This window comes from candidate division KSB1 bacterium, from assembly GCA_034521575.1.
In the GTDB taxonomy this organism is placed as follows: Bacteria; Zhuqueibacterota; Zhuqueibacteria; order Residuimicrobiales; family Krinioviventaceae; genus JAXHMJ01.
Genome location: JAXHMJ010000003.1, coordinates 115,343 through 576,715, shown reverse-complemented (window position 1 = coordinate 576,715; position 461,373 = coordinate 115,343). Strand labels below are relative to the sequence as shown.

General features: G+C 47.7%; 380 protein-coding genes, 1 tRNA gene, 1 other RNA gene and 13 pseudogenes (2 of these 395 only partly in view). 106 read left to right on the top strand and 289 right to left on the bottom strand.

Translation table 11 applies throughout. The annotated features are described in order from the left end of the window. Positions 1-2,237: the 5' portion of a hypothetical protein gene (locus tag U5R06_10965; protein ID MDZ7723300.1), read on the bottom strand. The gene continues 43 nt to the left of window position 1, outside the view; the window shows 2,237 of its 2,280 coding nt (coding positions 1-2,237); its start codon is at positions 2,235-2,237; its stop codon lies beyond the left edge, outside the window. Between the two features lie 670 nt (positions 2,238-2,907). Here U5R06_10965 and U5R06_10960 point away from each other — a divergent pair. From U5R06_10960 to U5R06_10940, 5 genes are all read left to right on the top strand, one after another. Next, positions 2,908-3,939 (top strand): galactitol-1-phosphate 5-dehydrogenase, encoded by a 1,032-nt coding sequence (locus U5R06_10960; protein MDZ7723299.1) that lies wholly within the window; start codon positions 2,908-2,910, stop codon positions 3,937-3,939. 13 nt (positions 3,940-3,952) lie between these two features. Next, complete coding sequence (locus U5R06_10955; protein MDZ7723298.1) at positions 3,953-4,846, top strand: Gfo/Idh/MocA family oxidoreductase; 894 nt, start codon at positions 3,953-3,955, stop codon at positions 4,844-4,846. Positions 4,847-4,913: 67 nt separating this feature from the next. After that, a complete protein-coding gene (locus tag U5R06_10950) occupies positions 4,914-5,039 on the top strand; it encodes a hypothetical protein (protein MDZ7723297.1) in 126 nt (41 codons plus the stop codon). Positions 5,040-5,121: 82 nt separating this feature from the next. Continuing rightward, the gene (locus U5R06_10945; GenBank protein ID MDZ7723296.1) at positions 5,122-6,477 is read left to right on the top strand and encodes a gluconate:H+ symporter; all 1,356 of its coding nucleotides are present in this window, start codon (positions 5,122-5,124) and stop codon (positions 6,475-6,477) included. A gap of 100 nt (positions 6,478-6,577) precedes the next feature. Beyond that, positions 6,578-9,262, top strand: coding sequence for a glycoside hydrolase family 3 C-terminal domain-containing protein (locus U5R06_10940; GenBank protein MDZ7723295.1), 2,685 nt, complete (start codon positions 6,578-6,580; stop codon positions 9,260-9,262). 105 nt (positions 9,263-9,367) lie between these two features. On the opposite strand, the pseudogene U5R06_10935 reads toward U5R06_10940, so the two are convergent. The 9 genes and pseudogenes from U5R06_10935 to U5R06_10895 all read right to left on the bottom strand — a co-directional run bounded on the left by U5R06_10935 (position 9,368) and on the right by U5R06_10895 (position 21,647). Then, positions 9,368-10,877: pseudogene (locus U5R06_10935) on the bottom strand (DASS family sodium-coupled anion symporter). A gap of 11 nt (positions 10,878-10,888) precedes the next feature. Continuing rightward, positions 10,889-11,845 carry a DASS family sodium-coupled anion symporter gene (locus tag U5R06_10930; protein ID MDZ7723294.1) on the bottom strand — a complete coding sequence of 319 codons (957 nt, stop codon included), beginning with the start codon at positions 11,843-11,845 and terminating at the stop codon, positions 10,889-10,891. Then, positions 11,805-12,311, bottom strand: coding sequence for an SLC13 family permease (locus U5R06_10925; protein MDZ7723293.1), 507 nt, complete (start codon positions 12,309-12,311; stop codon positions 11,805-11,807). Before U5R06_10925 ends, U5R06_10930 begins: the two co-directional genes overlap by 41 nt. 3 nt (positions 12,312-12,314) lie before the next feature. After that, the gene (locus U5R06_10920; protein MDZ7723292.1) at positions 12,315-13,565 is read right to left on the bottom strand and encodes a mandelate racemase/muconate lactonizing enzyme family protein; all 1,251 of its coding nucleotides are present in this window, start codon (positions 13,563-13,565) and stop codon (positions 12,315-12,317) included. A gap of 80 nt (positions 13,566-13,645) precedes the next feature. After that, complete coding sequence (locus U5R06_10915; GenBank protein MDZ7723291.1) at positions 13,646-15,304, bottom strand: alpha-L-arabinofuranosidase C-terminal domain-containing protein; 1,659 nt, start codon at positions 15,302-15,304, stop codon at positions 13,646-13,648. Between the two features lie 28 nt (positions 15,305-15,332). Continuing rightward, complete coding sequence (locus U5R06_10910) at positions 15,333-16,958, bottom strand: hypothetical protein (protein ID MDZ7723290.1); 1,626 nt, start codon at positions 16,956-16,958, stop codon at positions 15,333-15,335. 21 nt (positions 16,959-16,979) lie between these two features. After that, entirely contained in the window at positions 16,980-18,134 is a 1,155-nt protein-coding gene (locus U5R06_10905) for a CapA family protein (protein MDZ7723289.1), read from the bottom strand. A 17-nt stretch (positions 18,135-18,151) separates the two neighbouring features. Further along, positions 18,152-19,246: a hypothetical protein gene (locus tag U5R06_10900; protein MDZ7723288.1), complete on the bottom strand. Its 1,095-nt coding sequence runs from the start codon at positions 19,244-19,246 to the stop codon at positions 18,152-18,154. Between the two features lie 265 nt (positions 19,247-19,511). Further along, on the bottom strand, positions 19,512-21,647 hold the full coding sequence (locus U5R06_10895; protein ID MDZ7723287.1) for a FlgD immunoglobulin-like domain containing protein: 2,136 nt from the start codon (positions 21,645-21,647) through the stop codon (positions 19,512-19,514). Between the two features lie 241 nt (positions 21,648-21,888). Here U5R06_10895 and U5R06_10890 point away from each other — a divergent pair, with 241 nt between their 5' ends. Beyond that, the gene (locus U5R06_10890) at positions 21,889-23,103 is read left to right on the top strand and encodes a helix-turn-helix domain-containing protein (GenBank protein MDZ7723286.1); all 1,215 of its coding nucleotides are present in this window, start codon (positions 21,889-21,891) and stop codon (positions 23,101-23,103) included. Between the two features lie 422 nt (positions 23,104-23,525). Here U5R06_10890 and U5R06_10885 read toward each other — a convergent pair whose 3' ends face one another. The 27 genes and pseudogenes from U5R06_10885 to U5R06_10755 all read right to left on the bottom strand — a co-directional run bounded on the left by U5R06_10885 (position 23,526) and on the right by U5R06_10755 (position 56,795). Next, positions 23,526-24,632 (bottom strand): hypothetical protein, encoded by a 1,107-nt coding sequence (locus tag U5R06_10885; protein ID MDZ7723285.1) that lies wholly within the window; start codon positions 24,630-24,632, stop codon positions 23,526-23,528. A gap of 231 nt (positions 24,633-24,863) precedes the next feature. Next, positions 24,864-25,193, bottom strand: a complete 330-nt coding sequence (locus U5R06_10880; protein ID MDZ7723284.1) for a hypothetical protein — start codon at positions 25,191-25,193, stop codon at positions 24,864-24,866. Beyond that, positions 25,183-25,389 carry a hypothetical protein gene (locus U5R06_10875; protein ID MDZ7723283.1) on the bottom strand — a complete coding sequence of 69 codons (207 nt, stop codon included), beginning with the start codon at positions 25,387-25,389 and terminating at the stop codon, positions 25,183-25,185. The genes U5R06_10880 and U5R06_10875 overlap by 11 nt, the downstream gene beginning before the upstream one ends. A 266-nt stretch (positions 25,390-25,655) precedes the next feature. After that, entirely contained in the window at positions 25,656-26,999 is a 1,344-nt protein-coding gene (locus U5R06_10870; GenBank protein MDZ7723282.1) for a family 43 glycosylhydrolase, read from the bottom strand. 40 nt (positions 27,000-27,039) lie between these two features. Continuing rightward, positions 27,040-28,551, bottom strand: a complete 1,512-nt coding sequence (locus tag U5R06_10865; protein MDZ7723281.1) for a T9SS type A sorting domain-containing protein — start codon at positions 28,549-28,551, stop codon at positions 27,040-27,042. A gap of 113 nt (positions 28,552-28,664) precedes the next feature. Beyond that, positions 28,665-29,525, bottom strand: a pseudogene (locus tag U5R06_10860) (endo-1,4-beta-xylanase). Between the two features lie 121 nt (positions 29,526-29,646). Next, positions 29,647-29,910: a hypothetical protein gene (locus U5R06_10855; protein MDZ7723280.1), complete on the bottom strand. Its 264-nt coding sequence runs from the start codon at positions 29,908-29,910 to the stop codon at positions 29,647-29,649. A gap of 160 nt (positions 29,911-30,070) precedes the next feature. After that, a complete protein-coding gene (locus U5R06_10850) occupies positions 30,071-30,658 on the bottom strand; it encodes a sulfatase-like hydrolase/transferase (protein ID MDZ7723279.1) in 588 nt (195 codons plus the stop codon). 16 nt (positions 30,659-30,674) lie between these two features. Then, positions 30,675-31,739: a sulfatase-like hydrolase/transferase gene (locus U5R06_10845; GenBank protein ID MDZ7723278.1), complete on the bottom strand. Its 1,065-nt coding sequence runs from the start codon at positions 31,737-31,739 to the stop codon at positions 30,675-30,677. A 253-nt stretch (positions 31,740-31,992) separates the two neighbouring features. Further along, positions 31,993-33,645 carry a sulfatase gene (locus tag U5R06_10840; GenBank protein MDZ7723277.1) on the bottom strand — a complete coding sequence of 551 codons (1,653 nt, stop codon included), beginning with the start codon at positions 33,643-33,645 and terminating at the stop codon, positions 31,993-31,995. A 525-nt stretch (positions 33,646-34,170) separates the two neighbouring features. Further along, positions 34,171-35,616 (bottom strand): sulfatase, encoded by a 1,446-nt coding sequence (locus U5R06_10835; GenBank protein MDZ7723276.1) that lies wholly within the window; start codon positions 35,614-35,616, stop codon positions 34,171-34,173. Beyond that, positions 35,613-36,461, bottom strand: a complete 849-nt coding sequence (locus U5R06_10830; protein MDZ7723275.1) for a sulfatase-like hydrolase/transferase — start codon at positions 36,459-36,461, stop codon at positions 35,613-35,615. The genes U5R06_10835 and U5R06_10830 overlap by 4 nt, the downstream gene beginning before the upstream one ends. After that, the gene (locus U5R06_10825; GenBank protein ID MDZ7723274.1) at positions 36,436-37,257 is read right to left on the bottom strand and encodes a sulfatase-like hydrolase/transferase; all 822 of its coding nucleotides are present in this window, start codon (positions 37,255-37,257) and stop codon (positions 36,436-36,438) included. The genes U5R06_10830 and U5R06_10825 overlap by 26 nt, the downstream gene beginning before the upstream one ends. A 229-nt stretch (positions 37,258-37,486) precedes the next feature. After that, complete coding sequence (locus U5R06_10820) at positions 37,487-39,364, bottom strand: right-handed parallel beta-helix repeat-containing protein (protein ID MDZ7723273.1); 1,878 nt, start codon at positions 39,362-39,364, stop codon at positions 37,487-37,489. Positions 39,365-39,383: 19 nt separating this feature from the next. Beyond that, positions 39,384-41,504, bottom strand: coding sequence for a glycoside hydrolase family 3 C-terminal domain-containing protein (locus tag U5R06_10815; GenBank protein MDZ7723272.1), 2,121 nt, complete (start codon positions 41,502-41,504; stop codon positions 39,384-39,386). A gap of 12 nt (positions 41,505-41,516) precedes the next feature. Next, complete coding sequence (locus U5R06_10810) at positions 41,517-42,599, bottom strand: hypothetical protein (protein MDZ7723271.1); 1,083 nt, start codon at positions 42,597-42,599, stop codon at positions 41,517-41,519. Continuing rightward, the gene (locus U5R06_10805; protein ID MDZ7723270.1) at positions 42,580-44,001 is read right to left on the bottom strand and encodes an MFS transporter; all 1,422 of its coding nucleotides are present in this window, start codon (positions 43,999-44,001) and stop codon (positions 42,580-42,582) included. Before U5R06_10805 ends, U5R06_10810 begins: the two co-directional genes overlap by 20 nt. 137 nt (positions 44,002-44,138) lie before the next feature. Continuing rightward, positions 44,139-46,043, bottom strand: a complete 1,905-nt coding sequence (locus tag U5R06_10800) for a T9SS type A sorting domain-containing protein (GenBank protein MDZ7723269.1) — start codon at positions 46,041-46,043, stop codon at positions 44,139-44,141. A gap of 320 nt (positions 46,044-46,363) precedes the next feature. Continuing rightward, a complete protein-coding gene (locus U5R06_10795) occupies positions 46,364-47,110 on the bottom strand; it encodes a peptidylprolyl isomerase (GenBank protein ID MDZ7723268.1) in 747 nt (248 codons plus the stop codon). Continuing rightward, positions 47,073-47,897 (bottom strand): peptidylprolyl isomerase, encoded by an 825-nt coding sequence (locus tag U5R06_10790; protein MDZ7723267.1) that lies wholly within the window; start codon positions 47,895-47,897, stop codon positions 47,073-47,075. Before U5R06_10790 ends, U5R06_10795 begins: the two co-directional genes overlap by 38 nt. Beyond that, on the bottom strand, positions 47,894-48,097 hold the full coding sequence (locus U5R06_10785; protein ID MDZ7723266.1) for a hypothetical protein: 204 nt from the start codon (positions 48,095-48,097) through the stop codon (positions 47,894-47,896). Before U5R06_10785 ends, U5R06_10790 begins: the two co-directional genes overlap by 4 nt. A gap of 117 nt (positions 48,098-48,214) precedes the next feature. Beyond that, on the bottom strand, positions 48,215-49,993 hold the full coding sequence (locus tag U5R06_10780; protein ID MDZ7723265.1) for a T9SS type A sorting domain-containing protein: 1,779 nt from the start codon (positions 49,991-49,993) through the stop codon (positions 48,215-48,217). Between the two features lie 167 nt (positions 49,994-50,160). Beyond that, a complete protein-coding gene (locus tag U5R06_10775) occupies positions 50,161-51,378 on the bottom strand; it encodes a TonB-dependent receptor (protein ID MDZ7723264.1) in 1,218 nt (405 codons plus the stop codon). After that, complete coding sequence (locus U5R06_10770) at positions 51,344-53,362, bottom strand: DUF2012 domain-containing protein (GenBank protein ID MDZ7723263.1); 2,019 nt, start codon at positions 53,360-53,362, stop codon at positions 51,344-51,346. Before U5R06_10770 ends, U5R06_10775 begins: the two co-directional genes overlap by 35 nt. A gap of 7 nt (positions 53,363-53,369) precedes the next feature. After that, the gene (locus U5R06_10765; GenBank protein MDZ7723262.1) at positions 53,370-54,407 is read right to left on the bottom strand and encodes a FecR domain-containing protein; all 1,038 of its coding nucleotides are present in this window, start codon (positions 54,405-54,407) and stop codon (positions 53,370-53,372) included. Between the two features lie 98 nt (positions 54,408-54,505). Next, positions 54,506-55,078: an RNA polymerase sigma-70 factor gene (locus U5R06_10760; GenBank protein ID MDZ7723261.1), complete on the bottom strand. Its 573-nt coding sequence runs from the start codon at positions 55,076-55,078 to the stop codon at positions 54,506-54,508. A gap of 802 nt (positions 55,079-55,880) precedes the next feature. Then, positions 55,881-56,795: a class I SAM-dependent methyltransferase gene (locus tag U5R06_10755; protein ID MDZ7723260.1), complete on the bottom strand. Its 915-nt coding sequence runs from the start codon at positions 56,793-56,795 to the stop codon at positions 55,881-55,883. 521 nt (positions 56,796-57,316) lie between these two features. Here U5R06_10755 and U5R06_10750 point away from each other — a divergent pair. Continuing rightward, positions 57,317-57,571, top strand: a complete 255-nt coding sequence (locus U5R06_10750) for a type II toxin-antitoxin system prevent-host-death family antitoxin (protein ID MDZ7723259.1) — start codon at positions 57,317-57,319, stop codon at positions 57,569-57,571. After that, complete coding sequence (locus U5R06_10745) at positions 57,568-57,822, top strand: Txe/YoeB family addiction module toxin (GenBank protein ID MDZ7723258.1); 255 nt, start codon at positions 57,568-57,570, stop codon at positions 57,820-57,822. Before U5R06_10750 ends, U5R06_10745 begins: the two co-directional genes overlap by 4 nt. 335 nt (positions 57,823-58,157) lie before the next feature. Here the strand turns inward: U5R06_10745 and U5R06_10740 are convergent, their stop codons facing one another. Further along, complete coding sequence (locus U5R06_10740; GenBank protein MDZ7723257.1) at positions 58,158-58,424, bottom strand: DUF2442 domain-containing protein; 267 nt, start codon at positions 58,422-58,424, stop codon at positions 58,158-58,160. Between the two features lie 177 nt (positions 58,425-58,601). On the opposite strand from U5R06_10740, the gene U5R06_10735 reads away from it, so the two are divergent. Continuing rightward, entirely contained in the window at positions 58,602-58,916 is a 315-nt protein-coding gene (locus tag U5R06_10735; protein MDZ7723256.1) for a nucleotidyltransferase domain-containing protein, read from the top strand. A 244-nt stretch (positions 58,917-59,160) separates the two neighbouring features. Here U5R06_10735 and U5R06_10730 read toward each other — a convergent pair whose 3' ends face one another. Beyond that, positions 59,161-60,033 (bottom strand): helix-turn-helix domain-containing protein, encoded by an 873-nt coding sequence (locus tag U5R06_10730; GenBank protein MDZ7723255.1) that lies wholly within the window; start codon positions 60,031-60,033, stop codon positions 59,161-59,163. Between the two features lie 49 nt (positions 60,034-60,082). Between U5R06_10730 and U5R06_10725 the strand changes: the two genes are divergently transcribed. Then, positions 60,083-60,397 (top strand): hypothetical protein, encoded by a 315-nt coding sequence (locus U5R06_10725; GenBank protein ID MDZ7723254.1) that lies wholly within the window; start codon positions 60,083-60,085, stop codon positions 60,395-60,397. A 142-nt stretch (positions 60,398-60,539) separates the two neighbouring features. Continuing rightward, positions 60,540-62,723 (top strand): DUF5060 domain-containing protein, encoded by a 2,184-nt coding sequence (locus U5R06_10720; GenBank protein MDZ7723253.1) that lies wholly within the window; start codon positions 60,540-60,542, stop codon positions 62,721-62,723. Between the two features lie 371 nt (positions 62,724-63,094). Here U5R06_10720 and U5R06_10715 read toward each other — a convergent pair whose 3' ends face one another. After that, positions 63,095-63,247 carry a hypothetical protein gene (locus U5R06_10715; GenBank protein ID MDZ7723252.1) on the bottom strand — a complete coding sequence of 51 codons (153 nt, stop codon included), beginning with the start codon at positions 63,245-63,247 and terminating at the stop codon, positions 63,095-63,097. A 270-nt stretch (positions 63,248-63,517) separates the two neighbouring features. Here U5R06_10715 and U5R06_10710 point away from each other — a divergent pair, with 270 nt between their 5' ends. The 5 genes from U5R06_10710 (at position 63,518) to U5R06_10690 (ending at position 69,995) form a co-directional block, all read left to right on the top strand. After that, positions 63,518-64,786 carry an ATP citrate lyase citrate-binding domain-containing protein gene (locus tag U5R06_10710; GenBank protein MDZ7723251.1) on the top strand — a complete coding sequence of 423 codons (1,269 nt, stop codon included), beginning with the start codon at positions 63,518-63,520 and terminating at the stop codon, positions 64,784-64,786. Next, positions 64,783-67,500: a CoA-binding protein gene (locus U5R06_10705; GenBank protein MDZ7723250.1), complete on the top strand. Its 2,718-nt coding sequence runs from the start codon at positions 64,783-64,785 to the stop codon at positions 67,498-67,500. The genes U5R06_10710 and U5R06_10705 overlap by 4 nt, the downstream gene beginning before the upstream one ends. Before the next feature lie 284 nt (positions 67,501-67,784). Then, the gene (locus U5R06_10700; protein MDZ7723249.1) at positions 67,785-68,633 is read left to right on the top strand and encodes a TIM barrel protein; all 849 of its coding nucleotides are present in this window, start codon (positions 67,785-67,787) and stop codon (positions 68,631-68,633) included. Positions 68,634-68,842: 209 nt separating this feature from the next. Further along, on the top strand, positions 68,843-69,016 hold the full coding sequence (locus U5R06_10695; GenBank protein MDZ7723248.1) for a hypothetical protein: 174 nt from the start codon (positions 68,843-68,845) through the stop codon (positions 69,014-69,016). 262 nt (positions 69,017-69,278) lie between these two features. After that, positions 69,279-69,995 (top strand): hypothetical protein, encoded by a 717-nt coding sequence (locus U5R06_10690; protein MDZ7723247.1) that lies wholly within the window; start codon positions 69,279-69,281, stop codon positions 69,993-69,995. A gap of 196 nt (positions 69,996-70,191) precedes the next feature. On the opposite strand, the gene U5R06_10685 is transcribed toward U5R06_10690, so the two are convergent. From U5R06_10685 to U5R06_10635, 11 genes are all read right to left on the bottom strand, one after another. Beyond that, entirely contained in the window at positions 70,192-70,545 is a 354-nt protein-coding gene (locus tag U5R06_10685; protein ID MDZ7723246.1) for a hypothetical protein, read from the bottom strand. Positions 70,546-70,604: 59 nt separating this feature from the next. After that, complete coding sequence (locus U5R06_10680) at positions 70,605-71,300, bottom strand: hypothetical protein (GenBank protein MDZ7723245.1); 696 nt, start codon at positions 71,298-71,300, stop codon at positions 70,605-70,607. 99 nt (positions 71,301-71,399) lie between these two features. After that, a complete protein-coding gene (locus tag U5R06_10675) occupies positions 71,400-72,098 on the bottom strand; it encodes a hypothetical protein (protein ID MDZ7723244.1) in 699 nt (232 codons plus the stop codon). 343 nt (positions 72,099-72,441) lie between these two features. Next, positions 72,442-75,558, bottom strand: a complete 3,117-nt coding sequence (locus U5R06_10670) for a helicase-related protein (GenBank protein MDZ7723243.1) — start codon at positions 75,556-75,558, stop codon at positions 72,442-72,444. Between the two features lie 42 nt (positions 75,559-75,600). Then, the gene (locus U5R06_10665; protein ID MDZ7723242.1) at positions 75,601-76,203 is read right to left on the bottom strand and encodes an ATP-binding protein; all 603 of its coding nucleotides are present in this window, start codon (positions 76,201-76,203) and stop codon (positions 75,601-75,603) included. After that, the gene (locus U5R06_10660; protein MDZ7723241.1) at positions 76,187-76,765 is read right to left on the bottom strand and encodes an ATP-binding protein; all 579 of its coding nucleotides are present in this window, start codon (positions 76,763-76,765) and stop codon (positions 76,187-76,189) included. The genes U5R06_10665 and U5R06_10660 overlap by 17 nt, the downstream gene beginning before the upstream one ends. Then, positions 76,753-79,275, bottom strand: coding sequence for a hypothetical protein (locus U5R06_10655; GenBank protein MDZ7723240.1), 2,523 nt, complete (start codon positions 79,273-79,275; stop codon positions 76,753-76,755). The genes U5R06_10660 and U5R06_10655 overlap by 13 nt, the downstream gene beginning before the upstream one ends. A 210-nt stretch (positions 79,276-79,485) precedes the next feature. Next, positions 79,486-83,016, bottom strand: coding sequence for a DNA methyltransferase (locus U5R06_10650; GenBank protein ID MDZ7723239.1), 3,531 nt, complete (start codon positions 83,014-83,016; stop codon positions 79,486-79,488). Positions 83,017-83,133: 117 nt separating this feature from the next. After that, positions 83,134-83,388, bottom strand: a complete 255-nt coding sequence (locus U5R06_10645; protein ID MDZ7723238.1) for a hypothetical protein — start codon at positions 83,386-83,388, stop codon at positions 83,134-83,136. A gap of 11 nt (positions 83,389-83,399) precedes the next feature. Continuing rightward, positions 83,400-83,978: a Panacea domain-containing protein gene (locus tag U5R06_10640; GenBank protein MDZ7723237.1), complete on the bottom strand. Its 579-nt coding sequence runs from the start codon at positions 83,976-83,978 to the stop codon at positions 83,400-83,402. 121 nt (positions 83,979-84,099) lie between these two features. Next, positions 84,100-84,285, bottom strand: coding sequence for a hypothetical protein (locus U5R06_10635; protein ID MDZ7723236.1), 186 nt, complete (start codon positions 84,283-84,285; stop codon positions 84,100-84,102). Between the two features lie 287 nt (positions 84,286-84,572). Between U5R06_10635 and U5R06_10630 the strand changes: the two genes are divergently transcribed. From U5R06_10630 to U5R06_10620, 3 genes are all read left to right on the top strand, one after another. Beyond that, positions 84,573-85,115 (top strand): hypothetical protein, encoded by a 543-nt coding sequence (locus U5R06_10630; GenBank protein MDZ7723235.1) that lies wholly within the window; start codon positions 84,573-84,575, stop codon positions 85,113-85,115. Positions 85,116-85,176: 61 nt separating this feature from the next. Next, positions 85,177-85,371 carry a hypothetical protein gene (locus U5R06_10625; protein ID MDZ7723234.1) on the top strand — a complete coding sequence of 65 codons (195 nt, stop codon included), beginning with the start codon at positions 85,177-85,179 and terminating at the stop codon, positions 85,369-85,371. Beyond that, the gene (locus tag U5R06_10620) at positions 85,352-85,765 is read left to right on the top strand and encodes a type II toxin-antitoxin system VapC family toxin (protein MDZ7723233.1); all 414 of its coding nucleotides are present in this window, start codon (positions 85,352-85,354) and stop codon (positions 85,763-85,765) included. Before U5R06_10625 ends, U5R06_10620 begins: the two co-directional genes overlap by 20 nt. 542 nt (positions 85,766-86,307) lie before the next feature. On the opposite strand, the gene U5R06_10615 is transcribed toward U5R06_10620, so the two are convergent. Then, on the bottom strand, positions 86,308-86,964 hold the full coding sequence (locus tag U5R06_10615; GenBank protein ID MDZ7723232.1) for a hypothetical protein: 657 nt from the start codon (positions 86,962-86,964) through the stop codon (positions 86,308-86,310). A 335-nt stretch (positions 86,965-87,299) separates the two neighbouring features. Here U5R06_10615 and U5R06_10610 point away from each other — a divergent pair, with 335 nt between their 5' ends. Beyond that, positions 87,300-87,629, top strand: a complete 330-nt coding sequence (locus U5R06_10610) for a nucleotidyltransferase domain-containing protein (protein MDZ7723231.1) — start codon at positions 87,300-87,302, stop codon at positions 87,627-87,629. A 199-nt stretch (positions 87,630-87,828) separates the two neighbouring features. Here the strand turns inward: U5R06_10610 and U5R06_10605 are convergent, their stop codons facing one another. The 19 genes from U5R06_10605 to U5R06_10515 form a co-directional block, all read right to left on the bottom strand. Further along, positions 87,829-88,632 (bottom strand): nucleotidyl transferase AbiEii/AbiGii toxin family protein, encoded by an 804-nt coding sequence (locus tag U5R06_10605; GenBank protein ID MDZ7723230.1) that lies wholly within the window; start codon positions 88,630-88,632, stop codon positions 87,829-87,831. After that, entirely contained in the window at positions 88,629-89,198 is a 570-nt protein-coding gene (locus U5R06_10600; GenBank protein MDZ7723229.1) for a hypothetical protein, read from the bottom strand. The genes U5R06_10605 and U5R06_10600 overlap by 4 nt, the downstream gene beginning before the upstream one ends. A 120-nt stretch (positions 89,199-89,318) precedes the next feature. Then, on the bottom strand, positions 89,319-89,498 hold the full coding sequence (locus U5R06_10595) for a hypothetical protein (protein ID MDZ7723228.1): 180 nt from the start codon (positions 89,496-89,498) through the stop codon (positions 89,319-89,321). Between the two features lie 421 nt (positions 89,499-89,919). Next, positions 89,920-91,299: a T9SS type A sorting domain-containing protein gene (locus tag U5R06_10590; protein MDZ7723227.1), complete on the bottom strand. Its 1,380-nt coding sequence runs from the start codon at positions 91,297-91,299 to the stop codon at positions 89,920-89,922. 121 nt (positions 91,300-91,420) lie between these two features. Beyond that, positions 91,421-96,550, bottom strand: a complete 5,130-nt coding sequence (locus tag U5R06_10585; GenBank protein ID MDZ7723226.1) for an SdrD B-like domain-containing protein — start codon at positions 96,548-96,550, stop codon at positions 91,421-91,423. A gap of 15 nt (positions 96,551-96,565) precedes the next feature. Next, positions 96,566-100,783, bottom strand: coding sequence for an SdrD B-like domain-containing protein (locus U5R06_10580; GenBank protein ID MDZ7723225.1), 4,218 nt, complete (start codon positions 100,781-100,783; stop codon positions 96,566-96,568). 621 nt (positions 100,784-101,404) lie between these two features. Then, entirely contained in the window at positions 101,405-102,988 is a 1,584-nt protein-coding gene (locus U5R06_10575) for an arylsulfatase (protein ID MDZ7723224.1), read from the bottom strand. 103 nt (positions 102,989-103,091) lie between these two features. Continuing rightward, the gene (locus tag U5R06_10570) at positions 103,092-105,026 is read right to left on the bottom strand and encodes a glycoside hydrolase family 97 catalytic domain-containing protein (GenBank protein ID MDZ7723223.1); all 1,935 of its coding nucleotides are present in this window, start codon (positions 105,024-105,026) and stop codon (positions 103,092-103,094) included. Between the two features lie 25 nt (positions 105,027-105,051). Beyond that, positions 105,052-106,335, bottom strand: a complete 1,284-nt coding sequence (locus U5R06_10565; GenBank protein ID MDZ7723222.1) for a DUF4861 domain-containing protein — start codon at positions 106,333-106,335, stop codon at positions 105,052-105,054. Between the two features lie 130 nt (positions 106,336-106,465). After that, entirely contained in the window at positions 106,466-107,974 is a 1,509-nt protein-coding gene (locus U5R06_10560) for a sulfatase-like hydrolase/transferase (GenBank protein MDZ7723221.1), read from the bottom strand. Between the two features lie 14 nt (positions 107,975-107,988). Then, the gene (locus U5R06_10555) at positions 107,989-110,445 is read right to left on the bottom strand and encodes a glycoside hydrolase family 3 N-terminal domain-containing protein (GenBank protein ID MDZ7723220.1); all 2,457 of its coding nucleotides are present in this window, start codon (positions 110,443-110,445) and stop codon (positions 107,989-107,991) included. Positions 110,446-110,479: 34 nt separating this feature from the next. Further along, positions 110,480-111,799 (bottom strand): glycoside hydrolase family 88 protein, encoded by a 1,320-nt coding sequence (locus U5R06_10550; GenBank protein ID MDZ7723219.1) that lies wholly within the window; start codon positions 111,797-111,799, stop codon positions 110,480-110,482. 32 nt (positions 111,800-111,831) lie between these two features. Then, on the bottom strand, positions 111,832-113,457 hold the full coding sequence (locus U5R06_10545; GenBank protein ID MDZ7723218.1) for a T9SS type A sorting domain-containing protein: 1,626 nt from the start codon (positions 113,455-113,457) through the stop codon (positions 111,832-111,834). A 174-nt stretch (positions 113,458-113,631) separates the two neighbouring features. Continuing rightward, positions 113,632-115,299: a T9SS type A sorting domain-containing protein gene (locus U5R06_10540; GenBank protein MDZ7723217.1), complete on the bottom strand. Its 1,668-nt coding sequence runs from the start codon at positions 115,297-115,299 to the stop codon at positions 113,632-113,634. Positions 115,300-115,397: 98 nt separating this feature from the next. After that, complete coding sequence (locus U5R06_10535) at positions 115,398-118,727, bottom strand: TonB-dependent receptor (GenBank protein ID MDZ7723216.1); 3,330 nt, start codon at positions 118,725-118,727, stop codon at positions 115,398-115,400. Positions 118,728-118,753: 26 nt separating this feature from the next. After that, positions 118,754-119,770, bottom strand: a complete 1,017-nt coding sequence (locus tag U5R06_10530) for a FecR domain-containing protein (protein ID MDZ7723215.1) — start codon at positions 119,768-119,770, stop codon at positions 118,754-118,756. A gap of 132 nt (positions 119,771-119,902) precedes the next feature. Next, entirely contained in the window at positions 119,903-120,400 is a 498-nt protein-coding gene (locus U5R06_10525; protein MDZ7723214.1) for an RNA polymerase sigma-70 factor, read from the bottom strand. 717 nt (positions 120,401-121,117) lie between these two features. Further along, positions 121,118-121,882, bottom strand: a complete 765-nt coding sequence (locus U5R06_10520; GenBank protein MDZ7723213.1) for a slipin family protein — start codon at positions 121,880-121,882, stop codon at positions 121,118-121,120. 10 nt (positions 121,883-121,892) lie between these two features. Next, positions 121,893-123,191, bottom strand: coding sequence for a nodulation protein NfeD (locus U5R06_10515; protein ID MDZ7723212.1), 1,299 nt, complete (start codon positions 123,189-123,191; stop codon positions 121,893-121,895). A gap of 231 nt (positions 123,192-123,422) precedes the next feature. On the opposite strand from U5R06_10515, the gene ssrS reads away from it, so the two are divergent. Beyond that, positions 123,423-123,594, top strand: a non-coding RNA gene (gene ssrS, locus U5R06_10510) — 6S RNA. On the opposite strand, the pseudogene U5R06_10505 reads toward ssrS, so the two are convergent. The 9 genes and pseudogenes from U5R06_10505 to pheA all read right to left on the bottom strand — a co-directional run bounded on the left by U5R06_10505 (position 123,595) and on the right by pheA (position 131,956). Further along, positions 123,595-125,132, bottom strand: a pseudogene (locus U5R06_10505) (YifB family Mg chelatase-like AAA ATPase). 71 nt (positions 125,133-125,203) lie between these two features. Then, positions 125,204-126,061 carry a metal ABC transporter permease gene (locus U5R06_10500; protein MDZ7723211.1) on the bottom strand — a complete coding sequence of 286 codons (858 nt, stop codon included), beginning with the start codon at positions 126,059-126,061 and terminating at the stop codon, positions 125,204-125,206. Further along, positions 126,054-126,860 (bottom strand): metal ABC transporter ATP-binding protein, encoded by an 807-nt coding sequence (locus tag U5R06_10495; protein ID MDZ7723210.1) that lies wholly within the window; start codon positions 126,858-126,860, stop codon positions 126,054-126,056. The genes U5R06_10500 and U5R06_10495 overlap by 8 nt, the downstream gene beginning before the upstream one ends. Next, positions 126,860-127,735, bottom strand: coding sequence for a metal ABC transporter substrate-binding protein (locus U5R06_10490; GenBank protein ID MDZ7723209.1), 876 nt, complete (start codon positions 127,733-127,735; stop codon positions 126,860-126,862). Before U5R06_10490 ends, U5R06_10495 begins: the two co-directional genes overlap by 1 nt. A 9-nt stretch (positions 127,736-127,744) precedes the next feature. Next, positions 127,745-128,515, bottom strand: a complete 771-nt coding sequence (locus U5R06_10485; GenBank protein ID MDZ7723208.1) for an alpha/beta fold hydrolase — start codon at positions 128,513-128,515, stop codon at positions 127,745-127,747. Positions 128,516-128,611: 96 nt separating this feature from the next. After that, positions 128,612-128,935 carry a transcription termination factor Rho gene (locus tag U5R06_10480; protein MDZ7723207.1) on the bottom strand — a complete coding sequence of 108 codons (324 nt, stop codon included), beginning with the start codon at positions 128,933-128,935 and terminating at the stop codon, positions 128,612-128,614. 127 nt (positions 128,936-129,062) lie between these two features. Continuing rightward, positions 129,063-129,590, bottom strand: coding sequence for a glutathione peroxidase (locus tag U5R06_10475; GenBank protein MDZ7723206.1), 528 nt, complete (start codon positions 129,588-129,590; stop codon positions 129,063-129,065). Positions 129,591-129,772: 182 nt separating this feature from the next. After that, positions 129,773-131,062 (bottom strand): diphosphate--fructose-6-phosphate 1-phosphotransferase, encoded by a 1,290-nt coding sequence (gene pfp / locus U5R06_10470; protein ID MDZ7723205.1) that lies wholly within the window; start codon positions 131,060-131,062, stop codon positions 129,773-129,775. Between the two features lie 15 nt (positions 131,063-131,077). Beyond that, the gene (gene pheA, locus U5R06_10465; protein MDZ7723204.1) at positions 131,078-131,956 is read right to left on the bottom strand and encodes a prephenate dehydratase; all 879 of its coding nucleotides are present in this window, start codon (positions 131,954-131,956) and stop codon (positions 131,078-131,080) included. Between the two features lie 217 nt (positions 131,957-132,173). On the opposite strand from pheA, the gene U5R06_10460 reads away from it, so the two are divergent. The 16 genes from U5R06_10460 to U5R06_10385 all read left to right on the top strand — a co-directional run bounded on the left by U5R06_10460 (position 132,174) and on the right by U5R06_10385 (position 150,875). Then, positions 132,174-133,370 carry a peptidoglycan DD-metalloendopeptidase family protein gene (locus U5R06_10460; GenBank protein ID MDZ7723203.1) on the top strand — a complete coding sequence of 399 codons (1,197 nt, stop codon included), beginning with the start codon at positions 132,174-132,176 and terminating at the stop codon, positions 133,368-133,370. Positions 133,371-133,380: 10 nt separating this feature from the next. Continuing rightward, positions 133,381-134,460, top strand: a complete 1,080-nt coding sequence (gene holB, locus U5R06_10455) for a DNA polymerase III subunit delta' (protein MDZ7723202.1) — start codon at positions 133,381-133,383, stop codon at positions 134,458-134,460. A gap of 10 nt (positions 134,461-134,470) precedes the next feature. Further along, a complete protein-coding gene (ricT, locus tag U5R06_10450; protein MDZ7723201.1) occupies positions 134,471-135,286 on the top strand; it encodes a regulatory iron-sulfur-containing complex subunit RicT in 816 nt (271 codons plus the stop codon). Positions 135,287-135,306: 20 nt separating this feature from the next. Continuing rightward, the gene (locus U5R06_10445; protein ID MDZ7723200.1) at positions 135,307-136,410 is read left to right on the top strand and encodes an ATP-dependent 6-phosphofructokinase; all 1,104 of its coding nucleotides are present in this window, start codon (positions 135,307-135,309) and stop codon (positions 136,408-136,410) included. A 20-nt stretch (positions 136,411-136,430) separates the two neighbouring features. After that, positions 136,431-138,500: a methionine--tRNA ligase gene (gene metG / locus U5R06_10440; GenBank protein ID MDZ7723199.1), complete on the top strand. Its 2,070-nt coding sequence runs from the start codon at positions 136,431-136,433 to the stop codon at positions 138,498-138,500. Positions 138,501-138,512: 12 nt separating this feature from the next. Further along, entirely contained in the window at positions 138,513-139,304 is a 792-nt protein-coding gene (locus tag U5R06_10435; GenBank protein MDZ7723198.1) for a TatD family hydrolase, read from the top strand. After that, on the top strand, positions 139,301-140,089 hold the full coding sequence (rsmA, locus tag U5R06_10430; protein MDZ7723197.1) for a 16S rRNA (adenine(1518)-N(6)/adenine(1519)-N(6))-dimethyltransferase RsmA: 789 nt from the start codon (positions 139,301-139,303) through the stop codon (positions 140,087-140,089). The genes U5R06_10435 and rsmA overlap by 4 nt, the downstream gene beginning before the upstream one ends. 1 nt (position 140,090) lies before the next feature. Then, the gene (mgtE, locus tag U5R06_10425; protein MDZ7723196.1) at positions 140,091-141,452 is read left to right on the top strand and encodes a magnesium transporter; all 1,362 of its coding nucleotides are present in this window, start codon (positions 140,091-140,093) and stop codon (positions 141,450-141,452) included. A 16-nt stretch (positions 141,453-141,468) separates the two neighbouring features. Then, entirely contained in the window at positions 141,469-142,245 is a 777-nt protein-coding gene (gene recO / locus U5R06_10420; GenBank protein ID MDZ7723195.1) for a DNA repair protein RecO, read from the top strand. Between the two features lie 11 nt (positions 142,246-142,256). Then, the gene (locus tag U5R06_10415) at positions 142,257-143,384 is read left to right on the top strand and encodes a homoserine O-acetyltransferase (protein MDZ7723194.1); all 1,128 of its coding nucleotides are present in this window, start codon (positions 142,257-142,259) and stop codon (positions 143,382-143,384) included. After that, positions 143,374-144,000, top strand: coding sequence for a methionine biosynthesis protein MetW (metW, locus tag U5R06_10410; protein ID MDZ7723193.1), 627 nt, complete (start codon positions 143,374-143,376; stop codon positions 143,998-144,000). Before U5R06_10415 ends, metW begins: the two co-directional genes overlap by 11 nt. A gap of 19 nt (positions 144,001-144,019) precedes the next feature. Next, positions 144,020-146,140 (top strand): phospholipase D-like domain-containing protein, encoded by a 2,121-nt coding sequence (locus U5R06_10405; protein ID MDZ7723192.1) that lies wholly within the window; start codon positions 144,020-144,022, stop codon positions 146,138-146,140. Between the two features lie 10 nt (positions 146,141-146,150). Beyond that, positions 146,151-146,372: a FlgD immunoglobulin-like domain containing protein gene (locus tag U5R06_10400; GenBank protein MDZ7723191.1), complete on the top strand. Its 222-nt coding sequence runs from the start codon at positions 146,151-146,153 to the stop codon at positions 146,370-146,372. A gap of 8 nt (positions 146,373-146,380) precedes the next feature. Then, a complete protein-coding gene (locus U5R06_10395; protein ID MDZ7723190.1) occupies positions 146,381-147,514 on the top strand; it encodes a hypothetical protein in 1,134 nt (377 codons plus the stop codon). A gap of 158 nt (positions 147,515-147,672) precedes the next feature. After that, entirely contained in the window at positions 147,673-150,045 is a 2,373-nt protein-coding gene (locus tag U5R06_10390; GenBank protein MDZ7723189.1) for a phosphoketolase family protein, read from the top strand. Positions 150,046-150,320: 275 nt separating this feature from the next. After that, the gene (locus tag U5R06_10385; protein MDZ7723188.1) at positions 150,321-150,875 is read left to right on the top strand and encodes an outer membrane beta-barrel protein; all 555 of its coding nucleotides are present in this window, start codon (positions 150,321-150,323) and stop codon (positions 150,873-150,875) included. Positions 150,876-150,983: 108 nt separating this feature from the next. Here the strand turns inward: U5R06_10385 and U5R06_10380 are convergent, their stop codons facing one another. Then, a complete protein-coding gene (locus U5R06_10380) occupies positions 150,984-151,367 on the bottom strand; it encodes a response regulator (protein MDZ7723187.1) in 384 nt (127 codons plus the stop codon). Then, positions 151,368-154,625 (bottom strand): PAS domain S-box protein, encoded by a 3,258-nt coding sequence (locus U5R06_10375; GenBank protein ID MDZ7723186.1) that lies wholly within the window; start codon positions 154,623-154,625, stop codon positions 151,368-151,370. 326 nt (positions 154,626-154,951) lie between these two features. Between U5R06_10375 and U5R06_10370 the strand changes: the two genes are divergently transcribed. Continuing rightward, on the top strand, positions 154,952-155,419 hold the full coding sequence (locus U5R06_10370; protein MDZ7723185.1) for a 23S rRNA (pseudouridine(1915)-N(3))-methyltransferase RlmH: 468 nt from the start codon (positions 154,952-154,954) through the stop codon (positions 155,417-155,419). 10 nt (positions 155,420-155,429) lie between these two features. After that, positions 155,430-156,023 carry a hypothetical protein gene (locus U5R06_10365; protein ID MDZ7723184.1) on the top strand — a complete coding sequence of 198 codons (594 nt, stop codon included), beginning with the start codon at positions 155,430-155,432 and terminating at the stop codon, positions 156,021-156,023. Positions 156,024-156,107: 84 nt separating this feature from the next. On the opposite strand, the gene U5R06_10360 is transcribed toward U5R06_10365, so the two are convergent. From U5R06_10360 to U5R06_10250, 23 genes and pseudogenes are all read right to left on the bottom strand, one after another. After that, a complete protein-coding gene (locus tag U5R06_10360) occupies positions 156,108-157,133 on the bottom strand; it encodes an aldose epimerase family protein (GenBank protein MDZ7723183.1) in 1,026 nt (341 codons plus the stop codon). A gap of 153 nt (positions 157,134-157,286) precedes the next feature. Then, on the bottom strand, positions 157,287-157,772 hold the full coding sequence (locus U5R06_10355; protein ID MDZ7723182.1) for a hypothetical protein: 486 nt from the start codon (positions 157,770-157,772) through the stop codon (positions 157,287-157,289). A gap of 367 nt (positions 157,773-158,139) precedes the next feature. Beyond that, positions 158,140-158,646 carry a hypothetical protein gene (locus tag U5R06_10350; GenBank protein MDZ7723181.1) on the bottom strand — a complete coding sequence of 169 codons (507 nt, stop codon included), beginning with the start codon at positions 158,644-158,646 and terminating at the stop codon, positions 158,140-158,142. Positions 158,647-158,778: 132 nt separating this feature from the next. Continuing rightward, a complete protein-coding gene (locus U5R06_10345) occupies positions 158,779-161,484 on the bottom strand; it encodes a hypothetical protein (protein MDZ7723180.1) in 2,706 nt (901 codons plus the stop codon). Continuing rightward, a complete protein-coding gene (locus U5R06_10340) occupies positions 161,481-162,302 on the bottom strand; it encodes a hypothetical protein (protein ID MDZ7723179.1) in 822 nt (273 codons plus the stop codon). The genes U5R06_10345 and U5R06_10340 overlap by 4 nt, the downstream gene beginning before the upstream one ends. An 89-nt stretch (positions 162,303-162,391) precedes the next feature. Continuing rightward, positions 162,392-162,940 (bottom strand): hypothetical protein, encoded by a 549-nt coding sequence (locus U5R06_10335; protein MDZ7723178.1) that lies wholly within the window; start codon positions 162,938-162,940, stop codon positions 162,392-162,394. 402 nt (positions 162,941-163,342) lie between these two features. After that, positions 163,343-164,494, bottom strand: a complete 1,152-nt coding sequence (locus U5R06_10330) for a hypothetical protein (protein ID MDZ7723177.1) — start codon at positions 164,492-164,494, stop codon at positions 163,343-163,345. Continuing rightward, complete coding sequence (locus U5R06_10325) at positions 164,491-165,480, bottom strand: hypothetical protein (GenBank protein ID MDZ7723176.1); 990 nt, start codon at positions 165,478-165,480, stop codon at positions 164,491-164,493. Before U5R06_10325 ends, U5R06_10330 begins: the two co-directional genes overlap by 4 nt. A 19-nt stretch (positions 165,481-165,499) precedes the next feature. Continuing rightward, a complete protein-coding gene (locus tag U5R06_10320) occupies positions 165,500-170,272 on the bottom strand; it encodes a C25 family cysteine peptidase (protein MDZ7723175.1) in 4,773 nt (1,590 codons plus the stop codon). Positions 170,273-170,280: 8 nt separating this feature from the next. Next, the gene (locus U5R06_10315) at positions 170,281-171,474 is read right to left on the bottom strand and encodes a pyridoxal phosphate-dependent aminotransferase (GenBank protein MDZ7723174.1); all 1,194 of its coding nucleotides are present in this window, start codon (positions 171,472-171,474) and stop codon (positions 170,281-170,283) included. A gap of 111 nt (positions 171,475-171,585) precedes the next feature. After that, entirely contained in the window at positions 171,586-175,203 is a 3,618-nt protein-coding gene (locus U5R06_10310; GenBank protein ID MDZ7723173.1) for a S8 family serine peptidase, read from the bottom strand. 642 nt (positions 175,204-175,845) lie between these two features. After that, entirely contained in the window at positions 175,846-176,472 is a 627-nt protein-coding gene (locus U5R06_10305) for a hypothetical protein (GenBank protein ID MDZ7723172.1), read from the bottom strand. 198 nt (positions 176,473-176,670) lie between these two features. Further along, positions 176,671-177,987, bottom strand: a complete 1,317-nt coding sequence (locus tag U5R06_10300) for a P-loop NTPase (protein ID MDZ7723171.1) — start codon at positions 177,985-177,987, stop codon at positions 176,671-176,673. Continuing rightward, on the bottom strand, positions 177,971-178,174 hold the full coding sequence (locus tag U5R06_10295) for a cold shock domain-containing protein (protein ID MDZ7723170.1): 204 nt from the start codon (positions 178,172-178,174) through the stop codon (positions 177,971-177,973). The genes U5R06_10300 and U5R06_10295 overlap by 17 nt, the downstream gene beginning before the upstream one ends. An 85-nt stretch (positions 178,175-178,259) precedes the next feature. Further along, positions 178,260-179,453 (bottom strand): hypothetical protein, encoded by a 1,194-nt coding sequence (locus tag U5R06_10290; protein MDZ7723169.1) that lies wholly within the window; start codon positions 179,451-179,453, stop codon positions 178,260-178,262. Between the two features lie 69 nt (positions 179,454-179,522). Next, on the bottom strand, positions 179,523-180,827 hold the full coding sequence (locus U5R06_10285; protein ID MDZ7723168.1) for a hemolysin family protein: 1,305 nt from the start codon (positions 180,825-180,827) through the stop codon (positions 179,523-179,525). A gap of 163 nt (positions 180,828-180,990) precedes the next feature. Next, positions 180,991-181,422: an rRNA maturation RNase YbeY gene (gene ybeY / locus U5R06_10280; GenBank protein MDZ7723167.1), complete on the bottom strand. Its 432-nt coding sequence runs from the start codon at positions 181,420-181,422 to the stop codon at positions 180,991-180,993. Beyond that, a complete protein-coding gene (locus U5R06_10275) occupies positions 181,419-182,861 on the bottom strand; it encodes an HDIG domain-containing protein (GenBank protein MDZ7723166.1) in 1,443 nt (480 codons plus the stop codon). Before U5R06_10275 ends, ybeY begins: the two co-directional genes overlap by 4 nt. Then, a complete protein-coding gene (locus tag U5R06_10270) occupies positions 182,824-183,723 on the bottom strand; it encodes a hypothetical protein (protein MDZ7723165.1) in 900 nt (299 codons plus the stop codon). Before U5R06_10270 ends, U5R06_10275 begins: the two co-directional genes overlap by 38 nt. Positions 183,724-183,737: 14 nt before the next feature. Next, positions 183,738-184,402: pseudogene (locus tag U5R06_10265) on the bottom strand (PhoH family protein). A gap of 8 nt (positions 184,403-184,410) precedes the next feature. Further along, on the bottom strand, positions 184,411-184,713 hold the full coding sequence (locus tag U5R06_10260; GenBank protein MDZ7723164.1) for a hypothetical protein: 303 nt from the start codon (positions 184,711-184,713) through the stop codon (positions 184,411-184,413). Positions 184,714-184,810: 97 nt separating this feature from the next. Further along, positions 184,811-185,659, bottom strand: a complete 849-nt coding sequence (locus U5R06_10255; protein ID MDZ7723163.1) for a LysM peptidoglycan-binding domain-containing protein — start codon at positions 185,657-185,659, stop codon at positions 184,811-184,813. A 44-nt stretch (positions 185,660-185,703) separates the two neighbouring features. Beyond that, positions 185,704-185,976: a hypothetical protein gene (locus tag U5R06_10250; GenBank protein ID MDZ7723162.1), complete on the bottom strand. Its 273-nt coding sequence runs from the start codon at positions 185,974-185,976 to the stop codon at positions 185,704-185,706. A gap of 1,613 nt (positions 185,977-187,589) precedes the next feature. Between U5R06_10250 and U5R06_10245 the strand changes: the two genes are divergently transcribed. After that, complete coding sequence (locus U5R06_10245; GenBank protein ID MDZ7723161.1) at positions 187,590-187,751, top strand: hypothetical protein; 162 nt, start codon at positions 187,590-187,592, stop codon at positions 187,749-187,751. Between the two features lie 64 nt (positions 187,752-187,815). On the opposite strand, the gene U5R06_10240 is transcribed toward U5R06_10245, so the two are convergent. The 6 genes and pseudogenes from U5R06_10240 to U5R06_10215 all read right to left on the bottom strand — a co-directional run bounded on the left by U5R06_10240 (position 187,816) and on the right by U5R06_10215 (position 192,930). Beyond that, complete coding sequence (locus U5R06_10240; protein ID MDZ7723160.1) at positions 187,816-188,355, bottom strand: transposase; 540 nt, start codon at positions 188,353-188,355, stop codon at positions 187,816-187,818. Positions 188,356-188,918: 563 nt separating this feature from the next. Beyond that, positions 188,919-189,509 carry a ribosome biogenesis GTP-binding protein YihA/YsxC gene (gene yihA, locus U5R06_10235; GenBank protein MDZ7723159.1) on the bottom strand — a complete coding sequence of 197 codons (591 nt, stop codon included), beginning with the start codon at positions 189,507-189,509 and terminating at the stop codon, positions 188,919-188,921. 10 nt (positions 189,510-189,519) lie between these two features. Then, positions 189,520-190,793: pseudogene (gene clpX / locus U5R06_10230) on the bottom strand (ATP-dependent Clp protease ATP-binding subunit ClpX). 41 nt (positions 190,794-190,834) lie between these two features. Next, positions 190,835-191,434 carry an ATP-dependent Clp endopeptidase proteolytic subunit ClpP gene (gene clpP / locus U5R06_10225; protein MDZ7723158.1) on the bottom strand — a complete coding sequence of 200 codons (600 nt, stop codon included), beginning with the start codon at positions 191,432-191,434 and terminating at the stop codon, positions 190,835-190,837. 25 nt (positions 191,435-191,459) lie between these two features. Next, the gene (gene tig, locus U5R06_10220) at positions 191,460-192,755 is read right to left on the bottom strand and encodes a trigger factor (protein MDZ7723157.1); all 1,296 of its coding nucleotides are present in this window, start codon (positions 192,753-192,755) and stop codon (positions 191,460-191,462) included. A 92-nt stretch (positions 192,756-192,847) separates the two neighbouring features. Beyond that, positions 192,848-192,930, bottom strand: a tRNA-Leu gene (locus U5R06_10215). A gap of 110 nt (positions 192,931-193,040) precedes the next feature. Here U5R06_10215 and U5R06_10210 point away from each other — a divergent pair. From U5R06_10210 to U5R06_10200, 3 genes are all read left to right on the top strand, one after another. Further along, positions 193,041-194,180 (top strand): exonuclease SbcCD subunit D, encoded by a 1,140-nt coding sequence (locus U5R06_10210; protein ID MDZ7723156.1) that lies wholly within the window; start codon positions 193,041-193,043, stop codon positions 194,178-194,180. After that, positions 194,177-196,579, top strand: a complete 2,403-nt coding sequence (locus U5R06_10205; GenBank protein MDZ7723155.1) for an SMC family ATPase — start codon at positions 194,177-194,179, stop codon at positions 196,577-196,579. Before U5R06_10210 ends, U5R06_10205 begins: the two co-directional genes overlap by 4 nt. Before the next feature lie 239 nt (positions 196,580-196,818). Further along, entirely contained in the window at positions 196,819-199,278 is a 2,460-nt protein-coding gene (locus U5R06_10200) for a transporter substrate-binding domain-containing protein (protein MDZ7723154.1), read from the top strand. A gap of 130 nt (positions 199,279-199,408) precedes the next feature. Here U5R06_10200 and U5R06_10195 read toward each other — a convergent pair whose 3' ends face one another. Further along, positions 199,409-200,425: a lysylphosphatidylglycerol synthase transmembrane domain-containing protein gene (locus U5R06_10195; protein ID MDZ7723153.1), complete on the bottom strand. Its 1,017-nt coding sequence runs from the start codon at positions 200,423-200,425 to the stop codon at positions 199,409-199,411. A gap of 180 nt (positions 200,426-200,605) precedes the next feature. Here U5R06_10195 and U5R06_10190 point away from each other — a divergent pair, with 180 nt between their 5' ends. Together U5R06_10190 and U5R06_10185 are read left to right on the top strand one after the other, a co-directional pair. Further along, complete coding sequence (locus tag U5R06_10190; GenBank protein MDZ7723152.1) at positions 200,606-201,487, top strand: hypothetical protein; 882 nt, start codon at positions 200,606-200,608, stop codon at positions 201,485-201,487. 21 nt (positions 201,488-201,508) lie between these two features. Next, entirely contained in the window at positions 201,509-202,066 is a 558-nt protein-coding gene (locus tag U5R06_10185) for a cob(I)yrinic acid a,c-diamide adenosyltransferase (protein MDZ7723151.1), read from the top strand. Between the two features lie 28 nt (positions 202,067-202,094). Here the strand turns inward: U5R06_10185 and U5R06_10180 are convergent, their stop codons facing one another. Then, on the bottom strand, positions 202,095-204,260 hold the full coding sequence (locus U5R06_10180) for a hypothetical protein (GenBank protein ID MDZ7723150.1): 2,166 nt from the start codon (positions 204,258-204,260) through the stop codon (positions 202,095-202,097). A 72-nt stretch (positions 204,261-204,332) separates the two neighbouring features. Beyond that, entirely contained in the window at positions 204,333-204,875 is a 543-nt protein-coding gene (locus U5R06_10175; GenBank protein MDZ7723149.1) for a T9SS type A sorting domain-containing protein, read from the bottom strand. A gap of 429 nt (positions 204,876-205,304) precedes the next feature. On the opposite strand from U5R06_10175, the gene U5R06_10170 reads away from it, so the two are divergent. The 17 genes from U5R06_10170 to U5R06_10090 all read left to right on the top strand — a co-directional run bounded on the left by U5R06_10170 (position 205,305) and on the right by U5R06_10090 (position 218,864). Then, positions 205,305-206,126 (top strand): energy transducer TonB, encoded by an 822-nt coding sequence (locus U5R06_10170; protein ID MDZ7723148.1) that lies wholly within the window; start codon positions 205,305-205,307, stop codon positions 206,124-206,126. 137 nt (positions 206,127-206,263) lie between these two features. Beyond that, on the top strand, positions 206,264-207,547 hold the full coding sequence (eno, locus tag U5R06_10165) for a phosphopyruvate hydratase (GenBank protein ID MDZ7723147.1): 1,284 nt from the start codon (positions 206,264-206,266) through the stop codon (positions 207,545-207,547). A 52-nt stretch (positions 207,548-207,599) separates the two neighbouring features. Then, positions 207,600-207,893, top strand: a complete 294-nt coding sequence (locus U5R06_10160) for a septum formation initiator family protein (GenBank protein MDZ7723146.1) — start codon at positions 207,600-207,602, stop codon at positions 207,891-207,893. A 5-nt stretch (positions 207,894-207,898) separates the two neighbouring features. Then, entirely contained in the window at positions 207,899-208,570 is a 672-nt protein-coding gene (locus tag U5R06_10155) for a DUF502 domain-containing protein (protein ID MDZ7723145.1), read from the top strand. Continuing rightward, positions 208,567-210,240 (top strand): hypothetical protein, encoded by a 1,674-nt coding sequence (locus U5R06_10150; GenBank protein ID MDZ7723144.1) that lies wholly within the window; start codon positions 208,567-208,569, stop codon positions 210,238-210,240. Before U5R06_10155 ends, U5R06_10150 begins: the two co-directional genes overlap by 4 nt. Before the next feature lies 1 nt (position 210,241). Next, complete coding sequence (locus U5R06_10145) at positions 210,242-210,433, top strand: hypothetical protein (GenBank protein MDZ7723143.1); 192 nt, start codon at positions 210,242-210,244, stop codon at positions 210,431-210,433. Positions 210,434-210,450: 17 nt separating this feature from the next. Further along, entirely contained in the window at positions 210,451-210,876 is a 426-nt protein-coding gene (locus U5R06_10140; GenBank protein MDZ7723142.1) for an ATP-binding protein, read from the top strand. A 2-nt stretch (positions 210,877-210,878) separates the two neighbouring features. Next, positions 210,879-212,195 (top strand): BamA/TamA family outer membrane protein, encoded by a 1,317-nt coding sequence (locus U5R06_10135; protein ID MDZ7723141.1) that lies wholly within the window; start codon positions 210,879-210,881, stop codon positions 212,193-212,195. Positions 212,196-212,200: 5 nt separating this feature from the next. Next, positions 212,201-212,929: an RsmE family RNA methyltransferase gene (locus U5R06_10130; GenBank protein ID MDZ7723140.1), complete on the top strand. Its 729-nt coding sequence runs from the start codon at positions 212,201-212,203 to the stop codon at positions 212,927-212,929. Positions 212,930-212,933: 4 nt separating this feature from the next. Continuing rightward, positions 212,934-213,272 (top strand): histidine triad nucleotide-binding protein, encoded by a 339-nt coding sequence (locus U5R06_10125; GenBank protein ID MDZ7723139.1) that lies wholly within the window; start codon positions 212,934-212,936, stop codon positions 213,270-213,272. 173 nt (positions 213,273-213,445) lie between these two features. Continuing rightward, positions 213,446-213,640, top strand: a complete 195-nt coding sequence (rpsU, locus tag U5R06_10120) for a 30S ribosomal protein S21 (GenBank protein MDZ7723138.1) — start codon at positions 213,446-213,448, stop codon at positions 213,638-213,640. A 29-nt stretch (positions 213,641-213,669) separates the two neighbouring features. Then, complete coding sequence (locus U5R06_10115; GenBank protein MDZ7723137.1) at positions 213,670-214,116, top strand: GatB/YqeY domain-containing protein; 447 nt, start codon at positions 213,670-213,672, stop codon at positions 214,114-214,116. Between the two features lie 94 nt (positions 214,117-214,210). Then, complete coding sequence (locus U5R06_10110; GenBank protein ID MDZ7723136.1) at positions 214,211-214,804, top strand: CvpA family protein; 594 nt, start codon at positions 214,211-214,213, stop codon at positions 214,802-214,804. A gap of 14 nt (positions 214,805-214,818) precedes the next feature. After that, a complete protein-coding gene (locus U5R06_10105) occupies positions 214,819-217,179 on the top strand; it encodes an endonuclease MutS2 (GenBank protein ID MDZ7723135.1) in 2,361 nt (786 codons plus the stop codon). Position 217,180: 1 nt separating this feature from the next. Continuing rightward, positions 217,181-217,981 (top strand): inositol monophosphatase family protein, encoded by an 801-nt coding sequence (locus U5R06_10100; GenBank protein ID MDZ7723134.1) that lies wholly within the window; start codon positions 217,181-217,183, stop codon positions 217,979-217,981. Beyond that, the gene (locus tag U5R06_10095; protein MDZ7723133.1) at positions 217,978-218,409 is read left to right on the top strand and encodes a hypothetical protein; all 432 of its coding nucleotides are present in this window, start codon (positions 217,978-217,980) and stop codon (positions 218,407-218,409) included. Before U5R06_10100 ends, U5R06_10095 begins: the two co-directional genes overlap by 4 nt. Next, on the top strand, positions 218,409-218,864 hold the full coding sequence (locus U5R06_10090; GenBank protein ID MDZ7723132.1) for a hypothetical protein: 456 nt from the start codon (positions 218,409-218,411) through the stop codon (positions 218,862-218,864). Before U5R06_10095 ends, U5R06_10090 begins: the two co-directional genes overlap by 1 nt. On the opposite strand, the gene U5R06_10085 is transcribed toward U5R06_10090, so the two are convergent. From U5R06_10085 to ltaE, 10 genes are all read right to left on the bottom strand, one after another. After that, positions 218,836-219,885 carry a tetratricopeptide repeat protein gene (locus U5R06_10085; GenBank protein MDZ7723131.1) on the bottom strand — a complete coding sequence of 350 codons (1,050 nt, stop codon included), beginning with the start codon at positions 219,883-219,885 and terminating at the stop codon, positions 218,836-218,838. The two genes, U5R06_10090 and U5R06_10085, sit on opposite strands and share 29 nt — an antisense overlap. Further along, a complete protein-coding gene (locus U5R06_10080; GenBank protein ID MDZ7723130.1) occupies positions 219,878-220,801 on the bottom strand; it encodes a M23 family metallopeptidase in 924 nt (307 codons plus the stop codon). The genes U5R06_10085 and U5R06_10080 overlap by 8 nt, the downstream gene beginning before the upstream one ends. A gap of 315 nt (positions 220,802-221,116) precedes the next feature. After that, a complete protein-coding gene (locus U5R06_10075; GenBank protein ID MDZ7723129.1) occupies positions 221,117-221,848 on the bottom strand; it encodes an outer membrane lipoprotein-sorting protein in 732 nt (243 codons plus the stop codon). Further along, positions 221,845-223,107, bottom strand: a complete 1,263-nt coding sequence (locus U5R06_10070) for an FtsX-like permease family protein (GenBank protein ID MDZ7723128.1) — start codon at positions 223,105-223,107, stop codon at positions 221,845-221,847. The genes U5R06_10075 and U5R06_10070 overlap by 4 nt, the downstream gene beginning before the upstream one ends. Continuing rightward, a complete protein-coding gene (locus tag U5R06_10065) occupies positions 223,104-224,273 on the bottom strand; it encodes an FtsX-like permease family protein (protein ID MDZ7723127.1) in 1,170 nt (389 codons plus the stop codon). The genes U5R06_10070 and U5R06_10065 overlap by 4 nt, the downstream gene beginning before the upstream one ends. Positions 224,274-224,291: 18 nt before the next feature. After that, positions 224,292-224,981 carry an ABC transporter ATP-binding protein gene (locus U5R06_10060; protein MDZ7723126.1) on the bottom strand — a complete coding sequence of 230 codons (690 nt, stop codon included), beginning with the start codon at positions 224,979-224,981 and terminating at the stop codon, positions 224,292-224,294. A gap of 51 nt (positions 224,982-225,032) precedes the next feature. Continuing rightward, the gene (locus U5R06_10055; protein ID MDZ7723125.1) at positions 225,033-226,160 is read right to left on the bottom strand and encodes a hypothetical protein; all 1,128 of its coding nucleotides are present in this window, start codon (positions 226,158-226,160) and stop codon (positions 225,033-225,035) included. A 28-nt stretch (positions 226,161-226,188) separates the two neighbouring features. Then, positions 226,189-226,419 carry a hypothetical protein gene (locus tag U5R06_10050; GenBank protein MDZ7723124.1) on the bottom strand — a complete coding sequence of 77 codons (231 nt, stop codon included), beginning with the start codon at positions 226,417-226,419 and terminating at the stop codon, positions 226,189-226,191. 289 nt (positions 226,420-226,708) lie between these two features. Beyond that, a complete protein-coding gene (locus U5R06_10045; protein MDZ7723123.1) occupies positions 226,709-227,605 on the bottom strand; it encodes an RNA polymerase sigma factor RpoD/SigA in 897 nt (298 codons plus the stop codon). 132 nt (positions 227,606-227,737) lie between these two features. Next, entirely contained in the window at positions 227,738-228,772 is a 1,035-nt protein-coding gene (ltaE, locus tag U5R06_10040) for a low-specificity L-threonine aldolase (GenBank protein MDZ7723122.1), read from the bottom strand. A 127-nt stretch (positions 228,773-228,899) separates the two neighbouring features. On the opposite strand from ltaE, the gene murA reads away from it, so the two are divergent. Genes murA through U5R06_10015 form a run of 5 tightly spaced genes read left to right on the top strand, consistent with a single transcriptional unit; the run spans position 228,900 to position 234,307 of the window. Beyond that, the gene (gene murA / locus U5R06_10035) at positions 228,900-230,180 is read left to right on the top strand and encodes a UDP-N-acetylglucosamine 1-carboxyvinyltransferase (protein ID MDZ7723121.1); all 1,281 of its coding nucleotides are present in this window, start codon (positions 228,900-228,902) and stop codon (positions 230,178-230,180) included. 23 nt (positions 230,181-230,203) lie between these two features. Further along, positions 230,204-231,106, top strand: a complete 903-nt coding sequence (gene murB / locus U5R06_10030) for a UDP-N-acetylmuramate dehydrogenase (GenBank protein MDZ7723120.1) — start codon at positions 230,204-230,206, stop codon at positions 231,104-231,106. 4 nt (positions 231,107-231,110) lie between these two features. Beyond that, positions 231,111-232,700, top strand: a complete 1,590-nt coding sequence (locus U5R06_10025; GenBank protein ID MDZ7723119.1) for a UvrD-helicase domain-containing protein — start codon at positions 231,111-231,113, stop codon at positions 232,698-232,700. Beyond that, the gene (locus tag U5R06_10020) at positions 232,693-233,244 is read left to right on the top strand and encodes a UvrD-helicase domain-containing protein (protein ID MDZ7723118.1); all 552 of its coding nucleotides are present in this window, start codon (positions 232,693-232,695) and stop codon (positions 233,242-233,244) included. The genes U5R06_10025 and U5R06_10020 overlap by 8 nt, the downstream gene beginning before the upstream one ends. Then, positions 233,129-234,307 carry an ATP-dependent helicase gene (locus U5R06_10015; GenBank protein MDZ7723117.1) on the top strand — a complete coding sequence of 393 codons (1,179 nt, stop codon included), beginning with the start codon at positions 233,129-233,131 and terminating at the stop codon, positions 234,305-234,307. The genes U5R06_10020 and U5R06_10015 overlap by 116 nt, the downstream gene beginning before the upstream one ends. On the opposite strand, the gene U5R06_10010 is transcribed toward U5R06_10015, so the two are convergent. The 34 genes and pseudogenes from U5R06_10010 to U5R06_09845 form a co-directional block, all read right to left on the bottom strand. Beyond that, positions 234,304-235,302 (bottom strand): PorV/PorQ family protein, encoded by a 999-nt coding sequence (locus U5R06_10010; GenBank protein MDZ7723116.1) that lies wholly within the window; start codon positions 235,300-235,302, stop codon positions 234,304-234,306. The genes U5R06_10015 and U5R06_10010 overlap by 4 nt on opposite strands. A gap of 18 nt (positions 235,303-235,320) precedes the next feature. Next, positions 235,321-239,958 carry a C25 family cysteine peptidase gene (locus tag U5R06_10005; GenBank protein MDZ7723115.1) on the bottom strand — a complete coding sequence of 1,546 codons (4,638 nt, stop codon included), beginning with the start codon at positions 239,956-239,958 and terminating at the stop codon, positions 235,321-235,323. Positions 239,959-240,080: 122 nt separating this feature from the next. After that, positions 240,081-241,310, bottom strand: coding sequence for a glycosyltransferase family 39 protein (locus U5R06_10000; protein ID MDZ7723114.1), 1,230 nt, complete (start codon positions 241,308-241,310; stop codon positions 240,081-240,083). Beyond that, positions 241,282-241,413 carry a hypothetical protein gene (locus U5R06_09995; GenBank protein ID MDZ7723113.1) on the bottom strand — a complete coding sequence of 44 codons (132 nt, stop codon included), beginning with the start codon at positions 241,411-241,413 and terminating at the stop codon, positions 241,282-241,284. The genes U5R06_10000 and U5R06_09995 overlap by 29 nt, the downstream gene beginning before the upstream one ends. Continuing rightward, positions 241,406-241,873, bottom strand: a complete 468-nt coding sequence (locus U5R06_09990) for a hypothetical protein (protein MDZ7723112.1) — start codon at positions 241,871-241,873, stop codon at positions 241,406-241,408. Before U5R06_09990 ends, U5R06_09995 begins: the two co-directional genes overlap by 8 nt. Continuing rightward, positions 241,839-242,315 (bottom strand): hypothetical protein, encoded by a 477-nt coding sequence (locus U5R06_09985; protein MDZ7723111.1) that lies wholly within the window; start codon positions 242,313-242,315, stop codon positions 241,839-241,841. Before U5R06_09985 ends, U5R06_09990 begins: the two co-directional genes overlap by 35 nt. A 1-nt stretch (position 242,316) precedes the next feature. Next, positions 242,317-243,768: a glycosyltransferase family 4 protein gene (locus U5R06_09980; protein ID MDZ7723110.1), complete on the bottom strand. Its 1,452-nt coding sequence runs from the start codon at positions 243,766-243,768 to the stop codon at positions 242,317-242,319. 51 nt (positions 243,769-243,819) lie between these two features. Then, positions 243,820-244,494 (bottom strand): class I SAM-dependent methyltransferase, encoded by a 675-nt coding sequence (locus U5R06_09975; protein ID MDZ7723109.1) that lies wholly within the window; start codon positions 244,492-244,494, stop codon positions 243,820-243,822. Continuing rightward, complete coding sequence (locus U5R06_09970) at positions 244,487-245,431, bottom strand: glycosyltransferase family 4 protein (protein ID MDZ7723108.1); 945 nt, start codon at positions 245,429-245,431, stop codon at positions 244,487-244,489. Before U5R06_09970 ends, U5R06_09975 begins: the two co-directional genes overlap by 8 nt. Continuing rightward, positions 245,403-245,726, bottom strand: a complete 324-nt coding sequence (locus U5R06_09965) for a glycosyltransferase (protein MDZ7723107.1) — start codon at positions 245,724-245,726, stop codon at positions 245,403-245,405. Before U5R06_09965 ends, U5R06_09970 begins: the two co-directional genes overlap by 29 nt. Positions 245,727-245,735: 9 nt before the next feature. Continuing rightward, a complete protein-coding gene (locus U5R06_09960) occupies positions 245,736-246,359 on the bottom strand; it encodes a hypothetical protein (protein ID MDZ7723106.1) in 624 nt (207 codons plus the stop codon). Positions 246,360-246,545: 186 nt separating this feature from the next. After that, complete coding sequence (locus U5R06_09955) at positions 246,546-246,671, bottom strand: hypothetical protein (protein MDZ7723105.1); 126 nt, start codon at positions 246,669-246,671, stop codon at positions 246,546-246,548. Beyond that, on the bottom strand, positions 246,668-248,092 hold the full coding sequence (locus tag U5R06_09950; GenBank protein ID MDZ7723104.1) for a flippase: 1,425 nt from the start codon (positions 248,090-248,092) through the stop codon (positions 246,668-246,670). Before U5R06_09950 ends, U5R06_09955 begins: the two co-directional genes overlap by 4 nt. After that, positions 248,085-248,888, bottom strand: a complete 804-nt coding sequence (locus U5R06_09945; protein MDZ7723103.1) for a methyltransferase domain-containing protein — start codon at positions 248,886-248,888, stop codon at positions 248,085-248,087. The genes U5R06_09950 and U5R06_09945 overlap by 8 nt, the downstream gene beginning before the upstream one ends. A 102-nt stretch (positions 248,889-248,990) precedes the next feature. Next, a complete protein-coding gene (locus U5R06_09940) occupies positions 248,991-250,418 on the bottom strand; it encodes an O-antigen ligase family protein (protein MDZ7723102.1) in 1,428 nt (475 codons plus the stop codon). Next, a complete protein-coding gene (locus tag U5R06_09935) occupies positions 250,411-251,265 on the bottom strand; it encodes a CpsD/CapB family tyrosine-protein kinase (GenBank protein MDZ7723101.1) in 855 nt (284 codons plus the stop codon). The genes U5R06_09940 and U5R06_09935 overlap by 8 nt, the downstream gene beginning before the upstream one ends. A gap of 20 nt (positions 251,266-251,285) precedes the next feature. After that, positions 251,286-251,708, bottom strand: a complete 423-nt coding sequence (locus U5R06_09930) for a hypothetical protein (protein ID MDZ7723100.1) — start codon at positions 251,706-251,708, stop codon at positions 251,286-251,288. Between the two features lie 69 nt (positions 251,709-251,777). After that, the gene (locus U5R06_09925; protein ID MDZ7723099.1) at positions 251,778-252,233 is read right to left on the bottom strand and encodes an AAA family ATPase; all 456 of its coding nucleotides are present in this window, start codon (positions 252,231-252,233) and stop codon (positions 251,778-251,780) included. Positions 252,234-252,248: 15 nt separating this feature from the next. Continuing rightward, positions 252,249-252,488, bottom strand: a complete 240-nt coding sequence (locus U5R06_09920; GenBank protein MDZ7723098.1) for a helix-turn-helix transcriptional regulator — start codon at positions 252,486-252,488, stop codon at positions 252,249-252,251. A gap of 18 nt (positions 252,489-252,506) precedes the next feature. Further along, entirely contained in the window at positions 252,507-253,988 is a 1,482-nt protein-coding gene (locus U5R06_09915) for a GumC family protein (protein ID MDZ7723097.1), read from the bottom strand. A 21-nt stretch (positions 253,989-254,009) separates the two neighbouring features. Then, positions 254,010-254,750 (bottom strand): polysaccharide biosynthesis/export family protein, encoded by a 741-nt coding sequence (locus U5R06_09910; GenBank protein MDZ7723096.1) that lies wholly within the window; start codon positions 254,748-254,750, stop codon positions 254,010-254,012. An 82-nt stretch (positions 254,751-254,832) separates the two neighbouring features. After that, positions 254,833-256,353, bottom strand: coding sequence for a FlgD immunoglobulin-like domain containing protein (locus tag U5R06_09905; GenBank protein ID MDZ7723095.1), 1,521 nt, complete (start codon positions 256,351-256,353; stop codon positions 254,833-254,835). Positions 256,354-256,386: 33 nt separating this feature from the next. Further along, positions 256,387-257,622, bottom strand: coding sequence for a fibronectin type III domain-containing protein (locus tag U5R06_09900; GenBank protein MDZ7723094.1), 1,236 nt, complete (start codon positions 257,620-257,622; stop codon positions 256,387-256,389). 403 nt (positions 257,623-258,025) lie between these two features. Then, complete coding sequence (locus U5R06_09895; GenBank protein MDZ7723093.1) at positions 258,026-258,427, bottom strand: response regulator; 402 nt, start codon at positions 258,425-258,427, stop codon at positions 258,026-258,028. A gap of 282 nt (positions 258,428-258,709) precedes the next feature. Further along, a pseudogene (gene araA / locus U5R06_09890) lies at positions 258,710-260,213 on the bottom strand (L-arabinose isomerase). Between the two features lie 121 nt (positions 260,214-260,334). Further along, positions 260,335-261,480, bottom strand: coding sequence for an aldose epimerase family protein (locus U5R06_09885; GenBank protein MDZ7723092.1), 1,146 nt, complete (start codon positions 261,478-261,480; stop codon positions 260,335-260,337). A 164-nt stretch (positions 261,481-261,644) separates the two neighbouring features. After that, on the bottom strand, positions 261,645-262,727 hold the full coding sequence (locus U5R06_09880) for a LacI family DNA-binding transcriptional regulator (GenBank protein ID MDZ7723091.1): 1,083 nt from the start codon (positions 262,725-262,727) through the stop codon (positions 261,645-261,647). 7 nt (positions 262,728-262,734) lie between these two features. After that, on the bottom strand, positions 262,735-263,430 hold the full coding sequence (locus U5R06_09875; protein MDZ7723090.1) for an L-ribulose-5-phosphate 4-epimerase: 696 nt from the start codon (positions 263,428-263,430) through the stop codon (positions 262,735-262,737). 33 nt (positions 263,431-263,463) lie between these two features. Then, positions 263,464-265,142 (bottom strand): annotated as a pseudogene (locus tag U5R06_09870) (ribulokinase). A 1,585-nt stretch (positions 265,143-266,727) separates the two neighbouring features. Then, complete coding sequence (locus U5R06_09865) at positions 266,728-266,886, bottom strand: helix-turn-helix domain-containing protein (GenBank protein MDZ7723089.1); 159 nt, start codon at positions 266,884-266,886, stop codon at positions 266,728-266,730. Further along, complete coding sequence (locus tag U5R06_09860; GenBank protein MDZ7723088.1) at positions 266,873-268,147, bottom strand: sigma-54 dependent transcriptional regulator; 1,275 nt, start codon at positions 268,145-268,147, stop codon at positions 266,873-266,875. Before U5R06_09860 ends, U5R06_09865 begins: the two co-directional genes overlap by 14 nt. A gap of 15 nt (positions 268,148-268,162) precedes the next feature. Further along, on the bottom strand, positions 268,163-269,212 hold the full coding sequence (locus U5R06_09855) for an ATP-binding protein (GenBank protein ID MDZ7723087.1): 1,050 nt from the start codon (positions 269,210-269,212) through the stop codon (positions 268,163-268,165). A 4-nt stretch (positions 269,213-269,216) separates the two neighbouring features. Beyond that, entirely contained in the window at positions 269,217-270,023 is an 807-nt protein-coding gene (locus tag U5R06_09850) for a HAMP domain-containing sensor histidine kinase (protein MDZ7723086.1), read from the bottom strand. Next, the gene (locus U5R06_09845) at positions 269,968-270,666 is read right to left on the bottom strand and encodes a hypothetical protein (GenBank protein ID MDZ7723085.1); all 699 of its coding nucleotides are present in this window, start codon (positions 270,664-270,666) and stop codon (positions 269,968-269,970) included. Before U5R06_09845 ends, U5R06_09850 begins: the two co-directional genes overlap by 56 nt. Positions 270,667-270,912: 246 nt before the next feature. Between U5R06_09845 and zwf the strand changes: the two genes are divergently transcribed. Genes zwf through pgl form a run of 3 tightly spaced genes read left to right on the top strand, consistent with a single transcriptional unit; the run spans position 270,913 to position 274,210 of the window. After that, on the top strand, positions 270,913-272,433 hold the full coding sequence (gene zwf / locus U5R06_09840) for a glucose-6-phosphate dehydrogenase (GenBank protein ID MDZ7723084.1): 1,521 nt from the start codon (positions 270,913-270,915) through the stop codon (positions 272,431-272,433). Further along, positions 272,430-273,500, top strand: coding sequence for a glucose-6-phosphate dehydrogenase assembly protein OpcA (locus U5R06_09835; GenBank protein ID MDZ7723083.1), 1,071 nt, complete (start codon positions 272,430-272,432; stop codon positions 273,498-273,500). The genes zwf and U5R06_09835 overlap by 4 nt, the downstream gene beginning before the upstream one ends. After that, positions 273,497-274,210 carry a 6-phosphogluconolactonase gene (gene pgl, locus U5R06_09830; protein ID MDZ7723082.1) on the top strand — a complete coding sequence of 238 codons (714 nt, stop codon included), beginning with the start codon at positions 273,497-273,499 and terminating at the stop codon, positions 274,208-274,210. Before U5R06_09835 ends, pgl begins: the two co-directional genes overlap by 4 nt. A 345-nt stretch (positions 274,211-274,555) precedes the next feature. Here pgl and U5R06_09825 read toward each other — a convergent pair whose 3' ends face one another. The 28 genes from U5R06_09825 to U5R06_09690 form a co-directional block, all read right to left on the bottom strand. Continuing rightward, the gene (locus U5R06_09825; protein ID MDZ7723081.1) at positions 274,556-276,232 is read right to left on the bottom strand and encodes a right-handed parallel beta-helix repeat-containing protein; all 1,677 of its coding nucleotides are present in this window, start codon (positions 276,230-276,232) and stop codon (positions 274,556-274,558) included. A 1,268-nt stretch (positions 276,233-277,500) separates the two neighbouring features. Further along, the gene (locus U5R06_09820; protein MDZ7723080.1) at positions 277,501-278,457 is read right to left on the bottom strand and encodes a T9SS type A sorting domain-containing protein; all 957 of its coding nucleotides are present in this window, start codon (positions 278,455-278,457) and stop codon (positions 277,501-277,503) included. 68 nt (positions 278,458-278,525) lie between these two features. Next, positions 278,526-279,686 carry a T9SS type A sorting domain-containing protein gene (locus tag U5R06_09815; GenBank protein ID MDZ7723079.1) on the bottom strand — a complete coding sequence of 387 codons (1,161 nt, stop codon included), beginning with the start codon at positions 279,684-279,686 and terminating at the stop codon, positions 278,526-278,528. A gap of 51 nt (positions 279,687-279,737) precedes the next feature. Beyond that, a complete protein-coding gene (locus U5R06_09810; GenBank protein ID MDZ7723078.1) occupies positions 279,738-280,163 on the bottom strand; it encodes a hypothetical protein in 426 nt (141 codons plus the stop codon). Between the two features lie 229 nt (positions 280,164-280,392). Beyond that, on the bottom strand, positions 280,393-281,154 hold the full coding sequence (locus U5R06_09805; GenBank protein ID MDZ7723077.1) for a hypothetical protein: 762 nt from the start codon (positions 281,152-281,154) through the stop codon (positions 280,393-280,395). 170 nt (positions 281,155-281,324) lie between these two features. After that, entirely contained in the window at positions 281,325-281,921 is a 597-nt protein-coding gene (locus tag U5R06_09800; GenBank protein MDZ7723076.1) for a DUF5050 domain-containing protein, read from the bottom strand. A 711-nt stretch (positions 281,922-282,632) separates the two neighbouring features. After that, entirely contained in the window at positions 282,633-283,274 is a 642-nt protein-coding gene (locus tag U5R06_09795) for a hypothetical protein (protein ID MDZ7723075.1), read from the bottom strand. A 2,134-nt stretch (positions 283,275-285,408) separates the two neighbouring features. After that, positions 285,409-287,709 carry a glycoside hydrolase family 9 protein gene (locus U5R06_09790; GenBank protein MDZ7723074.1) on the bottom strand — a complete coding sequence of 767 codons (2,301 nt, stop codon included), beginning with the start codon at positions 287,707-287,709 and terminating at the stop codon, positions 285,409-285,411. A 49-nt stretch (positions 287,710-287,758) separates the two neighbouring features. Further along, positions 287,759-290,275, bottom strand: a complete 2,517-nt coding sequence (locus tag U5R06_09785) for a DUF5107 domain-containing protein (GenBank protein MDZ7723073.1) — start codon at positions 290,273-290,275, stop codon at positions 287,759-287,761. A gap of 33 nt (positions 290,276-290,308) precedes the next feature. Beyond that, a complete protein-coding gene (locus U5R06_09780) occupies positions 290,309-291,091 on the bottom strand; it encodes a DUF5107 domain-containing protein (GenBank protein ID MDZ7723072.1) in 783 nt (260 codons plus the stop codon). Between the two features lie 139 nt (positions 291,092-291,230). After that, the gene (locus U5R06_09775; protein MDZ7723071.1) at positions 291,231-292,967 is read right to left on the bottom strand and encodes a DUF5107 domain-containing protein; all 1,737 of its coding nucleotides are present in this window, start codon (positions 292,965-292,967) and stop codon (positions 291,231-291,233) included. A 122-nt stretch (positions 292,968-293,089) separates the two neighbouring features. Further along, positions 293,090-294,154 carry a glycosyl hydrolase family 17 protein gene (locus U5R06_09770; GenBank protein ID MDZ7723070.1) on the bottom strand — a complete coding sequence of 355 codons (1,065 nt, stop codon included), beginning with the start codon at positions 294,152-294,154 and terminating at the stop codon, positions 293,090-293,092. 184 nt (positions 294,155-294,338) lie between these two features. Then, positions 294,339-296,120 (bottom strand): family 16 glycosylhydrolase, encoded by a 1,782-nt coding sequence (locus U5R06_09765; GenBank protein ID MDZ7723069.1) that lies wholly within the window; start codon positions 296,118-296,120, stop codon positions 294,339-294,341. Positions 296,121-296,162: 42 nt separating this feature from the next. After that, complete coding sequence (locus tag U5R06_09760) at positions 296,163-298,121, bottom strand: SMP-30/gluconolactonase/LRE family protein (protein ID MDZ7723068.1); 1,959 nt, start codon at positions 298,119-298,121, stop codon at positions 296,163-296,165. Further along, the gene (locus tag U5R06_09755; protein ID MDZ7723067.1) at positions 298,091-298,630 is read right to left on the bottom strand and encodes a hypothetical protein; all 540 of its coding nucleotides are present in this window, start codon (positions 298,628-298,630) and stop codon (positions 298,091-298,093) included. The genes U5R06_09760 and U5R06_09755 overlap by 31 nt, the downstream gene beginning before the upstream one ends. Before the next feature lie 118 nt (positions 298,631-298,748). Next, the gene (locus tag U5R06_09750; GenBank protein MDZ7723066.1) at positions 298,749-299,120 is read right to left on the bottom strand and encodes a glycosyl hydrolase family 28-related protein; all 372 of its coding nucleotides are present in this window, start codon (positions 299,118-299,120) and stop codon (positions 298,749-298,751) included. Between the two features lie 117 nt (positions 299,121-299,237). Then, complete coding sequence (locus U5R06_09745; GenBank protein MDZ7723065.1) at positions 299,238-300,911, bottom strand: T9SS type A sorting domain-containing protein; 1,674 nt, start codon at positions 300,909-300,911, stop codon at positions 299,238-299,240. Between the two features lie 93 nt (positions 300,912-301,004). Beyond that, positions 301,005-301,652: a hypothetical protein gene (locus U5R06_09740; protein MDZ7723064.1), complete on the bottom strand. Its 648-nt coding sequence runs from the start codon at positions 301,650-301,652 to the stop codon at positions 301,005-301,007. After that, the gene (locus U5R06_09735; GenBank protein MDZ7723063.1) at positions 301,558-303,900 is read right to left on the bottom strand and encodes a TonB-dependent receptor; all 2,343 of its coding nucleotides are present in this window, start codon (positions 303,898-303,900) and stop codon (positions 301,558-301,560) included. The genes U5R06_09740 and U5R06_09735 overlap by 95 nt, the downstream gene beginning before the upstream one ends. A gap of 276 nt (positions 303,901-304,176) precedes the next feature. Continuing rightward, positions 304,177-306,552: a hypothetical protein gene (locus U5R06_09730; protein MDZ7723062.1), complete on the bottom strand. Its 2,376-nt coding sequence runs from the start codon at positions 306,550-306,552 to the stop codon at positions 304,177-304,179. A gap of 41 nt (positions 306,553-306,593) precedes the next feature. Further along, entirely contained in the window at positions 306,594-306,857 is a 264-nt protein-coding gene (locus U5R06_09725) for a hypothetical protein (GenBank protein MDZ7723061.1), read from the bottom strand. A gap of 278 nt (positions 306,858-307,135) precedes the next feature. After that, positions 307,136-307,393 carry a hypothetical protein gene (locus tag U5R06_09720; GenBank protein MDZ7723060.1) on the bottom strand — a complete coding sequence of 86 codons (258 nt, stop codon included), beginning with the start codon at positions 307,391-307,393 and terminating at the stop codon, positions 307,136-307,138. 18 nt (positions 307,394-307,411) lie between these two features. Further along, entirely contained in the window at positions 307,412-308,767 is a 1,356-nt protein-coding gene (locus U5R06_09715) for an MFS transporter (protein MDZ7723059.1), read from the bottom strand. A 153-nt stretch (positions 308,768-308,920) separates the two neighbouring features. Next, positions 308,921-309,823 (bottom strand): hypothetical protein, encoded by a 903-nt coding sequence (locus U5R06_09710; protein ID MDZ7723058.1) that lies wholly within the window; start codon positions 309,821-309,823, stop codon positions 308,921-308,923. A gap of 16 nt (positions 309,824-309,839) precedes the next feature. Further along, positions 309,840-311,336, bottom strand: coding sequence for a glycoside hydrolase family 30 protein (locus tag U5R06_09705; GenBank protein MDZ7723057.1), 1,497 nt, complete (start codon positions 311,334-311,336; stop codon positions 309,840-309,842). A gap of 353 nt (positions 311,337-311,689) precedes the next feature. After that, positions 311,690-312,316, bottom strand: coding sequence for a DNA-binding response regulator (locus tag U5R06_09700; GenBank protein ID MDZ7723056.1), 627 nt, complete (start codon positions 312,314-312,316; stop codon positions 311,690-311,692). Next, positions 312,261-314,921, bottom strand: a complete 2,661-nt coding sequence (locus tag U5R06_09695; protein ID MDZ7723055.1) for a two-component regulator propeller domain-containing protein — start codon at positions 314,919-314,921, stop codon at positions 312,261-312,263. The genes U5R06_09700 and U5R06_09695 overlap by 56 nt, the downstream gene beginning before the upstream one ends. Beyond that, the gene (locus U5R06_09690) at positions 314,830-315,819 is read right to left on the bottom strand and encodes a two-component regulator propeller domain-containing protein (protein MDZ7723054.1); all 990 of its coding nucleotides are present in this window, start codon (positions 315,817-315,819) and stop codon (positions 314,830-314,832) included. Before U5R06_09690 ends, U5R06_09695 begins: the two co-directional genes overlap by 92 nt. A 356-nt stretch (positions 315,820-316,175) precedes the next feature. Between U5R06_09690 and U5R06_09685 the strand changes: the two genes are divergently transcribed. From U5R06_09685 to U5R06_09670, 4 genes are all read left to right on the top strand, one after another. Then, the gene (locus U5R06_09685) at positions 316,176-321,656 is read left to right on the top strand and encodes an MG2 domain-containing protein (GenBank protein MDZ7723053.1); all 5,481 of its coding nucleotides are present in this window, start codon (positions 316,176-316,178) and stop codon (positions 321,654-321,656) included. Positions 321,657-322,083: 427 nt separating this feature from the next. Further along, positions 322,084-323,394 carry a glycoside hydrolase family 2 TIM barrel-domain containing protein gene (locus tag U5R06_09680; GenBank protein MDZ7723052.1) on the top strand — a complete coding sequence of 437 codons (1,311 nt, stop codon included), beginning with the start codon at positions 322,084-322,086 and terminating at the stop codon, positions 323,392-323,394. A gap of 397 nt (positions 323,395-323,791) precedes the next feature. Next, positions 323,792-324,763, top strand: coding sequence for a Gfo/Idh/MocA family oxidoreductase (locus tag U5R06_09675; GenBank protein MDZ7723051.1), 972 nt, complete (start codon positions 323,792-323,794; stop codon positions 324,761-324,763). An 18-nt stretch (positions 324,764-324,781) separates the two neighbouring features. After that, positions 324,782-325,696 (top strand): SMP-30/gluconolactonase/LRE family protein, encoded by a 915-nt coding sequence (locus tag U5R06_09670; GenBank protein ID MDZ7723050.1) that lies wholly within the window; start codon positions 324,782-324,784, stop codon positions 325,694-325,696. 1 nt (position 325,697) lies between these two features. Here U5R06_09670 and U5R06_09665 read toward each other — a convergent pair whose 3' ends face one another. After that, a complete protein-coding gene (locus U5R06_09665; protein ID MDZ7723049.1) occupies positions 325,698-325,868 on the bottom strand; it encodes a hypothetical protein in 171 nt (56 codons plus the stop codon). Between U5R06_09665 and U5R06_09660 the strand changes: the two genes are divergently transcribed. From U5R06_09660 to pabB, 3 genes are all read left to right on the top strand, one after another. Continuing rightward, a complete protein-coding gene (locus tag U5R06_09660; protein MDZ7723048.1) occupies positions 325,867-326,772 on the top strand; it encodes an alpha/beta hydrolase-fold protein in 906 nt (301 codons plus the stop codon). The genes U5R06_09665 and U5R06_09660 overlap by 2 nt on opposite strands. Positions 326,773-326,776: 4 nt before the next feature. Next, entirely contained in the window at positions 326,777-327,220 is a 444-nt protein-coding gene (locus U5R06_09655; protein ID MDZ7723047.1) for a GNAT family N-acetyltransferase, read from the top strand. Positions 327,221-327,318: 98 nt separating this feature from the next. Then, positions 327,319-329,067, top strand: coding sequence for an aminodeoxychorismate synthase component I (gene pabB / locus U5R06_09650; GenBank protein MDZ7723046.1), 1,749 nt, complete (start codon positions 327,319-327,321; stop codon positions 329,065-329,067). Between the two features lie 78 nt (positions 329,068-329,145). On the opposite strand, the gene U5R06_09645 is transcribed toward pabB, so the two are convergent. The 5 genes from U5R06_09645 to U5R06_09625 all read right to left on the bottom strand — a co-directional run bounded on the left by U5R06_09645 (position 329,146) and on the right by U5R06_09625 (position 337,227). Then, positions 329,146-329,478: a carboxypeptidase-like regulatory domain-containing protein gene (locus tag U5R06_09645; GenBank protein ID MDZ7723045.1), complete on the bottom strand. Its 333-nt coding sequence runs from the start codon at positions 329,476-329,478 to the stop codon at positions 329,146-329,148. Between the two features lie 195 nt (positions 329,479-329,673). Continuing rightward, complete coding sequence (locus U5R06_09640; GenBank protein MDZ7723044.1) at positions 329,674-331,287, bottom strand: sulfatase-like hydrolase/transferase; 1,614 nt, start codon at positions 331,285-331,287, stop codon at positions 329,674-329,676. Positions 331,288-331,466: 179 nt separating this feature from the next. After that, positions 331,467-333,098, bottom strand: a complete 1,632-nt coding sequence (locus U5R06_09635; GenBank protein ID MDZ7723043.1) for an MFS transporter — start codon at positions 333,096-333,098, stop codon at positions 331,467-331,469. 45 nt (positions 333,099-333,143) lie between these two features. Beyond that, complete coding sequence (locus U5R06_09630) at positions 333,144-335,579, bottom strand: glycosyl transferase (GenBank protein MDZ7723042.1); 2,436 nt, start codon at positions 335,577-335,579, stop codon at positions 333,144-333,146. 19 nt (positions 335,580-335,598) lie between these two features. After that, positions 335,599-337,227, bottom strand: coding sequence for an arylsulfatase (locus U5R06_09625; protein ID MDZ7723041.1), 1,629 nt, complete (start codon positions 337,225-337,227; stop codon positions 335,599-335,601). A 484-nt stretch (positions 337,228-337,711) separates the two neighbouring features. On the opposite strand from U5R06_09625, the gene U5R06_09620 reads away from it, so the two are divergent. Continuing rightward, the gene (locus U5R06_09620) at positions 337,712-338,929 is read left to right on the top strand and encodes a hypothetical protein (protein MDZ7723040.1); all 1,218 of its coding nucleotides are present in this window, start codon (positions 337,712-337,714) and stop codon (positions 338,927-338,929) included. A gap of 226 nt (positions 338,930-339,155) precedes the next feature. On the opposite strand, the gene U5R06_09615 is transcribed toward U5R06_09620, so the two are convergent. The 3 genes from U5R06_09615 to U5R06_09605 form a co-directional block, all read right to left on the bottom strand. After that, positions 339,156-342,125 (bottom strand): T9SS type A sorting domain-containing protein, encoded by a 2,970-nt coding sequence (locus tag U5R06_09615; protein MDZ7723039.1) that lies wholly within the window; start codon positions 342,123-342,125, stop codon positions 339,156-339,158. A gap of 48 nt (positions 342,126-342,173) precedes the next feature. Then, positions 342,174-345,032, bottom strand: coding sequence for a TonB-dependent receptor (locus U5R06_09610; GenBank protein ID MDZ7723038.1), 2,859 nt, complete (start codon positions 345,030-345,032; stop codon positions 342,174-342,176). Between the two features lie 138 nt (positions 345,033-345,170). Then, complete coding sequence (locus U5R06_09605; protein ID MDZ7723037.1) at positions 345,171-347,381, bottom strand: inorganic phosphate transporter; 2,211 nt, start codon at positions 347,379-347,381, stop codon at positions 345,171-345,173. 181 nt (positions 347,382-347,562) lie between these two features. On the opposite strand from U5R06_09605, the gene U5R06_09600 reads away from it, so the two are divergent. Continuing rightward, positions 347,563-348,294, top strand: a complete 732-nt coding sequence (locus U5R06_09600; GenBank protein ID MDZ7723036.1) for a response regulator transcription factor — start codon at positions 347,563-347,565, stop codon at positions 348,292-348,294. A 4-nt stretch (positions 348,295-348,298) separates the two neighbouring features. Continuing rightward, complete coding sequence (locus tag U5R06_09595) at positions 348,299-349,750, top strand: ATP-binding protein (GenBank protein MDZ7723035.1); 1,452 nt, start codon at positions 348,299-348,301, stop codon at positions 349,748-349,750. 38 nt (positions 349,751-349,788) lie between these two features. On the opposite strand, the gene U5R06_09590 is transcribed toward U5R06_09595, so the two are convergent. Both U5R06_09590 and U5R06_09585 read right to left on the bottom strand, forming a co-directional pair. Beyond that, positions 349,789-351,657 carry a glycoside hydrolase family 9 protein gene (locus U5R06_09590; GenBank protein MDZ7723034.1) on the bottom strand — a complete coding sequence of 623 codons (1,869 nt, stop codon included), beginning with the start codon at positions 351,655-351,657 and terminating at the stop codon, positions 349,789-349,791. A 4-nt stretch (positions 351,658-351,661) separates the two neighbouring features. Continuing rightward, on the bottom strand, positions 351,662-352,345 hold the full coding sequence (locus U5R06_09585; protein ID MDZ7723033.1) for a hypothetical protein: 684 nt from the start codon (positions 352,343-352,345) through the stop codon (positions 351,662-351,664). 167 nt (positions 352,346-352,512) lie between these two features. Here U5R06_09585 and U5R06_09580 point away from each other — a divergent pair, with 167 nt between their 5' ends. Next, the gene (locus U5R06_09580) at positions 352,513-353,730 is read left to right on the top strand and encodes a helix-turn-helix domain-containing protein (protein ID MDZ7723032.1); all 1,218 of its coding nucleotides are present in this window, start codon (positions 352,513-352,515) and stop codon (positions 353,728-353,730) included. Between the two features lie 70 nt (positions 353,731-353,800). Then, positions 353,801-354,880 (top strand): tRNA 2-thiouridine(34) synthase MnmA, encoded by a 1,080-nt coding sequence (gene mnmA, locus U5R06_09575; GenBank protein MDZ7723031.1) that lies wholly within the window; start codon positions 353,801-353,803, stop codon positions 354,878-354,880. Here the strand turns inward: mnmA and pyk are convergent. Further along, a pseudogene (gene pyk, locus U5R06_09570) lies at positions 354,877-355,928 on the bottom strand (pyruvate kinase). The gene mnmA and the pseudogene pyk sit on opposite strands and share 4 nt — an antisense overlap. 98 nt (positions 355,929-356,026) lie before the next feature. On the opposite strand from pyk, the gene U5R06_09565 reads away from it, so the two are divergent. Continuing rightward, positions 356,027-356,845, top strand: coding sequence for an amidohydrolase family protein (locus U5R06_09565; GenBank protein MDZ7723030.1), 819 nt, complete (start codon positions 356,027-356,029; stop codon positions 356,843-356,845). Positions 356,846-356,866: 21 nt separating this feature from the next. Here U5R06_09565 and U5R06_09560 read toward each other — a convergent pair whose 3' ends face one another. After that, the gene (locus tag U5R06_09560; protein ID MDZ7723029.1) at positions 356,867-357,052 is read right to left on the bottom strand and encodes a hypothetical protein; all 186 of its coding nucleotides are present in this window, start codon (positions 357,050-357,052) and stop codon (positions 356,867-356,869) included. Positions 357,053-357,175: 123 nt separating this feature from the next. On the opposite strand from U5R06_09560, the gene U5R06_09555 reads away from it, so the two are divergent. After that, on the top strand, positions 357,176-358,351 hold the full coding sequence (locus U5R06_09555) for an MFS transporter (protein ID MDZ7723028.1): 1,176 nt from the start codon (positions 357,176-357,178) through the stop codon (positions 358,349-358,351). Positions 358,352-358,372: 21 nt separating this feature from the next. Here U5R06_09555 and U5R06_09550 read toward each other — a convergent pair whose 3' ends face one another. Genes U5R06_09550 through U5R06_09535 form a run of 4 tightly spaced genes read right to left on the bottom strand, consistent with a single transcriptional unit; the run spans position 358,373 to position 363,429 of the window. Continuing rightward, positions 358,373-359,818, bottom strand: a complete 1,446-nt coding sequence (locus tag U5R06_09550) for a sulfatase (GenBank protein ID MDZ7723027.1) — start codon at positions 359,816-359,818, stop codon at positions 358,373-358,375. Between the two features lie 13 nt (positions 359,819-359,831). Continuing rightward, complete coding sequence (locus U5R06_09545) at positions 359,832-360,935, bottom strand: ROK family protein (GenBank protein ID MDZ7723026.1); 1,104 nt, start codon at positions 360,933-360,935, stop codon at positions 359,832-359,834. Positions 360,936-360,948: 13 nt separating this feature from the next. After that, positions 360,949-362,100 (bottom strand): MFS transporter, encoded by a 1,152-nt coding sequence (locus U5R06_09540; GenBank protein ID MDZ7723025.1) that lies wholly within the window; start codon positions 362,098-362,100, stop codon positions 360,949-360,951. Positions 362,101-362,127: 27 nt separating this feature from the next. Continuing rightward, the gene (locus U5R06_09535) at positions 362,128-363,429 is read right to left on the bottom strand and encodes an alpha-L-fucosidase (GenBank protein MDZ7723024.1); all 1,302 of its coding nucleotides are present in this window, start codon (positions 363,427-363,429) and stop codon (positions 362,128-362,130) included. 332 nt (positions 363,430-363,761) lie between these two features. Between U5R06_09535 and U5R06_09530 the strand changes: the two genes are divergently transcribed. Further along, positions 363,762-365,189: an RtcB family protein gene (locus U5R06_09530; GenBank protein MDZ7723023.1), complete on the top strand. Its 1,428-nt coding sequence runs from the start codon at positions 363,762-363,764 to the stop codon at positions 365,187-365,189. Positions 365,190-365,199: 10 nt separating this feature from the next. Here the strand turns inward: U5R06_09530 and U5R06_09525 are convergent, their stop codons facing one another. Next, entirely contained in the window at positions 365,200-365,817 is a 618-nt protein-coding gene (locus U5R06_09525; GenBank protein ID MDZ7723022.1) for a LysE family translocator, read from the bottom strand. Between the two features lie 135 nt (positions 365,818-365,952). Between U5R06_09525 and U5R06_09520 the strand changes: the two genes are divergently transcribed. After that, positions 365,953-366,525 (top strand): thioredoxin family protein, encoded by a 573-nt coding sequence (locus tag U5R06_09520; protein MDZ7723021.1) that lies wholly within the window; start codon positions 365,953-365,955, stop codon positions 366,523-366,525. A gap of 108 nt (positions 366,526-366,633) precedes the next feature. Here U5R06_09520 and U5R06_09515 read toward each other — a convergent pair whose 3' ends face one another. Both U5R06_09515 and U5R06_09510 read right to left on the bottom strand, forming a co-directional pair. Further along, positions 366,634-369,177, bottom strand: coding sequence for a Ser-Thr-rich GPI-anchored membrane family protein (locus U5R06_09515; protein ID MDZ7723020.1), 2,544 nt, complete (start codon positions 369,175-369,177; stop codon positions 366,634-366,636). 59 nt (positions 369,178-369,236) lie between these two features. Next, entirely contained in the window at positions 369,237-369,470 is a 234-nt protein-coding gene (locus U5R06_09510) for a hypothetical protein (protein MDZ7723019.1), read from the bottom strand. Positions 369,471-369,612: 142 nt separating this feature from the next. Between U5R06_09510 and U5R06_09505 the strand changes: the two genes are divergently transcribed. From U5R06_09505 to U5R06_09495, 3 genes are all read left to right on the top strand, one after another. Continuing rightward, the gene (locus U5R06_09505) at positions 369,613-370,290 is read left to right on the top strand and encodes a hypothetical protein (GenBank protein MDZ7723018.1); all 678 of its coding nucleotides are present in this window, start codon (positions 369,613-369,615) and stop codon (positions 370,288-370,290) included. Further along, complete coding sequence (locus U5R06_09500) at positions 370,287-370,526, top strand: hypothetical protein (protein ID MDZ7723017.1); 240 nt, start codon at positions 370,287-370,289, stop codon at positions 370,524-370,526. Before U5R06_09505 ends, U5R06_09500 begins: the two co-directional genes overlap by 4 nt. 379 nt (positions 370,527-370,905) lie before the next feature. Next, positions 370,906-371,871 carry a DUF4846 domain-containing protein gene (locus U5R06_09495; GenBank protein MDZ7723016.1) on the top strand — a complete coding sequence of 322 codons (966 nt, stop codon included), beginning with the start codon at positions 370,906-370,908 and terminating at the stop codon, positions 371,869-371,871. Between the two features lie 76 nt (positions 371,872-371,947). On the opposite strand, the gene U5R06_09490 is transcribed toward U5R06_09495, so the two are convergent. Further along, entirely contained in the window at positions 371,948-372,262 is a 315-nt protein-coding gene (locus tag U5R06_09490; GenBank protein ID MDZ7723015.1) for a type II toxin-antitoxin system PemK/MazF family toxin, read from the bottom strand. Beyond that, positions 372,263-372,511: an AbrB/MazE/SpoVT family DNA-binding domain-containing protein gene (locus U5R06_09485; GenBank protein MDZ7723014.1), complete on the bottom strand. Its 249-nt coding sequence runs from the start codon at positions 372,509-372,511 to the stop codon at positions 372,263-372,265. Positions 372,512-372,899: 388 nt separating this feature from the next. On the opposite strand from U5R06_09485, the pseudogene U5R06_09480 reads away from it, so the two are divergent. From U5R06_09480 to U5R06_09445, 8 genes and pseudogenes are all read left to right on the top strand, one after another. Beyond that, positions 372,900-374,954 (top strand): annotated as a pseudogene (locus U5R06_09480) (copper-translocating P-type ATPase). Positions 374,955-374,967: 13 nt separating this feature from the next. Further along, complete coding sequence (locus U5R06_09475) at positions 374,968-375,432, top strand: hypothetical protein (GenBank protein ID MDZ7723013.1); 465 nt, start codon at positions 374,968-374,970, stop codon at positions 375,430-375,432. Between the two features lie 132 nt (positions 375,433-375,564). Further along, positions 375,565-376,179: a methyltransferase domain-containing protein gene (locus tag U5R06_09470; GenBank protein MDZ7723012.1), complete on the top strand. Its 615-nt coding sequence runs from the start codon at positions 375,565-375,567 to the stop codon at positions 376,177-376,179. A 19-nt stretch (positions 376,180-376,198) separates the two neighbouring features. Beyond that, positions 376,199-377,773 carry a multicopper oxidase domain-containing protein gene (locus tag U5R06_09465; protein MDZ7723011.1) on the top strand — a complete coding sequence of 525 codons (1,575 nt, stop codon included), beginning with the start codon at positions 376,199-376,201 and terminating at the stop codon, positions 377,771-377,773. Between the two features lie 231 nt (positions 377,774-378,004). Next, positions 378,005-378,607 (top strand): hypothetical protein, encoded by a 603-nt coding sequence (locus U5R06_09460; protein MDZ7723010.1) that lies wholly within the window; start codon positions 378,005-378,007, stop codon positions 378,605-378,607. A gap of 43 nt (positions 378,608-378,650) precedes the next feature. Next, positions 378,651-378,866, top strand: coding sequence for an SHOCT domain-containing protein (locus tag U5R06_09455; protein ID MDZ7723009.1), 216 nt, complete (start codon positions 378,651-378,653; stop codon positions 378,864-378,866). 313 nt (positions 378,867-379,179) lie between these two features. After that, complete coding sequence (gene pbpC / locus U5R06_09450; protein ID MDZ7723008.1) at positions 379,180-381,486, top strand: penicillin-binding protein 1C; 2,307 nt, start codon at positions 379,180-379,182, stop codon at positions 381,484-381,486. Between the two features lie 321 nt (positions 381,487-381,807). After that, entirely contained in the window at positions 381,808-384,363 is a 2,556-nt protein-coding gene (locus tag U5R06_09445; protein ID MDZ7723007.1) for a two-component regulator propeller domain-containing protein, read from the top strand. A gap of 78 nt (positions 384,364-384,441) precedes the next feature. On the opposite strand, the gene U5R06_09440 is transcribed toward U5R06_09445, so the two are convergent. Both U5R06_09440 and U5R06_09435 read right to left on the bottom strand, forming a co-directional pair. Further along, complete coding sequence (locus tag U5R06_09440; protein MDZ7723006.1) at positions 384,442-384,957, bottom strand: hypothetical protein; 516 nt, start codon at positions 384,955-384,957, stop codon at positions 384,442-384,444. Positions 384,958-385,017: 60 nt separating this feature from the next. Continuing rightward, positions 385,018-385,611, bottom strand: coding sequence for a sigma-70 family RNA polymerase sigma factor (locus U5R06_09435; protein MDZ7723005.1), 594 nt, complete (start codon positions 385,609-385,611; stop codon positions 385,018-385,020). A gap of 24 nt (positions 385,612-385,635) precedes the next feature. Between U5R06_09435 and U5R06_09430 the strand changes: the two genes are divergently transcribed. Further along, a complete protein-coding gene (locus tag U5R06_09430; protein MDZ7723004.1) occupies positions 385,636-385,953 on the top strand; it encodes a FlgD immunoglobulin-like domain containing protein in 318 nt (105 codons plus the stop codon). A 92-nt stretch (positions 385,954-386,045) separates the two neighbouring features. On the opposite strand, the gene U5R06_09425 is transcribed toward U5R06_09430, so the two are convergent. Further along, positions 386,046-386,654: a hypothetical protein gene (locus U5R06_09425; protein ID MDZ7723003.1), complete on the bottom strand. Its 609-nt coding sequence runs from the start codon at positions 386,652-386,654 to the stop codon at positions 386,046-386,048. A gap of 522 nt (positions 386,655-387,176) precedes the next feature. On the opposite strand from U5R06_09425, the gene U5R06_09420 reads away from it, so the two are divergent. Further along, positions 387,177-387,425 (top strand): CRISPR-associated endonuclease Cas1, encoded by a 249-nt coding sequence (locus U5R06_09420; protein ID MDZ7723002.1) that lies wholly within the window; start codon positions 387,177-387,179, stop codon positions 387,423-387,425. Between the two features lie 208 nt (positions 387,426-387,633). On the opposite strand, the gene U5R06_09415 is transcribed toward U5R06_09420, so the two are convergent. The 4 genes from U5R06_09415 to U5R06_09400 all read right to left on the bottom strand — a co-directional run bounded on the left by U5R06_09415 (position 387,634) and on the right by U5R06_09400 (position 391,529). Next, positions 387,634-388,713 (bottom strand): sugar kinase, encoded by a 1,080-nt coding sequence (locus tag U5R06_09415; protein ID MDZ7723001.1) that lies wholly within the window; start codon positions 388,711-388,713, stop codon positions 387,634-387,636. An 85-nt stretch (positions 388,714-388,798) separates the two neighbouring features. Beyond that, positions 388,799-388,921 (bottom strand): hypothetical protein, encoded by a 123-nt coding sequence (locus U5R06_09410; GenBank protein ID MDZ7723000.1) that lies wholly within the window; start codon positions 388,919-388,921, stop codon positions 388,799-388,801. Position 388,922: 1 nt separating this feature from the next. Further along, positions 388,923-390,728 carry a hypothetical protein gene (locus tag U5R06_09405; protein MDZ7722999.1) on the bottom strand — a complete coding sequence of 602 codons (1,806 nt, stop codon included), beginning with the start codon at positions 390,726-390,728 and terminating at the stop codon, positions 388,923-388,925. Positions 390,729-390,896: 168 nt separating this feature from the next. Further along, positions 390,897-391,529 (bottom strand): sulfatase-like hydrolase/transferase, encoded by a 633-nt coding sequence (locus U5R06_09400; GenBank protein MDZ7722998.1) that lies wholly within the window; start codon positions 391,527-391,529, stop codon positions 390,897-390,899. Between the two features lie 288 nt (positions 391,530-391,817). On the opposite strand from U5R06_09400, the gene U5R06_09395 reads away from it, so the two are divergent. Both U5R06_09395 and U5R06_09390 read left to right on the top strand, forming a co-directional pair. Then, on the top strand, positions 391,818-393,200 hold the full coding sequence (locus tag U5R06_09395) for a DUF1080 domain-containing protein (GenBank protein ID MDZ7722997.1): 1,383 nt from the start codon (positions 391,818-391,820) through the stop codon (positions 393,198-393,200). Between the two features lie 10 nt (positions 393,201-393,210). Beyond that, a complete protein-coding gene (locus U5R06_09390; protein MDZ7722996.1) occupies positions 393,211-394,557 on the top strand; it encodes a Gfo/Idh/MocA family oxidoreductase in 1,347 nt (448 codons plus the stop codon). An 82-nt stretch (positions 394,558-394,639) separates the two neighbouring features. Here U5R06_09390 and U5R06_09385 read toward each other — a convergent pair whose 3' ends face one another. The 17 genes from U5R06_09385 to U5R06_09305 form a co-directional block, all read right to left on the bottom strand. Then, positions 394,640-395,509, bottom strand: a complete 870-nt coding sequence (locus U5R06_09385; protein MDZ7722995.1) for a TIM barrel protein — start codon at positions 395,507-395,509, stop codon at positions 394,640-394,642. Between the two features lie 38 nt (positions 395,510-395,547). After that, entirely contained in the window at positions 395,548-396,750 is a 1,203-nt protein-coding gene (locus U5R06_09380; GenBank protein MDZ7722994.1) for a glycoside hydrolase family 27 protein, read from the bottom strand. Positions 396,751-396,815: 65 nt separating this feature from the next. Next, positions 396,816-397,994, bottom strand: a complete 1,179-nt coding sequence (locus U5R06_09375; protein ID MDZ7722993.1) for a DUF362 domain-containing protein — start codon at positions 397,992-397,994, stop codon at positions 396,816-396,818. Between the two features lie 56 nt (positions 397,995-398,050). Next, positions 398,051-398,818: a hypothetical protein gene (locus tag U5R06_09370; protein ID MDZ7722992.1), complete on the bottom strand. Its 768-nt coding sequence runs from the start codon at positions 398,816-398,818 to the stop codon at positions 398,051-398,053. 114 nt (positions 398,819-398,932) lie between these two features. Continuing rightward, positions 398,933-399,589 carry a hypothetical protein gene (locus tag U5R06_09365; protein ID MDZ7722991.1) on the bottom strand — a complete coding sequence of 219 codons (657 nt, stop codon included), beginning with the start codon at positions 399,587-399,589 and terminating at the stop codon, positions 398,933-398,935. A gap of 17 nt (positions 399,590-399,606) precedes the next feature. Further along, on the bottom strand, positions 399,607-400,335 hold the full coding sequence (locus U5R06_09360; protein ID MDZ7722990.1) for a hypothetical protein: 729 nt from the start codon (positions 400,333-400,335) through the stop codon (positions 399,607-399,609). A 26-nt stretch (positions 400,336-400,361) separates the two neighbouring features. After that, entirely contained in the window at positions 400,362-400,667 is a 306-nt protein-coding gene (locus U5R06_09355) for a hypothetical protein (GenBank protein MDZ7722989.1), read from the bottom strand. Beyond that, positions 400,624-400,938 carry a sulfatase-like hydrolase/transferase gene (locus U5R06_09350; GenBank protein ID MDZ7722988.1) on the bottom strand — a complete coding sequence of 105 codons (315 nt, stop codon included), beginning with the start codon at positions 400,936-400,938 and terminating at the stop codon, positions 400,624-400,626. The genes U5R06_09355 and U5R06_09350 overlap by 44 nt, the downstream gene beginning before the upstream one ends. After that, positions 400,935-403,181, bottom strand: a complete 2,247-nt coding sequence (locus U5R06_09345; GenBank protein MDZ7722987.1) for a family 20 glycosylhydrolase — start codon at positions 403,179-403,181, stop codon at positions 400,935-400,937. Before U5R06_09345 ends, U5R06_09350 begins: the two co-directional genes overlap by 4 nt. A gap of 1 nt (position 403,182) precedes the next feature. Next, positions 403,183-404,289 (bottom strand): DUF5009 domain-containing protein, encoded by a 1,107-nt coding sequence (locus U5R06_09340; protein ID MDZ7722986.1) that lies wholly within the window; start codon positions 404,287-404,289, stop codon positions 403,183-403,185. A 72-nt stretch (positions 404,290-404,361) separates the two neighbouring features. Continuing rightward, a complete protein-coding gene (locus U5R06_09335) occupies positions 404,362-405,528 on the bottom strand; it encodes a GH116 family glycosyl hydrolase (GenBank protein ID MDZ7722985.1) in 1,167 nt (388 codons plus the stop codon). Beyond that, positions 405,483-407,015 (bottom strand): GH116 family glycosyl-hydrolase, encoded by a 1,533-nt coding sequence (locus U5R06_09330; protein MDZ7722984.1) that lies wholly within the window; start codon positions 407,013-407,015, stop codon positions 405,483-405,485. Before U5R06_09330 ends, U5R06_09335 begins: the two co-directional genes overlap by 46 nt. Before the next feature lie 94 nt (positions 407,016-407,109). After that, positions 407,110-408,333, bottom strand: coding sequence for a sulfatase-like hydrolase/transferase (locus tag U5R06_09325; GenBank protein ID MDZ7722983.1), 1,224 nt, complete (start codon positions 408,331-408,333; stop codon positions 407,110-407,112). Between the two features lie 30 nt (positions 408,334-408,363). Then, positions 408,364-409,821 carry a hypothetical protein gene (locus U5R06_09320; GenBank protein ID MDZ7722982.1) on the bottom strand — a complete coding sequence of 486 codons (1,458 nt, stop codon included), beginning with the start codon at positions 409,819-409,821 and terminating at the stop codon, positions 408,364-408,366. A gap of 74 nt (positions 409,822-409,895) precedes the next feature. After that, the gene (locus tag U5R06_09315) at positions 409,896-412,868 is read right to left on the bottom strand and encodes a glycoside hydrolase family 2 TIM barrel-domain containing protein (GenBank protein ID MDZ7722981.1); all 2,973 of its coding nucleotides are present in this window, start codon (positions 412,866-412,868) and stop codon (positions 409,896-409,898) included. 385 nt (positions 412,869-413,253) lie between these two features. After that, positions 413,254-413,640, bottom strand: a complete 387-nt coding sequence (locus U5R06_09310) for a hypothetical protein (protein ID MDZ7722980.1) — start codon at positions 413,638-413,640, stop codon at positions 413,254-413,256. A gap of 954 nt (positions 413,641-414,594) precedes the next feature. Next, positions 414,595-416,034 carry a Gfo/Idh/MocA family oxidoreductase gene (locus tag U5R06_09305; protein ID MDZ7722979.1) on the bottom strand — a complete coding sequence of 480 codons (1,440 nt, stop codon included), beginning with the start codon at positions 416,032-416,034 and terminating at the stop codon, positions 414,595-414,597. Positions 416,035-416,267: 233 nt separating this feature from the next. Between U5R06_09305 and U5R06_09300 the strand changes: the two genes are divergently transcribed. From U5R06_09300 to U5R06_09280, 5 genes are all read left to right on the top strand, one after another. Continuing rightward, a complete protein-coding gene (locus U5R06_09300) occupies positions 416,268-417,410 on the top strand; it encodes a beta-galactosidase (protein MDZ7722978.1) in 1,143 nt (380 codons plus the stop codon). A 22-nt stretch (positions 417,411-417,432) separates the two neighbouring features. Further along, positions 417,433-417,645 carry a hypothetical protein gene (locus tag U5R06_09295; GenBank protein ID MDZ7722977.1) on the top strand — a complete coding sequence of 71 codons (213 nt, stop codon included), beginning with the start codon at positions 417,433-417,435 and terminating at the stop codon, positions 417,643-417,645. 16 nt (positions 417,646-417,661) lie between these two features. Continuing rightward, entirely contained in the window at positions 417,662-418,006 is a 345-nt protein-coding gene (locus U5R06_09290; protein MDZ7722976.1) for a hypothetical protein, read from the top strand. A gap of 140 nt (positions 418,007-418,146) precedes the next feature. Continuing rightward, entirely contained in the window at positions 418,147-419,250 is a 1,104-nt protein-coding gene (locus tag U5R06_09285) for a hypothetical protein (GenBank protein ID MDZ7722975.1), read from the top strand. Positions 419,251-419,354: 104 nt separating this feature from the next. Next, the gene (locus U5R06_09280) at positions 419,355-420,098 is read left to right on the top strand and encodes an isoprenylcysteine carboxylmethyltransferase family protein (GenBank protein ID MDZ7722974.1); all 744 of its coding nucleotides are present in this window, start codon (positions 419,355-419,357) and stop codon (positions 420,096-420,098) included. 152 nt (positions 420,099-420,250) lie between these two features. Here the strand turns inward: U5R06_09280 and U5R06_09275 are convergent, their stop codons facing one another. From U5R06_09275 to tuf, 57 genes and pseudogenes are all read right to left on the bottom strand, one after another. Next, entirely contained in the window at positions 420,251-421,048 is a 798-nt protein-coding gene (locus U5R06_09275) for a PhzF family phenazine biosynthesis protein (GenBank protein MDZ7722973.1), read from the bottom strand. Between the two features lie 70 nt (positions 421,049-421,118). Next, positions 421,119-421,370 (bottom strand): 50S ribosomal protein L27, encoded by a 252-nt coding sequence (gene rpmA / locus U5R06_09270; GenBank protein ID MDZ7722972.1) that lies wholly within the window; start codon positions 421,368-421,370, stop codon positions 421,119-421,121. 22 nt (positions 421,371-421,392) lie between these two features. Further along, positions 421,393-421,704 carry a 50S ribosomal protein L21 gene (gene rplU / locus U5R06_09265; protein ID MDZ7722971.1) on the bottom strand — a complete coding sequence of 104 codons (312 nt, stop codon included), beginning with the start codon at positions 421,702-421,704 and terminating at the stop codon, positions 421,393-421,395. A gap of 153 nt (positions 421,705-421,857) precedes the next feature. Continuing rightward, positions 421,858-423,393: an Rne/Rng family ribonuclease gene (locus U5R06_09260; protein MDZ7722970.1), complete on the bottom strand. Its 1,536-nt coding sequence runs from the start codon at positions 423,391-423,393 to the stop codon at positions 421,858-421,860. Between the two features lie 6 nt (positions 423,394-423,399). After that, on the bottom strand, positions 423,400-426,009 hold the full coding sequence (locus U5R06_09255; protein ID MDZ7722969.1) for a TIGR03960 family B12-binding radical SAM protein: 2,610 nt from the start codon (positions 426,007-426,009) through the stop codon (positions 423,400-423,402). Positions 426,010-426,065: 56 nt separating this feature from the next. After that, positions 426,066-426,563 (bottom strand): 2-oxoacid:acceptor oxidoreductase family protein, encoded by a 498-nt coding sequence (locus tag U5R06_09250; GenBank protein ID MDZ7722968.1) that lies wholly within the window; start codon positions 426,561-426,563, stop codon positions 426,066-426,068. Between the two features lie 32 nt (positions 426,564-426,595). Continuing rightward, the gene (locus U5R06_09245) at positions 426,596-427,495 is read right to left on the bottom strand and encodes a thiamine pyrophosphate-dependent enzyme (GenBank protein ID MDZ7722967.1); all 900 of its coding nucleotides are present in this window, start codon (positions 427,493-427,495) and stop codon (positions 426,596-426,598) included. 9 nt (positions 427,496-427,504) lie between these two features. Beyond that, positions 427,505-428,549, bottom strand: a pseudogene (locus U5R06_09240) (3-methyl-2-oxobutanoate dehydrogenase subunit VorB). Between the two features lie 2 nt (positions 428,550-428,551). Further along, complete coding sequence (locus U5R06_09235) at positions 428,552-428,797, bottom strand: 4Fe-4S binding protein (GenBank protein ID MDZ7722966.1); 246 nt, start codon at positions 428,795-428,797, stop codon at positions 428,552-428,554. An 81-nt stretch (positions 428,798-428,878) separates the two neighbouring features. Continuing rightward, the gene (locus tag U5R06_09230; GenBank protein MDZ7722965.1) at positions 428,879-429,505 is read right to left on the bottom strand and encodes an MBL fold metallo-hydrolase; all 627 of its coding nucleotides are present in this window, start codon (positions 429,503-429,505) and stop codon (positions 428,879-428,881) included. A 91-nt stretch (positions 429,506-429,596) separates the two neighbouring features. Continuing rightward, positions 429,597-430,766, bottom strand: a complete 1,170-nt coding sequence (locus U5R06_09225; GenBank protein MDZ7722964.1) for a M24 family metallopeptidase — start codon at positions 430,764-430,766, stop codon at positions 429,597-429,599. A gap of 107 nt (positions 430,767-430,873) precedes the next feature. Beyond that, the gene (locus U5R06_09220; GenBank protein ID MDZ7722963.1) at positions 430,874-432,649 is read right to left on the bottom strand and encodes an ATP-binding protein; all 1,776 of its coding nucleotides are present in this window, start codon (positions 432,647-432,649) and stop codon (positions 430,874-430,876) included. Between the two features lie 382 nt (positions 432,650-433,031). Beyond that, positions 433,032-433,865: a PHP domain-containing protein gene (locus U5R06_09215; protein MDZ7722962.1), complete on the bottom strand. Its 834-nt coding sequence runs from the start codon at positions 433,863-433,865 to the stop codon at positions 433,032-433,034. Positions 433,866-433,888: 23 nt separating this feature from the next. Next, a complete protein-coding gene (tatC, locus tag U5R06_09210; protein ID MDZ7722961.1) occupies positions 433,889-434,806 on the bottom strand; it encodes a twin-arginine translocase subunit TatC in 918 nt (305 codons plus the stop codon). Between the two features lie 92 nt (positions 434,807-434,898). Continuing rightward, complete coding sequence (rsxA, locus tag U5R06_09205; protein ID MDZ7722960.1) at positions 434,899-435,528, bottom strand: electron transport complex subunit RsxA; 630 nt, start codon at positions 435,526-435,528, stop codon at positions 434,899-434,901. Between the two features lie 14 nt (positions 435,529-435,542). Further along, positions 435,543-436,136, bottom strand: a complete 594-nt coding sequence (locus U5R06_09200) for an electron transport complex subunit E (GenBank protein ID MDZ7722959.1) — start codon at positions 436,134-436,136, stop codon at positions 435,543-435,545. Positions 436,137-436,156: 20 nt separating this feature from the next. Next, positions 436,157-436,726: an RnfABCDGE type electron transport complex subunit G gene (locus tag U5R06_09195; protein MDZ7722958.1), complete on the bottom strand. Its 570-nt coding sequence runs from the start codon at positions 436,724-436,726 to the stop codon at positions 436,157-436,159. Further along, a complete protein-coding gene (locus U5R06_09190) occupies positions 436,723-437,760 on the bottom strand; it encodes an RnfABCDGE type electron transport complex subunit D (protein ID MDZ7722957.1) in 1,038 nt (345 codons plus the stop codon). The genes U5R06_09195 and U5R06_09190 overlap by 4 nt, the downstream gene beginning before the upstream one ends. A gap of 33 nt (positions 437,761-437,793) precedes the next feature. After that, the gene (rsxC, locus tag U5R06_09185) at positions 437,794-439,125 is read right to left on the bottom strand and encodes an electron transport complex subunit RsxC (GenBank protein ID MDZ7722956.1); all 1,332 of its coding nucleotides are present in this window, start codon (positions 439,123-439,125) and stop codon (positions 437,794-437,796) included. Between the two features lie 33 nt (positions 439,126-439,158). Beyond that, positions 439,159-439,602: a transcriptional regulator NrdR gene (gene nrdR / locus U5R06_09180; GenBank protein ID MDZ7722955.1), complete on the bottom strand. Its 444-nt coding sequence runs from the start codon at positions 439,600-439,602 to the stop codon at positions 439,159-439,161. Positions 439,603-439,617: 15 nt separating this feature from the next. Beyond that, on the bottom strand, positions 439,618-440,895 hold the full coding sequence (gene glyA, locus U5R06_09175) for a serine hydroxymethyltransferase (GenBank protein MDZ7722954.1): 1,278 nt from the start codon (positions 440,893-440,895) through the stop codon (positions 439,618-439,620). Positions 440,896-440,907: 12 nt separating this feature from the next. Then, positions 440,908-441,342, bottom strand: coding sequence for a ribose 5-phosphate isomerase B (gene rpiB, locus U5R06_09170; protein ID MDZ7722953.1), 435 nt, complete (start codon positions 441,340-441,342; stop codon positions 440,908-440,910). 70 nt (positions 441,343-441,412) lie between these two features. Then, complete coding sequence (locus U5R06_09165) at positions 441,413-442,705, bottom strand: tetratricopeptide repeat protein (protein ID MDZ7722952.1); 1,293 nt, start codon at positions 442,703-442,705, stop codon at positions 441,413-441,415. A gap of 99 nt (positions 442,706-442,804) precedes the next feature. Further along, entirely contained in the window at positions 442,805-443,995 is a 1,191-nt protein-coding gene (locus tag U5R06_09160; GenBank protein ID MDZ7722951.1) for a hypothetical protein, read from the bottom strand. Continuing rightward, positions 443,992-445,221, bottom strand: coding sequence for a DNRLRE domain-containing protein (locus tag U5R06_09155; GenBank protein ID MDZ7722950.1), 1,230 nt, complete (start codon positions 445,219-445,221; stop codon positions 443,992-443,994). Before U5R06_09155 ends, U5R06_09160 begins: the two co-directional genes overlap by 4 nt. Positions 445,222-445,681: 460 nt before the next feature. Beyond that, on the bottom strand, positions 445,682-446,134 hold the full coding sequence (gene rplQ, locus U5R06_09150) for a 50S ribosomal protein L17 (GenBank protein ID MDZ7722949.1): 453 nt from the start codon (positions 446,132-446,134) through the stop codon (positions 445,682-445,684). A gap of 35 nt (positions 446,135-446,169) precedes the next feature. Then, a complete protein-coding gene (locus tag U5R06_09145) occupies positions 446,170-447,156 on the bottom strand; it encodes a DNA-directed RNA polymerase subunit alpha (GenBank protein MDZ7722948.1) in 987 nt (328 codons plus the stop codon). 39 nt (positions 447,157-447,195) lie between these two features. Next, positions 447,196-447,825 carry a 30S ribosomal protein S4 gene (gene rpsD / locus U5R06_09140; protein MDZ7722947.1) on the bottom strand — a complete coding sequence of 210 codons (630 nt, stop codon included), beginning with the start codon at positions 447,823-447,825 and terminating at the stop codon, positions 447,196-447,198. A gap of 74 nt (positions 447,826-447,899) precedes the next feature. Beyond that, a complete protein-coding gene (gene rpsK / locus U5R06_09135) occupies positions 447,900-448,292 on the bottom strand; it encodes a 30S ribosomal protein S11 (GenBank protein MDZ7722946.1) in 393 nt (130 codons plus the stop codon). A 30-nt stretch (positions 448,293-448,322) separates the two neighbouring features. Continuing rightward, positions 448,323-448,694 (bottom strand): 30S ribosomal protein S13, encoded by a 372-nt coding sequence (gene rpsM / locus U5R06_09130; GenBank protein MDZ7722945.1) that lies wholly within the window; start codon positions 448,692-448,694, stop codon positions 448,323-448,325. A 23-nt stretch (positions 448,695-448,717) separates the two neighbouring features. Further along, entirely contained in the window at positions 448,718-448,834 is a 117-nt protein-coding gene (rpmJ, locus tag U5R06_09125; protein MDZ7722944.1) for a 50S ribosomal protein L36, read from the bottom strand. 12 nt (positions 448,835-448,846) lie between these two features. Next, complete coding sequence (gene infA / locus U5R06_09120) at positions 448,847-449,065, bottom strand: translation initiation factor IF-1 (protein ID MDZ7722943.1); 219 nt, start codon at positions 449,063-449,065, stop codon at positions 448,847-448,849. Positions 449,066-449,068: 3 nt separating this feature from the next. Then, positions 449,069-449,818, bottom strand: coding sequence for a type I methionyl aminopeptidase (gene map / locus U5R06_09115; protein MDZ7722942.1), 750 nt, complete (start codon positions 449,816-449,818; stop codon positions 449,069-449,071). Next, the gene (locus tag U5R06_09110; protein ID MDZ7722941.1) at positions 449,815-450,471 is read right to left on the bottom strand and encodes an adenylate kinase; all 657 of its coding nucleotides are present in this window, start codon (positions 450,469-450,471) and stop codon (positions 449,815-449,817) included. The genes map and U5R06_09110 overlap by 4 nt, the downstream gene beginning before the upstream one ends. Positions 450,472-450,486: 15 nt before the next feature. Beyond that, on the bottom strand, positions 450,487-451,818 hold the full coding sequence (gene secY, locus U5R06_09105; GenBank protein MDZ7722940.1) for a preprotein translocase subunit SecY: 1,332 nt from the start codon (positions 451,816-451,818) through the stop codon (positions 450,487-450,489). After that, complete coding sequence (rplO, locus tag U5R06_09100; protein ID MDZ7722939.1) at positions 451,815-452,246, bottom strand: 50S ribosomal protein L15; 432 nt, start codon at positions 452,244-452,246, stop codon at positions 451,815-451,817. The genes secY and rplO overlap by 4 nt, the downstream gene beginning before the upstream one ends. Before the next feature lie 41 nt (positions 452,247-452,287). After that, positions 452,288-452,482 (bottom strand): 50S ribosomal protein L30, encoded by a 195-nt coding sequence (gene rpmD / locus U5R06_09095; GenBank protein MDZ7722938.1) that lies wholly within the window; start codon positions 452,480-452,482, stop codon positions 452,288-452,290. A gap of 5 nt (positions 452,483-452,487) precedes the next feature. After that, positions 452,488-453,042, bottom strand: coding sequence for a 30S ribosomal protein S5 (rpsE, locus tag U5R06_09090; GenBank protein ID MDZ7722937.1), 555 nt, complete (start codon positions 453,040-453,042; stop codon positions 452,488-452,490). Between the two features lie 28 nt (positions 453,043-453,070). After that, entirely contained in the window at positions 453,071-453,445 is a 375-nt protein-coding gene (rplR, locus tag U5R06_09085) for a 50S ribosomal protein L18 (protein MDZ7722936.1), read from the bottom strand. Between the two features lie 35 nt (positions 453,446-453,480). Continuing rightward, positions 453,481-454,010: pseudogene (rplF, locus tag U5R06_09080) on the bottom strand (50S ribosomal protein L6). Between the two features lie 19 nt (positions 454,011-454,029). Continuing rightward, positions 454,030-454,427: pseudogene (gene rpsH / locus U5R06_09075) on the bottom strand (30S ribosomal protein S8). A 67-nt stretch (positions 454,428-454,494) separates the two neighbouring features. Beyond that, the gene (locus tag U5R06_09070; GenBank protein ID MDZ7722935.1) at positions 454,495-454,680 is read right to left on the bottom strand and encodes a type Z 30S ribosomal protein S14; all 186 of its coding nucleotides are present in this window, start codon (positions 454,678-454,680) and stop codon (positions 454,495-454,497) included. A 24-nt stretch (positions 454,681-454,704) separates the two neighbouring features. After that, the gene (gene rplE / locus U5R06_09065) at positions 454,705-455,265 is read right to left on the bottom strand and encodes a 50S ribosomal protein L5 (protein ID MDZ7722934.1); all 561 of its coding nucleotides are present in this window, start codon (positions 455,263-455,265) and stop codon (positions 454,705-454,707) included. 19 nt (positions 455,266-455,284) lie between these two features. Then, positions 455,285-455,620 carry a 50S ribosomal protein L24 gene (gene rplX, locus U5R06_09060; GenBank protein ID MDZ7722933.1) on the bottom strand — a complete coding sequence of 112 codons (336 nt, stop codon included), beginning with the start codon at positions 455,618-455,620 and terminating at the stop codon, positions 455,285-455,287. A gap of 32 nt (positions 455,621-455,652) precedes the next feature. Continuing rightward, a complete protein-coding gene (gene rplN, locus U5R06_09055) occupies positions 455,653-456,021 on the bottom strand; it encodes a 50S ribosomal protein L14 (GenBank protein MDZ7722932.1) in 369 nt (122 codons plus the stop codon). A 34-nt stretch (positions 456,022-456,055) separates the two neighbouring features. Further along, on the bottom strand, positions 456,056-456,310 hold the full coding sequence (gene rpsQ, locus U5R06_09050) for a 30S ribosomal protein S17 (GenBank protein ID MDZ7722931.1): 255 nt from the start codon (positions 456,308-456,310) through the stop codon (positions 456,056-456,058). A gap of 37 nt (positions 456,311-456,347) precedes the next feature. Then, positions 456,348-456,548 (bottom strand): 50S ribosomal protein L29, encoded by a 201-nt coding sequence (gene rpmC, locus U5R06_09045; protein ID MDZ7722930.1) that lies wholly within the window; start codon positions 456,546-456,548, stop codon positions 456,348-456,350. A 4-nt stretch (positions 456,549-456,552) separates the two neighbouring features. Further along, a complete protein-coding gene (gene rplP / locus U5R06_09040; protein MDZ7722929.1) occupies positions 456,553-456,972 on the bottom strand; it encodes a 50S ribosomal protein L16 in 420 nt (139 codons plus the stop codon). 21 nt (positions 456,973-456,993) lie between these two features. After that, on the bottom strand, positions 456,994-457,635 hold the full coding sequence (rpsC, locus tag U5R06_09035) for a 30S ribosomal protein S3 (protein MDZ7722928.1): 642 nt from the start codon (positions 457,633-457,635) through the stop codon (positions 456,994-456,996). A gap of 15 nt (positions 457,636-457,650) precedes the next feature. Further along, a pseudogene (gene rplV / locus U5R06_09030) lies at positions 457,651-458,000 on the bottom strand (50S ribosomal protein L22). Between the two features lie 20 nt (positions 458,001-458,020). Next, a complete protein-coding gene (rpsS, locus tag U5R06_09025) occupies positions 458,021-458,302 on the bottom strand; it encodes a 30S ribosomal protein S19 (GenBank protein ID MDZ7722927.1) in 282 nt (93 codons plus the stop codon). A gap of 10 nt (positions 458,303-458,312) precedes the next feature. Further along, complete coding sequence (gene rplB, locus U5R06_09020; GenBank protein ID MDZ7722926.1) at positions 458,313-459,137, bottom strand: 50S ribosomal protein L2; 825 nt, start codon at positions 459,135-459,137, stop codon at positions 458,313-458,315. 25 nt (positions 459,138-459,162) lie between these two features. Further along, positions 459,163-459,465: a 50S ribosomal protein L23 gene (rplW, locus tag U5R06_09015; protein MDZ7722925.1), complete on the bottom strand. Its 303-nt coding sequence runs from the start codon at positions 459,463-459,465 to the stop codon at positions 459,163-459,165. A gap of 204 nt (positions 459,466-459,669) precedes the next feature. Then, on the bottom strand, positions 459,670-460,092 hold the full coding sequence (gene rplD, locus U5R06_09010; protein ID MDZ7722924.1) for a 50S ribosomal protein L4: 423 nt from the start codon (positions 460,090-460,092) through the stop codon (positions 459,670-459,672). A gap of 6 nt (positions 460,093-460,098) precedes the next feature. Next, positions 460,099-460,716 (bottom strand): 50S ribosomal protein L3, encoded by a 618-nt coding sequence (gene rplC, locus U5R06_09005; GenBank protein MDZ7722923.1) that lies wholly within the window; start codon positions 460,714-460,716, stop codon positions 460,099-460,101. Positions 460,717-460,771: 55 nt separating this feature from the next. Beyond that, positions 460,772-461,080 carry a 30S ribosomal protein S10 gene (rpsJ, locus tag U5R06_09000; protein MDZ7722922.1) on the bottom strand — a complete coding sequence of 103 codons (309 nt, stop codon included), beginning with the start codon at positions 461,078-461,080 and terminating at the stop codon, positions 460,772-460,774. 38 nt (positions 461,081-461,118) lie between these two features. Next, on the bottom strand, positions 461,119-461,373 hold the final stretch of the coding sequence (gene tuf, locus U5R06_08995; protein MDZ7722921.1) for an elongation factor Tu. The gene runs 948 nt beyond the window's last position; only the last 255 of its 1,203 coding nucleotides appear in the window; its start codon lies off the right edge, out of view — the gene reads right to left on this strand; it ends in the stop codon at positions 461,119-461,121.

Here is a 461,373-nt window from a genome sequence, read left to right as displayed (position 1 = left end):
ACATCCCAGGCGGCAAACCGGATCCATTTTTTACCGTTGGTCTCGAATGGAATCTCAAAGCGTTTGCTGCCAAAAGGCGGCAGATCGGTCGCGGAGATGACACGCCGGTTTGTTTTTTCACCGTCACCCCACACAATCTCGACAAAGTCGAGTGGAAACGTCCATTCAACATCGGCGATAACGGTTCTTTTGTTTCCGGTTCCCCGGATTTCATAAAACGGGATAAGCACCTCGCCGGATGTTACGAAATAATCGCCCTGCTTGAGCGTGTTGATAATAGAACTCATGTCATCAAGGGTGGGAATACTGTCCAGTTTGATATAGTTCACCGGAGACATCCCATAAGCATCATCAAAAGGAGGCTTGCCGCGATCTCCTTTATCGGACCGGGCTTCCGAAATAGCCAGTGCAAATTTGGGTGACAGACCTTTTTTCGCCATCCAGTTATTGGTTTTATTCCAAAGGTTGAGAAATCTGTATTCTCCCAATCGCTGCTCGGAGGCATCAATACCCATTCCCCAGCGGTACCCAAGACTGAAATAATTCTCGTGCAGAAATTGCGGCTCATCCTTGATCGCTTCGGGATACCCGGTCGAACGTTTGGTATTGGGATGCGGCATGGAGATGAGAGCATTTTCACGTTCCGTCATAGCCATCATGTCCTGTGGTGTTTTTAAATTGTAAACCGTGCCGTATACCGGGTGCGGTGATGCAAGAGGCTGTCCGGGATCACGTTCGGGCCGCCAGTAAACGGGCTTTGGAAAAAGAATATCATAATGTCCGCCCATAAACGGCGGACGTCCGCCGGTGCTGTTTTCATCATTCGGTATAACCAGAAAGTCTCTATCCGATTGCCGACGGGCTGCCTCGTAATATTCTTTTAGATCTTTTAAAAACAACTCACCCCGGTCATGTCGCCCGGGGCCGCGGGCACCATCGATGATACTGAAAATGTCGATTCCGATTGATTTAATGGTCGCGATATCATTAATCCGGCGATCAAATCCGCCCAGTTCTTTGAGACGCTTGACCAGACCGACGTGATAGTGATGTCCCATCACCTTGTAACCCGGAAGCGGTTTGAACTTGTCATGATGGGTAAACGTGAGCGCCCCGTTGACCGCCTGGTCACCGGATTCCGGATGTATATAATAAAACAGCGGCATACGCTGCCAGGTGCCGGGACGCGCGCTGTAAAGCGCAAAATTATGATAATATTCAGGGTCCTGTTCCTGTTCAGCCTGACGCATACCAAAAGAAAATGTTTTATCGCTGTCTTTGCGGTACCAGCTGTAACCGAGATTTTGTTCTGATTCACGGGCCCAGTAAAATCTGTGAGGCGGCGGGAACGCGGCTATGGAACCGTTCTGCAATTCCGCAGAGATCAAACGATTGCTGCTTTTAACAATAGCGGGCAATTTATCCTCGGGACCTCCAAGAAGATAATCTTGCCAGTTTTTGGCAATATCCCGCCATACCAGACGTGAAGACGAGTGAACCGGCAATCCCCGGAGACCGGCGTCATATTTGAACGCCGCAGAAGGATGGTCTGTTTTGGCAACCAGCATCTGTCGGACCAGATTTGAACCTTTAAAGACGTCAAACTGCAAATATCCTGCAAAGATGCCCGTTGTGACGCCGGGGAAGGTTATTTTTAGACGGGCGCCATTTGTGCGCACTGTGCAGCCTGCTGCTTGATAATTCGCGGTTGCCCGGGTGATCTCCTCGGGTTTACGAGGCATACCCGGGTGATTGGCATAAGGTTCCGTAGCGGGAATAGATGTTGTGTGGGAGCGTGGTGGTTCGTCCTGAATATAAAGGGGAGCATCCCAGAAGGCGTCCCATTTGATCTCGTTTAATTTTTCCGGCGTCAACTCTACACCCATTTTTTTCAAAGGCTCGGTTTGCTGCTGAGTGACTCGTCGAACTCCTGAGACAATACGAAATTCAGGATAGACGTTCCTGGCAAGAACGCGCCAGGGTTCATTGGACGTTTGAATCGCCAGCTCATGAATCATAGGTGTTTTGTCGGTAATAGAAAAACGAATACGCACGGTATTATCCGGGTCTCCCTGCCAGGTGACAGTCAAAATATCATCTGCAACATTTGCAGTGAGTCCGGATTGGGATTTATATTCTGTCATATCACAATTCAAAGCGTCCGCTTGTGCTGTCATTGCGATAAAAAAGGCAGTTATAACAAACATTCTCATGAATAGTTTCAAGCTTTTATACATCTCTATTTTCTCCTTTTTTCATTTGTCACAGGTTCAGATCAAGATGAAGATTCATCCTTCTTTGCCAATAATTTATACCTTTCGAAATTCATATCTCAAAAACATCGGCAGCTTACAAATTCCGAAAGCAAGATCAAAAACCGGCAGCAGTACCGGTGACGGTTAAAGCGTTCAATCCACGGTTTATCCGTTCAATGATGATAAACCCAGTTTGATCATCAACAAGCCGTCTCGCATATTGTAGCGCGGTTTTACCGCAACCCTCACTGGCATTGGAGATTACAAAAAGACCGGAGCAGCGTTTACACACACTCCCAGGGAATCTGTTTATGGATACATTCGATCAGAATGCTTCCCCGAATATTAAAGTGTGAAAAACAATTCCGGTCTATAGAGCAGAGGCAGAAAGTGACACCAGGATTTGACGCGCTTGTAATGATTCGAAAAATCAGCCAGTTTGTCAAAGATTTTACAGATATGATATCCATCTGTACAAAGAGTCAGCAATATATTTGAGTCTCTTTATCTAAGCATTTAAACCGAAAAAATCAAGGCAAATCATTGTAAACAAATGTAAATTCTTTATCAGTATCGGAAATAACTATTGTTATCCCGGTTAAATTTTTTTATCATAAACAAACAGTAAATTCACATTTTTATAGCAATTATCATGAAAGCACTGGTTCTCACAGGCATTAACAAACTCGAATACAAAGAGGTTCCAGACCCGAAAATCAATTCGGACGAGGTGCTGGTCAAGGTTAAAGCCGTCGGAATTTGCGGCAGCGATGTCCACGGCATGGACGGCAGTTCCGGAAGGCGCCAGCCGCCGGTGATCATGGGACACGAAGCCTCGGGCATCATAGCTGAAACCGGCTCTGAGGTACAGGGATGGCATACCGGAGATCAGGTCACGTTTGACTCGACCATTTACAAACTGAACGATTGGTACACGCTCAAAGGCTACTATAATCTGAGCGATAATCGCAAAGTACTCGGTGTATCCTGCGATGATTATAAACTGGACGGCGCCCTGGCGGAATACGTCAAGGTACCCGCTCATATCCTTCACCGCATCCCGGATGGCGTGTCATTTCCGGAGGCCGCCATGGTCGAACCCCTGGCGGTGGCAGCGCACGCGGTCGAATTGACACCAATTGAACTGAACGACACCGTCGTGGTGATCGGCGCCGGCATGATTGGTCTGGGCATTATTCAAATTGTCAAGACCAGGGGCGCCGGACAGATCATCGCGGTTGACCTTGCCCAGGATAAACTCGATATTGCAAAACGCGCCGGGGCCACATACACCCTCACGCCTGAAGAACAGGACATTCATCAGGTTATTCAAGACCGGACTCGTAACCGCGGGGCGGATATCGCCTTTGAAGCCGTGGGTATTTCAACAACGGTCAAGCAATCTATTGATGTTGTCAGACGCGGCGGCCGGGTCACCCTGGTTGGCAATGTCACACCTGTAACCGAATTCCCGTTACAGTCCGTGGTCACCCGGCAAATCCGGGTGCAGGGAAGCTGTGCCATTTGCGGAGAATACCCGGCCGTACTGGATATGCTGGCACGCAAACAGATCGATGTCAATCCCCTGCTCAGCGTCAAAGTACCACTGTCAGAAGGTGCAGAATGGTTTCACAGACTTTATAACCGGGAAGCGGGACTGATCAAAGTCATTCTGGAGCCGTAAAACAAAGGACATTATGAAAGTCAAAACTGCAATTGTGGGGCTGGGAAAAGTCGCCCATCTGCACGCCAAAGGCCTGGTAAACGCCGAACACTCTGAATTCACCGCCGTATGCAGCCGGAGCATAAACAAAGCGCAGGAATTCGCTGCGCAGTATGGTGTTCAACCCTATGATGATCTGGAACAGATGATCCATGAAACGGATATTCAGGTTCTGGTTATCTGTACGCCCCACCCGTTTCATGCGGACCCGGTACTGACCGCGGCACAGCACGGTGTGCACTCGTTGATCGAAAAACCCATGGCGGCCTCGCTTCAAGACTGCGATGCCATGCTCGAAAGCGCCGAGAAACACAATGTGACGCTGGGCGTGGTCAGTCAGCGCCGGTTCTATGAGCCTGTACAGCGTATGCGCAAAGCCATTGACAAGGGCAAGATCGGCATACCGGTTCTGGGCAACGTGATCATGTATGGATGGCGCGACCGCGATTATTACGACAGCGACGCCTGGCGGGGCACCTGGGACCTTGAAGGCGGCGGCGTGCTGGTCAATCAGGCGCCGCATCAACTGGATCTGTTTCAATGGTTCATGGGCGATATCGATCAGGTATTCGGTGTTTGGAAAAACTTGAATCATCCTTACATCCAGGTGGAAGATACAGCGGTCGCCGTGGTCAGCTTTAAAAATAACGCTGTCGGCAATATAGTGGTCACCAATTCGCAAAAACCGGGACTTTACGGCAAGGTGCATGTGAACGGCAACAACGGCGCCATGATCGGTGCACAAACCGAAGGCGGCGCCATGTTTATCGCCGGGACCTCGGATATCCAGGAACCGCCTTTAAATGATATCTGGACGATTTCGGGCGAAGAACAACAACTGACAAATATTTCAGAAGCAGGATACTGAGTTTTTCAACTCGATCAATGCCACAGAGTATTATATCCAGAAACAGGATGAGGATTTTTGCCGGGCTGTGCTGAACCATAAAGCGCCCATCCTGCCCGCCGCTGAAGGACGAATTACGGTTGAATTGTTCACCGCCATTTACCGGTCAACCCGAAAAAACAAGCCGATCGCGTTTCCATTAAAACCGGAATAGTATGAATCTGTATTGTTTCTACCGGAAGATCCGACCCGGTACTTGACCAGTGGATCTCTTGCAATCAAGATCAGGAGCTGTTATGAGCGAAACATATATGTTATTCAGTGTGGCACTGGGTATTCTCATTCTGCTGCTTCTCGTACTCAAACTGAAAATCCACGCCTTTCTTTCACTGCTCATCACCAGTATGTTCGTCGGGTTGATCACAGGAATGGATTTAACCGCGATTGCCAAGAGCATCGAAGACGGTATGGGCAATACGTTGGGCTTTGTCGCCACCGTCGTGGGACTGGGCGCCATTCTCGGACAGCTGCTGGAAGCCTCCGGCGGCGCGGAATCCATTGCACATACCATGCTGAATAAATTCGGAAAGGAAAAAGCACCCTGGGCGCTGGTAATCACCGGATTTATTTTATCCATCCCCGTATTTCTGGATGTGGGCTTTGTCATTCTCGTGCCTATCATTTATGCCCTGGGGCGGGAAACCAAACGCTCGCTTTTGTTCTACGCTATCCCCCTGCTGGCCGGGATGGCGGTCACACACGCATTCATCCCCCCTACGCCCGGACCGGTTGCGGTTGCAGAAATTTTAGACGCCCAGCTGGGCTGGATCATCCTGCTGGGAGTGATTGTCGGTTTCCCGACAGCAATTGTGGCAGGCCCGTTATTCGGCAAATACATCAGCAAAAGAATCACGGTCAGTCCGCCGGACTATTTCACCGACCACCAGAATGCCCCAAAACCGGACGTGTATCCGTCATTCAGGACGGTAATCATCATTATCGCTCTGCCTCTGCTCCTGATTATTTTGCATTCGATAACTGAGGTTCTGTACCAAAACCAATTCTTGATCAGCGAACCGGTTTACAAAATATTTGCTCTGATCGGACATCCGTTCTTTGCCCTCACCCTGGCCACTCTCATGGCCCTCTACGTTTTGGGTATTAAAAAGGGGTTCAGTAAAGAAAAATTATCCGAACTGTCGGGCAAAGCTCTGGGACCGGCCGGATTGATCATCCTGGTAACCGGCGCCGGTGGTGTATTCAAACAGATTTTAATTGACAGTGGAGTCGGGGAAATGCTGGCGAAGAATATGGTGAATTCCAGTCTGCCCCCCATTGTTTTGGCATATTTGCTGGCCGTGGTGGTGCGAATCACCCAGGGTTCCAACACGGTGTCCATGATCACCGCTGCGGGTATTATGGCTCCCATTCTCCCGATTTTCGAGCTCACACAAATTCAGACCGCCCTGATCGTATTATCCATCGCCTCCGGAGCGACTATTCTTTCACACGTCAATGACAGCGGATTCTGGCTGGTCGGCAAATACCTCGGTTTAACGGAAAAACAAACTTTAAAATCATGGACGGTCATGGAAACGATCATTTCGATCACCGGATTTATTATGGTTTTAATGCTGAGCTTTATTCTGTAAACGGGTCTGGTTTTGTTGAGAGTATGCCGGTTGTAATACCGTTCAACGTTGACCAATTTTGGAAAAGACTATTTACTTGACTATGAACCGGAGGATTCTCATGAAACGTGTTATGATATTGATTATGATCAGTGTTGTTTACCTGATACCGTCGGATTCCCCTGCCTATTGTCAGGACCTACCGGCTTTTAAGAATCCTGATCTGCCGATCGATCAACGTGTCAACGATCTGGTCTCCCGCATGACACTAAAAGAAAAAGTCTCACAAATGCTGTACAATGCGCCGGCCATAAAGCGGCTGGACATCCCGGAATATGTGTGGTGGAATGAATGTCTGCACGGAGTGGCCCGGGCCGGTGATGCGACTGTATTTCCACAAGCCATCGCATTGGGAGCAACATGGGACCGCATGCTGATGCACCGCGTGGCCACCGCGATTTCTGATGAAGGCCGGGCCAAACATCATGCGTTTGTCAAAGAAGGACAGCGTGGTATTTATCAGGGGCTGACATTCTGGTCGCCCAACATTAATCTGTTTCGGGATCCACGCTGGGGACGCGGTATGGAAACCTACGGTGAAGATCCTTATTTGATGGGAGAAATGGCGGTACAGTTTGTCAAAGGTCTGCAGGGTGATCATCCCAAATACCTGAAAAGCGTGGCCACCGTCAAACATTTTGCCGTGCACAGCGGCCCCGAACCGCTCCGGCACAGCCTGAACACCATTGTAAATCAACGCGATCTCCGGCAGTCCTATCTGCCGCATTTCCGGAAAAGCATTATAAAAGGCAATGCATGGTCCGTGATGTGCGCTTACAACCGTTTTGACGGTTATTCCTGCTGCGGCAGCGATCCGCTGCTTCAGGATATACTGCGCGAAAAATGGGGGTTTGAGGGATATGTGGTATCTGACTGCGGGGCCATTAACAACATCTATCAAACCCATCATATCGCGAAAAACTCTATCGAGGCGTCAGCGCTGGCAGTCAAAGGCGGTACTGATCTGAACTGCGGACGCAACTGGGAAAACAAGGACGAATGGTTAAACGAATATGAAAATCTGGTGCCGGCGTATACCCAGAATCTGATTACAGAGGCACCGATCAATACAGCAGTCAGACGTCTGTTCACGGCTCGATTTAAACTGGGAATGTTTGATCCCCCGGAGCAGGTTCCTTATACACAAATTCCTTATAGTGTGGTTAATTCTGAAAAACACAGGCAGACAGCGGAAGAAGCAGCACGAAAGTGCATGGTTCTGTTGAAAAATGCCGACCAAACCCTGCCGCTAAGCAAAAACCTGCGTTCTCTAACTGTAATCGGTCCGAATGCACGGGATATTGAGGTGATGTACGGCAATTACAACGGATTTTCCCGGCATGCGATCACTCCGCTTGAAGGCATCCGCCGTAAAGTCCCCCATACCCGGATAGCCTATGCACCCGGCTGCAGACACGCGAAAAATATGCCCCTGTTCGATACGATCCCCGGTTCTGTGTTGTACACATCCCGGGAAAAAGGAACACAAGGCTTAACCGGTGAATATTTTGATAACAACGAGCTGAGCGGCAAACCTGTTTTTACCCGCATTGATTCGATTATCGATTTCAACTGGTTCAACGATACCCCGGATGAGCGTCTGCCGGACGACAATTTCAGTGTGCGCTGGACCGGTGTGCTGGTTCCGGAAACGTCCGGTGAATATCATATAGGCGCCAACGGCAAAAACGGTTATCGTCTCTACCTGAATGACGAACTTGTTGCAGATTTCTATACACTGCATCAGGCACATTATACGTCGCAAAAGGTTAAATTAAAAGAGGGCAAAGCCTACAAAATCCGACTCGAGTTTTACGATACAATCAACACCGCAAAAATCAGTCTGGTTTGGGATAATCTCAGTCGAGATTTACACACAGAGGCGCTTGAAAAAGCTCGCACCGCCGAGGCCATCGTCATGCTGATGGGTCTGTCTCCGCGCCTCGAAGGCGAGGAGATGGACGTGTCTGTGGAAGGATTTAACGGCGGCGACCGGGTTACCTTGACTCTGCCCGGTGTTCAACGCGAACTGCTGCGAGATATACACGCACTCGGCAAACCGGTCATTCTGGTATTGATGAACGGCAGTCCCCTGGCTCTGCCCTGGGCGGACAAACATATACCGGCTATTCTCGAAGCCTGGTACCCTGGTGAAGCGAGCGGCACGGCAATTGCTGATGTGCTGTTTGGTGATTACAATCCTGCCGGACGTCTGCCTCTGACGTTTTACGAATCAGCTGACCAACTGCCGCCGTTTGAAAATTACACCATGTCAGGCCGAACCTATCGTTACTTTATGGGAAGCCCGATCTATCCGTTCGGACACGGTCTGAGTTATACCCGCTTTGAATACGACAATCTGAATTGTCCGGATGAATTCACAGCAGGTGAACCTGTGACCATTTCAGTTGATGTAAAAAACACCGGAATGCGAGATGGCGAAGAAGTGGTTCAACTCTACCTGAGCGACGCTAACGCTTCGGTTCCGGTTCCGATCCGCTCACTTGAAGGCTTTCAACGCATTTTTCTCAAAGCCGGAGAATCTAAATCTGTCACATTTATTCTGAAACCTCGTCAGATTCCATTGATCGATCGTGACAACAACCGTATTGTGGAGCCGGGAGTATTCAGCCTGTCAATCGGCGGCAAACAGCCCGGATTCAGCGGCAATGCAGATGCGGGTACAACCGACGTGATTTCGGATTCATTCCGGGTTGAGGGAAATATCTATAAACTGGGATGGTAACTCGCGAATAGAACCAATATTTGCAAAAAACGCGTCCTGTCAATAACCGGATCAGTGACAGTAATAATATGCATAAAAGCGCCCTTTTCCCTGAGGGCGCTTTTGTTATATCCAACCCGGAATTTCACCCAGCGTAATACTGAATGCCAGTCCGCCCAGAAAATAAGCGGTCAATGCGGCCAGGAATATGAACATAACCTTGATCAGCAAACCGGCTCTGGCCATTTCCGGTATGTTGATATGTCCGCTGCCGTAGACAATAGCGTTCGGGGGAGTGCCCACGGGCAGCATAAACGCGCAACTGGTAGCGACTGCTGTAGGAATGACCAACAACAGGGGATTCTGACCAATACCAATCGCCAAAGAAGCCATCACAGGTAAAAAAGTCGCGGCCGTAGCGGTATTGCTGGTTAATTCGGTGAGACAACTGATGACCAGTGTCACCAGCAAGATCACAAACACGATCGGCAGAGCCTGAATTCCGTTGAGAGCGTTTCCGATCCAGGACGCCAGGCCGCTGGCATTAATGGCATTGGCAAGAGACAGTCCGCCGCCGAACAGCAGCAGCACACCCCAGGGGGCTTTTTCCGCGGTTTTCCAGTTCAAAACAAACTCGCCCCGGGAGAGCCGTGCGGGAATAATAAACAACATCACTGCCCCGGTCATGGCGATGCCTGCATCCGAGAGTTTCGGAATCACTGTATTGATCTGAGGACGGATAATCCACAAAACCGCCACGAGAAAGAAAACCAGTCCGACACTTTTTTCCGCCCGCGAAACAGGCCCCAGATCGCGTAATTCCTGATCCAGCAGCTGCATGCCGCCGTCCAGGGTTTTGATATTCAAACGGAAAACAACGCGGGTCAATACCAGATAACCGACGGGTAGGCCGATAATGACCAGAGGTCCGCCAACCGCCATCCATTTTAAAGGTAATTTGATACCCATAGGTCTCCTGCATGAATCCGGCTAGAAGCGCGTTGGGCGGTGTGCCGATCAGGGTACCGATACCGCCGATATTGGCCGCATAGGCGATACCCAGCATCATGCACAGAGAAAACTGATGCATATCGTTTTTGTGATTATCCCCGCGCGACAGCTCTATCACAGACAATCCGATAGGCATCATCATCATGGTGGTGGCCGTGTTGCTCACCCACATACTGAGGAATGCGGTGGCGAGCATAAACCCGGCGACAATAAACCTGGGTTGCATTCCCATAAAACGGATGATATTCAGAGCCAGCCTGCGGTGCAGATTCCAGTGCTGCATTCCCAGAGCGATCATAAAGCCTCCCAGGAACAAAAAAATGAGCGGATTGGCAAACGGCCGGGCCGCCTCGTTAATATCCGTAATTCCGAGCAGCGGAAACAATACAAGCGGCAGCAGCGCTGTTGCCGGGATCGGTATCGCTTCAGTGATCCAGAACACCGCCATCAGGCAGGCTACCGCTGCGGTGCGCCAGGCCTCGGACGGCATTTGTGCCGGGGCGGGCAGCAAAAAGAGCAGAATAAAAAACAATAGACCTGCCCAAAGACCGGCGAGTTTGTGAGGTTTACAAGAATTTCCGGACGGCGATTCCGCGGGATTCGTATGCTGATGTTCAGTTTTCATGTGTCCTCTTTTCACCATAGTCCTATGATCTTCCACCACACCCCACCCGCGACCAGCCAGATGAGAATATTAACCAGACTTAAAGCCCCTCCTATTTTCCACCAGTCCCCCATTTTGACAAATCCGGCGCCAAACATCACCGGTGCCGGGCCCATACTGTAATGCGTGAGACTGCCATACAAATTACTAAAAAAAGCCAGAACCAGCGCAGCCACAATCGGCGGGGTCTGGACGGACAGAGCTACGGTCAGGAACGGCAGATACATGGAACTCACATGCGCTGTACTACTGGCAAAAAAATAGTGACTGTAAAAATAAATCAGACTCAGGAACAGAAACGCCGTCATCCAGGGCAAACCGGTCAGCAGCAAACCGACTGTCTCGCCGAACCAGGGGATAAGCCCCAGAATATTCAGAAATGAGGCCATCATCACCAGGGCTGAAAACCAGACAAGGGTATTCCAGGCGCCTTTTTCATTCAAAACATCATCCCAGCTCAGAACGCCGCTGACCAGCAGGATCACCAGACCGACAAAGGCAGCGGTGGCACTGTGCATACTGAACACATGACCAAACACCCACAAAAACAGCAAGAGGAGAAACGTAAACAACATCACATACTCCTGCCGCGACATTGGCCCCATCCGGCTCAGTTCCTTGTCGGCGAGCTGTGCGGCCTCGGGAGTTTCCTTGATTTCCGGCGGATAAAGTTTATACAATATCCAGGGCACACACAACAGACTCAGGAATCCGGGCAGTACGGCTGCAAGCGCCCATAGACTCCATGAAATATCCACACCCAAATCACCGGCCAGATTAACCGCCAGCGGATTGGCCGCCATACCAGTTAAAAACATGGCCCCGGTGATCATGGTTCCCTGGAATGATGTTTTGATTAAATACGCGCCGATCCGGCGTTCAGTGCCGTCATCCGGATGACTCTGGTAAATATGAGCAATGGACCGCAATATGGGGAACAGTACTCTCGCCGGAGCGTGCCGTGATACTGGGTATGGCTGGTGCTAATACCAGATCAGTTGCCACCATTCCGTAAGCCAACCCCAGGGTTTTACGTCCCATCAATTTCATAAACACATAAGCGATTCGTTGTCCGAGTCCGGTTTTTATAAATCCGCGCGAAATAAAAAAAGCCATCACGATCAGCCAGATAACCCGATTGCTGAATCCCGACAAACTTTGACTGATACTCAGAGTACCGGTCAGTACCGTTGCTGTGATACCGATGATGGCAATCGCGCCCATGGGCAGGGGTTTGGTCATAATTCCGGCGATGGTGGCGACAAAAACCGCCAATAGATGCCAGGCTGCGGTATCCACCTCCTGAGGGTGCGGTATGAACCAGATCACCAACCCGACGCCCAGCGGTACAATCCACCTCCACCACATGGTTTTTGATTTTTCGTCTGTTTTCAAAAGTTATCCTTTCACAATTTCAGAACGTTTGATAAAGTCAGGGTCCAGATGAATGCCCCAGCCGGGCCCCGAAGGAATACGCACCAGTCCGTTTCTGAGCTCAAAATCCGATGTGGGGCAGGTAAACGGTACGTTGCGGTCCACACCTTTGAACTCCTGATAAGGTCCCATATTGGGGATATAGGATGCGAAATGCAGCATGGAAAAATATCCGTATCCTGATCCGGATACATGCAGGATACAGGGAATATCAGTTAGCTGAGCCATACGCGCCACGCGGGTACAACGCACGAATCCGCCGAAATAAAACAAATCCGGCTGCACCACCTGAACCGCGTTGTTTTCGACCATCCACCGGAAATTACGCATACTGCTTTCCTGTTCACCGCCTGCGACCGGTATATCCAGCGCGTCCGCCACTTTTCTGGTTTCCTCCAGATGATCGAACGGACAGGGCTCTTCAAAAAATGCAATATCATTATCCTGCATCATTTTTCCCATTTCTATGCCTTTTTCAGCATCGTAAGAACCGTTGGAATCCGCATAAATCACCATATCATCTCCAAGGGTTTCCCGAATCAGCGGGATGAGCTGTTTACTGCGGCCCGGGAGGGAATCGGCGTTATTGCTCATACGGCCACCGACTTTAAACTTGATCGCCTTGAAATGTCCCGCATCGGCGCGCTGTTTGATAAGTTTTGCCGAGGTCACAGCATCCCTGTCCCGGAAATTGTTGGCGCGGTAAACACCAATTTCCCGACGTACAATATCACCCAACAAATGACCAACGGGTTTTCCGATTCTGCGACCCAGCAGTTCCAGAATGGCAAATTCCGTGGAAGCAACGCACACCCAGAGCGGCAGAGCCTGCCATTTATAATTGCTGCGGTAACGGTATACACCGTCGATCAGGGCGTCCAGATCGCGAGCGTCTTTGCCTATGAAAAAGGGAAAGACCCGGTGCAGCAGTACCGGGTACAAATAGCGTATATGGTTGTTGTGCGCCATAATCACACCTTCGTCACCGTCTTTACTGCGAATGCGTACAAAATAATAATCACCGTTTTTCAGCAGTTCCAGAGACTCGATGATCACCGGATCCGGAAACAATTCTCTTCTCAGGACCGGTTCAGCCGCAGCTCTTTCCAGCTCCATGATGAAGGCGGATTTACCGGATTGCGCAAATGCCGGACGTGCAGCCGCACCCAGCATTCCGGCTGCGGCTGATGTTTTGAAAAACGTTCGTCTGTTCATGGCTTTCCTCTTTTCTTCAACTATTAATTTACCGATTGTCCGTAAAGCATTGATCCTTTCCCTCCTGATGTAACAGAGCTCTATTGATTTGAATTCAAATCAATCTGAAACACGGAAACCGAACGCGGCGGCGCCTCGACTGAACAGGTTTGTCCGGATACCGACACCGGCTGCACCGAGCGTTTTAGATAGGATTCTTCAGGCGGATTAACCTGTGAATTATGCAGTGTTCCGGTCAAAATCACATACTCACCTTTTTCGGCGGGATTCAGATTTTTTAAATCAAAATGCAGATGATGAGCTGTATCAAAATCACGATTAATCAGAAAAACCGCAATCCGGTCATTAGAACCCGTGGCGAGAACATCGACGGCCGCAACTTTATCCTGAGGGTGAATATCTCCCAACTGCAAAGGCTGATGAAACACCGGCACTCCGCTGACGTCAGATTTCAGCAAAAACTTGCCATGATGTTCGGCATAAAACGAGGTCATCTGTCCGGATGGAAAATAATACGGCGCCTGCATTCCCTGTTTATCAACCCGGATACCGGTAATATCCCAGGCACTGCCGACGAGCATGGACTGACAGGCCAAATCAATGACATCGGATGAACGCATGAATCCGTGTAAAAATCCGGCCACTCCGACGGCATGGGCGTAAAAAGACTGCAACGGTTTGTAATCGAGATCAATATCCCACCACCCGTTCCAGTTCCATTCGGTGACCGCTACTTTTGCATCGTTCTGACGCGCCAGGTCAATGAGTTTATGCCTGGCCACGTTCATACCCTTTTCGTCAAAGCTGTTCGGGGTACTCACAAACGCACGCCAAACCTCTTCTTCCGAGAGCGTTTCCGAATCTACCTCTTTATCATGTTTCTTTATTTTTTCGGCTCTGATTTTCCATGGCAGGTAGTGATGATAAACATAATATTCAATTTCATCGCCCAGTTCTTTATGAAAGCGGTTAAACAATTCAGGATTGACGAAATCAGCAATAATCCGGATCTCGGGATCCACCTCATGGATCAACTTTATGTATTCCCGGGCACATTCAATGTACCACCCATAAGGATCCACATAGTTTTTTTGTTCAAGCATCTGTTTTTTCCACTCCCAGAGTGCCCAGGTTTCATTGCCGATCTGAAAATATTTGAACCGGAACGGTTCTTTATGGCCGTTCGCGGCGCGTACAGTTGGCCAGTCTCTCATACCGTCCGGCAGCGCCTGCCCGACGCGCGCATTGCAATAAGCCGCCAACCCCGCCTGATGCAAAGCCGCTTCCTGCAGCGGTACCCGTTTTAAAAAAGCATCAAAAAAATTGAGGGGAATAATCGCCTCGCAATCGAGGGTTTCAGTCAGTTCATAAAATTCATCAAAACCAAACCGATTGGTCACCGTGTCCCCCTCGACGCCGATGGATACAGGGCGCCCGTCTCTCTGCGGCAGGTCAATCATATCGGTCCAGTCCATATAATCCACATCCGTACCGCCCGGAAAACGCAGAACCGGAATATCCAGTCCCATTAGTTTATCCAGCACTCTGGGATCGACCCGATGAGTGCCCGGAATGATCGCATCTTCAATACCGAACTCGGTTTGCCAGCTCGGACGCTCCAGAAAATGACCGAAAATATTGTGTTCAATACGGCCAAGTTGCTGCGGTTCGACTGTCACATTGATATCTGCGCTGATAACCACTGCTGTTGTCAAAAGTAAAAAAACAAGAGTTCGCATTACAATTCCTCCATTTACAGGTTAAAGTTTATTTAAAACGAATAATATGCCGGCCTTTGCGTCCGATAATGATATAATTCAATTCAGCTCCCCTGGCGGGACGTGTTCGATTGCCGCCCAATTCGACACGGCCTGCTGGAAAATAGTTGGCAAATAAACGCAAATGATCGACATCATTTTGCCCATCCGATGTATCTATTTCAACCACTTCATGAATAGCAGTCCAGTCCAGGAGCCAGTTGGGATGCCGTTCAGCACGCGGATCATAGGCGACATATAAGGTTGACGGAACGCGAAGGTCAAAGCTTAAAAAATCTTGATCTTTTTCGTCATGATCTGCGAGATCCGGCTGAATGAACCAATGGTTTTGCAGATAATCAGGTATTTCAGTGATCACCCGTTCTGAATCCCGATAAAGCTTCACGCCCTGCACGAACTGTTTTGACGGATAAAAATATCGCTTTGAATCAATGTTGATATTGGCAAACACATTGATCGGTTTGTTTGTGTATTCAACTCTCCAGAAACGCAGAGTACCATCCTCGTGTGACGACAAGAGTCGGGCGCCGTCCTGGGTGAACTGAAAATACTCTTGCCGAAATACATGTTCTCTGTGAACAAGAGCAAAGTTATCCTCAGTGCTGTACACTCTGATTTCCCCGAATCCTTGCATATACCGATATTCAGGAATGCCCTTGCGGCTGTTGTACCCCGATCCCTCGTTGCCTCCGGTGATCAAAAAGCGGCCGTCCGGAGTAAATTCCACAGCTTCAATCTTGTTGAAATGCGGTACATTGATATGCGCGAGAATGTTTCCGGATTCATAATCCCAGACATAAAACGCAGCGTCCGGACTGTTTTGTCCGCCGGCCGCGATAAATTTTTGATCCGGAGATATGCGCACCGATTTAATTGAACTCTGAAATCCCTCATAGGATTGTACCAATGCCGGTTCATCTTTTAAAAGTCGTCCGACATCCCAGCGTTTGACAACGGCATTTCGTCCCGCTGTGACCAGAAAACGATCATCCTTTGTCCAGTCTATAGAGTTGACATCCGAATGTTCCTGTCCACCGTGGGGACGATCTTTATCCGGGCCCTGGTACAGCACAGCCAGGGGATCATCCGGCCATTTGTTCGGATCCGGGTGTGATGTATCCCAGATGACAATTTCCCCTGCTTCGGTTCCACATGCCAGCAGGCTGCCGTCATAAGACATGCGCATACCGTCAATACTGGCCCGGTGCATCAGTGTTTTGATTTTTACCCCTTTTACAGCTGACCATACATTGACACGATGATTTTCACCGCCGGACAGCACAAACTCGCTGTCGCGTGTCCAGGTAATCACCTCCACTTCGCGTTCCGGATCCGCTTTGTGCTTTTTGTCCCATAACTTTCTGCCGTCGATGGTCCAGCAGGTCACATTTCCTCCGCGTTTGGCGCCCGCCGCGATCAACGTCTGATCCGGTGAGAATTCAGCGACCTCAACAGAAGCTGACTTTCTTTCTTTATCAACTTTACCATATGAATCACCGACACGTATCCAAACGGGTTCAAAATCCGGAACCGGTTGCCGGGCAAAAAGCGGAACACCCGCGGCCAGGAAACCGGAAATCAAAAACCATACTTTAACATGTTTGGAATTTAACATATTCTCTCTCCCAATATTCAATTATTGAGCGGATGCAGGATGAATTACAATTTCATTCTCTTCAACACGAAGCGAGGCGCGTTCAGCGGTTCTTTCTTTAAGGACTCTGTACAGATCAGCGCCGTCTCCATGACCGGGATCAAGGATGCGAGGATTGTTATCATTATCCCGCTTTACCGGCAGGACAGTCACACGGTCTATCCGACCTGCAGCCGTATGTATGTTGGCCAAAAGACCGTACGGCCGGTCGGAAATTTGCGGCCAGTCGAATACAAAATTTCCCAATCCGTAAAAAATGCTGGCGTCTTTGTATACCTCAACCGCAGCCACCTCGTGATTTCCGTGTCCCATAATGACATCGGCACCGGCGTCCACGGCTGCAGAGGCGACCTCGATCTGATAATCAATCAGTTCGGTATGATGCGAGCGCCCCCAGTGATAGGAGACAATGACAATGTTTGTTTCTGCTTTTAACTCGCGGATATCCTGTTTCATGCGCCGCAGTTCATTCTCATAGGGAACCGTGACGACGACCGGTGGTGTGCCCGGTTTATCATATTTATGCGGCGGTTCATAATAGGTATGGATACGCATGGAAGCGATTCCCGGCGTGGTTTCATCGGCTGCGTGCTGAAAGGGAAAAACGGTACAGGCATAGGCCAGAAGACCAACCTTGACCCCGTGTTTTTCCAGAATGACGGGCCGGTGTGCCTCGTTTAGGTTCGCTCCTCCGCCGGTGTGGCGGATGCCGTGCTCCTGCAACACCTTTAGGCTTTTCATCAGGGCTGTCCAGGGATAGGTGACATTATTGGCCACACTCACTGCATCGATGCCGGCATCGACCAGTCCCTGCACCATATCCGGTTCAGAATGCGTCCAGTTGTGTTTGTGCGGAATATCCGGCAGCAGCGGATCATCGGACGTGCCGGCAAAAGGTCCTTCCAGATTACACAGCCGAAAATCTGCTTTGCGGAATACGGGTAAAACATGCTGAAAGGCATCCACCGGATTGTTTCGGTTTTGGATATTGGTATCTCCGAACAACAGAATCGAAAGATTCGATTTGTCCTCTATGGTCTGTGATACGGCTTTGACATACAGAATCGGAGACAAGATCAGCAGCATTATAATACAAATGCCAGTGAAACATTTTATATTGGATATTGGTTTTTTCATATCATTTCACCTCGATGTTATTTTAAATCCTTATTTTGCAGTATTTCATTCGACAGTTTGTGATAATCCTCACTGCTCTGCACGTTGGAAATCAACATATGCAGGATCAGCAATCCGCTGTCTTCATGTCCCGTCACCATCAGCCTTCCATCTTGAGAAAAATGTATATATTCCACCCGTCGACAGGGAAAGGTACTGACCTGTTTGTAAGACCCCGCCTTGTAAACCCGCATCTCATCTCCATGTCCGCCGGCAAAAATAAAATTACCTTCGGGATGAAAAGCGATCGCCTCTAATTTCTCAGGCACATCAATCACAGCCAGCTCTTTCGCTTCCGGAAAAGAAAACACCTTGATCTGATTGGCAAATCCGGCGACAGCAAAGGATTGTTCATCCGGACTGAATCTGACACTTTTGGACGATTTTTCCTGAGCACGAATCTCGAAAATCACATCCCAGTCTTTGGAGACATCCCAGGCCTTGACAAATCCATGGCGGTCCCAGTCATGATCGGGGTCAGGATTGTTTTGATTACCGGCGGCAATCAATTTATCGGCATTACGGGTGAACTGCAGTGAATTGACCGTGGCGCCTGCGTCAAGAATATGTTCTTTTTCCCAGGTCCGAGTGTTCCACAACACCACCTCGCCGTTCTCCGATCCACCGGCAACATATTGACCGTCAGGACACCAGGTGATACCGTCAAAAGCGGCGTCGTGTTGCAGGGTACGAACAATATTGCCGTTCAGATCAAATATAGTGACCGTATAGGCTTCGTCCCCGGCAGCGATTAATTTGCCGTCCGGTGAAAACGTCACACACTCGATCTCGGCATCCATAACCGTTTCCCACACCAACTCGCCATCGGCGACCCGCCACAACATCAGATAATATCCGAATTTAGAACCGGAAATGACGTGTTTGCCGTCAGGAGAAATCTCCGCAGCTTCAACCGATCTCAGAGTGGGACTGAAATCCGCGACCCGATGCCAGACCGTTTTAACCAGCGGCTTTTCGGTTCTGAAAATGATCTGAGCATTGCCTGTCGAGGCCGCAACTGCCAGGAAAAGCATTAGAATGATGCATTTTGGGATTCGACTGCTGTTCTGCATGGTGTTCCTTTCCTTTTTCTTTTTAATCAAGGTCTCTATGTTATATCCGGTTAAATATCATGTCATCCGGCAACAATCATCCGCCGATTGTCTCAAACCTTCATCTTTACTCTTGAGAAATTCTATAACATTTATCGTTTTCCGCTGTCGTCTGCATATGGCCATCCTGCTCAAGCCGGGAGTATACGGAATTTAGAAATTTTATACGCCGCATTATCGACCTTTGATCGGGTGAATCATAAATGTAATAGCAACATTCTTTATACTATTTGAGGTACAGCATGCTTCCATTCTGTATACCATGATATTGTGAACCGCTGCGTACGTCAAGCCTGTAAAAATATACTCCGCTCGCCACCTTACTGCCGTTTTCATCCGCCGCGTCCCACTGCACGGTATGCAATCCGGATGCCAGACGGGCATTGATCAGGGTATGGATTCTGCATCCGGTGACGTCATAGATATCCAGAACAACCCGTGAATCACAGTAGAGCCGGAACGGTATACGGGTTACGGGATTGAACGGGTTGGGTGCATTGTCATACAAACGGAACAGCTCTGGACCGTCCCTGTGGCCATCAGTGACCCCGGTATTGACGGATGCCGCAGTACCGGTAAAGGTGGTGACACTTTTCTCCGGCAGGCTCGCCTGAACATGGGTTCCGGCGGGGAGCGTTTGCTGCCGGACAATGTTCTCAGTGGATGAAGTCCTGTAAGGTATCAGAGAATCCGTTGTAAAATCCTTGAACTGGAAAGTCAGAGTCCGGGATGTATTTGATTCATTAATAACGACTATAGCAAACTGCTGCGAACCGGTGTCCCGGAATGCAGCTGTGTAAAGATCGGTATTCGACTGTTTGGTGGAATTGATGCGAACCCATCCGGGCCTGACAAACCGGCTGTACTGACCGATAGTCCAGAGTCTTTTTGAAACAGAATAGCCGGATTGATTCTTGTCTGCCGAAATCAGTCCCTGTTGACGATCGTCTCCGGTCAGGTTTACCAGCCACCAGTAATGAAACGCCCGGATTTCGGCATTGACCAGCATGGTCCAGATATTTTTCGCCCAAACCAGGCCGCTGTTGATACTCAAATCTTCATCTGCCAGATTATAAGACCATTCCGTCTGCCAGACGGGTTTGCCAAAGTGATTATAGGATGTCGCCGCATTTCCGCCGTAGACATGACCGGCCAGAATATCAACATATTGCCGCGCCTGTTCATCCTCATGCACAGGTTGATAAAACTCGTCCACACGATTCCAGTTGGTTTCTTCCGGTGCAATGATCTGACAGGCCGGGTCCAGCGTGGGCCCCAGATTATTTTTGATAAATTTTTTAAAATTTTCTGCAGTCCATTGACATGATTCCCAGGGTTTTTCTCCGGGTTCATTCTGGGGAGAAATGCCGTAAAGTGGAATACCGCTGCGTGTTTCGAATATGTCCCGATATCGTTCCAGGCGGTCAGCCCAGTCCTGATAATGTTTAAATTCAAGATATCCGCCATTGTTGTGCTTTTTGTTTGTTTTCCATTCCGCCGGCGGGGTCCAGGCCGCGGACCATACGCGCCGGCAACCGAGCTCAAACGCATCCTGTGTCAGTTCAGCGGCATAGGTGATGTAGCTTTTTTTATTTTCCTCGGCATCATCAATACCCGTGTTCACTTTGCACGTGAGTTTCCGGTCGTTGTCATAATAAACGACAAGTTCCGGCGCCTGACTGGGATCCCGGTCATAGGTGGAAGCCGATCGTTTACCGGTGAGGTTTCTTATAAATATCACTAGACTGTTACCGCTCTGCCAGTCTTCCTGATTGACAATCTCCTGTACAACCGCGTCCAAATCAGGTGTTCGCTGATTTTTACCGTGCTCTCCGCCTGTCCACGCCGGAACCTGCCAGGAAACTGCCGCCGTTGTCCGGAGGCGACCTGAGAGATTTCCAGGGGTGTCAGCAAACACTTCGGCGTCTCCGGATGATTGGCCGTCAATTTGCAGATTGCATTCAGCCGTACCGTTGTCTTTGGCAGTAAACCGGACAAAGGCGCTGTCGATGTCGACCTCACGCGGAATACCTGCGTTTTGAAAGCGCACGCCATGCACAGGGCGGGAACCGAAATCCAGATCATTGCTGTTCAGGTCTACCTGAAAATCCAGCCAATCCGATTCACCGGGCGGAATGCGATGACGGTAAATTGACAGTCCTGCGCCGGATTCCCGGCTGAACAGTAAATCAAGCAGTGCATCCCGGTCCGGATGGATTGAAATATCATCCGCGAACCAGGCATCACTGCCGCCGAATCCGTCTATCGTTTGATGAACCGTATTCCATTCGATTATTACATTCTGAGCATACAGCGAGACTGTACTAACAGCAAGAACCAGCATATACAGGATTTTATTCATGTGAGACCATTTTTTTTGCAGGGTCAAGTAAGGATGATTTTTACAATAAAGGCAAAATACAGCAAAAATAAAAGTCAGAGACAGTTTTTAACATGTCAATGACATTTTTACACAAAAATTCAAACACAAATTAAAATATTATTGCAAAATTTGTCTGATTCTGTTACTTTAACACACTGTAAACGGCATCAAAAAGACCGCTGTTCAAAAAAATGAAATGTAAGATAACAGAAAGCATTTATTGCCTGACAAACAAATCCAACATTATTTAAAGCGCATCTGCGAAAGCAGGGAATTCTCCAATTCCGAATCCTATCAAAGATTGCTGCGTTATCTGGTGTCCCGTTCCCTGCAGGGAGAGACGCCCAAAGAAACCACCATTGCCATTGATCTGTTCGACAAGGATGCCAGTTACAATCCCGCCGAAGATTCCACCATACGAACCCATGTCTACACACTGCGCAAGAAACTGGAGACGTATTACCTGAGTGAGGGCGCGGAGGATGCGGTGCGGCTCGTCATTCCCCGCGGACATTATAAAGTCGAATTTCAGAACAGGAAACCACGTAAAACCCCATTCGCACCCCGCGGCCTGATTATTGCCTTGAGCTTTCTGTTTCTGATTGCGGTCTCCTACACCGCCACTTTTCTGCTTTATCAATACACTGAACCGCAGAATCAGCCGCTTCCGCCGGCCCCTGTAAATCAGCCGCACCCCGTTTTCGACAGCCTTGTGCAATCCACGCACCCCCTGCTGTTGGTTATTGGTGATTACTATATCTACAAAGGTGGAGACAGCGAGAGCGGCGGTGAGCGTAAAATCCGTGACGGCGGTATCAACTCGGACCGGGACTTTGCCGCTATGCTTGAAAAGCACCCGCATCTGAAAGATCAGTACGAGATCACCTACGGACGGTATACCGCCAACCGGGTGGTTAACGGCGCTGTAAAACTGATCCGCTGGTTTGAGAGCAGAAAAGAATTTGAAATTAGTTTTGCTTCCCGTATAATGCCGGAGCAAGCAACCAGCCGGGATATCCTGTTTATCGGGCCGTTCAAAACCCTGATAAATCTGGAACAGCAATTTCAACCCGTACATTTCCGATACCGGCATTATCCGCATCAAATCATCCATACAGATTCTGCAACCGATACAATAGTTTATGATCCAGTGGAATTTGACCAGGACTATTATTATAAAAAAGACTATGCTTTGATTTTGAAACGCCGCACAGCATCAGGACGTCAGGCCCTGTTCATCACTTCCTTTTCTCCGGCCACATCGACCGCCCTGGCCGAGCATTTGTTCTCCGCGTCTTTTTTAAGCCGGATTCGTATTGAGCTGCTGAAAAAACGTAGATTTCCGGAACAATTTGAACTTTTGCTGGAGGTGAACTTTGTAGATGAAAAGACGTTTGTAACGCCTTTGGCGCTATACGAGATTGGATTGGATTAATCGGGGGATCTGGATCCGTGCGAGGGTTCCAACCTTTGTCATTGGAGAACATGTCGGTGGTTGAACCTCCGGAAATGCGGCGCCAGGAGTTGCCCCCTGCGCAATCCCTATGCATTTTGTTAAATACAGCAAAACATGTTATTTTTTACAATATTCTTATAATGCCATAAAACAGTATGTACTATAGTATGTACTGATACCCGGCATGCGCGCGGGTGAGTGTCCTGCAGTCGCATTGTTTATGGCCGTTGGACGTGGATCGTGCGGGGATTTTACCTCCGTCACATCCAATAACAGAGGGTTCCACCCTCTGATGCACGCTACCTCGAGACCGTCACAGGCTGGAGGTTGAATCTCCGGAAATTCGGCGCGCAGGGGTTGAACCCCTGCGCGATCACGTTTTTAATTCGGGTCAATCACCTCTAATTCCCGGCGTCCTTCTGCTGTGTTCCGATCCAGCTGTGACGCCTGGCATTTAAATCGGATTCTTCACCCATCCAGACCCAGAGTTTGATCAGACCGTTCTGATGAGCGCTGACGAGAAAACTGCCGTCGGTGTTAAAATCGACAAATTCCGCATGATCGCTCGCCCAGACTTTGTGCGCCACCGGGATGTGGTCATTGCCGTAGCGCAAAATATCCGCCACCCGGTATACATAGATATACGGATCGTGTCCCGCGTGAGCGATATAATCACCATTGGAATGCCAGGATACGGACTCGATCTTTTTGCCGGTGTGGTTGAACATTTTCAGCAGCTCACCGCTGCGCCAGTTCCACAAATAGGCATTGCCGCGCGAGGTGCCGCCCTGTCCGACGGCAAACACATACTTGCCGTCCGGTGAAAACACACCGCTGGTAAAGATCACATAATAATCGGGTTTCAGAGTCTGTGCCAGGGACCAGTCCCGGCTATCATATACTTTAACCGCGCCGTGCCCCACGGCAAGCAGGTAACGGTCGTCGTTTGTGAAAAACAGTTCGTTCACCGTATTGCCGAAATTCAGTTTACGAATCTCTTTGTCCCGGGAAATATCAAACACGCGTATCCATCCCCGGGTCGTGCCGTCGTCCTGTTCCTGCTTTTCCTCGCCGGTGACCAGCAGATGACCCTGATGCGACCAGGTGAGTCCGTCTATACCCTGGGTGTGTTTCAACAGTTTAAACACCTCGCCGCTTTCCGCATCATATACAGTCACCAGAAAATCCTCACTGGCCGCGGCCACGTATTGACCGTCCGCTGACCAGCCGACGCGCTCCACTTCTTCCAGTGTGTACTGCCGCCACAGTTCCGCTCCGTCCGACGTACGCCACATGATCACGGAATTGTCATATTTTGTGCCGCTCACAATATATTTGCCGTCCGGCGAAAACTCGGCGCTCTCCACGGATCCGGGTTCACCCAACGCATCCGCCACCCGCGACCAGACCGGTTCCAGACGCAGCTGATAGTCCAGGTATTTTTGAGCGTTTATCGGTGATACAGCAATAACAAGTAGCATAAGCAGTATTGATTTCAGAGTATTCATAGGTATTATCCTTTCTTAAATAAGAGTTTTAAAAAAATACAAATTCATCACCTGTTAGTCAACATTCGATTGATAAGCCTGAACTTTCCGCTGGTCTCACAAAACAAATTTCAGGATATTGGTTACTGCCTGCTCTTCGTAATTAATCAGCAACGGTGCGCCCACGAGCTTCCAGGAACAATCGATGTGAACTGTCACTTTGCGTGAAAATGACCACATTTTCACAACAAACTATTTGATAACCACATCCTGAGCCTGTTTAATAAACAGGTCCAGTTCATCGGCATGGGTAATTTTATGCCCGTCAATATAAAAGTCCTGAATGGTCACAGCCTCAGAGACCTGCCATTGCGGCGAATCCAGTACTCCGGTGTTTTTGTATATCCGCAGGGCAACTATGGAATCATTTTCGGCCGGATCATTGAGTTCAAACGCCATGATCTCGGTTTGGCCGTCGTTATCCAGATCATAAATCGCAAACCAGCGCGTCATGGGCCCGCTTTCCAGCAGCTTGCCATTATGCTGCAGAGACCGGAACAGCGGCTGCTTTTTACTGCCCACGTTTTTGATAAACCGCAGCCCGCCGCGCCAGTCCGAGAATATCAATCAGGCCGTCTTTGTCCCAGTCGGTCATATGAAAGCAGTAAGAGAGTCCGGGCAGCGGCGCTTTAACGTGCTGATTATAGGTCACCGGGTTATAAGGAATCGGGTAACGGTCGTCGGGCCGCGGACCGGAGACAACCTGCGGTTTGACCACGTCCTTTTTTGTGTTTTGAGAGCAGAACAAAACGCAAACAATCAGAGTGCATAACAGAATTGCGTTTTTTTATTTTTTTGTAACCTCTATGGTTTCTATCATTATAGTCCTGACTAACTGTTTTATACCGGGAAAAAATTCTACGGATTCAGCGGATTTCATCCCAGTTTTGCCGTTTTTTTTCGTCCTCTGCGTCCGGACTTGGAACCGAAAGCAGCTCAAACTTGTTTTCGCCATGCCATACCCGCCGTCTCAAGACCGTCATGTTAATTCCCCCACACTTTTAACTCGTATAATGTTGCCGCGGCTCCTCCGCCTCTAATGACGTTCACCCGGATATACCGGGCATCGATGCGCTCATGCTGCACGGAAGCCGCAGCCAATTGAGCCTTTACCGAGCGGTCAACCAATACCTTCCAGGTTCGATTATCCGTTGAATATTCTATCTTGTAGAGGATAAAATAATCATAATGACCCCAAAAAGGCTGAACCTTTTGTATCGAATATACATTTTCGAGATCCACTGAAAGATGACCGCTGCCGCCGGCCTGCCAGAACGTGGCAAAATTTTCATCCACAGCATCAGCGGGTTCATGATGAACAAGGTTTCCGGAAGATGTTACCATTTTTTGAAATGCCAAATTCCGCAATGCATGTTCTTTTTCATCAACATATGCGGTAAAATCCACACCCCTGTGCGTCGGGATAACCGGCTTGATCCAGCCCTGTTCATCAAATTCGAGTTTGTCAACGCACACTTGACGCTCGGAACAGGTGGGCGCGGCCCATTTATCCTGTCTGTGGTAACAAATAAAGTATTCATCGTCCAGCTGTAAAACGGAATGATGTCCCGGACCAAAGACATCTTTTTCCGGCATCCATTTTAATATCGGATTATCAGGTGCGTTGATATAGGGTCCCTCTATATTCCGGCTTTTTGCATAGTGAATTCTATAGGTCACATCACCGCATTTGCCGCCCGAATACATGAGATAATACCAGCCGTTCCGATACAGCAGCATAGATCCTTCTGTATAATCGAAAAAACTTCCCTGCGGTTCACCGATGACCCGGATTACGTTTTTCAGATAATCTGCGGATTCCGGATCGCTGTTAAACTCTACCAGACGGGGACGTGATTCAGGATTGGAAGATATTCCGTAAACCTTACCGGTAACCGGATCCTGAAAAATCTGCAGGTCGAAACCATCTTCCACTTTTCCATATTTCTTAAAAGGACCCAGCGGTGATTCTCCTATGTATAAATGACACTTGAAATCGAATCCGCTTGAATAGTATAAATAATACCTGCCGTCTCTGCCTTTTAATACGCTCGGCGCCCAGAACCGGTGTTCTCCGGTGATGCCAAGATGATGAACCTCCCAGTGCTTCAAATCCTCTGACACCCAGACAACAGGCTCCATATACTTTGAAACCGTCGTGGCGTAAATATAAAATTTTTTATTCATTCGGACAATGCTGGGATCAGCAAAATAACCCGGTATCAACGGATTACCGGCTGCCGCTGATTCATAATCAAAGTCCTGTCCGGTAACGGATATAACCAATACGATTATTAATAACACCATTCCAAAACGATAAAGCTGCATACGATCCTCACGAGTTCCTGAATTAGTTTAATTTGCGGCTCTAACGCATCAACATCATTTTTTGTATCCTGACAGATGCCCCGGCTCGCATCCGACAAAAATATAAACCGGATACAACCTTTTTTCCATTCTTGTCCCTTGCATCCCATATTACGTGATGCATGCCCGACATCATGTTCTGATCCAAAAGTTTATTCACCTCCCTCCCGAGCACATCATATATGACCAGTTCGACACGAGAGGTTTGTGGCAGGTTGAACCGAATGCTCGTGCCCGGATTGAAAGGATTGGGATAATTGGGATACAGCACATAGCGGGACACATCGGCATGACTTCCTGTAACAGACGCCGTATGAGCGGGAGTAAACACACATTTGCCCAAATTATACTGGCCCGGTCCCATATCAAAGCGCATAATCTGGATACCGGCTTTCAGGTGAATATCCCTGAAAGTTACCTTTTTTACCGCCAGACGCGAATTCCATTCCTCACCGGTTTTCGGCAAATCAATCCTACAGGTCTTGTCGATCCAGTCAAAATATATCCGGATAAACCGACCATCATTCGGCGTTTTATATTGAATATCCAGATCATAATATCCTTCTTTCGTCACATTCACGGTGTATTCAAGCCATTCCCCATCATTAACCCAGGCGACCCAATTCTCACTGCAATCCACACCCTGATCAGCGCGAAAGTCATTATTGGCAACATTCACAGAATCCGTATCATGGTATGAAATGCCCTGGCCACCGGTGTCATACCGTCCCGGATACAAGGTCCCCGGTATACTAAAGGGACGGTCTCCAAAAGGAGCCTGGCCGGTAGGCTGAACAGAAACCATAAATTCAGCACTATATTCAGAAACCTTTTTTGTCGAATCAACAGCCTGTATGACATAATAATACGTCTTTTCAATCTCAGATTTAGTATCAATAAAGTTTGTATGGCTAACCAATGTATCCAGGCTGGTATAGGGTCCGCCAGATTGCTCTGATCTCGAAATATAATATCCAAGAATATCCGATTCCGAGTTGGCATTCCAATTGAGTAAAACCACAGCATTGTCATCTCTGCCATCAAGGCCTGCAGGTTTTTGAGGCGCAAGGGAGGTAGCCCAGGGTTTGCCAAGTGTCTGGATATAATTTGATTCATGACCCATGCTGTCCAAAACGATTATGCGATAATAATAACTTTTCCCGGCAATTAGGCATGAATCTGTGTATTCTGATTCCGGAACGAGGTCATCCGTTATTCGCGTAAAATGATCATCAGATCCCATTGACCTGTAAATGTGATAACCAGCCAGCTCGGGAAAGGGATAATGATACCAGTCCAAATGTAAGCTGTGTTCCTGAAGCGCGCTAATCATAAAATTAGTGGGCGGCAATAAAGTATTGCCTTCAAGAACACCCTGAATCGCGTAATATGCCGGTTTTGCAGCAAACGTCGTATCAAAAAGAGAAGGATACCAGTACGGTCGCCATCCATGCCCGTCATCCACATGCCAGGTGTGATAGGCAACCATACCTTGCTCACGTTTATCAAACATGGTTTTGAAAATACGGTAATAGGTATCCCCTTGTTTTTCGAAATCTTCACGATCGACTTTGTCAACAATCCAGCTATTGGTATCGGGATTATAAACATACTTTCCTTGAGAAAAACATCAGCTTCGGTGATATGAAACGAAAGATCATTGTCATGACACCAGTCAATCAGATCCGCCAATTCTGCGAGATGCTGTTCAGTATCCCAGCCCACTTCTACGTGTTGCTGCCAGCCCAGGCCATCTACCCGAAGCCCCCTGCTCCTCAAGTCATGGATCAATTTTTTCAGCAGGTCCCAGTCTGCTGGTGACCAGGAATTGTGATTAATGACGAGTTTTATATTCGGCGCGTGTTGTTGAGCAATTTCAAAAGCCTTGATAATATATAACGGGGTTTTGATTGTGTTGGTATCCTGTCCGATCCTGAACCAGGGCAATTCCCAGTCATATCCGGCTTTATCCGTATGCCACTTGCCGTTATTTATCACCTCGTTGATCACATCCATATACAACACACCCGCTGTGCCGTTATAGCGTTTACAGAGTTTGGTCATAAACTCTGTCATATTTGTATCCAATTCAGCGGCTGTGCGTCTGTCATCTTTGGCCCAGTTGGAACATTGCGGACTCATAGGTCCATGGATGCGCATCGACTGGCCTTGCTCATGCATATGCCGGATCAATGCATCGGATCCGCTCCAATCCCATTCTTTATTGTTGGGATGAATACGGGATTGCTTGAATTCATTTGCGGTAACAATGTAATTGTACTCACGATCAACAAGGTTCCCGGATTCTTTTCCGATAAAAGCAGTCCGCATATTTGCGCCAATCAGAATATTATGATTCTGATACTTTTCTTTCAAAATCGTTTTGATCCGTCTTCCGGACGGTTCCGGCAATTCGGCCCGAAGATTAGCTGTCCAGAGCAACAGGCAACATAGATTTATACCCGTTATTAATGTATTTGTATTCATATAATCCTGTATTTCCTTTTTCCAGCAATGGATGTAATCTTTTCCATAGCACCCCAATTCGGGACGCAGGTCGCCTACGCAGACAAACAGCACATTGAGGTGTTGTTTGTTTTCATCCGGATCACCGGATTTCCTGGTGTTGCAATACAACGAACGATGCATTATCCGGTTGCAGAGCTGTGGCGTAAAGCTGTTTTCCATCCTGACACAAGACAGCTTGATTGTCCATTACTTTAATATCCGCACGGGTCAGCATTCCCCATCTTACGCTATCGCCATCGGATAAACCCTGCAGATCATCCTGAACAAACACATCTTTTTCTTTCAATGTTATGGTTCGTCTGACGTTTTCAGTGACCAAATAATAGGCTTGACTCAGGTCCATGATCACCTGTGATCGAGTCGATGTAAAAGAGGAATCAATAATCCGCGCTTTGGTATTATTCTCTTAAAAGATGTCGAGCCCGGTCTTTTTATTACAAAAAAAGTTAATTTATTATGGTTTGAGCCGCGATCCAACCCGGTTGTCAAGACATATCTTGAATTCAAAGGTTCAAACCAACCATGGCAATCAGTTTTTCTTTCATGGCTTTGATTGTTGACGCATATTCCGGATCATTGGCGAGATTCTTCCACTTCGTGTGGATCGTGTTCATGATCGTACAATTCCTCCTCACCATTGTTGCACAAAATATTAGCGCCAGGCGTTCGGAACGAATCGAATAATGCTGATTGTCAATGTCCGCCGGCTGATAAAATTCACGCGGTATATCACTGCTTATCGCAGTCAGCGCCACTTCAGGTCCCTCCCATTCGTCCGTATGTGTACCCGATAAAAAAGGACGCAGACTGTAACCGTCCAGCGGCTGTCCGTTCCCAGGTGCATTGGGATCATTGGGCAGACTGCATATATCGTTCATGGTGGGATACAAATCGATAAGCGACACCGGATGCTGACAGATTTCTGCGGATTTCGTCGTCCCCGGCAGATGAATAATCAAAGGAATCCGCGAAGATTCCTCCCACAAGGTGTTTTTAAAAATATACTCTTTTTCACCCATATGATACCCGTGATCACTGGTGACGATCAACAAAGTATCCTTGGCATAGCGGCTGTTCTCCAGTGCATCCAGGATCGTACCGATCTGGTCATCTACAAAACTGACACAAGCCAGATACGCCTGTACTGCCAGGCGTTTCCCAGTTGTCCACGCCGCCGCAGCGCATAATACGTTCGTATTTACGGTAGCCGGAATCGGCCCAGAATTTTGCCGGAGGACGCAGGGCTTTGGCGCAATCTTCCAGATCATTTTCAAGAAAAGGCGGCAGCTGGATAGATTCCAGCGGATGCATATCAAAATATTTCTGCGGCGCGTGCCAGCAGGAGTGCGGACGGTTCATGCCCACACAGAGCATGAACGGATTGTCGTGCTTTTTATCCAGAATTGCCGATGCCCATTGTGCGTTCAGTTCATCCGGCATCAGATCACGGTCATCCGGTCCGTCGTAATGAAACGGTTTGCCGAAACAGATCCAGCCCTTGTATCCGGGAATGCCTTTTTCCGGTTCCGGCGGGTATGCCGGGACATCGGCCAGCGATCCGAAACTGGACGTCCAACGCCATTTTTGCGGCCCGTCGGGACAATCTTTGGACACCGACGGCAGGGCCAGACCCAGATCGTGATCATGGGTGCCGCGCTTGAAACTGCCGTCCCAGGCCACCGGCCCGAATGTGGGTTCAATGCCAAAACCGTCGTCTTCTTTCCAAACGCTCCAGTCTTCATGACCATTATGGAATATTTTCCCGGTTCCGTACACATCATAACCGTTCGCGCCGAAATGTTCCATAAATGTTTTCGCCCCTTTTAGCACCGGATTTTTGCGCCAGTGATTCTGTTGCTGTTTGTAGCCAAAATAACCGCTTTTGTGCGGGTAAATGCCGGTGAGAAAACTGGCACGCGACGGTCCGCATATGGGATCATTGGAATGCGCGTTGGTAAACCGGACGCTCTTTTGCATCAGCCGGTCCAAGTTAGGTGTTACAGCCTGAGGATGTCCGCCCAAATTTTCAAGGGAATCATTCAGATCATCACAAATGATAAATAATACATTCTTTGGTCTACCTGCCGTCATCAGGCAATTCAGTTGACTGAGGGCCAGGACTGAAACCAATCCGGCTGCGCTTTGTTTGATAAAATGACGTCTTGTTTCCATAATTACTCCTGTATTCATAATTTAATTTCAGGGCCAGACCGTCTCCCGGGCCCATGTTTATATTCAAAGTATTCTTTTTTGTAAAAAATTGCATTCGAAAAATCCCACATCATCGACCACGACAATAACAGTATTCGGGTGGCGCGATTTTCCGAATTAATAAAACATTGTGGCCGTCAGACCCACAGCAGCGGTTCGGATAAAGTGACATCGGTTCATATATGCATTCCGTGTTTACATAATCAAATATTCTTTACTTTGACGAGAGGAAGATATTCAACTTGTTTTTCAGGTTGGCTTTGATTTTTCCATAATTTTGATCATCGGCCAGGTTATGCCATTCATGCGGATCCTTTTTATGGTCGTACAGTTCCTCCTCGCCGTTGTTACACAAAATATATCGATAGCGCTCCGACCACACCGCGTAATGCTGCCGGTCAATTTCCCCCGGCTGATCAGGTTCCAATCGGTCATTACTGGCCACTGACGTCAATGCCACATCCGGTCCATTCCAGTCCGCGGTATTAGGATTCTCCAGGAACGGCACCAGACTGTGCCCATCCAGTTGAATACCGTTGCCGGTTTCATTGGGATTTTCCGGCAACTTGCAGATATCGCACAAGGTGGGGTACAGATCGATCAAGGACACCGGATGAGTACAGATGCCGGCATCTTTCATTCCCGGCCTGTGAATGATCAACGGCACTCGCGAGGATTCTTCCCACAGTGTATTCTTGAATGTATAATTCTTTTCGCCCATATGATAACCATGATCACTGACCACCACAACGACAGTATTATGCGCACAGGCACTTTTTTTCAACGCCACTAATATTTTGCCAATCTGATCGTCCACAAAACTGACACAGGCCAGATAGGCCTGAACCCAGCGTTTCCAGTTGTCACAGGTCTGCAACAGTTCGAATTTCTTGAAACCCGTGTCCGTCGTCCAGGTCGTGGACGGATCGTACAATGCTTTGGCACAATCCGCCAGATCATTTTCAAGATACGGCGGCAGTTTGACATCTTCCAGGGGATGCATATCAAAATACTCTTGCGGTGCGTGCAGTGGAGTATGCGGACGGTTCATACCGACACACAACAGAAACGGTTCTCTGTGATTTTGATTCAGAATATCGACGGCATATTCCGCATTCTTTTCATCCGGTGTCAGATCGCGGTCGGTTTCGCTCACATATCGGAACGGTTTGCCGTAACACATCCAGCCTTTGAATCCCGGGACGCTATGTTCCGGGTCCGGAAAGTATTCCGGAACATCGGCAAGAGACCCAAAACTGTTGTACCAGCGGAGTTTTCGCTGTACCTCCGGACAATTTTCGGTCACCGAAGGCAGCGCAAGGCCCATATCATGATCATGGGTACCCCGTTCCTCCCGTCCATCCCAGAAACCGCCGTCCCAGGCCACCGGACCGAACGTCGGTTTGATGCCGAATCCGTTTTTCCATACCCCCCAATCCTCATGATCATTGTGAAATATCTTGCCTGTTCCGTAAACCTTGTATCCATGCGCCCCGAAATGTTCCATAAACGTGCGCGCGTTCTTTAACACAGCATTATCGCGCCAGTGATTCTGCTGCTGCTGATATCCAAAATAGCCGCTGGTATGCGGATAGATTCCGGTCAGGAAACTGGCGCGTGACGGTCCGCAGATCGGATCATTGCTGTGGGCGTTATTAAATTGCACACTTTTATCCATCAGGCTCTTCAGGTTCGGTGTTACTGCCTGAGGATGTCCGCCCAGTTTCTCCAGGGAATCGTTAAGATCGTCGCAAATAATGAACAAAACATTCGGTTGATTGACTGTACGACTCTGGACTGTTGAGAACAATCCAAACATTGTCAAACCCATTGCCGTTTTGCGGATGAATTCTCGTCGGTTGACCATAAGGGTTACTCGCTTTCCACTGTTAAAATTCGAGATAATCGACCTGCACCCGCTCGCTGGTGTGTGCTCTGCCTTTGATCTCCGGTATCATTGTTAATCCTCTTTTCCAATATCCGTTACATCTCACTTGACAGCCTGTCTGCTGCCAGAACAGAAAACATATAGATGTGTGCCAGATCAGAGCATACCCGTGAACCCGTTTGTTTTTGTACAATGAGGGCTGGTGAAAGCAATGTAAAGACAGAACCAGAGATAAACATAATACAAATTTCATATTTCGTAAATACATTTCACTTTTCTTGCATGACATGCATATTGAAATTTTATAAAAACCGTCTTTACTCATTCTTTCGAGCCGGTCTTGTTTGATTTAGGGACCTGTTTCTCTCAAATGTAATCCTCGTCTATAATCAGAAAATTTGTCTATTTCGCATTATATCTTTAAATAGCAAATACCCGAATGCACCTTCAATCATTCCTCAAAATAGATTGACATATAACCTCCTGAATCATACCCGTGTTCAGCTATTGCCTTTGATGCGGTTTCCAGCCTTCCTGCAGCAGCGCGGCCATCTGTTCAACTTTTTCCTTGTACTCGGCCGATTCCGCCACATTGATATTTTCATAGGGATCGCGCTCATGATCGTAGAGCATCCGCGCCAAAAATTCATCGGTCTGCATATCTCTATATTCCGTGTACTGGAAACGCTCTGTGGTCACGGTGTTGCCTTGATGATATCGGCTGAATGTGGCCTTTTTCCATTCCCGATCCGGTTTTTTCAGCAGCGGTACAAAACTGGAGCCCTGACAATGTTCCGGTATCGGCAGTCCGCAGAGTTCAACCAGTGACGGATAAATATCCACAAATTCGACCAGCGCATTTGAAACCCTGTCACTCTCCATACCCGGCGCCTTGACGATGATCGGGGCGCTCAAAGAAGTCTCGTAATTGCAATGTTTGCACCACATGGTGTGCTCACCCAGATTCCAGCCGTGATCCCCCCAAAAGATAACGATGGTATTGTCCGCCAATTTCAGGGCTTTCAATTTATCCAGGACACGTCCAACCAGGGCATCGATGTAGCTTACACAGGCCTGATACCCATGCACCAGCCATTTAGCGTAGTCGTCTGGAAGCGGTTTGGCTTCGGGTACGCCGGAATAATTGTAACGCAATTCCGGTGAATTGTGAATCGATTCCGGCGGTGCGTTTTCAGGAATGTAGGAATTCTCCGTCAGTTGAATTTCATCATGTTCGTAAAGGTCCCAGTATTTCTTGGGCGCATTGAACGGCAGATGCGGCTTTTTGAACCCCACGCCCAAAAAGAAGGGCTGATCCAACTTTGCCAGTCTTTCCAAATCCCGGATGGATTTGTCCGCAATTTTGCCATCGGGATAATTGGAATCATCCACATCCGCCGTCTCCCAGGCGGGACCGATGGTCGAACTGGGCTGGTCAGAGCGCGGATTGGGGATGATCTTTTCCCGAGTTTCCTCAGCCAGATATCCTTTATCAAACCAGTCACCTTTGGGATGCCACGGTTCCTCACTCCAGGCTTCCATATCGTCTGTGCGATGATGATAAATCTTGCCGTTGGAAATGGTGTGATATCCGTTTTGCTTTAAATATCTCGGCAGCGACAAATGCCCCGGCAGATCCTTGTCCGCCCAGGTATGCCAGTAAATGAATCGCTGAGGCGAGGGGCGCACACCGGTCAACAGACTCGCGCGGGAAGCCCCGCAAACCGGCACGTTACAGTGAGAGTTTTCAAACCGCACCCCTTCTCTGGCCAGTTTATCAATATTGGGTGAAATGATATGTGATTCGCCGTAACAGCCGAGTTCCGGTCTCAGGTCATCCACAGCTATGAACAGGATATTCGGGCGTACGGATATAGAACAGCAATAGCCGCCCAAACCAGCCAGACCTAATCCCCAAGCAGCAGTTTTAATGAATTGTCGCCTTTTCATAAACCAAAATCCGGCTTTTTATTATTCCAGACGATCGATTGCAGTCGCTCAGACAGTTGTTTCTCGATATCCTTATATTCCGGCTTGCCGGCCAGGTTGTTCCATTCATGGGGATCGTTGCGATGATCATACAACTCCCGGATGCCGTCTCCATGACGGGTATATCGATACCGGTCCGTTCTCAGGGTATAATGGGAGCGATTTAGCTTGACTTGCGTATCCTCTGTCTGATTCAATCCGCCAACAGCGGTCAAAGCATAATAGTCATCAAACTCATCGGGGCGTTTCGACTTGAACAAGGGGACCAGACTCTGGCCGTCAAGTTCAAATCCGGAAGTTTGTGCATGTGGATTACCCGGCAGACCGCAATAATCGGTTAATGTGGGATATATATCGATCAAGGATACCGGCTGCCGACATTCACTGCCGGCTTCAAGACCGGGCCCGGCTGCCACAAAAGGCACACGTGTGCTTTCTTCCCAGACAGAATTTTTAAACAACCAGTTTTTTTCACCCAGGTGATAACCGTGGTCGCTGGTAAACAGGACCAAGGTATTTTCCGCGTATCGGCTGTTCTCCAGGGCATCCAGAATTTTCCCGATCTGCGCGTCCAGGAAGGAAACATTGGCAAGATAGGCCTGGGTCCACTCGCGCAAAGCCTGATCCCGATCGGTTCGGGTTAATCGTTCGTATTTCATAAAGCCCCAGTGGATCGTATTGGATGTGTAGGATTCTTTTCCCTGTGGAAAAATATCGTTCAAATCATCTTTTTTTATTTTAACCAGTTCGATCTCATCCAACTTGTACAAGTCGAAAAACTCATCGGGCGCGAAAAGCGGCAGCATGCGGCCGGTTGATACCCACCATCATCAGAAACGGTTTGTCATACTGTTTCGCCAGTTTTTCACCGGCCCACTTGGCATTCAGTTCATCCGGCATTAAATCGCGGTCATCCGGTCCGTTGTATTTAAACGGTTTACCATACAAACGCCAACCTTTATATCCGGGAATCCCTTTTTCCGGATCGGGCAGGATCTCGGGAATATTACTCAAGCGGGCATAATTGGCGTCAATGGAAAACGATCCGTAATTACCGGGATAACTCTCGGCGCCGCCCCAGCCGGTTTTCTCGGTTTTGCCGTCCCAGGGATAGGGTCCCCAGCTGTGTTTGGGGCCGTATTCGTGAAAATGCGAATAATCCTCTTCATGTTGGTGAAAAATTTTGCCCGCTCCCATCACATGGTAGCCATAATTTTTGAAATGCTGCATCATGGTGTGAGATTGTTTGAGCACCGGATAGTCCCACCAGTCCAGATAGTCGCCCTCATTGTTGCGGATACGATAGTAACCGGATGTATGCGGATACAATCCCGACAGCATACTGGCGCGCGACGGCGCACACAGAGGCGAATTGCAATGCGCATTCAGGAATGTCTTGCCTTTGTTCATCAGACGCTTGATGTTGGGGGTTTTTACCTGAGGATGGCCTCCCATACCCTCAACCATATCATTCAGATCATCACAAATGATAAACAGCACATTCGGTTTTTTCCTGCCACTGCACACAGACAGCAGACCTGTTGCGGATAATGCCGCACCGGAATATAAAGATTTTTTTAAAAATGATCTACGCGATTCCATATGACACCTCTTTTTTTATTACACACCAGTCGCTTTAATGAGCAATTTTGCCGGCGCGATAGACTTTATAACCACTTTTGCGGAAATGCTGCATAAATGTGACCGCTCATTTCAAGGTCGGATTATTGCGCCAGTGATCCTCCACAAAATCATACCCGAAATAGCCGCTGGTACATGGATATAATCCGGACATAAAACTGCCGCCTAACTTTCATGTAAGCCATCACATTCATTCGGTCAGTTCAAGAATATCATTTAATAAGAATTTCACCCGTTCGTTCACCTTTATCTGAAAAGGGCCCGCAGTCGTGGGATGCTGTCTCTCACTGTTGGTCATATCCATACTCATGCCAGACTCTATCGGTACACCCGGTAATGGCACATCCGCCATCCATATTAACTCCAGAGTACACGGTAAAAGCTGCAGCTCAAACTGCTCTACTGATCCTCCGCATTCCCACTGTTCAAACCAGCGGTCAAGATCGAGTCTGCCTTTATGATCCACATAGATATTGCGGTCGCAGATATTCTGCGGATTCTTAATCATAGGCAGCTCCCGCACGTTGTAAAAAATATTGTTACGGATCAAATTATCAAGAGATGTCAGCGGCTCTCCGTCCAGAGACCGGTCTGTGTTGATCATTGCGGTCACCGGATTTCTCGACTCGCCGATGAGGTTATGCATCACCCGGGCGTTGTCCGTATCGAATAAAGAGATTGCAATACAGTCGGCATTCCAAATAATATTATGATCCACCCAGTTCGGAACCTTGGACGCTTCAATGAAAACAGCGCCGTTATAACAGGGGGCAATGTCATGAATTACATTTCGGGTCACCCGGCTGTTGCGGTTATCCCAATCCAGCCAGATCGCACAGGCGGATTCGATATCATGTACATAATTGTTAATAATAAGATTATGCTCACTTCTCAGCCATTTGACGCCGGCGCATTCCCAGTATCGCTCCACATCCTGCCAGCCGATATGATGAATATGATTGTTTTCAAGCAGAGAGTGCCGCACCGTATGTCCCTGAATGCCGCCGGTGCCGCATTCATAAACCTCGTTATCCCGGATCATAAATCCGCCTTTATGATCGCGGGAACGTCTGCGTTCCGCGCCTGAATCATCAAGACTGCGATATTCAGCCGTACGCGCTCCGGTTTCTATTCCGACAGAATTGACCTGACGAACCACATTATTCTGTATGATCCAGTGATGTCCGTTATTCACGTAAACCGCACCTGTCCCGATACGTGGAAAACCATTGGCGGCATGTTCAAAGATGAAACCCTGCAGTTTGATATATCCAACCCCCATGGTTTCGGGTTTGAACAACTGTTGATGCACGGTAACCTCAAAAATGCTGGAATCCGGTTGATACGATCCGAACGGATGAACGTGCAGAACGGCATTTTCCGTATCCACCCAATAGGTGCCCTGAAATGACGTCAAATCTTCATAAATGCCCATCTGGGTCAGTCGCCTGCCGTTCTGAAACACCAGTCCGCGCCCAAGGGTATAGGGTATGCGGCCTTTCCACTGATGCGCCCAGTGCATCGCATGAATTTCCTCATCACTGGCGTTGGGTATCAGGAACGGATTGCAGTTGTTCGGGAAAACATCCTGAGGTAAAGTGGTCTGCCACAATTTATGAGAATAACTGCGCACTCGCAGATCTTTTTGACTTTTCGGATCGGCAGACATTTCCCAGTCAGCGTTCAAAACGACAGACCCTTTGACAACCACATGCTCACCCGGCGCCGCTGTATAGCAGACCATGGCCCGGGATGACAAACCGCCGTGTTTGGGCGCGATCTTTTCCCGGTACACACCACTGTGAACCACAACTTTTTCTCCGGGCCTGACGACCTGTGCCGCATGATTAATGGTCCTGAACGGCCGACTGCGCGTTCCGCTGTTTTCATCAGAAGCCTCGGGATGCGCCTGACTCACATGATAGACCCGACTATATTCGGTTTGATCCCGCCAGTAAGCAAATTTTGACCCGTCTGGAAGAGCGATATCGCCTGCGGCAGTATGCAAATATCCTGAACCAAGACAAAATCCTAATAAAATAGAAAAAAATATCTTTTTTCGAAACATACAAGACTCCTTTTTTATGTTATTTTACAGTGATGACCGCTTCAGCCGGTTCGCAAGCGCCCAGCTCAGCGCCGCGCTCACCCGGAGAACAGCCGCCGATCAACACCCGAAAATCACCGGGCTCGATCAAATGATTGCCCTTTTCATCGATCAGCGAAAACATATCAGGTGTTAACTCAAATGTAACGCTTTGACTCTTCCCGCTTTCCAGGGACACGCGCCGAAAATCTTTCAACGCCCAGTTCGGCACCCGAACCGTAGCCTCAACATCGGATACATAAAGCTGCACCACCTCATCACCGGCCAGATCTCCGGTGTTTTTAACTGTAACCTGTGCACGAACGCTGTCTTTTTTGCTGATTTGTGTTTTTTCCAGTTCCAGATTCGAGTATTCAAAACGGCTGTAACTCAGTCCGAACCCGAACGGGTACATGGGTTTTTTGGACATATACCGATAGGTCCGGTCGGTCATGTCGTAATTCTCAAACGGCGGTAAATCCTCTACAGACATGGGAAAGGTAATGGGCAGTCGTCCGGACGGACAGGCGTCCCCGAACAGAATATCCGCCACTGCGTTGCCGCCTTCCTGTCCCGGATACCCCACCCAGAGCACCGCATCTGCAATGTCATGTACCTCGTGCATTTCCATGGGACTGCCTCCGGTGACCACGGCAATGATCGGTTTGTCACTTTTTTTCCGCAGTTTTTTCAAAAACTTGATCTGGTTTTCCGGAAAATCCATGTGAATTCTATCACCCAGAGTCGGCGAAGCAATGGCTTCTCCCTCTTCCCCTTCCAGCAACGCAGAAATTCCCACAAATGCGATTGTCGCATCTGCTTCGGTCGCGTCACCCGAGGTCCAATCAAAGGGGTTGGCATTATCCCGATCCAACAGACAACCATGCTTGTACTGAATGAAACTGCCAACTTCCAGCTTATTCACCACACCCTCCAGCAGGGTGACCATTTTCTCGTTCACACCATAGTAATTTCCCATCAGAACTTCAGTGGACGTCGCCTGGGGACCGGTGACGAACAAATAACGGATATCCTTTTTCAGGGGCAGTATGCCATCGTTCTTTAGCAAAACGACGGACTTTTGTGCAACTTCACTTGAAAGTTGCCGGTGCTTTTCACAACCGATAACCTCCGTTCCAATTTGAGTATAGGGATTGTTTTCGGGCGGATCAAACAGCCCCAGTTTAATCTTTGTTTTCAACAGATAGGCAAGAGATTTATCGATCTCTTTTTCCTCGACCAGTCCCTGATTCACGGCTTGTGTCAGATTTTTATACACATCTCCGCAGTTCAAATTAATACCGCGCTTGAGTGCCAGGGCTGCGGATTCGACGGCGTTTTTCGTGACGTTGTGATGTTCATGAAAATCACGGATCGCCCAGCAGTCAGATACCACGTGCCCCTCAAATCCCCAGTGATCCCGAAGTATATCCTGGATCAGCACCTGACTGCCGCAGCAGGCTTCATCATTGGTGCGATTATAGGCACACATGACCGCCTCCACCCCGGCGTCCACCAGAGCCTTGAATGCGGGCAGATAGGTTTCCTGCATATCTTTGAGCCCCGCTTGCGCGTTAAAATGATGCCGGTTGCCTTCCGGACCGCTGTGAACAGCATAATGCTTGGCACAGGCCGCGGCTTTCATATATTTCGGATGATCGCCCTGCAGCCCTTTCACAAAGGCAACCCCCAATCTGGCGGTCAATACCGGATCTTCCCCATAGGTTTCCTGTCCCCGCCCCCAGCGCGGGTCCCTGAAAATATTGATATTGGGCGTCCAAAAGGTCAGACCGCTATAGCGTGGCAACGATTTTCTATCCTCGGCTGCGTGAAAAATGGCCCGCGCTTCATCCGAGATTGCATCAGCCACTCTGTAAACAAGATCATCATCAAAAGCAGCGGCCATACCAATGGCCTGGGGAAACACCGAAGCTCGTCCCGAGCGGGCCACACCGTGCAGACATTCGTTCCACCACGTATAAGCAGGGATACCCAGTTTGGGTATGGCGGCGGATTCGTGCAGCATTTGTGAGACCTTTTCTTCGAGTGTCATTTTGGAAAGCAGATCCTTGATTCTTTCATCTGCGGGCGTATCAGTATCTCTGAATTTTTCGTGTGCCACGTTAAATCTCCTCTAATCGTGTGTCAAGTTTTCAACCAGTTTAACAATATCATCCGCCTCGTTCTCGGATTCCAGCATGGGTTCCACATAAATATATAATCCTTTGGACGAAAGCGAGGTCATGAGCGGTTCGATATCCTTTACATCACTCACACGCACCAGCAGAGACTTGTCGGCTTGCTGAATGCGCTGCAGTACAGGAATAAATTCGACCGGCGAAGGCTGGCCGGCCACATTGGTCCATTGGATCATTTTCAGGTTTTCAAGAGAGAGCATATGATCCAGATGCCGGACCTGCTCGGCTCCATCAAGATGGTACAGGGGATAGTCCAGGAACTCTGACTGTTCCTCGAGTTCCGGTACCGCAAAAGTTTCATACATATCCGGAGAAATCATCACGGAAATATCGCACTGCATCTGGGCGTGCAGCCCGGGCGCCCAGGTATCCAGCCATCCTATGGTGCTGCCTCTGTCATTGTTTTCGCGGATCAGACTGTAAAGCTCCGGGGTCACGCTTTTCCAGACCTGCATAATCTCCTTCAAAGCCTTCTGGACCACTTGTGGCTGCAGAGCCATATCCATTAACAGATTATCGGACTGCCGAAGGTGCGCCAATGCATCCAGATTTCCTGAAATATCCGGCATGGAAATCATAAACCGTCCCCGGCTCTCGTCCACCAGGTATTTCATCACCTCAAAATTTTTCTTTAAAAGCAGACTTTCCGGATTATACTCGACTGTAAACGGCATCCCGGACTCGACTGGTTCGGCGGGACGCATCCAGATAGAGTCTTGAAAATCTATTTCAATACCCTTGAAAAATGCCGCGTGCCCTGCCGCGCCAAAATTGGAAAATATGAGTGGAAACGACTCGCCGGCAAAATACGTTTTTTCAATTCGCTCCGTCTCACGGGCGAGAATCCGTTCACCGTCCAACCAATAAGCCACTCGTTCCCCATACTTTTCCGGAAGCGGCGGCGCCTGATAATGCTGATTATTTTTACGGGCAACCACTCGCACGCAGCAACGATCAATAATTTCATTGTTCCAGAGTGCGGTAAAACGTTTTTTTATTTTATTCCACGACTGCAGCATCAGCACCTCCTTTTTGTTGTCGTCGTTTCTGCAGTGCACTTTCCACCTGATCCAGTATAGACTGATCAAGCGGATACAGCCACATGACAATAAACGCAAGCACAGCAAACACCGCCGGGAATACGCTGATAATCAGTCTGATGCCGATCAGAGTATCCGGTGATTGCGCCACATTGGGCTGGAAACCGAACAACGCCAACAGCCACGCGAGTATAGAGCCTCCCAGTGCCAATCCCAGTTTGATGGAAAACAACGAAGCGGCCATGACCAGGCCGGTCGCACGGCGTCCGGTTTTCCATTCCGAATAATCCGCGGTATCCGGGAAAATGGACCATTGCAATACACCCAGTGCGCCAAGGGATGTCGTTGCAATGATCTGAGACAGGACCATCAGAATAAAATCATCCGGACTGAACACATAAAAGACAACGGACGTCACGGCAAACAGGCCCAGCAGCCAGAGATAAGACTTGCGTTTATCAATTTTTTTAGCCAGAGAACCGACCAATATGGCACCAACAATGGATAAAATCGTACCTATGATCATAAAGGAAGAGGCCGCGGTACCAAATTCAATGGACAACTCTCTGCCGAAAAACGATAAATTAACAACCTTTACATAATATTTAAAATAATACATAATGCTTCCGTTTCTCACCACAATCATAATCAGTGTAAAAACACTGACGACCGCAATACAGACCCAGGCAATATTTTTAAACAGATCGGCAAAATCCTGCTTCATGGTTGTTTTCTGACTGTGCAGCGGTACAACGCGCTCTTTGGTCGCGGCAAATGTGATAAACAAGAGCACGGTGGCGACACCGGACAATATGCTCATGGTCCATTGCCATCCCAGCTGTTCATTATCGCCTCCGAGTTTACGCACCAGTGTCATAACGGAAACCTGTACAATAATCCCGGCAACAAACGCGGCGATCAGTCTGTATGATGCGACCACCGTGCGTTCCTTGGGGTCCTCGGTTAACACACCCATCAATGCCGAATAAGGAACATTGACCACCGTATATAACATGATCAGCAAAATATAAGTGACATAAGCATACACGATTTTGCCGGTCATACCAAAATCCGGCGTGGTAAATGTCAACACGCCTATGATGCCGAACGGGATGGCAAACCACAGAATAAATGGCCGAAACTTGCCCATTTTCGTGTTGGTGCGGTCCGCGATCATGCCCATTAGAGGATCATTAACCGCATCCCAGACCCGGGTTACCATAAACAAAGTGGCAACGGCGCTTGCGGAAATGCCGTATACATCCGTATAAAAATAGGTTATAAAGAGAATAAAGGTTTGAAAATAGAAATTCGATGCAACATCGCCCAGACTGTAACCGAATTTTTCAAAAAAGGATAGGCGGCCGTTCTTTGCTTTCATTTGTTTTTCCTTTTCTTAAAGATTAGGATTCTGATCCTTTTTCTGACTCGTTGTAACTGCCGTTCATATAAAGGAATGGCAAAGTAAAGTTGATACTCTATTACATATTATCTGTACACCGTAATACCGATGCAGGATTAATTCAGTTTGATCATCTTTCCGGTTATCATTTGCTTTTTTTTCAAACGATAAAAATACACACCGCTTGGAGCAGATTCACCGCTATCACTCAATCCGTCCCAGGAAATCCGGTATTTACCCGCTGCATGATTGGCATTTATCAGGGTTCGGATTTTGCGGCCGCGGATATCATAGATATTCAAAGAAATATCTCCGGATTTTTTCAAAAAAAACTCTAAAAAACAGCTCGTATTAAACGGGTTGGGGTAATTTTGTTTTAATTCCAGCTCTGTCGGACAAGGCCGCTCAAGTACATTCGCAGTGTCTTTGGCTTTAAAGGTTAACACCGATACAGATCGGGGACAAAGATCGAGAGTAAAAGATTGGTTGATGAGGGAAATAGATTGCGATTGTTCATAAAGCCAGGGGTCTTTTGGTGGATGGACATCCGAATTTTCAAGCACACCGGTCAGGGTAACCAAACGGCCTTTGGATTCCAGATTTGCAAATTCAAACAAATCGAGTGTGACACGTGACGGTTTATCAAAATGACGATTAATGAGGAAAATTGCAATTCCATCTCTGGAACCTGTGGGCAGAACATCCACAACTGCCACCCGCTCCTTTGCCTGGATGCCGCTCAATTTCAGAGGCTGTTCAAAGGTAGGTAGATTGTCAATGGTCATGTTCAGGAGATAATCACAATGATGTTGTGCGTAAAATGCCGTCATTTTACAGGACGGTAAATAATATGGCTCTGTTTCACTCTGTTTATCAACCCGAATGCCGTTAATGCCCCATCTGCTGCCCACCAGCATGGATTGACAGGCCATTTCAATAACATCCGCAGACCGCATGATGCCATGAAGAAATCCGGCGACACCGACGGCATGCGCGTATTGAGATCTGAGTGGAACAAGGGGAACCGATTGCCACCAGCCGTTCCAGTTCCACTCGGTTAATGCTATTTTTAGATCATAACGTTTCGCCAGGTCAATGAGCGGACTGCCTATTTCGGACATGAAATAATGATCCTGTTTATTTGGTACACTGACAAAAGCGTTCCAGATTTCTCTTTGGGTTAAATGCCGAGCGGATATTTTACGGCCGTGTTTTCTGATATTACTGTTAGTGATCGCCCAGGGCATATATTGGTGAAACACATAATAATCGATACGGTCACCTAATATTGCGGTCAGACTTGTCATCATGCTGTCATCCACATAATCTGCTATGATTTTTGCGTCAGGATCAATTTTCTCAATCATATCAATATAACGCCGTACACATTCAATGTAACGGCTATAACGGTTTGTTTTGATGCCCGCTTGTTCGACGAGCTTCCGCTTCCAGCTCCAGAGCGCCCAGGTTTCGTTCCCGATTTGAAAACAGTCAAAATCAAAGGGTTCAGGATGCCCGTTCGCAGCACGAATCCCGGGCCAGTCGGGCATTCCGGCGGGCAATTCCTGTCCTGTATCCGCATTGGCATAAGCCACCAGACCGGCCGCGTGCAGCACCGCAGAATCCAGGGGCTGACGCTTGAGATAGGCATCAAAAAAATTCAGGGGCACAATTACCCGGCAATTCAGTTCAGCAGTCAATTCAGCAAATTCATCATAACCGAACCGGTTGGTTACCGTATCACCCTGATTACCGATCGATACCGGTCTATCGCTGCGACCCGGCAAATCGATCATATCCGTCCAGTCCGTGTAATCTACATCCGTTCCGCCCGGAAAACGAAGAACCGGAACCTCCAGTCCCTTGATTTTATCCATTACCCTGGGATCAAGCTCACCGGTATCATCCAATATGGCATCCTCAATTCCGAACTCACCGCCCCAGCTGGGTCGTTCCAGAAAATGTCCAAACAGACTGTGGTCAATGTAAAAAAGCGGATCAGGAGACACAGTAATACTCATCTCCTGAGCGTTTAAATGCAAGCATTGCCAGAGTATAATCAAAAATATAAACTTTTTGTTCATCCTGTCCATCATGCGTTTCAGACCTGTTAATAAAGCTTTCAGAATAAAAAAGACCCGAATCTGTATTTATAGTAATGTGGCAGCAATAGAATGCAATAGTCTGAATACTGCAGGGTCCCAATGAATTTAAGTGTTGCCGGACACCTTGATGCCGGGTTCATTTGGGACCCTTTTCGCAGTACTGCAAGGAGAGAAAAGAAGTTGATACATCATTGATACATTTTATTCAAACGAATCAGACACAATAGTTAAAACCATCAGGATGATGTTTTTGTTATACTTTCTTGCAGTCGTTGTTCCAGATATTCCGGATACTGCCGAATGGTGTACTTTTTTCTCAAATCCTTTAACAGCTTTTGTTCATTCTTTTGCTTTAGATAGGCCACCAGATCCTTTTCGAGAGAACCGTGCCTGGCCTGTTCAAAGGTCAGCTGTCCTCCCTGAATCCTTTCCTTGCATTCCAGGAGGGCAAATTGTCGGCCGTCTTCAGGATGATTAAAAGCTACCGGTCCTTTTCTTTCTCCTGATTGCATTTCGAACGCATATCGGCCCAATTCAACAATATCAGGTTGGCGCGCGGGCAGGATCTCGCCGTCTTTGTCCATTCTAAACGACTGGATGAGTACGGGGAAACCACTCTGCCGGAAGGAATCGAATGCTTGAAGTTTTTTAGCCAAGGCTTCGGCTTTCTCCCGGGTGTCGGCTCTCACCACATTCAGCACAGCTCTGCCCTTTTTATAATATCGGGATTCTTTATGTTCATTATAAAAGGCTGACAGCCGTTCCTCGGTTATTTCCGGTAATGATTCCCGGAGAATGGTTTTATTGAAAAGAATCACCAACTCGCGCTCGAGCGGTTCGCGGATTTCTTGTTCATAATAAATATTTTTATCCAGTCCGAGTTTCCCGGCTTTATGGATCATACATTCATACCCCATATATTCATAAACAGCGTTTTTCAAATCCTCAATGTCCGGATATTCCAAAAGCTTTAGGGATTTCATATCCCGGAAATAACGCCGAGAGATCACTGTAATCCACCATCCCTGCATTGTGTTCAAGAACCACCCGGTTCCGACCGGATTCGATGGCTTTTCTCAACGTATCGGAAGAGTTGAACATAAAAAAGTCGGGATCCACATTTCCCCATTCGACAATTTGTTCTAATGCATTCTCATTCCATTCAAATGTGGTTGAATCCATACAGGTTGCCATACTGTCTGCATTGGCTTGACGCATTTGCGGTTTGTAAAGGGTTAATAACCGTTGTTCAATTTTTTCGCGCATTTCGGCGAGAGGTTTTTTTTCAACGGTTTCTATTTCTTCCACTTTGAGCAAAACATAACCGTCTTTGTATTCAATAATATCGGAAACCCTTCCGGGTTTGAGTTGAAACAGGGTACGCACTTTTCTGTTCTCAGGACCTGTCCAGTGTTTTACCGGCATCAGGCCTCCTTTTTCAGCTGAGGATGGGTGTTCGGAAAATTCTTTTGCCAGACTGTCGAATGGCGCTCCCTTGAGAGTGGAATGACAAATTCTTACAAGCTGCTCGTATGTATCACGATTCTGTTCGTTTTGCAGATAAATCTGGCGGTAACGTATTTTTTTGCCGAGGTTTTTATAATATTGTTGTATCGAGGATTCGTTCACATAGACATCTGCAATTTCTGTTTCAAAATACCAATGGACCAGTTTTCTGTTGATCAGCATCCTGATTTTCTTTTGAATCCGTGGGTCCTGATGATAGCCCCGCTCCATCATCTCCAGAAATTTGAGACGATTGTTGATCATCCTTTCAAGGTCAGGTCTGCAATTCTTTCGAATGCGGGATTTTCATAAGGTTTATAATACCGATAAAACTCTCCAAATTCCTTATAAGTAATTGCCGTATCTTCCACCCGTGCAACTGTATCGGTTGATTGTTCACCACAGCCGGATGCCAGGACAAGTAAAAACATTAAAAAAATACAATATAAAAGTTTAGCTGCCATAGTTCTCATCATAAGTGTAAAATCTCTTTTAAAAAAATACCTCTATACAAATTGATAATAAATACCCTGTTCACCTGAAAAGGTGAACAGGGTAAACCAGTACAAACAACGCTTAATCTATTTAATCAGCATCATCTTCATGGTCTGAGTATGATCACCGGCCTTTAATTTGTAAAAATAAACACCGCTCACCACTTTTTGACCAAAACTGTTGGTACCGTCCCACTGTACTCTGTGGGTTCCGGCAATCTTTTGTTCATTCACCAGTGTCTTGACTTTTTGACCCAGCATATTGTAAACACCCAGTTCAACATCATTCACCTTCGTCAGGTTGAATTCGATGGTTGTATTCGGGTTGAACGGATTCGGATAGTTCTGTTTCAGGTCAAATTCTCTGGGTGAAGCCACTTTGTCTTCAACGCCGGTGCTGCCGTTTTGGACCATGGATTCAAAATCAGCCGTTTCCTGATCCTTAATCGCCATCCACGCCTGTTTTTCTGCCGGGAACCAGTTCAAGTCACCAAGCGGCAGATCGCCATAAGCAGCATCCAAAAGATTCGCATTGCTGTAGCTCAGGTCTTCAACCGGCGGCCAGGCAACGGCTAACGGATCACCGTCCGGATCCCAGTGGTACATGGTCAGTTCAGGTGCTCCAGTTTTTTGATCCATCATATAGGCCATCATAGAGTCACGGCTGGTCTGTTCATTGGTGAACATGACCTCTTCGTTATACAACGTACCGTTAACCATATGCGGCCAGGTTTCATCATCCGCAAAAATGCTTAGGGTCACGCTGTTCATCCAGGGGTCCTCAACCCAGCCTGAAGGGGTGGTATCGGTTTCAAATGTGGCCAGAAGGTTTGAGAACACCTCGCTGTGATGCCACAGGTTGTTGTGAACCAGCATGCGGCGTTCGGCTTCGGCTTCTTCATAAAATGCCGCGGTCGAGTCGCCAATCCAGGGTTCCAGCACACCGCGTGTGGTAATGGTATCGACATTAATGTCGCCGAACGGAACCGGATCATAGTCATTAGTCACAACTTCAATTTCACTTTCACCATAGAGATTCATGTTGTGATAAATATTGTTGGTGATATAAGAATTAATATGCTCCCGATGCATGAGCGGGAAGCGCATACCGTTGACAAAGGTGTTGTGATTGATCCATAACAGTTTGGTCATATTTTCCCAGGGTTTGATGGTCAAACCATTGACGTTGAGGAAGGAACAGTTTTCCACATAAAGTTTTTCAATACCCAAACCGGAACCATCCCAGTTCAGAGCGCGGCCGTTCCATAGATTGACGCCCAGATTCTTCCACATGCTGTTGGTGGCAATCACCGTATGCCATTGGCCATAAAAGGCAAACGTCTGCCAATTCGTGCGTTCAATCAGCATATTGTCAATAATCGCTGTGGTGCTGTCACCGGTTAAACGTGTGCAACGAGCAAGCTGGGCGCCGTTGGGAGCATAGTTAATCATTGCGAAATTCTTCACCGTCAGATCATCATCGGTACGAACAAGTTCGCTTGCTGCTTTGTCGCCGTCCTCGGCAAGCCCTGAAGCCACAACAGCAGGAAACGTGGGGGCTGCGGGATCATCTTTTTCACCGACCAAAACCAGATCATATTCACTGGCTCTGATGACACCAGACAGAAAATAATAAGCGCCGCGTTTCAGTTTATAAACACGATCTTCATTAACGCGTTCACCGGTTTCCGTGGTATCTCCGTCAACAGCCGTATTCAAAGTTCCGAATCCGGGCAGCACAACTGCGGTATCACCGACCACCTCTTCAATCACGTCATCCCAGGTTTGATCCTGAGCGACCACGAGTGCAGGCAGTATAAACAATGCACTCAGCAAAACAACCAAATAGAAGCGATACGATTTCATAACTCCTCCTCGTAAAAGTTGGATAATTGTGCAGCAGAACGATTCTGCTGCGGATGAATTTTCTCTTTCAGCTTCTCATGTTGTGCTCTTAACATTTAAAGGTTTTTCTCACCTCCTTTCGTAAATCCTGCCTTTTCCGTCTGTGGAAAAGGCAGGATCAAATTACTTTACATGCGATAACGCAATCCGATTTCAAACACGCGCCCGTAAAGCTCACGTCGGTTCACGCGTATCGGATCCACAACTGACGTCTGATAAAACACATCTTCGCTGTCCAGCAGATTGCTGGCGTTCAGGAACATCTGAACCCCCTCCCAGGGGAGCTTTTGCTGCAGGTTCAGATCCAGACGATAATAATCTTCTGTGTGTTGATCCATCTCCGGACGACTGCCAATCGAGTAAATCACATCGCCCTGGAACATCCAGGACAATCTCAGTGAAAACCCTTTTAAATCATAGCCGAATGTCATATTGGCAATATCATCCGGTTGATGCAGCATACGGCCGGTACGAAAAGTATCGATGAGTGTGGTTTGCGGCGGATAACTGCTGTAATCCGTTTCCGCCTTGAACTGCGGATATTTGGTTTCAGAATTAATTTTTGTGTAATTGAGATTCAAAATCACAGTATTGAACGGCTTGGGCAGATACCAGAAATTCGTCTGCCATTCCAGTTCCAGACCCGTGATATAGGCATCATACGGGTTATTGACCGGGACTGTCCAGGGCTGATTTTTATAGGTACTGTTTTCACTCAACCCGACTTTGGTCGGATCCAAAAGGATCTTTTGGGTTCTCCAAAAAATATTACTGACTTCTTTATAAAATGCATTGATACCCAGCAAGCCGACATAATCACCGTAAAAGGCCAGTCCGGCATCCCAGTTGTCAGACAGAGCCGGCTTTAAATCCGGATTCCCTGAAGATAAACTACCTAAAGTCGGATACAATGCGAGTTTATTGATAAAATACAAAAAATCAGGCCGGGCAATCGCACGGGTTTTGGAAAACCGGATATCCATCCAGCTGCTCGGACTGTATTTGACATTCACACTGGGGAACCAATAGTCAAATTTGCGTTTGGAATGTCGGTCATACGTCTGACCGGACCAGTTGTCGATTTCAATTGCCTGTACGGCATTGTAACTGGTAAATTCGTGTTCATAACGCACACCCGGAATAATGAGTAAATCCTTTCCGATATTGAATTCGCCCATCACATAAAAGGCTTTCACCTCTTCCCAGCCGTCATAATCATTGGCGTGCGACTCGTTCCAGCGCGGACGAATCTCGGGACGTGAATATTTGGCGATATTCTTCACATGTTTAAAGATAATAGAGGGGCCGAGCTCAAACGGATACTCCCAAAAAGTCACCTTCATCATAATCTTTATCCATCAATAGCGGGAAAAAGAACGGCGGCTGCAGATTGCCGGCGCCCCAGCCAATGGAATGCAGATAATCTCTTGTCTCGTCCGTTAACAGGGACAGATCCCAGTCCATGGGACCAAGCCAGCGGTTGGTGTCATAAAACCGGTCTTTAGAGGTGTATTTACCGCCAAACCGAAAATCACCGCTCAAAAATGATCCGACCTGCATTGGTATTGTAAAATCCAGATTGGCCTGAAAATTATTGTCATGCATTTCGGTTTGCCAAATATCAAGGTCTTTGACATAGGCCTCCTCGTAATCGTTCCTGGCAAATCCGAAAAGAGCTTTCGGGCCTTTTGTCAGAAGGCTGGAATATCCCCGATCAAAAGCAGAAAGTTCAATAAAATTAAGTGATAAATCTCTGGGATGATTGCGGTTCGATGTCGTATAGGCCAAACCGTAATCCACTATCATAAAAGAAAAGTCATTTTCACCCTGCAGAGAATGGGTAAAAGTATTAATTTCATGTTCCTCACCTTTGACATCCCAATGATGCTCCACAACCGAGAACCTAAACTCCTCCGTCCGGTCCAGTCTGTCGCGATTCCACTGTGTATAAATCGAATTGAACTGCAATTGGCCGTTGGGCATCTGATAATCCATGATGATACTGGCGCCATAACGTTTTCGAATGTCCTCGCGGTCTTGGAGTTTAAAGACGTCCATCTCCAGGGGGGATTCTCCGAGTCCCATTTCCTTGACAATTTCCCAGTCCACATCAAGCAAATGGGTTCCGCGGTCGGCACGTTCAAGATTTCCCTGCAGAGACACACCCAGTTTGTCATTGAAAAACCGGTTGCTGATCGATGCCTGAATTTTATACGGTTTGTACGATTGCATTTTTTCATTATAACCGCCCTGCACCAGAATATCCGTATGCAGCCCCGGTTCAGCTTCTTTCAGGCGCAGATTGACCACACCACCGATCGCGTCTGCGTCCTGGTCCGGAGTCAGGGACTTTATTACCTCAATTTCGGACAACATATTCGGCGATATCATAGTCAAATCCACAGACCGGTTATCGGTATCCGTGGAAGGTATGGCGACATTGTTCAGTTTCACCGTATTAAATTTCGGGGTCATACCGCGAATAGATACCTTGGTGCCCTCACCGCCGGAACGCAGCACATTGATACCGGGTAGCCGCCCCAGAGATTCCGCGGCATTGGCATCCGGTATCTCCTGAATCCGGTCCGAAGCCACAACATTACGAATCGAACGTGAAGACAGCTGTTTGTTGATAGCTTCCAGCTGACCTTCCCGCTGCGCGGTTACGTGAACCTCTTCCGTCTGAACGGATGCATAGGACAAACGCGCGTCTCGAACCAGGGTTTCATCACTTTCGACTTTAATTTCATAGGAAGCGTTCTTATAACCGATGTACCTAATTTCCAGTGTATAGGAACCGGGTTTGACATTCCTGATCACATATTCACCGTCAATATCGGTCGCTGCTCCGATACTCGTTCCGTCAATCACAACATTCGCGCCGGGCAGCGGCTCACCGGAGGAAGCATCTGCAACTTTGCCCTTGACCGTACCTCTTCTGGAACGACCGGCAGGCGCGTCAGCCGCCGGTACGATGGCAACCTGTCCTGCGGAAGTAAAATGCAGAGCGGTATTTGTTTTTTTCAACACATTGACAATGGCTTCCAGGGCAAGCACATCATACATTTCCAGAGAAATTTTTGAATCGAGAGGCAGGTCATCGCGATTATAGTTGATCATCATATCTGCTTCCCGGGATATGATGGACAACGCGTCTTCAAATGTTTCATTTTTGAAATTAACAGCTATTTTCTTTTGCATGCCGGAGGGCATTAACAACCCGGCATACTGTCGCAAATCAATTTCATCCGAACTATCCTTTTGTTGCGCTTGCAGAGGCAGCAATGTACACAGCAAAAGGATCAACACAGTAAGAGTCAGAACTTTCATTTTCAGCTCACTCCTTTCTTCCCGGCATATCTTTGACGGGAATCAGTTTAATGACACTATCTTTTTGAACCATTTCAGTTTTTGTTAATACGGTTATCAGTTCAAAGATATCATCAACGTTCGAGCGCTTCAGCTCGCAGGTCAGGTGCTCACTGGCTGTGGTGGTATCCTCCAAAACAAATTTCAGATCGTACCAGCGTGTCAGTTGGTTCAAAACCTCTTTGACTGTCGTATTTTCAAAATGCATTTCGTTATGCATCCAGGAAGTAATGTCGCTGGATGACACGGTCACGGGCGGTGTTGGTCTTCCGTCCTGTCCCAAATAACTCTTTTTCCCTCTTGTTAGAACGACCTGTCCACCATGTTGCGGATCTTTGTGACGAAGAGAAACTTTGCCTTCCCGGACAGCAACAGCCACAGTCGGATTCTCGTTCCATGCACGCACATTAAACTTGGTTCCCAACACACTGACAACTGCATGAGTGGCATGCACACGGAAAGGTTTGTTCGGATCAGGCGCCACGTTAAAAAAAGCCTCACCCTTTAGATAAACATCCCTGTGCTCGGAAAAATGATCCGGATAGCGCAGTTCACTGCCGGAATCGAGGGTGATGCGTGTACCATCTGAAAGTTTGACATGCATTCTTTCGGTGTGATCAACATTTACCGTCTGGTAAGATATGGGATTTTCTGTTCCCGGATATCCGGTAAAACCGTGTGTATAAATATAGGATACTATGAATATCACCACTGCAACAGCAGCAACCCGCAATATTTTCCCTGTTTTGATAATACTGGCATGCCATGCATGGGTGCGATGATCGGTTTCCACCTGCATCTTTTCTCGCAGTTCTCTCCAGAGAGCCTCGGTTGATCTGGTTTTAGATAGATGATATCTCGAATCCCATAATTTCTGATACTGATGCATTTGATCACAAAAATCAGAATTTTGAAGCATACAGGATTCTATCCAGTTTTTTTCGCTTGCGGTGCATTCATCAGACAGATATTTGGCGACAAGTGTCCATGGTATGTGATTTTTCATAAGCCTTCCCGGTTCAAGTCATTAATAATCTGTAACTCATATTTAGTATCCTTCAGATTACAGATACCCTGACAAATTTATTTAAAAAATTGTTGTTTTTAGATAAAAACAGATACAAAGAGATGAGCTAATTTTCTGCGGAGGATTTTGAGTGCGCGCCCCATTTGTGTTTCAACTGTTTTAACCGAAATATCCAGGACAGAGGCTATTTCCCGATAGGTGAGATGATTATAGCGGTTCATACAAAATATGATTCTGCATTTCTCCGGCAAACCATCAATAGCGTTGTTCAATTGAAGGTCCAGCTCTTTTTCTAAAACCTTTGCATCGGAAAATTCGGCGTAAATAATCCGTTCTTCCTGAACATTCCTGTATTTTTGCTCGGTGTTTTGTTTTCTAATAACCTTGAGAGCTCTGTTTTTTGTGGCCTTGTAGATATAACTCTTTAGATTCGATGATGGATCAATTTTATCACGGTTTTGCCAGAGATTCAGAAAAACATCCTGCACAATATTTTCTGCTGAATAAATATCTTTTACATAATAACAGGCAAATTCAATCAGTTTTTGGCAATAATAACGGTAACATCTTTCAAATGCCTGGATATCTCCATCTTTAATGTTTACCGCCTCAAGATTAAAAATATTGGATTGTGTATTATAATCATTCATCAGAGTACTCAAGGTAGAAATTAATTAACACCAAAGTACAAAACGAAATCACTTGACACAATGTTTTTTTTATCATTCAAAAGGCCCGGCTGGTAAGTCATACCTGTTTAAACATCCCGCCTTTATTTGCATCATCCACGATGCCCGCATTTTGCGATGCATGCGTTACTAAGCTTTGGAATCATCGACAATAGTCTCTATTGCCAGATCCCGAACAAACTTCCGATCCAGATGAATGCATGGATCAGATAAGTGACTGATCATATCCGATTGTACTGCTGAATCCAGCACACAAAATAGAGAAAAACGTCCTGCGCCTATCTGCTCCACGGTCTTCTGGTCACATCCGGCCAGGCTGACTAATTACTAACGATCACATCGTATCGGGATCACTGCTGTGCATTCATAGTATCGGGACAAAAAATCACATTTAGAGTGAATCGTGGGTTCTGTGATTCAATGAAATCGGACAGGAGGGGATTCAGCAACAAACAGGACAAAGATAATTTAAGCGAGGTGTTGGAAAGTTATATACGAGACTTTGCATTACTCTACCCTCCAATTCTGCGGATGCAGGCCATCGGTGCGGTGGAAAATCTGAGAACCGCAAATCCAAAAACCAAAAGCAGGATTTACGGATTTCAAAAGATTCTGTTGGGCTCACGGCACAGTTCATCCGCATGTTTATAATGTCCAGGGCAAATCTGTCATACGAATGAAAACCATCAAAAAATCAGAGACCCCGTTAGTTTTATCACAGCGGTCGGTTTGACCCCGTAAGCGGCATCATTAGTCGAAAAACCTACCGGACAAAAGATTTCGGTTCGGCCGTTACCAACACGTGATGCGCCCTGAAAAGTCCGTTCTGTACCGCAAAGTCATCCATCTTTTTAAGAAAGCGCAAAAACGGATATTTTAAAGATTCCGGAATCCGGCTGTCCCCCGCAATCGCAGCCCGGTACCCGATGCAGGTGTGATATTTTTCTTGCACTATTCTGAAAGATTTCCGCGCAAGTTTTGGAATTTCATCCGTGCTGACCTCTTCAAAGGGTGATCTCTCGGACATTTCCCACTTTATCTTTTTTGCACCTCCGAAAACATAGCGCAGTTTTGTTGAATACCCGACAGTGGTCGGCAGCAAAAAATAAAGCAGACCGCCCAGCAGCCTGCTGCGCCGCTGCATACCGATATTATCCGAGAAAATAAAGCGTCCCTCGGGTTTTAATGCCTGCCTGACTTTGGAAAATAACCGATCAATGCACATAATATGATGCAACCCGTTCCAGACAATGACAAAGTCATATTTATGCATACCCAGTTGAATTTTGTTGAGATCCGCTACCTGATAATCAAGTGATCCGAAATGTTCAGTATAGGGATTTTCTTTAGCAAATTGACGCGCGACCTCGATGACTTTGTGACTGACATCTATACCGGTCACACGATGCCCCTGTCTTGCCAGTTCCAGCGAAAGGCTTCCGGGACCACAGGTCAGAACAAGTATTCGGGCGCGATCCGACAGCGCACTGAAAATATACTCGTACAACTCTCCGTTCATGATGCATTCCGCTTTGGGATCAAAGGCTTGTTTCTGAGGCAGTCCCTCCCCCCTGTCGACATAAATCTTTTCCGCCCGTCTCATATCAGCAGAAAACGGTATGCCCTGAGAAACCGCTTTGACGACTTCTCCGCCCCAATAATCGCTTTCTTTCTTCACGGCCTCCTCGTACGTCCGCCCATGCAGGTCCCTGCTTTGAACAACCATGATCATTTCTCCCATTTAAACGCGGATTCTACTCCAGTGTCCATGAATCGATTAATAGACGAACCGGTTATTTGTCGACGGGAAACAACTCGACTGCTTTTTTCATAAACACAAAATCAAGTGATCTTCATCCCAAGTTCTTATTGTTCATGACGCCGTTCGATGGCGGTCCGGGTAAAAATCGAATGCCCGGTTTTGCATGAATACCGGCTATAGACAGAAAAGAATATTTGGGTTATGTTGATGCTCATTGGCACCTATCTGCGCTCTATTCAGACAAGCGGTAGACTGGTCATTTCCACACAGTTAATCACCGCCCTTCCGGAGAAAAAACAGAGCACATTGTATCTGACACGCGGCATCGAACGCAATATCACCTGCTATATCGAATCAGAATGGAAATGTTGTTTTTATTTTTTCTTGATTTTAACAACAGAATCACGTACATTATATCGTACAATAAAGGAGGTTGTATGAATGCCGTGACCTATTCAGATTTAAGAAACCATTTAAAAGAACACATGGATCAAGTTTTTGAAACCCATGAACCACTGATCATTACCAGAAAAAATAGAGAGAATTGTGTTCTTATTTCGATTGATGATTATAATGCTATGAAAGAAACCCAATATCTGCTATCGACAGAAGCTAATGCAAAACGGCTTCAATCATCGCTTGATCATGCTCGTGCGGGTGAGATATCAAAAAAAGAACTCGTCGAGTCATGAACCTATTATTTACTGATGAAGCATGGGCTGATTATCTTTACTGGCAAAAAACGGACAAAAAAATCCTGAACAGAATTAATCAGCTCATAAAATATATCAATCGAGAGCCGTTCGATGGCATTGGCAAACCGGAACCATTGAAATTCCAGCTCCAGGGGTGTTGGTCAAGACGCATCAACCTCGAACACCGTCTCGTTTATCGCATTAAAGATGATGAAATGCAAATCATCTCCTGCCGCTTTCATTACTGACCTTATGCATATTGTCAGAAAATCACGTCAAGGTTTTTTCATGCAAGAGACCGTCGGTTGGCGAATACAGCAGCGACAGAACATGTGGCGCTTTTATATTCCCGTCTGATTTCCCTAATTGTTTTTGCAGCTCCTGCAGGGCCTCTGCCCTCAGTATACTCTTTATCTGTTCCCCGCTGCTGTTCACCCGGAAGCCGACATCCTGCCCGTGATGACAAAACCTGAAAACCGAATTTTTGCAACCCACCCGCCGTACATCTCCGAACAGTATCCGGCAAAGATCGATATCCCGAGCGATCAGGTTTGTAAATCCATAGTTACAGAAAATCAAATAATCAATCAAGATTGTTTCGTAATGTCATATCCCGTTTCCCCATCAACAGCGCCGGTACACTGATATCTTCATCGAGCTCTTCCCAATGAATGCCAGTGCCATTTCCACTCAGCACATACTTTTCCCTCTGAAAAGGTGTCGCATGTAGTAAACGGGGAAAATATTCTAACGGAACCGATAATTTCCGTCCATCAGCCAATGCGATCCACATATTGTATTCATCAAACCACACCTTAACGGCAGACGCTTCAATTGCCAAAGTAGTCATTCCACCTGCTCCTTATTAACTCTATTTTTTTATGGAATTTATTCAATTCTTTACTTGAAAAGCCATAATTAGAGGCCAGAAGAATAAATGGATATTGTCCAATCAGCATCTGAAAAATAAAATATTTTTATTGAATTTAAACAGCAAATTATATACTTTGATTATAGAGAAAAAACTATGAAAACAATTGCACCGGATAAATATCTGAACAAAATCGTTCAGGCATTAACAAAATTTGATATAAAAGAAATATTTCTTTTTGGATCAGTGAATAGCGATAAATATAATAATGAAAGCGATATTGACTTGCTGGTTATACTGGACATTGACAGGATACCAGAGAATTACGAAGTTAAAATGAATCTTAGACTTGAACTCCGAAAAGCAATACGGGATATCAATAGAAAAGTACCTATAGATTTATTGGTATATACGAAAAAAGAATTTGAACTCAAAGTCAAACGGAAACGCTTTTTTTCTGGATATTATTAGAAATGGGAAAAAACTGTATGAAAAAGCGGGCTAAAGACTGGATTCTGTTTGCAGAGATAGATCTAAACTCTGCAAAAAAATTATCAAAAGATGCAGTGCTGGGGGCTCGGCTGCTGCATTTCTGCCCCTGTCACGCGTTATAAGAGAGGGCTCTGCCCTCAGTATCCTCTTTATCTGCTCCCCGTTGCCGTTCACCCGGCCCATGCCGTTATCCTGTTCCTGTTTCACGTATCTTCATCCCCCATCATCCGCTGACTGACCTGTACCGGTTCCGGTATTCTCTCGGAGAACAATTACATTTTTTTCGAAAAGCGGCGTTAAAGCGGCTCAGAGAATTGAACCCCGCTTCATAGGCAATTTCCGTGATACTTTTTTGAGATACAGACAATTCCCGTTGTGCATGCAGGATGCGCTGCTGCAGCACCCAGGCATTCAGCGTTGTACCGAAAGACTTTTTAAAAACAGAATTGGCATAATCCGGATGCAGTCCCACCGCCCGCGCAATATCCTCATTCTTGATTGACTGCGTGTAATTACGTGCAATAAACACGATCATTTTTTCCACAAGGTCCAGTAGAAAGGTTTTGTGTTCAGACGTTGCGGAATTCATACTCTCCGCCCGGACCGAATTTATTGCAAATCGATTCAAACGCGCTCGTATTTCCAGCATCAATACTTTACGGTATTTCGAATCCCCGCCGTTAATATCTTTTTGCCAGGTCTCAAACAGATGTTGATCATAGGAACAGGAACCCGTATCGCCCGAAATTACCACGTCACCGCCGAGAATCTGCTCTACAAAATGACCGGGCAGCTGCCATTCCATAAACTGCGCAAAAGGGATAGTGCAGACAAAATATGAGTCCTGATGATCAAAATGAACAATCTGATGCGGGATCAGCGCCCAGAACACCGCCAGCTGACGGTCTGGGATCCTGATCCTGCGGTCATTGATCAGATAGGTGAGTGAGCCGCCGGTAAGCAGATTGATTTCAATCTCATTATGACGGTCAGCACGCGGCATGACCTTGGGTGTCCACACTTCGACGGTGAATCCATAGGGTTTGAATTCCGGCCGCCACGCGTCAAAGCTTTTTAATTTATCGGTATTCGTCATATTTGAACCTGAATAAAGGTAGTATATCATGTATTACGAGACTAAATTTATGAAAATTCCTGAAAATCGCAAATTTTTTTCAGAGAGTTTTAAGAAAAAAGTATCGCTTATCCCGGCGATTGCCCCAAGCACCAGCGTTCGCAAAGCACGGATCGTGACCGGAAGTACCGATACAGTGCATCGCTGCACGGAACCCCGTCAGATATTGTGCAGGAAGCAGTCGACTTCTATCTGGGATGGAATCTGTATCATCACGAATAAACAGATCAAAACAAAGGTCAACGTCGGCAAAGACGCTGCTGACAAACCGCTTGATATCAATGTTTCCGGACAGCCGGAGAATCTTTTCGCCATGGTAGATTAAAACGGTCTGCAGCTCACCGGTCCTGAGCGTCAAAGCTGCAATATTGATCCGCTGAACATCAAATTCAGGGAATTACAATCCGGCCGCTGCTGATATCGCAACAGCGGCAGAACAATTACTTTCAATCAAAAGGAAATTGATCATGAAACATCTGATTAAGAGTTTTTGGATTCAATTAATCATAACCACCGTCCTTTTTGCAGCCGAACATGTTGAGCGCTGGGGATTGTACGAGATCACTCTCCAGGGTCCCCGCTCCGGCAATCCGTTCACCGATGTTCAACTCTCTGCTGATTTCCGTAATGCTGAATCAATCGTCACCGTCCACGGATTTTATGACGGAGACGGCGTCTATAAAATCCGGTTTATGCCGGAAAAGACCGGCACCTGGAGCTGGCATATCAGCAGCACCGTTGAACCCCTGGATGGAAAAACAGGAGAAATGGTATGCATACCGGTATCAGACGGCAATCATGGGCCGGTGCGCGTACACAATACCTTTCATTTCGCCTATACAGACGGGACACCCTACAAACAAATCGGCACAACCTGCTACGCATGGATTCATCAAACACAGCAGCTGCAGGAACAAACGCTTAAGACTCTTTCAGAGTCGGCATTCAACAAAATCCGTATGTGCATTTTCCCCAAAGACTATGTATACAATCAAAACGAACCCGGATCATACGCATTTGTCCGCGATCAAAGCGGTAAAAACGACTATTCCCGCTTTGATCCGGCCTTTTGGGCGCATCTGGAACAGCGGATTCTGGATCTGCAAAATCTGGGGATTCAGGCGGATCTCATCCTGTTTCATCCCTATGACCGCTGGGATTTTGCAAACATGACGGACGAACAGGATGATTTTTACCTGAAATACGCGCTGGCACGGTTATCGGCGTTTCGCAATGTCTGGTGGTCACTGGCGAATGAATTCGACTTTATGACAGACAAGGATATGGCTGATTGGGACCGGTTTTACAAAATCATCACGGAAAACGATCCTTACGATCATTTGCGCGGAATACACAACGGCCGTATATTTTACGATCACAGCAAACCCTGGGTGACGCACTGCAGTATTCAGAGCTCGGATTTTTCCCGGATCCAGGACTGGCAGCAGCTGTATCAAAAACCCATACTTTACGATGAATCACGATATGAAGGAAATATCCCGCAGGGCTGGGGCAATATCACTGCGCAAGAAATGACTGACCGGTTCTGGAAAGCCGCGGCAGCCGGGTGCTATATGGGACATGGTGAAACCTACAAGCATCCGGATGATATCCTGTGGTGGTCCAAGGGCGGTGTGCTGCACGGCCAGAGTCCGGCCCGCATCGCCTTTTTCAAACAGATATTCGATGAAACTCCGGCCGAAGGACTGTGCTATATTGACAGCCTGCATGCAGGAGTAAAGGACCGATATTATCTCTGGTATTTCAGCACCGATACACCGGATTCGTATACCTTCAAAGTACCGCCGTATCTGGAATACAAAGTCGACATTATCGATGCCTGGAATATGAACATCAAACCGGTTAAACAGCCGTATTTCGATTCCTTTACACTGGACCTGCCGAACCAGCCCTATATTGCGGTGCGGGTGCGCGCAGTGGATTTCAACTTTCCGGCGCCGCCGGTAGCGGTATCACCGCAGAGCAGTCTGTTTATCGACAAGAAAACGGTCCAGCTGGCGCACAAATCCGGTGACCCGGTTTATTACACCCTGGACGGCAGTGTACCCTCGGTTGACTCGCCCCGCTACCGGCAACCGATTATTATTTTTCAGGATGGAGTACAACTGAAAACCGTGTGCATCGATGCAAAAGGGCGCAGCAGCAAACTGAAAACCGTCACCTACGAGCAGACACGACCACTGCCGTCCGTGCAGACAGAGAACCGGCAGCCGGGAATCCGCTGCAAACTGTACAATGGCGAATGGGAGATGCTGCCCCGGTTTGCAGAGCTGGAACCGGTTGATCAGGGCGTCAGCGCGCAAATCGATCTGTCGCCGCAGCAGCAGCCGGATAATTTCGGAATTGTTTACGAGGGATTGATCAACATTCCGGCCACGGATATCTATAAATTTGCGACCCACTCGGATGACGGCACCAAACTGTGGATTGACGGGCAACAGGTGGTTAATAATGACGGCGATCACGCACCGCTGCTGAAATCCGGAGAAATCGGCCTGGAAAAAGGATATCACACTATACGCGTGGAATTTTACGAACACGCCGGGGACGAGGTGCTGGAGGTGTTCTGGCAAAGCTCTTCCCGGTCCCGGGAGATCATTCCCCAAAACATGCTGTTTCATGAACCGTAGCAGAAAAAGGCTTGTCCCGTTTATGCGAAGCGATCGGACTCTGGCAAAACAGTATATACTGTTTTGCAGTATCCGATAAATTAAAAAGTATCTAATTAACTGAGACTAACCCAAATCGGTGTTGATTCAATCGTCAAAGCGGGCAATTCCTGAATTCAATGTACAGTTCAAAAAAAACATCTGAAATTGCCTAATTTTCAATTTTTACCTTGACTATCAGAACAATTCTTTCTATACTCTTGCCGTACAATGGAGATTCTGATGATCTGGACAGATTTTGTTAATCTCGTTAATATTGTATCGGCATTCCTGTTCACAGGGTTTTGGGGTTATCTGCTCATGAACCCTGCCCGTCGGAATAACAAAGCCGCTCATTCTTCAGCACACCCCCAAACCGGTCCACTCCCTCGTTCCACTGCATATTTTTCCACAGCTGAATATACATTGTTCCTGACGACGTTCACATCATACGCCAACTGCATACCCCTGTTATTCACCGGCATCATGATAGTATTCAGCAGCACCTTGTTCACTTGCCGTCTTACGCCGCTTTATACCTGGGAATTATCATTCAATAACACGCATCCGCCAGGCCCGGCTTGCTGCTGCTCACTGGAGCAAATCCCCTTGCGCGATTCTTCAGGAATGATCCTTCATCTGATCTGCTCATGCGAAACGCTGTCTGAGAAGACAATAGCGACAAGGCTGTTTTCCAACAATAAATTAACAGACTTTCAATTATACTTTATACATAACTCGATAAAGCGTTCATTTACTCATGGAGTAACGAAACCATGCAAATCACCGGTTTGTATTACGGCAGCAAACTGCTGAAACTCGTAGAATTTCCCGTTGTAAAATGCATCGGCAGCGGGGTGGTCATGGATGAGATCCAAAAGATGCTGGACACCTCGGGAAAACTGGTGGTCAAGCCCATCTTTTTCGGCGGTGTCGGGAGAAAAGGCAAAGCGGGGCTGATCCGATTTGTGGACAACCTGGCGGACGCCATGAAGGCAAAAGAGGACCTCTATTTTGTCTCACATCAATGGGGAGGCCGCACCGTCAGAGCAAACGGGGTTATCTTTGAAGAATACGTACCCTCCGAGATTGAAGTTTATTTCAGTATCACCACATCCACACAAAAACGAAAGCCCATTTTTACCATCACGCCGCACGGCGGTGTGGAGGTGGAGGAGCTTCCTCCTGATAAAAAAAAGGAAATCTGGATTGATCCGTTTATCGGCATTAAATCCTTTGACATTACCAATGCCCTGGTGGATACCGGATGTCCGGAGCAGTATATTTCTCCTCTGGTTCAACATCTGCCCAAATTGTGGGCGCTGTATGACAATTACGGACTGACAACGCTGGAGATCAATCCGATCCGCCTGAAACGCCAGGGCAACCGCTGGCTGCCGGTGGCCTGTGATTTCAAAGCAGCATTCGACCAGGACAATCCGGCCTGGCGTCGTCTGGAATTACCCAATACAATCCTGCAGTCGGAATTAACGCCGTTCGAATCCGAGATCAATCAACTGCGCACTTATCAGGGACAAAGTGATGTCCTGGAATTGAACCCCGACGGATCAATCATTCCCTTTATGTTCGGCGGCGGCGCCAACAGTGCGGCCACGGAAACGCTGGGAGATGCAGCCATCTATTCATCCGATTTCGGCGGCAATCCGCCCTATGACAAGATGTACAAAATCAGTCGCATTGTTTACAAACACTGGCTGGAAAAGGCAAGCACTATCCTGATCATCGGCGGCAAAGCCAACAATACGGATATCTTCGTCACATTCAAGGGCATGTTCGATGCTCTGCGCGATCATATGGCCGAACACGGACGCAAACCCGTGTACGTGGTCGTCGGCCGCGGCGGCCCAAACCTGATCCGGGGGATGTTTTACGCCAAGGACATTCTGGACCGATTGAAACTTCCCTATAAAATGTTCGGGTATGATACCTCCATGATCGAAGTGCTGAATTACGCATTGCGCGTGGACAAATGGTGGCGCACGGACGGCATTGAGGCGTTCCGCAGAAAGGCAGGGGTCGCATGAAAAGTCAAATGACAAAACCGTTTCCCTATTATGTCGGAATCTATTCACTGGAAGAACTGGTAACCCGGGATTCACGCGTCTGTGTGATCAACATACTCGGCAATGAAAGCCGCAAAGTCACGCCGGTTTCACACACTTACAGCGGCGGCAACGTGGTAGCCGGTGTTCAATACGGCCGTCTCGGCAGACTGGAAACCGACAAGGGCAATATACCCGTATTCCGAAGTGTGCTTGATGTGGTGAAAAATCAGATCCCGTTTGATATCGGGGTGATTTATCTGCCCCCGGCCGCTGTGAGTCAGGCCGCCTGGGAACTGGTGACCTATAATAAAGCCCTGAAGCGCATCATTATCATCACGGAAAAAGTACCCACCCGCGACTCCCGCAATATCCGTTTTATTTGCCAGGAAGCGGGTGTGGATGTGGTCGGCGCCAACTGTCTCGGTGTCGCGAATGTCTGGGATCATGTTCGTGTGGGCGGCGCCCTGGGAGGCGATCATCCCGACGAGTCGCTGGTCAAAGGCTCGGTTGCTCTGCACTCCAATTCCGGAAATTTCACCACCACCATATCAGAATATCTGAAAACCGGCGGATTCGGTATCAGTACAGCTGTCAGTTCGGGTAAAGATGTTTATATCCATTTTGCACTGCCGGAATTCCTCTATGCCGCGCAGAATGATCCGCGTACCAAAGCCGTGGCGCTCTACGTAGAACCCGGCGGATATTATGAAAAACAGGCAATCGAATGGATCAGATCACGCCGATTTGGATTCAACAAACCGATCGTGGTTTGTGTGACCGGCCGCTGGAAAAAATACATTCTGCGCGCCTGCGGACATGCGGGTGCCATGGCCGGCGGCGGCGACGATGCGGAATCCAAAGAGCGCTGGTTTGACGAATATTTTGACTGCGATGTATTTGACCCCGACAATCCGGTGGTGGGCAAAAAAGGAGTGCGCATTTCATCCATTCAGCATTTTCCCGATGCCATGAAAGCAGTCTATAAAAAAATAGATGAACCTCTGGATTTCAAATCGACCGGCGATCTTTCCTTAAAGCTGTGGGTCAGTGACAACCTGCTCAAACTTCCGCCGAATCTGGATATGCCGGTCACACGCGCCATGTCCCCCTATGGAGAACAGATTGAGGAAATCACAAAACAGGTCGGCGCCACCTGTCTGACGCAAAATATGCGCAACAAATCAGCGGCTTCACGCATCAATCCCAAAACATTGGTGGCAGAGCTGCACGGGACGCCCGTACTTGATTTGTCCACCCGCACGGTTGAGGACAATCTGTTTTTTGCACTGGCCAAGGTGCAGCCGGCGTCCAGAGATATCAGAAAGGTAAATTTTCTGCTGAACGCTTTTCTCAAACTGGACGATGGTGAAATCGGACAAATCAATATCGCCAAGGCACGCGGCTGCACGCCGAACGCTTATCTTGGCTCGCAGATCGCCATGCTGGGAGACGCCCCGCTTCTCAAAGCCGTCCGCGAAAAAGTGATCTGGATTATAGACACCTTGCGTGAATTCGGATGGGCCTCGGAGATGCCCGAACCACTGCGCAAAAAAATCATCCGTGAACTGCTTACGGCGCAAGAGGAAGCGCCCGGCAATTTCACCGATCATCTTTTAAAAGAGGTCGGGCATTCTGACAAAAAACGGCCTCCCCTGCTTTTCTGCCGGCAAGTGCTGACCATCGCTGCTTCTGAGAAAAAATTTATCAAAGACCGCGACGCTTTTCTTATGGCCTCCATCCTGACCTGTCTGTTCTGGAATCCAATGCTGGGCAAACGCATCAGCCGCCGGGATGTGGAAGATGCAGTGGTTTATTTTTTCATTGTTGCACGTCTTGTCGCGTTCAGCGTCATTGATCCTGAAAAAAATAAAATGTGGAAAAAGCTGGCGCTTGCAAAAGAATTCCATCCCACCACTTCATTCACAGAAAATGTGTTTAAAATTCTGCTGAACCGCAAGCCCACGGAAACTGAATTGACGGAACTCAAGATGCTGCTCGGTCTGACCATTACCAACGGTCCCGGCACCCTTTCCGCCAAAGGCGCCAAAGAATCAGTCAGCGCCCGCAACCACATCTCACTGGCGTTCACCGGATTTCTCTGCAACACGGGTCTGGCGCACGGCGGCAACGGATTTGAAGCCGTGGATTATCTCATGCAGCAGTTCAAAAAAGCGGGGCTCGGCGATCCGGGGGATTTGAATTCTGGCATTAACCTGACAGCGCTGGCCAATAAAGCAGCCAAGGCCTACCGTTCCTATAAAATAGAACAAAAAGAGATGGGACACCTGAATTATAAACGCATTCCCTGCATCAATCACCCGGTGTTCAAAGGCAATCAGGTAAATATTGATCCACGCGAGGATTATATCAGAAAACAAATCGAGAAAATGGGCATCCGCAACATTTTCCTCGACTTTTATCACGAGCTGGTCAAGGAACTGCACAATGAAGGCGTCACCAACAATGTATTTTGTGTCAATGTAGATGCGGTACTCGCCGTGATCACGCTTAAACTCATCTGGCATGATCTTAAATCAAGACGGATCAGCATGCACCAGGCGCAGGACCTGGTATTCATTCTCTTTCTAATCGGCCGAGCCATCGGTGTGGCCGCCGAAATCGCCGATCACCGCAATCGCGGCCAGGACATGGACTGCCGCACGCCGCAAAGTGAATTGACGTTTGTGCTGTAAATCATTTCAAACAACAAAAGGATCACCAGACGGACCAGATCAAGGTCTGGCTTTCGCCTGTGATTTATGTGATCCTGAACCGGAAAATCGACTTTTGCACCAAAATCTGCCGAGTACCGAGTCAGAGAGGACAAATCAACAGAAATACAAACGCCTGATTTTTGATAAATACCCGCTCGTAAAACCGGGAACCCCATCAAATCTTTAGACTTTTGGATTGCAAAGACGTTCATTTTTTGTTATAATAATTGAACAGCAAATTACAAATCAACGGAGGTTGTACAATGAATTTATCAAGACGGAATTTTATGAAAACAACAGGCGCCGTTTCAGCTGCCGCGGCTTTGGGCATTTCTGCCTGTGATCAAACCCCTGAAATCAAGGGCATTCCTATCGGATTACAACTGTATTCCGTGCGCGAACAGGTCGAAGAGGACCTTCCGGGCACCTTGAAACAGGTTGCGCAGATTGGTTACCAGGGCGTTGAATTTGCCGGCTATTTTGGTTACCAGGCCACAGAAATGCGTAAATTTTTAGATGACAACGGGTTAAAATGCTGCGGATCGCATCTCGATTTTAACAAAGTAACCGGCGCGCAGCTGGAAGCCACTGCTGAATATTGTTTGACCATCGGCTGCAAAAACATGATCGTCCCCTCAATCCCCGAAGAACAACGCCAGACAATTGATGACTGGAAAGAGCTGGCGGATACCTTTAATAAAATTGCCGAAATTATCAAACAATTTGATTTGCGCATTGGCTATCATAATCATAAAAACGAATTCCAGGAACTGGACGGTGAAATACCCTGGTACGTGTTTGCAGACAATACCACAGAAAATGTCATCCTGCAGCTGGATACCGGAAACGGTATGGCCGGCGGCGCCAATGTGATGGAAGCGCTGAAAAAATATCCGGGACGCGCAACAACCCTGCATTGTAAAGGCTATTCAGCAGAAAACGAAAACGCCATCGTAGGAGAAGGTGATGTGCCCTGGCAGCAAGTTATTGAATTCTGCCGGACAGAGGGCGGCACGGAATGGTTTATCATTGAAGAAGAAAATAAAAATACACCGCCGATGCAAACAGTGGAAAACGCCTTTGAGAATTTCCTGAATTTGAAGCAGAGTTGATAAACCATCCGGATTGGAAACAGTACGTACCCCGGTACGTACTGTTCCGCTGAAAACTGCCGGTCATTCCGGCTGAAACCTGCCACCCATTCCGATCGAAACCTGCCACTTTAATTTTAAAGATTTCCCAAACATTTCAACATAATTCTTATTTTCCTCTATTCGAAACATCAAATGGAGGAAAAAATATGCCAATGAGGAGAATATCTATGAGAAAAATTCGGGAAATCATTCGTATTTATGAAAGCGCAAACCTTAGTGAACGCGCTATTTCAAGACCGTTAAACGTATCACGCCCTGTCATTCAGCAGTACATCAATCAAATTAGATCAGCGGATTTAGACTATGCGTCGGTGTGCGCCGGCAAGCCGGCTGATGCCTGAACAATGTAAATATCGCTTGCATGCCATTTATGGATTTAGTATGTTTTAACAATCGGGGCTCCAGGTACATAACGGGGCAGCGTTTTACACGAGTTAACAGGCGGGATGGTATGTGTGATTTCAGCTTCAACAAATTCACAACCTCGCACCCCAATTGTATGTGCGGGCGCCTTTGAACGCGAGACTGTGTTTCCCGTCGTCTAAAAAATAAAGTAATTTATCATATTAACCTCCAATAATAACGCGCAACACGGTCCCCTTTATGCAATGTAAATTATGTAAAAAAGAAACAAAACTATGCAATTCCCATATTATACCGGAATTTTTTTTTAAACCACTATATGATGAAAAACACAGGATAAATGTTGTACCGTTGAGTGAGAACCAGAGACAGCGATATGAACAAAAGGGAATCAGAGAATATTTGCTGTGTAAAAATTGCGAAGACCAGATGAGTATATATGAAAACCATGTCAGAAAAGTTTTTTTTGGTGGGACTGAAATACTGGTTAATCCAGGAAATCCTATGACAATCGAAAATATAAACTATAAAGATTTTAAATTATTTCAACTTTCAATCTTATGGAGAGCTTCAATTTCTTCAAATACTTTTTATAGTAATATTAGTTTAGGACCCCATGAAGAAAAAATAAGGAAAATGTTAATCGAAGAGAATCCAGGTGGATGGCTTGAATATCCTTGCTTACTATATGCTATTTTAAGAATTACTAAAAAAGAAATTCTCGATGATTTGATTTTACCACCGGATTCCATAAAATTTGAAGGACATCGTTTATATCGTTTTTTTATGGGCGGCTCTTTTTGGATCTTTTTTGTTTCAAGTCATACTGACACGCTTGAATTGACACATTTTTTTCTCACTGAAGATGGAAAGCTAAAAATCCCCATAAATTCTTTTAAAAATAGCCCATATTTTAAAGGATTTTTTAAGGATTTTATAAAATATAACAAAGTATAATTCTTGATTGAAGAATTAAATAAATTGAGCGTATCAGAAATAAAAAGGAATATTAATAATTTACAATGTAAAATCAGCAGGCCAAGGTAAATGTTCTTTCCAGCTGGATACTTCATCTTTATACTCTTTCCATTTTTCATAAGCTTTTTCTAAATTTTCTCGAGTTGCCCATCGTTTATCGAGATTTCTCAAATGATTATATAGTGGGACAGGTAAACCTCCAAGCCCTGCATCCTGCAAAATATGAGCAGAAATAAATGATGTAACTCATTGGTGCGAGAATAACCATCGGGCGTGCATAACGTTTTATGGTGCGACCAAACTTCCTATACCAATCTCTAGCTGTTGCATAAAAAGTTACATTGGGATTCTGCATGTAAACCAACATATTATTATAAGCAGAATAATTTTTAAACCGGCTGATAAAATTCAGCATATCAAAATATTCTTTGGATGATTGCAATGCAAAGCTTTGTCTGAATAATTGAGCCAAATTTGTATGCATCTCCCTATCTTCCTGTTCCTGAAATAGATTGGCCTGTTCCTCCATCAGATAAATACTCCCTTTACAATAGTACAATACAAACTAATATGATTTTATTTTCCCGTTTAACAAAATTCCTTATTATTTATATACATCGCACAATCGTTAGTTATGGTTTCTGTCAAGTCTATAAAAAGCAATTTATCTTTAATAGTTGTATCAGCATACCAAATTTGATCAACATTATCTGGTAACTTGCCATGATAAGATTCACAAATTGAAGCTATTAATATATTTTCGTTCATCAATGCAATATCATCAGATTCAATAAGCAAGATAGTTGTATAGCCATCAGAGTTATATTTTAAAAGTTTGTCTACTTTCCTATCTAAAAGTTTTTTTATTCTTTTAGATAATGACTTATCTTCAGGAACATTCCTGCAAATAAATAAACCATGGTGTCTGTTTTTATCTTTTTTTATCCAAAATATAAAGGGTAGTTCTTTTATATCTATTCGATTATATTCTCTGCCATACTGTAATCCGGGAGTCTTTTCTAAAAGCCAATTTCTCATTGTATTTTTTATTTTTTTCCAATTCTGACCTTTCTTAATAGCATCATATGGAATAACTAATCGTAGATAATAAGGAAATTCAGTTTTTAATTCATCCTCCAAATCACCAATAGCCTTCATAAATCTTGATGAATCAAGACGTTGATTCGTAATAGTATCAATACTGGTATGCTCAATAGCCAAAAGTCCGGCTATAGCATCAATCTCCTTTTCGTTTCTATTATTATCTTCGGGATATTTCTGCATTTGGAATATTCGGATAAACATTTTGCCGCAAGTAGTTAACAAATTCTTTTGTAACAGTTCTATCATTCATAGCTATTAAAATAGTCGTGCTTTAAAAGCTCACTTTATTAAATCCAGCTGTTCTCTAATATGCTTTTTATGTTCCAGTAGTGGCTTTACTATTTCCATTCGTTTACACAGTTGATCCATATCGATCTCGTCATTTAAAAATTCATTTCTTAATTCAAGTAATTCTGGAGGCAAACTGCTTTTTCTTAGCCATCCAAAATTATTTTCAACTAGTAAAAAATGGAAATATTGTTCTACTCTATTTAATTTCAAATATGCTTTTTTAATCCACTCATAATTTTCCCAGGTTTTTCCAGGGACAAGTTGCCTATGACAAAATTCGCTCAATTCTTCCCAATATTTATGTAATTTACCCAGATCGGGAATAGATAACTTGATATGCCCCTCTGTAAATATTTGAACATGAGTTTTGTTATAATAAAATGCCTTGAATAATATTTTTTTATTGCCAACATTTTCATACAAAACTTTTAGCAAATTACTGAAACGATCAATTTTTTTGATATTTTCTTCAGTAAATTCAGTTGAATCTAGTAATTGCTCTTCCTTAATCAGATAGAAAATTTCAAATACAAATCTTTCAATAGCCATACGAAATTCAAATGCAGAATATATCATTGGTGTGTGCAGTAAATTTGGTTCTCCATATTTGCGCCATTTTTTTGCCATATAAAGATGGTAATCCGCACTACATTTTCGTTTTGATTCTATAAATTTTGATAAATTCATATTTCTTTAACAGATAATATTACTCTATTTTGCTATACAAATATATTTAGAAATATAAATGTAATATTTGGTTCCCACTTCACTACTCTCCCTCCCCCACATTCTCCACCGCCACAATAATCTCCCGTTTTGTATCCCGAAGCCGCTCTTTGATCACTTGCAAATAATCCTCGCCCAGATACCCTCGCAAGTATCGAACCGTTTTGGCAAAGGCTTTGGCGATTTTGGGGTTGTCCGGTTTTAATCATGTTCGGCCAGACGGCGCAGGGTATATTGCGACAGGGTGCGATAATCGCGCAAGTCACGAATCAGGGTGCGTATAAACGGGATATATTCCGTCAATTCATCCGATAAAATCGCAAAGCGCTCTGTAAATTATTCTGCGCCTTGATTTCCAGAGAAATTCGCTCTTGCTGGTTTTGAACAGTTCGGTATAGGTCTTGATTTTTTTATAACAGGGCCAAAACTGCGGACTCGGATCAAGACGCGGTTCATCTTTATCGCATTGAATCAGGGACAGCGCATCCTCAAATAAAAGGGATTCCACATCCGGCTTGTCCTGGTGGGTGTCCGGAATGCTTTGAATAAAAAAGCCCAATCCCTTCTTTTGAAACACCACAAGCTGATTTTTTTCAAACGCTTTGGCAGTCTTGATTCGCGCAGGCAATTGCTCGATGCGCTCAACAATCTCTGGATAATTTTCGGCATATTGCCGCCAGGTTTTACGAACCATCGTGAGCAGACTCTCCGGTTCCTGCTCATCCGGCAGCGTATTAATACGATTGTACAGTTCCGAAGCTGTCGGTGTCTCATCCACATCAAATATTTTTGCGTCTTCTCCCAGGGTGTTGTGAATAAGAAACATTTTTTGTCCGGCTATTTCGCGGCTCTTGACAAAATCCGCGCCCTGTTCTGTGGGAAAAAAGTTGTAAATATGCAATTGGTCAAACACCTTTTTCCCAATCCGGTTGATTCGTCCCACTCGCTGAATGACCCGGGTCGGATTCCAGGGGATGTCGTAATTGATAATGGCTCCGGCGCGATTGAGATCAAAGCCTTCGGATAATTTGTCCGAGGTCAACAATATTTGATAGTCGTCCTGTTGTTCCTCCGGTTTGACACTGGCGTCAAAATTCGTCCGGATTTGCCGCACCAGAGAAGCAGATAAATTACCGTCCACATAAAGCAATTGCTCCGGAAAGGCCTGATCCAGAATCGGTTGCAAATAGCGTACGGTATCCATGTATTCGGAAAAAATAATCAATTTGCGCCGGGGTTCGTGATCACGGGGTGGTTTGTTCAAAATGTCGGTGATCTGCTTTGCCAGACAGACCGCTTTCGGATCAGCAGAGACCAAATTCAGGTCCTGCATCCGTTTTTCCAGAATTTTCATCAATTCGAGATCCGATCGAATATCCTGGAGAAATTCATCGGCAAGTTCAAACTCATAGACATTGTAAATACGGTTGTTTTTCGGTGTTTTGTTCTCCTGCAGGTATTGGGCAAATTCCTCCAAAGCCTGCTCGATTTCATCTGAATCCGCATCATAGATTTTTTCCAGCAAACTGCGGTCGAGAATATATCTGCCGCCGGATTTTTCAATAAATTGCAAAACACGTTCATGAACACGCTTGAAATTTTCAATACTTTTTATAAAAGACCCAAAAGAACTTTCAAAGCGCTTGACCAACAGACGCCGCATAAAATCATACAAGTTACGCTGCTGTTGAAAAGCCCGGTTCCCGGCCAGATCCAGCTTCCCGCTATCAATTTGTTGGCGGTTTTCATAAGTGAACGGTTGATAAATTGCACCCGTAAATCGACCGTCTTCACCAAAATAGTCATGAGTCACCTCATCATAAAAGGCTGATTGTTCCGGGGTCAATTCGTAAAACAACTCGCGCGGATTCGCCACTGTCGATAATTGTGTAACTTCGCGGCTGTAGGTGGGGTCATTTCTTAAATCCAGGCGGTTACGGCGAATAAACACAGGTTCCAACACCTTGCGGATTTGCGCTGCCAGATATTGTGCACGACGATGAACCTTGGCCAGATTAATAGATGCTTCTTCAAACAAGGCTTTGTAATAGGATTCAGCGCGGGCACGCTTGTCCGGTTCTTTGGAATTATGGTTCTTGATGATATAGGATAAGCGTTGAAATGTACGTTCATAAGCGGCAAACCGGGCTTCCAGGTTGTTGTCCAAAGTGATCTTTGATTTGCCCGGAATAATGAACAGTTTGAGTAAAGAAAACATATCCGCCGGACTGTTATTGAACGGTGTAGCGGTTAATAAAATGACAATGCGGTTGCGACAAATCGTGCTCAAATATTCATAATTTTGCGTATCCTGATTTCGGAACCGGTGCGCTTCGTCAACAATCACCACGTTGATATCATCACCCTGTTCCTTTAGATAGTCCGCCGCTTTTTCCAGGTCACCCGAAGACCGTATTTCCCAGTCATATAATTCAAAATCATGCCGATACTTGCGCCAGCCCGATTTGGCTTTGCTGTCGCCCATCAAACCGGGCGGACACAAAATCATACCGCGTTGTCCCAAATGCTTTGCCACCATACCGGCAATAATGGATTTTCCCAATCCGACCACATCGGCGATGATCACTCCGTTATAGTGCTCAATAACGGTCAACGCCTGATTTGCGGCATCGCGTTGATAGGCATAATTTACATAGCCGCGTTTGTCCAAGAGCCGTTCCACCTGGGGTTTTATAGACGTTTGCTGCATCAGATCAATATAGGTCTTGAGCACCAGCAGATACGCTTCAAACGGCGATACCAGCGCAGCTTGAGAACGATTGCGGATAAATCGGATCAGAGTTTGTTTGACATCCGGCCGCTCGGTGATGGGAACGGCATCAGCCCACAGCTCATCAAAAAACCGCTCGGCTTCCTCTGTGCCGTAATCGCCGATTTCGACATTGAATTCGTTCTGTTCCGATATTCCGGCGCGTGTCAGATTGCTGCTGCCGGTAATGAACCGAGAGTCGGTAAGTCCCTTGATCTCATCTTTGAATTTAAACACATAAAGTTTGGCGTGACTGGGGGATTCTGTTTTTCTAATCATCAGGCGATCGTGCTGCAAAAGCTGAACAAAGACCTGCACCTGCTGATAAAACGCCTCGATGTCCATTTCTTCGGTATTCAGGGCGTTGCTCAGGGATTCGAAAAACCGATCGGTTTTTTCATCATTGGAATGATCCGCCTGTGTGGCCGCCAGCTCAAGTGTGTGCCCCAACCGCTGATCCACATCCAGGCCCACCAGAATTTTGATCACCAGATCATCCCGCTCCCTGATGCTTTCGAACAATTCCTGCCAGCCGGAAAAATAGAAAAATCCCACCAGAAACTTGAGTTCCTGGCTGTATTCGAGCAGTTGATGGATACGTTTTTTCAGGGTTTTGGTCTTTTGGTTGGTGATAAAGGCGTTGTGTTTCATATAAAAAGACCTTGTCTCATTATATTATTTCAATTTTGTAATTTACAATGCCCCCTTAATGGACACCCGAAATAAATGATTCTCTGTGTCATTCTTAAACTTTATATGCGGGTACAAAGACAGAGCCCGTTTTATACCTGTTCCAATCCCCCGGTAAGGCAATCCCATGGGCGGTTCCTGTTTGGTAGCATATGAAGCAATAATGGGATTGCGTTGATTCGAAACCCCGCTCTTTACATTTTCAATCGTCAAATTATTGGGCAATGTTCCAGGGGATATGATCTCGATCCGGCCATCAAACATAAACAATCGAATCGGCGCGCTGATAAAATAATCGCGATGGATCAACGCATTGACCAACAGTTCTTCAAAAACGTCTTCCGGGATACTGGATTCTCCAAGGGTATTTCTGTTCCTGCCGTTTTGCTCTTTGCGAAGATTCCGTTTGATAAACGCCATCGCATTGACATACTGATGAGCAAGCTTTCCATTGATATCTTCACTGTCTCTATATTCCTTAACAGTGTCCGAATTGCCCTTGAAATGAACTGCTTTTATGTTAAACTGAGGTTTGTAAATTTGTGGTTGTTTGCCAAATAGCAAAAGAGCGGCCAGGTTCAGCAATCCATTACTTGCAAGATTCAAATTGGTCAGAAGGTCTGATTAGACTTATGGATTCTTTTGAGGGACTGCGACCATTTTCTTTCAGGTAAAATTCATCAAAATATTCCCGATCCAGATCATTCAAGGTCGTTTCATCTACCGGGGTCTGATCCGCATGCAGCAGATCCGCTTCCTGAAACAAACGCCTGAGTTCTTCTTTGGACGTTATCTTGCGTTTATCGGCGCCTGTTTTGATATAAATAGCTCCATCATGAGAAAAATACGGCTTGTCTTTTCCTTCCGGCACCTGAACCACCATGACCAGGTTATCACTGATTTTTATATTTTCGGTTTCCGGGTTGATGGGATTCCGAACCTCGCTTGCCGCGTTGGAAACAAGTTGATTAAGACGATGAATATCATTATTAGAAAGTCCAGTGACTTCACCCAAATCATCAACCCCAATAATCAGCATTCCTCCCCTGGAATTCGCAAAAGCACAGAGTTCCTGTGAAAGGGAGGTCATGTTCGTAATATTCCGCTTGAACTGATGACGTGTATCTTCACCGCGTTCTATTATATCCAAAAGATCTAATGCTTCCATTCACTATACTTTCTTTTTCGCTGTTCAAAAGCCTCTCGACCTCCCTCCATAATTTCAATAACAGATTGTTGTATATCCGGTCGGTCTATACTGCCTGCTTTTATATTGATTTTTTCGTTTTCATACTGGCAACAGAAAAGCTGTTCACATTCACCTAAAACCGGTATATTGGGATTATGGGTGGCAAATATAAACTGTGTTTTATCCTTTAATGCATTCAACTCTCGAATTACATCCTGATAAATCGACTGATTGTCTATATCATCTTCCGGTTGATCAATTATAATCAAGTCATTTTCCTGACGGGTTAAAAGAAAAACAATAAGCGCAGAAGCCCGTTGACCCAATGAATGTTCTGCAATATTTTTACCTCTGTATTTTAAAATATAAAGATTTGGAACCTGGTATACGAGTAAATCCCGAAGATTTTGCATAAATGCGTCTTTGAATTTATGCAATTGAGAATCAGTCAGCAAATCCTCTAATTTCGATTCGTTGCTCACAATATCTTTATAGATAGCAATACAATCATTGTAATTTTGAATAATTGATTCGATATTTTTATTGGTGACATTTGAACCCTTTATAATCGAACTCAGGAACTCTTTAAAGTTCTTTTTGTCGCCCTTGTATTCGAGTTCAACTTTTATAGAATGCGTTTTGGCGTTCAACTGATCCACGGATTTTTGTAATGTCTGATATTCAGAATGCCATAATTCATTCAGTTCATCTAAACTTAGATCAAGAGAATTCTTGAGGCTTTTGTATTTTTTTTCAATCTTTTCAATTTCTGTCAATTTATTTTCGAGAATACTCATTCTACTACTAGATTGAATATAATCATCAGGATTTAATTCCGGCTGATCAATAGAACGCTTTATTTCAGCAAATTCGTTCTGTAATTGTTCTATTTTTGTATCAATATTATTCAAGAAAGATTTTAGCGAGTCTAAATCAGGTGTAACGGCTTCAGCAAGGCCTATGATAATCTCAAGTTTATTATTTATTTCTGTCAATGTTTTTTTAACTTTAATAAAAACATCATCATTTTCCTGACTTTGATACTCCAAATAGTCAGTAAAAATATTCTTATAATTGTCCACAAAATCAAATAAATCCTTTTGAAACGCTTTTGCAGAATCAATCATTTCATTGATTTTTACCCGATCTTTTTTAAACTGTACCTGCCGGTTCAGTTTTTTATCTACCTGTTTTTCTTTAAAAATTCGTAATTTTTCTTTTAAAACATTTTTTTCTTCTAAATAGTCTTGTTTTCGCTCTGTATCTGATTTTAAATTTTTTTGTTGATCCAGGATTTGCAATACTTGTTTGCTTTTATAGGCGATTTTCTCCCGGATCGGCCCCACCTGGGCGCCAAAAAATTTTTCCATAAGTGTCTGGCTGAACCCAGTGCTTCCGACCTCTGATAAATCTTTTTGACCAAAATAAAGGACACTTAATAATGATTCATCAACGGAAAACTGCGGCAGACGAACATCATGATCACGAAAGATGACAGGTTTTTCACCTAAAACACGCTCTATTCGATAAGGTGTTCCGTGTTTATCCTGTAGGTTTAAAATTATTTTTCCACCGCTGCCCAGCGCATGTTCAACGAGTTGTTCTTTATAATCCGTATCTTTTGCCGATTGATCAAATTTTTTATTCAGTGCATATCTTACCAACTCCAGTATGGTAGATTTTCCACTCCCCCGTATTCCAATGAGGTTGTTCATACTCGAGTTAAAGAACATCTGCTGTCCAGCCAGCGGCGCATCCTTCTTGGTTTGCAGAGCAAGAGATGTAATATACGCGTTTTGTGCACCTGGTTTTTTTTCCGCTTCTGTATTTCGCTGTTGATCCATCAAGGCATATTTAACAGCATGATAACTAAAATCACCAATTTTGATATAACTTTTTAACCGTTTTCCATTTTCACCTCGACATTTACCAATAGAATCAATATCTTTATTATCGCTGCCCTGGACAAAAGCAGGTACATGAGAATCAAACCAATTGTTGATATTTTCCCGACTTTGATGAGATGTGCATTTTTGTATTCCCAGTACAAATTCCCTGAAAAGCGGATTCTTCACCAATTCTTTTTGACGACCCGCATTAAGCTCCTTGCAAAATCCATTTGGTTGATCCACATGTGCAAGGATGACAAAACTATCGCGTTTGCTGATTTTATGTTCCTGAAGTTTGTCCAATAGCTGATTAAAATTCCAGGATGCACGCGCATTATTATTTTCCCTGTCCTGGCGCGGTGAATTCGGATACGCCTCATCCAAAAACCGGTTGATAAAATCATCATGTTGAGACAACCAGGGTTCAGGATGGAAAACGATCAAAGTATGTATACCATTGCCTTCGCCCACAGATAATTCGACACCGGGCAAAAGACAGATTTCCTGTTTCCTGGCCTGCTGCATAAGGGTCTTGTATTCTTTTTGAGCAAATTTGTTGTGGTTCGTGATAGCCCCGACACGGATTTTTTCATTGTTCAATTTTTGAACAAATGAGATGTTGAAAAAGTTATTATCATCCCATCCGCGAAACGCCTCTTTGTCCGCTTTGGTGTGCAAATGAAAATCAGAACGCAGCCAGCGACTGCCGTATTTAAAAAATTCTTTCATAGTTTTTCTTTCCAATTTTCATCAAAATAAATAAAATATCCCAGATAAACAAGAAATCAATCTGGAATAATTTGGAGTTATCTATACGCTCCTTGCCTTCTGTATCCGGTTCCACACCAGCTGACACACCGCCCGATATACTTCTTTTCGCTCCTCTACTGTTAAATTCAAAACATCAAAGACAATATTGTCCAATTGAGCGCGATCCGGCAGAGGCTCAGGTTCCTGTTGGGCTATCGGAATGTCAGATTCAGGATTAATGCCGCAATCAAAAAATATTGAATTTATGTTAGTTTTAAAATATTGATGATAATTATATTTACTTGATATCAAAGTTGGATCTACAATTAAAAATTTTTTAATATCGATTCCTTCAGTCTTTAGCGCACCTTCTCCTAAATTCGATCGTCCGAAAAGCTCTCTACTAAATAAGACAAATACCGAAAAAAATGATATAGGAAAATCCTTAAAATTTATTTCAAATAAATTATGATCGACATAAACCGAATGCTTATTATAAAATATCGCAATGCGTTCATTATGAACCATTGGCCAAAGATACTTCCATCTTTCTTTATTTGGTAAACTCCACCATAATCTTCTTGTTCTAAGACTAGTTACATTATTGAATCCATTTTCTTCACCCCATTCAATATATTTTAACACATAAGTATTTTGCAACTTGTCTTTAGTTTTATTACACATGAACAATTTAAATTGTAAATCTTCAGGAATTACTAAATTACTACTACATTCTCTAGGACTTTTTATTACCGGTTTTAAAAATTTATCCTCAATTTCACCTTCCCAACCGGCACCGTTTATCACCCGTGTTAATCCCGATTTTGATCCTGGTCCCAGCGGTTTTAAATAGAAAAAATCATTGGCACCGCTTGTAATACCACGTCGCACTTCCGCAACATCTTTCAATTTAACCAGTTTCCCTGCACCTTTTTTCAAAATCGTAAAAAAGATATCCGGCGCGCGCAAATATTTCCCGCCCCATTTATCGCCGATATAGGTGCCGCTGTCCAGATCATCTTTGAATTCCGTTCCATCTCTCAACAACTGCTTTGCTGTCACCGGATACACCCGAAACCGATCATTGGTGGTAATCGCAGCCGAATCCTCAAGTTCGAGCAGATTCTCCGTCAAGATCACATCTTCAAACGGCTGCTTGAACGCTACAAATCTCATCAATTCAGTTTTATTCGTTTGTGATCTGCTTTTCGCGTCAGGAGCATGAAACAACGTAATCACGGTATTCACATCTGAACCGGAAAAACTGCGTTTGGCGTGGTTATCAATCACAAACGCCATACGCACATGATGCAGTAAAAATTCCTGCATCCATACGCCATATTGGACATCCAGCCAGGAATTGGAACAGATGAAAGCATGCACCCCCATCGAGTTGAGCAAATGCAGTGAACGCACATAAAAATACACATACAAATCGGATTTGGCGCTTATCTTTGTTTTAGGCTTAAAATAATGCGGATAATCCATTCGGATTACATCCGCCAACAATGTTTTATATTCACGCGGTGTCACATGATATAATGGATCGGATATAGATTCCTGGCGCACATACGGCGGATTGCCGATAATAACATCAAATCCGCCTTTGTCATAAAACACTTCGGCAAATTCGATATTCCAGATCAGGGGATGTGAATCTTTGAGACTTTTCCGCTGTTCACGCAGCTCAATGATTTCATTCTCGATCTTTAGGGCTTGTTTGTTCACTTGCTGACCGGATTGTTCCGAATCATCAAGTTCAATATCCATTTGATTTTCTTGCGTCCGTATCAAAGTCAGTCTATTCTGTTTTTTCTGAATTTCGTCATCAAGAATTTCTTTGTAAATCAGCGTCTCCTGATGCCGGATAGAGTTGCCATCTTTGCCCCGGTTATAGAAAAAATCATGTTTCATCTTTTTCAACTCGGTTATTTTTCTCTTTATTGAGGCGGGCAGCTCTGCATGGCCCTGAACCGGGAACAATTTGGAGCCGACGCGCTGCACGAGCGCATCGCCGCACCGCACTTTAAAATTCAGGCTCGGCAGCAGCGGTTCAGGCAAGCGACGAAATTCAGGCGGCATATCGATGAACAAGGTCAGCCACAACCGCAATTGGTTAATCCAAACCGCCCAATGTTTAACCTCGACCCCATACAGCGACCGGGCAATGATCTCTTTTTTGCGGTCATAATCGCTATTATATTGCAATTCCTGTGGGCCATTGTTGCGTGTGGTCAAATTCTCAAGTATTTCATCCAGAACCTGCAAGGCGCCAACCTCAAAGGCCCCGGACCCCGCCGCCGGATCGCAGATAGTGACATTTTGCAGCAACTGCACCAATTCGCGAATCTCTGCGACCGAGAAATCCCCTTGTTTCTGATCCTCGTCAAATTCACTACCCTGTCCTTTTTCTCTGAAAAACAAACGATACAATTCACGTTGTTCGCAGGAACTGTTTTTCCCCAGCCATTTTACCAGCGCCATACGGCACATAAAATCCACTTCAACACGCGGCGTATAGACCGCGCCCTGATCTTTGTTGGTCAGGCGCTCAAAAATCAGTCCGAGAAATTCCGGATTCAGTTCCAATTCCTCATCGAACAATTTGTTCTCTTCGATGGTAAAATTATATTGAAACAGGAACTGGAAAAAATCATCAATCATCGCATCCGGAATCCATAAATCCAGATCATCCACACCGGTTTTTTCCTTGAACAACTCTCCGTTTAAGAATGGAGCGTTTTGAAGAATAGCCTCGGTCTCGGGTGAAAAGTCGTTGTTTTGATACAACACCTTGCGTCCCGGGGGTGAATTCAAAGCCTGAAAAAAGAAGGGTTCAAGCCAGTCCAGGTAAAACTGGTTTGAATCACTGAACTTTTGTTGATATTCTTTCCAGTAATTCTGAATAAACTGTTTTGTTTTGCCAAGCCAGCCTTTTTTCTGCACAAATCCCAGAAAAATGATACGAATGACAAACAAAAGCGCAAAATCCTGTTTGAGTTCGACATCATCCGTGCCCTGCACCTGTTCCGCAATGGCATCAAATTTGGGTTTAAATTCATTATAAAACTCGTTCGACACCGCTTCGATGGAAAATGCTTGCAGGATTTTATCAATCGAAGAAAAATCCGCCCGTCCCACCTGGTTGAGAAAAGTCTTGTTGGCATAATCAGGGGACACAAAATAGGTGTAACGGCGAAAATTGCTGTATTGACGCTGTTTGCCAAAGTACTGCGCCACGATCAGACTAAATCGAAAATGTCCACTGTCATCATGAAACACAAAAATACCGGCATCATACAATTCATGTTTCAATATTTTTTTACCCAGTTCGTACTGGCGTTTCTTGCTGTTACGCTCGGTTAATTCGCCTTTTGTCCGGGCCGTAACCACCACAAATCGTTGAATCTCATCAAATTCGATCTCGCCGAGTTTTTCAATCCGCGTGAATCGGCTGTCTTTACGATCATCATAATGCGAAAAATCCTGGTCAGACGGTTTGAATCCGCTGTGCGCGGTTCTGAAAAAGCGCAACAGATGGGTTCGACTAAACGAATTTACGACAGCTGCGAGTTCACTTCGGGCGTGCATGGATCAGGCTCCTTTGGTATCTATATTTCTAATAAAACCATAGGTGATCATTGTATAACCCCGTCTGGACCTATTATTCCATCTTTTCTTTTTCTATTCGAGCAAGGTTGGTTTAATTTAACAAAATTTCTTGGAAATAAAAGAGAAATCAAGAGAAACAACCCAGGTATTCTTTATAAATCCGTCCTGATCTTGATCAATATAGAAATAATTCTCTTTTGCATGACACCCCAGTTCTTTTTTTCTTGTGTGCTTTTGGCTTGTCGTTGTACAAAGCAGGTAAGGCTCTTCTCCCTTGGGATGATTTAAAATAATCACCAATTTATCTTTGCTGCTGCCATCTTTAAATATAAAATCTTTGAAAAACAGCACCGTCCCCGGTTTCATATCTCCCCAATAATCTGTTGAAATTCATCATCGATTTGTTCACGATCTTTGATATCTTTACCATCAATAGAATTTTTTTCATCATCCAAAGCCAGCAGATAATCAATCCATTCATTCTCACCTTTTTCCTGTCTGGTTTTGTACCAGGGAGAATTTCTTAAATGGCTTGAATCCGACATATCCTTTGCTTTTGCATTATTAAAAATTAATGCTACCTTTTCGAGAATTTGAATTTCTCGTCTACTGAAGATTTTGGGATTAAACTCTTTTCGGGGCATAATTTTCAAACAATGCCCGATTCCATTTTCAAATTCTTCATTTTCAATAAAAAAGGCGTTTTCAAAATCTTTGGTATTATTTTTGGGCTCAATATCATGATAGACTTTGGGGGGCACAGGTCCCTTCTTCCAGGCTTTGTATTGCAGCCCGGTTACCGATCTACCCGTTTCTTTAAAATGCCAAAAGTCCAAATAATATAACAATTTCATTATTTTTAATTTGTGGCAGTATTTGGTATGTTTCGCAAAATAGATGATAGCATGAATCAATTTTTCGCGTTGTTTCTCAGTGTTCATATTTAAACCTGCGAAATAGCATGTTTTTTTAAAAAGGTCGGAAAATTTTATTAGAGTATATAGTTTTAAATAACTATAAATGTTAAATCAATTCAATGTATAAATCAAATTTTATACATGTTCATGTGCTTTTTACTTTTCGCTCAAATTGAATTTTTGTTCCCATCGGAGGTGTTATATTATAATCCGCGCCCTTTTGGGGTTTGATAAATCCTGTTGATTTTTCCAGCAAGGCATCATAATTTTCGACGATCTTTTTGTCAATTTTTGGATTTTTTGCAATAATTTCTTGTTTTTTGTCCAACATCAGGAATAAATCCTTTATACGAATTTAAACAAGATGATTCAGTTGCCTATTTTCATCATTTTCAATATGGCAAAAAAATCACTTTTATTTTCTCCCCGCGTTAAACGATATCACATATTCAGATCAACATAGTCATTTTTTATAAAATTTCAAAAATATTTATCATCATGTTGTATTTTTACTACAAACAGAATTAAATGTTCAAAAAAATAGCCCATGTATCGTCTGAAAAATTCATTGCAATTTAGCACAATAGTTTTAAGTTATAGGCAAACCGGGAGAAAAAAATGAACCCCATCAAAGCGCTGCAAACCACAGCCGTTCTCATCCGCCTGAACCACGGTAAAGAAAATATCAGCAAACTCCTCACATTGCTCTATCTTGCCGAACGAGAGGCGCTGTTACACTGGGGATTTCCCCTGTTGTTCGAGGATTTATATCTGACAAAACGCGGGCCGATTGTCGGCGGGATCAGTGACAGACTCAGCGCCGGCTGTCATGATGACTGGAATGAATACCTGAGAACGGATAACGAAGATGTAATCTTGATCAAAAATCCCGGTACCGACGAGTTGTCCATGGCTGAATGGTCGCTGCTGCGGCGGATTTATAAACAGCATGAAAACATGGATAGTCGCGCCATGATGCCGTTTATCCGTAATCTGCCGGAATATAAAACCATGCAGAGAGGCCGGGAAGCGATTGACTATGCTGAATTGTTGAACAAAAATCTGGACACTACAAAATACAATATCGACGCCATGTTGAAAAACATTGATGCTCTGAAAGCAGAGGATATCTATGAAACTTTTTTTAATTTTGAAAATTAAAATAAAATATATATTTTTAATCACATCTGAAAGAAATGAACAAACTTTCCGGTAAAAGCCAATGGTTATCAAAGATAAAATTAAAAAAGAGATAGACAATATTCCTGATGATCAATTGGAAGAATTGTATCACTATATCAAGGAGCATATACAGACGGAAAAAATTGCGGATCGAACGATTAAAACCTATCATCTCAAAGGCAAATTCGATGATATGGATATAAGAAAAGGGGCTTATGAGCAAAGTACTGATTGATACAAATATTTTCGTATACTCGATCGACAGAGATTCCAAATACTTTGATCAAGCCCAGTCTATTTTAAATAATCCGGATCTTGATTTATTCACCACCTCAAAAAACATCTCAGAATTGCTTTCAGTCATAACAAGATTGCCCAAAGCCGATTTAACTGTCTCCCAGGCATTGGAATTGGTTGCTGAATTTTCTCATTTTACTCATATCTTGTATCCCACCTCGCTTTCAAATCATATATTTTTTGAATTGCTTAAAAAATATCAACCGGTGGGTTTGAAAATTCATGATTTCGAAATCATGAGTATTAGTCTTGCAAATCGCATTTCACTCATCGCATCTATTAATAAAAGAGATTATCAAGATATCTCTGAAATACAATTGTACAAGATGTAATTCATCGAGTATATTATCAAAAAAGCGTTTCTATACGGCAGTTATTCACAAGATGAATCAACAAGCGACAGTGATATCGATGTCATGTTGGTGGGGAAAGCATTTAATCAGCAGCCTGGTCAACTATGGCGTTTGACAAGCGAATACAATTCTAAAATCGAGACCCGGTCGGTTTCGCTTTAAACAGGATGATATTTTCAAAGGGTCAGGCAGAGCAAGGTTGAGATCAGGAGCCGATCGGCTTGATCTTAAAATTAAATCCATAGATTCAACCTGATCGTTTATTCCGCCGTGAATCTGGCTTGCGTCCCGGAAAAGAAATCTATTTCCGGTTCGTTGACTTTTGCCGTTTAAGAATATCATCAAAAACAGCTTTTATATCATGCTTAAATTTTGAAGCATATTGATCCCGCAATGCCCGGGTTTCTTTTACAACAGGATCCTGCCACATGGACTAGTCCTCCCGGCAAATCAAGTGATTCATTGTAAAGAGCACTTTTACTCCACTCCAATAAAAACATCACAAAAATCCACGCATCCCGTTACCATTTAAACTCCGGCCACTCGCCTTGATCGGCCAGTTGAAAGGGTTCACATCCCTGCTCGTCAGCTATCATTTGCAGATGGGTCTTGAACTGATGATACTGCGAACTCGAACTATGAAGATTTTTTAAAAGCGCCGGCAGTTTTCTGAACCGCGCTTTACCGGGTTTGGCCTCGCTTAGGAATTCTCGTGTGCGCACGCTGATGAATGCGGTCAGATAGTCAGGATTCAGGTCGCCGGCTATAGAGATGAGGTCCACACATTTTTGTCCCACAGACGCGTCATAGGTGATCAACGCGTTTTCGGTTTCGTATTCCAAACGATAGATATCCGCCTGTTGTGCTTTTGTTGTCGGTATGTACCCGGCGGCCTTGCGTAAAAATCCCAACTGCACCAGAAAATACGGCCAAAGAATACGAACCCCCCGATAGGTTACGGTATCCTCTTCATCCATACCGAACTGTTTTTCCAAACGGTCGCCCTGACAGGCGTGCCGGATGTCATAGGCCAGGGCCAGGAGATAAAAAGCAACCGGTTCTCCCCAAATTGTTTCGTCGGCGCACGCATAGATCGTATCCCGGATATGATCCAGATCGAACGGGTCGCCCCAGAGCGTGATCCCGGTGCCATAGCGGGTCGGTTCTATAAAAATCATAATAATCCCTTTTATCGTGTGTGTTCAAATAGAATATATTTTAAAATTTTAATAAATGCAATACGTTTAAACCCTACAGAGGACAGTTGTAGCCTCAACAGGTTGCAGGATATCAAGGCAAAATGTTCCGAGTATTATAAATTTTCATCTAACCATACTGGTTGCCATTAGAAAACAGTTGACATTAATTGCAAGGCTTTGCTATATTGATAAAGAGATTTTATGGGTATTCTTATGGTTTACCAAATTGAGGGGAGATATCCTGATCATTATCCTCAAATTCCTTCTGAACATGCTGTAAAGAAATATTTATCAAATACCAGGGATCTGTTCCAATGGCTGATAGAGATATTATAATCCATTTGCAAAAATACCTGGATTATTTAATCCGGAACGGATATGACATTGAAAAAGCGTTTCTGTACGGCAGCTATTCACGCGGTGAATCAACAGCTGAAAGTGATATCGATGTCATGTTGGTGGGAAAAGCATTTGACCAGCGCAATGATCAGCAGCTTGGCAAACTCTGGCGTTTGACGAGCGAATACAATTCTCGAATTGAACCTTACCCAATCGGTTCGGAACGCTTTGAACATGATCATGGTTCTCCGCTCATCCAAAGGGTCAGGCAAAGCGGAATTGAGATCAGGAGCCGGGCGGTTTAAAAGTTCCAGTTAGGGCAGGAAAAGGGAGTAAAATATTATTGACTATCATAAAAGTTGCAAGGAGGGGTATATTTTATACCCCCTTAAATCTTTGATTATTTTTATCTTATAACATGTTAAAAGAGTATATACTCTTTTCCTCTCTCAACCGAAAACCCGATTTTCCATCATAAAAAAATTCGTTTCAAACCGGATCTTTTTATAACAGTGTCAGCAGATGCTCCTTTGTAAACATTTGCAAATCCGGGTTGCTTTCCAAAAAAGGTTCAACATCAGCAACGATTGTTCTCCAGTTGCGTTGTTGAATCGTTTGACGCAGAATGTTTTTCCAATTTTCCCGGGAGATTTTCGGACCTGCGTATTGGGTTTGTTTTAAAGCATGATTCAAATACTTAAAATTGGGATTTAAATCCCGCCAGCGCGATAACAAGAACATGACATCATAAAAATCACGGCCTTTGGTATAAGCACGCTGTAAAATTGCGTGCAATTTCCCGGATAAAAAACTGGAGAGATCATGATGTCGCAATCCAATGGGGAAATATGTATTGATCAAGCTTTGATCCACATTATAGCCGGACGGAGGTCGGGTATCACACTCAATTTTAACGGATAAATTTTCATCAGCATGCGCTGATAATCCCAATTCATATAGCAGATGTTTGAATTTGATCATTGCTGTAAAAACAATTGCATTTTCATCTCCCAATCTTGTAGAGACAGAGTATCCCTGATATTTTAGTCCCCGAACAAGTGAATCAATCATATTAGACAATTCAGGCTGCGCTTTGGACAAATCTGCATGAAAATCAAGATATTCTGAAAACCGGTTAACCTTGTGCAGAATACGCAGGGCTGTTCCGCCATGGAAAATCCAGCGCTGCAATATTTTTTGTTCAAACAGTTGTCTTAAAATCACATGCTGAATATACTCGCGCAGTAACAAACGCGCTTGCCCGCGATTTTGGGCTGATTGTATAATTTGTTTGGCTTGGTCTTTCATTGTTTTTTATTAACCAGTTTGAGTAATGCATGAACAGAACGCAACACTTTTTTACTCTGCATTCGATCCGCATAACCGAGCAATCTCTCTCTTTGAAAAAAGTCGGGCAGATCGAGCCGCAATTCTGTCCACCGGTTTTGTGTCCATTCGCCCGAATAAAAATAGCAAATATCAACGAGAGCGCGTTCAAGTGTGGCAATCAGAGCTGTTTGCTGGAGGCCTGGACCCAACTTTACTCGCTCATAGCCAAAAAAGCGTTCAGAGTGGGTGCTGAAATATTGAAACCGTCCGACTTGCGTATTCCAGACTTTTGTTTGGCGGGTGGTGACAGCCTGAATGGCCTGCACATGTTCCGGGATACACTGGTAATGTTGTAATGCAGAAAAAAGACTGATAAATGAAGGCCGATAGAGATAATTTGAAATATAAAATAAAGACGCCATCTCTTTTTGATATGGCACCGGAAGCATATATTTACCGCGACGCAACCTCAACAGTTTTCCATGAGCAACCCAACGGGACAATCGGGCCATGATTTGCTTTTCCGGTTCGTCAAATAACGTCACAAGCTCATGGCTCTCAAAAAATGGACGATGCATCAAACTATGTTGTAATTCTTCAAATTTCATTTGTATAATTTACCAAAAATGGTAAATTATGCAAATATTTTTTTAATTTCACTCATTCTATTCACTGTTTACGGATTTGCCTTGTACCGATAGTCCCAGATCGTCGACAGCATCGATGACCCGCCCGACTGCAATGTCCAGGGTTTCCTCCATGGCCGCATACACGGGATTGCGATAGTGGAAAACGGTTTCACCGTTTTCCTGTATTTCTCCATCAGTTCCGGCTTGGCAGACCAAGGCGAATGAACGGAATTTTGCTCTCCTCCTCAATATCCAGGCTTTTTGCTTGAGAATTTCGATCGTTCCGTCACCCGGCAGGGCGAATCGTATATGCGTTTTAAAGACGGTCCGATTTTCAAAAACGCAGAAAAACGTTTCCGCTTGTGCATCGCCTCAATTGAATGACCTGAATTCACTGCTGTAGCGGCCGCCGCGGCAGTGAATTGGCTTTATTCTTCTTCTGATTCACCTTTTTTTAATTTCAAAAACGGTTCCATTGGCAAACCTGGGATCAGGCAGAAAAGACATCAAATTGAGTCAAACAGGCTCTCTTGAAAAAAATCCCCCTGCATATATAACCACTCTGGCCGGCAAAAAAGTTTAAAATAGACATACAGCTCACAAGCGGATGCATACCGCCTGTGAGCTATAGTCCTGCTTAACGAACCAAAAGCATTCGCCGGGTCGTTTGCAAGGATTCGGTTTGCAACTGATAGAAATACAAGCCGCTGGGTTGATCATGCGCCCGCCACTGTATTCGATGAACACCTGCATCCTGACTCTGGTTCACCAGCTGATCCATCAAACGCCCGTTCATATTATAGATATTCAGCTTGACGTGCTGAGCCTGATCAAGCTGATATTCAATCGTTGTGACCGGATTGAACGGATTTGGATAATTTTGTGACAATTGTGTTTTCTCAGGAACCTGGATCACTTGCATATCCTGGTTGACGGTTTTATCCGCTTCCTGTAATCGGGTTACACCTGAACGATCCACTTTATAAATGCCGCCGCGTGTGTACACATTTTGGTACCAGGCAAACCGGCCGACAATATCCAGGTCCGCCTCCGGCGCCACAGCCACGTAAACCGGCAGTGAGTTGACGGACAAAACCGTATCGGTGCCGGTGACACGCACAAACGCTGGCGCTGTGGAATGGGAGATATCAAATGGTCCGCTGTCCGCAGCCAGAGCGATTCGATATCCCGTCGCATAAGGCGCAGCCCGCCAGGACAAGTGAATTTGATCTGTACCCACCTCCACCGTGAGCGGATTGGGAGCAATGCCCATGACTTGATCAAAAATAGACAGGGCTTTGTAATATTCACCGTTCATAATGGATTTCCAGCCCTGTTCAATAGAGGACTCGATCAACCATTTTTCCTGCGGTCGTTGTTCCGCAAAAATCCGGGCCATGTGCAAATGCTGAGCTGCGACCAAAGCCAGATCATCTTTGGGCGGCACATCTGCTTTAAAGCGCGCAATATGATCTCGCGTCATGGTTAAAAACGTAAAACGGTTATTCTGCGACAGGTCCAGATGAGTAGACCGGTTGAAATCATTCCAGGACTGCAGCAGCACCCAGGGCATAGGCATCGGCTGCTGATAGGCATGTATCTTTTCCCAGGTCTGGTGATACACCAGAGTATCCTGACGGTCGATCCATCGATCTGTGCCGTCAACCCAGGACCGATCATCAAAACCGGGCCAGGCAGCGCCTATGGCAAAATAAACGCCATGCGATCCTCTCGATTTGTTCATATTTTCATATTCAAAATCCAGATATTCATCGCCCCAGCGCTGTCCCTGTTCATGCCAATTTTTATTCATCGGCTGCGCCCAGGGATACAGCAAATCCATATGTCGAAATACATCCCAGTCATAGCCCTCATTCCAGGCCAACAGGGTATTCTCAGGCAGTACCCGATCCGCTACAGAATCAATTTCCGCCGCGGTATGCGCATCAGGTTCGTGAAACACAAAAAGCGGTGTAAAGTCATAGTCGTCGGCATCGTAATAAGCCGGATGACTCATAACGGAATCCGCAACAAACGTCAGCCTTTGCTGCAAATAATCTTGCGGATTATCGTGATACGCCAAAATGATATTGAACCGGAATCCCTGGGATTCATATCGGATATTGAGGTCATGGGCTTTATCCGAACAGTCCCATCAAACCGGCCGTCTCATAGTTTTCACTATAAAGGGTATCCTGAGGATGCCATTCCACCACAAAAGCGTCAATGCCGACATTCCAGGCCTGCAGAATATCATATTCCCATTGGCGCTGCCGGTGAGAATCAAACAATCCCCAGTAGCTGGTATCAGCGATTCCGCCGTTATAATCGATAGCCCAGTGTCGCAAGGTTGAATCATTTTCAGCATTTCCATACCAGGGTTCATACCAGGCAAACACCTTTCGCTCTTTACCGATGCCGGGATACCGGGTTCGCAGATCAAACGAGAGACCGAAATCGTAGTGATAGTGATAGTCGTTGTCCTGCAATTCAACATCTATGATTGCAGAGCCCGTTGTCAATTGATAGTTTTCAGGTACGCTGGACATATCAATCTCTACCTGATAATTTTTAGGGGCCAGGCGTTCAAACAGATACTTTCCATTTTGACCGGTCACCTGTTTGGCAATATAAGTTCCATTCTCATCCAAAAGACGAATGATCACACCCGGAATCGGTGGTTCGTTCGGGTCATGAACGCCATCCATATTTTGATCATGGTAAACAAAATCACCAATCGCATTCAAATACCGATAGAAACCAAAATCGGCAAGACTGTAATGATCACCCGGTTCAAGGCTTGCAGAGATCAGCATCGGGGATGTCAGCGTATGGTAATCGGGGGCGGTTGATGTGTCCACACGCACCGAATAGTCGCCATAGGGCAAATCAGTGAAAAGGTATCTGCCGTCCGGTCCTGAAAACATAGAATCCAGCGCTGTATCATCAGAATCAAGCAGGATGAGACGCACATGTTCAAAGCCGTACTCTCTTCTGCTGCCTATAGTTTCAGTCCCGTTTTGATCATAATCAAAGAACACATAATCACCAATAGAGACACGCGCCGGAAACAATCCAAAGTCGGCGTGGGGATAGGATTCTCCCGCAGTTAGTTCGTAAGAGACCTGCGTCGGCGTACTGGGTGAATGCTGCGCCGGAATGCTGCTGGTATCGAGTCTGACAGTAAAGCTGCCCGGCGGCAGATCATCGAACAAATAGGCGCCGTCGGCGTCGGTCAGGGCGCTGTCCAGCGGCTGGTCCTGATCATCGAACAAAATCAACCGAACAGTTTCAACACCCGGCTCATTGCTGTCCTGCACACCATCGCCGTTGATGTCCTGCCATACATAGTCGCCGATTTCCGCCCGCCTGGGACGATATCCGAAATCCGCGTCACGATAGTCTTCCCCGGCGCCCAGATTTACAGTCAGCGGTTCATTCGCGGTGGTCAGTTCCCAATCGGCAGGAAGCGTGGACTCGACGACATTGACCGTAAAAGTGCCGGGCATCAGAGTTTCGAACAAATAATTGCCGTTGGAATCGGTTGTCTGTGTGGCAATCACACTCCCGTCTTGTGACAATTCCAGTTCGATGCCGGACAATCCATTTTCGCTGTCAAACAATTGGTTGTTGTTCAGGTCGCCCCAAACGAGATCACCAATTGATGACGGCTCCGGTTGATAACCAAAATCCGCGCTGCGATAATTTTCTTCCGGCGACAGGTTTACAGCCAGCGGCTCGGTTGTTGTCAGATTATAATTTGCAGGCACGGTAGAGGCGTCAATCGCCACGCTATAGTCACCCCGGTCCAGATCGCTGAACAGATACCCGCCGGAACTGTTTGTTATAGTCTCGGCCAGGGTATCACCTGCGGCGGACAACAACAGCACTCTGACGTTTTCAATACCGGGTTCTCCCGCGTCCTGGTCGCCGGCGCCGTCATAATCCGCCCACACGTAATCACCAATCGATCCGGGAGCATAGACTTGCACATCCGCGGTGTCCTGATCATCTTCATCCGCATCATTATTATCCGGTGTTGAATCCGGGTCCCGAACGGCGCTGAGCGTCACCTGAGCCGTATTGCTGTATTCCCCGGCAGCGTCAGCCTGTACGACAAGGGTCAGGATTTTCGATTCAGCATCAGCCAGTTCACCAACCGACCATACGCCGGTATTTTCATCATAATCCGGAGATCCGGTCACCAAAGTAAGACCGGACGGCAATACATCGGTCACATTGACCTCGGACACATCGTCCGGGCCGTTATTGGTGATCGTGACCACAAAATCAAATTCCACGCCCTGCATGACCGAATCAGCGGAAACACTCTTGGTCAGACTGAGATCAGCCTCACCGGCCTGAAGTTCAGCCGAGTCCTGATCATCTTCAGCAGGATCACCATTATCCGGTGTGCTGTCCGCATCCTCCTGATCCTGTGCAGAGACCTCGGCCGTATTTTCAAACACCCCGGCGCGGTCCACACGTGCAGTGATATCAATGCCGGCTTGCGCACCGCCGGCCACGCTTCCCACCGTCCACTGATGGGTTGCCGCGTCATAATCCGCCGGACTGGCGCTGACAAACGAGAGGCCATCCGGTAATACATCCTTGACAACAACCTGAGTTGCGTTATCAGGGCCGGCGTTTGATACGGTGAGAGTAAACACAACCTGTCCGCCGACTGCAGGCGAAGCATTATCCACGCTTTTCTGCAGACTGAGATCCACCAATTCCCGAACCGTGATATCCGCCGTATCCTGATCGTCTTCATCAGGCGCGTTGTTATTCGGGGTAGAATCCACATCCGGTTCATCCGCTGCTGTCACCTCGGCGGTATTATCGAAATCGCCGACCGTATTTGGAACAGCCCGGATAGACAGCGTTTCCGTGGCGCCGCTGTTCAGGGAATCAAGACTCCAGATAGGCGCGCTCCAGTTTCCGGCCGAAGGTGTTACACGGTCCACGGTCAGGCCGGCGGGGATTGCATCTGTAATCTCGATATTGTTTGCGGTTTTGCGTCCGTTATTGACCAACGTCAAAGTATAGACCACGGTATCATTGGAAAAATATTGACTCTGATTGGCCGATTTGCTCAGGTCCAGGTCGATGGACACCGGATCAAGAGTGACCTGATCCTGATCATCCTCATCGGGATCATCGTTTCCCGGCTCGGAATCCGGGTCCAGCGGTTCAGCTGAACTCACCTGCGCTGTGTTTGTGATTTCGTCAGGCTCGTCGACCGTGGCGGTGATCGTCAGAGTATGGGTTGTTCCGACTGCGATATCACCCACAGACCAATCGCCGGTACTCTGATTATAACTGCCTTGCGAGGGTGTGGAAGAATCAAAAGACAGACCGGCAGGCAGCACATCATTGACCACCACATTAAAGGCAGGATCCGGTCCGGAATTTTCAAGCGTTAACGTAAAGGTAACCTGAGAACCGAGATACGGGGTTGCCTCGTCGACTGCTTTGGTCAGCTGCAGGTCCGCATATTTTACCGATGTGATATTGGAATCATCCTGATCATCTTCATCAGGATCGCCGTTACCCGGGGTGGAATCCGGGTCATACTCATCGCTCGCAGACACCTCGGCCGTATTTTCAATGGGCAAATCATATTCGTCATCCGCGCTAACCGTCAGGGTCAATGTGCCGGTGGCGCCGTTTGCAACCGTACCGACAGTCCAGATATCCGTGCTGCTGTTGTAACTTCCCTGGGTCGCACTTGAGGACACCAAAGTCAAACGACTGTCCAGAACATCAGTGACCTCGACATTATTTGCCGCATCCGGACCGTCATTCGTAATTGTAATCAGAAAATCAAATTCTTCCCCGGCACGAATACTGTCCACGCTGGTGGTTTTCTGCAAAGACAAATCCGCCGCATTGGGGACGTTGATTTCCACATTATCCTGGTCATCCTCACCGGGCAGATTATTATTCGGCGTAGAATCCGGATCATCCGTATCGGTAGCGGTTATTTCAGCGCTGTTGTTGATGGTTCCGGATCGGGTTACACGCGCCCGAATGACAATAGATTGGCTTTCACCGACATTCAGATTACCCACCTCCCACTCTCCGGTGCTCTCATCATAGTCGCCGCCGCTGTTATCTGAAACAAACGACAATCCGGTCGGCAGCTGATCGGTCACGATTATATTTTCCGCCGCATCCGGCCCGTCATTGGTCACCGTCAGCGTATATTCAATTTCGTCTCGCACATTGGGAGTTGTCTGATTGACCGTTTTCTCAAGAGAAAGATCAGCCTGAGGCGGCACGTCAAATGACACCGCATCCTGATCATCCTCTGCGGGATTGTCATTATTGACCTCCGAGTCGGGATCCGGCAGGGAAGCTGCTGTTATTTCCGCTGTATTCTCGGTGTTTCCGCTTGCCGTGACCTCGGTCTTGATCTGAATCTGTTTGCTTTCATCAATCGCCAGGTCACCCACTGTCCAGTCACCGGTGGTTTCATTGTAAGAGCCGTCGCCGTCCGAACTGATAAAGCTCAAATTAGCGGGCAGCTGATCACTCACCACAACACCGTCCACCGCAAGCGGGCCGCCGTTATTGTTCACGGTTAATGTAAAAGTCAGCGTGTCTCCAATTTCCGGAGAGGAAACATCCAACTGCTTGGACAGTTCCAGATCAGCCTCGCGGGAATAGGTATAGACAATCTGAACTCCCATATTGGCATCCGCAATGACCTCAGCGCTGACTTTGCCGGTGGTGCCGCTGACGTTATAATAGGCATCGGTATTTCCGTCCACAGAAACCGTGCCCGTGCCAATAAATTGAGCAAGGTCCGTTCCGGTATAGGTCTTTTCATAGCGATCCTGATTAAACTGAGAACTTCCAACCAAATCTTCATCAATTCGACCGGACCCCCCCGCATAATCCGTTGATCCGTCCCAGGCTTGATAAAATTGTTCCCCGGCTGTGGCCACAGATTGCAACTCTACCGGTGTTCCACCTTCGGGAAGAGTCGCGTCGACATTCAGGATGCCTTTGACGGTGACCGTAGCTTCCCGGTCTTCCAGATTTTCAACTTTGACTGTCTGAAGACTGGCGACATTGATCACGAGCTTTGCGCTCACCAGGCGTCCAAGCGACGAATCAAATTGATCCAGAACAACCGATTCGGTCCAGTCAGTCGTCATCCACCCTGTCGAGTCCTCGACCGTCTGTGTGGTGATCTGGGACCAGGCGGAGGCCGCAAAAACCAGAACCGTGAATATAATTATATTTATATATTTATTCATGATATCATCTCCTGTTTATTTCAATAAAGTCATCCGTCTCACGGCGGAAAAAGATCCGGCGTTTAACCGATAAATATAAACACCTGACGGATGTTCATCCGAATGCCAGGTCGCCTGATAGCTTCCGGCGGATTGATATTCGCGCACCAACGTTTCAACAAGCTGGCCGTTCAGGTTATAGATATTCAAGCTTACATCCGCTGCCTCGGCCAGGGTATAGCGGATTGTGGTGGATGGATTAAAGGGGTTTGGGAAATTGGATTCACAGGAAAAAGAGCCGGGCACCGTTTTAAATGCCTGGTTCTCAGAAGCGGGCACCGCGCCTTGTTTTTCTTGCGTGTGAACCTCAAATTCAACGATCTGCCGCCATCCTCCCTGGTGGTAATGCGGAAAGATCAAGCGCAACATCACATATTTTGCTTTTACATATTCCTGCAGCGGCGCCCACATCCGTTCAGTACCGTCGGATTTGAAAAACGTATTCAGAACTTTATGAAAATCGTCAGGGTCTGTTCCCGTATTGGAAACCCATACTTCAATCCGTTTTGTTTTCAAATAATGATAATTATTATCGTCATTGCCGTTATCCGTGGTTAATGCCACATAATTAAACTGATAACGGGCATGATCAGCAAATTCAAAAATAGCCCAGGCTGTATCGGACGGTTTATCCGAACCCTGCGCCCAGACCGTTGCATCCCAGCCTGTGTAATCGCCGTCTACAGCATTTGACCAGTCCAGTTGCTGTTCCCCCTTTTTAAAAGTGGGAGAACCGGAAACAAAAACGAGGTGATTGTCATGATGCACCGGGGACGGCGGAATGATGTCGTCATTATTCTTATTGAGGGTTACCGCGATGATATCTGCATCTGAAAATTGATTCCGGTACCAGCCATAATGGGTGTACGCATCAAGCGCTGTATCCGCAGGCGCCACAGCAATATAATAGACATTTCCCGCTTCCAGACCTTTTAGGCGCGCTTTCGTCGTGTACCGGGTCTGCACGTCCGGCCATTCACGTGAATTGATTTGAAAATCAGTGGAATCTTTTGAATAAAAAATATGATAGGCATTGGCAGCCGCTGCAGCATCCCACTCGAGTTCGATAAACGTATCCGCACTTTCCAGCACGTGCACCTTTGAAGGCGCCAGACCCAGCGCCTGATCAAGAATACTGACGGCTTCTTGATAATCCTGAACAAAATAATTCGCCATGGCACGCGTTGCTGCAAAATCAAGCTGCCAGGATATTTCAGGATGCTGAATTGCTTTGATTCTAACTTGCCGTAATTTTGACGGCACCAGCAATCCCAGGTCCGAAGAAACGCGTCGTTCTTCATCACCTTTGAACAGGCGGCTGTAACGCTGTGTCATTCTCTCAAATTTGTATCGATTTTCATGTGTGGTGACAATGTCCGTCTTGTCTGAGAAAACATTCCAGGACTGAATCAGCGTCCATGCCATAGGCAATTGTTCAAAAATATTTTTATGATTACTGTAGGCCAAAACCTTTTCCCATGTCTTTTGATAGACCAGAGTGTCCTGAGCATCAATAAATCGGGGCTGACTCTTTGATCCATTATTATATCCCGGCCAAACCGCACCAATGGAAAACAAAATATCTGCATTGTCCGGCATACGGTTCATATTGTTATATTCAAAATTTAGGTATTGGTCTCCCCAGAGCAAACCGGATTCTGTATCGTACTCCCGATTCATGGGCTGAACCCAGGGATACAGAAGGTCAAAATCTTCAAATACCGAGAGATTATAGCCCTCGTTCCAGCCCAAATAAACAAAATCCGGGAGCAATCGATCCGCAAGCCGGGAGATTTTCTTCGGCTCCAGCATTGTTTGCTCATTATGAAAAACAAACAACGGTGCAAACGAATTGTCGCCTCTGCCCCAATAAGCGGGATGTTGGAGAACAGAATCAGCCAGGAACTGAAAATTCTCTTCCCAGGTTCCAACCGAATTTTCATGCTGCACGGCTATGATCTCAAACCGAAAACCGGATTCCCGGTAGCGTTCATTCATTTCATGTGCGGTATGCAAAAGGGCCAGCAAACGCTGTGAGGATGGATTGGATGGGTTGTCGGTCTGGCCGTACCATTCTACCACAAACCCGTCAATACCCGACGCCCAGGCAAGCAGGATATCGTATTCATAGCGTGTGGATGTATAGGAATTCCCGTAAAACACATCCTGATGCTCATAATCCTGTTTTACAAGCGGTGAAGGTTGCAGTGAGTTTTCGTACCAGGCCAGAACTTTTCGCTGCCCGCCCTGCATATACTTTGCAGCAGGACTCCAGAATCCAAAATCCGCAAGCACATAATTTTGATATTTTTTCAATTCAACAGCCATAGAATCATCGGTTGTCATGCTGAAATACCCCGGAACCGAATTGAGGTCGACTGCGATCGTATAGGAACCGTGCGGTATATTCTTAAACGTATATTTGCCTTGCTGATCCGTCACTGTTTTTGCGATGCGTTCACCCTTTTCATTTAGGAGATATACAATCATATCCGAGATGCCGGGCTCTCCCTCATCCACAGTCCCATTCCGGTTTAAATCATACCAGACCAGATCGCCGATACTTCCATGGAAATAATGAAATCCGTAATCGAGATCAAGACGGACAGTTCCGGGCGGCGTTTGCAAAAATCCACCGGGAATCGTTCCACTGGTGAGTTCATACCCTTGAGGAATGGTTGTTGTGTCCAGAACAATCTGAACCAGCGTATCCTCGATATTGGTAAACAGGTAATACCCCTGTTCATCCGTGACGACCGTGTCAATCACACCCGTCCCGTTTTCCAGGAACAAGCGCACATTCTCAATACCGGGTTCATTCGCATCCTGAACGCCATCCCGGTCAAGATCACGCCAGACATAATCGCCAAGTTTTGAATACGCCTTTGCCACCGGAAAATCGGCTTCAAGATAACTCGCACCGGGATCAAGATCAACAAAAACAGTATCTGAAATCAGTGACTCGTAATCCTCGGGCAGGCTGGTTCGATCCAGTACAATCACATAGTCTCCCCAATGCAAATCCGAAAACATAAAAGCGCCCGAAGCATCGGTGACCCGGGTATCCAAAAGATTGCCCGCGTTATCATAAAGCCAAATTCGTACATTGTCAACACCGGATTCACCGCTATCCTGATCCCCTTGACGGTCATCATCAAACCAGACATAATCACCGATCTGACCGAGCTGATATAACGTAACCTGAACCTCATCCTGATCGTCCTCGCCGGACTCGTTATTATCGGGCTCGGAATCCGGATCGGGAAGATCAGAGGCAGAGACCTGTGCAATATTGGTAACGGTTGCGCCTCCTGTATTCACGACCGTGCGAATATTCAGTTCTTTGCTCTCTCCTGTCGTTAGAGAATCCACAGTCCAGATACCTGAAACCGGATCATAACCGGTCTGGATGGGGGCGACCGCTGTCAACGGTACGGGCAGCGGATCGCTCACCTCTACACCTGTAGCGAGGGTGGGTCCGTCATTGGTCACCGTAATTCTGAAATCCACGCTATCGCCAACCGCCGGATAATTGGCAGATACGGTTTTCTGCAGAGAAAGATCCGACTCTTTGACATAATAATAGGTCACGCAAAGCTGAACCGTGCCGTTGGTAATGATATTCATGTCTGCATTCCCGCCCCCGCCGTACACACTGAAAGAAGTTTGTTCGCAGGTTTTGGTCGGGTACGTTCCTGAACCCGCAAATTGAAAATCAACCAGATCCTGGCCGCTGTAAACTTTTTCAGTTTCGTTCGTATTGGCGGGACCGCCGCTGCCGACAAGACCATCGATCTGATATCCGGAGGGGCCTGCGTAATCCGTAATTCCATCATAAGCATCCAGATAGATCGTGTCAATTTCCACCTTTGTCTGCATCAGTGCGGTGACATTCAAAGGCAGACCGGAGCTCACATCACTGAAAATATCCAGCGCCACCTCTGACTCTCCGGCAGCGGTATTTTCAACTTTAAATGTGTGTTCCACATCCATTTTGAGATGCATACGCACGTTTTCGAGACGCCCCAGCGCGGGATCAAATCGTTGTACATCAATCACATTGCCGGTGTCGCCTTTACAGTCAATATCTTCTATCTCAAGGTCATAACAATATTTGACACTGTCCAGAGTTTGAGCGTTCAGACTCAAACCCGTCAAAAGCGCCATCAGCGCAAGTAATCCAACTGTTTTCATAATCAATAAACTCCCATAAATAATAAATACAAGAAAGTACAGAGCCGGTATAACAATAATGAGCTAAAAATATTCCTTGGTTGAAAATATGATACTGCAAACTCGAATAATGAGTGATATCGATGTGATGTGAGCGGGAAAGGCATTTGATCGGCGCAATGATCAGCAACCTGGCAAACTCTGGCGGTTGACGAGTGAATACAATGCTCAAATCGAGACGTGGTCGGTTTCGCTTTGAACATGACAAAGGGTTCCCCGGTAATCCATAGGGCCAGGCAGAGCAAAATTGAGATCAGGAGCCGGGCGGCTTGAACGATCTAAAAAATGAATCAACAAATTCAACCCGATCGTTTTTTTCGCCTTGAATCCGGCTTGCGACCGGGCAAAGAAATCTGTTTTCGGTCTGATAATTTTTGCCGTTTAAGAATATCATCAAAAACAGCATCTGTATCATGTTCAAATTTTAAAGCATGTTGATCCCGTAATTCTCGCTTTGTAAATGATGATACTTCCCCACTGATCCATAGGGACACAGGCATACGGAATTGAAATCACTCCGAGCAAGGCGGCTTGAGCAGAACAACATTAATTATCATCAATTCAAATTAAAAAAATTAGCCGCTATTTCACTCCAACCTTGTTTGCCCATTGTTCCCAGGCAATATTCATTTCCTTGACAATTTCCGGATGTTCCGCGGCTAAATCATCCATTTCTGATCGATCGCTTTCTATGTCATACAACTCCCATTCTTTGCCGGATTCAGCGACCAATTTCCACTTTCCGTGACGAACAGCCTTGTTTTCTTCATGTTCCCAGAACAAATAGGAATGGGGTTCCCTGACTTTGCCTCTTAAAACGGGCAGTAAAGACTTTCCTCGTAGTGGTTGTACAGTATTCCCATTATTATTGGACGGATATTCTACTCCTGCAATATCAATCAAGGTTGCCATGATATCAATAATATGACCGGGTTGATGGGTCATCTTACCGCCCTTTGGAATCATTTGGGGCCAACGCACAATCAGTGGTGTGGCAATACCGCCTTCATGAACCCAATGTTTATGCAGCCTGAATGGCGTATTGGAGGCGTTTGACCATGATCTCCCATAACTCTGATAGGATTCTTCACCGCCAGGCAACACACCGTTTTCCCAAAAATCATGTCCAAGCGGTCCATACTCGGAGCAAGCGCCATTATCAGAAAGAAAAAGTACAATTGTATTATCCAGACGACCTTGTTCCTGGAGCGTTTGGAGTATCTTTCCGACCCCCTGATCCATACGGTCAATTTGAGCCGCATATATGGCCATTTTTAAATCCATTAATTCGTGATCTGGAACATTTTCCCAATCTATTGCACCCTCATCTTTTGGAGACAAGCCCCATTCTTTGCGGATGATACCCAGTTCGACCATTTTTTGATAACGTTTTTTTCTCAAAGCATCCCATCCCTCCATATACTTGCCTTTATATTTCTCTATATCCTCGGGCAAAGCATGTAGAGGCCAATGCGGTGCTGTATATGCAACATATTGAAAAAAGGGTTTATCGCTATTCTCTTTCAACATCTCTATTGCATTTTCAGTAATAGCATCGGTCATGTAAAAGTTCTCAGTCGGGAGTGGAATTTCTTCGTTATCCCGTGCCATTGTTCGTATCGGTTGATGATTTTTAGTGCGGGTAACGTTGTAATAGTTTGCCGCACCACTGATCAGTCCCCAATACCGGTCAAAACCGCGATCAACCGGCCAGACAGGTCTAAATTCACCAACGTGCCATTTTCCTGACATAAGTGTGGTGTATCCGACAGGTTTCAATGCTTCAGCCAGAGTTACGCATTCATTATTTAAATATCCCTGATAAGCACCTGTATAGCTCTCATCCGGTTTTCGAACGACCATACCGCCCATTCCGACTTGATGAGGATATAATCCTGTCAACAGAGAGGCACGGGTCGGGCAACATCTCGCTGCATTATAAAATTGTGTGAATCTCAAGCCCTCCCGAGCCAGTCGGTCAATATGAGGTGTCTTTATCTCAGATCCGTAGCACCCCAGGTCAGAAAACCCCATATCATCAGCCATAATCAGCAGTATATTGGGTTTTGAAATTTTCTTTTGACAACTTGTCAACCAGGCACCTGCTGCAGCCATACCAAACAAGGATGTTGTTGACTGGATAAACCTTCTTCTTGAAATAGACATAAAACACCTCTCATTGTCGTTAAAAAAATCAGCAATCATTCATCTTGATGTTTCAGCCACACGATGGCAAAATTTTTAATCAAGGGAAACAATTAACATACTGTCATTTTTTGAAACTGTTCTTCAAGACAAAAACAAATCCTCCATTCTCTCCAACCGGAATTTCCGGTATATCGGTTGTTTTTATCCTTATGGGACTAACCTGCATCGTTTTAGAGTGTTCAGACTCGTCATGATACAACGTACTTTTATACTCACCGGGATTTATAAAGTCCAGAGACATTTTTATCGTCTTTTCACTGCCGCTATTAATTGCAGCAAAATACCAATCATCCTTGTGTCTTCTTGCAAGACAAACAAAGTCACCAGGATAACCATCAATATAATGAACATCATCCCAGTCGCTGGAGACCTTTTGAAGGAAATCGTTCCATTGTGACTGTTGATAAACATCCGGTTTGTCCGGGAAATGCTGCCATCCGGACTGAAAAATAACGGAAAGAGCCAGTTCATGGGCTTGTGTGGTTTTTCTGGATTCAGCTGAAAAGGTGACAGGCGTGAAATCCATAGGGCCAACCACATTCCGGGTAAAGGGCAGGATTGTATTTTGTTCAGGACTTTTATCTTTATAAGAAGGTTTAAACAAATATCTTTCCGCACCATTGACGGCTTCCATTGTCATTAAATTGGGATACGTTCTGGACCAGCCACGGGGCAGCGTACAGCCGTGGAAATTAACCATTAATTGAAATTCTGCTGCATCCTTTAAAATATCGAGATAATATTTGATAATCTCCTGCTTGTCACTCACAAAAAAATCAACCTTAATTCCCTTGACGCCGATTTTATTCAGCCATTGCATTTCTTCCCGACGAATGGATTGCTGCCAGAGTCGATGCATGGGACTGTGATGTGAACCACTTTGGGGACCTCCCGAGTTGTACCAGAGAATGATATCCACATTTCGGGTTTTTGCATAATTTACGAGGTCGATGATTTGATTTTCACCCAACTCGGGCCAACCGGCATCAATGAGCGAATATTCCCAATTCATATCCGCCGCCAGATCAATAAACTTTTTATAATAATTATAATTCACCGAGTTCGGTCTGGTGGACCACCAGCTCCAGGACACCCTGCCGGGACGTACCCAGCTGTAATCATCTTTCTGTGCAGGCGGATTTACATGTGTAATCAACGTAGATTCTACAATATCCTCGAGTGAATCGCCGACAATAAAGACGCGCCACGGTGAATACCAGCAAAGATCACATTCCGGAAACGCATTACCATAATTGTTCCCATCATCAGGTTCGGGAAATACAAAACGATATTCCCCTGTTTTATTACCGGTTTTAAAATGAAAAGCACATTGCGTTTCGTCAAGGCCTGCCTCGGTAACAAGCATCCAGTGTCTGTCACCCTCAATGGAATATAAAGCAGGAAAAGCCCAGCCCACACCTGTCGGAGAGGTTTGGCTTAAATTTTTGAGATGATAGAAACTCTCTTCATAGGAAGGTGTATTTTTACCCGGTTTTTGATAGGGCTGTAAAAATCCTGTACTGTTTTTATTCACGCAAAATGTGGTTAAATCCTGATTAAGGGTGAGTTGTTTCTGGCTGCCTAAAAAACCATATCTGAATGCCAATCCGTCATTATACACTCTAAACATGATATTATATTGTTGTTTTTTTTGATCCTGCATGGATAAAACCATTTCATTCGCTTTATAGCGAACAGATTTCTGCTTTCCATGAACCAGTCTATATTCATCCTGAATAGCGACTATCGACACATTGCTTATAATCAGATCTCGACCGATCATTCGATCTTCTAGTCCCATACTTAATTTTGACCAGTCCAGAATCGTGCTGTTTTGGCATGTAAGACAATAGTATAGATACTCATCAGCATCCTTCTTTACAATCAAGCGCAATCGATCATCCGGAGAACTCGCTTCCCATTCAGATGCGTTCAAACAAGAAACGCAAATAATCAAAAAAAACATCAAACCGCTATAAAGCGTATAACTTTTCATAAATATTATTCCTTTATTTTTACATCTACTGAATTTCAACAATCAGTGGATTTGACAACTGTTCACACACCTGTTTTAAATACGTTTCAAATTCAGTTTTTGTTTGAAAGCCATCTTGATCCTGTTCCCAGGCCGCAAGAAAGCCGTATTGCAGCTGGCCCTTTTCCGGTTTTAGCACAACAACATGGTTGTGCTCATCGGTATCAAACTTTAAAAATTGATTGTTCGGAAAAACAACCGCCATTCCAAGATGATCATGGGATAAACTTTGTTGACCAAAAGTGAACAAATACCCCCACTCGCCGGATGAATCTTGTTGTACCATACTCGCATTTTCATGTTTCACCAGACCGGTGCATAGATTTACGGGATTGCCCTGAATATCAACCTGATGCCATGTCATCCGACTGCCGGCAGAAATAGAAAGATTTGATTTCACATCAAATTCATCCTGATCAATCTGCCATCCATAATAGCAGGTCTGAATTCTCGAATAAATCGGGCCATCTTCCTGAATGATGCAAATCACACTATCAGTTTCAGACAATCGTTCTGCCCGGTTATGATGCCACATACCCAGAGAACCGATACCCAGGGATTCACCCACCTTGAGAATATCCATGCCCCAGTCAGACATTTCATGATAGGAGTCAAATCCATCCTGCCCCACCTGATCAAGCACCATATTCGTTGTTTTCTTGCCAAAAATGTCAATGGCATTCCGCCAATCCAGATAGAACCGGTATCCGACAAGATCTGACTCCCAGCCGGGGCCTTCATAACGAATGTAAAAAGAATGATCGGTGTGCTGCGCCGGAACTCGAAGGGAATCGATAGAATGGAATGATCCGCCTATATATTTGTTGTCTTTAAAATAACCGCCTTTTTTTACAGAGAGTTCAGCATAAGAACGTGTCAGATAATCAGGTTCTTTTTTTGTGTCACTTGAAAAACGAATCGTATATGTTTTTTGTGCTTTTGGTGACAATTGGACCATAAATTGAATTTGATCTTTTTTGCCATTTCCTTTTGAATCTACAGCCTGAGACGGCACTTTATTAAAAGTACCACCCTGTTCAGCCAATACCACAAATGAAAAAGGATTGAATTGTGAATTAATTTCCTGAATATCGGAAACAGAGATTACTACAGGCTCTTCAAAACGATTCAGTTCCGCAGGATTGCTCACCATCACTTTAAAAGCAAATGGGTACATACGAGTTAGAATGCTGTCCTGTTTTGCACATCCTGCACAAAAACACATTATCCCCAGGCTCATCAACATCCCTATATTTTTTGACCATTTCATAAAATGGAACCTTTCTTGAAATATGAAACGTAAAATAAAAGCATCACAATTTTCACTAGATATGCCCTGTTGTTTAATATTTTATCAGGAACAGAATTCAATCTCCATATATTTATATACGAGTGCCTTTTTAATCCAATCCTTCATAGCCATGCTTTTGCAGGTATTCTTTTAAATAGTCGGCATAATATGGATAGGTATCAAAATTTGCCTGGGATTCAACAAACCGTGGATCCGATGTGGACTTTAAATAGGATTCAAGTTTTTGTTTGAGTTTTTTGAGGACCGGAGCGAATTCTGGTTTCGCAGCAAGATTATTCACCTGATCTTTATCGGTATCACAATCATACAATTCCACAGGCGGACGTTTGGCAAAGCAGAGTTGATAGTATCGAGACAATTCAGGATCGTTCTTGTGATCAATAAGAAATGATTTCGTCGGGCTGTTGTCACAATCCGAGTGACTATTCATCGGATGCGTCGCGCCTGTGGGAACACCGGCCGGCCATCGTTCGGGCTCCAGGTTAAGGATTAGCAACCATTTGTCCGTGCGAAGTGCTCGCGCCGGGTAACCTTCCATGGAAGGCATTTTCTGGGCTGGCGTGTGACGTTCCCGACCAAAGACGATAAAGTCACGTTCTTTATCGCTGCTTTCAGATTCAAGTATTGGAAGCAGAGATTTACCGGTCATTTGTTCCGGGACCTCAACTCCTGCAGCTTCAAGAAACGTGGGGGCAAAATCGGTAAACGATGCAAAATCAGCAACTTTGCGACCGGATTTAATTCGATCACCCCATCGAAATGCCAGGGGTACGCGTGTGCCATAATCATAAAGATTGGCTTTGCAGCGTGGAAAGGGCATACCATGATCACCCGTCATAACAACAATAGTATTATCCAATGCACCCGATTTTTCTAAAAGTCTAATGGCTTTACCGACATCTTTATCCCATCTCTGGACTTCATAATAATAATCTGCAATATCACTGCGAATTTTTTCATGGTCGGGATAAAATTCTGGTACATGCACATGATTGATATGGATGCCGCTTTTTTGACCACTACCTTTCTCATAAGGGCGATGCGGATCGCTGGTGCCGAACCAAAAACAGAAGGGCTTGTTTTTATCGCGATGGGTCATAAAATCTTCAAATGAACTCTCAGGGCCACAGGGATATTCTGTATAACCTCCTTTGCTGAAATCACCGGGTCCCCAGCCTTTTCGCCAGCGCCCGATTTCATATCCATGGTCACGTAATAGAAACATAAAGTTTGGTAAATTAACATCAAGGGTGCTGCGTAGGCTTGCTCCTTCTTTGAGGCGATAGAATTGTTGCCCCGTGAGTATCGCGTTTCGCGAAGGTGTACATGAAGGACTTGAAACAAAAGCATTTTCAAACAGCACGCCTTCTTCTGCTATACGGTCAAAGACAGGTGTTTTGACAACATTGTCACCACAGGCACCCGCGTGAGGCCAACCCCAATCATCAGCGAGGCAAAACAATATATTCGGCCTGGATAATTTTCTATCTATAGTCGATGATTGACAAAAGGTTCCCATAAATGAAGCAGCGCCCGCAACCGTTGCGAATTTCATGAATTGACGGCGGTTAAGGTTGATTGTATTAGATTTCATCATTTTCTTTTCCTTTATTATTTATTTTCATGAAAATTGGCTTTAGTTGTATGATTGACTTTGACTTTGGGGAAATATGTTTTTGAATAGTCAACTTTTCTTTTCTTGCCCTCGATAAAAAAAGATTGTTTTAAGCGGATATCTTCCGATGAGCTCCCAATCATGAATTCAAATTCACCCGGCTCAATCACATAAGCATGATTGATATCATAAAAGGCAAGCATTTCAACAGGGATTGAAATGGACAAAGTGACTTCTTCCCCTGGTTCCAGAGTTACGCGCTTGAACGCTTTTAATTCTTTGACAGGTCTGGCAATACTTGCAATTTTGTCCTTCAAATAAACCTGCATCACTTCATCTCCCCTATATTTTCCGGTATTTTTCAGTTTGAACTGACATGTTAAAGGTTTTGAAGCGTCTATATTTTTTGACATTATCAAATTGCTGTAATTAAAGGTTGTGTAACTCAAACCATGCCCGAATACATAGAGTGGTGATTTTTGGGTTTCAACATAGTCATGTTTTGGTTTACGAAAGCGCAGATGATTGTAATGCACCGGTAATTGTCCTGCTGTCCGAGGAAAGGTTACAGTCAGCTTTCCACCCGGATTGTAATCGCCAAAAAGTACATCTGCAACCGCATTGCCGCCCTCCTCGCCCGGGCCCCATGCTTCGATGATGGCATCGGCATGCTCTGCAATCCATTCAATAGCCAGGGGACGTCCGTTGAGCAATACCACCACAAGGGGAGTCCCGGTTTTATGGATGTACTCGACGAATTTCTGCTGAATACCCGGCAGTCCCAATCGAGCACGATCCACTTCCTCCCCGACACTGGCTTTCATATCAGCCACTTCCTGAACGGTTTCATCAGTGACAGCAGTCTCGCCCACCACAATTATCGCTACATCTGACTGCTGCGCCGCTTGAAAAGCCGCCTCAAAATCTGCCCGTGACGAATCCAAACTGTTGCAGCCTTTTTCAAAATAAATCTCAGCGTTATTTTTTATCTTCTTACGAATCCCGGCCAACACGGTCGGCATCGGCGTTTCAGGATTGTTGTATTTCATGGCAAACAACGCATTTCTGCTGTCGGCATTGGGTCCCAGCACGGCAATTGATTGCAGATTTTCAATATTCAATGGTAGGGTGGCGTTCCTGTTTTTTAACAGAACCATACTTTCCCTGGCTGCCCGAAGCGCCAATTGCCGATGCTGCGTTTGGCTTTCCGCCACTTGTTTCTTTGCTTTTACAGGATCTATATTCAAAGACCTGTCAAAAAGTCCCAATTTGAATTTCATCCGCAACAGATTTCCGGCAGCACGATTGACATCCACGTCACTCACCTTGCCCGAATTAACATCTCGAATAAAGGATTGACCAAAAGCCGGTTCCCCTTCCCAACTGCCCACCATATCCACATCAATACCTGCTTCCAGAGCAAGTTTACCTGCTTCTTGAACCGAAGACGCTAAATTAAACACACTGAAAATACGTTCCACATCTGAATAATCCGAGATCATAACACCATTGAATCCAAACTCCCCGCGTAAAATATCCGTCAAAAGGGCTGAATTACAATGACAGGGGATGCCATTGATCTCATTATGTGCAGCCATAAAGGAGCCGGCGTCGGCAAATGCAGCAGCACGAAAAGGGGGTAAAAATACTTCCCTTAATGCTTTGTCAGACATGTCAACTCCGCCATGATTGATTCCCCCTTTAGGAACACTATTCGCAGCATAATGCTTGGGTGTTGCCATAATTGTGTGGTGATGATCAAAAGAGGGCGCCTGGTATCCACGGATTTGATGATATGCCATCACAGAAGCCAGCACAGGATCTTCACCCAAAGTCTCTCCAATCCGCCCCCATCTCGGATCCCGTGCGATACCCAGAATCGGCGCATAATTCCAGTATACACCAACGGCGCTGCATTCATAAGCTGTTGCTTTTGCCGTCTCAAACAACAGTTCAGGTCGCCAGGTGCAAGCCATGGCAATTCCACCGGGAAAGACAGAGGCGCCATACATATCCGCATATCCATAGCAGGCATTTTGTCCAAAAAGAACCGGGATACCCAGACGCGAATCAAAGGCAATTTTTTGAATTTTTGATATCACACTGGCTTGATCCTGAGGTGTTAACTGACATGGCACTCTCAGGAAAGATCCGATACCTTGGCGATCGACCAACTCTATGGCCTTTTCCTTTGAGAACATGCAGGACTCGTTCATTAAATCAAGCTGCCACAATTGCTGCATTTGTCCGACTTTTTCAGCAAGGGTCATCCGGGAAAGCAGATCATTCACCCGTTTCTCGATTGTGGCGCTTGGATCCTCATATTCATCTATTACACCATTCTGATTCCGGTCAATAGCCTTAGAGTTCGTATTCGCAGAGCTGTCTGCAGATATCATTGCAAACAGACAGCATACGAGTATAATAAAATCAAAGTATTTCAAAACCGTCATAACCACTCCAACTCAATTAAAAATCGTGCAATCATTAATTCTTTTTCATGATTTTAGGACGATAGAGTTTATATTTTTCCATGTTTGTCATCTCTATGCCTGCCAGAATAACAGCACCTAATCCATGAGGTTCATTCATTTTTGCCGGGCGATTGTAATAGTAGGTAATAGACGGGCGAATACCCGTACCTACACAAATTGAATTGACATCATACTCTTCCGTCATGTTTGACAATATACTTTTCCATCCCTGTTCAGCGACATCGGCATAGTCTTTATGAACCCAGCCCTGATTTACGGCTTTGGCGATGCCATAGGTGAACATTGCCGTACATGACAGTTCCAAATAAGAATCCGATTTATCAAGCAATTGGTGCCAGGCGCCTGTTTGACTTTGACATCTTGTAATTCCCTTGATAAAATGCTGTAAATTCATAATCAACTGATTGCGATCCGGGTGATCTTCCGGCAGGATTGACAATAAATCAATATAAGCAAGCAAAAACCATCCATTGGCCCGCCCCCAGCTTGCAGTTCCATTTTCATCAGTATCCGAATAATAACAATGATAGCAGATATTCACATCGGGACGTATAAGGTATTCATAATAGGCAAGAGCCTGCTGGACCGCATCCTCCAGCATTTCTGTATCATTCATAGAGATAGCATATCGTACCATAAAGGGGACACTCATATATAGATCATCAGCCCAAATAGTATACTGTCTCGGCCAGATACGTGCCAGGGTACCATCCTCCAGTCGAAATTCCTCATTTTTGATATAGTCCGCAAAACGGTGGATGGTTTTATGAACGTGAGGATCATGGTTTTGGCGATACATTTCAATCAAAGCGGCGCCCATAGCGCCGCAATCATCCAGACGATCCAGGCGGAAGAATTGTTGAAAGGCTACGCCGTTTGTGTTTCCATTTAGAGCTGCAAATGCTTCAGAGGGTCTACCGTCAACTTTGCCGGTTAAAGCGGCATAATACTGTTTTTGAAAATATTGCAGATTTTTCTCATTCAGAATAAAATCATATGTATTTTTTACATAACCGCTATATTTTTTCTCACCTGTACTTTTCTCCAATGCCAGCATGGCGATATGAATCACACCATTCCAGTATTTCCAGTTATTATATTTACTGACAAGACGAATATCTGGTGATAAAGGCAAACCGTTTATGTTCTCGAATTTTTCGCCGTTCGTAATATCTTTGAATTCAAATGTTGCTGTATCAATAATTTTATCAGCAACCCCTTTGGCAATATCTATAGGGGCTGAATGTTCGGGTATATCACCGGCAGCAAGCGATGATAAAAATATAAAGTAAAAAATTAAATTTAAACGCATGTTTATCTCCAATTAAAAGCCATTAATTGCGATTAATGCTGTAATAAAAGTTTCAAAATTTTTGTCCGTTCACCAACCCTTAAACGACAAAAATACAATCCACTTTTATTATCCCCGGCATACCAACTTGTTTGGTATTGCCCCGCCTCCTGAAAACCATTGAACAGCATCGCAACTTGCCGGCCCACAATATTGAAAATTTGAACTGATACATGTTCCGCGCTTTTTAATGTGTACTTTATGCAGGTTGTCGGATTGAAAGGATTCGGATAGCTGCTCAGTTCATAGTCAAAAGAATTTCTATTTACATCCTGTTCTTGAACTCCAGATGCATTGGACTCAAATTCGGAAAGATCCAGTGTCGTATCGGTTCCGATAGACTGCGAAAGACTGTCTAACCACGCGCGTCGCAAATCTTCCGTCTCTGGAATTTCAACCGGCTGGTTGACAACATCATAGACCGGATACCCCCCCACTTCCTGCTCACTGTCTATAATAGCTCCGGTTGAATCAATGACAGTCTGAACAATGCGTTGATCGACAGGATCCCGGTCTGCAGCCCTTGCACCGGCTGTTCGCAAAACACAAGAAATTGATTCAGACGCCGGTTTTGCCTCCGGTCCTTCAAACCACAACGGGGCATTATTTAATTGATAAATATGAATATTTGCAAGGTTCAGTTCCATATGATTGCCGGAACGATCTTGAAGAAAATTGTCACTAAAATAAACATTCGCGCATACTCTGTCCTCCACTCCGTGTACAAATACTTTTCTCGAACTACTGGGACCGGTCATCCAGGCATTGCCCATGATGACAGCATGGGATTTGCCAACATACGGGGATTTGCCGCGATCGGCCATGCCAATACACTGGGAGCCAGAATTATAAATCAGGTTATTGACAAACACAGTCCGTGTATTGCCTTTCACAAAAGGATTTCTGCGATTATTGTGCGCGTAGAGACAGCCAATAATAGACACATTGGTAATCCCCTCCAGCAAAAGCGTACCTTTGCCATGCTCACCCCCGCTATGCGTGGAATGAGACAAGCTTTCAGCAATTAAACACCCATACAGCGTCACATCATGACTTGATTCGCCGGGTGCTGAATCCGGCGGGCCGGAGATAGATAAATTTTCATCAGTGGACCAGGTCACGGAGCAATGATCAAAAACAACATTATAGGCATTAACGCCATAAGCGGACATACCATCAACTTCCCAGCCGCTGCCTTTGGCTTCACCGGCCTCACCGGGTCTGGAAGCCAAATGCTGAATAACGACATCATGAGTCACCACCGAAAGTCCGCCGCGAATAATAGTCACTCCCGGTGAAGGAGCTGTTTGCCCGGCAATTGTGATATAGGGATTTTTAATTTTAATTGAAGATTTTTCCAGATCTATAACGCCTCCCACCTCAAATACAACCAGCCGTTCTCCGGACGCTTCACAGGCCGCTCTCAATGACCCGGGGCCGTCACTGTTTAAACAAGTTACTTTAATGACTTTTCCATTCAAACCTCCCTGGGTGTTGGTTCCATAGCCTCCGGATAAATAATATGGTTGTCCCAAAAGCATCGAACTGAATAAAATCAACATGAGTAATACTATGGCGACAATTTTTGACATTGCTTTATAGAGTATAAATTTGGACATGATCACACCTTTATTTACTTTTACTAAAAACCCTGGCCATTAATGGTGTTCGGCCAGGGTTTTTATTGTGTATTCGATTATTTATTGTTACATTTTTTCAAGGCCAGTATGTTTAGAGCGATGATATGATATGTTTTGGCGACAAATCAGTATTGCTCCTAACGTGCTGGTTTTTTATTTGACCAACATCATTTTCATGATTTTGGACCGCGCTCCGTCAATTTGCAGCTCATAAAAATAAACACCACTGACGTTATTTCCCGCATTCCAGATCACACTGTGGGCTCCGGCTTGTATCGTTTTGTTCAACAAGGTTTCTACCTGTTGGCCAAGTGTGTTATAAACAGTCACCTTTACACTCGCGGGATTTTTCAAAGAGAATGCTATGGTTGTTGTCGGATTGAACGGGTTGGGATAATTCTGTAAAAGGTTGAAATTAGAAACCTTTGCAGCTGCTGTTTCCACGCCCGTTGCACCTGATTTTTTTGCTGCTAAATCTGCAACAATGGCCTCACGATTGGCTTCATATTCCGCTTTTTTCTCGGGGAACCAGTTCAAATCACCGAGCGGCAAGCCATCGGAAGCGGCCGTCATCAAGTCCGGATTACTGTAGCTCAGATCAAACGGTAACGGCCATTGATTCATATAAGGACCGTTTTCATCCCACATGACAAGATAATCCGAGAGCCAGTTCGCAGCAGGGATAACCGGCGGAATGGCAAAATAACCTTCGAGGAATCCAATCAAAGAATCTGAATTCGAGTCAAACAAAGAAAACTGCGGGTCTTTACCTTCAATAATTTCTCCGATCGTCCAGTTATCATCCAGCGCAACATAGTCATACGCGGAAGGAGGTAAAATCCCTGCCAGCTGTACTGTATCCTGGTTATTGTACCAGTTCTCCAGGGCTGTTTCACGATAGAATGCATTATCACCGAAATACAGTGAAACACTGTCCATATTAACGGCTTCATTATTATCGGCCAGATACATGACCAGCAGATCGAGTGGTTCTTCGGTCAATTTTGCATCACCATATCCAACCCAACTCCAATTATAGTACAAATTATTGGCGGCAATGAGTTCCTTCTGTCTCAAACCCAGCTCATGCATCATGGTATTGACACAGGTATTATGTGCGTAATAGGTCTCTGTCTCAAACTGCGGATCCCGCACGCGTATGGGGGCACCCATATTAACAAAGGTATTGTTCTCACAAATAAAACTCGCAGTCGAAGGTTTGACTACAAAACCAACACCACGCTCCGCTGTATTGGAGCCATCCCAATGGTTCATAAAAACACAGTTGCGAACGATGTGTTCGCCATTTTCTGCCAACCATCGGTTCTGGAAACGGTTCTGTGAAACAATCAGATTATCCAATATAACACGCTTTCCGCTGGTATTGTCCATAAAACGTCCGGTTGTAACGCCCGCATCGGACAATCCGGCGTAAATGGAATTTTTCAGAATGAATTCGCCGTCTGTATAGAGTCTGAAAAATTGTTTAGCCTGACCATTATCATTTGCTTTCATTAGCAAAACAGGTGGATGACCATTTTCTGTATCATGAACAATAGGACCGTTGTAGGGACCGACAATTTCACACTTGAAGCCTTCTACATCCAGTCGCCCGTCAAATAAATAAAATTTATTTCTCTCTACCTTGTACACACGATCCGGATTTAAACGTTCGCCGGTCTCTGTGGTATCTCCAAGAATTTGACCGTTCACAAACTGGTTGGGGTCAAGCACAAGTGTATCCTGATCAGCGCCTTGAGCCATTAGCAAGCTAGCAACCAGAGAACATGCCATGACAACCATACAAAAGAATTTCCGCATTTAACTTTCCTCCATTCGTTGGATTTAATGTATGAAATGAATTACAAATACAATTACTTTTTTCCACTCACCTCCTTTCACATTGCAAAAACAAAAGATTAAAATCTGTATCGAAAACCAAGATCAAAGGTTCGGCCATAATATTCTCGGGCCTTGAGCTTTCCAAGAATACTGAGTGATTGCTGATCGATGCTATTAGATAAATTGTTTGCGTTAAAATATAGCTGAAATCCAGGCCACGGTAATTTTTGCTGAACTGTCAAATCCCAGCGATAATAGTCATCTGTGTAGGGATCCAATTCCGGGCGAATGCCGATTGCCACGTTTCCCATTCGGCTGGAACTGCCTCGTATATTACCGGCGGTTTCTCCGGATCCGCCTTTACCCAGCATTTGTCCCTGAAAGAGAAAGGAAAGTCGAGCAGATAATCCGCCCAAATCATACCCCACTGTCAGATTCAGCACATCATTGGGTTGATGTGGCATGCGGCCGGTTCTGGACGAGTCTACAAACACGCCGCGGGCAAAAATATTGTCTGGATCTTTGTAAAACACATCATAAGGATAGATAGTCTCACTGAAAAGTCTTGTGTAATTCACATTCAGCACCATCCCTTTAAATATCGATGGGAGATACCAGAAATTGGTTTGCCAATCCAGCTCAAAACCGCGTACAATGGTTGGTTTCTCGTTTACATTGATCCAGGTATCAATCACGGTCATGATTCCGCCCAATTCGTATTGATTATCGATATCATCGTTATCTGATGAATGAAAACGCAATGGAGTGATAATATTATCTATTTCTTTATAAAATCCACCTGCCGTAAAAAGTCCAATGGCATTATTATAAACGGAAACATACAAATCCAGATTATTGGAGATAGAAGGTTTTATATTAATATTTCCAATTTGCAGAGACGGTTGCGCGGAAACGCCGGCATAATAACTATAGGGAGAATAAGCTCTGTAATCAGGGCGAATCAGGGAGCGTGTACTTGCCAGGCGAATATCAAACCATTCTGCAGGTTTGACTCTTAAATGTATTTGAGGAAACCATTGATCACTTTTGCGGGTAGAAGTGACCGGCTCGGAAAAATAATTCCAGACACGCCAACCGGTCTGAATTCCTTTATACGCCAGATAGTCAGTTTCAAAAGATTCATATCGAACACCCGGTTGAAACGTAATTCGCCTGCCAAGATTTAATGCCGTGCTTATATAAAATGCCGTCAAGGTCTCGGTCATGTCATATCTGCGTGCAGTTGATGCCAGCCCATCAATCACATAAACATCCTCATCTTTCGCGAGCTGATCCAAATGATTCAACTTTCCGAAAGAGCCGGTCCAGAAAAGAGAATTCACAGATTCATTACCACTGAGAAAATTACCTTCATCATAACCGGGATTTTCAAATAAACCGGCACGCAGGTTTTGTTCATAATCTTTTGCTTCAACACCCAATTCAGGCCATAGTTCAGGCAGCATTCGTGTAAACTCTTTTCCATTCGACCCTGTCTCAAAGGCCACAACATCATGCGTCTCATCATTATCGCGCTCGGTGTTCCCGTACTTGAAACCGAGCCGAAGCTTTCCCGTCACATTTTTGCTGAATTGATACGGAATGGCCAAATTACCTTGCGCCATGCGTTCCGATTCGACAACATCACGTTTCATATTAAACAGTTCACTAACCGCCAACACATTATTATTGACCGTGACGGAATTTAAATACCTGTTCGGCGTGGCTTTGAACGCATCTTCAATGGATAATGCACTAAATATACTGGGTTCATCGGGTGAACCTATATTAAGCTGCAGATCACCGGGTCGATTCTGTCTAGAGATTGATTGATGCAGAGAAAAATCCAGCTTTATTTGACCGATACGATAATTACCTTGAAGCGCCTGACTCATGACAGTATTTTTAATATTACGTTCAATCATATAACCTGTAAGCCGCTCCATATCGACAGGCAAAGAATTCGACATATCCATTTGATGTTCAGAAAGCTGACTCGCAAATCCATGATACAAGAGTTCTCCGGCCGGTAAACGATAGTCAAGAATCAAACCGGCCCCATGCCGTTTTCTTTTCGTGGCCACATCTCTGAGTTTGACACTGCTTAAATCGATGTTTGACAACCCTTTTTCATCCTTATCAGATTCTTCATTAACGCCGTAACCCGCTCTTAACATATCGGAACTTCTGTCTATACGTTCTACATTGGCAGTCAAAACAACACCAAGCTTGTCATCGAAAAATCGATTGCTCAAGGAAGCGTTAGTCTTGTAATTATCATAATTATTCTGAATAGACCCATAGCCCCCCTGCATCGTGATATTCCCATGCCAGCCGGGCTCTGCTCCTGTGAGTCTCAGATTCACCGTTCCGCCAACAGCATCAGCGTCCATATTTGCCGTCAATGCTTTTGTGACCTCAATTCCTGACAGCATATTGGAAGAAATCATATTTAAATCTACACTGCGATCATCCCGATCTGTAGAGCGCAATCGAACACCATTAACCATCATCACGTTATATCTTGGAGACATTCCGCGGATTGACACTTTTTGACCCTCACCACCGCTTCGAACGATCGATATACCGGGCAACCGCCCAATGGATTCAGCGGCATTGGCATCCGGAATCTCTTGAATACGGTCTGCCGCGACAACATTTTTTATAGTCCTGGAGGCTAACTGCTGGTTGATGGCTGCTAATTGTCCTTCGGCCTGGGCTGTAATGGTAATTTCTTCGCCCTTTACAGTGGCCCTTTCCATTTCAGCATCATATTGAACTGTCTTATCATGATTCACAAAAATGGTGTTTTTGCCATCATTGTACCCAATGTATTTTACAACGAGTGTGTAATTTCCCTCTGGCACGTTTGAAATTAAATATTCACCTTTTAAATCCGTGGCTGCCCCTATACTGGTACCCTCAAGAATGACATTTGCGCCAGGTAACGGTGAATCTGTGGCTTTTTCAATAACTTTGCCTCTTATTGTGCCGGTTTTTTTCTTCTCCCTGGCGGCACTGCTTTTACTTCCGCCGGGACTTCCCGCTTCAATAACAAGTTGCCCACCATCTGAAATGAATAATCTGGTATTCGTCATGGACAAGGCAGCAAACAGTGCCTCAACAGCATAGACCTCTTCCATGTGAAGCGTGATGGGTTGATCGAGCGGAATCTCGGCTCGATTGTAATTTAAATTCAAACCAGCCATTGTTGAAAAATCTGACAACACTTCTTCAAGTGGGGTTTTGTTTGCATGAAAAGTAATTTTATTTAAAAAATTATGTGGTATGTTTTTACCATAGAGATCATTTAACATCGCATAAGACACTTTTTCTTTCTTTTCTGCAAAAACCTGCATGGCCAGAATGACTATGAATAGAAAAAGCATATTCCGTTTTAACATCATGTTCACACTCTCCGATGTTGAGCTTGTTATTTCTCAATAAAGCGAATTTGATTTCCTTCTCGTTCAATACAACTGCCCGTAAGTCTACCCATTATTTGCAATACATCTTCCACATTGGTATTCAAAATATGCACTGTCACCTTTTGTTGCAAAATGCTGGAATCAGAAATAACAAAATTATACTCATACCAGCGCTGCAACTGTTCAAAAACCTGACCTATAGAAGCTGATTCAAATCGAATTTCGTTCTGCATCCAACCCAGATGATGGCTTATATCCGTACTCATGGGCTCTATCGGTGGATTTTGATCCTCAAGAATACTGATTTGGTTCTTTTCAATATAGACCATCTTGGCATCCGTAGAATCGGCTCGTTGCAGAGAAACCAGACCCTCTTTAACAGCGACCTCTACCTTGTGACTTGGTTCCCAGGCCCGAATATTAAATTTTGTTCCTAAAACCTGAACGCGCGCTTTATTAGCATGCACAATAAACGGTTTGCGAGGATTTCTTGTCACCTCAAAAAAAGCTTCACCTTTCAGATAAACCACGCGTTTGTTCGAGAATGTGGACGGATAACGAAGATAACTGCCAGAGTCTAATATAATTCTCGTTCCGTCACTCAACTGCAATGTATGCCGCTGCCCATGTGGCACTCTTATTTCCGAATACTGAACGGTCTGTTCTGTTGTTTCTACATTATTATAAACAAAAATTGACAGCGGCAGTAAAAGCAGCACGATAATAGCAAATGCATATGCAAAAGAATAACGTGAAATGCGCCGACGCTTTGCATATTGAGAAACCGCACGCCTGGTAGGATTCTTTTCATAACGCAGTCGTTTTTGAAAATCCTGCCACATCTCCTCAGCAGGTTTTGGTTCGACCAGATTAACATCATAATCCCATATCGATTTCATCTGGGATAATTCTTTAAAAAATTCAGTATCGGACTCAACTTTACGGGCAAATTTGCTGAATCGTTTACTTTTTTTACCACTTAAATAACGAGCAATGAATTGAAGCCGTTTCTTTTCCCTCACCTTTTATTCCTTAAAGTAAGTGAATTGACTATTTGTGATCTAGATCTACATATATACAATGCCTAAGACTGGTTTTACCCCTACAGGTTTTTTACTGTTTGTGAAAAATTGTTAATATTTTATAAAAAAGTGCTAAAATAGCAATGTGAGGAAAGAGGAGAGCCGTTTTCTCAAGAACACAAAAGCCCGGCCGATTTGCGTTTCGACTGTTTTTACCGAGATGCCGAGCGTTTTAGCAATCTCTTTATGAGAAAGGTGATCAAAGCGGCTCATAGAAAATATAATCCTGCATTTTTCCGGCAACTCTAAAACAGCCGTTTTATATGCATCATCAATCTCTTTGCTGATAAAATCCGATTCCGGTGAATCCGATATGCTTTCCCCTTTAGTCGGCTGATATTTTTGCCTCACTTGTTTTTTTCTTAAAATCATCAAACAAGCATTCTTTGTCAGTTTATATAGGTAGGCTTTTTCATGCTCAACACTTTTCAAAGTAGGTTTTTTATCCCAGACTTTAAGGAAAACTTCCTGAACAACATCCTGAGCGGTGTCTAAATCGCGAACATAGTAAAAAGAAAATTTTACAAGATCTTGAATATGCTGTTTATAGAGTCGCTCAAAATTCTTCATAGCCTTGAATAATATCCTTTACCAGACTCATGTCAGATGAACCATATATTTCAATTTATAATATCGTTTTTCTGACTATAAATAGCAATATTATTATTTTCAAAATTTATTTAATATACTATGAATATACCTATTATTGAAATGGGATTAATAGCCTATTAAGAGGATTCTGATTGACAAAGCACTTAACCGGCGCAATGATCAGCAGCCTGGCAAACTCTGACGGTTGACGAGTGAATACAATGCTCAAATCGGTATTTTTCATCTTATCCTATAACAGCATCAGCATATGTTCCTTTGTAAACAGTTGCAAATCCGCGCTGCTCTGCAAAAAAGATTCAACATCAGAGACGATGGTTTTTTAGTTGCGTTGTTGAATTGTTTGACGCAGTATGTTTTGCCAATTCTGCCTAAAAATTTTCGGACCTGTGTAATGGGTTTGCTGTAACGCGGAATTCAAATACTGAAAATTTGGATTCAAACCCCGCCAGCGTGATAACAGAAACATGACATCATAAACATCACGGCCTTGGGTCTAAGTACGTCAAGTCAGAATGACAATGGCTGCAAAAGCCTCAATCGGGTTTGACCGACAGGAGCATTGATTTTTTTTCAGGTCTGTTTACAACAAGAACAAAAGACGTGTTCAATATCCCCCAGATGAATCCGAAACAACGGAATTCCTGCCGCGGCGGCCGCCGCGGCAGTTGATTGGATTTATTCTTCTTCTGTTTCACCTTTTTTCAATTTCAAAAACGGTCTCAGCAGATCGATAGGCACCGGGAAAATGGTGGTGGAATTGTTTTCCGCGGCGATTTCATTCAGGGTCTGCAAATAACGCAGCTGCAGAGCCTGGGGATTGACCGCCATGTTTTGCGCGGCTTTGGCCAAAGTTTTGGATGCCTGCAGTTCACCTTCGGCATGGATGACCTTGGCGCGGCGATTACGCTCAGCTTCCGCCTGACGCGCCATAGCGCGCTGCATTTCAGTGGGCAAATCCACGTGCTTGACCTCGACCAGCGACACCTTGATACCCCAGGGATCTGTCTGGGAATCAATAATCTGCTGCAGCTCCTGATTAATACGGTCGCGTTCCGCCAGCAGATCGTCCAGATCGGACTGGCCCAGAATGCTGCGCAAGGTGGTTTGCGACAGCTGCGAGGTGGCAAACAGGTATTCTTCCACTTCGACGATCGCTTTGGCCGGGTCCAGAACGCGGAAATACAACACGGCATTGACCTTGACGGATACGTTATCCCGGGTGATGATATCCTGGGGCGGCACATCCATGGCAATGGTTCGCAGAGACACTTTAACCATACGATCGATGATCGGGATGAGCAAAATGATACCGGGTCCCTTTGTTTCGATCAGTCGGCCCAGTCGAAATACAACACCACGCTCATATTCGCGCAGCACCCGGATGGCACTGGCGAGTATAATGACAGCAAGAACGACAACAACAGTTAATACAGGTGACATGACTTCCTCCTCACGATTTATAATCGGAATCTTGTTTGACAACTTTTAATTGCAGTCCATCCACTCGCAGCACGCGAACCGATTCGCCCTTTTTTATCGGCTCATCGCTCACCGCGCTCCAGTATTCGCCGTGCAACCGGACATCGCCGCGCGGATCAATATCCGTCACCGCGGTTCCAGTGGTATTCACTAGGCCCTCGCTCCCGGTCTTGGGCCGGGTAAGACGGACTTTCATCGCCATGCCGAGAGCAAAAATAAAAAACGCACCCGTGCATATGGCCACGGTCAGTGCGATGCGCCAGTCCACCTGAAACGGAAAACCCGGCGCTTCTTCGAACAGCATAATGCCGCCTAAAAACATAGAGACAATGCCGCCGATGGTTAATATACCGAAACTCGTCACTTTGACCTCCAGAACAAATAGAACAATTGAAAACAGAATCAAAAGAATTCCGGCGGCCTGCACCGGCAGGGTCTGCAATGCCATAAACGCCAGAATCAGGAAAATTCCGCCGATCACGCCGGGCAGAATAGCGCCCGGATTCGACAGCTCGAAAATAATGCCGTAAATGCCCAGTGTGAGCAGAATATAGGCGATCGTCGGATTGGATATCTTGTACAAAATCGACCGCATCCAGCCCATTTCACGGCTGATCACCCGCGAATCAGCCGTTGACAAGATCACTGTCTCTTCCGGAAGCTGTACCTCGCGGCCGTCCAGCAAAACAAGAAGCGAGTCCTGGTTGGGCGCAATCAAATCCACCACATTCAGTTCAACGGCTTCTTTTTCATTAATCGACACACTTTTGCGCACCGCCTGTTCAATCCAGTCGGCATTGCGCTCTGTTTTCTCGGCAATACCGCGCGCCCAGGACGCGGCATAATTTTCCACTTTTTCCTTCATCACCCCGGAGGTGTCCTGCTGCTGTCCGCCGCCTACCGGATGCGCTGCGCCGATATTGGTGCCTTCGTCCATGGCGGCCACATGGCTGGCCATGGTGATAAACACCCCGGCGGATACCGCTCCGGCGCCGCTGGGTGATACATAGGTTATCACCGGCACATTGGCCTGCAGGATGCCCTTGACAATGTCCTGAGTCGACTGCAACAGTCCTCCCGGCGTATCCATCTGAATCAAAAGCGCCTGATAGTTTTCCTGTTCAGCGCGTTCAATATGATCCAGAATATGCGCCGCGGATATGGGATTGATATCGCCTTCGATGGTGATTTTCAGAATATCATCAGACGCAAAAACCGAGGACACGGTAAAAATGAGTACAGTCAACAGACTGTAAATTGGCCGTTTCATATATAGATTCCCATGTTCATAATCAATCACACCGAATAGTTAACATCCGGCTGTACCAATATTTTAAAAATAAACCTGAAAAACAAGGGTTTTATTTCCCAATTTGAAAAATTGATTTGAACCTTTGGGCAAGTCGCCCGTATAATGAACCGAGGTTACAAAATCAGGTGGAACCTGTTAGTGAGCATACAAACTTTTACTTGACATTGTACCTTCTTTTTCCCAAATTAATGATGCCTGTAGGTGAAGTGCTAATAAAAAGAACCAACACTTTTTATATTGGGAGCTTACCTCTGGATGTGTATTACAAGCCTCCTTCGAGTGGACGTAAAAAGCATTCAGGCGGCGCCCACATTGTCAGCTAGGGTTCTTTCTTGAATCTAAAGTAGCCTGCAGGCCTTTTTTATAACCCCACCTGCCTGTCCAAAGACCTGTATTGAATCGCTTCACTGATATGCTGCGACTCGATATGTTCCGAACCCTCCAGATCTGCAATCGTACGCGACACTTTTAAGATGCGGTCATAGGCGCGCGCCGACAAGCCGAGACGGTTAATGGCGGTTTTCATCAATTGATTGCCCTGTTCGTCGATGCGGCAGTACGAGCGTATCTCTTTGGAATCCATACGCGCGTTGCAGAACAAATGTTTTTGTTGTTGAAACCGTTTCAACTGGATATGCCGCGCCCGGCACACCCGATCGCGAATCCGTTCCGAGCTTTCTCCCTTTTCCGTACTGCTCAATTCCTTGTATTTGACAGCCGGCACTTCGATATGGATATCGATGCGGTCTAACAGCGGACCGGAGATACGCGAAGATATAGCGCTGGATTCTGCGGCGGTGAACAGCTGCACTCGCGTTTGGGATCGGTGTAATAGCCGCACGGACAGGGATTCATAGCCGCCGCCAGCATAAATTCGGCCGGATAGGTCAGAGACAGCATGGCGCGGGAAATGGTCACCAGCCCGTCCTCAAGGGGCTGGCGCATGACTTCGAGCACATTTTTTTTGAATTCCGGCAGTTCATCCAGAAACAGCACGCCATGATGCGCCAGACTGACTTCGCCGGGCCGCGGAATGGTGCCGCCGCCAATAAGTCCGGCATCGCTGATGGTGTGATGCGGCGCCCGATAGGGCCGGGTGGCGATAAGCGCCTCGCTATTCGGCAGCACACCGGCCACCGAGTGTATTTTTGTGGTTTCGATGGCCTCGCTCAGGGTCATATCCGGTAAAATCGTGGGCAGACGTTTGGCCAGCATGGTTTTTCCGGAGCCAGGCGGTCCCACCATCACGATATTATGTCCGCCGGCTGCCGCAACTTCCAGCGCCCGCTTGACATGTTCCTGCCCCTTGACATCACAGAAATTTAGATGATAACTGCGCCGATGCGAAAACATGGCGTTCATATCCACCTGGTACGGCTCAATATCCTTGTCCCGATTGAGAAATTCCACCGCATCGGTGAGAGAATCCACGGCAATCACATCCAGATCACGGGCCATGGCCGCTTCCTTGGCGTTTTCCCGCGGCAGAATAATGCCTTTGTAACCGCTGCGCACCACTTCTGCAGCTATGGGCAACACCCCTTTGATCGGGCGGCAGCCGCCGTCCAGAGACAGTTCACCGAGTATGATGTATTCCTTGAGTTTTTCACTTTCCACCTGGTCATAGGCAGCCAGTATACCGATCGCAATGGGCAGGTCAAAGGCAGCCCCCTCTTTTTTGATATCCGCCGGGGCCAGATTGATGACAATGATCTTGACCGGAAACGACAGACCGGAATTCTTGATCGCCGCCCGCACCCGGTCTTTGGATTCTCGCACCGCCCCTTCCGGCAGTCCCACTGTAAAAAATTTGGGCGCGCCGCGCTCAAGATTGGCCTCAACTTTGACAACATAAGCATCAATTCCCAGAACCGCTCCGCTCAATACAGTAGAAATCATAACCCCCTCAAGAGTTGATGAACATGATTGTTTTAACTAATGATTTGTTTCCCGCACCCGCCTCATGCAGGTTATCCCGTCTCTTGCTGCAGTTTTTGCTGCAGAGCCCTGCGGTGCCTTTTCAATTTACGCGTTTGCGGTGAAAATACCGAACTGATCAGAAACACAAACGTTGCAGTCAGAACAATGGTCGCACCGGAAGGCAAATTCAGGGCGGCGGAAAAAAACAGACCAATCCACGAGGACCCGACGCCGAACAGCACCGCCAGAAACATCATGCGTCTGAAATCCTGGGTCCATTGGTGTGCGGCGGCTGCCGGTGTGACAATCAGGGCTGAAACAAGCACAATACCCACCGCCTTGATCGAAATGACAATGGTCAGGGCGATCAGTGTCAGCATCATATAATTCAAGCGCCGGACCGGCAGTCCGATCACCCGCGCCATGGCCGGATCAAAAGACAAAAACATAAACTCTTTGAAATAATAAAACAAGATGCCGCCCACCAGCAACAGAAGAACCACGCCGGCGATCACGTCAAAACGGGTGACAGCCAGTACATTTCCGAAAATATATCCAAACAAATCCGGATTGTAACCCTCAATAAAGCCGATCAACAGCACACCCAGCGCCATGGTAGAGGCGAAAAAAATACCGACCGCGGTATCCTCGCGAATTCTGTGATGCTCACTCACATAACCAATGGCATAAGCGGTGAGCGAACAAAACACAACCGACGTAAAAAACGGCTGAATACCGATGAGCAATCCAATGGCCACCCCTCCGAAACTCGCGTGTGCAATACCGGCGCCGATAAACGACATGTGCCGCAACACCACATAAACGCCAATCAATGCACATAATGTACCGGTGACCGTGGCCATCACCAGAGCGCGCTGCATAAATGTATAGGTCAGTAAATCAATCATCTGTAGAGTCCGATCCGTTTTTCCTGGGCACGACCAGATGCGGAACATCGCCATGACCAAAAAACATGGCTTCGCAGCCGTACATTTCTTCGAGCGTGTCTTTTCCGAGCACCTGATTGGGGATGCCATGCGTGACCAGTTTGCGATTCAGACAGGCCACAGCATCCACATATTGAGAGACCACACCCACATCATGCGACACAATGAGAAGCGTCAGTTTCATTTGCTTTTGCATTTTATACAGCCATTCGTAAAAACTTTCCGTGGAATTGATATCCAGCGCCGCGGTGGGTTCATCCAGAATCAAAAGGTCCGGTTCCACAGCCAGCGCCCGGGCAATCAGAGCCCGCTGCCGCTGTCCGCCCGAGAGGTGCCCGATCGGCTGATTTGCCAGTTCATCCAGTTCAACCTGTTCCAGCGCCTGCCGAACAGCGCGTTTGTCAGGGTCGCCGGGCCGTTTTCCGGGGCCGATCAATCGGCTGCGCCCCAGCATCACGGTATCCCATACATCAATCGGGAACTGCAGATTAATATCAACCGACTGGGGTACATAACCGATGCGCCGGCGCTCTTTGTTCAAACGGGTGGATGTTTTACCGAACACAAACGCTTCGCCGGACAGGGGCTGGATCAATCCCAGGATCGCCTTGAGCAGGGTTGACTTGCCCGAACCGTTCGGGCCCAAAATCCCCAGAAATTCAGACCGGTTAACCGCAAAGGTGACATCTTCCAGCACCAGCTTGTCCTGATAAGCGACATAGAGATGCTTTGTTTCGATAACAGGCTGTTCATGTTTCATTATTGCAGGCCCCGCGCCATCTGTTGAACATTATATGTCATGATATCCACATAGGTTTCCCGGCCGGTGGCTCCCAGCGGATCAAGGGCAATCACCGATACACCGCTCTCATTTGCGATCATTTCGGCAACTTTGCTGGGAAACTGCGCTTCCGTGAAAACAGCTTTGGCATCAATCGCCTCCACCTGCTGAATAATCTCGCGGATATCCCCGGGTGTGGGTTCCGCGCCGGGACGTTTTTCAATAACCCCCGCAATTTCGAGTCCATAACGTCTTGCAAAATAGAACCAGGCCGGATGAAACGTGACAAAACGTTTCTGCGACCAGCCGGAGACCTGGGTCTCAATCCATGTATCCAGTTTGCTGATCCCGGTTATCAAAGAATCTGCTTTCAGTTCATATTCATTTGCATGTTCAGGATCCAGTTCACTCAGGGCATCGCAAATCTGTTTAACCTGTTGAACCGCCAAAACGGGATCGAGCCAGACATGCGGGTTATAATGATGATCGTCCGAGCCATGTCCGTGATGTGTTTCCAAAAAATCGTGCAGTACCCGGGTCGTGACCAGAACAGTTGTCTCATCCGCATTCTCCCGCACCTTGTCGGCCCAGTATTCCAGGCCAAGCCCGTTGAGCACCAGCAGTTCCGAATCGACAATTTTCCGCATCAACGCCGGTGACAGTTCAAATGTATGCGGATTGGAGCCGGCCGGAATGACCGTAAACACATCCACATACTCTCCGCCGATTTGTTGTGTAAAATCAGTGAGCGGTCGAATGCTGACCGCCACTACGGGTCTTTCCGGCTCGTGATCCGGAGCAGAACAGTGTGTCAACAAAAGCAATACGAGAAAATAAAAGGATGATCGATACATATAGGGTTCCTATTCCATTTTATTGAGTGTATACCAGGCCGAGACAAGTTCTCCCGTCTTGACAGCCATGGACTCGGAACTAATCAGATGATCCGCATGCGGCAGAACCACAAAACTCTTGGGCTGCGGCGCTTCTTCGAACAGCTGCTCTCCCTGCTTTACCTCAATCACGCCATCGCCGGCTGCATGCAGCACCAGCAACGGCGCTTTTAACTCGTGAATATTCTGGCGCATGGCATTGTCATCCAGATCCTGAAAAAAATGTCTATTGATCCGGTAATCGCGCGGCCCGACGCTTACCACCACATAATCCTGATGCGATTGCTTGATGTTTTTTTTCATCAGGTGCTGCAGATGCTGCGGTGAAAACGGCGCTGCGATGGTGACAACCGCGTTTGCATAGCCCTGATGCGCAAGCTGCAGAACAGCTGATCCACCCAGTGAATGACCGATGAGAATATCCGGCGGGCGGTAATGCGCCTCCAGATAATCGGCCGCAGCTTTGAGGTCAGCCACATTGGTGCTCAGATTGGTATCCGCAAAATCGCCCTGACTGTCGCCGAGTCCGGTAAAATCGAACCGGCACACCCCGATCCCGTGCCGGGCCAGAGCCCCGGACAAGGCATGGATGGATTTCAAATTTTTGCTACACGTAAAACAGTGTGCATACAGCGCGAATGCATGCGGGGATTCGTCAGGCGGCAAATCCAGACGGCCCTGCAGAGTCGTGCCCTGGCTTCCGGGAAAGGAGATCAACTTTGTTTTAATGTCTTTTGCCATAGTCGTTTTCCGTCATCTCCCCTGTTCGGGTTGTTTCAAGGATATTGCCTGTCTATCATCGTCTCCGGTCTGCCGCTCCCTCCGGGTATCAGCGAATCATACCATCGCTTCACGCAGCTTTAATTTCAGCCGATGTATTTTTCGCCGGATTCGTTTCAGCCGGACTTTGTCTTTTTCCTCCAGCGCCTTGTCCCGCTGTTTTTTCAGCTCCCGAATCTGCTGTTTGACCGCCGCCTTGTCGATACCGACCACCTCGTGATGTTCGTGCGCTTCGATTCCCAGCGCTTCACAGATGGCCTGGATCAAATGATCCTTGTGCATGCTCGAATAGCCGTGCACGGCATCATGATCAATCTTTGCTGCTGCTTCTTTCAGCTGCGCAGCGGACATATCCTTTAATTGCTCATACGTATACTCCATACAACCTCCAATTTATGGGTTATGTTCAGGTCGTTTGGCTCTGATATCGTATCAGCATCCGGTTTTATCGGTTCCCGTAATCAGAGTATAACAATAATTCAACAGACAAACAATCTCAATTCGCGGCTCATCTCTGTTCGTTCACGGCCAATTGCTGCTCAATCGCAGTTTTGATTTTTTTCCCGGAGGGCTTGACAGTCGGTGCAAAACGGTCAACCACACTGCCGTCGCGTCCGATCAAAAATTTGGTAAAATTCCACTTGATCGCGCCGCCGTGATCATGCATGGATTTATCCGTCAGATATTGATACAGAAGCGCCTGATCCTCGCCTTTGACGGATATCTTGGCAAACATGGGGAATGTCACACCGAATTCGGCGCTGCAAAATTCCTGAATTTGTTCATTGCTGCCGGGTTCCTGGTTGGCAAAATTGTTTGCCGGGAATCCCAGCACCGTAAATCCGGAATCCTTGTAGGTCTCATACAAATCCTGCAATCCGTCATATTGCGGCGTGAAACCGCATTTGCTGGCTGTATTGACAATGAGTACTACATTGCCCTTGTATTGGGCCAGATCAACGGACTCGCCATCAATAGACTGTACCGTAAAATCAAGCGGAGAGTTTGCCTCATTTGCATTTATCTGAAATGTCATAAACAACACCATTAAAAAATAAACTGTTTTATTCATTGGTTTCTCCCTGTTTTTCAACCATAACATGAAAAACAAGACAAATATTTCAATCCCTGTAAACTCTGTCCGCAAGACCTGATTTTTCCCCGATCCCCGTAAAAAGCCGGAGAACCCGCAGGTTCTCCGGCGATGACACAATCGGACTAGTCATCGATGGCAATATATTCGAATTTTTTGATAAATTCTTCATTGGTCATCCTGGCAATATCAGCCATACGAGAGATCAGAGCATTATCTTTCAAATCCCGTTGTTCCAGACGCACCATGTATTTGGTTGCCACTTTGTAATAATCGCGCTCCGTGTCCACCAACCGGACCGTGGTTTTATTGGTTTTCGGATCGATCATATCTTCAAAATAAAGCGGATGGAACCGGCCATTCTCAACGCAGATCATGGCGTTTTTCTGGTGTTCCGGATCCGTGCGCATCAAATAATCAACAGCGCTGTAGCCCAGATCGCGGGTGTATTCCTGATCGTAGGGAATGGGATCGGCACAACGCAACACATAGCCGATATTAATTTCGACCATGCTCTGTTTATCACCGCGTTCCTTGAAACGTTCGGTCACCTTTTGCATGATAATTTTACCCAACTCCACTTCAGCCAGACGCAAATGGCCATAATTATCATACTCCACCATCACACCGGGTATAGATTTCAGCTGTTCCGGGCTAAAGCGCTCTGCAACCCCTTCAGCGATCACCAGCACGCCGTGCGGATTGCCCATGGCGCGGCGTTTGAGAATAGAAGCTTCGAAAATATCACAGACTTTTTCAATGTCGATGTATTCATCATCTTTAAACTCTTCGGCAATCAACGTCAGAGTCGCGCCGGCTGACTTGCCGATTCCCAGCGCCAAATGCCCGGCGTGCCGGCCCATGGCAACGGTTACATACCAGCGGCTGGTGGTTTTTGCATCTTCCATCAGGTTTTTCACCAGCTGGGCGCCGTAATGACGCGCGGTGTTGTATCCGAATGTCGGCAGATCATTGGGCAGCGGCAAATCATTGTCAATGGTTTTGGGGACGTGAGCGAATTTAATTCTGCCTTCTGCGCCTTTGGCGATTTCACTGGCGCCGTAGGACGTATCATCACCGCCGATGGTGACCATATATTTGATGCCGAGTTTTTCCAGATTTTTAACAGCATTTTTAACGCCGTTTTCTTCGCGAGCCGGATTGGTTCGCGATGTTCTCAACACGGAACCACCGTTAAAGTGAATCCGGGATACATCCTGGATCTCAAATTCAACAACGCGCTCCATGAGTTCATCAAAATCATCCTGAACCAGCCATTTGTAGCCGTCGTAAATTCCATATACTTTTAAGCCGCGGCGACGCGCTTCGATAGTAACTGCGGCAATCACCCCGTTCAATCCCGGAGCCGGGCCGCCGCCCACCAATATACCTACATTTCCTTTTTCCTGACTCATATAACTCTCCTGATTTTATTGTTCGTTTCCATTTCTGTTTGCTGCCGGATAAGACCCAAGCACCCGGATCATGGACGTAATTTCTTTTAGATGCCGGATGGCATTCTGACTGCGTTCTTCCTGCATTGAACCGACAAAATCCAGATAAAAAATATATTCCCAGGGTCTGCCGCGCAGGGGCCTGGACTCGATTTTCACCAAATCAATATCCCTAAGAGCAAAAACACTCAGTGATTTAAAGAGTGCGCCCGGGATGCTTTTCATGGCAAACACCACGGATGTTTTGGTCGGCGCTTTTAGTGGTTCATCCCGCAGGGACAGCACATTAAACCGGGTATAGTTTTCCGGAATATCTTCCACCTCTTCTTTGAGAATAGTCATCCCGTAATCCCGGGCCGCCCAGCGGCTGCCGATAGCAGCAGCGTCCATCATCTTTTTATCACGGATCATTTTAACACTGCCCGCCGTATCATAACTGGCAATAGGCTCTACATCCTTTAGGGACATGAGAAAAGACCGGCATTGCTCCAGCGCCTGCGGATGCGAGTAAATCATATGAATATCCTGCATTTGAACGCCGGGACAGGCAATCAGATGCTGAGCGACGCGCAAATGCACTTCGCCGATGATATGGATATCATGTTCGAGAAGCAGATCAATATTCCGGTGTATGCTGCCGGTGAGTGAATTTTCCACCGGCACCACTCCGTAATCCGCATCGCCTTTTTCCACGCGTTCGAACACGGTTTGAAACGTTTTGCAGGGAATACACTCTATCTCTTTGCCAAAAAACTTTTGAGATGCCATTTCACTAAAGGCGTAGCGCGCACCCTGAAAGGCAACCTTGGGTATAGCCATATTCAATGTCTCTGTTCTCCAGATGGTCATTGTCACAAGGATCAAACCATGCAGTCCAGCGAGGCGGAAATGACCCATAAGTAAATTAAAAGATGATTACAAGTTATAATATAATTTTTTTTCAGGAAAAATGCAATAACGGGTTGCAACCAAAATATTTCAAGAATTTTTAACTACCGGTTTTGCAGCATCTTTTCTATTGATTTTGAAACATGGAAATAGTATTTTTAATACTTTACTAAATGGTTGACTTGTGAAACTATATCAATTTTACAAAATACTCTTTGTTATTTTTCTGCTGTCTGTTTCCGGAGTTCAGGCGCAATCCGCCGGTTCCAACACGGCCCGGCAGCGGCGGGAACTGCAAGAGCTGCGCTCCGAAATTGAAAATTATGAAGAAAAACTTGCGGAATCGAAAAGCAAGACAAAAGCCGCCGGCGATCTGATTGCCAATATGGACCGTGAAATTGATGTGGCAATCCGCTATGTGGACAATCTGAAACAGGTTGTCCAAAGCAAAGAACAAGAGATTCGGGAACAAAAGCAGCAAATTGACGAGCTGAGTGAGCAGATCGATGAATTAAAGGCGCTGGTCAAACGTCGGATTGTCAGTTACTATAAATACGGACAGCGCCACGATTACGAGCTTTTGTTCACCAGCAATACATGGCGCCAGGTCCAGGTCTGGTTAAAATATCAAAAACTCATTGCCGGGAATGACCGGCGCAATTATCAAGCGCTGATCGAGAAACGCAATGAACTGCAGCAACGCCGGGAACAGCTCAAACAGGATATTCGGGAGCGGGAGTACGCTCTCAACCAGCACACGCGCGAAACCCGGCAACTGAAACTCAGCCGCGAAAAACGCCGGAAATATTTAAAATCCCTGGCCCGGGATACGACGTACCTGGCGCGGCATCTGGAGGAACTGCAGCAGGCTCAGACTCAGATCCGTCAGGCGATTGAACGCAACGAGCGCAAACGCCGGCTGCATCAAAAATCAACGGCCGGAACCGATGCAGCCGCAGACCGCCAACAGGACGGGGTTGCATTTAGCTCGCTTCGCGGGCGTCTGCCGTGGCCGGTTCAGGGTGAAATCATCACCCGGTTTGGCACATACAAACACCCGACATTGAACACCGTTACGGAAAACATTGGTGTGGAAATCAAAACCTCGCGCGGGCAGCCTGTAAAAGCGGTCGACGCCGGTCAGGTGCAAACCATCACCTGGCAGCGGGGCCGCGGCAATATCATTATTCTGGCGCATGACAACGGCTATTACACGGTGTATACGCATATTGAATCGATCAAAGTGAATATGATGCAGCATGTGAGCGCCGAAGACATTATAGGTACGGTTGGTGAATCGGGTTCTCTAAAGGGACCGATCCTGCATTTTCAGATATGGAAAAATACAGAGAACTTGAATCCGGAAACCTGGTTAAAATAGGTTGAGCACGATGGCACACATACAAATGGATACCATGGGTCAGGAACGCCCCAAACAAATTCTGGGCCGGGCGCTGGAAAACGGCCGTGTACCGCACGCCTACTTGTTCAGCGGCCCCGCCGGTGTGGGCAAGGAAGCGCTGGCAATCGAGTTTACCAAAGCCTTGTTTTGCAGCTCACTGGAAAAACGTCCCTGCCATGTGTGCTCCAGCTGTACCCGGATATCCCGGTTTCAGCATCCGGATTTTATATTCCTGTTTCCGACATCCGGAGACAAGATCGAAGAACAGAATCAGGTGCTGCAGAGCGTGGCTGCCAATCCGTACGCCCGCAAGCAGCTCTGGGCATCTCCGCTGATCAGCATAGATGCCGTGCGTCAGGTGCGCAAAGCCAGCAATTTAAAACCATCGGAAGGCAGGCGCATGGTGGTGATCGCGGAGGCTGATAAAATGAATATACAGGCGTCCAACGCCATTTTGAAAATACTTGAGGAACCGCCGGCCTCCATGCATCTGATCCTCACGACGGCACAGCCGGCAAAACTACTGCCGACTATTCTGTCGCGTTGTCAGGAAATTCGGCTCGGCCCGCTGCGCGCGCAGGACATTGAAACCGCGCTTGTGGAGCGTGAAGGCCTGAAAACCGGGCAGGCGCGCCTGCTGTCACTGGCGGCGCAGGGCAGTTATGGACAGGCTCTGGAATGGAAAGAAGAAGGATTTCAGGAGAAACGCGAGACCGCACTGAACATTTTGCGCACCTGCCTGAAATCCCGAAAAGCCCAACTGGACCTGATCCAGGAATTGCTGCAAACGCAAGACAAGAGTCAGATTAGAAAAATTCTGACCTGGCTTATTCTCTGGTATCGGGATTCGCATATCGCATCTCTGCTAAATGACAGCCGCGAGCGGATTGTGAATGCAGATCTGTCGGATACCCTGGAAAAATTTAATAATACATTCGAATCTATCGATCATGAACGATCCATATTGGAGATAGAACGATCAATTGAAATGCTCGAACGCAATATTCAGATTCAGCTTGTTTTAACAGTTTTGTTTCAGCGTTTGGGCAAAAATATGAAGAAGCGTTGAGGTTGTTGTTATGATAGAACTGGTATTCAAAAACGAACGCAAACAAATATATGAAAATCCCCAGCAGTTTCCGTTTCAAATCGGCGATTATGCCATTGTTGAAGCTGAAAAAGGCGAGGATCTGGGGGTGGTGAATCAGCTGGGCTCTGTTTTGGAACGCAAAAAAGGCAATAAAGAGATCCGCAATGTCATCCGCAAGCCCACCAAAACCGATATGGAGCGGTATCACAGAAACCGCAAACGCGAAGCGGATGCCTATCAGCTCTGTAAAATCAAGATATCCGAACATGCGCTGAACATGAAACTGGTTGATGTGGAATACCAGTTTGACGGGCAAAAGATCACCTTTTATTTCACAGCGGACAAGCGCGTGGATTTCCGGTCTTTGGTCAAAGACCTGGCCAGTATTTACAAAGTCCGTATCGAGCTGCGCCAGATCGGAGTGCGCGACGAAGCCAAACGCGTGGGCGGATATGGCTGCTGCGGCAGAAAACTGTGCTGCACCACGTTTTTAAAAGAATTTGATCCCATCACCACCCAATGCGCCAAGGAACAGAATTTACCGTTGAATCCGCAAAAATTATCCGGACTCTGTGGCCGCCTGCTCTGCTGCCTGATGTATGAACGTGATTTTTACAAGCAACAGACGCAGAAAATGCCGGGATGCGGCTGCCGGTTCAAAACGGAAAAAGGAATCGGGCGAGTGGCGTCTTATAATGTATTCAAAGAAACGGTCACGCTCGAATTCGACAACCATCAGTACGAAACGTACAGCCTGCAGGAGATGCAGGATTTTGAAAAAAACAGAAACTCTGATCATTCCTGATCATCAAGGAGATTGTAACTATGCCGGGCCAGGTAAAACGAGTAGGATTGTTAACAGGCGGAGGCGATTGCCCCGGCCTGAATGCTGTTATACGCGCTGTATCCAAATCACTGTTGCGCAATCATGAAATCGAGGTACTGGGACTGGTGGATGGATTCCAGGGACTGATGGATAAAAATGTCCGCGCACTGGACTGGGATGCGGTGTCCGGGATTCTGCAGCAGGGCGGCACCGTACTGGGGACTTCAAATAAAGCCAACCCCTTTCAGCGGCCGGTTCAGAAAAACGGAAAGACCGTCTATGAAGATTACTCGGAACAGACTCTGAAAAACGCGGAAGAAATGGGACTGGATGCCGTGGTATGCATCGGCGGCGACGGCACCATGACTGTGGCGCATGACATGATGAAAAAAGGACTGCGCGTGGTAGGGGTTCCGAAAACCATCGACAATGACATTTACGGCACAGACGTGACATTCGGTTATGACACCGCGTTGAGTACCGCAACCGACGCCATTGACCGCATTCACACCACAGCCATGTCGCATCACCGGGTGATGCTGGTTGAAGTGATGGGGCGGTACGCCGGGTGGTTGACGCTGGGCTCGGGACTGGCCGGCGGCGCCGATATTGTGCTGATCCCGGAAATCGAATACGATCTTGAAGAAATCTGCGATGTGGTTCGGGAACGCAGCCATCGCGGACGCAAATTCAGCATTATCGCTGTGGCCGAGGGCGCCAAACCCCAAGGCGGCGAACTGACCGTCGCCCGCACTGTAAAAGACAGTCCGGAGAAAATCCGTTTGGGCGGCATCGCCTGGAAGTTGAGTACAGAAATCGAGGACGAAACCGGACTGGAATGCCGGGCCACCGTTCTCGGACATTTACAGCGCGGCGGAACCCCCACCGCCCATGACCGCATCCTGGCCACGCTTTACGGTGTGGCTGCAGCGGAACTGATCGCCAATCGTCAGTTTGACAGAATGGTGGCTCTGCAGAACAACAAGATCACCAGCGTCCCCATCAAGGAAATCGGAGGCAAAACACGCTTTGTCGACAAGGATAACAGGCTCATTAAAGCCGTTCTCTCCGTCGGCTCCAGCTTGGGAACCCGGGAACTCTAAAAAAAGGATTTGAATTGTTTATGGCACAGAACAAGGAATACAAACGTATACTCGTGACCAGCGCTCTACCCTACGCAAACGGACCGATTCATCTCGGCCATCTGGCCGGCGCTTATCTTCCGGCTGATATCTATGTGCGTTATCAGCGCCGCAAAAAACGCGAGGTGATCTATATCTGCGGTTCGGATGAACACGGTGTTCCGATTACCATAGCCGCTGAGAAAAAAGGGGTCTCTCCTCAGGATATTGTCGATGAATTTCACAACCGCAATCTCAAGGCCTTCCAGGCGTTTGGAATGTCGTTTGATTATTACGGCAGAACCAGTTCCCCCGTACATCACGAAACCTCGCAGCAATTCTTTTTAAAACTGTATAACAAAGATATATTCAAAAAAAAGTCGGAAAAACAGCTTTACGATCAAAAGACGGATATGTTTTTGCCGGACCGGTACGTCAAAGGCACCTGCCCCTCCTGCGGCTATAACGAAGCGTACGGTGACCAGTGCGAAAAATGCGGGGCCTCCCTGTCCCCCAATGAACTCATTGATCCGGTCAGCACTCTGACCGGCAACAAACCGGAACTCAAGGAAACCGAGCACTGGTATCTGCCGCTGGAGCGTCTGCAAAAAGAGATTGAAGCCTGGATCGATTCGCGCGAGAACTGGAAATCCAACGTGATGGGTCAGGTTAAAACCTGGCTGAACGAAGGCCTGGCGGACCGCGCGGTGACCCGTGACCTGAAATGGGGTGTTCCCGTTCCCCTGCAGGAAGCAACGGGCAAAGTCCTGTATGTCTGGTTTGACGCGCCCATCGGTTATATCTCCGCCACCAAGGAATGGGCGCAGGAGCTGAATGAACCCGAACGCTGGAAAGAATACTGGCAGCGCGACGATACCAAACTGGTGCATTTTATCGGTAAAGACAATATCGTGTTCCATTGTATCATGTTTCCGGCCATGCTGCAGGTGCACGGTGATTTTGTGTTACCGGACAATGTGCCGGCGAACGAATTTTTAAACCTGGAAGGCAATAAACTCAGTACCAGCAAAAACTATGCGGTGTGGCTGGAAGACTATTGCAAAAAATATCCGGTTGATCCTCTGCGCTATTATCTGGCCTGCACAGCGCCGGAAACGCGCGATTCTGACTTTACCTGGGAAGAATACCTGCACCGCAACAATGATGAACTGGCGGACATTCTGGGTAACTTTATCAACCGCAGCCTGGCGTTCACTCAAAAACGTTTTGACGGTGCGGTTCCGCCACGCGGCGAACTGGACGATCTGGACAACAGCATGCTGGATACGATCCGCCGGGCGCCGCAGATAATCGGCAGCCATCTGGAACACTATGAAAACCGCAAAGCCGTAACTGCGCTGATGGACGTGGCGCGTGCGGCCAACAAATATTTCAATGATCAGCATCCCTGGAAAACGATAAAGTCCGATCCGGATCGCTGCGCCACCACACTGAATATTTGTATTCATACCTGCCAGGTGCTTTTGATGCTCATGGAACCCGTGCTGCCGCACACAGCACGCAGAGGCTGGCCGATGCTGGGATTGGATGAAGCCCTGGAGAAAAAAGCCTGGGACGACATCGGAAAACAGGACATTCCGGCCGGTCACAAACTCGGTAAAATCGAAATTTTATTCAAAAAAATTGAATACAAAGATATAGAGCCGGAGATACAGCGGCTGCGCGCTATTCAAAAGAAACTTGAACAGGAGCAAACGGCTGAACCATCACCGAAACAAGAGGATAAAAAGATATCAATCGATGAATTTGCACGCGTTAAACTCAAGGTTGCGACCGTGCTGCGGGCCGAAAATGTCAAAAAAACAGACAAGCTGCTCAAGCTGCAGATCAAAGTCGGTTCAGAAGAACGCCAAATCGTCGCCGGCATCGCGCAGCACTATTCTCCGGAAGAGATCACCGGCAAAAAGATTATCATTGCAGCCAATCTCGAACCCGCTAAAATTCGCGGAATCGAGTCCAATGGAATGTTGTTGGCCGCGGAAGATGAGAACGGTCATTTTTCCGTGTTAACCTGCGACCGTGACATCGAGTCCGGCGCCCCGATACGTTAAACAAGAGTTGTTATGACTGAACCCAAATTAATTGATACACATACGCATTTATATTTTGATCAATTTGAATCCGATCTCGATGCCGTTGTCGGTCGCGCGCAGGGTGCGGATGTCATCGCCATGCTGGTTGTGGGCATCGACTATGAATCCTCGCTGCAGGCGGTCAGCACAGCTGAAAAATACGACTTTATTTTCGCGGCCGTGGGGGTTCATCCACATGATGCCAAAGATATGACGGACGAGCACTTTGACGCTATCCGCGATCTGCTAAATCATCCCAAAGTGGTGGCCATTGGTGAAATCGGCCTGGATTATCATTATGATTATTCACCGCGCGATGTGCAGCGGCGTGTGTTTCGGCGCTTCCTGGACCTGTCGCAGGAATCTAAAAAACCGGTTATCATACACACCCGGGAAGCAGATGAAGATATTCTGGACGTGATCCAGGGCCGTTCCAGACACAACTGGAGCGGTGTGTTTCACTGTTTTTCCGGAGATGTGCCCATGGCGGAAAAAGCGATTGAACTGGGATTCCATATCTCTTTTACAGGGAATATCACGTTCAAACGCTCGCGTTCTATAGACGTAGCAGCGGCGCTGCCGCTGAACCGGTTGATGGTGGAAACAGACTGTCCGTTTATGTCCCCGGTTCCCAAACGCGGCCGGCGCAATGAACCGGCATTTGTGCAATACGTGGCGTCCAGGCTGGCAAAAGCAAAGAATATACCTGTTGAACAGGTCGCCCGGATAACAACGCAAAACGCGGTTTCCCTGTTCAATCTTCCGCTCGAGATGGATTCATGACGGTTGAGCTAAAGGCCAAACAAAGCCTTGGCCAGAATTTTCTGACAGATGCGAACGTCGCGGATAATATCGTATCCGCTATGCAATTGAACAGCACTGATACGGTGATTGAGATCGGTCCGGGACGCGGCATGCTGACCCGCCGTATCTGTCCATTGGTACATGAATGCATTGCCCTAGAAATTGACCAGCGCCTCATTCCCGGTCTGCAACGCGACCTGGCCGATGCAAAGAACCTCACAATTTTGCACCAGGACGCATTAAAATACGACTTTTCGGTCAAGGGCAAAGACGGACTTGTGGTTGTCGGAAATATTCCCTACAATATCACCAGTCCGATTTTTTTCAAGGCTCTGGACAATCGGCATTGCATCAGCCGATTGATTATGCTTATTCAAAGAGAAGTGGCGGAACGTTTCGTATCCGCTCCCAACAGCAAAGAATACGGCATTCTCGCCGTGTTGTCCCAGACATTTGCGGATGTTGAGCTTTTATTGCGAGTGCCGCCCACGGTTTTCAAACCGCGGCCCAAAGTGGACTCTGCATTGGTTCGCTGGACATTTACACAAAAATACGAAACACAGCTCAAAGATCCGGAGCTGTATCGGACCATTGTCAAACAGGCATTCGGACAGCGGCGAAAAATGATGCGGCGTTCGTTAAAAGACAGGGTCAATGATACCCGTAATGATTTTGATTTGACCCGGAGACCGGAAGATCTGTCCATTCAGGAATGGATTGATTTAACCAATGAACTGATGCAACACCAAAATCAGGAGAGATAGTATGACTGACATGCTTGAACTCAGAGAAATTATTGAAAACCTCTCCTACCTCATCGATGCAGGTGAAGATTCCAAGATCAAGAGCATCATCATCGACAGCCATCCTGCCGACCTGGCGGATATTCTATCAGAAATTAATGAAGACAAACGCGGCTATCTGTTCAATCTGCTTCCGACGCAAACCGCTGCTTATGTGCTCATGGAACTCGACGAAGTGACGCGTGAGCATCTGCTGCCGGAAATTGACTCGGGACATCTGGTCAAAATCATTCACGAAATGGACTCGGATGATTCCGCTGATCTTATTTCTGAAATGGACGAGACCACAGCAAAAAACATCCTGTCGCGTATTGAGCCGCACGACCGTATCGAAGTTCAGAAACTGCTTCGCCACAAAGAGGACTCGGCCGGTGGAATTATGGCGCTGGAGTTCATTGCGGTGTATGAAGATCAGACCGTGGATGACGCCATTCAGGAAATTCGTCAGCGCGCCCAGGAAGTGGAACATGTGTTTCATGTGTACGCGGTTGACCGGGGCGGACGCCTGGTCGGTGTGGTGCCCATCAAGCAGCTGTTTTTGCGCAATCCCGCCCGGCTCATTCGCGACATTATGAAGCATGATGTTATTTCGGTTACAGTGGACATGGATCAGGAAAGCGTCGCCAATATCGTGAGCAAATATGATTTGCTGGCCGTGCCCGTGGTTGACAAACACAATAGGCTGGTCGGACGCATTACCATTGATGACATTGTCGATGTTCTCCAGGACGAGGCCAACGAAGACATCCAACGCATGGCCGGTATCAGCGACGAGGAGATTCTTCAGGAGACCTCCCCGCTGCGTATTTCCAGAAACCGGCTGCCCTGGCTGATCATCGCGTTTTTCGGACAGATTTGCGCCGCTCTGATTCTGAGCCGCTTTGAAGTGACCATCGCAGAAATCGCCGCGCTCACTTTTTTCATCCCGGTGATCATGGCCATGGGCGGCAATGTCGGCATTCAATCCAGTACCATTATCGTGCGCGGCCTGGCTCTGGACGAAGGTCTGGCCTCGAATATTTGGAGCATGTTTTACCGCGAACTGCGCGTTGCGTTGCTCAATGGTGTGCTGTTGGGTCTTTTGCTGTTTTCATTCATCTGGTTGTGGCGCGGCGAACCGCTTTTCGGTCTGGTGGTGGGCCTGGCAATGATCTTTGTCATTATCAATTCAGCGATTTTCGGTTCCATCATTCCGTTCGTACTGACTCGCTTTAACCTGGATCCCGCGATCGCCACCGGGCCTTTTATAACCACGACCAATGACATACTCGGGTTGTTTATTTATCTGACCATGGCCACAGCTTACCTGAATTATATAAGCTGATAGCAGGAATCAGGCCATGGCGCTATGTAAAACAGAGGCTCTCATTCTGCACAGCCGCAAACAGGGTGAAACCAGTAAAATTTTGTCCATGTACACGCGAGAGTTCGGAAAATTATCCCTGATGGCCAAAGGATCACGCGGTATTCGTTCCAAACATTCGGGTGCGCTGGAAACATTCAACCATGTTTCCATGGTGTTTTATCACAAACAGACCCGCGGTCTGCAGTACCTCAGCCAGGTCAGCCTGTTGTCCCGGTTCCCATCGCTGCTGAACGAACTCGGGAAACTATCCCTGGCGTCCATTCCCTGCGAAATCGTGACACGGGCCGAGGATACCGGACATCCGAATCCGGAATTGTACGATCTGCTGCTGCATACTCTGCAGGCTGTCGACCAGGCGCAGACCGGCCACAAACAGATTATACGCGCGTTCAAACTCAAGTTTTTAGCATTATCCGGATTTGCTCCGGATTTCAAGTGCATGGAATGCGGTACAACGGAACTGGACGCGGTGAACACGCTATCCATCAAAGAAGGCGGCTATACCTGTTCCGCTTGTCCGGCGCCGGACGGACCGCTCTACCCGATGAACCGGCATGCTCTGGAATTGCTGCGCTGGTTTGCAGAGATTCCGATTGAACAGACTGCACAGGCTGCCTGCTCAAAGCACACCGCGGAACATCTGGATACATTTCTGCACGATATTTTATGTTATCACATTGATGCACTGTGTCAGTTAAAATCCGAGATCTATATCAAACAACTTTTAAACGGTTTAAAAAAAGAATCCTGAAAAGCTTTAATATGAACACAAACTCTGTGGGAATTGTCAAACCCCAATCGTACACATGTGCCGAACCGCCGGATGCCATGCGGCTGGAAAGCGGCGAAACACTGGGTCCTGTGACTCTGGCCTATGAAACGTACGGGTCTTTGAACAAACAAAAAGACAATGCCATTCTTATCACGCACGCGCTTTCCGGCGACGCGCATGCCGCAGGCCGGCATCATGAACATGACCGCAAACCCGGCTGGTGGGATTTTATGATCGGTCCCGGCCGGGCTATGGACACGGACAAATATTTCATCATCTGCTCCAACGTCATCGGCGGCTGCCAGGGCTCCACCGGGCCGTCTTCTGTGAATCCCCGTACCGGACAGCATTATAACCTGGATTTTCCGGTCATCACAATCCGCGATATGGTCAAAGCCCAGACGTTTCTCATTGATCACCTCGGCATTGAACGTCTGCGCTGCGCGATCGGCGGGTCTATGGGCGGTATGCAGGTGCTGGAATGGGGCATTGCTTATCCGGACCGGGTGGCCGGACTCATCCCCATGGCCACCACATCCCGACTCAATGCCCAGGGCATTGCATTTGATGAAGTGGGCCGGCAGGCGATTTACGCCGATCCAAACTGGCGCTCGGGCAATTACCTGAATCACCAGGTGATCCCGCGGGAAGGCCTGTCTGTCGCGCGTATGCTGGCGCACATCACCTATCTCAGCGAAGCCTCGATGCACGAAAAATTCGGGCGCAGACTGCGGGAAAAAGAACGCTACGGATATGACTTTTCCACCGACTTTGAAGTTGAAAGCTATCTGCGGTATCAGGGACAAAGTTTTACCCAGAGATTCGACGCCAATTCTTATCTCTATATCACCAAGGCAATCGATTACTTTGATCTGATCCAGGACCATGGTTCACTGGAAAATGCGTTCAGACATATTACGGCAAAAATGCTGGTGGTTTCGTTCTCGTCAGACTGGCTGTTCCCCACCTCTCAAGCCAAGGATATTGTCCGCGCATTGAAACTGAACCGAAAACACGTCAGTTTTTGTGAGATTGATTCGCCCTATGGTCATGATTCTTTTCTGTTACCCCATAAAAACATGGAAAAAATGCTGGCAGACTTTATATATGAAATATAAAAACAAAAAATATACACGCCCGGATCTGGAAATCATTTCAAACCTGATTCCGGCAGACAGCAGCGTGCTCGACCTGGGATGCGGGGCCGGGGAACTGCTGCACGATCTGATCCATTCTAAAAATGTAAAAGGCCAGGGCATTGAACTGGACAGTGATCTGGTTTTCAAATGTGTGTCCCGCGGTGTGCCGGTCATCCATCAGGATCTCGATGAAGCGCTGAAAGAATACTCGGACCGTTCGTTTGATTATGTCATTCTCAGTCAAACACTGCAGCAGGTCAACCGTCCGGACCACACCCTGGTCGAGATGCTGCGGGTCGGACGTTATGGTATTGTGGGGCTGCTGAATTTCGGTCACTGGAGAGTGCGGCACTATCTGACGCTGCACGGCCGCATGCCCAAATCGAAAACACTGCCCTATGAATGGTACAATACACCGAATATCCATCTATCTACTATACGAGATTTTCAGATGTACTGTCGACAGCATCAGATCCGAATCCTGAAGCAAATTAATCTGGTACACCGGCGGGTCGGCGCTTTATTGCCCCGACTGTTCCCGAACAGTTTTGCCAACCTCTCTGTATTTGTTGTGGAAAATGAAACCGTGAAATAAAAAAAAAGAAAGTTTTACCGTGCTACAAAACAAATTCTCTTTCTCCCGACTCTTGACTGCTGTATTTCTGTTTGCAATAACATTCTGCGCACACAGCCAGATTGTCTCCATTGCTGATTTGCACAAAAACACATCAACAGGCGAACCTGCCGGCTCTTATGCAACCGGTAACGTCATTGTGCAGGGCATTGTCACCTGCGGTACCGGCGTCTTTTCCGATACCCATCTTGATATTTACATACAAGACGAAACCGGCGGCATCAATTGTTTCAATTACGGTTCCATCCCCGAAAATGTAAAGCTTGGCGACAAGGTGCGTTTGATGGGAACGATCGAACACTACAACGGTCTGACCGAACTCAGTGACATCTCGGAACTGTCCGTGATCAACAGTGACAATCCGGTTCCGGATGCCAAGGTCATGACCTGTCGGGATATCAACAACACCTTTCAAGCGGATTACAGCGAACCTGATGAAAGCCGACTGATACGCGTGAAAAACGTCGAGATTTCGACTCTGGGCAACGGACTTTATCAGATTAAAGACAGCACCGGCACATCTCTGCTCTACCGGGACGCGGATACCGGGCTGGACATTCCCACCGGACGCTACCATGTAACCGGCATTCTCAAACAATACGACACGTCATCTCCGTATACCGACGGCTATGAAATTTGTCCCCGGTACCCCTCGGATATCATCCCGGCAACAGGACCGCGCTTTATCAGTCAGCCTGCGGAAACCGACATCGGACAAACTCAAGTGCGGTTTGTCTGGGAAACCCTCTCTGCTTCTACAGCTGAACTAAAATGGGGGAAAACACCCGATTGTGCTCAGGGTTCGACAGCCGGACAAACTGCCACCCGGCATGATCTGACTATCACAAGCCTGGACCCCGGCACGCTCTACTATGGACAGGCGTTCTGCAGCGACAGCACGGGAACCAGCGAGTCCGGGCTGTTTTTGTTCAACACCGCCTCGGCTCAGGCCAGCGGCACTATGCACGTTTATTTTACTCAATCTGTAGATACCACCCTTGCCCTGAATACAGCAGCATGCGGTGATCAGGATATTTCCACACAATTGATCGAGCGAATTGACGCGGCCCAATACAGCATTGACATGTGTATGTATTCATTTACCCATACCAGCGTCATGAGCGCATTGCTAAATGCGCACGCCCGGGGTGTCAAACTGCGATGCATTGTGGAAGCGGAAAACTGGGGTAATATCCACGACAGACTGGAATTGCACGGCATCACCGTCATCACGGATGAATTCGGAAACAACGACGGCGATGGATACATGCACGACAAATTTTTCATATTCGATCATCGCGACAGCACCAGCCGCACGGATGACTGGATATGGACGGGATCTGCCAATGCTTCCTATTACGGCCTGGACCTCGCTGCTGAAAATGCCATAGAGATCAATGACGATGTGCTGTGCCGGGCCTACACGCGTGAATTCAACGAAATGTGGGGAACTCGCGGTGATACACCGAACGCGGACAGCTCCAGATTCGGCAGCCGCAAACGGGACAATACACCGCACCGGTTCTCCATCGGCGGCAAATGGGTCGAATTGTATATGAGTCCATCAGACCAAAGCGAACGGCATATCATCAACACCATTCAATCAGCGGAAAAAAGCATCGATTTTTGTATATTTTCATTCACCAGCAACGGCATCGAGAATGCGCTGCGTGATCGTTTCCTGAATGTTCCCGGCTTTACACTGCGCGGCGTGTTTGAGCGGGACAATATCAACCACTGGGGGGCGGCCTGGCCGCCCATGTCCGGTGACGGCGATTATGCCTGGACGCAGATCCCGGATATTCATCTGGATGGTGAGGAACGTTCTCTGCATCACAAGTATATGCTCTGTGACGCGGCCTTTCCGGGCCATCAACCGGCTGTGATCACGGGTTCGCACAACTGGTCGATATCCGCCAATACCCGCAATGATGAAAATGTCCTTATCATCCAGGATGCAGATATTGCAAACCAGTATTATCAGGAATTTATCGAACGCTACCGCCAGGCCGGCGGCAGTTCTCCGTTGACAGGCGTACGGGAAAATCCCGGACCGCGGCAAAATAGCGTACAGAATCCGGCATTATCCCAACCCCTTTAACGGCAGCGTGATGCTGATTGTGAATCTGCCGGACGGACATCCCGCAGCGACTCTAAGTATTTATAACACCCTGGGTCAACGGATCAAGCAGTTTCACATCCCGGCAAACCAGCAGGTGTTTCGCGCGCAATGGCATGGCAAAGATTCAAACGGACTGCCTGTCAGCTCGGGAACTTTTTGGGGGCGTTTGTCATCCAATAATACAACAGTTAAACTTTTATACTTGAAATAGGAGACCGCATGTCCGGTAAACGCAGTTTGGTGACACTCGTATTGCTTTTTTCCCTGATGGCTTCAGCCTCTTCTGCAAATCTGCTGGATGATCTGGAACGCGATATTCGCGACCGCAGACTGGACGGGTTCAGCCATATCGCAGCCGCGTTTGTATTGTCCGGCGCCCATCATAAAACCGAACTGCACCGCTACCTGGACTGGTATCGGGACGTGGTGTCTTCCATCCGCGATTACGGATTTGATTCATTCGACCGCATCGGATCGGCAGCCAAAGTGTTTTCCTATCTGCACGCTACGCACCTCAAGCATTATAACGAAACATCCACCACATTGATCGATATTGTCAATCATAAACAGTTCAACTGCGTCTCCAGCACCATTCTGTATAATTTGATCTGCAGGGACCTGGGCTGGCCCACTGAAGCCTTTGAAACCCCGACTCATACCTATACCGTATTCCCCAATTTTACCGAGCGTATTATGGTGGAAAACACCATGGCGTACGGATTCAACATCATGGAAAATCTGAGACAGTATAATCAGTATCTGCTGCAGTATTATCCCAAAGAAAAACGGCTGGAAATCGGTCTGGACCGCATTTATGAGTATGAAAATTCCAACGGCCGTCCGATTGACAATACGGAACTGCTCGGGCTTTTGGCGTACAATCGGGCTTTTTTTGCCAGACAAAAAGGTGACTTTGAAAAAGCCTACCGTTATGTGAAAATAGCCCAGGACTTTAACCGTCATTCTCTATCCAATAAGAATTTTGAGATCAACCTGTACTATATCTGGGGACAAAAGCTGTATCAGTCCGGGCAGCACGAACGCGCTTTTTATGTCTATGCAGACGCAGTTGACCGGTACTGGACCAACAAAGACTTTGTCAACAATTGTCAGGTTGCTTATTTCAATGCGCAATCCGGCCATTGGGCGCAAAAAGACTGGGATAACTTTAAACAGCTGTTCATCCGCATGTGGAATTTGGACCTGCTTTCCGATAAACACATACAGGAAGAAAAACAGCATATGCGCACCTGGATCAATTACAGCTCTTCCCATTTCTCACCGGCCAAACATCATGATGTTGTACAATTTTGGAAAAAATATTTCCCCAACGATCCGATATTCCGCAATTAGTTAAACTTTATGAAATCCTGTTCTCTTTGCGCATGTTTTATATAAAAAGCGAACCGGTTGCAACCGACCAGTCGATTTTTATAGAGCCACCCCGTGTGATGAATATACAACATAACGGGTAGATGCCATACTTTTAAACACGATTAAAGGAGGATACCATGTCCGATCAACATCCACTGGGGCGAGATGAATTACAAAAAATGAACGCCTACTGGCGTGCCGCCAATTATTTATCCGTGGGACAAATCTATTTACAGGATAATCCGCTCCTTTCCGCCCCCCTCAAGCCGATACATATCAAACCGCGCCTGCTCGGGCACTGGGGCACAACCCCGGGGTTGAACTTTATTTATGTGCACCTGAACCGGGTGATCAAAAAAAATGATCTGAACATGATCTATATCACGGGACCGGGTCACGGCGGTCCCGGACTCGTTGCCAACACCTACCTGGAAGGCACTTATTCCGAGATTTACCCGGATATTTCGCAGGACCGCGAGGGCCTGAAAAACCTGTTTACGCAATTTTCCTTCCCGGGCGGCGTGCCCAGTCACGTGGCTCCGGAGACACCCGGATCAATCCACGAAGGCGGTGAACTGGGATATTCCATTGCGCATGCCTACGGCGCTGTGTTTGACAATCCGGACCTGATTGCCTGCTGCGTGGTCGGTGATGGCGAGGCAGAAACCGGTCCGCTGGCTGCCAGCTGGCAGTCGAATAAATTCCTGAATCCGGTTACAGACGGCGCTGTACTTCCGATCCTGCACTTGAACGGATACAAAATCGCCAATCCCACAATACTGGCGCGCATCAGTCAGGACGAACTGGAAAAATATTTCCAGGGACTGGGGTACAAGCCGTACACAATCAGCGGTGATGATCCCGAGAGCATGCATCAAAAAATGGCGGCAACACTGGATACGGTGATCCAGGATATTAAAGACATCCAGGCGCATGCCCGTGAAACCGGCGATACCAAACGCCCGTTCTGGCCGTTGATGATCCTGAAAACGCCAAAGGGCTGGACCGGTCCCAAGCAAGCGGACGGAAAACAGATCGAAGGCACACACCGCTCACACCAGGTGCCGCTTTCCAATATGAGAACCGATAAAACCCACATCAAGCAGCTAAAGGAATGGATGAAAAGCTACCGGCCGGAGGAGTTGTTTGATGAAAACGGTACCTTTAAAGCGGAACTTGCGGAACTGGCGCCGACCGGCAACCGGCGTATGGGCGCCAATCCGCACACCAACGGCGGATTGCTGCTCAAAGATCTGAAACTTCCGGATTTCAGGGATTATGCCGTCGATTTCGAGAAACCCGGGACCACTACCGCTGAAGCTACAAAAGTTTTAGGCGCTTTTTTACGCGATGTGGTAAAAAACAATGAAACGGAACGCAATTTCCGGGTCATGGGACCGGATGAAACCGCCTCAAATCGTCTCAGCGCCCTGTTTGAGGTAACCAACCGGGTATCTACAGCAGAAATCAAACAGGATGATGACCATATTGCTCCGCACGGCCGGGTGATGGAAGTGCTGAGCGAACACATGTGTCAGGGATGGCTGGAAGGATATCTGCTCACCGGCAGACATGGCTTCTTTTCCTGTTATGAAGCGTTTATTCACATTATCGATTCCATGTTCAATCAGCATGCCAAATGGCTCAAAGTCACCAACCATATTCCCTGGCGGCGGCCGATCGCCTCTCTGAACTATTTATTGACCTCACATGTCTGGCGCCAGGACCATAACGGATTCAGTCATCAGGACCCGGGCTTTATTGATCACGTGGTCAATAAAAAGGCGGAAATTGTACGGGTGTATCTTCCCCCCGATGCCAACACCCTGTTGTCCGTTGCTGATCACTGTCTGAGGAGCAAACAATACATTAATGTCATCGTCGCAGGAAAACAGCCGTCCCTGCAATATCTATCCATGGATGAAGCCGTCAAACATTGTACCGCCGGTATCGGAATCTGGCAGTGGGCCAGCAACGATCAGGGAGATGAACCGGATGTGGTGATGGCATGCTGCGGCGATACCCCGACCATGGAAACCCTGGCCGCCGTGGATATTCTGCGCCAACATTTTGACGATCTGAAAATCCGCGTGGTCAATGTGGTCGATCTGATGACCCTGCAGCCGGAACGGGAACACCCGCACGGGCTTTCGGATCACGAATTTGACACATTGTTCACCACGGATAAACCGATTATTTTTGCCTTTCACGGATATCCCTGGCTGATCCACCGGTTGACATATCGCCGGACCAATCACAAGAACCTGCACGTGCGCGGTTACAAGGAAGAAGGCGCCACCACCACACCGTTTGACATGGTGGTCATGAATGATCTGGACCGGTTTCATCTGGTGCGCGATGCCATTGAACGCGTCCCGAAACTCTCGCGTATCGGCGCGCATGTGAATCAAAACATGCGCGATCTGCTGATCGACCATAAACAGCACACCAACAAATACGGCGATGATATTGATCAGGTTCGCAACTGGAAATGGCCGTATTCAGAATAACGGCAAAGTTGTTCCTGAATATGAGCGGCTTGGAAATAATCCCAACTATTTTAATATGGATGAGCTCTTGTTTTTCTTTGCGACCTCTGCTTCTTTGCGTGAACTGTTTTTTGAATAAAGATAGCAAAAGTCCCAAAAAACTGCATATCTGATTTTTATTAACAGCTTGAATAAAAAAAATCACAAAAGGTGAAATACTTTGATACTTTTCTTTGTTAAAGTGCCATGTAACCGAAAAAATGGAATCTAACAAAATCGAGTAAAAGGAGAAGGTTATGAAACGAATGGCTTTTGCTGTTGTGATGCTGATGATAACTCTTCCTGTCATGGGACAGGCTGATATCGGACTGTATGGTGTGGGCGGCCAGTTGGGCTTTGTCATGCCGGAAGACCCCATTGACAATGCGATCAGTTTTGGAGCGAACGCTGATCTGGGTACCATTATGCCCGATCTGCATCTCGGAGCCTCTGTGGATTTTTGGAAAAAAAGTTATGATGTTGGCTTTGGCAGCGGCTCTGACGCTTCTTTTTCAGTGCTCAGCATCGCAGCGCTCGCAAGATATACAATTGATATCCAGCAGACGTTTACACCCTATGTAGGAGGTGGATTGGGACTGGTTATCGGCACATCCAGTTTTGAATACACTGAACCGTTTTCCGGTAAAAAGGTTGATGAATCTGAATCAGATACCGAACTCGGAATTCATTTACTCAGCGGCGCCCGCATGCCTGTGACTCCGGATCTTGACGGATTTGCTGAACTCCGTTATACGTTGGGTGATATTGATTATTTTTCCATTTTGGCCGGTGTGAGCTATTCATTGAAATAATATTTTGTAGATACGGGGTTGACAACAATCCCGTATCTCCTTATAAACTGCAGTAATCTCTGATCCTCTTCATCCACCCCTTCTTTAACCTCGACTTTTACATATGCGTCATCCCGCTGACGCAGGCACTTGACCTGTATCGTTGAGAATACACAGCAGATCATCTTTATGAAAAGGTTTGCTCAACGTCGCATCCGCTCCCAGGTGCCTTGCCAGCACAAGATAGTTTTCCGCATCAATTTTGCCGCCGCCGGATATAGCAATGATTCTGGTCAGGGGATTCATCTCTTTGATTTCCTGAATGGTCTCAAGTCCCTCCTTTTCCGGCATGACAATATCGGTAATCACAAGACCGATCCCGGAATGCTTTTGCAGCATTTTCAAGGCATAATATCCATTCACAGCCTCAAGAACATGATACCCTTCGCGATCCAGCATCTTTCTGATCATTCTTCGTATGCTTGCGTCATCTTCTACAATTAATACCTGCATTCAACCAGCCTCCCGGTTTGTTTTTCTTATTGTCTCCTGCACTATCAACGCGATTTCACGCCGGTTAATCGGTTTGGCCAGAACTCGTTCAAAAAGATGCTTGGACTGTTCCACCCTGACCTGTTCGCTATAACCGGTCATCAACACAACAGCCGGTTTCTTGTCCAGCTTTCGGATTTCTTGCGCTAGTTCAATCCCGTCGAGTTCCGGCATGGTTAAATCCGTCAACACCAGATCGTATTGCGCCTTTTTGTGCCTTAATACATCAAGAGCATCCGGACTATGGGTATAACTGTCAACCTGATATCCCAGTTTTTTCAGCATTCGATTCAGCATTGACGCAATGGCTGTCTCATCATCCACAACCAATATTTTACCTTTACCGGCGGGAATGTTTTGGGTCTGAGATTCATCCTGCACGTCCGCCTGCGAAACCGGGATATAGACGCTGAACAGCGTGCCCTGGTTCGGTTCGCTTTCGACAACGATCGCGCCGTTGTGGCCTTTGACGATCCCATGCACCACTGACAGCCCCAACCCCGTACCCCGGCCCCCTTTTTGGGTGGTGAAAAAGGGTTCAAAAATTCGATTCATGGTGTTTTCATCCATGCCAACGCCGTTATCCTGGACGACAAGTTGAACATAATCGCCAACTTTTAACTCCGGATCAAGCAATGCGGTTTTTTCATCGACAGTTGTTTGGTTCAGTTCAATCTTTAAATATCCGCCTTTGTCCGATAGAGCTTGGTAAGCATTGGTACACAAATTCACCATCACCTGGTGCATTTGTGTGGCATCAGCCAATACAGCCGGACATGTTGTATCAATGTTTTTTCGAATGTCTACAGTCGTTGGAATGGTGGCACGCATCAGTTTCACTGCCTGCCTGACAACCGTATGCAGATAAAGCGGCGTCTTTTGTTTCGACTCGTTGCGGCTAAAGGTCATAATCTGCTGAATCAACTCTTTGGCGCGCTCGGCGCCCTCTATGATATACTGCAAATCCTCACGCACCGGATGAGACGCCTCCAATGCATCCCTCCCCATTTCTGCATATCCGAGAATTGGAGTGAGAATATTATTGAAATCATGGGCAATACCGCCGGACAGCGTGCCGATCGTCTCCAGTTTTTGCGACCGATGCAGCTGCGCTTCCAGTTTGGCACGTTCGAGCTCTGACTGTTTGCTTTCTGTGATGTCTTCCACGATGCCAATAAGCCGCATCGTTCCATTTCCGGCGCTGTGTTCGACAATACTGCCCATATCACGGTACCATTTATAAGACTCATCTCTCGCCCTGATGCGGTATTCCACGTGATAACGGTCGGTTTTGCCGTCCAAATGATCGCGCATGGCCTGTATGGTCTTTTCACGGTCCTCCGGATGGATCAATGTTGTAAAGTCCTGATACTGTGTAAAAGACTCCGGCTTGTATCCCAGAGCCGTGGCTTTCATATCATCAAATTGCACCTTACCTGAAGGCAGCTGCAATTCCCACCAGGCCAGATTACCGGCCTTTAGACCGGCCTGAATGCGTTCGTTCAGGCTTTCAGCGGCTTGTTCTGCCTGACGTCGGTGAAGAATGAGCGACGCGTGACTGGCAATGGTTTCGATGGCGGATTTAAACTGAACGCTGTGCCCTTTTTGCGTCAAAATGACAATACCGCCATAGGGTTCATTATTCAGAGAAAATCCCACCCCGTACGAGGCATCGACATTCAACAGCTTTTCAATAGAGTCACAAATAGATTTGGGCACTTTGTGTTCCAGTAGATCATAGGCGCCGCCCGGCACTTGCACCAGTTTACCGGTGACATAAAGCTTTGTGAGTTCCCCCATGTCTTCAGGATGAAAATTAAAACTGTCTTTGTCAGCGCCGATCATCTTGTAAATACGGTTGAGTATCTTTCCGTAACCGGCCATGGCTCGGACCTTGACATGTCCGGTTTCCGGCTCGTACATGGAAATCAGCACATAGGTCTTTGGATTAAAAGAGTGGATTTGATCCACCAGGTATTGGCATAATGCATTTAGATCAGTGATACGGCTGCTTTTCACCAGTGTATCGGTGATAAGCTCCAGTTCGCGCACATAGTCTCTTTGCTGCTGTTCCAGTTGCTTGCGGTCGCTAATATCTCGCACCCATTCCACAAAATGGGTGCAGTTTCCGTTATGATCCAAAAGCGGGATGATACGGAGATCCATCCACTTGCCGTCAGAAAGTTCAATCTCTGAACGATGAGTTTTTTTCGACTGAATGACTTTCCCAGCCCGGCAATCCGGGCATTGTTTATGATAACCCCGAAGTGTTTTATAGCATTTGCTGTTCAGGATACGTTTGTCCTCCGGTATCGCGCTAAATCCGTTCCAGTTGCAGTACACAATATTCAGATCTGTATCATGCACCGAGATGCTGTCGGGCACTGCTTTGAGCATATCCTGAAATAATTTTTCCTGGGCACGCAACTGATTTTCAGCCTGTTTACGAGCGCTGATATCCAGACAGGTGGTTTGATAAAAGGTTTCGCCGTTATATTCAATTTTTGAACTTGAGAGCAAAACATGCACCTCTTTTCCGTCTTTTCGCTTCAAGGTGGTTTCAAAATCGCTCAACACAGCGTTTTTATCCAGTATTTGGATAGCACGCTCGCGGTCTGCAATATTTTTATATAAATCGGATGATTTTACTCGCAACAATTCGTCCCGGGTATATCCGAGGATCGTAGCAAAGGCGTCGTTGGTTTCAATGATTTGTCCGTCAGGCCTGGCCAGCCCAATCCCCATCAAAGAATTTAAAAACAGCTTTTCATATCGCCGCATGCCATCTCCGATCTGCTGCAGAGTCTTTCGTCGTTCAGTCACATCACTGATAATTTTATTGACTCTAATCACTAAAAGTTCAATATGCTCCGAATCGACAACCACGCAATCTGCTGCTCCGGTTTGAAGCATAGCCGCATGCAAACGAGTCTGCTGCGGCGGCGTCATCAAGAGTACGGGAGTACAGAGACGACGCACCTGGAGTTCAGACATCACTTCATTCCACGTCATATCCGGGCACTCGGAACTCAGAAGCAGAATCTCGGTCTCACTTTCACCCAGTGAATCCAGACCGGCTTTGGCGGTTTCCGCGCCTCTGATCGGGTATTGCTTCTGCCTGAGGCCTTGAAAAATGCATTGTTTCAGGTTTTGATCCGGATGTACAACAACAAGTTGAATAGCGTCCGCGTCGTGCAGATGGGGTTTATCGTGTGTCATTCAAAGTCCCGGGCATTAGAATCATATAGACAAATAGCGTTCAGATGAGCAATGATCATAACAAACCGAATAATTGTATAAAAAATGAACACATTTGTGTGTTTTGGTCTGATATTGACAAAGCTGCAAGATAAATGCCATTCAATTGATAGAGTTCAAGATAATCAGCCTTGGGTGTAAATTGTACAAGAGTGTACCTGTCACGTACCCCATAAGCTGTAAAACGATATGATTGCTCGCATGTAATCCAGCCCCTTTTCGCCATTAAATTTGCAAATCAGCATTTTTTTTTGTACGTTAACTAAAATAGTCACACAGATCAAAGCATGAAACTCAATATACTGACAGTCGGAGACCCCGGCAACAAACATCTGAAAGCCCTGGCCGACAGATATACCCAACGGATACGCCGGTACGCACCGGTCATGCGAACCGCCGTCAAGCCGGTCCGCATCAAATCGCTTTCCAAAGAACAAATCAAACAGCAGGAAAGCGACAGGCTGTATGACAAATGTTTGCAGCACGACCATGTGGTCGCACTGGATGCCCGGGGAGAACAAATGAGTTCGGAGGACTTTGCCCAATTTTTTAATGACAGCGCGCGCCGAAGCGTCAGGCAAATCACATTTGTGATTGGCGGACCGCTGGGACTGGACTCTGCATTTCTAAAACAAGCGCACCGGCGCCTTTCCATCTCAGCGATGACGCTGCCGCACGAACTCGCCCTTGTGGTGCTGCTTGAACAAATCTATCGTGCGCACACCATATTGAAAGGCGAGCCCTATCACAAATAAGGAGAATGGTATGAGACGAGCTAATTTATCGATGTTGGCGTTCCTGATTTTTATATCCTGCGCCCATCAACGCTCTGTACATATGAATTTTACTGAAAAATTTGAGGGACTGACCCAGCTGGTGCTGGCCTCCCAGACCATAAACGTGGATTTTACGGATCGGATCAGCAAACGAATTCTCGGCATATTCCCGAGCAATGCCCAGGTCAAAGTTACATCCAATGTCTCATTTGATTTTTATATTGATTTTGACAAAGAAGGCTATAAAGCAGAATACGATCAAAAGAGCAAGACATTGTATTTTTCAGCGCCGCCCATCCGGGTGAAAAAACCGGTCATCAATGCCTCCAGCGTCAGTTTTCCGGAAACCGGGCTTTTGGTAAACGAGGAACGCGAAGCTCTGGCCATTCTTGAAAATCTGACAGACCGGTTTATTCAAGAGGGAGAAACACTTTTAACCCGGGAATATGTTCGTGAAAAATGTCATGAAAAATGCAGCGAGTTTTTAAAGGGGTTGAGCAGCGATCTGGGATACAAAGTAGAGTCGGTGGAATTGACATTTGGACCCTTGGAACTGGCAAGCAGTCAAGCAGATTCACTTTAACAATCATAGCTCACAGTAAAAAATGCCGGTGCACCGCACCGGCATTTTTTAGGTTAAACCGGAAATTTGTAAATGGTTGTGGTATCATATTGATCTCCGGGCTGCAGCACGGTCGACGGAAATTCCGGCTGGTTCGGAGAATCCGGATAATGCTCGGGTTTCCAGACAAAATCCATGCCGTTTTTGATACACCGTGTTTTGTTTGCCGGTAAGGGTCCCATCCAGGAAATTACCGGAATAAAACTGAACACCGGGTTCTTTGCTATAGACCTCCAGCATGCGTCCGGATTGCGGGTCAGTGACACGCGCGACAAACCGCACGTCGCCGGCTTTGCCCTTGATGACAAAATTATGATCATAGCCGCCGGCGCGTTTCAATTGTTCATCATCCTGATCAATGTCCTGACCGATTGGTTTGGGTTGAGTAAAACCCATGGGCGTACCCTGAACCGGCTGGATTTTTCCGAGTGGAATCAACTTTTCATTGATCGGTGTAAAATGATCGGCGTTCAACTCGAGCACATGATTCAGGACATCGGATTTTCCCGCATCTTTAAGATTGAAATAGGTGTGATTGGTCAGATTCACGAGCGTTTTTTGGTCGGTTGAAGCGCGGTATCGGATTACAATTTCGTTTTCAGCGGTGAGCGTATACGAGACAACCACATCCAGATTGCCCGGGTAATTCTCTTCCCCGTCGGGAGAATGGTAATGCAGTTCCAGCACGCCGCCGTCTTTGGACGGGTGTTCCACCACATCCCAGACCTGCTTGTCAAAGCCTTTCTCTCCGCCATGCAGATGGTTCGGGCCGTTGTTGACCGCCAATTTATAGACTTTATCATCCAGTTTGAACTGACCGCCCGCGATCCGGTTGCCGAACCGTCCGATAATACATCCGAAATAAGGACTGTCCTTGATATAGGCACCCAGATCATCAAAGCCCAACACAACATCTGTAACATTCCCCTGTTTGTCCGGGACCAGAATCGACGTAACCGTACCGCCGTAATTTGTAATTTTAACCTGCATACCGTTTTCATTGGTCAGCGTATACAAAGACACATCCGTGCCGTCCAAGGTTGTTCCAAAGGGCTGCTTTTCAATACTCATAGGGTCCTTTCTGTAGGGTTTAAAAGAATGAATAACAATGTCCTAAACATAAATAATTTCTGACTGAATTCAAATGAAATTATTGATATACCAGACGTAAAAAAGCCCGGAGATTTTCCCGGGCCGATATATCAAGATATTGTGTGTGGTCTTTTATTCAGAGACAATGGTATAGGTAATGTGGTGGATTTCTGATTTCTCCTGGTTTTTCAACCGGGTGATCGCATTATAGTTCAAATTACAAGATCCACGGGAACGACCGACCCCTCTGATAAAATCCTGCGCAGCGGGACTGTTTCCAAGCCTTATTTTCCCGGCAGATTGCCCTTTCTCGACTTGTTCGGCCTGGACATAAAGCTTAAATTCAGAATTTGAATTATCACTTTGTACCGTTATTTTGCGTTCGTTTGAAAAAATGCTCCACTGCAGTCGGCAGGAATTATCTATTTGCTCGGCATGACCTTGATTAGATGAATTTTTATCACTGTAAAATGTAAAATCAACATTACCGCCCTCAAGCTCCAAATGATCAACAGGGATAATACGAATAGAAACCGAATGGCTGCAGCTATTTGAGGCGGCCAAAATATAGACTGGAATAAAAAGGCAAAAGACAAAAACACGTGTAACTCTGTGCATGAGAATCCTCCTTGGCTTTACGTTCAAGAATTATTCAAATCTCATGCCAGACGTTACTTGCTTTACACCACACCCTCCTTATTTACTGTTTATTTTATAGTTAAAATGTCCTGATTTCTACCATTTTTTAAACAATGATACTTCTTTCAATCAAATGTGTTCAATTTTCAACATTTTTACGGACACTGATACTTTATTAATTGTTTTTAATGCGTTTGCATCTTAAGTGTATTTTAGGATCTTTTTATATTATGTTCATTTTTTTTACACTGCATCTCTCTGCTTTGTAATTTTCCAAATATTATACACATTATACCGATCCTGAATATCAAATGTCAATTTTTTTATGAGTTTGACAGTGTCGTATTTACAACTCGGTTAATGTGTAATAAACAATTGCAGAGTACTGACCGGCCTCCAAAGGAAGAGATACCCCTCTCAACTCATATTCCAGAGGAATATTATTATGGTTATGACTGCCGGAACAAAAATTTATCCCCATTGAATTCAACTGCTGAAATGTTTCACCCCCTTGAATATTTCCTACAAAAAAATCCCCATCTCCTGTTCGTCTGACCCATATTTCCCAATCAGGTTGCCAATTAACGCTTTGTATATGGACCTCGACCTGCCAATCCCAACGAAAAAACCAATACCACCATTCACCTCGGGCTTTAAGAACATCAAGATCAATCAAGGCCCCTTCATTTGTGCTGTTATAAATGGATTGAATATTGCTTCCCGGGCCACCGGTCAAGTCAGACACATCAATATTCAGATTCCAGTTTCCATCAACATTTATGTATGTATTTTGGGCACAAGCCAAGCCGGATAACAATATCAGAACCGATGCGCAACATTTCCACATTTTCATAAAACACCTTTAAAATCATATTTTAGTCGATTCCGCGATACGAGTAGAAATTCAACACTCGTTAATTTGGTTTATTCAAATAGCCGCTAAACCTGACAATATACACAATACTAAGCAAAAGCTGTACCAGAATCAATCAACAACATCATCCCATTGCTGAAATTGAATTTTACGTTCTTTCCTTTGAAGCATAATCTCTATATGCTTTTGACCACCCGGATTCAGTTGAAAAGCCCATTCGCTGCGTTCCAGTTGATGGGTATCAGGGATACAATTATCATATACTTTCAATTGCCAATTGCCGGGTCTTGTATTTTCAAATTCAAAACTCCCATCCTTGTTGGCAATTCTTCTCAAGACTTGCTCCCCTTGCCGCATTTCAATAACAATTTGAGAACAGGGTGTATCCAGAGTCGAGAGCGGATTTTTCTTGCCGTCTTGTAAGACATGCAAGCGTCCCGAGACGATTGCCCCTGTTGTAAGGGTGAGCCCAAAATAATTATCTCCCTCGGGCAGTGCTTGTATTTTAATGGGGAGCGGAATCGTGGTGACATGTTGCATTCCAAGAGTGGATCGATCCAATGATATAAAGTGGAGCCCCGGTTTGATACCGGAAAACACAAAATATCCCGCCGTATCGGTAATTGCGGTATATCCGTTCAGTCTGACAATAATATTATTGATATTTTCGCCGTTTTGACTGCTGATTTTCCCCCTTATTTGTGCCAAATCTTCTTTTTTGTATAATGGTATACCAAAGGGGGCGCGATAATTGATAATAAAGGCTTTATCCTTTAAATGGGTACGATAACGCAATAGCGAATACCTTGCCTGAAATTCTATACTATGCTTAAACGGCAGTGTATACTCGATATCAGCCTGAAACAAATCGCGATCCCGGTAATATTCTTCCAGTTTAAATCCATTCTGCATGCTGACCTGAATTTTCCAATCCGGCCTAATATGAATTCTGGCGTGAAAACCGATATTTAAAGTACTGTTCCGCTGCATAGAATACTGCTTGCTGTTTTCATAATAGAAAAACAGGCGATAAAACTGATTGATAGACGGTTGATAAGACACATTGGAATTCAACTTGAACAAGAGAGAATTTATTTTCTCAAAACCCGGTAACAAATTCTGAAAATAACCAAAATCACTGTAAACTGATAATCTCCAGTTATTTTGTTTTAATGAACTGCGCAAATGAATCGTCTGTTCTTCATAAGAGAACAAGTGACGCGGCAGTCGATCTTTTCTCATAATCTGCCGATAGGCGCCAAAAAGATACACATTTCCGGTCAATCGATGCTGAACACCGAATTGCAATCTTTCGGAATAGGGGGCAACATATAATGTCGTGTCCTGATCCAGATTATCGGCGTCCTTTTGCAAATTTAAAGTAAAAAGCCAGTTATTAGTTAAATGATAGGATGCATTGGCTGAAATATATTCAGAATCATTATAATAACCCTGATAATTTTTATCAGCATACAGAATACTGGCATTTGCACGAAGCTTTCCAAGCTCGGTGTGGACTGAAATGTCCGCACCTGTACCGCTCTTATCTTGCGCCGTACTTGTCGACATTTCAATACGGGTTCTCAAAAATTTAAAAGGACTCACTTGACCAACGTAACTGATGAGTTGAGCCGAGTAATTAGAATATTCTTTTTGAAGCACATTAATTCCGAGGTATTCTCTGGAATTCAAATGAACTCTACTATGTACCGCATATTCTTTTTCAAACTCCGGTCGCCATCTGGGTTGTTGAAAAAAGCCACCCACCTGAAGGTGATCTAAATTCAGACTAACAGAAACGCCTCTGCCAAACCGATGGTTTTCGGTGAGCTGTGTTACCCGTTTTGCGTGATCTCCCACATCGACCCGCAACTTTTTAAATTGATAACTCAGGGCATACAAATCATATTGGCCGAGAGACGAATAACCATAATAATCCGGTCCCCGCATGTTTAACATCAGATGATGATTTTTGTTCTTGTCAACATATCCTGATCCCTGAACTTGAAATTGTGGTCCCGATTTTTGCCGAGCGGTATAATCAGAGTAAAAGTAGGCAAGTTTAGTGCGCAAAGGAAAATCAAAATAAGAATCGACTTTGCCTGTTTTCACAGGCAGCACATCCACCAGATGAGTGCTTGAAACCCATGTCGAGTCCATATTTTTAACCTGTGCCCGCAAGTGAATCCGTTTTTTGCCGGCGGATGTTATATTTTTGTCGGTGCGCGCCGACAGCTGAAACAAATAGCAGGAATCAGGGGACAAAATAACGGGATCAAATTGATTGATTATCTGTGCGCCATCAACATCGATTATCACGGTATCCTGTAAATTTCCAGCGTTACAAATATTATAAACAGCCTCAATTCGAGTTCCCGCACGAACATAGTCAGGGATCGAAACAGGATTTAAAATCAAGTGATGATTTTCTTTTACCTGAATCCAAAGCGTAAACGAACGGGTTTTATCGGGATTCTTCGCGTCAATGAGCAAATACTGAACGGGATATTGAGCCGCTTTTGTGTTTTTAGGGATATAAAAACTAATCAGATCTATACATTTTTGATGCGGCTGCAGATCAAACCCAACCGGTTCGATGACAAGGCGCCAATTTAAAGGCAGCAAGACTTTACTTTTTAAAGTTTGAACAGCAGAACTCTTGTTTAAAAGCTGAAACCGCGCGGTCACGTCGTTTCCGTCATTGACAGAGAGAACAGAACCTTGATGGTGTAACACGGAAACCGGCAAAGTCTCCCCGTTTATTTTCATCACCAAAACACATAAAAAGATAATAATTGTCCATACCCCATATCTCATTTATTGAGTTCCAGCGTAAACCTTATGCCGAACAAATCATCCTGTCCACAGTCTGCAATCAACAACGCCTGATAGGTACCGGTTTGTACATCCTCAAGTTCGATATGAATTCGATTCGAAGTCCCCGGATAGGATTTTTGCTTTTTATGTTCAAATCGCCCCACCAATTCACCGTCATCGTTATACACCTCAAGATTCATCAGGGGCCGCAATATACGCGTCCCCTTATTTTCGTAATCCACTTGAAGAAAAAAGCGATTTTCTTTTTCAACAAATTCTGTCTGTAGAAATGTAATCTTTTTTGTACCTGTCGCGCCGATATTGGTCACCATCTGAATCCCGTAACGAATACGCGACTGAACGGTGACGGCATCATCCCGAATCTGATCCGGATCAATTTCCGGCACATTCTCAACCATTAACATACTCCAATACGTGCCGCTGAGAGATTCTGATTCCGGGACTGTCAATTGATAATTAACAACCGTTCGTTGCCTGGGTTCAATAATCAATTCTTTGGGTGTAAACTCGATCCATTCAGCATTAGAACGATCCAGACTACCCGGCTCGGGGTAATGCGTTTCTCCTGCTGCGTTAAAAAAATAGTCTGTCTGATAAATACGCACACGTCCCGGTTCATCTGTAAGATTTTCAAGTTCCACCACACCCTTGTATTCTTCACCCGGAGACAATTGCTGTTCATGAGTGAGTCCACCTAATACGACAATACCGGAATGAACAAAACCGGCGCTTATTAAAAAAGCAAGCAGTGTAAGTTTTTTCAAGGTTCCGATCATGGTTTTTCCCGATTCATTCATTTACCACTGATTATAAAAAGTATTGCTGCAATATAATAAAAAAGGGATAGAAAAAACTATCCCTTTTCAACCGGAACACTAAATCCCTGCTAATTTGTATTTGTAATGGTATAGGTTACTGTGAGCGGCTGGTCATTTACATCATCCAAATCAGTCACATCATCCGGGATCGCAAGCGAATAAGTCAACTGGGCGCCATTGGTGCCCAAACCTGTCCAGCAGCTTCCGATACCGGTAATAACATCAGCCGCAGCACTTGACAATACGACGCCGGTCTGCACATCACCCTTGTCTCCGCCGCCGCCTGTGGCAGCTGCTGCAGACACGCTCAAGGTCAGGGGAGATTCCACATCAGCATCCAACGCTGCTGTAATCTTGTTGTCCGTGGTGCTGAAAATTGACGAATAAAGCAAATAATTATCACTCACGCCGCTGCTGCTGACGATAACCGGTTTTTCACCCGCACTAGCGGGAGCGCCGACCTCAAAAGCGACAGGCCTGCCGCCACCCTCCAAACCAATCAGCTGAAATCCGTTTACAGTGATACTCAGATCATGCGTAGCTGTCTGCGCCTGAACACCCGCTACCACACCCAACGCCAACACCACAACACACAACACCTCAAGATACCGTTTCATTTAAAACCTCCATATTAATAATTTAAAAGTGATGATTTGTTTTCTATGTTAAGTTACTTTTTCATTTGCAACATCTATGCCATACTAATATTTCAATTTTATTATACTATTTTTATTGAGTTTATATACTTTCCATCTTTATAATAGGCCTGCTTAATAATCACAATAATCGGTACCTTTTTCCTCATTGGTACCTTTTGTACCATATTAGCTCCATACCCGCGGCAACCGATTTTATTATTGTTTTTATTTCACTTAAATTAACTTATAACGAATGATAGAGACATCAACAGAGGTCTTAACATACCGGTCAAATGAGTGAGTCATTTTTCCCCAAAAGCACATAACAGTGACACACCTGAGGGACATTGATGACATTTATCCCACAGGCGATCACAAAAACTATTCCTGTTTGCTGCTTTCTTTGTCTCGATACTTTTTCAGCATTTCTTTCACTTTTTCCAGACTTTGTTCCGCCTCTTTGCGCTCTTTTTGAATCTGTTCCAGGGATTTTCGCATCTTTTCGGTATCATCCTCTTCTGAAATAATGCGTTCAAACAGATCACGTTGTTCTTCAGCCTGCTGTATGAGTTGCTGCCGCGGCGTTGTAGAATAGACGGAAAGCGGCAGCACGGTGATCCGAATTCCGGTATGCACACGCCAGCCGGGTGTGTTGGGCAGTGGAGACGGTATCTGACGCGCTCCCACTGTCGTTTCCCTGTCATGATTCAGACGGATATCAATCCCGCTGATCCACTGCAACCAGAGTTTGGGTTTGTAAACCACGGTCGCGTTTAAAAACCAGGTGTCTTCGCGCCCTGCAGCGGCTGCCGGGGGACGCATGCTAAACATATTGCCGTAGCATTCCAGTTGATAATCAAACAACTCAGTCGGATAGGAAACCCCGGCGGCGAGTCGAAAGGCCTGACTGTTTTCTCCGGCTTTCGCGCCAACCGCGGCAGCATTGTCAACCAGCACCTGTCCCGCCTCGTTATAATCCCACAGTCCCAGATTCAAATGTGCGTGCAGCGACTCTTGCGGAAACAAAGGATCTACAGCATAGCTCACACAAGCTGTTGCACCTCCTTCAATGGCATAGGCCGAATAATGTTCAAAAATGACATTATATTTGGAACCGGTCGGGAATCGTAAACCGGCGTCCAGACCAAATGACCAGTGACTTTGCGGGGAGAACGAAAACGATCCTGCTCGAAAATTCAAAAAGGTGTCCCAGGGTACGGCTTCGCGCACCCCCTGATGCACGTCCTGATAAACCACCGGTGTCAAACTAACCGAAACATGATCTGTAAATCCATAGGTGAGCGCCATGGCGCCGTGTACATCCCAGATCATATTGCCGCTGCTGTAGCGGGTTTCCGGATCGATATATTCTTTGGCCTGCCCCCAGAACCGCATATGCGGAAACACTCGAAAGGTCCCGGCCGGGGTGGTCCAGGCGGCGCGGGTGTAAGACAGCCCCACATCACCGTTGCGTGTTCCAAAAGCCCAGACTGTGGTTTGCAAACAACATAAAATAACACATAATCTTTTCATCGAAAATCTCCCAAATTTATACCGCAACTCAACCTGTGAACATCCTGGAAATCATTGGCCACAAATGCATAATTTAGGTGCAGACGCCACCAGTACAAACCGGCGCCCGCCGTTAATCCGTCCGCGTTGCGGCCAATTCGCAGGGCCAGATTCTTTAAAGTAAATTCAACACCGCCCAGATACCTGGACTCGTACTGAACCCGTTTGGTATAATAGAAATTGAGTTCTGCATCCCACTGCCGGATCGGATGCTGATAATGCAGGCCCCAGGATCGTGTCGTCATGATACGGTCACGGTGTTCCGTATCCCATTTCAATTCGGTCCGGCTGATATCCTTGACAGATACACCCAAAGCAACACGTCCGATCTTTCGGTTTTGCAAAAAACGTCCCAAATGAAAACGCAGCATTCCACCCACATCCACACCCAGGGCGCTGGCATCATGCTCACCCAACACCTGCCGGATCAGTTTGAAATTCACGCCCAGGGGCAAATCCACCGGCAAATCATCATACCACCAGCCCAGAGGCATGGGAAACGTTATATTTTTCGCCACTGACAGGTACAATGCATCCTCTGTATCCCGGATCGTCCCAAGCTGCGTCCCGTCGGGGCGCAAGGCCAACTGATAATTGCGATCAGAAAACGATTTACCCTGCAGTTCGGGATAAACCGGAATGTCATTCACCGAAAAGCGCGCCCAGTGAAATGCAAATGCGGTTTCGGATTCGAGAGGCATAGACAGACCGGCTATGTGATAATGAGCCATGGGGTCGGACAAGGATCCAAAGGTGGGCGCATACATCAAATTGACAAACGCGCGCTGCAGAAACACCAGAGACGCGGGATTGTAATAGAATGTTTCTCCGTTGCCGGCCATTGCCACTGCAGCATCAGCCAGGGCCATGGGCCGGGCGCCGGTCCCCCATTCTAAAAAAGAACCGGCATAGCGGCCGCCGCCGGACGCCCGCAAAGCCGAAAGCAAAAGGCATATCAAAACTATTTTACTGTATCTTTGCAATTTTGCCCTCGACGTGTTTTACACCCTTTTTATGTTTAGCGCTCAGACGGAAAAAATAAACACCATTCGCAACCGGATACCCCTCATGATCAAGACCGTCCCATAATATTTCATGATAATCCGCGCCCAACGGATTGGGATCCTCACCTGACAATCCCGGGTATAGACGCCGGATCAAACGTCCGGAGGTGGTATATATTACAAGCTGTATATCCCGGCAGGGCTGGGTCACAACAAAGGCAAAACGCGTTTGATCCGCGAACGGATTTGGATAATTGCCTAAAAACTCCAGTGCAAACTCCCGATTGATGGTAAATTCAAACTCTTTTTCCTCACCCTGATTGCCGCTGGCATCCACGGCCTGCACCACCAACCGATGCGTACCGGATTCAAATTCCGGATTCAACTCGATGACATGCTGATGAGAAACAGGCAGGGTGTCCTGCACCACCTCATCTGTAATATCCTCATCATCGAGAAAAACAGTCAGACTGGAACGCGACAGATAAAGTCCGTTATCATCCTGAATGCGCAGAGCCAAAAGCGGTGTGGCGCTGATGAATTTTCCCCACACATAGGGCTGACCATCGATTGACAGCGACACCACCGGCGGTTCCTGATCCGAACTGTTCAGCACCGCTAATTTTCCACTTTTACGAATTTCAGCTTCGAGTCCGGTGTTCTGCAGCGATGTCGGCAGCTGAATCCAATATGAACCCTTGACCGGCTTTTGATAAACCGCAAGCTGCTGCGCCTCCTGACGCAGAGAATCCGGCAGAGTCCAGGATAAAACAAGCGGTTGTGCTACAGCCGCGGGATTGCGAATTTGCAAGTCAATTCCGTATTTCAGCGCCCTTTTCAACGCCGGCTGTTCAGAAATTGTGATAAAAGAATCCGGCTGTGCATAAACAACGCTTGGTTGAGAAAAAGACGAGGCCGATACACTCAAACTTACAGTATTCGTGATATCAACCCGAGTCAGCTGCGAATCGCCAACCTGAAAACCAAAGCCGGGCATCGCCTGCAGCACATGCCCATCTATAACATTTTGCAGTATATTATTGTTCCGGTATTCATCCGGCGTACTGCTGTCCGGATCAATGACAACCCGCACCTCAAAATTTGAAAAAGGCGGCGGATAAGGGACAGATGCCTGCGTCTCTGCACCGGCGCGCAGGGTCACACTGTCAAGCCCGATTGGTTGCCAATCGTCTTGTCCGGCGGTCCGGACACTAAACTCAACAGGTACATCGGTTACCGTCTGATCACCCAGATTAGTAATACCTGTATTAAGCGTTACACGGTCATTTCCTTCAAGAAAAATAACAGAATCTACGAGTGCCGGTTCCTGTCCATAAGGAATGGTTTTGGCCAGGGCAAACTTGTAATTTTCATTCGATTCGGTTTGTACATAAAGGGTATAGTTGACAGTCAGTCCTCTCCATTCGATATAACGGCCGCGCTCTGCATGATACCAGTTCTGATCCCGCGGCTGCAGGACAATGGAATCGCCCATAACCCGAACCCAAACATGCTGTAACGGTTCATTAGCCAGGATTCGGGCGTGAATATATAAACTGTCGTTTGGGAATTGCGTATAAACGGAATCCACCAGCGCCTTGTCCATGCTGAAACGGCTGGCCCCGTGCGCTTTCTTGCCGACAGGGTCTATCGAGAATGCGCGAACCGTGCCGGTACGGCCGTTCAGCCGGGACGGCACCGGCCAGCTGAATGTAGCGGCGCCGGATTGAATCGGTTTCGCCCGGGATTCTAAAATCTGAAAACTGCTGTCCTGTACGTCCATATATACAGTACCCTGTTCAGATGATGATCTGACCTCAACATGCAGTGTATCGCCCGGTTGCACCAGTCGGGGTGTGGCCTGAATATCAAGTTTAGAGTCAGGCAGGGGGAGCCGCAAGGCCGGATCTCCCAGCAAATGATACTGATCCAGTTCCGAAGCGACAATAGGGCCGATATAATGCGCATGATAATTAATTTTACCGGCTGCCAGCACCCGCCCGAGGGTTTCGCCCGGATTCTCGTACAGATATTTTAAAATTTCCTTTTCCAGATAATAATCATTCCAGAACCAGCCGACGCCGCTGGCAGCCACCATCGCCACACAGCCCTGTTCGGAAAACAAGAGTTCTTCCGCCAGGGAGCGCCGGTGCGGCGATTCAAACGCGCCGGTAAAACAGGTCATACTGAAAATAACCGGCCAGCGATCCTGTGAATAAATACGCTCCACATCATTTAGACGCAGCAGCCCGTTATCCGCCCATACGGCGCCGCCACCGTGACCGTGAAACGTCATAATGGAACAGCCCATGTCAAAATAGTCCAAAAGATCGGCTGTGCCGCCGAAAAACGGATCATCATCCAGACCCGATTCTCTTAACGTGGCCAGAAAGCGTTTTTGAACGGACGGTGACAGTGTCTTTGCCAGATCCAGTTTCTGTGTTCTAAACGTCGGGTTGTTTCCCGATATCATTAATAACCGATTGTACCAATCGCCGGCCTCGCCGCCGCGTTCATAGTCGATGATTTTATTGGTAATAGTCTCAAGTTCTTCCACCGTGCGGACCGGCAACCTGCCGAGAAATACATCCGGGATGCGGTCATCGCCATCCAGCCGAGAGTACCAATAATCGCTGGCAGCGGCGCCAAATTTGAACGTCTGCAGCATATGCACCGGCACATAATCCAGGGTATCCGCTGCCATATGCAACCGTTCGTAACAACCGTCCCCCACCAATAAAACATACTGCAGTTTGCCGCCCTGTGCCACGCTTTTGATATAATCGCGTATGGCAAATGAGGAAGGCCGTCCGTAATTAAATTCATCGTAAATATCCGTGGTTTCGACAACCCGCACCTGATAACCGGTCCCCCGGCGGTATTCGATAAACCGCTGCAAGGCTTCGGTTGGCCTGAACTTGGGATGTGAAATAACCAGATAATCCGCATCGCCGGTTTCCGACAACAAATCCGAGGCTGTATCCGCGAGAATCCGGTCCGGATGTTTTCTGGCGTCCGGGGTTACGGCAAGGAAGTGAATATCACTCGAATAGACATTTTCCTGAAAACTGATCTGAAACGATGTATTGCCTTCAAAATCCTCCACTTGGGCGATTTGCGCTCCCCTGAGCTTGCTGTGTCCGAGTTTGTACAGATCAATCTCATCGCTTTCAAACCCATCGATGCGAAACAGAAATTTACCGCGTTTCTGATGGGGAGGCACAGTGAACCTGAGCAATCCGGCATGCGCCCGATACAGTCGGGGATAGCGCACCTGAAACCAGTTCAGCATCACATAATCAAAGTCATCCGGGCTGCGTGTATTCAAAAGCGACAGCACATTGCTTCCATGCTGCAAATGCGCGCCGCGCAGCGGTGTGGTTTCATCATTTTGCACAATTGCCCGGTCCTGCCCGGTCCAGGCGGAAGAAGATATAAAACGGTCATTCATATAGGCGCCGGCCTGGTGTTGTTGAGTCGTTCCGGGGGTACGGCCGCACATCATAATTTTTACAAACACCGGTAAAATGGACTGCTGGTCCGGATGTATCAATTCAAAAGAATATTCTTTTTTTTCTCCGCTTTCAAGTCCTCCGTCCCAGAACCAGCGATCCCGCATGTCCTGTGTTTGCACTGAGGACAAGCGTTCATAAAATGAATTGCGCTCCACATGCACCGAATCATAAAATGCAAACGGCCGAATCACATCAGTATCAAATGATTCGGAAGACACTGTATTTTCCACGCTCATCCAGCGCCCTTTGCGGTTCCAGGACAACCCGTACACATTGGCGCGCGTAAACGGATCCATGGCGATATCGGGCGCTTCCGGAAACACCTGCGCGCTGGGGGTTCCCCAGAATTCAATATAGTCTTCGGCATGAAACTGTCCATCCTGCCAGCCGCTGACATACACGGGCACCTGCTCACCATTACAGCGCAAAGCCAGATTGCGCATATCAATATCAAACAAATCCACTCCGGCCGAATCCAGATCATGGCCGGTGACGCGGTAAAACCCCTCTTCAGACACCATGATCTTGCATCGCTCTCCGGTTTCAGCAGAACGTTTTTGCAGCGGCGGCTGTGCCGAGACCGGCTTTTGTTCCGACCGCAGCAGCGGATACAGGGAATCTATAAAGTCTTTTTCATCAATCGTGCTGTTGACCAGCGGAGTTTCGATCGGGGTGAAACTAATTTGAATGACAAGTTTACGCATGACGGAATAGGCCCGGTGACCGGGATCATAGACCACAGGACGAACCACCAGGCTCCACAAGGGATTGTTTTGAAAGGCGCCCAGAGATTTCAGGGTCAGCGGATCATACGCAATCGATGTATCGACCGAATCCGGCGCGGAACTGCCGTCCAGCCTGTATTCAGTTGATTTAATCGGCGGGGGTGAAGGGACGGTGTACCGGACCTGTTCAATCACCTGGGCTTTCGCGGATGATACGGGCCGGTTGAACAGCGTGGAATAAACCGGATCCGGAACCGGGTTCGGGCCGACTTTAAGAACAGAACGCACCCTTCCGTTGTTCTCTATAGTCTCAGCGGTAACAGTGTCCGGCAGCCGAAAAAGAACCGTCACACTCTGAGGGGCGCGCTGCAACACAGAAAACCCATCGTTGGCCTGCAGTCCTGATATAAGCAGCAAAACAGAATATACAGCAATAAATACTTTAGTTATATACATGATTCCAATATCTTTTTCCACATATCCCCCCAAAACCACACTTTCCTTTATTGATGGATCGATTGCATCACACGCAGCATCGGCTCCCGGGCGCGTTCTATAATATCTTTATTGACACAATAGGACAAACGAACGTATCCCGGACAACCAAAGCCCTTACCGGGCACGGCAATAATATTTTCTTTTCGTAACGCGTCTACAAATTCCTGATCATAGAGTCCGGAGGGGGCCTTGGGGAAGAAATAGAACGCACCCTGCGGCATCTGATACTCCAGTCCGGCTTGATCCAACAGTTGAGCCATCGCGCGGCGGCGGTCATCATACAGGGTCACATCCACTCCGGTATTCAGAGCCTGAAGCACCACTTTTTGTCCGATCACAGGCGCATTGACAAATCCAAGAATGCGATTGGACAGAGTCACACCGGCGCTCAACAGTTCAAAATCAGTGATATTCGGATTCAAGGCCAGGTAACCGATTCTGGCGCCGGCCAGAGACAAACTTTTAGAAAACGAACTGATGACAACGGAATCACGGTACAGAGGCAGCACGGCCGGGACCTGCTGATTATAGCTTAAAAACCGGTAGGGTTCATCCGAAACCAGCAAAATGGGTTGACCGTATTCACGCGATTTTTCCCGCAATACGCCGGCAATGCCTTTTAGTTCTTCCCGAGAATAGATGCGACCGGTGGGATTGTTGGGAGAATTTATGATCATCATCCGGGTTTTCGGAGTAATAGCCTGTTCCAGCGCGTTCAGATTCGGAGCAAACGTTCCGTTCTCTGATTCGACCGGAACGAATGTGCCGCCGTAATTGCCCACATAAAACCCATACTCGACAAAATAGGGTGAATAGCACAACACCTCATCTCCAGAGTTCAACACGGAACGCATCAGCGCATTCAGGGCTCCGGCTGCACCATTGGTGACAATCAGGTGTTTCGCCTCCAAAGACAATTGCTGCTCGGCGCTGACTTTATTCGACAACGCAGCGCGCAAATCCGGCAGTCCGGCATTGGGACAGTATCCCAGCGATAAAGGCTGCCGGGCTTGTTCCGCAATTTCTTTCAATGCCTCACTGACTTGCAAAGGCGGCGGAATATCGGGATTTCCCAGACTGAAATCAAAAACATGTTCAGGTCCGTATTTCGCCTTGAGTTCGGCCGCTGCCTCGAACATCCGGCGGATCCAGGATTGTGTTTCGATATAAGTTTGGATTTGAGACGTTACGATAGCCATAATCTCCTCGGTTTTTCTAAAGATAATAGTTTTAAACTGATAATCAAAGAATAAAAAAAAAGGCTGCTGAACCACGTCCAGCAGCCTTTTAGAGTTCATGTTAACATCAAATCACTGCATCAAAGCTGTCTTTTGAACCTGCTGTCCGTTATCATGACTGAAAATAATCAGATAGATGCCGCTGGAGAGTCTGACACCCTGGTCATCGCGTCCATTCCAGGTCACTTTATAGTGTCCCGGCGACTGTCTGCGGTTCACCAAACTCCGGACTTTTCGTCCCAGAGCATTATAAACCGAGACCGATATATCCGATGCCTGGGCCACGTCATATGCAATGGTTGTGGCCGGATTGAACGGATTGGGATGATTGGGATACAACGCGAATGTCCCGGGCAGCGACTCGCTGCTTATTCCGGACTGCAGCAAATTCACGGCAACCGGCGTGTAAGGGGACAACCCGCCATTCAGGTCCACGCTCTCCAGTCGGTAGCGCCAGAAACCGGACATGACGGTTTCATCCAGATATTCAAATGTTTGCACGGACAAAGGTCCGGCCGGAATCAATTGATCCGTGATGCGCACAAAATCGCCGGTTTCACCGCGTGCGCGGGATACAAAAAATCCGGCTGTATTGACATTGTTTTCAACCTGCCAGCTCAGCAGTACACCGGATTCCCGCGGTTCCGCCACAAATCGACTCAGGGTGACGGGAATGGGAGAATCCAGAACCGGCTGAAACTCGGAAAATGAAGACCGGGTGATCTCAAACCAGGGTTCGGCGTCAGTCGGCGTGTGACTGCACAGATCAGTGATATTGCTCCAGTTCGACGTTTTGTCCGAACGCGTCAGTAAATCGACATCGCTCCAGCTTTTTCCGGAAGGCAGAGTCTGCACGGACAGATCAAAATTCAATGTCGCTGTTACAGAGCCGCTCTGATTTTCCACACCCCAGAATTTATCCAGAAACAATCCATTGTCCTCCTGAAGCCAGCTGCCGCCGCTGCCGGTGCTGTATACACCCAGTTCACCACTGCTTCCGTCCTCATAGGTCACGGTCAACTCAGCCACCGTCGCACTGCCCGAGGTCATCCAGTCGCCGCTGTCACCCACGGGACACGTGGACTCGCTCCATTCGTCGCCGTTCATATTGGTTAACGCGCCGTCAAGACCTCCGGAGGATAAATCGGTCAACTCCAGACCGGACGCATGATCAAACGCATAACAGGCGGCCAATCCCGTTTCGGAGCCGCTGAGCGTGTTGTGCAGGTTCAATTGTATTTCACTCTGAGAACGCGCATCCGACCACAACCGGCATTCATCCAGTTTACCGGCAAAAGTGCTGCTGTTGCCCACGCTCAATTTGAATTGCGTGGCGTTTACAGCTGATTCCAGAACCACGGCCACATGCGACCATTCCGACGCAGGCACAGACGAGCCGGATTGCCCGTTGACGTAAAAACTCTCTCCGGTCACACCGGCCAGATCCAGAACACCCCCCGATACCGTCAGGTAGTGCGAGTCGGACAATTGCAGGATAGATTGGTCGGTATTGTCCGGACACATCCAGAATTCCACCGTCTGCAGCGAACCGGCGCTGCCGACGTCGACATGATCGTCAATACCGTCAAATGCGAGCATATGCCCCGGCGGCGTGGGATTCATGGCAAAGGTGTATGGACCGGTCCAGACGCTGGTCTCACTGCCGGTAACCGCCTGGACATAGACATCATATTCGCCATTATTATCCAGATCGGAAAGAGAAAACGGATTGGACAGGGTCTGCGTCTGCGCACCACTGCCCTGTGAGAATCCGCTTGTGCCATACTCGACATTCCAGGTCTCGGCTTCGCCCGCTTCCGTCCAGGAAATATCGGCGCTGTTGCGCTGAACATTGCCGGCTGTCAGATCGCTGGGCTGCGGCGGCCGGGTGCCGCTGATGATGAGCGAATAATCCTGCGATCCGGCTGTATAATTGCCGGTACTGCTGTTATAACTGTAGAGTGTATTGTCATGATCGATGGTAATGGTATACCATCCTTCGGACGGATCGGCAATATACACCTGTTCCACATTATCGACATTGTTTTCCCCGCTCTGCGTCGCGGCATTGGACGGATTCGACACATCGAGAGACCAGGGATAGTACGTGGACGCATCCCGGGTCAGGCGCAGATCGAGATCATTGACAAGGACTGGATCAGGCGGATCAAGAGAAGAGTTCGGCATGTCGTCGGGATGTGGCGGCAAATCGGTCCAGACCACCGTTACTTTGAGGGGTTCGGTACCGCTGGCATACACCAAACGGCTGTAGCTGCCGCCGTCATTCAGGGTCAATTCATCCAGCACATTGTGCAAATTGGCGTCTTTTTCAATAGTCTGCGCCGCTTCCTCCGCGTTTACCAGTCCCCAGCCGAACTGATAATCCGGACCGGTGTTGCTTCCGGCCTCATCCGCCGTGTGAATGGCCAGGGCTTTGAGCGTTGCGGCGGTCATGGGCGTGCCGCTGTGCAGGCTCTGGTAATAATCCTGCAGGAGCACCAGGGTTCCGGCCACATTCGGAGACGACATGGATGTACCGCTAGAATAAGCATAAAGATCTGTTCTATTGGAATCAGGGTGATAATAAGCCGATAACACATTAATGCCCTTGCCGACAACATCCGGTTTGATGCGGCCGTCATCCGCCGGCCCCCAGCTGCTGAATCCGGCCATAATTACATCAGAGGGGCCGGTATAATCCAGCACCTCCTGGACAGCGCCGATGGTTAAAATATTTTTTGCAACACTTTTTTGCGGCAATGTATCATATCCCGTATCACCACCGTCAGCTGGCCTGATAGTTTCCACCCATTCCCATTGCTTCCTAATATAACTGTAAACATAATGTCCCGGTGTCTCGGCATCGGGCCCGCTGTCATCGCGATCATTTCCGGCAGATTTAACAATCAGATAATTGGGTGCATTATAAGCAATTTCGTCCCAGTCCCGTGATGATGAAGAATAAAAGCCGAACCACAAGTCTTCTTCTTCACTTACAGATGGAGCGCCAAACCAATACCAATCATCGCCAGAAAAAACATATGAGCCATAGGCCCACCCCCTTACCGCGCCATAGGAATGATTGGAAATTTCCATGCCGTCCGCTGCAGCGGCTGCCATCTCACCGGCATCATCGGTCCAGTCATAGGCAGAAAGCTGCGCGTCATAGGCCATACCTGAGGTACTTGAATACACCCCGCCGCCCATCAGGGTGCCGGCCACGTGTGTGGCATGCCACTTGATACTGGAAGCGCCATCCGCCTGTGTCACTCTGGAAGGGTCTGCCCCGGAGTTGGTAAATTCATTATGGGTCGTAAACACCGCGCCGCCGTCCCATTCTCCCAGTTTGGCATATCCGGAACCACTAATCGAAAGTCCCAGCGAACCGCCGGGCCACAAGGCGTCGGCGCGCGTGGTCTGGGCGGCGCCCAGATTGTTGGTCACATAATACTCGGGTCTGCCGTCGATCAGGTACATCAGCTCTGCCTGGCGGTTATCCGCAAGCTGCACTTCCAGCGGCCAGTTCCGGCGCCGGGCCAGGTCGACAGCCCGGGCGCGTTTTTCTGCGTATTCCTGCTCAAGGCGCTGCGACATGGTTCTGAGTCTGGCCTGTTGTTCAGGCCGGGGACGCGCGGACAATCCGGATAGTCCGATAACTACAAACAGACATAAAACTAAAGTCTTGCGCATATTTATACTCCGTTGTATCTGTTCACTGCAACCGAGAGCACATTCGGGATTCGGAAACAGGACGCGCTGTGCTGTTCAAACCGTTCAATATTTTGACACTGTATCCGTTTCGTGTACGATAATCGAACATATCTTTTATTAAAAGAAACCAGGTTCAGGAACAGTTCTCATTTGAAGCTAATATTTTCAAAGAGTTGAACCGGAAATATGATAAAAACAGTAAACCTTGATTATTGAATACAACGATTAAGCAACAATCATTCCGAAAAATCAAGCCCAGCGAAAAGTGTTGTCGAGAATGAAAACCCGATCCCTCTTCATCAAATCAACCAGCAAGCACAGACCTGCGAAAAATGCAGCTGGCGTTGAAAAGCGTTCAAAATAGCCTCAACATTGAATATCGCAGTCAGTCTCGAATTCTCAGCATCTTTGAAAAGTCAATATTTATTAATCGGGAAACATGTTAATCAGGATATCCGGGGTGTTTATGGGAAAGAAAATATGGCAGGGCCAACCGGTGTGCTCTAATGCTATGCTTTGTTTTCCTATCAATGCAAGATGATCTTATTTATCCGATCAACAAAACATTGACAGCGGCAAGTGTTCAAAGCACACCGCATGCTTGAAAATAATTGGCGTGATTCAGCGTTCTACCCGGTCAATATTAAGAAACTCGCCATTTACCCGACTGTCACCGACGAGATAAACAGTGACCGACTTTTGGCGATCGCGGTTGACAATGTCTCCTTCAACCGTGGAATCAACAATACGAATCTTTAGATGATTCGGGTTTCCATGGCTGTTGTGGCTGTCCTTGATGATGATATCTTTCAAGACAGTGCTGTTTTTATTTAAAGTGATATCGCCGTTATGAGTGGAAATATCGTCCGTCACGGTCGTATTCACAAGCTCGATATATCCATTCACGGTTTTAATATCGCCGTCTACTTTGACTTTTTTCTTACAGGTTACACTCCCGTTGACTGTAGAGATATCACCCTCTACATCTGTGGCCTCACCGATATGAATCGATCCATTCACACTCTGAACATGTTCCACCCGGCAATTGCCTTGAATCCGGATTTGCCCATTCACAGTTCGGCACATGCCGTATACTTTGGCATCATCTTTCACCGTAATCGATCCGTTTACAGATGTGCATCCGCCGGTGCGCTCCCCTTTTTCAACCACAATAGATTTGTTGACACTCAATCCCATGCTGAAACAGGACGTGCAAAGCAGCATCAAAAGCATAACAGTCTTTTTCATAACAGTCTCCCTGTAAAGATCAGTTCACCCAGGTTCGACACTTTGTTAAATATTATATTTACAACAAAATCGCCAGGTCTTCCCCACATGGGATTTGAAAAACCGGCTCGGTGTAAACAACAAACTTGACAATTGTCGAACTTTAGTATAAAGACGTATTCTTTTTCATAGAGTTTCAAAAATTGTAAAGGGGGGGAATTATCCCTTGAACATGGGATTGAAATTTTTGATGGGACAGGGGTAGCCACCGCGCTGATATTCACATTCGCCCCAGTAAAAACAATTGACCGAGCAAATGGTCTCACCGCCGTTCAGATCAGTTTCGGGATACTCTTTGCTTTCTTCGACAAGCTGCCGCTGAGCATATTTCTTTGATTTATAAGCATCCCAACCATGTTTTTGCAGCAATCCGCGGGTAATTATTTTGTTCAGATTGCGGGCGGACCGTGACTTTGGATTTTCAATCATGAACGGACGCAGTTCTTTAATCGATTTGCGGATAGTGTTGTCATAATTCAAATAGCCGATATAATTGACCTGGACGTTCAAAAGCTCCAACGCCGCCGCCCGGAACGCATCGCCTTCTTTGATCTCTGCGGCTGAATGCACCATATTGAGGATCAATTTTGGATACAGGTTGGATAAAAACGATTCGATGCGGTCCGCCGCCGCTTCATCCACCTGATTGACATCTTTGAGAATATCCTGCATGGTAAAATGCATTTTACCGGGCTCGGAATGCAAATATTGATCGAGAATCGTCTTGACCGGTTGATTTTTCTTGTACGCCTGAAACAGTTTGCGCATAATAGACAGTTTCAGGAAATTAAACGTTTCATGAATCGCGGCCGGCTCCGGCGTGGTCACCAAAATGCCCTCATCCGCAGCCAGAAAAAAATCAATCACATTATAGGACGAACCGGCGCCAAGATCCAGCAACACAATATCCGCATTCAAATGCGCCAGATGGCGTATAAATTTCTTTTTCTGGGAATAACGGGGATTCGCTAGTCCCAGGGTACCGCAGGAGCCGCTGATCAATCGCAAATTATCGACCGGAGTCGGAAGACAGATATCCTCCAGACTTTCGCGCTGCAGGGTATAAAAATGATAAAAGGTATATTCAGGTTCCAGTATCCCCATATAGGTGTGCAAATTCGCGCCGCCCAGGTCAGCGTCCACGATCACAACATCTTTATCCTGCGATGCAAGCCCGATCCCCAGCGATGCGGTCAACATGGTTTTTCCGATTCCGCCCTTGCCGCCGCCAATGGCGAATACCTTTTTATCATGCGCTGGTTCACGATCAGGAAAAAGATGTCTGAATCGTTCCAGAGTATAAGCTTCCACCCATTCCTCGGACTCTTCGAGATATACCAGATCATTCGAACAAAATTCACCATTTGAAGCCAGATCCCGGAGCTCATTATGGTTCAAAGGACCGACCTGCTCATTATTTATTTTAATAAATACCTGGGGCATCATAGTACCGTTGATTTTATGCTTTACGGACATTTACAGCCTTGTCACCTTTCATATCACTTTGAATGTCGAATCGGAGACGCATGCCCTCCTCGATTTCCTGAGGTTTGATAGTTGCCAAATTGGAAACATGCAAAAAGACCTGCTCATCATCATCATCAATCTCAATGAATCCATATCCTTTGCCGGCCTCCCAGTGTGTTACGGTGCCGTAAACCATATAGCGCTCCCATGCACATACTGTAAAAAATGTTGCAAAAAGCCGGCCATCACCTTAAAGGTAACAGGCCGGCTTGCCTGTTTATTCAGATTCTTTTTTCGGAAGATTCGTTGGATTCTTCTGCGGATTCCGGTTCGGCTGGAGTTTCTTCGATTTCTTCCTCGTCCTCTTCCTCTTCTTCTTCCTTGTCAACGCGCTCGAGCAAATTTTCTTCATCTTTTTTCTGGCGTATCACGATATACGAGATCGTATTGCAGGCGCTGAATGTAGACAAACCGTAAGAGACAACCCATCCGCCCAGGAACAACAGACTGAGCGCATACAGCCAGGAAGCGATAACCACGGAAACGGACAAAGACTCGACCGGGATCAGGCTGAATTCACGGGTAAAATAGACCAGATGCTGGTAATCCTGGAACAAAAAGTTCACCGCATCCTGAGCCAAAAGTGTCCAGCTCTGCAGCATGGCCTGCCCGTTATTCGCAAGATTAATAAAATCAGCGCCCATGAACCAGGCAAACAGCATATTCATAATCACAATCGCTTCTTTGACAAAGGCTGCGAAAATTCCCAGTGCCAGAACACTCAGCACCAGGGTCAGAGCCTGATAGAAAATCATTCTCCACGGTTGCGACCAGGTCATGGAAAAACTCTGGAAAACAGCTTCGAATGCATCTTCATCCGTCGTCGCAAGAATACTGGGCGCGTAAAGCAAAGTGATAGCCGCAACGATAGCCACAAAAAACAAAAACAAAGCGGCCAGAAACCAGAATACGGTGAACAGGCTGACACCAATTTCACCGATAAAGGGGATTTTGCCCAACAATCCAATCACCAGAGCCCCTAAAACGAGCAATCCCACAAGGATCATCAGCGATATGGGAGTTAAAAGAACCGAAGCCAATTTACGGAACGCAAATGCAAAAGATTCACGCCAGGTATAAAAAGTGTTGCCTTTGGCGGACATGTACACTGCCCGTGAAACAGCCGTATTGGTTAATAAAAAGGCGATAAATAGCGCCAGTACACCGATGATAGCCAAAATCAGAGAGTACCAGGCCAGCGTGTCTCCGCCGGTAAATGCGCAGGGAAACAATCCATACCTCTGCCACATCACAGCAAGATCAAAGCCATTGCTGAGAAAGCTCAGATACGTAAATACAAGATAGCCAAGGTAACCAAAAAACAAACCAACCAGTTGAATCCACATTCTCTGGAGGCTAAACGCCAGGCGCGGCGCCCTCAACACGTCCTGAAAGTTAAATTTTAATTTCAGCATTCGATTTCTCCTTGTTTCCATTAGAGTTTTTTTAAAGGTATTAAATAATCAAAAACTAGTCAAGTAATTTTAGTTAATTTCAATATTATCGTTCTCTTCCGAGTCTGTTATATCAACACGTATCAGCAGTATCCGGTTCTTTTCTACTTTTTCCATCGTAAAATGAGTGTCATCCCATTCATAGGTTTCGCCTTCTTTAGGGAAATACCCTTTGTGCTCAAGAATAAATCCGCTCAGCGTGTCATAATCTTCCGACGTCGGGATATCGGTACCCAATAGATCATTGATTGAATTGATATCGATTTTTGAATTGAACAGATATTGTGTTGCACTGATCTTGCGATACAACGGCGGTTCCTTGTCATATTCATCCTGAATTTCACCGACAATTTCCTCAATCACATCTTCGAGGGTTACCAATCCCGAAGTACCGCCGTATTCATCAACAACAATCGCCATATGCTGTCGGCGCATCTGAAATTCACGCAGCAGGTCGTCGATTTTTTTACTTTCCGGAACAAAAATCGCTGTCCGGGCCAGACTCAAAATATCGATGGACGTATCGGGCTGATAAATAAACGGCAAAAGATCTTTTGCATTGATGATACCCTGTATTTTGTCCACGGTCTCACTGTAGACCGGAATCCGGGTATGGCCTTTTTCCTTGATCATTTTGGATAGTTCCTCAAGGGAGGTATCATCCGACACACACACCATATCGGTTCGGGGAATCATGATCTCCCGGACAGTTGTGTCTCCGAAATGAAAAATAGAGTTTAATATTTCTTTTTCATCGGTCTCCAGTTCGCCCTGCTGTTCTCCGATATTCAGCAGCGTCTGAAACTCTTCCACCCGCATATATTTTTCGGGCATGGGTTCGGACACACGGAAAATAATTTTAATGACATCAATCATCCGCGCCAAAAGAAAGGTAAGCGGATAAAAAAGCAGGAACAGCATAAAAATAATCGGGGAGACTATACCGGCAAAGCGGATCGAATTTTTAACCGCAATAATCTTGGGTGAAATCTCGCTGAATAAGAGAATAACAAAAGTGACCGCCACCACGTTGATCACAATAGCCCACTGCGCGGGCAGCCCGGCTATGCGACACCAATAGGTTGTTAACATATAACCGATGGAAGCCGCCCCCACATTGACCAGCGTATTGCCGATAAGAATGGTAATCAACAGCTGTCTGGGATGATTCAACAGCATCAAAATGCGTTTGGCGGTTTGCGATGTTTTATTTTTCAGCTCACTCAGCTGATGCTGTCCGATACTGAAAAAAGCTGTTTCAGAACCGGAAAAAAAGGCCGAAGCCCCAAGCAGCACAATAAAAAGAAAAAGATGACTATAAGGATCGAAATCCAAAAGAGAAAAATCCTCCTGATCGTTTAACAGTGTATTGAAACAATAATGTAACAAAACATTAATTGCAAATCAATCATTTTCATCAGTAAAGCAGAGGAAACAGAATAAAAACCCGGGCATCGGATGTTTCAGCGCTTGATCCTGTTTTCCTGCCCACTGGACATCAGGGCTTTGGTACAACAGCGGATAATGCCGCATTCTCAAGCTCCGTCATTCTCTGTTTTTTTTCAGGCGTTGTATCTTCAATGCCCAGCAAATGATACATTCCATGCACAGACAATCGGCAAAGTTCATTCTCGAGTGTGACCTGGTAATGGTCCGCATTTATCGTTGCAGTTTCACAACTGATATATATCTCCCCCTCCAGAGGGCCGCCGATGTCCGTCAAATTGAACGTAATGACATCCGTCGGGCCCGGAGTATTCATATAGCGTTCATGCAGATCTGAAATAAAATCATCATTGACAAAAACAATGGTAAGCGTCCAATCGTCAGGGGTGCCCGGTTGTTTCATGATCCAATCTATGAGATCCCGAATTAGAGGCTCGTTCACAGCGTCACATCCGGCTGGATTTTCGACCGATAGAGGCGTCATGCCTCGTCCTGCTGCTCGGTCTTTTTACCCTGATTCTCTTCTTTCTTTTCACCTTTATTCTGATTCGGATACTCGACACGGCCGTGAAAAATGCCGTTCAGAATTTTCTGAAAAGCGGCGGATATCTTGGACAGGTCTTTGAGAGTGAGAGGCGCTTCATCGAGTTCACCGCTCTCAAAACGTTCATCAATGATATTTTCAACCAGATTTTTAATTCGGGTGGGTTTGGGATCTTTGAGTGTTCGTGAAGCCGCTTCCACGGAATCCGCGAGCATAACAATGGCGGTTTCGACACTTTGCGGCCGGGGCCCCGGATACCTGAATTCGCTTTCTGATACATCCTGGGCGTCTTTTTGTTCCAGTTCTTTCTGATAGAAAAAACTCATCAGGGATGTGCCGTGATGCTGAATGATAAAGGCTTCTATTTCTTTTGGCAGACCGTATTCACGCGCCATCTCCAGTCCCCGGCGCACATGATTGGACAGAATCAACGAACTCATACGCGGCGCCAGCTTTTCCTGAGGATTGCGTCCTTTGGCCTGATTTTCCACAAAATATTCCGGTTTTTCCAGTTTACCAATATCGTGATAATAGGCACCGACACGCGCCAGCAGGGCATTGCCACCGAGCGCCTCTGTAGTGCTCTCCGCCAGCATACCGATCAAATAGCTGTGATGGTAAGTTCCGGGAGCTTCAAGAGATAATCGCCTCAGCAGCGGATGATTAAAATCGGACAATTCCAGCAGTGTCATATCCGTGGTCTTGTCGAACATTGATTCAAAGACAATAATCAGGATATAAGCCAGTCCGGGGGACAAAAAGCCGTTCAGCACACCGAATCCCCAGTCGCGTGCGATATCACTAAAATCGGAATACCCGACAAAGTCGATAATGGTAATGGAAACCAAAAACGCGGCGGCAATCACCAGCCCTGATCGTATAATCCAGTTGCGGTTTCGGACGCGACTGACGCTCAGTACGGCGATGGAACTGGTAAACAAAGAAACAAAGGTGATGCTGAACTCGTTCCCCCGCAACGCGCCGGTCAACAGACTCATCACTATCACGGAATAAAACCCCACCCGCACATTAAAAAAAACGGTAACCACAATGGCCAGGGTTGAAACCGGGATCACATAGGGAGACAAAGTAAACCGATTGGACAGATAAATAAAAATACTTACAAACAGGATGGACAGCGCGATCAATACACGTTCTCTGATGGGTTTTAACAGCTCGCGATTGTCTTTCCACAGGAAAAATACAAACAGGGCCAAAATCGCCACAATCAACAGGAACTGTCCGACAGCCGGTTTGACATTCTGCCAAAAACCGTGCATCTCTCCCCGTTCGGCTTTGGCCTGTGCAAGCGATCGGAGCTTTTCGACAGGCCCTGCCGGGTCAGCCGCTGATGACTGTCGATGATCGTTCGCCCGCAAGCACCTGATCCTTGGCAAGCGGCACACTGCTTACAGCTTCTTTGCGCCGCAGTTCGGTTTCCTGTTCATTGTAAATTAAATTGGGCTGCAGAAACGCCGAGCCGATGGAATAGGCAACTTCGACTTTATTCTCCCCCATATCCCCGGTTTCGCGCAAATCCTCCAGCAGGGCGTTGGAGGCTTCATTGATATCGTGGTAATAGTCCAGTTTTTCGACAATTTCACCGCCGGATTTGCGCACTGATATCCGGTCACGTGACTCGGCAAACTCACGTTTGAGCCGGTCAATGATTCCCGCGGTATAACGTTTTTTCACCAGCGGTTTGACCGCATCAATGATCTGATTAAAACTCTCGACTCGCTTGTTCACTACACGGTCGCTCGTCATCCCGCCGCTCTCAAAACCGGTCATCAGTGACCGGAGATCGGCGTCGGAGAGGACGATTCCCGCATCATTGAGCACGGATTTCAGATCTGCAGCCTCTGTTGTCGGATTTTTCAGCAGAACGTTCATCTGCTCTGCAAACACGCGGATACGATCCAGCTGCGTCTGCTCCACCTGAGCCCGATATTCGAAAACAGGTTTTACACTTTCGCGGGCTTGTTCAATATCATCTGCATACTCTTCTTCACTCTTGTTCACCGAAAACGTAAACGGGGCGATGACTTCTTCACCGACGTAAACGCTGCCTTCCTTGAGGTCGCCAAATTGATAAGACTTTCCTCTTGGGAAAATAAGGGCCAGAATCGCACACAGAACGACCACAAACAGAATATCAAACCAATACTGCTGATACCACTTTTTCGGTTTGTCGGGTTTTGGCGAATCGGTTTTACGCGACCGCTTTTTGGAATTCAACATAGTTCACTGCATCCTTACTGAGTTTGATCGTTGGGTTCATTCAGAAGATCAGCGTCTTTACGATTGTAAGCATTGATTATTTTGCGCACCAGACGGTGCCGTACCACATCCTGGTCGCTCAGGTAAACCATACCGATACCGTCAATATTTTTGAGAATATTCTGCACCTCCACCAGCCCGGAGATCATATTGCCCGGCAAATCGATTTGGGTGATATCCCCTGTGATGATAGCGCGGGAATTGGGGCCCAGCCGTGTCAAAAACATTTTCATCTGCTGTGAGGTGGTATTCTGGGCTTCATCCAATATAGCAAAACTGTTATTCAAAGTCCGACCGCGCATATAAGCCAGTGGCGCGATCTCTATAATCGAGGCATCCATTTGCTTGCGCAGTTTATCCGGATGAATCATGGATAACAACGCATCGTACAACGGACGCAAATACGGATCCACTTTTTCCCGCAGGTCGCCGGCAAAGAACCGAGATTTTCACCGGCTTCCACCGCCGGCCGGCAAAGGATAATCCGGTCCACAGTTTTTTCGCGCATAAAAGACAGTGCAATGGCCACAGCCAAAAAGGTTTTCCCCGTTCCCGCAGGACCAATGGAAAATACAATGTCATTTTCCCGGGCGGACTGAAAATAGTCACGCTGTCCGGCGGTCTTGGGTTTCACAGGATCGCGCTTGGTCATACAGCACCACATCCTCCCGGTCCTGTACCGTCTCGGAGGGCTGCTGCCAGTCGGACAACCGGCTCAGCCGTTTCCACGTCATCCGGGGAGATACTGCCGTTGCGGTTCACCAGCAGTAAAAGTTCACCGATCACTTTATCCGCTTCCTGAACATCTTTTTCACTGCCGCGAACCAGCATCTCGTTTCCGCGCGCAATTACCTCGGCATTGAGATAATCCTCGAGAAAACGCAGATTGACATCCCGGGCGCCGTAGAACGCCATAGGATCAATTCCGCTTAATTTAATACGTTTTTCCAAATCAGCAAATGCCTTTACAAAAAAACTCTCAGCCTGCTGCAATTATACAACAGACCGAGAGTTCAAGTTTCATCTTTATAAATTTCAAGAAAAAAATCTATTCCTGGGGAATCACCAGTACAGTGTGCGGAAAGACCATATTGGGATCATCACCGATGATCTCTTTGTTCTTTTCATAGATTTTTGTCCAGTTGGACGGATCACCCAGTACCTCGGGATTCTCTGCAATTTTCTGCAGATAATCGCCTTTGGCAATTAGGTATTGATCCATACCCAGACCGCGCTGAATTTTCAGAACCTGTTCGGGGAAAATCAAATCAGGATCGTCAATCTGGTCCGTGTTGACGGAATAGATTCGCATCCACTGGGTCGGGTCATCATAGATGGCTTCTTTGCCCGAAATTTTCCAGAGATAGTCGCCCACGACCACATTATAGTCGTCGTAAACAGCTTTGGGCATTTTGTTGTTGATTTGTGCCAGTTTTCCTTCGATGGTTGCGATCAGATCCTGCATTTCACTTAATGCAGCGATTCTGTTCTCTTTGGCGGCAGCAAGTTGCTCTTCAAGCGCGGTCATTTCATCGCGTTTTTCAAACAACTCTTCTGCGGACAGGGCCAACAGGCCGTCAGCCTGCTCATCCAGGGATTCCAACTGGCCGCGGAACTCATCAACACCAGCTACATCGGTGCCGATTTCTGACAGAATTTCATTCCAAACTTCCTGAGTTTGGCTTTCAACGGTTTGAACCTCTTCATTCAGTGCTTCAACAGCTGCTTCGCATTCCTCTTTGGCGGCCCTGGCATCTGCTTCACGCTGCTGCCATTCGGCCAATTGTGCTTCATACTCTTCCATTGTCATTTCTTCCTGCGCAATCGAAAGCGTGGCACCAAAGACAAGAACGAAGGAAAGCACCAAAGTGAGTAGAATTTTGCTTGACACTCTCATTAGTATCCCTCCACGGGTTTTTAATGTTAACAAACTCATGATTTTTACATTTCTTGCAAACGTTCGGTTACAACTTCTTTTTCTTCCTTCATCTCATTGAGAGTTTGTTTCTTGTCAGCTAACGTGCTTTCAAGATCGCTTTTTTCACTCTCGCATTTGGCCTGTGCATCTTCGGCAGCCAACGCAGCAGCTTTGGCTTCTTCCAAAGCCTTCAGTTCCTCTTCATTCGGAGCATTACTACATCCGGTCAGAGCGAACATGACAAGCAGCACTGCGATTGCTGTCAACACCGTAGCAGTCTTGAGGGTGTGTTTCATAGACGCTACACCTCCTTTCGGGTTCATGGTTGTTATGAAATAAAAATAACATGTACAGCATTTGTTGATTTATTTTAATGAAAAATAGTTTAAGAGTCAAGCGGAAAATAAGTTATCTCTATTATTTACAATTTAATAAAATTAAATGAATGATCAAAGCTATTCCTGATGCTTTTACGTATAATTCAAAACAAAAGCATAGGCGTTTTTCATCCCCTATATTGAAAAAAATAGCAGTTTACACCTCTGATTTTTAAAAAAGTATCCCCCTCGCTGCAGCCAGGCTGTCTTCCGCTCCCCCCTCTGTTTTCATTCCGTGCGGCAAAGGCGGAACATTGCGGGATATATTGTACTGACATGCGATTGCAACACACATCCCCGGCCAGTATTTTCTGACCCGGCTGGCCGCATTCCCAAACCGTTCACATTCTAATTATCCGAAACCGTTATTACCGCACGGTTCAACAAAACCCAAAATCTGAACCGTATTTAAAAACCCTCAAACAGTGCTCCCGGATGAATCGTTACGACAGAAAGCGCTGACATTCAAAACTGCGCTACATGTCTGTTCCCTGCGCCCAGGCAGATGGCCGACCAACTGGTCGGCCGACATCAATGTAGGTCGACCAGGTTGGTCGACCCGCGATACTCGACTGGCCGCGTTCTCAATCCGTTTTCATCCAATCAATCCAAAACCAGCACCGCACGGTTCAACAAATAAAATCTGATCCGTGTTTAAAAACCCTCAAACAGTGCTCCCGGATGAATCGTTACGACAGAAAGCGCTGACATTCAGTGTGGCGTTACATGTCTGTCCCTGCGCCCAGGCAGATGGCCGACCAACTGGTCGGCCTACATCAATGTAGGTCGACCAGGTTGGTCGACCCGCGATACCCGACTGGCCGCGTTCTCAATCCGTTTACATTCAATCGATCCGAAACCAGCACCGCACGGTTCAACAAATAAAATCTGATCCGTGATTAAAAACCCTCAAACAGCGCTCCCGGATGTATCGTTACGGCAGAAAGCGCTGACATTCAATGCAACAGTACAAGCCCATTCCATGCACCCAGGCACACGGCCGACCAACTGGTCGGCCGACATCAATGTAGGTCGACCAGGTTGGTCGACCCGCGATACTCGACTGGCCGCGTTCTCAATCCGTTTTCATCCAATCAATCCAAAACCAGCACCGCACAGGTTACAACAAATAAAATCTGATCCGTGTTTAAAAACCCTCAAACAGTGCTCCCGGATGAATCGTTACGACAGAAAGCGCTGACATTCAAAACTGCGCTACATGTCTGTTCCCTGCGCCCAGGCAGATGGCCGAACCAACTGGTCGGCCTACATCAATGTAGGTCGACCAGGTTGGTCGACCCGCGATACCCGACTGGCCGCGTTCTCAATCCGTTCACATTCAATCAATCCGAAACCAGCACCGCACGGTTCAACAAATAAAATCTGATCCGTGATTAAAAACCCTCAAACAGCGCTCCCGGATGTATCGTTACGGCAGAAAGCGTTGACATTCAATGCAACAGTACAAGCCCATTCCATGCACCCAGGCACACGCCCGACGATCTCGTCGGGTTTAATGTAGGTCGACCAGGTTGGTTGACCGCGATACTCGACTGGCCGCGTTTCTCAATCCGTTCACACTCAATCGATCCCGAAACCAGCACCGCACGGTTCAACAAAACCCAAAATCCGATCCGCGTTTAAAAACCCTCAAACAGCGCTCCCGGATGTATCGTTACAGCAGAAAGCGCTGACATTCAAAACTGCGCTACATGTCTGTTCCCTGCGCCCAGGCAGATGGCCGACCAACTGGTCGGCCTACATCTCAAACTTTTCCAAACACCAGTAATATTTGTACTCTTGCATCCCGTTCACCAGACCGGACTTGACGGGATTATTCATCACATAGCGAACAATCCGGTCAAGCTCCTCGGACTGTCGAACCACATGATCATAACTCTCACTTTGCCAGAACCGGCCTTTTTGTTTCAAAACCTTGTTACATTCCTTTGCCGTATACCATTTCAAGTTTTCCAGAATATTCGTCACCCAATACGGAGATCGACCGCGTTTCCCATGCTTTGCATACTCTGCATTCGTTTCAAACACCAGATGCACGTGATTCGGCATCACACACCAGGCAATCAGGTCATACACACGTTGATCCCGATATTGCAGGGCTTTTACAACAATATCCGCAAGTACCGAACGCTGCAGCCAGGTCGGGCCATAATCACCCGTATCCAAAAGATCGTCATACTTTTTGAAATGCAGTTTGCGCAGCCGATCAAGTCGTGATTCGACCTTTACCCCGTGTCGCCTGATGCGCTGTTCAGCCAGGCGCTTTTCGGTTTTCATTTGCTCCACAACCCGTTGAGGTATTGATCCGTATAACCGAAATGTCACAAAAAAGGTCGCATCAAAAGGTTGATAATGAGGCAAATGTCGGTGATAAAATATTTTTTCGTTTGAATTCATAAAAATTCCCCATTAAATATCGGCCTATTGGTCTAACACGACACCTGACTGGTCGCTGATTAAAATCGTTCACACGCTAATTATCCGAAACCCGTAGAGCACGGTTCAAAAAAACCGAAAATCTGAACCGTGATTAAAAACCCTTAAACAGCGCTCCCGGATGAATCGTTACGACAGAAAGCGCTGACATTCAAAACTGCGTTACATGTCTGTTTTGTGCGCCCAGGCAGATGGCCGACCAACTGGTCGGCCTACATCGACGCCCAGGCGCATGGCCGACCATCTCCTCTGCCTAAATTTAAACTCACAACGGACGAATCCCATATACCAGTCAAAAACAGACCGTACTGCAGTACTTACTGTTTACACATCACATATTTTGTTAATTAACATTACTTTAAAACCAACCCCTTCACACGAATCCTTGCTATAAAAAGACGAGACTAGTCCAGATTCAACAGCATGGACAAAGCTTTGATGAGTTCAGGTTTGCCGCGGCCGGTTTTGGCGGAAAAGACAATATATTGATCGTTTGGCGACAAACGAAAGGCTGTTTTGTGTTTGGCCTGCTGTGCCTGGATTTTATTATTGGAACATTTATCCGCTTTGGTGGCGGCCATGATCACCGGCAGCTGAAGTTGATGCAGGTACTCGTACAATTGCAGGTCCATGGGCTGGGCGTCCAGACGCAGGTCCACGAGCATGACCACGGCTTTGAGTTCCGGTGTCCGGGTCAGATAGTCTTCGATCAATCCTTTCCAGCGGTCCTGCAGGCGTTTGGAGACTTTGGCAAACCCATAGCCCGGCAGATCTACAAAGTAGAATTTATCATTGATGAGAAAAAAATTCAGTTGCTGGGTTTTTCCCGGGGTTGAACTGACATAAGCGAGATTTTTTCGGTTGAGCAGTTTATTGAGCAGACTGGATTTCCCCACGTTCGAGCGTCCGGCAAAAGCGATATGCGCCAATGCATCAGTGGGCAATTGACGCATTGACGTGACGCTCGTTATAAATTTAACGGATTGCAGTTTCATAACGTTGCGGTTACGCAGCCGAATCCGCGAGTTCCTGATCATCACCATCTTTGAGTTTCAAGGACGGCTTTGCATTCTCGGTCACAACCTTTGGGGTCACCCGGCATTCCGCTACATCTTTACGCGACGGCAGGGTAAACATGATCTCGTTCATAACCCGTTCCATGACCGACCGCAGCCCGCGCGCGCCGGTGCCGCGTTTTTTCGCAACGGCAATGATCTCTTTCAGCGTATTTTTCTCAAACTCGAGTTCAATATCATCCATCTTGAACAGCCGTTTGTATTGCTTGGTCAGGGCATTGCGCGGCTCGGTCAGGATCTGGTACAAGGCGTCCTCATCCAGTTCATCCAGAGTGGCGGTTACCGGCAGACGGCCGATAATCTCGGGGATCAGCCCGAAATGCAGCAGGTCTTCCGGCTCCACGTGGCGCAGCATATGCTCATTCGCGGCTATTTTTGAATCCACATCGGCTCCAAAGCCCATGCCCTTGCGTCCGATGCGGGCGCCGATAATTTTTTCCAAACCGTCAAAAGCCCCGCCGCAGACAAATAATATATTTTTTGTATTCAAATTGATAAAGTCCATTTCCGGATGTTTGCGTCCGCCTTTGGGCGGCACCGCGGCAACCGTGCCTTCGAGCATTTTCAGCAGCGCCTGCTGCACGCCTTCGCCGGACACATCGCGGGTGATAGACGGGTTGCCGCTCTTTTTGGCAACCTTATCCAGTTCATCAATATAAACGATACCGCGTTCGGCGCGCTGCACATTGTAATCCGCGGCCTGCAGCAGCCGCACCAGGATATTTTCCACATCCTCTCCCACGTAACCGGCTTCGGTCAGCGTGGTGGCATCGGCAATGGTAAACGGCACCTGGAGAAAATTTGCCAGTGTTTGCGCCAAAAGGGTCTTTCCCGTACCCGTAGGACCGATGAGCAGCACATTGCTTTTTTCCAGAACAACCGCTTCATCTTCATCCTGAAGCGTGCTGTCCACGCGCTTGTAATGATTATACACTGCGACTGAAATCGTCTTTTTCGCCTCTTCCTGACCGATGACATAGTAATCCATTTCTTTTTGATCTCTTTCGGCGTCGGGATATCTCCTTCCCACTTGAACGCCTTTTTCGACTGTTCTCGGGCGATAACACGATTGGCAATGTTGACACATTCGTTGCAGATACTGACATCAGGACCGGTTACAATGGTTTCGACCTGACTGGAGTTTTTACCGCAAAACGAACAGATGGCAAACCGCTGCTCGCTCTGTCCTGTTTTTTTTGTCATAGATAATCCTTGTGTGTCATTAGGGTTCGCCGTGCGGAACGTCAGGAAGATTTATCAATCTCCCGGCGGTCCATAACTTCATCGATAATACCGTAATTTTTGGCCTCTTCACCGCTCATAAAAAAGTTGCGGTCGGTATCTTTTTCGATTTTCTTCAGGGTTTGACCGGTGTGCACCTGCATAATTTTATTCAGCTCTTTTCGAAGCGTCAGGATTTCATTGGCCTGAATTTCAATATCACTGGCCTGACCCTGGGCGCCGCCCAGCGGCTGATGGATCATAATGCGCGCGTGCGGCAGCGCCGAACGTTTGCCTTTGGCGCCGGCGGCAAGCAGCAGAGCGCCCATACTGGCGGCCTGCCCCATACAAATCGTGGCAATGTCCGGTTTGATGTACTGCATGGTATCATAAATCGCCAGTCCCGATGACACCACACCGCCCGGAGAATTGATATACATATACACATCCTTTTCCGGGTCTTCGGCTTCCAGGAACAGCATCTGGGCGATAGCCAGGCTGGCAACATTGTCATCAATCGGACTGCCGACAAAAATAATTCGTTCTTTTAATAACCGGGAAAAAATATCATAAGCGCGCTCTCCGCGGCCGGTCTGTTCAACTACAACAGGTACCAATCCCATAACTTTATCCTCATTGTGTCAATTCTCATGTACTGATACCAGAATTTTCTTTTTCCTCTTCCTCCTGGTACCAGGATTTTTTATTCTCTGTAATATTGCCTTTTTCCGCCAAAAAATCAAACACTTTCTTGAACAACAGATCATCCTTGATGTTTTCTTTTTCCTCATCACTTTCGTCGATCTGTTTGGCGTGTTCTTCGCCGTTCTCTTGCAAAGCGCGCCTCTCGTCGATGCGGGCCTGAACCTCTTTGTCATCAACACTGATGTTTTCCTGATCGATCAGCTGGCGCATAATATAATGCCGTTTGATATTGCGCTCGGCAAAGGGTTCATACTGCTGCCGAATAAACGCCTCATCCGCATTTTCATCGCGTTCTTTTTGAGCCTCGACCAGATTATCCAGGTAACGCTTCAAAACCGATTCCGGCACCTCGATATTATTGCGCTTGATCATCTCATCGACAATCACATTCTCAAACTCGGCGCGATTGGTTTCTTCAGCCTGCTGCTCCAGCTCTTTTCTGACCTGGTCGCGCAGGGCATTTAGGCTGTCAAAATCCCCGACATCCCTGGCAAACTCATCATCCAGATCCGGAAGCCGTCGCTCTTTTATTTCATTGACCTTGACATTAAAAAAATGTTCCTTCCCGGACTCGTCTTCGCTTTGCGGGTCGTTGATCGTTAGAGAAATCCTGCGTTCTTCATCCGCCTCAACACCCCGCAGCTGCGGCGTCAATTCCTCATCATCATGTTTCAGCCAGAGCTGCTGATTTTCAAATTTACGGCCGATGATCGGCGTGCCGCTGCTGTCCACTTGCTGCAGATCCGCCACCACATGATGTCCGTCTTGTGCTTCTCCGTCCACGGTATACATCATGGCCTGGCGCTGACGTAAATTCTCCACGGCTTTATCCACATCTTCATCTGTAATTTCGTATACGCTGTATTCCAGCGGCAAATCGGTATAATCCTTGACCTCAAATTCGGGAAATACATCAAATTCGATCTGAAATGAAAAGCCGTTTTTCTCATCGTAATTCATTTCAGTGATGCGCGGTTCATCGAGAATTTTAAACTCATTCTCATCCAGTATGGTTTTCCAGGCACTGTCCATCATTTCCTGAAATGCCTGATGCTTGATCTCATCGCCGTACATTTTCTCAATCAGAGATTTCGGTACTTTGCCCTTGCGGAATCCCTCAATTTTGATGTTTTTGTACGCATTAAACACGGTGTCATACTTGGGTTTGGATTCCTCAACCGGAAATTCAATTTTAATTGTGGTGTGCCATTTTTCGTTTGTATTTACATTGTATTGCAAAACTCACCCTCTTTTTGTGATATTGGTTAATTGTTCATAAAAAAATCGCCGAGTGTCCACATGCTACCGGGTTCCTCGCCGATCGATTTATGTGCGAGAGGGGGGAGTCGAACCCCCACGCCGCGAGGGCACTAGATCCTAAGTCTAGCGCGTCTGCCAGTTCCGCCACTCTCGCCAAAGATGAATAATATAACAAGAACACCAGCCAAAGTCAATTTCTTTTTTGAGCCCCGATTGCACGGATAACTGTTGTAAATTCAACGTTTTTTTCTTATGTTTCACATTATGAAACTTGTCCATATATCCGACACCCATTTGGGATTTTCCGAATATCACAAAGTCGACAGCGAGAGCGGCCTGAACCAGCGGGAGCAGGATTTTTACCGATCCTGGCAGACCGCTATTGAGCAAATTCTAAGCCTCAAACCGGACGTCGTGGTACACGCCGGAGATCTGTTCCATACCCCCCGGCCCAGCAACCGCGCCATCCACACAGCCATGCAGAGCATCCAGCAGCTGAATGATGCGGAAATCCCGGTAATTCTCACCGCCGGCAACCATGAGACGCCGCGCATTCGGTTAACCGGCTCCATCTTTGAACCGTTGAATCTTTTTCCGCATGTCTACGCCGCCTATAGCAGCCGCTACGAGCGCTTTCGCCTGGGAGACACGGACTTTCACTGTCTGCCGCACTGTTCGCTGTCCGAAGACCTAAAACAGGCCATTCAGGATATCGAAATTCGACCGCAGGCCGCCGCCAATATACTGATCGCGCACGGCGCCTGGGCCGGCAAGCGCAGATACGGTATGGGTGAATTCAACGAACAGATCATCCCGGATATCGAAACCCTGCGCGGCCTGCAGTTCGATTATACAGCGCTGGGACATTATCACCGTCACCTCCGGGTCAAAGATCATACTTTTTACTGCGGGTCCACCGAACGCACCAGTCTGAACGAACACCAGGCTGAATGCGGTTTTCTTGCGGTCGATATTGACAAGGCGACCTACGATTTTCAACCCCTGCCGACGCGCAGCATGCGCAAATTCAGTCCCCTGGACTGTTCAGGATTGACCTCCACCCGAATTTATCAGGAGCTGGAAACTCTGGCCGAATCGGATATTAAAGACGCCATTGTGCAGATCAACCTGACACAGATCGAACACGACGCATTTGTCAAACTGGATATGCGTCAAATTGATGAACTCTTCAAGTCAGCATTTGTACTGGAAAAACAGATGAGCAAAAAGCAGCAAAACGGCACCTCCGCGGGCGAGACGCGCATCGAGTCTCTGCCGGTCGAGTTTGAACGTTATCTGCAGCAGCACACATCGGGTGAATTCAATGCCGACAGACTCTGCCGTCTGGGCGGCGAATATCTGGACGCCGTGGAACAAGCAACAGAAAATCCGGAACAGCCATGATCATAAAGTCCCTGAAACTTGAAAACTATAGACGTTTTGAGCAGTTGGACATTGATCTTCCGGAAACCGTGATCGGCATTATCGGCCGCAACGGCAGCGGCAAATCGACATTGGTGGAAGCCATCAGCTGGGCATTGTACGGAAACCGGTTTGTGCGCACGGATAAAAATGATATACGCTCACAACATGTGGACACGTCAAAAGACTGTTCTGCTGAAATGATCTTTGAATACGGCGGCGCCGAGTACCGGATCATACGCAAACTCAAGGGCAAAAACGCGATCAGCGAATCCGCGGTCTACCGGACCGGCATTGACGAGCCTCAGGCTGTACAGGACCGCGGCGTGAATGCATTCATCGAACAACTGCTGAAACTGGACTATCGCTCCTTCACTGCTTCGGTGTTTGCCAAACAGAAAGAACTGGCCAAACTGGCGTCTCTGCAGCCGGAGCAGAGACGCCAGACCATCAACCGGCTGATCAACATCGACCAGATTGACCGGGCGCGCGACCAGGTCCGCCGCGATCGCAACGACAAACAGAGCACTCTCAAGGGTATGCAGTCCGGTCTCAAGGACATGGTCGATCTGAAACAACGGCTCAAACTCCTAAAAACGGAAAAATCGAAAACCGACGAAAACCTGTCTGAACAAAACAAAGCGGTCGGGCGCGTGAACCATGCCCATAAAACAGCGCAGCAGGAATATGACAGCGCTGCCGAATTGAGAGAAAAATTTCAGAATGTTACTTCCCGGATCGAATCCGCACAGCAGCGCATTAAAGATCAGACACAATTTTTAAAAACCAATCAAGACGAGCTGGCGAACATCAAAAAAGCCGAAGAGGACCTGGCGCCGCTGCAAACCCGCATCGAACCGCTGCCCGGCCTGTTGAAAAAAAAGGAAACTCTGGATGCGGACTATAAGCGTTACAATGACCTGCAGATCAAGCGGGAAAAACAGACCCACCTGAAGGATCTTGTCAAGCAAGATCAGGTCGAACTGGAGCGGCTGAATCCGGAACTGGAAACGCAGGAAAATTTACTGACACGCAAACAAAAGCTCAACCGGGACAAACAACAGCTTGAGACCGAACTGGCGCAATGGCGGGAAAAAGTCAAACAGGCGCATGCTGATCTCAAAACCGCTGAATTCCGCGGCAAAGAACTTTCGAACAAACTGGACGAGATCCGGAAACTGGGACCGGACAGTCCCTGTCCGGTGTGCACGCAAAAGCTCGGCAACCACTTTGAAGAGGTGACACAGGACCACGAAAAGCAACTGAAACAGCTGCGTCAGGACTATAAAACCGCCAAACAGACTGAAACAGCAGCGCAAAGCGGAGAATCTGATTGTCAGCAAAAACTGGACGAAACCCGTCGGCAGCTCGAAGGGCTATCGGTAGATCTGTCACGCATTGAACAGGCCAAACAGCAGGCCGGTGACATCAACAAACGGCTGGCCAGCAATCAAACGCTGCTGCAGCAGCTGCAGCGGATTATTCAGGCTAAAGATATTGATTATGATGCAGAGCTGCATGAAGAAATCAACACAGAGTGCACAGAACTGCAGCGTATTCAGCAGACCGTGATCCAGCTGCAGGAACGTGTAAAACGCAAGCCTGTACTTGAGGAACAGATCACGCAAAACCGCAAGACGATTCGAGACCTGGAGACACGCCTGTCAGAGCTTGAATCCGAGCGAAAGGCCCTTGATTATGATGAAGAGAGATTTCAACAGAAAAAACGGCGGGTTGATGAGCTGGCCGCGGAACGCGACAAAGCCATAGAAACGCTCAATGATTTGAAGGAAAAAAGCGCGGTTCTGGCCAGCCGGATCGAAAACACCGAGCAGGACATCCAGGAACAAAAACAGCGATTGAAAGAAATTGACGTTCTTCGGGAGGATATCAGCTATCTGAACGCTCTGGATGAACACTTTGGCCGGTTTCGCCTGCATCTGGCCGGACGGGTGCGTCCGTTTATCGCGGCGCGCGCATCGGAACTGATCAAACTCACCACCCTGTCGCGCTATACCACCCTGGAACTGGACGAAGATTACACCATCCGTCTGTTTGACGGCAACATTCCGCATCTGCTCGAACGGTTTTCAGGCGGTGAGCAGGACCTGACCAACCTGTGTCTGCGTATCGCCATCAGCCAGGTGGTGGCGGAACGCAGCGGCGGCGCACCGATCAACTTTATCATTCTGGACGAAATATTCGGGTCTCAGGACACAGAACGACGCGAATTAATTTTAAATGCGCTTTCTTACCTTTCCTCTCAGTTCCGGCAGATCCTCATCATTACGCATATTGACAGTATTCAGGATATGCTGCCCGCTATCTTTCAGGTCAGCGCAGATGACCATCAGACCAGCTCTGTACGCGTGCTCGCCTGATTTACATTCGTCTGCCAAACTTGAACCCCTTCGGTCAAGTTTTTGCAGCATTATACTGCAGCGCCTGTTTGCACGGTAAAATTGCGCTGTTTTGTCCCCATTCTTTCCACAGCCGTTGTAAAAATGGGACAAAACCTCAGTAAATGCAGTCATTTTTAAACTTTATACTTGCTTTTTTCATTAAAAATGGACATTATGTTGTCAGGGTATATGGTAAATGTAATATGGAGTGTGATACGGTGAAAGTATTAAAAAGCATATTCGGATTAGTTCTTGCCAGCATTCTTCTTATGGGAATCGCTGCCGGTTCCGCGGACGCGCAAACCTATCAATTCAAAGGTCGAACCAACAATGCACCGTACGAATTTATCAACAAAGACGGACAGCCTGATGGTTTTAACATTGAAATTCTAAAGGCAATATCAGAAGAACAGGATTTCAATTTTCGCGTTGAACTGGAGCCATGGTATCAGGTAAAACACGAGTTTGAACGGGGACGCATTGACGGCGTGACCGGTATGTACTCTTCGCGTGAGGCGGAAGAATATGCGTATTTCGGGGATCCGCTGGTCCAGGTGGCCCACGTTATTTTTGTCAGAAATGATTCTAAAATCCGTTCTCTGCTGAACATCAAAAGCAGAAAAGTGCTGGTAGAGAAAAGCCAGATGATGGTCAATTTTCTCAACAACAGTCAAATCGCCACAGACATCACCATGGAAGAGGACCCGCAAAAAGCGTTCAATGCGTTGATACGGGGTGAATATGACTGTGTGCTGTGGCGCAAAATGCCGGGATTGCATTATCTGACGACTCACGGTATGGCGGATGAAATCAAGACCACAGGAAGCACATTTGAAAAAAATCAGTATTTTATCGCCATTAAAAAAGGCAATAACGCCCTGTTTCAAAACATCAATGCCGGCATCCAGGCGTTGAAAGAAAACGGGCGCTATGATGAGATCTATAACAAGTGGTTTGATATCGAGCCATCCAAGAGCGTTTGGGCAAAAACCCAGACCTGGATCTGGATCAATATCGGTATTATTATGGTACTCGTTATCTGGGCGTTCTGGTCGCTCAATCTTAAAAAGGAAGTGACCCAGAGAACCCAGCGGATGGAAAAAGAAATTCAGGCCCGTAAATCGGCTGAAGAAGAACTGCGCGACAGTGAGCGCAAATACCGTTCTTTGATCGAAAATTCCAACGATGCCATTTACCTTATTTTTAATAACAAGATCGAGATCGTTAATCAAAAATTCAAATCTATATTCGGATACAGCGAGAATGAACTATACGCTGATCATTTTGATTTCAGGCAGCTCGTCTCTCCGCAGAGCCGCGATCTGATCGGACAACGTGAAAAGGATATTTCATCCGGAAAAAACGTCGGACCCAATTACGAATTTACCGGTCTTTCCAAAGCCGGTGATGAAATCGATCTGGAAGCCTCGGTTTCCTATGTTAAATACAAGGACGGTTATGCCCAGCAAAGTATTTTGCGTGACATTACCGAACGCAAACGCATGCAGGAAAAAATGCAGCAGATGCAGAAAATGGAAGCGATCGGAACACTGGCCGGCGGCATCGCGCATGACTTTAACAATATCCTGACCGTGATCAATGGTCACGCTGAAATGGTGCTGATGCAGCTGGATGAATCACACCGGGCGCGCAAAAGCATGCAGCGTATCATGACCTCCGGCAACCGCGCAAAAGACCTGACCTCCAAATTGCTGGCTTTTAGCCGCCGTCAGTATCACCAGGCAACAGCGCTGAATGTCAATGAAACTCTCGACTCTTTTAAAAATATGGTTCAGGGCCTGCTTGATGATCATACCGAGCTTGATTTTATGCTTGCCAAGGACACAGTTCCGATCAAAGCAGACCCCAACCAGCTCGAACAGATTCTCTATAACCTGACGATGAATGCCAACGACGCGGTTGAAGACGTCAAAGACGGCAAAGAGCGTAGCATCACCATTCAGTCGCGAATGGCGTCCAAAGCTGAAGTCCAGAGTGTGATGGAAGCCGATATGCCCAAAGGTGACTATGTGGTCATCGCGGTCAATGACACCGGTGTCGGTATTGAACCGGACGCCATGCCCAAGATCTTTGATCCCTTCTTTTCAACCAAAGAAAAAGGCAGGGGCACGGGACTTGGTCTGGCCACTGTATACGGCATTATCAAACAGAATCACGGCAACATCCTGATTGACAGCACCCCCGGACAGGGTACCAGCGTCAAGGTTTTCTGGCCGGTTTCCAAAGAGAAACTCGAAGAGAAAAAGCAACCTGTGGAAAAACCGGTACAGGGTGGTCAGGAAACCATTCTCCTGGTCGAGGACGACAAAGAAGTCCGGGAATTCAACAGCTCTGTGTTGCGTAACCTCGGTTATAACATCATCGAAGCGGACAATGGGAAATCCGCTCTGGCTGTCTACGAGGAAAGCGACAAGAAAATCGATCTGGTCCTCACCGATGTCATCATGCCGATCATGAACGGCAAGGAACTGGCCCAGCAGCTGCGGGAGAAAGACAAACAGATAAAAATTATCTTTATGTCCGGTTACACGGATGATCAGTTGTCAGACCGGGGCGATCTGCTGCAGGATATTTCTTTTATTCAAAAACCGTTCTCTATTAAACGGCTGGATGGAGAAATACGAAACGTTCTCAAGGCGTCAAGCAGCGCCAATTAAACGAATATCAAGCCCGGTCTTTCAGGATCGGGCTTTTTTATTGATTCCCGTTTTTTTCCATTCTTACAGAAATAAAAAAAGCCAAATCTAACGATTTGGCTTTTACAAATTGTATGTATCCGGATCAATATCAGACGCCAGCATCGCCTTGTTTTGCATTTTCCTGCAGACGCCTGATATTCAGTCCTTGCAGAAAAATCATAACCAATCCCACAACCAACACCGGAAAAAAATTGATAGCGTGCAGCACAATGGCAAAGGTGAGTCCTTCACTCTTGGGAACCGCAAAGAACGCCAGAGAAATCTGACAGAGAAAATGATACGTTCCCACGTATCCCGGAGAAGACGGCACCACAATGGCGATCGTGGTGATCACCTGCAGCACCAGAGCGGTTGTCCAGGGCAGGTTGTATTGGGACACAAATTCAAAAGCCTGCAATCCGATTTGAAAGATGAGCATATAGCACAACCAGATTAACGGGGACAGGACGATGACAGCCAGATAATGTTTCCAGTTTTTCAGCGCCACCAGACCATCAACAAAAGAATTCAGCAGCTCAATTATTTTATCGCCAAAAGTGTCCGGAAACGGGGTAAGCAGATATTTGACAAGTTTGAGGGACCGATCCCGGTAGAATTTGGCAAATACCAGGAACAAAAACAGCAACAGGATTCCCAAAAATGCGATAATCCCCGATTGTTTAACCCAGTCCGGAAACGGAAACACAATTAGAGTCAACGCCATGAGAATCAGCAGAGTAAACATATCAATAATGCGTTCGACGACAATGGTGGCGAAAACAGAACCGCCGTGCACGTGATGTTTTTTCCCGACCATATAGGCACGGATAAACTCGCCCAGATGAGCGGGCAAAAATGTATTGGCCATATATCCGATCAGAAGAGACGAATACAAAACTTTTAAATTCACCTGACTGAGCGGCGCGACAAGAAACTTCCAGCGCAATGCCCGCAGCCAGTGACTGAAAAACATCAGCGCAACAGCCGGAATGATCATCCAAAAATGCATTTGCTGAAATGCATCTCCCATACGAGCAAAATCAACTTTGCGGAAAGATAAAAACAGAAAAAATGCGCTGAACGCAATACCCAGCCACAGCTTCCAGTTCGACAGATATCGTTTCATTGGTTTTCCTTTTAATAATTCTGTATCTGTAAAACTCTTGATTCTACATAAAAAGATTGATATATTTTGCAAACAAAAAGTTACTGATTTTTTATTGGAATATCACTGTTTTTTTCAAAAAAATCGCTCCCGTATATACTTGCAGCTTCAATCGACATAGGAACCAACTCGACCCGGTTGTTGATTGCTGAACGTGATAAAAACCGGATTTCAACCATAGAGACCCGGGAAACCCTCACCCGTCTCGGTTCAGGGCGTTCGGACACCGGCGAATTGTCAAAAGAGGCCATGCAGCGCGTTCTTTCGGCGCTACGGTTTTATATGGATCTGATCCGGGCGCATGCAGTCAGTGATGTGAGGCTGTTTGCCACCAGCGCTACGCGGGACGCGGCAAATCAACAGGCTTTTTTAAAGTCGATCAGACGTGAAACCGGATATTCCTGCCGGGTTTTAACGGGAGAGCAGGAAGCAAACCTGTCTTTTTTAGGAGCTCTCAGCGATATCGATCCCGTCGGCAGTCTGTGGGTTGTGGATATGGGAGGCGGCAGTACAGAAATGATACATGCGTACGCAGGTAGAATCAGTTCTGTGTACAGTCTGGAGATGGGCAGCCAGCGTTTTGCTGCAACTATTCAGAACGATCCACCCTGCGCACAGGATCTGGAACGAATAAAAACTCTGTGTAAGCACCAGCTTGAACAGATCGAATCTCCGGCTGCACCCGACACATTGTTATGCCTGGGCGGAACTGTCTCTACCCTGGCTATGATTCATAAAAAACTCCCGCTGACCGATGCATTGCAGGCGCATCATACCCGGTTGTCTGCGGGGAACCTCGCAGAACTGGTCACCGTATTGTCAGGCCTGCCTGTCTCTTTACGGCGTTCTCTCACCGGTTTGCATCCGGAACGCGCCGGACTTGTTTTACCCGGCGCCGTCATGATGAAATGTATCGCTGATTTTTTCAATCAGACCGTCACGGTCAGTCTGCGCGACCTGCTTTACGGAATATTTCTGCAAGATAACAGCTCAACTTTAATATCAGAAAATGATTCAGTATAAATCCTAAAGACAAGGAGTCGTATGCCTCGAAAATCAATCACCACCCGCACCGGTGACCATGGAGAAACCCGACTGCTGGACAATACGCGAGTGCGAAAATACCATGTGCGACCGGAAGCGTACGGCACCCTGGATGAAGCGGGCGCGTTCCTCGGACGGGCGCGATCTGTCACCTCCATCCCCTATATATGCACTACACTGCGTACGCTTCAGAACCATTTGTATCTCTTGAACTCGGAACTGGCGTGTCCGGAGGACAAACGTGATCAGTTAAAAACGATCATCACGAATCAACAGCTCGGATACCTGGACACATGCATCACGTTTATTGAAGACAATATAGAAATGCCCATGAAATTCTATCTGCCCGGCCAGTCACCCGTTTCCGCGGATATTGACATTGCACGCACCATTGTTCGCCGGGCCGAACGCCGGATCGTGGAACTTGACGGCGAAGAGCCGCTGGAAAATAATTATATCCTCCCCTACCTCAACCGATTGTCCGACCTGTTATTTCTGCTGGCCCGCTATGAAGAATTTAAAAACGGCATTGACTATGCTCATCCGGAAGCAGAATAATCATCATCCCGCCGCCTCTGCAAAAATCCTACTTTATCAGCGTAACAGTCTGATACCGCCTCTGATTTCCAACCCGGTATGAAATGATATAGGTCCCGGAGGGAACCGACCGACTCTGCTCATCCGTTCCATCCCATTCAAGTCGCTGATCACCGGACCGTCGGGAATTGGCCAACTCGCGTATACATTGACCGGTCGCGGACAATATACGGATGCGGACGGATTGTTCGGTTTGAACCGAAAAGGGAATTGAAACCGCCAAGTTGAAGGGATTCGGAAAAGCGGGTTTCAGAGTAAAAGCTTGCGATGTCTGTGTCTTGTCGTCCTCGACAGACGTATTCAGAGACAAAAGACTCACAAGATCACTCAATGAAACGCGTCCACTGTTGACGGTACCGTGGTAGGAAAACGATCCGTGCTGCATATAATGCAATCCGATATAGGGAATATCAACCAGAGTCTCATCCGCCGGATGGGCAACCTGCAGGTAGCCCATATTAAAGGTTTCACCGCAGATATGACAGGTCTCAAGTCCCCACATTTCATGGTGGGTGACGTATACACCGGAACCGGAATCCGGCAGTGCATTCAATTGTGCAGCAAGATCGGCAGCCAGGTCAGCGCCGTCCGGCACACCGTTCATATTCTCATCCGGATCATAGATCATCCTTCCCAATTGGCTTTCCTCTTCATCCGTCAAACCATCTTTATCAGCATCCGGAATAACCGGCAGATGATGCAGATCGGATGCTGTCGACAAAATATCGCGCAGCCGGTGCGGTGTCAGCAGAGAATCCGCTTCTCCGGGACTGTTAAAACTGCCACAGCTGAAAAAATGATGCTGGAGATACGACACGCGCAGCGAATCCTTGCGCAGCGGATTGATCACCTGCATATATCCCATATTGACGGACTGACCGCAATGCGGACACATGACCACACCGCGCATTTTGTACTCCTCAACATAAACGGAATCGTGAGACGCGTTTCTGCCGAGACTGTTTATTTCCTGTGCATAGCGCAGTGCCAACTGTTCACCATCCGGTTTTCCATTGTTGTCAGTATCCGGATTTTGAAGATCATTACCCCAGAACATTTCCTCGGAATCCGGCAGCCCATCTGCATCAGCATCCGGCTCAACAATGGTGATGTGCGATCCGCCGCGTCCGGCTGCGACTTTGCAGAGCAGCCCCGCATTGACATAGCCTTTGCCATGGACATCACCCTCATAGGCGAAACTGCCGTGAGAAAGAAAATGATGCAGAGACAGATAAGGTGTCTCGATGGAAAGATGCTCCAGCGGATTCACAATCTGCGCATATCCCATATTAACCGTTTCCTGACAAATGGAACAGGTTTCCAGTCCCCGCAGCTCAAAATCATTGATATAGGGCCGATTTTTCTGCGGTGTGTGCGGCAGGCTGTCCAGGACAGCAGCGAGGTGTTGCGCGAGTTGAATTCCATCGAGTTTTCCGTTGTCATCTGTATCCGGATTACCCGGTTCTGTGCCGCATATGACTTCATAATTATCATTGAGGAAATCCTGATCCTGATCCATATCGTCCGGCAGGTCAAGATGATGCAGGTCGATATCCCGAGGGGCGGACTGGACCGCAGGCGGCATTAACAGCGCGGCGCCGCTCACCAGGACGGACAGAGCCGTGACCGCGGCACAAGTTTGTTTCAGGAACGACCGGTTGGATCGCGCCCGCTCCGGGATATGCTGCATTTTTTTACAGGACTCAAAGGTCTGCCGATACAGCGGCAGCAGCTTGCGCGTCAACTCACAATGCGGACACGCCCAATGAAACAAAAGCTCCTGTTCATGGCTCTCCAGATCATTGGGTGCATACCCATGCACAATATAGTGCTCAATGCAGCAGGACGGAAATCCAAACAGCATTCCCTCCATCCGGCGATGAACCGGATTTTTGCGCACGGGTTTGCCTTCAAACGCGGACAAATACAGATCGATCGAACCTTCTGAATGCGAAAATACAGACTCTGTACAGATATCACCGGTATCCAAACGCCTCGAAACATGCGCCACTTTCAGCTTGAGGGATTCCAGAGCCTCGACCTGATTCGGCGTCAGCGTCTTTTCCCAGCGGCTGAGGGGTTTGATCCCGGCACGCGTGAGCCGCGCCAAATAGGCAAGCTCAAACTCCAATTGCTCTGTTTTGTTCTTTTTCATAACAACCTCATCATTGAGAATGAAACTGTACATGTTCTCACAAACTAAAATCGCCGATACCAGCGCGTGACCTTATTGCAAATAAACAAATTTCTTAATTTTAGATTGCCTCGCAGATTGCAATTGATAAAAATACACCCCACTCGCCAATGCGCCAGGCGCAGTCCATTTCATGCTGTAATGACCTTGACTTTTATATTCATCCAATACCCTGTCAACTACTCTTCCTGTCATATCATAGATTGTCAATGTGATCTGAGAAGATGATAGGAGATTAAATTCGATAAAGGTTGTTGAATTGAACGGGTTGGGGTAATTTTGTCCGAGCTCAAAGATCAAAGGATTTTTCCGCATACCGACAGTACTGACAAACTCTCCAAACTCTTCACCGTTGATTCGCGCAAACGTCAAAACAGCCCGGGCGCCTGCCCCGCCTTCACCTATTGACCATTTAGAAATTCCATAATTTTCTGAGAACTCCCTGCCCACCCCCACCCCACCCGGATAAAAATAAAACCGCTTGAACGCTGCAGAATCGGACAACAATCCAACCCGACTCATTCCTGTCTGATATTCAGCAACACACATATTATGATCAGAACAATAAATACTCATGTCATGGCCCATCTGATCATAAAATTCACCATATTGAGGTTTCCACCAAAAGATACAAAAATAATACCAGCTTTCCGCTAAAAAACGGAACTGTATTTATTATAGTTACAACTCTATTATCTTTTACCGGTGCGAATATTTATCAGCACACACAAAGAGTTTTCCACACTAAAACCGGATTCAGCCCTGAAATCAAATCTGTAAATGAAAACAACGGCGACAGGGTAAATATTCAAAAAATTTATCCCCGGCAATGTGTACGATTTGGGATTATTCACAGTCTTTTGCTGTTATAAAAATAAACGTTCAGGATACAACGAGACCACCGCAGATGAATCTTTCTCCACTATTTTGATGCCGGCAGTATGCCCCCGCTTTTCTCTGATTCCTGACAGAACCAAGAAAAGTGAAACACAAGGAGATATTATTATGTTAAACCGCTCGATTCTCTGTCCATTAATCGTTACGGCCATTTTGGCATCCGTTTTTATGTTTGGCTGCGCCACAACCTTTCAAAAAGCCCATATAAAAGACATGCCGCCTCTTGAATATCCCCTTGGCGCTCAGATGGATGAACGCGAAGGTGAGGTGGTCTTGGCCGTATATATCAGTCAAGACAGCGCCATCAAAAGTCTCGAAATCCAGTCCTCTTCCGGTTATGCAGACCTGGACAGCGCTGCGATGGAATTTGGCCGCAAAGTCAAATATATACCCGCACAAAAAGACAATGCCCCCATCCCATCCTGGACGCTGCTTCGTCTGAATTATAAACTGGATAAAACGCCCTTTGCTCAGGAAAAGTGGCTGCGAGAGATTCATTTGCTGCACAAGCGTATTGCAAAAACAAGCGACTCTTACAAGCGGGAAAAAGCGCTCGAGGAACTATATGATGCATCGTTAAATCTGGCCGGTTCTCTTTCACTGGATAAAAGCCCGCGGATAAACCATCGGCTGAAAAAACTTGTATCCGATCCGGTTTACGATGATTGGCAGTCTTTGGAAGAGGTGATACCGCTTCCGTTTGTCGTCCTGAAAGATTATCTTTACCGGTATCCGTCCAGTGCGCGTTACAATGATGTCAAATCACGTCTGCTGCAGTTTATAACAGTATTCAAGCAAAAGGTCATTGACTATGAGGGCGATATTCCCAGAATCCAGGAGCGCAAGGATAAAATTATAGAATTTCTCGATCAGCGGATCAGCGAGCTCGAAAACAATCATCTGTCATTGCGTTCAGAGTTTAGACAATGAGGCCGCTTTAAAGGAAGGCGCTGGAGAGTAATGCCTGCCATTACTTTTAAGATTTAATTTTCATTTTTACTGATTTTGCATTATATTATTACAGTTTGTACAAACCTGAAAATCAAAACAACTATAGAGGAGGAACGATGACAACCATCGTTGATGTCTATGCACGAGAAATACTGGATTCGCGCGGCAATCCAACCATTGAAGTTGAAGTGACACTGGAATGCGGTGTAACCGGGCGGGCAGCCGTGCCTTCCGGCGCATCCACCGGTGAAAACGAAGCCCTTGAACTTCGCGACGGTGATAAAAACCGTTATCTGGGCAAAGGCGTTACCCAGGCGGTCGCCAATGTGAATGATCTGATTGCCAAAGAGATCGTGGGTTGGGACGCCATCGATCAGGTCGGCATTGATAAATATATGCTGGAACTGGACGGCACCAAGAACAAAAGCAAACTGGGCGCCAATGCCATTCTGGGTGTCTCTATGGCCACGGCAAAAGCAGCGGCTGAGGCATTGGGAATGCCGTTGTACCGTTATATCGGAGGCACCAATGCCAAACATCTGCCTGTTCCGATGATGAACATCATCAACGGCGGTTCTCATTCCGATGCACCCATCGCATTTCAGGAATTTATGATTCGACCGGTCGGCGCTCCTTCGCTGAAAGAAGCCCTGCGCGTCGGCGCAGAGGTGTTTCATAACCTGAAAAAAGTACTCAAAGACCGCGGTCTGAACACATCTGTCGGCGATGAAGGCGGATTTGCCCCGGGGCTGGACGGGACAGAAGACGCGCTGGACAGCATTATCAAAGCGATTGAAAAAGCCGGTTATAAACCCGGCACCGACGTGACCATCGCTCTGGACTGCGCCGCCTCTGAATTTTACAAAGACGGTGTATACGATTATACCCTTTTTGAAGGTGATAAAGGCAAGAAACGCTCCTCGGAAGAACAGGCCGACTATATTGCCGAACTGGTGGGCAAATACCCGATCGATTCCGTTGAAGACGGCATGGATGAAGGCGACTGGAACGGATGGAAAGTATTGAACGACAAAATCGGCGACACATGCCAGCTGGTCGGCGATGACCTGTTCGTGACCAACGTTGAGTATCTGGCCCGCGGTATCCGGGAAGGGTCTGCCAATTCAATTCTGATCAAAGTCAATCAGATCGGCAGCCTCACTGAAACGCTGGATGCCATTGAAATGGCGCACCGCGCCGGATTTACCACGGTTACTTCTCACCGCTCCGGTGAAACTGAAGATGCAACGATCGCTGATATCGCAGTTGCAACCAACAGCGGACAGATCAAAACCGGATCAATGAGTCGCTCCGACCGCATGGCCAAATACAACCAGCTCTTGCGCATCGAAGAAGAACTGGGCGAAGAAGCCATATACGGATATGAAAAAGTAAAATAATCGCTGTATTTCGACCCCGGCTGCGGCCGGGGTCTCTTTTTTTTCAGGAGGGATGATGAATACCCTGAAACGTTTCTTATTCAATCCCAAATTTTTGCTCACCCTCGGTATACTGTTTATCTTGTACACATTGGTGTTTGATCAAGGCATGGGATTCATCCGTCAATATCGATTGACTATGAAAAATCGGGACCTGCGGCAAGAAATCGCAAATGCCAGGGAAAAACAAAAAGAATTGCAGCAGGACATCGATCGACTCAAACACGATCTGACCCGAATCAAACAGGAAGCCATTAAAGCCGGATACGCCGAACCGGATGAAATTATTATTAATATTCGTGATTAAACCGGATGATCATCAAAACTCTGAGAAAATACTTTGCTGCCGGGCTGTTGTTCATCGTGCCACTTGTGCTGACGTTTTATATTGTAAGCTGGCTGTTCCTGCGCTTGGACGGCGTTCTAAATGAACACATCAGCCGCCTTCTTTTAGATGTATTCAACCAGCCGGCGAGAAACGTGATCATTCCGGGTCTAGGATTTTTAACACTGGCGCTGATCGTTCTCACCACCGGATTTGTAATCACCAACTATTTCGGCAAAAAAATCGCTCAGCTCAGCCAGTTCATTCTTCACCGAATTCCGGTCATTCGCCATATTTACGGCACACTCGATCAAATCAGCAGCGCCTTTCTTTCTGAAAAAAGCGAAACCTTTAAAAAAGCCGTGTTGTTTGAATATCCGCGCCGCGGTGTTTATTCGATCGGATTCATCACCCAGAATACGCGCGGACTGGTGCAAGACATTCTGAGCGATCAGGATATGTACAGTATTTTTCTCCCGACAACCCCGAATCCGACCTCTGGATTTCTACTGTTTGTTCCAAAAACCGATGTTCACGTTTTAAACATATCTGTAGAAGAAGCGTTAAAATTGGTCATCAGCGGTGGAAGCGTGACGCCGCAGGAATTGCCCCCAAATGCGCAACCCCATTCAGCAAACCATGGTAAGCCCAACGTGTGATATCTGTACGATTATATATCATTGCCCTGCTATTGGGATTGCTGACACTAAGTCCAGCTCAATCGCTCCGCATCCCGGTCTTTCCCCATTCCCGGCATACGCTGTCATTGGGTATGCAGCAGGAATTCAACACCTATCTCTGGAATATCGGCCTGGATTACAGTAAAAAAGTCAATTCCCGACTGGGGTTTCATATCACCGAGACATTCAGATCTTCGATGCTTCAGAGCAGTCGCAACCAGAACAAATGGAAGGATGACCAGACCCTCACATTCGGTCTGCAATATGGTCTTGGCAGCGATTGGATGCTGGTATCAGATCTATCATCCGTGCTGTATACGGACAATCAATCCGGATTTAATAATGATGTTCGCACTCACCGGACAAGAATGGGGCTGGTTTACGATCCCGGGCGCTATTTTCGCGGCTATGCCACGGCTGGTCCCAAATGGGACAACAAACTGAAACACGATGACAAGGGGGCCACCTATGCCGTCCGGCTGGAAGGAAAAAATCTGAACTGGCAGGAATACAACAATGATCTGGCCTTTTCAATCCAGGAAGAGCGGTATAAAACAAGACGCAACCGTGATTTGAACGTCAATTATCTGGTGGGTCGGCAGTTTTCAGATTTTGCATCCGATTCACTGACAGTATTTGTCAACCAGGAACGACATGACAATTACGTCACCCTTAACCAGGATATTGAAAGCCAGCGTCAATACGAACGCGGTTTGGAAAACGATTTGTTTTATCGTATTTCTGAATTGGCGGATTTGCGCGTGAACACCGCATTCACCACCCGGGATGTCGAGGTCAAACAATTTGGAGAAACCCTGGAATCGCGCAGCCGCAAACGCACAGACCAACGGCTTGCCAATGATGTCACCTTGAGACTGGATCATCCCTGGTTAAAGGGGCACTTTACACTGTCGCATTATCTTCAGGAACAGCGTTACGATCTGAATATCGAAAAACAGGATCATCCGTTCTCTCAGCGGACGGCCTTTATCACCCCGGACAATAAAAGTTCGCGTATTAGACTCAACTCGCGTCTGGACGCCGCATTTTCACCCAAAGACACCCTTGAAACCGTACTTTCCATCAGCAAATATCAGTACGACACGCCGGATGAAGAAAATTTCGATGACCGGGATGAACTGCGTATCAATTCACGGCTGCTCTATTCACACGTATTTAACGAACTGTTTGCCATCGACTTGCTCGCCAGTGTAAACCTCTATCATATGGTTTATATTTTTGGTGAGCGCAGCGCAGACAACAACTGGAACCGGATTTTGCGGCTAAAGCCGTCACTCCGCTGGAAGCCTTTTCCTTCGCTTGTTTTTCATCAATCCTTTGAAGTGCTGTCCAATTATGTCGATTACGATTTTGAGGATAAGACACCGGCCACCCGCAGCTTTGTATTTCGTAAATTCGCAGTAGAGGATTCTCTGCTATGGAAAATTTTTCCGCATACGTCTCTGAGTCTGGACTATAGATTGCAGTTGGAAGAAAACGGACAGCTTTTCTGGAAGGACTGGACGGAAAAAATACTTGTAACCCGGCGAAAACAATGGTTGCATTTTTACCTGAAATATAAGAAATTAGGGTATATACATATCGCGCCTGGTTTTCAGTATACACAAGCGGGAAGAATGGCGGCATAAAGTGAATCCGGTTGGCGGCACATTAAAGGATAAAAGCGACACCTATCTCAGTATCGGCCCGATCATGCGTGTCACCTATCGTCCCACATCAAGTCTACAGTTTTTTATGGACGCTGTGAGATACAAGGTAACTTTTCGAAAAAATGAGTATTATATCAATAATATAGAAACGGGTTTGAATTGGCTATTCTGACAAGGTAAGGATGCAATGTGAGCAGTCGTAAACAACAATTAAAACTGGAAATTCCTTCTGATGTAAAAGAAATACACAGAGTTGAGGAGAAACTGGAAGCGTTCTGCCGGCAACAGGGAATGAATAAAAACCAGATTGTGAACTGCGCCATTGCAGTCACCGAAGCCGTGAACAATGCCATCCGCCATGGCAACAAACAAGATCCTTCAAAAAAAGTTTTCATTCAATTTTCCATATCCGGCAATAACATCACGATACGCATTACCGATCAAGGCAACGGGTTTGATCCGGAAAATCTGGATGATCCGCTGCATCCTAATAATTTGTTAAAAGAAAACGGACGGGGAATCTTTATTGTTAAACAGCTCATGGATGATGTCCGGTTTGAATTTAATAAAACAGGCACGACAATTATTTTATCCAAAACATTAACTCGCGAATGATCTTGCAGAAAACAACTTTTATTTTCTTTGTAATTTTAACAGGCTTGAGTCAAATCCAGAGCGCCGAACCTGATTCACTCACCGGTTTGGGTATTGAAGACATTTTGATCGTAGGGAACGAAAAAACCGGGGAGCGGGTTATATTGCGGGAAATGAAAAGCCGCATCGGCACACCCTATTCTGCGTCCACTCTGGACAAGGACCTTGACAGAATCCGGAGCCTGCAGTTGTTTTCCAGAGTGCAATCGGATGTTTTTCAGTCCGGTCCCGACTCGGTTACGATTATGATTACCGTAAATGAACGCTGGTACATATTTCCGATACCTCTGTTATTGCGGAATGAAAAATCATGGAAAAAATGGTCGTTTGGATTGGGAGTGCTGCACGACAATATGCATGGACTCAATCACGATCTGATTGCCAGTGGCTGGCTGGGATTCAATCCGGGATTTGATATTAAATACAGCATACCCTGGTTTGCGGGCTCTCTGAATTTGTATGCCAACATGAACATTTACACGTTAAAGATCAAAAGTCAAAATCTGCATACAACCCGTGATGGTCTCTCGAGATACAATTTTCACGAACACCACCGGGGCGTCAAGGGATACCTGGGCAAACGCTGGGGACATCATTTTTACACATCTGTTCTTTATGCGTTCAACCATCTTGAATACCCTGATGAGTATCAATATTTGCTCCCCGGTTCTGCCCGCAGTATGAACACCATTTCTTTTGGGGTAAGCATGACATGGGACACCCGTGATCTGATACAGTACCCGTCATCCGGATGTTATTTGAATGCCAGCGTGTCTATGACCCCCTGGAAAGATGTAGATTACAGCTATGCAGGCACGGATATGCGCGCGTACCTCAGTTGGGGTGATTTGACATTTGCGTTTCGAACGGCCGGCAAAACCAGTTTTGGCCGCGTCCCGGTGTTTTCGCGTACCTTTTTGGGCTATGAGGAACGCATCCGCGGTCATTTCACTGAACAGCGCGAAGGCGAAAATCGGGTGCTGGCCAGCGCGGAAATCCGGTTTCCGATCATTCCGGTGCGCTATATCAGTCTAAGAGAATCTGACGAAATTTTAGGGCACTATTCCCGGGATCTCCCCCTGGGTCTGAATGGCACAGTTTTTTATGATACAGGCAGTGTGTGGATGCAGGATCAGGCGTTTTTCAGGAGTGCGTTTCTCACCGGATTTGGAATCGGGCTCGCTGCCCGTATCCCTTATGCAGAGGTGCTTCGTCTTGAATATGCGCTGAATACCGACCATCAAGACGAATGGATACTTGATTTGGGAGTTGCGTTTTGAAGCGAATGCATTTTGAACAATTTTACGTTGATCCGGGGAATATCTCGGAAAACACGTTTATTCTGGTGGATGAGGAAGCGCGTCACGCTGCCCGGGTGATGCGGAAACACATCGGCGACCCGCTCTCGGCCGCAGACGGCAGAGGTCGGGTGGTGAGCGGACCTATTTTAAATATCACACAGGACCAGGTCATTGCCAAACGGGAAGAAACCCACCTGAATCCGGGCGAACCCGCGCTTTTTCTAACACTGGCACAGGGGGTCCCCAAAGGCAGTCATTTTGACTGGGTCGTTGAAAAAGGCACGGAAATCGGGGTGTCCTGTTTTCAACCGCTTTTGACGGAACGGTGCATTGCGGATCCGTCGTCACGTCTGCAGCGCTGGCGGAAAAAAGCATTTGCGTCTATGAAACAGAGCGGCCGTTCACGCTGTCCGAATATTTTACCGCCCTGCTCGCTGGAAACGTTTTTCGATCATAATCAGGACGATATCAACTATATTGCACACGAAACCTCAGCCTCCGAGATTTCTCCCGCGATGGAACCTGATGCACCCAAACGCTGTGCTCTGTTGATCGGACCGGAGGGCGGATTCACATTACAGGAATATTCTCTGGCGCTGGAAAAGCACGCCATACCGCTCAGTCTGGGCCCGCGCAGACTGCGCAGCGAAACCGCCGCAATGGTCGGCATCATTCAAATACTTTATGCAAACGGTGAACTACAAGGAGGATAACACCATGTCTTGTCTCTTTTGTGATATCATTGAAAAAAAAATACCGGCGGATATCGTTTATGAGGATAAACAGGTTCTGGCGTTCCGTGACATTTCTCCACAGGCGCCCACTCATATCCTGATTATCCCGAAAAAACATATCGCCACCACCAACGATCTGGCCGAACCGGACGCAGAGCTCATCGGCAGGGTGATTTTAGCCGCAAAGGATCTTGCCAAACAGCAAGGACTTGAAAACGGCTACCGGCTTGTATTCAACTGCAATAAGGACGCCGGCCAGGCCGTATTTCATATCCACTGTCATTTGCTGGGCGGCCGCCGGATGCAGTGGCCTCCCGGTTAACAGATATCGGGAATGATTGTTCTGATTTTGTTTAAATGCAAAGGAACACAAAGGATTAAAATCCGTTAAAAAGAAAAGGCCTGTAAAACGAAAGTTTTATCTTGATTTTCGTATAAAATTTGGTTATATTTTAAGATTAGATACTATCAAAACGCGAAAGGAGGTTGATTACTTTGCCAGCAGTTAGAATTCGTGATAACGAATCCTTTGAAAGAGCATTACGACGTTTCACAAAATCCTGCGAAAAGTCGGGTCTGATGTCTGATATTAAAAAGCATCAGCAATATGAAAAACCAAGTGAAGCGCGCCGTCGTAAAATGAATGCTGCACGCCGTAAAATGCGTAAATTGCAGGCTATGCAGAGATAGCATTTGTATTTGACCGAATGGAGACTCTGATGAGCATTTTAGATCAGCTTACCCAGGACATGAAAGAAGCCATGAAAGCCAAAGACAGCGAACGTCTGTCCGCTATTCGTCTCATGCGCAATGAGCTCAAGAACGCTTCGATCAATCAGGGCAAGGAACTGAGCGAGGATGACGAAATCGCAGTGCTCTCCAGCGCGGCAAAACGACGAAAAGAATCCATTCAGGCGTATACCGATGCGGGAAGAGATGATTTGGCGGAAAAGGAACAACGGGAACTGGATATTATCCAGACCTACCTGCCCCGGCCCTTGGCCCGCGAGGAACTTGAATCTATTGTTGTTGATGCGATCCGGGAATCCGGCGCTGAATCTGTTAAAGATTTAGGCAAGGTGATGCCTCTTGTGATGAAGCAAGCCAAAGGACGTGCTGATGGAAAACAAGTAAATCAACTGGTACGTGATAAACTGGGCGGATAGTATTGTCCGGTACGTGCTGCAATAAAATCGAGAGTGAATAATATATACCGTATATGTTATTCACTCTTTTTTTATTAAAAAAGGAGGGGGATCTATGAATTACATTTTAGATGCAGTTATCGCCCTTGTTTTACTTTTGTTTGTGCTGATGAGCATCAAACGCGGATTTGCAGCGGAACTGCGCGGAGTGACAGGGTGGGTAATTATTCTGCTGCTGTCTTTGCGGTTCGGCGCACTGGTAGGCGATTATATGGCCGAACATATCGAACATATCTCGATGGCAAGCACATACGTCGGATTCATCGTACTCGCTGTCATCCTGAAACTGATCTTTATGGCGATTTCCCAGTTATTCGAATCCAATGAATTCGGTTTCCTGGACAAGCTGTTCAGCGGTATCACCGGATTAATCAAGGGAGGTCTGCTGATCAGCATTGTGTTCATCATTCTCGCCTCCACGCCGGCGCAGGAAAAGGTTCAGCCTTATATCGACACCTCTATCTCCTACCGGTACTTGTATGGATTTTCCACCGCATTCGTAGATGTGCTCACACGATTTGTCCCCCAGCTGGAAACGCTCTATGAACGAATGCTCGACCGGTCATCTGAAATGCAAAAAGATACATCGAAAACCATTCAGGAAAAAGTGGAAACACTGCGCAAACGGAATACAGAACAGAAAGAATAACGCGAAAGTTTACATTGGAATCTGTAGTCGAAACTCTGGAATTTGATCATATCCGCAGACATCTGGCCGAACTCGCTACAATGGTTCAGGGACGGGAAAAAGCAGAGGCTCTGCTTCCTCTAAAAGAGAAACAATGCATAGACACAGCCCTGGATCAAACGTCCGAACTTTGTGATATTATAAAATATGATAAAGAGCCGCCGATTGAGGGAATCCCGGATATTAGCGGTATTCTGAAACGGGCTGCTGTGGAAGGAAGCCTTCTGAAAGAGGAAGAGTGCGTCAAAGTAGCCCAGTGTGTACTCTCATCCCGTAAAATCACAGGATTCTTCAAAAGTCGTCAGGAAAAAATCCCGACACTCGGCAAGGTTACGAACACATTGATCGACTTGTCCGACGTGGAACGGGAGATCAGCCGTTGCATTGATCTGTCCACTATAGCGGTCAGGGACAATGCCTCACCGGAATTATCCGCAATCCGCCACGAGATCAATCGGGCACGAGCCTCGGCCCGAAAAAAAATCGAATCCATGATGAGCAAGCTGGCCCAACAGGGCGCCCTGCAGGAAAATGTAGTGGCCGTACGCAACGGCCGGCATGTTCTGGTGATCAAGGAAGAGTACAAGCGCAAAGTAAAGGGACTGATCCACGACCGCTCCGCCAGCGGCTCGAGCTTGTTTATAGAACCGCTTGGAGTACTTGAGGACAATAATAGAATCCGTGATCTGGAAATACGGGAAAAAGATGAAATTGAAAAAATCCTTTACAAATTATCCTATCAGATACATGCTGTACATGACGAACTCGGCTCAAATGTAGAAACTTTAGGAATTCTTGATTTCATTTACGCCAAGGCTCGTTTATCTATTAAAATGCAGGCCAACCCTCCTGAAATATCTGAAAATCCGGTTATCCACATTGCGCAAGGCCGTCATCCCCTGCTTTTACTCCGTATGGGCAGTAAAAAAGTGGTGCCCATGGACATTAATCTGGGTGAACAATTTAATACCGTAATCATCAGCGGCCCGAATGCCGGGGGAAAAACCGTTTCGTTGAAAACCCTCGGATTGCTGACCATCATGGCGCTGAGCGGTCTGCATATACCGGCGCTCCCGCACTCTAAAATCGGAATTATGACGCAAATTTTTGCAAGCATCGGGGATGAACAGTCCCTGGATCAGGACCTGTCCACGTTTTCATCGCACCTGACTCATTTGAAAAACATTGCGCTGCATGCTGACAAGCAGCACCTGGTGCTAATTGATGAAATCGGTTCCGGTACAGATCCGGAGGAAGGCACATCCCTGGCGATCGCACTGCTCGAACACCTCACACAGCGCGGCGCCCTGAGCGTCGTCACCACACATCAGAGTCCGCTCAAAGCTTTTGCCTACCAGACCGAGGGCGTTGAAAATGCATCACTGGAATTTGATGCGCAAACCCTGACCTCTACCTTTCATTTTCGTATGGGAATACCGGGCTCCAGCTATGCATTTGAAATCGCAGAGCGCATGCATCTTCCCGGCTCGTTTATAGACCGGGCCAGAGAACTGGTGGGCGCCACTAAAGATAAACTGGAAGGATTGATACTCGATCTCGAAAATACAATCCAGGATTATAAAAAGACAACCCGGGAAGCCGAACTGCGGGAAAAAGAGTATAAAGAACAGCTGCAGCTGTACAAAGAGCGCGCAGAAACGCTGGAATCGGAAAAAAACCGGTTAAAAAAACAAGCCGCCCGGGAAGCTGAGAAAATTCTCGAGGACTCTAACAGCGCCATTGAACAGGCTATTCGGGAAATCCGGGAAACTCAGGCCGAACGCGAGGCGATTCGTTCTGCAAAACAACGCATCGATCAGCAAAAACAGAAAATCGCAGACCTTCAGGAAAAGGTCAGCACATCAGAACCTCCGGAGCAGACGGGAAATGTAAGCCCGGGTGATTATGCGCGCTGGATCAAAACCGGCGGATTTGGTACCGTCGTATCAGAACCGGACAAAAAGAACCAGGTCATGCTGCAAACAGACGGGGGAATTAAAATACATGTCCCTGTGAACGAACTCGTCCGTAAAGGCAAATCAAAACAGAAAAAATCCCGGGTCCGTTATAATCTCCAGGATACAAATTTTAAACATGAACTCGACTTGCGGGGCATGCGTGTGGAAGAAGCGCTGGATGTGCTGGGTAAATTTTTGGATGAAGCCGTGATGAGCGGTTTATCCCAGGTCAGCATTATTCATGGCAAGGGAACCGGAAAGTTACGTGAAGGAATTCTGCCCTATCTGGATGAGCACCCCGGAGTTCAAAGTCACCGGCTTGGCAACTGGAACGAAGGTGATTCGGGTGTGACTGTCATTAAACTCAAAAAAGGGTAATATGAACTATTCAGCGATAGATACCGCCCTGTATGCGGCGAGAAAGGCCGGGGAGATGCTCAAGGACCGGGTCGGACAGCTTCAGGAACATGAAATCGACAAAAAAGACACGTTTGATTTTGTAACCAAAACAGATAAAGACTCTGAGAAGTTAATTGTCGATATCATTCAATCACGACACCCGGGGCATCACTTTCTCGCAGAAGAAAGCCATCGAGCCGAGCAAGGTGAATACCGATGGATCATTGATCCGCTTGACGGAACCACCAATTTTATTCACAGAGTTCCGATGTACAGCGTTTCCATAGCGCTGCAATATGAACGCAACGTGCTCCTGGGTGTGGTATATGATCCCAATCAAGACGAATGCTTTGTCGCTGAAGCGGGGCAGGGAGCGTTTTTGAACAACACACGTATTCAGGTTTCCGATGTCAAAGATGCCTCCCGCGCGCTGCTGGCCACGGGATATCCGTTCCGCAGCAAAGATCTGATTGACGTTTATCTACAGTCCTTCAAACGTCTTTTCCAGGACGTTTCAGGTATCCGCAGAGCCGGGTCCGCTGCAATTGATCTGTGCTATGTGGCCTGCGGCCGGTTTGACGGGTTCTGGGAATTGAATCTAAAGCCCTGGGATATCGCAGCGGCCCAATGCATTATTCAGGAAGCGGGCGGCCGCATCACGGATTTTGCCGGAAAAGACAGAGTTTTGGATACCGGCAACACCATTGCCGCCAATGCGCATGTATATGATCACATGGTAAAAATCATTCAGGACACATTTCAGGGTATAGTGGATCAATGATGCGCCTCATCCGGATTACAATCTACATTGCTGTGCTGACCGGATTGATTCTATACGGATATATACATATCCCGGACATCACACTGCAAATGTGCCTGCAGGACCCGGACCGATATGACGGGACAACCATTACGGTTGGCAATGAAGCCACAGTAAAAAATCTCACCCATGACGGGTTTATTATCAAACAACGGGGACGGCTCATTCCTGTGAACAGTGCCAGAGTCAACGACCTCAAACCCGGAGTTTTTATCAATTTTTCAGCGGTCTTTCACAAACCGGGATGGCTGCAGGCCAAAGAGATACATATCATGAAACAGCGGCGCCTCAAAATCTGGGTGTCTGTGATTCCCGTCATTGTCGTTGTTATTCTGTTTTTTCGTCACTTTAGATTTGATTTCAAAAACCGGCAATTTGAGAAACGATAATGCCGGATCTGATCACACATACCGCTGCTGCTTATTTAGCCGGTCGCTACTTTTTGACAGCCCACAATCGGGTTTTGCTATACATGGGAGTGATTTTACCCGATATTCTGGTCCGTCCGTTCTATATCATTTTCCCGGCGGTGTATCCGTATACGGTGGGTATTCATACGCCGTTCTTTATGATCATAGCTGTTGCACTCGCAACTGAATTGTTCGCCCCCGGTATCCGCAAAGCTGCTTTTACCTACTTGTCGCTGGGAGTTTTTTTTCATTTTATACTGGATCTCTTGCAAAAGCATATTTCATCCGGTTATTACTGGCTGTTCCCGTTTTCATGGCAATCTTTTGAAATCGGGCTTTTTTGGCCCCACCAGACGCTTCCCCTGATCCCGTTATGGATTATGCTCGTTATAGCACTGGAATTTTTTATTCAAAAGTACCAGCGGAAGCATTGATTTCCCACAACAGTTGCCTGGCTTTATTTTGTTTTTCCAGACAGCGATCCCGCACCTCTGCATCAGGCTTTGTATTCAGATTTTGTTTCAAATATTCAACTGCCTGCTGCGGATTCTCCATTCCCCGGCAACACTGCGCCATTTTGAAGTAAAGCACAATTTCATTGTAATGGTTATTGATGGGCGCTGCAAGCACGGAATTCAAAAGCGTTTCATAGACCTGGAGCGCATCAGCATATCGTTTCATATGCAGCAAGGTCTCACCGCAGGGCCAGAGAAAAAAACGGCTGTCCGGAAAGGCATGCAAACCTTTTTGTGAATAATAAAGCGCTTGCTCCCAGTTCTCTTCTTCCAGATAGATCCAGGCCAAATTTGAAACCGCACTCCAGCGTCCAATTGATTGTGAATCTGCAACTTTTTCCAGATAGTTTATGCCGGTTTGCCGCTGATCGGAAAAAAACGGCAGCCAGTTCACGGACTGTGTGATGCGGCTGCGCCAGTAAAGATAGCTACCCAGTCCCAAATACGCCGGCAGATAACTGGAATCCGCTCGAAGGATATCCTGCAAATCCCCTATCCCCTGCCGGGCCAGAAGCACACTCTGGAGATATTTCGCCTGGCGGCCGAGATAAAAACTCTTGTAAGATTTTGCAGCGCCCCGGGCAAAAACCGCATCCAGATCTCCGGGATCATTTTGCAAGCATTGGTCTGCTTTATCAACTGCAGATTCGATTGAACGTAGAAACTCGTCTTCCCAACGCAGGGTTTCATAATCCATCATTTTCGACTGAATCACAGATGCCTTGTAGAAACGGGGTTCGGGGCGATCGGGAAATTTCAGTTCAAGGCTGTCAAAAAACGCCAGCGCAGTATCATAGTCCTGGCACAAGCTGTGTTCAATCGCTTTTTGAATGCCGGCCGGATCAAGAGCGCGCACCGGTTCGCCCGGGAACAAAAGCCCCAAAAACAACAAAAGCCCGCCGATACACTCGGCAGGCTTTGAAAATTTTATACTAATCAAAAACGTACTTTAATGGATTGACAGGTTGGCCGTTTACAATGACTTCATAGTGGAGATGCGGCCCCGTGGATCGACCGGAGGTTCCGACCGTGGCGACTAAAGCATAACGGGACACTGTTTCTCCGGGTTTAACCAGGCAGTTTTTCAAATGGGCGTACCTCGTTTTGATTCCGTTGCCATGGTCAATGACAATATATCGTCCGTAACCCTGTCCGGGAGAATAGCGCTGGCGAACGGATTCTACACGTCCTGAAGCAGGAGCGTAAATCTCGGTTCCGCGGGCAGCGGCGATATCAAGACCATCATGAAATCTTCTTTTCTGGGTAAAAGGATCTGTGCGGTAGCCAAAACGACTTTTGATGCGGCCGGTAGGCACAGGATTGATTGAAGGCATATGTGCCAGATCATTATTGAGCTTGGTATACGCATCTTTAATTTCCTGACGGCTGTTATAGGCCAAATCCATTCGCTGACTGAGATTACTCAACAAGGATTTGATTTTAAAAGCCTGCTCCAGCTTTTCGTCATTCGAATAGGCAAAAGATGAAAAAGTTTTTTCATCAATACCACCGACACCGAGCTGACGGGTATCGTTATCAATTTTAGGCAGGTCTGCAAACACGCGCAAATCGTTATCCTGCTTTTCAACCAAAAGAACTTTTTTCTCAATATCCACTACCCGGTGTTCCATAACGGAAAGCATATTGGCAAGTTCGGTATTCTTTCGGGTCAACCGGGACAATTCGACGTTCTGGAAAAAATTTGTTGAAAGCTGCAGAAAAATCCCCGTAACGGCAATGACAACAGCAACCGCAAGGAGAAAGCCTATCGCTAACTTATCGATGCCCAAACTGATTTCTTTTACTTCTGAACGGCTTGTTGAGAAATAAATAAACTTGAATCTCTTTCCGCGCATAGTCGTCCTTTGATAGAATTTAAAAACGATCCTTTTGTTCGTTTAGCCCCCAATTTTTGATGTTAGCCGCGCCAATTTATAATATAGGCGGGTTTGAAAAATGCTCTTTAAATATATAAACTTTAGTAACTTTTGTCAAGGAAAAACTGTATTATTTTGTATCAATATTCAAATTCATATTACATAATTGTAACAAAACCTGCAAAAACAGCTTTCTTTTTGGTTACCACAGTATACAATATTCATGCCATAAACTTGAACAACAATTCAATATAACTATTTATGTCCTAATATCAAAACAATATTTTTATTTGATTATTTCCGAAGAGAAGCTTTGGAAAATACATAATCAGGAATATCTGCATTGAATTCTATTGATTTGATGACATATTCCGTTCCTTTGCTGGAGGACAATACATCGTTAAAAACCGTTTTTCCGGGGTACCAGCGACCCTGTTGTCTCATGACCTCCTGCACCTTTGTTGTTTTCAATAACTTGCCGCTCTTGGCATATCGGTTTTCTTTAAGGATAATCATTTTGGATTGATCCACCCATATTTTGCGTGTAGCATAAGCCACATCATCGGTCTTTGCCTGGAGATGCAGAACCCAGCACGGCTGGTCATTCACCCGTTGTTCTTCAATTATTTCCGCAGAGTATATGTTTCCCAGTACCGGGTCCTCCATTAGATCTTCATAGGACAAATCAGAGCCCATTACAGACTGCCGCAGCATATGTCCGGCAATTCGAATGATACGGTCGGTTTGCGGCGAATAGATCCACAACTGGTCCTCCAGTTTTAGCATTTTTGTACCCGCTTCACGTGGTGGGGACAGATATTCAGTAAATGATTTTTTCGTTCCATGAATCCAGGATTTCGCGGTCACTGAACGATCTGTCCGACGGCCGTGAATGATCATTGTAGATTTTACGATCATGGTTTCTGCGGATAAATTGCTGTCAATTTGCCCGAGTATGTCATTTGCATCAGGTGGCTGCGAACACAAGGTCCCGACTATGCCCAGCACAAGTATAAAGTCTTTCATTGCACCTCCAGCTCTTTGAACAATTGTGAGGTTTCGCGTTTAAATATTCCAATACCGGCTATTCCGGCTCCCACTGTGGACGCCAGAAATCCGGGCAGAAATCCGATATAATAACTGGTTAGCGTGACACGGGCGCGTATTACATCCGGCATCAGCATTGAAGACTGCTGCATCATATCTCCGATATTAACGCCATGAACCTGCATATAGTACGAGGCGGCCAGTCCCAAAAGTGTGCCGGATACGGAACCCAAAAAGCCGATCATCAAATATTCGCCAATCAGGGTCATATACAAATGGCTTTTGGGCTCGCCGATGGCGAGACGTACACCGAATTCTCCATATCGCCTCAGAGTGCCCATCAGACCTGTATTCCAGAGCACAATTGACATCACAAACACAAACACGCCGACAATAATTCCGGACATATAGTCAACCATCTCAATGATAGCGCCCAAATCATTCTGCTGACTGAGTTTGAGCAGAGTCGGGGCAAACTCTCCGTCTGCTGCAAATTCGTTTTTAAAGACCTGCTGTACTGCACTGGCCCGTTTTTCAGTATACTGTCCAGTCTTAAAAAATCCCAGCAGTTCACCGGCTGCGTCCCCCATATTCAGGGCAACCCGAATATCCTCAATGTCGGCCAAAACAGCGCTTTGATCCATAGCCCGTACGCCGAAATGCACTGTTCCTGCAACGGTAAAATTACACATAGCCATACCGCCGTACAGGGTCGAGCTGATCAGAGTTGCCGGGTCTCCGGGTTCCACCTTTAGCTTACGCGCCAACTCATCGCTAATCAAGAGTTCAAACGAAGAATCGGGCAGTCTTCCACGGATCAACGCATCTTTGATGTTCAGACGTTGAACCGCATCCTGCAATTGAACAGCCAGTCCGGTAATCGGAGCCTGCTCCAGGGTTTCCCCCTTTTCATCCGGTATATCAAGCAGACCGCCGAATTTGATCCGGGGAACCCAGTGAATGTCCGGGAATGTCTGCTGCAACTGATTTATAAAATCCGTGACGTTCAGCAATGCAAGATCATTCGGAGCCTGCTGCATCTGTTTTTCATACGCACGGGTCATTATTTTGACGTGGCCGGTATAAAAACGGCTATTGGTTTCGATAATATCGGATATTTCTCCTTTTACAAAACTGTACAAAAACACGGTAATGAACACACCGAGTGTCGTGACAATAAATGGAAACAAGCTGCGCGAACGGTCCCGCAGCAATCCCATTAACAGGAAACGTTTCATGACATCCTCCCGCGCAACGCATCAGTGGGTTCCAGATCAGCAATTCTGCGGGTCGGTAAATAACTGATCACGGTCACGGAGACCAAAACCAGCAAGGTGGTTCCGATCACCAGCCCTGCACCGTATTCCGGAAATATCTTTTCGCCAATAGCAAAGCCTGCATCCTGAGCGTAATCCGGCATTGAAAACCCGTGATATGAAAACCAGGTCAGCAACGGGATACCGTACACCGCCCCAACGAGAATAGCGAGCAGGGCGTGCAGGGCGCCTTCCAACGTAAACAACTGGATCAATTTTCCTCTTGTCATTCCCAATGCCATGAGCGTTCCCATTTCCCGTCGCCGATGCCACAGAGAGAGAATCTGGGTGTCAAAAATAGCCAGCAGCGCCATAGCCATGAGCAGCGTATAAATTATGGTCATGGATACGGTTTTCACCTGGACAAGTTCCTGTATCTCTTGGGTCAAACAATCAATATCGCGAAACACCCAGTCCCCTGCAGACCTCAAATGATCAATCTCCTGCCCACGGACAACAAGTGTGGCTTGGCCCGGCATATCCAGCATAGAGCGGAGCTGATCGAGCGCAAGCCAGATTTGATTATTATCCACCGCAGAAACCGTGGTTTCCATGACAGCGGCAATCCTGACATCCGCCGCATCAAAAGTACCCTCAGCGTCACGCCAACGTACGGTTATATAATCACCCGTCTGAACATCCAGACTGGCCGCCATACGGGACCCGATTACCGCCGAGATCTCAGAATTTGAACTCAGGGCGCGGGTCGGGAGTTTTAATATAGTCTGCCCGGGCGGTATTCCTTTCAGCAAAACAGACTGCATGCGGCCTTTTAAATAGACAACACCCTGAGAGATTAATATCGGCACAGCATTGCCATCAGCAACAGCAGTGTCCAGAGCAGCAGGAATTTCAGCATGTGAATCTTTTAGTGCAAACGGATCATAAGGATCATAATTTGGATGCCAGAACTGTCCCGTTCCCAGCTGCATTTGTATCATCGCATCAATCGCGCGGCGGCTCATGCCTTCATATACTCCCTGAACACCGATAATAGCAACAAAGGCAATGGAAAGCACAACAACATTCAGCCAGGTCCGCCAGCCGGCGCCCAAAATATTTTTTACAGCCAGACGTATCGTCAGCATAGTACATTTCCTCTGTTTTCACTCATCTCGAGCCACCCGTCCGTCTTCCAGAGTGATCTTGCGGTTCAGGTATTGAATCACTTTTTCATCATGAGTCGCAAAAATGAATGTTGTACCCAATTCCTGATTCAGCTGTTTCATGGTTTTCAGAATATTATGCGAGTTTCTATAATCAAGATTGGCAGTCGGTTCATCTGCCAACACGATCAGCGGTTGTTTCACCATAGCCCGGGCCACCGCAACCCGCTGAGCTTCTCCCCCGGACAACTGTGCAGGCTTTAACTTGATTTTATCCAAAATCCCCACCCAGTCCAGAGCCTGACGGATCATTTTATCCATTTCCCCTGATGTATGTTTTTTCAAAAGCAAAAGCGGCAGTTTAACATTTTCATACACACTATAGACCGGCAGCAAATTATAGGTTTGAAAAATAAATCCCATATACTCATTGCGCAATGCCGCGGACTGTTTCTGGTTCAGGTCCCGGACAGGCTGATCAAGAACAGTCGCATTGCCGCGTGTAGGAGTATCCAGGGATCCGATGATATTCAGAAGAGTCGTTTTACCGGATCCACTCGGCCCCACCAGCCCTGTAAACTCGCCTCTGGAGAATAAAAGGCTTATATTGTACAAGGCAACAAATTCACTTTTTGCCATCGCATAGGTTTTTGTCAAATGGTCAAGTTTGATAAAAATCGAATCTTGCATAGATTTCCTTTCGTATCGTCAGCACCGTCTCCTATACAGTATCAACCGTCATTAATAGTGAAACACCAGCATCAAACGCAGACCGTGGCGTCCGGGCGGCAAACCGGTCTGATTCAGAAAAAAAGATGCAGTTCCGCTGCGCTTGAAAAATCCGGCATGAAACAGCCATCGGTCAAGACTTCGCTGCCAACTCAGGTAATGATAAGCCATTTGCGATTCCCAGTTATAGATGCTGTATAGTGAAACTTGATCAAGCCAGGTCACCGGACAGGACAGCATGACTCCGCTCAAATGAAAGCGTTGTTTCCGGTCAAACGACCGGTTTCCCACAGTATAAAGCATATGCTCTGCCAGCACATGAACACCATTGGCAAACGGAAAGGTATAATCTGAACCCAAGGTAATAAAAGACTGCCAGTCCAGCAGATGATACCTGTAATCCGCATACATTAATGCGGATTCGAACCACAATCCGAGACCAACATCCCAGATTCCATCCAAAGCGATACGGGTTTCCGGGACGCGCGAACCTGATAAACGATATCCGGCAGTGGTTTCAGGGTTAGTGATACGGCGATGCGTTGTGACTCCGATCTCGCCGGGACCCAGCGGAATCTGCAGCCGTCCTCCATATTCAGGGGTACCTTTGCGCGTTGCAGTGAATTCGAGCCCCTTGGTCTCACCGTTTCCCAAAAGTCCCCAAAGCCAGATACTGGATAAATTTTCAAAATCATAACGCAAACGCAGACCATAGACGCCATCAGTCAGCTTGAGAGGATCGCGCGGATCCAGCTGGTCAAACCACATCAGTGAGCGCAACAGTCTGGCCGGTCCGAAATTGATCTTTTGCAGGCCGATCCGAGATTCAAACTTGGGGGTTGCAAACCGGAACCAGCATCTGTAGAGCTTGGCATTCGCTTCCTGACCGGTCTGGGAATAAAACCAGAACATATTTGCTGAGACTTTTGTATCCAGACAAAGGCCGGCATCCTTGTGGATGTCATGGGTCAATTCCGGTAAATAACGACTGCCAAATTCAAATGTACGTCTGCCCTCTGCTGCCTTTTGAAGGCTGTTATAGCTCGAAATTTGTCCGGTAAACCAAACAGCAGGCACTGGTTGCGGCACCCCAAACAGCAGTAGAGTAATCATCGCAGCCCACCGGCAAATACAATTCATCAGGCGTTCTCCGGTTCAATCAATACTTTCAAAGCATCAATTCAATGAGATTTTTTCGGTTTTGGGTTTTCCACGCCAGGCTTTTTTCAGACATTTCCCGGAATTGGGTCAAGGCATCACACTTGTTTTGCTCGAGCTCATTGGAGATCAGCGTCAGGCGTTCATCCGAGAACAAATCCGTCAATTCGACCGGCAGACCCTGTTTTGAATGAAAGTAATGATAAAAGGTCCACTTGGCGATGCCGATACGTTTAATCAAACCGTTAACCGACGTGGCATGGTATCCCCTGTGAAAAACGCAGTCCGGGCAGCGGACAGAATTTCATTTTTACGTTCGTCACAAGGTTTTGCAACTCGGTTCATTGCCTCATCTCTGTTTATCGAGCGACCATCGATCTAATATGTAAACAATAAACTGAAATGTCAATCATTTTTCAATGTTGATGTATAAAATAGTTCAGGAATCAGAAAAAAACAATGTACTCAAACCCCATAAAAAAAGCCCTTTAAAAGGGCTTTAGTATTAACCTAAATATTTTCTTAATGGATCAAAGCCGCGACCGGTGTCGAAGTCGGCGCAAGGCTTTTTCCTTGATCTGTCGGACTCGTTCTCGGGTCAGTTCGAAATATTCACCAATCTCTTCAAGAGTCAAAGGCCGATCTCCGTCCAGACCGAAATAAAGCTTTACAATTTCCGCTTCTCTGGATTTTAAAGTGGACAATACTTTTTCAATTTCATTTCTGAGAGAACTGCGCATCAATTGACCATCCGGTGGTTCATATCGATCGCTTTGCAGGACATCGAGCAGACTGTTGCCTTCATCCTCTTTGAACGGCTCATCCAAAGACAAATGACGCGCCGAGGTTTTGATCACATCGGAAACATCATAGGACGTCATTTCCATCTTGTTGGCGATTTCATTCATGCTGGGTTCGCGGCCGTACTCTTTTTCAAGAGACTCTAATGCGCGACCGACTTTGTTAATAGCGCCCACACGGTTCAGCGGGAGACGTACAACCCGGGATTGTTCGGCAAGCGCCTGAAGGATAGACTGACGGATCCACCATACCGCATAGGATATAAACTTGAATCCGCGTGTCTCATCAAACCGCTGAGCCGCCTTGATCAATCCGAGGTTTCCCTCACTGATCAAATCCTGGAGTGGAAGTCCCTGTCCCTGATATTCCTTGGCCACACTGATGACAAAGCGAAGATTTGCCTTGACCAAATCTTCCAAAGCGTCCTGATCATCCTGATGAATCCGAGTGGCAAGCTCAATTTCCTGCTCCGGAGGCAGGGGTGAAAAATTGCCGATCTCTTCCAGGTATTTCTCAATGGACTCTTTGGTGCGAATTTCCTTTTTCTGCCGTTTTTTCTTTTTCTGAAGGGAATCGCGCTTTACAAAGTCATTGTCATCAAAATTGTCAACTTTTGGTGTATTCATGTACCTCTTACAATAACTTTATGAATGGTGATGGGTTACAAAACAGGTATCATTAAATATACTCTAATTTTACCTAAATGTCAATACCGTTCTATTTAATTATAGCGATAAATAAAAAAAAAGTTCCAAATTTTAAAAATCCAGGCATTCTGCAAGCGCTTTTTTTGCCGCTTTTAGTTTTTCATCCGTGATATCGAGATGCGTCACAAAACGTACGGATTGCTTTGTGACCGGCAAAACCAATACTCGTTTTTCTTTTAATCGTTCTGTAAACTGTTGTGCGTCAATCGGCAAATCGTTTAGGCTTGCGATCACAATATTGGTTTCACACGAATCCAGATCAACTTTAGCGCCCCGCTCTGATAACAGACAAGCCAGTTGTTTGGCATGTTCATGATCCTCTGCCAGACGCTGAATATTATGATCCAGTGCATACAGACCGGCGGCCGCCAGAATTCCGGCTTGCCGCATACCGCCGCCGAACACTTTGCGGACGAACAACGCTCTATCAATAAACTCAAGATCACCAGCCAGGACAGACCCAACCGGAGCTCCCAGGCCTTTGGACAAACAAACGGATACTGAATCACAGTGCCGCGCATACTCATTTAGGCCAACACCGCTGGCAATGTGAGCATTCCATAATCTGGCACCATCCAAATGCAGGGCGAGCTGATGTTTTTTGACCACTTTACTGATTTTTACAATCTCATTTAGGGGAAACAGCTTTCCTCCGCCTCGATTGTGAGTATTTTCTATCTCAACAAGACGAGTTCGCGGGAAATGCGGATTTTTAGAACGGATTGATTGTTCAACCTGGTCTGCATGAATAATTCCTTTTTCACCCTGCAACGGAAACACCTGCACTCCGGAAAGGCGAGCCGGACCTCCGGCTTCATAATTAAGGATATGACAGTTGGCATCACAAAGAATCTCATCCCCCGGTTGTGTATGACTGTTAATGGCAACCTGGTTGCACATCGTTCCGCTGGGCATGAACAGTGCGGCTTCTTTTCCCAAAAGCTCTGCTACCCGTTCCTGCAGCCTGTTTACTGATGGATCTTCTCCAAACACATCATCTCCAACCGGCGCCAGTTCCATCGCCTTTCTCATTTCATGGTTGGGTTGAGTTACCGTATCACTTCTGAGATCAATCCATTCACGCATATCAGCTCCCTTTTTTCAAAAATATACAACAAAAGAAATCGCAAAAACAATCCAATTTTGATAAAACATTTTGTTCTTTTGAGCAAATTGATTATTTTTAGAATCGATTAAACAAAGACGGAAGATTATGGAAAAGTTTGAAATCAGAGGCGGAAAATCTCTCAACGGTGTTATCAAGCCCCAGGGCAACAAGAATGAAGCGCTGCCCGCCATTGCCGCGTGTCTTTTAACCGATAAAGCGGTAACCCTGCGCAATGTACCGGATATTCTGGATGTGCGCATCATGCTGCAAATCATGAAAAGCCTAGGCGCCCGGGTTGATCGATTAAAACCCAACAGTTACAGAATTCAGTGCGACCACTTGAAAAGCTCCGAGCCGGACCGTGAACAGTGCGGCACGCTGCGCGCAGCTATTCTGTTGGCCGGTTCTCTGCTCTCCCGTTCCCGGTCCGTGGTCCTTCCCCCGCCCGGCGGAGATGTTATTGGCCGCAGACGTCTGGATGATCACTTTTTGGCTTTTGAAAGCCTGGGGGTGCGCGTATCGGAAATTAAAGAATCCTTTGTACTGGAACACGACGGATTAAAAGGCGCTGATATATTTTTCGAGCAGCAATCCGTAACCGCAACCGAAAACGCACTCATGGCTGCGGTGCTGGCAGAGGGAGAAACCGTTCTGAGCAATGCGGCCTGCGAACCGCATGTCAAAGGGTTATCGCAGATGTTGATCAATATGGGCGCTGACATCCAGGGTCTGGGTACCAATATTTTGCACATCAAAGGTGTAGAATCATTATCCGGAACCGAGCATACCATTGGTTCCGATCTTTTAGAGATCGGCGGTTATATTGTCCTGGCCGCAATTACAAAGTCCGAAATCACCATTCAGGATACCGTGCCGGAAGAAATCAGGGTCATCGATTCAACGTACCGCAAACTGGGTATCCGCTATTTGATATCAGAGAAAGAGCTGACCGTGCCGGCGGACCAACATCTAATGATCAAGCCGGATTTTGCCGGGGATATACCTAAAATTGATGACGGCACCTGGCCGGCATTTCCGACTGATTTGATGAGCATGGTCATTGTAGCGGCAACCCAGTCAACGGGTACCGCATTGTTTTTTGAAAAAATGTACGACGGGCGCATGTTTTTCACCGATCATCTGATCGGCATGGGAGCGCGTATTGTACTCTGCGATCCGCATCGCGTTGTGGTTGTGGGACCATCGACCCTGTACGGAACCACCGTTCACAGTCCTGATATCCGCGCCGGCATGGCCCTGGTCATTGCGGCCTTGTGCGCCAAGGGTAAAACATCAATTTACAATATCAGACAAATTGACCGTGGCTACGAAGACCTTGAAGGCAAGCTGCAGTCCCTGGGAGCGGATATAAAAAGAGTCGTCTGATTGAATTTAACTCACTGATTGAAATGCAACCATTAGAATTTCCCCCCAACTTGCCTGTGCGTATGAATGTGTCCCTGGCGGACTATACCAATATTCATATCGGCGGTCCGGCTGATTATCTGATCGGCGTGCGTGACCAGAATATTTTCATCGAGCTGTATCATTTCTGCAAGCAGCGCAATTTGCGTTTTCTGCCTTTGGGAGACGGCACCAATGTGTTTTTTCCGGAAACGGGATACCGCGGTCTGGTTGCAGTCATCCGCTTTGACGCAATAAGTCTGGCTGCCGGGAACACACTGGTGACAGAAGCCGGAGCCAGTCTGGCTCAGATCAGCGAATTCTGCATCGATAACCGGCTCACCGGCTTTGAGTTCCTGTCGGGTATCCCCGGCACTATCGGCGGCGCTGTGTTCGGCAATGCCGGCGCTTATGGCGACAATGTGGGAAACCATCTTGTACGCGCCAAAATTATGGACGCAAACGGAGACATCCGGTTTGTGGACGCTTCTTTTTTTCAGTTCCGCTACCGTCATTCATTTTTAAAAGAAACAGATGCATGGATTCTTCAGGCGGAATTCCAGCTTGAAAAAGGCGATCGACCTGCGATCCGGGACGCCTGCCACGCCATTAGTGAAAAACGTTCGGCCAAACTACCGCCCCCGGAAACCAAGACTGCCGGTTCCTGGTTCAAAAACATCAAAGACGAGCATGGCAACGCCACCGCAGCGGCAAAATTTTTGGATGCTGTCGGCAGCAAACAAACCCATGTCGGGGATGCTGCCGTTCACCCCAAACATGCCAATATTTTTTTCAACAAAAGCAACGCCACCGCACAGGACATGCTCGAACTGGAACGCATCCTGCAAAAGCGTGTACAGGTAAAATTCGGCATCAAACTCGAACGCGAAGTCATGTACCTGAACTGATATTATGAAATATATTTCGGATCTGCACATACATTCCTACTATTCACGCGCGACCAGCAAACAGCTCAACCTGGAGCATTTGAACAAATGGGCCCAGATTAAAGGTCTGCAGGTTATTGCCACCGGCGATATTACGCATCCGCAATGGCTTGAAGAGATGCGCGAAAAACTGGAACCGGACGGGACAGGATTTTTCAAGCTGAAACCGGAGTATCAAAAGCAAACCCAGTCCGAGGTTCCCAAAGCCTGTGAATCAGAGGTTCGTTTTATTCTGTCCGGCGAGATCAGCAGTATTTATAAAAAAGGCGAACGGGTCCGAAAAAATCACAATGTGGTTTTCTTTCCATCTCTTGACGCCGTACAAGCATTTCAAAACACGCTGGATCGAATCGGCAACATCCATTCAGACGGCCGCCCCATCCTGGGACTGGATGCGCGCGACCTGCTGGAAATTGTCCTGGACACACATGACCAGGGATACCTGATTCCCGCGCATATCTGGACACCCTGGTTTTCGCTATTTGGATCAAAATCTGGATTTGACCGCATCCAGGACTGTTTTGAGGATCTAACCCCGCATATTTTTGCACTGGAAACCGGATTGTCCAGCGATCCGCCCATGAACTGGCGGCTCTCTGCACTGGACGGCTATACTCTGGTTTCCAACTCTGACGCCCACTCACCGGCCAAACTGGCGCGCGAAGCCAATATTGTGGACACGGATTTGAGTTATTCAGGGCTGTTCGATGCGATTCGAAGCGGCGACTCATTTTTGGGAACCATAGAATTCTTTCCTGAAGAAGGCAAATACCACATGGATGGGCATCGAAAATGTTCATGCATGATGCGTCCGCCGGAAACCATGGCACATGATCATCTGTGTCCGGAATGCGGCAAGCCCGTAACATTGGGTGTGAGCTATCGGGTTGAGCAACTGGCCGACCGCCCGCCAGGATTCAGACCCGAATCCGCCCCCCCCTTCCACAGCCTGATTCCGCTCCCCGAAGTGCTGAGCGAAGTTATGCAGGTGGGGCCACAATCCAAACGCGTCAATACGGCTTATTTCAAGCTATTGAACAACCTGGGATCAGAGCTCTCCATACTTGTAGATATTCCGATCGACGACATACAGAGGGCGGGCGGAGACCTGACTGCAAAAGCCGTCAAACGCATGCGCGCCGGAGAGGTGAATCCGCAGCCCGGCTATGACGGCGAATTCGGTGTGATCCGCATATTCAAACCGGGAGAACGGGAAAAGATCATGAACCAGGACGCCCTGTTTCAGCCATCATCGAAATCCGTGTTGAAAAAAAAGCCGCAAAAGCAGTCCCTCCGGACCGAACCCGAAAACAAGGCAGCGGATCAAAAAGAACCTTACGGAATAAATGAAGATCAGGAAGCGGCCATCCGCCACCGCGGATCGCCGCTGATTGTGCAAGCCGGGCCGGGTACCGGAAAAACCCACACTCTAACGCATCGCATCGCCTCTCTCATAGAGACCGGAGATACCCCACCTGATGCGATTTTAACGATCACGTTTACCCACAAGGCGGCGGAGGAGATCGCAACGGCGTCTGTTCCAGCTTTTGGGTGAAAAAGCAGCGCAAAACATCACCATACAGACCTTTCACGCGTTTGGCGCGCAAATCCTGCGTGATTCCGGTTCTTTTTCGGACGCACGCCCGGATTTACGATCATCAATCCGGAACAAAACAATCATTTTCAAATCACTCTTGAAGGAATCTGTTTCTTTCAAACGTTCGGATCTGGAGCGAATCTCGCTTTTAAAGGGCAAAGGTTACTCGCCGGACTCGATACCACCGGACGAATTGACCGGATATGATGAACATCTGATCGATGTTTTTCAGGCCTATGAAAATACAATGCTGCAGATGAACGCGGTAGATTTCGACGACTTGATCGGTCTGACGGTACGGCTGCTTCGCCAGAGCCCGGATATCCGGCGTGATCTGCTCAAACGCTATACCTGTATTGCAGTGGATGAATTTCAGGATATCAACCATGCTCAGTACGATTTTTTTCGAATATTTTGCCATATCCGCCCGGCATGTCTGTGTTATCGGCGATCCGGATCAGGCTATATATGGATTCCGGGGCGCACAATCCGGGTTTTTTAAATCATTCACTGCCGATTTTCCGCACGCCCGGCAGATCAGTCTGAAACGCAATTACCGCTCCGCGCAAAACGTACTGACCGCTTCTATGCAAATGCTGGGAAAATCGACCGACGAACAGGAATTGTGGAGTCATATTGATCCTCAGGTCAAGGTACATATCGAAACCTCGTCAACCGAGCGCTCGGAAGCTGAAGGCATTGTGCATCGGATCGAACAACTGGTGGGCGGCACCACATTTTTTTCCATGGACAGCAAACGGGTGCAAAGCGAGGATAAAGGCGAGTTTGGCTTTTCCGACTTTGCTGTTTTAATACGCAGCAAACAACTGGCGCCGCCGGTTGTGGAAGCCCTGACACGCTCTGGTATTCCTTATCAGTTTTATGATCATACCCACAGTCTGCAGCATCCGTTTGTCAATGTTGTTCATCACGCGCTGCGTCTGCATCTGGGACACCACAATAGCCACTATTGGCAGCCCATTGAAGAATATTTTGACCTCCAGGATGAATTTTACAGATTTCAGGAAACGTTTCTGTCATTTCAACCCGGCACATTGCCTACAAAGCTTTTACAGTTTTTGCACGATACGTTTCAAAAAACATTCAAAGATGATGACTGGTTTTCCACGGATTATCGGTCATTGCAGAAACTCGCTGAAACATTCCATGCCAATCCGGCACAGTTTGCCGATGCACTGGTCCTGCAGAAATCAATTGACGAATTTGACGAGCGGGCTGATCGGGTTCGATTGATGACCATACATGCTGCAAAGGGATTAGAATTTCCGGTTGTATTTATACCGGGATGCGAGGAAGGTATGATTCCCTATATCATTAAAGGTCAACGCAATGATATTGAAGAAGAGCGCAGAATTTTGTATGTGGGTATGACACGCGCAAAGCAGCTGTTGTATCTGACCCACGCAGGTAAACGCACCATCTGGCACAAACCCGCTCATCAAGAGCCCTCCCGCTTTCTGGCTCCCATCTCTGAATCTCTGATTGAACGCGGGGTTCGAAAATCAAAGAAAAAACCGCGCGACCGTCAGTTGGAATTGTTTTAAAAATGCACAGCGCCCGAAACCCTGTGGGTATGGGCCAATTCATGCATGACAAATGCGTAATCCACCCGAAACATCCCCAATGTCAATCCCGCTCCGGCTGACGGACCCTGCTGCCGGTACCCGCCGCGCAGTACAACCGTATCAAAAAAGTCAAGTTCAGCCCCGGCATACCAGACCTGGTCCGACAAATCCCGGTCGCACGAGACGGTAACCCGCGAATTCCATCCGCCAATCGGCAGGGAAAAAGCGGCGCCCAGCCGATAGCGGGGATCAATCCGGTCCTGCTGTTTCGTCGATGTATCCCAAAGAATGGCGGTACGCGATACATCCCGGGCCATCAACCCAATGCTCAGCCAGGAAGCAGCGGGCAGATCATTCATTTTGTTGTAAAATCGCATCCGCAGACCGGCGTCAATGCCCTGCCCCGAGCCCGCATGATCATCCAGTTGATGCAGAATGTATTTGCCGGACAATCCGAAAGAAAACTCGATCGGCACCGTATATTTATTATATCCGAATCCGATATCCCATTCGGAAAAGGCGGCAGCGCTCAACGAGACAAAAAATGCGTTTTCATTGTCAGAGAAATAGCCGATAGGCTGACCATCCGAACGGTTTTGCGGAGACGTCAGGCGGTCCACGGTGGTGCTGAGCAGAGGGGCATAGCGGGGAATATCATCCACACCCAGACGAATCCATCCAACCGCCAAAGCGGCATTTTGCTGCACCGGGAATCCTGCGCTCAAGACATTGTACTGCGCCAGTCCGTTGAAAACAGGCACATGATCGGCGTGAAAACGGATTTCATTTTGCGAGACCAGGCCTGCCGGGTTCCAGTAAAACGCCGTGGCGTCATCTGCGATCGCGGTAAATGCACCGCCCATTCCGGCCGCCCGCGCACCCACATCAATATTCAGAAAATCCGCGGCATACTCTCCGGCCTTTGAGACGGAAAATACCACCGGAATCAAAACCAACGCTATTTTTAAATACATTCTCACTCGTTGCATTCCTTATCGCAGTTTTGCCAGCTTGACGATGCGTTCAATGCGCTTGCCGCCCTGTACGGCCGTAAATTTTAAATAGTATACGCCGTTTGCCAGTTCATTCCCCCATTCGTCCCGGCCGTCCCAGGCAATTTCCTGATATCCCGATATGTCAATCCGTTCAAATGTGCGGATGCGTTTGCCGGAAACCGTAAACACTTTAAGACTCACCCTGCTCGCCATATCCGTAAGCAAAAATGCAAACGTCGTTTCCTCATAAAAGGGATTGGGATGATTGGCGAGAAACTCGAGTGAAAATTCGGATGCGACATTAAATTGTACCTGTTTCACCGTGGTATTGCCGACAACATCCGTTCCCTCAATCCGGAGCTGATGTGAGCCGGAAGAAATGTCCGGAGAATAGGTTAATAACGCCGTTTTTTGCGATTCCCGCTCGATGGAAATTCCGATATTTTCATCCGCCACTTTTTGCCCATCCAGAAAAACAGACAATTGAGACGGGTCCACGTGAATACCGCTTGAATCTTTTAGCAACAAAGTGAACGTGGGATGGCGGTTCACCAGGTCGCCGTTTGCAAAATTCTGGCCTTCCACTCCCACATGAATGCGCGGGCCCTGGTTGTCACGGCTCAGCATCAATCCAAAGCGCCGGCAGTTTGCCGGACAGTCCGCTTTCACAAGGCTGTCTTTCTGCTCAGTTTGCAGACCCTGCCAGCCGTTGCGGCGTTCATTCCATGCAAACCAGCGTATATCCGCAGTCTGCCGGCTGTCCAGATTCCCGACCCGGGCGGAAATACTAAAATCGCCGTTCAGGTTCCGGGTCTCTTCACCCACTTTAATGTGATAAATCATTTTTTTGCCGTCCGTCCCGTTCAAAGGCTGAAGCATCGCCTGCTCAGCCGACCGCAGCAAAGTATCGTTTCCAACCAGAGTCAGATGCAACGATGCTGTGCGCGACAATACACCGGGCGCCATTTCTACAGCAATGTTCCGCCCCGGCCAGAAATGCTGACCAGCAGTGCCCTGCTCCGGAGTGGCCAGCAAAAGCTGAGCAGTGCTCACATTATTGCTTTCGCGTTCTTCCTTGATTTCGTTATCGGCATCCAGGATAAAAACCAGATTCAGGCCGCCTGGCTCAACTTGAGGAGTCGGAATATAAATCACGGAATCGCGCGCCGCAGGCATATGCCTGACCCGGTAATTTTCGATCCATCGATTGGCCACTCGTGTATCCAGACCTTTAAGCACTTTGATCCCAAACTCTGAACAAGCGGATTCTCCGACATTTTCCAAAGGCACCCGCAGACATGTCCCTTCCTCCTTTTGCACCAAGCTCACATCTCCGCTAATTCTCAGATCCGGATGACGGTTCACACGATAGCTGTATACATCCGTCAGCGTTGTATTGCCGTTGCCGCTGACGATCTCCAGCCGGTAATAAACCGGCCGGCTGTATTCCTGAACCACGGGTTCACGGGTGATCCAGGCATCCTCATTCCACATCATCTCTACCAAATTCCAGTTCTGCTCATTCAAAGACCACTGCAGCTCAACTGATTCTATTCCATTGACTTCCTCGACCACCCCCGGATCGATGTTTAGCACCATATGCACCGAATCTCCGATCTGCGGATACCGGGGCAGAGTGTACACGGAATCAACAAGGGGTTTGGCCAGACCAAAACGTTCGGCTCCTGCGGCGTCCCGGTTCCCGTCTGAAAAATAAGCTCTCACCACCCCGATTCCCTCATGCCGATTCAGTTTGGACGCCAGGGCAGAGGAATAGGTTACCAGGTTTCCGGAAAACCGGCCGTTGGTCACGGGAAATGAGCGGGTTCTGATCAGAGAATCACTCAGGGTCCATAAAGAACAGTAAACGGTACCGGCGGCTGCATTTTTGATACTGCCGGAAACCGTCAGCGTTTCGCCGGACGCCAGCACTTTATCTGAAAAAGTCAAGTCAATCAGATCACGGGTGAGCTGCAAGTTCGAAGCCGGATCACCCAAAAGCACATAATTGACGATCGGTTCCCAAAACTCGGATGACGTGGCAAGCAGATCGTATTTGACCCGGTTAACAATTTCACCCAAAGTGGTGGCTGAAGATGAGCAAATGGTATTGAAAAGCGATTCGTTCATATAATAATCAATATACTGATAAGACTTGCCTACAGACCCGAACAGCGCCAAAAGTCCCTTGTCTTTAGCAATCAGTAATTTTTCACCAAAGGACTCATCAGTCGGATGGTCAAAGTGGCTCAGATAACAGGATAAAGCAATGCCGAACGGATAACGGTTTTGATTGGTCAGCCTCGGCATATCATCCACATGCAGCAGCCGCTTGTCCGCGATCTGTTCGCTGGCGCCGTGAACAATAAAGGTAATCACAGACTGACCGGAATTGATCCAGTTGATCAGATCTTCGGTGGTGCTGTAATAAGGAGAGGAATAACGCGTGGACGCCCAATTGACTATGTATCGATCGGGAATGACATTTTCCGCGGCATGCTGACCGCACAAATCAAAAAAATCTTCATCCCCGGTTGCCAGGCAGATATTGCGGCGCCACTCCTTGACATCCCCTTGCGTTTCATAATCTATAATTTTTTGTACCATATGTTCGGCGTTTTCAACAGACGCCACCGGCAGGCGGCCGATATACATATCCGGTAGAATATCCTCTCCCGCTACAGCTACAAAATAATTATCACTGGAGGTAAATCCGAATGTTTTGGTGTACTGCATCATACTGGGTACATAGGAGGGGCGGATATCCGGTTTGTGCAGCCATTTATCCATTTCATACGTAGTATCTCCCATCAAGAGTACGTAAAGAGGCGAAACAGACCAGTTTTCATAAGCGTATTTCAGAAACCGGCGAATGGCGCGCGGATCGTAGAGACCGTCGCTGAATTCGTCGTACACATCTTCGATATCAACGACCATGGCCTGGTACCCCTGCGATGTTCTGAAATCCGCCAGTCGCCTGGCCTGATCTGCAAAATCCATATGGCTGATGATCACATAATCGGCAACCTGACCCGGTTGTTTGAGATCAGACGGATCATCTTTGCGGATGGTTTTCACTGACTTTAGCCGGTCCGTCTCAATCATGTACAGGGTGGTGGACACCAGGGAGGACTGCTTGAAACAATAGGCGTATCCCTCCTGTGTATGACGAACCTCCGGCTGCACAAAGTGACGACCGTCTTTGCTCAGCATCAACACATTATCGTTTGAAAATCCTTTAGCCTGGACGACCTGATCGGTGTTCGAGAGCTTGAGTTTTAACAGACCGTTCCGGGCTGTATGATTTTGAGTATAGTCGACAGCCACCCAGTTGAAATAGACATGGTCCGCCGGCACATCAAGGTCTCCCGGCATTTCAAACCGTACTGTGCTGGTATCCGTCAGATCAGGAACGAGAGATTGCGGACTTTTATATTCAAAAGGAACCATGCCGTCGGCATAAGCATCACCCAGGCGTGTCCCGCCCAGGTAAACCACCACATGATGATCAACCTCAGCCTCGCTTGATGATGTCACACCGTAAAATCCGGCACGAACATACAGCGGAAAGGCATTGTTCACAGCCGGCAAATTGACATTCACATCATAAGACGCGCCGTCTTCGAAGCGCTGCCAGAACCAGTGATCCTGGGTGGGATCATCATAGCCAACCAATCGCCGGTACTGAACATCCTGTTCCAAATGCAGGGTGGTTTCGGACGCATTCAGGGTATCCGTTTCGGTTCCTTCCGGTATACACAACACCTTGGCGAACCGCTGTGCATTGGACTGTCCCCAGCTGAGCACATAAACATTGGTATCCGAATAGTAAGAATTATAAGAATAATCACCCCGGTTGTGTTCACCGATGAACACAATCCGGTCGTTATAATTCAGGGCGCGGTCTCCTTTGCCCAGCACCAGAACGGGAATCTGTTCGCCCCGATTTGACAGAGTGATCGTATTGGGATCAATTTGTGTGATATCCGCCCCGGCATCAGCGAGTTCCCGGCCGGTTATTCCATAAACCCCGTCTTTGTAGAGCTCAATTTTATAGCGCGGGTGATCGTATGCATCTTTAGCGCCGGTTTTTGCAAGCCCGGCTCCCTGCGGCTTGCCGGACAGGCGCCAGGGACGGCTGCTTTCAAAATTATCCAAAAGTGTCCGATAGACGGGTTCAAATGCGGTCTCTGCCGACAGGGCGCCCATGCTTGATGTTGCGCCGTCAAAACGGATACGCAAACGCAAGGAGCGGACAACCTGCAGCATCTGAGTTGATTTTTGATAGCGAACCGGATAAAGACGCACGGGGACAACCCGCTGGTTACGCATCACCGCCGGTTCACCCAGTTCGGCAATGCGCGCCGGAAACCAGTCAGATTCCCGGTTCGAAAAGGACAGCACGTGTTCATCGTCAATGAGGGGCATCGGGATTTGCCGAGTTTCGATATGCTGCGAGACAATCTCCAGTCCGGGCGTACCGGTCGGCGGAATCCCCAGCAGCAAATGGTCAGCAGGGACTTCGGGAAAGCCGGGAGTGTACAAAGTTCGGCACTGCGGGATGGAAATTGAACCGACCACATTCCCGTCGCGCACGCGTTGGGTGACGGAAAGTGAATCAAAAATCAGGTCCACTACAATCCGGGAATTGCCGGCTCTACAATTTTCATGGAAAAGCCGTGTTCTCCGGCAATCAGCAAACAGGGCAGGAAAAGTAAAAGTATCATATAACGTTTTTTGTTCATGCACCGCTTTCTTTATTCGAGAGGTCCAATTCTGTATTTTTCATAGATGCGCACCGCTGCATAGGCGGCCAGAATAATCAAAAAAACATCCAGAGGCAGCCGGAATCGTACTTTGGTAATAAACATCGCATGCAGCACGGTAAATCCCGCCGCATAATATATCCACAGGCGTATAATCCCGCGTTTGCGCCGGTCTGCCCAAAACCAGCTCAACACAGCCAACATAAAAACAGGACCATACGATAGGTAACTCGCCAAACGGATACAAGTTCCGCGCTTTGTGTAACCTCCGGTTGTGGGCGAAGGTCCGGGGCGCCACAGCGCCAGCCCTTTTTGCAGCCAGAGCCCGGCCGTGTGCATCGGATGTTCCCGAATAAACGAAAACGCTTGTGTTTTGTAAATAGAATCGGCTTTTACTTCTGAACTGCTGTACATTTTTGCTTTCAATTCGGGCGGCAGATCAATATCGCTGCCGCTGTTGACTGTGGTTTCAGGATTGTTCCCGAGCCACAAATTGCGACCGCCGTTCAAGGTTATACTGCAGCGTCCCATCACAATCCGATTTCGCGCCATCCAGGGCAAAACGATAACAATCATTCCCAGGACGAACAGCGGAATAACTTTACGATATTGTTTCTTAACAACCGTAAACAGCCACAGCATCGCTGCAGCCGCAAGGATCACAGCCGATGGACGGGTTAATACAGCTGTTCCCATCAGAATACCGGCTGCAAAAAGCAGCGAACGCAACGGCTGATCGCGATAGAGGCAAAGCAAAAAAGTACTGCCGAGCAGCAAGAGAATGAACCAGAGTTCCGACAGCACTGTGCCGGTTAAAAAAATGTAATAGGGATAAAAGGCGATAATCCAGACCGCAAGCAGGGCGGCGATTTTTGAAAAAAACCGGCGGGTCAATATAAATACCAGTATCATGATCAACAGGTTAAGAAATACGTGCAAGGCCCGAATCAAAGTTGCCGACCATGCACTCAACCATGACCAGGGCGCCAGAAACAACGGGTATCCGGGCGCGCGAAAAGCAGTCGGTTCTCCCTCAAGTGCAAAGCCGCGTCCGTGTGCAAGATTTTCAGCCAGAGTCATAAAATCCTGTTCATCCGGCCAATGGACCCCCGGGTCGAGACGGGCAATATAAACAAAACGTATTGTACTGCCGATAAACAGAGCCAGGAAAAGGAAAAAGGCTGTTTTTGATCTAGTCAAGCGCATATTTGTAAATGCCATAGCTGTTCAGTCCCGTATACAACGCCCGGTCCCCACCGGAACCCAAAATCAAATCATGGATTCGGATGCGGTTTCCCTCCGCATGCGGCAAGCCGTTATTCATGGACTGCCAGGACACCCGCGGAATTGTTCGAGACATAAACACCGTCATATTGAGTAGCGGCCCAAAAGTGTTCGGGCTTTGCCGGGTCCTGAATCAGTCTTTGGACATTCAATTCCGTCAGCAAGTCCCCTGTTTTCGACCAGGAGTTTCCGGCAGTATCGGAAGTATACACATCCACCCATCCTGTACTCATATAAAGGGTATTGGATGGATCCGTTTGAAAAACAAATGAATTGGCTGCAGCCGTACTTTCACCGTTAGAGTGAACCCCCTCATTGATCAAAGACCAGGTTTGTCCACCATCGGTGCTTTTGTAATTGCCCTTGATATCAACCCCGGCGAATATGATATCCGGATTCATGGGATGCACCGAGATGGTTTTCACGCTTCCGAATGTCATCGCATGCTGCCAGGTATCTCCCCGGTCACGACTGTGGTAAATACCGTTTTCGGTTCCCACCCACACCTGCCGATAATCCGAACCACTGAGTAGTATATGCGAAATATGCGGACTGGCTGCATCCGGCCAGATGTTTTCCCAGCCTGTCGCCGCCGTTCTCGGACCTGTAAAGTCCCCGTCCCCAGGTACCGCAGAACACGAGATCAGCATTTTGCGGATGAACCGCAACCGCGCTGATATGTTTGAGCGGCAATCCGGATTGAACAGATGTCCAGTCACTCCCCGGCAGCCGTTTGTATACACCGCTGAACGTGCCGATATACAGAACCTGCGGCGCCTTTACGCTCTGATCAATAGTAAGAACAGATACGTTCTGCGGCAGTCCGGAATTAAAGGGCTGCCATTTCGATTGACCGGGTTGGGTCGATTGCTGAGTGCAGCCTGTGAGCAGAATAAAAAAACACAATACACCCGCTGCGTAATGCATCAAACACTGCCGCATTCTATTCACCTCCGGCAACTTTGGTCATACCGGCGGTCAAAAACGAAAGCGATAACGTGCGGGGCATTGGAATAGATTCCGGAGAATCTTGCGACGGTTCGGTTAGAGAAACCGGGAAAAATCGCATATAAGCCCGCAGCAAATTGTGGTGAGTATGTGTCCAGGATAATTTTTGGTGCACACGCAAATAACCGTGGTATCCCATTCGAGTACGGGAGATCGGATCAGCCAGCAGATCGATTACCGCGCGGCCCATGGCATCGGTATCATTTGCCGGAATATACAGGGCTGATTCCCCGGCAGAGACCCGGGTTTCCTTGAGATCAAACGAGATGACGGGTTTGGCAAAACTCATATATTCAAGCACCTTGTTCATCGTAGATGAATTAGTCCATGAATTCATCGGATCCGGAGCAATACATATATCTGAAGTGGACAGATATTGACTCAGCACAGGGTCGGAAACCCGACCGGTAAAACGCACCCAATCGGAGAGTCCCATTTTTTGACTCATTTCCCTGTATTCGGGCATGGCCGGACCGCCGCCCATCAACACAAACTGAATATCATTACGTTTCAAGTGATGAACAATATAATCGACGGCATGCAGCATATAATCCACACCGTCCTGGGAGCACATTTCACCCAAATAAGTGACCAGATAACGTTTCCCGTGCCGGAAAAACGGATTCGGGGCATGCAGCTGCAGTTTGCTCAGATCAGGTCCGGTGCGCAGCACATACACATCCTCAGGCTTGCGCCTTCCCCGGCTTACAGCTACTTTTTTATAAGATTCATTGGTGGAAATAACCACATCCGCGGTTTTCAGGGTCAGCCGTTCCAGAATGCACAAACCTTTGAACAACATCGGATGACGAGCCGTAAACTTGGCTGCAAACATTTCCGGGGAAAGATCATGGTGATCAAAGATAAACTTTTTGCCAAACAATTTGTAAATCGCTGCCAGCAGAAAAAAAGTGTCCGGCGGATTACAGGCTTGAATCACGTCAAAGCCTTCATTTTTCAGGACCCGGAGCGACAGCAGCGCCGTGGCCAGCCACGCATAAACAAACTCGAACAGATAACCGAAAATGCCACGCGCTTCCACGGGCATGTGGTAACGATAGACGGCAATATCCTGGATTTGTTCAAAACTTTTGGAATATTGCTCGGATTTCGGACAAATCACAGATACCTGACAACCGCTTTTATTCAGCGTGCAGGCTTCCAGCCAGACACGCCGGTCAAACGGTACGGGCAAATTTTGAACAATGATCAGCGTTCTGCCGGCATTTTTAATGTTCTGTTTTTCAAATACAGTTTGTGTTTTTTGTTCAGAACCTAAAGGCCTTGCTTTTCCTCCATCCGCAGTCAGAGGCATGCGTTGCGTGCTGCCGCCGCCAAACCATTGAACGCCGTTGTCTACTATGGTATTTAACCATCTCGTACCCATTATCGGAATCCTTCGCATGTTTAGTTTCTGTACCTCCGAAAATGCCAGTTCTTATTTTTGTGCCAACATATAAAGCGACGGCGACATTCTGCGATGCCAGCCGTTTTGCCATAGCAGATGCAAAAACCTTTCCAACTGCGGCCATTTGTTTAAATAATAATCTTTAGAAACCGCAGAAACAGACGTAAAATATGAATTTAAAAGTTCTTCAAGCTCCGTATGTGAGAACCCGGCGTGCGCCATCGGATTCTTCCATTGATTAGTGAGGCGTTTATGCCAATCGCGAATATTGAATGTTACTTTTTGCCACAGGGTTCGGTTTTTCATACCGAAATAACCCACAATTCTGTCCTTATTGGGTACCCCCAGATAAAAAACGCCGCTCGGTCTCAGGACGCGTTGAACGTTAGAAATCAGGTTCCGGGGATGCTCAACGTGTTCTAATACATGATATGAATAAACCATATCAAAACTATCGGCCGGAAACGGCAAATCCACGCCGTCATAGGACACCAGTTCAATCTCGGCAGACAATCCGGGCACAAAATTCTCATGGATATCGATTCCAACCGTTGCAGTGTCAAATAGTCTCTGCATCATAACGGCTTCTTGCCCGTTACCGCATCCCAGTACCAGAATTTTTTCAAACTTTTGTCCGGGATCATTCTGCTGTACAATATCGCGAAACGCTGTCAATTCCCGATAGTACCGCTGCGTGTCATCCATTTTTCGGCTGTCCTTTCAATGATCGAATATTTTTCCTGTAGCGGCAGGGTTCGTGATCAAGAACCCGTGAATAAAGCGCCACATATTTCCTGGCAATGACATCCAGATCATAATGCGCACAGACATGGCGCCGGGCCTTTTCGCCCAGGCGCTCGCGCAGAGCTTTATTATTAATCAACACCCGCAGTGCAGCCGTAAACAGAGGAATATCCGAACAGTTTACCAGATAGCCGTAACAGCCGGCCTGTACAATTTCATCTGTAATACCGGGAAGCCGATTGACGAGCGGCGGCAATCCCGAAGCCATGGCTTCCAAAAGCGAACTGGGCTGACCTTCGTTGCGACTGGGATGTACCAGCACATCAGCCGCCTGCATGTATTCATCAATATTTCGCTTCCGCCCTTTAAATTGTACCATATCCTCCAGCCCGAACTCCTGAATCAGGGACTTTATGTGCTGGGTATACTGGAAAAACTCTGGATCAAATTGTTCCAGGGTATGCTGATTGATTGTAGGACCGATCACCCAGAGTCGGGTTTTACGCTTTATTTCAGCATCCAGTCCGTTCAAAGCATGGACAAGCATATCCAGTCCTTTACGAAAAGTGACTCCGCCCACCATTAACAACACGATCTTGTCTTCCGGCATCTGCAGTCGCCGGCGCAGCTCCATTTTGTGCGAGGCTGCCACCGGATGAAACAAAGTGGTATCCACACCATCGGGAATACGCCGGATAGAGCGCAGCGAAATAGCGCTTTGGCGGCATCGGTCTTCCAGAATTTTTGCGGTGGGCACGATCACTTTGGCCTGCCGCTGAATCCTCGATTTCAGTCTTCCCAGCGACCGCGCTTCAACGGCCAGGGGATCATCCAGACCCAATGCGGTTATTTTTTGGATCAGAGGGATATCATATTTTGGAGACCAGCATGTTAACACGCGGATGAAAGCCGTGTGTATGCACAATATCAAACAAGCGCCAATGCTGCCGGATAAACGACTGCATGGCTCTAAAATATCGGATTTGCCCGATGGGAGATGATACATCACGCAACACCCGATGCACCGGGATATCGTCGATCCGATCCGGTCCGGCCATTCCACGTTCATGCGTGCCGGTCAGCACATTGATCTGGACGCCCTGCCGCTGCAGCGCTCTGGACAGCCGGTGACATTGCAGAGCGGCGCCTGAAAATTCCGGTAAATACACCCAGTTTGTCATTAAAATTCGCATAGACAGTCTCTATCGGGCGATTTGTTGTTTAAAAGCTTGCCTTGTATGATATTGAAACACAATACGATACAACTTTTCAGACAACACAGGTTTCAAGCGCTTCCCGAATATGATGATTCCTGCAACCGTATAACGATTGATAAACAGAAAGCGCAGGATATATTTCATTTTTTTGTACCAGCTCAATTCCCGGGCATAAACACCATATCGATACGTCAGCAATCGCCGGTGCGCCGGCGCTTTTTGGTACCAGCAGGCTGCAGCCTGTCCGTAAAGAGCGGCCTTGGTAAAGAATCCATTCAAATCCAGCGGATGATGATGCACGGCTTTAATTTCCGGCACATAATAGAATTGAACGGCCAAATCGGCCAGCCTGGCTGCGATCTCGGTATCTTCCGCTGCTTTCAATGCGTCATCAAATCCACCGGCTTGCTCGCACAAACGGCGCGCCATGGAAGAATTACCGGTTCTGTATTCAGGCCAGTCGATTTTCGTCAGGGTCGGCGCCGATTGAAACCGGTTTTCCGGTATGCGGACCTGCTCTGCCGGCGTCAGTTCCATAGAAACCTGATTGTTACCCACCAGACAGGCCGTCTCTCCAAGCCGCCTGGACCACTCGAGGTGTTTTTGCACACAATCCGGGCCCGGGATGGTATCCGCATCCAGAGAATATCAGCCGGTTACCGCGCGCCTGCCTGATGGCAATGTTGCGGGCGCTGGCTGCGCCGCGGCCGTCTCCGGACAGGCAGGAAAATTTTAAGCAGGTCTGCTGAATAAATTCGTCCATATACTCCAGGGTCTGATCCGTAGATTTGTCATCTACAACAATGACTTGAAAATCGGCGTCTGTTTTCTGATGTTCAGCGCATGCAGTACGCGAAACAGGGTGTCCGAGCGGTTGCGGTTCGGGATAATCACGGAACAGTCAAGTGTCATGGACTTCACAGGCCGGCCTCCCTTTTTCTGCGCAGTAATCGTTTGAAATCGGTCCGGTCCAGTGCACCGGAAAAATACAAAAATCCAAAATATATCACCGCTGCAGCTACGACTGAGATGAGAACATGCGTGTTTCGGGTAAGTGTAATCACGCCCCACATCAGCAGAACACCCGGCAAGGCATAAATTAACTGCATCGGTACATAAAGTCGAAACATACACTGCTGAACACCCGCTGCTTCAACGAGCAGGAAAATAACACAGGCCGAGAGCAAAACCGCCGCCGCACCGACTGCTCCGGTTCCTGGTTGCAGCAGCAAATTAAGCGCGATCACACTGAGCGCCGCAGCCGCATTGGCGGCCAGATCCCAGTTTTGCTGATGATAACTCACCAACGATGAAGAAAAAACAGGTACCAATGAAAACGGTACAACGCACCAGATCAATATCCGCAGCACGGGAGCAGCCGCATTCATCTGTGAGCCGTAGAGGAACTGAACGAGTGGACCTGCCAAAAGAGTTGTGCCGGCGGCAATTGCCAGCGTCAGAAGGGAAATATACTTGAGAGAGCGGTGAAAGACCCGCCGGTACCCGGATTTGTTCTGCAAGCTCCGGGATGCAATGGGAAAAATCGCCTGCCCGTAGGCCAGAGAAAGGGCAATAATCATGTCCACAAGTTTAAAAGCGGCGCCGAACCATCCGGCTTGAGTTTCACCTGAAAAATGCGTCAGCAGCACCACCGAAGCCGCCCAGAACAGGCTGTTGAACAATGTAATCATGGAAAATGCCGGTATCATGGACCCGAAATATCGGAACAGAGCTCCATCCCATTGAAAGCGCGGGGCGATTGCGTAGCGCAGGGTCAACAGCATCCCCACACCGGCGAGTACGACTTTGCTGGCAAAAATCACCCAAATGATGTGGATCAGGGTGCCGCCGGTGAACAGCAGCCAGGCGCCGATACCCAGACGCACAGCGTTTTCCGCTGTTCTCGCCCAGGCGATGCCTTTCATCTTTTCATGCGCGGTCAAAATCGATTTGCACCAGTAAAACACGCATCCGGGAAGCACCGCCAACGCCATAACCCCGGTGGCGTACAAGGTGATGCCCATGATATTCAGGGACAATGCGAGTCCGAACATCAAAGGAGCAACGATCAAAAAAGTGACGCTTCCGATAATCAACGCATGACTGAAATACACCGCCGTGCGCTCCGGATGTCGGGCAATATCGCGAATCAGCACGGAACCCAGGCCCAGCGTAGAGAGGGTCATAAAAAATGAAAACAGAGACAGTGAAAAAGCCAGAACGCCCAGAGCAGATGCGCCCAGTACACGGGCGACCAGCAGCCAGAACAGTGCCCCCCCGAGACGATTAATCACCTCGGCCAGAGAGCGCGCCGCTGTATTTTTCAAAAGCCGTTCAAGCATGTTTGACCGCCATCATTAATAATCCATTTCCTGACACTTTATCATGCTTTAAATCCGCCCACATCAACAGCATTACAAAAGGATGCACCAGCAAAAAATAAATCGGGAAAACCCATAAAAACAACGAGTTGTACTGAACACTGGTCACAATATCATAGGCCAACCGACCGTAGGGTCCATACGTCTTTTCTGTTTCATGTACGCGGAATCCAGCGTTTTCCAGTTTACCCCGCAGTTCCGGTGCGTTATAGTAACGCACGTGTCCATGCGGGTATTTGGACTTTACCTGCCGAAGCTGTCCCTGTATCTTCCGATCCAGGAAAGACAGCACGCGCTGTTCGCTAACAGGAACATATACAATCAGCGTACCGCCCGGGAGCAGGAGCCGTGAAAATTCATTCAGGGCGCTGCTGTCATCATTTAAATGTTCCAGCACACTGGAACAAAGAATCAGATGAAATTTGCGCTCTATGTCGAGAGATCGAATATCACCGGTTCGAAAATGGACTGATAATTTCAACTTTTCCGCCGCATCCCGGCAATCATCAACCTGACTGCTGTCCGCTTCAATTCCGACCACGTGTCCTCGAGTCTTGCGGGCTATGTGAAAGCTATGCTGCCCCATGCCGCTTCCGGCATCAAGGACGTGAACCGGCTGGGGATAGCGCCGAAAAACCTGATTCACGGCACGGTGCAGATACCATTCCCGCAACGTGGTTATGCGGATAAATATATACAGCAGGCGGCGCATCCAGAGTCGCTTGCCCACAAAATCTGCGATCTGCCTGGATGTCATAGGGCTGCACCCTTTGCAAGATAAACAGGTTCAGGCTTTAACAAGCGTTCGCGCAAAGCGGATTCGCTCGCAACCCTGCGTTCGTCAAGCGACAATAGCGCCTCATTGACCGCCATCAGTCCCAGAACACCAGCAGCAATGTAAAATTCTCTTAAAACTCTTGTCTGTCAAGCCCGTCACCATATAGGCCACATAGCCTCCCAATATACCGATGCCGGTCAGGGAGACATAGGGCAGTCGGCTTTGAACAGACTGTACCAGACGCATAAAAAACGCAATGAGCACCCATAAATAAGCGCCGAATCCCAAAATGCCGAGTTCAGCGGCATAGAGCAAAAATGTGTTATGTACAGCGGTCTTGCGGGTAAACGCATCTTCAGCGATCCAGTAATCAGGCAGCTGAGCTGCATAATTATTGATGCCGATACCGATCACAGGGTGGTCCTGGATCATTCGCAATGCCACTTTTGCCGTGGTGATACGGGAGTATGCCGATCCATGATCATCAACTGCCATTCGATGCACAAGCGGTTTTGAATAAATCGCCAGCACGGTCAGAAAAATCAATGCGGCAAAGCCAAGGTTGCGCAGAACCCGAAACGAAAAATGATGGCGCAGAAAGAGCAGCGGGATCATGACCATGACCGAAGCCACCAGTCCGATCCAGGAGCTTCGCGTCAATGTGATAATCAAAGCGAATACACTGGACACAGCGATTAAAGTATAGAAAAACGCTTTAGATTTTTTAATCTTTGTCAAAGCATATACAATGGCCAGAGGCACCAGCAATCCCACATAGCGGGCATAGTGATTACAGTGGCCGATGGTGCCTCCCGGACGTGAAAGATCGGATGCCTGCATTTCAAAACGGCTCAATTCGGCCGGCGCTCCGAGGCCGATCGTCTGCAGCACATGCGAAGCTGACGGATTGGCAGCCTGCCAGTAAACAAGTATATTCTGTACCAGCAGACCCAGTAAAGCAAAACCAATGACCAGGTTTAGGTCACGGCGTTCCCGGATATTATTGGCCAGCACCCAAAAGAACAACAATGTTTTGACAAAATTAAAAATATCAAAACCGCTCCATAGTAAATCCTGTGCCGCCAATAAGGAAATCACATAAAACCCAAGCAGTACAAGAGAAGGGATCATAATAGCAGGATAAAAGCGCAACACCCCCACCTCTTTCGCGCTGGCGCTGCGCAGCAGCGTTACAATCAACAGCGCAAAAAGCAGGATATCCACCAGTCCAAACGTAAATGCATCGGCCCCTCCCACACTCGGATGCATCATAAAGTTCACATCCGCATTCAGCGGCATCACAAACATCAATAATACAAGCAGCAAACGGCGAAAATCCCGGATCATTACAGCGGCAAACGGGAAAAGCAAACCTGAGATAATGAACAGAGCCCATTTGGGATCGACCGCATACAGTGTCCATGTGGCTGCGACACAGGTGAAAACCGCTGCAGCAATTGTCACTATCTTGTAGCGGCCGGCAGCTTGTTGTGGAACAGCGCTAATCATTCGACGTCTCGACAAATGACTTGAACAATCCGTCCGATATTTCCATCTTGCGCCGGTTCAGAGTCACACCCAGGACATTGGAACGGGCGGTGATCAGACGACGTTTGGCGTTTTGTGCGCTGTCCCAGCGGGTATGTCCCGCACGAACCACCAGCACCACACCGTCTACACAGGCGGCGAGACTCATAGCTTCCGCACTTTTCAGGACAGCGGGAGAATCAAAAATAACATACTGAAACTGTTGACGCCACTCTTTAACCAGAGAATTAAAGTAATCATTGCTGATCAGTTCAGCTGGATTGGCCGCCGTGCGTCCGGCGCACAACAGCATAAAATTCGTACCTCTTATGCTATGCACCGCTTCTTCAAGCACGGCCTTGCCTTCAAGAATATCAGCCAATCCCGGCTGAGCGGACACACCGAAAAACCGGTTAAGACTCGGGCTGTGCAGATTTGCATCAACCAGCAAGACTGATGACGGGACACCGGACACATTCGACCATGGATTATCATTCGCGTGCAGTTTCTGCCAGTTCTTTGAATCCCCGAATTTTTTCTGCGTTACTTTGCCCATCGGCCGGGTGCGGGCGCCGGTCATTAAAAACGCCAGATATGTGGCAATGCTGGATGATCCTTCGCCGCTCAGGGAATTTGCAATCGATAACACGCGTACATCTTCCTGTTGGGTGGCAATTCGTAAATATTCTTTCAAATCATAATAATCTTTGACAAGTTCATCGGGCAATTCAAATACAACACCATCCTTGTCCATGGATGGTCTCATCGTGGTTACAGAACGGGGCTCGGCCTGTTCAACACTGGATAACATTTCATGCAATACGCTCATCTATTTCCTCCGTACAAACATCACAATACGGTAATCAATTCATTAATATCAATAAACCCGAATTTGTCACTTTCCGGTTCGTTGTCAATCGTCTGGATCGATACGGCCTCTTTTTGGATTTTTATTTGTTTCTCAGGCTTTTTCCGGGTCAGGGGGGCAACCGGCGTAATCAGACCCTGTTTTACGGTTTCATTCACCAGGTCGCCGTCAATTTTTTCAATATTCCGTTTGGCTGCGAGCATCATAGCATTTTCGCAGACATGGTTTATCATTCTCGGGATACCGTCACTGTAACGGTATACAGCGCGCAATCCGGTTTTGGTAAAAATATCGAACGCAGCCGCCCCGGCCAGATTCAAACGATGCAGGACATAACGTGCAGTTTCATCACGACTGAGCCGAACCAGACTGGATTTCAAACTAATCCGTTGCTTGAGCTGCACCAGCTCGGGAGCGTCCAGATGCGCATCCAGTTCGGCGGTTGACCGGACAAGACAATTTGCAGCAGCTTGTCATGAACAGTTTCCAGATTGGATAACAATCGGATTTCTTCCAGAACCTCGGGATAAATTCTGCGCCTCGTCAATAATCAAGACACAGTTGATGCCGTTCTTATATTTGTCTATCAAAAAGGTGTACAATTCCATCAACACCTGGCCCTTGTCATCGCCACGCGGCTCCAGACCGAAATCCCGGCAAATATATCGGAGCAGTTCGGTAGAATTCAAGGTAGTATTGAACAGCCAGGCAAAGTGAACCTGTTCCTTGAGATCACTGAGCATCGTGCGGATCAAGGTGCTCTTTCCCAGACCGGGTTCACCCACCAGAGCGGTTACACCCCGGCGCATACTGACAGCCGCATTCAGACGCTCAAGCGCTTCCTGATGCCGCGGACTCCGGTACAAAAACCGTGGATCCGGTGTTGCGGAAAACGGCTCTTTCTTTATTTTGAAATATTCAAAATACATAATACCCTCTTTGCGTTAGACAGAATCTGCCATAGCTTTTTCCTTGATCATGGAAGCCACATCATGACGCTCCAGGAATATATCCGATTCCGGAACATCAAACACTCTGGCAACTTTGAGCTTGAACTTTTCCGTAGGTTCAATGCGGCCATTTTCCACCATGGATAGATAGGTGGAACTGCATCCCAGCAGCATCGCAAGTTCATATTGTTTGATCCCGGCTTCCCATCGTTTAACTTTTAGCAAATTTTTCATTATGCAACTCCTTTCGAATCAGTTAGTTGAACCCGTATATTCATGATGCAGTTCTCCGGGCGGTACCACCTGGGGACGCAGCAGCTTTGAATCCACATCCGAAATTGACGCCAATATGGGCAATCCCAGACAATACTGGGCATCTTCGACCGTATTGACGGAATGATCAAAATATTCAATAAAAAATGCCGTACCCAGAGAAACAACAGCTCCCAGCACAACAGCGATAGCGGCGAACAGCGGTTTGTTCGGACTGGCAGGCTTGAGCGGCACAATAGCGGGTTCCAGGAGCCGTACATGCACCAGATGCTCTTTTCGATTTGCCGCAATTCTCGCTTCCTCACGCTGGCGGATCAGCATAGAGTACACTTCCTTGAGGTCCTGTACACCGATGGTCATCATACCGAGTTGATAATCTTTCTGTGATAATTCTGCAATTTCGTCCGCCACTTTTTTCATTTGCTTCTGTATTTCCTGTTCAGTTGTTTTCAGGGCCTGCACACCCGTGGATTCCGAAGCAATTATTTTCTCGATCTCGGTGTCTATTTTACCTTCCACCTGGTGAATATCCCGATTCACGGTGATCACATCAGGATGCTTATCCGTGTACTTTTTCTGGAGCGAACTCTTTTTCAGTTCAAGATCAAGCAGCGTCTGGCGCAGCTTGTTGAGGTATTCCATCTTGCTCAGACTCTCGCTGGCTTCGGTATTCGGCAGCGTTGCCACCTGACCGTTACGGAGTTCCGAGGCAATCGCATTCAGCCGCGCTTCCTTGGCAATACGGCGCGAGCGGACCTGGGTGAGTTCCTGATCAAAATCGGCGAGCTGATTGAACAATATTTCGGATTGTTTGTCTGGCACCATCACCTTTTCCGACTGTTTGTATCGAAATCCGGATGATTCGATCGCATCAATCTGTGCTCTGATATCAGCAATCTGCTGATCCAGAAATTCCGAGGTGCGTTCATCGCGCGCCAGTTTGGACCGTATGTCCATATAGGAACTGATGATACGCTCCACAACCTGAGCCGCCAGATGCGGGTCTTTGGCCTGGTAGGCCACGTTGAGAATATTGGTGTCCCGTTCCCGTTCCACCTTTAGATTTTTTTTCAGCTGCAGATAGGTGTAATCCAGGTACTGCTGTTCTGTATAGTCTTGCTTGTGTTCCCGGATCATGAACGGAATATCCAGCCCGGTCTGCTCAATGACATTTTCCAGAATCTCCCGGCTCTTTAAAATGACCTCCTCTGATTCCAGCTGGTTATAAGGCACATTTCCGGAACCATGCGTGCCGAACAGATAATTTTTCTCCTGATTGTCCTGATAATTAACCATAATCTGAGCATTGGACTCGTAAACCGGGGGCAGAATGAATGTCAGTCCAATGATACCGGCCACCAGTCCGATAAACAGTGTAAAAATTAGTTTTCGGCGCCGGTACAGAATATAAAGAAAACTCTGAGGCGACATTGGACTGTTGTAATGCGAATATTCTATCATAATTTTCTCCTGATTCAGCAATTAATCGGATATTTGACCCGAGTACCATTGCCAGCGCACCCAGATATCAAGCGGACGCAAAACAATATCATAAATCTGATTCAGATAGCCGCCCAAATCTGAGATAAACGTTGGCGGTACAAAAATCACATCGTAGGGACGCAGCATCCGGTCATGCTGCATAGCTGAACCCAAATTCGACATGTCGAGATCAAGACGTTCAGCGAGCATATTGTGGTCCTCTGTGGCACGGATCAAAAGCACAGAGTTCATCTTTGCCGACTGTTTGGGGCCGCCCGCCGCTGCGATCGCGCGGATGACAGACAATCCCTTGTTCAGAGGATAAACACCCGGATTTTTGACATGACCCAGTACATAACAGTCCTGGCCGCCGAATTCCCGCACAATGACGGTAACATCCGGTGATATCAATATTTCTGCATAAGTATTTGTTATTATGGTGTCCAGTTTACTGACTGACATACCGACAACCCGGATATCCCCAATACGCGGCAATGAAATTCGGCCGTCGGGACGAACCGCAACAGATTCATTATATTCCTGATTGTTGAAAAATTTCACATCCAGTTTATCACCGAATCCCAGACGGTACTGGGCGCCCGGCCTGAAAACCTGTTGAGTACTGTCTGCTTCAAGCGCCGGATTGTAAACCACACTTGTTTGGGTAGCACTCGTATGCGGAGCGCAGGAAAAACTGATTATAACCGCCAAACACGCGAGTGCGAGCATGACTTTATTCATGGCATGCCTCTTTATTAAATAATTTATTTAGTAAAAATTTTTAAAAAAATGGGTTGACCGGGAGGGTCAACCCGTTATGGTATTACTTCATCAAGGTCATTTTTTTCGTTTGTTGAAATCCGTTGCACTGTACGCTGAAAAAGTAAACACCGGAAGCCACCTGGAATCCGCTTGCATCAAGGCCGTCCCAGACCACCTGATACTCACCTGCATTCCGATTCTCATTTACCAGTTCACGGATCTGACGTCCTGTAATGTCGTAAATCCGCACCGCAACCTGTCCCTGTTCCTTGAGCTGGAACGAAATGGTCGTAGTCGGATTGAACGGATTGGGGAAATTCTGTTGCACACCGTAAGCATCCGGGGCTGCTTTGGTGGTCGTTTGTACCGGACCATGATACTCTACCGTACCATCCGTGGCCACATCCACCAGCCAGTAAAACACCTGGACATCTTCTGTGGTGACGATATCTTCAAATGAATAATCATGCCGGGTCTCAGAGTTGATGGCGCCTTTGATCAGTGACTGATTGATGCGTGTTTTCGGGCCGTTAACCGCGTCAGCCCGGTAAATATGAAAACCGAGGTTTTCACTCTCTGACATGGTGCTCCAGGTCAGCAGGACGCACCCTGCCAGACTTTTTGCTTCAAAACTGTTGAGTTCAATCGGAACATGAACATCATCCAGCGGTTCATCGACTACAACCGTTCCAAAGTCCTTGGTTTCTGAAATAACACCTTCCCGGATTTTGTACAGTGTGGAATTGCCGTAATAGCTGGATTGACTCGGGGTCTGACCTGTATCCCAGACACGGACATACACCCAATTTCCAGGCTGCAGCAAATCATTGGCAATGGTGGCATTAAAACGTCCATTGGCTTCACCTTCATTGTAACCGGCGCCGATACTGATACGGTCGATAAGAATATCATCACCGCCGGGAGCTCCCATATTGGCCGGATCCGTCACCTCGGACAAAGGCGCAGTAATCGCGGAATCCGTTCCGGCATAGATAAAATCAACGCGGTAGCCTTCCGGCACTTTGGCGCCGCCTGAAAGTTCAGCGCCGGAATTGGACTGGATGACCAGATATCCGCCGAGAGTTTGAGCGTTAGATAATTCATTTTCAAGCATAAAGGGAGTGATCTGATAGGTTTCCGACAAATCGGCGGAGGTGATAACATACACCGGTGTGCTGCCGTAAAGTGTATTCAGTGCAGGCGTACCGGCAGAATTCCAGACCCGGACATAGACGGGCAGATTGACTTTGATGGATGTGCTTGTGAAAAGTTTGTTAAAATTGCCCTGGGAATTTCCTATATAGCCGTAACCGATCTCGGTTGAGGCAATTAATGTGTCATCCGCTGTCGGAGCGCCCAGTGGCCCGGCTTCGCTATCCGCGTTCGGTGGATCCACTTCTCCGTTTTCACCGGCGTAAATGAGTTGAACCAGACTGCCGTCCGGCACATACTCTTCATTTGGAAGCATAATGCCGCCGCTTGTTTCGACGAACAGATTGCCGCCAAACGCCAGGGCCACAGATGCAATCACAAGCAAAAATACTAGAGAGCGAAAGCTTGTTAAAATAATACCGCTATTCATCACGTTTCCTCCTGTTGAACTATTTTTCATACTCTACAGACCCGGATTCGGGTAGGTCCAAGAGTTATTTGTCGGTTCTGACTTTATATTGATGATATATCCTTTACCGGGTTTGAACTGTATGGGTGAGACCGCATTACCACTTTCTTCCATCCACTGCCCGTCATACTCTGTGCCTGTGTTTTGCGCAAGCCAGGCCACATCAAAGGTAGCGCCCTTCCAGGATAATAACAGATCAGAGTCCTTGCTGCTGCCACCGCCAATTACCACTGCATCCTGAGCAAGTTCTGTATCCTGCAGCGATACGCTAACCGGAAAACAGGAACCCACATAATTTTCGCCGGGCTTTAGAGGTATAGTACGTTCACTCTCCATAGGTACGGTTCCGCAAAATGTGATGTAGGTGTCTGTATGATCCGCCAGAATTCTAACCACAAAGGAACTGTTCAGATCGATATCCTGACTAAATTCTGCGCTCCCGGCTTCATTCATCCATTTCCCGTCATATTGTGTCCCTGATCCTTCCACCAGCCAGGCACGCTCACTCCCCTGTTCATTAAAAAAAATCACTTGATCAGAAGTGCCAACCGTCGTTCCACCTGTTAGTTGAGAACCAATGACAAAAGTCAGGGAACGGTCCTGCGGCACAATGGGAAGAGAGATCAATGTGATTCCGGTTTTTAATTCCAGCTTGAACACACCCACCGGATCAAATTCATGCACGACCTGCCCGTTGCTGAATGCAACCACTTTGTAGTACATCCCCGCATTCATAGTCAGGGACACACCGGGATCTGTAAAGGTGGTCTCGTTTACATTCTGCAGCACAGCGGAATACTCGTAAGCATTGCTGCTTTTGTATAGTTCATAACTGTCGGCGGTGAATATCGCATCCCAGTTCAGCCGGACATCACCGTTTACATATTCGGCATCCACCTGAAGCGAGGAATCCGGTACCACAGCGCTGACCTCAGTTGAGAGCTCACTTTCATTTCCGAACCGGTCATAAGCGCTGACCGCAAAAAAGTATTCTTTACCCGCAGGCAAATTATCCGCAACAAAAACGGTTTGATTGCCCACATCTTTTACGGTTGTATAATTACCCGAGCCCGAACCATAGTGAATCCTGTAGCCTGCCAGATCACTTTCCGTGTTTGCGTCCCAGGTCGCTGTCAATGTACCTGAAACAGCAATGGCCATCGTCATAAGCAAGCTCAGAAGCAAAAACACTCTAACTTTTGTGGTCAAATAGGCGATAGTGCATCGCATTATAAAACACCTCCTCATACGTGCCTATTAATCTTGAGTATCGCTGTACTCTAAAATTTGAATGCTTTTCAGATTACGAAATGATTTAAAATGTATAGCGCTCCAAAAAGCCGGCGTTTCGAGAGATTTCATTTAAATACGAAGCATAGTTTGTGCCAAAAGAGCAAATCATATCTTGTGTTTTTCTTTGTACGGGCGCCCCTTACAAGCATTTTTAATCTGTTTTTATTAGATTTAATAAAGTGAATTTTTATCTGATTTGATTTTTTGGTCTCTTTGCAACGACACAAAAATAAATTGTTACTTTCATGTCCCAAATTTACAATATTGTCATCAACCGGTTACACATGGTACAGTTTGGATACATCCCCCTTGAAAAGGCCCCCAAATTCGCTGCCTATAATCATACAGCAATATGTTGCAGTTCGTAAAGTCGATCAATAACTTTTTCCGCGACCCGGGTGATGGAGTTGCTTTCCTGAGGAGTCATGGGTTTTTGTGCCTGGTAGACCACCCCTTCTTCCGCCGCGATCTGACGTATGCGCCGGTTCAGATCATCCGTAATTAAAATAACGGACAAACGCGGCCGGATCTTTTTAATCACAGGCAGCAGTTCAATCCCCATCATTCCTGCCAGCTCCACATCCAAAATCAACAATTCGACATTTCCATCCAATATTTCATTCAGCACTTTTACACCGCGCTGTGCAAACCGGATATCATAATCAAGTTCCTGTAAATTTCTGCTCACGGTGTCGTAAATATTCGGATCGTAGCTCGCAATAAGAATTGATTTCTGAATCATGCTATGTCGGCTTTCCTGATTAAATCTGTTGCGTTTTTGATTTTCTATTTCAATCATTATGCCAGCTAATTATATTTTCAAGATTTTTTTGGGGGTTTGTTTTTTATAGACTTGCATACCATACACAATTATGCGTTTTCATATGAGACCTTGAATGCCATGCAACATTTTGATCCACACTCATTAAGCCATATTTTTTAGACAGTTAACCTATCACATTAAATTTCTTCAATTGTCCAGAGACGGGGACAAATCTGAATAGAACAGCTTATCCGGCTTGCATTAAAAGCCGCGTTTCATTTGAAAATAGGCTTCGTTCCACAAGAGTTCTTTTTTGAATTGGGATAACCGGGTATCTGCATCAATCAATAAATATTCAATGCCGGCCATCTCTGTAAAATCCTGCATATGTTCCGCGGTCAATGCCTGACTGAATCCGGTGTGATGCGCACCGCCGGCGTGAATCCAGGCTGCTGCGGCGATTTTGAGATCCGGTTTCGGTACCCAGACCACCCGCGCAACCGGAAGTTTGGGTAAATCCTCTGCCGGTTTTACCACATCCACGGTATTGACGATCATGCGGAAGCGGTTACCCAGATCCACCAGCGAGGCATTCAAGCCTGCACTTTCAGCCACATTAAACACCAGTCGGGCCGGATCCGCCTTGCCGCCGATACCCAGAGGATGAACTTCAAGCGACGGTTGATCATCAGCAATCGAGGAACAAACTTCAAGCTATGCGCACCCAGCACCTGCATCTGTCCGGGGCCGAAATGGTAGGTATAATCTTCCATGAATGATGTGCCGCCCTCAAGTCCGGAAGCCATCACTTTCATGGAACGAACCAAAGCCGCAGTTTTCCAGTCTCCTTCGGCTCCGAATCCGTATCCGGATTCCATCAGACGCTGAACCGCCAGACCCGGCAGCTGCACCAGACCGTGCAAATCTTCAAAGTTGGTCGTAAACGCGCTAAAGCCGCCCTCTTGCAGAAAATTGCGCATGCCGTTTTCAATTTTAGCCGCTTCTTTGATCATATTCAACTGACCTGTATCGCTGAGCGCTTTGGAGGCTATTTTATAGGTATCCTTGTACTCTTTGACAAGAGCATCCACCTGGTCGCCCGAAACATGATCAATCGTATGGGCAAGGTCACCGACACCAAAGGCATCCACCCGGTAACCGAGCTGCATTTGCGCTTCCACCTTGTCACCTTCAGTAACCGCGACATTGCGCATATTATCACCGAAACGGGCGACGCGCATCCCCTGTGCATCATGCCAGGCGCAAGCGGCACGCGCCCAGGTATTTAGCTGTTTTTGCACTTGTTCGTCCCTCCAGTGACCCACCACAACTTTGCGGTTCAAACGCATGCGCGTGCCCATAAAACCAAATTCACGGCCGCCGTGCGCCGACTGGTTCAAATTCATAAAATCCATATCAATTTCAGACCAGGGGATGGATTCGTTGAACTGTGTATGCAGATGCACAAAGGGCTTTTGCAGAATTTTCAGACCGGCAATCCACATTTTCGCCGGAGAAAACGTATGCATCCAGATCGTCAGGCCCCACAGTTTTCAGCGGTATTGGCCTCCTCGGCCAGTTGCTGGATTTCTTCAGGACGGGTCAAAAGCGATTTGAACACCACTTTGACCGGAATCTGATCCGAAGCGTCCAGCGCTTTGGCAATTTTTTCAGAATCCTCTTTTACCTGATTGAGGGCGTCGTCACCGTAAAGATGCTGACTGCCTGTCACAAACCAGATTTCATATTTATTCAGATCAAGCACAAGTACTCCTTTCAAAACAGATTAAGCGTTTAATGTTTCTCTCTCGGGCTGTACTCTGCATTTGTGTCAGGAAATGCATGTTTTGTTTCATTAAAACTGTTTAAATTGCAAATCAAACATTCTAATTCATCACACGGAACACCCATTTCGTCACCGTATGATAGGGGTCATCCGGTGTCAAAACGGTAGACGGAAAAGCCGGTTGATTGGGTGAGTCCGGAAAATGCTGGGTTTCCAGACACAGCGCATGACGAAATTCATAAATCGTGGCGTTTTTACCGGTCACCGAACCATCAAGAAAATTCCCGGAATAAAACTGCAGTCCGGGTTCCTGGGTATGGACTTCCAGCACCCGTCCGGTTTCCGGCTCGATCAATCGTGCTGCCAGTTTCATCTCGCCGGGGTCGGCGTTCAGTACAAAATTATGATCATAGCCGTTGCCGTATTCAAGCTGTGTATTATCCGCATTGATACGCGAACCGATGGCAGTGCGATCGGTAAAGTCAAATGGCGTACCTTCAACCGGGCGTATTTCGCCGGTAGGGATCAATGTCGAATCCACCGGTGTAAAATGATCGGCATTGACATACAATTCATGACCAAGAATCGGGCTGGCTCCGGCGTCTTTGAGATTGAAATAGGAATGGTTCGTAAGGTTACAGATTGTCTTTTTATCGGTTACGGCCTTGTATTCCAGTTCGAGGGTATTGTCGGGAAACAGTGTGTACCGGGTTTCTACCTTTAAAGTGCCGGGATAGCCTTCTTCTCCGTCCTCACTGACATAATTCAGCACAAGACTCACCTTGTCGTTTTCTTTAACCGGTTTGGCAGTCCAGAGGACTTTGTCAAATCCGGTATTGCCGCCATGCAGATGATTGGGTCCATTGTTGGTTGCCAATTCATAGGTTTTACCGTCAAGGGTAAACCTGCCCTCGTCAATGCGGTTTCCGTAGCGCCCAATGGTCGCACCAAAATAGGAAGGCTTGTCCAGATAACCCTGCAGCGAATCATAACCCAGCACCACATCACCCGGTTCTCCGTTGTTATCAGGTACCCTCAGATGTGTGACAATCGCACCATAATTAATAATCGACACACTCATGCCCTGATAATTTGACAATGTATATTTTACCACCTCGCGGCCATCGGGCAGAGTTCCAAAAGGCTCTTGTGTGACAGAAAAGGTGTCAGCAGACTGCTGTGTGCAGCTTACAGCCACCAGCATCAGCAGCGCCAACTTGAGCAATACGGGACGAAAGAATTTCATGCATAACCTCCGATGTTGTTATTTACCAGTAACCGGTTTCCACTGCTCTACTTTATTTAACGTCTCAAAATCCACGCGATGATCAGCCCACTCCTTGCCGGTTTTCTAAATATCATTCAGATCATCCACAGCAATAAACAGAACATTGGGTTTTGCCTTTGATTTCAGACAATCGGCGAGGATTGATAATCCGGCGAAAGCCCTTGGCGATTTAAATAAAAATCAAGATTCTCCTTGGTAATAATTTCAATCGGTAATGTTATTTCCTTGTCCACTTTTTCCTTAAAGAACAAGTACCGATACAACAGATAAATACCGGTGAATCCCTGCAACTCCGGACTCTGAGAAATCAAAAAGTCGATGACATTGCTGCGCATAAATTCTATATTTGCAGGCACCAGATCAAAACCGATTAAAAAGATTTTTCTATTGACGGGCACTGTCGAGATACAGTCCGCCATTTCATAGGTGTGCGACCCGGTCACAAACACACCTTTGAGGTTTCTATTTTTGCTTAAAATCGATTCATAAATCTCATGTACTTGAATTTTTTTACTGTTTTCCGGCACGTCCACCTCAATAAGGTTCAAATCTTCACGGGATTTGAAATAATCGCAAAATCCGCGTATACGTTCATTAATGTGATAGGTCGCCGGCAAAACCCTCACCATAGCAATGGTCGAGGGATCCTGGATGACCCAATCAAACAGCTTTGCCGCAACGCGTCCCCCATAAAATGAGTTCTGATGAATGGTGGAAAGACAGCGTGTGTTTGGAATCTCGGAATCAAAATAAACATGCGGTACTTTTTTGGGCAGGGTTTCGATAAAATCTTTTGCCGCCTTTATTTGAATCGGCGCGATCAACAGACCGTTATACTGGTTCTCAAGCACTTTATTGGAGACTTTAATAAAGGATTCAGCCGAAAATTTGTCATATTCGAAGCGTTCGACTTTGACCTGGAACGGTTTGAGGTTATTGCTCGCCTGCTCAACACCTCGGGCCGGCAGTTTCCAGTAACCACCGTCCTGTTCCGGCCTCGGCATAAGAACCGCAAGCTTGAGTGAAGGACCCACGACCAAATTTCTGGCAAAAATATTCGGCTGATAATCCAATTCTTTAATGATTCGTTCAATTTTTTGCCGGGTTTCAGGTTTGACTTTGCCGCGTTTGTGCAGCACACGATCAACGGTCGCTATCGAAACTTTGGCCATTTCGGCGATCTGTTTGATGGTTGGTCTTGACATATTTCTATCACGTTTGTCCGTAATACGCATTCGGGCCGTGTTTCCTCTGATAGTGTTTTTGAACAAGCGTTTTGTCCAGCTGCGGTACATCAGGATTGATCATGCGTGTATAAAGCGCCATTTGAGACAACTGCTCAAGAACAACACTGTTGTAAACCGCCTTTTCAGGTGTATCTCCCCAGGTAAAAGGACCGTGTCCGGCCACCAGCACCATTTCAACCTCTTTATAAGAAATAGACTCGAAGCGTTTAATGATTTGATTGCCGGTCTCCACCTCATAATCCCCTTTGATCATGTCAGGAGACATAAAATCAGTGCACGGTACATCCATATGCAGATGATCCGCATGTGTGGTACCCAGAACAGGAACAGGTTTTGCCGCCTGAGCCCAGGACACCGCAAATGTCGAATGCGTATGCACCACTCCGCCAATTTCCGGAAAATGTTTGTATAATACAAGGTGGGTTTTGGTGTCTGAAGACGGGCGCAGATTGCCTTCAACCACATTGCCGTCAACATCCAACACAACAATATCATTGGGACTCAGTGTATCATAACTGATCCCACTGGGCTTGATGGCGATCACCCCCTCGTTCCGGTCGATCGCGCTGACATTGCCGAATGTATAAATCACCATATCCTGGCGCGGCAGTTCCATATTACATTGATAGACGTTATGTTTTAAATCATAATAGTTGCTCATTGATGCTCCCTTGTTCCTGTACGGCAGAGGCCTTTATTCAGTAAATTCCTGCTCGATGAATTCCGCCAGTTGCGAATATTTTTCATAGAGCTTTTTATAAATGCTGACATTTTCAGGATTTGCATGAAACTCACGCTCAAATCCGCTTCCCATGGCGGCCTGAGCCTGCTGCATCTCCGGATACAGTCCTCCGGCAGTAGCAGCGGCCATGGCAGACCCGAGGGCAACCGATTGTTCAGAGGCCACAACTTTAATCGGCATATCCAGTACATCGGCAGTGATTTGCATCACAAACGGTGATTTTTTCGGAATACCGCCAATGGCAATGACGCCGTTAATTTCGACGCCCTCATCACGAAAACGATCCACAATTTTTTTAGCGCCAAAAGCTGTGGCTTCAACCAGAGCTCTGAAAATTCTAGGAGCATCCGATCCCAGATTCAATCCGGTGATTGCACCCTTGAGCGCCTGATTCGCATCCGGTGTACGCCGGCCGTTCATCCAGTCCAGGGCAACGATCCCTGATTCCTCCGGGGAAATTGTTTCCGCAGCTTTGCTCATCAGGGATCATCTTTTCACGCATTTCATCGATGAGTTTCTGCCGGGTTTGCGGATTTACCAGATCCGTATTCGCCAAAATTTGTTCACAAGGCCAGGAGAGCACCTGTTTGAACCAGGCATAATGCGCCGAAAGCCGGACTCACCGGCTTCAGCGCCAGATCATTTGGAAGAATGAGACCATCGACCTGTCCACAAATACCTTTGACCAGGTGTTCTCCGCCCTGAGGTTTCTCAGTGACAATCATATCACACGTGGACGTGCCCATCACTTTAACCAGCATATTGTTCTCAATCTCCGCGCCAACCGCGCCAAAATGTGCGTCAAACGCGCCCACGCCCACAACCACATCTGTAGAAAGACCCAGTTTTTCAGCCCATTCGGCAGTCAATGTACCTGCAGGCTGATCACCGGTGAACGTATCTGAATACAAACGTTCACGCAGTCCTTTCAGCACCGGATCCAGCTTGACCAGAAACTCTTCAGGCGGCAATCCGCCCCATGATGCATGCCACATGGCTTTGTGTCCGGCGGCGGTTCGGCTTCGTTTCATCGTCAGCGGATTCATAGTCCCGGTCAACAGAGCCGGTATCCAGTCGCAGTGTTCCACCCAGGAAAAAGCAGCATTCCGAACATCATTATCGTGTCGTAAAACATGGATAATTTTGGACCAGAACCACTCCGACGAGTACACGCCGCCCTCGTACTTTGTATAATCTTCACCTCCCCAGGACCGGGCGATCTGATTGATTTCTTCAGCCTCTTTTACCGCGGTGTGATCTTTCCACAACACAAACATGGCGTTGGGATTGTCTTTAAAGTCGGGCTTCAGGGACAAAGGGGTACCCTCTTTATCAACAGCGCAGGGTGTCGATCCTGTGGTATCGATGGATATTGCTCTGATCTTTTCGGCTGCTCCCTCAGGCGCCTTGTTCAATGCGCCTTTAATCGTTGTTTCCAATCCTTCAACATAGTCCAGAGGATGCTGGCGAAACTGATTTTTTGCAGGTTGACAATACTTTCCATCTTTCCAGCGCGGATAATAAAACACAAATTCGCCATGTTCCGTGCCGTCCGCAGCATCTACAACAAGGGCGCGAACAGAATCGGTTCCGTAATCTATTCCAATTACATAATTTTCATTCGTATTCATATTGACTCCCATAGTTTTACACAAAACAATCCTGCCGTGTCTCTAAAAAACGACTTTCAAATTTGGCTTGAGACTTGTCCATCCTCGGCCTCTTTCAGTTGCATGAACGATTCACGGTTCCTGACAGGAATAATATTATGAAAAATAAATATAAATCACAACGTTTCATTGGCTTTTTTGTAAAAATATCAAAACCAATTGAATACAGGGCATTCTGGAAAACCGCCCTGCATTTTTGACAGATGGTAATAATAACATGTCGAAACAATCAATTATACAAAAACCAATTCAAGGCGTCCATTCTTTTTCATTCGTTGACATACATCATCATCAGTTCCATCAAATGAACCCGGGGTATTCCATTTTAATCCAGACCAGAAGAGGCTGCAAATCTTGGGGCATCTTTGATAATATCTTTTTCTCCGGTCAGAGTCTCGCTTTTAACACGATCCAGCTTTCTTTTCCAACAAGGCCATGATGTCTTTAATATTCTGCACATCATTGAAAAACACCTGATACGTGTCAGCATTGGCCTGACGAACAAACCTCTGCAAACCAAACGTTTCATCAAAACCCAAAATCTTGTCTGTAATTAAAGTTATAACAGCGCTCCCGGATTAATCGTTACGGCAAAAAGCGCTGAAATTCAGTGCTGCGCTACATGTCTGTTTCGTGCCCCCAGGCACACGGCCGACGATCTCGTCGGGTTCAATGTAGGTGACCAGGTTGGTCGACCGCCGAAGTCGGACTGGCCGCATTCCCAAACCGTTCACATTCTTAATTATCCGAAACCCGTAGAGCACGTTTCAGAAAAAATCAGAATTTTGTTCATGATTAAAGTTATAACAGCGCTCCCGGATTAATCGTTACGGCAAAAAGCGCTGAAACTCGGTGCTGCGCTACATGTCTGTTTCGTGCCCCGGCGCACGGCCAACGATCTCGTCGGGTTCAATGTAGGTCGACCAGGTTGGTCGACCGCCGAAAGTCGGACTGGCCGCATTCCCAAACCGTTCACATTCTAATTATCCGAAACCCGTAGAGCACGTTTCAGAAAAAATCAGAATTTTGTCCATGATTAAAGTTATAACAGCGCTCCCGGATTAATCGTTACGGCAAAAAGCGCTGAAACTCGGTGCTGCGCTACATGTCTGTTTCGTGCCCCCAGGCACACGGCCGACGATCTCGTCGGGTTCAATGTAGGTCGACCAGGTTGGTCGACCGCCGAAATCGGACTGGCCGCATTCCCAAACCGTTCACATTCTAATTATCCGAAACCCGTAGAGCACGTTTCAGAAAAAATCAGAATTTTGTTCATGATTAAAGTTATAACAGCGCTGCCGGATTAATCGTTACGGCAAAAAGCGCTGAAATTCAGTGCTGCGCTACATGTCTGTTTCGTGCCCCCAGGCACACGGCCGACGATCTCGTCGGCCTACATTTTAAACAGTACATACTTTAGTACGTACTGTTAGCCCCGTATACATCCTATTAATATTATTGTAATTACCCTTAGCATATAAAACCCTTGCTCGCAACTTGTTCTCTTGAGTCGCAACGATCTGCAAGATTCAAAACAGTTCTTCCGTTACGCGTCGGAATTGCCTTTGCGGTAGTCCAGGCCCAGCTGATCGATCATACGATAGATGGTTTTACGGTTCAGATCCGCGGCATCCGCGACTTTGGAAATATTGTTATGGTGCTGTTCCAGCAGTTTTTCCAGATACTGGCGTTCAAAGGCCTGCACGAACTTTGGCTTTGGCGGATTTGAAATCCGTGCTCTCATTGGTATCAATCATCACCCGGTTGGATTTCGGCCGCAGCGGATCAGGCAGATTTTCAGGCAGGATTTCTTCTTTGGTTGCGACGGCAATGGCGCTTTCTATCGCATTCTGCAATTGGCGCACATTACCGGGCCAGTCGTATTCTTCCATCAGCATCAGCGCTTCATTGGAAATTTTTTCCACTTTGACCAGCCCGATATCCTGATATATTTTTAGAAAATGATAGGCCAACACGGAAATATCTTCACGTCGTTCGCGCAGCGGCGGCAGCGCGATACGTACTACGTTCAGCCGGAAAAACAAATCCTCGCGCAGTTTGCCTTCCTTGACCAGGTCATCGGGATCTGCATTCGTCGCGCTGATAATACGCACATCCAGATCGCGCTCTTTCAGACTGCCCAGACGCCGCACCCGCCGTTCCTGCAGCACGCGCAGCAGTTTCGGCTGCATATCAATGGGGACTTCACCGATTTCGTCCAGAAAAATCGTGCCCTTGTTGGCGGCTTCAAACAGTCCCGGTTTGTCACTGACCGCACCGGTGAACGCGCCCTTGACGTGACCGAACAGCTCGCCTTCCAACAGATTATCCGGCAATGTGCTGACCACAACGGGAACAAACGGCGCGTTCTTGCGCTGACTGTAATGATGAATGCCGCGTGCAATGATTTCCTTGCCGGTGCCGGTCTCGCCGGTAACCAGAACATTGGCATTGGTCTGCGCCACCCGTTTGACCTGGTTGAACAACTCGAGCATTACCGGACTGCGCCCCACCGCGCCGTGAAATCCGGTATCCTGTTCAAAATCGAGTTTGCTTTTCAAATAATTGTTCTCGCGCTTTATATGTGCAAATTTAAAGGCGCGCTCAATCGGGATAATGATATCCTGATGCGTCTGCACTTTTTGGATGAAATCAAACGCACCTTTTTTAAACGCATCCCGGGTCACTGAAATGTCACCGTGCGCCGTGTATAAAATCACCACCACATCCGGATCCCGGCGCTTGGCTTCTTCCAGCACCTGAATTCCGGAATGCCGCTGTTCCATTTTCAGATCGGTCAACACCACCGGGGGCTTTTTCTTCATAATCATTTCAACCCCTTCTTTGGATCCGGTAGCTCGCAGGATATTATATCCGGTACCGTCCAGCAGACTTTCGATTGATTTCAGCACCTGTTCATCATCATCAATGATTAACAACGTATTGTCAGCTTTTTCTTGAGTCATAGTCTAAATCCAAATCTAGTTTAAGGGTTCGTTCGGCAGCCAAATGCTCACATTGGTTCCCTGTTTATCTGTTTCGATTTCTAAATATCCGCCATGATCCGTGACAATCCCATACGCCACACAAAGCCCGAGGCCCGGATGGTCTCCCTCTTTTGTTGTATAAAAGGGATCGAATATTCGAGCCAACTGACGCGGTGAAATGCCGTCACCACTGTCACGTATGGAAATATGTATAAAATCAGGATTATCCGATTTTATTCCGTTGCTGAGCCGGACCTGACCACCGCGAGGGAGCGCCTCTTTGGCATTGCGCAGCAAATGAACAAAGCACTGTTCCAGAGACACGCTGTCCGCACGAATATACGGCAGGTCATCATCCAGCTCAATCTGGTAATCAATATTGTTTGTGGGGTCGGCGAACCGCGTCAGATTCAAAGACACATTGATGATTTTGTTAATGCTCACCATTTTAAAAGACGCGTTGCGCGGACGATTTAACAGCGCCAGTGCATTGGTGATGGTGGACATGGTGTAAATCTGTTCCTGCATACGCTGGAGTTCCTGCAGCACATCATCCTTGTTCAGGGTCTCCCAGTCCTCGGACAACAGGCGTCCGATTTGATTGAGTATGGATCCCATCGGGTTGTTCATGCGGTGCGTAATGGGGAACGCCAATTGCTTGAGCATATGCATCTGATTGAACAGCCGACGCTGACGCATCAGTGAAACCGGAACCTGCAGACCGAAACATACCAGTGTAAAAGCCTGGTCTTCGGCATTGACCACCGGCTGCATACACAAGGCCCATTCAATTTGCTGTTCACGCCAGCACTGACGAGCCTTGATCAGTCCCGACCCGGAACAGGCATCACTCTGGAATTGGTCCAGCTCGGATTCAGAGAGCAGATTCAACCGCTTGAACACAAATTCTCCCTTGCGGATCAAAAGATAGGTATCGGTTGCCGGAAACGGAAATCGAGTCGCAGACATGACCCGGAATTCCCGATCCAGAATAAACCGGTAATAAACAGACGAATGATAGGATTCATAGTCAGTATTGATCATAACTTTACGCTTTTGAAGGAACTCGCGGCAGCTTGACCACGATATCCGCTTCACCTTCCCGATTTCGCATGCTTAATCTGCCGCCGTGATTGTAAATAGAGGCAAAGGCCTGCAGCAATCCCATATTGACCTTTTTCTTGAACGATTTCTGCTGATTGAATGAAGCGGTCATGGCTTTTAAATCCGCGTCCGGACTGGCCTTGATCTGAATACAGAATTCAAACTCGGACTGCTCCGACGTGTAGCGTATATTCACATGCACACCGCCGGTCTGTCCCGCAAATTCCAGCGCATATTTCAGCAGTTCGGTAAACGCATTCTCTATATTCAATTCGCACAAATAAACCGAAGGCAGATCCTCTGAAAACCGTGTGCTGATATGCACGGATTTATGCGGCCGTTTAAATTCCGCAATCGCTATCGAGCGCTCCAGTATTTGCCGAAGATTGTGCTCTTCCACCTGATCGGTATCATGCACTTTGATCAGTCGCACACCTTCAAGTATTTTCCGAATGCGATTGATTTCATGCTGTATATTGTCCACTTTTTCCTGAAATCCCAATATATCCTGCTGTGTTGTGGCCTGATTCAAATCATTGCGCATCAGGTTCACATAGCCCATTAATCCGGTCAGTGGATTGCCGATATCATGCGCCAACTGCGCGGCAAAACTGCTCAACAACTGCAAATTATGCTCCCGGGGAGCGCTTTCTTTATGCATTTCTTTCTCCGGCCTGGACTCCAGCAGGATTACTTCATTGCGATTGCCGCTGTTCATCCTTTGAATGCGATGACAGGATACGTTTTTCATGATCATCCTGTGTACGCGTATAAAACTCGAGTGAATCCGACCGTTCTGTGAGAAACATATCAATCTGATAACGAATACCGGGCTGGTCAAACAACGGAACAGCCTCGTACAAATGCCGGCCAATGATATACGGCTGCCGGCAATATGACCGGATGCCTTTGTTATGCAAGAGCACCTTGAGCTCCGGATTCATCAGTACGTACCCGGATTCTTTCGGCTGTCGGTTCAGTTCCGTTATCTGAGTTGGATCGTATTCGCGCTCTGCAGAGGACGAACCTTTATCCGACTCTGAATCGTTCACCGGTGTCAAGCATTCGACAATGACCTGCCGTACCTGTCCGTGCGCATCCTGAACCGGAGTCGCTTTGGCGTAGCGTGACACATCATAACGAGCACTGTGGGCGCTGACAATGCTCTGCACGTCCTGATTGAAGGAAAAACACTTGACCACCGGACAATTTTTACACGGCGAGTCGCTGTTGAACAAAGCCGCATAGCAAATACGTCCCGTAAGCGATCGGTGCCATTTCTGCTCAAAATATTTCTGCAGGGACTCGCTGACTTTATGAATTACAAACTGATCATCTATGATGAACATTCGGGTCTTTGACGCTGTATCCTGCTCCCGGACATAAGCGTTCATCCCACGCCCCTTTTTGACGGATTATATTGATATATGTCGATTAAAACAAGATACATGTACACCCATTTCTTTCATTTGGTTTCTCAATATAATAATAGTGTCCAGTTAAAGCAACAATTTTTTTAATGAATCAATTGACAAGTTGTTGTTATAATTCCTTTTTTTAATAAACCGGACAAATAATCAGTACACGGAATCTCTGCAGGATGAATTGTGTTATAAAAAACAAAAAAATGACGAGGCATTATGAAAAAAAATCCGTTGCGGGATGGAATGAGAATGACCCGAGTGCCGGGTCCGGCCACGCTGGTCATATTCGGCGCCACCGGTGATTTAACCCGGCGTAAGCTGATACCGTCACTTTATAGATTGTATAAACAAAATTTGTTTTCTCCGGACTTGAAAATCATTGCATTTGCCAGGCGGCCCAAATCAACCGCGGAATACCGGGAAGAACTGAGACAAGAGATGCAGAAACACCTGGATGAATCCGACTGGTCGGATGAAAGCGTGCAGAATTTTCTTCAACGCATCCACTATTTCAAAGCTGCATTTACAACCCCCGGGGATATGAAAGATTTTTCCGTCTATCTTGACAAAAATACAGATCCTGTCTTTTCAAAAAACATCCTCTTTTATCTGGCCACGCCTCCCTCGCATTATGAAACCATTATTAAAAATCTGGGCAGAGCCGGATTCGCCTCTGAAGAGCAGGGATGGCGGCGGGTGATCATTGAAAAGCCGTTCGGACACGATCTGGCCAGCGCCCAGACACTGGACCGGGTGATTCGACAGGTTTTCCATGAAAGACAGATCTACCGCATCGACCATTATCTGGGCAAAGAAACGGTTCAGAATCTGCTGGTGTTCCGGTTTGCCAACGGCATATTCGAACCCATCTGGAACCGCCGGTATGTCGATTATGTCCAGATCACCGTGGCCGAAAGTATCGGCATGGAGGGACGCGGCCGCTTTTACCAGGAAACCGGTATCCTGCGCGATATTGTACAGAACCACATGTTGCAGTTGTTGTGTCTGGTCGGTATGGAACCGCCGGCCTCATTTGACGCCGATGCGGTACGCGATGAAAAGGTCAAGGTACTGCGAGCTGTCGAGATTTTTTCAGCCGAACAAGTGGACGAACAAGTCGTGCGAGGCCAATACACCAAAGGCTCACTGTGGGGCGAATCCGTGCCCGGGTTTAAACAGGAGGAGGACATTCCGGATGAGTCGCAAACTGAAACCTTTGTCGCCATGCGGCTCAGGCTCAACAACTGGCGCTGGGCCGGGGTCCCGTTTTATCTGCGCACCGGCAAACGTCTGCCCAAGCGCGTTACCGAAATCGCCATTGCATTCAGACAGGCGCCCATGCAGATTTTCGGCAAAGCTGCATCCGAAACCAGTTCCAATAACATTTTAGCCCTGAACATCCAGCCGGATGAAGGCATTTCTCTGAAATTCGCCTCCAAAGTGCCGGGACATGACCGCATCATCCGGCCGGTGGCCATGGATTTCCGCTATGGGTCCAGCTTCGGACACAAAGTACCGGAAGCGTACGAGCGTCTGCTGCTGGATGCCGTATTGGGAGATTCCACCCTGTTCACTCGAGCCGATGAAAGCGAAACCGCCTGGGCCATTGTAACCCCCCTGCTGCAGCGCTGGGCGCAACAACAACAGGACCTGCCGACCTATCCGGCCGGCGCCTGGGGACCGAAAAAAAGCGATACACTGCTTGTCCAGCCGCATCACAAATGGAGGATTTTATGACGAGCATTTCTCACATACCCGGCTACCCGGTCGATTTGCCGCACATCGAACAGGAATTGATGAAATTCTGGCAGCAAATTGCCAGCACCGAGAGCAATCACGCGGTGATTCGATCCACCACTTTGAATCTGATTCTTTTGGTGCAATCCAACGAACAATTCAAAGAAGCACAGAACCTGGTGCCGCATATCATCGAACATCATCCCAGCCGGATTATCCTTTTGTATTTTGATCCGGATAATAAATCCGAACATATAGAGTCGACAATCTCTGCATTTTGTCAGCCGCCGCGTTCCGGCGGCCGGCAAATCTGCTGTGAACAGATCATTCTATACACCGGACCGGAAAGCTGCGGACATATCCGCGGCGCGGTACTGCCGCTGCTGATCCCAGACTTGCCGAGTTTTCTGGCAACCCTGGACAGCGATCTACTGCAGGCCTGTGAGATCAAGCCGCTGCTGCAGATCCCGGACCGGCTGATCCTTAATCTGCCCCGATTTGTAGATCAGCAAAAAGATCTTTTACCACTGCTTCAATTGATCCGGGAACACACCCCCCATACGGCGATCAGTGACCTGTTATGGGCGGAACTGACGCCCTGGCGCGAAGCGGCTGCTCAGTGTTTCGATGCACCGGAGGCCATTGAAAAATTGAACCATATAAAAAAAATAAAAATTGAAAGTTACGGCAAACACAGATCGATCCCGGCCCTGCTGTTCACCGCATGGCTTGCCTCGCGTCTTCAGTGGCCGTCTGTAAAAAAAGATCCTGAGAACAGTTATGTTTTTCAAGACATCAAGGTGTCGCATACGCTGCGTTCCGGAAAACCGGACGGGGCGCTTGCCCGGGTCTCCTTTGCATTTGATCAGGATAAACCGGAGATGTACTGCGAGATTGAACGCGGCGAGCCGGGAAAACTGGTAATTCGCGATCCGCTCGGTGAAAAGACACTGGATATTGACACAGAACCGGGAAAACTGCTCTGTGATGAACTGGATTTTCTACATGCCGATTCGGTTTTTCTTGAAAGCATCGAATGGTTTGCCAAATTCGGAGAGTTTGAATGACTGACAAAATGATAGCGGAAAGCAAAGACCAACTGGGCGCTCAAGCTGCTGACTATATAACCCGGGTTCTCAAATCCGCCCTGCAGCAGCGCGGATTTGCCAACATCGCCCTGTCCGGCGGATCAACGCCCAAAGTGGTGTACAAACACCTCCAGCATACCGACGCGCTGGACTGGAACGCGGTGCGTTTTTTCTGGAGCGATGAGCGCATGGTGCCGCTGCATGACCCGGACAGCAATGCGGGCATGGCCCTGGAAAACCTGCTGCACCCGTTGTCGGTTGTGCCCAACACCATTTTTACACCGCCCACGTTTCTGCAGCCGCAGGCCGCCGCCGCACAGTATGAACTGAGCCTGCGCCGCATATTGCCGCAGCAGGCGCCGCCCGCCTTTGATTTGATCCTGCTGGGCATGGGGGATGACGGACATACCGCCTCTCTCTTCCCCGGCACCAAGGCTCTGAACGAAACCCGACGCTGGGTGGCGGCCAATTACGTGAAATCCAAAGAGGCCTGGCGATTGACCTTTACCTACCCCCTGCTGAATCAGGCCCGCCATATTCTGTTTCTGGTCAGCGGCGCCAACAAAGCGGAGGTACTCGCCGATGTGCTGGAAAATCCCGACAGCCGCTATCCGGCTGCACAGGTCAAACCGCATTCTGGAAACCTGATATGGTTTTTAGATCAGGATGCGGCGACAGAGTTGCGATAAAAAAATTGAATATAGAATTCTGTTACCGTTAGGATTGCCTCTATAAGAAATAACCGCCGTATACAAACGGCGACACGGGATTGTGCGGGGGTTCGTCCCGTCCTACCGCGAGGCGATCCCGGAGAGGACGGACACTGGACACAGAGTGTCCGGGCTGCATTCCACAAGAGACTGGCGGAACGATGGAAAGAATCCTGTCAATCCTGTCATCCGGTCCAATGAAAGGCTGCGGGGCAGCAAAGAGTTTGAGTAGAGATGATTTTTAGACCGGATCGGAGAATGCATGTACATGCCCGCAAATGACAACACTCCGCCCGGCACTTGGTGCCCGGCCGGAGCAACGATTCATTTGATCAATACCATTTTGCAGGATTTCGTGTAGCCGCTCGATGTTCTCAAATGATAGAAATACACACCGCTGGCAGCAGACTGCCCAAGCGCATCACGGCCGTTCCAGCGAATCTCCCTGAATCCGGCATCTTTTTCCGCGTCCACCAGCGTCGCGATCTCGCGGCCGCGCAGGTCATAGACCTTGAGCGTCACGTGCGCCGCTTCCGGCAGTTGATACGAGATCGTAGTGGCCGGATTGAACGGGTTCGGGTGCGCCGGATGCAGACTGGCCTCGGTGATGGTCTGAGCCACCGGTTTGCTCAACTCCGGATTGGTCGCATATGCTTCCCCGTCGCCACGCGCCAGTGCCGTCAACCGGTGTTCCGGATAGCGCTGTGTGAGCTGATTCAGATACCTGTCGGCTTTTTGCGCGTCCGGCAAAAAACACCGGTACAGCTGCGTCAGCTGGTACAACGTGAAGGGTTCGTATCCGCTGCCCGTAAGATCCTGCAAGGCCTTTCGACACAGACTCTCCGCGGCTTTGTAATCGCGATCCTTGATCGCCCGGATCACAGACAAATCGTGAACCACGGCGCGCGTCTCCAGCGGCAGATTTTTCGAACGCAGTGTTTTGAACCAGGATGACATCCCCGGGATATTGTGCTTGTCCGAGATATGAAACACCTGGCACAACGCCTTGCGCGCATAAACCGACGACGGAAACCGCTTGATGATCTGTTGGTTGATGTCCAGAGCCTGATCCGGGTCCTGATCGTGGTAACGCACGTACCGGGCGTACTGCCAAAGAGATTTGGGATCGTCCGGATCAATATGTTTCGGGTCAAACTCATCCACATATTGCTGACCGGCTGCGCTTTTTGAAAGCGGAGAACCGCTGCCCGGAGGTTGAGAAGAAAGAGGAGAGGACCGGTCCAGAGAACAGCCGCTGCCGACACTAAACTGCGAAGCATTGGGCGGATATGCGCCCCAGTAACAACTCCGGGCATCGGCAGAGGACCAGTGCAGCAACAAAACATCATAGGGTGTGCTGTTTTTGACCGTATTGTACCCGGCCTGGGCAGCGTCTCCGAGTCTGCCGTCGCTGTATACACCCAAAATGATGCCGTTATCGCCGGTATTGTCTTTGATCAGATTCAATCCGCTGGTTCCGGTTTGCACAAAATCCGGTTCACCGTAATAAAAACACTGCACCCCGGTGCCATTGTCGCTGATGGTATTGTTGAGCAGCAAGGGAGAGCCGCTGTTATAGATATTGATGCCATTGGTGTTGTCATGGATGTAACAATATGAAATTTCAGGTGAACAGGATTCCACATAAACACCATAATCCGCCTTGCTGATTTCACAATAAGACAACTCACTGTTGTTATCCGCGTTGACAAACCGAATTCCGTACCAATAACCCGTGTTACAGGTAAATTCAACAGGGTTAGCGGAAGTGCCCTGGGCATCGAGCGTGCCGTTGACAATGAGTTCGCATTTGGAAGATGATGCGCCTCCGGACTGATCATCACCCTCTAAAAAGATGACCTGAACGCCTGAGGATAGGGTTAATGTCACTCCGGATTCCACTGTGATATCTCCGCCGATATAATATGGACTGTTGGCGGATGTCCAGGTGGTGTTGCTGGTCAGGGCGCCGGACCAGTAATTGGTGATAAAATCTGCCATAATGATATCTGTGTCATTTGGCTTTTGGTGAATATTAACGACAGCCTTATGAGTAATAACATTTTGATTAGAGGTTCTATTACTGCTTATATATCCACTTGAACTCGGATTTGTTACATCTGAAAAGTGTTGAATAGATGCACCATTGTAAAAATCATCAGAACTACCATTATAAGTTGTGACCAGCTGGTCAAGCAAATCGGTTCCGGAAACAGGGTCCGGCGTTAAACCTGTATATCTGCCGTTTGCACATTCAATATCAAAATCACCACGGATATGCCAAATTAATAATCCTGTTCCTTCATAAAGGGCATCAAACCCTGTTCTCTGGTGGTTCGATATTAAAAAATACTCTGATGCGTTGATCGGGACTTTGAACAATTTACCATCACTCGTTCGGATATCTTTTATTTCCTGATTGAATAGCGAGGAATTAACATCAACATACCTACTTCCGGAAATCCAACCCAACTCGTTACATAAATTCTCAGTACAGATAGGGTTTGCTCCTCCCACACCTTGTGAATTTTTTTGCATTATATTAAACATTAAAGCATACATACCATAATACCGTCTATCAGAATTATCAGGCGGATGACCTAGACCCAATTGATGACCATACTCATGAGCAATGGACCACTCAAGCATATCTTTATCTTCAAATGCTTGGGTAGTACCTGGTCCTGTGTAATGTGGAAAGGTATGGCCTCCTAGAGTTGAAACCGCAGAATGATGTGTAAATATGTCGGGACTTAAATTGACAAAAACTATGTCAACATTATTAAAAGCAGTAGGATCATCATTATATACTTTCCAAAATATCTCCGTATTAAGATCAGCCAAGCCCTGAGTACCAGTACAGTAATCTTTAAAACAACATTCGTAATAAGATCGATTATGATCAGCTATATAGCATTTATTCTCATTAGGTGAAGGTCTGATAGCGGTATTCAAATGTACATGATGTTGATTGTAAGACATTTCTTCAAAAAAATTCTGAATAGAGGCTTCAATATCAGAACAGTAATTTGGAAGTTCATGCTTATCCGGATGATTTGGAAAGGAAACATATATATTCAATGCATATACATTCGATGTTGTTGGTGGAATAGATTGACTTGAACCTAACTTTGATAATCCATCCTGATAGTGAACACATCTTGCCTGTTCAGTTGCAAAAGTAGAAGGGACTATAAACAGAATCAGCATCCATCCTATCATAGTGATTTTAATTGTCTGAATCATCATTGCTATATCCTCCATTTTAACTATTTTGTTACAATGAGTTTACGAGATTCTAAAAATTTTCCAACAGCCAATTTATATATATAGACACCGCTACTCACCTCCTTTCCGGATTTGTTTTTCCCATCCCATACAACAGAATAATTCCCCGCTCTCTGTTTATTATCAAATAGTTTAATAACCTCCTTTCCTGTGAGATCAAAAATTGTTAATCGGATATCTTGTGGGATTTTTATGTTTAATGAAAATTTAATTGTAGTATTTATATTAAAGGGATTGGGATAATTTAACAGTTCACCAACAAAGGGAATTTCTTCGACAGTTTCCACATTTGTAATGGTTGTATCTCCATACATCGCTCCATTGACGCAGGCACCTTTCAATATTGCTCCTTCTCCCTCTGATATACGCCGAACAAGTCCAACATCAGGGGCGAGAACATCTCTGAAATCTGTATGAATTTCTTCAATTAAAGTATTATAATAATAACAATGTTCAAATAATCCTGCAGGTGTATGTATGACCACACCCGTATCCATTAATGTATATTTATATGTAAAGTCATTAAAATGATAATGCCAAACAGCGCCTTGAGGAACATTTAACTTGTAAACAATGTGTTCATCTTGAGGTGTATAGCTTTTTATCCATACCTGGTTTAAAGAATCTTTACGATAATATTCAAAATGTGTCTCCTCTCCCCAGGGAGAGCCAATTGTTCGTACATAAAAGCAATAGTAATCTTTATCATTCATACTAACTGTATCTGTAATTTCATATATATCGTATCCATTAATATCTGTACGTTCATAAATCCAACGGTTTCCGATTTCTAATGGAAAATAGTCTTGACCATACGTGGTTTTACACAAAACAAAAAAAATGAAAGTGAAACTATATCTGATGATAGCTTTTTTCTTTGAACTCGTAAATACCACTAATCCTCTGAGCAAATATAGAAATTTATTATAGTTATTCATTGTTTATCAGCCTCCATCAGAATGAAAAGAAACGCACAACACATTCGAATATTCATGATTCATCCTCCCTATTTGATTAATATGGTTTTAACCCATTCCATTTCCCCGCCTGACAGTGTTATACGGCAAAGATACACTCCGGCGGGTACCGGATTTCCTTGATTATTTGTTCCGTTCCAGACCAGTGTATTGTTTTCGTTCCCGCCCGGCTGAGTAAATCTTTTGACCTCCTTTCCTGTTATATTATAAATAATGATGTTTGAAAATCTCCCGGACATTGTCTGCAAAATCACCCTGGAATTAAACGGATTCGGGTAAACCCGGCAGCGATCTATCTTCTGTGTTTGTGTTGGCTGGTACTGCACACGATTGGTCAGCCGGATTGATCGGTATATCTCCTCGGATCGAATAGAATCCCCATGGTCATAAATACGCGCAAAATATAATTCCCGGCCGTCAGAGGAGAGGCAGGGCGCCATTTCTGCCTGCTCCGTATTGACCGGGGGGCCGACCGGTTCCGGCGCGCTCCATTTTTCCCCATCCCAGCTGGAATAAATAATATCCCGCCCCCAGTCAACATGATAATCAGCTCTGAACCAAATGGTTTTTCCATCTGACGAAATAAAAGGGTAGCTTTCCCAAGAGCGATTTCCATCATAATAATCAAAAAATAAGGTCGGAAATGACCAGCCCGTATCGGTCTTGACCGAATACATGAGATCCGGGGGATACACGGTTTCCCAGTAATGCGGCCCTTCAAAAACCAGAGTATCCCCGCCGCTGGAAATACAGCAGCCAAACTCCATGCCCGGCGTATTGATGGGCGGACCGATATTCTGCGGTCTGCCCCATTGCCCCTCTTTACACTCCGAGTAAAAAATATCCCAACTGTTATACGTGGTCCAGCGTACAAAGTACAGAGTCCGATTGTCCGCAGTCAGAGAAGGTGAATGCTCGGACGCCGAGGTGTTGATATAATCCGGCAGGGATTGTACAGCTCCCCATTTATCTCCGTTTCGTTTACAGTAAAAAATGTCCGTGGTACCGCCAACATAACTCGTGAAATACAACATCGAGTCATCCCTCGTAAGAAACGGGTGGCTGCGTGTATGTCGGCCGTCATTGATGGGGGGACCCAGTTTGACAGGTTCACTCCAGCCCTGAGCGCACAATGAATGGGCTTGAATCACAATATAAACCGCACAACAAATCATGAAAATCGGTTTCATGGGCATCTCCGTGGTTTATAGTTTATTAAAAATCCAGAGTCTGAAACTCCATTATGTTTCACCAAGATGGTCACGTTTATCCTGAGAAATGAACATCTTTGTGAAAAACAAATTCTCTCTCACGATCAATACTGTTGTCGCCGATCCGATTAAACAAAATTGACGTCCCCTGTGCTCTTTTTGTTTAAAGTATACCAAGGAATCTAGCTTTGTTCTGTAGTCAATTAACTGCTGTATTTCAACCAAAAAAGCGTTTACCGATTTTTCATTTTTATCACCGAGATCTATCGGTTTTTGAAACGTAATGATGTCTGGTGTTCCAATGGATTCATTCCAGTTTACCTGAATATTGTTTTGATATTTGGCTCTTAATACGTCCAGCGCAGACAATTGCGCTGTTTCAATATTACCCTTGGAAAATACAATACCAGTAAATATTAACAGTAATATTAAAGCTACCTGGATTTTTGTTTTCATTTTATACCCCTTTTTCATGTTACTTTTTGGTTTTATCTACAATGTGCTGTTGAAAATACGACAGACATAGGCTGGGACCACCTCCTTTTACTTGCATTTTGTTTATTATTAAAGTAGCAAACAAAAAGGGCACACTGACCTGGGTAATGCTCTGAAATCACCTTGCCAGGATGATTCATTTGTTTGCACGTTCAAGACGGTGCTCGCAACACCGCTTTTTAATCAAAAACTACCAATCCGCTATTCTCGCATTTTCCGCCAACAGCATCAAATGACTCCCGTCAGAATTTATTCTATATATGGATGATTCTCTATTGTTAACCGCAGTGAAAACAATATACTTTTCATCCGGTGACCATCTTGGATAATTGTATATGATATTTTCAGGAGTTCTTACAACTTTAATTCGGTTAGAGTCCAGGTCAAGTATTGTGATTGAGCCTTGACTTTCTTCCATTCTCAACATATAAACAAGCTTTGTGCCGGTCGGTGATACGGATGCTGTATAACTACTGCCGTTCAGCGTGTTCGTGATCCTGATAACATTTGAACCATCTCTGTTCATTTTGTAAATATCATAATAATGTTTGCCTTTAATATTATGCCGGTTGCTGGCAAAATAAATATCCTCTCCGTCAGGTGTAAAGCATGGCGGACCAATATCTTCAAGGCTATCTGAAGTAACTCGGCAAATATTTAGAGTTGTACTATTTATCAAATAAATAAATCCAAACATGAGCCCCAATTCCGCGGCAGGCCAAAAAACAAAAGCAATATCAATCCCATTCGGATGCCACGCCATATATGCTCCCCATACCAGTGGTTTTCGATTGCCCCCGTCTGCATCCATTACAACTATTTGGAGTCCCGCTGTGGTTGAGCCTTGTTCTGTATTACATACTATTTTTGTCCCGTCGGGTGACCATCTTCCAAAGCTGTGCCACCATTGACCGCTGGACATTTGCTGAATGCCTGAACCATCCGGATTCATGGTATACAGCTGATCCTTGCCCGAACGGTTGGACGTGAATAATATCTTGTTGTGCCCGGCGTTCCCATTGTAGATCAGGGGGCTTTTATCCATTGAACAGTTACAGAACAAGATGACAATTGAAAACAAATATCGGATTTTTATTTTATGTTTTGCAATCAAAGCCCTCGTTATTCACACCAATCACAAGATGTTACTGAATTGTCATCGATTACTTTATGCAAGTTTGTCCCGTTTCGATTGATCATGTACAAGTTCCATATCTGTGGGCTATTATGACTAATTGCTAAAAAAATAATTTTTTTCTCATCCGGTGACCATGCTGGATAAACATACCCCATATCAGATGAGTTGTTTGTAATTTGTCTCAGATTTGATCCATCACTACTTATTTCGTATATATCGTTTGATTTTTTAGAATAGTCTTTCATAGAAAAGGCTATTTTATCGCCCGAGGGAGAAAATGTCGGATGAATTGCTCCAGATGGGCCACAATACTTTGGATTATTGAATTCCGGATAATTTAAGACAATAATTTTCATTTGAGAATCCAATTCTGTTGAAAAAGCTATTTTGGTACCATCTGGTGATATGCTGCGATGTCCCGCATAATTTTCTGATAGTATAACTACATCTGTTCCATCTGGTTTTATACCGTATAATTTAATATCAATGTAATTATATATATAAAGTATCAAATTTCCATTCGGTTGCCATGTCATCAAAGACCCATGCCCCAAAAGTTTTCGATTGCCCCCCGTCTGCATCCATTACAACCATTTGGAGTCCCGCTGTGGTTGAGCCTTGTTCTGTATTACATACTATTTTTGTCCCGTCGGGTGACCATCTTGCAAAGCTGTGCCACCATTGACCGCTGGACATTTGCTGAATGCCGGAACCATCCGGATTCACTGGTATCAGCTGATCCTTGCCTGAACGGTTGGACGTGAATAATATCTTGTTGTGCCCGGCATTCCCATCGTAGATCAGGGGGCTTTTATCCGTTGAACAGTTACAGAACAAGATGACAATCAAAAACAAATATCGGATTTTCATTTTATGTTTTGCAATCATAAAGCCCTCGTTATTCACACCAATCACAAGATGTCACTGAATTGTCATCGATTACTTTATGCAAGTTTGTCCCGTCTCGATTGATCATGTACAAGTTCCATATCTTTGGGTTGCCGATTGAATATGCCAGGAAGATAATTTTTTGACCATCAGGTGACCATTGTGGTTGTATATAAGGCATATTTGATGAATTATTGGTAATTCTTTGAAGATTCGAGCCGTCCCGTTTTATAATAAATAGATTATCATTTGGAATGGATTCTTCTTCTCTCTTTGAAAATATCAAGTATGCACTATCCGGTGACCAATTAAAATCATTTCCAACCACTTGAAGTTTCTGTATTTTCGTCATCTCTGGAAAATTTGCGATATTAACTTTCGGCTCAGGAGGATTTCCTATATAATCAGGTTCGACGAATAGTAACGATTGGCCACTTGGTGAAAAAATGGGACTGCCACCCCTCCATATCAATAGGTAATCGCTTTCTTTTAAAATCTTGTAAATTTATTGAATACAAATAAATACCATATATTCCAATTTCCAGAGAAGGTGCAAAGGAAAAAACAATAACATTACCATCGGGATGCCAAGCCATTTGGTTTCCATATCCCAGTAGTTTTCGATTGCTCCCGTCTGCATCCATGACGACCATTTGGAACCCGGCTGTGGTTGTGCCTTCTTCTGTATTACATACTATTTTTGTCCCGTCGGGTGACCATCTTGCAAAGCTGTGCCACCATTGACCGCTGGACATTTGCTGAATGCCTGAACCATCCGGATTCACGGTATACAACTGATCCTTGCCTGAACGGTTGGACGTGAATAATATCTTGTTGTGTCCTGTGTTCCCATTGTAGATCAGGGGGCTTTTATCCATTGAACAGTTAAAAAAGATGACCATAACCAGGTACAAAACCAACACTAAAAACCTTGCATATTCAACATTTTTTGGTGTATTCTCAGCTTTTGACGGGAAATCCACTATTGTCACTCTACTATAAAGAGAATGAATTATTAAGCTTTTAAAAATGTAAATTATTTTCATGTTTAATAATCCGGGTTTTTATATGCTAACTCCACATCATGTCAAAGTCAAAATGCATCATTTTTTATACCTTTGCGCATCTCAAAAGATTTCAATTATCACCTATCCGATTAAACAAAAGGAAAACTCCGCATCCGAAAGGTGTTCTGTGCCGTGAATTTCGCGGTTCCGTGGTATTTCCTTTTCCTCTCTGACACCGCCCCGTCACGCTGCGCAAACCATTGATGCATTCGGCGTCAGATGCTTCTCCCGACCCTCAATACCACCGACCCTCTGCAACTTTACAACCTAAACTATTAAAAGTCAAGCATTATTTTGATTGAATTGACCCGTTTGGCGTTTTGTGCTGAAAGACAAGTTCGAGCAACAGGAGTCGCGGGGTGTATAAAATGATGCCCGTGAATAGAAAAAACAAAGCATCATTACAAAACAGACAAGTTCCGGGCCAAAGATTTTGCATTGTTTTTAAATGGTTTAGTGGAAACCCGATCTCGAACCCTGCGAAAATGATTCGCAGCCGGTGAAAATATTTCGCGGGGTGTATTTTGCCATGCAGACCGTGAACTCAAAGTTTGGCTGCCCGTCAGAATCCATCTTTTGTCGTACAACTGTTTTTGTTGTGCGACAAATGAAAGGGGCAGGGCATGGCCTGGTGCCTTTTATTTTATTGTGCCGCGACCACTCGTCGCACAATGTGGGAATTGTACGACGAGGTCGGTAATTTTGGAGTGCAGAGTCCGCGATGCTGCCGTTCAGGGCGGACACTGGGAATTAGGTTGTCCGTCACAATAGGTGCCGGCCCTACACCAATCTCTACTGCAAGGCTGTTTCCTGAAAACTCGCGGATATTTCACTCCAAAATGATCATGAAAGCATCTGCTGGCCGGTGTGTTGGATTGGAGGTGGAACCTCCCGGCTTTTTGTCGCGCCGGGGTGGAACCCCGACGCGATCCTTAAATTCAGGATCGAGGATCCGTTCCAGGATCGTGCGGGGGTTCTACCCCCGTCACGCTATATAGCAGAGGGTTCTACCCTCTGACCTGATCCACGCAGTTTCAGGAGGTAGAACCTCCGACTAACCTGCATGACAAAGTGAAACTCCGAAACGAAACAAAGTTTCGTGAGCAATGACGCACTAAAATGATATTTTGGTACGAGTGGGTGTAGAGATGGTTACCAGACAGGATTGTCCGGATCAACAGGATTGATATTGAATTAAAGGCTCATATCATAATATCCTGTAAATCCCGAATATCCTGTGATCCGGTCCGATGAGAGACTGCGGGGCAGAAAACATCAAGTATGGTATAGTGAAGAATACCGGCACGTCAAGAAAACAGAGGGGGTAGCGGAAGACAGGCAGCCGAGCGGCCGGCCTGCGTTGTTCAGCAGGACGGCAAACCGGCTGTCAAGTGTTTCCGGTATGGGGTTTGTTTGATCTATTGAAAAAATACTATATTATCACTTTGCAGATGCCGGTTTAGTGAGGCGGTGCCCGCCCCCTGTCCTACTTTACTATCGGCAACATTATTACAGGGCGGGCAGCCTGGCTGCAGCGAAGGGGAGACCTCCCCCTCAAGAAGATAAACCAGTCAACACCTTTGTACATGCCGAAAAGGGCAAAAAATACGAGTCATGTATTTTCAGGATTGTGCCGCGACCACTCATTGCACGTCTGAAGAGCCGTACGATGAAGTCAAGTTTTGCATGGCAATATCCGGGATGTTGCCGAACGGCGGGATGGGTAGGGGGCAGGATAACAGGATCGTCCGGATTGACAGAATCAAAAGCCAAAGCAGGAATCCTGAAAATAAAAACATCAATGCCTCAATCATACCGAGGCATCATGACGCTTTGTTTTGAATTGTGCCACGACCCTTCGTCGCAAAGCACTGGCGAATGTATTCTGTCCGGGAATACGGGCACTGGACACAAAGTGTCCGGGCTGCATTCCGTCAGAGACTGACGGAACGATGGAATCCTGTCAATCCTGAATATCCTGTAATCCGGTCCAATGAGAGATTTAGATCAGTCCGCCCTCTCCCATGTGCCGCACAACAGGCAAGCTGTAAAACAAAAACAGCACCCCGAGCGTTCACCGGGATGCTGTTCTCATTCCATAATCTATAACTGATCACTCGGCATAAAAATCACTCATAATCCACAGCCAGCGGCTGGAGGGGTGCACCCAAATTTCTTTCCAGTTGTAACAGTTTTCCGTCGGCCAATAGGGTTCATCGCGGTTGAAATGTGTCTGTACACCCACGGGCAGTCCGCCGACGATATCGCCGCTCATGGCGCTGTACTGGGAGGCGAATCGATAGCCTTCGCCGTACATCAGGCTTTGATTGAACGGATTGCGTCCCAGCACCCACTGCAGCTGATGATAACCCAGGACCATCAGATCGCGATCGTTCAGATATCGGCCGATCCGCACCAGGCCTTTGGTCTGGGAGATACTCGTCCCGCAATTGCCGCGAAAGGTTTTCCACACCGGAAACCGTTTCAGATAATAATGCGGGTCCAGTTTGACACCGTTTTTGATTTGTTCTTTCTCGACTTTATCTTCGGCGGTGCGCAGGTCATAGATCCCGGCCGGGATCATGAAATACGGATCGGTGTACACGGAAATCTGTTTGTAATACTCTGCGTACATGCGAACAGCGGACTCCCAGTTTTCCGCGTTCGGGGATTCCGGAAACAGTTCAAGCAGGCGCACCAGTCCCATTACCGATTCCTGTTCGTGTCCGCGGTGCGCGTAATGCAGAATCTCCTGCTGTGTGGAGTCCCGATAAAAGAAACCTTTGAATTGCGCGCCTTTTGACAACGGTTCGCTCTGCTGACACGCCAGGATATAATCGGCGTATTCTGCAGCCGCGTCTTTATACGGCTCTTCCCCGGTCGCCTCATAAAGAGTTAATGACGCATTCAGGGCGGCTGCGGCCACATCGATATTGAAATAGCGGTGGCGCTGCCGTGCAAACCGCCAGTCCTCGCGGGCGCACTGCAGGGCGTAATCCGCCTTGAACGCATCCGTGTCCTGCAGCGCCATGCCGGCCATGGCTTCGGTCTTGGCAGCGACAAAATTGTCATAGGAACTATGGCGGGCGCGCATCGACACGTCATCCACATTACCCAGAATACCGTCGGTCCAGAAATCCATGGTGGCCCAGGTACAGCGGTAGCCGTTTCCAAAGCGGGTTTTCAATACCCAGTCCAGTCCCCATTCCGCTTCCTGTTTCAGTCGCTGCGACAAGTCCGGCTCTGGATACGTTTCCGCCAGCCTGAGCATGGCATAGACAGCCTCGGAGGTATTGGTCAGGCCCTGGGACAAATCTCCGGCATCGTGCCAGCCGCCATTGATCATAATCGTGCTGTCGCCGTGCGTACAGGTCCAGTCGCGGTGATTCTCGTTGTGAATACCGGGCACCTCGGTGCCGCAGCGCTGACAGTAAAAATGATTGATGCTCTTGACAATGGTGCTGCGGTACAGGTCATCAAAGGAAGCGATCCTGAACGGCCGGGTTTGCAGAGTTCCGGCGCTGAGCACATAGGTTCCGGGCGCATTGATTTCACTGAAATCCAGCACCTGGAACCGGCCCAGCGGTGTTTTCCGGATGTCGATGCGTTTTTCCAGCACCGTTGCGCCGGTTTTCACGTTCAGCAGCGAGAACTGTTTTGCGTCAACATCCGATACCAGCGCGGTTTTCGGGAAATCAAGCGCATAGCCGACATGGCTGTAGGCGATCTGTCCCGGCGCCACATTCCAGCCTTCATAGTGATCGGGCTCGACTTTTTCCAGATTCATCTCGTCAAAATAATACGCCGCCGTATCGGTCGCGCCGGGCTCATTGCCCTGCAGCCGATAGCGCAGTTCAACGGCCGTGACCTGGTCGCGGCCCAGATGCTCGATTTCCCAGTACACCTCGTTCCATTTGCCGTTTTCCAGCAGCACATAGTTTAAACCGTTGCGGTCATAGGGTCCCGGCACTTTTTCTTCGCCGTCATTGTGAAACACCAGACTCAGCACCACCGTACGGAATCCGGGCAGATCCGGGTATACCTGAAAACTGATGCGGTTCCAGTCGCTCCAGTCCTGGTTGTCCACCGGATAAACGGCGCGGGCGGCGCCGAACGGCCGGCCATTTTCATCACCAGGCTCTTTACCTTTAGTGGGACAAGTCAACAGCAGCGAGGTTTCGCCCTTATTCACCTGATCTCTTGACAATCTGAGAGACCCGAATCCCTCGTGCCGCCATTCGTCCATGCTTTCCATGCCGGATAAAGACCGGGACTCGAGCACCGGTTTTTGCGCCCACAAATATTCCATGGTATTCGCAGGATCAAAACGCATAGGCATGTCCGGCAGGTCTCCGGCCGCGGCCAGCGCTGGTAAAAGCACGGACAGCATTAAAATACAACTGAATTGTTTCATAATGTCCTTCCTGGTTAGTCACTCATTATAACATGATCCATCCGGACGCTTATTTCGAATAATAATCCGCCCAGACGTGACCCGGATCCAGTTCCACAGCCTGTTTGAATTCCTGCTGTGCCTTGGCCATGTGTCCCAGACCTTTATAAGCCAGACCTGCTAAATAGTGATCGGCAGCCTTTTGCTGGTCGCGGGACAATCCGCCTTCAAACTGGCGGAAAAAGCGGTCGTCATCCTGCGACTGGGCGCGGGCCAGCAGATTTTCAAACAAATCTTTTGCCTTTTCGGTTTGTCCCCGTTTTTCCAGAGCCAGTCCGTGATAATACAGGTATTCCTGATCGCGGCCGCGTTTTTCGACCGCTACATTCAGACAATTTTGAAACGCTTCTTCGGCCTGATTCCCGTGACCGAGTTTCTCATGCGCCAGACCGGTCAGATAGTGAAACTGCGCCCAGCGGGAACGGCCCCAGCGGCCGACGGGATAGGCCATGGCGGTGGCAAAATCCTCGAGGGCGCGTTCATAGTCGCCGTTCCCGAAAAACTCCAGTCCGCGCAGGGTGTACGCGTTCAAATAGGTGTCCTGCATTTCACGTCCGCCCTCGAACTGCGGGAACTCGTTATTGAGCAGGATGTCCAGCGCCTCATTGTATTTGCCCACTTCAACCGAACGCGTGGCCAGTCGCAACAGGCTCTCGGTGCGTTCAGCGACGGTTTCTTTATTTTCCTTCAGCAGCGCGTATTTCTTTTGCGAGGACTCTTTATTCTTTTCGTACAATTCATCCATTTCAAACAACAATCGCGGATCGCTGCTGTTTGCGGCCACAGCCCGTTCCATGCTTTGCATGGCTTTTTGTACGTCGCCCTGAATCTTTTCATAGGCCAGAGCCAGATTGCGGTGTACGATATAGAACGAGTCATCCAGATCACGCGATTTTTCCCAATAGTCAACCGCTTTTTGCGGCTGATGCTCGTAAAACAGATTACCCAGATAATAGGGCGCCTTGGCATCCTGCGGATTGGATTGCATCGCCTCGTTGAGCACGTGCACGGATTCCCAGCGGAACGGAAAGCAGTAGCTGTGCGGCATGCGGGATGCTGTTTTGTAATAGTCCAGGGCTTTTTCAGATTCACCCCGTTTATCGGCGTAATACCCCAGATAATAATGCAGCATGGGAAAGGTCTCGCCTTTGGATTGCAGACGCCCGAGCACATCCGAGGCCTCGGCGTAAAATCCGGCATCGCCATAGGTCACCGCCAGCTCCAGATACGACTGCACCTGATCGCGCATGATCCCGGACAATTCCGTTAGACGCTCCCGCGCCGCGTCGGCTTGTCCGGCTGCTCTCAGATTCAAAACGCATTCATTGACGGCCTGATGATTCAGGACATCCATTTCCAGAATGGCTTTGCTCTGAGCCATAGCTTTTTCATGCTGTCCCAGTTTTCTCAAAATAATTGCCCGCAGGTTTAAGGCGCGCAAGTTATGGGTCTGAGTGGAAAGGGCCCGATTCACATGTTCCAGAGCGGTTTCGAATGTACCGCGCTGACAGTCGATTTCCGTTAGCTGATAATAAGCCGGGGTATGCCAGGCGGAACTCCAGGAGGCAGCGTAAAAGAGATCATAGGCTTTTTCCAAATCACCTTGTGCCTTGTGTACAAATCCCAGATAATACTGCGCTTCGCCGTCTATGGCGCGGGTATAGTTTCGGGTAATCCGGTCCACAGCGGTCTGCAGATACGACTCGGCCGCATCCCAATTGACATCCTTGATGGCCAGAATTCCGAGCTGGGTATTGACATTGTAATTGCCGGGATCGCGTTTCAGGGCTTCCTGGTAATAAGGCATGGGATCCACAGATGCATTGTAAAACTGGTTCAGACGCAGTCCGGTGAGATACAACTCTTCCACGCTTTCAATCTCCTCCGGTTCTGCCGGCGGCTCCAGCGGTTCCGGCATGGGCTCATCCGACTGCTTGTAATCAGCGGGTTTGTAGGTAAGCAGCACCTCCCCGTCAGCGCCGGTCAACGACACTGTCAAGTCATCCTCGGTCACGCCGGCCGGCAGATCGACATCGGCAGTGTAAGGGTCGGCCGGACTGATTCCGATGGATTGTTCAAACAGAATCTCTTTGTTTGCTCTCAGCTCCACCACCGCGTTGTCGTGCGGCGACGTGGTGTTGATACGCACGGCCGCGGTTTGATCTGAAACCTCGAAATTCAAGGCGCCGTTGCGGTTGGCGTATTTCAGTCCGCCCAGTTCGCGCACCGGGAACCAGATCATGGTCACATCTTTACCCTCATAGGGCTGCAGCCAGCTGTAATCCGGCTGATTGTCCGTATAGGCGCCGGCCATGAGTTCAATGTAATGACCGTCATTGTCGGTGAGTCCGGCATTGGCGCGGTCGCCGCCCGGATTGTTGCCCCAGGCCCAGAACTTCATGCCCGGTGAGGTGTGATGATTGCCGATCCACACCGTACCCGCTTCTTTGCCGTGGTCATAGCCGCCGAAATAGTCTTCCTGCGGGTCCCAGGAAAAAACGAAGACGGCACACCGATATTTTTCCACCAGCTGATATTCACACCCTCATAGTCATAGCGGTTATAGCGCCGATCCGCAACCGGCCAGGTGGTCATTTCGCGTTTGGCGTGCTGGGTGACATAGCGCACAGACGGCGGAAAAATCACCTGATAGGTGGTGTCCACATGCACGGATGGATTGGCCCAGAACAAAAAAGAATTGACAATCGGCGTGGGATTCATCGGACGAATGGTCATTTCCACCAGCGATGAATTCGGATGAATGGTATATCCGACGATCACGCGCATGCGGTGACGCCGGTCCGTATTGGCGATCCAGATGGTAGAGCTTGCCGTCATCATGATCAACCACCTTGTAATCCATAGGCTTGACCGTATTCGGACCGTGATGGTGCGGAAAGCCCCAGGCATTGGAACCGGAAATCCAGTACCCGAGCATACCGATCAGCGACGGTTTGATCACCTTGTTTTTGTAAAACCAGTTGTAATTGTTGGTCTTGTCCAGGGCCGAATAAATACGTCCGCCCAGCCCCGGCATGATATCCAGATCAATATATTCATTTCCAAATTCAACGATATGATACGACCGGTCCTCTTTGACCCCCGTCAGATTATCATTCATCGGATAGGGATACATCCGCCGCTGCACGCCCTGATGGGTGCCGCCCTCGTAAAAACGCGGCATGGGATTGGGCGGATTCACCAGATAGGTGGGGATGACCAGCGAGTCTTCCCGCACCGTAATGTCCGCCATGCCCGTGTTGAGCATCGGGTACAATGCAAGCAGGACAATAATCGTCGCAGTAGCTGTGATCCGGCTTTTAAAATCAGTTTTTGTTCTCATCTTGTACTCCTTATTAAATGTCTCAAACCACGGCTGTCCGGTTTCCTGTACCGTCAGTTATAACAGCCTGCGGCCAACAATTCTCAGTTTAGCGTTCGGTTTCTGTCAACCGATTTTCATTCTCCCGTCAACATCTCCTTTATTTTACATGAACCATCTTTCCGAGATCAGTAAATTGTCCCGTATTCGTTCGAACATCAAGTTTATAATAGTAAATGCCACTCGCCGCATCAGCCGTCCATTGAATACTGTGCAGACCGGCATGCTGCTGTCGATTCACCAGCGTTTCTACCGTTTCACCGAGCATATTCAGGACCGTAATCCTGACATGCGCATCCGAAGCGATTCGATATTCAATGGTGGTAGCGGCATTGAACGGATTGGGGTAATTCTGATAAAGTTTATGTCCGCGGACAATCTGTTCTTCTGTTTCAACACGTGTCGACCATTCGTGCAGACTGCAGGTCCCGGCCAGAGCGCGTCCCGCACTGCTGAGCACAAACCGGACGCTGTCATTCACAGACCAGGTTTGATCCGCCGGTAATTCAGCAACAATCCGATTACCGTTCACCGGATCCGGTGTGATGTGTTCAGTCTGCAAGGCCTGTGGATGATCGCCGGTAATTTCCAGAGCGACATCACAGTCGGATTCAAGATCTGCGGGGACGAACATCAATTCAATCAGAGCAGCCTCTGACTCTTCAGTGAGTTTCAGGTCGGCAATGAAATGCAAATTGGCATGCGACACGCCGGCAAGTCCGACGGTCGGCGCATACAATTCAGTCCACTGCTTTTGCGTGGTTTGTCCGATCTGCGCCGGTTCAAAGAATTCACGCGAATGACCGGCCCACAGTCGAATATACGGCCGGCGGCTCACCTGCGGCTGTGCAAAGGGATCGATATCCTGACTCGCCGGATATCCCCAGGCCCAGATTTTGATACCGGGCGTCACACGATTATCCGCCACCCGAATCAGTCCCTCGCCATTGTCCTGGTTGATCACACCCCAGTAATCGGCATTCGGGTCATCCCAGGGATAGGCAATGCCGTCATTCACCCAGTTTTCCCAGTCACGCAGGACGTTAAACGTATACATATTGCGTTCGCCGGCTATTGATTCCTCCTGACCGGCAATATCCGGATACCAGGGCGGAATTTTGACTTTGGATGCAGGAATGACGAGTTCCGCACCCCGAGTACAGCGCGGGGTTTGCGGATCTGATCCGGGCGCCAGAGTCAGACAGGTCCAGTATTCATAATCCAGCTCTATCGCGGCATCATTAGACACGATGACATCTGCCTTGAGAGAGCTGTGACCGCTGACCAGCGTTACTGTAAAATCGCAGGTTAATCCGGTCACACCATATTTCCACTTGCCGGTATTGATGTCATCCAGCGCCACACTGTCCCGCCAGGACATGCGCACGGAAACGCTGTCTTTAGTTTGTGCGATCACCTCAGCCGTCCAGGGCAGCAGCCAGGCTTTGCCGTGTTCCGGCTCCGGCAGCGTCGGGAATATGCCGCCGTAAACCATGAGCCATTTGTAGTAAAACCAGTCCTCTCCGATCCCGTACGGCGTGCCCACGGGATTCTGATACAGCTGCTCGTGTCCGGTCGGTTTGTAAATCATGGACAGGATGCGGCCGCCGTACCCGGGCACCAGGGTCACACGCAGATAATCATTTTCCAGGACCAGCCCCTGAAACGTGCGGCTGACCGTATCATAGGGGGTATCAGACCAGGATTCCATCATATTATCGTCTGTTAATTGATAATCAAAGGTATGCCAGACAATCGTCGTATCTCTCATGCTCACGGCTGCGGGCAGGCTCAGGGGGATTATCAGAATCAGTATCATCAAAAATGCTCTTGTCATAAAAAAATCCTCTCGAAATTGCGGTTGTCGAAAATTGTGTCCGCGCAACCGGCGCGGTATAATTTGCAGGTTCAATCCTGTCCAATACATGATACCAGCCTGTAACGGTTAATATCAACAAATCATTCGGTTTGGAACAGATCCGGATAGAGCGTACGCATCACCAGCTTGGGTTCCCGGTCCACGGTAAACAGGCCCCAGTGCTTTTCAGCGCCCAGGGGATTGTTCGGATCGCCTTTCCAGGGTTCGTCAAAAGCTTCGAACCAGAACGTGGTGATATTCATTTCAGATGCCCATCCCATTAACTGCCGATAGTATTGCAGTTGTTTTTTCTCACTGGCGCGTTCGCCAAACTCGGACGCCTCGCTTGCCCATCCCGCCTCTGCAATGACAATCGACTGTTCAGGCAGAGCGTTTTTGACCCTTGATAAATTTTCGATCGTATAGGACAATCCCTGGTCAATATCCTTTCCTTCCCACACCGGGTAGGTGTGCACCGCCAGAAAATTCACTTGCTCAGCCAGTTCTGCGCCCTGTTCCGCCCACCAGACATAGTTTTCAGCGACGGTCACAGGCTGGGCGATGGACTGTTTGACCTGTTTGACGTAGGAAATGACGGTATCGGTTTCCACCATATGATCATTCCAGGAGACCAGCGCTTCGTTGCCCACGTTTACCGCGACAACAACCTGATCATAGGCATCGGCCAATTGAATAGCCCGCTGAATTTCCCGCTTGTTCTTGCGTTTGTTTTCAGCCAAAACCGATTCGGGGATGGGTTCAGTCAGCCACGGACAGCCCTCGTGATTGCTGACCTCGGCGTCCAGCCAGATGCCCAGCATGACCTTGATGTCCAGATCATTTTCTTTGATCATTCTCAATACGGAGCGTGAGTTCTCCCCGGAATCGTACAAGCGCACGAGACGAAAATCCGTCTGCTTTAGCAAGTGCAGATCCTCCAGAATCTCCTCATCACCGGGATTCACGGCGCCGTCGCCGCGGTCCGGATGCTGTCCCCGCCGGAATCCGGAATAAGACACGGCTTTGGCGACATCCGCTATCAACTCTGTCTCGTCCTGTTTGAGAGAAACCGATGGAGGATCGGATGCCCTGCGGCAGGAGCCGAAGAAAAGGGAAATACCAACGAACACACTGAAAATATACAATATATTTTTTTTTGCTGTCATTTTTGCTCCTCAAATGAATTGTGAATATGTGTAAACATGTCTGTCCGGGAGATCAATCGTATCTTACAATACAACGCGTTATGAGGGCGAATTTGAATCATACACCCTCATAACCAGGCTCTCGAACCTGATGAATCCCCTCACCAATAACCACCGTCTCCCCAAACGGTTACCACAGTAATTCTTATTTCAACAGAACAAGCTTGCGGGTCACGCTCATTCCGGGGGTGGTCAGCCTGCAAATATACAGTCCGGAGGATCTATTTCCGGCATTCCAGTCGATCTGATAGGTACCTGCATCCCTTTCCTCTGACACCAGAGTGGCCACGCGCCGACCGGTCATATCGTAAAGCGCCAGATCAACACGCTGCTTTGCCGGCAAAGTAAAAGAAATCGTGGTCACCGGATTGAACGGATTCGGCGCATTCGTCAGCCTGAACTGATCGGGGACATGGGCCTGTCGCTGCTCCACACCGGTACTCACTTTGCCGAACACCTGCAGCTCATAGATACCATAGCCGCTTTCTTCTCCGCCGGCTTTTGCATAGAGCCGAAGGTATTTGCCGGCGACCGAGGCATCGGTGCTCAACCGGTCCACGCCGCCGTCACCGTCTGTGACCTCGGCGATCACGGCATAATCGGAAAAATCCGAGGTGTTGGCCACCTGGATTTCATACTCGCCGGCGTAGGCTTCATCCCAGCAGACATTGACCGTGCTTACAGTGTAAAATTTATTGATAAACAGTTTATTCAGATCCAGGGACACCCATTGCTCGGCGCCGGCCTCACTCACCCAGCGGCTCTGCATATCGCCGTCATTCACATTGCGCGCACTGATGGTTTCATCACCTGAAGCATCTTTGCTTACCGAGGAAGCCTTGGCGATATTGTTCAACACGATATTGGTGCCCACCTGCAGATCAACAGAGACCGTATCAGAGGGAGCGTCATCCGCCTGAACAATCAATAACGTTGAATAGGTGCCCAGTGACAAGGCGTCTGCCTGTGAATTGAGCGCCACATCAAAAAACTGTTCATTGCCCTCATGATCGTTCCAGATGACATCGATCCAGTCAGCGTCCGAGCTAACCGTTACATTTTGCAAAGTATCCGATCCGGTGTTTACCAGAGTAACAGTTTGTGGTTCAACGGATGCCGAGCCGCCACCTGACAAAGCAAAATTCAGTTCATACGGCTGCAGTCCCAGACGCGGGCCTTTGTTCATATACACGCGCACATAATCCACATGCATCTCGGCGGGCAGACTCGTGGAATCCGGGGGACCCGGCCACTGTCCGCCGACTGCCATATTCAAAATAATGTAAAACGGCTGATGAAATTCACTCAAACTTGCACCGGTGATGGAAAGACGGTTGTATTCCTGCCCGTCAAATTCCCAGCGAATGTACTGCTGATCCCAAATCACTGTATAGGTGTGAAATGCTTCAATATCCACATTACGTACTGATTGTCCATAGCTGGCAAGTTGACCACCGGACACCCAGTGTGCTGTGCCGTGAATGGTACTTTCACCGTTGATATTCTCCATGATATCAATTTCACCACAATCCGGCCAGCTCATATTGGAACCCAGCATCCAGAACGCCGGCCAGAGTCCTTTGCCGCGGTCCAGTTTGATCCGGGCTTCAATTTTGCCATAGTTGAATTCATAGCGGTCCTGGGTTTTCATGCGCGCGGATGTAATGCTGCGGTCGCGTTTGCCGGGTTCGCCGTCCACCTCGGCGCGAATCACCAGACAGCTGTCCCGTACAAACGCATTTTCGGGCTGATAATACTGCCATTCATCATTGCCCCAGCCCCAGCCGCCGTACCCGGTTTCCAGGAACCAGTCATCGGAAATTTCAGTATCAAATTCATCCTGCCACACCAGCTGCCAGCCCTGTGCCGACAGCGATCCGGTCACTATCATGATCAAAATAACAATCAGCCATTTCTCGGTTCTCATTAAAAATCCTTTTCTTCTACATTCAGATTAAAACAACAAAGCCTATTCTAAAACTCTGCCGCGGGTACGCGTTTTAATTTTATACAGCGAAGTCCGTGCGGTGATATACAACGTATCCCGATTTTTGCCGCCGAATACCAGTGTGGCGGGGCGCTCCGGCACACGAATCACATCTATCTGTTCGCCATCAGGATTGTACACATAGACATCGCCAGCCGGAATGTAAACATTGCCTTCATTGTCCACCGAAACATCCAGTTCACCGCGTTCGGCGAATAATTCCGGATCCGTCAACAAGCCGTTTTTATTGACTTTAAATTTATAGGTTTTTTGTCCAAACTCGTCCGCCATGTAAAACGGCTGTCCCGGAACCGCGCGGCGCAGGGAAACCGAACGCACCAGTCCCTGCCATTCGGGTATAAACACCCCGTTGTCCGGGGACACGTAATGATTCTTTAGGGGATTCGAATCGAGTCGATGAGCAATGGTAAAAGACGAATGGGTGGTCGGCGGATTATCCTCGGAATATGTGGTGATATCGAGAAAATCATGTTCATCCCGCCACATATGGCCGGGGATCAAGGCGATGGGCGCATTATGCTGATCCGGATCGACCGGCTCCAGCACCTGAAGCTGTTCTCCGTTTTGATCCGGGTCAAAGGCCACCACATGCCGATCCCGGGTGGTTACCAGCAGATTGCCGCTTTCGTCCAGGCCCAGCGCCACAGGGGAAAGGGGAGTGTTGCGGATCAGCGAGACATTCTGCTCTTCCGGAGACCATTTGTAAATATGATGGCAACGGGAATCGACAAAATACACATTCCCTTCCTGATCCGCCGTGGCGCCGGTGATAAATTCAAATCCGTCAATCACCTTTTCGACTTTTGCCCCGTTTGCAAGTACAGCAGAGGCAGCGGGCTCGTCCTGAGGCTGCGTTGGAGGATTCCCGGACAGCGTCAGTCGGGCGAGCTCCCGCTGTCGCACCTCAACACCGTGTGTTTGATCATAAAGGGTAGTGTTAAAACTGTAAACAGTCGGACTGTACACATGCAGTCCGCAAAATTCAATATTTTTTGATGAATTGACCAGAATTCCCTGCGGGTACGGTGAATTCATACGGATGACCCGGTACAGGTAGGTATTGGCAAACAGGAGATTTTCGCAATTCTGGATCCAGACCGGCAGCGCATGTCGACCTTCGGCGCTTTCCTCTTCCATCTGCATCACAAAAAATCTCCAGTTCGAGACATTGCGCAGCATGACTTCATTGCGCACATGATGTTCGAGGGACATGGCGTAGATGCGTCCGGGTGTATCCGTATCCGAGATATACAATCCGGCCTGGGCAAAGGAATTCGGGGTCCAGATATCTTTAAATGTGCCACCGCCGCCGTCCGTGATCCACAAGCTCGAGTACTGAGTGTCCCAGTCACGATCGCGATACGGATCACCGGAACGGAATTTGTTATACACTGGTACATGCGATCCGTCCGGATGATAGGTGCCGTGTCCGCCGACAAACCGGACATCATTCATATACGAGCGTTCACCGGCCATCCACTTGGCCGCCACCGCGCGTTCGTTAAAGGCGCCGGTATCCAGACCGATGCTGATTACGATCGCCTCACCGCCTTTGGCGGTTTCCAGCAGGGCGTTGGGTGAGCCGGGACCGGCAAACGCGTCCAGGTCATCGGCCAGAACCAACTGGGTGGTAATCGGATTCATTCCGATGAGCACGCTGTTGGGACGCAGCTTGATGGTTTCAGAAACGAGATAACGGCCGGTCGGCACAAAAATGACCCGGTGTTCCTGTACCGCCTGCCGGATCACTTCGGTATCATCGGTCACGCCATCACCGGCGGCGCCCAGGTCGCGCAGATTGACCCAGTCTTTAACATCGGGGAGTTCCGGGATATCGGACGCCACGGGCGCAGGCATCTTTTTCAACGGCTCCATATCCACCGTTGTTTTTACTTCAGGCACAGCGCCAAGATCATGCATCTGCATGCCGTGAGAAAATCATCGACCCGGTACAGGTCAGCCGGCGCCTCGATGCGTTTGCCGCTTTTGCGGAAACGTGCCAGAACCGGCGTTTCATGACAGACAATATTTTTAAAATTAAATTGCGGGCGCGCGTTGTATTCATCGCTGATCACCACGGCAGCTTTGGATATTCGATCAAACCGCGAATCAATAATAAACAGCTCTTCGGCGCGATCCGGATTGACCACCACGGCATGCGGCACATCAACAAACTGATTGCGAACCAGGGTTAACCCGGCTTCTTCAGTGGAAATGGCCGCCTGACGCTGACCTTTAAACATCGTATCGATCATTAAAAACGGCCAGCTGGGGGACGGTTTGGTGGTGATAATGCCGTAATCACCGCCGATAAACCGACAGTCTTCAATTTCATTGCCCACCTCTTCAACACCGGCTTTACCGTCTCCGATAAAAAAATCTACATGCGCAATAAAACAATGCTGGGCGTAATGCGAGCGCACCGCCACAGCAGCCGGATTGCCACCCCGATTTTGAAATCGATGTTGCTGATGGCGCTGTAAAACGTGCCGGGATTCGCATCACGAATCGGTCGGCCTTCACGGGGCCGATTGCTGACAAAATGGATCATATAAACACTTTCATCCCCTCGTAACCGCTCGTATGTGGCTCAAGAACGAACCGCGGCCGGGTCTGGCCATATCCGATCAGGCGGATGCCTTTCCAGACATGAACAGGTCGGGTGAGCTGATACTCTCCCGCCGGTATATACACAATACCAAATTTTGCTTTTTCTTCAACCGCATTTATAGCGGCCTGCAGGGCGTCGCTGTCATCAGCGGGCGCGTCCGGAGTGACGTCATAGTTTTCAGGGGTTAAATAAACGGCAGCCGGATCTTCAGGGCGGCTTTTGTAGACCGATTCACCATACAACGTCGTATTTAAAAGGATGATAATAGTAAATAAAAAGGGTCGGATTTCTCGTCGGGGCTGAATCATCGTAACTCCATATCCTAAAATAAAACACCTGTTCATCCGAACAGGTAAAAGCCTGGTAAATTCGTTGAATAAAAAAAGAGCGTCCACCAGCCGGCGGACGCTCTTTGAGAGAAGACGCTATTTAATCAACGTCATTTTCTTCATAATTGATGCGTTTTCGGTTTCCAGACTGTAGAAATACACACCGCTGGAAACTTTTTGTCCGGCATCATTGGCGCCGTTCCAGTTCACACTGTAGGAACCGGCATCCTGACGGGCGTCAACCAGATTTCTGATTTTTTCACCCAGTACATTGTAAATAGTAAGCTGAACTTTACCTTTTCCGAACAACTGATAGTTGATCGTGGTCACCGGGTTAAAGGGGTTGGGATAATTCTGCTGCAGCGCAAACTCGGTCGGAGCCTGTGTTTTTTCCTCAACACCCACGGTTTCCGGATAATAGCTCAGATCGCCCAGAGGCAGTCCGTCTGTTCCGATCAAGCCGGAGTAAGAACGGAAATCTTCGGGCAGCGGATACTGGTAGATAACTTCATAGAGTTCGGGATAATCGGAGGTATCCGCGTCCCAGTCCCATTGGTATAAACCGCCGGCACGGAAAGCTTTACAGACATCTACCATTTTTTTATTGGCACCAGCCAGGCCGTCAAAGTCATTGAACAGGGGATCCTGATTCCAGTTGTTCTCCGCAATTAGTCCGGGCCAGGTTTCATCATCCGCAAACATGGCTTCGGTTCTATCATTCATCCAGACGGCCGCTTTTACGGAATCATTGTTGGCCCAGTAATCCTGTACACCATCGCACCAGTAGTACAGATTGTTCTTGACTTCAATCATACGTTCATTTTCAGGAACATGAAAGGGGCCTGGATCAACGGAATCAACCGCATTGGCAAACAGCGTGTCGACATTGATCAGACCGTATTCCAGCCAGTCCGGATCCTGACCTTCTTCTTCATTTTCCGTCAAAGAAAGCGCGCTGACATTGTAGAAAACACTGTTGGTAACTTTGGCTTCCAGCCACTGTGTGGAATGGAACGGCCATTTCAACAGGTTGGCAAACGTACAATGATCAACCTCAAAGTAATTCACATAAGCCGGCGGGAACAGAAAGAAACTGTTCGACTGAAAATAGGTGCTATTGCTTACCTTGAAGGTATCCAAATTCACTGCAGGTTCCAGAAAAAACAGAAACGTGGTCCAGGGATCACCGGGATTCTGTTCATTTCGGGCATGCAGGTTGTTGATGATCCAGCTGGTTTTAGGCTGTGCGGTTCCAAAGGCGGACCAGCCGTTGTAATCGGCCCAGACACCATCCAGATGCACGGTCACCAGTGAATCCATCACCTGCAGCGCCTGACCGTAACCCCAACCTCGGGTGCTGCCGTTGACGCTCATACCACCCAGCCAGATATTTTTCACAGTGATATCTTCCCAGGTATTGATCAAATTATGAGTTGCGGTTTCGCCGTCTGCCGTGGTGTTGGACAGAATTTTCGGCGGAACCATGGTCGGAACATCCGCAATCGGCGGATCGGCAACCAGTTCCACTTCGTTGCGCAGATCCATGGCCTGATCCAGCAGATACAATTTGCCGCGTTCCAGCTTGTAGACTTTGTGAAGCTGTTCGCCGGCCTCGTTGGTATCTGCAACCACATAATCGATCAGTGAATTGACGAGATAATCGCCGTCCTCGGTTTCTGCCGGGACAAAGACCGTGTCTGCTTCCTGAGCAAACGAACCCATGGCAAAAACAAGAACCAAACTGAGTACTACAAATAACCTTGTTAACATTTCTCTCTCCTTTTAATTGTGTGAATGATGGATTAATAAATTGATTTTCAAAAAATTCATCCTCCTTTCTCTTGTTTTCATGTTTATACCTGTTTACAATTCATAGCGCAGACCGACGTCCGCAGAAAACCCGTAATAACTTTTACTGGTAAACCAGCCGGTGCCGTTATTGGACGTTTGTTCAACGGCACGCGATAGATTGTTGAAATTGGCGAACACCTGAAGCCCTTTCACCGGCAACTGCTGCTGAATCTTCATATCCCACAAGGTGAGCGGCTCGGTGGTTTCACGCAATTCTTCATACCAGTTGTTGGCTGCAAAGACATCGGATTTATACTGCATGGATGTTCGAATCGAGAATCCTTTATAGTCATATCCCACTGTAAAGTTCAATGTGTGGGTCGGCTGATCCAGCAGCCGTGCGTCATAACTTCCATCCACCATACCGACAATTTTGGGTACTTTGATAATACCAACGCGCACCATCTCCCACACTGCCTCGCGCCGGGGATAGGTAAGATTCGAGTATGTGTAGGTATAGTTGACATTCAGCACCAGACTTTTCAGAGCGCCGGGCAGGAACCAGAAATTCGACTGCCACTCGGTTTCCAATCCGTACAGGTTGGCTGCGTTCGGATTATTGATATTACCGAACACCTTGCCGCCGGTCTGTACGCTTGCCGGCCATTCCGGTCGAATATCCGTCGAGTCCACCAGCCAGGTGGTCTGTGTTATAGACAAAGTTTTTAATATTTTTCTGAAATCCGCCGATCGTCAGCAAGCCGACCTTGTCACTGTAAAAGGACAGATACAGATCCCAGCTTTTCGACACCGAAGGTTTTAGTGTCGTATTGTTCCAGGTCAGGTTATCCTGCCAGGACGTCCAGCTGGGAATAATGCTCATATAGCTGGGACGCGACAGGGTCTGGGTATAACTGGCGCGTACATCGAACCAGTCAACCGGTTTGTATTTGGCGTGAATCATCGGCAGAAAATAGTCATTCTCGCGTGTGGCCGCGGCTGTATCCACCGGAAACGGATCGCTCCACTTGCCGGGACTGTCCGCGCGGTTGGCAGTGTATTCCGTGTTGTTCTGTTCATAGCGCACACCCGGTATCAAGGTAACCGATTCACCGACTTTGATGGTGGGCATAAAATAAGCGGCAAAATAGTTTTCCTCGCCGAAATAATCATTCTGGATCGAAGCATTGTAATCGCGGTATACTGTTTTACCAACCGACTGTCCGCGCACCGTTTCCAGGTCACGAATGGCGTGGTAATGTTTTTCTATTTTTCCACGATCCGGAATTCGACTGATTTTATAATCACCCGCCATAAACGTCTCGGGGTCATAATCGAAATCGATGAACGGTCTGTAGGGAAAATCCTGACCGATATCATAGCCGCTCAAGCCGAATTCATCCGCCAGATAGGCGCGCGCCAAATCCAGATCATTCCAGGCAATCGGAATACGGTATTCCTCGTTATTATAATCTTTGTTTTTGTTTTTATATTTGGCGCCGACTTTGAACTGAATTTGTGCAATCCCGGCATCAAATCCCCATTCGGCATTGATATCCGCGGACAGCTCTTCTTCCATCACATCAAACTCGCGCTGACGAAACCAATTGACCAGAATCTTTGATGTATCGTTAATGGCCTTGGCCTGAAACTCGGTTGGATGTATAGGTTTATCATCAAAGGTCCAGCGCTCCACAAAAGCATTCGCTTCTGCGGCTTCCAGACGCAGTTCTTCAGGCACTTTTTTCTCGGACCGCGAATAGCTGGCATTGGCTGTCAGTTTTACATCGCCGATATATTGCTCCACATTCAGGGCGTTGACCAGAACTGTCATATCTTCTTGCGTGCTGATGCCGTTGTACCCATGGTTGCGTCCCACCACATCCAGATGTTCCTGTCTGGAATAGGTGTCAATATCAATATGATTATATGTATTTGAAAATTTGACGTTGGTCAGCGGAGATTTATAATCCAGCACCAGCATAGCGCCCTGGCGTTGGTTGGTGCGACGAACATCCTGGAATCCCAGCATATTGGCAATCGTTATGGAATCCTGGAGCATCTGATATCCGGAATACACATTATTGTCACTGCGGTCCCGACGTTCCAGATTCGCCTGCGCAAAAACACCGATCCGGTTGTCCCAGAAACGTCTTCCGCCGCCGACAATCAAGTGGTAATTCTGATATTCATCGCTCAGTTCATTGTAACCGCCCTGGGCGGTGACGTTCAATGAAGACTTTTCCCGGGCGCCTCTCAGGATAAAGTTCACCGTCCCGCCCAGCTGGTCGGCTTCCTGATCCGCCATGGCGGCTTTGCTGACTTCAATGCCTTCCAGCATATTCGGTGAGATCATACTCAGATCAACACTGCGGTCTTCGCTGCCGGTTGCCGCCATACTGACACCGTCAATCTGAATCTTGTTGTACTTTGGTGATAAACCGCGAATCACGACCTTGTTTCCCTCACCGCCTTCACGTTTCAGTGAAATGCCCGGCAACCGGCCCACAGCTTCGGCCGCATTGGCTTCCGGGAGTTCCTGAATTTTATCCGATGAGACAATATTTTTAATCGTATTTGCCGTAATCTGCTGATTGATGGCCTGCATCTGACCTTCAGCCTGAGCCGTCACCTGGACTTCTTCACCGGTCAAAGTTTGATATTCCAACCTCACATCCTGAATGATCGTCTCATTGGCTGTAACATTCACCTGGGCCGTCGCTTCCTCATAACCGATATAGCGAAAAATCAGGGTATATTGTCCCGGCGGAACATTGGTGATCAGGTACTCACCTTCCAGCCCGGTTGCCGCGCCGATATTGGTGTCCTCGATGAACACATTGGCGCCGGGCAAGCCGTTACCCGTTTTTGCATCCGTGACCTTGCCTGTGATCCGGGATTTAGCCCATGCTTGCCCGGAACCCAGCAGTAAAACAGCCACTGCAAGGATAAACCATATTTTTCTCATGTTTCTCTCCTTTCAAAACCTTGTGTTGATGCCGCTTCCTCGTTACACAACAACACCTGGATCTTTACAATGTGGTTCTTGCGCCTGAACACAAGATCACAAAGATCCCGATTAAGCTGATAACCTGCGACTGTAATTTCAGAACCATCCTTGTACGTAACAATAATCTTTTGTTCATCAGAGCTGATATAAATCAACGGAATTTGACACAGTGTCATGCCGATCATACCGGGACACAGCATCAACGTCTGTTTTTCGTTACCCACGTTAAAATATTCAAACACACTGGATCGATTTAAAAACTCGGAATCCGAGATCAGTATCCGGATGAAAAGATATTTTACCTTTTCGTACACAGACACCCAGTTCACCGAATCTGGATATAATATCTTCTTTAACCTGTCCGGTCATGCCCGGCTGCTGAACACCGGTGTGCCGTGGCGTATGCGAATAGGGATCGGTCGGAAACGCGCCGTACAGATCCGGGGATTTGTGACTGCCAATCCCGTAACGAATCTCGTAATAATAATTTTTCAGTTTGTCCAATATTGAACGATCTGCATCGTCTTCCAGCGCCCGATAAAATACATCCTGTACGGCAAGAGCAAGCTTAGAAACCATATGCCAGTAGATACTGCCCAGACCTTCGTATTTATAAAAGGTACCGGAACGCCCGGTGAACGACTGATGATCAAAAACAGATTCATATATATCAAGTACAATACTTTTTTCCCTGCTCGCCAGATCCCGATACTGCGAATCCAGTTGTTCAAGCGCCTGTTCAAGTTTGCCGGCATTGCCGAGAGTTCCGGCAAAATGCACCTGTCCGTCAGGATCGCGTTTCACAATGTCTTCATTGGCTTTTTTCAGCAGCGTCTTTAACAGCTCGGACCGTTTGACCTGTTCATCCGGTATATTGTTTTTTTCCATAAAATCCGGCAGCGAACGCTCCGGATAAAGCAAATAGCTGTCCTGATCTTTGCGGTATAATTTGCTCTTTCTCAGAGAATTCAACAAAATAATCGAATCCTCAAAGCACAAGTATCCACTAGATAAAACACTGACCTGGCCCTCCAGCATTTCATATAAATGACGGATCTCGATGCCCTCATTATTGTTAAAGCGAATCAGATTATAGGAATGGAAGAGATCATCAGACCGGCGGTTCATTGAAATAGAGTGATCCAGATGATGCAGCGCCAGGCCCAGAAACGCAATCACATGCGCTTTTTTCACCTTGTCCCGGTTGCCCCAGTCGTTTTCGTATACGCGCTTTCGGTGCTGTTCACCGGCGGCTCCCAGTTCATTTAGGATTTCTTTGCGCCGTGCATCCGTCAACGTCCCGTTCAAATCCGGTTCGAACGATTTGAATGCAGTATATAAATCATGATAAAGACTGTGTACCGCTCCGGATACAGTCAGTTCTTCGGGATCACTTTGCTGCAACAGTTCACTGACAAACACAGTGTACCTGCGCAGATAATACAGGGTCACCATTGAAGTGCCGTACCCCACAAGCGCGTTATTGGCATCGTTCCATTCCGGACGCTGCGTGTTCATCCAGATACCCGCTTCGGGAACAAAATTGCACAGTTTGACCAAAACCGGCACCAGCAGTTTCTCGAATAAATTCACTTTACAGGGCTGTTTCTGTTCATCCAGCAGATATTTGCCGTCCTCACCCAGCTCTGCAACATCCGCTCTGATATCAGAATCCTGCTGATGATCAAATTCAATGGTGCGGTGCGGATCATGAACCAGGGACTGATAGGGTTTGATCCGATAGGGAACGCGCGCATAGGTAAACATGTCCCGGCTTAGCAGCGCTTTCAAATGCTCCGGATGATAGTTAAAAGAAAGCTCGAGTAATTTCAGCAGATAAACAATTTGATGATCACCCCAGTAACCGATATTGCTCCAGGCGTTGGTGTCCGGAACTTCCCAGTCAAATCCATCGCGCAGGACCCGATAGGGATTGTATCCATCCGCGGTCATGCTGTTGACAAACTTGGTAATCATATGTTCCAGATAGCCGGGAAATGAGAGAGCCAGCGCTTCCCAGTTTTGGAAAATATCGCGCCAGTTGCCCTGATAATTGAGGCTTTTTTCGCCGGTTTCATCTTTGACTTTGATAGAAAACCGGTTCCAGGGTCGACTGGGGTCGCCATGCCGTCGACTAAAACTCAGGGGGAGATATTCGTACAAAAGACGTTCAAGATCAATATCATTTAGGCGACCGACCTGATCGCGAAGCTCAAAGAGCTCTATGGTTTCCGGTAGTGAATGCAGAAAATCCTGATGTGTTTTAAAAACAAGCTGGTTTGCTGTTTTTATAAACCGCTTAAAATCGCGGGTCTGGATGTAGTAACTATCCTCAAAAATCCCGCCGCGCATTATATTAAACAGTACATTCGACGTATGGCGCAATGCACCCAAATCATCCTGTGTCAGCTGAAATCCATCAGACCTTGCAATTTTCCGGCGCAGATTCTCCCGATCATGGTCGATTTCGTTTTCAATTAAAGCAACCAAATCCGTATCCGACGCCAACAGCCGCTGCAAACCCGCAACATCGGACTGATCCTGATTCAGATCAGCAACCATATACCAGGATGAACCGGCCTCTGCCTCGAGAACCAATTCCGAGTGCAAAAAATAAGCGCCGCGTTCAGCCTTGACCAGCGTTTCCGGTGTTACGGGTCCCCCCTTGCAGAAAGCTGCAATCTGTTGAGAGGAGAGGAGAATTTTATCGAAACTTTAAACCGCAAGACCAGCACGGTAGTGGCCTTTAAAGCCTCGTTAGGTTCCGCTTTATCGGTCGGAATCGAACTCAATGTATATAATCCCAATCCGGTTTCCGGCTGCAGTTCATTGCGTTTGTAAGCATCCAGGAGTGTACTGAACTGGTTTTGAAATGTCTGATCGGCGCCAAACGGCAATATGTTTCTGAATGCCATCCAGAATACGGACTGTTTTGGGGTGTGTGTTTAAATTGCGGATATGCGATTTTTTCACAAATCCGTAACGATCACAAGAGGTCCAGGTGTACTCGAATATCAACTCTAAATCAAGATTGACCTCTCTGAATGTCACTTGATGGCTGATATCATTTTTGGTCAACACACGTTCTGTTTTGTACAAATTCTCACAAGAGGACGAAAAAGGCTGCCACAAATATATTTTGCTGCTTTTCTCGACCAGCAGCAGTGTTTTACTTCCGGTAATATCATGAGAATCATGTAATCCGGTCATCCGTGTAATAGGGAAACAACGCGTGGTCCGGATCCCGGCGTCCGGCAGTCAAGGCGCCGTTGCTGGATATAAACATCCACAGATCAGAATCGCTGACAATATTCATAAAAAAGGGACGCATCTGATCGTAATGTTCTATGCGATAATCACGACCATTTTCCTTGCAATCCGCAAATCCCTGCACATCTCGCGAGTTGATCTGTAATGTTGTGTTGCCTATGTATATTGGATCACGATTCATCAATAGTCCTGTAACGGTTTATTGTTCCAGAGCACGTCTTGTTTCCAAATCCTTTTCAATCTGAGCCATTTTATCATCATCAAGTTCATAGAAAATGGCTGCAACCGCCGCGATCAATGTCCCGATTGCCGGGATAATACTCATCATCAACCGGATTCCGGTGATGGTATCCGGAGTTTGCGGCTGGTTGGCGATAAAACCGAACAACGCCAGCATCCAGCCGGCCATACCGCCGCCCAATGCAATTCCGAATTTCTGGGCAAACGTTGCCGCGGAAAACACCAGTCCCGTGGCCCGGCGTTCATTCTTCCACTCGGAATAGTCCGCCGTATCTGCGTACATGGCCCATAACAACGGCGCCTGGGGGGCCATGACAAACGAAATAATAATGTGCATGACAAACACCAGAACCAAATGCTCTTTGGGGATAAAGTAAAACAAAACCGTCAAAACCGTGGTTAGTGCCATGACAATGATATAAAAGCGTTTTTTGCCAAACACTTTGGAAAAAAACTGGGTACAGGTAATACCGGCAATAATCGCCACGGTCCCGGACACCATGAACACGGAAGCCATGACTTCATTGTTGACATAATATTTGAAATAGTACATGATCGAACCGTTTCTGACAATCACATAACCGAGTGTAAACACACCCATGAACAACAGAAGCATCCACGGACGATTTTTAAGTAAATCTTTCAGATCATCTTTCAACGATGTTTGCTGATTTGCCAGAGGCTGAACCCGTTCGCGGGTGCCTTTGAATGTAAGATAGAACAGGATAACAGCCATGACACCGAAAACAGCCATGGTCAACGGAAATCCCGTGGCCTGATCGCCTTTGCCGAAAAAATTGACCAGCGGCAAGGTCAGCCCCTGCACGATAAAAGCGCCGATAAATGCGAGCACAAACCGGTACGTCGAAGCGCTTGTGCGGTCCTGGGAGCTCGGACTGAGAACACCCAGCAGCGCGGAATAGGGAATATTGATCGCCGTATAAGCCATCATCATCAGCGTGTATGTGATATAAGCGTAAACAATCTTGCCGGTCACACTCAGATCCGGTGTGGTAAATGTAGCAACGCCGATTATCGCCAGTGGCAGTGATATCCAGAGCAGATACGGCCTGAATTTGCCCCACTTGGTCTGCGTGCGGTCCGAGATAATCCCCATCAGCGGATCATTGATCGCGTCCCAGAAGCGCGATACCATCAGCATAGTACCGGCTGCCGCGGCGGGAATACCGAACACATCGGTATAGAAAAACAATAAGAAATTGACAAACATTTGAAAGTATAAATTAGAGGCCGTATCCCCCAGCCCGTATCCGACTTTTTCCTTAAAGGTCAATTTTTGCTTGACAGGTTCCATCAACTCTCCATTCATCGTTAAAGGGATACACCCTCATATTCTCTCGTTATCGGGGCTGCTCCCGAGTCTGCATCTCATATTTATGAAATTCAATCTCAAAATGCTCGTATCATAGTAACAAAATGTCGTATTATCGTAACAAATCGGCATTTTTCAGCTTTTTTTTCCGGTTTCGGGCAGAATATCGTATCGCCGCTGCCAGGTCACCTGCTCTCCCGGCGCCGCATCAAGTTCAAAAAAGAATTCCGGACTCACCACGTGGGAATGCCCCCACAAGTTCACGGTGGTTTGAAAATCCACTTGCTCCCGAATCCGGATGGCATTGTCAAAGACAAGAGTCCAGGAGGCCCCGCTCTGCGGCGCGCCGCCGACATTGGCAACGTAAAACTGCTGTTCCGGGGTTTTTTTCCAAAATACCTGATTGGCGTCAAACTGCACAGCAGCCTCGGGATTCACGTTGGCGTGAAACCGCTTTGGATCAATCGGGAATGAAAACCTCAGAGTATAGTTTGAACCGATTTCCTGTTCATTCACGGCCAGAAAATTATGCACATATTCATTGGTCCGAATGTGCTTTTTACCGCTATTGGTAAAGGTGTATTGGATAGAAAAACCCGCACCAGCCAGTTCGATCTGTTTTTCGAGTTTGAACTGATATCCGCGATGTTCAGCAGCCTCGCAAGTAAATACACTGCGTGTGTCTGATACGGCGGATACCTTGAACTCATAAGGTTGCACCGGATAATCCCTGAAAAAATCATAGGATTCATGAGTATCCCGGGTTAACAGTCCGACGCCGATTTTATGAAATTGTTCGCCGACCGGACAGTCGCGGTACCCCAGCGCCTGATCAATGCCGAACTCGTTGACCAGCCCGAACCCCTGCCGGGTCAGAGGTGCATCGGGAATTTCCCGGGTGCAAAAGGTATAAGGCTCTCCGCCCTTATAGGTGATCTGCTCGATCTGTCCGGTCCAGTCGAATCGCATCCCGCGATACACTTCACCGGGTTCGCATAGTTCCAGTTTAACCTGATCATTATTTAGTTGCATTGCCATCGTTACATGACCTTTTTTAATGTATCAATAGCGTCTGCAAAGCAGCCGCCGGAATTTCATGCGACACGCGCTTGTCACCCAGGGTCACCTGAAAGGGCACCGGGGATTCCGATGGATTAAAAACCTGCACGGCCATGCGTTGATCCGGATTGATACAGGCCGTGACCATCAAATCATCATGACTGCATTGCGCAGAGATACGCCTGGCGTCCGGCCGCATGTAACGGCTGAAATGCGCCAGCACATAATACAAGGGCGTGTAATAGACCTGATTGCTCTCCGGACGGGCGATCACCGGTGCAATACACCAGTTCTGAACATGATTGGGACCGCCCTGATCATTCAAAATTAGATTCCAGTCCACCCAGCCCACCAAATGACTGTTCAGTCCGCCGATAATATCACGTGCATAGCGAAAAGCAGGTACATAGCGGGGATGCAGATGTTTGTTTTCTTCAGACGCATATTCAAATCCCCAGTCTGTGGCATTTTTCTGCCAGTACCACGCATCATCGCGCCAAACGGGAATTTCAGCATCGATGCAGGCTTCAGTATTCAGCAGCGGTTTTTGCGGAAACTGTTCATGCGCCGCATTCAGCGCCTCCGGGAACCAATCGACTGTGCTGCGATACCAGTGCACGGCAATACCCCAGGTATAGCCATAGGCGGCGGAATCGGACAATATGACATCCGCCCATTCCTGCACATGATCGCGGTTTTGGTCGAATATCATTATACGGGTGTCAATATTGTCATTGCTAAACTGCGGTCCCAGGTGATACTTTATAAAATCACGCATTTCTTCCGGGGTGTAATGCATACTTTCCCAGTTGGAATCATTGCCCAGCGGTTCGTTTTCTACGGTAACCGCCCACACGGGAATACCCTCCTGCTGATAGGCACGGATATACCTGGCGAAAAACAGCGCCCAGGTCTCATAATATTCGGGTTTCAGCGATCCTCCGAACCAATCCTCGTTGGTCTTCATCCAGGGCGGCGCGGTCCAGGGACTGGAAATCAGTTTGAACCCGTCCCGAGATACTGCCATCGCATCCTTGATTAACGGGATAATGTCGTCTTTGTCTTCCTGAACGGAAAAATGCTCCAGCGCCGTATCGCCCGCGACAGGAGCATAGGAATAGGAGCCGAGGGAAAAATCGCAACTATTCATATGGGTCCGGGTCAGGGTGTAATTGGAGCCCTGATCAGAAAAATAAGCGCGAATCACCTCGTCGCGTTTATCCGCACTCAACTGTTTCAAGACATGCGCGGAAGCCTCTGTGAACGAGCCGCCGAATCCTTCAAGCGTCTGAAACGTCTGTGCGGGATCAAGACGGATTTCAACAGCGTCAGAAACACTCCCGGCGCTGAGATCGAGTCGGGCCGTTTCATTCAGCTGATCTCCCTGCCTGGAAGTTTGAATAACTTGAACCTGTGTATAGTTGTGGTGATCAGATGATGAGCAGGCTGTCAAGATCACAGCAAAAACAGGAATAAAATAAAAGGATTTCATTTTTTTCTCTCAGATATTGGAATTAATGACAATTCAATAAGAGAAAAATATAAAAAACCGGGATAAAAGCTCGGACTGGAGTAACAAAGTATCGGACAATGGTATCAAAAAGGAAGGTTTTTAATTGAAATCCACTCATTCGGCAAGAACAGCAGATTTGTTAACCTGGGTTCAACACTTTAAAATTCATTCTTTGCAATAAAAGGACAGGTCTTTACCACGCGGGATTAGGAAATGATTTTTATCGCAAAAAATGAATGTTATAAAACAACTGTCGAACTTGTGTTTGATAAAGCAGACTGCCCCCTGCAACAGTCCGGGACAGAACAGACAATCAGTCCGGTTAGACACGCTTAACGGCTGGAAATATATTCCGAAGGGGATTTGTCGTATTGTTTTCTAAAACAGCGGGCAAAATAGGTCAGGTCATTGAATCCGACATCATAGGCCACTTCTGTGATGGTCATGCGCTTTTCTTCCAAAAGCTGCACCGCGCGTTTAAGCCGGATACTGCGAATGAATTCATGCACGGTTTGATTGGTCAGTCCGCGCAATTTGCGGTACAGCTGCATACGGCTCAAACCGACTTTGCTGCTCAGCATGTCGGCGTTAAATTTGGCATCCGACATATGTTTTTCAATGACATCGATCACGCGTTTTAAAAAGCGTTCATCTACGTCCGTGATCTCGACTTTTTGCGGTTCCAGCAGAAAATGCGAAGTAAATCTTTCGCGTAATTTTGTACGCGAATCCAGCAGATTCACAACCTGCGCCTCCAGCACATCTATGCTGAATGGCTTGGTGAGATAGGCATCCGCACCCTGATTCAGACTGTCTATTCGATATTGCTGGCTTGTGTAGGCTGTCAACAGAATAATTGGAATGTGACTGGTTTTCTCATCCTGTTTGAGTTGATTGCACATATCAATTCCGGTGATCTCGGGCATCATAATATCCGATATGATCAGATCCGGTATCATTTTTCCGGCCTTTTTCCAGTCCTTCCTCTCCATTCGTTGCCTTGTAAATGCGGCACTCGCTCTGCAGAGATTTCTGAATATAATCCAGAATCTGCATATCATCCTCTACAATCAGGATACTGGGAATATCTTCCTTGCCCTTGTGCGCATCGGGCTGTCCGTTCTGCTTTGATGGTTTCGAGATGGATCCCGCCAGATCAGACATGTAAAAGTCGTTCATCGGTTGATGTTTAAACTCTCCGACCAGCTGATTTTCTTCCAGATAATGCTCATCGACCGGAATCCGCACCGTAAAGGTGGTGCCTTTTTGGTGCTCGCTGTCCACCGATATATCGCCCTGATATAACCGCAGAATTTCGTAAATGAACGCCAGGCCAATCCCGATACCGCGTTTGTTGGTTGAATCGGATGTATCGATCTGATAAAACCGTTTAAATATATTATCAATCTGATCTTTGGCAATGCCGATCCCGTTGTCCTGGACCTGAATTTCAATATAGCGGTCAGCTTTATCCTGCAGATTCATTTGTTTCAGCTGACTCCCCGACAGTAATGATACGCCGACTCTGACGGTGCCGCCGTCCGGTGTGAATTTGAATGCATTGGAAAGCAGATTATACACAACCTTGTCCAGCTTGTCCGGATCGAACCACACAGCCGCGTCCTCAATTTCAGATTCGAATTTGAACGTGATCTGGTGCTGCGAGGCGTAATCTGCAAATGAATAAAAAATCGCTTTTACAAACTGTACAATATCCCCGCGCGACAAGTAAAGCTGCAGGTCTCCGGTTTCCAGTTTTTGAAAATCCATCAGCTGGCGGGTCATGCGCTGCAGCCGGCGCGCATTCCGGTGGATGAGTTCCAGACTGTTTCTCAGTTTTTCGTCCACATGAAACGTCTTGACAATTTTTTCAAGCGGATCAATGATCAAAGTCAGCGGAGAATGAAACTCGTGTGAAATATTGGTGAAAAAATGCGTTTTAATCTGATCCAGTTCGTACATTTTTTCCAGTTCCAAGTGCTCCATTTTCAGTTTATGGCGCAGACGCTGGCGGCTGATAAAATAATTCAGAACAAAGGAAATGAGCGCCAGGACGAGAAGCGCTTCAATCAGATAAGCCCACCAGGTTTTCCAAAACGGGGGATGAATCAGAATATTGACCGAGGCGCCGGTTTCGTTCCAGATGCCGTCATTGTTCGAGGCTTTGACTTTGAATACATAACGACCCGGATCCAGGTTCGTATAGGTTGCGGTGCGCCGGGAGCCCACATAATTCCAACTGGATTCAAACCCTTGCATCATATAGGCATATTGATTCTTTTCAGGAGAAATATAGTTCAGAGCCACAAAATCAAAAGAAAAAACCGAATGACGGTAGCTGAGCTCTATCGCCCGGGTTTCACTGATATCCTGCTGCAGCAATGAATCGCGCTCTCCAATCTCTACCGACTCGTTAAAAATCCTGAAATCGGTGAGGAGCACAGGCGGAATAAAAGAATTGCGTTCGAGATTTTTGGGCTGGAACATGTTAAAGCCGTTATTGCCGCCGAATACCAGCGAACCATTGCTCAGCAGCAACGAGCTTCGGGAACTGAATTCATTAATTCGCAACCCATCCGACATATCGTAATTGACAAAGGTTTCGGTCACCGGATTAAACCGCGACAATCCTTTATTGGTCCCGAGCCACAGCATGCCGTCGTTATCTTCAACAATGGATCTAATCTCATCATTGGGCAGGCCAACGTCGACGGTATAGTGTTCAAACGTTCCGGTTTCACGGTCAAAGCGATTCAATCCGCCGATGGTGCCCACCCAGAGTGTGGAATCCCGGGACACCAGAATGGACAAAACAAATCCCTTGCTTAGACTGCCGGTATCGGATTGTTCGTGTTGATAATTGACAAACTTTTTACTAACCGGATCAAAGTGGTCCAGACCGGCATCCGTTCCCACCCAGAAGGTTCCGTCATGATCCCGGCAAATCACCCGTACATCGTCATCACTCAGATTGCTGTTTTCAGATCGGTAAATCCGGGTCGAATCACCGGTCGGATCCAAAAACGTCAAACCGCCCCAAAACGACGCCATCCAGAGATTGCCGGCGAAATCAGACTCGATGTCAAAAATATTATTGCTTCCCAGAGCATGGGTTTCACGCGTGAAACGTTTTACACGTCCGGAATTTGGATCGAATCGGTACAATCCATCCGCCCAGGTTCCAACCCATAACTGCTTTTCCTGATTTTGAAACAAACTCAGGATGACATCACTGCTCAAATTGCTGTTGGCCGCCGTATAATGCTTGAAAGTTTTATTTTGCGGATCAAAAACATTCAGACCGCCGCCGTCCGTACCAATCCACAGTTGACCTCTCTCATCCTCCAGGAAATTGGTCACCATATTATGACTCGGACCGTTTTTCCGGCCCGGAATATGTTTGTAATGCTGAAAGGCGGCCTTGCCGCGCATCATCAGATTAATGCCCCCGGCAAACGTGCCCACCCAGATATTACCCGACCGATCCTTGTAAATTGAATAAACAGAATTGGGAATCGAGTCCGCCCGGGTCAAACGGATCCACCTGATTGTGGTAAAACACATTTCGATTGACGTCCAGAACATCAAGGCCGCCGTTTTCCGTGCCAATCCAGAGATGTCCGTCTTTATCTGGCATCAACGACAAAACACTGTTGCTGGCCAGGCTGTTTTCACCAGACTGCCGGTAATGGGTCACAGCAGACAAACGCAGGTCACGCAGATCGATTTTGTACAGTCCGTCGCTCTGAGTGCCGATCCAGAGGCACGAGTCAAGTTCGGCCATATCCATGATGCCCGACTGTGTCAATCGCTGATCCTCAAACAACGGAACAAATGTGTCAGTTTGTTCTTCATAGATGTCAATGCCGCCGTTCCAATGCCCGAGCCAAAGCCGGTTGCCGCTGTCCTCAAACAGAACCCGCACGTCATTGCCGCTGATACCGGAACGGCCGTCTTCGTGTTGATAATGAATAAACTGACCGGTTTCAGAATCATAACGGTCCACACCACCGTTACGGGTGCCGATCCACAGCCGGCCCCGTCTGTCCTGAATAATGGCCTCGATTTGATCGTCACTGATGCTGCCGGGGTGCTCATCACTGTGTTTAAAAGTCTCAAAATGATGCATGGCATGATCATAAACATTCAGTCCGTCACTCGTGCCCACCCACATCTTGCCGTCCGCGTCCTGACAGATGGACGAAATATAATTATGGCTGATGGAATAAGGATCATTCTGATGATAGGTGTAAATGGAAAAATCGTATCCGTCATAGCGGTTCAGCCCATTCGACGTGCCGAACCACATAAATCCCCGGGCATCCTGGGAGCTACAGGTCACATGTGATCTCGACAGACCGTCCGCTGTACTGAGATGCGTAAAGCGAAGATTCTTGTACTGAGAATGGACGGCGTTGGCCATCAATAAGAAAAAGAGAATGAGAAATAGTTTATTTTTCAATTAACCGTCACCTGTGCTCTCTGTTACCAGCAAGTTGTACGATACACAGCCATGCATTACCCCCGAAAACAATAAAATCGCAATTGTTAAAACGGCTTGAAACCATCCAATGTCTTTTTAATAACGATTATCAATAACGATAATCAAAAGTAACCACAATTGCAAGATATTTCATCAGCAAGACTCTGTATCTATCGCTTAAAAACGACGGTTTCATGATAGAGTTCCCTCCTGTTTTATGCAAATTTCCTTTGCATAATAGATTACAAATGGTTAAAATAAACAAGCGAGCCGCCTACTATCGGATCGGGGTTATTTATCAAGCATTTCAATTTGTGTTCAGTAAAGGAGAAATCATGAGATCAATACTCGTATGTATTCTGTCTCTACTGTTGTTCATCAGCTGTACAGATTCATTCAAAGATCAATGGAAAGAAAAAGACAGCGCTGAATCGATTGATTTGGCCGGATCCATCGTATCCACACCGGCCCAAACCCTTAAAACCACAGCTTCGATCACGCTAATTTTCAACCAATCCATGGTTCCGGAACACTTTAAAGACAAAGTACTGGATCAATCACCGTTCAAATTCAAGCCTGCCATCCAGGGTGAAGCGCGATGGGTTGATCCCTCCACGCTCACGTTTAAACCTGCCGAAGCGCTGCCCCCGGGTGTATCCTATACCGGCAAACTGATCGGCAGCCGCGCATTGCCTGGCAAAACCGGCAGTGATTTCACCTTTAGCTTTAAAACCGCAGAACAGGACATCAACACATTCGACTGGTCATTCAAGCCCGCAGACGGCGCGCCGCATCAGGTGCGGCTGCAGGCCGGAATAGAGTTTGCCCAAAAAGTTGATCCGGAAAAGCTGAACAACGATCTCAAAGGCACGATCAACTCAAAGCCGCTCAAGCTCCGGGCCGAGACAGCCGATGACGGCCGGCATGCATACGAGATCATTTCCGAGCCGGTACAGCGCGGTGAACGCGTGCAGTATGTCACATTAAAGCTACCCTCCGATTATACAGCCGACAACAAACCCTGGAGCCAAACCCTGATCCTGCCGGAAGCCCATACGTTCAAGGTGATCACGCATACCCATAAAAGCCAGCCCGGAGATGAACTCAAAACATACGGCTTTCGATTTTCCGATCCCATTGCAAAAGATCGGGATTTGAGCGGTTATGTGAGCATTGATCCGGCTGTTGATTATGAATTGAGTCTATCAGACAATTATCTTTTGCTCAAAGGCAAATTCATCCCCGGCCGCGAATACGTGATTCACATTCGCAAAGGATTTAAAAGTGCACTGAACACGCAATTGCAGAATGATTATAAAGCGGCGTTCCGCCTGGCCAATCAAAAACCCAAAATCGAATGGCTCTCGGAAGGTGTTTTTCTGCCGCCTGCCAATGACTATCGTCTGCAGTTTAAAAGCATAAATGTCGGAAAAATGCGTGTAGAGGTGCACGAAATATTTCCGCAAAATCAGGGATTTTTTCTGCAGAACAACATGCTCGGGGGTGATCAGAAACGCTACGTCAATGACCTGAACCGGGTGGCGGAACAGATTTACAACAAAGAACTGCACCTGGACGCGGAACGCAACACCTGGATGCGCGGTGAACTTGACCTGAGTCCGGTGTTTAGCGATAAAACCAATGCCATGTTTGTGGTCACCTGTCAATTTAACCGCGATGACCTGGTCGGCAGACCGACAAACAATGAAAATTCGGTATCCGCCGACGAACTGTATTATCCGGATACCGGTTATTATGACAATCCCGACCGCTACGGCTATTATCGCGAGAACGGCACCCGACTCAAAGTGCTGATTTCATCCAACATCGGTCTATCGCTTAAAAAAGCCGATGACGGTCTGCATCTGTACGCTGCTGAACTATCCGATGCCAAACCGGTCTCCGGCCTGACTCTGACCCTGTATACCTATCAGAACAAGGCGCTTCAAACCCGGCAAACCGATAAGGACGGGCATGCGCATTTTACAGCAGATGACGGATATTACATCAAGGGCGTCAATGATCAGGGAATTGCCGTGATCAAACTGAATCAGTCGGGCTGGGAAACGTCTACCTTTGATGTATCCGGTGTCAGCCGCGGACAGGACGGCATCAATCCTTTTATTTACACCGACCGCGGTGTGTATCGGCCGGGTGATACGATACATCTGTCCGCGATTCTGCGTACGAACACCGAAACTCCGCCCGCCCAACAGCCGATTCTGCTCAAAGTGTTCAATCCTCACAACCAGATGACGCATGAACTGAAAACCCAAAGCGGTGAGTTTGGCCATTGTTCCTTTGAGCTATCGACCCCACCCGGTGCGCCCACCGGCAACTGGCGCGCTGAACTGGAATTTGCCGGACAGACCTTTACTCACTGGTTGAAAATCGAACGGTTAAGCCCCAACCGGCTCAAGGTGAATCTAATGCTGCCGGATACCGTCACCGGACGGCCGCCGGTATTGAACGGCAACGTAACATCCCAATACCTGTTCGGCGCTCCGGCATCGCGGCTGCGCGTTCAGGTCGAGGCGTCTCTGTCCCAAGCCTCGTTCAGCGTGCCCGGCTATGAACACTATTCGTTTACGGATGAAGAAGACCGGTTCTCGCCCCGTGAACACACGCTCCTGTCGGATACCCTGAATGAACAGGGAACTATTAACTTTGATTATACCTTTTCCCAATCCGTGCAACAGGCCAAGCTGGTGCGCGCCCATGTCAATGCCACGGTCTATGAGCGCGGCGGGGGGTTCACCCGCGAGCAGCAGTCCATGCTCATCAAACCGGTGGACAGTGTGGTGGGAATCCGGCGCCCGGATTCGCAGTATCTGCGTACCGGTCAGGATTATGAATTTCCCGTGATCGTCACCACATTCGACGGTCAGCCGGTCTCCGGTCACAACCTGCGGGTCTCACATTACATCAACCGCAATTACTGGTGGTGGGAATACTATCGCAACCGCGATAAAACATTCAGGAAACTGGACAACACCTTTGAGGTGGAAAGCAAAACTCTGAAATCCGCAACCAATCCGCTGGCGTTTCGAACCCTGGTGGATGAAGAAGGTCTTCACATGATCCGTGTCGAAGACCTGCAGACCGGCCAGAGCGCGTCCGTCACCTTTAGCGCCTCGCAATGGGGACGTCAGGCGCAGCCGGACGAACAAACCGATCAGCCGTTCCTGAATCTCACCCTGAATCAGGACCGCTTTGCGCCGGGTGACAAGGCGGAACTCAGCTTTACCACTCCGGATAAAGGCCTGTATTTGTTTACCCTCGAACAGGACGAACGCATCCTGCTGCAAAAAGTGGGATCCGTGGACAAGGAACGCACGAAAATCGGGTTTAAAATCACGCAGGACATGATCCCCAACTGCTATGCGTCCCTGAGTTTGATCCAGCCGCACGAACACAAGGACAACGATCTGCCGCGGCGCATTTTCGGCATCCAGCCTGTGTTCGTGGAATCGCCGCAGACGCGCCTGAATGTGCGGATGACGGCTCCTGAAACGGTGCGTCCGGGCGAGTCGTTCCGCATCGACATTGCCAATCCCAACCGCAAAGCGATTTCCGCTACCCTGGCGATCGTGGACGAAGGGCTGCTAAATTTGACAGATTTTACAACGCCCGATCCCTGGGAGCACTATTTCAAAAAACTGCGTCTCGGTGTGACCACACTGGATACCTGGGATGAGATTCTGGGTGTGCTCCTTCCGGATATGAACGTGTATTTCTCCATCGGCGGCGGCTATGCCGAGGCGATGGCCAAACGCGCCGGGGCGGGACTCGCAGAACTGGAAAATATCCAACGCTTCAAACCGGTGGTGTTTTTCAAAGGCCCGTTCAGTATAAAACCGGGTAAAACAAAAGCTCTTTCCTTTGATATGCACAACACTATCGGCTCGGTACGCGCCATGCTCACCGCCTGCAGCGGCCATGCTTATGCTGCGCAGGACGCGGATATCCGGGTCAAGAGTCCATTGATGGTGCTGCCCACCATTCCGCGTTTCGCGCGTCCCGGCGACAAATTTTATGTGCCTGTGACGGTGTTTGCCCATGACGAGAATATCCGCAACGTTACTGTCGAATGCCGAACCTCGGACCTGCTCAACATCCGGGACAGCACGCGCAAATCCCTGACCTTTAAAGGAACCGGTGAAAAAGACGTGATCTTTGACATACAAGCTGATGAACGCATCGGCGGCTCCGAGCTGACCGTTCAGGCCGAATCCGGCCGTGAGCAGGCGTCGGCGCAGGCCGAGTTTCCGGTGCGGCCGTTCAATCCGTTCTATACCCGGGTCACCGATACCACGGCTCAGGACCAGCCGGTGGTATTAACTCCGGAAAAAATCGGCTTGCCGGGCACCAACTCGGCGACCCTGGCGTTCACCCGCATTCCCGACATCCAGCTGCAGAAACGTTTTAAACGCGTGATCCGTTATCCCTACGGCTGCCTGGAACAAACCGTATCCACCGGCATGGCACAGTTGTATATTGACAATGTCATGGACGTCAGTGAACAGGAAGCTCAAGCCATCCAGAACAATATCACTCAAACCATTGATAAACTGCCGTCGTTTCAGATCAAACAGGGATTTTCGTTCTGGCCGGTGAACGAGTATTACAAACAGCGCTACTCGGACTGGGGCTCTATTTATGCGGGACATTTTCTGGTGCTCGCCGAACAACTGGGCTATCACATCCCGGCATCGCTCCTTCGGCGCTGGCGGCAAAGCGCGCAAAGCCAGGCCGGAGAGGTCCGGGAAGATCATCGCTATCAGGCATACCGGCTGTATGTATTGTCCCTCGCCGGGCATCCGCATCACGGCGCCATGAACCTGATGCGTGAAACCCTGCTGCCGGAGCTGGATCCGCTGTCCCAATCACTGCTGGCCGCAGCATACGCCCTGTCCGGCGAACAGGCGGCGGCCAACGATATTCAGAAACAGATCGACACCTCGATTTCTCCGTATCGGGAAATGAGCGGCACCTTTGGTTCTGTGATCCGCGATCAGGCGCTCATGACCTGCTGCGCTCTGGATATGCAGGACGTGAAAGCAGCCGCCGGACATGTGCGCGCCTTTAGCAAGCAGTTCAGCGCCACAGGCTGGTATTCTACGCATGATATCGGATCTGCGCTATTGGCATCGTCTAAATTTTACGCGCAATCATCCCTGTCACAGGGCAGTGTGGAATTCAGCGTGCAGACCGGTGACAATGCCGCCAAAGATTTTATTCTGAACGATTACCAGATGTCCATGGACGTCAGCGATGCCTATGCCAAAGCGATCACTGTGACGCCAAAATCCGATGCGCCGCTATTTATCACGCTGTTCGAGGAAGGCATACCTCTAAAGGATATCATTCCGGCGCAGCAGCAGGGTGTCAAGCTGGCGCGCGCGTTTTACGGCAAAGAGGGACACGAAATATCCGTCGAGGCTCTGTCCCAGGGACAGCCGTTCTGGGTCCGTTACCAGGTGATTAATCAGAGTGGAAATCCGCTTGAGGAACTGGCCCTGTCGAGTCTGCTGCCGGCCGGCTGGGAGATCATCAATCCGCGCCTGACACAGCAGAACCTACCGACCTGGATTCAATCTTACAATCCGGATAACGGCGAGTATATGGACATCCGCGACGACCGGGTCAACTGGTTCTTTGATCTGCACCGCGGTCAGAAAAACTTTTTTATCCAGGTGAATCCCACATTCGCCGGCACGTATACCCTGCCGCCGGTGACGGTGGAAGCCATGTATTCGCCGGAGGTGTCGGCCGCGATTGAATCCGGTGAGGTTGAGGTCAAGCCGGCGTTTTAAATAATAAAATAGAATTAAATAAAATTCAGGCCAATAAATATTCCCAACGATTTGAAATCATAATTTGGATTAACTCTTGTTTTTCTTTGCGATCTTTGCTTCTTTGCGTGGATTGATTTTTTAAAAGAGATGCAGGCAGAGGCGCAGAGAAAGGACAGCCAAGGAAAAAACTGTATATTCAATTTTTGATTATCTTTACTATCTTTGTCGCTAAAATTTCTTACCCGCTCGATTCGCTATAGAACCATTTTTTTCTTGCATTTGCGGAATTATTTTGCATATTTGAGGTGAATAACCTTGTACAATTCTCCCCGCAATAATCTGTCTGACATCTCAGGCAGCCGCACAAATTCCTGCAGACACGTACAGCTGTATAGCGTGTCCTGCATCATTTGAATCTTTACGTTTAAACATATACGGAGCCATTATGAATACAAAACAATTTGCAATGATCCAAACAGTCCTGATTTTGGCTGTAATAACCCTGATTTTTCTGGCAACCGCATGCAATACCAATCAAAGCCCCATCCCGGTTGAAATCCGCGAGGAAAACGGCCGCTTTGAACTGTATCGGGACGGAAAACCCTACTTTATTAAAGGCGTAGGCGGCTGGGGACATCTGGACCTGCTGGTCTCCATCGGCGGCAATTCCGTCCGAACCTGGGGAACCGGAGAGCGCACCATGGCCCTGCTGGACAAGGCGCATGAAAAAGGCCTGTCTGTCTGTTTAGGGCTGGACATGCAACGCGAACGTCACGGGTTTGACTATAACGATGAACAGGCCGTGGCGCAGCAGCTGGAGCGCATGCGCGCCGAGGTTCTGAAATACAAGGATCACCCGGCCGTGTTGATGTGGGGTGTTGGCAATGAACTGGGACTCAATTACACCAACCCTCAAGTCTGGAACGCGGTGAACGATGTATCGAAAATGATCCATGACCTGGATCCGCATCATCCCACCACCACCATGACCGCAGGCGTTGTTGAGGAGCGCATGCAGGAGATCAAGCAACGCTGCACAGACCTCGATCTGCTGGCAGTCAATGCCTACGGCAGTCTGGCCCGACTAACTGAGGATGTAAGGAAAACCGGCTGGGAAAAAGCCTATATCGTCACCGAATGGGGGCCCACCGGACACTGGGCGGCGCCGCGCACGGAATGGGATGTGGCCATTGAAGAGACTTCGACTGAAAAACGAAAGGCGTATTACAAGCATTACCAACAGGCCATCGCAAGTGACACCAGCCGCTGTCTCGGTTCTTATGCGTTTCTGTGGGGACAAAAACAGGAGCGCACGCATACCTGGTACGGCATGTTTATGGAAAACGGCGATCCCCTGGAAGTGATCGATGCCATGCAGCGCAACTGGACCGGCGAATGGCCGGAGCACCGCTCCCCGAGTATTGATTCGGTGAGACTGGACGGACAACAAGCCATTGATGATATTTCTGTACAACCCGGTGAACCGGTCGAGGCTGTGGTCTATTCGCATGCCGCGGATTCTCAATCGGTTCAGATCGAATGGGAGATTTACCACGAAAGCACGGATCTGAAATCCGGCGGCGACCGCGAAGGCAAACCCGCCAAAGTAGAAAACCGTTTTGAGCAGAATCACACCGTCCAAGCCCGATTCAAAGCGCCGCAACAGCCGGGTCCCTATCGCATTTTTGTGTATATCAAAGACCCCGACATTAACCGCACCGCTACCGCCAATATTCCGTTTTATGTGAACCAGTAAGACGAACACAAACAGTACGTACCCCGGTACGTACTGTTTTAACATTTTTTATTTTATTGCTTTTTTTACACTTGGCAATAAATTAAAATAGCATACCAGAGCATAACTGTTATGCGACAAACAGGAGAGGCAGGATTTTGTCTGTTATCCGGGGCGATCTTTTTGCGATGTTGCCATGCAACGCCTGGTCGGGAATCCCGATTGCCCGTCAAGCACCTGCAACGATCATTTGCAGCACAACAATAAACAACAATCCTGTTGCAAATCCTCAATAAAACACGTATCTTTCAGGATTCCCGAGTTTAAAAATCCGGTTTAGCGGCAGGCGGTTATATCTGGCACATACTGCAAATCGGAATAGCGAAACAGAATTGTCAGAACAATCATGGAGAACAGCATGAAAACACTCAAATGGGGTCTCGTCGGATGCGGTGATATCGCGCAAAAACGCGTGGCACCGGCGCTGCGTGATTTGAAAACCTGCGAGCTGCATGCGGTGGCGCGTTTGCATGACGAACTGGCAGAGCCGTTTGCCCGCACATTCGGCGCTGAAACCTGGTACAGCGACTGGCATGACTTGATTCAGGACCCGGAAATTGAGGCGGTGTATATCGCCACGCCCGTCTATCTGCACGCGCAACAAACCATTAAAGCGGCACAAGCCGGCAAGCACGTGCTGTGCGAAAAACCGATGGCATTGAATAGCAAAGACTGCGACCGGATGATCGAGGCGTGTGAATCGCATCATGTCAAACTCGGCATTGCTTATTATCGACGATTTTATCCCATCATCCAGCGGATTAAAGAAATTCTGGCGTCCGGGGAAATCGGTAAACCGGTGATGGCGGATGCACAGGCTTTTCGCTGGTTCGATAAAAAACCGGGAGAAGCGCGTTACTGGCTGCTAAAAAAAGACAAATCCGGCGGCGGCCCCATGATGGATTTCGGCTGTCACCGCATCGAGGTGCTGCAAAATCTGTTCGGAACGGTTTATAATACCCGGTCTGATCTTTATAATCTGCAGTTTGACCGGGAGGTTGAAGACACAGCGTTTGTGTCCATGGGATTTGACAACCAGATTCACGGCATGATCCGGGTGTCCGATGCGGTGCAGGGAAACCGCGACACCCTCGATATTTACGCCACACAGGGTACACTGCGCGTTCCGGTACTCAATCAAGAAATTCTGCGCGTCAAATCCGGATCAGAGGAGCGAATGGAACGGCATCCGCGTCACGAGAACGCACATCTTCCCCTGATCCACGAATTCACACAGGCTGTTTTTGAAAACAGAGACCCCGCGGTGACCGGCACTGACGGTAAACAGGTTTCTCAAATACTGGATGAAATCTATAAACAAAACACATAAAACAACAAGGAGAGTAACATGAAACGCAATACATGGTTTAAATTTACAACTGTGTTGACGGCTACTGCAGCGGTTCTGCTCATCATGTGCGGCAGCGTTGCCGAGGTCCAATTCCCGATTGACGTCGGAGAAAAACCGGAAAGCATTACCAAGGGATTTAACGGCAATTATTATGTCACTCTGATGGACGGCAATGAACCCGAGGACGGCGAAATCGTCGAACTCGCACCGGGTGTTGTCCGCACGTTTTCCACGAATTTTAACGACCCAAAGGGCATTGTTTATCTGAACAATCATCTGTATGTATCGGATGTCACCAAAATCTGGGAGATTGATGCGAACGGCGTTGCCGGCGTTTGGGTTGATCAAATGGATTTCCCGCATGAGGTTCTTTATTTGAACGATGTTGCTGTGGATGAAAACGGCACCGGCATTTATGTCACGGATATGGGCGCATCAAACCAAATGTGGGACCAGGAGGACAAGCTTTGGCCGCTGGACAGCGACGAGGCAGCAGCCATCCCGGTGGTCGGGCGCGTGTATCATGTCGATCTTGACGGAAATGTGACGATAGCCCAGGACACCTCGGATATAATGCTGAATCCCAACGGCGTAAATGTGAACAATGACGGAAAGCTGTTGATCGGCGCCTTCTTTTTGGGCAATCTGCTTGTTCAGGAGGACGGCGATCTGACCCAGCTGCCCGGCGCCTATCGCGGCGCAGACGGGGTGGCCCAGGACAGTCAGGGCAATTATTATATCAGCAGCTGGGCGCAGGGCACTCTCTGGAAAATGGATGCTGCCACCGGGGAATCCACCGTGCTCGTGGATACTCTGCAGAGCGCAGCCGATTTTTATCTGGAAGAGGACAAAGGCCGGTTATTGTTGCCCGATATGAAGGCCGGAACGGTTTATGAAATCAAACTACCGTAATCTATTCAGCCCCGGATGCTTTTCCGGGGCCTTGAATATACTCTATAGCGACACAGCTTCTAAAGCGTATCAAGCCGTATCCCAAAATCTGTAAAAACAGTCCATACTCACCGACCCGGTACAAGATTGAATCATCAAGCCACTCGAGTTCAACACGAAAGGAAAACGTCATGACACAGGTTGTTTTGAAACAATTCAAGTTTACAGTGTTCTTAATCCTGGTCAATTTCAGTCTGAGCATGAAAACACAAGCAGAAACACCCCCCTTTGTTCTGAACAATACCCATAAAGTCCAGATGAAATCGGAATGGACCGGTCACGAACATGAATTGGTCATTTATTTACCAGACAGTTATGAAAATTCACCTGAAAAACATTATCCAGTGCTCTATTTTACCGATGCATACTGGGATATGCCGCTTTTGCATTCTATTTACGGACAACTGACCTATGACAATGTGCTGCCTGAATTGATCATGGTGGGATTTTCATATCCGGGAGAGGATGTAAACTATGGTGATCTTCGCTCGAGAGATCTGTCACCGACTCGAGTCAGTGCGGCAAACATAAAATCCGGTCAGGGACCTGAATTTTTAACATTTATTGAAAAAACAGTTATCCCCTACATGCAATCCGAGTACCGAGTCGATGCAAAGGATCGGGCTTTGGCAGGTAGTTCGATGGGAGGTCTGTTCGTATTATACGCCATGTACGAAAAACCAAACCTGTTCAAGCGCTATATCGCCATCAGTCCGGCAGCCGGATGGGACAACCGCTATCTGTTCGACCGTGATGATCGATATGCCGCAACTCATAAAACATTGCAGGTTCGCTTGTTTCTGTCCTACGGTACAGACGAATATGAACCCTTTCGCGAACCCATTATCGCACTGCAAAAGAAACTGGCGACGCGGAACTATGACGAGTTTGCCCTCCTCAACTTTGCTATTGAGGGTGAACGCCATTCCGGGGTCAAATCCGAAGGATACAGTCGCGGACTGCGCTGGATCTTTCAAAACATTGCACCTCACGGACCAAGCGGATTGGAGAGAGAGATTCAAAGCGGAGCAGAGTAATATATTGAATCCGGTCATTGACATTCTACCGTTAACGCATGAACAGCATCGGTTTCAGCAGGAAACAATGTATCAGGCTGTATTCGTTCCGGAAGGTGCAGAACCTCCGGATCGGAGCATTCTGTCAGATCCCGCACTCACCCGGTACTTTCAGAACTGGGAAAAAAATGGAGATACGGGATTCATTGCCGTAAATAAACGAACCGGACAAGAAATGGGAGCCGCCTGGTTCAGATTATTCCCTGAGCAAAACAAAGGTTATGGATTTGTCGATGAGGATACCCCTGAACTGGTTCTGGCAGTGTTGCCGGAATTCCGCAGCAGGGGGATCGGAACCCTGCTGCCTAAACAGCTTTTACAGAGCGCAGAATCCGGGTATAAAGCTATATCCTGGAGTGTATCAGCGGACAATCCGGCAAAACGATTGTATGAACACGCTGGGCGCTGATAAATTTTACAGTCCTCTATTGTATGTTTGAATGAAAAGGATTACCTTGGAACAACAATTAGCCAATATGATTCGAATCCATTCATCCCCATCGACACATGCATTGCAACCAATTATCTGAAAACAGTGTTCTGCTATTCGACCGAAACGATCACAGCTGGAATCTGTTCTCCCATCCTCTCCGCATTATCCAGGCAGACAGCTGTCAGGAGGTCCTGCCCGCTCTCACAGAAATCGAATCCGCAGTCAGACAGAACGGATTGTGGGCGGCGGGGTTTCTGTCCTACGAAGCGGCTTCCGCATTTGATCCGGCGCTGCACACGCATGCACCAGCCGGTTTTCCGCTGCTATGGTTCGGCCTGTACCGTCAGGCAGAGCCGGTCCGGTTTCCCAACCAGCCGAGCGGAGAGGCGGGAGCCTTGATTTGGCAGCCCTCTGTCACACGGAAACACTATCTGCGTTGCATACAGACCATCAAACAGCACATCAGGCGCGGCGACACCTATCAGGTGAACTATACCTATCGTCAGCGGGCAGAATTACACAGTGAACCCTGGCCGCTGTTTCAGCAGATGATCCGCGCTCAGGGTCCGGGGTACGGCGCCTGCATCAATCTACCGGACTGGTGCATCTGCTGCGCGTCGCCGGAATTGTTTTTCAGCACTAATGCAGACAAATTGGTATCCAAACCGATGAAAGGCACCGCTGCGCGCGCCGTTACAGCATGTCAGGATCAGCAGCGGGCCAACCGGCTTTACCACTCTGCAAAAGACCGGGCGGAAAACACCATGATTGTGGATATGGTGCGCAACGACATGGGGCGGGTGGCCCGGACCGGCAGCATCGACGTCCCCTTTCTGAACCAGGTGGAGCGCTATCCGACGGTCTGGCAAATGACCAGTACCGTCACTTGCTTGACAGATGCTTCCCGGGTCAATATTTTCAAGGCGCTCTATCCGGCAGCCTCCATCACCGGCGCTCCCAAGGCAAGCGCCATGAACATCATCACGAAACTCGAGACCACACCGCGGAATATATACACCGGCAGCATTGGATTCATGTCCCCGGAAAACCGATCCCAGTTCAACGTGGCCATCCGCACTCTGCTGTGGAACAAGAAATCGGGCCGGGCCGAGTACGGAACCGGCGGCGGCATTGTCTGGGATTCTGTTGATTCTCATGAATACCGGGAAACACTCACCAAAACAAGGATTTTACATCAAATGCCGCCCCACTATCTGTTCGAATCATTGTTATGGAGGGCGGAAACGGGTTTCTTTCTTCTGGATCTGCATTTAGACCGTCTGCGCCACTCCGCTCGTTATTTTGGATTTCCGTTTGACGCAAGCAGAGCCGGGCAGCAGCTGAAATCCGGAATAGATACAGACAAGCAGGAATTAAAAGCAAAATTATATCTCTACCCGGATGGAAACATGGCTATTGAGGCATCTCCGCTCATCCCGCATCCCCGGCGCTACCGCATCAGCCTGGCCAGTGCGCCGGTTTCTTCGGACGATCCCCGTTTGTACCACAAAACCTCGGACCGAAGCATGTACGAACGCGCCCTGCAGCAGGCATCCACAGCGGACGTCCTGCTCTGGAATGAAAAGCACCGACTCACCGAATCCTGCACCGCCAATATCGCCTTGCAGATCGACGGTCTATTGTACACTCCTCCGGTTTCCGCCGGCCTGCTGCCCGGTGTGTATCGACGTTATTTGCTGGAGCAGAAAAAACTGCGTGTCAAATCATTAACCCGGGATGATCTGCTGAACAGCCAAAAAGTTTTCTGCATGAACTCGGTTCGCGGATTGTGGCAGGTTGAATGCGTGATAGTATATTCTTGATCGTATTGGGAGAGATCTGCTGATTGATAGCCTGCATCTGGCCCTCAGCCTGGGCTGTTACCACAACGCCCTGGCCTTTTAGGACTTTTCCAGTTCAATATTGTGAGTCACTTTTTCATTGGCGGTCAATTTGACTTGCAGCGTCTTTTCCCGATAGCCGATATAAGTGACATGCATTGAATAGGCGCCGGGCGGAACATTGTTGATGACATAATTGCCTTTCATGTCCGTTGCTGCGCCGATATGGGTCCCCTCTAAATATACATTGGCCCCCGGAAGCGAATTACCGGTTTTGCTGTCAACCACCTTTCCACGTATTAATGAGGCTGCCAGGGCCTGAGATGCGAAAAAATAAAACAGTGCAAAACAAACGAGAATCAAAGAACGGTTTATTACAAATTGGTTCCTCATGCCTGCTTCCTGTTATATATATTGAATTTAAAATATATAAATGCATGACCATAAGCAATAAAAATATTTAAACAATTTTGATCTTTTTAAAAGACGCTTTAAGAACAGAGACAGGTGCTATACATTAGCAGTAAAAAAAATATGGATAGGATCAATTGAAAACCATCACTCTTTAGGATCTAATTGAGCCGGTAACTATATTTTAAACGCTCCTGGCAGATCATCGGTCATTTCATCGAGCGCCTGCTGCATTTCTGTCAGCTTTGTTTGATACGTTGGATCTTGTGCAAGATTGTTTGTCTCACCCGGATCCTCCGAGATATTATACAATTGATCCGAATCAAAATACCCCGGCCGCTTGCCATAAGATTCGTGTTCAGCATGACCTCCACCCGGTATGATTTCCAGATGACTGTAAGGTTTGGAAGGATCGCGGTTGACAATTTTCATATTTCGAAACTCTCTGCCGCGATTGTATGCATCCAGCACCTGTTTTCTTTCAGAAAAAGTCCTGTTTTCCGCATAATCCGGATATCGTAAAGCAATATACTTCCAGTCCCCCATTAACAGTCCGCGACTGTACCCCAATTCAAAGTATAGCCGGTCATGTATAATTTTTGAACGTCCCTGCAGAACCGATCGAAAACTGGTGCCGTCAAACATATTCGGATCATAGCGGCTGTTGGTATAGTCCAGAATGGTGGGTGCAAAATCAACATTGGATACACGGGTAGTGCTGACCTCACCGCATTCAAAACCACCTTTTTTCCATACCACACTGGGGGTACGAACGCCTCCCTGATAAAGAGTTCCTTTGTCATGCTGACCATGGTCATTGAAAAAGAACAGCAAAGTATCATTATCCAGATTGAGTTCACACAGTTTATCTAACAGAGCTCCCAGAGCATCATCCAGCCATAGCAGATTTTCTCTTCCTGTCCCCTCCAGTCCGGCCTTTTTTATTCGACGCGCAATGGTTTCCCGGGGCGGCATGCCTTCCGGCGGGGATTCCAAAATTCCTTGTGCAGTCACAAGGGGATTGGCATTCCAGGAACGCTCGGGTTCATTAGGCTGATGCGGGACGGTGGTGGCAAAATACAGAAAAAAAGGAGTATTCCGGTTCGATTCGATAAATAAAAGTCCACCCTCTGTGATCCAATCCAGATTCTGCACAGCCACATCCGCCAGTCCGATGAAATTGGGATTATTGTGATAAAGCCGCTCCGCATAATCAAAGCCGGCTTGTTTCACAGCAGCTTGAAGGTTTTCGCTGTTTTCACGTAATTTGGCGGCAATTTTCGGGGCTTTGGGATCGGCATTATAATCCGGGAATTGATAATAATTATTTACATGAATAACATGATTCTTGCCGACCATACCCGTAGTATACCCATTGGCCTGCAGAATTTTGGGAAGCGTGCTGTCCCTTTCAGTGATAAAAGAATTCCACTGGATCACGGTTTGTCCTTTTTCCCGCCGGGTTCGCTGCAAAAATGATTCATTTCTGGCGCGGCTTGCATAGCGTCCGGTCAGACAATTGTAACGGCTCGGCGTACAGACGGGAGAGGCCACATATTGATTCATCATAATTGTGCCTTCACGCGCCAGCCGGTCCAGATTGGGGGTTAAATTTTTGCCGCGTCCTTCCGGCAAAAAATTAAACATTTCCGGAAGCATATCATCGGCAATAAAGAAAATAATATTGGGACGTCTGCACCCGGCGCATCCGGTCAGCGTGTTAGCGGTGGGAAACAAAACAGTACCGGCTGCTGCGAATTTCAAAAACTGACGTCGATTGACACGTGACATACCCGTCTCCAAGCAATACATAACCGTAACCCTAATACGGTTTTTCCACAGACACAACAACATTCATTTAGAGCGGGTCAGGCGCCCTCCCTTCTCGCGCCTGACCATTTGCTCTCCAAGAAACTCTCGGACCAAACATTTGCAAATCCAATATCTGCAATGCCCGAACGTGTGTTTATTTATTCTTCCATTCTTCGTTTATCCAGATCCGACATAATCTCCTGCATTTTATCTTCACTCAACGGATAAATCACCATCAAAAATGCACCCAGCAAACTGGCTGAAGCAGGAATCCAGCTGAACATAAGCCGAAGTCCCTGCATGGTTTCCGGGGTTTGCTCGACATTGGCCTGAAACCCAAACGCTGCCAGCAGCCAACCGGTCAAGGCGCCGCCGATGGCCCATCCGAATTTTTGCGCCATGGTTGACGCAGACATGACCAAACCGGTAGCCCGGCGTCCCCACTTCCATTCTGAATAATCGGCGGCATCCGTGTACATCGCCCAGACCAGCGGCGAGGTCGGACCAAATGTAAAATTAGCCAACACCTGAAAAATGAATATAAGGACAATCTGATCTTTGTCCAGAAAATAATAAGCCGATGTAAAAACAGTGGTCAGCAGCATACAGACAATATAAGTACGTTTTTTGCCGAAACGATTAGACACCCATCCAATTAGGAAAATGGCAATGATCGTCGCAGCGGTTCCCGCCAGCATAAAACTGGTAGCGAGCCCTTTATTCCCGACATAATATTTGAAATAATAAATAATGGCTCCGTTCCTCAGACAGGTGTGCGTGAGGGTGAATATCCCCAGAAAAAACAGAATGACCCACGGAACATTGCGGATCAAATCACCTAAATCATGTTTCAAGGATGTTTTTTGTCGGAGCGACGGCTGCACGCGTTCCTTGGTGTTGAAAAAGGTGATCAGGAACAGAATCATGGCCAGGAGCGCAAAGGTGGTCATGGTCCATTGAAAGCCTTTGCGTTCATTGATCACTTTGAGTTGATAATCCGCTTCATCCCAGTTGATATCCGGGAACCAGACCGGCAGGGCGAATTGCGCCTGTTCAAAGCCGCTTTCCAGAAAAACAATACCGCTGGTGGTATCACCTTCAGCCAGGATTTCCGGCGTATTGACCCAGACCATTTTGTCCAGATCAAGTTTTTCACCCTGCCTGTCCGTTCCTTTGAAGGATAATTTTGATGTTCCTTCGCCCTGTTCCGTGATCACAATTTGGTGTGATTCATTGACAGTGGCAGTAAGCACAGAGGTATCGGCTCCGCCGTAAACGCCAACCAGGGGCAGTGTCACCCCCTGAACAATAAACCCGCCGACAAATGCCAGTATAAACCTGTACTGAGAAAAGCCGGTGCGAACCTTGGGATTGGGTGAAACCACCCCCATCAATGAAGAATAGGGGATATTAATCGCCGTATAAATCATCATCATCAAAGTATAGGTGACATACACATAAATCAGTTTACCCGTGGCATTGAAATTCGGGGTTGTGAATGTCAACACTCCAATGACGGCGTAAGGAATCACCATCCACAGCAAATAAGGGCGAAACTTGCCCCAGCGTGTCTGCGTGCGGTCCGCGATAATACCCATCAGGGGATCATTGATCCCGTCCCAGATCCGGGTCAGAGCAAACATGGTTCCTGCAGCAGCTGCAGAAATCCCGAATACATCGGTGTAAAAATATGCCAGGAAAAATATAAACGTCTGAAAATAGAGATTTGAGGCGGTATCTCCCAGTCCGTAACTGATTTTTTCTGCAAACTTGACCTTGTTCTGACTCATTGTTCCGTCTCCTTGTAAAAAAGCGGGATAGCTCCCGTTTTGTCATTATCCCATTTCAACCCGCACATTCACATTGGCTCCCTGCGCTGCCACCGGCACACATTGACCGTCCAGGGATTTTCCGTCAACTGTGATTGATTTGACGCCTTTTTCAACTCCCTGCGGATTCTCAACAGTGATATTATAAACGGCACCTCTGTATTTGCGTACATAGGTAAAACCGTCCCAGTCTTTGGGTATACAGGGGTCAATCATCAGTCCGTCATAATCGGCGCGAATGCCGAGAATATATTGCGTGATGGCGTAAAAATTCCATGCAGCCGTACCTGTGAGCCAGGAATTTTTAGCTTCACCCGGTTTGACCGCATCCTTGCCGGCAATCATCTGCGCGTATACATAGGGTTCGGTCCGATGCAGGTCGCTGATCTCTTCCAGATAAGAGGGTGCAATTTTTCGATAATACTCAAACGCCCGGCTGCCGCGGCCGATTCGTGTTTCCCCGATCATGATCCAGGGGTTATTGTGACAAAAGATGCCTGCGTTTTCTTTATATCCCGGCGGATAAGTGGAAATTTCGCCCAGGTTCAGATAATAGCGGGTAAAAGGCGGATTGTGCAGCACAATACCGTATTTGCAGTCCAAATGCTCCCTGACCGCATCAAGCGCCTGTTGAGCGCGGCCGTCTTGCACACCAATATCCGCCATGGTGCAAAAACCCTGGGTTTCGATAAAAATCCGTCCCTCTTTGCATTCTTGTCCGCCGACCTTGTCGCCATTGTGATCATAGGCGCGAACAAACCAGTCACCGTCCCACCCGGCTTTGTTGATCACACTAATCATTTCCTCAATATGCGACAGAGCCTCATCCGCTTCTTTTTCTTTATTCAAACGCCGGCACAGTTCAACGTACTCTTTGCCGTAAATTACAAACATGGCTGCGATAAACACGGATTCGGCCTTTCCACCCTCTTTGTTTTCAGTGGTTTGAAAGGACTCGTCCGGGTCATTCGAAAAACAATTCAGATTCAGACAATCATTCCAGTCGGCGCGGCCGATGAGCGGAAGGCCGTGCGGACCTCTATTGTGAACAACATGGTAAAAGGAACGGGACAAATGTTCGAACAAAGAGGCTGTATTGTCAGGATCATTATCGAACATGACATCCTCATCCAGTATATCCATTTTTCCGGTTTCTTTGATATAAGCGGACACCGCCAGGACCAGCCACATGGGATCATCATTGAAATTGCTGCCCACAGCATCATTGCCTTTTTTGGTCAACGGCTGATATTGATGATAAGCGCTGCCGTCCTGCATTTGCGTGGCTGCAATATCCAGAATGCGTTGACGCGCCCGCTCCGGCACCTGATGTACAAAGCCGATCAAATCCTGATTGGAATCCCGGAACCCCATTCCTCTTCCAATTCCGCTCTCAAAATAGGACGCGCTGCGCGACATGTTAAAGGTAACCATGCATTGATATTGGTTCCAGATATTTACCATACGGTCGAGATTTTTATCATGACTTTGAACCTGAATCGCGGACAGCAGATCATCCCAGTATCGGTTCAACTCTTTTAATTGAGCATCCACTTTATCGGCAGTATCAAAAGCGTTGACCAGCTGTTTGGCTTTTTTTCGATTCAAGGCACCCGAAGCATCCCATTTATCATCCGGTTCATTTTCAATATAACCGAGTACAAACACAAAAGTCTGTGCTTCTCCCGGCTCCAGATTGATTTCAAGGCAATGGGAGGCAACCGGTGACCATCCATGGGCCACAGAATTGCCGGGTTTATTGTTCAAAACCGTATCCGGACGATCCAGACCGTTATAAAGACCGGCGAATGTTTCACGGTCCGTGTCGTATCCGGCAACAGGCTGGTTCACCGAATAAAACGCAAAATGATTGCGACGCTCGCGGTATTCTGTCTTGTGAAGGATCATAGAGCCGTCAATTTCAACCTCACCGGTGTTGTAATTCCGCTGAAAATTAGTCATATCGTCCAGGGCATTCCACAGATTCCACTCTATAAACGAGTACAATTTGAATGACTTGCGTTGTTGTGTTTCGTTTTTAACAACCACTTTTTGCACTTCGGCATTATCATTCACGGGGACAAAAAATAAAACCTCGGCGCTCAGGCCGTTTTTTACACCGCGAATGACAGAATATCCAAGTCCGTGCCGACAGGAATAGTCATCCAGTTCGGTTTGTACAGGCTGCCAACCCGGATTCCAAACCGTGCCGGCGTCATTGATGTAAAAATAGCGCCCGTTGGTGTCGAGAGGAATATTATTGTAACGGTATCGGGAGAGTCTGCGAAATCGTGCATCTTTATAAAAGCTGTAACCACCGGCTGTATTCGAGATGAGAGAAAAAAAGTCCTGGCTTCCCAGATAATTGATCCAGGGGTAGGGAGTGCGGGGGTTGGTAATCACATATTCCTTCTTGTTGTCATCAAAATAACCAAATTTCATCTTTTTTTTGTCTCCTGTACTAGGGTTTAGAAATATTTTCCATAGGATTCGCAATTTTTTCAGATTCCGGGCGGCCATCAAGAGGCAGGACATTATTTTTTTCCGCCCAAGCTTGCCATTTTTCAGACAAGGATTGTACCATCTGCGGATATTCAGCCGCAATATTTTGTGTTTCGCACCTGTCTGTTCTCATATTGTAAAGTTCCCATTCCCCGGTGTACGGCGGATCAGTTTGTGCGTGCGAAATCAGTTTCCAATCACCGTCACGTACAGCCCGGTTGGCGCGATGTTCCCAGAACAATGTCCGGGATGTGGGTGCAGTGGTTTCCTGAATCCAGGGTAGAACGGATATCCCCTGTAAATATCCGGCCTTGTTGCCAAAAATCAAATCAGCCATACCGGCTGCCTGCAGACAGGTCGGAACAATATCAATGACGTGTGCGATTTGACGGCAGATCCGCCCGGGATCCCCGATTTGTTCAGGCCAGTGAGCAATCAGCGGAGCGGCAATACCGCCTTCGTAAGTTTGTCCTTTATAGCCGCGGAAGGGTGTATTGCTGCAATGAGCCCAGGATTTGCCATAGCTCTCAAAACTGATCCGGGTGCCGATCAGGTCCGTGCGATCTGATCGGCGTGAGATTTGTTCATCGCTTGCGCCGTTGTCGCAAGTAAACAATATCAGAGTATTATCCAGGGCGCTATGCTCTCTCAAGGTATCCAGAATCCGTCCAATGCCTTGATCCATGCAATCAATTTGAGCGGCATAGACAGACATTCTTTTATCCATATCATCTTTTTCCTGATCACTCAGATCTTTCCAGTTTTGGATTCCCGGTAAAAATGTACAGTCTTGCGATAGGATATCTTGATCAAGCATCTTTTTATAGCGAGATTCCCGCAGTCTATCCCATCCCTGCAGGAATCGCCCCCTGTATTTTTGAATATCTGCTTTTTTCGCGTGCAGCGGCCAGTGCGGAGCGGTATAGGCCACGACCATGAAAAACGGATTGGCATTTTTTTCAAAATGCTCACCGAGGAAAAGGCGGGCGGCATCGCTTATGGAATCCGTGAAATAAAAATTGCGGTTGATCCGGGCGCGTGAGTTGTGCCACATGAGTGAGGGCGGATCAAAGTAGCTGCCTCCCCCGCCCAGTGTGCCGAAAAAGCGCTCAAATCCGCGCTGCATCGGCCAATTCTTCATATCCCCGTCTGCGTGTGCATTGTCTTCAGAACAGAGATGCCATTTGCCGGACATAAAAGTAGAATATCCAGCCTGTTTCAGCATTTCCGCCAATGTCTTCTTGTCGTTCAATCGTCCGGTATATCCGGGATGACCCAAATCGGCGGCCGGCATCCACCCCAGTCCCGTTTGGTGCGCATAAAATCCGGTGAACAAACTGGCTCGCGTGGGACAGCCCCGGGATGTGTTATAAAATTGTGTAAAACGAATGCCGTTTTTCGCCAGATTATCAAGGTGGGGCGTATCAATAAAACTCCCATAACAGCCCGGATCAGAATAGCCCAAATCATCAGCCATGATCAGGAGAATATTGGGTAATTTGGAGAAACGCTCACAGGATAACAGGCTGAGACCTGTCAGGGGAATCATCATGCCGGCAGTCCGGATAAATTCACGTCGGGTTTTCATTCGAGTCTTTTCTCTATGCGACCTGTAATAGTACATAACAGTTTATAACCAACGGAACAGAAACCATTAAAGATCGATGCATATTTACACAAAAAGATTAACCACATCAAATAATTAGGTCTGTAATAATAAGAAAAATAAAGTCCATTTCCTTGCAAAAATATCGATTTAGATGCATATTAAACAATTTAAATCTCGGAAACATTTAAATCAGCCTTAAATACTAAAAAGCAGTGCCCGGAAAAGTGGAAACGCCTAAAACGACTGTCTATTAATCCGGAATGAATACGCCGAATAAAAAGGGAGCACATATTGAGCTGACAGACAATGTATTTAAATATTTTATAATACATAAAAAGGATTGACTTTTTCAAGTAATTTACTGTATATTTTAACTGTAATTTACTGTAAATTACCATTTGTGATGCTATATTACCATTAAAACCCGACTCAAATCTGGCAGTCCATACAACCCGGGATAGTTATGATCTCTATAAACGATAAAAAACAGGCATTAAATCGGCTTTTGGAAAGTTCAGAGTTTTGCGGCTCCAATACCTATAAACGATTGCTGACCGCTTTGGTTGAAGCATCATTAACCGATGAACCCCCCAAAGAATACAATATCGCTGTTGAAATTTTCGGCAAATCCCCTGACTTTAATCCTGCGGAAGATTCAACTGTTCGCGTTTATATCAGCAATCTGCGAAAAAAACTGGACCGGTATTATCGAACCGAGGGGAGTAAAGAAAAGATCAGGTTGACCATTCCCAAAGGTCACCACAATGTATTGTTTATCCCGGCTTCAAAAGGAGTGAAAATAAAAAGCGTACTGAAATCTCATTACATCCTCTATGGGGTTATAACAGTACTTGCGTTGTCCATCATTGTATTGGAAATACATTTCAGACAATTGCGGCAATCAGTCGGCAAAGATCATATGCGCCTGCTGAATCATCCGGTATGGTCGGATTTTACCCAATCAGATTCACCACTCTTTATGGTTTTGGGAGACGATTTCTTTTTTGTCACAAAGAACGACAGTACAATCCTGCGTAAACACAGTATTAATAACGGCTATGATTTTGAACACTATATTTCTGAACATCCGGAACTGCAAAACCGCTACCAGGGCCAAACCAATTATTCGTTTGTGCCGATGATCAGTATCCTGCCTCTGGACAACATTCTGCCGTTTTTCTCTTTTAAATCCAACATCATGTTCCAAAACTCGTCAAACTTGAAAACTTCAGACATACTGACCAATGATATCATCTTCTTTGGCACGTTTCGGAACCTGTACATACTGGAACAGGCGCTTAAAGACATTCTGGTCAACTATGAGTTGGGGCAGACAAGCTCGACTCATGTGACCCTTTCTCTGGGTGACTCGCTGCAAACCCTGAATCTAAACGGAGAACCGGATGAAGAGCATATTGACTATTGTCTGATCAGAAAAATACCCGGGCCCAATCAAAATACACTGATCCTGTTTATCAGCTTTTTCGAGACCGGCATGGCCGGTGCATCCAATGCATTCACAACGATTGAATCTCTCACTGATATCGCGCGGTCTTTTGACGGCAATTCTTTTCCCCTTTATTTTGATGTCCTTCTCAAAGTCTCCGGTTTTTCAAGGACGGCTTTTAATTCTGAAATACTGTATTCGGGAGAAATTGAAAAAACATCAAACTTTTGGTAAACTGAAAAATGTGTCTTAAACAGCTAAATTAACAAGAACGATAATTCATACAAAAGTACAATTCCTGCCTTTCCGGAAAACTTTTTCTTTTTACAATGTGTATACAAAAAAGGCCCTGCGAATACGAGGTGGTTTTAGCAGAAACCTTAACCTGAACATTTGCAGGGCCTGGCGGAAATATAGTTCCGCCCAGTGCAAAGCACCAGGCGGGGTGTATCGCAATCGTTTATTTAATGAGCATCATTTTTCGGGTTATGATCCGGCTGCCTGTTTCCAGTGTGTACAGATAAACACCGGAGGGCATATCAGAGGCATTCCAGGTCACCGTATAAGAACCGGCCTGCTGCAGGTGGTTCACCAGTTCAGCAACCTGCTGACCCCGTGTATTGAAAACGGTCAGTTTAACCCGAGATGCAGCATTCAGATCATACTGGATCGTTGTAACCGGGTTGAACGGGTTGGGATAGTTCTGCACCAGCTGATTTTCGACCGGCAGGGTTTCACTGCGATTCACCACCTCAACACCAGTTTCCATCATCGGATAGCCGGCCAGGTTCTGATAAGCCGGTCCATCCTGTACCGGACGCGGGTCCAGACCCTTGTCCTGATCACGGCTGATGCTGACAACCGGGGTGGTGGTCAATAGTTCATTCATGTTGGAAGCATCGTCAAATACAGCCACATCCCAGGGATTCACACCGAGAGAATCGGCTGTCATTCCCGGTGCAAAATTGAACCACAGGTTGTTCATGATTACAATCTGTCCGTCATCCAGGCGTTTCTTGCTGTCTTGTTCGTAATTATCTGTCTGTTCAATGTCCAGGGCTTTACCGGAACGATCTCCAAAGATCGAGTTTTTGTACTCACCGCCCCAGTTATCGCGCAGCTTCAAAGCAACATCAGTCTGGGAAGATTCCATGCCCGGACCAAAATAGCTGGCATTGTAAATCACCGGATAAGCAAAGGGTTCGCCGTCTTCAGGATCATGACCGCCGTCATGCTCACCGGCACGCCCGGCAGCGGCGGAATCCTGCAGTGTGAACAGGAACTGCATTTTGCTGCGGATACCTTCATCATGATCAAAACCGTCATCACCGCAGTACGCAGCGATCAGGTATTTACAATTGACATTACCGCCGAACCATTCAAAACCGTCGTCTTTATTGGCGAAAACTTCGATATGATCAATGGTGGTGCCATTACCCACAGCGCCCAGGGTCAGGCCGTTGATTTCATCACCGGGAGCCAGCTCGGTTCCCGCGTGACGAATAGAGACATAGCGCAGCACACCTGAATTATCATGATCATCATTCCCACCGAACTGAGTCCGATCGGATTCTTCGGCAATACCTTCAACATAGTCAATGCCGCCGGCTTCGTTGATGACAGCATGACCCAGAACGATTAAACCGCCCCACTGCCCGCGCACATCAGGTGTCACGTCGTAAGGATCAGTCACATCATCGCTTTCAGCGGTGAAAATAATGGGATTCACACCGGTACCTTCGGCATAGATCTTTCCGCCTTTGGAGACGATCAATGCGCTGGTATTCTCACTGCTGCCGGACCTGGCTTTTACGATTGTACCGGCTTCAATATTTAACATAGCGCCGGATTCAACGTAAACCAGACCGTCCAATACATACGTATTGTCAGCCGTCCAGTACACCATATCACCAGCGTTAATGCTTTCGTCTGTTACGGTTACTTGATTGGCGGCAACTTTATCTTCTACGAGCATATCATACTCATCCAGCGCGGTCCATCCTTTCATCCAGTTGGTTGAACCGAATGCGCCTTTGTAATTCACTTGTTCAAAGAAATCATCCTGCGGGATTTCAGCAAGATTCTGATAAGCCGGGCCGTCCTGAACCGGACGCGGATCCAAGCCATTGTCCTGGTCACGGCTGATACTTGCCAGGGGACTTGCATCCAGCAGTTCATTCATATTCGCGTCATTTTCAAAAACCGCTACATCCCAGGGATTCACACCAAGAGAATCGGCGGTCATTCCCGGAGCAAAATTGAACCACAGGTTGTTTTTGATGACAATTTCTCCATCATCCAGACGCTTTTTGCTGTCCTGCGCGTAATTATCTGTCTGTTCAATATCCAGAGCTTTGCCGGAACGATCTCCGAAAATAGAGTTGACATACTCACCGCCCCAGTTATCACGCAGTTTCAAAGCAACATCGGTCTGGGAAGATTCCATTCCCGGGCCAACATAAGTTGCGTTGTAAATAACCGGATAAGCAAACGGTTCGCCGTCTTCAGGATCGTGACCGCCGTCATGTTCACCGGAACGCCCGGCAGCGGCGGAATCCTGCAGGGTGAACAGAAACTGCATTTTATTGCGCAACCCTTCATCATGATCAAAACCGTCATCACCGCAATAGGCAGCGATGAGATGTTTACAGTTCACGGTACCGCCAAACCACTCAAAACCATCGTCTTTGTTGGCAAACACTTCAACGTATTCGATTGTGGTTCCACGACCGACAGCGCCCAGAGTCAAACCATTGATTTCATCACCGGGAGCCAGTTCGGTACCGCCGTGCCGGATTGATACGTAGCGCAGTACACCGGAATTGTCGTCATCGTCATTACCACCGAACTGTGTCCGTTCGGATTCTTCAGCGATACCTTCAACATAATCGACACCACCGGCTTCATTGATTATAGCATGACCCAGAATAATCAAACCACCCCATTGTCCGCGGACATCAGGTGTCACATCATAGGGATCTGTAACATCATCGCTTTCAGCTGTGAAAATAATCGGTTTTGCAGCCGTACCTTCAGCAAAGATTTTTGCGCCTTTTGAAATAATCAGTGCGCTGGCATTTTCACTACTACCGACTTTGGCTTTGATCACCGTTCCGGCTTCAATATTCAAAACAGCGCCGGCTTCAACATAAACCAGACCGTCTAATACATAAGTATTATCAGCGGTCCAGTACACAACATCACCGGCATTAATGCTTTCATCCGTTACTGTAACCTGACCAGCGGATACTTTGTCTTCAACCAGGAAATCATATTCGTCCAGCGCGGTCCATCCCTTCATCCAGATGGATGAACCAAAAGCGCCTTTGTAGTTCACCTGATCAAAGAATTCGCTGGTATCCGCTATCGCGGCAAAACCGGACAGCAGGATTCCAGTCAAGATTAAAAGACAAGTTAGTTTCAATTTCATGTGCGTTACTCCTCTTTGCTTTTTTTAGATTTAGTGAGTTAGAAAGAATTAGAGATTGTATTTTAAACCGAGTGAAAACGTCCGTCCTCTTTGATAACGCGTGGTTATATAGTCTTTTTCTTTAAATTCATGCATTTTCTTTTCGTTTGCATCCAGTATATTATTAACGGCAAATTTAAAATACAGATGTTTCCCGATCCGCTTTGACAGCGAATAATTCAGCATGGCGGCGGGTTGTTCATAGATATCGGGGGTGCCGCCTTTACCGATTGCAGCCAATCGTTCACCGAAAATATTATAGTAAAGGCTGGTGGCCAGACCGTTTTGCGGATTATCATAACTGATATTTAGATTCAAGAGATAAGGCGATTGACCCTGGAACGGTCGCGATGCCTCTGCTTCAGGATTGGTGGCGCGAATAATCTCCAGTTCCCTGTCACTGATATCCACCTCGGAATAAATCAGGGACAAATTACCGCCGGCCATGAAATTAGACAGGGCGCTGTGTAAAATATCAAGACGTTTGCGCGCTTCAAATTCGACACCAAATGTGGTCGCCTGATCCACATTCTGCCAGGTGATCCAGTAATTGTTATTTTTGATCACTATTTCAATGGGATTGGTAAAGGATTTGGAAAAAACGCTGACGGCATACAGTTCGCCGGGGCGGCTGAACCATTCCCAGCGCAGGTCAAAATTATCCACCAAAGTGCGTTTCAATTCAGGATTTCCAATGTATTTATCACCTTCCTTGAAATCATAAGAAGCAAAGTTTGAAATTTCGCGGAATGACGGTCGAGCCAGGGTTTTTCCATAGGCAAACCGGATATTCATATTATCAGAAAGGGTGTAAATCAAATTTGCGGACGGCAGCAGGTCCTGTGTCGAAACTGTGCCTTTGGGTTGTTCCGGGTCTTCACTGATCACTTGCATTTCGGTGGTTTCATATCTCACCCCGCCAACCAACCGGAGCTTGATGGATAACGGCATATCAAGCATGGCATATCCGGCATTAATGTACTGATCACCGGTATAATTGCTGGAAATTTGCGCGGTTTCGGTGATATAGATACCGAATTCGTTATAGACATTGCCGTTCGGCGCCACACGTGCGCCGGTCAAACCGAGATTCTCATCGGAAAACAACTCGTTAATATCACCGCCCGCATTCCGCAGCTCAACGCCGATATCACTGTTGGGCTCGTAGACGAAACGGCGTTCATCAAAATCACGGGTTTTAAACGCATAAGCGCCACCCCATTTAACACTGCCTTTTAATCCGTTCCAAAAGCTCAGTGATTTTGTTATATCCAGGTTGCCTTCATAGCGATCTTCGTCAAGATAGCGATAAAAGCGTTCCTGGGGGATATTGGTTTTGGTGCCATAGGTGCCCTGACCGTTGATGTAGCTGGTAAAATAACGCAAATCCGGCTCATCCTGGGTGGAACGTCCATATGATGCCTTCCAGCTGACCTGAGCGTCTAACGCCTGCAATTTATGATCGCCGTCCAATTGATAAGAATGCAGACTGCGTTCGTTATACTGCTGCGTGGAAACCTGATAAACTTCATCATCATTTAGATCATAGGGAAACGGGCCGGATAACTTTCGCGCGGTACTCACACCATTTTGGTTGTAAAGTCCGGTAAAACTCAGTTTATTATTTTTATTCAATTTGTAAGAGGACTTTAATGTGACGCCCCACAAAACTTCGGCCTGGGTTTTTTGATCACTCAAATGAAAGATATTTTCCAGACCGGACGCATTCTCGGACAGGGCTTTGAGCGCATAGCGGGCATACACTCCATCATCATAACTTTTATGCTTGTTGCTATAAGTAGCGCTTGCCAGAAAACCCAAGGGACGGCCGAGAAACTCAACCTGATTTCCGACGGAAAATGAATAGCTTTGGTTCAGAGGCGCCGAACCTTTGGTCGGGGCCATGGAATGATTAAAAGCATCTGTATAGTTTTCAATAAACTGAGCTTGTTCAGCATTTTTACCCGCTGCAATCGGATCGATCTGTGTCAGATCTTTACCGACAAAATCCGGTATATCCATTCCCTTATCCGCAAATCCGAGCCAGTTCAGCGAACTGCCGTTGGTTAATGCGAGTATATTATCATTAAATGTTGTTTGCGAATTAAAAGAACTGGATGCTGAAAAAGAAAGGGATAAATCTTCGGGAAAATCTTTGGTCTGTATATCGACCGTTCCGCCGGAAAAATTCCCGGGTTTGTCGGGTGTAAAACTTTTAACGGTTACAATATTATCAATCAAATTAGAAGGAATAATGTCAATAGACCCGGAACGGCTGTAAGGATCTGCGCTGGGAATTTCAGCGCCGTTCAGCTGTGTGCTGGTATAACGGTCACCCAGTCCGCGCACAAACACCTTTTTGCCGTCAACCACCGAAGCGCCGGTGATCTGTTTCATGGCTTCGGCCGCATTGCCGCTGCCGCTTTCCGAGATCATTTCCGCGCTGATGGCATCACTGATGGTTTTGGCTTTTTGCCGATCTTTTAACAAGGCTGCTTCTGTGTTGCGCACCGCTTTGGCGGTTACCACCACTTCTTCACCCTGCAGCGATTCCATGGTCATTGTAAAATTGAGCGTTACAACCTGATTGGTCCGGATCGCAACATCCTGAATGGTGATCCGGCTGTACCCCATATAGGAACCCATGACGGTATAATCACCGACCGGTGCATTTTTGATCCGATACTCGCCGTCCATATCCGTGGCATCCCCGATCATCGTGCCCTGCAGAATGACGTTGACCCCGATCAGCGCTTCACCCGTTTCCGAGTCGACAATTTTACCGGTTATTGTTCCTGTTTGTGCGAATAATAAATTTGCAAAGAAAAGAAAAAGCAAAACGATACAATACAATACTGTCTTGTACATTTAAATACCTCATTGTTGGTTAAAGTTTCTGCTAAAGATATTTAAATATAGTCAGACCGTTTTATTAAAGGATAAAACCAAAGTTAAGAGTTTATTAAGGAGGGCGGGAGTGGAAAGGCTCCACTCCCGCAACAAGGCCTAGTCAAACATTTCGTTGTACCCCTTGAGCACTTCAACATACTCGTTGACAACTTCATTGCAAAAAGACAATATATTTATAAATAACAGTGTAATGCGGGTTTTTGTTTTACCCTTTTTAATGCGCTTGATTTGCTGTCGGCTCTTTTTGTGGATCGCTTCACTGATTTCCTGTCCCCGTGTAATCGCTTTGCTGATTTTTCCCCGGTCTTCATCTTTAAAAATCTCATTGCTTTCACGGATAAATTTATCCAGTTCCTTGAGAATATCAGCCAATTCTTCTTTTTGATCCTTGTCCAGTCCGCGATGTTGATTCAAAACATGATTGGCGCTGACTTGTGCGATTTCATCCACATGCCGGCCCACACCGCGAATAGCAGCAATCGTCCGCGGACTGATCTCATCAATACTTTCAGGATCTTGCGTCATCGTCATGAATTCGCGCAACAATATTTTTCCATCATTTTTTAGTGTCTTTGCTTCTTCCTTACCGGCTTTTACCTGTTTCCGGTCTTCCTTTATCAGACCTTCAATAGAAAGAGTAATAACGATCCGTACCCGTTCAAAATAATTGGCGCATTTATGCACACAACTCAGAACCGGAGGCAATTCATCGGTTTTATCCTTTTTCATATATTCTTCAGCATCTCGGTTTTTATGGATCAGATGCGTACGATAGACCATGTAAACGGCAAAAAGCACCAGAAGGATCATTGCAAAAATACGGAATTGAAAAATCAGAGTGGCAAAAACACCTGCCATAGTAAATGCAATAATCGCAGTCAGAAACCATCCGCCGATCACTGTAAACACTCCGGTGATGCGGTAGACCGCGCTTTCGCGCCCCCATGCACGATCAGACAATGATGCGCCCATAGCCACCATAAATGTCACATACGTGGTGGAAAGCGGAAGCTTGAGAGAGGTTGCAAACGAGATCAGCGCGCTGGCAACCACAAGTTCGACGCTGGCGCGCAAAAGATCAAAGGCCGGGCGGTCTTTAAATTTAATCTGGTTCAAAGGAGACTGACTTTCATCAAACCGTTCATTAACTTTATTCTGGATACTGATCGGTGTGATGGATTTGAAAAATTGAGTAACATTGCAGGCCATCCGGACAACAACTCGCGATAAAGGAGTTGCCTGAAAACGTTCATTATGCTCCGTATCCTGTCGGCTCAATCCAACCTGGGTCTTGGTCACACTGCGTGCTTTTCTCGAGCGCACCAGAGTAACCACCATGATAACACCGGCAATTAAGAGCATCCAGTTGGCCGTTTGAACCTCACCCGCCATCGTGTCCATGGGCGTTTCCAATGGGTTAAGCGGATTGGATGCGGCAATCCGAAACGCATGAAAACCCGCAATCGGAACCCCGATAAAATTGACCAGATCATTGGCGGCGAATGCCATGGCCAGAGATCCGGTTGCCACCAGCACGATAATCTTTAATATGTTTATTCGGGTAAACCAGGTCAATAGCTGAAAGATGATGGTCCAGAACGCAAGACTGCCCCCCATAATCAGCATCGTGTTTGCTTTTATCCATGCCACCACATCATCGGTCAGTAACGTTGAGCCTTTTGCGCCCTTGATCAAAATAAAATAGGTAATCGTCGTTAATGCCACACCACCCCAGAGTGCGCCCCATTTTTTGATATTTTTTTCATATCCAAAGGAAAAGACGGTGCGAATAATCGACTGAATGATGGCTCCGGCGATGAACGCAACCACCACCGATAAAAGAATACCGCTGATGATGGCCAGCGCTTTGTCTGTATTGATATAGTCACCCAGCCTTGACAAACTATCGCCGGCTCTGATGATCTTGAGTGAGGAAACCGCAACAGCAGCTCCCAAGAGTTCAAAAACAATCGATACAGTTGTAGACGTAGGGAGTCCAAATGTACTATATAAATCCAGTAAAATGATATCGGCAATCATAACAGCGAGAAAGATGATCAGCAGGTCGCTCATCACAAAGTATTGTGGGTGAAAAATCCCCTTTCTGGCAACTTCCATCATACCGCTGGAAAACAATACACCCAGCAGCATGCCAATCGCTGCGACGATCATAATGGTTCTTTTCGACGCCGCCTGACATCCAATAGAAGAGCTTATAAAATTAACAGCGTCATTACTGACACCCACTATCAAGTCCGAAATGGCAAGACCAAAGAGCACAACAACAACAAACAGATAGAGCTCCATGAGTTCTGTATTCCTTTCTTTTTAGCAAACAGATGGCACTATTTTACGACCATAGTTTTTAATGTATAAACAGCGTCTTATTGTTATGTTAATCTATTATTAACTTTTTGTTAAGATTTTTTCCCTTGATTAATACCTGAATGACAGCTACATTATGTAAAATTAGCTAAATTTAATTATCTTGAGACAAAAATCAAATACTATATTGGACTTTAACCATGTCAAAAAAATATTGATTGTAGATGATGAAAAAGACATCCGGGACCTTTTGGAATTTAATTTAGAGGCAGAGGGTTATGTCATTATAAAAGCCAAGGACGGAGATGAGGCTTTAAAGAAAGCAGAAAATGCCAAACCGGATTTGATTTTACTGGACATCATGCTGCCGCAAAAGGACGGTTGGGAAGTATTGCGCGAACTCCGCAAAAAAACCAATACCAATCAAATCCCGGTGATCTTTTTAACCGCCAAAGATAATGAAATTGATGAAATTGTCGGGCTGGAGCTGGGAGCGGATGATTATGTGGTCAAACCGATTGCCATCCGGAAACTTTTAGCGAGGATAAAAAGCACCTTACGGAAACATTCAGCTCCTCTTGAAAAGAACCTGAACAAACAACTGCAATTCGGCGCTCTATACATTGATCCTGAAAGCTATAAAGTCAGTGCGCAAGACAAAGAAATCATGCTGACCAAAAAAGAGTTTGATATCCTGACCTTTCTGGCCCAGCGACCGGGCCGGGTCATCACCCGCAAGATACTTTTAGATGAACTTTGGGATGATAATGTGGTTGTGATTGATCGTACCATTGATGTACATATTCGTAAAATTCGTGAAAAACTGGAAAAACCCTTTATGGACCATATCGAGACAATCAAGGGTGTCGGATACCGATTCAAGAAAGAACTCTAAGTACATGCGATTGTCGCTTCGAAAAAAAATAATTCTACTCATCATCTCTTTGCTGTGTATATCCATCTTTATTTCCAGTATTATCTCTTCTTTCGAAATTCAAAAGTATTACAAAGCGCGAATTTTTGAACAACTGAGCACACAGTTACATGAACTCGATTTTATTTTATCAGAACGGTTACATGATTTTTCCAGTGATTCAACATATACCTTTTTCACGCGGTATGCCAAAAAATCAAACAAGCGCCTGACCCTGATCGATTCCGTCGGAACAGTCATTTTCGATTCCCAGGTTCCACTGGACTCTCTTCCGTATATTGAAAATCACATCAACCGGCCCGAGATCAGAGAAGCGCGTCAGTTCAAGCGGGGGCAGGATGAACGCACCAGCGCCACGATACATCAATTCATGTACTATGCCGCAAAAATCTATTCGCACAGCGGATCATCGAACAATATACATTACCTCAGACTTGCCATTCCCATGGAGGATATTCAAAAAGTGCTGGAAACCGTACGCTGGAAAATCATGGCGGCCGGCGGCATGGCATTGATTGTCGTTGTGATTATCAGCTACATCACAGCAAGCCATTTGACGTATCCGATTCACAAACTGTCTGTGGTGGCTGAAAAAATAAAACAAGGCGACTGGAACGCAAGATTCCACCACGAAGGCAATGACGAATTGGCTGAGCTTGCAGAGCTTTTAAATGAGATGATGGACAAACTGCGACAGGACTTGATCGAGATGAAAAAACTGCAGAAAATGCGCAGCGATTTTCTCGGCAACGTTTCGCACGAACTCCGCACCCCCATATTTACCGTTCAGGGGTACCTGGAAACCCTGATGCAGAATCCCAATGCGCCGCGGAAACAGCAGAAAAAATTCATCAAAAAAGCTTACCGTCAGGCCGACCGGCTGAACAATTTGCTCAGCGACCTTATTGACATTTCACGCATTGAATCCGGTGAAATGAAGATGACCATGGATCATTTTGATGTCCATAACTGGTTGAAAAAACACGCCTACGGTTTACGCGAAGTGGCTGAAGAAAATAATATCAAAATCGTCATGTCCAACAGTCACAACGACCACATTCGCATCTACGGCGACATCAACCGTCTGAATCAGGTTATCCAGAATCTTGTGCAAAATGCCATCAAATACAATGTCCCGGGCGGCAAGGTAGAACTGGGATACACGGTAAAAAACAATATCGTGGAAATATACGTATCCGATACAGGGAACGGCATCGAACAGCAGCATTTGTCACGCATCTTTGAACGCTTTTATCGTGTGGACAAAGAACGGTCGAGAGAGGTCGGAGGAACCGGATTGGGCCTGGCTATTGTCAAACATATTCTGGAAGCGCACAACAGCAGAATTCATGTTCAGAGTACAATCGGACAGGGCTCCCGGTTCAGTTTTGAACTGCCGAAAGCCCCGTCTTTTTGATCCTGTCCTGAAACAGCCAAGGTAATATCCGGAGGATATTACTTTTCATTCAGCAGACGATGCGCAGCATTGGCCGCGTAAATATAAACCGGTCCGCCGCTCACCACATATTCATTTTCTCCCCAAAAAAACGGCCAATCCTCTTTATTTTCCGGAAAATCAGGTTTCAAAACGACCACACCGGGGGCAACCCCGCCGGCGATAAACGAAAAATCCGCGCGATTGCTGCCATACGCCACTTTTTTGGACCAGGTGCCCACGCCGGACACAAAGGAAATACTGGACCCGGGATGACATCCATGGATATAATTTAGAGCTTTGAACACACCGTCCGGTCCGATAATGTCGGGAAAGGCTTTATGCAGCTTGTACTGACCCACCGCCATTCGGGTCACCCAGCCGCCGCCGCCCCAGGTTCCCCGGGAAATGGGGACACCAAAAGGATTATCGACTGAACGCGACATTTGCTCCTGCGAGCTTTTTAATTTCTCTTTAAATTCAGCGTTAATGGATTCCCCCAATTCGGGCAGTACAGGAATCAAATCAGGCGCCACCCAATTAAAACGCTCTGCAAGAGAGGGCCAGAGTTCCTGAATCCGATCCGCGTATTTTTCATCGCCGGTGGTGCGCAGCAGTTGAATCGCACAGTTCAGTTCTTCCATCGTCAGGTTGCCGCCGGTGACATTACCGGACCGGAACAGATCCGGCTCCTGGCTGTGTTCGCTTTCCCAGACATCCTGAGCGGTTTTCAAACATTCATCCGCCAGTTCAGGTTTATAGTCTTTCAATGCGCGACTGGCAGCAGCCAGTCCCGCAGCCGATCCATAATTAAGCGGAGTGGATTTGCTGGTAAACGCCCAGCGGTCATCAAAATTACCGCTACGGTTGCCTTGTTTTTCATGCGGCGCCAGATCACTGTCGTAAATCAAATTATCCGTCATGGTCAGTCCGTCACCCAGGTGATGATATTGATGCAAGTGTCCGACTATAATGCCGGGGATCGCATGCCCAACAGCGCGATGCTGCGCCAACAGCTGCAACACACCATGCTCAATCTGCTGCAATACATCCGGTACACCATCCGGATGATGGAGTTCCACACGCCGCGTTTGCTGATTCACATACGTATCATCGTGCCTGATGCCAAATTCCTCCCATACATCGACCAGCGTGGATACCACGGAATACTGAGTTTGAGTGCGAATATCATAATCACCCGCATCATACCATCCGCCGACATTCAATCCGGGGATATGTTCACCGGGTTCATAAGGGGAATCGGTTTCCGGTCCCTGAGCATAAAGGTCAAAATGCGTGTGATTCACAGGAGCCTGCAAAGCATCATCCAGATGAGAAGCGCCGTGCCAGACCCGATAGGCCTCATTCACCAGCATATGATCCATTTGTACCGGCATATACACTTCAAGCGAGGGATACCAGGCCGTTTCATAGATATCCTCAGCAATCCGGAACGCACGCGTCCGTTGATCGCCATATTCTATCACATAAATGCCGGATTTCTGAACGGAGGAAAAATCAAACATCAGATACTGATAACGAAGAAAATCTCCCCATGATTCGAGCGCCGCGCTGTAGGCCTGAATCAGACTACCGTCCTTGTCAACTTTGAACAGGGTTGCGGATTTTAGGGGCTCATCGCGCATATCCAGCTCGATCACTGCGGTTTTATCCTGATTCGGATGATATCCCAGCTGGGAATGGGCAATCACCGGAGTTCGGATCCAGTCCGGTTTTGTGCCGGCTTTGAGAAACCACTCGATCACTTTACCGGAAGTTTCCGTCGGAATCAGACTGCGCACAACAAACCAGCCGTTTTGCGCCTTGTTGCGTCCATCATACAACTTTAAATCAGCCGTGCGTGATTGGATACTGACATGCCGCTCCACATCTTCAGGAGCGAGTACGAAAATGTCGACCGACCGCCAACGGAAGCGGCTGGACCGAGCCCTCTTTGATCAGTCGCTCCGAGGTGGAAAAACCCTCATATTGAGGAAACGACGATTCTTCCTTGATCTGCATGGGGCCGGATGGATACAACGGAAAGACACCGGTCTGTTCATCCATCATATAGCTTTTTTCAAAATAAGCCGAAGGCAGAAACTCCATATTGAATCCGGCCCGCCCTTGCAGGTCATCCGGAAGGGGCTCATCCAGATGCACAGTAATCAGCACGCCGCCGTCTCTGGCTTGCGTTGCGATACGATAGTTAAAATCATAATCAGGATACCGCAAATAGGCCTGAACCGTTTGCTTGCTTTTGTCAACTTTCTTTTCAACAAATTCCGGTATGAGGTCCCACTGTTCCGGTGTCGGCATCAAGCGGACATCTCCGTTGGTCGCAGTGCGGACATCATGATGGATGAGTTCAATGGCGCTCATTTTGGCATCATTAAATGCGCCTTCATAAGCGTTATTGAATATCAGAATATTGAGACCGGGTTTTTCATAAAAGCCCTCTTCTGCATTCAAAGTCAGTGACTGCTGCGCGCTGACGGCAGTGATACAGCATATAAAAAATAAAAATGCCGCTGCTGCGAGATACAGTGTGACGGGTTTTTTTAGCAGGAAATTCATAATTTTCCTTTCTTCTTTAACATACAGAACCATTCTACATTCTTTATAATCTAGCTAATTTTTAATGGAAAATGTAGTTAAAAACTGTTATCTTCACTGTAAAGCAGCAGTAAACATCCGGGATATGCATTTTTTACAGCATACCTTCAGTTGAAAGACACATTGATATGATTGACGAAAAGACCAAATATAAAATTCTGCAAAAGATATTGACCAGTCAGGAATTTAAACACTCCTCGCTGCATCAAAACCTCCTGCAATTTCTGGTTAAAGCCTGCCTTGACAAAAAAACGATCAAAGAACAAACCATCGCTGAACATCTGTTTCACAAAAAAGCCTTTAATCCGGCTGAGGATACGAGCGTCCGCGTATCTGTTTACAAGCTGCGAAAAAAACTGGAACAGTATTACAGCAACTCGGGTAAAAAGGATCCGGTTAAACTCGTCATTCCCAAAGGTCATTATCAGGTCCGATTTGTACACACTCAGAACAGCGAGATCAACCGGCTCTTTTTCTTTATCAAAACCCACAAAAAATGCTTTTTTATTCTTGCGCTGTTTGCATATATTCTTTACCTGCATCTCTCTGTAATACCGCAAGGCACTTTGCAGAGCAACCGCAAAAAAATGGTTTTTACGCCGTTGTGGAATTCAATCACAGACCATGATTTCCCCCGCCTGGTCGCTCTTGGCGATCATTTTTTTTACGTCAGAGACGGCACCGACCCCGCCTCCCGAACCATCCTCCGCAAAGACAATATCAATTCGTTAAAAGACTTTGAGGCTTTTCTGCAGACCCGATCCAACCCGGATGACTTGAGACCTCTGCCCTATTATCTGTTTCCGCAAAACAGTGTCTGGCCGTTTATTCAATTGAACAACAGCATTTTGTCCCAACTCTCTTATAAACTGAAACCGGCTTCTCTGCTGACAGCGGAAGATTTGCGCAGCTATGATATTCTTTTTATCGGTTCTTTTCATACATTGGGAATTCTGGATGTTACATTCAATCATTCTGAACTTTCCTATCATGTATTTCCGAACCGGATCGTATTGAACACCGGATCGGACACGCTCAATTTTACGGATAATGCAGATCCGCAGAGATATCACATCGATTACGGCAGCGTGAGAAAAATCCCCGGCCCCGGCGGTAACACAATCATTATTCTGGCCAGTTTCCACGAAACCGGCACCACAGGAATCGTAAAGTATCTGACTGATCCGGAAAGCATCAAAACCCTGAACCAGATTATGATCCGGCGGTTTGGTCGTCTACCCGATTTCTTTGAGTTTCTTTTCAAATCAACCGGATATGATCGAACCACCTACAAAACAGAAATTTTGTATATTCAGGAAACAAATCCAAATGCGGAGGCCTGGTAACCGGCCGAATCCCGGTCGCCGGGAACCCGGGCCCATGCGTCAAAATACTATAACATAAAAAAAGCAATCTATGCAAACAACCATCATTACAGGCGTGGCCATGAGCGGCGGTGTGGACAGTTCCGCAGCCGCTGTTCTGTTGCTGAAACAGGGATATAGCGTGTTCGGCATCACCATGATTCATTACGAGTCAAAATGCCGGAGAGCGGCTCAGGCGGCAGAGGATGCCCGGCGTGTTTGCCAAACGCTGGGTATTGAGCATCGTCTCTACTCACTGCAATCGGATTTCCAGCACAGAGTCATTCATGAATTTATCCGCGAGTATCTTGCCGGGCGCACACCCAATCCCTGTGTCACCTGCAATCGAACCATCAAATGGGGGCTGTTGCAGCAAAAGGCTCTGGAACAAGGAGCAGAGTATATGGCTACCGGGCATTATGTGCGTCTGTTTCGAAACAGTCGCTATCAGCTAATACGTTCCGAAAACCGGGACAAGGATCAATCTTATGCCCTGTGGCGCCTGACGCAGGATCAGCTGGCCCGCAGTATGTTTCCGCTGGAAGGACTCTCCAAATCCAATGTACGTGAAATCGCTCATAATTCCGGCCTGGATATTGCGCACAAATCCGAGAGTCAGGATGTCTGCTTTATTCCGGACGATGATTACAAACGCTTTCTCATTGAAACGCTCAAAAAAGAGGGGGTTAAAATTGAACCCGGGGAAATTGTAGACATGCAAGGGAATGTGCTGGGGGAACACAAAGGCATTCCGTTTTACACCATCGGACAGCGCAAAGGACTGGGTATCGCTCTGGGCAAGCCCGCCTATGTTGTGGAAATCGATGCCGACCACAACCGTATCCGGATCGGTGACCGTTCGGATTTGCTGGCAAACGGCCTGCACGCTGATAACGCCAACTGGGTTTCGGTTTCCCGGCCAGACCCGGGCACACCGGTTACAGCCCATATTCGATACAATGATCCCGGTGCGGCTGCGATGATCACGCATGTCAATGACGATTCCTTTACCCTGCGTTTCGAGCATGCGCGTCCCTCAGTCACCCCCGGACAAAGCGCTGTCCTGTATCAGGGTGACAGGCTCATCGGCGGCGGGATCATTGATTCAGCTCTAAAAGACCAAGTCTATTAAATTAATTCCGTCAGTGTGTGGACGTTTTTCTTTTTGCTTTGGTAACGCCGGGTATGTTCCACCTCTTTACCGATACGCTTCATCATACGCACACAATCAAGCGGATATCGGCCGATTGAAGTTTCTCCGGACAACATGATCACATCCGAGCCGTCATAAATGGCGTTGGCTGTATCGCTCACATCCGCCCGACTGGGATGCGGGTTGTCGATCATGGATTCCAGCATCTGGGTGGCGGTGATCACGGGTTTGCCGACCCGATTGCAGGCCTCGATCATTTGTTTCTGCAGCTCGGGTAGTTTCCAGGCTTCCAGTTCCACCCCAAATCGCCGCGCGCAATCATGATGGCATCCGTCTCTTGCAGAATGGCATCGAAATTTCGAATTCCTTCCGGATTCTCGATTTTTGAAACAATCCGAATGTCCGTCCCCCAAAGCCGCCCGCGCATTTCGCGCACATCCTCTGCATTGCGGGTAAACGAATCTGCAATAAAATCCACCTTTTGCTGAATCGCAAATTCGATCATTTCTACATCCTGGGGCATCGTATAGGGATAATCAATCACCGTGTCCGGATGATTCAGACCTTTACGCGAGCGAAGCTGATCGCCATATGTCACCCGGCAGTGGATTTTTCCGGACTGCACAGATTCCACACGCAATCCCACATAGCCGTCATCGATCAGCAATCGATGCCCGGGCTTGATATATTGATCCAGACTCGGATAACTCACCGGAATACCGCGGGCGGTATCATCAACGACTGGATATCCTTGTTCGCTTTCTTCCGGAACCAGCAGAGTAATCCGCTCACCGCTGTGAACCGGCAGAGGGTCCGGAAAATCGCCCAGTCGTATCTTGGGGCCTTTGATATCAAATAGAACATATCCGGTGGGGGTGCAGTCACGAAAGTCATGGATCATGCGGATATATTCACTTTTTTCGCCATGCGAACTGTTGATGCGGACTCCGGAAATACCGTTTTGACAAAGATCATTGATTTTATCGATGGTTGCCGGACCCAGGGTGGCCAGTATTTCGGTTCGCATAGGCGCTCCTTTTAGTTTTCGCTTAAATTTAGTATCTTTATTCGCTTGAATCAACCGGGTACATTTTTTAAAAAGACGTATAACGAAAGGCCTTTGATATGCAGCCGACGATTGACATTCATACCCACGCGTTCAGTCCCAAAATCGCGGACCGTGTGCTGCAGCAGCTTGCCGATACTTACAGCATTGCACCGGCGGGCAGCGGACTCCTGGACGATCTACGGCGTCATCTTGATGCTGCCGGTATTGACAAAGCCGTTGTCCACAATGCCGCAACACGTCCCGCCCAGGTGATGCCGGCCAACAACTGGGCGATTCAGGTACAGACCAGTCGTCCCGGCTTGTACAGTTTCGGCACCATTCACCCGGAATACGCGGATTGGGAAGCTGAGCTTAATCGACTTGAATCTTATGGCATTCATGGTCTCAAGCTGCACGCGGATTTTCAGGGCTTTGATCTGGCGGATCCGCGGCTGGAGTCTGTTTTTGCTGCTCTTGAAGGCCGCTTTGTGGTGATGCTGCATGTGGGAAATGAACAGCCGCCGGACCGGTCACCGTCATCTCCGCACAAGGTGGCGCGTATCAAGCGCAAGTTTCCGGATCTCAACCTGATAGCCGCTCATTTCGGCGGCTACCTGCACTGGCCGTATGTCGTCGAACAGTATCGGGATCTGGACATTTATATCGATACTTCCAGTTCGCTGGATTTTATCAGCCAGTCCGATCTTGAAGCCATTTTCAACACCATACCCCGAGACCATATTTGCTTTGGCAGCGATTATCCGCTTTACCGGCCCGCGGAGACACTACAACAACTGGGGTCCCGACTGAACTTGTCAGACTTGCAGATCAAGCAGCTGCTGACCAACGCCAACCCTCTGCTTGCTGCCTGGGATGCACATGACGCCGAACGCTGACGCTTTCCGTTTGCAGTTCAATTACAGTTGCAGAGCTTGACCCTGGCGTTTTGTCATACGCTTCGGCAGCGCATCACTTTCGAGTTCGCTCAAGGCATCGGCACAATCCAGCGGCCAGTTCTTGGTCTCGGCCTGTCGTTTTGGCCAAGCTGTGCAGATCAGAATCCGCACTCGCAACGCACGACCGGCATCAAATCCGACACGCATCCTGTGCTTTGGAGACGTTTTCGCGGCAAGCTCCTGCAAGTTTTGCTGTTTTTTTTAATCTGCCTGTTTGATTTGCCTCAAAATAGTCTTATATTTCGGACTGTTTTAAAATACAACATTCGAATGCAAAACAAAAGCAAAACATCAGATTTCCAATATACCAACGTGATCACGGTCAGTGCGGCGCACATGATTCATGATATTTATTCATCGTTTCTTGCACCGCTTTTACCATTCCTGATCGAAAAACTGGGGATATCCTATTCGCTGGCCGGATTGTTATCCGTATTTCAGCGTTTGCCGTCCCTGCTGAATCCTTTGGTAGGGATTCTCGCGGACCGGCTGTCAATGAAAACCTTTTTAATTGTTTCACCGGCGCTGACCACGGTTGTCATGAGCTTACTGGGACTGGCGCCGTCTTATACAGCAGCTGTCATCCTGTTGATTGTCATGGGAATCAGTTCCACCATGTTCCATGTGCCGGCCCCGGTCATCATTCGCAATTTATCCGGCAACCGCATCGGCAAGGGTATGAGCTTTTACATGCTGGGCGGTGAACTGGCCCGCACCCTCGGACCCTTGACCATACTCGGCGCAGTCTCGCTGTGGGGCCTGGAGGGTTCATGGAAACTGACCCCGTTCGGACTGCTTGCCTCGGGAGTTTTGCATTGGCGACTGCACACGGTCAAGGTGCAGAATCACAGTGAATCCCGGCGTCCGCATCTTTTCAGGACATTGAGAGGATTGGCGCCGTTTTTCCTCACCCTGTCTGCGGTTGTGTTTTTCCGGGCGCTGACCAAAAACGCGTTTACCACGTTTCTGCCCACCTTTATGACAGCCAAGGGCGCTTCGGCCTGGACCGGCGGCGGACTGTTGTCCATTCTGCAGCTTTCCGGCGCAGCGGGTACATTCCTGTCGGGCAGCATATCCGACAAAATCGGCAGAAAACCAACCTTGATCATTATCTCTATCGCCGCTCCTGTATTAATGTGGATATTCATCATTTCAGGCACGCTGATCCGTATCCCCGTTCTGATTCTCCTGGGCTTTTTTATCTTTGCCTCCGGCCCGGTTCTATTGGCGCTGGTGCAGGATAACGGCTCCGGCCGGCCGGCATTGATTAACGGGATTTATATGACCATTAATTTTACAGCCGGTTCACTGGTCTCTGTACTCATTGGCGGCATGGGTGATTTATGGACACTGGAAACAAGTTTTAAAATTGCGGCGCTTGTATCGCTGCTGGGGATTCCGGCGGTTTGGCTGCTGCCGGGCGGGAAAAAAGATCACCGGAATTGATATATCCGGTGATCCCGGGTTTTAACTATAGTCTTTTAAATGACCGCACGGCCGCACACCCTTGCCCTTCCGGTCATGATCCCCCAGATCTGCTCGAGCCTGTTCGACAGCGGCCAACAGTCGTTGGACCACCTCGGGGTGCTGGTCGGCTACATTCTGATCTTCATTGATATCCTGCTCCAGATCAAACAGGGACAGCTCGATTTTTTGATAAAAATAGGTTCCCTTTTCGCCGTCCATGCCCGCCTGTTTGACGCCCTTGTAGTCATGCGGTACATGCAGTTTCCATTTGCCGCTGCGCACCGCTTTTAAGGTGGGTCCATCGTAATAATAAAACGCCTCATAGGGGGTTTCAGCATTCGCATCAGCAAACACCAGCGGACGGATATCATGACCGTCAATTTTGCGCGGCGGCAGATCGGCATTCACCAAAGCCGCCATCGTCGGCAGCATATCCATAGTGGTTGCAAATGAGTCACAAACGCTGTTTTCCGGAATTTTGCCGGGCCAGCGCATGATGCAGGGAACCCGCTGTCCGCCTTCAAACACGGTCTGTTTGCAGCCGCGCAGCGGTCCCGCCGACCCGCCGTGATTACCGAAAACCGTCCAGGGTCCATTGTCACTGACAAATACAATTAGAGTGTTATCATCCAATCCATTGTCTTTTAGAGTTTTCAGAACCTGCCCCACGGACCAGTCGATTTCCCGGATCACATCTCCGTATACGCCCTGTTCGGAAATACCAGCAAACCGATCGGATCGATACAACGGTACATGCGGCATGCTGTGCGCCAAATACAGGAAAAACGGCTGATCCGCATTTTTGTTGATAAACTCGAGCGCTTTTTGCGTATAGCGCCGGGTGAGCAGCGATTGATCCGGATTCTCTTCAATGACCTCGGTACCCTGAATCAGTGGCAGCGGCGGATAGGCCGGATTATCTTCGGGCCGCATGTCATTGCTGTAGGGCAGACCGAAATAGTCATCGAATCCGTGATTGACGGGCAGAAACGGTTCATGATGCCCCAAATGCCATTTGCCGTAGCACGCCGTGCGATATCCTTTCGATTTCAACAATTCCGCCAACGTGGTTTCGTTTTCGTTCAAACCGAGTTCTGATTTGCCTTTTGTCCATTCCGGACCGTCCGGGAACAGCACCATGGGCAATCCCACCCGCTGCGGATAGCATCCGGTGAGCAATGCCGCCCGGCTCGGCGAACAGACGGGAGATGCCACATGAAAATCCGTAAACCGGCGTCCCGCCTGGGCCATTTGGTCCAGATTCGGGGTTTCGAATCCCTGAGCGCCGTAAACTCCGACATCAGCGTATCCCTGGTCATCCGTAAAGATAATGACAAGATTGGGAAGAGATTTCGGTTGAGAACAGCCTGGCAGCGTACCGAGAGCTGCTGCAGCGAATCCGGCGGAACAGGTCTGTAGAAAATGCCGTCTTGTTGTTTGGGTCATAGCTTACCTCCGATCATTTGTACTGATTATCCAGGGCAAAGGCATACGCGCCAACAGAAACAGCCTGACTGGTCTCCAGAGAAGCCACACCGACACCGATGCGTTTTTCCGGATCATATTTCACTAGTTCTTCCGTTCCCGGCACGGTGATAGTGGTAACCTCACCTTTTAGAAATGATTGACATTGCTGCTCATCTTCCAGATTATACACGTTTTGTACCAGCCGGTCAACAGATTCGCCGCCCCGCGTCTTTAGCTTGCTGTTCATTTCCCGAACCACGGCCGGCAGAAACAGTGCATGAGCGCCGCTCAGTCCGCCGCCGATGACGATCAGACTGTCAAACAGCGTGACCGCGTTCGCCAGGGCGTCACCGACAACCTCGCCCAGTTCATCGAACGCTTTTACGGCTGCTTCCCGGTTTCCTCGTTTTTCCCCCGTCGCAATCGCATAAATATCTTTGGGTTCCGGCGCATCATCGAAACTGATATCCGCGTGTTCAGCATAGACCCGGCGAACCGCCCGGATACTGGCGCCTTCCTCTGCAAACGAATCCGGGTGCAGTTTGTTGCGGGTAATCCAGATTTCGCAGGCTGCGGCATTGTCGCCGATATACAATGAATTATTGCTTACCAGGCCGCCGCCGAATCCGGTTCCCAGGGTAACGGCAAATAAATTATGAAACTGCCTCGGGGTGCCGTATTCGCGCAGCCGGCTATTGACTTTGGGCAGAAATCCGTCAATAGCTTCACCATAAGCATACAGATCGCCGTCATTATTGATAAACACCGGAAGATCAAACTCGGCCTCCAGCATCGGTCCCAGGGCCACACCGCCGCGATACGCCGGCAAATTGCCCAAATCGCCGATAATCCCGCGCGGATAATCCGCCGGCCCGGGAAAGGCAAAACTGATCGCTACGGGTTTGGCGCTCAGTTTATTCTTGACCTGATGAAATCCATCCGAAAGCGATTGCAAACTTTTTTGCAGATCATTCGCATGCGCCGGCAGTCGGACCGGCTCGATAATCTCGCGGCAGCCCTGTATCGCCGAAAACACAAAGTTGGTACCGCCGGCATCCAATGTGAGAACAATGCGTTCATCTGTTCTGTAATCCATACCTCTGTCCTTTTCAAGTATTATTTGTTCGTTTTACACTCAATGCAATAGTGGTGATATACAGCATGGCCGCCAACGGCACCAGAAAGCCGATCAGTGAATTCGTCAGATCCGCCAAAACACCCATCAAGAGAGGCAGCACAGCGCCGCCGACGATCGCTGTCACCATGAGCCCGGAGAGTTCGTTCGAGCGCTCCGGCATGCGGTCTACCGTTATAGAAAAAATAAGCGGGAAAATATTGGCAAAACTCAATCCGATTAAAATGACGCTGATAATAGCAATCGTCTGCACGCCAAAAAACAAGCCGATGATCCCAATCACAGCCAACACCACCGTCAGCATGAGAAAATTAGCCGGTTTCATCCAGTTTAAAATGATACCGCCGGCAAAACGGCCGATGGTCAGGGTCAGAAAAAACAAACCGGCGCCCAGCACACCCAGAGTGCTGATATCCACACCGAATTCGCTTTCGAGATAAATGGGAACTCCTGAACTCATGCTCACCTCGGATCCGACATAGAGAAAAATACCGAGCACCATCATCAGAACAAATTTATCTTTCAGCAGAGACAAGCAGGATTTGAAACTGGCGGTCTTTTCTTTGACCTCTTTTTCGTGAATCCGCATAAACGCAATCAATAATAAAGTCAACATCAGCGCGATACTGTAAACCGGGAAAATCACTCGCCAGTCCCGGCTGTAAAAATAAGCGGCGCCCGCCGGAATCAGCGGACCGGATAACGAACCAATGGCTTTGACGAACTGAGCCAGAGACAGGTTTCTCGAATATTTTCCTTCGGCTGAAACGTCGCGCATGATCGGGTTGCCGGCCACCTGAAGGATGGTCGCACCGGCACCCAAAAGCAGAATGGTAACCAGAAACAGGGCGTAATAGCTGAATCCAAAAATAGTCGGAATCAGCAATCCAATCAGCATAATCAAAACCCCTGTCAATAGCACGTTTTTTTTACCGTGTTTGTCCTGAAACACTCCCATGGGCACGGACAACAATCCAAACATTAAAAATCCCGTAAACGGAATCAACTGGGCCATGGTATTGGAAAGCTGAAAGGTTTCTTTGGCCAGGCCGACAAACGGGCCTACAGCATCTCCGAATCCCATGCATAGAAACACCAGAAAAATCGGTAATGTTTTCATTCTCATTGAATCGCTCCTTGATATGTTTTAATCTCACTTGTTTTCGGTTTTAATCGTCAAAACCCGGTCAATCAGCGGTTCGGTATAGGACAGATCCACAACCGTCCCGAATTCGGTTTGTGTATAATCCAGCGCTTCGCCCGTGGAATAGAGATGAATCGATTGAATCGTGTCCAGACCGGTTATCAGAAAAGCATCATCCTGCCAGTTGAGAATATGCACATAGACCACATCATCTTTTCGGGTGCTGCCACCCCAGTCCGCCGGCGGGATCGGGCCGCCGCGGGTGCCGTAAAGGGTTTCCCCGTATGTATCCATCCAGTCGCCGACAATTTTTAATGTATCCACACATTCCTGTTGAATATTGCCGTTCGGCATCGGCCCCACATTCAAAAGAAAATTGGCATTATGACAGGCCGCCTTGACCAGATAATGGATCAGGTCGCGCGATGTTTTGAAATCCCGGTCCTGCAGATTAAATCCCCAGGAGTGATTCATGGTCTCACAGGTTTCCAGCGGCAGATTGCCCACCTCGGAACCTTTACTGAAACCGGACTTGTTTTGTCCGGGCAGATCTTTTTCAAACATCTGAATATCCTCACCCGGCTTGGGCGCCCGGTGATGATTGCTCCCGATCAGACATCCGGGCTGCAGATCATGAATCAGGGAATAGGTCTCCTGCAGCCGCCAGTCCGCCTCGCGCTTGTCCCACATGCCGTCAAACCAGATACCGGCTATATCACCGTAGCCGGTGAGCAGTTCCGTGAGCTGAGCGTTCATATAATCAATATAAGCATCCCAGTTGCCGGTATCCGGGCGGCCGGCCGACTTGCCGGTGTTGCCGCGCGGATAATAATCGTTGTGATGCCAGTCCAGTTGCGAATAATAAAAGAAAAGCCGGATTCCCTGTTTATGACATTCATCTGCCAGGGCTTTCAGCACATCCTTTTGGTAGGGGGTTCGGTCAACAATATCCCAATCCGTCAACTCGGAATCAAACATCCCGAACCCGTCATGATGCTTGCTGGTGATGGTGATGTATTTCATTCCCGCGTCTTTGACCATAGCCACCCATTCAGCCGGATCAAAGTCAATGGGATTGAAAAAAGAAGCAAGTTTTTCATACGGGGTTTTGGGAATAGATTGGACCTGCATCACCCATTCACCGTCTCCAAGCACAGAATAAACACCCCAGTGTACAAACAATCCGAATTTTGCATCCTGAAACCATTCGCGCGCCTCTAAATTTTCCGCTGTCGGCTGGTAAGCAGGTTCCTGTGCAAAAGTCGTACTGAAAACCAGAACAAGTAAGCTCAACAGCATTGTCTTTGACATAATATCCTCTCAATGTTTCCTTGTGATAGATTGCGGGATCATGGTGCGCTGTTCTACGACACGTCTCTCCTGATCGACATCGGCGACAGCGAAACCGTATTTGTTCCCAATCAAACAACCTTTGCTTTATCAAAAGTTTAAAAAATAATCGGATGAAAAGCAATACATTTATCTGTTTTTATAAAGAATTGAAAAAGCGTTGAAATGAGTGGTTCTTCATTGTATATTGTGAGATCAGTTTTGACGGCACAAACGAGCTCATGGGTCAAAAAAAGATCAAAAACCCAGGCCCGGTTCGCTGTGTCCAGAAGAAAAAATAATTGCGAGTTGATATGACCCCCCAAAAAATCAATGACTATTGTTTTGAATTCCCCCCAAGCGGGGATATGCGCGTACCCGCGCGCATTATTGCAACCGAATCCATGTTGAATGACATCCTGTCGGATAATGCGCCGCAGCAGGCCATGAATGTGGCATGTCTGCCGGGAATTGTCAATTATTCCTGGGCCATGCCGGATATTCACTGGGGATATGGATTTCCGATCGGTGGTGTAGCGGCGTTTGATATGGACAACGGCGTCATCTCGCCGGGCGGTGTGGGATATGACATCAACTGCGGGGTTCGGCTATTGAAAACCCCGTTCTCGGTTCAGGATATCAAACCGCGCCTGAAATCCCTGACCGATGAGCTTTTTAAAAGCATCCCCAGTGGTCTGGGATCAACCGGATCCGTCAAATTATCCGGCCGCGAACAGAAAAACCTGCTCAAACAGGGCGCGCGCTGGTGCGTCGAACAGGGCTACGGCGTTCCGCAGGATCTGGATAAAATAGAAGAAAACGGCGAAATGGCCGGCGCCGAACCGCAGCTGGTCAGTGACCGGGCACTGAAACGCGGTCGTGATCAGGTCGGCACTCTGGGCTCCGGCAATCATTTCGTAGAGGTGGGCGCGGTACAAACCCTGTTCGACGAAAATGCCGCAAAGGTGCTGGGCCTGGAAAAAGATCAGGTCACGGTGCTCATCCACACCGGATCAAGGGGATTCGGACACCAGGTTTGTGACGACGCTATCAAAGTGATGCTGCAGGCGGCGCAAAAATACGGGATCAAACTGCCCGACCGGCAGTTGTGCTGCGCTCCGATCCAGTCCGCAGAAGGCCGGAATTACCTATCTGCCATGGCCTGCGCTGTTAATTTTGCCTTTGCCAACCGGCAGCTGATCACCTCCCGCGTCCGAAAAGCATTCGAACAAGCCCTGGGCATTGCCGGGTCCGAAATCCGTGTGGTCTATGAAGTGGCTCACAATATCGCCAAGATCGAAACCCATCAGGTGAACGGGGTATCTATGAAATTGTGCGTGCACCGTAAAGGCGCCACGCGCGCCTTTGGGCCGCAGCATCCGGAAATACCCGCGGACTATCGCGAAATCGGTCAGCCCGTGCTTATCCCCGGTGACATGGGGCGTTATTCCTATGTGCTCACGGGTACATCTCAGGCCATGCAGGACACGTTCGGGTCCGCCTGTCACGGAGCCGGACGTGTGATGAGCCGCACAAAAGCCAAAAAAGCGGCGCGCGGCCGCGATATCACCCGCGAACTCGCAGACCGGGGCATCTATCTGCGCTCAACCGGCCGTTCAACAGTCGCTGAAGAAATGCCGGACGCGTATAAAGACGTCTCTCAGGTGGTGGAAGCGGTCGCAGGTGCGGGTATTGCCAACAAGGTTGCCAAATTAAAACCATTGTCCGTGATCAAAGGATAACCTGATCCGATTACAGTTGCAGGAAAAATCGAAAAGCCTGATAAAAGAGCAAAAGAGAAAACACAATCAGGATAACTCCCATCACACGATTCACATGAACAAGGATACTTTCATTCAAAAACCGCTTTGACTGCCCGGAAACGACAGCCAGAATGGTTTTGGCCCCGACCAGGCAGACGTAAAAACCGGCCAGAAACAATACAATATGCAACGCCCCGGTTTCCAGAGCTCGCATCATCAGAGGCGTACCGACACTGATCCAGAACAGATAGGGATGCGGACTGGCAGCGTTGGTCACCACACCTTTCCAGAGTGCGGCCGTACGGCGGCGCCCCGACACTTTAAACGCTGCAGGCTGTACGCGCAAACTCTGAATCCCCAGGTACAGGACGTAAACACCACCGATGCAGGAGATCACACCCAACAGCAGAGGCAGATCCTGTATCTGACGCAGTAGAAAATAGCATAACAGAATGATAGGCGCATCCGTGATCAGCGGGGATAACGCCACTTTGATCCCGTCAGCCGTGGTTCCGCGCAGGGATTCACTTACCACCAGGGCAAAAAGCGGCCCGGGGCTGGTGCCCGCGGACAATCCAAGAACAATTCCGGTGATTAAAAATTCCACATATTCCTTTCATGCTTGACCACTAAAAGATATCATTTTATATCGTAAAAAAAAGCAGCATTTTTTTCTCAAATTTCGGAATGTATCAAGTACATGATACTGTTTTATGTTCAAACCAACGTAAAGGAGAATTCTATGGCTCACACCCCTTCTACCATGTTAGAACTGGGAACACCTTGTCCGGATTTTCAATTGCCCGACATGAACGGCAAACGTGTTTCGAATCGGGATTTTGAAAATCAACCCCTGCTAATAGCTTTTATTTGCAACCACTGCCCCTATGTTAAAAATATCATCAATGTGCTTGCCGAACGACTCAAAGACTATCAGGATAACGGGGTCCGTGTCGTCACAATCATGTCCAATGATTATCAGGCCTATCCGAATGATAAACCGGAAGAGATGAAAAAAGTAGCAGAGACTTTTAAATTTACCTTTCCTTATCTGTTGGATAAATCACAGGAGGTGGCAAAACAATTCCGCGCGGCCTGTACACCGGATTTCTTTTTATTCAACAGCGATCACAAACTTGTGTATCGCGGACAGTTTGACGACAGTCGACCGGCAAACGACAAACCGGTAACCGGCAAGGATCTGAGTCTGGCCGTCGAACGTCTGTTGACCGGCGAACCCATCGGTCAGGATCAAAAACCCTCTGTGGGATGCAATATAAAGTGGAAACCGGGCAACCAACCCGATTATTTTTAATGCCTCTGTCGCGCAGAACAGAAGAAACAGGGCTGCAGTGCAAAGGTCCTGTTTCTGTTCTGTCAGAATCTGCCAGCCCCCTTGCGCTAAACATTTCGAAACATTCAATTACGGGCGAATCAACAGCTTTACATGATCAAACAAGCTGTATTTTTCACCCAAACACCACTCTGAAAACACACCAAATTTTCCATCAGTATAACGACTGTCGCCGGCATAAAACAGCCACTGCTCATCAGCATAAAAAGAAAATAATTCCTCAGATGCTTTATATTCGATTCGCAGATTCAGGCTATTGCCGGGTTCAATGGCCACAGCAGGATGCCGGAATTTTGACATCAGAGTATCCGCCTTGTCGTCCGAATGAATATAGAACAGAGAAAATTCACTGCTGCGGTTGACGGTGAACGCATACCCCTGCGCCTCTGCGTTCACAAAGAAAACCAGGCCTGCTGAGGACGATGTGAATGCAATATCGGCCTGATAGGTAAACGAACCCGAAAAACCGGCATCGTAAACCGATGCAGCGGACAGAGGATGGCTGGTACATTGATAAACGCCATTCTCCACCTGCCAGGTTGCGGATTCAAGGAGCGGTTGCCAGTTTCCCGCATCTGACTCAAACGTCTGCCAAAATCCACTGCTTTCGGGAATAACTGTAAAGGCCGGACTGGTATCGGCAATCTCATTCTGCAGCGATTGAACACTCACCCGATAATTTTCTCCTGCGGCGAGTCCGGCAGGCACGGAAAACGCAAAGGTCCCGCTGTTTTGAGCGGATTCTGCAATAGTCAGCACAGGCGAAGCATCGCAGTACAGGACAATCCGCACCTGTGATCCCGAATGCTCCGTTGCCGACCATTTGATAAATTCCACTGTGCTGCCGGGCACCCAAACGCTTTCTGCAGATGGACGTGTCACACGGATATATCCCTGATCTGCCGCCAGAATCTCAAACGCTGAACTGTAGGCATACACCTCAGAACGAACAGATGCAATCCGGACACGGTAGCCGGTTCCGGCTTTTAGGTCATCAGGCAACGTGTAGGAAAATTGTCCGTCGTTGACCGTTTCAGCAGCGATTTCCAAAATCTGGTTTTCGGGTGAAACCAGCGCAATCCTCACCGTTTCCCCGGGATTGCCCTGACTCTGCCAGGCAATTTGAACCGTTTCGCCGGGCATCCAGCGACTGTAGGCGTCCGGTTGCGTAACTTGAAACCCTGTGTCTTCAGAGGCGCGTATCTCAAACAACGGACTCTGGTCAGAAATCGCCGGATCATCAAGACGCTGAATCTGGATGCGGTAATCTTCCGCCGGGGGTTGTGAGACCGGAACCGTGAATTCTGAATACTCGCCGTCATTCGGTGTATTGGCGGCAATCGTTTTGAAATTCGAGCCGCGAATCAAAAGAATGGATACATTGCCTGCTGCAAATCGGCTATCCCAGCGGATCGGCGCCCGGGATTGTCCCTGCACCCAGACCGTTGACCGGTTGGGTTCGGTGATGGAAAGCAGATCGGACTGCGGTTGAATGACAAAACGGTCCCCGAAATCGAAATAACCGGGCTGTTCACGATGACGGATATAGACGCGGTAATCATTGCCGGTCTGCAAATTCAATGGCAGCACATAGTCGCCAAAATATCCGTCATTCCCGGTTGAAGCAACAATATTTTCAAGCGGCTCAGCGCCTTTGTATAAATCAAGCCGGACCGTACCGCCCAGCATCCCCGTATTCCAGGTTACCTCGAGCGTGTCACCCATGGCCCAGACATCACCGGATGCCGGATGCATTATCGAGAGCGCGCCCGTTTCCGAGGTAAACTCACCGGTTTGGTTCAAATACAGATCCTGCTGTTCATTTGCACTCAGCATCTGTCCCAGACGACCGGTTTGAATTTTATACAGAAATGCAGCAGCCAGATTTCCCAGCGCCGTTCCCTCATTCAGCGCACCCGAGGCTGTAAACGGCAGATATTGGGCATTCAAACCGGATGCGGGCGCGGACAACCCCGAACCGATTTCCAGTCCCAGCCGCAACGCAGCCAATCCCGGTGCAGGGTCTGTCACAGCATCTGAAAACTCTCCCTGATCGATACCGGCGTCCACCGGCACAGACATCCAGTTTTCACTCAAAGCCGCCTGCAGTGAACGGGCAAACGGCCGATAGTCTGTCACCGGCGAGTGCGCCAGGATAGAAAAAGCCGAGAGCAGCATGACGCTTTGAAGCGGGGTGAACGATGTCGAGGCCACAATACTCTGGGGTGATTTGCTCATATCGCCGTTCTCGTCCAGCAGCAGATATTGATACAATAACGAATGCGGAGCCGCCGGATGCTGCTGAGCGGCAGTGCAAAGCGCCTGCAGCAGATCTATAAACTCCGCCTTGCCCAGCGCGTCTCCCCGACGAGTAACCATTCCGTACAACAAAAGTTCCTGATATATTTCATTGGCGGTTACGCCTGTCCGGTCCTGATGCAGTAAATATATACTGTTCACATGCGCCGGCGCCAGGCCATTGGTGTGTGCTGCCTGTTCCGTCACTCTAAAGCCGCAGAATTCCAAAACCTGCTGTTGGTCAGCGGGATTATCTGCGGTTTTCATAAAGTCCAGCCAAAGATCATTCAGAGACCCCAGTGTCACTGATCCCATAGTATTACGCCCCGACTGTAAACTCAGGGTGTCGGTCCGGTCCTGATATCCCGGCGCCGTCAGATGAAGAACCGTCCGCCCGGACGCCAGTGCATATCAATGCGGCCGGTTGAATCCGACAAGGCGCTTTGCCCGGAGGTCTGAGCCCGGGCATGCACCACCGGATCCTGATCCGCATTGCGTACCGTCAACGACAACAGGGCCGGAGCGCCGTTATTCACCGGCTGCTCATTGCAGCCGAACTTTCCCACCAAGACGCACAGCAATAGAATGTACAGTTTATAGATTTTCATAGATATTCTGTCTATTTTAGTGATTTCAGGCATGGAAATCAATAAAAGAATGATACATTGACATTTTTTTAATAACCGGACTTGCTTGTAAAGGTTGAATTGAGTATGTTTCAGTATATTGCACCAATCAAAACATTTTCCTATGCAGAAAACAGACGTTTCCCTCTTTCACCTCTGGCAAAAATGCCGCAGCGGCTATCTAACCGGGTCCGAACTCAGGGCGCTCATTGAGATTGTCCTGCGCCTGTCCGTCGCGTATCTCAAATTCAAACAACGCCAGGGGCTGCATCTGACTGATATCAAAGACAACACAAAGCATGCGCTGGAATCCATTGCCCTGGATGCGGTTGCCGACTTGTTCGAACGCGATGAACACAATTGTCTGATTCGATTGAAACATTACTTTCAATCACTGCAAGAACCGATAGACTGTCAAGAAACCGCATTGTTGCATTTGCGGCGGCTGGTTACCGCTCGCACTCGTCAGGGACTGTATCGAATTTTCAGAGAACGCGACCCGGAAAGCGCCAAACTGCTGCGCAATCTGAAACTGGCTGCTGAACAGTCGGATACTTTGCGGACAGCAGAGGATATCCGCGGTATCCTGATTTACTCAGGCGCTGACGCCCCGCCTCCGGTTCGGATGCCGACAGAGCCCATGATGGGTCAAATCTACCGGCACATGAAACCCGAGGATACGGTTCCGCAACTGCTGCAGAAAATGTGGGACATCCTGAATGCAGACGCATCCGCGCCCTTTTCTTTACGGCTGCATGATGTTATCACGATGAGCGCAATGAGGTGTTCCTCGGTACATTGAGCCGCATCGACCCCAACGACAGCGGCGAACTGATTTATTACGACGATGACGGACGCATCATCTGGACCTACACGGCGAGTTTTCAGCAATTTAATTCTGAACATGTTTACAAGGATCATTACCGCATTTTTACGTTGTATATCCTCGTCGCATCGTCCCCCTCACTCTGCCCGCGAATGCAGCACGGACACTCTGTGTCCCGGCAAACAACTGCCGACAAAGACAAATGTATGTGAGCTAAAGCACAATCTCTAAAGGCAAGCTTCTGCCTCAAGGACCAGACACTGGACACAGAGTGTCCAAACTGCGTTCCGCCAAAGGACTGGCGGAACGAGGGCGCGGGGATGTCGGACGACGAGGTTCGTCGTCCGTGACCGTCGCGGCAGGACAGACACTCAGCCCGCGTACCTCACGGACTCGTCCGTATCTTTTTCATCGTTCCCTCACTCTGCCCGCGAATGCAGCACGGACACTCTGTGTCCCGGCAAACAACTGCCGAAAGAGCCTCATTTAGGAGCTAAAGCACAATCTCAACCAGCAAGCTTATGCCTCAAGCATCAGGCACTGGACACAGAGTGTCCAGATGGCATTCCGCAAGCGGACTGACGGAACGAGGTGGCGGGGACGGGACTGACGGAACGAGAAAACGAAAAGCACGAGAACAACAAGCAATCCCTGAAACAAAAAGGCTCAAACACAGGTATAATCTATCAGATGAAACAAATCCATTACATCCTCATCACCGGTCTATTCCTCTGCCTGACCGGCTGTGAAGCGCAGACAGATCATCCGCAAACCCGGCAGACTGACCATACCGGAAATCCACTCATCGATACCACCGGCGCTGTTATTCAAAACAGAATCCGGACGCCGCAGGGATTCCGGCGCAGTCCTGCTTCAGAAAACTCGTTCACGGCATATCTCAGAACATTACCGCTCAAAGCGCACGGCTCACCGGCAAAATATTATGACGGTGGCAGCAAGCCGAATCACGGTGTGTACGTGGCGGTTGTGGACCTGCCGATCGGGGATCAGGACCTGCATCAATGCGCGGATGCGGTGATGCGGCTGCGGGCGGAGTATTTGTGGCAGCAGCAGCAATATGACAGCATCCATTTCAATTTCACCAACGGTTTTCGAGTCGATTATTCGGAATGGATGCAGGGCCGGCGCATGATCGTTGAGGGCAATACAACCCGCTGGAACAACCGCTATGCCCCGTCCAATACCTATCACGATTTCCGGCAGTATATGCAGCTGATTTTCATGTATGCCGGCACCCTGTCCCTGTCCCGGGAATTAGAGTCAGTAGCGTTTCACAAGATGCAAATCGGCGATGTGCTGATCCAGGGCGGCATGCCCGGACATGCGGTGATTGTCGTGGATATGGCCAAACATGCAAGCACGGGTGAACGCATCTACCTGCTGGCGCAAAGCTACATGCCGGCCCAGGAGATCCAGATATTGCATAACAGGCATGACAGCATCAGTCCATGGTACAGATTAAATTCAGATACCGTCATATACACGCCGGAATGGTCGTTTTCAAAGAATGATTTGATGGGATTTCCCGAAAAATAGAAATTCGGGAACCGGCCAGATATACCCCTAAACCGCACGATAGACTGCTACTCCTCGTTCGGTTTACGACCGCCCTTTAGTCAACGTACGTTTCGCGAATCAAATCTTTTACGCTTTGAATCTCCTGGATCGAAAGACGGCTTTTTCTTTTGATCAATCGCTGTTTGTCAATCACCCGGATTTGATCAATACAGGCATCTGATTTTCGACCGTCATACTCAATGAGCGCTCTGAACGGCCAATCGCAAAGTGAAGAGGTAAGCGGTACAATCACCACCGTTTGCAAATATTGATTCAATTCATCCGGAGAAACAACGATGCAGGGTCTGAGTTTATCCGGTTCACTGCCGAATTTCGGTTCAGGATTTACAAGATAAATATCGTATTGCATTTACTTTTTCCAGGGAGAATGAACGTTCGTATCGAGTTCATCAGGCAGGAACAATTTATCATCCCCTCTTTGATGCATTGCTTTGGCAGCCTTTGCCCAGCCTTCCCTGGGTTTTCGTTTCGCCTGTATCGTGATGGTCTTGCCGGTCACATAAAGCTCCACGACATCAGAAATTTCACAGGCATGAATGACTTTTTTAGGAATCCGGATACCCTTAGAGTTTCCAATTTTTTGAACTTTAATATCCAAATCGAGTCCTCAACATTATTTTGTTATTACATGTAGTAACATTTTAACAAGAACCAATCAGAATGTCAAGCATGTTTTTTAACAAATATGCATTCGGGTGAGAAAAATCAGATGCTGTTGATTTTCACGGACTCGCAAATGCATAGTTTCCATCGCGCACGTCTATGTGCGGCGGTATATGGCCATTTTCTGCAAAAAAATCATAACCGGTTTTTACCCAAAAGACAAAACAGCCCGCATCCGATTGGATTTGGTCATTGAAAGAACAGAACAAAAAAGCGGTTATCGCAGAATATTTTGCGCCCCATAATCGTATACTTTTGAATAAACACCCTCCTTATTATTGTTATAACAATACAAAATAAACGCAATAAAGGAAACCAACTCTATGCATAACCATCACGAACAATCACATAAACATCAGCATCAGGGCCACAATCACAACGGCCATGCTCATGATCACGATTCCCACGACCACACCAGCCATCACGCCATGATGATCCGCGATTTCCGCCGCCGGTTCTGGATCTCGCTCGCCGTTACCGTACCCATTCTGATCCTGTCGCCGATGATTCAGGGTCTGCTGGGATTCAGCTTTACGTTCATACCGGGTATTGACGGATATATTCTATTCGGATTGTCCACTGTTGTCTTTTTCTACGGCGGCTGGCCGTTTCTAACCGGACTAACGGATGAACTCAAGAATAAACAACCCGGCATGATGACTCTGATCGGCGTGGCCATTACCGTGGCCTGGGGTTACAGTTCGGCAACCACCTTTGGCGTATCCGGAAGCACGTTTTTCTGGGAACTGGTGACCCTGATCGATATTATGCTGCTGGGACACTGGATTGAAATGAAATCCGTGCTCGGCGCTTCCCGCTCTCTGCAGAAACTGGTAGAAATGATGCCGTCAGAAGCGCATCTGCTCAAAAACGGCGATACCGCAGATGTCAACGTGGATGAACTAAAAGCCGGTCAGCAGGTACTGGTGCGTCCCGGTGAAAAAATCCCGGTGGACGGCGAGATCGTCGACGGGAAAGAGTCACGTCAACGAATCCATGGTGACCGGCGAATCCAAACCGGTCAACAAAGGCTAAGGATGACAAGGTGATCGGCGGAACCATCAACGGCAACGGTTCCTTGACGGTCCGGGTCAAACAAGTGGGCGAGGACGCTTACCTGTCCAAGGTGGTCAATATGGTACGCGAGGCGCAGAGCAAAAAGTCAAAAACCCAGAATCTGGCCGACCGCATCGCCTTCTGGCTGACCCTCATTGCGCTCACCATCGGATTCGGGACGCTGGCAACCTGGCTGGCGCTCGGCCGCCCGTTTGTCTTTGCGCTCGAACGCATGGCGACGGTCATGGTCATTACCTGTCCGCACGCATTGGGACTGGCCGTCCCCCTGGTGGTGGCCATTTCCACGTCCATTTCGGCACAAAAAGGTCTGCTGATCCGCAACCGCACGGCATTTGAAAATTCACGCAAAATCACCCTGCTGGCCTTTGACAAAACCGGCACTTTGACCCGGGGCAATTTCGGTGTGACCCGCTATGGGGCACTGAATGATGAGGTTAAGGACAATGACATCCTGCGTCTGGCCGGCGCTCTGGAATCGCAATCCGAACATCCCCTGGCGGTCGGCATCCTGGACAAAATCAAACAGGAAGAACATCAAGCTGCCCAAAGCCGAGAACTTTAACGCCATCACCGGCAAAGGCATTGAAGCGGATGTGGAAAACAAGAAAATCCGCGTGGTCAGTCCCGAAGCAATCAAAGAAAAAAATATGCATATCCCGGACAAGGCTTATAAAAACGAACAGGAAACCGTGGTATTTGTAACCATAGACGGTAAGCTGGCCGGATTCATCGCCATGGCGGATGAGATCCGCAGCGAATCCTATGACGCGGTCAAAACCTTAAAGAACAATGGACTCAAAGTAGTGATGATGACCGGCGACAATGAACAGGTCGCCAAAAGCGTCAGCGAGGAACTGGGGCTGGATGGCTATTATGCCGGAATTCTGCCGGACCAGAAACTGGAAAAGGTCAAGGAATTTCAAAAGAACGGTGAATTTGTCGCCATGACCGGTGACGGCATCAATGACGCGCCGGCCCTGGCCACAGCTGATGTGGGCATTGCCGTGGGATCAGGAACCGATATTGCCGCGGAAACCGCGGATATTATTCTTGTGAACAGCAATCCTGCAGATATCGCTTCTCTGGTTCTGTTCGGCAGAGCGACCTATCACAAAATGATTCAAAACTTTGTCTGGGCCACCGGCTACAATGTGGTGGCTATTCCCCTGGCTGCAGGTGTGCTGCTGCACGCCGGGATTGTCATCAGTCCGGCCCTGGGTGCGATATTAATGAGTTTGAGTACAGTGATTGTCGCCATCAACGCGCAATTTCTGAAACGCAAGATGAATGTAAAAAGCTGAACGGAGGTACTTTATGAGAGCTGTATTGACGATTATGATATGTTCACTTTTAATTCTGGGTACGGCATGCAACAATGAACAGCACGCCGAACATATGAATCAGGATTACTCGAGTATGCACCGAGGCAGCGGAGAAATGACGGGAATGCCCGGTATGGCCGACCATATGAATGATCTGCAAACCCTGTCCGGTCAAATGCGGGACGACTGGCAGCAGCATATGGAAGCCCGATCCGGAGTGGATACGGTTTATGGACATTCCATGATAACCATGAGCGGACACATGCATGACATGGCCCGCGATATGAATCAGGTCATGAACACCATGAACTCTCTGATGAATGATTCGGAGCTGATGCAGAACCGGGAATATAAAACCCGTCTCGAACAGATGCAAAAGCACATGAATCTGATGATGCAGAATTACCAGAGCATGCTGGAGCAGATGAATGAAATGAGGCAAACAACGGAGCCATAATACGGGATTCCGGGCTCGCTCGTGTACACGCTGCAGATGATATTTCTGTTTTTATTTCGATAGATATCCGTGCTGCCTGCAGTTCTGTATACGGCAAAATCAGTGCTTCATAGTCGTAAATAAATGATAAAAATGCCAAATAAACAAACAGACAAAATCCGCAACCGCTACAGCCGCATTGCCGGGATTTATGATATCCTCGAAAGCCCCATGGAGCATATGTTGGCCAACTGGCGCGGCACATTGATGAAAAATATCAGAGGCCGGGTTCTTGAAGTGGGTGTAGGCACGGGTAAAAATCTGGCCTGGTATCCGGATCACTTACAGGTGACCGGCATCGATTTCAGTCCGGCCATGATCGAACGGGCCGAACGCAAAGCCGCTGAAATGAACAGAGAATTCGATCTGCGCGTCATGGATGTTCAGAATATGGATTTCCCGGACAATCATTTCGACAGCGTGGTCACCTCCTGTGTGTTTTGTTCGGTGCCGGATCCGGTTAGAGGATTCAGAGAAATCCGGAGGGTGCTCAAACCCGGCGGCCGTGCCGTGATGCTGGAGCATGTGCGCAGCCACAAACCGGTTTTGGGTGCGATGATGGATATCTTGAATCCGGTTCCCCTGCATATTTATGGCGCTAACATCAACCGGGAAACCGTGGACAATCTAAAAAAAGCAGGATTTGAAAACAGTCGGGTGATAGATCTGTGGCTGGATATTGTCAAATTGATCATAGCGGAGAAATAAAAATGACAGGAAAGATAATATGAAACGTCGAACGTTTTTCAAAACAGCAGGACTCGGCGCGCTGGCGGCCAACGGTTTGCTCTCATCCTGCGGCCGCGGGAACACATCACGTGCCGCCAAACCAGATCCGGATTTTATCCCGGATATAGAGATCAACCTGACTGCAAAACCCGGACGCCTGCAGATTTTGGACGGTCCGGAAACCGGTATATGGCATTACACGGGTGAGGTTATAAAAGGCGATGCAAACGCTCTGACCAACCTGCCGGATACCTGGGTGGGACCGGTCATCAAAGCGCGTCGCGGACAAAAGATGCGTATTTATTTCCGCAATCAGGTCGACCAGGTTTCCATCATTCACTGGCACGGCCTGCATGTGCCGCCGGAGGCAGATGGTCATCCGCGCTATGTGATCAAACCGGGCGGAGAATACGTCTATGAATTTACCATTATGGACCGTCCCGGCACCTACTGGTTTCACCCGCATCCGCATGGAAAAACCGGCCCCCAGGTGTATCGCGGACTGGCCGGTCTGTTTCTGGTGACAGACGAGGAAGAGGAACAGCTGAACCTGCCGGCCGGCGATCATGACGTGCCGCTGATCATTCAGGATCGACAGTTTAGTCCGGACAACCAACTGATCTACATTCAGAACCGTATGCAGCAGATGCTGGGATTCCTGGGTGATACCGTGCTGGTCAACGGAAAGTCCGGATATACCTTAAAAGCGGACACCGGCGTTTACAGGCTGCGAATATTAAACGGCTCCAATTCGCGTATCTACAAGCTGGCCTGGCAGGACGGGACTCCGATGACCGTGATCGGCACAGACGGCGGATTACTCAAAGAACCTGTCACCCGGCCTTTTCTGACCCTGGGCCCGGCCGAACGCTTTGATGTGATCGCTGATTTTTCAGACCGTCATCCGGGTGATGAACTCAAACTGGTCAGTCTTCCTATACCGGGAGTTGATGCCGGTATGGGTATGATGGGACGCGGCATGATGGGCGGTACAAACCGCAATGTACCGGAAAACGGCGCAGCCTTTGATATTTCACGCGTGAAAATCACACATAAAGCGAACAACCGCTTTCAGCTGCCCTCAAAGCTCTCAGACTTTGAGCCTCTGTCAGCACAGGATGCCACCAATTCAAACGAGCCGAGGCGCTTTGAATTCGCCATGGGCCGACATATGCAATGGACCATCAACGGCAGAACGTTTGAAATGACAGATGTTGCTGACTATGAAAAAGTAAAGCTGAACACCACAGAAATCTGGGAATTTATCAATGCGGGCGGCGATATGGGCATGATGGGCGGCATGATGAATATGCCGCATCCGGTGCATATTCACGGTTTGCAGTTCAAAATTTTTGATCGTCAGATCGATCCGCGCTTCGCCGCAGCCTGGGACGCGCTCAAAGACGGTGTTGTAGATCATGGCAGAAAGGACAGTTTTCTGCTGCTGCCGGGTGCGCGGGTGCAGGTGGCGCTCCGATTTGAGGATTTCAGCGGATTGTATTTGTATCATTGCCACAATCTGGAACACGAGGATATGGGCATGATGCGCAATTACCGGATCGAATCCGGTTAAATCGCAGGCCTGAATTTTTAAAATATCTTTTGAGACCCCTATGACAGTGTTGAATATTCTACACTTTGATCTGCAGTCCGAGTACTATTCTACGATGTTAATATCGTCTCAAAAGTTTTAATAATTGTTTTTATTATACTTAAGAAGTATTATCATTATGGCACAGCATTTGAATATAGTAAAGACAGAAACAGTTCAACATGTTTGAATCCAACTTTAAGGAGGTACACCATGAGATTATTCACAGCAGTTTTTACGATAGCATTGACCGCTTTTTTTCTTGTCCCGGTGTCAGCACAACAGGGCATGCAGCATGCGGGAAGCAGCCAGATGATGCCGAGCGACAGCACAGATGAGATGCCCGGTATGATGGGACGCGGGATGATGCACAGTGGCATGAAGGGGCGTGGCATGATGCAGAACGGTATGATGTCAGGAATGATGAGCCGCGGGATGATGCACGGCGGTATGATGAGCTGTGGAATGATGCAGCAGAGTCCCATGATGAACGTCATGATGATGGTCAAAATGCTTCCCGAAATGCAGGAGGAATTGACCCTAACCCAAAATCAATCGAAAAAACTGATCGATATGCGCGCTGATTTTCAGAAACAGCAGATTGACTATAAAACCGATTTAAGGAAAAAAAGAGTCGATCTGGAAAACATGCTGAAACAGGAGGCGACTGCGGGTCAGATTAAAAAGCAAATGCAATTCTGCTCGAACATCAAGATCGACATGCACATCGCTGCTTATGAAACCTTGAAAAGGATGAAAACCGTGCTCAATGATGATCAGAAAGAAATGCTAAAATCCATGAACCCGCAGCAATAGGGCATGATGAATCAAGTCAACAACACGCAGAAAGGAGGTTAACATGCATGGATACGGAACGGGATTTATGGGATGGGGCTGGATATTGGGCCTGGTTGTTCTGGGGTTGATCATCTGGGCTGTGGTGCGTTCCGCCCAAAACTCGAACACCTCTCCGAGAGAGCCAAAATCAGCTTTGGACATACTCAAAGAACGCTATGCCCTGGGCGAAATCGATAAACAGGAATTCGAAGAAAAGAAGCGTGATCTAACTGGATAAACAAAATGAGCAACAGGGACTTGGCTTTTCGGCACACCCTGTTGCTTATAATAAATGGCCCAGGGAGGAATTATAAAATTAACCACATTTATCGTAAAGAAAAAAAAGAGTGATGTATAAGGAAACGGCCTAATCTTTAAACCGTTTTTTCAAGCTGTATGTATTTTTAGCATAACCATCGAGATAACCGCGGGCAAATATTCCGGGCAATCGGGTTTCAATTGCCCTATGATTTTGCTTATTTCCTTTTCAATCCAAATTATTTTTCATACTTTTGCGGGAAACGGTTTTTCACACAACTCGAGTCCTGCGTTTGACAAAAAAATCACTTGACATCCGCCGAATCAGCGCACCTAAAATATTTACGCTCCTGATTATCATTTTCATCTGGCTGCTCATTCCTCCGGCGCCGTTTTCGGATATATCCTATTCGCGTATCGTCACCGACCGGCAAAATAACATGCTGCGCGTTACGCTGGCCAAAGATGAACAATACCGGTTTCCGCCGGATTCTCTGGACTTGCCGGAAAAATATGTGCGGGCGGTGCTGACGTTTGAAGACAAGCGTTTTTTCTCGCATCACGGCATAGACCCGTTAGCGCTGCTGAACGCTGTCCGGATCAATCTGCAGAGCGGCCGCATTGTCCGCGGCGGCAGCACCCTGAGCATGCAGATAGCCCGACTGGATCACCCGAAACCGCGTACCCTGTTCAATAAACTGCGCGAGTGCCTGACCGCGCTGAAACTGAGTCTGCATTTCAGCAAACATGACCAGCTGATCCTGTATGCGGCGCATGTGCCCATGGGCGGCAATACCGTCGGTCTGCAGGCCGCATCTTTACGCTACTTTGATAAACCGCCCAGAGACCTCACCTGGGCGGAAGCCGCGCTTTTTGCGGTTCTCCCCAACTCGCCATCTATGATCAATCTGGACAGACAACGCAGCCGTTTGCTGCAAAAACGCAATCATCTGCTGCAGCGGCTGTACCGCACTCACAGGTTGGACTCCCTGAGCTGTCATCTTGCCTGCCGGGAACCGTTACCCCGGCTGCCGGAACGTATGGTGTTCAAAGCGCCGCATCTTTGCACCCAGGCGCTGGCACAGGAATCCGGACACCGTATTTGCACCACCCTGGACTCTGACATTCAACACCAACTAAATCTGATCCTCGATTCCTATGCGGGATTTTTTTCCACCCACGGCATCCGCAATTACGCCGCCCTTGTTGCAGAAACCGCCACCGGCCGGGTGCGCGGCTATGTCGGGTCCCAGGGATTCTTTAAATTGCCCGGCGGTCAGGTGGACGGCGTGCAGGCCGCACGCTCCACCGGCAGCCTGCTCAAACCGTTTCTGGCTGCCTGTGCCATGGACCGGGGTCCGTATACCCTGACGACAAAACTGCCGGATGTACCTGCATTTTTCGGCAATTTTTCACCGCAAAACGCCTCCGGAACGTGTCACGGACTGGTAAGTCTGGACATCATGCTGCGATATTCCCTGAACATCCCGGCCGTGTTTCTGCTGCAGGATTACGGCATGGACCGCTTTTATTACAACCTCACGGATGCGGGATTGACCAGCCTGAACCGGTCGCCGGAAGAATACGGACTGTCCCTGATTCTGGGCGGCGCCGAAGCGTCGCTGTGGGAATGTTGCGGACTGTTTGCATCCCTGGGAAATCTCGGCCGCAGTACGCCTCTGCGCTGGAATGCGGAGCCTCAGCATCCCGCTGCAGCCGTCTGTTCCCCCGGCGCCGCCTGGCTGACATTGCAAGCGCTCGCAACTGTCGATCGTCCCGGAACGGAATTTTACTGGCCGTTTTTCAACAATCAGATTCCCGTGGCCTGGAAAACCGGTACCAGTTACGGTCAGCGCGACGCCTGGGCGATCGGCGTCAACTCACAATACGTGATTGGCGTATGGGCCGGACACTTTTCCGGGCAAGGCAATACCGATCTGTACGGCTCCAGCGCCGCCGGTCCGGTGCTGTTTAAACTGTTTAATCAGCTCTGCCGCAGCAACCAACCTCTGTGGCCGGAAAAACCGGAATCCGATCTGCGGCTGAAAGCCGTATGTCCGGTCAGCGGTCTTTCGCCTTCCCCCTGGTGTCCGGACACCATTCGCGTTGAAGCGCCTGCTGTCGCCTGGGAATCCAAGACCTGTTCCTTCCACAAACGCTATATTCTGGACAGCAACGGATATCAAGTGTGTTCACAATGCTGGACCCCTTCCGATACCGTGTGGTGTACACGCACCATCTATCCGCCGCCCGTCCGACAGCTTATGCAGCGTCAAAATCGCATGGTGGAATCGCCGCCGCGACATCATCCGGATTGTCCGGCAGTTCACCGTGAGCGTCAATTTGCCATCGAATATCCCATCCCGGACATTCGCATTCAGATTCCGCGCACGTTCAGCGGCACCTTTGAACCGGTGATCTTTAAGGCAAAACACGCCACTCCCTCTATGCATCTGTTCTGGTACCTGAACGGTTCATTTCTGGCAGAAACCCGCGAACCGCATAATGTAAAAGTAAATCTGCCGGCCGGTGAACACCAACTAACTGTGCAGGATCAAACCGGGGCCGTACGTCGAGTCCGATTTCAGGCATTCAGATAAAAAATAAAAATCATTCTTGATTTTTTAGAAATAAATATGTATAATAACCGGCAAATGTAAAAAATGTCGTTCCTTTTTTTACATAAAATGCCCGGATTTATGACACATTTCGGGCCGATGAATCATGGTCCTATTCAAGCAATAAATCAGGGGGAAGATGTGATGAAAAAGGCAGCGGGCTGACAGGTTGACAGGTTCATTCAGAACGACTGTGAAATCCAGTCACTCACAGCATTTGCCCGCATTGTCAGGATGAGCTCTATCCCGATTTTCAGGACGAGAGGACAAAAGCTAAAGACAGAGAACGGACAAGGCATATTTATGTCAATTTCCCAAACAGATATGGCAACTCCTAAATCTATTTTGTGGATCATTCTATTCACGTTGTTATTCTGCAATCTCTCTGCACTGTTTGCACTTGATCCTGAAAAATCCATTGCTCAATACGGCCACTCTTTATGGCTCCCCATGAACGGTCTGCCCGCGAATAAAGTAAATGTGAGTCTACAATCCCACGACGGTTATCTTTGGTTTGGAACGTCCGCCGGTCTGTTTCGTTTTGACGGGGTGAGTTTCGATTCCATCCGCACAGAGCCAAGTCAAAAGCCCGACGGTTCTATCACCGCACTGGCTCGATCCCGGGACAATGGCCTGTGGGTGGGCACCAAATGGACCGGATTCAGGCATTTGAAAGACGGCCAGGTCCGGAGGCACGCACTTTTAGAAGGTTTTTTCAACACACAGATCAACGCCCTCATCGAATCCGCAGATCACAGACCGCTGATCGGAACTTCTATCGGGTTGTATCGACTCGACAGTACCATGTATACGCCTTTGATGCTCGAACCCAATTATGTTACGGCTCTTGCCATCGATAATTCAGGCCGAATATGGGCCGGAACCCACGAGGGAGTATTTATCCTGGATGCGGCGGGCCAACAGATTCTAAAACAAATCAAACAACACGACGGCCTTCCCCACAACAATATTACTTGCCTGCATTTTGACAGACAGTCGATCATGTGGATCGGTACAGCCAATGGACTGGCGCGTGTAATGAACGACAAAACTGTAAAAACCTATGCACAGGGTGAACGCATCAATGTCGTTTACAAAGATAAAGACAATAATTTGTGGACAGGAACGCGTAGCGGATTGAACCGATTGAGCAGCGGCGACACCTGGTCACGTTTTACAAAAAACGACGGCCTGACCGATAATAATGTCCTGTCCATCACCGAAGATCACGAAAACAATCTCTGGGTATGCACCTCAGACGGTCTGAATCAGTTCAAAAATATCAACCTGACAACATACACGACCTATGACGGATTGTACAACAATTTTATTTCAAGTATTGTCGAATCTCCGGACAACAGCCTGTATTTCTGCAGCAGCCAATCGGCCAGCATTACAAAATTCGGAAAGGATAAAAGCGTATTTAATGAAATACCAGTCGGCCCTGTATACGTGGCGCGCGATTCTAGTATCTGGACCGGACAAACGGGCGCACTCTCGAAACTGAAAAACGGAATCATCAGGCAATACTCAACCCGCGACGGCCTTCCGGATAAATGGATATCGGCCATCACCGAAGACGACCGCAGCTTAATTATATATTTTGATCATGTCGGAATCCGACGATTTGTCGAGGGAAGACTCGAACCTTACCTGATGGCTGACGGCAAGCCTTATCCAAACCGCGAATATATGACCTGTTTTCATTATGCAAAGGACGGGGCACTGTGGATCGGTATGGCGGATTCGCTGGTCCGTATCCGCAATGGCGTCAGCCGTCACTTTACGACGCGGGACGGGCTTGCCAACAACTGGGTGAGTTCTATTTATGAAGACAAGGACTCGACATTGTGGATCAGCTCTCCACAGGGCGGATTGACCCGCTATCGAAACGGCGAATTTATCGCATTTTCCTACAAAGATGGCTTGTTCACCAATGAAATTTACTGCGTACTCGGAGATGATCAGGGAGGATTATGGTTGAGCAGTCCGGTTGGCATTGGCCACGTAGAGAAAAAAGAATTGGCCGAATTTGCCGCAGGTCATACCGATTCTCTGCACTGCAAAGTCTATGGTGTCCAGGAGGGCATGAAAACAAAAGCATGTTTTGGCGACTGGCAACCGTCCGGATGGAAAGCGCACGACGGGTCGCTCTGGTTTGCCACCTCAAAAGGTGCCGTTAAAATTGTGCCGGGCACGTTTAAAAGCAACCAGACACCGCCGCCGGTTCACATAGAATCGATACGCAGCGATGAAATCAGATCTTATCGAGAAAGCAACACCACCTTTGCGGCAGGTACGCAAAAACTTGAATTTCATTACACCGCTTTGAGCTTTAAAGAACCTCAAAATGTTCGGTTTAAATACAAAATAGAGGGATATGATAAAAATTGGGTTAACGCCGGAACCCGTCGCTCAGCCTTTTATACGAATTTACCGCCCGGTGATTACGCATTCCGGGTCATCGCCTGCAATAACGACGGCGTCTGGAACACCCAAGGTGCAGCGATAAATTTTGTACTACAGCCGCATTTTTATCAAACCCCGGGATTTTATATTTTAATCTTTTTCCTGGTTGCGGGCGCTATTTACGCTATCTTTCGCTGGCGAATCCACCGGCACCTTGAACAGGAACGTATCCTCAATGAACGCATCAAAGAGGCCACAGCCCATATTAAGACATTAAGCGGACTGCTTCCGATTTGCGCCAATTGTAAAAAGATCCGTCACGATGACGGCTATTGGGAACAGCTGGAAGGCTATATACAAACCCGTTCCGAACTGCAGTTTTCACACGGTATCTGTCCGGACTGTATGCAAAAATTGTATCCTGATTACACTGACGAAGAATCTGAATAGGCCCGCTCTTTAATCACCGGCTCCAGCCTCTGCAACAAGCCCCGCGCATCCTGCACGCGCTCCGGCGCTTCTTCAAGTTCAAGAATTTCCAGCAACGCTTTGCGCGCCTCCTGCGGCCGGCCAGAGCATCAAATGCGACCTGGCGGCAAACCAAAGACAATTGGCCGTCTGCCGCGGATTCGCAGCCGTTTTCCGCGCATTCTGCATATCACGCAACGCCAGGCGCACGGCCTCGGGATCAAACGCCAGCGTCACCCCCAATATCTGCAGCGGCGCGCTCTTGATCCGTGCCAGACCGGAATAAAAGGAACCGAAATACGAGTCCGGATGCTCCTGCAGATGCTGTCCCAGAGAGATCAGGGCAGACGAGTAATTGCCGTCGTGAAATGCCTGGATGCCGTGCTCAAGGGACGGAGACGGTGAAGACGGCTGTTGCAGATTCTGCACGCGTACAAATTCAAGCTCGGCCAGACGAATCATGTGCGAACGACTGTAGCGCATCACCATCCAGAATACCACGGCAAGCGCCAGCAGGATCACGGCCAGCGCCGCAAGTTTTCGATTGTAGAGAGAGGATGAGCGTTGTCGGTTCATTTGGGGGTAATCTCTTATATTTTAGTGCGTTATATATTATAACACATCCCTGCCACGGTTTCATTCCGTTTCAACAGTGAAATCTTTATGCTTTTGGCGTTGAATCACATGCTCTCCGCCTTTGCTGTAAAAACCCGGATGCGTCGCCGACCGTTTTGAATAAAAGAACGGACTTTTTTGACAAAATCCGGATATTTTTGCAATTTCTTTATAGGAATAGCCCTTAAAATAAAAAAGCAAAAGACATCGGCGTTGACAGGGCGTCAGATCAGCCATTGCCGTATATATTTGCCCCAGACGGGGCCGCTCTCTGTAAATATTCGCAGGATAAACCAACATGCTGTACTCGATATCGTTCGGATCCAGGCAAACCGGACGCTTTTTACGGCAATAATCAACACACAAATTCCTGCAGATGCTTAAAAGCCAGGGGTAAAACGGACGCTGTATATCAAACGTCCGGATATGCTGAAAAATGCGCAAAGTTTCATTCCTGATATCTTTGGCATCTTCCCGGTTCCGGCAAAACCAGTAACAAACTTCAAGTATCTGCAAATTAAATTTTGAATACACCAGCAACCAGGCGGACTCTATTTTTTCTTTCAACTCAATCTTTACAGATTCACTCAGAGTGTACGCTTCCCCGCTATACATAAAACAATCCCTTTAATAAAAGATATGAACAACATCCAACCCGTATTAACATACAAAAAAATGATCTCTCTGTCAATATTTTTTGAATTCGGTATATGTATTCTGCATCTGTCATTCGTATTATATGATCTGGCGCAGAACAGCCGGGTTGAGATTATCCTCTACAATATGAACGGACAGCAGATCACAACCCTGTATAACGGCCGCCGGTCTGCCGGACAACACGAATTGCATTGGAACGGCTGCGGCACAGACGGCGCCCTGTTACCTGCAGGCGTCTATCTGCTGCAGATGCGTGCGGGCTCGTTTCGCGACACACAGAAACTGCTCTATATCAAATAAAAAGCCCGGTTCGAAAACCGGGCTCGGGGGAGAACGAAAAAGAATTTTGTGATAGCAGGCAGATCTGTTTTCATGATCCGCCTGATATCAAATTACTTGTTACCGCGCTGTCCGCGGCCGCCTCGGGGTGTTTCATCGTCAGCATCACCGCCTTTGGGCGTATCAAAGCGCCCACCGGCCTGTCTACCGATCTGACCGCGTCCGAGACAATCTTCCGGTCGTTCCCAATCTGCATCCTGACCGTTGGGGATCCCGTCACCGTCACTGTCCGGTGCATTGTCATTAAAGCCGTCACCATCGGCATCGACAAAGGCGTTCGAACCGGCGCCATGTCCGCGGCCTGATCCGGCGCGTTCATAGTCTTCATCTTGGCCGTTCGGAATGCCGTCGCCGTCACTGTCCGGCGCATTGTCATTGAATCCGTCACCGTCTGCATCCACAAATCCGGCGCCGCGGGCCCCTTCACCGTTTCCGGCCTGACCGCGTCTCTGGCTGGTTTCGGGACGCTCATAGTCCTCATCCTGGCCATTGGGAATGCCGTCGCCGTCACTGTCCGGCGCATTGTCATTATAACCATCGCCGTTTTCATCGACAAATTCACGACCATGCGTATCATCCGACTGTGCCTGAACCTGCGGTACTGCTGTGAATAAATATGCCAAGGCAGCTGCCAGTGCAAGAAAAAATGTAAAGCGTTTCATATGGTCCTCCAAAATAAAATGAGTATTTATTGATTTCACTTGCCACTAAAGCAACGCCCGTGCCAAACCCGAAAACCGGCAGATTTCGTACCCTTTACTACTTGTTTTATTTAAGCTTGTGATTTTTATACCGGAATACCGGAACCCATCCGGATCGACCAAACGGTCGATTTTTTCACCGAAACAGTCGAAATCTGCAGCCGATTTTTATTCCAGCCGGATGATCATTTTTCGAAAAATTAACTTGCATTTTCGCATAAATTCAATTAAAATAAGACTTCATCCAGTATCCGGCCCGTTTGTGATTGAGACGTGTGCGTTACTCCTCTTGATTTTTCCGGGCCGGATTCTTTTATCACCATGGACACCCGGGGGTTGGCGCCAGACAGTATTTTCAAAGATAACAGGTGCAAAAAAAAAGCGCTCTTTTCTAAGCTTTTTACTGAAATTTTGAGATATCTATCTATATACCAGTATTAATTTTTATAGACTTGTACCTCGTACTGTTTTAAGCTGGAGGCTTTGAACAGAAAACGAACACATGGAAGCGGTGAGGAAAAAATTAGAAAGGTGAGCGGCAAGGTGCATGCAGGTCAGAGTAAATTCTATCTGGATTCCAAGAAACGCACCCGGCGTCCGCCAAAAAACACGGTAAACGATTTGATCTCGTTCGACAACGCCCCGTTGTACAGCGTGGGACAGGGAGAGTTGTACCACACTCAATTAGACCCGACGATCCGTTTTCTGCACAAACATTGTTTACAGATATGACAAGCAGGACCGTTACGCTAAATTTTTCACAGGGCAGTATTCGGCCGCATACCCAACACCAATCCCCCATTATTCGTTCTCATCGTATGAAAGTTTCGGCAACCGTTTTAATTGATGCACATTGTGACTTATGTTTGACTCTAAAAAAAGGCCGACGAATTCGCCGGCCTGGTTTCATATTTCACAATTCTCCATTTACCCATCACACTTATCGTTTCACCCGGGCATTGCCTTCCCAGATACTCCAAATCTGTTCTTCGTCTGCGGGTTGAGCGTAATCAGTTTCCAGAGTTGTGACCAGAGCGCCGCTGGCCCAACCGAAATGCAGCCAGTCTTCCGGTTTCCAGCCTTTCAGGATGGCATAGAGCATGCCGCCGACAAATCCGTCGCCGCCGCCGATGCGGTCCAGAACCGTGATCGGCCGCGGTTCCACCACATGCCAGTCATCGCCCGCGGACATGATGCCGCCCCAGAGATGCGAGTTGGCATTGACCACCTGACGCAGGGTTGTGGCGTACACCGAGGCGTTCGGGAATGTCTGTTTCGCGGCATTGATCATGCCTTTGAACCCATCAATCTTGGCCGTTAGGTCTTTGCCGCCGGCTTCCGGTCCTTCCACGTTGAGGCAGAGCTGAAAATCCTCTTCATTGCCCACCAGAACATCGGAAATACCGGCAATTTCCTTAAAAATCGCATGCAGCTCATCTTCACGGCCTTTCCAGAACGAGGCGCGGTGGTTCAAATCAAAGGAAATGCGGGTTCCATGTTTACGGGCAGCGCGCGCCAGTTCCAGACAAAACTGTCCGGTTTCCGGAGATAATGCGCCCACAAGTCCGGATAAATGAATAATCTGCACGCCCTCCTCGCCGAATATGCGCTCCAGATCGAAATCCTCAGCGCTCAGGGTGCGGCCCACCTCACCGGCGCGGTCGTTATGCACCCGCGGACCTCGCGATCCGGTGCCCCTGTCCGCAACATTGAACTGATGCCGATAGCCCCAGGGGCCACCCTGTTCCACGATCTTGGCTTCCACATTCATATGTCGACCGGCCAGGTTGTCGCTGATGAAACGCGATAGCGGACTGTCCTTGACCCATGCCGTCAAGACCTTGACCGGCAGTCCCAGAAAAGACGACACGCTGGCCACATTGGTCTCGGCGCTGGTGGTCTGCATTTTAAACATGTCGCTAGAGTGCACCGGCTGACCGTTTACCGGTGTAATGCGCAATCCAATGCTGGTGGGTACCAGTAAAGCATATTTACAGTTTTTTTTCAGTTGCAAATCCATATTCAATCCTTTCGTTTTATACACAAATAGCATTTTGGCGGCTTTTAGCAACATAAAACTTGAACAAACATTAATTTGAACCGGTTCAAATTAATGTTTGAAAAATAACCGCGTCAACAGCGGTTATTTTAATATAATCAATCGAGATCACGATTTCAAGTATTTTATAAAGTCCTTTGATCAGAAAGGTGTTCATTGTTTCAGCCATTTTAAAGCTGCTGCAACAATGCAGAGATATTTTCTGTGGTATAGACCTGCGAAATCACAGATTCATCCAGCGAGTCATGAATTACCCACTGGCTTTCGCCCTTTTTCGCCGCCAGACGATAACCTTTTTTTTCATATTGTACATCATACACAAACAAGCGCACATCATTGCGCTGCAACGTATGACGCAGACGGATGAGCACACCAGGCGGATATGAACTGCCGCACAGGCTCAACATGCGCGACAATTCACGGGTACGATCACCGGTTCGGCTGTCTGTCAGATTTCGCTTGAAATAACAATCAATTCCCCAGGCAATATCTTTTATTTTATTCAGCAGTTCGTCGTTCTTGTTTTCCTGCGCCTTGATCTCCAGAGCCTGTGTATGATGCTGATATTGCCTGATTTCCTGAAGGGGTGAAAAAGCCAGATCAATTGTGGATTGGCGTAAATGTTGATCCAGAAACTTGTTTTTATCAATAAACAGGGGAACGAGATACTCCACATTGATATAAAAACCCTCCCACATCGGAGCGGAACGGTTCTGTGCATCGATCACATCATGAATCTGCATCATGTCCTGTTGGTTTCTATACACCTCTGTTGCCGGTGGCGTGTAACGCCCCGGCCCGGATTCAATTGCAATGTCAGAGAATTTTGCACGCGCCAGACGATCCATGACGGTAAAAAAAATCGTTTTCCCCTTTCGTTTGTCAACAAATCGCCGGTTCATCATGCCTTTTGCGGTTTGCACATAGTCTGCAAACGCCTCGGTGAGATCCATGCCGGATGAGTTTGCCGGTTCTAAAATCAAAGGATCAATTTGTGTGCTCGTCATTTCGGCAAATTGTTTCATCATCTCGCGATTGGAGATCCACACCAGCAGTTCTGCGCTGAGAACAAGTACAATAAACACAATTGCAGCTGTTAACCAGCCTACGGCCAACGGTCTTTGCGGCAGTGATTTTATATGGGCGGCGTACATGGCATTCAAGGCGTTTTGTGCACCGGCAATCGCAAATGCCGACAGGCTGTACACCAGCCAGAACGGTCCCGGGATATTCAAAATCACAATTCCCGAAAACATCGCCCAGGGAAGAACAAAAATAAAAAAAGCAGAACGGCCGTTAAAAAAGCCGTACCGTTCTTTAAAGGTCTCATCCTCAATCGTTGCGTAAAGTCTGTAAATAACAATCAGATTATAAAGGGGAACCAGTAAAAACAATGTCTGCAGCAGAGGTTCTGCATCAATATTTCTATATTTAACAAGTTTTTTCCAGGTCTGATAAAACCAGAACGGGAAATAGAGACCAAACGTCAACACAAACAGCACAGCCGGCTGCCAATGCGAGCGATCGAGTTTGTCATGCTGCCAGTCGGATTTATCAAAACCGGACGGTAGCTCCGATTCGACCGCTTGCTGCTCCGCGATCCGGGATTCGCGTGCCGTTGCACGAGACCGGCCGTATACAAATCCGCAATTCAGGCAGGCTTTGCCCACCTTTTGCTGGTGCCCGCAATGCGGACAGCGGATTTTCAAGCCGTTTTGTTTTGAATCATTCGCTTGTGTTGTACGCATGGCAACAATATTGCACAAGGCGCCTGTGCTTTCAAACTCAGATTTGAGTTTTTGCGCGGTTTCAAAATCAATGTTGTTTTTCAGCACAATACGGTTTCCGGAAAAAAGCCGCTTAACGCGCGGTTCACTCAATTTGAAGCGACCGGCCACTTGCTTTTTAACTTGTTCGTAATCGTACCCCGATTGGACATTGCCATCAAAAACAATTTTATACAGCGTCTTATCCACAAACACTCCGAGTCTGGTCATAAAACTGTATAAATGCAGGTTATTTGAAAAAAAACGAATCAAAAATCTTGCCAAAGCATTGTTTTTAGATCGCAACTCCGGCACACATGCTGACTTTCCGTGATGGTGATCATCATGCAAAATTAAAAGGATTCAGCTGCATCTCTTTCATTCGGCTGTTCCCGAATAAAAGCGCGTTTGATGTCTCTTTGCCAGTTGCTGCAACTCTTTTGCAATGCCGGGATACGCCCTAATGACATTGTTCGTTTCATAAGGATCATTCACAAGGTCAAACAGCGACAACTCTATATGCTCTCGCTTATAGCGGCCGGGCTGTCCGTCGTTACCCGGAGTTACCAGCGTGCGATAATCATGCGGCAGATGCAGTTTCCAGAGACCGTCACCGCTCATGACACTTTCGAACGTACCGCCTGTTGAAAAGGCGTAATACTCGTACGGATTTGTTGCGCCCGGTTTACGGGTTATGATATCCCAAACATTTTTGCCGTCTATTTCATGATCGGGCAGCGGCGCATTAATGCGTTCGCAAATGGTGGGCAATATATCAATCGAACAAAAGGCCTGACCCGACGATGATCCGGCCTTGATTGCGCCCGGATATTTCATAATGCATGCCGAACGCGTGCCGCCGTCAAAGCTGGTGGTTTTTGCTATGCGAAACGGCGTAGAACCGGCATGATTGCCATAACTGATCCACGGGCCGTTATCCGAGGTAAAAAAAACCCATGTAATGATAACGATATTCGGGGGTGTTTTGGACTTTTCGGAATAACAGCACATCAATCCCCCTGTCAACAATGCTCCCGAGGCGGCCTTTAAAAACCGCCTGCGCGTCAAAGACCGAATGTTTTTTTGTGTTGTCATTTGAAAGTTTTTTATTTATTGACATATATTTACAAACACAAGACTAAAACTAACAAAATCATTGAAAAAAACAACAATTCAATATAAATTCTTTGCAAATTCATCAATCTGTCTTGACATTATCAGGAATATTGTTTATTTTCTTTTATGAGTAATTATTTATATTATACTTGAACCGGTTTAATTTTTTTGCGAGGAGTTGTTATGAGAAGAGCAGTGTATATGACAGCCATTCTGGCTGTTGCAATGACGAGTGCTTGTACCGGAGGAGACTGGACCCCGCTGTTCAACGGGGAGAACCTGGACGGCTGGACCAGGCTGAACGGCACCGCCGAGTACAAAGTCGAGGACAATATGATCATCGGCGTCAGTAGCATGAATACGCCGAATACCTTTTTGGCGACTGAAAAAGAGTACGGGGATTTTATCCTCGAGTACGAGGCCAAAGTCGACCCGGCATTGAATTCAGGCGTACAAATCCGCAGTAACAGCATCCCTGACTATCGTGACGGACGCGTACACGGCTATCAGGTGGAACTGGACCCGTCAGACCGCGCCTGGACCGGCGGCATTTACGATGAAGCGCGGCGCGGCTGGTTGTATCATCTGGAATACAACCCAGAGGCCAAAACAGCCTTTAAACAAAACGAATGGAATCAGTTTCGCGTCCAGGCCATCGGCAACCGTCTGCAGGTGTGGCTGAACGGCGTACCTGCATCCAATCTGGTGGATGATGAAACGGCAAAAGGATTCATCGCCCTGCAGGTTCACAGCATCGGCAATGACACGTCCAAAGCGGGAAAAACCGTAAAATTCCGCAATATCCGTATCATGACGGAAAATCTGGATGCGGCTAAAAAAGACATGCCCGCGGATGTGCAGCAAGTCAGTTACCTGGCCAATACACTGACTGAACGCGAAAAAGAACAGGGCTGGAAGCTGCTATGGGACGGTGAAACCACAAAAGGCTGGCGCGGCGCCAAACTGGACGATTTCCCGGAAAAAGGCTGGGTCATTGAAGACGGTGTATTGACCGTACTGGAAAGCGGCGGCGGCGAGTCCGAGCACGGCGGTGATATCGTTGCAACCCGCCTGTATTCCGATTTCGTCCTGCAGGTTGATTTCAAGTATACCAAAGGCGCCAACAGCGGTATCAAATACTTTGTGGACCCGGAATTGAACAAGGGCGCCGGTTCGGCCATCGGCTGCGAATTTCAGATCCTGGACGATGAACATCATCCGGATGCCAAAAAAGGCGTGAACGGTAACCGCACGCTTGCCTCTCTGTATGATCTGATTCCGGCAAACGCGCATTTTTACCTTCCCAACGAATCCACGTCCAAGCGCGTAAACAAATACCGCTGGAACCGCGCCAAAATCGTGGCGGACGGCAATGATGTGGCGCATTATCTCAACGGCATCAAGGTGGTGGAATATCAACGCCGCACTCAAATGTGGCGTGCGTTGGTGGCCTATAGCAAATACGCCAAATGGCCGAATTTTGGCGAATGGGAAGAAGGTAACATCCTGCTGCAGGACCATGGCAACCGCGTGTCCTTTAAGAATATCAAGATCAAAGAATTGTAAGGAGAGTATCATGTCTAAAACTGTATCTAGACGTCAATTTATTAAAACCACAGGGATCGCTTCCGCAGGGGCGGCGCTGGGCACAGCGGCTTTTTCGAAAAAAAGCTACAGCCGCATTCTCGGCGCCAATGACCGGGTCAATTTTGCCATTGCCGGATTGCATGGACGCGGCAATGCACATCTCTCATCCATCGCGGCCCTGCCCAACACGGCGGTCACCCATATTTGCGATGTGGATCAACGCTATTTCGACAGCTTTTCACCCAAAACCGAAAAACTCACCGGCCAAAAACCCAAAGCCGTAATCGATTACCGCGAACTGGTAAAAGATAAGGACATAGACGTGATCACCATTGCCACACCGGAACATTGGCACGCCCCCATGGCCGTCATGGCGCTGCAGGCCGGCAAACATGTGTATGTTGAAAAACCCTGCAGTCACAATCCCGCAGAAGGTGAACTGCTGGTGGCGGCCCGGGACAAATACGGCAAGCTGGTGCAAATGGGCAATCAGCAGCGGTCCTCGGATTTCACCATCAAACTGATCCAGCGCATCCACGAGGGTCTGGTGGGACGTGTCTACATGGGCAAAGCGTGGTACAGCAACAAACGCGGCTCTATCGGCACGGGCAAAGAAATACCGGTACCTGATTTCCTGAACTGGGATTTGTGGCAGGGTCCGGCGCCCCGCCAGGCCTACCGCGACAATGTACATCCCTACAACTGGCACTGGTTCTGGGACTGGGGCACCGGCGAAACCCTGAACAATGCCACCCACGAGGTGGATATATGCCGCTGGGCGCTGCAGGAAACCTGGCCGCTGCGCGTCTCTGCCAGCGGCGGCCGTTACCACTATGACGATGACTGGGAATTTTATGATACACTGGTCACCAGTTTCGAGTACGAAAACAGCCTGATCACCTGGGAAGGCAAAAGCTGTCAGGGCATGCAGTACTTTGATCAGGGACGCGGCGCCAGCATTCACGGTACGGAAGGCACGGTCATCATCGGACGCGGCGGCTACAAGGTGATTGACCGCGACAACCAGGTCATTGAGGATTTTAAACGGGAAGGTGAGAAAGATGCGACATTGAACGTCGTCGGCGCCGGTCCCATGACCACCGAGCATTTTGCCAATCTGATCGACGGAATTAAAAACGGTGCTCCGCTGCGCTCACCGATTGAAGAGGGTAATGTGAGTGTGACTATATTGCAGTTGTCCAATATCGCCTGGAAGCTAAGAGATACACTGCATCTCGATCCTCAAAACGGTCATATCACCCATAATGCCAAAGCCCAGGCGATGCGTCACCGCGAGTATGAACCCGGCTGGGAACCGGAAACCTGGCACGCGTAATCGATTTTCCGAAACAGCAAGATACAATAAAAAGCGCTCCGGTTCGCGGAGCGCTTTTTTTAATTCAAATCCAGCCAATCCATCAAACTTTGCCACGGGCAAAGCCGTTTTCGGTCAAGTAGGTATAGCTTTGCTGGACCATGTCAAAGATATCATATTCCGTATCATCCAGTTCCACAATCATCCATTCGGTTGACCCTTTCCCTGCTTCGGCGACAGCCGGGATATCCACATTGCCTTGCCCGACGGCAACCTGTTTGTGCACAGGTTCGCCGACCGTTGCTTTGCCATCCTTGATATGCAGCAGCGGAGCGCGCTTGCCGAAATCCGCAACCACCTTGGCCGGATCCTGGCCTGCGGTTCGGGTCCAGTATACATCAATTTCAAAAAAGATATCCGGATTTAGATTTTCGAGCAGATAATAGGCCGGATACACCCCGTCGACCTGCTGGAATTCCCACCAGTGATTGTGCATACCGAATTTGAGTCCGTTGTCTTTGGCCCATTGCGATGCCTTGTTGTAGCGTTCCACCGTTTCTTTCATAGCATCCATAGACGCATATAATCCGGACTGCGGCCAGCCGTGCCAGACCAGACGGTCGGATTGATAGGCTTCCGCCATCCGCAGAATCAGGTCTTTCTGATCACCCTCGGGAATTTCCGTATGCATGGCGCAAACCGGCAGTTCAAGAGAGTTCAAAAGATCTCCGGCCTGTTTTAATGTAATTTCTTCGGGGAAAAAGTACGTTTCCACACCGGCATAGCCCATGTCCGCGATTTTGGTCAATGTGCCTTGAAAATCCTCGGCAATCGCGTCCCGCACCGTGTACAGCTGAATGCCCAGAGGCGGAAGTTTTGCTTCAGGTTGCCGGGTGGCACAACGGATTCCACCCAAAGTTAGGGCCGCAGCGGCCCCTGTCGTTTTTAAAAAGGAACGTCTGTCCAGTTGCATGGTTTCACTCCTCTCACGTTTACTTTAGTTTGAATCAATTACTCTTTGCTCAATCTCAACAACACCACATCGTGCGGCGGCACCACACCTGAATACGGAGTGTCGGATGTACCCAGATCTTTGTGTGTCCAGAGATCGCGCACCTTTAAATCACCGGTGATACTGTAATTTTTCCAGCCGAAATCCGGATCCGGGATCCAGCTGCGCTGCAAAGGATACTCCAGCGTCCAGTCGGTCTCGCCGCGGTTCAGAAAGCAATAGGCAAACTCACCGCCCTCCAGCGGTTTCACCCAGACTTCGCGTTCACCATAGTCCACCCATTTCAAAGCGGGGATGCCCGATTTATCCTGATCCAGGGCAATGACTTCCTTGTTGGTCAGAATCTCTGCAACCGTGTCACTCATATCCCGAATGTCATTGCCGGTCATAAGCGGCGCGGAAAGCATGCACCACATGGAAAAATGAGCCCGATTTTCGCTTTCGGTCAATCCACCGTTCCCAACTTCGAGCATATCAGGATCATTCCAGTGTCCCGGCCCCGTATACTGACGAAGCGGAACCTGTTTGTCCAGGATCTGCATCACTCCCAGTCCGCCCCAGTTGTAGACGCAGCTCCAGCAGTCCTGAATATCACCGGTGGTACGCCAGAGATGTCCGACATCCTCAGCCCACAGCCAGGGTTCATTGTCCCCCCATTCGCATATAGAAAACACGATCGGGCGTCCCGCCTCGTACAGCGCGTCCCGCATCAGTGTATAAGACGCCTCGGCATCCTGGGTGCCGGTATTGCACCAGTCGTATTTGAGATAATCCACGCCCCAGGCCGCATAGGTGCGCGCATCGCGGAATTCATAGCCGCGGCTGCCCGGTCGGCCCTGACACGTGGCGGTGCCGGCATCCGAATACAACCCGAATTTCAAACCTTTGGAATGTACATAATCCGCCAACGCTTTCATCCCGGACGGAAAACGCTCCGGATCGACCACGATATTGCCTTCGCTGTCGCGATCCACCTGCCAGCAGTCGTCGATCACCACATACTCGTATCCGGCGTCTTTCATGCCGGTCTCCACCATAGCATCCGCCACCTGCTTGATCAGCTCTTCGCTCACATCGCAGGCGAATTTGTTCCAGCTGTTCCAGCCCATCGGCGGAGTCTGCGCCAGATTCTCAAACTTTTGAGCCGGAGCGCTGCTGACCATCAAAAGACAAGCCAGCAGCCCGCAAAGCATTTGTTTCATACTATATCCTCGGTCGTTTCAATAAAAAAAGCCGCCGGCGTCACAGGACAACCGGAGGCGTCACCTTATTTGATAAATGTGACTTTTGTAAAAGCCATTTGACGGTCAGCATTGACCTGAATAAAATATTGTCCGCTGCTCACAGCAAAATCAGCAAAATTAATCCGGCGGGTTATGTTGCCGGCCTGTTGATAGCCGTCCTGCAAATCTGCAACCAGACGACCGGTCACGTCATAGATTGATATTTGAACCTCGGCAGGCTGCCCTAAACGGTATTCCAGCGTCACAGCCGGATTGAAGGGATTGGGATACGAATTCAGTTTAAAAGTTGTTGCCAATTGTACATCCGATTCCACAGCCGAGGGGGATTGCAGCATTTTGACCAGCTCGATACCGTCGCCGGTGCCCAGATTGCGCGAATACTGCATGTCTTCAGAATTGTTCCAATGCTCATGCACACCCAAACTGGTAATTGGCGTGCCGTCATTCTCCGGATCATAGACAATAGCGTCCGGCCAGTAGGATGAATCGGCTGCCTGCTGCAGGTAATCATCGGTGGCCGGCATTTGCACATGCGTTTCATAGGGATGGGTAAAAATGGTATATTCGGCCCTGAGAAAATCATAACCAACGGATTCGATCGCCACAGGATCCTGGGAGAAAAACAGCGAGGAACTCCAGTCTCCGTTGAACGGCGCCATTTTCCACTTACTCGGCTGTGTGACTTCCATGCCCGCGGACCACAGGGCATCCATCAGGTAAAAGAGATTCTTTTTGCCCAGCAGTTCATGTCCCAACAGGTCAACCTGAACCCGGTACACGCCATACTCGAAGCGGTTGTCTTCCTCTTCACCTTTAACCGGATCAACCAGTCCCGGATGCAGATGTTGAGCGCTTTCACGCGTGTGAGATCCAAAATGATTTTTGGCAAACATGGTCGCGCCAGCATGTTTATGTCCTTTGAGCGTCGGAATATTGATCAGATACTCACAATCCATAAAGACCTGATACAGATGATCCGTTCCGGCAGGTATGACCGTTCCGCGGTCGGAATAATCGATAACCGCGCTGTCGCAGGGTGTGACCTGCTCACGGCCTGCGCCGCCCGCATTGTAATTCATATAATGAACATCGGGAAATTCGCTGTTCCACAGTTCAAAACGGTGCTTGTAGATATTGCGGATCGGATCTCCAATATAGATATCAGACTGCGCAACACCCACCACATTCACAAGTTGACGCAAAACAGACAGCACCAACTGCGGAGACGTTTCGGAAATGCCGTACCAGTCGTTTTCAGCTACCGTGTAATTCTCGGTAATATTGCCCAGGGTTGACCAAACCCCCAGCCGCTTGTTGAATTCACCTTGATAAAGATCTTTTCACCGGGCTGATATCCGACCCCGCCTTTTTCACGCTGCACATTGTGATATTTGAACAGAGTGTCCCAGGCCGCAGAATCGGTTTCCAGTTCCGTAAAACCCTGCAGCACATTGGAGAACATCTGATCAATAACGGCCTGATCGTTATTTTTATTCAAAAACCAGCCGTCGTCACCGCTGCTGGGCACCCCGCTGCCGTCGTGGGTGTTGGTGCAGTTTTCGTTGGTCGCATCGGGATTAAAGACCCAGACCACACGTCCGGGGAATATACCTTTGGCTTCACCAAGCGGCTGATTCGCCGGCTGCTGGATGGTTGCAAAAGCGGCATAACCCGGTTCACTGGATCCGCTGATCGCCAAAAACAATCCCATCGAAGCGCCAACCACCAGCAATGCGATCAACGGCAGATTAAAGGTTCTGCGGCGGAACTGATCGCCCAGTTTTTTGATGGAAAAAACAGAGGTCAACAGTCCGGCCAGAAACACAAAAAAGGATGATGACAGCGGTATGGCCACTTTCATACAGGGATAAGTGAGGCGATTGGGTTTGGGCAAAAGCCGTATCACGATCCAGCCCGTCGCCAAAAGACCCAATATCGGAAGGAACAGAAACGAATACCATGATTTTAACTGGATACCGGTAATCTTGCCGGTTTTCTCACAATGCCGAAAAAGTTTTCTTTTCATAAAACGAACCATAGCGCTCTCCTTGTTAAGTGTTCACACAATATACAATTTTCGAAAACGGGATACAACTATATTTTCTCCAAGCTCTTCCCTCTCTTTTCGAAAACAGGATTATCATTGATTGTTTCTCAGACAAACCGCAAACCAGCCTGATTCATCCGGCGTGCGCAATTCAACAGATCGGGTATCTGGTACAGACTCTTGAGAAACCTGTGTCGCGTTTTTGACACTGATCCATTTGATGGTGAATCGTGATTGCGTTTCACAGGTCAACTCGATGTTTCCACCTGCCGGGAAATAGACAACATACCATTCACCGGGACGTCCGGTGACATAAGCTTCATCCGCTTGCCGGTGCCTGAGACGCTGCATCTGCGGTGTACCGTTGCAAAATTTGACATCTTGTTCGACCAGACGAACCGCGCGCAGAGCAGATGTGGCCAATGCCGATAAACCATTGCCGGAAGGTGGACGATGAAACCGCGCTGAGGCGCAGCCCGCCACAATATCACGGCAAAACTTTTCCACACCATCCCGAGCCGAACCGAATATATCGCGTTCCTGAGGTCCACCGTAGACTTTGGTATTGTTGACCGGGCGTATCACCGACTGCTCGCGCTGCTCAAGAATCCAGCGCAACGAATCCCAGTGCGTCTGATTCAAATTGCGACTGTTGATCTGGGAAATATCCAGAAATGAATAAAGGTCTGCGTTCGTAAGCATATGCTGCAGTTCGGGACTGGATTGTGGCCGGAAAAATCCGTCAAACATATCAGTACAATAGACAGTTACTGCCGCCGAGTCCGCTTTTTCCTGAATAAAGCGGATCCAGGTTTTACCCCACTCGGCCGGGTATTGGTCTCGTTATTCATGCAGTACAGCACGTTGCCGTGCTGCAGCGAAATAGACAGCATTTTAGCCACCCGTCGTTCCTGAATCTGTCGCACCCTATCCAGTTCAGTCACATAGCGCGGCATACCCGGGATGCTGTGAAAAAACGGCTGCAGATCCTTGTACGGATGCTCGGGATACTCGGCAGCCAGTCCGCTTTTGTTCGCATTGTAGTTGATATTGTTTTCCGGATGAAACGGATTTTTCAGCCAGGAATCCCGGGAATAATCAAACCGGTCCCAGACTTCAATCTGAACAATAATATCGCGCGCCTCGGCGGCGTTTAAAAGCTCCGCAAACCGGGTCCAATAGACGTCATTCCAGCGATCCAGATCGTATAATCCGTCCGCGCGCTGATAAAACGGCCACAGGTCACCGGAATCGCGCGAACTCATGGTGTTGCGGATCACATTGCCGCCGGCGGCGGCCAGACTGTCCAGCTGAGTGATCATATCCTCCGACTGGAACAGATTGTCATTATCGGACGCGCCCAAAAGCAGTACAGGTTCCCCCTTGTACTGCCAGTAACGCGGATTCTCCGGCCACGGCCGGATGCCCTTGTCAACCGGCTGTGGGCTGCAGGTGAGAAACAAGATCGATATCGCCCATAGTATCATTGTTTTCATACAGACCTCGGCATTTATTCAGATTTCTAAAACCAGTCCGCATGGCGCGCCAGGATCAATGAATCGGTATCCTGTATCACGCCGACGCGTTCGGCCCATGCGAAATAGCGCTGTTTCAAAGAATTCACCACATCCGGATACTCGGCGGCACGGTCATGGCATTCCGTGCCGTCAGCTTGCATATCATAAAGCTCCCAGACGTTTCGATCCCTGTGATACCCGTTTTCCCGCAGCGCTTCAGCCAGGGTGATACAGTTTGATTTGATATATCCCTGACAAGCCGGAATTTCACTGCTGTCCGGATACATCAGCCCTTCGGTCATCCGTCCCATACCCGCCTGGTGCGGATGCACACCGGTGAGCAGGGGCGCAGCGGGAACTATTGTAAAAACGGGTCATCAGCAGGCCTTCTTTTGCCAGACGGTCGATATGGGGCATTTCGATTTCTCCGCCCGTGCAGCCCGGATCTGAATAGCCCATATCATCCGCCATGATCAGCAAAATATTGGGGCGCGATTGTTTCGGGCGCTTTAGGGTACAACCCGCTGAAAGCAACGCCGACGCTGTCACAGAATGTTTTAAAAACGTTCGCCGGTTCATCATTGCTCTTTGAAATACAGATTAGACGGACTCAACGGCAGGTTTTCTCCGTTGTTTGTAAGCGTACCCACCTCGAGCACCTGCCCGTATTGGGCGTCAAAAAATTCCACGCACAGATCATGGCGTCCGGCAGTCAGATACACGCGACCGGTTTTCGTCACCGTGCCGTGCACGCCGTCATTCATGACTATCGTTTTCCCGTTGATGATCAGGTGCGAACCGTCATCACTGGATGTATAAAATGTCAGTGTGTCATCATGAGCGATAGTCAACTCACCGGTAAACCGCAAGGCATACTGATCGTCGCGATGCGCAACAGCATCAGGGCCGATCTCCTGCACTCGTTCTGTCCGCAGCGGGTTCAGCCCTGCAAAATCCGGCAACTGCACCCAGGGCCCGCCCGCATAGTATTCGCACATCAAACCGTTCACCGCCGGATCGATCTTGTGAAACAGTGCGCGTATTGTATTGCTGAAACTGCCGTCCGGGAAACGCAATCGCGCTTTCAGCACCGCCGAATCTGTGAGGCGTACCGTCTCACTGTAAACCGGCGAATCCACATCCGGCTTTTCCCCATCAAGCGTATAATGTACCTGCGCTCCCAGGGTTTTCAGGGGATTGACCAGGGTCACGCTGGTATCGCTTTTGAACAACACGCGTTCCGGCAGTCCGCCGGGCACCGGACGCCGAAAATTAACACCCTGGCCGGACAGCGCCAGCAGTCTCCGGGCCATGCGCGGATAAAAATGATCATAGGATTTCGAATCCGGCTGCGTCCACAACGCTTCAGAAAGCGCCAAAAGACGCGGAAACAGCATGTACTCCAGCCTCGCCGTATCCGGGATATGCTCGGTCCACAAACAGCCCTGGCCGCCGAGAATGTGGTCTTGGGCGTCTCCGGACAATTCCGCCGGTATCGGGTCGAACCCGTATACCGTCTTTACATCAAGCGCCGGCCGCGATCCAAAAGGCTCAAACTGCGGATCACCCTGCACCCGGTTCAGATAGACAAACTGCGACGGCGCCATCACCACATCATGTCCGGCGCGCGCCGCTTGCAGTCCGCCTGCAAAGCCGCGCCATGACATGACCGCAGCGCCGGGCGCCAGTCCGCCTTGCAGAATTTCATCCCAGCCGATCATGCGGCGGCCGCGGGAGTTGACAAATTTCTGAATACGCCTGATAAACCAGCTTTGCAGCTCGTGGACGTTATCAAGACCTTTTTCCTGCATGCGTTTTTGACACTTGCGACAGTGTTCCCAGGGGCTTTTTTTGGCCTCATCGCCGCCGATATGAATAAATTCCGAGGGAAACAGATTTATCACCTCGTCCAGAACCGTTTCGAGAAATTCGAACGTTTGTTCATTTCCGGCACAAAACGGATCGCTGAACTCAAACACCACACTGTCCGGTTTAACCCAGGGTTCACCGGAACAGGAAAGTTCCGGATAGGCGTAAAGCGCAGCCCAGGAATGTCCGGGCATTTCAATTTCCGGCACAATGGTGACACCACGCTGCTGTGCATAGTCGACGATCTCGCGCACCTCCTCCTGCGTATAGAATCCACCATAACGGGGCTCGCCCGGCTCTGCCGCTTCGATTTCGTAATTCCAGTCTTGCTGTCCTGTGCCCTTGCGCCAGGCCGCTACTTTGGTGAGTTTGGGATACGCATTGATTTCGATGCGCCAGCCCTGGTCATCCGTGAGATGCCAGTGAAAAACATTCATCTTGTGTTGAACAAGAAAATCGATATAGTCCTTTATATAGTCAGCCGGATAAAAATGCCGCGACACGTCCAGATGCATGCCGCGCCACTCAAAACGCGGCGCATCCGTTATAATCATAGCGCGGAGCTCAACGGGGTCATTCGGATGCTGCAGCTGCCGATCCGTAATAAGCTGCAGCAGGGTCTGCATCCCGTAAATCATTCCGGATCGGTCTTTTGCGCTCAACACCATGCCGTCCGGTTCGATTACCAGTTTGTAACTGCCGATCTTCTCAAATGCGGCATCTTTCGAGAGCATCAGGTCCGGAGACGCATTCGTGCAAAGCAGTTTTAATCCGGCGCATTCACGAAACGCATCAATCAGATACGGATTTAGTGACATGTCGGATTTCACAGTCATGCTGTCCTGGACAACATATGAACCCTTTTGTTCATGGACAGTCTGCGGCCGGGGAATGACGGGAATCTCTGCATACCCCATGCCGACGAAAAGCATTAAAAGTAATGAGATCATTCTCATATTACACCTTGAGGAATAGTTTTAATTGATACAATGCATACAGAAACAGCCAGCCCACAAGAACATACGTAACAGCGGCAATCAGCGGCTCGGCCGCGCCGGCCAGTGACATCACACCGCCGAACACATACTCCGATGTGGCTCCAAAGTCGATGAATCCGCCGTGACACATATAAATGGTAATCGGATTCAATCCAATGACCACAAACGGAAACGCCCATTTTTTCATTCCACGCACATCGATCACATAGTAAAACACGGCCAGCAGAATCAGCGACAGTCCGCCGGCCACCAGAACGAATGAACTGGTCCACAAATTCTTGTTCACCGGGAACACCAGGCCCCACAATGCGCCGAGTCCCATAGACAACGCACCGGCTGTTAAAATCGCCGCGGCCTTGCGCGCCGGTGTCCAGAATTCCGACACATAACGCAGAAATCGCCCGGTGAACACACCCATGAGCGCAGTAGCGACCGCCGGGATGGTGGACAAAATGCCTTCCGGATCGTGAACCGTTTTATATAAAACACCCGGCAGCAGCATGCGGTCCACATACCCGACCAGACTGCCCTGCATACTCAAATCTCCGGCTCCGAATCCCGGCACCGGAATCAGCATCAGGGCCGCCCAGTACAGCAGCAGAATGGCGACGAACCAGATAATCTGTCCGCGCAAAGAGGTGTGATAGTAAATCAAGGCGGCAAACAGCCAGCCCAGGCCGATACGTCCCAGAACACTGGCATAGCGCATGGATTCAAAATTAAACTGCAGCAGACCATTGTAAATAAATCCGAACAGCACCAAAAGTCCGGCACGAATAAAAATGTGTTTATAAATCTGTTTCCAGGTCTGCCCGTTCTCAACGCGTTTGGCAAAGGAAAACGGCATACTGACACCGGCGATGAACAAAAACAGGGGGAAAATATTGTCGAAAAACCGGAATCCATCCCATTCCGCATGATGCAGTTGATGCGCAAACCAGTTCAGCACGCCCCAATCCGTGAGATTGGCCAGTGCAATAAAAACAGACGCACCGCCGACGATCCAGAACATATCGAATCCGCGCAGCGCATCCAGTGATGTCAAACGTTTTTGTGGTTCACCCATGATGTTCCTCATTCTTAGCATTGCGATGTTTGTTCAAGCAGTTGTATCAAATCCTGTCATCTGTTGCATTTATCACTCAAACATTCCGGTCATCCTGAGCGAATCACCGGCAGACAGCGATAAAGAAGCAAATTGTATTCCGGTTTCCGTTTTATGAAACTCAACAGGCTGTCCATTCAGAGCAACCGCGTCAATACTGCTGAATGGCAATTGCAGCTCGCGCAAGTCCAATATCCCATGCTGTAGACTCAGCACCGCATTGCGGCTGCCAAGCATCATACTGCCCCAACCACCGGCGCATGACCAGAAACAATGAAAGGGCCGCGCTGCAAGTCGCGGATGAAATGTTAGACGTGACTGGACCGCATCGTATTGATAGCCGGACAGCGCTGTCAACAGCGCCCAGGCAGACAGAGAACGCGCGTAATAGCGCCCAGACTCGATCTCAGCAAATGGATCACGATTGTAACCGCGGTAGCGTCCGCGTACGGCATCCACCAGCTGCAGACCTTTTTCCACCTCGCCCGCATAGATCAGAGATGCGGCCACCTGATATTCGATGCCGCTCCAGACTTCATCCGCGTAAGGGAATGGGATATCCGGCCGGTTTCCCTTTGGCCAGGAACAGATGGTCAATCCGGATTCTTTATTCAGGGCATAGACCCGTTGTACATTTTCAAAATGGGTGAACGTTTCCTGAAAATTATAGGTATAAATGCTGTTCAATGCAGTCCGCACGTTCAGCGAGTCGGTCAACATACCAAGACCGGTAATATAGGCCAGATACTGACCCAAAAGCTGATCGGACAAACAGCCGTCTCCATATTGATACTTGATCCCGGCGCCTCCCGGCGCATCTTGCGGATTCCGGTATTTTTCGGGCACCGTCACACCGTCGATGACTTCCACCCGCTGGATATAGTACTCGCCATTCCACAGCAGAGAATCGCAAAGCGCACGTCCGTTTTCATACAAACTCTGATACTCGCGCGCCGTTTCCGGTTCATTCAGATACTCCGTTATCTCGGCACAGGCTTTGAGTGCGCCGAGATACAGGGAACTGGTCATCATGTTCATGCCGAAAAAATTACAGTCATAGGTATTGTGCTGATCGCCGCGCAGTACGCCCTGCTTGTATGGGTCCCAGGGTACGGGACAGTTTTTCATCCAGGGATACGTATGCACGAGCTCGCCTACACCCTTCCAGGCAAATTCCAGACTGCCTTGACCTGTGGCCAAAGAGCACGCAGCCAGTCATCATCGCCGCAGTATTTCCAATCGCGGTATACCCGCATAATATTGCCCATTTGACCGTCAGCGGCCACATTTTTGAAATAATAATTGCCGACGGGAAACGGCGTGCGAAAACACTGATAACCGTTCTTAAAGGTCGCGTACTCGAAAGCGGTCTCGCGCATATTCCGTTCAAGCTGCGGAAACAGAAACGCCATGGTCTGGGCGTAATTCCACACATGTGTACAGTTACCGGGACAGCTGCCAAAATCATTGCCCAGCCCTTCAAATGCATGCACATGTCCCTCGGATGAGCGAGTGAGCATATGCGTTTTGAGAGGAACCATGCTTGCAGTTAGGGCATCAATCACCGTTTCCGGCAATGAAGAAGAATAGAGGGCCTCCTGAAAAGCGCGAGTTTTCTTAAATAAATTGTGTTCATGCTCAATCATATAATCCGCTACAGCGCGCGCATTTTTGAAACGGTCAGCATAATGATTCCGAATCGGCCGTTCGGCTTCAGGATTGCCGAAACTCATGGAGGCTTCCGGCATGCGGTACGGCACATACCAGGTGAGTATAAACGGAATCATACACGTCTCACCGGGTTTTAGGGTTCGATGAACCAGCAGGGATGCCACATCCGGATTCCGGGATTTGTTCGGTGCGGCATCATGTCTCGGTACCAATCGACCGTCATCTCTGAAATCCGACCAAAAGAGATGCGCATTGTCCCACCAGCTGCCTCGGTACCATCGGGTTTGTAAATCAGTCTGTTCTTCGGTGGTAAACATCATAATTTCCCCATAACCCGGCCTCGTAGAATCGATCTGTGTGCGCATATGCACGCCGCTGTACTGGTCCGTTTCCACAACACGATTGATTACCGGATAATTGGGTCGATCCGCACGGCGGTTTTGATGTTTCAGCACATTCCCCAGATTAAAGCACAGGGATATCTTTACCGGTTGATCAGAAGGATTGACCAGGGTCCATTTAAACACAGCAGCAGGCAGACTGCTGTGTTTCACATTCAGGGGAATAAACGGATTGTAGGCAGTCAGGTTTACATGGATCGGTACCTTTGCATCGCGAAAACAAAAGTTTGTAACGGGAAAGGTACCGGAACAGACGGTTTCGGCAAATCTCGGACAGCCGGACAGAGATTGCCGGGGAACCCCGAATGGATTGGGAAAATCATTGAAAAGCCGCCGTTCACAGATGCGCAGCACAGTCGACTCACCCCGTTTCTGCGCCCGCAGAGCGAAAAACGTCATCACCGGCGGCAGCTCGTCGCGCTGCGGTGTATTGAAGAACTGCAATTCCCGGATGTTACCGCGTCCGCCCAACAGAACATTGCCGGTGCCGATTCCGCCCACCGGGATATGCAGATGGCGCAGACTGTCGCCGCTGTAGGAAACCGAAAGACAGGATTCCGCAGTAATGAATAACAGCATTGGAAAAAACATATAAAATATTGCTGTTTTTTTCATACAGACTCCAAAGCTAAAGGTCAAAGGTCTGAACGTGTTAGAGTTAAGCGGTCAACGTTACTATCATTTCATTCCTGTTCATTCGGGGCGGCGATCAAGCATTCTTTGGCAGTGCGGCCTGCCAGCCGTTTGTTTGCAGCTTTTGCATGTGCTGCACAACATCCGGATATTTCGATGCAATATTGTTCGGACACTTTGCGTCCTGAACGCGATCATAGAGCTCAACCCGGCCGTCCGGCAAGGAAATAAACGTATGTGTTTGGGTTTTGATGCACTCGACGTCCGGATAATAAGCGCGCACACTGAATACGGCCTGTTTCCAGTCGCGGTTTGGCTGTTCCAACAGACCTCGCAGGCTGTATCCTTGCAGCTGCTGCGGCGGCCCGGGTAAAGCGCACAAATCGATCAGAGTCGGATACAAATCGACAAGTCCGGCCGCACGCTGACCATTGGCCGGATTGCCGGGCACGCGGATGAGCGGAGGCACCTGCGTTTCGCGATCGGCATTATTGCCTTTGCCCCAATGGCCGCGTTCACCCAGGCTGTACCCGTGATCCATGGCGCCGACAAGGATGATGGTATGATCGTAAAGATCGATCTGCCCGGCCGCATCAAGGAGTTCACCAATCAACCGGTCCACATCAGTGATATCCGCATAATACCGTCGGATCAGCTTTTTTAATTCGAGATCGGACAGCGTTTTATCTTTGTAGGTATGCCCTGTTCCCGGGGGCTCTACGTCCTCGAGATCATACAGATCAAGGGACTGCTGACTCGGGGTCCAGGGATCATGCGTCTGCTTGTATCCGATAGCCAGAAAAAACGGCCGGTCCTGCAAAGCGGCCAGAGGCTTTGCATTCTCCGTTACCCCCCATTCTTCTTCGAATCGCACCCAGGCCTCATCCATCCCTCCGCAGCGTGGATCCGAGATCTTGCCCACACACAAGGTATAATACCCGTTTTCGCGGAAATGCCGCGGCAGCGACACCGCATCCGGCAGCATGCTTTGCCAGTTGTCATCAATTTTGACCATGCCGCTGGTTTGCGGACGCACACCGGTGAGGATACTGGTGCGGGACGGTGTGCACAGAGCCACCTGACAGTGACAGTCCTCCAATAACACAGATTTCGTTGCAAACGCATCAATGTGCGGTGAGCGTACCACCGGATGCCCGTAGCAGCCCAGCCGCGGACTCTGATCTTCCATACAGATATACAGCACGTTTAACGGTTTTTTCGTATATTCTCCGCAACGCAGGCTGAGCGCTGCTGCAGCGGCGCCCGCTGCTGTATGTTTCAAAAATGCCCGTCTGTTCATGATTCCTTTAAGATTTTTTTATTACGGAATTTATACAATACGTGCCACTTGAAATCCCATCAAATCGCCGAGATCGCGCACTGCTTCCACATAATCACCGTAAACCATCGCCAGGTGATGGCCGTAATTCTGCGATTCCCGCCAGAATTCGTAGGCGTTGGGGATTGCAATATCCACATTCTGCGAGCATCCGTATCCGGTCATACCGCCGCCTCCGGTGATCTCACCGCGGGTCATCAGCATGCTCTTACCCTGGGGATCAAATCGTCCCAATGTCACATACTTTCCAATATCTTTTGTAAAGTCATGCCGCAGGGTAACGCCGAACTTTGAATGGGTGAAACTGTGAATGGAATAGGGTGATTTTCCCGAGTCCAGTCCCATCATCTTTAACGATGCCACGGAATGGTGCAGATTCAGCATATTGGTCTCAAAATCAAAATTCGGATTTCCCATATAGACCGCTTTGCGCGACAGGTACAGCTGCATCATCATAGCCATCAGAGCATTGATATCCCCTTCACAGGCAGCCGGGATACCGCTGTCTTTGAGCAGCGCATTGTTCAGACAGGGCGTGAACCGGCGTTTCCAGGGTTCCAATGTGCTGCACAGCTCGAAACACTCGATGGTAAAGGCATTGGACCCGGTGGCCTGCAGGCGATCCAGGGATGTATAATAAAACATCAAGGAATCCTCGACGGCCTCCAGATCCATATTGCTGTCCTGTGCGCCATTCAGTAACTCCTGTGCCGCTTTCTTGACCTGTTTCCGCACCCGTTTATCACGTTTCAATTCATCCATGCGCCCGAAAAACGCCTGATAATCCATGTACTCGTGATCCATGCCGTATCTTTCATTCAGGGGCTCCAGATCAATCATGCCGCTGTTTACGCCATAGACCATTTTATCCGGTAGATTGGTTATATTCAATAGTTTGGTGTGCGCCACTGCTTTTTTCACCGCAAACAGCCGCAGCTTTATAAACAGTTCATCCCAGTTATGCGCCTGATAGCTGCTGATTCCCTTCATCCGGATGCGCGGCACCATATCCACTCCCCAGCCCTGTTCCTGCAAAATAATGACCGGCTTTTTAAAGGCTTCCGCAATCCATACACCTTCCGGGGGATGCGTCACCACATAGACATCGCTTTCATCAGCATCCTCCCGCACGATATTCAGTTGTTCCTCCGGAAGCGTGATCTCCGGCTTTCCCTTTTCCACCCAGGCGTACATGGTGACCGGTGTGAGAAAATTAAAATCGGCCGGTATCTGCATATTTGCAAGTTTTTGTTTAAACTCCTGCAGCATCTGGTTCAGACGCTGTTTTTCCGCTTCCGGAGTTAAAAATTCTTTACTGCCCCATCGACAGGAGCCTTCCCAGAACGCTTCATGAACAATACCGGTATTGACAAATTTGACATTCAGTTGCGTATTCAAGGCGCCTGGCACATTGATATCAAAGGCTTTGGCAAATTCGGGCGCGATCATTATACCTCCTATCCCTGCTGAGCAGATTACTAAAAATTCTCTTCTGTCCATATGCACCTCCCGTAACAGGTGTTTTATTCCTGAAAGGGGGGTACAAGGGTGCCGAATATACCCTGCAATCGGGATGGCGCCTCTCCGGACCAAAACTCGAGGCGAAATGATCCGTTTGTTGATTTTAGAGTTTCTGCAGCAATCTGTACACGGGGTTTTTTGAACTTGGTACCCGGGGATGCCACGCGCGTATTATGGGTCAGTAAAATACGACCCTCGTCGTTTGCCGTCCAGGCCACTGGATCATCATCACACAGCAGGGCCGCGCCGCTTTTCCCGGACAACACCGCGGCTGCGTCCACGTGCATGCGGTTTCCGGTGAAAAATCGGTTGTCGGGCGTGATACAGAACACGCCCCGGCGGTTCAGCGCCTGCTTGCGCGGAAACGACGCAAACGGTCCCCCGCCCAGCCACTGTACGCAAGCCTCCGGGGCCGAGACGGTAAATACCGGTCCCAGTTCCAGCAATTGCCCCTTACAATCCATGAGCGTGATTTCATAGTCGACATTCACAGATCCCGAGTCCGGACGCATGAACAGGGTCAACTGCAGGCGCTGTTCCGGAAAACCGGGACGCGCATATTCCTGGCTGAGAATATAACGCGAATCAACGATCCGGCATTCTCCTTGTATCGGTTGGTTCAGTATGGCCGGTTCCCACAGGTCCTGAACCTGGCGGCGTTCCGCCATGGTCGGTTTGCGTCCGACGCGCAGATCTGGTCCCTGCAGGGTCAAACCAGAGTTCAGGTTCACGCGAAACGTCCCGTCCGGCGACAGGATCAAATCTCCATCATCAAACCGCAGTTGACGCGGCTCGTTTATAATCTCCCCGGCGCCGTCCGGGACGTCTACCCGCGGTAAAAGTCCGGCCGTCAGCCGCCGCCGCGGCCCCATCAGCTGCACGCTGTGCTCATAAACGCATCGATTTTCCGCATCTGTTGCCTGAATCTTGAGAATCAGTTCCTGATCCAGATCGGTTTCCTGAACAGTGACCGGCACCTCCAGGACCCTCGTTTGATGCGGCGCCAGGTTCACAGGCAGCGAAAAAGCAGCCTGTTTGCGGGTATTGACCTCAAGTTGAAAAATGAAGGCGAGGCCGCTCAAATCAGTAAAATCATAGCGGTTCATCACCGTCAGCGGCAGTTTCTGCAGTCCCGCCCGCACCGGCAGCCGTGTCTCTTCAATCACAACCGGACTGTAAACAGTTTTCACCTGATAATAATCAGTCTGCGGCCGGCGGTCGGCCAGAACAATGCCGTCCGTGCCGTACTGTCCGTGACTGTCCAGAATGGTATTTTCATCCAGGTAAATGTCTGCGGAAAGATTGTCCGATTGGAATCGCAACTCGTTGATATCCTTGTATGAATCGATGACCCCGCGGCCGTTGATCCGGCGCCGCAACCCCTGATCCGACCACACCCAGATAAAACAGCCGGCCAGGTTATCGTAAGACTGAATCGCCTCCCATTTGGGTTTGAAATTACCGAACGCCTGATCCAAAGAATGATTCAGTTCAGTAAACACCACCGGATGACCGCTCATAGGATGTTCACCCAGCTCGCGGATTTTTTCCACGCTATCGTAATGCGGCGCGAAAATATCAATAAACGCATCCAGTCCGCCCAGATCGCGTTTAATCCACGGCGCGGCGTTGTGCGGATACAGGATCGGTCGTCCGGGATCCAGCAGTTTGACCACCTGCGCCGCTTTTGTGACATAACGGGTGGCCGGGTGCTCGTTGCCCACACTCCAGATAATCACGGACGGGTGATTTTTGTCGCGGTCCAAAGTGTGCTGTACACGTTCGAGCAGAAACGGCAGCGACTGCGGCTGATACAGCAGTTCATCGCCGAATCCGAACGGCACTTCGTCGATCACATACAGTCCGTATTCATCGCACAATTCGATGAACCGCGGATGCGGCGGATAATGCGAGGTGCGCACCGCATTGATATTGGCGGCTTTCATGAGCTCGATATCCTGACGCCAGTGCCGCTCGCGCAGCGCACGACCCGCCTCCGGATGAATTTCATGCCGACAAACGCCGCGCAGTTTGACCGGCTGGCCATTGATTTTCAGCACGTGCCCGTCAATACTCACCTCGCGGATGCCCACGTTCTGATGCAACGTCTGCAAAGCATCGCCGTCCCGCACAAGCGTCAACTGCAGATCGTATAAATTCGGCGTCTCCGCGGTCCAGAACTTTGCCCCGGCCACATCAAGTTCAAAACTCAGAGATTTGGATAGATAAGCTTTGTGTTTTCGAGTCACCGGCAGTTCCTGCTCAGCAACCACCCTGTTATCCCGGCTCAGACGAGCTATTGCGGTGACCTCAGCGGCGCTGTCCGTGTATGAATGCACCAGCACATCCGCAGTCACAGCTGCGGGTGTCCCGGTTTCAATTTCGGTATTCACGGTTACGTCTTCGATAAACGTATCCGGACAGCCGTACAGATACACATCGCGGAAAATCCCGGACAACGCCCAGGCATCGTTGCAGTCAAATCCGACCTGCGCGTGATCACGGTATACGATCACAGTCAGGGTATTCAGACTGTCCCGTTTGACCAGATGAGAGATATCAAATTCAGAGCGGTTGAATGCACTGCGGAATGCTCCGGCGCGTTTCTGATTGACCCAGACGTCAAATCCGAATGACACGCCTTCAAAGAACAGAATCACCCGGCGGTCCTGCGGAAAATCGGCTTGAAACGTACGTTGATACAAACCGGCCAGCGAATCCGTCGGGAATCCGTACTGCGGTTCTTCAAACCCCGCTGTCTCCCAGTTGCCCGGCACCGTGATCTCTGACCATTCAAATCCGCTTGAATTGACCACGGTGTATGGATCATCAGTCAGTTGCGGTGTTTTTTCAATCAGGCTGAACGACCAGGTGCCGTTCAAATCACGAATCCAGTCGGAATCCTGTTCCGGCACCACCGCGCCCGCTGCCGCGGCGATAGCGAATATGACTATACATAATCTCAAACGTTTCATCACAGTTCCCTCGTCATTTTAACCGGAAATCCGGCAACATCAATTTTTATCCCATCGGCTTGACGCGATTGACAATCTACAACCGAGACAAACCATTTTGATTCAAACAGCTTTCATGCAACCGTACGCTCTTGCCCTTGATCTCGGATCCTGTGAGAAAATTGCGGTTCAAATCAATATAAAACCGAATTTTGAGTAGAATCAGAATGGTACATAACAGTCGTATTTAAATATAACAAATGAATATATTTAATCAATGGATTTTTTGTATGCCGGAAAGAAAAGACAATAGTTTACATTCTAAAGGGGGTGCGGAATAACTACAAGCAGGGAATTATAAGAATTCAATTCAGCGCCCATGCCCGCCTGCGATTTCCGTTAAACGTTATGATTGTGTGATCGCATTCAAATCTGCTTCCACTTTATCCAATACTTTTTTATACCCCTCCACGGACAGGGTTCGTCCTTCGTATTGAATGTTTAACAACCGGCTGGTCACTCGTTGTGTTCCGGAGATTCGTGACAGTTGCAAATGATCCGGATCAGAAAGCCCGATACCGTTATACACATGCAGGGTATTGTCTTTAATCTCCGCTATAACCTGACTCCGGCTCACAACAATAGCTGTTGAGGCAAGCATGTAAACCAGCACCTGGACAAGCAGAGACAGGCTCAAGGTTCGTTCCATCAGCAACCGGACCAGAGGAATGGAACTGAAAACAAGAATGATATACCAGTTTTCCCGCGGTGAAAGCTTGTATTTTTTCTGCATGGTTACCCCTTTTAAAAAAAGCACTGAAAATATTACAATGATCTCTTTAAATTATTAAAAAAGCGTCGAGATATCAAGCTTTAAATTAAAAAGATTCACAACAGGCTGTTCCCCTTTAATACAAAACCGTGCCGACACACAAGATCGCCCCGGATATCCATCCGGGGTGGACAATGAACCGGGACATCTGTCCCGCAGGCGGCACGGACGAGCCGCAGCATCAGAGCCGGTGTGACCGCACGGCTGTCATAAAACCGAGACCATCACTCAAACACAAGCCGATATGGCCAAATCCTGCTCACAGGCCCAGGGGGCCGGAGACCGATGTCTCCACTCAGCACCCGCCCGGGATCGAACTCCCGGGCAATCGGAGTAGAGCGCCTGCTCATTCTCAAAAAGATCGCCCCGGATATCCATCCAGGGTGGACAATGAACCGGGACATCCGTCCCAATAGCAGCACGGACGAGCCGCAGCATCAGAGCCAGCGTTGCAGCAGGATTGTCATAAAACCGAACCCACAATTTAAAGATAGGCCGATATGGCTCAATCCTGCTCCCACGCCGAGGGGGCCGGAGACCGATGTCTCCACACAACGCACGCCCGGGATCGAACTCCCGGGCGATCGAATACGGATGTCGCTACCCGCAATGACTATCGAGAGCGACCAGATACAGGATCATCACAAGGCCCCGCCTCGCGGCACAACCTCGTTGCAACATTTCATATTGCCACGCCCGTGCTCACGAAATTGCGTTTCGCGTCCGGCCTGAGCATAAATTCCGTCAACAATCATAGTTGCGTGACAGCATTCAAATCTGCTTCCAGTACGTACTATAGTATGTACTGCAGTACGTACTGTTAGTTTTATGTATTCCCCCTTTTCTTTGTATGGGTACCCGCATGCTGAAAACAGCATTCCCGGCACAGCTTGCGTTCAAACAGGAGCATCCGGTTCACACCTTGTCCGGCATCACAAACGGCTTCCGATAGCTGCCGTTGACCAGCCTGTTGGCCCAGTATTCGGCATCATAAATTTCCCGCGATACAAATCGTTCCGTTTCCGGATTTAGCGTCAAGTTCGGACCCAGAACCGGCCGGCTTTTTTCCGGATCCACCCAGTTGGCAAACAGGTGCTCCTCAAAGCGGCGGAATGTGTCATTGACAAATTTGTTGCCAATCGACTCCTGAATCACTTGGGGGGTACTGTGATGACCGATGCGGTGCGAAATATTAGCAATGTGACTCAGAGCGGAAGACAGGTGTCCTTCTCTGATCGGCGCCTTCAAATCACCGGTTTTGCGCGACCGCATCGCATCGATGAAATTCTGCGGATGTCCGCCGCCGCCCGCGCTGGAAAACTGCTGAATGCGGTTGCCGTCATTGTCATACATCCATCCGCCGCCCCCGCCGCCGGCAAAATAACCCTCCTGGCATTTGACGACAATTCCGATGCGTACGCCTTTGTAATTGTCCATATAGTCTGCATCTTTGCGCACCGGTAATCCGCGCACCTCAAAAATGATCGGCGCCGGTTGGTAATCAAACACGGCAATCTGGCTATTGGGCGTTTCTCCGTCGTCTCTATATCCGAAACGTCCGCCGATACTGAACACCTGTTCCGGCAATTTATCGTATCCCAGCACCCAGCGGCACATGTCCATTTCATGCACACCCTGGTTGCCGATATCGCCGTTGCCGGTATCCCACTGCCAGTGCCAGTCATAATGCAGCTGTTCGCGCCGCAGCGGTTTTAGCGGCGCCGGACCGGTCCACAGATCATAATCAATCTGTTCGGGAATCGGCTGCGGACCGTCGACCCTTCCGATGCTTTTGCGCGGTTTATAGCACAGACCGTGCGCCAGCAAAATCTTTCCCAGCTGCCCGCTTTGCAGATAATCAAACGCCTGATACAGCGCCTCATCCGAACGGCTCTGGGTTCCGGCCTGGACAATGCGTTTGTATTTTTGCGCCGCTTTGACGATTTGACCGCCTTCCCATACATTATGAGACACCGGCTTTTCCACGTACACATCCTTGCCGGCCTGACAGGCCCACACCGCCATCAATGAATGCCAGTGATTCGGGGTGGCAATCACCACGGCATCGATATGTTTATCATCCAACAGCTCCCGGACATCTGTATACGCCTTGACTTTATTTTTTTCCTGCATCTCCTTCACACGCTGATCCAGGATATCCGAATCTACATCACATAAAGCTGTGACTTGAACGCCGGGAATCTCACTGAACAGCTGCATATGATGGTTGCCTTTGCCGCGCAATCCGATCACCCCGACATTGATTCGGTCATTGGCGCCCCATACCTTTGCCGAGGGCAGCATCAATCCCGCACTGCCCCAGGCCATTGTTTTTAAGAATTCGCGTTTTGTCATGTTCAGTTCCATACAAACCTCGTTTAAAATCCACTTTATATAATCATATAAATATAAGAAAATTCTGAACAATTTTACAGCTAAAAAGCAGTTAATCCGAACTGAACCGGTGTAATTAATGTATTGATTCATCAAATAAATTGCAACGGATAAAAAATAGTGTTTACCACTTTACTTTTATACAAATTTTACATCGTTTCAGACATCCACGCAATTGTGAAAGGCAGACACGTATGCGATACTTTCTGTTAGGCTGCGCTGTTCTATTTCTGTGCGGATCACTGCACACGGCGGAAATCCCGACCCTGGGCGCACAGATCTGGATTGAACCCGGTCAGACCCAAGGCGATATCGACCAATGGTTCAAAACCCTTTCCGATCTGCACATGTTCATCACCCGCCTGTTTATCATGTGGGATGTGCTTGAACCGGCACCGGATCACTGGGATTTCAGCCTTTACGATCAAGCCTTTAAAGCGGCGGCCACATACAATATCAAAATCGTCGCCAGTCTTGCCCCCACGCACGCACCGGTGTTTCGCGGCGGTGTTCCGGCCACCCAGCACGATGAGATGCCGGGAACTCGCGCGATGCTGGACCAGCAAAAGCTCTATAGCTCTCAAGTTGTAAAACGCTATCAGGGTCACCCAGCCCTTTACGCCTGGATGCAGCAAAACGAACCGGGCCGGCCTCACAATACCGGACCTGGGACGATACACCGTTATCGCAAATGGCTGCAGGACAAATACAAATCCATTGATTCGCTGAATGCAGTCTGGCGCCACGATTACCGTTCTTTTCAGAATATCAACTATAATCCCGACTGGGAACGTTACGGCTGGATGGACCCGGATCCCTGGTACGACTGGCGCGAATTCGGCCAGGAGCACCTCACCTGGTATATGCAGTGGATCGCGGATGAGATCCGCAAACACGATCCCGACACGCCGCTGCACCTGAATCCACATGGTCTTGTAGGCAATCTGATTTTCTCCAATTATGAACTGCACACCTGGCGGGATATGCTGCACTCCCTCGGCGCGTCTATTCACGTGGCCTGGCATTTCGGCATGCTGAAGCGCATTCAATATACGATGGGCGTTTCCTATGTCTGCGACCTGATCCGCGGCGCCAGTGAACCCAACCCGTTCTGGGTAACGGAACTGCAGGGCGGCAACAATATCTACTCTGCCGTCCGGCTGCTGAACTGGCGCGCGCAGGGCAAAAGCCGGCGAATGGAACATGCTCGATTATCAGGGACAAGCGACAGCGCGTCTTACCCAGGCATCGAAAATCGCCCGCATCCTCGAGGAAAACCGGACATTTTTTCAGGATGCACAGCCGCTGCTGTCCCGTTTTCTCAGCCGCTACATTGAGCCCTATTGTAATGATATTCCGATGCTGGCGTCCCCTGTTGAAAACATGACCCTGCGCTGGCTGCAGGCGAATGACACGCTTTGGATGATCGCCGTCAACCGCAATCCGGAACCCCGGATACCGGATCTGCACGTCCCAAAGGGCTTGCCGGTGATTAAATTCGGTAATACGAACCTAAAATATCCGATACAGCTCCGGCCCAATTCAACACTGGTTCTGGAATGGAATCAATAATGCAAAGAGGAAAGACATGAAATACATCCACGTTTTGATCGCTGCCGCCCTCCTGTTCGCCTGTACGCAGAGGCAAACACTGCAGAGCATCACTGATTTTTCCGCGCTTCTCGCGCCGGAGCCCAAGGACGGCGGATTCAGAATGCAGGATTACTGGGTATGGAGCGCCCCCTGCATCGAGACGACGGACTTTTACCTGTACGCTTCACACTGGCCGAAATCCGTACCTTTTATGCAGGGATATGTGTTCTATTCCGAGATCGTGCGCGCGGTCAGCAAAGAACCCGCCGGTCCGTATGAATTCCGGGATATTGCCCTGCCGGTGCGCGGCCGGGAGTTCTGGGGCGGCCGCAGCTGCTGATCGGGAATGGCCTGCGGCACTATCTGTTTGCCGCGACCGCAGACGGTCCCGGCGGATTCCGAAATGCGGACCATACATGAAATATGGTGATACCGTTGAACTGGGAAAATCAATAGAAATATCAACTCACAGGAATTAACATGCGATACGTTATATCAGTATTATTCATTCTTTTACTGACAGGCTGCGCAGCACAACGGCATTTTGAACGCGCCTCACAGGAACATACGATTGCGGCCTACCGGACGTTTATTAAAAAACATCCGGACAGCAAATACACACCGGCCGCCCGGGAGAAACTCAAAGGCCTGCTGGAACCCCAGGCCTGGGCTGCCGTCTGTGAAAACAACACAATAGAACACTATGAAAAATTCCTGCATTATTTTCCGGACAGCCGCTATGCAGCGCTTGCCGGGGATAAAGTGCAGCAACTGCGGCAGGAGCAGGCCTGGCAGCAGGTCAGAGAGGCAGACCGCATCACAGATTACCGCGAGTTTATCAACACCTATCCCGCTTCACCGTATCTTAAACAAGCGAAAGAAAGACTTTTTAAACTCTCGGAACAGCAGGACTGGAAATCCGCGACAGCTGCTCACACAGCGGAAGCATATGAACGCTTTATCCAAAGACATCCAAACAGCTCATACAGCAAAGCGGCGCGGCAACGGCTCGCACATGTCAAGGGTGAACAGTCCGCATGGCAGAACGCGACACATGAAAATACGTTTCTTGCCTATCTTGAATTTATCAGAGCTTATCCCTATTCTCCCCATGCCAGAATCGCAAAACAGAACATGAATGCCCTCGACCAGACGTATTGGCAGCAGGCGCAGCAACGCAACTCTGCCGCGGCCTATCACAACTATCTGGATACCTGTCCGGGTGGAAAATATGCCGGAATAGCAGAACAGAAACTCATAGACCTGGAAGTGGATGAAATATTCCGGGGTGAGCATGGTGACCTGCCGCTCATGCGCAAAACGTCATCCGGCGACAATCGCAACATCAACGAACTGGAAATTAAAAACAGCACACAATATACGCTCACCGTCCGTTACAGCGGGCCTCAGAGTAAAAAGCTCGTCATCAGCAGCGGCGGCACGCGTACAATTTCACTGAGTAGCGGCTGGTACCGGATCGCCGCGTCTGTGGATGCCATCGGCATTCAAAATTACGCAGGCGAGCAGAACCTGACGGGCGGCACCTATGCCTCGGAATTTTATATCAGAACCTCTTATTATTGAAATCGGGTATTTAAACACCCAACGATCACCTCTTTTTCACTTTGTTTTTCGCTACATTCTTTTTATCTTTTAAAAAAGAACACAAACTTGATTCAAAGCATATTATGACATTACAAAAACTTTTCACACGACAGGGCGAATGGTTGTTTCAGCATCGCAGTTACATGCCGCTTACCTTAACTCCCCTGCTTTTACTGACATTTGCTTACACCGAACCCATTATTCAGGCCGCCAACCCTGCCTTTATCAGTGTGTTCCGCACTCTTTGTATTTTAATCTCGGGCACAGGATTATTAATTCGGATACTGATCGTAGGGTTCGTTCCCAAAGGGACCTCGGGACGCAATACCGGAGGCCAAAAAGCCAACGCTCTGAACACCACAGGCATTTATTCGATCGTCCGGCATCCTCTGTATCTCGCAAATTTTATGATCTATTTGGGACTGGTCATGTACACGCTGGTTTGGTGGTTGATGCTCATTTCTATTCTGGCCTTTATTGCCTACTATGAACGGATTATGGCCCGGGAGGAAGAATTTCTCCAGGAAAAATTCGGAGAGTCGTTTACCCAATGGGCGGAGCGCACGCCGGCGTTTTTTCCAAACCTGAAATTATGGAAAAAACCTGATTTGAGATTTTCCCTTAAAAGTGTTCTCAAACGTGAACACTCGACGTTTATGACAATGATCACCGCATTTACGTTCACGCACTATGGCGCCGATTTTTTCGGAAATTTCAGGTTTGAATCCGGGTTTGGCTGGCTCGTGGCTTTTCTTTTAACATTTGCGCTCTTTTATACACTGCGCACGTTGAAGAAAAAGAAAAAACTGTCTGTTGAGGGTCGTTAATTCGACGGCTGCAGTGCCCTTTGCAACAGAACTGTCCGTTCAATCAGTCCTGCGGTCCGGCAAAAAACGCCGAGCCTATACTACACCTCATCGTACCCCCTATTCTGATATTAAGAACATGTTTACGACCCGGGTAGCGACTCTATTGACAATCAGCGAATGGCGTTTAACTCGCCTTGAAACACCGTAACGGCTTGCCCTGACAATTTAACCCGATTTCCCTCTACTTTCACGCCGACCTGTCCGCCGCGTTTGGAGACCTGATAGCCGGTCAACTCTTTTTTTTGCAGTTTTTCAGCCCAAAAGGGACCGAGTGCACAGTGCGCCGAGCCGGTGACCGGATCTTCGTCGATGCCTTCAGCCGGTGCGAAATAGCGGGAGACAAAATCATAGCGCGGTTCCAGAGCCTCGGCGGTGATCATGACACCGCGAATCGGAATCTCCGACAAGGCTGTAAAATCCGGATTCGCATCCACAACGTCCTGAGGAGACTTTAACTGTAAAAGTATGTCCAGCCGATTTTGTCCGCTGTATACCGGTGTAACGCCGAGGGCGCGCAGAAGAACCGGCGCCGTCTGGATCTCGCTCACAGGTTCCGCCGGAAAATCCATTTCCAGTCCGGATACTTTGGGCACAACCGTCAATTCACCGCTCTTTGTGAAAAAACGGATCGGAATGTCACGCGACACAATCTGCTCTTCGTAGAGGATATGAGCGGATGCCAGCGTGGCATGGCCGCACAGGTCCACTTCCAAAGCCGGTGTAAACCAGCGAAGATCATACCCGTCTGACCGCGGCACCAGGAAAGCGGTCTCGGACAGGTTCATTTCTGCGGCCACATTCCGCATCCAGGTCTCTTCCGCCGGCTGCTGCAACAGACAAACCCCGGCAGGATTGCCGCGAAAGGGAACCGTGGTGAACGAATCAACCTGATATATTTTCATAAGCATGCCTTTAAATAAAAAAAGCGTGATTGCCATAAAAACAATCACGCTTATGCATTTCAAAAAAATAGTCGTATTAATTCAGAACGCTGACATATTTTTTCTTTTTGCCGCGTGTTTCAAACTGTACCTTGCCGTCAATTTTGGCAAAAAGTGTGTCATCGTTTCCGCGGCCAACATTTTCACCCGGATGAATCCGGGTACCGCGCTGACGTACGATAATGCTGCCGGCAGTCACTTGCTGTCCGCCATAACGCTTGACACCGAGCATCTGGGGATTGCTGTCGCGTCCGTTTCGACTACTTCCGACACCCTTCTTATGAGCCATAATAATCTCCTCTTTGTATCACTCAGACTACAATGTCTTCAATCTGCAGCTGCGTATGCGCCTGACGATGTCCGCGTTTGACCTTGTAGCCTTTTCTTCTTTTTTTCTTGAACACAACGACTTTTTTACCTCTGGTGTGATCAACAACCTTGGCCGTTACTTTGGCTCCCTCTACATAAGGTGTTCCCACCTGGGTATCGCCGTCATTGGAAACCAACAACACTTTATCAAACTCGACGCTCGAGTCATTCTCATCCTCAAGACGTTGAGTGGTAATGATATCGTCCTTTTGTACTTTGAATTGCTGACCAGCGATATCGACTATTGCGTACATATTATTTCTCCGAATTTTTACGGGTCATCACACCATTTCATTCAAACAACGAACGGATATATAAAACGATTTTTGTCAATGAGTAACAATCATGCCGAAACATGATCCCGTGAATCATAAAGCTTATAAAAATAATGAATTTTACCTACAATGTCAAGCCATAAATTCATCCGTCAAATCCTTTTCACCGGTACGGTTAAGGAAGCGGAAATCATCCATACTGATATTCTCATCGGTGATCACCTTGACACGTGTCCAGTATTTCCAGCTTATTTTACGAAGCGGGTTTTTATAACCGGCGGTCAAATATTTGGCCAGTTCCGGATGCACCACAATCTGCAGACTGCGTTCGCCGCCGCTGCTTCTGTAACGTTTGATCCAGCGCTCGATTTTGGCCAGCATGGTCGATTTGGAAATAACACGTCCGGTACCCATACAAGCGGGACAGGGTTCACTGATCGAAAACAGCAACGTGGGCCTGACACGTTCACGCGTCATTTCAATGATGCCGAATTCCGACAACTTGGTGATATTCACCTGAGCGCGGTCGCGTTTTAACAAGCGCCCAAAATGCTGCTCCAGTTTGCGGCGGTTTTCGGCCTGAACCATATCGATAAAATCAATGATAATAATTCCGCCGATGTCACGCAAACGCAGCTGTTTTGAAATTTCATCTGCCGCCTGGAGATTGATATTCAGACTATTGGCGTCATGATTGGACTTGCCGCGAAAGCGGCCGCTGTTGACATCAATGGCCGTCAACGCTTCAGTATGATCAATGAACAGGTAGCCGCCTTTTTGCAGCCAGACTTTGCGGGACAGACTTTTATTAATCTGTGCTTCTATACCGTGTTTATCAAAGATCGGCGTTTTTTCCTGATGCAGTTTAACCCGTTCCACGAGCTGAGGCGACACGTCCTTGAGATAGCGGACGATTTCACGATGCATTTTTCGCGAGTCGATGATCAGTTCTGTGATATTGGAGGTAAACAAATCGCGCACCACACTGGATAATACTCCCATTTCTTTATGAACAATCGCCGGCGGATGCACGCTCTGCATATTTTTTACCATCTTTTCCCAGCGTTTGATCAACTGTTCACAATCGGCGCGCAACGCATCTTCATCCTGGTCTTCGGCCACAGTTCGGATCACAAGTCCAAATCCGGCGGGTTTAATCTCATGCCCGACCCGTTTTAGACGTCTGCGTTCCCGCCGGCGCATGATTTTACGCGAAATACCAACCATATCTTCGTTGGGAACCAGCACCAGAAAACGGCCGGCAATTGAGATATCGGTTGTCACCCGGGCGCCCTTTTTAGAAATGGGTTCTTTGGTGATTTGCACCAGTATTTTCTGTCCCTTGTGAATGGGAACATCATTATTGGAATGCGAGCGGTCAGTTTTGCCCACATGTTTAAACTGTTCTTCTTTTTTGCTCTGCGGATCAAAACCCAGTAATCTGGGGTCCAGATCGGAAAAGTGCAGAAACGCATCCTGTTTTTTCCCGATATCAATAAAAGCGGCCTGGAGTCCCCGAATAACCTTGGCAACCTTGGCATAATAAATATCCCCGACCATGCGTTCATTTTCCGGCAACTCGTAATAAAGTTCAACCAGAGATTGGTCTTCCAAAATGGCTATACGGGTCTCTCCCAATGATTCGTTAATTAATATTCTTCGTTTCATAAATCCTCACATGTTTTGCTCATGCAGTTGTAACGAAGGTATGACATCCAAGGGGGTTAACAGGTGTCCGTCAGATTCAATCCATAATGCCTCCCGGTGTACATGGGCGGATTGTACAAGGGTGTCGTGCTCCGGAAATAAAAGAGACAGCACTTCATTCATACGTACGGTTTTACCCTGATGAATATCGGCAGTCAGAGAAAAGCCATCGTCCGTGAGCTCTAATCGATTTATAAAGGGTCTGATATCAACCTGTAGTGTCTTTTTTTTCCTGTTCCGTTGAACAATCATAGATTCTTTATTTAAAAGGTCCTCTATACCGTTTGAGAGTCTTTCCTTCGTATACTGCTTTGTTATTCTGGCGCGGTATTGCGCTTTGTTAATAATGGCAGACAAAGCCCGTGGCTTTGTCTGAACTTGTTTTGATGCGATAATTTCACATCCGGCCGGTAATTGTTCCTGCAATCCGGCCAGTAGGTCCAGATCCGGTGCAGTATAAACCTGCATATCCAAATACTCTGCCTCGCTCGTCATACCCACCGAGAGCGGCGGACCAAATGCTACTTTAGGATGCGGATTATACCCTTCTGTAAACACGACGGGTATTTGAGCGCGGCGCAACGCCCGCTCAAACAGCCGCAGCATATCCAGATGTGATACAAAACGCATCTCGCTCCCTCTGCGATAATGCAGTCGGTAATACACTTTTTCATCATAGACCGGCACCGTCCTGACAGAATCTGTCTGGTTAAGGGAAACCGGGGTCGAAATATTCTGAGCAGCAGTCTGCCTGCACTCCGGATGCTGCATCAGCCCGCACTGTTTGCAGGACGAAAACCGGCAATCCGGGGTTTGCTGCTCGGCTACAGCTTTTCTGTACTCCCCTTTCAGGAATGCTTTTGTTATTCCTTTGCTGATATGATCCCAGGGCAGGGGCTGGTCAAGGTCATAATCCCGCAAATAAATATGCGGATTTATTCCGCAGGCCTCGAATGCCTGTTGATAGCGGGCAAAGGAAAAGTTTTCAGACCATCCCTCCAAATTGCCTCCCTGCTTCCATACCTGAACCAACACCTCGGCAAGACGTCGGTCACCTCGCGCGAGCACACCTTCGATAAAAGCAGTCTCCGGTTCCCGCCAACTGAGTTTGATTTTAGACTGCCGCAACCGGCTGCAGATCAACTCGATTTTGCGCCGCGTTTCCTGCATCGAGTCCTGATCGCTCCACTGAAACGGCGTATGCGGTTTGGGCACAAACGGTGAAACCGAGACATTGATGCGTTTGCCTTTATACTGTCTGGCGACAGCGAGTACTTTGAGCACCAGGTCAACCAAACCGTCCAGATCTTTATCTGTCTCTGTGGGCTGTCCGATCATAAAGTAAAGTTTGACCAGATTCCATCCCTCGCTGAACGCCAGGTCCACGGCGCGCAGCAGCTCGCTTTCCAGAGTGGCTTTGTTGATCACATTGCGCAGTCGCTGAGTACCGGCTTCCGGCGCCAGGGTAATTCCGGATTTGCGCACGCCGCGCGCATATTTTGCCACCTGCGGTGTAAAGCTCTCCGGCCTGAGCGATGGAAATGAAATACTGACTTTGTTCTGCTCAAATTCCGTATTCAGCAGATCAAGGAGCTCGTGCAACTGACGATAATCCGAAGTGGAGAGCGAAACAAGAGACAATTCATCATATCCGGTGGCAGCAATATTTTGTTTTGCCTGCTGTAAAAGCTCTTCCGTGCGCCGTTCCCGGACAGGTCGATACAGCATGCCGGCGTTGCAAAAGCGGCAGCCGCGTGAACAGCCGCGGGCAATTTCGATTGAAATCCGGTCGTGCGTGGTCTGAATGACCGGCACCAAGGGAGCATCCGGATAATAGTCAAAATCCAGCCGATCCAAAATCCGAGCTTTTACTGTTTTCGGCGTATTTGGCTGCACAGGGCTTACGGTCACAAAGGGTCCTGATTTCTCTTTTTTAAAAAACGCAGGCACATACACACCCGACATCTCTGACAAAGCAGACAAGATCGCCTGACGCCCGTTTCCCTGCTGTTTGAATTGCCGAATCGTGGCCGCCAAACGAACCACGGCCTCTTCCCCATCACCGATGACAAATGCATCCATAAACTCGGCCATGGGTTCAGGATTAAACGAGGATAATCCTCCGCCCACCACAATTGGATCGTTCTCGCGATCCTTGGCGTAAACCGGAATCCCTGACAAATCCAGGCAATTTAAAATAGTCGTATAGTGCAGTTCGTACTGAAACGTCACTCCCAGAACATCAAACTCTTTTAATGGAGTAAACGTTTCAAGACTGAAAAGCGGGGTATCCTGCTCACGCATCAGACTCTCCATATCATTCCACGGAGCGAATGCGCGTTCTGCATAAACGTAATCCAGTTTATTCAGGATATGATACAAAATCGGATAGCCCATATAAGACATACCGACCTCGTATACATCAGGAAATAATAATGCGATCCGAACATCCACCGCATTCGGTGATTTTCGAATCATATTTACTTCATTCCCTGTATAACGCCCCGGTTTTTGTACGAACGGCAGCAGCCGGTCGAAAACTTTATTTTTAAATGTAGATGATTCTGTATTCTTCACAATATATAAAATCCCCTGTTCAGAGAGGGATTTCAAAAAAACCTTGTTTTAATAAACTAGTTACCCAATGTATTTTTCATCCATTTGCCGCCCTCCTGAATGGCCTTTTCATTCAGAGGGATCAAATTTTTACGTTTAATGAAATGCGGCAGTGAATCAATAAGCGTTTGCTGATCCAGCACACCGGTTCGCTCAATATAAGCGCCCAATACAAACATGTTGGCAATGCGAGCGTCACCAATTTTTTCAGCCATCTCTGTCGCGGGGATCGCTATGGCTTCTACATCATCCCGTTTTACATCGCGGTCTATCATGGACTGATTATAAAAGATCAGCCCGCCGGACTGGACCTGGGACTCGAACTTGTCCAAAGAAGGCAAATTAAAGGCAATCAGAACGTTCGGGCGCGACACCACGGGGGAACCGATATGTTCATCAGACAGATTTACATTACAATTCGCTGTTCCACCGCGCATTTCAGGTCCGTAACTGGGGATCCAGGATACATGGTAGCCGGCCTGCATTCCGGCCTGAGCCAGTCCTACCCCGAACATCAGCACACCCTGGCCTCCGAAACCAGCTATAATCAGTTTGGGATTTTTGTATCTGGCAAGGGGTGCGGGTTTGGATTTCTCTTTTTTTCCTCCGTCGGAATTTCCAGAGATTCTTTCAGAGATTTTGTTTGAAAAACATGCCGTTCTGCTTCCCGGGGTTCAGTTTCTTTTCTTCGATCTCTAAACACGCCCAGGGGAAATATCTTTGTCATCTCATTGGTAATGTACTCCTTGGCTTTCACCGGTGACATTTTCCACCCGGATGGACACGCCGATAAAACCTCGACCAAACTGAATCCACGTCCTTCTATCTGGGTTTTCAGAGCATTGCGAACCGCGCGTCTGGTCTGGTTTGTATGCTTGGCATCCGTCAACGCCACGCGTTCAATGTAAACCGGCGCTTCGAGGGAAGACAGCAATTCACTGACCCGGATCGGATAACCTTCATTCTCAACTCCGCGTCCGTATGGCGTGGTGGTTGTCTTTTGGCCGATCAGGGTTGTCGGCGCCATTTGGCCGCCGGTCATGCCGTAAATGGCGTTATTGACAAAAAACACAGTGAGCGGCTCGCCGCGATTGGCCGCGTGCAGGATATTATTGCCGCCAATAGCAGCCAGATCGCCGTCGCCTTGATAACTGATCACAATACTGTGCGGATGAACCCGTTTTATACCGGTGGCAACGGCAGGAGCCCGCCCGTGTGCACACTGGATATTTCCGGTTGCAAAATAATAATACGCAAAAACGGAACAGCCCACCGGACTGATCATAATCGTGCGGTCCTGAATGCCAAAATCATCAAGAGCTTCGGCTATCATTTTGTGCAAAACACCGTGCCCGCATCCCGGACAGTAATGCGTTACACCCTGATTCCCGGCTTTGCGTTCATAGGTATCGTAAAAACTTTGAGATCGTCTGTATTCTTTTGCCATCGCCCAGCCTCACAACTGTTTTTCAACTTGTTCGGTTACTTCTTCCACTATCGGCACCACACCGCCCATACGGTTGTAAAAATGCACAGGACAGTCTCCGTTCACCGCCAAACGAACATCATCCACCATCTGACCATTGGACAATTCAACAACAAAAAACTGTTTTACCTGCCTGGTAAGCTCCCGGATACGTTCTGACGGAAACGGCCATAATGTTTGCGGACGGAGTAATCCAACCGGCTTGCCTTGATCGCGGAGTCTCATCTACAACCGAGTACAATATTCTGGACACCACGCCGTATCCGACAAGTATGGTTTCGGCGCCCTCGGTTTTATACTCTTCGAGCATCACTTCATTCTTTTGTACGGCTGCGTATTTCTCCTGCAATTTACGGTTATGCGCCTCAAGAATGACAGGCTCCAGATCGATAGAACATATCAGCTTGTCCGAATCCGCTCCTTCCGCATAAATCGCCCAGTCCTTTTTCGGCAGTTCCGTAACCGGATCAGGAAAGTCAACCGGCTCCATCATCTGACCGATGAATCCATCCGCCAGAATTAATGCAGGATTTCGGTATTGGTCTGCCAGATCAAAGGCCTTGATTGTAAAATCGCACATTTCTTGAGCGCTGTTCGGCGCCAGGGTGATCAACTTGTAATTGCCGTGACCGCCGCCTTTGATCATCTGATTATAATCAGATTGTTCCGGCGCGATGTTTCCCAAACCGGGACCGCCGCGCATGATATCAATGATGACAACAGGCAATTCAGAGCCGGCACAGTAGGAAATCCCTTCCTGTTTCAGGCTGATTCCCGGACTTGAAGAAGCTGTCATCGCCCGGACTCCGCCGGAGGCGGCGCCGTAAAGCATATTGATGGAAGCCACTTCACTTTCAGCCTGCAAAAAGGTGCCGCCCACCTTGGGCAGATAATACGCAGCGGCCTCTGCAATCTCAGAAGCCGGGGTAATCGGATAGCCGAAAAAGAAGCGGCATCCTGCACTGATCGCTCCTTTTACGATCGCCTCGTTTCCTTTGATGAGTTGTTTTGCCATAGCTAATTGTCCTCCACATCCTGATCAACCTGAATCACAGTAATCGCTCCGGGTTCCGGACACTGATAAAAACAAAAACCGCAGCCGATACAGCCTTTACCCGTATAAGCTGCGGGATGGTATCCAAGACGATTCAATTTTTCCTGCTGAAATAACACATCTTTGGGACATACTTGAATGCAGAGTCCGCATCCTTTACACTCATCGACATCAACAATAACTTTTGGGATCTTTGTCTGTACTGCCATAATAGTCTCACTTTTTTTACCACAGAAAATAAGCTAATCAATTCAGCCTAATTTATCAAGGACTTTTTTTCACAATAAATTCTATGTAAAATTTTGTAAAAAGGGATTTTGCAGTCGTTCTCTCTCCAGAGTCGTCGGCGGACCATGTCCGCTCAACACACGCACCGCGCCCGGATATGTATTGAATATTTTTTCTATAGACTGCAGTATATCCTGATAACTGCCGCCGGGTAAATCTGTGCGTCCGATGCCGCTTTGAAACAGGGTATCGCCGGCAAAAAGGGCATCATTGATGAAAAAGCACACACTGCCCCGGCTATGTCCCGGTGTATGCAGCACGCTGAACTCCAGATCACCCATCTTTATCTTGTCATTTTCCTTGATATAATGCTCTGCCTTGAACCCCGGAGGCGTTTCAAGTCCGAACATGGCAGCCTGGGCTTGAGCGTTTTCCACCAGTGTCTGATCCTGTTCATGCAAATAAACCGGCGCCGCTGTTTTTTCCCGTAAAGTACTGACCGCGCCGATATGATCAAAGTGACCATGCGTCAGCAAAATCCCCTGCACATTTAATGATTCTTTCCCAATCAGTGAAAGAATTTCCATGGGTTCGTCGCCGGGGTCGATCACAGCAGCCACACGGTTTTCATCATAAACAACATAGCAGTTTTCCTCAATCGCGCCCAGAATCAATGTTTCTATCTGCATAGCACCACCTGATATTGATAAAAAAACAATGCTTTATGTATCCACCTACCCATTGATACGTTTAACATTCTCTCCGCGTCCTTGTTCCCGTTTAATGCACAACCCAGAGCTGTCTCTGCGGTGTGGAAAGAAACTCGCACCCGGTTTCAGTCACCACCACAATCTCCTCAATGGTGGCAATGCCATAACCCTCCACGGTCAACCGCGGTTCGATCGTGTACACCTGCCCCGTCTCGACTTTTGAATAGGGCATATTCTTGTAACGGTCCCACTTGGGGCACAACAGCGAAGATCCGTCATGGGCCTGCCTTCCAACCTGATGGCCCAACGCATGCGGATATTCATCGTAACCGGCATCTGTAATATAATTCCGGGCCACCGCATCAACTTCCCATCCCAGCATACCCGGCTTTAGCGCCTCGGCAGCTTTCTGTATGGATTCGTAAATGGTCATAAAACCGTGCTGCACTGCATCCGGAATCTCGTCCTGTTCAGGAAAATACCAGGTCCGCTGAAGATCGGATACATACCCGTTTTTGCGAACGCCAAAGTCGATATTCATGATATGGCCGGCCTTGATCATGCGGCCGGTCGGGCCGGCGTGCGCACCCGCCGTATCGGGCCCGGTAAACACAGCCGGACAATGCGCGGGATCCCAGGCCAGGCCAAGCCCGCGCTTTTTGACTTGAGCCCGGATAAATTCGGCAACCTGCTGTTCAGAGAGACCGGGTTTGATAAAATCAGTCACGGCATCGAAAATATCCAGCGTTTCCGCAATCGCGTCCCGGATGCGATTCACCTCGGTTTCTGATTTCCGGCCGCGCAGCGCCGCCACAACGGCTTCACTGGATTCGATGCGCTCGAGATAAGGTGTATCCTTTAAATAGTCACACAGTGTCAAATAAAGGCCGTGACTGAGGCCATCCGCCATGACATCATTTTGCGAGTAATTTATTGCAATCTTTTCCGGTTTGATCCGATCTAATAGCTCCAGCAAGGGTGACTGTATGGAATCAACATAACCGATAACCTGATAATCCGCGTGATCTTTGATGTTCTGAACATCCAGACTGCCGACCAGAGCGATGCGCTCACCGGATGCTGTAAGAATAAACGCCGATGTCCAGGTACAATGCGTGCCCAGAATAAGCTCGAGCATGGGATCCGGAGTTGTGGATGTTTCGCGGGCGAACACCATCCACATATCCACATTTAATTCTTTGAGTATAGCGACAGCCTGCTGAATTTTTTCATTAACCATTTGTTCTCATCCTTACGCTTTAAATAAAGCTGAAATTTAAACAAAAAAAGGTGTCCGTCATAACGCTCCGGACACCTTTTTCCAGTCAACATAAACACGCTCTAACGTTATGCCAAACCATCCAACAGCATGCGGATACGACCCGCCAGCATCTTGTTATCAAATGGTTTGCGCAAAAAGCCGGTTCCTTCATCATAAACATTGATTTGCTTCAAAGTGTCATGCGGATGAGCCGACATGTAGAGAACTTTGATATTTTTATTTTGTTTTTTCAATTCCTGTACGATTTTAGGACCGTTTTGATAAGGTGTGATAGCATCAAGGACCACAACATCATAATCTACCTTGTTGTTAAATACATCATGAATACCGGATTCGGTCCCGTCGCAGGTTTCTACCTGGTAACCGTAATCAGACAGCACCGTATCGATCATCGGACGCACCTGTTCGTCATCTTCCACAACAAGAATTTTCTCGCTGCCGTTGATATTCTGATCGGGGAAATACTTCTCTTTGCCTTCTTTCGCTGCTTCATCGGTTTTTTCGAAATAAAGATCAAATTGAGAACCTTGTCCCGGCTGACTCTTTATATCAATATAACCGCGACTCTGATCAACAAAATTTTTGACAATAGAAAGACCCAACCCCGTGCCTTTACCGGTCTCTTTGGTTGTATAAAACGGTTTGAAAATATTTTCAAGGGTCTCTTTGTCCATACCGGTTCCCATATCTTTGATGGAAACCCGGACAAAAGTACCGGCCGGTAGCTCACCGGTCTGCAGATTCCTCGGAGAGACAAAATTAACGGTTTCGGTTGAAATGACCAGATCGCCTCCCTCCGGCATCGCATCACGTGCATTTGTGGTCAGGTTGACCAGCACATGCTCAAACTGATTTTTATCAACCTTGATAAACGCCTGTTCTGATTCAAAATCAAGCTTCAAGTGAGTGTTTTCAGGCAAAAGAGGTTCAAGGAATTGCTTTAATTTTTCAATGGATTCGTTCACATCGAACACAACGTGCTTGGGCTGATTCTTACGACTAAAGGTCAATAATCGACGCGACAAGAATTCGGCTTTTTCACTCGCACGTTCAATTTTATGGATCGTTGGCAAATGAGGCGACTCGGGATCCATTTTAACATCCAAAAGCTGGCAATATCCGCGAACAATGGTGATGACATTGTTAAAATCATGCACAATACCGCCTGCGAATTTGCCGATAGAGCCCATCTTTTCCGCCTGCTGCAGCTGAGACTGCAGATGACGCTCTTTGCTGATATCCGTGATATTCGCTTTTATGTACTTTTTCTTTCCAGGCACATCAACCAGCTCATAGTTGATATTGCAATGAAGCTCTTCTGCGTCTTTGGTTTGCATGGCAACATCAATACTGCCCTGATTCTTCTCTCCCAGATTACGGATGAACCCCATATCATCTTCAGTAATTATTTTATGAACAGGTTCACCCACCAATTCGTTCTTTTTATAGCCCAACATATGAGCAGCCGATTTATTCATCTTGTAAATCACACCGCTCAAGTCCATTTCAAGAGAGCCAATTGACAATTCATCAAGCACCTGATGTTTAAATTCAGCATCCGGTTCCGCTCCGGCGCCTGAGGACTGTTTTTTCATTTTGCGCACGTTTCCGCCCAGAGCCAGAACCCGAATCAGCAGGAACAGCACAAGCAGCAGTAAAACAGCAACACCGATCATCAGCCATTGGGCCGGTACTGAATCAACAAGCTGTTGAAAATCCATAGCAGCTGTTTGAGCCATGAGATTTTCGACACTGCAAAAAAGAATGAACATTAAGGAAAAATAAAAGGTAACAAACCCCGTCTTTTCAGCACGCTCCGATTGATCTTTTTGATAGCGCATGTCTACTCCATAATTTAATTAAACCCAGTTTCACCCTGTATCTGTTTTCGTGTATATCCACTCGATAATCATCATTCAATCGTACTGTATGCCTGGCTGAATCGCTATCTTTGAGCAAAGCACTATTCATAAAATATTAATTTATAAACAAATTACAACAAAAAAATTTGATTTTCGCAATAAAGTAACAAGAAATTGGTGAAAAGGGATAAAAAAAGGGATAAAAAAAGGGATGACAGGTCAATCCTGCCATCCCGTGGTGGTTGTTGCAGGAGGGAGGCTACTATTACAACTACAACCACCATATATTCCATCAATAAAACAGCAAAACCGGAAATAGAATTTCAAATTGTTTTCTATCTTGTTAACGCAGATATATAAATCAGGTTCCAACAATTTGTAATTTTTTAATAGCATTTAGAAAAGAATAAGGAATAGAAAGGGTGCCCAGAATAATTCCACCCTCGCGTCCACCATGGCAGTCCGATCCCCCGGTTTGAAGCAGATTATACTTTGCGGACAATTCTTCAAGATATCGAATATCACGGTTCGTGTGCTTGGGATGAATGGTCTCAAGGCCATCCAGTCCTAGCTCGGACAGCTCGCGAATCTCGGATTCTTCAATAGATCCGGTTCCGGGATGTGCCAGAAAAGTCAGTCCGCCTGCATTTTTGATCAGCTGGATGGCATCCGCCGGTGTAATGACGATTTTAGGCACATAGGCGGGCTTGCCCTCTGCCAGATACTTGTTAAATGCATCCCGTATATTAAACACGAAATTACCACGCACCAACGCTTCTGCTATATGCGGGCGCCCGATGGGAGAGGTCCCGGAAATATCCAGGACCTGCTGCATGGACACAGGAAATCCAAGATCATTCAACAGTTTTACAGTTTCCTCTGCGCGCTCTTCCCGGGCAGCTTTGAGCGTCTTGCTGTACGATTTGATCTGCGGGTGTTTAGAATCAAAACAATAACCCAGCAGATGCAGTTCCCGGTTGTTGAAATTTACACTCAGCTCTATCCCCGCTACTGTTTCGATCCCGGCCAGATTTCCGGCCCGGACAAACGATTCAATTCCGGCAGCCGTATCGTGATCGGTAATGGAAATAGCAGATACGTTCCGTTTTACAGCATAATCAACAATTTCCGCCGGAGACAGCAACCCATCCGAATATTTAGAATGAACGTGTAAATCAATTTTTTTATCCTGCATCAGTTTTTTTGTCCTGTTGTCTTTTATTCTTCCCGTCGCTTTTTCCGCCGATACACAAACTCTGAAACCAGGATACTGATCTCATAGAGCAGAATAAGCGGCCCCGCAAGCATGAGTTGAGTAAAAATATCCGGTGGTGTGACCATGGCAGCAATGATAAAAATCGTAACAATACCATAGGCGCGTTTTTTCTTTAAAAACTCGGGATTTAAAATACCGATACGGGTTAAAAAATAGGATAAAACGGGCAGTTCGAAAACAATACCGAATACCAGAACCAGTGTTACCACAAATCCGAGATATTTACTTATTGTAATATTGGCTTCCAGAAAATCCGTTTGAAAGCCGAGTAAAAAGTTCAAACCGAAACCGATAATAATTTTAAAAGCAAACAACGCACCGACCAGAAAGCAGAGCACCGTAAAAAAAACAATAGGAGGTACCAATTTTCGTTCTTTATCCAAAAGTCCCGGCACCACAAATCGCCAAAACTCCCATGCCACATAAGGAAGCGCCAAAATCAATCCGGCAAAAATAGAAACCTTGATGTAGGTCATAAAGCCTTCAGCAGGCGCCAGGTAAATAAGCTTCAAGTCCGGTGGACCGGCGCTTTTAAGCAGAGTAACAATTTCCTCTGAAAAGAAAAAACAAACAACCGCGGCAAGGACAATCGAGGTGATGCTGCGCAGCAACATCCAGCGCAGTTCTTCCAGATGATCCAGAAACGGCATGGTCTTGTCATCATCATTCTTTGTTTCTTTAGATTTCTTTTCCGGCCCCGTTTCATTTTCAGTTCCAGCAGCCGATTCATCCGTCGATGAATCATTTGCCTCCGAATAAGGATCCTGTTCAGGATTTTGTTCTGAATCCGCCGAGTTTTGGTTTTCCGGTTGTTCTTCTGGCTCTTCCGGATTATCATATTTATTTTTATCATCTGCCATATCTGTATCCCAAAGTTAAATACCAATAAAACACCCCCTGCTTTTTATGAAAACAAGGGGTTAAAATATTAATATGATTACTTAAAATCAAGTTAAAACTCAAGCCCTGAAAAACCCAAAAAGGCAATAGACATCAAACCAGCCACGATAAAAGCCAGCGGTACTCCTCTGACAGCCCGGGGTACATCTGCCAATTCCAGTTTCTCACGAATCCCGGCCATCAAAACCAGGGCAAGAGTAAAACCGATTCCTGCAGAAAAACCATGAACAATGCTTTCAATGAAAGTATAGCTTTCATCAAGATTCAGCAAAGCCACCCCCAATATTGCGCAATTGGTTGTAATCAGCGGCAGATAAATTCCCAATGATTTATACAATGCCGGACTTGTTTTTTGAATGACCATCTCTACAAATTGCACCAGAGAAGCAATGACAAGTATAAACGCAATGGTTTTCAGAAACACGAGATCCGGATAGGTATCCAGATTAAAAATATGATAAAAGATATTGGATGAGGTTGGCGCCAATAAAAAGGTATAAATTAACCAGGTTACCGTAGACGCCAGAGTCATTACAAACGTGACCGCCGCACCCATGCCGATCGCGGAATCCAGTTGTTTGGAAACGCCGATATAGGGACAAATTCCAAGGAACCGGGAAAAAACAAAGTTATTGATAAATATAACACCGACCGATATCAGTAAAAGATTTTGGATATCCATTTCTTCCTCTCTGCTCAAGAGTTTTTATTTGTTGCGCGTTGTTCCAGCCAGTTGAGAAAAACCAGTACAAACCCAATAGTTAAAAATGCACCGGGAGGCAGTATCATGATTAAAACTTTAAGATCCGATACGAGCGGCACTCCAAAAAGACTGCCGTTGCCCAGGAATTCACGGATGGTTCCCAACAGGACAAGGGCGGCGGTAAAACCGACTCCCATTCCCAATCCGTCCAGAAAGGACAATCCGACGGAATTTTTGCCGGCAAATGCTTCTGCGCGTCCGAGAATCATACAATTGACCACAATCAGCGGGACGAAAATTCCCAGCTCTTTATGCAGTGCCGGTAAAAACCCGGCCATCACCAGATCAACAATGGTCACAAATGTAGCAATCACAACAATATAAATGGGAATTCTGATTTTCGGCGGGACAATGCCCCGGATCAACGAAATCAATAAATTCGAGCAGATCAGTACAAAGGTAGCCGCCAGTCCCATGCCCAGCCCACCCTGCACGGAATTGGTCACAGCCAAAGTCGGACATAATCCAAGCGCCTGTTTAAACACAGGATTATCTTTATAAATACCTTTGGTAAATTCGTTCAGCATAGCCTGACCATCCTTTGAGTTTATTGTCTGCGTTGTTGTAAAAGCTGCTCATAGCCTTCAGTAACAGAGCGGGTCACCGCTTGTGAGGATATCGTGGCGCCGGTTATAGCCTGGATGGAACCGCCGTTTTGTTCAAGCGCCACTGAATCCGCATCAAGACCGATAAACTGTTGCTGAAACCAGGGTTTTTCTTCTCCATACTTGACTTCTTCAATGCGGGTGCCCAGTCCGGGGGTCTCGGTCTGACTTAGCACTTTCATGCCCACGATAGTTCCCGTTGTATCCACGCCCACCATGGTCTCAATCATACTGGAATACCCGGCGCCTTTGGCAATATAAGCATAAGCTTTGGGCTTTTTAGCAGAATCAGAGTCAAAGGCCATATAGTAAGACAAATCATTATTTGAATTTCCTGATTCCACAGACTCTGCATCGGTATTCGGCAAAGCGGTGTTCAGCGCCTGTTCTACCGCCATTGCTTTTTGTTCGTCGATACGGGGTTTGGCCACGGAATACACACCGGCCAGTGCTGTTGCTGCAATAGCTGTGATAACCATAAGCAAACCGCCGAGTTTGATCATTTCACTCATTTCTTCTTCCGACCTCCAAAGATCTTGGGTTGCGTGTAGCGATCCAGTAAAGGAGCTACCAGATTCATCAGCAGTATAGAATAAGATACACCTTCCGGGTATCCGCCATAACGGCGTATAATAAACGTGATGACACCACAACCGATACCAAAATAAATACGTCCCCGAAACGTGACCGGAGAAGTAACCATATCTGTAGCCATATAAAAGGCGCCCAAGATGAGTCCGCCTGAAAATAATGCAAACAGCACGTTACCACCAAAATAGGAATCCGGTGCGCCGAAAATCCAGCTCAGGACCGCGACCGTACCAATATAAAAAAACGGAATTTTCCACCCGATATAGCGTTTATACATCAGAAAAGCAGCGCCCAGCAGCAGCAGCGCTGCAGACGTCTCCCCGATACAGCCGCCGATTTTGCCCCAGAACAAACCTTCTATGGAATCGTACAATTTTCCCAGCGCTTCATTGGCCTGCTGGACTTTTTCGATGGAATATTGGGACGAATTGGCGAGTATTTCATGTGAGCTCTTGTAGACATTCAGCGGAGTGGCGCTGGTCATCATATCAATTCCCGAAACTGTGCCGCCCTGCGGAACAGCTTTATCAAACACAGTCATTTTGGCCGGCCACGACGCCAATAAAAAAGCGCGCCCCAGCAACGCGGGGTTCATCGGGTTATATCCCAGGCCTCCAAAGACCATTTTGCCGACAGCAATTCCAAAAAACGCCCCCACTGCGGGCATCCAGAGAGGCACTTGTACAGATACGTTATAAGACAACAACAGACCGGTCAAAACGGCGCTGCCGTCTGTCACGGTAACCGGTTTTTTCAGCATTTTAGCAATTACAAATTCCGTGATCACAGCGGAAACGATTCCGATCAGCATAATCCACAAGGCTCGGATTCCGAAAAAATAAACCGCCCCGATACCGGCAGGAATAAGACTTGCGGTCACGGTATACATAATCTTGGGCGTAGATTCCTTGATCAGAATATGCGGGGAACTGGAGACAACTAATTTTTTATCCATAGGTCACATTCATTTTAGGTTTCGTAATATAAATTAGCCGGCTTTCTTTTGCTGTTCAATGACTTTGAGTTTTCCAAATTTAACGAGATGCACCAGATTGATATGGGCCGGACAGACATAGCTGCAGGACCCGCATTCGATACAATCCAGAATATGATACGATTTCGCATCGTTATAGCGTTCATGTTTTACAAACTGCCCCAGTGCTTTGGGAACCAATCCCATGGGACAGACATCGACGCAATGAGCGCAGGAGATACATACGGTTTCAGGCGGACGAAAACTCTGCGTTTCTTTCATAGCGATCAGACCCGATGTACCTTTAATGACCGGTGCGTCAAGCGTATATTGTGCCAGCCCCATCATCGGTCCGCCCATAATGAGCTTTCCCATCTCTTCCGTCGGACCGCCGCAGCATTCCAGCACCTCTGCAAACGGGGTGCCAATGCGCACCAAAAGATTTTTGGGTTCTTTGATTGCCGGGCCGGCTACAGAAACGATCCGCTCAATCAGCGGTTTTTTATAGGCAATGGCATCATAGACAGCCGCTGCGGTCCCTACATTCTGAACCACACACCCCACATCCATAGGGAGCCCGCCTGCCGGCACTTTGCGGTTTTTCAGAGCTTTAATCAGCTGCTTTTCCGCGCCCTGGGGATACTTGACCGGGAGACTCGTGACTTTATACGGAAGCCCCAGTTCATTCACTTTTGCTTTCATGACGCGCACAGCATCCGGTTTATTGTTTTCAATACCGATCAAACCGGTCTGCGCGCCCAGTATACGCATAATAAGCTGCAGTCCTTTCAAAACACGTTCCGGTTCTTCGAGCATGAGCCGGTGATCCGCGGTGAGAAACGGTTCGCATTCAGCGCCATTCAGGATGACGGTATCGATCTTTTTATTATCCGGGGGTTTGACTTTGACATGCGTTGGAAAAGTAGCGCCGCCCATTCCGGCCAGACCCGCCGCAGAGATACGCTGTATCATCTCCGCCGTACTCTGTTTCTCGTACTGTTCATCAAACTGAATATCCGGATTCCATTCATCCGCTTGATCGTTTTCAATAATAACAGATAGAACATTTTGACCCAGAGGGTGCGGACGCTTTTCAATCTTTTTGACCTTGCCGGAGATGGTTGCATGTACCGGCGCCGAAACAAATCCGCCTGCTTTGGCGACTACATCCCCGATTTTGACCGTGTCACCGCGCTCCACAACGGGTTGAGCAGGAGCGCCAATATGCTGGGAGACCGGGATTATCGCTGTTTTCGGAGCAGGGCATGTTTCTACTTTCTTCTTTTCGCCCTCGCTCTTGAATTCCGGTGGGTGCACACCGCCTGTAAACGTTTTTTTTCTCAGCAAGCCCAAAACATCTCCTATCAATTTTATATTTTTCTAAAGCTGATCCAGCTCACTCAAAAACTCTTCTTTGGCCTGGAAATTACGGTATACCGATGCAAACCGGACATAGGCAACATCATCGAGCTTTTTCAAGGCTTTCATGACCTGTTCCCCAATGACACGCGAAGATACTTCTTCTGTATTCTGATCCCTGATCTCAAATTCAATCTTGGAAACGAGTTCTTCGATATCCAAAGTAGAGATCGGGCGTTTGGTGCATGCATTTTGTATTCCGCGCAACAATTTCTCACGGTTAAACTCTTCCCGTGTACCATCCTGTTTCACAATCCGCAGGGGAATTTCATCAACAGTCTCTCGCGTGGTAAAGCGTCTGTTGCATTTCAGACAGCGCCGCCGCCTTCTGATTGACCGCCCCTCATCCCGGGTACGCGAATCAATCACTTTGGTATCATGATAATTACAGAATGGACATCTCATATTCACACTATTATTTTAATCATAAAGCGGGAATTGCTCACAGAGTTCGTTGACTTGTTTTCTTATGCGTTGTTGTACATTTGAGCTCGAAATATTTGACAGTACAGTGTCAATCATTTCTGCGACCTTTCTCATCTCTTCTTCCTCCATGCCCCGGGTGGTCAAGGCAGGAGTGCCCAGCCGGATACCGCTGGTCACAAAAGGACTTTGATCATCAAAAGGCACCATATTTTTATTGGCAGTAATGCCGGCTGCCTCCAGTGCAATTTCCGAATCTTTGCCGGTAATTTTATGACTACGAACGTCAAGCAGAACAATATGGGTATCGGTCCCGCCTGAAACCACATGAAACCCCCTATCCATGAGCTCGCGTGCGAGTACCTGGGCATTGCGGATAACCTGTTTTTGATACTCTTTGAATTCAGGCTTTAAAGCTTCCCGAAACGCAACCGCTTTTGCTGCGATCACATGCATCAAAGGACCACCCTGAAATCCTGGAAACACATTAAAATCAACAAGTTCAGAGTATTTTTTAACACGGCCTTTGGGGGTTTTAATGCCCATATCGTTCTCAGCATCCTTACCGATTAATATCATTCCACCCCGGGGGCCTCTTAATGTTTTATGAGTAGTTGTAGTCACCAGATGGCAAAACGGTATCGGACTCTGCAAAAGACCCGCGGCTATCAATCCGGCCGGGTGAGCAATATCGGCCACAACTTTTGCGTCAATGTCGTCTGCTATTTCACGGAACGCTTTATAATCGATTTCACGCGCGTAAGCGCTTGCTCCGGTTATAATCAATTCAGGTTTTTCCTTCAAAGCAATATCTCTAACCTGATCCATATCAATCATGCCGTTTTCAGTGACACCGTAATGCACCATTTCAAAAAAACGGCCGGAAAAGTTAACCGGGCTGCCATGAGTCAAATGTCCGCCGTGCGCCAGGTCCATCCCCATTACTTTTGCACCGGGTTCAACCAGACTGAAAAACGCAGCCATGTTTGCCTGTGCCCCGGAGTGCGGTTGAACATTTGCATGCTCTGCCTTGAACAGTTTTTTTGCGCGGTTACGCGCCAATTCTTCAACCACATCCACATTCTCACAGCCGCCATAGTATCGTTTCCCCGGATACCCTTCCGCATACTTGTTGGTCATCACCTGCCCCATAGCCTGCATCACAGCTGTGCTGGTAAAATTCTCCGACGCTATGAGCTCCAGTGTTGTGTTTTGTCGTTTCTTTTCCTCATTGATGGCTTGATATACATCGGGATCGAACGATTCCAGTTTCATAGTCTTTCCGTTTTAAATGATTGATTCAATTTTATCAACTCGATGTCCGTGCCTTTCTCCCTCAAACTCGGTAGCGAGAAAGATATCTATGATCCGGGCCGCAAGTTCAATGGTTGTGGTGCGGCCTCCCAGAGCAAGTATATTCGCATCATTGTGGCGTCTGGCCATCTCTGCAAGATATTCTGATGTACAGAGAGCAGCACGTACATATTTTACTTTATTTGCAGCGATGCTGATTCCAATTCCGGAACCGCAAACAAGAATTCCGCGCTCACATTCACCGGCTGCGACGGCCTGACCGACCTTGACACCTATATCAGGATAATCAACACGTTCCGGAGAATAACAACCATAATCTTTGTATTCGAGATTTTCTTGTTTCAAAAAATCAATTATTTGCTGCTTCAATTGGAACCCAGCGTGGTCAGATCCAATCGCAATAGACATAACAGATTTCCATGGGTTGGTATATTTCAAAAGCAGAGGAATAACCCGGGTTATTCCTCTGCTTTATATGTTAATAAAGCCACTGATAGCAATCCAGCGTTGCTTTGTCTTTATCAGGATGGAGAAATTTGTCTTCCGTGGTCGGAATTTCGGGTTTTATACTCCGCATGCGTTTTTCGGCTGTATTCGATACGGTCGGATCTACATTCGCTGCGCGTTGATACTGGTTATAAGCCATTTGATAGACAAGTTTGTCATCATAGGTCGAAATCTTTTTCTCACGACTTGCAATACACTTGTCAGCTACAGCAGAATATATTTCACCCTTTACAATATATGCCATACCATAACTCGAATTCATATTGATTGCCTGATTCACCGTATTCATGGCTTTTCGGACCTGATCGATCTCTTTGTAACAGGCGGCCATTTCAGTCATAATACGGGCATTATCCGGTTTCAACGCCAATGCTTTTTCATAGGCGCCAATCGCTTTACGGTATTTACCGTTATATTGATAGGAATTGCCTAAAAATTCAAGGGCATCAAAATCTTCCGGCTTGATTTCCAAAAGATTGGTAAATTTTTCGATTGCAAAATTATAGTCACCTTGCCGATAATAGAGTCTGGCCAGATCGAACATAAGCGCAGTGTCATCAGAACGATTTTCCAATGCCGCTTCCTTGGCTTCGATCACAGCATCAATGTCGCCTGTCGTTTCGAACAGGCTGGCCAATGTGCTTTGAGCATCTGCATCCTGTGGATTGAGTTCAACAATCTTTTGATAGATTTCAATGGCTTGATCAATCCGATCCTCGGTAACCAAAAGCCGGCCTAAATTTTTATAATCCGACATGGGAGGATCATCATCATATTCAATGGCGTTATAATAGGCCTCGATCGCCTCGTCGTTCTGCTGTTGTGCGGAAAGCAACCATCCTTTTGTACGCCAGTAATAGTCATTTTCAGGAAACTTGTCAAGCGCCTCGTTGTAGACAACCAGGGCGCTGTCCGGCTTGTCCAGTTTCATATAGGAATCGCCAAGCTTTCTATAAATGGATTTAAACTCTCCGGCGGTATCCATTTCAGCAGCTGTCCATAAATGCGGAATAGCATCTTTAAAATTCTTGTTCTTGTGATGTTCATTTCCGGTGCTATAGGCTTTCAGCAACTCGTAGCGATAAGCTTTCTGCAATGAATCCTGTTTTGCTTTTTGTCTGGCTTTTTCTTCAGCCGTCAGTTGAGCTTCATCCTTGGTTTGGGTCTCACCCGTTATAGCGCAACCGTAAAAGACAGAGAGGCCGGCAACTGTTACAATTGCCACAACCAGCAGTTTTCTAATAATATTTTTTCCCTTAAGCACGGGCCATCCTCCTACGCATGTGAATATTTTTATTGTAAAAAAATAATTCCAGTATACTTAAACCTCGAAAAAAATGCAAGATATTTTTCGAATTCTTTGTTAAAACAATCTCTGAAACCACTTTTCCGAACTTGTTATGCTTCCCACAAGTCTGTAAATGGTTTCCTGATAACCGTCAGACAGCGATTCATAACGGGTTCCATACTGCACAGCCAGATCAAGTCTTCCCATATTGCTATGAAACGGGAACCCCAGTCCAGCGGATACAAACATCTCTGAAACCGCGTTCCCATTGGGATCCAGAAACGGCAGTTGAGCGATATGGCCACCCATCCGGTAATCAATTCTTTTGTAATAGGGCTCGGTTTGATCCAGAGTATTGAGGTATTCAAGGCCGGCGCTGATCCTCCAGAAATCGGTCATTTCTTGATTTTTATTTCCGTTAATAGAATAATTCGACCATAACTGGTAATAGGCATCAGCAGCAAATGTCAACGTTTTTAACGGCACAGCAACACCGGCTGCAAATGATTGCGGATACCGGCAGTTTTGTTCACTGATATCAAGCGCCACCCCGGTTCCCGGGATGATCTGATTTTCAATCGACAGTTTTGAAGCTGAACTGTAGGTCAATCCAACCGCCAGACTCGTCCAGGGTTCCATATAAAGACCCAGATTATAGGCTAAACCATAGATATGACTCGATATATCATCACTGGAATTGAGATACAGATCTTCGTCAAAGCGGGTTTCCCATATTTCACTAAAAGTGCCAAAATTAAAATTGGCGACCGCAGACAGTGACAACCATTTCAAAGCCTGGATCTGGAATCCGGCATTGGCAGCGGTTAGGCCTCCCTTACCGGTCACCTCGCGCTGATAACTTGCCAGTTCATCTTTAATCTCATAGGACACCATATACTTTGAAGAAGCCAGGGGCTTTAACCCGACAAACGCTCCAAAATATTGTGAGACAGGTACGGCAAATGCGAAACCGGCCGCATTTCCGTTGCGCGTGTAAGCTGATTTCTGATCGAACTGATTATTCACCACCTGATAATCCACACTCAGAGCGATGGTAGTCAGGCCATCCAATTGCAGTGTTGCCGGATTCATTAAATTAAGAGAATGCGGCTCTCGCACAGCAATTCCCGCTCCTCCTCGGCCGGCAGAGGCCACAGACACCGAGTACTCGGGCATACCCAGGCCAAAAGAGGAATAATAGGAATCCGCATGCACGAACCATGCAGCGGCAAGATAGATAACAAATACAAATTGAAGGAACTTCATTCCGAACCTCCTGCTAAAAAGCGATGGTCGGGCGGTAAACTATAGGTAATTTCCAGAGTTGGAGCATGGGCCGTGTCAACCTTGCCGCTGTGAAAATACAATTCCTGGAAATCTCGTCCGGCACTGTTCGGCATTAACAGCAGACCATAATTATCGCGAATATCCAACGTCCAGCGCTGAACGATATGCGATAACAGAGTCAGACCGTTTTCACTGTCGATTGCAAATGTTTCATTGTCGATAAAGGCCACATCCGACGCCATTGAAAAGACAGAATCTTTTTTCACGGTACTGCCATCGGACCAGATGGAATCATTGAGTACTGCAGTGGCGCTGATCGACAACCCTCGTTCCTTTAGAGTCATGCCGCGACTCTGGTCGATATGCAAAGTTAAAAACGCCTGGTGAATCGTGGCGGATTCAGGTATTTCCGAGAAATCAAAACGTAAAAGAGACTTGTATCCACTGGCATTTCCGATACGTAAATAATCAGGCCCCTTGACGATCTGGTTTTCGTTCAACTCATGATCGACATTTAGCAGGCTGGCATCCTGTGAAAGCGCAAGATCCATAGTGTCCTGAGCCTCGCCCGAAGAATCGGGGTAAATGAACTCAACGTACGGGATTGATCCACCGGCATCAGACGAATAAAACTCTACAGCCGGACTGTTGGCGGTGCATTTCAATAACAGCCCTTTGATCACATCGGCTTCATTCTTTTGATCGTTTATCCATTCGCTAATAAAATTTAGGTTCGAAAACGGCAATTCTATCCACGTCGTATCAGAAAAAGTCGCACTCATGGTTTCGATGGGATTAGGGTCATAACCGTCTTTGATGGTTTCCCAATCAACAGTGGCCTCTTCCCAATCGACGGTTATTTCATAAAGAGTAAATTCGACATGTGCGTTTTCCGAATAGACCTGGTTAGAATAAAGATTCAGAGTAGCCTGGGTGATAGCACTGCTATCGAGTGCATAAAGGGTGTTGATATTGATCAGTACGTGCGATGTAAACTCGTCCCGGGCGCCCAGTACAATTGAGGGACTATACCCCGTAACAGGAGCCTCCCAAAAACGGCCTGTTTCAACAGGCTTTAAAGTTATCGGAGGCATCACCCCGCCCCGCTCATCGCGATCGAGTATTTCATCGCCGCCAGGCAGAGGTTGATCAACCGTACAACTCAAGAGCACCCCTAAAATCAAGACAAAAAAAAGTATCTTCATCCGAATTCTCATTTCGTTATGTAAATCTTTTACTTGTTCATTCAACGTTCGACTGTAAATTGAGTTCCTTGCAAGAACTTTGCATTAAAGATTGTAATGAATGAATCCAAACGGAATAACAGCGGATCACCGTGTAAAAGGTAAGACAGAGCCAGTATTCTTTTAATGTTGGTTTCAAAATATTAAAAAAGAAACCCATTTCACCACAGACCAGTGGGAGACGGTCTATAGACAAAAAAGGAGCCTTTCCGGAACTGTCGAAAGATGATTTTATGGTATTCACAGCCGAATCGCTTTCCGTCAGCATCATAGCTGCATGTCAGTCGGCTTGAAACACAATAGATTCTAATGTACAAACTTTTGAAAAAAATTTCAATTATTAAAATGTGTTTTTGCTGTGTATGAATGAAAAAGGGCAATCAGTGATTGCCCTTGATAAACCTGCATTAACCGAATCTTATTATTCTTCTTTCTTGGATTCGGAAGATTTCTTTTGCTGCTCAGCTTTTTCAGAGCGTTTTTGTTTCTTTTTCTCTATACGCTCGGCATGGACACCTTCAAACCCAACCAGTTCGAAAATAGCCAAAGGCGCATTATCGCCTTTTCTATTTCCAAGCTTGATCACCCGGGTATAACCGCCTTGACGGTCCATGTATACCGGTGCAATTTCTTCAAACAATTCTTTGACCAGTTTTTTATCACGGATTGTTTTAAGAACCTGACGTCGTGAGGCCAAATCACCTTTTTTGGCAAAGGTGACAAGCCGTTCAACCACACCGCGAGCTTCCTTTGCTTTAACTGCGGTCGTGACAATTCGTTTATGTTCGATCAAAGACGTGGCCATGTTTGCAAGTGTCGCTTTTCTGTGGCTTGCCGTGCGTCCTAATTTTTTACCCGACTTTAGATGTCTCATTTGATAAAATCCTCTTTGCTTCTGACAAGTTATCTCTACTCTTCGTTGTTTTCGAGATATTTATCGATGTCCATTCCGAAATGTAAGCCTTTTTCTTCAAGCACTTTATTCAGTTCATTCAAAGATTTTCTGCCAAAATTTCTGAACTTTAGCATTTCTTGTTCATCTTTGCAAACCAGATCACCAATGGTATTGATGTTTGCTGCCGTCAGGCAGTTGTGCGATCTCACGGACAACTCGAGTTCATCCACACCCATCTCGAGCAATCTTCTGATCCGCAGTACTTCTTCATCCACATCCTGAGAATCTTCTTCTTCCTGTTCAACGTCAAATCCAATAAACAGTTGAATATGATCTCTCAGAATTTTCCCCGCATAACTGAGCGCATCATCCGGCGGCAGAGTACCATCTGTATGGATTTCAAGGGTCAGCTTTTCATAATCCGTACGCTGTCCCACACGGGTGTTTTCAACATTATAGTTCACCCGCACAACCGGTGAATATATTGAATCGATAGGGATGGTTCCGACGGGCATATCAGAAGATTTATTTTCTTCAGCCGGTATATATCCCCGCCCCTTGCCGATACGCAAGTCCATCTGAAAATCAGCATCTTCATTCAGGGTTGCGATGTGCAAGTCAGGATTCAATACTTCAAATTCGCTGGTGCCACTCTGGATATCGCCGGCTTTGAATTCACCCGGCCCTTTTAAATCCAGAACTACTTTATCCGGGCGTTTTTCAATCGTCTTGACCCGCACCTGCTTCATATTAAGAATAATTTCCGAAACATCTTCGAGAACTCCCGGAATACTCGAAAATTCATGAAGAATCCCCTCGACGCGAAACATCGTTATCGCGACGCCGGGAATAGAAGACAGCAAAACACGTCTCAATGAATTTCCAATAGTATTACCGTATCCTCGTTCTAAAGGCTGGACAATAAATTTCCCATATGTGTTGGTATATGTGGATTCGTCCAGTTCAATGCTTTCGGGCATCTGGAAGTTGGGCAATGCCATAAACAAACTCCAATATATTTAATGGTGGTATCGATCTTGTTATTTTGAGTAAAGCTCGACAACCAATTGTTCATTAACATTTATAGGTATTTCCTCGCGATCAGGAACTTGAAGGAAATTGCCTTTCATATTCGCTTTATCCAACTCGAGCCAGGGTACCATTTTTCCTTCACGCACACGTTTCATAGAGTCATGAAACACATCCATTTGTCGGCTTTTTTCAATCACCTGGACAAGATCACCGGGTTTTACCTGGATTGAAGGGATATCCACCCGCTTGCCGTTCAGGGTAAAATGGCGGTGTTTAACCAATTGACGCGCTGCATCCCGTGAGGACGCCAGGCCCAGCCGGTATACTACGTTGTCAAGCCGGCATTCAAGAAGTTTTAAAAGGTTTTCACCTGTAACGCCTTTTCGCTTGTCAGCTTTTTCAAAATAGTTATGAAACTGATTTTCGAACAAGCCGTACATTCTTTTCAGTTTTTGCTTTTCACGAAGCTGTATCGCATACTCGGACTGTTTAAATCGTCTTTTTTGTCCGTGTTCTCCCGGTGCATACCCTTTTTTGTCGAATGTGCACTTGTTGGTACTGCACTTTACACCTTTAAGAAATAATTTCATTCCTTCGCGTCGGCATAACTTGCAATCAGCACCAGTATGTCTTGCCATATAGTAAATCCTCCATCTGCAATCATACTCCAGTCGATCGGCTGAAGAATATTATACTGTTAGATTAATATCAATTATACTCGTCTTCGTTTAGGCGGACGGCAACCGTTATGGGGAATCGGTGTAACGTCGCGGATTGCGGTAATCTCCAAGCCGGCAGCCTGCAAAGCGCGAACGGCAGCTTCACGACCCGAGCCAGGACCTTTTACCTGTACTTCAACTCGCTTTAATCCCATAGTAATGGCTTCTTTTGCCGCATTCTCAGCAGCGACCTGAGATGCAAATGGTGTGCTTTTTCGGGATCCTTTGAATCCGCAGCGTCCTGATGTGGACCATGAGATCACATTACCATACACATCTGAAAGTGTGACATTGGCATTGTTAAATGTCACCTTGATATGAGCGATACCATTCGCCTCGACTTTTTCTTTCTTTTTCGTTACACGTGTTTTTCTTTTAGGACTCAACGAACACCTCGTCTGTATTTAAAAACCATGTTATTTCCTTTTTGCGCCTACATTTGATTTCTTTCGTCCACGAACCGTCTGTGCGTTGGTATGAGTGCGCTGACCTCTGCAAGGGAGACGCCGACGATGGCGCAAACCGCGATAGCACCCGATGTCCATCAGCCGCTTGATGTTCATTTGAACTTCACTCCGCAGCGAGCCTTCCACCTTGTAATTCTCGGTGATTTCATCACGGATCTTGGCGATTTGCTCACTACTCATATCCTGCACTCGAACGTTGGTATCCACGCCGGTGGTTTCGAGTATCTGCTTCGAAGAAGAGATACCAATCCCGGTGATATAAGTTAACGCGACTTCAATTCGCTTTTCTTTTGGTAAATCTACACCAGATATACGAGCCAAAGCATTCTCCTTTTAGCTTGAAATTAACCTTGACGTTGTTTATGTCTTGGATTTCTTTTGCAGATAATGCGTACAACACCTTTTCGGCGAATAACTCTGCAATATTCGCACTGTTTTTTAACAGAAGCTTGAACTTTCATGTCTCTGTCCTCTTATTTGTAACGGTACGTGATCCGCCCTCGACTCAGGTCATAAGGTGACAACTCGACTGTCACCTTGTCGCCCGGGAGTATTTTAATAAAATGCATACGCATTTTCCCGGAAATATGAGCAAGAATCTCGTGACCATTTTCCAATTCGACTTTAAAAGTCGCATTGGGCAATGTTTCCAGGATCGTTCCGTCAATCTTTATTCCGTCTTTTTTTGCCATAGTTTAAAGTCCAGCTGTTAAGATTTCAGCTTTATCGTGTTTAACAACAATGTCGTGTTCAAAGTGGGCAGAAGGTTTCCCATCTGCAGTAACGACCGTCCATCCGTCATCAAGGGTTTCAACCTCGAACGTACCCAGATTAATCATGGGTTCAATAGCAAAAACCATTCCTTCTTTCAAGCGAGGTCCCTGACCGGCTGGGCCGTAATTTTTGATTTGGGGTTCTTCGTGCATTTGGGTTCCAATCCCGTGCCCGACCAAATCTCTTACGACAGAAAAACCGGCTTGTTCCACATGGGTTTGAATCGCATGTCCTATATCACTCAGTCGATTTCCGACATGAGCCTGTTCAATCGCGAGACCAAGCGACTCCTGGGTTACCTGCACAAGCAGCTGAACCTCTTCCGGGATATTTCCCACAATGAATGTTTTGGCAGCATCACCAAAATAACCATCGAGTTCCACGCCAACATCAACGCTGACAATATCACCATTCTTGATTTTCCGGTTCCCGGGAATTCCATGGACAACCTGCTCATTGATTGAAATACAGCTGCTTGCAGGAAATCCTTGAAATCCTTTAAAGGCGGGCCGAGCTGCCCGGGAATAAATCAACTCTGCAATTTCTTCATCCAGTTCCCGGGTTTCAAGGCCGGCCGTTATTCGCGTTTTAGCAAGGTTTAACGCGTCCACAACCAGCTGCGCACTTTTTCGCAGCTTTACAATTTCCTTGTCACTTCTAACAGCAATCATGAACGGGCGGCTAATTTGTCATAAAGAGACACCAAATCACGACGCACGTCTTTGACATCTTGCGAACCGTCAATCGCATACAGTTTCTTTTGTTCACTATAATAATCTTTGAGCGGCTCGGTTTTTTCCTTATAAACCTCGAGACGATTGCGCACGGTTTCTTCTTTATCATCGTCCCGCTGGATAATCATACCGCCGCATTTTTCGCATTTGTTATCTTGGGGCGGAGGGTCCGTGATCATATTGTAATTATAGCCGCATTTGCTGCAGGTGCGTCTGCTGGTCAACCTGCGGATAATTTCTTCTTCGTTCACATCAAAATAGATCACAGCGTCAATACCACTCTCGGCGCCGAGCAGCTTGTCCAGGTCTCTTGCCTGATTCAACGTTCTCGGGAACCCGTCCAGAATGTATCCCGGCTCACAATCCGGTTTTTTCAAACGTTCTTCAATGAGGCCGATAATAATATCATCAGATACCAACTCACCGGCATCCATGATTGCTTTTGCTTTTTTGCCGAGGTCCGTGCCGTCAGCAACCGCTTTACGAAGAATATCACCGGTGGATATTTGCGGTATAGCGTATTTTTCGGACAAATATCCGGCCTGCGTTCCTTTTCCGGATCCGGGTGCGCCTAAAAATATCAACTTCATAAAATAAATCCTTTATTAGAATCGTTTTCTTCCACGAATTTTACCACTTTTCATAAAACCGTCGTAATGACGCATCAACAAGTGCGATTCAACCTGCTGCAGTGTATCCAAAGCAACACCAACTATAATAAGCAGTGACGTGCCGCCGTAAAAACTGGTAAAATTATAAGAAACGCCGGTCACCGAAGCGAGCACCCAAGGCAATACAGCAATGATCGCAAGCATAATAGAGCCCGGCAGAGTAATACGTGTTAAAATATTATCGATAAATTCAGAGGTCTTTTTACCAGGCCGTACACCCGGAATAAAACCGCCTTGCTTTTTCATGTTATCCGCAACGTCCACCGGATTAAAGGCTATAGCTGTGTAAAAATAAGTGAAAAAGACTATCATCAATCCATAAATCAGCCAGTAAACCCAGGACGAATAATCAAAGGCGCGTGTCACACTCATCCAGAAATTGCTGTCCGGGAAAAAAGTCGCAACGGTCTGCGGCACAAAGAGAATAGACTGGGCAAATATGATAGGCATCACACCGGCTGTGTTGACACGCAGCGGAATATGTGTACTCTGTCCGCCGTATATTTTTCTCCCGACGACCCGCTTTGCATACTGGACCGGAATTTTCCGGGTTCCCTGCGTGAGGGCCACCGTTCCGGCTACAGTAACAAAAAATACAACAAAAAGCGCGATCTCGGTCAGAATAGTCCGGTTGCCACTGACAACCTGCTGGATTTCATCGAGAATTGAATTGGGCATTCTGGCGATAATACCAGTAAAAATGATGAGAGAAATACCATTCCCGATACCCTTTTCAGTGATCATTTCACCGAGCCACATAATCAAAACGGTTCCAGAGGTCAAAGTTAGTACTGTTAACAATCTGAACCCCATGCCGGGAAACGGCACAACCATTTGTCCCGTGGCTGTAGTTCCGATGCGTTCCAAAAAGATGCTGACACCCCAGGACTGCATAAAAGCGATCAATACCGTGCCGTAGCGGGTCAGCTGCATGATTTTTTTACGTCCCTGCTCGCCTTCTTTTTGCAGCTTTTGGAAATAAGGCACTACCGCACCAAGCAGCTGAATAATAATGGATGCGGAAATATACGGCATAATACCCAACGCAAAAATAGTGGCGCGTCTAAAAGCGCCGCCGGCGAACAAATCGTATAAACCGAGAAGCCCTCGTTGCGATTGCTCAAAGTATTCTATCAATGCCTGGGCATTGATCCCGGGGGTAGGAATATGACCACCAATACGGTACACAATAATGATCATAAACGTGAACAGAATCTTGCGTTTCAACTCCGGAATTTTAAATACGCTTTTTATACTGTCCATCATAGTATATTAGTCCTCCCACCAGCAGCGGTGATTTTTTCTACCGCAGATTTGCTAAAGGCATTGGCCGTCACATCGATTTTTTTCGAACATTCACCTTCGCCCAATATCTTGACCGGCTGGTTCTTTTTGGAGATCAGTCCGTTTTCAAGCAAAACATCCGGGTTTATGGTATCAGCCTTTATTCTGGCCAAATCCTCAACGTTAATCACCTGATATTCAATACGATTTCGGTTTTTAAAACCGCGTTTTGGTAACCGGCGTTGGATAGGCATTTGACCGCCCTCAAACCACAATCTTCTCTTGGCGCCTGAACGGGATCTCTGTCCATTTTGCCCTTTACCGGAAGTTCCACCACGAGCGCCACCGCGTCCGATACGCTTTGCTTTCTTGTGCGCTCCTTCAGAATATTTTAAAGTAGATAAATCCATTTAAGCCTCAACACTCTTGAAATTCCATGCCGACTATTTTCTTAGATTTCTTCGACTTTTACAAGATGAGAAATGCGGTTGACCATACCGCGAATCACAGGTGTATCACTGCGTTCAACGGTCTGATTCAGCTTTCTCAATCCCAAGGCGACAGCCGTGTCTTTTTGTTTTTGCACACGTTTGATAGTGCTGCGCTTCAGGGTAATTCGTATTTTTTTACTAGTCTTTTTTGCCATTCTCATTATTCCTGATCGTTATTACTCTGTTTAGGTTTGGGGTCTGTGTTAAAAACCCGCATCACAGACATATTGCGTTTGCGTGAAACAGATTCTGCATCCATCAGGTTTTCAAGTGCAACCAGAGTTGCCTTGACCATATTATGAGGGTTTGTGGACCCTCTGTTTTTCGTCAGCACGTCTTTTATCCCAACTGCCTCTAAAATGGCACGAACCGGACCGCCGGCGATAACACCGGTACCCGGCGAAGCAGGTTTTAAAAAGACCTTGCCTGCACCGTGTTTTCCGACAATCTCGTGAGTAATTGTTCCGTTAATAATCGGGACCCGAACCAGGCTTTTTTTGGCGGCATCAGCGCCTTTGGCGATACAGTCAGATACTTCATTAGCCTTTCCGAGACCGACACCCACATTACCGTTCCCATCACCAACCACAACGATGGCATTGAAACTGAATCGTCTACCACCCTTGACAACTTTGGCGACACGGTTAACATGAACAACTTTTTCCACAAGATCCAATTCGTTAGGATTTATTCTTTCCGAACGCTTTTTAGCCATTGTTCACCTTTTCAATATACAAGACTTGTTAAAAATTTAATCCGCCTTTTCGAGCGCCTTCGGCAAATGCCTTGACTCGACCATGATATCGATAACCGGCGCGATCAAAAACGACTTTGTCGATCTTTTTTTCTTTTGCAGCTTCTGCAATATGAGAACCGACGATTTTAGCCTGTTCCACTTTATTTTTCGCTGCGTCCACTTTTTCTTTTATTCCAGACGAGAGCGATGACGAAGAAGCCAGGGTTGTTCCGCTCGTGTCATCAATGATCTGACCGTAGATACTCTTATTACTGCGGAATACGACCAAACGAGGCCTCTCGGCAGTACCTTTGATCACTTTGCGGATATGCTTCCGCCGTTTTGCCCGTGCTCGTTTTTTTTCAAATACTCTGAACGCCATAGTTAATCTCTACAATCAAGTTAAAGTTAATTAATTTACGCACTCTTTCCAGCTTTTCTGCGAATATACTCGTCCTGATAGCGGATACCTTTGCCCTTATAGGGTTCCGGCGGACGCAAGGAGCGTATTTTTGCCGTCACCTGACCCACGACCTGTTTATTAATACCTCGGATGATCACGACATTTTTTTCTACGGCAAACTCTATCTCTTCCGGTGGTTTGAACACCGTATCATGGGAAAGCCCCACGGAGAGAACGAGATTTTTACCGTTCATCAGCGCACGGAAACCAACACCAATGATTTCCAGGCGTTTTTCATATCCCTCTGTTACGCCCTGGACAATATTAGCAATCAGGGCCCGATACAGACCGTGCAGAGCGCGATATTTTTTTTCATCGGAGGGTCGAATAACCGTCAGGTTGCCCTCATTTTTTCAATAGTTATCTTTGGATCAACATTGACCGAAAGCTCTCCCTTGGGGCCTTTGGCGGTGACAACATTGTCTTTTATGTCCAAAGTAACACTATCGGGAATTTGAACCGGTAATTTTCCAATTCGTGACACAGTGTACTCCTATTATTTTTTACCAAACAAAACACAAGACTTCACCACCGACACCACGACGTCTCGCTTCCTGACCTGTCATAACACCCTGAGATGTGGTCATGATAGAGATGCCCAGATTATTGTATACACGGGGTATAACGTCTTTTCTCACATACTGACGGAAGCCCGGCCTGCTCATACGTTTCAATCCGGATATCACACTTCGATTGTCGTCATTGTAACTTAGATAAATCCGTATGATCGACTGTTTAGCATCTTCAATCTGGATAAAGTTTTTAATATAATGCTCTTCCTGCAAAATACGAGTCACTTCTTTTTTAACTTTGAAGCAGGAATGTCGACCTTTCGGTGCTTAGCCCGTGTCGCATTACGAATACATGTTAAATAATCTGCGATGGGATCCGTTTTAAACATTTATTTTCTCCCTAACAACCCTTAACTGAGTAACGTTGGTTATTTGATGTTCGTGTTTTAATAGTTACTACCAGCTCGCTTTTGTAACACCTGGAAGCTTGCCTTCAAGTGCCAGCTCTCTCAGACATATTCTGCAAATTCCGAACTTTCGGTAATAACCGCGAGGACGTCCACAGCGTGAGCACCTGTTGTATTTCCTCACCTTGAACTTGGGCTCTTGCTTTGACTTGTAAATCAGTGCTTTTTTAGCCAATGGTTCTCCTTTAAAATTTATTGACTATTCATTTTTTACAAATGGAAAGCCGAAAGCTTTCAGCATTTCATGTGCTTCTTCATCTGTTTGTGCAGATGTTACAATAGTAATATTAATGCCGCGAATTTTGTCAATTTTATCGTAGTCAATTTCCGGAAAAACGATCTGTTCCTTCATTGAAACATTGTAATTCCCGCGACCGTCAAACCTTACGGGTAAACCGCGAAAGTCACGCACTCGGGGAATAGCAATCGAGATCAGACGGTCCAGAAACTCGTACATCCGTTGACGTCTCAAAGTGACGCTGCACCCGATCGGCATTCCTTCACGTACCTTGAAATTTGAAATGGATCGTTTGGCCCGTCGGATTATGGGTTTTTGTCCGGCTATCCGGGTAAGATCTTCAACTGCATTTTCCAATACTTTGGGATTCTCAGTTGCTTCACCTGCTCCTATATTCAAGACAATCTTTTCCAAGCTTGGAATTTGATGCTTGTTTTTATAACCAAACTTTTTCTCAAGAGAAGGTGCAACTTCTTTCCGATAAGTGTCAATCAAACGTGGTTGATATTTTTTTTCTGCCATTGTTGCTGTCCAATACTAACTATGAGTTTGAGATTATCATTTCATTACATTTTTTACACACACGCACCTTATTATGCCGATGGCGCTGTTCATCCCAAACCGTTGTTTTTTCAACACGGGTTGGGGTGTTGCATTTGGGACAAACAACCATAACGCTGGACGCGTCAATCGGCGCTTCTTTTTCAACAATACCGCCTTGCTGATTCTGCTGAGAAGGCCGGGTGTGTCGTTTTACAAAATTCACACCTTCAACAATAAGCCGGTCCTCTTCAGGGTAGACTTTTAAGACCTTGCCTTTTTTACCTTTATAATTCCCCGAAAGAACCAAAACCTGATCATTTTTTCTAACTCGCATATTATTCTTGCCTTTTGGCTTGTATTAACTGTTTATAATACTTCAGGAGCTAATGAAACAATTCTCATAAATTGTTTTTCACGCAGCTCGCGGGCAACCGGACCAAAAATACGGGATCCTTTTGGCTCACCGTCATCAGTGATAAGCACGGCAGCGTTTTCATCAAAGCGGATATAAGAGCCGTCTCTGCGCTTGTACTCCTTTTTGGTTCTGACGATAACCGCTTTGCTTTTATCGCCTTTTTTGACCGCGGCATTCGGCAGAGCATGCTTTACAGAAACCAAAATAACATCGCCCACCGAAGCGTATCGCCTGCCGGTTCCTCCCAATACTCGAATGCACGCAACGCGCTTGGCACCGGTATTATCCGCAACATTAAGTTTACTGTATTCCTGGATCATTGTCTATTCCTTTTCGTTGACTCGGTCGAAATCCCTATTTGGCTCGTTCGATAATTTCAACAAGACGCCATCTTTTTTTCCGGCTTATCGGCCTTGCTTCCATGATCTTCACTTTGTCACCAATACGGGAGTCATTATTCATGTCATGTGCCATAAACTTTTTGCTCTTTTTGACATATTTTTTGTACAGAGGATGTTCAACGAAACGCTGTACTTTAACGACACACGTCTTGTCCATTTTATTGCTGGAAACAATACCAATTAAGGATTTTCTCTTACCTCGTTCCACTTTATAATCTCCAAATAAGATCGTTCAATTTATTGGATCACTTTGTGATTCCAAATTCCATTTCCCTCAATGCGGTCTTTAAACGAGCAATATCCTTTTTAACAGACCGAATACTTAACGGGTTATCGAGCTGGTGCATTGAATTCTGAAATCTGAGGTTCGCCAATTCTTCGGTTGCGTCTTCAAGCCGCAATTCAATTTCATCTTTAGACAGTTGCTTAATTTCTTCCATCTTCATAATATTAATCTCCGAAATCTGAAGCCATTACAAATTTCGTCTTTACAGGTAATTTATTTGAAGCCAATTTCAGAGCCTCTCTGGCAATGTTCTCGGGCACACCATCTAGCTCAAACATAATTTTACCTGGTTTGACGACGGCCACCCAATATTCCGGCGCTCCTTTACCTTTTCCCATACGTGTTTCGGCGGGAGTTTGAGTAAACGGTTTATCCGGAAACAGACGGATCCATAACTTTCCGCTGCGTTTCAGGTGCCGGGTGATCGCAACACGGGCGGCCTCGATTTGACGTGCCGTAATCCAGTGAGAATCCAGGGATTTGAGCCCAAAAGTCCCATAAGCCAGACGACTGCCTCTCTGAGCCTTGCCCTTCATACGACCGCGTTGCTGTTTACGATATTTTACACGTTTTGGCATTAACATAATTCAATATCTCCGAAAATCCTATTCCACGAATTCATCGCCGATAATTTCACCTTTACAGATCCAGACTTTGACGCCGATTGATCCATATTGAGTATGGGAAGTAATACTGGCGTAATCTATATCCGCGCGTAGTGTATGCAACGGAATTCGTCCTTGTTTATATTGTTCACGTCTGGCCATTTCAGCGCCGCCCAGTCGACCTGAACAGATAACACGTATACCTTCTGCTCCCATTCTCATTGAAGACATCATAGCTTTTTTCATCGCCCGTCTAAAAGAGATACGGCCTGCCAACTGGTTTGCAATATTTTCAGCCACAAGATAGGCATCAAGCTCAGGACGCTTGATTTCATTAATATTCAATTGAATATCGTTTCCGGTCAGCCTTTGCAGCTCTTCTTTTAATTTGTCGACCTCGGCGCCTTTTCTTCCAATCACAATCCCAGGACGTGCTGTGTAAATTGTGATGGTGATATGCTTGGGTGTTCTTTCGATAATAATTTTTGAAACACTGGCTCTTTGAAGACGTTTGCGTATATAGGTACGCAGCATATTATCTTCTTCGAGCTTTTTATCCAGACTATGCTTCTCAAACCACTTGGACTCCCATGTCCGAATAACGCCAAGTCTAAAACCTATAGGATTTGTTTTTTGTCCCAAACTTTTCTCCTATGACTAATTTTCTTTGTTCGCAACAACAATAGATATATGACTGGTTGGTTTGTTGATACGCATCGCACGTCCCATAGATGCAGCACGAAAACGTTTCAACTTGAAACCGCCATCTGACCCGTAATTCTTTGATGTACAAATCATCAGCGGAATAATTTTGAGGCCTCTTCTTTATTCATCATATTCGCTACCGCAGAACGAATCGCCTTTTCCAAGGGCATTGCTGCTGAAGCACTGTTAAAATGCAGCACATTGATCGCCTCGTTCACGTCCTTGCCTCTGACAAGGTTTGCAATACGTCTCACTTTATACGGAGACATACGAATATATTTTGCAACTGCCTTTGCTTCCATGAATAGTCTCTCCGGAAATATTAATGTCTTGCTTTTTCTGCTTTTCTGTCAATATGCCCGCGAAAAGTACGTGTCGGAGCAAATTCACCAAGCTTGTGGCCAACCATATTCTCGTTTATAAAAACCGGAATAAACTTGTTGCCATTGTGTACTGCTATTGTATGGCCGATGAATTCAGGTGGAATGGTTGACCGTCGCGACCAGGTTTTTATAACCTTTTTTTGATTGCTATCATTAAGCGCTTCGATTTTTCCCATCAGATTTTCATCTATATAAGGGCCTTTTTTGATCGATCTTGACATAATCCTTATCCTATTTATTCCGACGTCTTACTATGAGAGCGTCGCTCGCTTTACGTTTACGGGTTTTATGACCTTTACTGTTCTGTCCCCAAGGGGAACAGGGATGCCGACCACCGGAGCTTTTGCCTTCGCCACCGCCCATGGGATGGTCAATGGGATTCATAGCCACGCCTCTGACTTTGGGTCGTCTGCCCAACCAGCGCGAACGGCCCGCTTTACCCAGGCTAAGATTTTCATGATCGAGATTACCGACCTGTCCGATTGTTGCCCGGCACTCTATTCTCACCAAACGAACTTCACCCGACGGCAATTTAAGCTGGGCATAAGTCCCCTCTTTTGCGACCAGCTGAGCATAGGATCCGGCTCCGCGGGCCATTTGTCCGCCTTTACCGGGCTTCAATTCAACATTATGAACCCATGTACCCAGGGGAATATTACTCAACAAAAGAGAATTACCTGTTCTGATCTCGGTTTTTTCTCCAGAGACCACCTTTTCGCCAACAGTGAGTCCCTTGGGACAAAGAATATATCTTTTTTCACCGTCCAGATAATGCAGCAACGCAATAAAAGCGCTTCGGTTTGGATCGTATTGAACAGAGACCACTTTGGCCGGAACATCATGCTTGTCACGCTTAAAATCGATTACCCGGTAAGCTCTTTTATGACCGCCACCACGGTGCCTCGATGTGACACGACCCCGGTTATTTCGACCGCCCGTCTTTTTCACGGGTTTTAAAAGGGATTTTTCCGGTTTCACCCGGTCTACACCCTCATAGGTACTGACGGTCCTGTATCGTTGACCCGGAGTTGTTGGTTTATAATTTTTCATAGAGATACAGTCTCCTCAATCCTGCTTGCTTTTATGAAGTTTCGAAAAAATCAATACTATCATCTTCTCTCAGAGTGACAATAGCTTTTTTCCAGTCTTTGCGTTTACCTTCAGTAATGCCTCTACGGGTCTGATTTTTTTTGGTTTTTCCTTTAACCAAAATAGTTCTGACATTTACAACAGCCACGTCAAACTTTTTTTCCACAGCCCGCTTGATATCAATTTTGTTCGCCTTGACATCGACCACAAACCCGTATTGATTGTCGGTTTCCTGTTTATGAAGCATTTTTTCGGTAACCAAAGGTCTTACAAGTATATTCGTTTGGGTATCCATTATAGCAATACTTCCTCTATTGTTGGAATAGCATCTTCCATGATCAGAAGATTCTGATTTTTTAGCAGGTCATAGGTTGACGCTTCTTTTGCGACAAGCACCTTGCAGTTTTTCATATTTCGACTGGCCAACAGCAAATTCTTGTCATACTCGGGAACCAGAACCAGTGTTTTTTCATCAGACAGGCCAAAACTCTTGATAACCTCATTTCATATTTCGTGTCTTGGGTTGTTCAAGACTAAAAGTTTCAACCACTTTAATCTTGTCATCTTTCTGCCTGGCGCTGAACGCCGAAATACGCGCCATTTGTTTGACTCGCTTTGTCAACCGGCTTTTAAAATGAATCGGGCGAGGACCGAAAATGGTACTCCCACCCACCCAAATCGGAGAGCGAGTCGAACCTGCTCTGGCGGTACCTCTACCTTTTTGACGCCAGGGTTTCTTTCCGCCCCCTCTCACTTCGTTTCGGGTTTTGGTAGAGCGGGTACCCTGGCGGCTGTTTTTCATTTGTGAATTAACAGCCAGGTAAACACAATGTTCATTAATTTCCGCTCCAAAGACCGCATCACTCGCATTCACTTTACGGCCGGCAGCTTTGCCATCTTTTGTATAGACTTCAAGTTCCATAGTTTATTACTTTCTAATTAAGACAATACCTTTTTTTGCTCCCGGAACAGCACCCTTGACAACAATAATGTTGTTTTCCGGGTCAATTTTCAATATTTCCAAATTTTTGATGGTCACACGTTCATTGCCCATACGACCAGCCATATGCTTGCCTTTAAAGACACGCGACGGATCACTCGAGTGACCAATGGAACCAGGCATTCTATATTTGTTGCTCTGACCATGAGTTTTCGGGCCACCGCCGAATCCCCATCGTTTTATAGTACCGGCAAAACCGCGTCCTTTGGAGACACCCGTCACATCGACTTTTTCTCCAACAGAGAACAAATCTGCTTTTATTTCATCGCCGGTCTTGAGTTCACTCACCTCAAAATCCCGGAATTCACGCAACACCTGAAACGGTTCCAGTCCATGTTTTTTCACATGACCAATCTCGGGTTTTGTCGCTCTTTTCTTCCTTCGCGCACCAAAACCAAGTTGCACAGCGCTGTAACCATCTTTTTCTATTGTCTTTATTTGAGTGACACAACACGGACCCACTTCGATGACCGTACCGGATTTTGAATATCCGGCATCATCAAAAAAGAGAGTCATACCAAGTTTTTTTCCAATTATTCCGCGCATTTGCTTTCCGATTGATTCTATTGTTCGTTTAAACGGGTCTAAATTTCGTAATTAATCAGACTTTGATTTCAACATCTACTCCAGCCGGCAGTTCGAGCTTCATCAAAGCGTCGACTGTTTTTGGGGAAGAATTCAGAATATCGACCAGACGTTTATGAACTCGAGTCTCAAATTGCTCACGAGACTTTTTATTGACATGCGGTGATCGATTTACCGTAAACACAGTCCTTCGCGTAGGCAGTGGTATCGGCCCGGAAATCATAGCACCTGTATTTTTTGCTGTCTTTATGATCTTTTCAGTTGATTTGTCGATCAACCGATGATCATATGCCTGTAATTTTATGCGAATTTTTTGACCCGCCATCTATTTACTCCACATAGTCTTTGTCATTACTTTTTAAGTTATTCAATAATTTTGGTTACAACACCGGCGCCGACCGTACGACCGCCTTCGCGAACCGCAAACCGAAGCCCTTCTTCCATGGCGATCTCGGTGATCAACTGAGCCGTCACCTTGACATTATCTCCCGGCATCACCATCTCTGTGCCTTCCGGCAACGTTATCTGGCCCGTCACATCCGTCGTGCGAAAATAAAACTGCGGACGATATCCATTGAAAAACGGCGTGTGGCGTCCACCTTCGTCTTTACTTAATAC

Coding starts and splice junctions, on each gene's coding strand:
- U5R06_10960 (MDZ7723299.1), top strand. CDS start 2,908: ATGAAAGCACTGGTTCTCACAGGCATTAACAAACTCGAATACAAAGAG.
- U5R06_10955 (MDZ7723298.1), top strand. CDS start 3,953: ATGAAAGTCAAAACTGCAATTGTGGGGCTGGGAAAAGTCGCCCATCTG.
- U5R06_10945 (MDZ7723296.1), top strand. CDS start 5,122: ATGAGCGAAACATATATGTTATTCAGTGTGGCACTGGGTATTCTCATT.
- U5R06_10940 (MDZ7723295.1), top strand. CDS start 6,578: ATGAAACGTGTTATGATATTGATTATGATCAGTGTTGTTTACCTGATA.
- U5R06_10920 (MDZ7723292.1), bottom strand. CDS start 13,565: ATGAACAGACGAACGTTTTTCAAAACATCAGCCGCAGCCGGAATGCTG.
- U5R06_10915 (MDZ7723291.1), bottom strand. CDS start 15,304: ATGCGAACTCTTGTTTTTTTACTTTTGACAACAGCAGTGGTTATCAGC.
- U5R06_10910 (MDZ7723290.1), bottom strand. CDS start 16,958: ATGTTAAATTCCAAACATGTTAAAGTATGGTTTTTGATTTCCGGTTTC.
- U5R06_10905 (MDZ7723289.1), bottom strand. CDS start 18,134: ATGAAAAAACCAATATCCAATATAAAATGTTTCACTGGCATTTGTATT.
- U5R06_10900 (MDZ7723288.1), bottom strand. CDS start 19,246: ATGCAGAACAGCAGTCGAATCCCAAAATGCATCATTCTAATGCTTTTC.
- U5R06_10895 (MDZ7723287.1), bottom strand. CDS start 21,647: ATGAATAAAATCCTGTATATGCTGGTTCTTGCTGTTAGTACAGTCTCG.
- U5R06_10885 (MDZ7723285.1), bottom strand. CDS start 24,632: ATGAATACTCTGAAATCAATACTGCTTATGCTACTTGTTATTGCTGTA.
- U5R06_10870 (MDZ7723282.1), bottom strand. CDS start 26,999: ATGCAGCTTTATCGTTTTGGAATGGTGTTATTAATAATCGTATTGGTT.
- U5R06_10865 (MDZ7723281.1), bottom strand. CDS start 28,551: ATGTTTGATAAACGTGAGCAAGGTATGGTTGCCTATCACACCTGGCAT.
- U5R06_10855 (MDZ7723280.1), bottom strand. CDS start 29,910: ATGGACCTGAGTCAAGCCTATTATTTGGTCACTGAAAACGTCAGACGA.
- U5R06_10845 (MDZ7723278.1), bottom strand. CDS start 31,739: ATGGAAACAAGACGTCATTTTATCAAACAAAGCGCAGCCGGATTGGTT.
- U5R06_10840 (MDZ7723277.1), bottom strand. CDS start 33,645: ATGGTCAACCGACGAGAATTCATCCGCAAAACGGCAATGGGTTTGACA.
- U5R06_10835 (MDZ7723276.1), bottom strand. CDS start 35,616: ATGAAAAGGCGACAATTCATTAAAACTGCTGCTTGGGGATTAGGTCTG.
- U5R06_10830 (MDZ7723275.1), bottom strand. CDS start 36,461: ATGCTGCCGCTTTTCGCGCCCGATGAGTTTTTCGACTTGTACAAGTTG.
- U5R06_10825 (MDZ7723274.1), bottom strand. CDS start 37,257: ATGGAATCGCGTAGATCATTTTTAAAAAAATCTTTATATTCCGGTGCG.
- U5R06_10820 (MDZ7723273.1), bottom strand. CDS start 39,364: ATGTTTCGAAAAAAGATATTTTTTTCTATTTTATTAGGATTTTGTCTT.
- U5R06_10810 (MDZ7723271.1), bottom strand. CDS start 42,599: ATGCTGCAGTCGTGGAATAAAATAAAAAAACGTTTTACCGCACTCTGG.
- U5R06_10805 (MDZ7723270.1), bottom strand. CDS start 44,001: ATGAAAGCAAAGAACGGCCGCCTATCCTTTTTTGAAAAATTCGGTTAC.
- U5R06_10800 (MDZ7723269.1), bottom strand. CDS start 46,043: ATGAGTATTACTGTGTCTCCTGATCCGCTTTTTTACATTGACCACAGT.
- U5R06_10795 (MDZ7723268.1), bottom strand. CDS start 47,110: ATGAAATCCCTAAAGCTTTTGGAATATCCGGACATTGAGGATTTGAAA.
- U5R06_10790 (MDZ7723267.1), bottom strand. CDS start 47,897: ATGATCAACAATCGTCTCAAATTTCTGGAGATGATGGAGCGGGGCTAT.
- U5R06_10785 (MDZ7723266.1), bottom strand. CDS start 48,097: ATGGCAGCTAAACTTTTATATTGTATTTTTTTAATGTTTTTACTTGTC.
- U5R06_10780 (MDZ7723265.1), bottom strand. CDS start 49,993: ATGAAATCGTATCGCTTCTATTTGGTTGTTTTGCTGAGTGCATTGTTT.
- U5R06_10775 (MDZ7723264.1), bottom strand. CDS start 51,378: ATGATGAAGGTGACTTTTTGGGAGTATCCGTTTGAGCTCGGCCCCTCT.
- U5R06_10770 (MDZ7723263.1), bottom strand. CDS start 53,362: ATGAAAGTTCTGACTCTTACTGTGTTGATCCTTTTGCTGTGTACATTG.
- U5R06_10765 (MDZ7723262.1), bottom strand. CDS start 54,407: ATGAAAAATCACATACCATGGACACTTGTCGCCAAATATCTGTCTGAT.
- U5R06_10760 (MDZ7723261.1), bottom strand. CDS start 55,078: ATGAATGATTATAATACACAATCCAATATTTTTAATCTTGAGGCGGTA.
- U5R06_10750 (MDZ7723259.1), top strand. CDS start 57,317: ATGAATGCCGTGACCTATTCAGATTTAAGAAACCATTTAAAAGAACAC.
- U5R06_10745 (MDZ7723258.1), top strand. CDS start 57,568: ATGAACCTATTATTTACTGATGAAGCATGGGCTGATTATCTTTACTGG.
- U5R06_10740 (MDZ7723257.1), bottom strand. CDS start 58,424: ATGACTACTTTGGCAATTGAAGCGTCTGCCGTTAAGGTGTGGTTTGAT.
- U5R06_10735 (MDZ7723256.1), top strand. CDS start 58,602: ATGAAAACAATTGCACCGGATAAATATCTGAACAAAATCGTTCAGGCA.
- U5R06_10730 (MDZ7723255.1), bottom strand. CDS start 60,033: ATGACGAATACCGATAAATTAAAAAGCTTTGACGCGTGGCGGCCGGAA.
- U5R06_10725 (MDZ7723254.1), top strand. CDS start 60,083: ATGAAAATTCCTGAAAATCGCAAATTTTTTTCAGAGAGTTTTAAGAAA.
- U5R06_10720 (MDZ7723253.1), top strand. CDS start 60,540: ATGAAACATCTGATTAAGAGTTTTTGGATTCAATTAATCATAACCACC.
- U5R06_10710 (MDZ7723251.1), top strand. CDS start 63,518: ATGCAAATCACCGGTTTGTATTACGGCAGCAAACTGCTGAAACTCGTA.
- U5R06_10705 (MDZ7723250.1), top strand. CDS start 64,783: ATGAAAAGTCAAATGACAAAACCGTTTCCCTATTATGTCGGAATCTAT.
- U5R06_10700 (MDZ7723249.1), top strand. CDS start 67,785: ATGAATTTATCAAGACGGAATTTTATGAAAACAACAGGCGCCGTTTCA.
- U5R06_10695 (MDZ7723248.1), top strand. CDS start 68,843: ATGAGAAAAATTCGGGAAATCATTCGTATTTATGAAAGCGCAAACCTT.
- U5R06_10690 (MDZ7723247.1), top strand. CDS start 69,279: ATGCAATGTAAATTATGTAAAAAAGAAACAAAACTATGCAATTCCCAT.
- U5R06_10685 (MDZ7723246.1), bottom strand. CDS start 70,545: ATGGAGGAACAGGCCAATCTATTTCAGGAACAGGAAGATAGGGAGATG.
- U5R06_10680 (MDZ7723245.1), bottom strand. CDS start 71,300: ATGCAGAAATATCCCGAAGATAATAATAGAAACGAAAAGGAGATTGAT.
- U5R06_10675 (MDZ7723244.1), bottom strand. CDS start 72,098: ATGAATTTATCAAAATTTATAGAATCAAAACGAAAATGTAGTGCGGAT.
- U5R06_10670 (MDZ7723243.1), bottom strand. CDS start 75,558: ATGAAACACAACGCCTTTATCACCAACCAAAAGACCAAAACCCTGAAA.
- U5R06_10660 (MDZ7723241.1), bottom strand. CDS start 76,765: ATGGAAGCATTAGATCTTTTGGATATAATAGAACGCGGTGAAGATACA.
- U5R06_10650 (MDZ7723239.1), bottom strand. CDS start 83,016: ATGCACGCCCGAAGTGAACTCGCAGCTGTCGTAAATTCGTTTAGTCGA.
- U5R06_10640 (MDZ7723237.1), bottom strand. CDS start 83,978: ATGAACACTGAGAAACAACGCGAAAAATTGATTCATGCTATCATCTAT.
- U5R06_10635 (MDZ7723236.1), bottom strand. CDS start 84,285: ATGTTGGACAAAAAACAAGAAATTATTGCAAAAAATCCAAAAATTGAC.
- U5R06_10630 (MDZ7723235.1), top strand. CDS start 84,573: ATGAACCCCATCAAAGCGCTGCAAACCACAGCCGTTCTCATCCGCCTG.
- U5R06_10625 (MDZ7723234.1), top strand. CDS start 85,177: ATGGTTATCAAAGATAAAATTAAAAAAGAGATAGACAATATTCCTGAT.
- U5R06_10620 (MDZ7723233.1), top strand. CDS start 85,352: ATGAGCAAAGTACTGATTGATACAAATATTTTCGTATACTCGATCGAC.
- U5R06_10615 (MDZ7723232.1), bottom strand. CDS start 86,964: ATGATTTTTATAGAACCGACCCGCTATGGCACCGGGATCACGCTCTGG.
- U5R06_10610 (MDZ7723231.1), top strand. CDS start 87,300: ATGGCTGATAGAGATATTATAATCCATTTGCAAAAATACCTGGATTAT.
- U5R06_10605 (MDZ7723230.1), bottom strand. CDS start 88,632: ATGAAAGACCAAGCCAAACAAATTATACAATCAGCCCAAAATCGCGGG.
- U5R06_10590 (MDZ7723227.1), bottom strand. CDS start 91,299: ATGAGTCATCCGGCTTATTACGATGCCGACGACTATGACTTTACACCG.
- U5R06_10585 (MDZ7723226.1), bottom strand. CDS start 96,550: ATGAATAAATATATAAATATAATTATATTCACGGTTCTGGTTTTTGCG.
- U5R06_10580 (MDZ7723225.1), bottom strand. CDS start 100,783: ATGAAAACAGTTGGATTACTTGCGCTGATGGCGCTTTTGACGGGTTTG.
- U5R06_10575 (MDZ7723224.1), bottom strand. CDS start 102,988: ATGTCTATTTCAAGAAGAAGGTTTATCCAGTCAACAACATCCTTGTTT.
- U5R06_10570 (MDZ7723223.1), bottom strand. CDS start 105,026: ATGAAAAGTTATACGCTTTATAGCGGTTTGATGTTTTTTTTGATTATT.
- U5R06_10565 (MDZ7723222.1), bottom strand. CDS start 106,335: ATGAAATGGTCAAAAAATATAGGGATGTTGATGAGCCTGGGGATAATG.
- U5R06_10560 (MDZ7723221.1), bottom strand. CDS start 107,974: ATGATGAAATCTAATACAATCAACCTTAACCGCCGTCAATTCATGAAA.
- U5R06_10555 (MDZ7723220.1), bottom strand. CDS start 110,445: ATGACGGTTTTGAAATACTTTGATTTTATTATACTCGTATGCTGTCTG.
- U5R06_10550 (MDZ7723219.1), bottom strand. CDS start 111,799: ATGCGTTTAAATTTAATTTTTTACTTTATATTTTTATCATCGCTTGCT.
- U5R06_10545 (MDZ7723218.1), bottom strand. CDS start 113,457: ATGTCCAAATTTATACTCTATAAAGCAATGTCAAAAATTGTCGCCATA.
- U5R06_10540 (MDZ7723217.1), bottom strand. CDS start 115,299: ATGCGGAAATTCTTTTGTATGGTTGTCATGGCATGTTCTCTGGTTGCT.
- U5R06_10535 (MDZ7723216.1), bottom strand. CDS start 118,727: ATGATGTTAAAACGGAATATGCTTTTTCTATTCATAGTCATTCTGGCC.
- U5R06_10525 (MDZ7723214.1), bottom strand. CDS start 120,400: ATGAAGAATTTTGAGCGACTCTATAAACAGCATATTCAAGATCTTGTA.
- U5R06_10520 (MDZ7723213.1), bottom strand. CDS start 121,882: ATGTCACCTGTATTAACTGTTGTTGTCGTTCTTGCTGTCATTATACTC.
- U5R06_10515 (MDZ7723212.1), bottom strand. CDS start 123,191: ATGAAACGGCCAATTTACAGTCTGTTGACTGTACTCATTTTTACCGTG.
- U5R06_10500 (MDZ7723211.1), bottom strand. CDS start 126,061: ATGATTGATTTACTGACCTATACATTTATGCAGCGCGCTCTGGTGATG.
- U5R06_10495 (MDZ7723210.1), bottom strand. CDS start 126,860: ATGAAACATGAACAGCCTGTTATCGAAACAAAGCATCTCTATGTCGCT.
- U5R06_10490 (MDZ7723209.1), bottom strand. CDS start 127,735: ATGTATCGATCATCCTTTTATTTTCTCGTATTGCTTTTGTTGACACAC.
- U5R06_10485 (MDZ7723208.1), bottom strand. CDS start 128,515: ATGGCAAAAGACATTAAAACAAAGTTGATCTCCTTTCCCGGAAGCCAG.
- U5R06_10480 (MDZ7723207.1), bottom strand. CDS start 128,935: ATGGAGTATACGTATGAGCAATTAAAGGATATGTCCGCTGCGCAGCTG.
- U5R06_10475 (MDZ7723206.1), bottom strand. CDS start 129,590: ATGACATTTCAGATAAATGCAAATGAGGCAAACTCTCCGCTTGATTTT.
- pfp (MDZ7723205.1), bottom strand. CDS start 131,062: ATGAGTCAGGAAAAAGGAAATGTAGGTATATTGGTGGGCGGCGGCCCG.
- holB (MDZ7723202.1), top strand. CDS start 133,381: ATGGCACACATACAAATGGATACCATGGGTCAGGAACGCCCCAAACAA.
- ricT (MDZ7723201.1), top strand. CDS start 134,471: ATGATAGAACTGGTATTCAAAAACGAACGCAAACAAATATATGAAAAT.
- U5R06_10445 (MDZ7723200.1), top strand. CDS start 135,307: ATGCCGGGCCAGGTAAAACGAGTAGGATTGTTAACAGGCGGAGGCGAT.
- metG (MDZ7723199.1), top strand. CDS start 136,431: ATGGCACAGAACAAGGAATACAAACGTATACTCGTGACCAGCGCTCTA.
- U5R06_10435 (MDZ7723198.1), top strand. CDS start 138,513: ATGACTGAACCCAAATTAATTGATACACATACGCATTTATATTTTGAT.
- rsmA (MDZ7723197.1), top strand. CDS start 139,301: ATGACGGTTGAGCTAAAGGCCAAACAAAGCCTTGGCCAGAATTTTCTG.
- mgtE (MDZ7723196.1), top strand. CDS start 140,091: ATGACTGACATGCTTGAACTCAGAGAAATTATTGAAAACCTCTCCTAC.
- recO (MDZ7723195.1), top strand. CDS start 141,469: ATGGCGCTATGTAAAACAGAGGCTCTCATTCTGCACAGCCGCAAACAG.
- U5R06_10415 (MDZ7723194.1), top strand. CDS start 142,257: ATGAACACAAACTCTGTGGGAATTGTCAAACCCCAATCGTACACATGT.
- metW (MDZ7723193.1), top strand. CDS start 143,374: ATGAAATATAAAAACAAAAAATATACACGCCCGGATCTGGAAATCATT.
- U5R06_10400 (MDZ7723191.1), top strand. CDS start 146,151: ATGCTGATTGTGAATCTGCCGGACGGACATCCCGCAGCGACTCTAAGT.
- U5R06_10395 (MDZ7723190.1), top strand. CDS start 146,381: ATGTCCGGTAAACGCAGTTTGGTGACACTCGTATTGCTTTTTTCCCTG.
- U5R06_10390 (MDZ7723189.1), top strand. CDS start 147,673: ATGTCCGATCAACATCCACTGGGGCGAGATGAATTACAAAAAATGAAC.
- U5R06_10385 (MDZ7723188.1), top strand. CDS start 150,321: ATGAAACGAATGGCTTTTGCTGTTGTGATGCTGATGATAACTCTTCCT.
- U5R06_10380 (MDZ7723187.1), bottom strand. CDS start 151,367: ATGCAGGTATTAATTGTAGAAGATGACGCAAGCATACGAAGAATGATC.
- U5R06_10375 (MDZ7723186.1), bottom strand. CDS start 154,625: ATGACACACGATAAACCCCATCTGCACGACGCGGACGCTATTCAACTT.
- U5R06_10370 (MDZ7723185.1), top strand. CDS start 154,952: ATGAAACTCAATATACTGACAGTCGGAGACCCCGGCAACAAACATCTG.
- U5R06_10365 (MDZ7723184.1), top strand. CDS start 155,430: ATGAGACGAGCTAATTTATCGATGTTGGCGTTCCTGATTTTTATATCC.
- U5R06_10360 (MDZ7723183.1), bottom strand. CDS start 157,133: ATGAGTATTGAAAAGCAGCCCTTTGGAACAACCTTGGACGGCACGGAT.
- U5R06_10355 (MDZ7723182.1), bottom strand. CDS start 157,772: ATGCACAGAGTTACACGTGTTTTTGTCTTTTGCCTTTTTATTCCAGTC.
- U5R06_10350 (MDZ7723181.1), bottom strand. CDS start 158,646: ATGAAAATGTGGAAATGTTGCGCATCGGTTCTGATATTGTTATCCGGC.
- U5R06_10345 (MDZ7723180.1), bottom strand. CDS start 161,484: ATGAGATATGGGGTATGGACAATTATTATCTTTTTATGTGTTTTGGTG.
- U5R06_10340 (MDZ7723179.1), bottom strand. CDS start 162,302: ATGAATGAATCGGGAAAAACCATGATCGGAACCTTGAAAAAACTTACA.
- U5R06_10335 (MDZ7723178.1), bottom strand. CDS start 162,940: ATGAAACGGTATCTTGAGGTGTTGTGTGTTGTGGTGTTGGCGTTGGGT.
- U5R06_10330 (MDZ7723177.1), bottom strand. CDS start 164,494: ATGAAAAGATTATGTGTTATTTTATGTTGTTTGCAAACCACAGTCTGG.
- U5R06_10315 (MDZ7723174.1), bottom strand. CDS start 171,474: ATGGCTATCGTAACGTCTCAAATCCAAACTTATATCGAAACACAATCC.
- U5R06_10310 (MDZ7723173.1), bottom strand. CDS start 175,203: ATGCGCAAGACTTTAGTTTTATGTCTGTTTGTAGTTATCGGACTATCC.
- U5R06_10305 (MDZ7723172.1), bottom strand. CDS start 176,472: ATGAAAAAGACTGTTATGCTTTTGATGCTGCTTTGCACGTCCTGTTTC.
- U5R06_10300 (MDZ7723171.1), bottom strand. CDS start 177,987: ATGTCCGTAAAGCATAAAATCAACGGTACTATGATGCCCCAGGTATTT.
- U5R06_10295 (MDZ7723170.1), bottom strand. CDS start 178,174: ATGGTTTACGGCACCGTAACACACTGGGAGGCCGGCAAAGGATATGGA.
- U5R06_10290 (MDZ7723169.1), bottom strand. CDS start 179,453: ATGCTGAAATTAAAATTTAACTTTCAGGACGTGTTGAGGGCGCCGCGC.
- ybeY (MDZ7723167.1), bottom strand. CDS start 181,422: ATGACGCCTCTATCGGTCGAAAATCCAGCCGGATGTGACGCTGTGAAC.
- U5R06_10270 (MDZ7723165.1), bottom strand. CDS start 183,723: ATGTTGAATTCCAAAAAGCGGTCGCGTAAAACCGATTCGCCAAAACCC.
- U5R06_10255 (MDZ7723163.1), bottom strand. CDS start 185,659: ATGAGAGTGTCAAGCAAAATTCTACTCACTTTGGTGCTTTCCTTCGTT.
- U5R06_10250 (MDZ7723162.1), bottom strand. CDS start 185,976: ATGAAACACACCCTCAAGACTGCTACGGTGTTGACAGCAATCGCAGTG.
- U5R06_10240 (MDZ7723160.1), bottom strand. CDS start 188,355: ATGAAAACCGAAAAGCGCCTGGCTGAACAGCGCATCAGGCGACACGGG.
- yihA (MDZ7723159.1), bottom strand. CDS start 189,509: ATGAAACTGCAATCCGTTAAATTTATAACGAGCGTCACGTCAATGCGT.
- clpP (MDZ7723158.1), bottom strand. CDS start 191,434: ATGGGATTGGTACCTGTTGTAGTTGAACAGACCGGCCGCGGAGAGCGC.
- U5R06_10210 (MDZ7723156.1), top strand. CDS start 193,041: ATGAAACTTGTCCATATATCCGACACCCATTTGGGATTTTCCGAATAT.
- U5R06_10205 (MDZ7723155.1), top strand. CDS start 194,177: ATGATCATAAAGTCCCTGAAACTTGAAAACTATAGACGTTTTGAGCAG.
- U5R06_10195 (MDZ7723153.1), bottom strand. CDS start 200,425: ATGAAACGATATCTGTCGAACTGGAAGCTGTGGCTGGGTATTGCGTTC.
- U5R06_10185 (MDZ7723151.1), top strand. CDS start 201,509: ATGCCTCGAAAATCAATCACCACCCGCACCGGTGACCATGGAGAAACC.
- U5R06_10180 (MDZ7723150.1), bottom strand. CDS start 204,260: ATGAAAAAGAACAAAACAGAGCAATTGGAGTTTGAGCTTGCCTATTTG.
- U5R06_10175 (MDZ7723149.1), bottom strand. CDS start 204,875: ATGAGTATTTATTGTTCTGATCATAATATGTGTGTTGCTGAATATCAG.
- U5R06_10170 (MDZ7723148.1), top strand. CDS start 205,305: ATGTTAAACCGCTCGATTCTCTGTCCATTAATCGTTACGGCCATTTTG.
- eno (MDZ7723147.1), top strand. CDS start 206,264: ATGACAACCATCGTTGATGTCTATGCACGAGAAATACTGGATTCGCGC.
- U5R06_10160 (MDZ7723146.1), top strand. CDS start 207,600: ATGATGAATACCCTGAAACGTTTCTTATTCAATCCCAAATTTTTGCTC.
- U5R06_10155 (MDZ7723145.1), top strand. CDS start 207,899: ATGATCATCAAAACTCTGAGAAAATACTTTGCTGCCGGGCTGTTGTTC.
- U5R06_10130 (MDZ7723140.1), top strand. CDS start 212,201: ATGCATTTTGAACAATTTTACGTTGATCCGGGGAATATCTCGGAAAAC.
- U5R06_10125 (MDZ7723139.1), top strand. CDS start 212,934: ATGTCTTGTCTCTTTTGTGATATCATTGAAAAAAAAATACCGGCGGAT.
- U5R06_10115 (MDZ7723137.1), top strand. CDS start 213,670: ATGAGCATTTTAGATCAGCTTACCCAGGACATGAAAGAAGCCATGAAA.
- U5R06_10110 (MDZ7723136.1), top strand. CDS start 214,211: ATGAATTACATTTTAGATGCAGTTATCGCCCTTGTTTTACTTTTGTTT.
- U5R06_10100 (MDZ7723134.1), top strand. CDS start 217,181: ATGAACTATTCAGCGATAGATACCGCCCTGTATGCGGCGAGAAAGGCC.
- U5R06_10095 (MDZ7723133.1), top strand. CDS start 217,978: ATGATGCGCCTCATCCGGATTACAATCTACATTGCTGTGCTGACCGGA.
- U5R06_10090 (MDZ7723132.1), top strand. CDS start 218,409: ATGCCGGATCTGATCACACATACCGCTGCTGCTTATTTAGCCGGTCGC.
- U5R06_10080 (MDZ7723130.1), bottom strand. CDS start 220,801: ATGCGCGGAAAGAGATTCAAGTTTATTTATTTCTCAACAAGCCGTTCA.
- U5R06_10075 (MDZ7723129.1), bottom strand. CDS start 221,848: ATGAAAGACTTTATACTTGTGCTGGGCATAGTCGGGACCTTGTGTTCG.
- U5R06_10070 (MDZ7723128.1), bottom strand. CDS start 223,107: ATGAAACGTTTCCTGTTAATGGGATTGCTGCGGGACCGTTCGCGCAGC.
- U5R06_10065 (MDZ7723127.1), bottom strand. CDS start 224,273: ATGCTGACGATACGTCTGGCTGTAAAAAATATTTTGGGCGCCGGCTGG.
- U5R06_10060 (MDZ7723126.1), bottom strand. CDS start 224,981: ATGCAAGATTCGATTTTTATCAAACTTGACCATTTGACAAAAACCTAT.
- U5R06_10055 (MDZ7723125.1), bottom strand. CDS start 226,160: ATGAATTGTATTTGCCGGTGGGCTGCGATGATTACTCTACTGCTGTTT.
- U5R06_10045 (MDZ7723123.1), bottom strand. CDS start 227,605: ATGAATACACCAAAAGTTGACAATTTTGATGACAATGACTTTGTAAAG.
- ltaE (MDZ7723122.1), bottom strand. CDS start 228,772: ATGCGTGAATGGATTGATCTCAGAAGTGATACGGTAACTCAACCCAAC.
- murA (MDZ7723121.1), top strand. CDS start 228,900: ATGGAAAAGTTTGAAATCAGAGGCGGAAAATCTCTCAACGGTGTTATC.
- murB (MDZ7723120.1), top strand. CDS start 230,204: ATGCAACCATTAGAATTTCCCCCCAACTTGCCTGTGCGTATGAATGTG.
- U5R06_10025 (MDZ7723119.1), top strand. CDS start 231,111: ATGAAATATATTTCGGATCTGCACATACATTCCTACTATTCACGCGCG.
- U5R06_10015 (MDZ7723117.1), top strand. CDS start 233,129: ATGCTCAGTACGATTTTTTTCGAATATTTTGCCATATCCGCCCGGCAT.
- U5R06_10010 (MDZ7723116.1), bottom strand. CDS start 235,302: ATGTATTTAAAAATAGCGTTGGTTTTGATTCCGGTGGTATTTTCCGTC.
- U5R06_10000 (MDZ7723114.1), bottom strand. CDS start 241,310: ATGGCATTTACAAATATGCGCTTGACTAGATCAAAAACAGCCTTTTTC.
- U5R06_09995 (MDZ7723113.1), bottom strand. CDS start 241,413: ATGAATAACGGCTTGCCGCATGCGGAGGGAAACCGCATCCGAATCCAT.
- U5R06_09985 (MDZ7723111.1), bottom strand. CDS start 242,315: ATGCGGCAGTGTTTGATGCATTACGCAGCGGGTGTATTGTGTTTTTTT.
- U5R06_09980 (MDZ7723110.1), bottom strand. CDS start 243,768: ATGGGTACGAGATGGTTAAATACCATAGTAGACAACGGCGTTCAATGG.
- U5R06_09975 (MDZ7723109.1), bottom strand. CDS start 244,494: ATGGATGACACGCAGCGGTACTATCGGGAATTGACAGCGTTTCGCGAT.
- U5R06_09965 (MDZ7723107.1), bottom strand. CDS start 245,726: ATGCGAATTTTAATGACAAACTGGGTGTATTTACCGGAATTTTCAGGC.
- U5R06_09950 (MDZ7723104.1), bottom strand. CDS start 248,092: ATGCTTGAACGGCTTTTGAAAAATACAGCGGCGCGCTCTCTGGCCGAG.
- U5R06_09945 (MDZ7723103.1), bottom strand. CDS start 248,888: ATGACATCCAGGCAGATCGCAGATTTTGTGGGCAAGCGACTCTGGATG.
- U5R06_09940 (MDZ7723102.1), bottom strand. CDS start 250,418: ATGATTAGCGCTGTTCCACAACAAGCTGCCGGCCGCTACAAGATAGTG.
- U5R06_09935 (MDZ7723101.1), bottom strand. CDS start 251,265: ATGAGCGTATTGCATGAAATGTTATCCAGTGTTGAACAGGCCGAGCCC.
- U5R06_09925 (MDZ7723099.1), bottom strand. CDS start 252,233: ATGTATTTTGAATATTTCAAAATAAAGAAAGAGCCGTTTTCCGCAACA.
- U5R06_09920 (MDZ7723098.1), bottom strand. CDS start 252,488: ATGAAAAATTTGCTAAAAGTTAAACGATGGGAAGCCGGGATCAAACAA.
- U5R06_09915 (MDZ7723097.1), bottom strand. CDS start 253,988: ATGATAGAATATTCGCATTACAACAGTCCAATGTCGCCTCAGAGTTTT.
- U5R06_09910 (MDZ7723096.1), bottom strand. CDS start 254,750: ATGAATAAAGTCATGCTCGCACTCGCGTGTTTGGCGGTTATAATCAGT.
- U5R06_09905 (MDZ7723095.1), bottom strand. CDS start 256,353: ATGAATAGCGGTATTATTTTAACAAGCTTTCGCTCTCTAGTATTTTTG.
- U5R06_09900 (MDZ7723094.1), bottom strand. CDS start 257,622: ATGCGATGCACTATCGCCTATTTGACCACAAAAGTTAGAGTGTTTTTG.
- U5R06_09895 (MDZ7723093.1), bottom strand. CDS start 258,427: ATGATTCAGAAATCAATTCTTATTGCGAGCTACGATCCGAATATTTAC.
- U5R06_09885 (MDZ7723092.1), bottom strand. CDS start 261,480: ATGAAATTCTTTCGTCCCGTATTGCTCAAGTTGGCGCTGCTGATGCTG.
- U5R06_09880 (MDZ7723091.1), bottom strand. CDS start 262,727: ATGTCAAGACCAACCATCAAACAGATCGCCGAAATGGCCAAAGTTTCG.
- U5R06_09875 (MDZ7723090.1), bottom strand. CDS start 263,430: ATGAGCAACTATTATGATTTAAAACATAACGTCTATCAATGTAATATG.
- U5R06_09860 (MDZ7723088.1), bottom strand. CDS start 268,147: ATGACTCAAGAAAAAGCTGACAATACGTTGTTAATCATTGATGATGAT.
- U5R06_09855 (MDZ7723087.1), bottom strand. CDS start 269,212: ATGATCAATACTGACTATGAATCCTATCATTCGTCTGTTTATTACCGG.
- U5R06_09850 (MDZ7723086.1), bottom strand. CDS start 270,023: ATGAAAAACGTATCCTGTCATCGCATTCAAAGGATGAACAGCGGCAAT.
- U5R06_09845 (MDZ7723085.1), bottom strand. CDS start 270,666: ATGAACGCTTATGTCCGGGAGCAGGATACAGCGTCAAAGACCCGAATG.
- zwf (MDZ7723084.1), top strand. CDS start 270,913: ATGAAAAAAAATCCGTTGCGGGATGGAATGAGAATGACCCGAGTGCCG.
- U5R06_09835 (MDZ7723083.1), top strand. CDS start 272,430: ATGACGAGCATTTCTCACATACCCGGCTACCCGGTCGATTTGCCGCAC.
- pgl (MDZ7723082.1), top strand. CDS start 273,497: ATGACTGACAAAATGATAGCGGAAAGCAAAGACCAACTGGGCGCTCAA.
- U5R06_09825 (MDZ7723081.1), bottom strand. CDS start 276,232: ATGGCAGATTTTATCACCAATTACTGGTCCGGCGCCCTGACCAGCAAC.
- U5R06_09820 (MDZ7723080.1), bottom strand. CDS start 278,457: ATGAATAACTATAATAAATTTCTATATTTGCTCAGAGGATTAGTGGTA.
- U5R06_09815 (MDZ7723079.1), bottom strand. CDS start 279,686: ATGAAACCGATTTTCATGATTTGTTGTGCGGTTTATATTGTGATTCAA.
- U5R06_09810 (MDZ7723078.1), bottom strand. CDS start 280,163: ATGAAAACAAAAATCCAGGTAGCTTTAATATTACTGTTAATATTTACT.
- U5R06_09805 (MDZ7723077.1), bottom strand. CDS start 281,154: ATGAATCCGGATGGTTCAGGCATTCAGCAAATGTCCAGCGGTCAATGG.
- U5R06_09800 (MDZ7723076.1), bottom strand. CDS start 281,921: ATGCAGACGGGGGGCAATCGAAAACTTTTGGGGCATGGGTCTTTGATG.
- U5R06_09795 (MDZ7723075.1), bottom strand. CDS start 283,274: ATGAAAATAATTTACATTTTTAAAAGCTTAATAATTCATTCTCTTTAT.
- U5R06_09790 (MDZ7723074.1), bottom strand. CDS start 287,709: ATGAAACAATTCAGTTGTATTTTAATGCTGTCCGTGCTTTTACCAGCG.
- U5R06_09780 (MDZ7723072.1), bottom strand. CDS start 291,091: ATGAGAACAAAAACTGATTTTAAAAGCCGGATCACAGCTACTGCGACG.
- U5R06_09775 (MDZ7723071.1), bottom strand. CDS start 292,967: ATGACAAGAGCATTTTTGATGATACTGATTCTGATAATCCCCCTGAGC.
- U5R06_09770 (MDZ7723070.1), bottom strand. CDS start 294,154: ATGACAGCAAAAAAAAATATATTGTATATTTTCAGTGTGTTCGTTGGT.
- U5R06_09765 (MDZ7723069.1), bottom strand. CDS start 296,120: ATGAGAACCGAGAAATGGCTGATTGTTATTTTGATCATGATAGTGACC.
- U5R06_09760 (MDZ7723068.1), bottom strand. CDS start 298,121: ATGCATGATCTTGGCGCTGTGCCTGAAGTAAAAACAACGGTGGATATG.
- U5R06_09750 (MDZ7723066.1), bottom strand. CDS start 299,120: ATGATTCAGCCCCGACGAGAAATCCGACCCTTTTTATTTACTATTATC.
- U5R06_09745 (MDZ7723065.1), bottom strand. CDS start 300,911: ATGTTAACAAGGTTATTTGTAGTACTCAGTTTGGTTCTTGTTTTTGCC.
- U5R06_09735 (MDZ7723063.1), bottom strand. CDS start 303,900: ATGAGAAAAATATGGTTTATCCTTGCAGTGGCTGTTTTACTGCTGGGT.
- U5R06_09725 (MDZ7723061.1), bottom strand. CDS start 306,857: ATGGCATTCAGAAACATATTGCCGTTTGGCGCCGATCAGACATTTCAA.
- U5R06_09720 (MDZ7723060.1), bottom strand. CDS start 307,393: ATGAATCGTGATCCAATATACATAGGCAACACAACATTACAGATCAAC.
- U5R06_09715 (MDZ7723059.1), bottom strand. CDS start 308,767: ATGGAACCTGTCAAGCAAAAATTGACCTTTAAGGAAAAAGTCGGATAC.
- U5R06_09710 (MDZ7723058.1), bottom strand. CDS start 309,823: ATGGCAATGCAACTAAATAATGATCAGGTTAAACTGGAACTATGCGAA.
- U5R06_09705 (MDZ7723057.1), bottom strand. CDS start 311,336: ATGAAATCCTTTTATTTTATTCCTGTTTTTGCTGTGATCTTGACAGCC.
- U5R06_09700 (MDZ7723056.1), bottom strand. CDS start 312,316: ATGATACCGGATCTGATCATATCGGATATTATGATGCCCGAGATCACC.
- U5R06_09695 (MDZ7723055.1), bottom strand. CDS start 314,921: ATGTGTTTTACCACAATCAGGTGGATCCGTTTGACCCGGGCGGACTCG.
- U5R06_09685 (MDZ7723053.1), top strand. CDS start 316,176: ATGAGATCAATACTCGTATGTATTCTGTCTCTACTGTTGTTCATCAGC.
- U5R06_09680 (MDZ7723052.1), top strand. CDS start 322,084: ATGAATACAAAACAATTTGCAATGATCCAAACAGTCCTGATTTTGGCT.
- U5R06_09675 (MDZ7723051.1), top strand. CDS start 323,792: ATGAAAACACTCAAATGGGGTCTCGTCGGATGCGGTGATATCGCGCAA.
- U5R06_09670 (MDZ7723050.1), top strand. CDS start 324,782: ATGAAACGCAATACATGGTTTAAATTTACAACTGTGTTGACGGCTACT.
- U5R06_09660 (MDZ7723048.1), top strand. CDS start 325,867: ATGACACAGGTTGTTTTGAAACAATTCAAGTTTACAGTGTTCTTAATC.
- U5R06_09665 (MDZ7723049.1), bottom strand. CDS start 325,868: ATGACGTTTTCCTTTCGTGTTGAACTCGAGTGGCTTGATGATTCAATC.
- pabB (MDZ7723046.1), top strand. CDS start 327,319: ATGCATTGCAACCAATTATCTGAAAACAGTGTTCTGCTATTCGACCGA.
- U5R06_09645 (MDZ7723045.1), bottom strand. CDS start 329,478: ATGAGGAACCAATTTGTAATAAACCGTTCTTTGATTCTCGTTTGTTTT.
- U5R06_09640 (MDZ7723044.1), bottom strand. CDS start 331,287: ATGTCACGTGTCAATCGACGTCAGTTTTTGAAATTCGCAGCAGCCGGT.
- U5R06_09635 (MDZ7723043.1), bottom strand. CDS start 333,098: ATGAGTCAGAACAAGGTCAAGTTTGCAGAAAAAATCAGTTACGGACTG.
- U5R06_09630 (MDZ7723042.1), bottom strand. CDS start 335,579: ATGAAATTTGGTTATTTTGATGACAACAAGAAGGAATATGTGATTACC.
- U5R06_09625 (MDZ7723041.1), bottom strand. CDS start 337,227: ATGAAAACCCGACGTGAATTTATCCGGACTGCCGGCATGATGATTCCC.
- U5R06_09620 (MDZ7723040.1), top strand. CDS start 337,712: ATGATCTCTATAAACGATAAAAAACAGGCATTAAATCGGCTTTTGGAA.
- U5R06_09615 (MDZ7723039.1), bottom strand. CDS start 342,125: ATGAAATTGAAACTAACTTGTCTTTTAATCTTGACTGGAATCCTGCTG.
- U5R06_09610 (MDZ7723038.1), bottom strand. CDS start 345,032: ATGTACAAGACAGTATTGTATTGTATCGTTTTGCTTTTTCTTTTCTTT.
- U5R06_09605 (MDZ7723037.1), bottom strand. CDS start 347,381: ATGGAGCTCTATCTGTTTGTTGTTGTTGTGCTCTTTGGTCTTGCCATT.
- U5R06_09595 (MDZ7723035.1), top strand. CDS start 348,299: ATGCGATTGTCGCTTCGAAAAAAAATAATTCTACTCATCATCTCTTTG.
- U5R06_09585 (MDZ7723033.1), bottom strand. CDS start 352,345: ATGAATTTCCTGCTAAAAAAACCCGTCACACTGTATCTCGCAGCAGCG.
- U5R06_09580 (MDZ7723032.1), top strand. CDS start 352,513: ATGATTGACGAAAAGACCAAATATAAAATTCTGCAAAAGATATTGACC.
- mnmA (MDZ7723031.1), top strand. CDS start 353,801: ATGCAAACAACCATCATTACAGGCGTGGCCATGAGCGGCGGTGTGGAC.
- U5R06_09565 (MDZ7723030.1), top strand. CDS start 356,027: ATGCAGCCGACGATTGACATTCATACCCACGCGTTCAGTCCCAAAATC.
- U5R06_09560 (MDZ7723029.1), bottom strand. CDS start 357,052: ATGCGTGTCGGATTTGATGCCGGTCGTGCGTTGCGAGTGCGGATTCTG.
- U5R06_09555 (MDZ7723028.1), top strand. CDS start 357,176: ATGCAAAACAAAAGCAAAACATCAGATTTCCAATATACCAACGTGATC.
- U5R06_09550 (MDZ7723027.1), bottom strand. CDS start 359,818: ATGACCCAAACAACAAGACGGCATTTTCTACAGACCTGTTCCGCCGGA.
- U5R06_09545 (MDZ7723026.1), bottom strand. CDS start 360,935: ATGGATTACAGAACAGATGAACGCATTGTTCTCACATTGGATGCCGGC.
- U5R06_09540 (MDZ7723025.1), bottom strand. CDS start 362,100: ATGAGAATGAAAACATTACCGATTTTTCTGGTGTTTCTATGCATGGGA.
- U5R06_09535 (MDZ7723024.1), bottom strand. CDS start 363,429: ATGTCAAAGACAATGCTGTTGAGCTTACTTGTTCTGGTTTTCAGTACG.
- U5R06_09530 (MDZ7723023.1), top strand. CDS start 363,762: ATGACCCCCCAAAAAATCAATGACTATTGTTTTGAATTCCCCCCAAGC.
- U5R06_09520 (MDZ7723021.1), top strand. CDS start 365,953: ATGGCTCACACCCCTTCTACCATGTTAGAACTGGGAACACCTTGTCCG.
- U5R06_09515 (MDZ7723020.1), bottom strand. CDS start 369,177: ATGGGATCAGTGACACTGGGGTCTCTGAATGATCTTTGGCTGGACTTT.
- U5R06_09510 (MDZ7723019.1), bottom strand. CDS start 369,470: ATGAAAATCTATAAACTGTACATTCTATTGCTGTGCGTCTTGGTGGGA.
- U5R06_09505 (MDZ7723018.1), top strand. CDS start 369,613: ATGCAGAAAACAGACGTTTCCCTCTTTCACCTCTGGCAAAAATGCCGC.
- U5R06_09490 (MDZ7723015.1), bottom strand. CDS start 372,262: ATGCAATACGATATTTATCTTGTAAATCCTGAACCGAAATTCGGCAGT.
- U5R06_09475 (MDZ7723013.1), top strand. CDS start 374,968: ATGAGAGCTGTATTGACGATTATGATATGTTCACTTTTAATTCTGGGT.
- U5R06_09470 (MDZ7723012.1), top strand. CDS start 375,565: ATGCCAAATAAACAAACAGACAAAATCCGCAACCGCTACAGCCGCATT.
- U5R06_09465 (MDZ7723011.1), top strand. CDS start 376,199: ATGAAACGTCGAACGTTTTTCAAAACAGCAGGACTCGGCGCGCTGGCG.
- U5R06_09460 (MDZ7723010.1), top strand. CDS start 378,005: ATGAGATTATTCACAGCAGTTTTTACGATAGCATTGACCGCTTTTTTT.
- U5R06_09455 (MDZ7723009.1), top strand. CDS start 378,651: ATGCATGGATACGGAACGGGATTTATGGGATGGGGCTGGATATTGGGC.
- U5R06_09445 (MDZ7723007.1), top strand. CDS start 381,808: ATGTCAATTTCCCAAACAGATATGGCAACTCCTAAATCTATTTTGTGG.
- U5R06_09440 (MDZ7723006.1), bottom strand. CDS start 384,957: ATGAACCGACAACGCTCATCCTCTCTCTACAATCGAAAACTTGCGGCG.
- U5R06_09435 (MDZ7723005.1), bottom strand. CDS start 385,611: ATGTATAGCGGGGAAGCGTACACTCTGAGTGAATCTGTAAAGATTGAG.
- U5R06_09430 (MDZ7723004.1), top strand. CDS start 385,636: ATGAACAACATCCAACCCGTATTAACATACAAAAAAATGATCTCTCTG.
- U5R06_09425 (MDZ7723003.1), bottom strand. CDS start 386,654: ATGAAACGCTTTACATTTTTTCTTGCACTGGCAGCTGCCTTGGCATAT.
- U5R06_09415 (MDZ7723001.1), bottom strand. CDS start 388,713: ATGGATTTGCAACTGAAAAAAAACTGTAAATATGCTTTACTGGTACCC.
- U5R06_09410 (MDZ7723000.1), bottom strand. CDS start 388,921: ATGGCTGAAACAATGAACACCTTTCTGATCAAAGGACTTTATAAAATA.
- U5R06_09400 (MDZ7722998.1), bottom strand. CDS start 391,529: ATGTGCTGTTATTCCGAAAAGTCCAAAACACCCCCGAATATCGTTATC.
- U5R06_09395 (MDZ7722997.1), top strand. CDS start 391,818: ATGAGAAGAGCAGTGTATATGACAGCCATTCTGGCTGTTGCAATGACG.
- U5R06_09390 (MDZ7722996.1), top strand. CDS start 393,211: ATGTCTAAAACTGTATCTAGACGTCAATTTATTAAAACCACAGGGATC.
- U5R06_09385 (MDZ7722995.1), bottom strand. CDS start 395,509: ATGCAACTGGACAGACGTTCCTTTTTAAAAACGACAGGGGCCGCTGCG.
- U5R06_09380 (MDZ7722994.1), bottom strand. CDS start 396,750: ATGAAACAAATGCTTTGCGGGCTGCTGGCTTGTCTTTTGATGGTCAGC.
- U5R06_09370 (MDZ7722992.1), bottom strand. CDS start 398,818: ATGAAAAGAAAACTTTTTCGGCATTGTGAGAAAACCGGCAAGATTACC.
- U5R06_09365 (MDZ7722991.1), bottom strand. CDS start 399,589: ATGTTTGACGGATTTTTCCGGCCACAATCCAGTCCCGAACTGCAGCAT.
- U5R06_09360 (MDZ7722990.1), bottom strand. CDS start 400,335: ATGAAAACAATGATACTATGGGCGATATCGATCTTGTTTCTCACCTGC.
- U5R06_09355 (MDZ7722989.1), bottom strand. CDS start 400,667: ATGGGACGGATGACCGAAGGGCTGATGTATCCGGACAGCAGTGAAATT.
- U5R06_09350 (MDZ7722988.1), bottom strand. CDS start 400,938: ATGATGAACCGGCGAACGTTTTTAAAACATTCTGTGACAGCGTCGGCG.
- U5R06_09345 (MDZ7722987.1), bottom strand. CDS start 403,181: ATGAGAATGATCTCATTACTTTTAATGCTTTTCGTCGGCATGGGGTAT.
- U5R06_09340 (MDZ7722986.1), bottom strand. CDS start 404,289: ATGGGTGAACCACAAAAACGTTTGACATCACTGGATGCGCTGCGCGGA.
- U5R06_09330 (MDZ7722984.1), bottom strand. CDS start 407,015: ATGAAAAAAACAGCAATATTTTATATGTTTTTTCCAATGCTGTTATTC.
- U5R06_09325 (MDZ7722983.1), bottom strand. CDS start 408,333: ATGAACAGACGGGCATTTTTGAAACATACAGCAGCGGGCGCCGCTGCA.
- U5R06_09320 (MDZ7722982.1), bottom strand. CDS start 409,821: ATGATCGCGCCCGAATTTGCCAAAGCCTTTGATATCAATGTGCCAGGC.
- U5R06_09315 (MDZ7722981.1), bottom strand. CDS start 412,868: ATGAAACGTTTGAGATTATGTATAGTCATATTCGCTATCGCCGCGGCA.
- U5R06_09310 (MDZ7722980.1), bottom strand. CDS start 413,640: ATGCAGAAAAAATACAAGCTTTCACCGCGGGAAAACTGGTATATCATT.
- U5R06_09305 (MDZ7722979.1), bottom strand. CDS start 416,034: ATGACAAAACGCGAATTCTTAAAAACAATGGCCTGGGGCAGTGCGGGA.
- U5R06_09300 (MDZ7722978.1), top strand. CDS start 416,268: ATGCGATACTTTCTGTTAGGCTGCGCTGTTCTATTTCTGTGCGGATCA.
- U5R06_09295 (MDZ7722977.1), top strand. CDS start 417,433: ATGCTGGCGTCCCCTGTTGAAAACATGACCCTGCGCTGGCTGCAGGCG.
- U5R06_09290 (MDZ7722976.1), top strand. CDS start 417,662: ATGAAATACATCCACGTTTTGATCGCTGCCGCCCTCCTGTTCGCCTGT.
- U5R06_09285 (MDZ7722975.1), top strand. CDS start 418,147: ATGCGATACGTTATATCAGTATTATTCATTCTTTTACTGACAGGCTGC.
- U5R06_09280 (MDZ7722974.1), top strand. CDS start 419,355: ATGACATTACAAAAACTTTTCACACGACAGGGCGAATGGTTGTTTCAG.
- U5R06_09275 (MDZ7722973.1), bottom strand. CDS start 421,048: ATGCTTATGAAAATATATCAGGTTGATTCGTTCACCACGGTTCCCTTT.
- rpmA (MDZ7722972.1), bottom strand. CDS start 421,370: ATGGCTCATAAGAAGGGTGTCGGAAGTAGTCGAAACGGACGCGACAGC.
- rplU (MDZ7722971.1), bottom strand. CDS start 421,704: ATGTACGCAATAGTCGATATCGCTGGTCAGCAATTCAAAGTACAAAAG.
- U5R06_09260 (MDZ7722970.1), bottom strand. CDS start 423,393: ATGAAACGAAGAATATTAATTAACGAATCATTGGGAGAGACCCGTATA.
- U5R06_09250 (MDZ7722968.1), bottom strand. CDS start 426,563: ATGTTCGGGGTAGGACTGGCTCAGGCCGGAATGCAGGCCGGCTACCAT.
- U5R06_09245 (MDZ7722967.1), bottom strand. CDS start 427,495: ATGGCAAAAGAATACAGACGATCTCAAAGTTTTTACGATACCTATGAA.
- U5R06_09235 (MDZ7722966.1), bottom strand. CDS start 428,797: ATGGCAGTACAGACAAAGATCCCAAAAGTTATTGTTGATGTCGATGAG.
- U5R06_09230 (MDZ7722965.1), bottom strand. CDS start 429,505: ATGCAGATAGAAACATTGATTCTGGGCGCGATTGAGGAAAACTGCTAT.
- U5R06_09225 (MDZ7722964.1), bottom strand. CDS start 430,766: ATGGTTAATGAAAAAATTCAGCAGGCTGTCGCTATACTCAAAGAATTA.
- U5R06_09220 (MDZ7722963.1), bottom strand. CDS start 432,649: ATGCGCTATCAAAAAGATCAATCGGAGCGTGCTGAAAAGACGGGGTTT.
- U5R06_09215 (MDZ7722962.1), bottom strand. CDS start 433,865: ATGCAGGATAAAAAAATTGATTTACACGTTCATTCTAAATATTCGGAT.
- tatC (MDZ7722961.1), bottom strand. CDS start 434,806: ATGGCAGATGATAAAAATAAATATGATAATCCGGAAGAGCCAGAAGAA.
- rsxA (MDZ7722960.1), bottom strand. CDS start 435,528: ATGGATATCCAAAATCTTTTACTGATATCGGTCGGTGTTATATTTATC.
- U5R06_09200 (MDZ7722959.1), bottom strand. CDS start 436,136: ATGCTGAACGAATTTACCAAAGGTATTTATAAAGATAATCCTGTGTTT.
- U5R06_09195 (MDZ7722958.1), bottom strand. CDS start 436,726: ATGAGTGAAATGATCAAACTCGGCGGTTTGCTTATGGTTATCACAGCT.
- U5R06_09190 (MDZ7722957.1), bottom strand. CDS start 437,760: ATGGATAAAAAATTAGTTGTCTCCAGTTCCCCGCATATTCTGATCAAG.
- nrdR (MDZ7722955.1), bottom strand. CDS start 439,602: ATGAGATGTCCATTCTGTAATTATCATGATACCAAAGTGATTGATTCG.
- glyA (MDZ7722954.1), bottom strand. CDS start 440,895: ATGAAACTGGAATCGTTCGATCCCGATGTATATCAAGCCATCAATGAG.
- rpiB (MDZ7722953.1), bottom strand. CDS start 441,342: ATGTCTATTGCGATTGGATCTGACCACGCTGGGTTCCAATTGAAGCAG.
- U5R06_09160 (MDZ7722951.1), bottom strand. CDS start 443,995: ATGAAGTTCCTTCAATTTGTATTTGTTATCTATCTTGCCGCTGCATGG.
- U5R06_09155 (MDZ7722950.1), bottom strand. CDS start 445,221: ATGAAGATACTTTTTTTTGTCTTGATTTTAGGGGTGCTCTTGAGTTGT.
- rplQ (MDZ7722949.1), bottom strand. CDS start 446,134: ATGAGACATCTAAAGTCGGGTAAAAAATTAGGACGCACGGCAAGCCAC.
- U5R06_09145 (MDZ7722948.1), bottom strand. CDS start 447,156: ATGGCATTGCCCAACTTCCAGATGCCCGAAAGCATTGAACTGGACGAA.
- rpsD (MDZ7722947.1), bottom strand. CDS start 447,825: ATGGCAAGACATACTGGTGCTGATTGCAAGTTATGCCGACGCGAAGGA.
- rpmJ (MDZ7722944.1), bottom strand. CDS start 448,834: ATGAAAGTTCAAGCTTCTGTTAAAAAACAGTGCGAATATTGCAGAGTT.
- infA (MDZ7722943.1), bottom strand. CDS start 449,065: ATGGCAAAAAAAGACGGAATAAAGATTGACGGAACGATCCTGGAAACA.
- map (MDZ7722942.1), bottom strand. CDS start 449,818: ATGATTGCTGTTAGAAGTGACAAGGAAATTGTAAAGCTGCGAAAAAGT.
- U5R06_09110 (MDZ7722941.1), bottom strand. CDS start 450,471: ATGAAGTTGATATTTTTAGGCGCACCCGGATCCGGAAAAGGAACGCAG.
- secY (MDZ7722940.1), bottom strand. CDS start 451,818: ATGATGGACAGTATAAAAAGCGTATTTAAAATTCCGGAGTTGAAACGC.
- rplO (MDZ7722939.1), bottom strand. CDS start 452,246: ATGGATTTATCTACTTTAAAATATTCTGAAGGAGCGCACAAGAAAGCA.
- rpmD (MDZ7722938.1), bottom strand. CDS start 452,482: ATGGCAAAAAAGACTAGTAAAAAAATACGAATTACCCTGAAGCGCAGC.
- rpsE (MDZ7722937.1), bottom strand. CDS start 453,042: ATGGCTAAAAAGCGTTCGGAAAGAATAAATCCTAACGAATTGGATCTT.
- rplR (MDZ7722936.1), bottom strand. CDS start 453,445: ATGGCGTTCAGAGTATTTGAAAAAAAACGAGCACGGGCAAAACGGCGG.
- rplE (MDZ7722934.1), bottom strand. CDS start 455,265: ATGGCAGAAAAAAAATATCAACCACGTTTGATTGACACTTATCGGAAA.
- rplX (MDZ7722933.1), bottom strand. CDS start 455,620: ATGCGAGTTAGAAAAAATGATCAGGTTTTGGTTCTTTCGGGGAATTAT.
- rplN (MDZ7722932.1), bottom strand. CDS start 456,021: ATGATCCAGGAATACAGTAAACTTAATGTTGCGGATAATACCGGTGCC.
- rpmC (MDZ7722930.1), bottom strand. CDS start 456,548: ATGAAGATGGAAGAAATTAAGCAACTGTCTAAAGATGAAATTGAATTG.
- rplP (MDZ7722929.1), bottom strand. CDS start 456,972: ATGTTAATGCCAAAACGTGTAAAATATCGTAAACAGCAACGCGGTCGT.
- rpsS (MDZ7722927.1), bottom strand. CDS start 458,302: ATGTCAAGATCGATCAAAAAAGGCCCTTATATAGATGAAAATCTGATG.
- rplW (MDZ7722925.1), bottom strand. CDS start 459,465: ATGGATACCCAAACGAATATACTTGTAAGACCTTTGGTTACCGAAAAA.
- rplD (MDZ7722924.1), bottom strand. CDS start 460,092: ATGGAACTTGAAGTCTATACAAAAGATGGCAAAGCTGCCGGCCGTAAA.
- rplC (MDZ7722923.1), bottom strand. CDS start 460,716: ATGCGCGGAATAATTGGAAAAAAACTTGGTATGACTCTCTTTTTTGAT.
- rpsJ (MDZ7722922.1), bottom strand. CDS start 461,080: ATGGCGGGTCAAAAAATTCGCATAAAATTACAGGCATATGATCATCGG.